We start from the raw sequence: 461,373 nt of genomic DNA, 5'->3' as shown, positions 1-461,373 counted from the left end.
CAGCTGCCCCGCTCGATCAACATGAACCTGGTCCGCACGCCGGGCCGGATGTGGACCGCGGCCCGCGCCGCGGGCAAGGTGATCGACGAGGTGCAGGCCGACGTGGTGATCGGCTTCGGCGGGTACGTCTCCGTGCCGGCCTACCTCGCCGCCTGGCGCCGCGAGCTGCCCATGGTGATCCACGAGGTGAACGTGCCGCCGGGCGTCGCGAACCGGCTCGGCATGAAGTTCACCAAGAACGTCGCGGTCGGCTTCCCGCACCAGCCGGCGCAGGCCGAGTCGCTGCGCGACGCCACGGTGGTCGGTGTGCCGCTGCGCCGCAGCATCGCCGGGCTCGACCGGGCCGCGCTGCGCGACACCGCCCGGGCGCACTTCGGGCTCCGCCCGGACCTGCCGGTGCTCTTCGTCGCCGGCGGCTCGTCGGGCGCCCGCTCGATCAACCTCGCCGTCGCCGGCGCCGCGAAGGAGCTGGCCCGCAACGGCGTGCAGGTGCTGCACGTGATGGGCGCCCGCAACGAGCCGGTGCCGGTCCCCACCGACCTGCCGGTCCCGTACGTGACCCTGCCCTACCTGTCGGAGATGGAGCTGGGCTACGCCGCCGCGGACCTCATGCTCGCCCGGGGTGGGGCGATGACCGTGGCCGAGGTTTCCGCGATCGGCCTGCCCACCGTCTTCGTGCCGTACCCGCACAGCAACCAGGAGCAGAAGCGCAACGCGCTGCCCGTGGTGGAGGCCGGCGGTGGGCTGCTCGTCGACGACGCCGAAATGACCCCGGCGTGGCTGGAGCGTACGGTCATCCCGCTCGTCCGCGACCCGCAGCGGCTCGCCGCCATGGGTACGGCCGCGGCGGCGTACGGGCGGCGCGACGGCGACGTGGCGCTGCTGAACTTCGTCTACGAGGCGGTGGCCCGATGACCGCGCAGTTCACCCCGGCCGGCACGCTCACGGCCGAGGATCTCGGCACCATCCACCTCATCGGTGTGGGCGGCGTCGGGATGAGCGGGCTGGCCCGGCTCTTCCTGACCCGCGGCATCCCGGTGTCCGGCAGCGAGCTGCGCGAGTGGCCGTCCCTCGCCGGGCTGCGGGCGCTGGGCGGCACCATCCACATGAGCCACGAGACGGCCAACCTCGACGGCGTGGACACCGTCGTCTACTCCTCGGCCATTCCGCAGGACCACCTGGAACTGGTCGAGGCGCGGCGGCGTGGCCTGCGGGTGCTGCACCGCTCGGAGGCGCTCGCCGCCGCGATGACCGGCCGGCGGGCGGTGGCGGTGGCCGGGACGCACGGCAAGACCACGACCACCTCCATGGTGACCATGGTGCTGCAGCGGGCCGGCACCGATCCGTCGTTCGTGATCGGCGGGGAGATCTCCGAGGTCGGCTCGGGCGCCCACCACGGCACCGGCGAGTACTTCGTGGTGGAGGCCGACGAGAGCGACCGCTCCTTCCTGATCTACCGGCCGTACGTCTCGATCATCACGAACGTCGAGGCCGACCACCTCAACACCTACGGCGACTACGCGACCCTGGAGGCGGCGTTCGTCGAGTTCGCGCGCCTCACCGACCCCGAGGGGTTCATCATCACCTGCGCGGACGACCCGGGCGGGCGGCGGCTGGCCGAGACGCTGCGCGCCGAGGGCCGGCGGGTGCACAAGTACGGCGAGGCGGCCGACGCCGACCTGCGCCTCCGTGACATCGCCTCGTCGGCGCAGGGCGTGCGCTACCTCGCCGAGATCGACGGCCGGTCGCTGGGCGAGTTCCGCCTGCCGGTCCCGGGGCGGCACATGGGGCTCAACAGCGCCTCGGCCGTGCTGGCCGCGTACCTGCTGGAGCTGCCGCTGCCGGCGGCGGAGGCCGCGCTGGCCGCGTTCCCCGGCGTGCGCCGGCGCTTCGAGCGCAAGGGCGTGGCCGACGGCGTGCTGGTGTACGACGAGTACGCCTACCACCCGACGTCCATGACACTGGCCCTGCAGACGCTGCGCGAGGTGGCCGGGGACGGCCGGCTCGTCGTCGTCTTCCAGCCCTACCGGCTCTACCGGACGCGGGACCTGCAGGCGGAGATCGCCGAGGCGCTCGCGATCGCGGACGAGCTGGTGCTGCTCGAGGTCTTCGGGCCGGGCGAGCTGCGCCAGCCCGGCGAGGGTTCGGTGGCGCTCGTCGAGGCGGTGCCGCTGCCCGCCGAGCACAAGGTGTTCGTCGACTCCTGGGACGCGGCGCCCGTGGAGGTGGCCCGCCGGGCCCGCCCCGGCGACGTGGTGGTGACCATGGGCGCGCCGCCCATCTCGCTGATGGGCGACCAGCTGCTGGACGCCCTGCTGGCCCGGGCGGAGGGCGGATCACCGGCCGGCACGTCGGCGCCCGAGGGCACCGTGGCCGTCGGGGGCACGGTGTCCGGTGGCGCGGCGACCGGCGGCGAGGCCGTGGCCCCGGACGGCTCGGCGCCCGCGGCCGGATGAGCCCGGGGCCCGCCCGCGGGCGGACCAGGGGCGCGGAGGCCGCCGGCCGGCGCGGGCCGGTCGTCCGCCGGTGGCAGTTGGTGCGGGCCGGCAGCGACGCGGTGCCCCCGTCGACCCGGCGTTTCATGCGGCGGGCCCGGCAACGCCGGATGCGGGCCGCGCTGCCCTGGGCGGTCGCGGCGGGGATCCTCGCGCTCGCCGGTTTGGTGGCCTGGACGGTGCTCGGCACCGGTCTGTTCGGGGTCCGCGAGGTCCGGGTGGAGGGCGCCCGGCTGGTCACCCCGGTGCAGGTGCGCGACGCGGCCGGGGTCCCGGACGGGATCCCGCTGGCCAAGGTGGACCTGGCGGCCACGGCCCGCCGCGTCGGCGCGCTCGCGCCGGTCGAGAGCGCGACGGTCAGCCGGGACTGGCCGGGCGCGCTGGTCGTGCGGGTGGTCGAACGCAAGCCGCTGGCGGTCGTCCCGCAGGCGGAGGCGTTCGCGGTGATCGACCGTACGGGGACGGTGTTCCAGACGCTGGACGCGCGCCCGGGCGACCTGCCGCTGATCCGGGTCGCCCGCCCTGGCGCGGACGATCCCGGCACACGGGCCGCCGTGGACGTGCTGGGCGTGCTCACCCCGGAGCTGCGCGCCGCGCTCCTCGACGTGACCGTGGAGAGCCTGGCCCTGATCAAGGTCCGGTTGGGCGGCGGCCGCACGGTCGTCTGGGGGGACGCGTCCCGGGGCGCCGACAAGGCGCGGGTCGCGACGGCGCTGCTCGCCCAGCGGGCGAAGACGATCGACGTGAGCGCCCCGGACGTGGTCACGTTCCGCTGACGCCACCCGCGGAAAGGGGGCGACGGACGTGAGCCGTCCCGCTCCGGGGGGCGACACGCCGGGTGGGTCCTTGGCTCCTGGGGCGGGGACGCTTACGTTGCCCCGAAGAGGATCAGTGGTTGACATAACTGTAAGCCTCTAGTAGAGGGTGAGGGTTCATCCCTGATCCTCGTGGGGACTGCCGACGTCGACCGCTGACCTGGCCAAGCCGTGTGGGGCCGGCCCATGCCAATCTCGAGGGGGAAAGGACCTTCAGATGACACCTCCGCACAACTACCTGGCGGTCATCAAGGTCGTCGGCATCGGTGGCGGCGGCGTGAACGCCGTCAACCGCATGATCGAGGTTGGGCTCAAGGGCGTCGAGTTCATCGCGATCAACACCGATGCGCAGGCGCTGCTGATGAGCGACGCCGACGTCAAGCTCGACGTCGGCCGCGAGCTGACCCGCGGGCTCGGCGCCGGCGCCAACCCGGACGTCGGCAAGAACGCCGCCGAGGACCACCGCGACGAGATCGAGGAGGTGCTCAAGGGCGCCGACATGGTCTTCGTGACCTGCGGCGAGGGGGGCGGCACCGGCACCGGCGGCGCGCCCGTCGTGGCGAACATCGCCCGCAAGCTCGGCGCGCTCACCATCGGTGTGGTGACCCGGCCGTTCTCGTTCGAGGGCAAGCGCCGCCAGGTGCAGGCCGAGGCCGGGATCGACGAGCTGCGCAACCAGTGCGACACGCTGATCGTGATCCCGAACGACCGGCTGCTGGCACTGGGCGACCGCAACATCAGCATGATGGACGCGTTCCGCACCGCCGACCAGGTGCTCCTCTCCGGTGTGCAGGGCATCACCGACCTGATCACCACGCCGGGTCTGATCAACCTGGACTTCGCCGACGTGAAGAGCGTCATGAGCGGCGCGGGCAGCGCGCTCATGGGCATCGGTAGCGCCCGTGGTGAGAACCGCGCCGTGGAGGCGGCCGAGGCGGCCATCTCCAGCCCGCTGCTGGAGCAGAGCATGGACGGCGCCCGGGGGGTGCTGCTCTCCATCGCCGGCGGCTCCGACCTCGGTCTGTTCGAGATCAACGACGCGGCGCAGCTGGTCACCGACGCGGCCCACCCGGACGCGAACATCATCTTCGGCGCGGTCATCGACGACGCTCTCGGCGACGAGGTGCGGGTGACGGTCATCGCGGCGGGCTTCGACGGCGGCGCGCCGGCCTACAAGGCGGCCGAGCCGGCGCGGAAGACCAACCAGAACCAGCCGGCGCCGCAGAGCCCGCCGGTTGCGCCACCGCCGGCCATGCCGGCGCCGCAGCAGTCGCCGCGGCGGGTGCTCTTCGACGACGTCGACGTTCCCGACTTCCTCAAGAACGGGTCCTGAGTTCCGCCGATGACCGACAGCTCGACCACGGTACGGCCGGATCGCCGCGCCGAACTCGCGGCCGGCCTCGCGCGCGTCCGCGCCCGGATCGCCGACGCGTGCGCGGCGGCCGGGCGCGACCGCGCCGAGGTCACGATGATCGCGGTGACCAAGACGTACCCGGCCTCGGACGTGGTGGCGCTGGCCGACCTCGGGGTGACGGACGTGGGGGAGAACCGCGACCAGGAGGCGGCCGGCAAGGCCGACGAGGTGGCGGCGGCCGGTGTGACGCCGCGCTGGCACTTCATCGGCCGCCTGCAGCGCAACAAGGCCCGATCGGTGGTCCGGTACGCCGACGTCGTGCAGTCGGTGGACAGCGTCCGGCTGGCCCGGGCGCTGGACGCCGCGGCGACCGGGCGGGACGGGCCGCTTCCCGCGCTGGTCCAGGTGAGCATCGACGGCGACCCGGCCCGTGGCGGGGCACTGCCCGACTCGGCCGATCCGGACGCCGGGCTGGGGCCGGTGGCCGAGGCGGTGGCGACGGCGCCCGGCCTCCGGCTGGCCGGGCTGATGGCGGTCGCGCCGCTGGGGTGGGAGCCGGAGCGGGCCTTTGCGCGGCTGGCCGAGGTGTACGAGAGTTTCCGTTCGGTCCACCCGGGAGCGGTCGCGCTCTCGGCCGGAATGAGCGGTGACCTGGAAATCGCGATCCGATACGGCGCGACACATGTCCGCGTTGGCAGCGCGTTGCTCGGAATGCGCCCCACGCTGCGGTAGCCTGACCGCGAAAGAAGCAAATTACATCGGTGTTGTTTTCAGGGGCGGCGTCCCGTTGTCGGGGGTCGTGACACGCGACGCGAATCGCGTGTCAGTGGATTGCCGCTCCGGTCCGGTGGGCAGGGAAAGGTCCACTCGCGACAGGCGACACGGCACGGGGGCGTGTGCCGCACGGCGGATGGAAGGGCGCGGGATGGGTGCACTGCGCAAGGCGGGGGTCTGGCTCGGTCTGGTCGAAGAGGACGACGAGCGGGCCTACGAGGACGGTGGCTACGACAAGGGTGGCTACCGCGACTCGCGCTACCGGCAGAGCCGGTACGCCGAGGAGTTCGCCGACGACGACGAGGACGACGCCGAGGAGCCTCCGGCGCCGCGTCCGCGGCTGGGCGAGCGCGGCCGGCTGAGCGAGCGGACGAGCGGCCGCGCGCCGGAGACCGACCGGGCCGAGCCCGAGCGCCCGGAGCGGTCCGAGCGCTCCAGCGTCCGGTCGATCACCCGGTCCACGGGCGAGACCTCCGGTGCGCTGACCTACCACACGCGGGACAACCTGGCGCTGGCGCCGCAGGCGACCCCGCGGGAGCGGGCGGTCGTGGCCGACGAGGAGCAGCGCTACCAGATCACGACGCTGCACCCGACCACGTACCGCGAGGCGCGCACCATCGGCGAGCACTTCCGCGACGGCGTCCCCGTGATCATCAACCTCACCGAGATGGACGAGGCGGACGCCCGCCGTCTGGTGGACTTCGCCGCCGGGCTGGCCTTCGGGCTGCGCGGTACGATCGAGCGCGTGACCAATCGGGTGTTCCTGCTCTCACCGGCCAACGTCCAGGTCACCGCGGAGGACAAGGCCAAGATCGCTGAGGGCGGATTTTTCAGTCTGAGTTGACCCCCGCCCGAGCCGAGGGACGTCGCCTGTCGTGTTGTCGATCCTGCTTCAGGTCCTGTACCTGATCCTGTATGTCTTCCTGCTCCTTCTCCTGTCCCGGTTTGTCCTGAGCGCCGTCCTCCAGTACGGCCGGCGCTGGCAACCGGGACGTGGCGCATCGGCGGGACTGGAATCCGTGTGGAGCGTCACTGATCCCCCTCTCAGCGCGTTGAGGCGTGTGATCCCTCCGCTGCGGATTGGTACCGTGAGCATCGACCTGGCCTCCCTTGTGCTCCTGGTTATCCTGTTCGTGCTGATGGAGTTCGTGTTAGAGCCGTCGATCGTCAGGACCGCCTGATGACCGACGCGCTATCGCGGCCGCAACTGACCCGAGGAGTTTCGATGCCGCTGACCCCGGCCGACGTCCACAACGTCGCCTTCAAAAAGCCGCCGATCGGCAAGCGGGGGTATGACGAGGAGGAGGTCGACGCCTTCCTGGACGAGGTCGAGCGCGAGCTCGCCCGTCTCATCGAGGAGAACAACGAGCTGCGCGCCCAGGTGGAGCGCGGCGGCCGTGGCGGCGCCCCCGCCGGCCCCGGCGGTGATGCCCGCCTCGCGGCGGAGCTCAACGACGTCAAGGCCCAGCTCGACCGGATCCAGCGCGACAAGGCAGCGGCCGAGCAGGCCGCCCGCGCCATGCAGGCCGAGCTGGAGCAGGTCCGCGCCGCCGGTGGCGCCGCGGCCGCGGCGGCCGTCGGCGACGGCGAGCAGCAGGCCCTGCGGGTGCTCATGATGGCCCAGCGGACGGCCGACGACCACGTCTCGGACGCCCGCCGTGAGGCCGACCAGCTTCTGTCCGAGGCCCGGTCCAAGGCCGAGGAGGTCACCCGCGAGGCGCGGGCGAAGGCCGACGCGCTGGAGCGGGACGCCCGCCAGCGGCACCAGGAGGCCATGGGCGGCCTGGACGCCAAGCGCACCGCGCTGCAGAAGCACATCGAGGAGCTCAAGCAGTTCGAGCGGGAGTACCGCACCCGCCTCAAGGCGTACCTGGAGAGTCAGCTGCGCGACCTCGACGGTCGCGGCCAGGGCCTGGAGGCCGAGATGACCCGCTCGGAGGGCGGCCGGGTCGCGGGCGGCAACGGGCTGGCCACCGCCGGTCTCGCCAGCTCCTACGGTGGCGGTCGCTCCGGCGCTCTCGAGGCCGGTCGCTGATTCCCGGTCGGCGGCCGTCGGATCGTGACGGTCGCCGACCGAGCCTGGACCGCACGACGCGGCGGGGGTGAGCCGTGATAGTCGCAAATCTCCTGCTCATCCTCGTCGCACTGGTCCTCCTGGTGCTCGGTCTGGCCAGTGGCTCCAGCGAGATGCTGATCATTTCGATCGCGGCCAGTCTGCTGGCCGCCGTCGCGTTGGTGGTGGGTGCCCGCCAGGCGGCCGCCAACCGGGCGACGACGGGTCCGGGTCGGTCCGGTCGGTGGGAGCCGGTGACCACCCCGGCGCCCGGCACGACGCCGACGGCCGACGCGACCACGATGGCCGGGATGGCCGCGCCGGACGGCGCGTACGGCCCGCCGCTGGTCGAGCCGGAGATCCCGATCCAGCACGTTCCTCCGACGGTCGGTACCGGTGGCGGGTGGCGGCAACCGCCCGCCCCGCCGGCCGACGGCGAGCCGTCCCCGTGGGGCACCGCGGGGACGTACGACGACGAGCCGGGCGCCGAGGCGGTGACCCCGGCCGAGGCGCTGGCCGTCGCCAAACTGCCGGACGAGGTGCGGGTGGTCGACGGCCGGCCCCGCTACCACCTTGCCGACTGCGCGCATCTCGTGGGGCGGGCTCACGAGTCGCTGCCGGTGGCCGAGGCCGCCGCGCTGGGCTTCACCCCGTGCGCGCACTGCGCGCCGGCGACCGCGCTGCTCGCCGACGCCCGGCCGAGCTGAGCGGAGGTCCGGTGCCCACCGACGACACGCTGACCGTGGCGGTCCGGGTGAAGCCGGGCGCCGCCCGGTCCCGGGTCGGCGGCCGGTTCGACGGTCCCCACGGGCCCGCCCTCGTCATCGCCGTGAACGCCCCGGCCGTCGACGGGCGGGCCACCGAGGCGGCTCGCCGGGCTCTCGCCGGCGCGTTGGGCGTCCGGCCGGCCGCCGTGTCGCTGCGCACCGGGGCCGCCAGCCGGGACAAGCTCTTCCTCGTCGAGCGGCCCGCCCCCGAACTGCCCGCGGTGCTGCGCCGGCTGCGCGACGGATCCGCCGAGTGAGGAACGCCCGGGTCAGGCAACCGTGACACCGGGGCTGGACTCCGCGCTGCTCGTGGGCGCGGCCGTGTTGCTGGTGGCGGTCGGGGCCGTCCGGCTGTCCAGCCGTCTCGGCGTGCCGAGCCTCCTGTTCTACCTGGCGCTCGGCGTGGCCATCGGCGAGGCCGGACTGGGCATTCGCTTCGACGACGCCGACCTCACCCGTACGCTCGGCTTCTGCGCGCTCATCGTGATCATCGCCGAGGGCGGGCTGACCGCGCGCTGGAGCACGCTGCGCCCGGTGCTCGGGCTCTCCGCCGCGCTCTCCACCGTGGGCGTGGTGGTCAGCATCGTGGTGGTCGGCGTGGCCGTCCACTTCCTGCTGGGGCTGGACTGGCGGCTCGCGCTGCTCTACGGCGCGGTGCTCTCCTCGACCGACGCCGCCGCGGTCTTCGCCACGCTGCGCCGGCTGCGGCTGCCGCCCCGGCTGGTGGCGACCCTCGAGGCCGAGTCCGGCATGAACGACGCGCCCGTCGTGCTGCTCGTGGTGCTGCTGTCCCGGGAGGGCGTCGACCACCCGTGGTGGTACGAGGTCGGCGTCGTCGGGTACGAACTGGCCGTCGGCGCGGCGGTCGGCGTCGCCGCCGGGCTGGCCGGCCGGTGGACGCTGCGCCGCGGCGCGCTGCCCTCGGCGGGGCTGTACCCCATCGGGGTTGTGGGGTTCACCGTGCTGGCGTACGGGGCCGGCGCGGTGCTGCACGCCTCGGGCTTCCTCGCCGTCTACGTGGCCGGGGTGTTGCTCGGCAACTCCCGGCTGCCGCACCGGCAGGCGATCCTCGGCTTCGCCGACGGGCTCGCCTGGTTGGCCCAGATCGGCCTCTTCGTGCTGCTCGGGCTGCTGGTGTCGCCGGCGCGGCTGGACGCGGCGGTGCTCCCCGCGATCGTGACCGGGCTGGCCCTCGTCCTCGTGGCCCGGCCGCTGTCCGTGGCCGTGTCCGCGCTCCCGTTCCGGGTCGCACCGCGCGAGCAGGCGTTCCTGTCCTGGGCGGGGCTGCGGGGCGCCGTGCCGATCGTGCTGGCCACGATCCCGTTGTCGGAGCACGTATCCGGGGCCGAACGGCTCTTCGACGCGGTCTTCGTGCTGGTGGTGATCTTCACGCTGCTCCAGACCACGACGCTCGCGCCGGTGGCCCGTCGACTCGGGGTGACCGCGCCGGCCGAGGCGGCGGAGATCCACGTCGAGACGGCGCCGTTGGAGCGGATGCGGGCCGACCTGCTGCAACTCGAGGTGCCGCCGGGCTCGCGGTTGGCCGGGGTGCACGTCGACGAGCTGCGCCTGCCGCTGGGCGCGTCCGTGACCCTCGTGCTGCGCGACGGGGCGGGGTTCGTACCCGGGCCGGACACCCGGCTGAAGACCGGCGACAGCCTGCTCATCGTCGCCATCGGCGGGGTGCGCGACGAGGCGGAACGCCGGCTGCGCGCCGTCAGCCGGCGGGGTCGGCTGGCCCGGTGGTTTGGCGAGTACGGCGATGATCGGGACGGTTGATCTGCTAGCGTTCCTTTTGCCCCGGTTAGGTGGGGCTTGGGGCTGAATAGCGGTGCGTCGGTGCGGCACGTTGTCGGACGCCTGTACGTTCCGTATTCTTGCCAACCTCTGGAGTGCGCGGCGGTGGTCGCCGCGCGCCCCTTTTCGTACGTGGGGGGACGCCCGGGTCGGCGCCCCCTGTCCAGGCGCCGCGGATCACCGCGGTTCCGCGGCCGAGGGAGCGACGATGGCGAAGCCAGCCGACACCAGGACCGCCGGCCGCAAGGCGGCGGCGAAGCCCACCCGCAGCGCGGCGGAGACCGAGAAGATCCGGGCGGCCCTGGCGGCGCGGCGCGACGAGCTCCGCGCCGAGTACGATCAGACGCTGAGCGAGATCACCGAGCTGCAGCGCGACCGGCTGACCGACTCGGCCGGGGACGACCAGGCCGACACCGGCACGAAGACGTTCGAGCGGGAGCAGGAGATCTCCCTCGCCAACAGCATTCTGGAACGGATCACGCAGGTCGAGCGGGCACTCGAACGGCTCGACGAGGGCGGCTACGGCTGGTGCGAGCGGTGCGGCAACCCGATCCCGGTGGAGCGGATCGCCGCCTTCCCGTCGGCCACCCTCTGCGTGACCTGCAAGCAGCTGGAGGAGCGGCGCTGACGTCGCTTCCCGGCGCCGACGGAGACGGTGGCTGATCACCGTCGAGAGTGTCGATGGGGAGCAGATGAGCGCAGCACCGTCCGCCGGGTCCGGCAGCGCCGAGCCGAGGGGCCCGCGGCCCCGGCCCGCAGCCGTCGCGATCCTCGCCGGCACCGCGCTGGTCGCCCTGCTCCTCGACCTGCTCACCAAGCACCTGGCGCTGGTCAACCTGACCGACCGCGAGCCGGTGCGGCTGCTGGGCGGCCTCATCTATCTCAACCTCGTCCGCAACAGCGGGGCCGCCTGGAGCATCGGCTCCGACCACACGTGGGTGTTCCCGCTCATCACCATCGCGGTCATCGGCTGGATCGGCTGGATGGCGGTGCGGCTGCGGTCGACCCCGTGGGCGATCTCGCTGGGCCTGGTGCTCGGCGGGGCGCTCGGCAACCTCATGGACCGCATCTTCCGGGCTCCGGGGCACTTCGTCGGCCACGTGGTCGACATGATCAGCGTCTTCGGCCCGTTCGGCGAGTACTTCCCGGTCTTCAACCTGGCCGACAGCTCGCTGGTCTGCGGTGTGGTGCTCGCCGTGCTGCTGGAGCTCACCGGCCGCCAGCGCGACGGCGGGCGGGTCGGCCGTGACGGCCGACCCGCGCAGGACCCGGCCGTGACCGGCGCCGAGCAGCGGGAGCGCGCATGACCTCCGCGTTCGCCGCGGGCGGCGACCAGCGTTCGCTGCCCGTGCCCGACGGCCTCGACGGCATGCGGCTGGACCAGGCGGTGTCCCGTCTCTTCGGGCTGTCCCGCACCGCCGCCGCGGCCCTGGTCGACGCCGGTGACGCGCTGGTCGACGGCGCGGTGCGGCCCAACTCCCACAAGGTGAAGGCCGGCTCCTGGCTGGAGGTCACCCTGCCCGCGCCGGCCGCGCCGCCGACCGTGGTGCCGCAGGCGGTGCCCGGCCTGCGGGTGATCTACGCCGACGACGACATCGTGGTGGTGGACAAGCCCGTGGGCGTCGCCGCGCACCCCAGTCCGGGGTGGACGGGCCCGACGGTGATCGGCGCGCTGGCGGCGATCGGCCACCGCATCTCCACGAGCGGCGCGGCCGAGCGGCAGGGCGTGGTGCACCGCCTCGACGTGGGCACCACCGGGATCATGGTGGTGGCCAAGAGCGAGCAGGCGTACACCGCGCTGAAGCGGGCGTTCAAGTACCGCGAGGTGGAGAAGCGCTACCACGCCGTGGTGCAGGGCCACCTGGACCCGCTGCGCGGCACCATCGACGCCCCGATCGACCGGCACCCCACGCACGACTACCGCTGGGCGGTGGTCTCCGGGGGCAAGCCGAGCATCACCCACTACGACACCCTCGAGGCGTTCCCGGCGGCCAGCCTCGTCGACGTCCGGCTGGAGACCGGCCGAACCCACCAGATCCGGGTGCACTTCTCGACGCTGCGCCACCCGTGTGTGGGCGACCTCACGTACGGGGCGGACCCGACGCTGGCCGCCCGGCTCGGCCTGGAACGGCAGTGGCTGCACGCCCGCGAGTTGAGCTTCGTGCACCCCCGAACGGGGGACGAGGTCCGCTTCGTCAGCGACTACCCTGACGACCTGGAACGGGCGCTCGGGATCCTCCGCGACTGACGCGGCAACCCGCCCGGACACCGACCGACGAGGGGACCCGCCCGTGCGCGCCGGCGATCTGCTGCGCCAGCTCGACCACCGGCTGCTGCCGCCCCTGACGCGGGCGGTGGCGCGTCTCGGGCAGGCCCCGGCCCGCTCCGGCGTGCTCACCGGGGCCGCGCTGGTGTCGGCCGCGGCGGTGCTGCTCACCGCGGTCTGGGTGACCGACGACCGGCCCGTCGGGGATCCGACGGTCGGCGAGGTGACCCGGGTGGGGGTCGTCGACGGTGATTCGGTTCCGGGCTACCTGCGCGCCGCGGCCGCCGACCTCGCCGCGCTGCGGGAGGCCACGGCGGACGGCACCTACGCCCTGGTCTCGCTCGACAGCTACCTGCCGCCGCAGCGTCTGGCCCCGGTGCTCGGGGACGTGTCGGTCTCCGCCGTGTTCGGGCGGGTGCCGCTGCCCGGCCGGCAGACCGAGATCGTCCGGATCCCGGCGCTGCGCGTGCCCGACGACGTGGCCGCCGGGATGACGGCCCTGGCCGCCCGGAAGGACCGGGAGGTCGCCGACTACCGGGCCCGCGCCGCCGCGAGCGGCGACGTCGAGCTGCGCCAGGTGTACGCGAGCGGCGCCGAGGTCGCCGCCGCGGAGGCGGCGGCCTACCGGGCCGGCTGCGCCTGCGTCTACGCCGCCGTGGTGCGCGCGCAGCCGTCCGCGTTGCGGGCCGTCGCCGGCCGCCGGGCCGTCCGTGCGGTCGACCCCGCGCCGGAGGTGCAGCGGCTGGAGCGGACGGTGTTCACCCCGCCGCTGCCCGAGCAGCGCGACGTGGTCCGGCCGCCGGCCGACGCGGCGCTGCCCGCGCCGGCACCGTCGGGTGGGGCGCACCCGCCCGCCACGTCGCCGGGGACGGGCGGGACACTCCCGGCGCGACCCACCCCGACGGTGGGTGAATCGTCGGAACCCGCGCCAATCGTGACGGATTCGTCACCCCCGCCGACGCCGTCGACGGCGCCCCCGTCGCCGCCGGCGGCCGTCACCACCTCGCCGGACGCCCCGGTTGACGCCCCGACGGCGTCGGCCGCGTCCTGGACCGGCGGGCGGGTTGTGCGCGGGTCGGTGTGGTCCGAATAGTGTTTCCTTCGTAGCCTGTCAGGCGGAGATCGATCGCGCTGGGGAGGCGAGCCGTGGAGGGCAGCGAGACCGGCTGGGGCCGGGCGGCCGAACCGGCGCCGCGGTGGCGGGCGCTGCTCGACCGTGCCCGCCACGCCGGCCGGGGCGCCGAGCAGCCCGAGCCCGACCGGCGGGTCGAGGAGCCACTTCCGCCGCCGCGGCCGTTGGCTCCGCCCGAGCCGCTGCCTCCGCCGGAGCCGCTGCCGCGGCGCTCGGCGAGCAACGGTTACGCCGGCCGGGCGTCCGCCGTTCACCAGCCGGGCGAGCCGGCGTACGGCGCCGAGCCCGGTTACCGGGCCGGGGCCACGTACCGGGTCGACCCGGCCTACCGGGCCGAGCCGGCGTACCGCCCGGAGCCGGGTTACCCGAGCGGGCCGGAGCCGGGTTACCCGAGCGGGCCGGAGCCGGGATACCCCAGCGGGCCGGAGCCGGGATATCCGGTCCGACCGGAGTCGGGATATCCGGGCGAGCCCGCGTACCGGGTGCCCGAGCAGCGGCGCCCCGAGCCGCCGGAGTCGCGGTACGCGCTGCTGGAGAACGGCTACCGGCACGAGCCGCCAGCGGGCGAGTCCCGCTACGCCCTGCTGGAGACCGACTACCGGTCCGCGACGGGTTACGCCGCTCCGCCGGTCCCGGCGGTCGCTCCGCCGCCCACGCCCGCCCTGCCACCGCCCGTCCCCGCGCCGCCGGCACCGGCCGCGCCGCCCGCGGTCGCCGACCGCGGGTACCCGGCCCGGGCCGGGTGGCGTCCACCCGCGCCCGACCCGGAGGTGGAGCGCGCCAAGGCGGTGCTGCGCGGCGAGCTGGGCACCCCGCGGGTGCTCGCCTTCGCCAACCCCAAGGGTGGCGTGCACAAGACGACGGCCACGGTGCTCGCCGCGGCCACCGTCGGCAGCGTCCGCGGGCGGGGCGTCCTGGCCTGGGACGACAACGAGTTGCGCGGCACGCTCGGGCTGCGCGCGGGAAGCGCCCGGCACGCCCGGACCATCCGGCACCTGATCAGCGAGTTGGCCCAGATCGAGATCCTCGACGGCGACGCCCTGCACGAGCGTCTCGACGACTTCCTCCGGCACGCGTCCGACGGCTCGTACGACGTGCTGGCCGGCGAGGAGAGCCCCCGGTTCGCGCAGCGGCTCGACCAGTTCACCGTCCGGCGGGTGCTGGAGCTGCTGCGCCGCACCCACGAGGTGGTCTGTGTGGACACCGGCAACAACGTGGAGAGCCCCAACTGGCGCACCGTGATGCAGGCCGCCGACCAGCTCGTGGTCACCACCGTTCCCCGCGAGGACGCGGCGTTCAGCGCCGACTGGATGCTCGACCTGCTGCACGAGGTCGGCATGGGCGAGCTGGCCGAGAACGCCGTCACGCTGATCTCCTGCCCGACGCCCGGGCGGTCGGCGTTGCAGGCCGACCTGGAGCGGCACTTCGCGAGCCGCACCCGTGCCGTGGCCGTGGTGCCGTACGACCCGGCGCTGGAGACCGGGTCGTCGATCGAGTACCACCAGCTCCAGCCGGAGACGCGGGACGCCTGGCTGCGCGCCGCCGCGGTGATGCTGGAGCCCTTCGCCCGGTGAGGGGGGTGTGACCCCACCGGCACCCGCGCCCGTACGCCCGCCTGAGAGGATCATCGGGTGAGCCCGGACACCCCCGACGCCGACCGACCCGCCGCCCGTCCCGGCGAACCCGCCCGTCCCGCGCCTCCGGCGGCCGCCCCGGCCGACCCGGAGCCGGACGCCCCCACCCCGGGGACGCCTGCGGCGGGGACGCCTCCGGCGGCCGGCCCGCCCCCGGCGGTCAACGGCCCGGCGGTCACCGGCCCGGCGGTCACCGGCCCGGCGGTGCCGGGAGGCGGGCTCGCGGACCCGCGGCTCGGCCCGACCACGGCGCCGCCGGCCGCCGGAGTCGACGCCGCGGCGATGGGCGCCGCGCCGGCACCGGGCTCGCGGGGGCGGGCCTGGGCCGGAGCCGTCGGCTCCGGTGTGGCGCTCGCGGTGCTGGGCGTACCGCTCGGTCTGCTCTGGGCGGCGGTCGCGCCGGACACCCCCGTGATCAAGACCCCGGACGGGGCGGTCTACGGTCTGCCGCAGCCGGAGCAGCCGATCGCGGCGGACGGCTGGTTCAGCCTGCTCGGCCTCGGCTTCGGTGTGCTCGCCGGCCTCGCGCTCTGGTTCGTGCTGCGCCGACAGCGCGGGCCGGTGGGGCTGGCCAGCGCGGTGCTCGGCGCCTTCGCGGCGGCCGTCGTGGCGTGGCAGGTGGGGCGGCGGATCGGCCTCGGGACGTTCGACCGGCTGCTGGCCACCGCCCCGGACGGGCAGGCGTTCACCAAGCCGGCCGACCTGCGCGCCGGGGGGATCGACTGGTTCCTCGGCGCGCTGCCCGTGCCGCACGGCGACCTGCTGCTCCCCGCGTTCGGCGCCGCCGTCGCGTACACGCTGCTGGCCGGCTGGTCCCGGTGGCCGTCGCTGCGCCCGGAGCCGGCGCCCGACGCCGGTCTCAGTTGGGCGTCGGTGGCGACGCCAGCTCCGACAGCGGCACCGGAACCGCCCGCACCTGGCGCAGGAGAGCCGCCTCGCGGTTGAGCAACCGCAGCTCGGCGCGGAGCCGGCCCGCCGTGTCGTCGACGGCCAGCAGCCGCTGCCGGTCGTCGACGGTGAGCGCCGCCGTCGCGGCGACCAGGTGGGACAGCACGGTCGGATCCTCCGGCAGCTGCTCGGTGATCTCGTCCGGGTCGGGGCGGATCAGCTTGAGGTACTGCCGGAACACGGCGATCACCCGGGCGGCCAGCGCCTCGGCGGTCTCGTCCGGGCCGCCGGGCTCGGGCAGCCACTCCACCTCGGCCGTCAGGTAGGGGGCGGACCGGCGGTCCACGTCGGCGATCCGGAACCGGCGCCGGCCCACCGTGACGATGTCGAAGCCCCCGTCGGCCAACTCGGTGACCTGCCGCAGCTCGGCCGTGCAGCCCACCTCGTGCAGGGTGACGTCCCCGCCGCCCGGGAGCGGACGGCCTCCGGGGTCGGTCGGGGTGACCTCCCAGCCCGCCTGGATGGCCACCACGCCGAACTCGCGTGGGGCACCCTCGGGCAGCCCGACGAGGTGCCGGACCAGGGCGCGGTAGCGCTCCTCGAATATGTGCAGCGGCAGCACCAGGCCGGGAAAGAGCACCGTTCCGAGCGGGAACACCGGCAACCGCGCAGTCACGCCGTCGAGCCTAGCCCGATCCCGTACCGGTGGCGTGGCCCGGCTCACCGTCCCGCCGTGCGGGCGCTGCCGGCCGGCGCACCGGCCGGCCGCCTAGACTCGCAAGGGTGTTGAACCGGATCGACCTGCGTGGTGTCGCCCGCGACCCGCGCCGCCTGCTGCCCCGTGCCCAGCTCGACGTGTCCGTGGCCGTCGAGCGCATCCGGCCCGTCGTGGAGGCGGTACGGGAGCATGGCTACCCGGCGATCCGGGAGGCGAGCGAGCGGTTCGACGGTGTCAGCCCCGAGGTGCTGCGGGTCCCGGCCGAGGCGATCGCCGCCGCCGAGGGCACGCTCGACCCGGAGGTCCGCGCCGCCCTGCTGGAGTCGATCGCCCGGGCCCGGAAGGTGCACGGCGACCAGCGCCGGCGCGACCACACCACGCAGGTGGTGCCCGGTGGCACGGTGACCGAGCGCTGGGTTCCGGTCGACCGCGTGGGGCTCTACGTGCCCGGCGGCCTCGCCATGTATCCGTCGACCGTGGTCATGAACGTGGTGCCGGCCCAGGCGGCCGGGGTCCGGTCGCTCGTGGTGGTCAGCCCGCCGCAGAAGGACAACCACGGCCTGCCCGACCCGCGGGTGCTCGCCGCGTGCGCCCTGCTCGGCGTCGACGAGGTCTACGCCGTCGGCGGCGCCCAGGCGGTCGCCATGCTCGCGTACGGCGCGGCCGTGGACGCCGCGGGCGAGGCGCACTGCGATCCCGTCGACATGATCACCGGCCCGGGCAACATCTGGGTCACGGCCGCCAAGCGGCTGCTGCGGGGCGTCGTCGGCATCGACGCCGAGGCCGGCCCCACCGAGATCGCCATCCTGGCCGACGACACCGCCGACCCGGCGCACGTGGCCGCCGACCTCATCAGCCAGGCCGAGCACGACCCGCTCGCCGCGAGCGTCCTCGTCACCCCGTCCGTGGAGCTGGCCGAGGCCGTCGAGCGGGAGCTGGCCCGGCAGGTGCCGGCCACCAAGCACGCCGAGCGGGTCACCACGGCCCTGACCGGCGAGCAGAGCGGCGTGGTGCTGGTCGACGACCTCGACGCCGGGCTGCGGGTGGTCGACGCGTACGCGGCCGAGCACCTGGAGATCCAGACGCGGGACGCCCGGGAGTGGGCGCTGCGCGTCCGCAACGCCGGGGCCGTCTTCGTGGGCGCCTGGTCGCCCGTGTCGCTCGGCGACTACTGCGCCGGCTCCAACCACGTGCTGCCCACGGGCGGCTGCGCCCGGCACTCCTCGGGGCTGTCGGTGCAGTCGTTCCTGCGCGGCATCCACCTGGTCGAATACTCGCAGGACGCGCTGCGCGACGTGGCACCGCACGTGGTCACCCTGGCGTCGGTCGAGGACCTGCCCGCGCACGGCCAGGCCGTGCGGGCACGGTTCCCCGGGAGCACGTCGTGACGAGCCTCGACGACCTGCCGCTCCGCGACGACCTGCGGGGGCGGACGCCGTACGGCGCGCCGCAGCTCGACGTGCCGGTGCGGCTCAACACCAACGAGAACTCCTACCCGGTGCCGGAGCCGGTGGTCGACGCCATCGGCAAGGCCCTCAGCGCCGAGCTGCGCGACCTCAACCGCTACCCGGACCGGGACGCCGTGGCGCTGCGCGCCGACCTCGCGGGCTACCTCGGCCACGGGCTGACCGTCGAGCAGGTCTGGGCGGCCAACGGCTCCAACGAGATCCAGCAGCAGCTGCTCCAGGCGTTCGCGGGGCCGGGGCGCAGCGCGCTCGGTTTCGTGCCGGCGTACTCCATGCACCCGCTGCTGGCCCTCGGCACCGGCACCCGGTGGGTGCCCGGCCGGCGCGGCGCCGACTTCGGGCTGACCGCCGAGGAGGCGGTGGCCCAGGTCCGTGAGCAGGCCCCGGACGTTGTTTTCCTCTGCTCGCCGAACAACCCGACGGGCACGGCCCTGGATCCGGCGGTCGTCGCGGCCGTGCTCGACGCGGCGCCCGGCATGGTGGTGGTCGACGAGGCGTACGCGGAGTTCGCCCGGCCGGGCACGGTGAGCGCCCTCGCGGTGCTGCCGGGCCACCCCCGGCTCGTGGTGACGCGCACGATGAGCAAGGCGTTCGGGTTCGCCGGCGGGCGGCTGGGCTACCTCGCCGCCGACCCGGCGGTCGTGCAGGCCGTGCAACTGGTCCGGCTGCCGTACCACCTGTCGGCGCTCACCCAGGCGGCCGCCCGCGCGGCGCTCGCCCACCGCGACGCCCTGCTCGGCACGGTCGCCGCGATCAAGGAGCAGCGCGACCGGATCGTCGCCGAGCTGCGTGGCCGCGGCCTGCGGGTCGCCGACAGCGACGCCAACTTCGTACTGTTCGAGGTCGGCGGCGACCAGGCCGCCGCCTGGCGCACGCTGCTGGAGCACGGCGTGCTGGTCCGGGACGTCGGCCTGCCCGGGTGGCTGCGGGTCACGGCCGGCACCCCCGCCGAGACCGATGCCTTCCTCACCGCCATGGAGAAGCTGTAGTGGGCGTGCCAGCCCCGCGAATCGAGAGGCGAGCGATGAGCCGCACCGCACGGGTCGAGCGGATCACCAAGGAGACCAAGGTCCTCGTCGAGATCGAGCTCGACGGCACCGGCAAGGCCGACATCGAGACGGGCGTCGGCTTCTACGACCACATGCTGCACCAGATCGCCCGGCACGGCGGCTTCGACCTGACCGTCCACACGGTCGGTGACCTGGAGATCGACGCGCACCACACGATGGAGGACACGGCCCTCGCGCTGGGCGCGGCGCTCGACCAGGCGCTGGGCGACAAGGCCGGCATCCGGCGGTACGGCTCGGCCACCGTGCCCATGGACGAGGTGCTCGTACGCGCCGCGGTCGACCTGTCCGGCCGGCCGTACGTGCTGCACGACGAGCCGCCGCTGGCGCCGTACATCGGGCCGGTCTACCCGACCAGCATGACCCGGCACGTGTGGGAGTCCTTCGGCCAGGCGGCGCGGATCACCCTGCACGTGGACGTGCTGCGCGCGGCCCGCCCCGGCGGCCACCCGGACGCCCACCACGTGGTGGAGGCGCAGTTCAAGGCGGTCGCCCGTGCGCTGCGGGAGGCCACGGCCATCGACCCGCGGGCGGCCGGCGCGGTGCCGAGCACGAAGGGCGCTCTCTAATGGGTGGCGCCCTGCCGATCCTGTTGTTCGTGCTGGCCGGCGTGCTGGTCGGCGGCGTCTGGTCGCTGCACCGGCAGGGCGCGCCCAAGGTCGCCGTGCTTGTCGTCGCCGTGCTGGCGGTACTGGCCACCGTCGGCGGGGTGCTCTGGGTGCTGCCGGGGGAGGGCCAGTGAGCGGCCCGGACGTGGTGGTGCTCGACTACGGGTCGGGCAACCTGCGGTCGGCCGAGCGTGCCCTGGCCGCCGCCGGAGCGTCGGTGCGGGTGACCGACGACCTGTCGGTCGCGGCCGGCGCCACGGGTCTCGTGGTGCCCGGCGTGGGCGCGTTCGCGGCCTGCATGGCGGGGATCGAGGCGCTGGGCGCCGGCCCGGTGATCGCCGACCGGGTGGCCGCCGGCCGCCCGGTGCTCGGCATCTGCGTGGGCATGCAGGTGCTCTTCGAGCACGGCGACGAGCACGGCGTGGTGACCAAGGGGCTCGGGCTGCTGCCCGGCGGCGTCACGAAGCTCCCGGCGCCCCGCCTTCCGCACATGGGCTGGAACACGGTCCGGGCGCCCGGGTCGTCGGTGCTCTTCACCGGCCTTCCCGCCGACAGCCGGTTCTACTTCGTCCACTCGTACGGGGTGACCGACCCGGGAGCGCTCGCCGCGACGGGCGCCACGGTGACCACCGCCCACCACGGCACGGACTTCGTGGCGGCGGTCGAGCGGGGGCCGCTGTCGGCGGCGCAGTTCCACCCGGAGAAGTCGTCCGCCACCGGCGCCGCCCTGCTGCGCAACTGGCTGGCCACCCTGTGACCGCCGGTGGCTGAGATGGCCGCCGCCGGGGCCGGGCGGGGTGCGGCATGAGCAAGGAACGGGCCCGCCGGCGGGCCGAGCGTGAGGCCGAGCTGGCCCGGGAACGTGCCGTCCGCCGGCGCCGGGTGGCCCGCCGGGAGCGGCGGCGCGTCCTGGTCCGCCGGCTCACACCCCGCCTCCGCCGGCGTGGTGCCGGCCGGCTGGTCCGGCACAGCCGCGCCGAACGGGCCGGGATCGTGCTGCTCACCGTGGCGGCGCTCGTGTTGATCTGGTCGTTGGTGGACGACCTGGCGCTGCGGATCGCGCTGGTCGTGCTGCTGTTGCTCGTACTGCCGGCGATCGTGGTGATCGCACTGGACCGTCGTACCTGACCGAGGAGAAGACGTTGAGCCTCACCCTGTTACCCGCCGTGGATGTCGCCGACGGCCAGGCCGTCCGGCTCGTACAGGGCGCCGCCGGCAGCGAGACGAGTTACGGCGACCCGCTGGAGGCGGCACTTGCCTGGCAGCGTGACGGCGCCGAGTGGATCCACCTCGTGGATCTCGACGCCGCGTTCGGTCGCGGCACCAACGCGCACCTGCTGGCCGAGGTGGTGCGGCAGCTCGACGTGAAGGTCGAGCTGTCCGGCGGCATCCGCGACGACGAGTCGCTGCTCGCCGCCCTGGGCACCGGCGCGGCCCGGGTGAACATCGGCACCGCCGCCCTCGAGGATCCGGTGTGGTGTGACCGGGTGGTGGGCGAGCACGGCGACCGGGTGGCCATCGGGCTGGACGTGCGCGGTCGTACCCTCTCGGCGCGCGGCTGGACCCGCGACGGCGGCGACCTGTTCGAGGTGCTGGAGCGGCTCGACAAGGCGGGCGCGGCGCGGTACGTGGTCACCGACATCACCAAGGACGGCACGATGCGCGGGCCGAACCTGGACCTCCTGCGCGCGGTCTGCGCCCGCACCGACGCGCCGGTGATCGCCTCCGGCGGCGTCTCCACGCTGGACGACCTGCGCGCCCTGGCGACGCTCGAGCCGATCGGCGTGGAGGGCGTCATCGCCGGCAAGGCGCTCTACGCGGGCGCGTTCACGGTGGCCGAGGCGCTGGAGACGCTCGCGTCGGCCTGAGACGGTCGGCCGGCGCTGCTCCGCCCGACGCTCGCGCACCGGATAAGTTGTGCGCAACTAAATTGCGAGCTACGTTTTTCGGGTGACCGATGACCTGGTGCTGCGGAGGCAGGTGTGCTTCGCGCTCTACGCGGCGTCGCGCGCCATGACCGACGTCTACCGGCCCATCCTCGACGCCGTGGGGCTGACCTACCCGCAGTACCTCGTGCTGCTGGTCCTCTGGGAGCGCGACGGCGACGCCCCGGCCGTCTCCGAGCTCGGCGCGGAGCTGCGGCTGGACTCCGGCACGCTCTCTCCGCTGCTCAAGCGGCTGGAGGCGGTGGGGCTCGTGGTCCGGCGCCGCTCCGCCCGCGACGAGCGCCGGGTCGAGGTGGAGCTGACCGACGCCGGCCGTGCCCTGCGCGAGCGGATGGAGGACGTGCCGCTGCGCCTGGCCCGGGCCACCGGGCTCACCGCCGCCGAGCTGGTCGCCCTGCGCGACACGCTCACCCGGGTCACCGAGACCATCCACCGACAGAAGGAGCAGTGACCCCTCATGCAGGTGCTCTACACCGCGTCCGCGCGGGCCACCGGCGACGGCCGTGACGGCCACGTGCGCACCAGCGACGCGACGCTCGACCTCGACCTCGCGGTGCCGCGGGAGATGGGTGGCGCCGGCGGTGCCGCGAACCCCGAGCAGCTCTTCGCCGCCGGCTACGCGGCCTGCTTTCACTCCGCCCTGCGGATGATCGCCCGCCGGGCCAAGGCCGACGTGACCGACTCGGTCGTCGAGGCCGAGGTGGGCATCGGCCCGAACGGGTCCGGCGGCTTCGGCCTGACCGTCGGTCTCGTCGTCGACCTGCCCGCCGTGGAGCGCGCCGCCGCCGAGCGGTTGGTGGAGCAGGCGCACCAGGTGTGCCCGTACTCGAACGCCACGCGCGGCAACATCGAGGTCACGCTCACCGTGCGGGCCGCCGCGTGATCGGGGCGGGGAACCGGGAGATCCACCTGGCGTCGCGCCCGCACGGCTGGCCCACCGCCGAGAACTTCCGGCTGGTTGAGACCGACGTGCCGGAGCCGGGACCCGGGCAGCTCCTGGTCCGCAACCGGTACATGTCCGTCGACCCGTACATGCGGGGACGGATGAACGACGTGAAGTCGTACGTGCCGCCGTTCGCGCTCGACGCCCCGCTCGACGGGGGCGCCGTCGGCGAGGTGGTGGCCGGCGAGGCGGAGGGCTTCGCCCCCGGCGACACCGTGCTGCACGGGCTGGGCTGGCGGGAGTACGCGCTGGTCGACGCCGCCTCGGCGCGCAAGGTCGACCCGGACCTGGCGCCGGTGACCGCGTACCTGGGCGTGCTCGGCATGGTCGGGCTGACCGCGTACGCCGGGTTGCTGGAGGTTGCCGGGATGCGGCCTGGGGAGACGGTCTTCGTCTCCGCGGCGGCCGGAGCGGTGGGCAGCCTCGTCGGGCAGATCGCCAAGCTCCGGGGCGCCACCCGGGTCGTCGGCAGCGCCGGCTCCCCGGCCAAGGTCGCGCGGCTCGAGGCGCTCGGCTTCGACGCCGCGTTCGACTACCACGACGGCCCGGTCCGCGACTCGCTGAAGGCGGCCGCCCCGGAGGGGATCGACGTCTACTTCGACAACGTGGGCGGCGACCACCTCGAAGCGGCGATCTCGGCGCTGCGGCCGCACGGGCGGGTCGCGATCTGCGGCATGATCGCGCAGTACAACGACGCGGAGCCGCCGGCCGCGCCGCGCAACCTGTCGCTGGTGATCGGCAAGCGGCTCACGCTTCGCGGCTTCCTCGTGGGCGACCACGCCGGGCTCCGGGACGAGTTCGTCCGGGAGATGGCCGGCTGGCTGCGCGAGGGGCGGGTCTCCTACGACGAGACGGTGGTCGACGGCATCGCGAACGCCCCCGCGGCGTTCCTCGGCCTGCTCCGCGGCGAGAACCTGGGCAAGATGCTGGTCCGCCTCTGACGAGGCGCGTCGATCATGCAGTTGTGGTGGTGGATGAAAGCCGTGAACCGCGCCGAAACCGGCACCACAACTCCATGATCGGCGAGACCCGGGGGTGTCGGCGGGGGAGGGGATAGGCTCGGCGGCATGACGGTGGCGGTACGGGTGATCCCCTGCCTCGACGTGGACGCCGGACGGGTGGTCAAGGGCGTCAACTTCGTCGACCTGCGGGACGCCGGCGATCCGGTCGAGCTGGCCGCGGCGTACGACCGGGCCGGCGCCGACGAGCTCACGTTCCTCGACGTCACCGCGTCCAGCAGCGACCGCGGCACGATGCTCGACGTGGTCCGGCGTACCGCCGAGTCGGTCTTCATCCCGTTGACCGTCGGCGGTGGGGTGCGCAGCGTCGCCGACGTGGACACGCTGCTGCGGGCGGGCGCCGACAAGGTGGGGGTGAACACGGCGGCGATCGCCCGGCCGGAGCTGATCGCCGAGATCGCCGACCGGTTCGGCCGGCAGGTGCTGGTGCTCTCGCTCGACGTGCGCCGGGCGCCGGCCGGGGCCACGCCGAGCGGCTTCGAGGTGACCACCCACGGCGGCCGCCGGGGCACCGGGCTCGACGCCGTCGAGTGGGCCCGCCGCGGCGCCGAGCTAGGCGCCGGGGAACTCCTGCTCAACTCGATGGACGCCGACGGCACCAAGGCCGGCTTCGACCTGGAGCTGATCCAGGCGGTGCGCCGGGTGGTGGACGTGCCGGTGGTGGCGAGCGGTGGCGCGGGCGCGGTGGCGCACTTCCCGCCGGCGGTCGACGCCGGCGCGGACGCGGTGCTCGCGGCGAGCGTGTTCCACTTCGGCGAGCTGACCGTGGGCGACGTCAAGGACGCGTTGCGCCGCGGCGGGCATCCCGTCCGCTGACCGCGTCGGCCGCGCCCCTCAGTCCCGGCCGGGGTGCCCCTCCGGCGAGCGGCGCGGGGTCGGGATGGAACGGACCAGGTACTCCTGCACGGCGGCCGCGTGGTCGGCCTCGTCGAGCGACCAGTCGGCCCCGCCGGGCGCGGGCCGGCGGCTCAGCACGCCCTGGACGGTGTCGACGGTGGTGGCCAGCCCCGCGCTGGGCCGGCTGCGCCAGAGACGCTCACCCTCGGGGGTGATGCGGAACCAGCCGTCGCTCACGCTGACCAGCCCGGCGCCCAGCAGGCGGCGGACGGCTGCCTCGACCTCGTCCCGCTGCGGGATCGTGCGGTTGAGGTGGTCGGCCGTGGAGAGGACGTCGGTGAGACGGACGCCCTCCGGTCGCCGGCTGGACGCGGCCCGTCGGTGCCGCCCGGCGCCGCTCGCGATGACGAGGGACACGAAGATCCAGGCGTCGCTCCAGCGCCATCCGTTCTCCGCCATGAAGTGATGATGCCGGGGCGGATCGCGGAAGGGAACACCCGGCCCACCCGGCTCCCGCGTCGCCACCCTCCGCCGGCCGCGCTCCGACGCCGGGTGACCGGTCAGCCGGCCGGCTGCGGCGCCACCCGCCCGGCGGCGGGCGACTCCGGCCCGGCCACCGCGAACAGGGGAATGAACACCTGGGCGAGCGGGCCGATGGCGAGCGCGTACGCCACGGTGCCGACGCCGACGGTGCCCCCGAGCAGCCAGCCGAGCGCCAGCACGGTGACCTCGATCACGGTGCGCACCAACCGGATCGAGCGGTGCGGCCGGCGGGCCACGTACCCGGTCATGAGGCCGTCGCGGGGGCCGGGGCCGAGCCGGGCGCCGAGGTAGAGCCCGGTCGCGGCCCCGTTGGCCACGATCCCCGCGGCCAGCAGCCCGATGCGGACCCAGAGTGGGCCACCGGCGGGCAGCAGCGCCAGCGTGGCGTCCACGACGAGGCCGATGACCACCACGTTGCTGACGGTGCCGAGGCCGGGCCGCTGCCGCAGCGGGATCCAGAGCAGCAGGACGAGCGCGCCCACGGCGATGGTCACCGTGCCGAAGGAGAGCCCGGTGAGCTTCGACAGGCCCTGGTGGAACACGTCCCACGGGTCGAGGCCCAGCCCGGACCGGATCATGAGGGCCATGCTGACGCCGTAGAGGGCCAGGCCCGTGTAGAGCTGGGTCAGCCGCCGAACCGGCCGGTGCCGAAGATTGCCAATCGCTGCCATGCATGCCACCCTAGGTGCCAATTGGCCGAGTAATAGAGCCAATCTCGGGGGAGTGGCCATGACCAGTCAGGTGCGGGGAGTCCAGTTGGCCCGCCTGCTCGGCCAGTGGCATGCCCTGCCCGGCCGGCGGCGCAGCCCCGACTACGCGGCACTCGCCGCGGCCGTTCGCGGGCTGCTGGCCGACGGCCGGCTGCCGCTGGGCGTACGACTGCCGGCCGAGCGGGAGCTGGCCGAGGCGCTGCGGATCAGCCGGACCACGGTGACGGCCGCGTACCGGCAACTGCGGGACACCGGCCACCTGGCCAGCCGCCGGGGCGCCGGCAGCTGGACGATGCTGCCCGGCAACCACCGCGTGGCGAGCTCCGGGCTCTGGACCCCGCAGGACGACGTCGACGTGATCGACCTCGGGGTCGCCGCGCTGGCCGCGCCGCCGCAACTGGTGCCCGCGGCCCGGGCCGCCGCCGAGGACCTGCCCCGTTACCTGGGCGGCGCGGGCTACCACCCGACCGGCATCGTCGAGCTGCGGGAGGCGGTCGCCGGCGCGTACACCGCGCGGGGTCTGCCCACCTCGGCCGACCAGATCATGGTGACCAGTGGCACCCAGCACGCGCTCGACCTGGTGCTGCGCCTCGCGCTGGCGCCGGGCGGCAGCGTGCTCGTCGAGGCGCCGACCTACCCGAACGCGCTCGCCGCGCTCGCGGCCCGCCGGGCCCGGATCACCACCCACGGGCTCGCCACCGACGGCACCGGCTGGGACGCGGACCTGCTGCTCGGCAGCCTCCGCCAGGGCCGGCCGAAGCTCGCGTACCTGATCCCCGAGTTCCAGAACCCCACCGGCCACCTCATGCCCGCCGACCTGCGCGAGCGGGTGGTGGCGGCGGCCCACGCGGCCGGCACCGACCTCGTCGTCGACGAGTCCTTCGTGGACCTGCCGCTGGACGGCACGCCACTGCCGCCGCCGATGGCGACCTTCGACCGGCACTCCCGGGTGGTGTCGATCGGCGGGATGAGCAAGCCGTACTGGGGTGGGCTGCGCATCGGCTGGGTACGCGCCTCCGCCCCGCAGGTGCAGCGCCTGGCCGCCGCGCGGGTCGGCGTGGACATGGCCAGCCCGGTGCTGGACCAGTTGGTGGCGGTGCACCTGTTGGCCGAGGCGCCGACCATCGTGGCGGCCCGCCGCGCGCAGCTCGCGGCGCAACGGGACGCCCTGCTGGGCGCGCTCGCCGAGCGGCTGCCGGACTGGCGGGTGACCGTGCCGAGGGGCGGGGTGACGCTGTGGGCGGAACTCGACGGCCCGATCTCCAGCGCGCTGGCCCGGGCCGCCGAGGAGGTCGGCGTACGACTGGCGCCCGGCCCCCGGTTCGGCCTGGACGGCACGCTCGAACGGTTCCTGCGGTTGCCGTTCACGCTGCCGTCGGCCGACCTCGTCGAGGCGGTGGGCCGGATCGCCGCGGTCCGCTACGACCTGGACCGGGCGGCCCGTCCGCAGTGGCGGGAACCCGCGGTCATCACCTGAGCCCGCGGCGCCCTCCGCGCGCGGTCGCCGGCGACGGGACGCTCACAGCTCGGCGAGGCTGCCCTCGTACATGCGGTCGATCTCGGCGGCGAAGTTGCGCTCCACGCCGCGCCGCTTGATCTTGAGCGACGGGGTGATCTCGCCGTCCTCGATGGTGAGGTCGCGCGGCAGGATCGTGACCTTCTTGATCGTCTCCCAGCGGTTGAGCTTGCCATTGAGCTCGGCCACGTACCCCTCGACCATGGCCTGCGCCTGCGGGGAGGCCACGATCGTCGCGTAGTCGCGCCCCTCCAGCTCGGTGCCGGCGGCCCAGCCACGGATGGCGTCCGGGTCGAGCGTGACGAGCATCGTGCAGTAGTTGCGCGCCTGGCCGATCACGATGGCCTGCGACGTGTACGGGCAGATCGCCTTGAACATGCCCTCGATGTGCGAGGGCGCGACGTACTTGCCGCCGGACGTCTTGACCAGGTCCTTCTTCCGGTCGGTGATGCGCAGGTAGCCCTGGTCGTCCAGGCTGCCGATGTCGCCCGTGCGGAAGAAGCCGTCCTCGGTGAACGCGGCCGCGGTCTCCTCGGGAAGGTTGTGGTAGCCGCGCATCACGGGCCGCCCCCGGACGAGGATCTCCCCGTCGGTGTCGATCCGGCACTCCAGGTCGCCCATGGCCGTGCCGACGGTGCCGATCCGCAACCCGTTCGGCGGGTTCACGAAGTTGCCCGCGCTGGTCTCGGTGAGCCCGTAGCCTTCGGAGATCGGCAGGTTGGCGGCCGCGAAGAAGGTGGCGATCTCCGGGCTGAGCGGCGCCGCGCCGGAGACCAGCACCCGGATCCGGCCGCCGAGGCGGGCCTGGAGCTTGCTGAACACCAGCTTCTCGGCGACCCGGTAGCGCAACCTCAGCCCGGTGGGGACCGGGCGGCCCGCCTGTTCGAGGGCGACCTTCTCCTTGCCGACCGCCACGGCCCAGGCGAAGATCTTCGCCTTCGCCCCGCCGCCGGCCTGGGCGCTGGTCACCGCCTTGTTGTAGACCTTCTCGAAGACGCGGGGCGCGCCGCACATGAGCGTCGGCCGGATGACGCCCAGCAGGTCGACAAGCTTGTCCACCCGGCCGTCCACGTACGTGGGCAGGCCGACGTGGGTCGCGCCGCAGAGCAGGGTCTTGCCGAACGAGTGCGACAGCGGCAGCCACAGGTACTGGAGGTCGCCCTCGCGCAGCAGGCCCAGCTCGGCCTGCGCGACGCCCTCCCAGCACCAGCCGCCGTGCAGCAGCTCGACGCCCTTCGGGCGCCCCGTGGTGCCGGAGGTGTAGATGAGCGTGGCCAGGTGGTCGGGACCGATCCCGGCGACGAGCATGTCGACGAGGTCCGGCTCGGCGGCGAGGGCGCGCTCGCCCCGCTCCTCCAGGTCGGCGAGGGTGAGCTGCGGGACGGCGGCGGCCGGGTCGGGGGCGCCGTCGAAGAGCACGACGTGGGTGAGCGCCGGCAGGTCGGCGCCCGCGATCTTGGCGGCCTGGGCCGGGTTCTCGGCGAACAGCACCCGGGCGCCCGAGTCGGCGATGATGTAGGTCGCGTCCTCCGGCTCGGTGGTCGGGTAGACGGTCGTGGTCGCACCGCCGGCGCACATGACGCCGAAATCCGCGAGCACCCACTCCAGCCGGGTGTTCGCGAGGATCGCCACCGGGTGCTCCAGACCGACGCCGAGGCCGTGCAGGCCGGCCGCGATCGCCCTGGCCCGGCGCCCGACCTGGGCCCAGGTCAGCCAGACCGGGCCGGAGTCGTCGGCCGCGGGGTGGGCGAACGCCTGGCGGTCGGGGGTCGCCGCCACGCGCTTGAGGAACATGTCCGGGATGGAGCGGTACGGTACATCGAGAGCCATCGCTGTGCCGCCTTCGGGGGTGTGGCGTGACGATCGTCACGTCATGGTGGTTACCGAAGAGTATCGCCACCGTCCCTCGTACTTTCGGCCGATCTCGGATAGCGAAGGGTATTGCACCGCCATGCGCCGCCAAGCGGGTCCGGTCAGTAGCCACGCGTAGTCGCACCCCGTCCGCTTGCTGATCTTCTCGACCACGTCCAGGAGATTCCGCGGCGCCACGTTGTCGCGCTCCCACGTGCGCCAGCTCTCGACGGCGACCCACACTCCGTCGCTGCCTCCTTGACGTTGCCCCAGCCCATGCGCTGACGCGCCAGCGCTAGGCGTGCGCCAAACGTGCTGTCGTCTGCCGTCCAGCCCGTGGCCTGAACGGGACCCCCCTCCTACGGCTGTCATCTCCAGCAACCAGCCAAGCCAACAGCTGCCGGCTCTGCCTCATCGGAAGAGGCGCCTGCGGACTGACGCGCGCTGGCTGCACAGGGGGCGTCACTGCGGACTTGCAGCGCGCAACGGCCCTGCCTCCGTTGCCTGGTTTGCAGCCCAGCCATACGCTGCGATAGACCGCCTTGGCTGCGACCGCCCGCCCTGGAGCCTCCCCATGTCCGCCACCGATACGTCCTCGACACCGCCGCCGCCGGACAGTCCGTTCTCGGCGACCGGCAAGATCCGTCCCCGGGCGTGGCAGGTCACGATGGACGATGCAATGGCCGCTGCATCGTCTGCGGGTTCCGCATGACGCCGCGCAGCGGCCGGTCGCGCGTCTACGTCCGCGAGACTGGCGGACCGCGGCCACGATCTCGCCCATGCCGAGCGGCGTGGTGGTCAAGCCCGCCTGGACCACCGGCCAGATGGTGCTGGTGGCGGCGATCCTCGCGCTGCTGTTCTTCGGGCTCTGCCTGCCGGTCTAGCGCCTGCGGAACATGCGGAGCAACAGACCGAGCAGGGTCATCAGGAGGTCGATGTGCCCCGACCAAGTAGGGGAGTGCGCAAGGCGCTGGCCACGGTTTTCGTCGTGGTGTTCCTGGGTCTGCTTACAGCCGGAGGCGTCGCGCTCATCTGGATTCCGGTTCAGGAGATCATCAATTTCGAGCCACAGAGGAACCTCACCCGGGGCTCGCCTTTCAACCCCCCGCTGTCAGCCGACGAGCAGCGAAACGACCTCATCATCAACTCGCTGTTCCCCATCGGCGGGGGGATTGGGGCGTTCGTGCTCGCGATCTACTGCGTGAAGCACTTCATCAGCTACCTGCGGGAGTGAGCGGCACGCCGGCCGACTGCGGTGGACACGACGGAGGGCCGGCACCGAACGCCCTGCCCTCATCCTTGTGCACGTTGAGCGTCGATCAGCAGACCTCTTCGCCGATGCACTCCGTCAGGCTGGGGTCCTCGCTGCTGCCAGCGTCATCGATCGCGTTGACGATCGAGCCGCCGACGAAGAACAGCGCCCGCGCGGCGAGATACGAGGCGCGGACGGCGGGTACCCGCCGTGGTGGTGTCGGGTTTGCGACGGCTAGCCCCGATGATCGTTTGACAGGCCCGTACCGCCCGGCGGTACGGCTGCTCAGGCGTACCGGGCGGCGACCATGGACCAGTCGTAGGTGGCCCGGATCCAGTTGCGCCGGGCGTCGATCACCGTCCGGGCCGCAGGCTCGCCGGTGGCCAGCACCTGGGGCTCCACGGCCAGGTACGCCAGGAGCGTGTGGTTGAACCGGTCCGCGGCGGCCCGCAGCGCGGCGTCCTCGTCCTGGCCGGCCTCCCGGCGGATCGCCGTGACGAGGTTGTGCCCGTCCGGTGCAGTCCGTTCCTTGCCGTAGGAGAAGACGTCGTTGCACCAGCAGACGAGGTCGGCCGCGAGGGTGTCGAGGGCGACCAGCGCCGGGTCGCTGCGTACGGGATCTCCCGGCAGCCCGCCGAGCGCGAGATCGGTCAGGGCGAAGCTGGGGTGGACCCCGCCGGTGTGCCGGCGCATCTGGACGTACTCGGCCACGCTCGGGACCCGCCCGTGTTCCCGGTTCGTCGCCTCCCACAGCAGCGCGAGCAGGTAGTCCCGCAGCCGGCTCACGAAACGCAGCAGCAGGGCCGACTGGCCGCGGGCGCGTACCCGGCGGCAGAGGTCGTGCAGCGCCGCCCCGAGCGGGCCGCCGCCGGGGGGCGCCGGAGTGAAGTCGCCGTGCCGTTCGAGCACGTCGAGCAGGGCCGCCACGACCGGCGCCAACCGGGTGGGCGCGGCGCCGAGGCCGTCCTCGTCGCAGGCGTCGTCCATCACGAACAGCCAGGAGATCAGGTCGGCGAGCAGGCGCAGGCCCTCGGGCGGCCCCTCCGGGCACGCCCGGCCGGCCAGCCCGGCGACGTCGGCTCGGCGCAGGCGGTGCAGCCGGTGACCGGAACCGATCAGGCCGAAACTCTGTGCCCAGGCAGTGCTCTCCCCGGCCACCAGATCGGTGCTGTCGTGGCGTCGTGCGAGGAAGGGGGGTTCCCGCAGCGCCGAGACCGCGAAGGTCCGCATGGTGCCCCCAGTTGCGCCGTGCCGGTGCGGGACAGTCGGGGGAAGCCTACGGGAGGAGAGATCGGTGCGGGTCGCTGGGCGCAAGATGCAGGACGACCAACGAGTGACCGTTTATGTGCGGTGAGTGATAACGCCAGGTGCTGACGCGGCGCCGCTCGCGGATCGACAGCCGTCAGATTCCCAGACTCGCGTCGCGCAGTCGCTGCGCCGACGCCGGCGGACCGTCCAGTTGGACGCGGGCCACGCGCTGCCGACCGGAGAGGAACAGCGCCAGTTCGCCCGGCGCGCCGACCAGCCGCAGCGGCGCGCCCCCGCGCCCGACCGAGAGCTGGCCGTAGCCGGGCGCCTGCACGTACAGGTCGGCGGGGAAGCGGCGCAGCGCCAGCCGGGCCAGCGGGGCGGCCCGCCGCCAGAGGGCGGAGTGCAGACCCGCGGGCAGATCACGCGGCAGCCACCCGGGCCGGGCCCGGCGGACGTCCTCGTGGTGGATGAAGAACTCCATGGCGTTGGCCAGCTCGTCGGTGAGGGGGTTGCTCACCGGGCTCCACACGGGTGGCCGGCGCACCTGGGCTACCAGGTCCGGGAACGGACGGGCGGCCACGCTCCGGCGCACCCGCTCGGCGTACGCGCGCAGCGGCCGCAGCACGATGCCGCCGGCCGCGTCCGGGCGGCGCTCCCGGACGACGAGGTGGGCGGCGAGGTCGCGGGTCGACCAGCCCTCCGCCACGGTCGGCGCGTCCGGTCCGACGGTCAGCAGCAGATCGGCCAGCGCCTCGCGCTCGGCTCGGGCGTACCGGGGCATGGCCCCGATGGTAGGCCGGCAGGGCCGCCCGCGCGCCCCGGTGCGGTAACGCGGCGAGGCGTCCGGGTACGCCCACGTGACCGTCGACATATCGGGGCGGTCGGCGCAGCGGCCCCCCGACCGGTAAGGATGGAGGAGATAATTGAGGCTTACGGCGGGGGAGAGCGTGGCGAGCGGAACGAATCGGGACGTGCTCGGTCGGGGGTTGGCCGTCCTCGGGCGGGCGATCCGGGAGCAGCCACGCATCTTCGCGGTCGCGGTGGCCGGCAGCGTGCTCTTCGGGCTCATGGTGATCGCCAGCGCGTACGTGGTGGGCACGGTGGTCGGCGACGTGGTCGTCCCGGCCATCGCCCGCGGATCGGTGGCGGCGGGCACGCTCGCGCTGGCCGCGGCGGCGCTGTTCGGCATCAGCGTGCTCCGGGTGGTGGGCATCTTCGGCCGCCGGCTCGGCGCCGGCTACATGCAGTACCGGCTCCAGGCCGCCTACCGCCGACGGGTCACGCGGCGCTACCTGGAGCTGCCGCTGTCCTGGCACCACCGCAACGCCACCGGCACCCTGCTGTCCAACGCCAACTCCGACGTCGAGGCCGCCTGGTACCCGATCGCGCCGCTGCCGTTCGCGGTGGGCACCCTCGTGATGCTGGTCGGCGCGGTCGTCTCGCTCTTCGCAACCGACTGGGCGCTGGCCCTCGTCGGGCTGGCGGTCTTCCCGGCGCTGTTCGCCCTGAACGTCGTCTACTCGCGCCGGATGGCGCCGCGGCAGGCACGCGCCCAGCGGCTGCGGGCCGAGGTCAGCGGGATCGCCCACGAGAGCTTCGACGGCGCGCTGGTGGTCAAGACCATGGGCCGCGAGGCGCAGGAGGCCGCCCGTTTCGCGGGCCGGGCCGGTGAGCTGCGGGACGCGCTGATCTCGGTGGGCCGCCTGCGGGGCGTCTTCGACCCCATGCTGGAGACCCTGCCCAGCCTGGGCACCCTCGCCGTGCTCGTGGTCGGCACGTTCCGGCTGCGGCAGGGCGCGATCAGCGTCGCCGAGCTGGTGAGCGTGGCGTTCCTGTTCACCGTGCTGGCCTTCCCGGTGCGCGCGATCGGCTGGGTGCTGGCCGAGCTGCCGCGCAGCGTCGCCGGCTGGGACCGGGTCCGCCGGGTGCTCGACGCCACGGGCGACATGCCGTACGGCGACCGGCAGCTCGACGCGCCCACTCCCGCCACGCTCGCGTTCACCGACGTCGGCTTCGCCTACGAGCCCGCCGAGGCGCACCTGCCCGGCACCGAGGTGCTCGGCGAGGTGACCTTCACCGTGCCGGCCGGGAAGACCGTGGCGCTGGTCGGGCCCACGGGCGCCGGCAAGTCGACCATCGCGTCGCTCGCCGTGCGGCTTGTCGACCCCCGCTCGGGCGCCGTCACCCTGGACGGGGTGGACGTCCGCCAGCTCACCGCCGAGTCGTTGGCCCGCACCGCGGCGCTGGTGGCCCAGGTACCGTTCGTCTTCGACGACACGGTCCGCGCCAACATCACCCTCGACCGGCCGGGGATCGGCGACGAGGACGTCTGGGCCGCGCTGCGCCTCGCCGAGGCGGACGGCTTCGTGGCGGCGCTGCCCGAGGGGCTGGACACGATGGTCGGGGAGCGGGGCACGTCGCTCTCCGGCGGGCAGCGGCAACGGTTGACCCTGGCCCGGGCCCTCGCGGGCCGGCCGCGGCTGCTGGTGCTCGACGACGCGACCAGCGCCGTCGACCCGCGCGTGGAGGCGGCCATCCTGGCCGGGCTGCGCGCGGCCGACCGGCCCGGCGCGCCGGGCGCGTCGATCCTCGTGGTGGCCTACCGGCGGGCCACCATCGCGCTGGCCGACGAGGTGATCTACCTGGAGCAGGGCCGGGTGGTGGCCCGGGGCACCCACAGCGAACTGCTGGCCACCGTGCCCGGGTACGCCGACCTGGTGACGGCGTACGAGCAGGCCGAGGTGGAGCGCTCCGCCGAGGAGCAGCAGCCGTACGACCCCGATGCCGATCCGCTGCACTCGGGCCTGGAGATCGAGGTGGACCGGTGAGTGACGAGCGGCGGGACGAGCAGCGGCCGGAGGACACCGAGAGCACCTGGCGCACGCTGCGGCGGGGTCTGCGGCTCTCCCCGGAGCTGCGTACCGGCCTGATCGGCACGCTCGGCCTGGCCCTCGTCTACATGGTGGGTCGGGTGGCCGTGCCGGTCGCCGTGCAGCAGGGCATCGACAACGGCATCACCGGCGGGCTCGACCTGGACGTGGTCTGGACGGTGGTGGCTGTGGCCGCGGCCATTCTCGCGGTGACGACGCTCTGCGGCTACCTCATGATGCGCCGGCTGTTCACGGTGAGTGAGACCGCGCTCGCGAACGTCCGGGTCCGGGCGTTCCGGCACGTGCACGACCTGTCGATGCTGCACCAGCAGTCCGAGCGGCGCGGCTCGCTGGTGTCGCGGGTGACGAGCGACGTCGACCAGATCACCCAGTTCCTCCAGTGGGGCGGGGTGATCCTGCTGGTCAACCTCGGCCAGCTGGTGGTCACGACGATCGTCATGCTCGCGTACTCCTGGCAGCTGACCCTCATGGTCTTCGCCGCGTTCCTGCCCGCGGTGTTCGTGATCCGGCTGCTCCAGCGTCGCCTCGGCGCCGCGTACGGGACGGTCCGCCAGCGCACGGGCGCGCTGCTCGGCGCGATCGGGGAGAGCGTCGTCGGCGCGCCGGTGATCCGCGCGTACGGCATCTCCGGGCGCACGGCGCGGCGGCTCGACGAGGCGATCGACGGGCAGCGCCGGGCCCAGCAGCGGGCCATCCGGATCAGCATCCTGGGCAGCTCGGTGGGCGAGCTGGCCGCCGGGCTGGCCCTGGCCGGCGTGGTGGCGCTCGGCGTCACCCTCGGCGTCGACGGCACCCTGTCCATCGGCCAGCTCACGGCGTTCCTCTTCCTGGTCACCCTCTTCATCCAGCCGGTGCAGATCGCCACCGAGGTGCTCAACGAGGCGCAGAACGCGATCGCCGGCTGGCGCCGGGTGCTGGACGTGCTCGACGTGGCGCCGGACGTGGCCGATCCCGGCGAGCAGGGGCGGGACCTGCCGCCCGGCCCGCTGGACATCCACTTCGCCGGGGTGGGCTTCGCCTACCCGGGCGGCCCGCCGGTGCTGCACGACATCGAGGTGGAGATCCCGGCGAAGAGCCGCGTGGCGGTGGTCGGCGAGACGGGCAGTGGCAAGACGACCTTCGCGAAGCTGCTCACCCGTCTCATGGACCCGACGGCCGGCGCGGTGCTGCTCTCCGGCGTGCCGCTGGACCAGGTGCGGTTCCCCTCGCTGCGCTCCCGGGTGGTCATGGTGCCGCAGGACGGCTTCCTGTTCGACGCCACGGTGGGGGAGAATGTCCGGTTCGCCCGCCCGGAGCTGACCGACGCGCAGCTCACCGCGGCCTTCACCGAGCTGGGGCTTGCCGACTGGCTGGACGGGCTGCCGGCGGGGCTGGACACCCCGGTGGGGGAGCGCGGCGAGGCGCTGAGCGTGGGGGAGCGCCAGCTGGTGGCGTTGGCCCGGGCGTACGTGGCCGACCCCGACCTGCTGGTGCTCGACGAGGCGACCAGCGCCGTGGACCCGGCCACCGAGGTGCGCCTACAGCGCACCCTGGACGCGGTCACCCGGGGCCGCACCACCCTGGCCATCGCGCACCGGCTCTCCACGGCGCAGGCCGCCGACGAGGTGATCGTGGTGGACCGTGGCCGGATCGTGCAGCGGGGGCCGCACGACGAGCTGGTCCGCGACCCCGAGTCGACGTACGGGCTGCTCTACGCCTCCTGGCTGGAGCAGACCCGCTGAGCGCGGGCCCGGGGCGGGGTCAGCGGGAGTAGTACTCGACGACGAGCTGCTCGTCGCAGAGCACCGGCACCTCGGCGCGGGCCGGTTCGCGCAGCAGCGTGGCCCGCAGGCCGGTCAGGTCCACCGACAGGTACGGCTGGGTGGGCCCGTCGCCGCGCTGGGCGCCGGCGGCGGCGAGCTGGAACGGCAGGCGCTCCCGGCTGCGCTCGCGCACCCCCACGACCTGGCCGGGGCGCAGCCGGTACGACGGCCGGTCGACCTTGCGTCCGTCGACGGTGATGTGGCCGTGCGACACGAGCTGCCGTGCCTGGTAGATGCTGCGGGCCAGGCCGGCGCGGTGCACGACGGCGTCGAGGCGCCGTTCCAGGAGCGTGACGAGGCGCTCGCCGGTCTTGCCGGTGCCCCGGGCGGCCTCGTCGAAGGTGCGGCGCAGCTGGGTCTCGCTGACGTTGTACTGGTGGCGCAGGCGCTGCTTCTCCAGCAGCCGCACCTGGTAGTCCGACGTCTTGCGGCGCTGCCGACCGTGCACGCCGGGCGGGAAGGGGCGGCGCTCGACGTACTTCACGCACTTCGCCGTGAGCGCGACGCCGAGCGCGCGGGAGAGCCGGGCCTTGGGCCGGGGGTGGTTCACGGTGGACCTCTCCGATCAGGTGCTCTAGGGTGCTACTTAGGCAAGCCTAACCTACTGAGGAGGTCGGCCATGCGGCCCAGCCCCGCGGAGATCGTCCGCACCCTCGTCGCGGGCCGGCTCCCCGGTCTGGCCCACGTGGCGCACCGACCCGGCCCCCACCACGTACGGCACGTCACCGACCCCGACGGGCGGATCCTGCTGCTCGTGCCCGTGGTCAGCGACCTCGCCGGGGCGCTGCGTCCGGCGGCCGACGAGGAGGACGTGGCGGTCGTGCTCGACGTCCTCGACCTGCCGCCCGCGGCGGGCGCGCCGACGATGGGCCGGGCGTGGGTGTCCGGTTGGGCGGCGGAACTGGGCGGCGACGACGCCCGCCGGGCGGCGCTCGACTTCGCGGCCGTCGAGCCGACCGGCGACCTGCTCGACCTGGGCACCCGGTTCCGGCTGTTCCGCTTCGAGGTGGCCGAGGCGCGCTGGGAACGCGCCGGCGGCGTGCGCCGGATCGACCCCGCGGCGTACGCGGAGGCCGAGCCGGACCCGCTGCACCCGATCGAGGGGGAGCTGCTGGCCGACCTCGCCGACCACCACGGCCCCGAGGTGACGCGCTACCTGCGCCGCCAGCTCGGCCTGACCGGCGACGGCGAGCCGCCCCGGGTGGTCCGGATCGACCGGTACGGCTTCGTGGTCGCGCTCGGCCGGCCGGGCGCGCGGCGCCGGACCCGGCTGTCCTTCCCGGCGCCGGTCGCCGACCACGCCGAGCTGGTCCGGCTGCTGCACCCGATGATCTGCCCGCACGCCGGCACCCGCTGACCGGGAGGCGCCGGGGCGTGTCAGCCGGCCGCGTCCGGCACCAGCGGGAGCGGCGCCGTGAGGTATCGCTGGATGGTGGGGCCCACTGTGGCGACCAGCGTCTCCGGCGCGGCCGAGGCGACCGGCTCCAGCCGGATCACGTACCGCATCATGGCCAGCCCGATCAGCTGGGTCGCCACCAGCGACCCGCGCAGCGGCAGCTCGGCCGGGTCGACGTCGAGGTGGTCGAGCACCCGGCGTAGCACCTGGGTGACGACGAACTCGCGCAGCAGCCGGGCCGTCCACTCGTTGCTGACCGCCGAGCGCAGCAGGGCCACCCCGGCCGTCCCGGCGGGGGAGTCCCAGACGCCGAGGAACATCCGGACCAGCCGTTCGCCGAGGCCGTCGCGGTCGCCGGCGACGATCTGCGGGATGAGTGCCCGCGGATCGACCGGGGCCTCCATGGCGGCCAGGAAGAGCTGGTCCTTGCTGCCGAAGTAGTGGTGCACGAGGGCCGGGTCGACCCCGGCCGTGGCGGCGATGGCCCGGATGGAGGCGGCGTCGAAGCCGCGCTCCCCGAACGCCGCGCGCGCCGCGTCGAGGATCGCCTCCCGCGTGCCGGGGTTGCCGGGTCGCCGGCCGGTCCGTCGCGCCATCGCCGCCCTTCGCTCGTGTCCCACGGCCCGCCCCGCGGCCGGGGCGCCGTCAGCCGCTGCGCCGTCGCAGCGTGGCCGCGGCGAGCACCAGCGCGAGGACCGTCGCGCCGGCCACCACCGCCACGTCCCGCCACATCGTGCCGGTCGGCTCGGCGTGCGCGCCGACCTCCTGCAGCGCCTCGACGGCGTACGACAGCGGCAGCACGTCGCTGATCGCCTGGAGCCAGCCGGCCATCTCGCCGCGGGGCACGAAGAGCCCGCACAGCAGCAGCTGGGGGGCCACCACGACCGGCATGAACTGTACGGCCTGGAACTCGGTGCGGGCGAAGGCGCTGCAGAACAGCCCGAGCGCGACGGCGAGCACCGCGTTCAGCGCCGCGATCAGGATGACGAGCCCGCTGGCGCCGGCGGTCTCCAGACCGAAGGCCCCGTACGCGACGGCCGACGCCACGGCGGCCTGGACCGCACCGGCCAGCCCGAAGGCGATCCCGTAGCCGAACAGCAGGTCGGCCTTGGCCAGCGGCGTGGTGAGCAGGCGCTCCAGGGTGCCGGTTGTCCGCTCGCGCAGCATGGCGATGCTGGTCACCAGGAACATGACGATGAACGGGAAGAAGCCGAGCATCACCAGCGCGATCCGGTCGAACGCCGACGGGCCGACCGGCGGGGCGGGCTGGTCGGCGTACATGTAGTAGACGAGCGTGAGCAGCGCCGCGGGCACCACCACGAGCAGGGCCACGGTGCGGCGGTCGTGGCGCAGTTGGCGCAGGATGCGGCCGGTGGTGACGGCCAGGATTCCCAGGTTCACGACGCCTCCCGTCCGGCGCCGCCCGTGGGGCCCGCCGTGCCGCCCGCGCCGGCGGCCACCGCGGCGCCGGTCTCGCTCGCTCTGATCAGTCGCAGGAACGCCTCGTCGAGGTCGGTCACCCCCGCGGCCGCCCGGATGGCGGACGGGGTGTCGTCGGCCACCAGCCGGCCCTCGCGGATGAGCAGCAGCCGGTCGCAGCGGGCGGCCTCGTCCATCACGTGGCTGGACACGAGCAGCGTGGTGCCGGCCGCCGCCAGCTCGTGGAACCGGGCCCAGAGGTCGGCCCGCAGGACCGGGTCCTGCCCGACCGTCGGCTCGTCGAGGACGACCAGCTCCGGCTCGCCCACCAGCGCGCACGCGAGCGAGGCGCGGCTGCGCTGGCCGCCGGAGAGGGTGGCCACGAGCTGGCCCGCCGCCTCGCCCAGCCCGACGTCGGCGACCGCCCGGTCGGCGTCGGCCCGGCTGCGCCCGTGCAGCGCCGCGAAGTACCGCGCGTTCTCCCGCACGGTGAGGTCGGCGTAGACGCTCGGCGCCTGGGTCAGGTAGCCGACCCGGCGGCGCAGCTCGGCCGAACCGGCGGGCCGGCCCAGCACCGTGACGGAGCCACCGGTGACCACCTGCACCCCGACCACGGCCCGCATGAGCGTCGTCTTGCCGCTGCCGCTCGGGCCCAGCAGCCCGGCGACCACGCCACGCGGCACCGCGCAGCTGATGCCGTGCAGCACGCGCCGCCGCCCCCGGTCCACCACCAGGTCGCGGAGCGCGATCGCGTCGTCCATCGCACCTCCCCAGAAACTCATCAACCGTTGAACTCAACGGTAGGTGAGTTAACCGCCCCCGCGCAACGGTTGACTTCGAGCGCACTCCAACTGGAAGCCTGGACGTCGTGGACATCAGGACGCGGGAGACGACGCTCACCGTCGGCGAGGCGGCCGAGCGGGTCGGCCTCACCACCTACACGCTGCGCTGGTACGAGCAGGAGGGCCTGGTGGCGCCCGTCGGGCGCGACTCGGCCGGGCGGCGGCGCTACACCGCCGGCGACGTCGACTGGCTCTTCCTGCTCACCCGGCTGCGGCGCACCGGGATGCCGGTGCGCGACATGCGCCGCTACGCCGAGCTGGCCCGGCAGGGTGACCGCACCCTCGGCGCCCGCCGGGCGCTCTTCGAGGCGCACCGCGCCCGCGTCCTCGCACGGATGGCCGAACTCGAGGAGGACCTCAAGGTGCTGGACTACAAGATCGACGCGTACCGCCGGGCGGAGGAGGGCCGATGATCCGCCGTCGGCTCGGCGCGGGTGGGCCGGAGGTCTCCGCGATCGGCCTCGGCTGCATGGGCATGAGCTTCGCCTACGGCGGCGGGGACGACGCGGAGTCGACCCGGACCCTGCACCGCGCCCTGGACCTGGGCGTCAACCACCTCGACACCGCCGACGTCTACGGCGCGGGCGCCAACGAGCGTCTGCTCGGTCCGGTGGTCCGGGCCCGCCGCGACGAGGTCTTCCTGGCAACGAAGTTCGGCAACCGCAACCGGGGTGGAGGCTTCGGGGGCACCGGCACACCCGGGGCGTACGTGGACAGCAGCGCCGCCTGGGCCCGGCAGGCGTGCGACGCGTCGCTCGCGCGGCTGGGCGTCGACACCATCGACCTGTACTACCTGCACCGGCGCGACCCGGCGACCCCCATCGAGGAGACCGTCGGCGCCATGGCCGAGCTGGTGGCCGCCGGCAAGGTGCGGCTCGTCGGGCTCTCCGAGGTCAGCCCCGCCACGCTGCGCGCCGCCCACGCCGTGCACCCGGTCGCCGCCGTGCAGATGGAGTACTCCCTGTTCAGCCGGGAGGTCGAGCGGGAGATGCTGGCCACCTGCCGTGAGCTGGGGGTGGCGCTGGTCGCGTACTCGCCGGTCGGGCGGGGGCTGCTCACCGGCGCGATCACCAGCCGGGGTCAGCTCGCCGTCGACGACTGGCGGGCCGGGGCGCCCCGCTTCGCCGAGGGCAACCTGGAGGCCAACCTGAAGCTGGTCGACGAGGTGCGCGCCGTCGCGGGGGAGGTCGGGGCCACCCCGGCGCAGGTCGCGCTGGCCTGGCTGCTCGCCCAGGGTGAGGACGTGCTGCCGATCCCCGGCACCAAGCGGGTGCGCTGGCTGGAGGAGAACTCGGCCGCCGCCGACGTGCGCCTCGACCCGGCGCACCTGGACCGGCTGAGCGCGGCGCTGCCGGCCGGCGCCGCTGTCGGCGAAAGGTACCCGGAGGCAGCAATGCGATTCCTGGGGCAGTAGTGGCCGACCCGGACAGTCGGTCAGCCATCGGACATTGCACCTCGATGGGGCGTACGGCACGATGGCGCCGTGGGTCACGCTCCGTCACCGGACGCCGGGTTTCTCGACGACTGGGCCGCCCGGCTGCGTGCGGTCGCCGAGCGGCCGGTCGTCGGCATCATGCTGCGCGGCAGCCACGCCCGCCGGGCCGCCACCGGGCACAGCGACGTGGACCTCGACGTGCTGGTCGGCGGTGCGCCGTACGCGGCCCGGCGGGCGTACCTGGCCGGCTCCCGCGGCCGGCTCACCCACGTGTCGGTGGCCGCCCGGGACGTCCGCTCCTGGGTGGCCCACCTCGGCCAGCCCGCCGACTGGGCGTTCGGCCTGCCCGTGCTCGCGCCGGCCCGGCTGCTGTGGGCCGACGCGCACTGGCGGCCCCGGATCGACCTGCCGGTGCTCTCCCAGCCGGCCGGCGAGCCGGAACTCGAGGAGCTGATCGCCACGCTCGGTAAGGCCGCCGGGGCTCGCGCCGCCGGAGACCACCTCGGCGTCCGGCTCGCCGCCGCCGACCTGGCTCGGCTCTGCCCGTCCGTGCTGCGGCTGGCCAACCCCTCGGTGCGCGTGGCCTCCCGCCGGGCCGCCTTCGCGGCCGCGCTGAACCTCCCCGTCGCCCCGGTCGGCTACCGGGCCGACATGCTGCTCTGCCTCGGCCTGCGCCCCGGTGCGCCGGGACAGCTCTGGGCCGCGGCGGTCCGGCTCGTCACCGGGTCGCTGCCGCTGATCCGCCCGTACGCCGCCCAGATCGCCGAGACCGCCGGCCCGGACCTCGCGGACGCCCTGCACGACGGCCGTCTCGACCGCTACGTCGCCCAGCTCGTGGGGCCGCCCGACGTTGCGGGTCCGGCACGGCGGGAGCCGTCGCCGGTGCCCGCGCCGCGTGCGGGAGAATGGGTCACTGTGCCCGTACCTGACGCGCCGGTGACCGGCGCACCCACCGACCCGCCGGGCTCCGGCCCGGCCCGCCCGTCCCGGCTCGACCCGGCCATCGCGGCCCGACTGCGGCGCACCGCCGACGGCCTGGTGGCGGCCGTGGTACGCCAGCACGACTCGGGCGAGGTGCTGATGGTCGCCTGGATGGACGACGAGGCGTTGCACCGCACCCTCACCACCGGCCGGGCCACCTACTGGTCGCGCAGCCGCCGGGAGTACTGGGTCAAGGGCGCCACCTCCGGCCACCACCAGTACGTCCGCTCCGTGGCCCTGGACTGCGACGGCGACGCGCTGCTCGTGAGCGTGGACCAGGTCGGTGCCGCCTGCCACACGGGGCACCGCACCTGCTTCTTCGACGAGCTGCCCGTCAGCGGCCCGGAGACGCCATGACCGACGGCACGGTGAGCCCCGACCAGGCCACCTTCACCGAGCTCGCGGGGCGCTGGCGGGTCGTGCCGGTGACCCGGCGGCTGCTCGCCGACGCGGAGACCCCGGTGGGCGTCTACCGCAAACTGGCCGGCGGGCCGGGCACGTTCCTGCTGGAGTCCGCCGAGCAGGGCGCCGGCTCGGCCGGCATGGCCTGGTCCCGCTACTCCTTCGTCGGCGTACGCAGCAGCACCACGTTGGTCGAGCGCGACGGCGCCGCCGCCTGGCTCGGCCAGCCCCCGGCCGGCCTGCCCACCGGGGGTGACCCCGTCGCCGTGCTGCGGGAGACCGTCACGGCCCTCGCCGGCCCCGCCTGGGACCCGGCCAGCGGGATGCCCCCGCTGACCGGCGGCATGGTGGGCTACCTCGGCTACGACCTCGTCCGCCGCTTCGAGCGGCTCCCCGAGCTGACCGAGGACGATCTCGGCGTGCCCGAACTGGGCATGATGCTCGCCACCGACCTCGTGGTGCTCGACCACTACGACGGCTCGGCCATCCTCGTGGCCAACGCCGTCCTGCCGCCCGTCGACGAGCCGGACCGGGACGCCCAGGTGACCGCGGCGTACCACCACGCGGTGGGCCGGCTGGACGCCATGACCACCGCCTTGTCCCGCCCGATCCCGCCGATGATCTCCACGGTGGACCGGCCCCCGGCCGGCGAGGTGGCGAGCCGCACGCCGGAGGGCGGCTACCCGAAGGCCGTGGAGGCCGCCAAGGAGGCGATCCGGGCCGGCGAGTGCTTCCAGATCGTGCTCTCCCAGCGCTTCGAACGGCCCACCCACGCCGACCCGCTGGACGTCTACCGGGTGCTGCGCACCACCAACCCGAGCCCGTACATGTACCTGCTGCGGTTCGACGGGTTCGACATCGTGGGCTCCTCGCCGGAGGCGCACCTGAAGGTGACCACCGAGGCCGGCGGGCGGCGGCGGGCGCTGCTGCACCCCATCGCCGGCACCCGCCCCCGCGGCGGCACCCCGGCCGCCGACGCCCGCCTCGCCGCCGAGCTGCTCGCCGACCCGAAGGAGCGGGCCGAGCACGTCATGCTGGTCGACCTGGGCCGCAACGACCTGGGCCGGGTGTGCGAGCCGGGCACGGTCGAGGTGCCCGAGTTCGCGACCATCGAGCGGTACAGCCACGTCATGCACATCGTCTCGACCGTCGTCGGCACCCTGCGGCCGGACCGGACGGCCTTCGACGCGCTGGCCGCGACGTTCCCGGCGGGCACCCTCTCCGGCGCCCCGAAGGTGCGCGCCATGGAGATCATCGAGGAGTTGGAGCCGGTCCGGCGCGGCGTCTACGGCGGCACGGTCGGCTACTTCGGCTTCGGCGGCGACCTGGACATGGCCATCGCCATCCGCACCGCCCTCATGCGGGACGGGCGGGCCTACGTGCAGGCCGGCGCCGGGGTGGTGGCCGACTCCGACCCGGCCGCCGAGGACCAGGAGACCCGGAACAAGGCCGCCGCCGTGCTCGCGGCGATCGCGGCGGCCGAGACCCTCCGGGCGGCGCGGTGAGTGCGAGGAGCGCAGCGCAGCGGAGCCCCGCAGTCGCGAACGAAGAGGTGGCCCGATGACGGCGTCGGAGGAGGGCGCGCGGTCCGCCGCGGGCCGGCGGGAGCTGACGTACGCCGTGCTGCTCTGCCTGGCCGGCGCGGGCCTGGCGCTGTGGGCGGCGACCCGCACCTGGTCGGTCGAGCTGACCGTACGTCCGTCGCCGCTGCCGCCCGAGCGCGCGACCCGGACCGGCGCCGGCCTGCTGCCGTGGCTGCCCGCGCTGGCGGTGGTCGGCCTGGCGGGCGGCGGCGCGGTGCTCGCCACCCGGGGCCGGCTGCGGCAGCTTCTCGGCGCCCTGCTCGCGGTCCTCGGGCTGGCGGTGGCGGCCGGCGGCGGCTACGGCCTGGTCGCCGGGTTCGAGGGCGAGGTGAGCCGGCAGTGGCCGGCGCTGTGTCTGCTCGGCGGCCTGCTCGCGGCCGGCGGTGGGCTGCTGACCGCGCTGCGCGGCCGGGCCTGGCCGGCGATGGGGGCCCGCTACGAGCGCCCGACCCGGAACGCGGCGGCGCCGGCGGCCGGACCCGCGGCCGGCCCGGTGACCGGGCGGCGGACGACGGAGGCGTGGGACGCGCTGGACCGGGGCGAGGACCCGACGGTCAACTGACCGGCTGCTTCTCCCGCTCCCGACGGGCGGCGGCGCGCGCGGCGGCCAGTTCCGCCACGAGGCGGTCCAGTTCGGCGCGCCGGTCGGCGCGGGCCCGGTCGGCGCAGACCGCCTCCCAGGCGTTGCCGCGGGCCGTACGCATCCGTCCTTCGCCGATCACGGCGCGCTCCACGGTGTGCACCACACCCACGGCGAGGGACGCCACGGTACGGGAGATGGTGGTGAGGCCGAGGCTCTGGTGCGGGCCGGCAGTGCTCATGGTCACCCCGAGAGAGGTCGGTCGGTGGGGGTCGGGCGGGCGCATCATCGAGTCTGCCCGACCCCTATGCTCGCGGGCTCACGTTTCGCCGTGGTGTCCGTCGCACCAACGGCCGGTCGATGTCCGCCACCAGGGCGGGGGCGGCCTCCTTGAGCTTGGTCACAGCATCGATCGGCGTCGTTGAGCGCGCCGATGCCCCGGTGAGGTGGCATGATCGATGGGTCGGTGTCGATGCGCCCGGGGCCGAGCCGAGTGGCGCCCGTCGATGGCGGAGGTGGCGCTAAGTGACATCGCCTTCACGGCAGGTCGGCCATTATGCCGCAGGCCCTTCCGTGAGCAGCGCCATACCCCCACCACCTGGCGCCAGGTGGCGCCCCCTAGCATCGGCCCATGACACCCGGAGAGGGGAGTCCGTTGGTGACTGCTGAGCATGCGCACGCGGAGGGGGACGAGGCCGGTCCGGCAGCGTCCGCAGGCGTGCTCGACGAGATCCTGGCCGGCGTGCGCGAGGACGTGGCCCGCCGCCAGGAGCAGGTTCCGCTGGAGCGGATCAAGGAACTGGCCGCCGCCGCCCCGCCGCCGCTGGACGCGTACGCCGCCCTGCGCCGGCCCGGCGTCGCGGTGATCGCCGAGGTGAAGCGCGCCTCGCCGTCGAAGGGCCGGCTCGCGGAGATCGCCGACCCGGCCGACCTGGCCGGCGACTACGCGGCCGGAGGCGCCCGGGCGATCAGCGTGCTGACCGAGGGGCGCTGGTTCGGCGGCTCGCTGGACGACCTGGCCGCGGTCCGCGCCGCCGTGCGGATCCCGGTGCTGCGCAAGGACTTCGTGGTCTCCAGCTACCAGGTGCACGAGGCGCGGGCGCACGGCGCCGACCTGGTGCTTCTGATCGTCGCCGCCCTCGAACAGAACGCGCTGGTCGGCCTGCTGGAGCGCATCGAGTCGCTCGGCATGACGGCGCTCGTCGAGGTGCACGACGAGGAGGAGGCCGACCGGGCGCTGGAGGCCGGTGCCCAGGTCATCGGGGTCAACGCCCGCAACCTGCGTACCCTTGAGGTCGACCGTTCGGTGTTCGAGCGGATCGCGCCCGGCCTGCCCAGCAGCGTCGTGAAGATTGCCGAGTCCGGCGTGCGCGGCCCGCACGACCTCATCCGGTACGCCTCCGCCGGTGCCGACGCGGTCCTGGTCGGCGAGGGCCTGGTCACCCAGAAGAGCCCCCGGGAGGCGGTGGCCGAGCTGGTCAACGCCGGCAACCACCCGGCCACGCCCCGCCCGGTGCGCTGATCGCCGCACCGCCCGCCGCATCGAGAGGACCTGCCCCATGAGCGCCGACGCGCCGGCCTCCGCCACCGGCTCCCACCCCGACGCCGCCGGTCACTTCGGCCGGTTCGGCGGCCGGTTCGTCCCCGAGGCCCTGGTGGCCGCGCTCGACGAGCTGAGCGAGGCGCACCGCGCGGCGATGGCCGACGAGTCGTTCCGGGCCGAGTTCGACGCCCTGCTGCGCGACTACGCGGGCACCCCGTCGCTGCTGTACGAGGCCCGTCGCTTCTCGGCGAAGCTGGGCGCGCGGGTGCTGCTCAAGCGCGAGGACCTGAACCACACGGGCGCGCACAAGGTGCGCAACGTCCTCGGTCAGGCGCTGCTCACCCGGCGGATGGGCAAGCGGCGGGTGATCGCGGAGACCGGCGCCGGCCAGCACGGCGTGGCCACCGCCACCGCGGCCGCGCTCTTCGACCTCGACTGCGTGGTCTACATGGGCGAGGTGGACACCGAGCGGCAGGCCCTGAACGTGGCCCGGATGCGCATGCTCGGCGCCACCGTCGTCCCGGTAACCACCGGCTCCCGCACCCTCAAGGACGCCATGAACGAGGCGATGCGGGACTGGGTCGCCAACGTCGACGACACCCACTACCTGATCGGCACGGTCGCCGGGCCGCACCCGTTCCCGGCCCTCGTCCGCGACTTCGTGCGCGGCATCGGCGACGAGGCACGCCAGCAGTGCCTCGACCTGACCGGTGGACTGCCCGACGCGGTGACCGCCTGCGTGGGCGGCGGGTCGAACGCGCTCGGCATCTTCCACGCGTTCGTGGGTGACCCGGACGTGCGGCTGTACGGCTTCGAGGCCGGCGGCGAGGGCGTGGCGACGGGCCGGCACGCGGCGAGCATCACGGGCGGCTCGCCGGGCGTGCTGCACGGCACCCGCACGTACGTGCTCCAGGACGCCGACGGCCAGACGGTCGAGTCGCACTCGATCTCGGCGGGCCTCGACTACCCCGGGGTCGGGCCGGAGCACGCGTGGCTGCACGACGCCGGTCGCGCCACGTACCTGCCGGTCGACGACGCCGAGGCGATGGCCGCGTTCCAGCTGCTCTGCCGCACCGAGGGGATCATCCCGGCCATCGAGAGCTCCCACGCGCTCGCCGGCACCGTGGCGATCGCCCCGAAGCTCGCGGCCGAGCTGGGCCGGGAGCCCACCATCGTGGTCAACCTCTCCGGCCGGGGCGACAAGGACGTGCACACCGCCGGCAACTACTTCGGCATCCTCGACAAGGAGCAGTGAGACCGTGAGCCGCATCGGGGTCGCCTTCGACAAGGCGCGCGCGGAGGGGCGGGCGCTCCTGGTCGGCTGCATGCCGGCCGGCTTTCCGACCGTCGAGGGCAGCATCGCGGCCATGACCGCCATGGTGGAGGCCGGCGTCGACGTCATCGAGGTGGAGATTCCCTACTCCGACCCGGTGATGGACGGCCCGGTCATCCAGAAGGCCAGCGACATCGCGCTCGCGGGCGGCGTACGCACCGCCGACACGCTGCGCATCATCGAGGCGGTCGCGGCCACCGGCGCGCCGGTCGTCACGATGACCTACTGGAACCCCGTCGAACGGTACGGCGTCGACGCGTTCGCGCGCGACCTCGACGCCGCCGGCGGCACCGGCCTCATCACCCCGGACCTGATCCCCGAGGAAGCCGACCCGTGGCTGGCGGCTTCCGACGCGTACGGGCTGGACCGCACCTTCCTGGTGGCGCCCTCGTCCACCGACGCCCGCCTCGCGATGACCGTCGAGCACTGCCGGGGCTTCGTCTACGCGACCGCCATCATGGGCGTCACCGGCGCCCGGGCGCAGACCTCCGCGGCGGCGCCCGTGCTGGTGTCCCGCGTCCGCGAGGTCACCGACCTGCCGGTGGGTGTCGGGCTCGGCGTCGGCACGGGAGCGCAGGCCGGCACGGTCGGTGGGTACGCCGACGGCGTGATCGTGGGCAGCGCGCTCATCCGCTGCCTGCTCGACGCACCGGACTTCGACGCCGGGCTCGTCGCGCTGCGGACGCTGAGCGCCGACCTGGCCGAGGGCGTCCGCAACCCGTCCCGCTGACGGCCGCGGGCGGCCGGCCCCGTACGCAGCCGGCCCGTACGTGGGCGGGGCGCGGCGCGTGAGTCCTCCGGTGATCGGGCCGAACGGCGCCGGCATGACCTGCGTGCTCGATCCTCGGTGTCGGGTCCTCGGTCCTCGGTCCTCGGTCCTCGGTCCTCGTGCGGGCTGCGCTGCTCGGTGCCGGTGCCGGTGCCGGTGCCGGTGCCGGTGCCGGTGCTCGGCGTCTACGCTCGCTGCTCCGTGCTCGGTGCTGGTGTTGGCGCTCGCGCCCGGCGCTCGCTCGGTGCTCGTGTTGGCGCTCGCGCCCGGCGCTCGCTCGGTGCTCGTGTTGGCGCTCGCGCCCGGCGCTCGCTCGGTGCTCGTGTTGGCGCTCGCGCCCGGCGCTCGCTCGGTGCTCGTGTTGGCGCTCGCGCCCGGCGCTCGCTCGGTGCTCGTGTTGGCGCTCGCGCCCGGCGGTCGCTCGGTGCTCGTGCTCTGTGCTCGCTCGGTGCTCGTGCTGGCGGGCGCCTGCGCGCCGCGCCCTGATCGACTCGACATCCCGGAAGTCGCGGCATCCTCGACAGCCGGATACGCCGATTTCCAGGAACTCGAGTCGATCACCCCGGCGACACGGCTTGATCCACACCAAATCCCCGATGTGGCGGGGTCACAGGCGCGGGAACCCCGCCACATCGCCGATCCGGAGTCGATCTCGCTGATCGCCCCTCCGCCGAGCCGGGGCGGCGCGGCTCGACGACCGTCGCCACACGGCAATTGCCACCCGCAGTCGAGGCCCGGGCGGGTAGCGACACGGCAATTGCCACCTCGCAAGTCGCGCCGACCAGTCGCCGCCCGGGCGGTCGCCGCACCGCAGTCGCTACACACCGCAGTCGTCCCACCGGACGGACCAAACCCACGCCACCTCCTTTGCTCTGCACCCCTATCCGCACCAGTAACGGTGCGTCACAGCGCCACGCGGCCTCGCCCATGCACTCTCCGCGATCCCGCTGGTCAGCGCGGTGGTGCATCCGTGGGTGCAGAGCAAAGCGCCGGAGGTGGGGTGGGCCGACCCTCAGTGGCGGTGACCGTCGGTAGCGTTACGGAGGGTGAGGTCGACCTTGGGCCGTCGGTGCCGACCGCCGGGCACATCCGCCGTGACGGTCGGCCCTGCCCGGCCTGAGTCAGACGTCGCCGGTCGGTCGGCGTGGCGGGGCGGTCGCGGGTGGGGTCGGAAGCGGACCCGGGCGCTGTTCCGGCGCGCGGCTGATCGCCGCACCGGGGCCGCCCGCCGCGCCCGCCGCCCCGGCCGCCGCCCCGGCCCCGCCCGCCGCGCCCGCCGCCCCGGCCCCGCCCGCCGCGCCGGTCCCGGCCGCCGCGCCGGTCCCGGCCGCCGCGCCCGCCTCGCCCGCCCTGGCCCCGCCGGCGTCGGGGCCTCCGTCTTCGGGGCTGCCCCTGTGGCCGGTGCTCGACTCGGGTGACGTCGCGCAGGTGCGGAGCACACCGGAGCGGCCGGCAACCGCGTCGGCGAGCGCGGCCCGGGTGGTCGGGGTGAGCGCCTCGGGCAGGCTCGCCGGGTCGTGCCAGGAGAGTTGGCAGCCGCCCACCGGGTCGGCGACCGGGGCCGCCCCGTGCGCCCGGGCGCGGAAGACGTGGACGAGGACGCCCGGAAGGGGCCCCGCGCGGCCGGGCGTCGGTGCCGCGCCGGCCGCTGGCTCGCCCAGGTGGTAGAGACCGACCAGGTCGACCGCCTCGACGTCCCAGCCGGTCTCGCCGCGGACGACCCGCACGACGGCGGACACGGGGCTCTCGGCCGGGCGCGGCCGGCCGCCGGGCAGCGCGTGCCGTCGCTCGCCGCGGCCCTGCTGGCAGAGCAGCACCCGGCCGGCGTCGTCGACGACGACCGCGGCCACCGCCCAGGTGAGCCCGCTCATGGACAAAGAGCCTACGGGGTACGAGTGGGAACCCACGGCGACCGCGCCCGAGCCGTGGACCGGGGTGCCACTAAGGGGGTCGACAGCGGTACCGTGTGCATCCGTGACTCTCGCCTCGCTGCCCCCGCAGGTGGCCCTGCCGAGCCCGACCACCGCGGTCTGGCAGCTGGGGCCGCTCCCGGTCCGGGCCTACGCGCTGTGCATCATCGTCGGGATCCTGGTCGCCTGCCTGGTGACCGAGTACCGGTTGCGCCAGCGCGGCGTCGCCCCGGGCGCGGTGCTGGACATCGCCGTCTGGGCGGTGCCGACCGGCATCATCGGCGCCCGGATCTACCACGTGGTCACCTCACCCGAGAAGTACTTCGGCACCGGTGGGGACCCCATGAAGGCATTCGCCATCTGGGAGGGCGGCCTCGGCATCTGGGGTGCCGTGGCCGGTGGCGCGCTCGGCGCCTGGATCGCGGCACGGCAGTTGGGCATCCCGTTCGGGGTGGTGGCCGACGCGTTGGCCCCGGGCCTGCCACTGGCCCAGGCGATCGGCCGCTTCGGCAACTGGTTCAACAACGAGCTCTTCGGTGGCCGTACGACCCTTCCCTGGGGGTTGGAGATCCACCGGATGGACCCGGACAATCCGGGTCACGCGCTGCGCGACGACACGGGCCGGCCGATCCTCGAGCCGGGTCTCTACCACCCGACGTTCGCCTACGAGGCGCTGTGGAACATCGGCGTCGCGGCGCTGGTCTTCGCGCTCGACCGCAAGTTCCGGTTCGGCCGGGGCCGGGCGTTCGCGCTCTACGTGATGGGTTACACCGCCGGCCGGTTCTGGATCGAGCTGATGCGCACCGACGAGGCGAACACGATCCTCGGCGTCCGGCTCAACGTCTGGACCGCCGCGCTGGTCTTCCTCGGCGCGCTGATCTACTTCCTGCGGGTCCGGGGCCCCCGCGAGTACCTGATCCCGGTCGGCGCCGCCCCCACGCCGGCGGCGGCACCGGCCGAGTCGGACGTCTCCCAGGTCGACCTCTCCGCCCGCGAGGCCGGCGCGCGTCGCGGCGCGCCGGACGGTTACCGGGTGGTCGACGAGGACCAGTTCCGGGCGTACCAGGAAACCGGCGCGGTCCCCGCCGACGCGCCGACCGATGCCGACACCGACGACACGCCGCCCACGGGCGGGGCCGACGCCGGCCCGGCCCGGGCGGCATCCGGCGACGAGCCGGCGCGTGACGACGACCGGGCCGGCGCCGCCGGCTCCGGCACGGTCGACCGCGAGAGCTGACGGAGGAGCTGCACCCATGCGAAGCGCGGTGGTGGTCGGCGCGGGAATCGGCGGCCTCGCGGTCGCCGGCGCGCTGGCCCGGTCCGGCTGGCAGGTCACCCTGCTGGAACGGGCCGACCGGGTCCGCCCCGAGCCGACCGCGGTGGTGCTCTGGCCCAACGGCGTCCGCGCGCTGCGGGCGCTGGGGCTCGGCGCGGGGCTGGAGGCGATCGCCACGCCGCTGCCCGACGGCGGAGTACGCCACCCCGACGGGCGCTGGCTCGTGCAGCCCCGGCCGTTGCCGGCCGACCGCACGCCCGTCGTGGTGCACCGGGAGGACCTGCACGACGCGCTGATCGCCGGGCTCGGCGACCGGGTGGAGCTGCGTACCGGCGTGACCGTGCGGACGGTGCGCGCCGAGCCGGGGGAACGCCCGGCCGTGGGGGACGGCCGGCAAACCGTCGAGGCCGACCTCGTCGTCGCCGCGGACGGCACCGACAGCGAGATCCGCCGGCGGCTCGCCCCCGAGGCCACCGTCGTCAGCTCGGGCTCCGCGGCGTGGCGGGCCGTGATCCCCTGGTACCGGGCGCCGCGGCTGCCCGCCGACCAGCCGCTCGGGGGCGAGGTGCTCGGCGCCGGCTACCGTTTCGTCTCCGCCTCGCTCGGCGACCGCGGCTCGTCCGGCGGTTCCAGCCGGGGCGGCATCTACTGGGTGGCCACCGCGGCCGGCGCGCCCCGCCCCGAGCCGCCGGAGACCCAGCTCGCGCTGCTGCGCCGCTGGTACGCCGGCTGGCCCGCCCCCATCGGCGACCTGCTCGACGCCACCGACCCGGCCGACCTCGTCCAGCAGGAGGTGCGCGAGCTGCGGCCGCTGCCCCGCGCGTACGGCTTCCCGGTCGGCCCGGGTGGCGTCGTACTGCTCGGCGACGCGGCGCACGCCATGCCGCCGCACCTCGGGCAGGGCGCCTGCCTCGCCTTCGAGGACGCGGCGACCCTCGCCGCGCTGCTGCGCGAGTCGCGGTTGCCGGACGCCGTGCAGGCGTACGACCGGGTACGCCGCCCCCGCGCCGCGGCCGTGGTGCGGCAGAGCCGGCGCATGTCGGCGGTGCTGCAGACGCGGGGCCGGCTCGCGCTGCGCGCCCGCGACGCGGCGCTGGGCACGCTCACCCCGCGCCTGCTCAACACCGCCGCGGCCTCCGCGGCCCAGTGGCGCCCGCCGACCTGACCCGCGCCGCAGCGCCCGGTCAGGCGATGACGGCGGCGGGCTCGGCGATGCAGGCGGTGCCGACGCGGCGGAACCCCACCCGCAGGTAGACCCGCGCGATCTCCTCGCTGCCGGCGGAGAGGAAGACGAGGTCGGTGCCGGCGGCGCGCAGCTCGCGGGCGAGCGCCGCGGTGACCGCCGCGCCCAGACCGCGCCGGCGGGCGGCGGGCAGCGTCCCCACCCCGGCGATCTCGGCGACGTCGTCGACACGCATCGCCATGCCGCTGGCCAGCGCGCCCTCCAGCGGCGTGCCGGCCAGCACGGAGAGCCGCCGGCCGTCGGCGACGCGGGCGCGCTCCTCCTCGAGCGCGGCGCTCTCCACCTCGAGCAGGGCGGCGTCCCGCTCGGCCGGGCCGGCGTCGCCCCGCGCGGTGCCGGCGGCGCTGAACGCCACGGCGGCGACGGCCCGGCGGGCGGCCACGGCGGCGGCGAAGTCCGGAGCGTCCGGGTCGAGAACCCACACCGGTACGTCGCTGAGCTGCGCCGGGTCGGGCAGGTCCTCCCGGTCGAGCACCATGAGTGGCGCCTCCAGCACGGACAGCCCCGCCGAGCGGGCCACCGGAAGGAACTCCGGCGTCGTCTCGTGCACCCACTCGAAGGCCTCGGGCAGGCCCAGTTCCCGTTGCCGTTCCCGGGTCGCGGTGACGTCGGCCAGCGAGGGTGGTGCGGTCGCGTCCAGCCGGGGCCGCGCGTAGAACGGGAATCCCGGACCCTCGCGGACGAAGAGTACGAGCCCGCCGTGCTCCTCCACCCGCGCGGCGTCGCGGGGCACCGCGTCGTAGAAGCGTTCGAGCCGAGCGAAGAGGTCCTTGTGCGCGGGATCCACCGCGCGAGACTACACGTCTCAGACTCTGGAAGGTGTGATCAATCCGGACTGGTCTTGCGCGCCGCGCCCTAACGTAGACTCAATAAACCCACGCGGGCCGACGTCGTCCCCACCATGTTCCAACCTGAGTGACGACAGGAGGCCCGGTGGCCTTTCCGTACCCGCATCAGCCGCAGCCGGCCCCCACGTCCGGCCCGGGAGCGCCCGCGGCCGGGCTCTACGACCCCGCGTTCGAGCACGACGCGTGCGGTGTGGCCTTCGTGGCCGACCTGCACGGCCGGCGCTCCCATGCGGTCGTCGTGAACGGTCTCGACGCGCTCCGCCGGCTGGACCACCGGGGCGCCCGTGGCGCGGAGCCGAACACGGGTGACGGCGCCGGCATCATGATCCAGGTGCCGGACGCGTTCCTGCGCGCCGTGGTGGACTTCCCGCTGCCGCCCGCCGGCGAGTACGCCACCGGCCTGGTGTTCCTCCCCGACGACGACGCGGGCGAGGCGCGCGCCCGGCGGGTGGTCGAGAAGTACGCCCTGGTCGAGGGCGCCGAGGTGCTCGGCTGGCGGGACGTGCCGGTGGACCCGACCGGGCTCGGCGAGACCGCCCTCGCGGCGATGCCCCGCATCCGGCAGCTGTTCCTGGCCGCCCGCCGGCTGACCGACTCGCCGGCCGGTCCCGCGGGCTCGCCGCTGTCCGGCATCGACCTGGACCGGGTGGCGTTCTGCCTGCGCAAGCAGGCCGAACGGGAGAGCGCCGAGCGGGGCGTGCCCGCGTACTTCCCGTCGCTGTCGGCGCGCACGATGGTCTGGAAGGGCATGCTCACGCCGGACCAGTTGCCGGCGTACTACCCGGAGCTCACCGACGAGCGGGTGGTCAGCGCCATCGCGCTGGTGCACTCCCGGTTCTCCACCAACACGTTCCCGTCCTGGCCGCTGGCGCACCCGTACCGGTTCATCGCGCACAACGGCGAGATCAACACGATCCGCGGCAACCGCAACTGGATGCAGGCGCGCGAGGCGTTGCTCCGCAGCCCGGACCTGCCCGGCGCCATCCGGCGGATCTTCCCGGTCTGCACGCCGGGCGCGTCCGACTCGGCGAACTTCGACGAGGTCCTCGAACTGCTGCACCTGGCCGGCCGGAGCCTGCCGCACGCCGTGCTCATGATGATCCCGGAGGCGTGGGAGAACGATCCGGGTATGCGCTCCGACAAGCGTGACTTCTACCGCTTCCATGCGAGCCTCATGGAGCCCTGGGACGGCCCCGCCTCGGTCGCGTTCACCGACGGGGAGATCGTGGGCGCGGTGCTGGACCGCAACGGCCTGCGGCCGGGGCGCTGGTGGCGTACGGACGACGGGCTCGTGGTGCTCGGCAGCGAGGCGGGCGTCCTCGACCTCGACCCGGCGCGGGTGGTCGCCAAGGGGCGGCTCCAGCCCGGACGGATGTTCCTGGTCGACACCGTGGGCGGCCGGATCGTGCACGACGACGAGATCAAGGCCGAGCTGGCGGCCGCCCGCCCGTACGGGGAGTGGCTGCACGCCGGGCTCATCGAGCTGACCGATCTGCCGGCCCGCGAGCACATCGTCTACACCCACGACTCGGTCCGCCGCCGGCAGCAGACCTTCGGCTACACCGAGGAGGAGCTGAAGATCCTGCTGGGGCCGATGGCGCGTGCCGGCGTCGAGCCGATCGGCTCGATGGGCACCGACACGCCTATCGCGCCCCTGTCCACCCGGCCGCGGCTGCTCTACGACTACTTCCACCAGCTCTTCGCGCAGGTCACCAACCCGCCGTTGGACGCGATCCGCGAGGAGTTGGTCACGAGCCTCACCTCGACCATCGGCCCCGAGGGGAACCTGCTCGACCCCGGCCCGGCGAGCTGCCGGCAGATCGTGCTGCCGTACCCGGTGATCGACAACGACGAGCTCGCCAAGATCCTTTCGATCGACGAGGACGGGGACCTGCCCGGCTTCAAGGCGGTCCGGGTCTCCGGTCTCTACCGGGTCCGCGAGGGCGCCGCCGGGATCAAGGCCCGGCTCACCGAGATCTGCCGGCACGTCTCGGAGGCCATCGAGGACGGCGTACGCATCCTCGTCCTCTCCGACCGCGACTCCAACGCCGACCTCGCCCCGATCCCGTCGCTGCTGCTCACCGCCGCGGTGCACCAGCATCTCGTGCGGGAGCAGACCCGGACGCAGGCGGCGCTCATCGTGGAGTCCGGCGACTGCCGGGAGGTGCACCACGCGGCCGTGCTCATCGGCTACGGGGCGGCCGCGGTCAACCCGTACCTGGCCTTCGAGTCCGTCGAGGACATGATCGCCACGGGCGCGCTGGCCGGGGTCGAACCCGCGACCGCCGTCCGGAACTACGTGAAGGCGCTCGGCAAGGGCGTCCTGAAGATCATGTCGAAGATGGGCATCTCGACGGTGTCGTCGTACTGCGGGGCGCAGGTCTTCGAGGCGGTCGGGCTGGACGCCCGCCTCGTCGAGCGCTACTTCCGGGGCACCCCCAGCAAGATCGGGGGGGTCGGCCTGGCCGGCATCCACGCCGAGGTGGCCGCCCGGCACGCGCTCGCCTGGCCGCCCGCCGGCACCCCGGGATCGACCCGGCTCGACGTCGGCGGCGAGTACCAGTGGCGTCGCGAGGGCGAGCTGCACCTGTTCAACCCCGAGACGGTCTTCCTGCTCCAGCACGCCACCCGCAGCCGCCAGTACGAGATCTTCAAGCGGTACACGGCGAAGGTCGACGAGCTGGCCGGGCGCGCCGGCTCGTTGCGCGGCCTGTTCACCCTGCGTACGGGCGTGCGCCCGCCGGTGCCGCTCGACGAGGTCGAGCCGGCCACCGCGATCGTCCGTCGCTTCGCCACCGGCGCCATGTCGTACGGCTCGATCTCGGCCGAGGCGCACGAGACGCTCGCGATCGCCATGAACCGGCTCGGCGGCAAGTCCAACACGGGCGAGGGCGGCGAGGACGTCGAGCGGCTGCACGACCCGGCACGCCGGTCGGCCGTGAAGCAGATCGCGAGTGGACGGTTCGGCGTCACCACCGAGTACCTGGTCAACGCCGACGACCTCCAGATCAAGATGGCCCAGGGCGCGAAACCCGGAGAGGGCGGGCAACTGCCGGGCAACAAGGTCTGGCCGTGGATCGCCCGGACCCGGCACGCCACCCCCGGCGTCGGCCTCATCTCCCCGCCGCCGCACCACGACATCTACTCCATCGAGGACCTCGCCCAGCTGGTGCACGACCTCAAGTGCGTGAACCCGGCCGCGCGCGTCCACGTCAAGCTGGTCAGCGAGGTCGGCGTCGGCACCGTGGCGGCGGGGGTGGCCAAGCTCAAGGCGGACGTCATCCTGATCTCCGGCCATGACGGCGGCACGGGCGCGTCCCCACTCAACTCGCTCAAGCACGCCGGCACACCGTGGGAGCTGGGGCTCGCCGAGGCGCAGCAGACGCTGCTGCTCAACAAGCTCCGCGACCGGGTCACCGTCCAGGTCGACGGCCAGCTCAAGACCGGCCGGGACGTGCTGGTCGCGGCGCTGCTCGGCGCCGAGGAGTTCGGCTTCGCCACCGCACCGCTGATCGTCGCCGGATGCGTGATGATGCGCGTCTGCCACCTCGACACCTGCCCCGTGGGCATCGCCACCCAGAACCCGGTGCTGCGCGAGCGGTTCACCGGCACTCCCGAGTTCGTGGAGAACTTCTTCCTCTTCCTGGCCGAGGAGGTGCGCGGCTACCTGGCCGAGCTGGGCTTCCGCTCGATCGAGGAGGCGATCGGGCACGCGGAGCTGCTCGACGTGGCCCCCGCGGTCGCGCACTGGAAGGCGTACGGGCTGGATCTCACGCCCGTGCTGCACCTGCCCGAGCTGCCCGCGGACGCGGCCCGGCGCGGCGTCCGGGCCCAGGACCACGGGTTGGACCTGGCCCTCGACAACGAGCTGATCGCGCTCGCCGAGCCGGCGCTGCGCGGCGGCGCCCCGGTCCGGGTCGACCTCGCCATCCGCAACGACCACCGCAGCGTCGGCGCGATGCTCGGCGGTGAGGTGGTCCGCCGCCACGGCGGCGCCGGGCTGCCCGACGACACCGTGGAGATCGGGCTGCACGGTACGGCCGGGCAGTCCTTCGGGGCGTTCCTGCCGCGCGGGGTGACGCTGCGGCTGCACGGCGACGCGAACGACTACGTCGGCAAGGGCCTCTCCGGCGGCCGGGTCATCGTGCGCCCCGACGCCAGCGCCCCCTTCGTGGACCCGGACGCCGCGCCGGGACAGCGGGCCGAGGACCAGATCGTCGCCGGCAACACCATCCTGTACGGCGCCACGGGCGGCGAGCTGTTCCTGCGCGGCCGGGTGGGTGAGCGGTTCGCGGTGCGCAACTCCGGGGCGGTGGCGGTCGTCGAGGGCGTCGGCGACCACGGGTGCGAGTACATGACGGGCGGCACCGTCGTCGTGCTCGGCCCCACCGGGCGCAACTTCGCGGCCGGCATGTCCGGCGGCACCGCCTTCGTCCACCGGCTCGACCGGGCCCGGGTCAACACCGAGCTGGTCGACCTCGCGCCGCTGGGGGAGGAGGAGCAGGCCGTGCTGCACGAGCTGGTGCAGCGGCACTTCGCCGAAACCGACTCGGCGGTCGCCGCGGAACTGCTGAAGCGCTGGCCGGAGGCCGTGGAGGAGTTCACCGCCGTGGTGCCCCGGGACTACCGCCGGGTGCGGGAGATCATGCGGGCCGCCGAAGCCGCCGGCCGCGACGTCGACGACGCGGTCATGAGCGCGCTGGCGGCGCCGACCGCTCCCGCCGCGCCGGCGGCGCCTTCCGATCCGCCCGCGCCGCCCGCCCCGCGGGCGGTCACCCAGGAGGTGGCCCGTGCCTGACCCGAACGGTTTCCTGCGCTACCCGCGCCGGCTGCCGGCCCGCCGGCCGGTGCCGGTGCGGATCTCCGACTGGCGCGAGGTGTACCCGCCCGCCGGCGAGGAACTGATCCGCGAGCAGGCCACCCGGTGCATGGACTGCGGCATCCCGTTCTGCCACGACGGGTGCCCGCTCGGCAACCGCATCCCCGACTGGAACGACCTCGTCCGCACCGGCAACTGGGACGCCGCCGTGGCGTCGCTGCACGCCACCAACAACTTCCCCGAGTTCACGGGGAGGCTCTGTCCGGCGCCGTGCGAGGCGGCCTGCGTCCTCGGCATCGGCGGCGGGGACCCGGTCACCATCAAGCAGGTCGAGGTGGAGATCGCCGACGCGGCGGTGGCCCGGGGCGGGCTGCGGCCCGTGCCGGCGCCCGTGCCGTCCGGCCGCTCCGTGGCCGTCGTCGGCTCCGGGCCCGCCGGCCTCGCCGCCGCCCAGCAGCTCGCCCGCGCGGGGCACGCCGTCACCGTGTACGAGCGGGACGACGCTCTCGGCGGCCTGCTGCGCTACGGCATCCCCGACTTCAAGCTGGAGAAGCACCACATCGACCGGCGGGTGGCCCAGCTCGCCGCCGAGGGCGTCGAGTTCCGCACCGGTGTGGACGTCGGCGTCGACGTCACCGCCGAGCAGCTGCGCGCGCGGCACGACGCGGTGCTGCTGGCGTGCGGGGCGCTGGCCGGCCGCGACGTCCCGGAGACCCCGGGGCGGCGGCTGCGGGGCGTACACCAGGCGATGGAGCACCTGGTGGCGGCCAACCGAGTGGTGGCGGCGGCGGGCGAGGGCCGACCGGCGCTGGCCGTACGCCCCGACGGCACCCCGATCGACGCGGCCGGCAGACACGTGGTGATCATCGGCGGCGGCGACACCGCGGCGGACTGCCTCGGCGTCGCGCACCGGCAGGGTGCGGCCGGCGTACACCAGCTCGACCTGTACCCGCGACCGCCGCACGACCGCGACGAGGCCCGTGACCCGTGGCCGACCTGGCCGTGGATCCTGCGCAGCTACCCGGCCCACGAGGAGGGCGGCGAGCGGGTCTTCGCGGTCGCCGTGCAGGAGTTCGTCGACGACGGCACCGGCCAGGTGCGGGCGGTGCGGGTAGCCGAGGTGACCGTGGAGAAGCGGGACGGCCGGCGGATCGTCACGGCGCTGCCCGGCAGCGAGCGGGAGCTGCCCGCCGACCTCGTGCTCCTGGCCATCGGCTTCGACGGCACCGAGGAGCAGGCCCTGCTGGGGCAGTTCGGCGCGCGGCGCAACGCCCGCGGCGCGGTCGACGCCCGGCCGGACTGGCAGGCCGCCGACGGCGTCTTCGTGGCCGGCGACATGCACCGTGGAGCGTCGCTCATCGTGTGGGCGATCGCCGAGGGGCGGGCGGCGGCCGCCGCCGTCCACGCGTACCTCGGTGGCGCGGGGACGCTGCCCGCACCGGTCGACCCGGCGACGCAGCCCCTCGCCGCCTTCGCCCGCCCCTGATCGACGCCGTATCGCCGACGTGGCGGTGTCCCGGTGGTCCGGACACCGCCACGTCGGCGAACTGGTGTGCAGGGCCGGCCCGGCGACCGGCGGTGGTGCCCGCCGCGGTCGCGCGACGGGCACCGTCCGGGGTCAGTGCGCGAGGAGCCGGTGCGCCTCGCGGATCTTGGCCCACGACTTCGGCTCCACCGGCGGGGCCGCCTTGCGGGCCGCCGAGCCCGACACGTCCGGACGACCGGCCGTGAACAGCCACGTGGTGAAGAAGTCGTCCAGGTCCAGACCGGAGATCTGCTCGGCGAGGGCCTGGAACTCCGCGATGGTCCCGTTGCCGTGGCGGTGCGCGGCGGTCCACGCGGGCAGGATCGCGAAGAACGCGTCGTCGCCCACGGCGAGCCGGAGCTGGTGCAGCGTCATGGCGCCCCGGTCGTAGACGGCGTCGTCGAAGACCCGGGTCGGGCCGGGGTCACCCGGCCGCACCTGCCAGAACGGGGAGTCCTCCGGGTAGCTCGCGTAGGTGAAGTCGAACAGCTCCTGCGCGGTGCCCTCGCCCTGCTCCTCCGACCACAGCCACTCGGCGTACGAGGCGAAGCCCTCGTTGAGCCAGATGTCCTGCCAGCGGGCCACCGAGACCGAGTCACCGAACCACTGGTGCGCGTTCTCGTGCACCACGACGGAGGTGTTGGACCCGCGACGCCAGAAGCCCGGGCCGTACACCGGCCGGGTCTGCGTCTCGAGCGCGAACGTGATGCCGTCGACCGGCCCCGCCACGCCGCCCTGCGCCTCGAACGGGTACGGGCCGAAGACCGTGCTCTCCCACTCGACGATCTCGGCGGTGCGCTCGATGCTGGCCCGGGCCGCCGGCGCCAGCTCGCCGAGGCTCGTGCTGTACGCGTTCACGACCGGCTGGCCGTTGGGCGCCGTGTCGGTGACGATGTCGTACTGGCCGATCGCCATGAAGGCGAGGTACGTGGCGGTGGGGGACGTCGTCCGCCAGCTCCACCGCGTGCGGTTGCCCGCCTCGGCCAGCGGGGGCCGGGGCTGCACCCCGTTGCTGATCACCTCGACGCCGGTCGGCACCGACACGGAGACGTCGAAGGTGGCCTTGTCCAGCGGGTGGTCGTTGCTGGGGAACCACCACCACGCCGACTCGGGCTCGTTCACCGCGAGCGCGCCGTCGTCGGTGCGCGTCCAGCCCGTGTAGCCGTCGACCAGGGTCTCCGACGGCACGCCGGCGTACCGGACGACGATGGTGAGCTGCTGCCCGCGGGTGATCGTGCGGGAGGGCGTGACGACCAGCTCGTGGGCGCCCTCGGTGCTGGTGGTCGCCGCCCAGCCGTTGACCCGGACCGACTCCACCTCGAGCAGGAAGTCCAGGTTGAACCGGGACAGGTCCTGCGTGGCCCGGGCCAGGATGGTGGTCGTGCCGGTGAGCCGGTCGGTGTCGGGGTCGTAGCGCAGCCGGACGTCGTAGTGCTCGACGTCGTAGCCGCCGTTGCCGTAGTCGGGGAAGTAGGTGTCGCCCAGTCCCGGGGCGCCGGGTTGCGGTACGGCGGCGGTGACGGTGGGTCGGCCCCAGCCCGGTAGGGCCGCGTGGGCGGGGGTGCCGGCGGCCACGGTGCCGGCGCCGGTGAGGGTGACGGCCGCGATGGCCGCCCGGAGAACTCGTCGCACGAGGTGGACTCCCTCCATCGGGGTGTTCGCCCGCCCAACCTAATCGACGGCGATGAGGATGTCCGCCCCGACGCGCGGCCCACCTGTTCAGTTGATCTGAATGTTTCGATAGCATTACTGCCTGGTAACAACCGTTCCACCCCTGGCCACGCGCGCGGTCACGGATCCCACCACCCCTGCCCTGTGGAGGTCCGTCATGCCCCACCGCCCGCTGCGCCGCGCCCTCGCCGCGCTGGCCGCCCTGCTCACCGCCACGCTCGGCGCCGTGTTCGCCGTTCCCGGCACGGCTCAGGCCGCGCCCGTGCACTACGTCGCCCTCGGCGACTCGTACTCCTCGGGGGTCGGCGCCGGCCCGTACGACTGGTCCACCTGCCTGCGCAGCCAGAAGTCGTACGCCCCGCTCTGGGCCGCGGCCCACGGCGTGGCCAGCTTCGCGTTCCCCGCGTGCGGGGGAGCGGTCACCGCCGACGTCATCAACGACCAGGTGGGCGCGCTCAGCACCGGCACCACCCTGGTCACCGTCACCATCGGCGGCAACGACGCGGGCTTCGCCGACGTCATCACGAGCTGCCGGTTCGGCAGCACCTCGACCTGCACGAACGCCGTCAACGAGTCGCGCGCGTTCGCGACGGCCACCCTGCCCGGCCGGCTCGACGCGACCTACGCGGCCATCCGCACGCGGGCGCCGAACGCGCGGCTCGTCGTGCTCGGCTACCCGCGGCTGTTCGAGCTGAACTCGTGCGGGTGGCTCGCCATGAGCGTCTACAAGCGGACGATCCTCAACGAGGCCGCCGACGTGCTCGCCACGGTCATCGCCGGGCGGGCCGCCGCCGCGGGGGCCACGTTCGTCGACACCCGACCCTCCTTCGCGGGGCACGGCGTCTGCGCCGGTGACCCGTGGATCCACGACGTCAGCGGCGTCATCGAGGCGTACCACCCGGACGCCGACGGCTACCGGTACGGCTACCTGCCGGCGCTGAACGCGGTCACCGGCTGACCGTGCCCCGCGCCACCCCGGCGGCGGCCGGTGGTCCACCACGGACCGCCGGCCGCCGCGACGCGGGCGGGGCGCTCAGCGCCGGACGCGGACCGTGTCGTCGACCTGCGCGTAATCGCACGCCTCCGCGCCGCAGAGCTCGACGTTGCCGGTGACCAGGGCCTCGCCCGTGCGGAAGACGGGGCCGCCGGGCTGCGCGAGCACCCGCCCGGTCACCGCCTGGGCCTCGCCCGTGCAGCTGAGGGGCGCCCAGCCCGACCCGTACGCCACCAGGCCGCCCGACCGTTGACGGATGCTCAGTTCGATGGAGCCGGTCATGCCGGCCGGACAGGTCACGTCGAGGGTGACGTCCACGGCGACACCCCGGGCGACCAGGGTCGCGGACGTGACGTCGACGGCCTCCGCCGCGCTCGCCGGCGTCGGTGCCAGAGCCACGGACAGGGACAGCGGCAGCAGCGCGATGGTGGTCAGGATGCGGCGCACGATGGTCCTCCTCGTCGGAGCGGGCGCGTTACCTGCGGCCGACCATAGCGGTCACCGGCAGCGCCAGCCATCGATCGATCGCAGGACCGGGCATGGACCGTCGTCGTGCGTGGACGTCCGGTCCGGCCGCGGCGGGGCGGGGCCACGCGGACGCGCGGATGCCCGGGGCGCGGACGGCCCCGGGCATCCGACGGCTCAGCGGGTCGCCGGGATGGTGGCGAACTCGCCGGCCAGCTCCGACTCGACGGGCGAGACGGGCGAGGGAGGGGACGGCCGCCGGCCGGCCGCCGCCCGACGGGCCGACGGGACGACCAGCGCCGCCACCGCCGCGGCGAGGGAGAGCGCGGTGAGCAGCAGGAAGCCCTTCGTGAAGCCGGCCTCCCGGGGCAGCCCGCTCGCGAGCGGGTGGGCGGTGATCACCCCGCTCACCACGGCGGCGCCGATCGCGCCGCCGATGGTGCGGATGTTGGCGTTCATGCCCGTGGCCACGCCGGTCTGGCCGGGCGGCACGTTGCCCACGATCAGGTTGGCCATCGACGCGAAGGCCAGTCCGATGCCGAGGCCCACCAGGCCGCCGGCGACGCCGATCTCCCAGCGGGTGTCGTGCGCGACGGTCAGCATCGCGGAGGCGACCACGTTGAACGCGGCGCCGGTGGCGAGCTGCGCCTTGGCGCTGAACCGCGCCTCGAGCCGCCCGGCGAGGATGCCGGCGACGAACATGGCGACCAGCATCGGCAGCATGAGCAGCCCGGCCTGGGTGACGCTCGCCCCGAAGCCGTAGCCGGCGCTGGTCGGGGTCTGCACGAACTGCGGCAGGAAGGCGTAGACGGAGAACATCGACGCGCCGTAGAGCAGGGCGACCAGGTTGGTCGTCCAGACCCCGGGCAGGCGCATCATCCGCATGTCGATCAGCGGGTTGGCCGAGCGCACCTCGGCCACCAGCCAGCCGGCGAGCAGCACGACGGCGAGCGCCAGCAGGCCGAGCACCCGGCCGGAGGTCCAGCCCCAGGCCGCGCCCTTGCTGATGGGCAGCAGCAGCGCGACGAGCCAGCCGGACAGCAGCAGCGTGGCCGCCCAGTTGATCCGGCCCGGCGTACGCACCGGGGACTCGGGGACGAACAGCTTCGCCGCGAGGGCGGTCAGGCCGACGACGACCATCGGGATCCAGAACAGCCAGCGGTAGCCGAGGGCGGCGACGATCGGGCCGGCCAGCACGACGCCCAGGCCGCCGCCGGCCGCGACGATCGCGGAGATCGCGCCGACGGCCGAGGTGACCCGGCTCGGCGGGAACTCGTCCCGGATGATCCCGAACGACAGCGGGAAGACGGCGCCGCCGATGCCCTGGATGACGCGGGCGACGATGAGCACGCCGATGCTCGGCGCGATGGCGGCCAGCAGGCAGCCCAGCGCCAGCGCGGCGAGGGACACGACGAGCATGCGCCCCTTGCCGACCATGTCGCCGACCCGGCCGAGGATCGGCGTGAAGATCGACGCGGAGAGCAGGTAGGCGGTCAGCACCCAGGTCACGGTGTTCTGGGAGGTGTGCAGGTCGTGCTGGATGGTGGGCAGCACCGGGGTGATCAGCGACTGGAGCATCGCGAAGAAGCCGGCGCCCGCCGCGAGGACGAGGAAGGTCAGCCGACGCGAGCCGCGTCGGATGGTCTCGGTCACGAAGGGAACTCCCATGTCGGGTACGGACGGTGGTCTGATGGGCGGGTCGCCCACTCGGGCGGTGCGCGGTCACGTCCGGTGGGACCCGCTCGAAGTCCGGAGTACGCTATCCGGAGGCACGGCTCCGGTCAGTTCCGGAGGGGTGCCTCCACAAACCTAGTGGAGGGGTGCCTCCGGTTGCAACCGAGGGAGGGTGACGTCCGTCATGTCCAGCGTCGACCAGCTGGGGGAATACCTCGCGCGGCGTCCGAAGCGGGCCGACGCCCGCCGGAACTACGACGCGCTGGTCGCGGCGGCCCGGGAGGCCTTCGCCGAGTGCGGCGCGGGCGCGTCGCTCGAGGAGATCGCCCGCCGGGCCGGGGTCGGGATCGGCACCCTCTACCGCAACTTCCCGAGCCGGCGTGACCTCTTCGAGGCGGTCTACGTGGAGGAGGTCCGGGCGCTCAGCGCCTCCGCCGCCGACCTCGCCGACCTGCCCCCGTGGGACGCGCTGGTCGCGTGGCTGAACCGGTTCGTGGCGTACGTGGCCACGAAGCGGGCGCTCGCCGAGGAGCTGGTGCACGAATCGGAGGTGTTCCGCAACTGCCGCAACGAGATCTACGCGGCGGGGGAGCCGCTGCTGCAGCGGGCGCAGGCCGCCGGGGTGGCGCGGCCGGACGCCATCTTCGACGACGTGCTGCGGCTCATCAGCGGCCTCACGGTCTACCAGTTCCCCGAGCCCGGGCAGCGCGACCGGGTGCTCACCTTCGCCCTCGACGGGCTGCGCTACCCGGCCAGCCACGGCTGACACCGGCGCCGCCGACCGGCGCGGGAAACGCGCCGGCGGCCGGCGGTGCGCACACCGCCGGCCGCCGGGTCGACCCGGTGAACCTCAGGCCTGGGCGTTGCTCGGCCGGCCCCACGGACCGGTGATCGCGAACACGTAGCCGGGGCTCTGGATGTTGGCGAACAGGATCTTCCCGTCCGCGCTGAACTGCGGGCCGGTGAACTCGCTGTTGTTGAGCTCGTTGCGCGCCATCGGGTACGCCTTGCCCTGCTCGGTCACGCCGACCAGGTGGGACACGCCCTCACCGTCCTCGGCCATGATCAGGCCGCCGTACGGCGAGATGGTGATGTTGTCCGGCCCGTCGAAGTTGTTGGCGTCCTCGTCGGGGTTCTGGTTCACACCGAAGATGGTCTTCAGGGTGACCGTCTCCGTCTTCGGGTCGTAGAACCAGACCTGGCCGTCGTGCTCGTTGACGCTGCCGTCCTCGGCGCGGGCGAAGCTGGCCACGAAGTACGCCCCGCCGTCGCTCCACCAGGCGCCCTCGAGCTTGTGGCTGCGGGTCACCTGGTCGTCGGTGAACTGCTTGCGCACCGAGACGGTCTTCGCGTCCCGGTCCGGCACGTCCACCCAGGTCACCTTGTACCGGGTGCCCGGCGTCGTGGCCTCGGCCAGGTCGGCGACGTGGCGGCTGCCGTGGAAGCAGCTCATCGCCTGGAGGCTGCCCGCGGTGTCGCCGTCCGGCCGCTGGGCGAGCGCGCGGAGGGTGCCCTTGCCGCCCCGGAAGCCGGCCGGCGGGGTCCACCGGTAGTAGAGGCCGTTCGGGCCGCCCGCGTCCTCGGTCAGGTAGATCGCGTGGGTGTACGGGTCGACCGCGACCGCCTCGTGCGAGTAGCGCCCGAGGAACTTCAGCGGGATCGGGTTCTGGTTGGCCGACGGGTCGTGCGGGTCCACCTCGAAGACGTAGCCGTGGTCCTTGAGGAAGGGGCCACCGGCGCGCTGCTCGGTCTCCTCGCAGGTCAGCCAGGTGCCCCACGGCGTCACGCCGCCGGCGCAGTTGTTGTGGGTGCCGGCCACGCTGACGTACTCACGCAGCCGCTTGCCCTGGGCGTCCACCTCGATGGTGGTGGTGCCGCCGCCCGCGCCCGGGTCGTAGGTGAGGCCGGGCAGCGCCGGCACCCGGAACGGCTCGCTGCCGTCGATCTCGTGGTTGTTCACGAGGACCGAGCCGTTGCGGCCGAGGAAGCAGCCGGTGCCGTCGGCGTCGCTCGGGGTGGGCTGGCCGGACTCCAGTGTGGTCGCTCCGGCCTGGGCCACGATGGTGTACGAGAAGCCGGGCGGCAGGGCCAGCAGGCCGGCCGGGTCGGGCACCAGCTCGCCGTAGCCGACCGCCGGACGGGCCGAGGCCTGCGCCGCCGCCGGGCCGGCGATCGCCTCCAGGCTGCCGGCCACCGCGATGCCGAGACCGCCGGCCACGCCGGTGCGCAGCACGTTGCGGCGGGAGATGGGGGAGGAGGTCACGATGTTGCCTTTCTGTTTCGCCGGTAATCGGGTACCGCGGAACAAGGCAAGTGACGCGGGAAGAACGCTGGTTGCCGTCGTGCGGGTCGGCGGGTGAACAGTCGGCCAACCCTTGGCTGAACCCGCTGGTCAGACCGCCGACCCGGTCGGGGGCGTCAGGTGGCCTTCGCGAGAGCCTCGAACTCGGCGTCGGTGAGCCGCACCTCGGCGGCCGCGACGTTCTCCTCCAGGTGCGCCACCGAGGACGTACCCGGGATGGGGAGCATCACCGGCGACCGGCGCAACAGCCAGGCGAGCGCGAGCTGCGCGGGCGTCGCGTCGTGCTCCGACGCGATCGCGTCCAGCGGCCCGCCGGGGCGGGCCAGGTTGCCGGTCGCGATCGGGAACCACGGGATGAACGCGAGGTCGTTGCGCTCGCAGTGGTCCAGCACGTCCTCGAAGTGGCGGTCGGCCAGGTTGTAGAGGTTCTGCACCGACACGATCGGTGTGATGCTCCCTGCCGCCTCGATCTGCTCCACGGTCACCTCGGACAGGCCGATGTGCCGGATCTTCCCCTCCTGCTTGAGCAGCGCCAGCTCGCCGAGCTGGTCGGCCAGCGGCACGGTCGGGTCGATCCGGTGCAGCTGGTACAGGGGGATGCAGTCCAGGCCGAGGTGGCGCAGGCTCAGTTCACACTGCTGGCGCAGGTACTCCGGACGCGCCAGCGGCCGCCAGTCGCCCGGGCCGGCGCGGGTGAAGCCGGCCTTGGTCGCGATGACCAGGTCGTCGGGGTACGGGTGCAGCGCCTCGCGGATCAGCAGTTCGGAGACGAACGGCCCGTACGAGTCGGCGGTGTCGATGAACGTCACACCCAGCTCGACCGCGCGGCGCAGCACGCGCACCGCCTCGGCCGGATCCTTCGGGTCGCCCCAGACGCCCGGCCCGGTGAGCTGCATCGCCCCGTAGCCGAGGCGGTCGACCTGCAGGTCACCGCCGATCCGATAGGTGCCGGAAGCCTTCGCGGGCTGCGTGCCGGCGTTGGTTGCCATGCGCTGATCCCCCTGTCGCGTAGCGCGTCGTCAGCGGCCAATCTAGCCACCGTCGGGCCGGAACCGCGCGGGACGGCCGAAACGGGGCGGACGTACCGGATTCGCCGAGCGTCCGGTACGGCGGCGCGGCCCGTGCGACGCTGGGCCCGTGCCGGCGGCGCCGACCCGCGCGGGGCGGCCACCCCCGGTGCCCTGGCGGGAAGGGGCAGCCCATGGCGGGAGTGCCGCAGGTCGACTTCGCGCTCGACACGTACGAGTGCATCGTGCTGTATCCCGGCGCGGCCGGCCGGGCCCTGCCGGCCGAGACGATCCAGCGGCTGCAGGCCGAGCACACCGAGCACATGCAGGCGCTGCAGCAGCGCGGGATCATCCTGGTCGCCGGATCGGTGGACGGCCCGGCGCGCAACCCCGAGCCGCCCATCGGCTTCGGGCTGGCCCGCACCGGCTCGGTCGACGACGTGCGCAGCGTGATGGAGGCCGACCCGGCGGTGCAGGCCGGGCTCTACCGGGTGGACGTGATGACCTTCCTCTGCCCGGCCGGCTCGCTCGAGTTCCCCCTCGCCAAGACCGAGAGCTGAGCCATCGGCGGCTGTCGTCATGGCGACGGCGCCCGCTCGGGGGCCGGTGCTAGCGTCGCGCCCGGGGGCGGCCGGTCGGCGCGGTCGGGCTCTGGGCGCCGCCGGGGAGACCCTGGTGGCCGGGCCCGACGGGAGGCGTACGATTCCCGGCGCGCGGTCGCCGTTGCCCGCCAGCCACCACGTTCCCGGTGCGGTCCCGTTCGCCGATCCACGCGGACGCCGCGCGCCGATGGAGAATGTTCCGCAGCCCGCAAGGGGTCGGCCAGCAGCCCGACCCGGAGGAGAGACTAGCCTGATGGGCGTGACACGCCGCGCGAAGATCGTCTGCACTCTCGGTCCCGCCACCTCGTCCCCGGAGCGCATCCGGGGGCTCGTCGAGGCCGGGATGAACGTGGCGAGACTGAACTTCAGTCACGGCAGCCACGCCGACCACGAGGCGGTCTACCGGCTCGTCCGGGAAGCGGCCGAGGCGGCCGGCCAGCCCGTGGCGGTCCTCGCCGACCTCCAGGGCCCCAAGATCCGTTTGGGGAAGTTCGAGGACGGCCCGTACGAGTGGCGCACCGGCGACTCGGTGGTGATCACCAGTGACGACGTCGTCGGCACCAAGGAGCGGGTCTCCTGCACCTACAAGAAGCTGCCGCAGGAGGTGAAGCCCGGCGACCGGCTGCTCATCGACGACGGCCGTGTCGCCGTCGAGGTCACCGACGTGCAGGGCAACGACATCCGCTGCCTGGTCACCGAGGGCGGCCCGGTCTCCAACAACAAGGGCGTGTCCCTGCCCAACGTCGCGGTCAGCGTCCCCGCACTGTCGGACAAGGACGCCGAGGACCTGCGCTTCGCCCTGGGCCTCGGCGTCGACATGATCGCCCTGTCGTTCGTCCGCTCGGCCGACGACATCAAGCTCGTGCGCGCCATCATGGCCGAGGCCGGGGTGCAGCGGCCCGTGCTGGCCAAGGTCGAGAAGCCGGAGGCGGTGGACCACCTCGAGGCCATCGTGCTGGCCTTCGACGGCGTCATGGTGGCCCGCGGCGACCTCGGCGTGGAGCTGCCGCTCGACCAGGTGCCGCTCGTGCAGAAGCGGGCCGTGCAGCTGTGCCGGGAGAACGCCAAGCCGGTCATCGTGGCCACCCAGATGCTCGACTCCATGATCGAGAATTCCCGCCCGACCCGCGCCGAGGCGTCGGACGTCGCCAACGCGGTGCTCGACGGCGCGGACGCGGTGATGCTCTCCGGCGAGACGAGCGTCGGCAAGTACCCGGTGCTGACCGTCAGCACCATGGCCAAGATCGTGACGACCACCGAGTCCGGCTCGATCGCGGTGCCCCGGCTCCAGCACGACCCGCGTACGCACGGCGGCGCGCTCACCGTCGCCGCCTCCTCCATCGCCCGGGCCATCGGCGCCAAGGCGATGGTGGCGTTCTCCCAGACCGGCGACACCGTGCGGCGGCTCAGCCGGCTGCACTGCGACCTGCCGCTGCTGGCGTTCACGCCGGTCCCCGAGGTGCGCAACCAGCTCGCCCTCTCCTGGGGCGTGGAGACGTTCCTCATGCCGTTCGTGGAGCACACCGACGACATGTTCCGCCAGGTCGACCAGGCGCTGCTCGGCCTCAACCGGGCCAACCCGGGCGACTACGTGGTGATCGTGGCGGGCAGCCCGCCCGGCACCCCGGGCTCGACCAACACGCTGCGCGTACATCAGCTCGGCTCGCTGGTCGACGCGGCGTCGGCGCGGGCCCTGCAGTGAGCCAACCGAAGGTCGCGGTCGGCCAGGCCGCCGTCGACCAGCTGCTCGAGGTCCTCGACCTCGAGCAGACCGGGGCCATGGTCTTCCGGGGCATGAGCCCGCCGGTCGGGCCGCAGCGGGTGTACGGCGGTCAGGTCGCCGGCCAGGCCCTCGTGGCCGCGGGCCGCACGGTGGACGCCGAGCGGTTCGTGCACTCGCTGCACGGCTACTTCGTCCGTCCGGGCGATCCGGCGGAGCCGATCACGTACGAGGTGGAGAACGTCCGCGACGGCCGTTCCTTCTCCGTACGCCGGTCGGTTGCCCTCCAGCACGACAAGCCGATCTTCTTCATGTCGGCCTCGTTCCAGCGTGCCGAGGAGGGGCTGGACCACCAGGCGCCCGCCCCACCGGACGTGCCCGGTCCGGACGAGGTGCCGACCATGACCGACCGGCTCGCCCGCTACCCGGAGCGGCTCGGCATCTGGGCCCAGATCCCCCGCCCGATCGACGTCCGCTACGTCGGCGAGCCCGGCTGGGTACGCCCCGGCGACCGCCCCGCGAACCCGCACCAGCGGGTGTGGATGCGCATCGACGGCAAGTTGCCGGACGACCCGCTGTTGCACGCCTGCGCGCTGACGTACGCCTCCGACCTGACCCTGCTCGACTCGGTGCTCTCGGTGCACGGCGAGGTGTGGGGGCCGGGCGGCGTCGTGGGGGCGAGCCTCGACCACGCAGTGTGGTTTCACCGGTCGTTCCGCGCCGACGAGTGGTTCCTCTACGACTGCTGGAGCCCGTCCGCGTCCGGTGCGCGCGGTCTGGCCACCGGCCGGATGTTCACCACCGACGGCCGGCAGATCGCCAGCGTCGTGCAGGAGGGTCTGCTGCGCCGCGTCGGTGCCTGACCGGCCGAGGGGCGGCGGTCCGGGCGGCCGGACGGCGGCGAGGGGCGGCGGTCCGGGCGGCCGGACCTGGGGCTAACCTTGCCGGCATGCGCCTCTCCGCCCGGGTCGACTACGCCCTCCGCGCGACCGCCGAACTGGCGGCCACGGCCAGCGGGCCCGGCCGGGGTCGACCCGTCACCGCCGAGCAGGTCGCCCGGGCGCAGGAGATCCCGCCGAAGTTCCTGGAGAGCATCCTGCTCCAACTGCGCCGCGGCGGCATCGTGCACGCCCAGCGCGGCCCCGAGGGCGGCTACTGGCTGGCCCGCCCGGCCGACGAGATCTCGCTGGCCGAGGTCATCCGCGTGATCGACGGACCGCTCGCGCACATCCGGGGCCAGCGGCCCGAGCAGCTCGGCTACCACGGCGCCGCGCGGGCCCTCCAGGAGGTGTGGATCGCGCTGCGCGCCAGCGAGCGGGAGATCCTCGAGCTGGTGACCGTCGCCGACGTGGCGAGCGGCGCTCTTCCCACCCGGGTCACCGAGCTCGCGGCCGACCCCCGCGCCTGGACCTGAGCGTCCGATATCCGACCGCGCCGGCCGTCCCATCCATCGATCCGGCTCTTGACCGCGGCCTCCGCGTACCGCATTGTCGACCAAGTCGATAGGAGTTGCCGAAAAGTCGGGGGGCGCTCGTGCGGAAGCTGCTGGTTCTCGCCCTGGTCGGCCTCGCCGCGCAACTGGTCGACGGGTCGCTCGGCATGGCGTACGGCCTGACCTCGTCCACCCTGCTGCTGGTCGCCGGAGTGGCCCCGGCCGCCGCGTCCGCCTCCGTGCACCTCGCCGAGATCGGCACCACGCTCGCCGCCGGAGTCGCCCACTGGCGGTTCGGCAACGTCGACTGGCGGGTCGTGGCGCGCATCGCCGTGCCGGGCGGGCTCGGCGCCTTCGCCGGCGCGACCTTCCTCAGCTCCCTGTCCACCGAGTCGGCCGCGCCGTGGATGGCCGGCATCCTGCTGGCGCTCGGCGCGTACCTGCTGGTCCGCTTCGCCCGACCGTTGCCCGCCACCCGCACCCCCGGCCGGCTGCGCGGGCGGTTCCTCGGCCCGCTCGGGCTGGTCGCCGGCTTCGTCGACGCCACCGGCGGCGGCGGTTGGGGCCCGGTCGCCACCCCGGCGCTGCTGGTCTCCGGCCGGCTCGAGCCCCGCAAGGTGATCGGCTCGGTCGACACGGCCGAGTTCGTGGTGGCCGCCGCCGCGAGCGTGGGTTTCCTCCTCGGCCTCGGCGCCGAGGGTTTCCTGCTGCCCACCGTCGCCGCGCTCCTCGCGGGCGGCCTCATCGCCGCGCCGGTGGCCGCCTGGCTGGTGCGGATCGTCCCCGCCCAACTGCTCGGCGCGGCGGTCGGCGGCGTCATCGTGCTCACCAACACCCGGACGCTGCTGCGCGCCGCCGGCGTGGACGGAGCTGCCTCGGCCCTGACCTACGGGCTGCTCGCCGCCGGCTGGGTCATCGCCCTCGTCCTCGCGGTGCGGGCGCTGCGGCACACCGCCCGAGCCCGCGCCAGCGCCGCCCTCGCCACCGGCGGATCGCGCCCGGTGGCGGTCGGCGCCGACGTCTGACGCCGCGCCCCTTCAGCCGATCACCTCGCCCCTCCGGCTGCGCAGCGCGGCGGCCCGGCTCGTCTCCCGGCCCGGCCGTCACACCGGGTGACATCACCCAGCGTCACGTCTCACCGGACCCGGCCCACCGCCCTTCCGACGCTTTGCTCTGCACCCACCGATGCACCAGCGCGCTGAGCTGCGGCGACGGGCGATCGCCCGCGAACCGGCGCCGAGCCGGCCGTCACCCACCGTGGCTGGTGCCGATAGGGGTGAAGAGCAAAGGACCCGACGGTGGGTGCCGGCCCCGGCCGGCACCGTGACGTCGCGTGACGAGCGCTGGTCGACGCGGCGGCGCGGCTCAGCCGGCGAGCAGCGCGTCGGCCGCCGTCCGCAGCAGCTCCCACGCCTCGTCGACGTGGGCCTCCGTGGAGTACGGCGAACCCACCGCCAGCCGCAGCGTGTGCCGGCCGTCCACCCGGGTGTGCGTCAGGTGCACCCGGCCGGTGCCGTTCACCCGGCCCAGCAACTCGGCGTTGACCTCGTCCCCGGCACGCAACCGGAAACAGACCAGCGAGAACGGGTGCGGCGCGACCACCTCGAACCGCTCGTCGGCGCGGACCCGGTCCGCGAAGCGCGCGGCCAGCGCCACCCCGCGGCGCACGTGCGCCCGCAACCCCTCGACGCCGTACCACCGCAGCACGAACCACAGCTTCAGCGCGCGGAACCGCCGGCCCAACGGCACCTGCCAGTCCCGGTAGTCGATCACCGCACCGGACTCGGTGGCCGCGTTGCGCAGGAACTCCGGCATCACCGTGAGCGCCTCGATCAGCTCGCCCCGGTCCGCCACCCAGAACGCGTCGCAGTCGAACCCCGTGAGGAGCCACTTGTGCGGGTCGAAACAGTACGAGTCCGCGTACCCGAGGCCCGCGTGCGACCACCGCAGCTCCGGGCAGACCGCCGCCGCCCCCGCGTACGCGGCGTCCACGTGCAACCAGACCCCGTGCTCGGCGCAGACCGCCCCGATCTCCGGCAGCGGGTCCACCGCCGTGGTGGAGGTGGTCCCGATGGTGGCCACCACGATCGCCGGCACGTCGCCGGCCGCCCGGTCCGCCTCGATCGCCGCCCGCAACGCCTCCGGCCGCATCGCCTGCGTCCGCGGATCCACCTCGACCAGCCGTACGCCGTCGGCGCCCAACCCCGCGATCCGGGCCGCCTTCTCGATCGACGAGTGCCCGTGCGTCGACGTGTACGCCCGGTACCGCCGGTCGACGCCCACGTCACGCCACCGGCCGCCACTCGCCCGGTGCAGCGCCGTCAACGTGGCCACCAGGGTGGCCGAGGACGCCGAGTCCTGGATGACGCCGCCGCCCCGGGTGCGCGACCGGAACCGCTCCGGCAGGTCGAGCAGGCCAGCCAGCCAGTCCATCATCACCGTCTCCAGCTCGGTGCACGCCGGGCCGGTCGCCCACAGCATCCCCTGCACACCGAGGCCGGAACTCACCAGGTCACCCAGCACGCTCGGGCCGGACGTGTTCGCCGGGAAGTAGCCGAAGAAGCCGGGATGCTGCCAGTGCGTCAAACCGGGTACGACCAGCGCGTCCAGGTCGGCGAGGACCGCCTCCACCGGCTCGCCGTGCGCCGTGGGACCGGCCGGCAGGGCCGCGGCCACCGCGCCGGGCGGGTCGGACGAGACCACCGGGCGCTGCCCCAGCGTCGACCAGTAGTCGGCGATCCAGTCCACCACGGCGTGCCCGGCACGCCGGAACTCCTCGGGGTCCATGTGCTCCGCCACCCCAGGAGTCGATCAATAACGCGGTCGGCCCGCAAGAGGCGGACCATCCGCGGCAGGCACCGGGCCGCGGCCGCGGAATCCGCACAGCCCCGGCCCGGTGCGCCACACCGCGGCATCCCCGACCCGTCCCGACCGGGGATGCCGTACCACCACCGGCACCAAACCTAGGCGGCGTCCGGGTCGCGGGGGTGACGCCAGCGTGAAGATCGTGTTTCAGGCGTCCCGGCGCAGGCCACCCGCCACCTGCTCCGCGATCAGCTCGTACGACCGCACCCGGTCCGCCACGTCGTACACCAGCGTCGTGAGCATCAGCTCGTCGGCCCCGGTGCGCTCCAGCAGCTCGGACAACTGCCGACGTACCGTCTCCGGCGAGCCCAGAGCCTGCCCCTCCCGGCGCTGCGCCACGAACTCCCGCTCCACCTCCGTGTACGGATAGGCCGCCGCCTCCTCCGGCGTCGCGAGCGGCCCCGGCCGCCCCGCGCGCAACCTCAGGAAGGACAACCCACCCGGCCCGGCCAGGAACTCCGCACGCTCGTCGGTGTCCGCGCAGATCGCGTTCACCGCCACCATCGCGTACGGCTTCTCCAACCACTGCGACGGCCGGAAGCTCTGCCGGTAGAGCGTCAGCGCGGGCAGGGTGTTCTGCGCGCTGAAATGGTGCGCGAACGAGAACGGCAGCCCGAGCAGACCCGCCAACTGCGCGCTGAAACCGCTCGACCCGAGAAGCCAGATCGCCGGCTGCTGCCCACGACCCGGAGTCGCCGTGATCGGACCCGGCTGCTCGCCGCTGAAGTAGTTCATGAGGTCGGCCAGCTCGCGCGGGAACCCCTCGGCCGACAGGCCCTCCATGGTCCGCCGCAGCGCCAGCGCGGTCACCTGGTCCGTGCCGGGCGCCCGCCCGATCCCCAGGTCGATCCGGCCCGGATGCAGCGCGTCGAGGGTGCCGAACTGCTCGGCCACCACCAGCGGCGCGTGGTTGGGCAACATCACCCCGCCCGAACCGACCCGGATGGTCGAGGTCGCCGCCGCGAGATGCGCGATGAGCACCGGCGGCGCGGAGCTCGCGATCCCCGGCATGTTGTGGTGCTCGGCCACCCAGAACCGGTGGTAACCCAGCTCCTCGGTGCGCCGGGCCAGCTCGGTGGTATGCCGCAGGGCCTCGCCCACGGTGGCGCCGGTGGCCACCGGCGCAAGGTCAAGAACGGAGAGCGGTACGTCGATCACACGCCTCGCCAACCCGTTCCGTGCCGGATTTGTTCCCCGATGCGACTCAGCCCACCCCACGCGCCTGCTCGAAGATCAAGCTCGTCTGCGTGTGCTGCACCGCCGGATCCACCGCCAGATGGTCCAGCACGAAGTCCCGCAGCGCGTCGGCCGACGCCGCCCGCACGTGCAGCACGTAGTCGTCCGCGCCCGCCACGTGGAACACCGACACCACCCCGGGGAACCGCACCGACCGCGCCCGGAACGCGTCCACGACCGGCCGCTCATGCGCGCTCAGGCGCACCGACACCAGCGCCTGCAACGGCAGACCCAGAGCCGCCGGGTCGATCTCGGCATGGAAACCGCGGATCGCCCCGCTCTCCCGCAGCGCACGGGTCCGCGCCAGGCACGTGGACGGCGCCACCCCCACCCGCTCGGCCAGGGCGTTGTTCGGCAGCCGGCCGTCGCTCGCCAACTCGGAGAGGATCGCACGGTCCACGTCATCGAGAAACGGCCGCACATCGTTCGGCGCAGGGGTCATGCAGGCATCCTCCACCGAACCTGATCGCAACTCAAACCTCTTTCACAGAATCATCTTCGGAGCCATTGCGCCGCAACGACCTGATGTTCGACGCTTCGGCCATGACGACCGTGGACACCCGGGCCGTACACGCCGGACGCGACGACCTCACCGCCCTCGGCGTCCACGCGCCACCCATCGACCTGTCCACCACCAACCCACTCCCGTCGGTGTCCGCCGGCGGCGACGCCTACGAGCACCTCGCTACCGGCGGGACGCCGACACCCGGCGACAGCGCCGTCTACCAGCGCCTCTGGAACCCCACCGTGGCCCGCTTCGAGACCGCCCTCGCCGACCTCGAAGGCACCCCCGCCGCCGTCGCCTTCGCCAGCGGCATGGCGGCACTCACCGCCGCCCTCCTCGCCGCCACCCGCGACGGCCACCGCCACGTCGTCGCCGTCCGCCCCCTCTACGGCGGCACCGACCACGTCCTCGCCACCGGGCTGCTCGGCACCACCGTCACCTGGGCCCGCCCCGACGAGGTCGCCGCCGCCGTCCGCCCCGACACCGCGCTCGTCGTCCTCGAGACCCCCGCCAACCCCACCCTCGATCTCGTCGACATCGCCGCCGTCGCCCACGCCGCCGCCGGTGTGCCGCTGCTCGTCGACAACACCGTCGCCACCCCGGTGCTCCAGCAGCCCGCCCAGCACGGCGCCACCCTCGTCCTGCACAGCGCCACCAAGAGCATCGGCGGGCACGGTGACGTCCTCGCCGGCGCCGTCGCCTGCGACGACGACTGGGCCGCCCGACTCCGCCAGGTACGCGCCGTCACCGGCGGCATCCTCCACCCGCTCGGCGCCTACCTCCTGCACCGCGGCCTGCAAACCCTGCCCGTCCGCGTCCGCGCCCAGCAGGCCGCCGCCGAGAAACTCGCCACCTGGCTCGCCCACCACCCCGCCGTCGAACGCGTCCACCACCCGTCCGTGCACGACCCCGACGGCCTCGTCGGCCGCCAGATGAGCGGCACCGGCAGCCTGCTCGGCGTCGAGGTACGCGGCGGCGCGCCCGCCGCCGCCACCGTGGCCGGCGCCTGCCGCCTCATCACCCACGCCGTTTCGCTCGGTGGCGTGGACACGCTCATCCAGCACCCCGCCTCCCTCACCCACCGCCCCGTCGAGGACGACGCGAAACCGGCCGGCGGACTGCTGCGGATCTCCGTGGGGCTCGAAGACCCCGACGACCTGCGCGCCGACCTGGCGCAGGCGCTCGCCCGCATCGCCTGACCGGGCCGGCTGCGGCCGCTCGGTCGCACCGGTGCCGGCTTTCCGGGGGCTCGATCGACGGCCAGTGCCGGCTGCGGCGCCGGGCGGCCTCAGGACTTCGGGCCGACGTGCCGGTCGAGGGCGGCCACGGCGCCCCGGCGGGCCACCGACAACGAGTTCCGCCGGTTCATCCGCCACGCGATGCCCAGCAGGTCGAGCGCCCACTGGCACAGGCCCATGATGTCGGCCGACTCGTTGACGAACATGTAGCGCGGATAGACGTACTCCTTACCGCGCACCGTCACCCGGTTGGCGACCCGACAGCCGTCGGAATGGAACAGGCCGCGAAGGAAGTCTCCCGGGTGGTCGACCAGGATCTCGCGTTGCCAGTCGGCGAGGACGATCGGCCGCTCGTGCTTCTTGCCGGGCCCGTGCTGCGGCAGGAGACAGGGCCAGTGCTTGCCGTAGCTCTGCACGTTGACCCAGCCCGGATGCTGCACGTGTTGCACCCGTGCGGCGAGCACGGCTCGCATGGCAGCCGCGCAGGCGTCGATCAATCCTGGCCAGCTCTTGCTGCAACTGATCCGCAGCACCGGCACGCGTGCGGACGTGATCAGGTAACCGTCGCCCAGGTACAGGCCGAGCAGGTAGGCATAGGCCGCTTGGTCTGTCGGATTGTCGTCAGGGCGGCACCGGAAGCAGCGGAGCGCCGTTCCCTGGGCTACCGGTTCTGGTCGGTCGCGGCACCAGTGCCAGACGGTGCGGTACGGCAGCCGGACGTTGCGGGCGACGTCCGCGACGGTTGCTCCGGACAGGTAGAGACGTCGCGCGTGAGCGCGGATTTCGGGTGGGTGCACCAGACCAGAATGGAACAGACGTACGACAATCTGGTGTCCCCGGTGGGACTCGAACCCACACTGTCGGAGGTTTGAGCTCCGTTTCTCTGCCGATTGGAATACGGGGACGTCCTCGCGGAACGCTCTGGCGGCGTCTCACAGGGTACCCACTACGCTAAGGGCGGCGACACCCGGCTGGGCGGGTGTCGGGTTCTGACTGGTGGGGGTAGGGCTCGTGGCCGAGACGCAGACGGATGCCGAGCGCAGGCGGGTACTGATCGCCGAGGACGAGGCGCTCATCCGGCTGGACCTCGCCGAGATGCTTGTCGAAGAGGGCTACGAGGTGGTGGGGGAGGCCGGCGACGGGGAGACCGCCGTCCGGCTCGCCGAGGAGCTGAAGCCCGACCTCGTCATCCTCGACATCAAGATGCCGATCATGGACGGGCTGGCCGCCGCCGAGCGGATCGCCGGCGCCCGGATCGCGCCGGTGATCATCCTGACCGCGTTCAGCCAGCGGGACCTGGTCGAGCGGGCGCGTGCGGCCGGCGCCATGGCGTACCTCGTGAAGCCGTTCCAGAAGAGCGACCTGGTCCCGGCCGTGGAGATCGCGCTGTCCCGCTACTCGGAGATCGCCGCCCTCGAGGCGGAGGTGGCCGGTCTGACCGACCGCCTGGAGGTCCGCAAGACGGTGGAGCGCGCCAAGGGCGCGCTCATGACGACGTACGGCATGACCGAGCCGCAGGCGTTCAAGTGGATCCAGCGGACGGCGATGGACCACCGGATGACGATGCGGGAGGTCGCCGAGCGGATCCTCGTGGAGACCGCCGGCGGTGAGCTGCCCCGTCCGGCGTCCTGATCGGGCGTTCGGGGGGCGCGCGCGGCGTTCCCCGGTCGTTAGCATCCATGCGTGTCTGTCCGGCGCGTGATCGCGGTGCTCGGTCTGCTGGTGGTGCTGGTGGCCGGCTGCGAGCGTGCTGGCTGCCAGGACTGCGACGATCCCCAGCCGGTGGCTCCGGCCTGGCAGCAGGTGACCCTGCCGACGCCGCCGGGCCCGGCGGGCCGGCTGTTGCTGCGGGACGCGGTGGCCTGCGCGGGCCGGTGGTACGTGGTGGGTGGTGTCGCCGCGGCCACGGGTGAGACCCGGCCGGCGGCGTGGACCAGCACGGACGGCGCCGCCTGGCGGAGCGTGCCGATCCGGGCCGACTCGTTCTACGGGCGGCAGAACGTGCTGTACGCGGTGGGTTGCCGCGACGGGGTGGCGGCGGCGATCGGCGCGAAGACGGGCGGGGCGCACGGCTATCCGCGGGTGAGCACGTGGCAGCAGCGGCCGGACGGCGGGCTCGTCGAGGTGCAGGCGCCGTTCGAGACGTACGGGGGGCCGACGGCGGTGAACGTGTCCCGGTTGTCGGGTGGCCCGGGCGGTTGGCTGATCGTGGGGAACCGGTCGAGCGGGGCGGCGTCCTGGGTGTCCCGGGACGCGGGTGAGTTCACGCTGGTCGAGGGCGCGCCCGGGTTGGCGAGTGACGCGTCGGGGGTGACCTGGGCGTTCGACGCGGTGGCCGTGCCGGAGGGGTGGCTGGCGGTCGGCGGGTGGTTGCCGGCGGGGCGGATCGACCGGGATCCGGCGGTGTGGACGTCGGCGGACGGGCGTTCGTGGCGGCGGACGGTGCTGCCGGGCGGCCGGGACTACGAGGAGTTGCAGCGGGTCGCGGTGTCCGACGGTGTGCCGGTGGCGGTCGGGCTGCGGGGTGGCACGTTCGGTGCGTGGCGGCGGGAGTCGGGCGGCTGGGTGGCGGCGGGCGCGTTCGGCCGGCGGGCGGGGGCCGGGGTGCCGGCGGTGACGGGGCTGGTCGCGGATGGCGGCCGGCTGGTGGCGGCGGTGGCCGACGGGGAGCGGCACTCGGTGTGGGTGTCGGCGGACCGGGGCGGGTCGTGGCGTGAGGTGACGCTGCCGGTGGCGGCGCCGGCCGGTGCGGACCGGGACGTGGCGCTGGTGACGGTGGGTGACCGGTGGTGGTTGGCGGTGGACGACGGCGGTCGGTCGGGGTTCTGGTCGGCGCCGTCGCCGGCGGGCCTGTGAGGCGCCGGGAAAGGGCGCCTGGGGCAACGGTGTCGCCGCTCGGGCAGGGCGTCACGACCGTTGGACGGCTTGACTTGTTACGGGTATCGGGTCTGCGACGCACGTCTTCGTAACGGTTTCGCAGACCCCGCTTTCAGGCCTTCCGAGAGAGTGTTCGGTGTCGGTACGCTCCGCCATCACGAGCCGTAACGCAGGGGGCGTCCCTGCGGGGTGGGTGGATACGCGGGTCTGCTGCTGTCGCCGTCGCTTCGGGTCAGTCGCTCCCGCACCTGGAGGAGGTCAGGAAGCCGTGAGGCGAAGCTATGTACGGGCGCTGGGTACCGTGGCGCTCGCCGCGACCCTGGTTGTCGCGGCTGGTTGCCAGGATTCCGGTGGTGGCGAGGGTGGCACCGCGTCCGGTGACTGTGGCGGCAAGATTGCGATCTTCGGCGCGTTCACGGGTGACAACGCCGGTCTGGTGATCCCGTCGCTGAACGGCGCGAAGCTCGCCGTGAAGCAGTTCAACGAGAAGAACCCGGACTGCAAGGTCACCATGCAGGAGTTCGACACCCAGGGTGACCCCGCGGTGGCGACCCCGTTCGCGAACCAGATCGCCGGTGACCAGTCGTTCCTGGGCGTCATCGGTGGTCACTTCTCGGGTGAGTCGGACGCGACGATGCCGATCTACCAGGCCGCCGGCCTGGCGATGGTGGCGCCGTCGGCGACCCGGACGGACCTGACCCAGAAGGGCAACACGTCCTTCTTCCGGGTGGTCGGCAACGACGGCACGCAGGCGGCCGCGGTGGCGGGTTACCTGAAGGCGCAGAACGCGCAGAAGGTCTTCGCGATCGACGACGGCAGCGCGTACGGCTCGGGCATCACCGACGAGCTGGGCAAGACCCTCGGCCCGCTGCTGGTGGCGAAGGACAAGATCCAGGAGCGTCAGTCGCAGTTCGACGCCACGATCTCGAAGATCAAGTCGGCGCAGGCGGACTACGTCTTCTACGGCGGTTACACCCGTGAGGCCGCTCCGCTGGTGAAGCAGATGCGCGCCGCGGGCGTCCAGGCCAAGTTCGTGGGCCCGGACGGTCTCTACGACCCGGCGTTCCCGCAGGGCGCCTCGGGTGGCGCCGAGGGCGCGATCATCACCTGCCCGTGCCTCCCGGCCGACAAGGCCGGTGGCACCTTCTCCGCCGACTACCAGAAGGAGTACGGCATCGCGCCGGGCTCCTACGGCGCGGAGGGCTTCGACGCCGCGCAGATCTACCTCGACGCGTTCAAGGACGGCAAGAAGAGCCGGGCGGACATCCTGGCGTACGTGAAGTCGTACGACAAGCAGGGCGTCTCGAAGTACATCAAGTTCGACTCGAAGGGTGACGTCGACCCGACCAAGGTCGTGATCTGGGCCTACCAGATCAAGGGCACCGCGATCGAGCCGCTGCAGGAGCTCAAGCTCACCTGACGCCTACGCGATGGAGTGCGGCCGGGGTGTTCCACCCCGGCCGCACTCGATGCAAGGAGACCCCCGGTGCATTTCGATGAATTGATTGGCCACCTCGGCCAGCACACGGTCGACGGGCTTTCCAAGGGCGCCATCTACGCCCTCATCGCCCTCGGCTACACCCTCGTCTACGGCGTCCTGCGCCTGATCAACTTTGCGCACTCCGAGGTCTTCATGGTCGGCACGTTCGCGGTGCTGATCCTCTGGAACCAGCTGGGTGTGGAGAACAACCCGCCGATCGGCCAGGCGATCCTGTTCCTGGTGCTCGGTCTCATCGTCGCGGCGGTCGCCTCCGGTGGCACGGCACTGGCGATCGAGCGGATCGCCTACCGGCCGCTACGGAAGAAGAACGCGCCGCCGCTCATCTTCCTGATCACCGCGATCGGTCTGTCGCTGGTGCTGGTGGAGATCTTCGGCCAGGTGCTGCCGGAGCTGCTGGGCGGTGCGTTGCCCGCGGCGTTCGGGCGGGCCCGGCAGATCGTCGGTATGCCGACGATCATTCAGCAGGACACGCTGTTCACCGTCGGGAACACGTCGATCACCAACATCCAGCTGATCGTGCTCGTGTCGGCCGTGGTGATGATGGCGATGCTCGACTGGTTCATCAACCGCACCCGGTACGGCCGGGGCGTGCGGGCGGTGGCGCAGAACCCGGAGACGGCCGCGCTGATGGGCGTCAACCAGGAGCGCGTGATCATGCTGATCTTCGTGCTCGGCGGGATCATGGCCGGCGCGGCCGCGCTGCTGTGGAGCATGCGGTTCGGTTTCACCCAGAACAGCATCGGTTTCGTGCTGGGCCTCAAGGCGTTCACCGCCGCGGTGCTCGGCGGCATCGGCAACCTGCGCGGCGCGCTGCTCGGTGGCCTCTTCCTCGGCATCGTCGAGGTGTACGGTGCGACGCTCTTCGCGTCGAACTGGGAGGACGTCATCGCCTTCGTGGTGCTGATCGTGGTGCTGATGTTCCGGCCGACCGGTCTGTTGGGCGAGTCGCTCGGGAGGGCCCGCGCATGATCGACAAGATCCGCTCCGCGGACAGCAGCCGGGTGAGGGCGCTGAACGCCGTGGGGGACCGCTGGCGGGCGCTGCCGAAGTGGCAGCGGGCCATCGGGATCCTCGCGGTCGTGGCGATCCTCTACTACCTGCCGCTGCTCGGCATCCCGGGCCTCACCTGGCTGCGCACCGACTCGATCGCCGGCGGCAACAACTGGGCCGGTGTGCTCTTCGTCTGCGCGATCTACGTGCTGGTGGCGATCGGCCTGAACGTGGTGGTCGGCCTCGCCGGCCTGCTCGACCTCGGCTACATCGGCTTCTTCGCGATCGGCGCGTACAGCGTGGCGCTGTTCGGGTCGGTCAACTCGCCGGTGGTGAAGTGGATCCAGCAGGAGTTCGACCTGCCCCCGACGTGGGCGGTCACCTGGGCGATCTGCCTGTTCATCGCCATCGTGCTCACCATGGTCTCCGGCGTGCTGTTGGGTTGGCCGACGCTGCGGCTGCGCGGTGACTACCTGGCCATCGTGACGCTGGGCTTCGGCGAGATCATCCGGATCGTGGCCCGCAACGCGCAGGGTGTCACCAACGGCCCGCAGGGCATCTCGGCCATCCCCGGCCCGGAGGGCCCGCCGTCGGTGGACAACAAGGTGTTCGGCCTCATCGACGCGAAGCCCTGGTACTGGCTGGCCATCACGTTCGTACTGATCATGGTGTTCCTGGTCCGCCGGCTGGAGCACAGCCGGGTCGGCCGGGCGTGGCTCGCGGTGCGCGAGGACGAGGACGCGGCCGCGGTCATGGGCGTGTACCCGTTCAAGTTCAAGCTGTGGGCGTTCGCCATCGGCGCGGCGCTCGGCGGCCTGTCGGGCTTCCTGTTCGGTAGCCGGAACGCGTTCATCGACCCCACCCAGTTCAACGCGAACCTCTCCATCCTCTTCGTCGCGATGGTCGTGGTCGGCGGCTCCGGCAACATGATCGGCGTCTCGCTCGGCGCGGTGCTGCTGGCGTACCTGCCGGAGCGGTTCCGCGACTTCGCCGACTACCGGTGGCTGGTCTTCGGTCTGGCCATGGTGCTGGTCATGATCCTGCGTCCGCAGGGTCTGATCCCCAGCCGGCGGCGCGCCCGGGAGTTCAAGGACCGCGCGGCGGAAGCAGAGGAGGCGCCCGCTCATGCCTGACGAGACCACCAGCACGGTGGCGCCGAAGATCCCGGCCCAGCCGGGTCCGCGGCCGCTGCTGCTCGAGATCGACGACGTGACGCTTCGCTTCGGCGGTGTGGTCGCGCTCGACGGGATCAACTTCCAGATCCACGAGGGCGAGATCCTCGGGCTGATCGGGCCGAACGGCGCCGGCAAGACGACGTGCTTCAACGTCATGACCGGCGTGTACCGGCCGACGTCCGGGGCGGTCCGGTTCCGCGGCGAGCGGGTCACCGGCCGTAAGCCGCACCAGATCAGCCGCATGGGCATCTCCCGGACGTTCCAGAACATCCGCCTGTTCCCGGAGATGACGGCGCTGGAGAACGTCATGGTGGGGACGGACTCCCGGCACAAGACGAGCGTGCCGGGCGCGCTGTTCCGGCTCTACCGGGTGCGGCCGAAGCCGGAGGAGTTGCCGCAGGTCACCGCCGAGTCGGGCGTCGCCCGTACGTGGCAGCAGGTGCGCCGGTCGTTCGCGAAGACGTTCGGCCTGTCCCGGCACATCCTCGAGGAGCGGGCCGCCGAGGCCAAGGCGCTGGAGCTGCTGCGCTTCGTGGGGATCGCCGACCGGGCCAATGACGAGGCCCGCAACCTGCCGTACGGCTACCAGCGTCGGCTGGAGATCGCCCGCGCGCTGGCCACGGAGCCGAAGCTGATCTGCCTGGACGAGCCGGCCGCCGGCTTCAACCCGGCGGAGAAGGAGGAGCTTCTCACCCTGATCCGGAAGATCCGTGACAAGGGCCTGACCGTGCTGCTCATCGAGCACGACATGCGCCTGGTCATGGGGGTCACCGACCGGATCGTGGTGCTGGAGTTCGGCCGGAAGATCGCCGAGGGCGCGCCCGCCGAGGTGAGTCGGGACCCGAAGGTGATCGCCGCGTACCTGGGGGAGTCCGCTGATGACGCTGCTTGAGCTCGAGAACGTGACCGTCGCCTACGGCCGGATCGAGGCGCTGCACGGCATCAGCCTCCGGGTGGACGAGGGTGAGGTGGTGGCGCTGATCGGTGCGAACGGCGCCGGCAAGACCACCACCATGCGGGCCATCTCCGGCACCCGGTCGCTGTCGGCCGGGAAGATCGTGTTCAACGGCGAGGACATCAGCAAGCTGCGGGCCGACCTGCGGGTGGTCCGGGGGCTGTGCCAGTCGCCCGAGGGCCGGCAGATCTTCCCCGGCATGACGGTGATGGAGAACCTGGACATGGGGGCGTACACCCGGCGGGACTCGGCCGGCATCGCCGCCGACCTGGACCGGGTGTTGACCCTGTTCCCGCGGCTCGCCGAGCGGCGCAAGCAGGCCGGCGGCACCCTGTCCGGCGGTGAGCAGCAGATGCTGGCCGTGGGCCGGGCGCTCATGAGCCGGCCGAAGCTGCTGCTGCTGGACGAGCCGTCGATGGGTCTCGCGCCCATGGTGATCCGGCAGATCTTCGACATCATCACGGAGATCAACCAGCAGGGCACGACGATCCTGCTCGTGGAGCAGAACGCGCAGCAGGCGCTGTCCCGGGCGCACCGGGGGTACGTGCTGGAGACCGGCCGGATCGTGAAGGAGGGGTCCGGCGAGGACCTGCTGCACGACCCGGCGGTCAAGGAGGCGTACCTCGGCGTCGCCTGACGTCGCACCGCGGACGGCCGTCTCCCGGGGGTTCCCGGAGGCGGCCGTCCGTCGTTTCGCGCGGGTGGTGGCGGAGGGCGGGGATGTCGGTGGTACGGGCTAGAGTCGCCTCGTGACAGCTACGACGCCGCGCCTGCTCCTCGTCGACGGACACTCCCTGGCATACCGGGCGTTCTTCGCCCTGCCGGTGGAAAACTTCGCGACGACGACCGGGCAGCCCACCAACGCGGTCTACGGCTTCACCTCGATGCTGATCAACGTGCTGCGCGACGAGCAGCCCACGCACATCGTCGTCGCCTTCGACGTCTCCCGCCGCTCGTTCCGCACCGAGAAGTACGCGGAGTACAAGGCCGGCCGCAGCGAGACGCCGACCGACTTCAAGGGCCAGGTGAGCCTCGTGAAGGAGGTGCTCGCGGCCCTGCGCATCCCGGTGGTGGAGAAGGAGGGCTACGAGGCCGACGACGTGATCGCCACGCTCGCCTGCCAGGCCCGCGACCAGGGCATGCCGGTGCTCATCACCACCGGTGACCGCGACGCCTTCCAGCTGGTCGACGACCACATCACGGTGCTCTACCCGCGCAAGGGCGTCTCCGACCTGGCCCGGATGGACCCGGCCGCCGTCGAGGCGAAGTACGGCGTCCCCCCGCAGCGCTACCGCGACCTGGCCGCCCTGGTGGGCGAGACCAGCGACAACCTGCCGGGCGTCCCGGGCGTCGGTCCGAAGACCGCGGCGAAGTGGATCACCACGTACGGCGGGGTCGACGGCGTCGTGGCCCGGGCGGACGAGATCAAGGGCAAGGCCGGCGACAGCCTGCGCGAGCGGCTCGCCGACGTGATCCGCAACTACGAGATCAACTGCCTGGTCTCCGACCTGGAGCTGCCGCTGCGCCCCGAGGACGCCCGGTGGCCGGGGTGGGACCGGGAGGCGGTGCACCAGGTCTTCGACACCCTCGAGTTCCGCATCCTGCGCGACCGGCTCTACCAGTACCTGGAGGCGGTGGAGCCGGAGGCGGAGTCCGGGTTCGACCTGGCCGGCCAGGTGCTCACCGAGCCCGGCGCGCTGACCGGGTGGCTCGGCGCCCACGCCCCGGCCGGCACCCCGGTCGGCGTGGCGGTCAAGCTCGACACGGGCCCGAACCGCCGGCACACCGCCTCGGTGTTGGGCATGGCGTTGGCCACCGCGGGCGGTGCCGCCGTCTGGTTCGACCCGGGCCGGCTCGACGCCGCCGACGAGGCCGCACTGGCCGGCTGGCTCGCCGACGGTGAGCGTCCGAAGGTGCTGCACGACAGCAAGCCGGCCGTGCTCGCGTTCGCGGCGCACGGCTGGTCCCTGGAGGGCATCGCCCGCGACACCCAGATCGCCGCCTACCTGGCCCGCCCCGACCAGCGCTCCTACGACCTCACCGACCTCGCCCTGCGTTACCTGCACCGCGAGCTGCGGGTCGACGCCCCGGAGACCGGCCAGCTCACGCTCGAGGGGTTGGGCAACGACGGTGAGGCCGAACAGAACCTGATGCTCCAGGCCCGGGCCACCCTCGACCTCGCCGACGCCATCGACGCCGAGCTGTCCCGCGACGGCGAGCAGTCCGCACGGCTGATGGCCGGGGTGGAGCTGCCGCTCATGCGGGTGCTCGCCGAAATGGAACGCACCGGCATCGCCGCCGACACGCACTACCTGTCGGAGCTGGAGGCCCACTTCGCGGCCGAGGTGAAGGCCGCCGCGCAGGGGGCGTACGAGGCGGTCGGGCGCGAGTTCAACCTCGGCTCGCCCAAGCAGTTGCAGGAGATCCTCTTCGGCGAGCTGGGCCTGCCCAAGACCAAGAAGATCAAGACCGGCTACACCACCGACGCCGACGCGTTGCAGTGGCTCTACGCCCAGAACCCGCACCCGGTGCTCGCGCACCTGCTGCGCCACCGGGACGTGGCCAAGCTGAAGTCCACGGTGGACGGCCTGCTCAAGTCGGTCTCCGACGACGGCCGGATCCACACCACGTTCAACCAGACCGTGGCGGCCACGGGCCGGCTCTCCTCGACCGAGCCCAACCTGCAGAACATCCCGATCCGCACGGAGGAGGGGCGGCGTATCCGCCGCGCGTTCGTGGTGGGCGAGGGCTACGAGTGCCTGCTCACCGCCGACTACAGCCAGATCGAGATGCGGATCATGGCGCACCTCTCCTCGGACGACGCCCTCATCGAGGCGTTCAACTCCGGCGCCGACTTCCACGCGGCCACCGCCTCGTCGGTGTTCGACGTGCCGCTCGGCGAGGTCACGCCGGACCAGCGTCGCAAGATCAAGGCGATGAACTACGGCCTCGCGTACGGGCTCAGCGCGTTCGGCCTGTCGCAGCAGCTCGGGATCAGCACCGAAGAGGCGCGCGGTCTCATGGAGGACTACTTCGCCGGCTTCGGCGGCGTCCGTGACTACCTGCGTGAGGTGGTGGCCCGTGCCCGGCACGACGGATACACGTCCACCATCCTTGGCCGGCGCCGCTACCTGCCCGACCTCGTGAGCGACAACCGGCAGCGGCGGGAGATTGCCGAGCGGATGGCGCTCAACGCCCCGATCCAGGGCTCCGCGGCCGACATCATCAAGGTCGCCATGTTGCACGTCGAGACGGCGCTGCGGGAGGCCGGGTTGCGCTCCCGGATGCTGCTGCAGGTGCACGACGAGCTGGTGTTCGAGGTCGCGCCGGGCGAGCGGGAGGCGCTGGAGGCGCTGGTCCGCCGTGAGATGGGTGGCGCGTACCCGCTGTCGGTGCCGCTCGAGGTGTCCGTCGGCGAGGGGCGGGACTGGAACAGCGCCGACCACTGACGCGCCCACGCCGGCGGCCTCCGAGGACCGCCGGCACGGCGAGGTGGTGTCAGTCCGTCGGGTCGGCGCCCGCTGCGGTCCCGCCGGCGGCGGCGTCGTTCCGCAGAGCGGCGGCGTCCCGCGAAGCAGTGGCATCCCGCACAGCGGTGGCGTCGTTCCGCACAGCGGCGGCGTCCCGCAGAGCGGCGGCCAGACGGTCCCGCACCGCCACCTGGGCGGCGATCCGGGCGTCGAGCACGGCGAGCCGCTCCCGGCCGACCCGCAGCCCGGCCGGTGACGGCGCGGCGGTCGCCACATCCCCGTCCAGGCACGGCAGGAACACCCGGACGTCGTCCAGGGTCAGCCCGGCGGCGAGCAGGTGCCGGATGTTGCGCACCCGGGCCACGGCGCGTTCGTCGTACGCCCGGTAGCCGTTCGCGGCCCGGCGGGAGTCGATCAGCCCCTGCTCCTCGTAGTGGCGCAGCGCCCGAGGCGTGCAGCCGGTGACCCGGGCCAGCTCTCCGATCCGCACCGGGCACCGTCCTCTCACGCGACCACCGCACCACCGTCCACCGGCAGCACCACGCCGGTGACGAAGGCCGCCTCGGAATCGCAGAGCCGCAGGACCGCCCACGCTACGTCCTCGGGACGACCGATCCGGCCCAGGGGCGTGTGGTCGAGCTGCCAGCGGCGCACCGCGTCGCGTTGCTCCGGCGACAGCCCCTGATGCGCGCCGATCGGGGTGTCGACGGCGCCGGGCGCCACGGCGACAACCCGGACGTCGCGCGGGGCCAGCTCCACCGCCCAGCTGCGGGTGAGCGAGTCGAGGGCGGCCTTGCCCGCCGCGTACACCGAGCTGCCCGGCCACGCGCGCTGGCCCACGGACGTGGTCACGTTCACGATGACGCCCCGGCTGGCCGTGAGCGCCGCCACCGCGGCGGAGGCGAGCCGGACCGGCGCGAGCAGGTTGGTCTCGAGCTGTCGTCGTGCCGCCGCCTCGTCGAGCGCGTGCAGGGGCCCGCCGCCCGCGACGCCGGCGTTGTTGACCAGCACGTCCAGCCGTCCGTGCCGGTCGAGGGCCGCGGCCACGACGCGGTCCGGCGCGCCGTCGGCCGTGACGTCGGCGGGGAGCGGGGTGATCAGCGGGTGGCCGTGCGCCGTCTCGGCCAGCGGAGCGGGCCGGCGGCCCACGGCGAGGACGTGCGCGCCCACGGCACTGAAGGCCCGGGCCGTGGCCCGGCCGATCCCGGTGCCGGCCCCCGTCACGACGACGGTCCGGCGTTGCGTGTCGTTCATGCCCGCGATGGTCCGACCCTGCCGTCAGCGGCAGGGTCAACCCCGCCGGGATCCTCGGGGTGCGAGCGCGGATGCCCCGCCGGCGGTCAGGCCGTCCGGCGGCTCGTACGGCGCTCCGCGGGTTGCCGTCCCGCTCCCCGGCGGGATTTCGGCGGAGCGCCCCGGCGTTCGAGAGCCCGCCGCGACGGGCCACCGGGCGGCGGCAGCGGCGCCTTGAGCGGGTCGTGCCCCCAGTTCATGAGGGAGAAGCGCCACTTCGTCTCGCGGACGTCGCCGGAGGGGCGCTGGGCCATGTGCCGGCGCACGTAGCCGACGACCTTGCGCATGTGCCGGTAGTCGGCCTCGGAGAGGTCGCTGCGCTTGCGGCGCAGCAGGTCGATGATCTTCCGGCCGGACTCGTGCCCCACCGACTCGCCGGCCTTGGGGCCCTTCTTCCGCCAGCCCACGTGCTTGGACTCGTCCGTCTCCAGCCACTTCGACAGCTCGCCCGGTTTCATGTTCACCGCCTCGGTGAACTCCCGGTAGGTGTCGCGGCCGTCGTCACCGCTGCTCATGGCGCAGCACCTCCGGTCGGTGCGCGACGTCCCGGCCCGAGTCGTCGTTGCGGATCCGGTACTGCGGCTCGTCCTCGGACGCGTTCACGGCGTGCCCGCGTACGTGCGTCCGGTCGGTCAGCTTCTCCTTGACCACGCCGTACGCCCGGCCGCTGTGACTGGCCCAGGAGACGTGGTCACCCGCGTGGAACTCCCTCTTCTCGGCCATGCCGCCCGGGTACCCGTGGCCGGCCCGGGAAAACGGAGGCCGTCAGGGGGACAGTTCGACCTGGAACGACGCTCAGGCGGGCTTCTCGGCGACGAAGATGGCGGTGCCGGGGAAGAGCCGCCCGCGCAGCGGGCTCCACTGCCCCCAGATCCCCTCGTGCCCCTGCGGCCACTCCGGCTCCACGAGGTCGACGAGGCGGAACCCGGCGCCCACCAGCTCCCGGATCCGGTCGCCCAGAGTGCGGTGCTGCTCGACGTAGGTGGCGGCGCCGGCGTCGTCCTGCTCGACGTACGGCCGGCGGTCGAAGTACGAGTGCACCGCCCGCAGGCCGCCCTCGCCCGGGTCGTCGAGGAAGATCCACCGCATCGGGTGCGTGACCGAAAAGACCCAGCGGGCGCCGGGGCGCAGCACCCGGAACACCTCGCGCATCAGGGCCGCCGAGTCGGCGACGAACGGGATCGCCCCGAAGGCGGTGCAGGCGGTGTCGAACGCCGCGTCGGCGAACGGCAGGGCGAGCGCGTCGGCCTGCACGAGCGGCACGCGTACGCCGGTGCGCTCGGCGGCCTCCGCGGCGTGGCGCAACATGCCGGCGGAGAGGTCCATGGCCACCGGGCGGGCGCCCTGCGTGGCGAGCCACCGGGCGGCGGCCGCGGCGCCGCAGCCGACCTCCAGGATCCGGCGGCCGGCCAGCGCGCCGAGGAGGTGGACGTTCGCCTCGCGGACCCCCTCGGGGCACCAGACGAAGTCGACGTCGCCGAGGAAGTCACCGTGTTCGGCCTGGTACTCGTCGGCGTCGGCGTCCCACCACCGGCGGCTGGCCGTCCGGGCCTCGGCGTCGGCGACCCGGCGGCGGGTCACGCGGTTGTCGTCGTCCACCCGCTCACGCTAGGGCCTCGGCGGTCGCCGGGCCGCGCGGGGCCCGGACGCGTCGGGCCGGAGGTGCGGATGTGTCAGGTGTGACCGATGAGACACCCGTGACAGTTTCGGGGTGATTTCTCGGCTTTCGCAGGTCACGAGGCGATGAGCAGCGGGGAGGGCTTGCACGCTGTGGTAATGCGCAAGGTAGGCTTGACGATGCGCTCGCGGATCGTGTGCCTCGGCAGGGAGCAGGTGCGCGGTCGACGAAGCCACTGACGGCGCCACATCATTCCATCTGGCAATCGTTCGGTGTGCCAAGCGACGGGTCCGCTGGCGCGACCGGGTCACCGCGACACCACGCCTGCTGTGACATCCCATCCGACCGGAGCAACCGCCCACATGACGAGCAGCATCGAGGCTCCCTCGAGCGCCACCAAGGTCACCGTCGACGACCTCGGCTCTGAGGAGGCTTTCCTCGCCGCGATCGACGAGACCATCAAGTACTTCAACGACGGCGACATTGTCGAAGGCACCGTCGTCAAGGTCGATCGGGACGAGGTCCTGCTCGACATCGGCTACAAGACCGAGGGCGTCATCCCCTCTCGGGAGCTGTCGATCAAGCACGACGTGGACCCGGCCGAGGTCGTGTCGGTCGGTGACCACATCGAGGCCCTCGTCCTCCAGAAGGAGGACAAGGAGGGTCGGCTGATCCTCTCCAAGAAGCGGGCGCAGTACGAGCGGGCCTGGGGCACGATCGAGAAGATCAAGGACGAGGACGGCGTCGTCCGCGGTTCCGTCATCGAGGTGGTCAAGGGCGGCCTCATCCTCGACATCGGGCTGCGCGGCTTCCTGCCGGCGTCCCTGGTCGAGATGCGGCGTGTGCGTGACCTGCAGCCGTACGTCGGGCGCGAGCTCGAGGCCAAGATCATCGAGCTGGACAAGAACCGCAACAACGTGGTCCTGTCCCGCCGGGCCTGGCTGGAGCAGACCCAGTCCGAGGTGCGCACCGAGTTCCTCAACAAGCTCCAGAAGGGGCAGGTCCGCAAGGGCGTCGTGTCCTCGATCGTCAACTTCGGCGCGTTCGTCGACCTCGGCGGCGTCGACGGTCTGGTGCACGTCTCCGAGCTGTCCTGGAAGCACATCGACCACCCGTCCGAGGTCGTCGAGGTGGGCCAGGAGGTCGAGGTCGAGGTCCTGGACGTCGACCTGGACCGCGAGCGGGTCTCGCTGTCGCTGAAGGCGACGCAGGAGGACCCGTGGCGCCAGTTCGCCCGCACCCACGCGATCCAGCAGATCGTGCCCGGCAAGGTCACCAAGCTGGTGCCGTTCGGTGCGTTCGTCCGGGTCGACGACGGCATCGAGGGCCTGGTCCACATCTCCGAGCTGGCCGAGCGCCACGTGGAGATCCCGGAGCAGGTCGTCCAGGTCGGTTCCGAGGTCATGGTCAAGGTCATCGACATCGACCTCGAGCGGCGCCGAATCTCGCTGTCGCTCAAGCAGGCCAACGAGGGCTTCGTCGAGGGCGAGGAGCACTTCGACCCGACCCTCTACGGCATGGCCGCGACCTACGACGCCGAGGGCAACTACATCTACCCGGAGGGCTTCGACCCGGAGACGGGCGAGTGGCTCGAGGGGTACGAGAAGCAGCGCGAGACCTGGGAGCAGCAGTACGCCGAGGCGCGCCAGCGCTGGGAGGCGCACCAGAAGCAGGTGCAGACCTCCCGGGCCGCCGAGGCCGAGGCCGCTGCCAACCCGGCTCCGCCCGTCACCGGTGGTGCCACCACCACCAGCGCGGCCCCGAGCCGGCAGGCCGAGGAGCCCGCGGGCACCCTCGCCACCGACGAGGCGCTCGCCGCTCTGCGGGAGAAGCTCGCCGGCGGCAAGTGACCCGCTGACGACGACGGGCCCCGCCCTCCGCGATCTCCGGATCGCCGAGGGCGGGGCCTTCGCCGTTGTGGCGTGATCCACACCAGCCGTGATCGACACCAGGTCGGCGATCTGGCGGTGTCGACCACCCCGGGACACCGCCACTCCGGCGAACTGGAGTCGATCAACCCGTCGCCCGGCCGGTCAACCACGGCGTGGCCGGGCAACCACGGGTGGCCGGGGGTCCGTTTGGCGCGGCGGGCGGCGTCCGGTTGACTGGTGCCGTGCTGATGGTGGGTTTGACCGGGGGGATCGGTTCCGGCAAGAGCGCCGTGGCGGCGCGGCTCGCGGAGCGGGGCGCGGTCCTCATCGACGCCGACCGGGTCGCCCGGGAGGTGGTCGAGCCCGGCACCCCCGGGCTCGCCGAGATCGTCGACGCCTTCTCCCCGCGGGTGCTGGCCGCCGACGGGAGCCTCGACCGGGCCGCCCTCGGTGCGATCGTCTTCTCCGACGAGACGGCCCGGCGGCGGTTGGAGGCGATCACGCATCCCCGGGTACGGGCCCGGACCGCCGAGCTGGCCGCCGCGGCGGCGCCCGACGCGGTCGTGGTCAACGACGTGCCGCTCCTGGTCGAGGCGGGGCTCGCGGCCGCGTACCACCTGGTGGTCGTCGTGGAGACGGCCGTGGCCGTGCGGTTCGAGCGACTGGCCCGCGACCGGGGCATGCCCCGGTCGGAGGCCGAGCGTCGGATCGCCGCCCAGGCCGACGACGCCCGCCGGCGCGCGGCGGCCGACGTGATGCTGACCAACGACGGCAGCCTCGCCGAGCTGCACGCGGCGGTCGACGCGCTCTGGTCCGACCGCCTGCTGCCCTACGAGCGCAACGTCCGCGAGCGGCGGGTGGTCCCGTCGCAGCGGGTCGAGCTGGTCGAGTCGGATCCGACCTGGCCGCAGCAGTACGCCCGACTGGCCGCCCGGATCCGGCACGCGCTCGCACCGGCCGATCCGCGGATCGACCACATCGGCTCGACGGCGGTCCCCGGCCTGGCCGCGAAGGACGTCATCGACATCCAGCTCACCGTGCCCACCCTGGCCGAGGCGGACGGGCCGCTGGCCGAGCGGCTCGCGGACGCGGGTTTTCCGCGGATGCCGGGGGAGTGGTCGGACGACCCGCGCCCGGCGGGCGGTGAGCAGTGGGCCAAGCGGCTGCACGGCAGCGCCGACCCCGGGCGACCGGTCAACCTGCACGTCCGCGCGGCCGACTCGCCGGGCTGGCGGTACGCGTTGCTGATGCGCGACCACCTCCGTGCCGACCCGGGCCAGCGGTCCGCCTACCTGCTGCTGAAGCGGGAGCTGGCGGCCTCCGCCCCGGACAGCGTCAGCTACACCACGGCGAAGGACCCGTGGTTCGACGAGGAGCGCCTGCGGGCCGAGGAGTGGGCCGCGCAGACCGGCTGGCGTCCCTGACGACGGCCGCCCGCCCGCCCGCCGCCGTGCCGCGCCGGGTCGGGCCGTGACCGCTGGGGGGTCTCAGCGGGCGGACCCGGCGGGGGCCCTGGGCCGTGCGGGTGGCGGAAGCGCGGGAACCGCGCCGGGGTCGAGGTCGAGCTGGGCCCAGGCGCCCGGCCGGGTGGCCAGCTCCACGCGCCGGAGCAGGCCGTCGCGGTCGATCCAGTACCGCAGCGGGCCCCGGGCGGAGCGCAGCTCCACGACGTCCACCGTCCGCTCGGCGAGGGCGTCCTCGCGCACCCGCACGGCGCTGCCGCGCGGAGCGGTCCGCCCGGCGGTGAGCGCCGCGTCGACCAGCGTGTCGAGCGGGTCGGTCGCGTTCCGGTCGGATCGCCACGTCGCGTCGGCCGGCGGCGGTAGCGGCGGCCGGTCGGGCCGCTCCGGGTCGCCGGAGCCCGGCTGGTCGGCGCGGGCGGTCCCGGTCGGGTCACGCCGCAGGAGGGTCCGGCGGTCCGGTACGCCGAGGTCGGCCACGGCCAGGTAGGCGGTGCGGGAGGCCCAGTTCAGCCACCCCGACCCGCGCAGGTTCGTGTCCCGCCCGACGGGCGCGGTGAGGGTGACCGTGGCGCCGCCGCGGGCCCGTAGCCGCTGGGGCAGGCGTTCCAGCCGGCCCTGCTCGGCGGCGGTGAGCGCCCGGGGCAGCCCGGGACGGCCGCCGAGGGCGTCGACGGGGCGCAGGGTGGGCCGGTCGGCGCGGTTCAGCGCGACCGTGACCGGGCCCGCGCCGGGGAGTCGGGCCGTCAGGCGGTGCAGCCGGGCGTCCTGGTCGATCCAGTAGCGGGGCTGGCCGTCCGGGCCGCCGGTCGGCGCCGCGCCGGTCTGCCCGGGCAGTGGTGCCTGGAGGACGTCGACCGGCCCGGCCGGGCCGGTCTCGCGCGCCACCCACCGCGCCCCGGCGGCGGGCGGCACCGCCGGGTCCGGTTTGTCGGCCGCGAGGTCGAAGAGCAGGCGCAGGACGGGGGCCAGGGCGCTCCCGGCGGGCAGGTCGTGCAGGCGCCAGCGGTCCGGGGGCGGCACGAGCGGCGGCGGCGCGGCCGTCGGCACGGCCGCCGGGTCGGGACGGATCACGAGCAGCGTGGGGGTGGCCTGGAGGAGGCCGCGCTCCTCGCCCGCGCCGGGCCCGCCGACGTCCAGGTACACCAGCGGGCGCGACCAGTCGACCCAGCCCACCAGTTCCGTGCGGGAGGAGCCGCTGCCCGTGGTCACGTGCACCCCGGTGCGCAGGTCGCGGTAGTTGGTCACCCGCACCGCGGCCAGCCGTTCGGTCTCGGCCGGGGTCAGGGCGCGGGGTGGGTCGGACCGCTCGGGCGCCCAACTGAGCAGCGTGAGCACCAGCCCCACGGCGGAGAGGACGGCGACCGCGCCGAGCACCGCGAGCAGCCGACGCTGGCGGCGGGCCACGACCTTCGGCAGGAGCCCCGTGTCCTCGGGGCCGCCGACGACGCCGGACGGCACCGGCACGGTCGGCGGCCGGCCCGGGCCGGTGTCGGCGCTCGCGGGCGCGGGATCGGGTCGGGTTGCCGGTGCGGGCGAGGTGTCCACGCGTGGTGAAACGCCCGGGACGCGGGTCAGTGACGTGTGGGGCGCTCGCGGCGGCCGGTCAGCGCCTCGAGCGCGACCACCTCGGTGCGCACGCCGGACGCGCCGGGTGCTGCGACCATCGTGCCGGGGGCGGCCGGCCGGATGTGAATCGGCGGCCACCGGGCCCGGTCGGCCGCCGCGAGCGGCCTACACGGAGAGCCTAGCGGCGTGGCATGTGCCACACAATGGGAATATCGAAGCCGATCACGCGCTGTCGAAGCCGGCCGACGCTGTCGGACCTCCGGCGTACCGTTGAGGTCATGGCGCTCGACATTCCTCGGCTCGACGGCCGTTTCCAGGTCGTCAGTGAGTTCCAGCCCGCCGGCGACCAGCCGGCGGCCATCGACGACCTGGAGCGGCGCGTGCGACGCGGCGACCGCAGCACGGTCCTGCTCGGCGCCACCGGCACCGGCAAGAGCGCCACCACGGCCTGGCTCGTCGAGCGGCTGCAGCGGCCCACGCTGGTGCTGGCGCCCAACAAGACGCTCTGCGCGCAGCTGGCCAAGGAGTTCAGCGAGCTGCTGCCGCACAACGCCGTCGAATACTTCGTCTCCTACTACGACTACTACCAGCCCGAGGCCTACATCCCGCAGACCGACACCTACATCGAGAAGGACTCCTCGATCAACGAGGAGGTGGAGCGGCTGCGGCACTCGGCGACCATGTCGCTGCTGACCCGCCGTGACGTGGTCGTGGTGGCCACCGTGTCGGCGATCTACGGCCTGGGCACCCCGGAGGAGTACCTCGACCGGGCGGTCCGGGTCGCCGTGGGGCAGGAGCTCGACCGCGACCAGCTGCTGCGCCGCCTGGTCGACATCCAGTACACCCGCAACGACATGGCCTTCAACCGGGGCACCTTCCGCGTCCGCGGCGACACGCTGGAGATCATCCCGGCGTACGAGGAGCTCGCCGTGCGGATCGAGCTGTTCGGCGACGAGGTGGAGAAGCTCTACTACCTGAACCCGCTGACCGGCGACGTGGTCCGTGAGGTGGACCACCTGCTGATCTTCCCGGCGACCCACTACGCGGCGGGGCCGGAGCGGATGGAGCGGGCGATCCGCGACATCGAGACCGAGCTGGGCGAGCGGCTCGAGGAGCTGGAGCGGCAGGGCAAGCTGCTGGAGGCCCAGCGGCTGCGCATGCGCACCACCTACGACATCGAGATGATGCGGCAGGTCGGCTTCTGCTCCGGCATCGAGAACTACTCGATGCACATCGACGGCCGGCTGCCCGGCAGCCCGCCGCACTGCCTCCTCGACTACTTCCCCGACGACTTCCTCACGGTCGTCGACGAGTCGCACGTGACCATCCCGCAGATCGGCGGCATGTACGAGGGCGACGCCTCCCGCAAGCGGATGCTCATCGACCACGGCTTCCGGCTGCCCAGCGCCGCCGACAACCGGCCGCTGCGCTTCGACGAGTTCCTGGAGCGGGTCGGCCAGATGGTCTTCCTCTCCGCCACCCCGGGCTCGTGGGAGCTGGAGCAGTCCCAGGGCGAGTTCGTCGAGCAGGTGATCCGCCCGACCGGCCTGGTCGACCCGGAGGTCATCGTGAAGCCCACCAAGGGCCAGATCGACGACCTCATGCACGAGATCAAGCTGCGCACCGAGCGGGACGAGCGGGTGCTGGTCACCACGCTCACGAAGAAGATGGCCGAGGACCTCTCGGACTACCTGCTCGAGAACGGCATCCGGGTGCGCTACCTGCACTCCGAGGTCGACACGCTGCGCCGGGTGGAGCTGCTGCGCGAGCTGCGCAAGGGCGACTACGACGTGCTCGTCGGCATCAACCTGCTCCGTGAGGGCCTCGACCTGCCCGAGGTGTCGCTCGTGGCGATCCTCGACGCCGACAAGGAGGGCTTCCTGCGCAGCGGCCGGTCGCTCATCCAGACCATCGGCCGGGCGGCCCGTAACGTGTCGGGCCAGGTGCACATGTACGCCGACAAGATCACCCCGTCGATGGCGGACGCGATCGAGGAGACCAACCGTCGGCGGGCCAAGCAGATCGCCCACAACGAGGCGCACGGCATCAGCCCCGAACCGCTGCGGAAGAAGATCCACGACATCCTCGACGACATCTACCGCGAGGCGGAGGACACCGAGCAGAACACGCGGGTCGGCGGCGCGGTGCGCCAGCTCTCCCGGGGGAAGGCGCCGGTCAAGGAGACCCGCAGCCGCGGGCGGGCCGCCACCGCCACCCCGTCTCGGGAGGGGATGGCACGGGCCGACCTGGCCCAGCTCATCCAGGAGCTCAACGACCAGATGCTCGCCGCCGCACGCGAGTTGCAGTTCGAGCTGGCCGCCCGGATCCGCGACGAGATCACGGATCTCAAGAAGGAACTGCGTGGCATGGACGCCGCCGGCGTGAAGTAGGGCCGACGGTGACGGCGGGCGGACCGGTCACGGAGGTGGTCCTCGGGCTGCCCGAGCCCCGGCTGCGCCCGTACGTCGCCCGCTACGTGGGCTACCGGGAGCGGGCCGACGCGCCCCTGGCGCGCCGGGAGGTGGCCGGCGCCTTCGTGGTGCTCATCCTCGGCTGGGGCGCTCCGTCGGACGTGGTCGACCCGCGGAACGCCGGCCGGAGCGCGTACCGGGTGGACTCGTTCGTGGCCGGCACCTCCGACCGCTGGTGCCGCACCCGCACGATCGGGGTGGGTGAGGGGGTCGAGCTGCTGCTGGCCCCGTTGGCCGCCCGCCGGCTCCTCGCCCTCCCGCTGGAGGAGCTGACCAACCGGGCCGTGGACGTGGCGTCGCTGCCCGGCGGTTGGCTCGACCGGCTCCGCCTCCGGCTCGCCGCCGCGCCGGGCTGGGCGGAACGCTTCGCGCTGCTCGACGCGGCGGTCGCCGCCCGGTTGGCGGGCTCGCCCCCCGTCGATCCCCGGATCGCCTGGGCGTGGCGGCGGTTGACCGCGAGCAGCGGGCGCGTCGGCATCGGGTCGCTCGCCGACGACCTGGGCTGGAGCCGCCGACACCTGGCCGCCCGGTTCCGGCACGAGGTGGGGCTGTCGCCGAAGACGACGGCACGGCTGCTGCGCTTCCAGCACGCCTACACCGCGCTGGGCGGTCCCGCATTGGCCGCCGGGGCGCCGGGCGGGGACGCCGCCGGGGCGCCGGGTGGGGAGGCTGCCGGGGCGCCGGGTGCGGAGGCCGCCGGGGCGCCGGGTGCGGACGCCGCCGGGGCGCCGGGTGGGGACGCCGCCGGGGCGCCGTACGGCGGGTCGACGCCGGTGGCTGGCGCGCAGGACCGCCCGCCGGTCGCGGCGGCCGGCGGTCCGGCCGCGCCGGCCGGCGGCTGGGTCGAGGTCGCGGCGCGCTGCGGCTACTACGACCAGTCGCACCTGATCCGGGACTTCCGCGAGTTCGCGGGCGACACTCCCGCCGCGCTGCTGGCCGCCCGTACGGCAGCCGCGAGCGGCTGAGGTCACATTCGTCCAATACCCGCCGGTGTCCCCCGCGGCAGACTCCGGGCATGCGAACCGTGTATCCCGTCTTCCGCTACCCGGACCCGCGCGCCGCCGTCGACTGGCTCTGCGGGGCGTTCGGCTTCCAGGTGCACGCACTTCACCAGGGGCCCGACGGCGACCTGGCGCACGCCGAACTCGTCCTGGACACCGGCCTGATCATGATCGGTGGCCGCGCCGGTCCGCGTCCCCGGCCCGCCGGGGACGACTGGGTGGTGTACGTGGCGGTCGACGACGTCGACGCCCACTGCGCCCGGGCCCGTGCGGCCGGCGCCGACATCACCCGCGAGCCGTTCGACACCGACTACGGCTCCCGCGACTACGCGGCCCGCGACCTGGCCGGCAACGTGTGGAGCTTCGGCACCTACCGACCCTGACCGCCCACCCGACGCCTACGACCCCGACGGATCGCGACCCTGCGCCTCCTCGACGGGGAAGAGGATCGGGCTGAGCAGGTACTGGGCGCGGCCCGGCGCCGCCGTGTTGGCGAGGCGGGGCAGGAGGACCTGCCGCAGCTCCCCGATCAGGCTCACGAGCTCGTCGCGGCTGAGCCAGACCGCGTGTTGCCGGTAGCCGACGAGGTCGCCGGCGGGGTCCGCGTGCTCCCGGTCGAGGTAGGCGTTGAACTCGGCGAGCAGCGCGGCCATCGCGGCCGCGAAGGCGCGCCGGTGGTCGTCGGCCGACATCGACTCCATCGTTCCTAGAGCGATGGACGCCCGGTCCTGGCGTAGCCGGTAGGCGCGTTCGACGGCGCCGCGGACCCGCCGCTCCTCGGCCACCTCGAGCACGCCGCCCGTGTGCAGCAGGTCGATGTGGCGGTAGACGGTGGCCTTCGAGACGTCGGGCATCCGGTCGCACAGCTGGCCGGTGGTCAGCATCCGCCCGCCGCGCAGGGCGTGCACGACGCGCAGCCGGACGGGGTGCGCCAGCAGTTCCAAGCTGTCCATCGCCACGATCTTACATGTGATACCTTTCGCGAAACTGAGAAAGGTGGCGGTCATGGCGGAGGACGCCGATCCGGCGGCGATCGCGACGGCGGTCGTCCGGCTCGCGCGCGACGGGCGCTTCGACGAGCTGGAGGCACGGTTCGCGGCGCGCCTGCGCGCCGTGGTGTCCGCCGAGACGGTACGGCTGGGCTGGACGACCGAGACGAGCCGCATCGGCGCCGTCCGCGCGGTCGGCGAACCGGTGCCCGAGCGCCCGGCGAACGGCCTGGTCCGGGTGAGCGTGCCGGTCCACGGCGAGCGCGGTGGACTCACGGTCGTCCTGTCCGTCGACCGGGCCGGGCTGATGCACGGGCTCCGGCTCGCGCCCGCCGGGGCGGGGACGTGGACGCCGCCCGCGTACGCCCGGCCGAAGCGGTTCACCGAGCGGGACGTCGTCGTCGGTGACGGCGACCTGGCCGTGCCGGGCACACTGACCCTTCCCCGCACGCGGGGGCGGGGAAGGGGCAGTGTGCCCGGCGTGGTGTTGCTCGCCGGTGGCGGGCCGTTCGACCGGGACGCGACGAGCGGCGCCAACAAGCCCCTCAAGGACCTGGCGTGGGGGCTGGCCAGCCGGGGCGTCGCCGTGCTCCGGTTCGACAAGGTGACCCATGCCCACCCGCACGTGGTCGAGGCAGCCGACTTCACGATGGCCGACGAGTACGTGGGGCACGCGGTCGCGGCCGTCCGGCTGCTCCAGCGGGAGCCGTCGGTCGATCCCGCCCGGGTGTTCGTGCTCGGTCACAGCATGGGTGGGAAGGCGGCGCCCCGCGTCGCCGTCGCCGAGCCGTCCGTGGCGGGTCTGGTGATCCTCGCGGGGGAGACGCAGCCTCTGCACCACTCCGCCGTACGCGTCGCCCGGCACCTCGCGGCGCTGGCACCGGGGGACGCGGGCGACGCGGCCGTCGCGGCGATCACCCGGCAGGCCGCCCTGGTCGACAGCCCCGATCTGTCGCCGTCCACACCCGCCTCGCGGCTTCCGCTCGGGCTGCCCGCCTCGTACTGGCTGGACCTGCGCGACTACGACCCGGTGACGACGGCGGCGGCGCTCGGCCGGCCCATGCTCATCCTTCAGGGCGGGCGTGACTACCAGGTCACCGTGCGGGAGGACCTGAGCCGGTGGCGGGCCGGCCTGGCCCACCGACCGGACGTCACGATCCGCGTCCACGACGCCGACAACCACCTGTTCTTCCCCGGCGCCGGCCCGTCGACTCCCGCCGAGTACGACCCGCCGCAGCACGTCGACCCGGTGGTCGTGGCGGACGTCGCGACGTGGCTGGACCGGGGACGACGGGTTGCCGGTCTCCGCTCCCTGCTCCGCCGTCGGCGCTGATCGCGACACCATTCGGTTGCGTTGCGCGAGCGAGGTATTGCAGTGTGTGACGGTCCTGCGTAATCTCCCTCGATGGGGAGGCCGGGAATGCCGTTGCCAACGAGTCCTGTCATTCGCCGTGTGCGGCTCGGCGCCGAGCTGCGCCAGCTGCGCCGGCGCGAGGCGTTGACCCTGGAGCAGGTCTGTGACCGGCTGGGGTGGGCCTCCACGTCGAAACTGTCCCGCATCGAGCTGGGTCAGAGCCGTCCCGACCTGGCCGACGTGCTCGACCTGCTGGACGTCTACCAGGTGCCCGCGCCGCTGCGCGACCAGCTCATCGTCATCGCGCGGGACGCGGCCACCAGCCGGGGCTGGTGGAAGACGCTCGGCGAGATGAGCGAGCGGCAGCGCACCTACGCCGAGCTGGAAGCCGGCGCCGCGCGCATCGTCGAGTACCAGCCGGCCGTCGTGCCCGGGCTGCTGCAGACCCCGGCGTACGCCCGGCTGCGCATCGCCGCGGGCGCCGCGCTCGACCCGGAGGTCGACGTGGACGCGGAGGTGCGCGCCCGGGCCGTGCGGCAGGCCGTGCTGCGGCGTGCCGACCCGCCCCGGTACACCGCCCTGCTGGCCGGGGCGGTCTGCGAGCCGGGCGGCGCCCCGGCGGAGGTGTGGCGGGAGCAGGTGCGGCACCTCGTGGCGTTGACCGGGCTGCCCAACGTGACGATCCGGCTGCTGCCCCGGGCCGCGGCACCGACGGGCCCGCACCCGCTCACGCCGTACTCCTGCTACGCGTTCCCCGACCCGGCCGACCCGCGGACGGTGATGCTCGAGGCGGTGACCACCGACGTGCGGCTGGCCACCGCCGTGGACGTCGACCGGTACGAACGTCTCACCGAGGCCCTGCTCGGCGTGGCGCTGTCGGCGGAGGAGACCGTGACGGCCCTCGCTCGCAGCATCGACGGCTGACCGGGCGGCCGCCGCGACGCGCGGGTCACCGGGCCCGGCGCCCCCGAGTCCGTCGGGACCGGTGGCCCCGCGCGTGCGCCCGCACGATAGGACAGAGGTACGACAGGGCCGGCGCGGCTTGTCAGGCCGGGACGTCGACGAAGTGCTCGACCAGCGGCGGGTTGGCGAAATGCGGGCCGATGAGCGCACGCCACCTGTCGAACCGCTCGCTGCCGCGGAAGTTCTCGTTGTGCGCCTCGACGGAGTCCCACTCGACCAGCAGCACGAAACGCGACGGGGACTCGATCCCCCGGGTCATCCGCACCGAGCGGCAGCCGGGCGTGCCGGCCAGCACCGGATGCCCCTCGGCGTACGCGGCGGCGAACGCGTCCTCGTGACCGGGCAGGACATCGATGAGCGCAACCTCAAGCACCATGCGGGAAGCCTCCCACGCCGCCCGCACCGCCCGTCGCGCGGCCCAGTCATGATCGTGCTCGATCGTGGAGGTAGTGGTTTCCTGGTGCCATCGAGGCCACTACTTCATGGATCGAGCACGATCTTCGATGCGCGCTGGCGCCGAGGCGTGCAAGATCCGAGCACTTTCCCGGAAAGTGCTGCCACCCCGGGCTACGAGGCAGCACTTTCCGGGAAGCTGCGAGGATCTCGCGCTTGGGCGGGCACGGGGGCGTCGGGCACGGGTCGGGCGCGCCGGGTCGGGCGCGGTGCGTCGGGCGCGGTGCGTCGGGCGCGCAGGCTGACCCTCGCGCCGCACCACTAACAGCCCATCCTCCTAGGATGCCGTAGGTGGTGTGCGGCGGGTCGCAGGCGCTGCGAGCCGGGCCATAGGCGGCGGCGTGAGCCGCGCGGGGGTGTGAGCCGGGCTGTAGGCAGCGTGAGCCGCGCGGTAGCCGGTGCGAGCCGCGTCGGCCGCGGCAGCACGTGGCCGTGGCCACCCCTGCCCGATGTGCGATCACGCGGCTCCGTGCGCCACAATGGTGATCGAGGAGGGGAGTATTCCCCCGTGACGGAGTCGTCAGCACGGTCGACCACCCGAGGGGTGGCGCGACCCGGCCCCGTCGGTCGCCGCGCCACGCGGTGACGGAAGAGACCTCCGACAGTCACCACAGCGAGCATCACGGCACGCCGCGCCCCGCCGGGGCGTACGGTGTGCCGGACGCCGCGTGTCTGCCGGAGGAATGAACGTTGGACGTGTCCGGGCTGGTGTGGGCGATCACGCTCATCGCACTCATCGCGGTGCTGCTGGTCGACCTGCTCATCATCGGTCGCCGCCCGCACGAGCCGAGCGTGCGCGAGTCGAGCACCTGGGTCGGTTTCTACGTGGGCTTGGCCCTGCTCTTCGGCGCGGGCCTGTGGCTCTTCTCCGGGGCGAGCGCGGCCGGCCAGTTCTACACGGGCTGGCTCACCGAGTACAGCCTCTCGGTGGACAACCTGTTCGTCTTCGTGATCATCATGTCCCGGTTCGGCGTGCCCCGGCCGTACCAGCAGAAGGTCCTGCTCATCGGGATAGTGCTGGCGTTGGTCATGCGGGGCGGGTTCATCGCCGCCGGCGCCGCCCTGATCTCCCAGTTCTCCTGGGTGTTCTACATCTTCGGCGCGTTCCTCATCTACACGGCCATCAACCTGGCCCGGCAGGGCGAGCCCGACGAGGACGAGTTCTCCGAGAACGTGCTGATCCGGTGGAGCCGCAAGGCGCTGCCGGTGTCCCGGACGTACGACGGGGCCCGGTTGATGACCCACGAGGGCGGCCGGCGGCTGTTCACCCCGCTGCTCATCGTGATGATCGCGATCGGCACCACCGACCTGATCTTCGCGCTGGACTCGATCCCGGCCATCTTCGGGATCACCCAGCAGGCGTACCTGGTCTTCACGGCGAACGTCTTCGCCCTCATGGGGCTGCGGCAGCTCTACTTCCTGCTCGGTGGCCTGCTGGACCGGCTGATCTACCTGAGCTACGGCCTGGCCGTCGTGCTCGGTTTCATCGGCGTCAAGCTGGTCCTCGAGGCGCTCGCCGACAACAACCTGCCGTTCGTCAACGGCGGGGAGCACGTGGCGTGGGCGCCGCACATCCCGATCTGGCTGTCGCTGCTGGTGATCCTGGGCACGCTGCTGGTGGCCACGGCCGCGAGCCTCGCGAAGTCGGCCCGGGACCGGCGCCGGGCGCTGGCCGACGCGCGCGGCTGAGCGTACGGGCGAACGAGGGGCGCCACCCGGCCTCGGGTGGCGCCCCTCGGCGCGTACGCGGTGGTCAGACCCGGTGGACGCCGACCAGGGTGGCGGTGCGCTCGGCCGGGAGCGGTTCCTCGAGCACCCGGCGCTGCCGGTAGCAGGCGTGCAGCATCCGCCGGTCGTCGCCGTTGCGGGCTTCCGCCGTGACGATGCCGATGTGGTGGATCTTGCGACCGGGGCGGGCGAAGAAGTAGAGGTCGCCGGGGCGTTCGGCCCCGAGCGGCAGGGGCGTCGTGGCGGCCGCCTGGTCGGCCGCGTCGCGAGGCAGCTGCACCCCGAACCGCCGCCAGGCCAGGTGGACCAGACCCGAGCAGTCGATCCCGTACGCGGACACCCCGCCCCACACGTAGACCACGTGCCGCAGCCGCTGCGCCACGGCGAGCACGTCGGCGGCCGAGGGCGGCGCCACCGGCACGCGCGCGAGGTGCGCGTCGGGCAGCCAGAGTGGCTCGGCGTGCCCCGGGGCGTGGACCGGCCGCCAGCCGTCGCGGGCCGGGCCGGCCGCCGCGAGGCGGGTGCCGAGCACGATCCCGGGCAGCACCACCGGGCCGTCGGGGCCGGCGCGCAGCTCGCTGACCGTGGCGTCCACGACGAGGGGCGTGCCGTCGGTGGCCGGGCCCGGTTCGGCCGCGACGAGCTGGTCGACGGGCAGCCAGCCGGGGTAGCCGCGTGGGTCGAGGTCTCCGGCCGGCTGCTCGACGGCGACCACGTGCGCCCAGCCGTCCGGTCGCAGCTCGGTGACGAGGACCCGCTCACCGAGCAGCAGCTGGCTCAGGACGCAGTCGCCGACCTGTTGGTCACTGTCCATCCCGGAGATCCAGGCGGGGATGTCGGTGCGCGCGGCGAGGGCGGGGCGGTCGACGGGTCGTACCGCCTCGGGTGAGGTCCACAGGGTCGCGACCGCGGCCCGGACGACGGCCTCACGGCCCGGTTGCAGCTCCACGTTTCCCCCCAGGTCATGCCGTCCGCTCCCGCGACCTTATGAAAGAAACCCACAACCCTCAACAGCCGGGTGCACGTTTACTTCACGACACGGCGGTGATACCGAGCCCGGGAGCGTCCGGCAGCACGACGGTGGCGCCCTCGTAGCGGAGCCCGCCGCGCACCGGCGACGCGGCCAGCCACCAGGCGGCGTCCAGGTCCGACACGGCGCTGGTGCCGTACGCGGCGACCAGGCTGGCGGCGGCCCCGATGCCGACCTCGCTCTCCATCATCGAGCCGACGACGGTGCCGAGGCCGTGGGCGGCGGCCAGGTCGAGCAGCGTACGGGCGGGATGCAGGCCGCCGCACTTCGCCAGCTTGACGTTGACCAGGTCGGCCGCCCGGCGGCGGATCACCTCGACGAGGTCGCGGGCACCGAAGACCGCCTCGTCGGCGAGGATCGGCACGTCCACCCGGTCGCTGACCCAGGCGAGCCCGTCGAGGTCCCACCGGGCGACGGGCTGCTCGACCAGCTCCACGTCCAGGCCGGCGTCCTCGACGCCGCGGATCACCCGAACCGCCTCCCGGGGCGTCCAGCCCTGGTTCGCGTCGAGCCGGATCCGCACGCCGGGGCCGACCGCCTCGCGTACGGCCCGGACCCGGTCCAGGTCGCCGGCGGCGTCCGTGCCGACCTTCAGCTTGAGCACGTCGAAGCCCTCGGCGCGGCGCTTGCCGGCGGCCTCGGACAGCTCCGCCGCCTCCCCGGCGGCGAGCGTGACGTCGGTCGGGACGCTGAGCGCCGTCCCGCCGAGCAGGCGTACGAGGGGGACGCCGAGCCGCCGCGCCGCGAGGTCGTGCAGCGCCACGTCGACTGCCGACTTCGCGGCCTCGTTGCCGACGACCGCGCGCTGCACCTCGGCGCAGCGGGTCACCAGCTCGTCCGGGTCGCGGCCGGTGAGCAGCGGACCGAGCAGCTGCCGGACGCACGCCTCCGAGCCGTCGATCGACGCCCCGGTGACCTGCCACACCTGCGGCGCCTCGCCGAACCCGGACCGGCCGTCGCCGTCGACTACCTCGACGACCAGGGTGTCCACGGTGGTCGTGCGGCGCAGCGCGGTGACGAACGGCGTGTGCAGAGGGGCGGTGAGCCGGTGGGTGCGTACCTCGGCGATCGTCATGTGCGGCACCCTATACGCAGACCGCGGGCGCGGGGACGGTCGGCTTTGGCTGATCGACTCGGGGTAGCGCGGTGCCGGTGCGGGACGCGGGAGGCGGGCGTGGGCGAGCGCGGCGGGCGGGACTGGGAGCTGGTGGGGGCGCCGAACGCCCGGGACCTGGGCGGCCTGGTCGGCGCGGACGGCCGGCGGGTGCGGGCGGGGCGGTTGATCCGTACGCCGGCGCTCGGGCGGTTGACCGACGAGGACCTGCCGGTGCTCGGCAAGCTCGCCCCGGCCTGCGTGGTGGACCTGCGCGACCACTCGGAGATCACCGTGGCGCCGCCGGACCGGCTGGTCGGCGATCCGCGGCTCGTGCACCTGCCGGTGCACGACGCCGAGCACCCGGTGTTCACGTACGTCTCGGCGGTGCTGCTCGGCCACGACCTCACGGCGTACGCGGAGCTGGCCCGGCAGGGCACGCCGGCCGCCATGGCGGCGATCTACCGGTGGTTCGTGACGGGGGAGTCGGCGCGCGCCGGGTTCGCCGAGGCGGTGCGGCTCGCGGCCCGGGCCGAGAACCTGCCGCTGGTCTACCACTGCTCGGCCGGCAAGGACCGCACCGGCTGGCTCACGGTGATCCTGCTGACCGCGCTGGGTGTGGACGAGGCGGCGATCCGGGCCGACTACCTGCGCAACAACACGCTCACCGAGAGCCTGCGGGCGGTGCTCGTCGAGGCGATGCGCCGGCGCCAGCCGGAGCTGGACGTCGAGGCGGTGCTGCCGGTGCTGGAGGTGCGCCCCGAGTATCTCGACGCGGGCTACGACGAGGTGCGTCGGGCGCACGGGTCGTTCGGGGCGTACCTGCGCGACGGTCTGGGGCTGACCGACGACGACGTCGCGGCCCTGCGGGAGCAGCTGCTGGAGTGAGAGGGCCGGCCGGTTCGCCCTAGAGGTCGTGGCGGGCGGCCCAGACCCGGGCGGAGATGTCGGCGATCAGGCGGCAGGCGTCGTCGTCGGCCCCGTCGCCGTCCGACCCGCCGTCGGCGAGGTCGGTGGTGGTGCAGACGACCACGGTGTACGGGGGAGCGTCGTCGGGGAAGACGACGCCGGCGCCGTGGCGGACGCCGCGTACCCAGCCGTTCTTGTGGGCGATGCGGGTGCCCGGCGGCAGGCCGGCCGCGAGGTCCTCGCGGTGCTCCTGGGCGGCGAGGACGTCCAGCATGGCGGCGCAGCCGGCCGGGGAGGCGATCGGGCCGGGGCGGGTGGCCCCGGTGGCGAGGGCGCCGAGCAGGGCGGCCAGGTCGGCGGCCGTCACGAGGTTCGTGATGCCGGCCTCGCGGGCCGCGAAGTCCTCGATGCCGCGGCCCGTGACGCTGTGCCGGGCGCCCGCGAGGTCCCACACGCGGGCCACCGCCGGCAGGCCGACGTGGCCGATCAGCAGGTTGGTGGCGAGGTTGCTGGAGCGGACGATCATCCGGTGCGCGAGCCAGCGCAGCGGCGCGTCGCCGCCCACCCGCGCCCACACCTCGTCGTCGTTGTCGTAGTGCTGCGCGCACGTGAACCGGGGGGCGCCGGGCTGCGCCGAGTCGAACGCGTTGACCACCGACACGGGGGCGTCGAGGTCGAGCGCGCCCGCCTCCGCGGCACGGTGCAGGGCGGCGAGCACGCCCACCTTCATGGTGCTGGCCGCGTAGTGGGTGGCGTCCGCTTGCCGGGTCCAGGTGGGCTCGGCGTCCAGCCGTCCCACGTACGCGGAGACGGTGCCGGGCACCGTGTCGAGGTGCGCGTCGAGGTCGTCCCAGGGCATGCGGGTGACCGTAGCCGATCATGCCGCCCGGCGGGGCCGCGCCCCGGCGGCTCGCGCCCGCGCCATCCCGGTCGATCATGAAGTTGTTGCCTCGACACGCCGGGATCGCGGGCAATAACTTCATGATCAACGAGCCGGGGGCGGGCGGGCGGGCGGGACGGGGTGGAGACGGCGGAGCCCGGCCCGCCGGGTACGACGGGCCGGGCTCGGGGGCCGGGGCTGGGTGGGTCAGCCGGCGTGCTTGCGGCGGGCGGCCATCCGGCCGCGCTGGGTCTGGTCCAGCACCACCTTGCGGATGCGCACCGCGGCCGGGGTCACCTCGACGCACTCGTCCTCGCGGCAGAACTCGAGGGCCTGCTCCAGCGACAGCTTGCGCGGCGGGATGAGCTTCTCGGTCTCGTCCGCGGTCGACGACCGCATGTTGGTGAGCTTCTTCTCCTTGGTGATGTTGACGTCCATGTCGTCGGAGCGGGAGTTCTCGCCGACGATCATGCCCTCGTACACCTCGGTGCCCGGCTCGACGAAGAGCTGCCCGCGCTCCTGCAGGTTGGTCATGGCGAACGCCGTGACCGAGCCGGACCGGTCGGCGACCAGCGAGCCGTTGTTGCGGGTACGCAGCTCGCCGAACCACGGCTCGTAGGACTCGAAGACGTGGTGCAGGATGCCGGTGCCCCGGGTCTCGGTGAGGAACTCGGTGCGGAAGCCGATGAGGCCGCGCGCCGGGACCAGCCACTCCATCCGGATCCAGCCGGTGCCGTGGTTGACCAGCTGCTCCATCCGGCCCTTGCGGGTCGCGAGGAGCTGCGTGATGGCGCCCAGGTACTCCTCCGGGGCGTCGATGGTGAGCCGCTCGACGGGCTCGCAGGTCTTCCCGTCGATCTCGCGGGTGACGACCTGCGGCTTGCCGACGGTCAGCTCGTACGACTCCCGGCGCATCTGCTCGACGAGGATGGCCAGCGCCAGCTCGCCGCGGCCCTGCACCTCCCAGGCGTCCGGCCGCTCGGTGGGCAGGACCCGCAGCGACACGTTGCCGACGAGCTCCTTGTCGAGGCGGTCCTTGACCATGCGGGCGGTGACCTTGGCGCCCTTCACCCGGCCGACCAGCGGCGAGGTGTTGGTGCCGATGGTCATCGAGATGGCCGGCTCGTCGACCGTGATCAGCGCCAGCGGAACCGGGTTCTCCGCGTCGGCGAGGGTCTCACCGATCATGATCTCGGGGATGCCGGCGACGGCGATGATGTCGCCGGGGCCCGCGGAGTCGGCCGGCTTGCGCTCCAGGCCCTCGGTCATCAGCAGCTCGGAGATGCGTACCCGCTGGGTGCTGCCGTCGGTGCGGCACCAGGCCACGGTCTGGCCCTTGCTGATCGTGCCCTGCCGCACCCGGCACAGCGCGAGCCGGCCGAGGAACGGGGAGGCGTCGAGGTTCGTGACGTGCGCCTGCAGCGGCGCGCCCTCCTCGTAGGCGGGCGGCGGGATGGTGTCGAGCAGGGTGCGGAAGAGCGGCTCGAGGTTGTGGCTGTCGTCCGGGACGGCGCCGTCGGCGGGCTGGGTGAGCGAGGCGATGCCGTCGCGGGCGCAGGCGTAGACGATCGGGAAGTCGATCTGCTCCTCGTCGGCGTCGAGGTCGAGGAACAGCTCGTACGTGTCGTCCACGACCTCCTTGATCCGGGCGTCCGGGCGGTCCACCTTGTTGATCACCAGGATGATCGGCAGGCGGGCCTGGAGCGCCTTGCGCAGCACGAAGCGGGTCTGCGGCAGCGGGCCCTCGCTGGCGTCCACCAGCAGGACCACCCCGTCGACCATGGTGAGGCCGCGCTCGACCTCGCCGCCGAAGTCGGCGTGGCCGGGGGTGTCGATGATGTTGATGGTCACCGGGTCCGAGCCGTCGGCCGGCATGTAGTGCACGCCGGTGTTCTTGGCCAGGATCGTGATGCCCTTTTCCCGCTCCAGGTCCATGGAGTCCATCACCCGGTCGGTCACCTCGGCCCGGGCGCCGAACGCGCCGGCCTGCCGCAACATGGCGTCGACCAGGGTCGTCTTGCCGTGGTCGACGTGGGCGATGATGGCGACGTTGCGGAGGTCGGTGCGAAGCTGCATACCCTCCATACTCTCCTGTCTGCGGTTGCCGGTTCCGCCTCGGGGTCATCCCCCGAATGGCCCGGATCTCTCGTGGAACTCCTGTCCCAGCCGCTCCGGCGGCTGGCATGCTGACCCCGTGTTCATGGGGGCCGAGTGCACGACCTGCTGACCGTCCTGCAGGGGCTGCCGTCCCTGCTGATCTACCTGGTCGCCGCGCTGATCGTCGCGGGTGAGACCGCCGTGATCTTCGGTCTGCTGGTGCCGGGCGAGGCGACCCTGCTGCTGGTCGGCTTCCTAGCGTACGCGGGGACGCTGCGGCTCGGCCCGGCCCTGGTCGTGATGATCCTCGCCGCGGTGACCGGTGACACACTCGCGTTCCGGTCGGGCCGGCGGTACGGGCCCCGGCTGCGGGCCAGCGGGCTGGGAAACCGGGTCGGGCCGGAACGCTGGCACCGGGCGGACCGGCTGCTCAACCGGCTCGGCGGCCGCGGTGTCCTCGCGGCCCGCTGGATCGCGTTCGCCCGCACGCTGGTGCCACGGCTGGCCGGCGCCGCCGGGATGCCGTACCGGCGGTTCGCGCCGTGGAACCTCGCGGGGGTGGCCACCTGGGTCTCCGGGTCGGTGCTGCTCGGCTACCTGGCCGGCGAGTCGTACGAGACGGTCTCGCGCCTGCTGGGCCGGGCGACCGGGGCCGTGCTGGTGCTGCTGGTGGCTCTGGTGGCCGTGGTGCTCGTGGGCCGGTGGCTGGGTCGCAACCCGGACCCGGTCCGGGCGCTTATGTCGCGGGCCACCGCCCTGCCTCCGGTGCGCTGGCTGTCCGGCCGGTACGGCGTGCTGTTCTTCCTGCTCGCCATGCGCATCGGGTCCGGGTGGACGATGCTGCTGAACCTCGTGGCCGGTCTCGGGCTGCTCTTCGTCGCCGGCTTCGCCTTCGCCGAGTTGCTGGAACTGGTGGTGCGGCACAGCGGGCTGGCCCTCGTGGACGGCGCCATCGCCGACTGGTTCGCCGCCCGGCGTACCCCGGACGTGGTCGACGCCGCGACGGCGACGGTGTCGGCGCTGCGCAGCCCCGTCCTGATCACGCTGGTCGCCGTGGTCGCCGCCGTGCTGGCGTGGCGCAGCCGGCCGTGGCGGGCCGATCTGCTGGGCCTCGTGGGCACGGTGGGGGCGTTCGTCCCGCTCGTGGTGCTGGCCGTCGCCGCCGACCTGGCCGGCTCGGCCGGGAGCGGCCCGGACGGCATCCTCTTCCCCACCCAGAACGCGGTCGTGACGGCCAGCTTCTGCACGCTCGCCTGGCTGCTGTCCCGGGGCGCCCGCTGGCCGCGGGCGGTGGCCGCCTGGACCGCGGCGGCGGCCGGCGTTGTCTGCCTCGCCGGGGCCCGCCTCTACCTGGGCCTCAGCACGGCCAGCGGCACGGTTGCGGCGGTGCTGCTCGGGGTGCTCTGGACGGTGGTGTTCATGGTGGCCTGGGCCACACGGGACCGGGCGGTCGGCGGGCCGGGGCGGCGCCCCGAGCCGGCGCCGGAGCGGTCCGAGGGGCAACGACGGCCCGTGGAGCCCTGTTAGGGTGCGGCGACGCCGACGGGAGGGAACGGGGATGCGCCGAGGGACAGGGCGGACGCGTGCCGTGGTGCTCGCCGGGCTGCTGGTGCTCGCCATGGGCGGCTGCGCCGGGCAGAACGCGCGGCCGCAGGAGGTGACCGAGCCGGTCGCCGCCCCCGTGGAGGTGTCGGGCGAGGCCAGCGCCGAGCCGGTGGAGGCCCCCGAGCCGTCCGTCCCCGCGTCCGAGGGGATGGGCCTCGCCCCGTCCCCGTCGCGCAGCACGTCGCCGTCGGCGAAGCCGCGCCCCAAGCCGAGCCGCACGGCCGGCCCGCGTGCGGTGCCGAAGCCGCCCACCGAGACCCGGGTGCCGCCCCCGCCGCCGAAGCCCGCGCCGAGCGGTTGCAAGCCGAGCTACCGCGGCACCCAGGCCACCCGGGCCCAGGTCAAGGACGCTCTGACGGCCGCCGCCGACCGCCAGTACTGGCCGGTGTCGGCCCCGGACATCCGGATCCCGCTGAACCTCATGAAGGCGACCGCCTGGCAGGAGAGCGGGTGGCAGTCGCACATCGTGGCCTGCGACGGCGGGATCGGGCTCATGCAGGTCATGCCGGGGACGGCGGACTGGATGAACCAGCGGTTCGAGCAGAGCTACGACATCGACGACTACCGGGACAACGCCTACCTGGGCGGCACCTACCTGGCCTGGCTCACCAAGTACATCGGCGACATGTACTTCGACTCGGACTACACGTTGGACGCCGAGCTGTGCACGAGCGAGCTGAACTCGTGCCTGCTCAACGCGGTGATCTCGGCGTACAACTTCGGACACGGCGCGGTCGCGCAGGAGGGGGAGCCGCTGGCCATCCCCAACCCGCAGTACGTGCGCAACGTCCGTGCGCTGATGACCGAGTGCGTCTGCCTCGACTACTGACACCGGGCAGGGTGCCCGGAGCGGGACCGGTGTGCCGGCTCAGCCGGGCGCGCCGGCCCGGTCGGCGGCGGCGACCGCCAGTGCGGCGTCGGCCGGCGTGGGGTCGGTGCGCCGGGAGAGCGCCCCGGGCCACCAGAAGCACCGACCCAACAGCAGCACGATCGCCGGCACCAGGAGGGTGCGCACCAGCAGCGTGTCGAGCAGCACCCCCAGGCCGACGATGACACCGATCTCGGTGAGCGTGACCAGGGGCAGCACACCGAGCACGGCGAACACCGCGGCCAGCAGGATCCCGGCGCTGGTGATCACGCCGCCGGTGACCGCGAGCGCGGTGCGGATGCCCCGGCGGGTGCCCTCGCCGGCGGCCTCCTCACGGGCCCGGGTGGCCAGGAAGATGTTGTAGTCCACGCCCAGCGCCACCAGGAACAGGAAGGACAGCAGCGGCACGCTGGTGTCCAGGGCCGCGTAGCCCAGCACGTGGGTGAAGAGGAAGGTTCCCGCGCCGAGCGCCGCGAAGAAGGTGCCCACCACGGTCGCGACCAGCACGAGCGGCGCGACGACCGCGCGCAGCAGGACCAGCAGCACGAGCAGCACCACGCCGAGGATCAGCGGGACGACCACCCTGAGGTCGCGTACGGCGGCGTCGCGGGTGTCGAGGTTGGCCGCCACGGTGCCGCCGACCTTCGCCCCGGCGCCGGGCACCGCGTGCACCCGCTCGCGCAGTTCGCGGACGGTGTCGTAGCTGGCCCCGCTGTCGGGCTCCGCGTCGAGGACCACGTCCACGCCGACGAGCCCCGCGGTGCGGCCGGCGGGCCGGGCGTCGGCCACCCCCGGTGTGCCGGTGATCGCGGTGAGCAGCGCCGGCTCGGCGTCGGCCCGCGCCACGACCACGACGGGGTCGGCGCTGCCGGCGGGGAAGTGGCGGCTGAGCGTACGCAGGCCGTCGATGGACTCGGCCTGCACCCGGAACTGTTCGGTCTTGCTGAGGCCGAGCCGGGCGTCGGTGAGCCCAGCCGCGAGGACGGCCAGCACGACGAGCGCGCCGGCGAGCACGGCGCGGGGCCGGCGGGCCACCAGGGCGCCGACTCGCGCCCAGCCGCCGGTGCGGGTCGGGTCGGGCTGGCCCGGTCGGGGCACGAAGGGCCAGAACAGGCCGCGGCCGCAGACCGCCAGGGCGGCCGGCAGGACGAGCAGGCCGTAGAGCGCGGCGGTGCCGATGCCGACCGCGCCGGCGACGCCGATGGCCCGGTCGTTGCGCAGGACCGCGGCGGTCAGCGTGAGCAGGCTCAGCACGACGGTGGTGGCGCTCGCGGCGACGGCGGGGCCCGCCGAGGTCAACGCCCGGCACAGCGCGTCGCGCCGGTCCTCCCGGCGGCGCAGCTCCTCCCGGTACCGGGCGATCAGCAGCAGGGCGTAGTTGGTGCCGGCGCCGAACACCAGCACGTCGACGATGCCGGTGGTGGAGGGGTCGATGGGCAGGTCGACGGCCCGGCTCACCACGGCGATCAGCGCGTTGGCGACCACGTCCGCGGTGCCCACGACGGCCAGCGGCACCAGCCAGAGCCAGGGGCTGCGGTAGCTGACGATGAGCAGCACCGCGACGACCGCGACGGTGACGAGGAGCAGGGTGACGTTCGCGCCGTCGAACGCGGAGGCGACGTCGGCGCGGAACCCCGCACCGCCGCTGACCTGCGCGGTGAGCCCGGCCGGCAGCCCGTCACGGGTGATCGCCCGGAGCCGGTCGACGGTGTCGGCGGTCGCCTCGGGGCCGGCGTCGGCGGGCAGCGGCACGGCGAGCAGCGCGGCGCGGCGGTCGGGGGAGAGGATCGGCGAGGAGATCTCGCCCGTGGCGATCGGTCGGAACCGGGCGGCGTCGGCGGCGAGGGCCGCCTCGTCCCGGGCGTCGAGTGGAGCGCCGTCGCGGGAGTAGACCACCAGGGCCGGGTTGAGCTGACCGCCGGGCAGCTCACGGGCGAGGGCCGCGGCTTGGACGGACTCGCTGCTGTCGGGCAACGCCCCCGTCGGGTCGTTGCTGGTGCGGGCCTTCCCGCCGAGGGCGACCAGCGCCCCGGAGACGGCCACGGCCACCAGCAGGACCACCCAGGCGCTCCACCGGCCGGCGACCACTCCGGCCAGCCGTCGGGCGGTCGCACGCAGGAACCCCATCGAAACCCCCGACGGTCGAGTATCTTGATAGCCGAGATTATTCCCGGTTGAACTATGCTGCAAACCGGGTGACGCGACGGGGGTGAGGCGGCAGGTGACGGCGCAGGGCATGTACCGGCGGCGGGACACGCCGCGCGAGCGGCTCGTCGCGGAGATCACCGGCGACCTGCGGCGCTACTCGGTGGACGCGCAGCACATCGGCCACGCGTTCGCGAGCCGGCACGGCCTCAACGCCACCGACCTGCAGGCGCTCCTCGCCGTCATGGACGCCGAGGTGGCCGGCGATCCGATCACCCCCGGCCGCCTCGGCGAGCACCTCAACCTCTCGTCCGGGTCGGTGACCGCCCTCGTCGACCGGCTCGAGCGCGCCGGTCACATCCGCCGCGACCGCGACACCGCGGACCGGCGCAAGGTCCTCCTGCGCTACGCCGACCCCGGCGCCGCCCTGGCCACGGCGTTCTTCCAGCCGCTCGGCCGGCGTACGGACGCGGTGATGGCGGAGTTCGGCGACGACGAGCTGCGCGTGGTGCACCGCTTCCTGCGGGCCATGGTCGACTCGATGCGCGAGCACCGCGACGAGGTGCGGGCGGCCGGCACCGGGCCGTCCCGGCGGCCGGCCGGCTGAACGCCGTGCTGCACCGGCTCGCCGCCCGGGTCGCCGCCGCGGTGCTGCGGCTGCCTCCGGCACGGACCCGCCGGGTGGCGGTCCGACGCGGCCTCGCCGTGCGGGTCCGCGACGGCGTGCCGCTGCGCACCGACCACTACGCCCCCGACCTGCGCGGGGCGCCGACCGTCCTGATCCGCACACCGTACGGGCGGGGCGGGCCGATGCGGCTGCTCGGCCGGCTCCTGGCCGAGCGCGGCTACCACGTGGTCATCCAGTCCTGTCGGGGCACGGACGGCTCCGGTGGGGCGTTCGCCCCGCTGGTGCACGAACGCGACGACGGCCTGGACACCCTCGACTGGCTGCGCCGCCAGGCCTGGTACTCCGGCGGCTTCGGCACCTTCGGCGCCAGCTACCAGGGCTTCGTCCAGTGGGCGCTGGCCGCCGGCGCGGGCGACGAGCTGCGCGCCATGGTCGCGGTCGTGACCGCGTCGGCCACCCGCGACTCGACGTACGCGGGGGAGTCCTTCGCCCTCGACACGGTGCTCACCTGGGTGGAGCTGCTCCAGGCGCAGACGGTGCCCTGGCTGGCCCGCCAGTGGGAACTCAAGCGGGGCCAGCCCCGGCTCGCCGCCGCGCTGGCCCACCTTCCGCTGGCCGAGGCGGACCGGATCGCCACCGGCGTCACCGTCCCGTTCTTCCAGGAGTGGCTGCGCCACCACACACCGCAGGCCGACTACTGGCGGACCCGCGTCTTCGCCGAGGCGGTGGCGCGGGCGCGGGCGCCCGTGGCCATGGTCAGTGGCTGGCACGACATCTTCCTTCCGGCCCAGCTCGACGACTACGCCGTCCTGCGTGCCGCGGGCCGGCGCCCGCGTCTCGTGGTCGGGCCGTGGACGCACGGCAGCCCCGGGCTCGTGGTGGCGGCGTTGCGGGAGGGGCTGGACTGGCTGAACCGGCACCTCGCGGGGCGCACCGCGGAATCCGCGGTCGCGCCGGGGCGCGACGTCGCGCCGGCACCGGAGGCCGCCCCGGTGCGGGTACACGTCGGCGGGGCGGGCAGTGGCTGGCGGGACCTGCCAGACTGGCCGCCGCCCGCGACCGCCGCCGTCTGGCACCTGCATCCGGACGGCGTGCTCGCCGAGCGGCCGTCCGTGCCGTCGGTCCCCGACTCGTTCCGGTACGACCCCGCGCACCCCACCCCGTCGCTCGGCGGCCCGCTGCTCGTGGCGCAACGCGCGGGACCGGTGGACAACCGCCGGGTCGAGGCCCGCCCGGACGTGCTGACCTGGTCCGGTGATCCGCTTCCCGCGCCGCTGGAGGTGGTGGGGCCGGTCCGCGCCGAGGTGTACGTGCGCAGCGAGCTGTCCTACCTGGACGTCTTCGTCCGGCTGTGCGACGTGGACCGCCGCGGACGGTCCTGGAACGTCTGCGACGGCCTGGTCCGGGTCACCCCCGACCGGTTCCCGCCCGGCCCGGACGGGACGGTCCGGGTGCCGGTGCCGCTCTGGCCCACCGCGTACCGGTTCGCGGCCGGGCACCGGCTGCGGGTGCAGGTCACCGGCGGCGCCCACCCCCGGTACGCGCGCAACCCGGGAACCGGTGAGCCGCTCGGCACGGCCGTCACGCTCCGTGCCGGTCGTCGGGAGATCCTGCACGATCCCGAGCACCCTTCCGGGCTGGTCCTGCCGATCGTCCACGATGGTCGACCGGACCGTCGAATGTGAATGTGAAGGGCTTTGACCTGGGCGTTTGTCCGAAGAGCGGGCTATGGTTGGTGCAATGCCCGGCGCTGTGCACCAGTTGGCCGGGCTCGCATGCTGGGCTCGCCCCGCGTACGCGGCGTGACGCCGCGCCCGGCCCCCGTCCATCCAGGAAAGGGGGACCACATGACCCGGGCTCCGGCGAACCTTCTGGCCGTACGCAGCCTGCTGCTCACGTACCTCAACGTCGACAAGGACAGAGCCCGCGACGCGGACCTGGAGCCCGCCGAGGTGGGCATCGTCGGTGACCCGGCCCACCGGGGCGGCTACCACTGCGGCTCGGACCGGGTGGTGAGCAACGACTACTCGGTGGTCGAGTCACCACGGGACCGTGCCGGTCTGACGCTGGACGCGGCCGCCCTCGACGTCGGCCAGTTCCGCGTCACCGTCAAGGGCAAGGCCCACGACCTGCGCAGCTTCTCCACGTGGTGTGTCGGCCAGTGCGGCGCGAACGCCGCGGACACCCGGGACATCCGGGAGATCATCTACAGCCCCGACGGCCGCACCGTGCGCCGGTGGGACCGGCTCGGCAAGCGGTCCAGCGGCGACGACTCGCACCTCTGGCACACCCACTTCAGCTTCTTCCGGGACGCCATCAAGGCGGGCCGGGACCAGAGACCCCTGTTCCGCCGCTACCTGACCACCATCGGTCTGTTGGAGGACGACGACATGACCAGCGAAGAGCACAACTGGCTCGCCACCATCCACAAGAACCTGACCGTGCTCGACGGGCGCAACCCCATCGGCCAGATCTACACCCGGATGTCGGCGGGCGAGGACCACACCGGGGCGCCCACGGGCGGCTACCCCACGTTGAAGAGCATCACCACCCAGTTGACCGCCCTGCAGACGGCGCTGTCGACGCTGGCCGGCAAGGACTTCACCGACGAGCCGGCGATCATCCAGGGCGTGCTGGCGGGGTTGACGCCCGAAAAGATCGCCGCGGCGATACCGCCGACGATCGCCAAGCAGGTCGCCGACGAGCTCGCGCGCCGGATGGCCGCCTGATTCGTGGGCGGGCCGCCCCGGCCCGGGGGCGGCCCGCCCACCCCAACCGGCAACTCCTATTTCGCAATAAGTCTTGCGCAACACCTATTGCCAATGCCATCGTGGTGCCATGGAGAACCTCGACGTACGCCATGTCACCGACTCGCGGGTGCTGGCCGCCATGTCCCACCCGCTGCGCCGCCGGCTGATGGACGTGTTCAAGGTGCACGGCCCGTCCACCGTCGGCCTGCTCGCCGAGCGCACCGGCCAGGCGCCCGCCAACGTCAGCCATCACCTGAAGATGCTCGCCGCCGCCGAGCTGGTCGCCGAGGCGCCGGAGCTGGCGCGTGACCGGCGCGAGCGGTGGTGGCGGCTGGTCAGTCGGGGAGTGCGCTGGTCCAACACCGACTTCGACGCCGACCCGGCCGACCGTGCGGTGGCCGACGCGGCCACCTCGCTCACCCTCGACCGGCACGTCGCGCTCGCCCGCGCCTGGCACGCGGCCGACGAGGCGGCGCAGGCGGCCTGGGGCGACGGCCCGTTCTCCACCGACCGCTGGCTGCACCTCACACCGGAGGAGCTGGGGGAGCTGGGGCGCGAGGTGATCGACCTGCTGGCCCGCTGGGCCGACCGGAAGGTCCCCGACGACGGGCGGCGCCGCGAGCCGGTCTTCCTGTTCGCCTACGGCGTCCCGGCGAAGCCGTGACCGCGCTCGCCCCGGCCGGATCGCCGCCCCGGCGTCGCGGCGGGCTGCTGTGGCACCGCGACTTCCGGCTGCTCTGGGCCGGCCAGGCGGTCAGCAGCATCGGCAGCAACGTCACCGCCGTGGCGCTGCCCCTGGTGGCGGTCGCCGTGCTCGACGCGGGCACCGTGCAGGTGGCGGTGCTCACCGCCGCCGCGTGGCTGCCCTGGCTGCTGGTCGGCCTGCCGGCCGGCGCGTGGGTGGACCGGCTGCCCCGACGACCCGTCATGATCACCTGCGACGTGGTGTCGGCGCTGCTCTTCCTCAGCGTGCCGGCCGCCGCGCTGGTGGGGGTGCTCACCGTCTGGCAGCTGCTGCTCGTCGCGCTCGGCGCCGGGCTAGCCCGGGTCTTCTTCGAGACGGCCGACCAGGTCTACCTGCCCGTGCTGCTGCCTCCGGCCGAGGTGCCGGAGGGCAACGCCAAGCTACAGGTCACCCACACCGCGAGTTACGTGGTGGGGCCGGGCCTCGCCGGCCTGATCGCCCAGGCCGTCGGCGCGGTCGCCGCGCTGCTGCTCGACGCCGTGAGCTTCCTGGTCTCGGCCGCCTGCCTGGCCCGGATCCGCACGGTGGAACCCCGGCCGGCGCGCGCCGACCGGTCGCGGTCGCTGCGCCGGGAGATCGCCGACGGCCTGCGGTTCGTCGCCCGCGACCCGTACCTGCGGGTGATGACGGTCTTCGGCGCGGCCAGCAACATCGGCCTCGTCGGCTACCAGGCGGTGCTCGTCGTGTTCCTGGTCCGGGAGGTCGGGCTCGCCCCGGGCCCGGTCGGCCTGCTGGTCGCCGTCATGAGCGTCGGGGGCGTGGCGGGGGCCATGCTGGCCACCGTGGCCGGCCGGCGCCTCGGCACCGCGCGGGCCACGCTGATGGCGGCGGCGCTCGCCGGCCCGCCCGCGCTGCTGATCCCGCTCGCCGGGCCCGGCGCCGCCCTGCTCTGGCCGGCCCTCGGCGGGATCCTCATCGGCCTCGGAGTGGCCGTCAACAACGTGCTCAAGGGCAGCTTCCGGCAGACGTACACGCCGCACCACCTGCTGGGCCGGGTCACGGTCAGCATGCAGCTGCTCAACTTCGGCACCATCCCACCGGCGGCACTGCTGGCCGGCGCGCTGGGCGCCGCGTTCGGCGCGCGCGTCGCGGTGCTGGTGATGACCGCCTGGCTGGCGGTGACGCCGCTGATCCTGCTGGTGGGCCCGCTGCGGCGCCACCGGGACCTGCCCCGCGCACCCCGGGAGCCCGCCGACGTGGCCCGGCCACCGGCGGCGGACGAGCCGGCGAGGTGAGACACCGCGACGGCGGCCGGGCTCCCGGCCGCCGTCACCGGCGCGATCACATGGGACGGACGTTGTCCGCCTGCGGGCCCTTCTGGCCCTGCGTCACCTCGAACTCGACCTTCTGCCCCTCGCTGAGCTCACGGTAGCCACTGGACTGAATGGCCGAGTAGTGGACGAACACGTCCGGGCCTCCGCCGTCCTGCTCGATGAAGCCGAAGCCCTTTTCCGAGTTGAACCACTTAACCGTGCCGGTTGCCATGCGTCTCTCCCTGTTCCAAAGCGGGCCACCACCGGCCGCCGCCGATGATCGCCCTGTACCTCCCCGACACTAACGGGCCAAACCCCTATCCGCCGGGCGAAGTGCCGTAGGCGAGTGGGTGAACTCTTCCGGCGACCCCACAAAATCGGCACCACGGCCCTCCGGCTGGGGCATGCTTGCGCCGATGAGAGATGCCACGGCGGTCGCGTTGTCCGAGCTGGAACGCGAGATCGCCGTGGGCCACGGCCCCGACGGCCTGCGGCTGGCGCCCGCGCCCTTCGTGCCCGAGGTGCGGCTGCACCTGGCCGAGGACCCGATCCTGTGGTGGGCCCGGATGGAGGCCAACGCCGGCCACCGGCTGCCGCCCCCGTACTGGGCGTCGGTCTGGGCCGGCGGCCAGGCCCTGGCACGCCACCTGCTCGACCACCCCGAGCTGGCCGCCGGACGCCGGGTGCTGGACCTGGCCGCCGGGTCCGGCCTGGTGGCCATCGCCGCCGCGCTCGCCGGCGCCGCCCAGGTGACCGCCAACGACATCGACCCGTACGCCGTCGCCGCCGTGACGGTCAACGCGAGGGTCAACCGCGTACGCGTCACGGCCACCGGCGGCGACCTGCTCGACTCCGCCGTGGTCGGCGCGGACCTGCTGGTCGCCGGCGACGTGCTCTACGACCGCGCGCTGGCCGACCGCATGCTGCCCTTCCTGGCCCGGGCGGCGGCCGGCGGCGCCGACGTGCTCGTCGGCGACCCGGACCGGGGCCACCTGCCGCCGGACCGGCTGGCCACGGTCGCCAGCTACCCGGTGCCGACCACCGAACCGGCGGTCGACTCTCCGGTGCGCCGGGTGCAGGTGCTGCGCCCCGCCTGAAACCGCCGGCTCAGGGTCCACCCCGAGACGATGATCAGGGGCACAGTGGGGGATGCGGCCGGATGTGGCGGGTCGCGCAGGGCCATAGCGTACGGGTCATGGCGGATTGGCTGGCCCAGGTCGGAGAGTTGCCCACCACGTTGCTGATGGGGGTGCTCGGGGTGGTGATGCTCTTCGACGCCGTACCGCTGCTGGGGGTGCTGGTCCCCGGCGACGTGGCCATCCTCGCCGCGGTGGGGGTGGGCCGGCCCGCGACCGGGCTGGCCACCTTCACCTCCGTGGTCGCCGGCTGCCTGGCCGGCTGGTCGCTGAGCTTCCTGGCCGGCCGGCGCTACGGCGACCGGCTGCGCCACAGCCGCCTCGGCGGCTGGATCGGTGAGGCCCGGTGGGCGGCCGCCGAGGGCATCCTGCGCCGTGGCGGCGGACGGATGGTGCTCGTGGCCCCGTTCCTGCCCGTGTTCAACGCGCTGCTGCCGCTCGCCGCCGGCGGACTGCGGATGTCGTACCGGCGGTTCCTCGGCTGCGCGGCCCTCGGCGCCGCCGGCTGGGCCGGGCTCTACCTGGTCCTCGGCACCGCGTCCCGGTCGCTCGCCGGGCTGCTTCCCGGCGAGTCGAGCCCCATGCTGGTCACCATGGCGGTCGGGCTGGTGCTCGCCGGCGCGGTGCTCGTCGCGACCCGGCGCCGGCTGCGCGCGGTGACCGGTGTGGACGCCGCCTGATACGGCCGCAAGGCCACGCGACGGCGGCCCGATGAGGGAGCCGCCTCGCCCGAGCGGCCACATTCGCCGTCAGCTACCCGACACGGGGTAGTTCCGCACCGCCATCCCCACCACGATCGACGAGCCGAACACCACGTGGGGAGCTGAACCATGACCGACCCGTACCAGACGCAGCAGCCGCAGCCCGACGACCAGGGCAGCCCGGCGTATCCGCCGCAGCAGTACCAGCCGGTTTCCGGCTACGGCCCCGAGCCGGCCGTACCGCCGATCACGCCGCCCGCCGGGCGCAGCCGCAAGCCGCTGGTCGTCGGCGTCGGCGCTGCTGTCGCCGTGCTCCTGCTCGGCGTCGCCGGCTACGTCGTGTGGGACGGCTACATCAAGGAGGACTCCGGCGTCGCGGCCTGCAAGGCCATGCGGGACGGAACGTCGGTTGTCGGCGATGACAAACGAGGCAGTGACGACAAGTTGACCGAGGCCGAGTACCGGGAGGTGCGGGAGCTGTTCGAGGACTCCCGCCACGACAAGATCCGTGAGCACGGCACCGCCCTCATGGACGTCGTGTGGCAGGTGTCGCAGCTGCCCGAGGGGCAGGAGATGGGCGCCCTCGCGTTCATGGGTCCGCTGACGACGCACATGTCAGGACTGCAGACGGCGTGCGCCGACCAGGACGTCATCGTCGACCTGAACCAGAACTAGGCCCGCGCGGTCCGTGGCCGCCCACCCGACACGGTGGGCGGCCACGGCCGTGCTGATCCAGGGGCCGTACGAAACCCCGGCGGCTACCAGCCGCGGGCCCGCCACTGCGGCAGCGCCGGCCGCTCCGCGCCGAGCGTGCTGTCCTTGCCGTGACCCGGATAGAACCAGGTGTCGTCGGGCAACCGGTCGAACAGCTTCCGCTCCACGTCGCCGAGCAGCAGCGCGAACCGCTCCGGGTCCTTGTCGGTGTTGCCCACCCCCCCGGGGAAGAGGCTGTCGCCCGTGAACAGGTGCGGCGTGCCGGCCGGGTCCCGGTAGAGCAGGGCGATCGAGCCGGGCGTGTGCCCGCGCAGGTGGATCACCTCGAGCGCGCAGTCACCGACCGGGATCGTGTCGCCGTCGGCGACCGTCTCCGCGTCGATCGGCAGGCCGGCCGCGTCGTCGGCGTGCACCAGCGCCCGGGCGCCGGTCTTCGCCACCACCTCCTCCAGGGCCACCCAGTGGTCCATGTGCTGGTGGGTGGTCACCACGGCGGTCAGGCCATCGCCGCCGACCAGCTCCAGCAGGCGGGGCGCCTCGTTGGCCGCGTCGATCAGCACCTGCTCGCCCGTGCTCCGGCAGGTCAACAGGTACGCGTTGTTGTCCATCGGGCCCACCGACAGCTTGCTGATGGTGAGCCGGTCCAGCTCGCGTACCGCCGGCGCACCGCCGGGGCTCGCGTCACCGCTGTAGGTCATCTGGTCTCTACATCCATTCCGGTGGATTCGGCAGGGGGCCGTCGGGAGTGACGGTCAGCGGGTCGACGCCGCCGCGGCCGATGAGCCAGGCGGCGAGGTCGGGAGCGGGGCCGGCGACGACGGGCGCGCCCTCGCGTACCCCGATCACCAGCTCGTGCCGGCTGCCGTCGAAGCGGAGCACCATCGACGGCACCCCGGGTCGGGCGACGAGGTCGGTGGCGACCTCGTGCAGCAGCCGGTGGGCGAACGACTCCGGCCAGTCGGCCGGGCGGTGCCCGGCGGCCAGGTCCAGGTGGTGCACCTCCACCTCGCGCAGCCGGCACCAGATCAGCTCGGCGGCCACCCGGGGCCCGCCGGGCGTCGTGACGGTGGCGCTCCACGCCTCGGCGGGGGTCGCGGCCACGGCCTCGGCGAACCGGTCGGCGGAGCGGCGCAGGTCGTCCAGGTGGGCGGCGGCGGGCCGGGCGGCGCCGGCCTCGATGTCCGCGGCCCGGCGGGCCGGTGAGTCGTACATCGGCCGGGGCTCGCCGGAGCGGGCGGCGGTGAGCAGGTTCACGAAACCGTCGGCGTTGCGCGCGAGATGGGCCAGGACGTGGCCCCGCGTCCAGCCCGGCAACAGCGACGCGGCGGCCAGGTCGGCCTCGTCGAAGGCCGCCGCGGTGCGCAACAGCCGCGTCGTCGCGGCGTCCACCTCGCCGGTCAACAGCAGCGGATCCCGGGTCACGTTCCGACCCTAGCGGTCCGGCGGCCCCCCGTCGTCGCGGAAATCGCTTCCGGCGCGTCGCCGCGCGCCCTACCGTCGGCGGCAACGCGGCACCGGGACGTCGGGAGGAGGTGGGGCTCATGCCGGTCGTGGCACGCGTGTTCCGCCAAACCCTCCGACACCGATGAGGAAGCGCCATGAGAATCGACCTGACCGCCCTCGGCTGGGACGCCGACTGGGCGGCCCACGTACGCCGGGGCACCGACCACCGACCGGGCCGGGTGGCCCGGGTCGACCGGGGTGTCTGCACGGTGCTCTGCGCGGACGGCCCGGTCCGCGCCAGCCTGGGCGGCACGGTGCTCGCCGCCGCCGCCCGTGACCTGACCAACCTGCCCTGCGCGGGCGACTGGGTGCTGGTGGGCGCCTGGCCGGACGGCCGGCGCACCGTCGAGGCGGTGCTGCCCCGCCGCACCGCCCTGGTGCGCCGGACCGCCGGCAAGGACGCCAGCGGGCAGGTGCTCGCCGCCAACCTGGACGCCGCCGCGGTGGTCGAACCGGTCCACCCGGAACCGGACACCGGCCGCATCGAGCGGCTGCTCTCCCTCGCCCACGAGTCGGGGGCGCGCCCGCTGGTCGTCCTCACCAAGGCCGACCTGGCGGCCGACGCCGGCGCGGTGGCCCGCCAGCTCGCGGCCGTCGCCCCGGGCGTGCCGGTGCTGCCCGTCAGCGCCGAGCACGGCGCCGGCCTCGACCCGCTGCGCGCGCACGTCGCGCACGGGCGCACCCTCGGCCTGCTCGGGCCCTCCGGTGCGGGCAAGTCGAGCCTCGTGAACGCGCTGGCCGGTGCCGTGGTGATGCCCACGCAGGCCATCCGGCGGGTGGACGGCAAGGGCCGGCACACGACCACGTGGCGCTCCCTCGTGCCCGTGGCCGGCGGTGGCGCCGTCGTCGACACCCCCGGGGTCCGGGCGGTCGGCCTGCTGGACGGCTCGGCGGGCCTGGACCGGGCGTTCGCCGACATCGCCGACCTCGCCACCGGCTGCCGGTACGCCGACTGCGCGCACGACGGCGAGCCCGCCTGCGCGGTGCGGGAGGCGCTGGAGAGCGGCGAGCTGACCGCGCGGCGGTGGGAGAGCTGGCGCCGGTTGCAGCGCGAGGTCGCCTTCGAGACCCGGCGGCGGGAGGCCCGGCTGGCGTCCGAGCGACGCGGCGGCTGGCGGGGGGCCCGCCGGCGTGCGAACCGGCCCGCCCGGCCGCCGTCGCCGGGCGGGTTCTGACACCCGGCCGACCGGTCTGAGCTGGGGGAATGTGCGGGCGCGGAGAATTGTCGTACCTCAGGGCTAGAGTTGCCGAGGCGTCATTCCTGCGCCCGCACAACCGCTCACCCTTGCCGTCGAGCGGACAGAACCGCCTCATCTTCTTCCACCGGGAGTACACGGACCGTGGCCGACCGACTGATCATCCGTGGCGCGCGCGAGCACAATCTGCGTGACGTCAGTCTCGACCTGCCCCGGGACGCCCTCATCGTGTTCACCGGGCTCTCCGGGTCGGGCAAGTCGAGCCTGGCCTTCGACACGATCTTCGCGGAGGGGCAGCGGCGCTACGTGGAGTCACTCTCCTCGTACGCCCGGCAGTTCCTCGGCCAGATGGACAAGCCCGACGTCGACTTCATCGAGGGCCTGAGCCCGGCGGTCTCGATCGACCAGAAGTCGACCTCGCGCAACCCGCGTTCCACCGTCGGCACGATCACCGAGGTCTACGACTACCTCCGGCTGCTGTTCGCGCGCGTCGGCGAGCCGCACTGCCCGGTCTGCGGCGAGCGGATCTCCCGGCAGAGCCCGCAGCAGATCGTCGACCGCGTGTTGGCCATGCCCGAGGGCACCCGGTTCATGGTGCTCGCCCCGGTGGTCCGCGGTCGCAAGGGCGAGTACGTCGACCTCTTCTCCGAGCTCCAGGCGAAGGGCTACGCCCGGGCCCGGGTCGACGGCGTGGTGCACCCGCTCACCGAGCCGCCGAAGCTCAAGAAGCAGGAGAAGCACACCATCGAGGTGGTCATCGACCGGCTCAGCGTCAAGCCCAGCGCCAAGCAGCGGCTGACCGACTCGGTCGAGGCCGCGCTCGGGCTCTCCGGCGGCCTGGTACTGCTGGACTTCGTCGACCTGCCCGAGGACGACCCCGACCGGGAGCGGCGCTACTCCGAGCACCTCGCCTGCCCCAACGACCACCCGCTCGCCATCGAGGACCTGGAGCCCCGCGTCTTCTCCTTCAACGCCCCGTACGGCGCGTGCCCCGAGTGCACGGGCCTGGGCACCAAGAAGGAGGTCGACCCCGAGCTGGTCGTCCCCGACCCGGAGCGCACGCTGCGCGAGGGCGCGATCCAGCCCTGGTCGAGCGGGCACACGCTGGAGTACTTCCTCCGGCTGCTCGAGGCGCTCGGCGACGCCCAGCACTTCGACCTGGACACCCCGTGGCGGGCACTGCCGTCGCGGGCGCAGAAGACGATCCTGCACGGCTCCGACGACCAGGTGCACGTGCGCTACCGCAACAAGTACGGCCGTGAGCGCTCCTACTACACCGGCTTCGAGGGCGTGGTGCAGTGGATCGAGCGCCGGCACACCGACACGGAGTCGGAGTGGTCGCGGGAGAAGTACGAGGGCTACATGCGCGACGTGCCCTGCGCGTCCTGCGGCGGCACCCGCCTGAAGCCCGAGGTGCTCGCGGTCACGATCGCCGGCAAGAGCATCGCCGAGGTCTGCAACCTGTCGGTGGGGGAGTGCGCCGAGCTGCTCGCCGGCATCGAGCTGACCGACCGGCAGAAGATGATCGCCGAGCGGGTGCTCAAGGAGATCAACGCCCGGCTGCGGTTCCTGCTCGACGTCGGGCTGGACTACCTGTCGCTGGACCGGCCGGCGGGCACCCTCTCCGGTGGCGAGGCCCAGCGCATCCGGCTCGCGACGCAGATCGGCTCGGGGCTCGTCGGCGTGCTCTACGTGCTCGACGAGCCCTCGATCGGGCTGCACCAGCGCGACAACCACCGGCTGATCGAGACCCTCGTCCGGCTGCGCGGGCTCGGTAACACCCTGATCGTCGTCGAGCACGACGAGGACACGATCCGCACCGCCGACTGGATCGTCGACATCGGCCCGGGCGCCGGTGAGCACGGCGGCCAGATCGTGCACAGCGGTTCGGTGCCCGCGCTGCTGGAGAACCCGGAGTCGGTGACCGGGGCGTACCTGTCGGGTCGCAAGTCGATCCCGACGCCCCAGACGCGCCGCCCGCAGACTCCCGGCCGGGAGCTCGTCGTGCACGGCGCGCGCGAGCACAACCTGCGCAACCTCACGGTGAGCTTCCCGCTCGGGCAGCTCATCGCCGTCACCGGCGTCAGCGGCTCCGGCAAGTCGACGCTGGTGAACGACATCCTCCACGCCGTGCTGGCCAACCAGATCAACGGCGCCCGGCTGGTGCCCGGCCGGCACACCCGGGTCACCGGGCTCGAGCACGTCGACAAGGTGGTCGGCGTCGACCAGTCGCCCATCGGGCGTACGCCGCGGTCGAACCCGGCCACCTACACCGGCGTCTGGGACCACATCCGCAAGCTCTTCGCCGAGACCACCGAGGCGAAGGTGCGCGGCTACGGGCCCGGCCGGTTCTCGTTCAACGTCAAGGGCGGCCGCTGCGAGGCGTGCTCCGGCGACGGCACCATCAAGATCGAGATGAACTTCCTCCCCGACGTGTACGTCCCGTGCGAGGTCTGCAAGGGCGCCCGCTACAACCGGGAGACCCTCGAGGTCCACTACAAGGGCAAGACCGTCGCCGAGGTGCTCGACATGCCGATCGAGGAGGCGGCCGACTTCTTCTCCGCCATCCCGGCCATCCACCGGCACCTCAAGACCCTCGTCGACGTGGGCCTGGGCTACGTCCGCCTCGGCCAGCCCGCGCCGACGCTCTCCGGCGGCGAGGCGCAGCGGGTCAAGCTCGCCTCCGAGTTGCAGAAGCGGTCCACCGGCCGGACGGTCTACGTGCTCGACGAGCCGACGACCGGCCTGCACTTCGAGGACATCCGCAAGCTGCTCATGGTGCTCGAGGGCCTGGTCGACAAGGGCAACACGGTGATCACCATCGAGCACAACCTCGACGTGATCAAGACGGCGGACTGGCTCATCGACATGGGCCCGGAGGGCGGCCACCGGGGCGGCACGGTGCTCGCCACCGGCACCCCGGAGGAGGTCGCCGAGGTGCCCGAGAGCCACACCGGGCAGTTCCTGCGCCAGGTGCTCCGGCTCGACGGCGAGGCCAAGGGCGCCGCGGCGGCGACGTCCCGGGCGGCCAAGGCCAACGGCGCCAAGCCCCGCGCCACCCGGAAGGTCCCCGCCGGCGCACGCTGAGCCGCACCGCACCGGACGGGTGCGGCGGACATCGCGAACGCGGGTTGCGTCGGCGACGGCGCGCCCCGTTTCCGTGGGCGCCCATGTCCGCGATGCGAGCGCGGTGTTCAGCCGACGCGGGCCGATGTCGGCGACGGGAGCCGGTGCGGCGTGCGAGTGTGGCCTGCCGACCCGAAGTCGGCGACGCGAGCGCGACGGCCCGACGAGGATCCCCGCGAGCGTGATGCCTCAGAGGCATATTTATGCCTCTGAGGCATCACGCGTTCCGGCCACGGTGCCCCGGGCGCGCTGCGGACCATCGGCGCGAGCCACACCGGCCTCGGTAACGCCGCCACCGGTCCCGCCTCGGCGGCGCCAACACCGTCCCGCCTCGGCGGCGCCGCCACCGGTCCCGCCTCGGCCCGACGCGGCGTGCCGTCCGCCGTGGGGTTCCGGCATGATCCGGATGAACCGTCGGGCAGAGTGGGGCGTGTTGGAGAGTGTGGCCAGAGGTCAGGACGGGCCGCGGCGGCCGAGAGGGAAGGGCGAGGCATGAGTGACGATCAGGAGCTGACCGGTCCGGGCACGCAGACGCGGCGGGCGCTGCTCGCGGGCGCCGGCGCGGTCGGAGCGGCCGTCGTCCTGACCGCCTGCGGCGGCGACGGGTCGGGCAACGGGGCCACCGGCCAGCCCACCAGCGGCGGGCCCCCGGTGCCCAGCAGCGGTGACGCCGGCGGCGGCGACCGGCAGAACGCCCAGTCGCTGGCGACCACCACCGACATCCCGCTCGGCGGCGGCAAGGTCCTCGCGGCCGAGGGCGTCGTGATCACCCAGCCGACCGCCGGGCAGTTCAAGGGCTTCGACCCGATCTGCACGCACCAGGGCTGCCCGGTGTCGAACGTCGACGGCGGCACGATCAACTGCACCTGCCACGGCAGCAAGTTCTCGATCGAGGACGGCTCGGTGAAGGCCGGCCCGGCCACGAGGCCGCTCGGTCGCAAGGACGTGAAGGTCGTCGGGGACCAGATCTCCTTCGCCTGACGAGGGCCCGCCCCCGGCGCTCCGCGGCGGCGCCGGGGGAGCGTCGGTGGTGCGGACTAGGCTTGCAGCCGTGGCTGACCCCTCGACCTACCGTCCCGCGCCCGGCACCATTCCGGAGTCGCCGGGGGTCTACCGCTTCCGCGACGGCACCGGCCGGGTGATCTACGTCGGCAAGGCGAAGAACCTCCGCAGCCGGCTCAACTCCTACTTCGGCGACATCTGGAACCTGCACGAGCGCACCCGCCAGATGGTGACCACGGCCGAGTCGGTCGACTGGATCACGGTGGGCACCGAGGTCGAGGCGCTCCAGCAGGAGTTCACCTGGATCAAGCAGTACGACCCCCGGTTCAACGTCCGCTACCGCGACGACAAGTCGTACCCGTACCTGGCCGTCACGCTCGACGAGGAGTACCCGCGGCTCCAGGTGATGCGCGGCGCGAAGCGCAAGGGGGTGCGTTACTTCGGGCCGTACTCGCACGCCTGGGCGATCCGCGAGACGCTGGACCTGCTGCTCCGGGTCTTCCCGGCCCGCACCTGCTCGGCCGGCGTGTTCAAGCGCGCCGGCCAGGTCGGCCGCCCCTGCCTGCTCGGCTACATCGGCAAGTGCTCGGCGCCCTGCGTCGGCAGCGTCTCCGCCGAGGAGCATCGGGAGATCGTCGACGGGTTCTGCGACTTCATGGCCGGCCGCACCGACACGATGGTGCGCAAGCTCGAACGGGAGATGACCGAGGCCAGCCAGCAGCTCGAGTTCGAGCGGGCGGCCCGGTTGCGCGACGACGTGGCGGCCCTGCGCCGCGCCATGGAGAAGCAGACCGTGGTGCTCGGTGACGGCACCGACGCCGACGTGGTCGCGTTCGCCGACGACCCGCTCGAGGCGGCCGTGCAGGTCTTCCACGTCCGTGACGGGCGGGTGCGGGGCCAGCGCGGCTGGGTGGTGGAGAAGACCGAGGAGCTGAGCGTCGGCGACCTCGTGCACCACTTCTGCACGCAGGTCTACGGCGGCGAGCACGGCGAGGCCGACGTGCCCCGCGAGCTGCTCGTTCCCGAGCTGCCGGCCGACGCCGACGCGCTGGCCGACTGGCTCTCCGGCCACCGGGGCAGCCGGGTGACCCTGCGGGTGCCGCAGCGGGGTGACAAGCGGGCCCTCATGGAGACGGTGGAGCGCAACGCCAAGGACGCGCTGGCTCGGCACAAGCTGCGCCGCGCGGGTGACCTCACCACCCGCGGCAAGGCGCTCGACGAGATCAGCGAGGCGCTCGGCATGCGGACGTCGCCGCTGCGCATCGAATGCTTCGACATCTCGCAGATCCAGGGCACCGACGTGGTGGCCAGCATGGTCGTCTTCGAGGACGGGCTGCCGCGCAAGAGCGAGTACCGCCGCTTCATCATCCGGGGCGCCACCGACGACCTCTCCGCGATGTCCGAGGTGCTGCGTCGCCGGTTCGCCCGCTACCTCGACTCCCGCTCGGAGACCGGCGAGGCGGGCGTCGAGTCGGCCGACGACCCGGAGGCCCCGGCCGGGCAGGCCCCGGCCGGCCCGGCCGGCTCCGGTGAGCCGCAGGTGGGCACACTCGTCGACCCGACCACCGGCCGGCCGCGCAAGTTCGCCTACCCGCCGCAGCTCGTGGTGGTCGACGGCGGCCCGCCGCAGGTCGCGGCGGCCGCGCAGGCGCTCGCCGAGCTGGGCATCGACGACGTGGCGCTGTGCGGGCTGGCCAAGCGGCTGGAGGAGGTGTGGCTGCCCGACGACGAGTTCCCGGTCATCCTGCCGCGCAGCTCCGAGGGTCTCTACCTGCTGCAACGCGTACGCGACGAGGCGCACCGGTTCGCCATCACCTTCCACCGGCAGCGCCGTTCGAAGCGGATGACCCAGTCGGCTCTGGACACCGTGCCCGGCCTCGGCGAGGTGCGGCGCAAGGCGCTGCTGCGGCACTTCGGCTCGCTCAAGCGGCTCTCGGCGGCCACCGTCGAGGAGATCACCGAGGTGCCGGGGGTCGGCCGGCGGACGGCCGAGGCGATCCTCGCGGCCCTGGACGGCGAGCGGAAGGCGCCGTCGACCGACTGAAACGATCAGCCCTCGGCCAGCACGCCGAGGATCTGCTCGCCGTACTTCGCGAGCTTGTTCTCGCCGACCCCGCCGACCCGGGACAGCTCGGCCAGCGAGGTGGGCGCGTCGGTGGCGATCTGCCGCAGCGTCGCGTCGTGGAAGATCACGTACGCCGGGACGCCCTGCTCCTTCGCGGCCGCCGCACGCCAGGCGCGGAGCCGCTCGAAGACCGGCGCGGCGGCCGGCGGCAGCTCGGCCACGGCGGCGCCCGCCGACCGGGACCGGCCCGCGCGGCCGGACGCGGGCCGCTCCGGTTCGCGCCGCATCATCACGGTCCGCCGGCGGCCCAGCACCTCGGCGCTGGCGTCGGTGAGCACCAGGGTCCCGTAGTCGCCCTCGACGGCGAGCAGCCCCTCGGCGAGCAGTTGCCGGACCACGCCGCGCCACTCGGCCTCCCGCAGCTCCTCGCCGATGCCGAAGACGGTGAGCGAGTCGTGGCCGAACTGGGTCACCTTGTCGGTGCGCCGCCCGAGCAGGATGTCGATGCAGTGCCCGGCGCCGAAGCGTTGGTTGCGCTCCCGGTCCAGCCGGAACACGGTGGACAGCAGTTTCTGCGCGGCGATCGTGCCGTCCCAGGACTCCGGCGGCTGGAGGCAGGTGTCGCAGTTGCCACAGGGGCCGGTGGCCGTCTCGCCGAAGTACTCGAGCAGCTGGGCGCGGCGGCAGCGAACCGTCTCGCAGAGCGCGAGCATCGCGTCCAGGTGGCGGGCCAGCCCCCGGCGGTGCGCCGCGTCGCCCTCGGACGTCTCGATGAGCTTCCGCTGCTGGACGACGTCCTGCAGCCCGTACGCGAGCCAGGCCGTGGACGGCAGGCCGTCACGGCCGGCGCGGCCGGTCTCCTGGTAGTAGCCCTCCACCGACTTCGGCAGGTCGAGGTGGGCGACGAAGCGGACGTCGGGCTTGTCGATGCCCATTCCGAACGCGATCGTGGCGACCATCACGAGCCCGTCCTCGCGCAGGAAGCGCTGCTGGTGCGCGGTGCGCGTGGCCGCGTCGAGGCCCGCGTGGTACGGCAGCGCGGCGACGCCGTTGGCGGTGAGGAACTCGGTGGTCTTCTCGACCGAGGCGCGGGAGAGGCAGTAGACGATGCCGGCGTCGCCCGGGTGCTCGTCGCGCAGCAGGCTCAGCAGCTGCTTGCGGGGCTCCCGCTTGGGCACGATCCGGTACTGGATGTTGGGCCGGTCGAAGCTCGCCACGAAGTGCCGCGCGCCGGTGAGGTCGAGCCGGGTGGCGATCTCGGTGCGGGTCGCGCTGGTCGCCGTGGCGGTCAGGGCGATCCGCGGCACGTCCGGCCACCGCTCGTGCAGCATGGACAGGCCGAGGTAGTCGGGCCGGAAGTCGTGACCCCACTGGGAGACGCAGTGCGCCTCGTCGATCGCGAAGAGCGCGATCTTGCCGCGGTCGAGCAGCTGGACGGTGCCGCGCGCGCCGAGCGCCTCGGGCGCCAGGTAGAGCAGGTCCAGCTCGCCGGCGAGGAAGGCGGCCTCGACCCGGCGGCGGGCGTCGGAGTCGAGCGTCGAGTTGAGGAACCCGGCCCGGACGCCGACCGCGGTCAGCGCGTCGACCTGGTCCTGCATGAGCGCGATCAGGGGCGAGACGACGACGGCCACGCCGGGGCGGACCAGCGCCGGGATCTGGTAGCAGAGGGACTTGCCCCCGCCGGTCGGCATCAGGACGAGCGCGTCGCCGCCGGCCACCACGTGGTCGATGACGTCCTGCTGGAAGCCGCGGAAGGCGTCGTAGCCGAAGACCCGGCGCAGCACCTCGATGGCCTCGGAGGTGCGCAGGTCGGTGGGGGAGGCCATCCGCGAAGTGTACGAGCCGGCACCGACGCCGCCCCCGCCACGCGCCGCACCGGGACCCGGGGAGCGCGGGGCGGGTGGTGCCTGTGGGGCGTGCCGGTCGACGGGGCATACGCGGGATAGAGTCGCTGTTTGACCGTTCGGGGCCGGAAACCGGCCCGCAGGTCACGGTGGGGGGTAGTGGGTGAGCGAGGCGCGCACGGCCGAAGGGCGGCACGACACGCCGTCGTCGAGTTCGTCGACCGGATGGTCGGCGGTCTCGGCGGAGACCGCGACCGGGCAGCCGGCGGAGTCGGAGACCACCCTCGTGGTGGTCACCGGGCTCTCCGGCGGCGGGCGCAGCACGGTGGCCCGGGCGCTGGAGAACGTCGGCTACTACGTGGTCGACAACCTGCCGCAGGCGCTCATGCTCGACATGGCCGAGCTGGCGTTCAAGGCCGGTGGCGCGGCCCGCCGGACGGCCATGGTGCTCGACGTACGCTCCCGCGCGTTCTCCACCGACCTCGCCGGGGCGATCCGCGAGCTCAAGGAGCGGGGCTTCTCCCCCCGGGTCGTCTTCGTGGACGCCGACGACGAGGTGCTGATCCGCCGGTTCGAGAGCGTCCGGCGCTCCCACCCGTTGCAGGGCGACGGCCGGCTCGCCGACGGCATCGCGATCGAGCGCGGCCTGTTGGAGGAGGCCCGCGACCAGGCCGACGTGATCATCGACACGAGCCACCTGAACGTGAACCAGCTCCGCCGGCGCATCGAGGAGCTGTTCGGCGGTGAGGACGCCCGCCGGCTGCGGGTCACCGTCCTCTCGTTCGGCTTCAAGTACGGCCTGCCGTCGGACGCCGACTTCGTGCTGGACGCCCGGTTCCTGCCCAACCCGTACTGGGTGCCGGAACTGCGCGAGCACACGGGCCGGGAGGAGGCGGTGAGCGCGTACGTGCTCGGCCAGGAGGGGGCGGACGCGTTCGTGGCCGCGTACGCGGACCTGGTCAACAACACCACGGCGGGCTTCGAGCGGGAGGGCAAGCGCTACCTGACCGTGGCCGTCGGCTGCACGGGCGGCAAGCACCGCAGCGTCGCCATCGCGGAGGAGCTGGCCGGGCGGCTGCGCCAGTCCGGGCTCGCCGCGAACGCCCAGCACCGCGACCTGGGGCGCGAATGACGACGCGGGTGGTGGCGTTCGGCGGCGGCCACGGCCTGTCCGCGTCGCTGCGGGCGCTGCGCCGGTGCGCCCCCGAGCTGGACCTGGACATCACGGCCGTCGTGACCGTCGGCGACGACGGCGGCTCCAGCGGTCGCCTGCGCGCGGAGCGCGGCGGGCTGCCCCCGGGCGACCTGCGGCAGGCCCTCGTCGCGCTCGCGGGCGACCACCCGGCCACGCGGCGCAGCGCCGGGCTGTTCCAGCACCGCTTCGCCGAGGTGCCCGCGGCGGACGGGCCCGACGCGCCCGCCCCGACCGGCGACGGGCTGGCCGGTCACGCCGTCGGCAACCTGGTGCTCTGCGGCCTCATGGAACTGCTCGGCGACCCGGTGGCGGCGCTGGAGCACGCGGGCGCGATGCTCGGCGCGGTGGGCCGGGTGCTGCCGATGTCCTGCGAGCCGGTGGGCATCGAGGCGCGGGTCCGCGGCGCCGACCCGGACCGCCCCGACGAGGTACGCACGATCTCCGGCCAGCACCAGGTGGCGATCACGACCGGCCGGGTGGAGTCGCTGCGGCTGACGCCCGCGGCGCCGGAGGCGTGCCCGGAGGCCGTCGAGGCGATCGGCGTCGCCGACTGGCTGATCTTCGGGCCGGGCAGCTGGTACACGAGCGTCCTGCCGCACCTGCTCGTGCCCCGGCTCGCAAACGCCATCGTGTCCAGCCCGGCCCGCCGGCTCGTCACGCTCAACCTGGCCGCCGAGAAGGAGACCCTCCGTCTCTCCGTGGCCGACCACCTGGCCGCGCTGCGCTGGTACCTGCCGGAGCTGAAGGTCGATCACGTCCTGGCCGACGCCAAGGCGGTGGGTGACCCCGAACCGGTCGAACGTGCGGCAGAATCGCTGGGTGCCCGGCTGGTCCTCGCCCCCGTCGCCGTCCCCGACGGCGCTCCTCGCCATGATCCAGCCGCCCTGGGTGCCGCGCTGGTGCCTGTCCTGGGCGCCGATCGTTAGACACGTACGTAATCTCCGGCGACACGCCGGAACCGGTCCGTGAGGGGACGCACAATGGCGATGACGGCTGCGGTCAAGGACGAGCTGAGTCGGGTCGACGTGCCCAAGCCCTGCTGCCGGCGGGCGGAGATGGCGGCGCTGCTGCGCTTCGCCGGCGGGTTGCACATCGTCTCCGGCCGCGTGGTGGTCGAGGCGGAACTGGACACCGGGGCGGTGGCCCGCCGGCTGCGGCGGGAGATCGCCGAGGTCTACGGCTACCCCAGCGAGATCCACGTGCTCGCCTCCGGCGGGCTGCGCAAGGGCAGCCACTTCATCGTGCGGGTGGTCAAGGACGGCGAGGCCCTGGCCCGCCAGACCGGCCTGCTCGACGTGCGCGGTCGTCCGGTGCGCGGCCTGCCCCCGCACGTGGTGGCCGCGAACGTCTGCTGCGCCGTCTCCGCCTGGCGGGGCGCGTTCATGGCGCACGGCTCGCTGACCGAGCCGGGCCGCTCCAGCGCGCTGGAGATCACCTGCCCCGGCCCGGAGTCCGCGCTGGCCCTGGTGGGCGCCGCCCGCCGGATCGGCATCACCGCCAAGAACCGTGAGGTGCGCGGCGTGGACCGGGTGGTGGTCAAGGACGGCGACGCGATCGCCGCGCTGCTCACCCGCATCGGTGCGCACTCCAGCGTGCTGGCCTGGGAGGAGCGCCGGGTCCGCCGGGAGGTGCGGGCGACCGCGAACCGGCTGGCCAACTTCGACGACGCCAACCTGCGCCGCTCCGCGCGGGCCGCGGTGGCCGCCGCGGCGCGGGTGACCCGGGCGTTGGAGATCCTCGCCGAGGACGCCCCGAACCACCTCACCTCGGCCGGCCGGCTGCGGCTGGAACACCGTCAGGCCTCGCTCGAGGAGCTGGGCGCGCTCGCCGACCCGCCGCTCACGAAGGACGCCATCGCCGGGCGGATCCGCCGGCTCCTCGCGCTGGCCGACAAGCGCGCCCGTGACCTGGGCATCCCGGATACGGAAGCGGCCGTCACGCCCGACATGCTCGTGGTCTGATAGGACGGTGGCGGTCAGCGCGGGCGAGCGAGCCGGCGGGCCGGCGCACGCCCCGCCCCGTGCGGGTCGGGCGGCCGGCCGGGAACGCGGACCGGTCGCCACCCGGCGCAGCGCCCTGCCACGCGCTCGGATAGGGTCGCAGCGTACGGCAAGGGGGCCGGCACCGGTGCTCCTCGCCGCGCGCACCGCCTCGGGCGGTCAGGTCTTCTCGGACCGCGGCGGGGTGGCCGGAGATGAACTGTCAACGGCCGGCTCCAACGGTCGGCGCACATCACTCCGCCGGCGTCACGGTCTCCGGCCGGCGGACCAGAACGCGAGGAGATGGGACCTGTGACCATCCGGGTTGGCATCAACGGCTTCGGTCGGATCGGCCGCAACTTCTTCCGGGCAGTGCTGGCGTCCGGCGCTGACATCGAGGTCGTGGCGGTGAACGACCTGACCGACAACGCGACGCTCGCCCACCTTGTCAAGTACGACAGCATCCTTGGTCGCCTCCCGCAGGAGGTCAAGGCCACCGCCGACGAGATCACCGTGGGCGGCAAGACCATCAAGGCGTACGCCGAGAAGGACCCGGCGCAGCTGCCGTGGGGCGACGTCGGCGCCGACGTCATCATCGAGTCGACCGGTTTCTTCACCGACGCCACGAAGGCGAAGGCGCACGTCGACGGTGGGGCCAAGAAGGTCATCATCTCGGCGCCCGCGAAGAACGAGGACGTCACGGTGGTCATGGGCGTCAACCACGACCAGTACGACCCCGCCAAGCACACGATCATCTCGAACGCCTCCTGCACCACCAACTGCCTCGCCCCGATGGCGAAGGTGCTGCACGACACGTTCGGCATCCAGCAGGGTCTGATGACCACCATCCACGCGTACACGCAGGACCAGAACCTGCAGGACGCGCCGCACAAGGACCTGCGCCGCGCCCGGGCCGCCGCGCTCAACATCGTGCCGACCTCGACGGGCGCCGCGAAGGCCATCGGCCTCGTCCTGCCCGACCTGAAGGGCAAGCTGGACGGGTACGCGCTGCGCGTGCCGATCCCGACCGGCTCCGTCACGGACCTGACCGTCACGGTGGGCCGGGAGACGAGCGTCGACGAGGTCAACGCCGCGCTCAAGGCCGCCTCGGAGGGCGCGCTGCAGGGCATCCTCAGCTACAACGAGGACCCGATCGTCTCGACGGACATCGTCACCGACCCGGCGTCCTGCATCTTCGACGCGCCGCTCACCAAGGTGATCGGCAACCAGGTGAAGGTCGTCGGCTGGTACGACAACGAGTGGGGCTACTCGAACCGCCTGGTGGACCTCGTCAAGCTGGTGGGTTCGTCCCTGTGAGTGCGAGGAGTGAGCCTGCGAGCCCCGCAGTCACGAACGGAGGGCTGGCTCGGTGAGCATCCGCAACCTCGACGACCTGCTCGCCGAGGGGGTGTCGGGTCGGCGCGTGCTGGTGCGCGCCGACCTGAACGTCCCACTCGACAAGCAGAGCGGCGCGATCACGGACGACGGCCGCATCCGCGCCGTCCTGCCGACCCTGAGCGCGCTGGTCCAGGCCGGCGCGAAGGTGGTCGTCTGCTCGCACCTGGGCCGGCCGAAGGGCTCCCCGGACCCGCAGTTCAGCCTCCAGCCGGTCGCCGACCGGTTGGGTGAGCTGCTCGGCGCGCCGGTGCGCTTCGCCACCGACACGGTCGGCGACTCGGCCCGCTCCACCGTGGACGGGCTCGCCGACGGCGAGGTGGCGCTGCTGGAGAACCTGCGCTTCAACGCGGGCGAGACCAGCAAGGACGAGGCCGAGCGGGGCGCGTTCGCCGACCAGCTGGCCGCGTTCGGTGAGGCGTACGTCGACGACGCGTTCGGCGCCGTGCACCGCAAGCACGCCAGCGTCTACGACGTGCCGGCGCGCCTGCCGCACGTCGCCGGCCGGCTCGTGCTGCGCGAGGTGGAGGTCCTCTCCACGCTCACCGGCGACCCCGAGCGGCCGTACGTGGTGGTGCTCGGCGGTTCCAAGGTCTCCGACAAGCTCGCGGTGATCGAGGCCCTGCTGCCGAAGGTCGACCGGCTGCTCATCGGCGGCGGCATGTGCTTCACCTTCCTCAAGGCGCAGGGCCACGAGGTGGGCAGCTCGCTGCTGGAGGAGGAGATGGTGGAGACCTGCCGCAACCTCCTCGAGCGGTCCGAGGGCAAGATCATGCTTCCGGTCGACGTGGTGGCGGCCGACGCCTTCGCCCCGGACGCGGCGCACGACACGGTGCGCGCCGACGGCATCCCCACGAAGCGGGTGGGGTTGGACATCGGTCCGGAGACGGTGGCCGGGTTCGCGGCCGCCCTCAAGGGGGCGCGGACGATCTTCTGGAACGGCCCCATGGGCGTGTTCGAGATGGCCCCGTTCGCCCACGGCACCCGGGGTGTGGCCGAGGCGATCGCCGGCTCCGGCGCGTTCACCGTCGTCGGTGGCGGCGACTCGGCCGCGGCGGTCCGTGCCCTGGGGCTGGACGAGTCCGCTTTCGGGCACATCTCGACGGGCGGCGGCGCGTCGCTGGAGTACCTGGAGGGCAAGACCCTCCCCGGCATCGCGGCCCTGGAGAAGTGATGGCGAAGACCACGCGCCGGCCGCTGATGGCCGGCAACTGGAAGATGAACCTCAACCACCTCGAGGCCAACCTGCTGGTGCAGAAGCTGGCGGCGAGCCTCACCGAGAAGCAGCTCACCGACGTCGAGACGGTGGTGCTGCCGCCCTTCACCGACCTGCGCTCCGTGCAGACCGTGGTCGAGGGCGACAAGCTGCTCATCGGGTACGGCGCGCAGGACCTGTCCCCGCACGCCTCGGGTGCCTACACGGGCGACATCTCGGGGCCCATGCTGGCGAAGCTGGGCTGCACGTACGTGGTGGTCGGGCACTCGGAGCGGCGGGCCTTCCACCACGAGGACGACGCGGTCGTCAACGCCAAGGTGAAGGCGGCGCTGGCCCACGGGCTGACCCCGATCCTCTGCGTGGGGGAGGGGCTGGACGTGCGCGAGGAGGGCCGGCACGTGGCGCACTGCGCCGACCAGCTCGTCGCCGCCCTGAGCGGGTTCACCACCGAGCAGGCCACCAAAATCGTCGTGGCGTACGAGCCGGTCTGGGCGATCGGCACGGGCAAGACCGCCACGCCGGAGGACGCCCAGGAGGTGTGCGGGGCGGTGCGCGAGCGGCTGGCCGAGATCTACGACCAGGACACGGCGGACCAGGTCCGGATCCTCTACGGCGGCTCGGTCAAGGCGTCGAACGTCGCCGCGATCATGGCCCAGCCGGACGTGGACGGCGCGCTGGTGGGCGGCGCGAGCCTGGACGCCGAGGAATTCGCGCAGATCTGCCGGTTCCCGGAGCACATCGCGCGCTGAACGCTCGCTATCCTTGACTCCGCCCGTCCGCCGGTCGGTGCCGCCGTGCCCGACCTGTCCGGGCGAGGATCGCTACGAGAGGACTGACCCCAGCCATGCTGCCGATCTGGTTCGCATACACGTTGATCGTGTTGCTGATCATCACGAGCATCCTGCTCACCATGCTGATCCTGCTCCACCGAGGTAAGGGCGGTGGGCTCTCCAGCATGTTCGGCGGTGGAGTGAGCTCCAGCCTGGCCGGCTCCTCGGTGGCGGAGAAGAACCTCGACCGCTACACCGTCCTCGTGGGCATCGTCTGGTTCGCCTGCATCGTGGGGATCGGCCTCTGGCTCCGCCTCCAGCTCAGCAGCGGCGCCTGAGCGGGCCGGTTCGAGTCGTACAATCTGCGCGCGGTCCGTCACCCGACGGGCCGCGCGCAGGTCTTTTTCCGCACCGCGTCGCCCGCCGCTTCCCCTCTCGCGGCGGTTCCCCTCCGACGACAGGAGCGAGCAGCCGTGCCACATGGCAACGTGATCCGCGGTTCGCGGGTCGGGTCCGCCCCCGAGCGCCCGCCCGAGCGCTACGAACCGGCGCCCCGTCAGGCGGTCACCTACTGGTGCCGCAACGGCCACCGCGTGGAGATCCTCATCGCCGCGGAGGCCGCCGCGCCCGCCCTCTGGGACTGCCCGCGCTGCGGCCATCCTGCGGGACGGGACGCGCAGAACCCGCCGGGCCGGACCCGCTCCGAGCCCTACAAGAGCCACCTGGCCTACGTGAAGGAGCGGCGCACCGACGAGGAGGGCGAGGCCATCCTCGCCGAGGCCCTCGCCGCGCTGCGCCGCCGGCGCGGCCGCTGAACGCCCCGGCACCACGGCGCGCCGGGCACCAGGCCCGGCGCGCCGTGTGGGGTGCCCGGAGTGCGGAGCTGCCGGCCGGGCGGGACGGTCAGCGCAGGCTGCGCAGCCGGGCCGGCACGTCGGCGGCCGCCGCCCGGTCGAGCAGCCAGAGGGTACGGCTCACGCCGCGCACCCCGGCCGCCGGCACCTGCACGGGGCCGGCCCCGGCCAGGGCCATGCCCACGGCCCGCGCCTTGTCGGCGCCGCTCGCCACGAGCCAGACCTCCTCGGCCGTGTTGATGGCCGGGATGGTGAGCGTGGTGCGCACCGGCGGCGGCTTGGGGCTGCCCCGCACCGCGCTGACCGGCCGGCTCTCGTAGTGCACGGGATGTTCGGGGAAGACGGAGGCGATGTGCCCGTCCTCGCCGACGCCGAGCATCAGCACGTCGAAGTGCGGCAGCTCGGCGGTGCCCGGCCGGGCGGCGACGGCCAGCTCGGCCGCGTACCGGGCCGCCGCCTCCTCCGGGTCGGCGCCGGCCGGGTCGTCGGCGGCCGGCATGGCGTGCACCCGGGCCGGGTCGAGCGGCACCACGTCCAGCAGCGCCGCCCGCGCCTGGGTCTCGTTGCGTTCCGGATCGCCGGCCGGCAGGAACCGTTCGTCACCCCACCAGACGTCGACCCGGGACCAGTCGACGGCGTCCCGCGCGGGAAGCGCCGCCACGGCCCGGTAGACGGCCGCGGCGATCCGGCCCCCGGTCAGCACCACCGACGCCTGGCCCCGTTCGGCCTGCGCGTCGAGCAGCTTCACCACCAAGCGTGCCGCCACCGCCTGCGCCAGCAGTTCGGCGTCGGCGTGGACGGCGACACTCGCCTCACTCATCTTGTGCCTTTTTTCGTCGCGGTCCGCTCGGCGGGCCGGTTGTCGTTGCCGGAGCGGGCCGCTCAGGCCCGGTCGCTGGTGCCGGCGTGCGCCGTGACGCCCGCCTCGGCCCGGTGGGCGGTCGCCGGATCCTTCCAGACGTGCACCCGCGTGCCCGGTCGGTGTTCGAGGCCCGTCACACCGGCGATGGCGCCCAGCGCCTCCGCGTAGACCTGGTCGGCGTCGAGCCGGCGCAGCTCCTCGGCCAGCTCGTCGCCGAGCGGCCGGCGCACCAGCGGAAGCTGGCGGTCCTCCTGCCCGGTACGCCGGAACGTGGCCACGCTGTCCTCCCGGGTCAGCGTGAGCTGGTCGCCGTTGGCGCAGTGCAACTGCACCTCGCGCATCCGGGGGAACTGCTCGGTGTGCTCCCAGCGCGGGCTGATGCCCAGCCGGCTGCGCAGCCAGCCGCACATGAGCGCCGCCGTCGGGTCGTGCGCCGGCGCCATGATGCTGGCCTCGGTGACTTTGGCCTCGGTGGTGTCGAACGCCCCGGCGACGAGGGTGCGCCACGGGGTGATCCGGGTCCAGGCGAGGTCGGTGTCACCGGGGGCGTAGTCGTGGGCCCGCTGGCGCAGCGCCGCGATCGGGTCCATGGCCTGGGCCGTGTCGGTGATGCGCCGGTCGGCGACCACGCCGAGGAAGTCGGTGGCGATCTCCTCGGGCGGCTCCCCGTGCCACCAGGTCACGACCGGCACGTCGGGCACCAGCAGCGGCATGACCACCGACTCGGCGTGCAGCGCCAGCCGGCCGTACATCCGCATGACGACGGCCTCGCACGGGCCGAGCCGGCCGCCCACCACGATCTCCGCGTCGAGCCGGTTGCGCTCCCGCTCGATGTCGGTGCGGACCACCACGAGCAGGCGGCAGGGGTGGGCGGCGGCGGCGATGGTCGCCGCCGCCTCCGCCTCGCGTACCCGCTTCTCGTCCACCACGACGATCAGGGTGAGGGCCATGCCGCTGGCAACGCCGCCCGCGCTGCGCCGCTCGGCGGCGAGCGCTTTGACCACCTCGTTGCCGGTGGTGTCCCACAGGCCGATCATGCTCTTCTCCAAGCCCGGCCCTCGCGGGCCAGCATCTCGTCGGCGGCCCGGGGACCCCACTCGCCGGCCCGGTACGACTCCGGCGTGGTGCCCGCCCAGGCCTGCTCCAGCGGATCGATGACCTGCCAGCTCTGCTCGACCTCGGCCGCGTCCGGGAAGAGCGTCCGGTCGCCGATCAGCACGTCCAGCACGAGCCGCTCGTACGCCTCCGGGCTGGACTCGGTGAACGCCTCGCCGTACTGGAAGTCCATGGCGATGTCCCGGACCTCCATGGCGGTGCCGGGGACCTTGGAGCCGAACTTGAGCACGACTCCCTCGTCGGGCTGGACCCGGATCACCAGCTGGTTGTTGCCGAGCGACTCGACGTCGGTCGTGTTGAACGGCAGGTGCGGCGCCTTCTTGAACATGATGGCCACCTCGGTGACCCGCCGCGGCAGCCGCTTGCCGGCCCGGATGTAGAACGGCACCTCGGCCCAGCGCCGGTTCTGGATGCCCAGCCGGACCGCCACGTACGTCTCCGTCGTGGAGTCCTCGGGGACGCCGTCCTCCTCCAGGTAGCCCACGGCCCGCTCGCCGCCGACCCAGCCGGGGAGGTACTGGCCCCGCACGGTGCCCTCGGTGACGTCCTTCGGCAGGGTGATGGCCTTCAGGACCTTCAGCTTCTCGGTGCGGATCTCGTCCGGGTCGAAGCTCGTGGGCTCCTCCATGGCGACGAGCGCGAGCAACTGGAGGAGGTGGTTCTGGAGCACGTCCCGGGCCGCGCCGGCCGAGTCGTAGAAGCCGGCGCGGGTGCCGATGCCGACGTCCTCGGCCATGGTGATCTGCACCGAGTCGACGTACTTGGAGTTCCACAGCGGCTCGAACAGGTTGTTGGCGAACCGCAGGGCCAGGATGTTCTGGACGGTCTCCTTGCCCAGGTAGTGGTCGATCCGGAAGACGTCCTTGCGGGTGAAGACGTCGTCGACCAGGTCGTTGAGCGCCTTCGCCGAGGGCAGGTCGTGCCCGAACGGCTTCTCGACCACCACCCGGCGCCAGCCCCCGGACTTGGCGTTGTCGGCCATCCCGGTGCGGGCGAGCTGCTTGAGCACCACGGGGAAGGCCGCCGGGGGGATGGAGAAGTAGAAGGCGGCGTTGCCGGGGATGCCGTGCGTGTCGCGCAGCTCGTCGAGCGTGGCCGCCAACTGGTCGAACGCGGCGTCGTCGTCGAACGACCCACCCACGAACTTGATGTTGCCGGCCAGCCGCGCCCACACCTCGTCCCGCCACGGCGTGCGGGCGTGCTTGCGGGCGGCCTCGCAGGCGAGGGTCTCGAAGTCGCCGTCACCCCAGTCGCGGCGGGCGAAGCCGAGCACCACGAAGCCCGGAGGCAGCAGCCCCCGGTTGGCCAGGTCGTAGACCGCGGGCAGCAGCTTCTTCCGCGCCAGGTCGCCGGTGACCCCGAAGATCACCAGCGCGCACGGCTCGGGAATCCGCGGCAGCCGCCGGTCCTGCGGGTCGCGCAGCGGGTTCACACCGCTTCTTCGCTCCGCCTGTTCCACGTCTTCCATCCTCACGCCCGCAGCTCACCGGCCGCATCGAGCAGCTGGGTCACGCCCGCGGACCGGTCGGTCAGGTGCAGCCGCACCACCGGGCGGTTCCGCTCGGCGAGCGCCTGCCGGTCGCCGGCGGCCTGCGCCGCCTGCAGTTCTCCGAAGGAGTACGGCTTGCCCGGCACCGGCAGGTCCTCGGCCACCGCGCCGGTCAGCTGGAGGTACGCGCCGACCTGCGGGCCGCCCTTGTGGTACTGGCCGGTGGAGTGCAGGAACCGGGGCCCCCAGCCGAAGGTGACCGGCCGGCCCGTCGCCTCGGCCAGCAGCGGCCGCAGCCGCGCCGCGTCGGCGTCGGCGAACCGGTCGAGGTACGCCATCACGGCGAGGTACCCGTCGTCGCCCAGCGCGTCGGACAGCCAGCGCAGCACGCCGGCCAGGTCGCCGGGGGCGCCCGCCGGGGCGTACACCTCGATCGCGCCCTCGGTGAACGACGGCTGCTCCGCCGGCAGGCCCGAGGCGAGGATCTTGTTGGTGTTCTCCTTCGACTCGGTGACGTTCGGCTGGTTGAACGGGTCGATGCCGAGCACCACGCCCGCCACCGCGGTGGCGTACTCCCAGGCCAGGAACTGCGCGCCGAGCGGCCCGTTGACGGCCACGTCCGGGTCGCCGCCGCCGCCGGGGACGTCGCCCGCGGAGAGCGACCCGCCGTAGCTCACGGTCAGCACGTCGGGGCCCTTGGCCCCGGGGCTCTGCGGCGACTCCACGACCACCGGCAGGATGCCGACGCCGGCCTTGCCGGTCGACTCGGCGATCAGCTGCTCGGCCCAGTCGCCGAGCCCGTCGATGCCGGTGCCGTCGGAGACCAGGGCCACCTTGTCGCGGCCGTCGGTGGCGGCGGCGCCGAGCGCGGCGCCCAGCGCCAGGGCCGGGTTGTCCCGGTCGGCGCCGAGCGACGCGGCCAGCTCCTCGGCCTGGTCCAGCAGCTCGACCACCTCGACGCCGGCCAGCGCCGACGGGACCAGCCCGAACGCGGTGAGCGCCGAGTAGCGGCCGCCCACGTTGGGGTCGGCGAGCACGGTGAACGCGCCCATCCCGGCGGCCGTCTCCTCCAGCGGCGAACCCGGGTCGGTGACGATCACGAAGTGCCGGCCGGCCTCCGCCTCCGTCATCCCGGCGTCCAGGAACGCCTGCCAGTACGCCCGGCGGTGGCTGTCGGTCTCGACCGTGGAGCCGGACTTGCTGGCCACCACGACCACGGTGCGTTCCAGCCGGTCGCCCAGCGCGGCGCGCACCTGGCCGGGGTCGGTGGTGTCGAGGACGGTGAGCGGCCGGCCCAGGGTCCGGGTGATCACCTCGGGGGCCAGCGACGAGCCGCCCATGCCGGCGAGCACGACGTGGTCGAGGTCGCCCAGCTCCGCCTTCAGCTCGGCGAGCTGGGGGAGCAGCTCACGGCTGCGCCGGTGGGTGTCCACCCAGCCGAGGCGGATCTTCGCCTCGGCCTCGGCGTCCGGCCCCCACAGGCTCGGGTCCTTCGCGGCCAGCTTGGCGGGGACGCCGGCGGAGACCACGGCCTGCCGGGTCGAGGCCGGCGCCGACTTGTCGACCGTGTCCGCCCCGTAGACGGTCAGTCCGGCAGCCGACTCGGCCGGCGTGGAGAGCAGGTCGCTCATGCCGCCCCCTCGCTGCGCTCGGCGGCGGCACGAGGCTCCCACGCGCTGATCCGGATGGTTCGCTCGCTCACGCGTTCCCTCCCGCCTGCTGCGCGGCCTGGGCGTTGCCCTGTGCGGCCCTGCCGGGGGCGCCCGCGCCCTGCGCGGCCGACTCCAGCGACTTGCGTACGCCGTCGAGCAGCTCCAGCCAGCTGGCCTCGAACTTCTCGACGCCCTCGCGCTCCAGGACGGTGATCACGTCGGTCATGTCGACGCCCGCCGCCTCCAGGTCGGTGAAGACCTTTCGGGCGGCGTCGTACGAGCCGGTGATGGTGTCGGCCTGCGTCTCGCCGTGGTCGGCGTAGGCGTGGATGACCGACTCCGGCATGGTGTTCACCGTGCCGGGCGCGATCAGCTCCTCGACGTAGATGACGTCCCGGTAGTCCGGGTTCTTCGTCGAGGTGGAGGCCCACAGCGGCCGCTGCGGGCGCGCGCCGGCGTCGGCGAGCGCCTTCCACCTGTCGGAGGAGAACACCTTGCCGTACCGCTCGTACGCGAGCTGGGCGTTGGCGACGGCGGCCTTGCCGCGCAGCGCCTTGGCCTCGGCCGAGCCGATCTTCTCGAGCCGCTTGTCGACCTCGGTGTCGACCCGGGAGACGAAGAACGACGCCACCGACCCGATCTTGGACAGGTCGTGCCCGTTCGCCTTCGCCTGCTCGAGACCGGCCAGGAACGCCTCCATGACCTGCGAGTACCGGTCCAGCCCGAAGATCAGCGTGACGTTGACGCTGATGCCCTCGGCGAGCGTCGCCGTGATCGCCGGCAGACCGGCCTCGGTGGCCGGAATCTTGATGTAGAGGTTCGGCCGGTCGATGAGCCACCAGAGGGCCTTGGCCTCGGCCACGGTCCGCTCGCTCTCGTGCGCCAGCCGCGGGTCCACCTCTATGGAGACGCGGCCGTCGACGCCGCCGCTCTTGTCGTACGAGGGGCGCATCACGTCGCAGGCCCACCGCACGTCGTACGTGGTGAGCATGCGCACGGCCTCCTCGACCTCCACCCCCCGGATGGCGAGGTCGCGCAGCTGCCAGTTGTACTCGTCGGCGTCACTCAGCGCCTTCGCGAAGATGGTCGGGTTCGTGGTCACCCCGGCCACGTGCTGCTCCCGACGCAGTTGGTCGAGCCCACCGGAGCTCAGCCGCGTACGGGAGAGATCGTCAAGCCAGATCGCCACTCCCGTGGCGCTGAGCTCGCCCAGTCTGTCCGTCATGCCGTCCACGCTCCCCTCAGTTACCGGTCGTGTAACCGGTGATGTCGCCCACTCGGGTCAACGCCGCGTGCGCCGCGGCCACGATCCGGTCCGGGGTGAACCCGAACTGCTCGAACAGCACCGAATGTGGCGCGCTCGCGCCGTAGTGCTCGATGCTGACGCTCTCGCCGCAGTCGCCGACGATGGCGCGCCAGGACATCGCGATGCCCGCCTCCACGCTCACCCGTGCCTTTACCCCGCGCGGCAGCACCGACTCCCGATAGGCCTCGTCCTGCTCGGCGAACCACTCCTGGCACGGCATGGACACGACCCGGGTGGGAGTGCCCTCCGCCTCGAGACGCTCCCGGGCGGTGAGGCAGAGCTGCACCTCGGAGCCGGTGCCCACGAGGATCACCTGCGGCTTGCCGTTGGACGCCTCGGCCAGCACGTACCCGCCGCGGGCCACGCCCTCGGCGCCGGCCAGGGTGCCCCGGTCCAGCGTCGGGAGGGCCTGGCGGCTCAGCGCCAGCGCCGTCGGCCGGTCGGTGTGCTCCAGGGCCGTCCGCCACGCCCACACGGTCTCGTTGGCGTCGGCCGGCCGCACCACGTCCAGGCCGGGAATGGCCCGCAGCGCGCTCAGGTGCTCCACCGGCTGGTGGGTCGGGCCGTCCTCGCCCAGACCGATCGAGTCGTGCGTCCAGACGTAGACCACCGGAAGCTTCATGAGCGCCGCGAGCCGCACCGAGGGCCGCATGTAGTCGCTGAACACCAGGAACGTGCCGCCGTACGGGCGGGTGCCGCCGTGCAGGGTGATGCCGTTGAGGATGGCGCCCATGGCGTGCTCACGGATGCCGAAGTGCAGCGTGCGACCGTACTCGTGGCCGGGGAAGTCCTTGGTGGCGTGGGTGGCCGGGATGAACGACGGCTCGCCCTTCATCGTGGTGTTGTTGCTCTCCGCCAGGTCGGCCGAGCCGCCCCACAGCTCCGGCAGCACCGGCGCGAGCGCCTCCAGCACCTTCCCGGAGGCCGCGCGGGTGGCCACGCCCTTGGCGTCGGCCGGGAACTCCGGCAGCGCCTCGGTCCAGCCGTCGGGCAGGATCCGGCCGGCCATCCGGTCGTAGAGCGCCTTGCGCTCCGGGTTGGCCTGCGCCCAGCCGTCGAACACGCGCGTCCACTCCCGCTGGGCCTCCTCGCCGCGCCGCAGCACCTGGCGGGCGTGCGCGAGCACCTCGTCGTCGACGGCGAAGCTCTGCGCCGGGTCGAAGCCGAGGATCTGCTTGGTGGCGGCCACCTCGTCGGCGCCGAGCGCCGAGCCGTGGATCTTGCCGGTGTTCTGCTTGTTGGGCGCCGGCCAGCCGATGATGGTGCGTAGCGCGATGAAGGAGGGACGGCCGGTCTCGGCCTTCGCCGCCTGCAACGCCTCGTACAGCGCCTCGACGTCCTCGTGGTAGTCGCCCTGGTCGGCGTCGCCGCGGCGCCAGTCGACGGTCTGCACGTGCCAGCCGTAGGCCTCGTAGCGGGCCGCCACGTCCTCGCTCTTGGCGATGCGGGTGTCGTCCTCGATCGAGATCTCGTTGTCGTCGTAGATGACGGTGAGGTTGCCCAGCTGCTGGTGGCCGGCGATGGCGCTGGCCTCGTGGCTGATGCCCTCCTCGATGTCGCCGTCCGAGACGATGCACCAGATGTTGTGGTCGAAGGCGGACGCGCCGGCCTCGGCCTCCGGGTCGAACAGGCCGCGCTCGCGGCGGGCGGCCATCGCCATGCCGACCGCGTTGCCCAGGCCCTGGCCCAGCGGGCCGGTGGTCGTCTCGACGCCGGGGGTGTGCCCGTGCTCCGGGTGGCCCGGGGTGAGCGAGCCCCACTGCCGCAGCGACTTCAGGTCCTCGAGGTCGAGGGGGTAGCCGGAGAGGAAGAGCTGGATGTAGAGGGTCAGGCTCGAGTGGCCGGCGGAGAGCACGAACCGGTCCCGGCCGGCCCAGTTCGGGTCGGCGGGGTTGTGCCGCATCACCCGGTTGAAGAGCAGGTACGCCGCGGGCGCGAGGCTCATCGCGGTGCCCGGGTGGCCGTTGCCGGATTTCTCCACGGCGTCCATGGCCAGCACGCGGACGGTGTCGACGGCCCGGCGGTCGAGGTCGGACCAGTTGAGTGCGGGGTCGGGTTGGTTGGCAGCCACGTTGGTTGTGCTCCTCGGCAGATGGGCGGAACCCTCACTGGTGACCCTATCGAGCCGTCCTAAACGTCCGCCCGGGGATCACTGCATGCTCCTTCGTACTCTCGGAGGTGTTGTCACGGTAGGTCGCAACATGTGACGGCCCGCACCGTTGCCGGGTCGGCCGGGCAGCCAAAACGACAACGCGTAGTGTGTGGGTCGGTGTGAGGCCCGTAGTGGTCCCGCCGATCCGAAACTCCCCGCGCCGATGCCGGAAGGTGGCAATCCGTGAGCATGATCACCGAGCGCCCCGTCAGCAACTCCGCCGGGCAGCAGCCCGCGCGGGCGGCGGAGGCCTCGGTCGCGCAGCGCCGGGACGTCCGGGCGGTCCTCCGGGCGTACGTGGCGCTGACCAAGCCGCGGATCGTGGAGCTGCTGCTGGTGACGACCGTGCCGGCGATGATGCTCGCCGCCGACGGGATGCCGTCGCTCTGGCTGGTCGCCGTGGTGCTGGTCGGTGGCTCGCTCGCGGCCGGCGCGGCCAGCGTGCTCAACTGCTACATCGACCGCGACATCGACCAGCTCATGCGGCGGACGAAGCGCCGGCCGCTGCCCGCGCACACCGTGTCGCCGCGCAGCGCCCTGATCTTCGGGCTTGTCCTCGCGGTGGTCTCGGTGGCCCTCATGGCCGTGTTCACCAACCTGCTGGCCGCCGCGCTCACCCTGGCCGCGATCGCGTACTACGACCTCGTCTACACGCTCTGGCTCAAGCGGACCACGCCGACGAACACGTTCTGGGGCGGGGCCTGCGGCGCCGCTCCGGTGCTGATCGGCTGGGCCGCGGTGACCGGTTCGCTCGCGCCGGCGGCGTGGGCCCTCTTCGGGGTCGTCTTCTTCTGGCAGATGCCGCACTTCTACCCGCTCGCCATGAAGTACAAGGACGACTACGCCCGCGCCGGCATCCCGATGCTGCCCGTGGTGGCGTCCTCCCGGCGGGTCAACGCCGAGATCCTGATCTTCACGTGGCTGACCGTGCTCACGTCGCTGGCCGTCTGGCCGCTCGGCATGAGCGTGGTCTACGGCATCCCCACGCTGGTGGTGGGCGGCATGCTCGTGGTCGAGGCGCACCGGCTCGCCCGCCGGGTGGCGCGCGGCCAGGCCGTCAAGCCGATGCGGCTGTTCCACTGGTCGACCACGTACCTCACGATCGTCTTCGTGGCGGTCGCGCTCGACGCGCTGCTCTGACGCCGCGAGCCCCGCTGGCGCGGCTCCCGCGCTGCCTCGACCTCGTGCTGACGCTGACGCTGTCCTCGCGCTGGCGGTGATCGACTCCGTTTCGGCGATGTGGCGGGGTCCGGGCGCGTCGGATACCGCCACATCGGCGGAATGGTGTGGCAAGCCACGTGAGTCGCATGCCGGACTGTTTGCCGCTCGGGTATCGCCCAGAAAGTCTGGATATAACCGGGCGAATTGCCTGTGCACTTCCTTAAACGCGCAGGTAACAGGCATCACAAAAGCTTCACGGTTGTCGCCCACACGGGTGGAAGTCTGCTTAGGCTTCGCGTCATGGCAGATGGTTCCGATACGACGCTGACGGCCGAACACAGCGACCAGGCCCCCTCCGGCCTCGTTGCCGGGCTCCGGTCGTTCGCCGCCGGACACGGCGGCGCGAAGGCGGTCATCGAGTACGTCGGCAAGCGCGGCGCGCGCATCGTCCTCGTGGGGGAGGACGGCGCATGGGGCGACCAGTTCGCAGACGACACGGTCGTCGCGCGGCAGGCCTGCGCCACGGCGGGAGTCGCCGTCGAGAACGCCTGGGAGCGGGAGCTCATGGACCAGATGCGGCCCAGCAACGACCTCTGGCGGTCGATGGCCCGACGCACGATGGCCCGTTGAGATAAATTGACCAACCAACAGCAGCCGACCCGGGGGGAACCCCGGGTCGCTCTCGTCACCTGCACCGAACTCGCCGACCTCGACCCGGACGACCGGCTCGTGCTCGCCCCGCTGGCGGCGCGCGGTGTCACGGCCGAGCCCGTGGTCTGGGACGACCCGGCCGCCGACTGGGCGGCGTACGACCTGGCGGTCCTCCGTTCCCCGTGGGACTACATGCTGCGCCGCGACGAGTTCGTGGCCTGGGCGGCGCGCGTACCGCTCCTGGCGAACCCGGCCGACGTGGTGCGCTGGAACACCGACAAGCGCTACCTGGACGAGTTGTCCGCCGCCGGCGTCCCGACCGTGCCCACGTCCTGGGTGGTGCCCGGCGAGCCGTGGCAGCCGCCCGCGGACAGCGGCGAGTACGTGATCAAGCCGGCGGTCAGCGCGGGCAGCAAGGACACCGGCCGCTACGACCTGGGCGACCCGGAGCACCGGGAGCTGGCCGCCGGGCATGTGCGGCGGCTGTCGGACGCCGGTCGGCTCACCATGATCCAGCCGTACCTGGAGGCGGTCGACGCCGCCGGGGAGACCGCCCTGCTGTTCCTGGCCGGCCCGGGCGGGCTGGCGTTCAGTCACGCCATCCGTAAGGGCCCCCTGTTGACCGGGCCGGACTTCGGCGTCGACGGGCTGTACCGGCCCGAGGAGATCACCCCCCGTACCGCCACTGAGGAGCAGTTGGCGGTGGCCGCGCAGACGCTGGCCGCCGTGCCGGGCGGCCCGGAGCGTCTCCTGTACGCCCGGGTCGACCTGATCCCCGGCCCGGACAACCGGCCGGTCCTGGTCGAGGTGGAGCTCACCGAGCCGTCGCTCTTCCTCGGTCACGCCGAGGGCGCGCCGGACCGCCTCGCCGAGGCGATCGTCACCTACCTGACCCGGCACCCCTGACCCCCGCACGGGGGCTCCCGCCTGCGTGATCAAGAGGTTCGCGTCAGGATCCGGCGGTCGGTCGACGCAAACCTCTTGATCACACCGGAGAGACGCGGGGGAGCGCCGCGGGGCGGCCCGGGCGGCGGCCGTGACGGGGTCAGGCGGTCGCGGGGACGGCTTCGCGGGCCGGGGCGGCGGTCGGGGTCGCGACGGCGGGGCGGCGTTCGCGCGTCGACCACTGCACGTGCAGGGCCGCCAGCAGCACCAGGCACGAGCCGAGCATGTGCGCGCCGACCAGCACGCCGGGCAGGTGGGTGAAGTACTGCACGAAGCCCACGACGCCCTGGCCCAGCTCGACGGCGACCAGCAGCAGGGCGGCCCGCGCGGGCCCGGTCGCGCCGACCGCGCGGAACGCGAAGACCAGCGCCACGGAGAGGCCGAGCAGCAGGAAGACGCCGTCGGCGTGCACCTGCGAGATCGACTCGGGGTCCAGCCCGTTGCGCGCCGCGCCCTGGTCGCCGGCGTGCGGGCCGCTGCCGGTCACCCAGGTGCCGATCACCAGCACCGCGACGGTGACCGCCGTGGTGAGCCCGGTGAGGGCGCGCAGCGGCGCAGGCACCACGGTCACCGCGGGGGCGTCCGGGTCCGCGACGCGCCGCCACAGGGCGTACGCGGCGGCGATGACGGCCATCGAGGCCAGGAAGTGCAGGCCCACGACCCACGGGTTGAGGTTGGTCAGCACGGTGATCCCGCCGACCACCGCCTGGGCGGGGATGCCGAAGAAGACCGCCACGGAGAGCGCGAGGAGCCCCCGCCGGCGTGGCCGGTGGGCGAGCACCGCGAGCACGGTGGCGAACGCGATGATGCCCACCGCGAAGGTGAGCATGCGGTTGCCGAACTCGATGACCCCGTGCACGCCCATCTCGCTGGTGGCGACGTACGACGCGTCGGTGCACCGGGGCCAGGTCGGGCAGCCGAGGCCGGAGGCGGTCAGCCGGACGGCCCCGCCGGTCACGACGATCCCGACGTTCGCGATGATCGAGGCGAGCGCGAGCCGGCGCAACAGGGCGGCGGAGACCGGGAACCGGACGGATCGCATCACGAGGGGAATCCTACGCACCGTAGTGGTGCCCCTAACGGGTGACTCCTGTCCCCGGTGTCGGGGATCACCGGCCCCCGCGTTTGCGGCGCTTCGGCCATTTACGTAACGTTGGCGTTGTGAAAAAGGCGGCGGGCGTTCCCGGGCTCCGACCGGCGACCGTTCCGGTCGCCGGCCCGCTCGCGTCCGCCGGCCAGTCCGCGTCCGCCGGGGCCGACCTCTCCACCCGTGACCGGGTGACCCAGCTGCTGCTGGAGCACGGGGCGACCACCGCGGCGCAGCTCGGTTCGGCGCTCGGCCTGAGCCCGGCCGCGATCCGCCGGCACCTCGACGCGATGCTCGCCGAGGGTGACGTCATCGCCCGTGAGCAGGTGGTCCGCGGCCACCGGGGCCGGGGTCGTCCGGCCAAGGTGTTCGTGCTGACCGACGCGGCCCGGCTCCGCTGCGGCACCCACCACTACGACAACATGGCCACCGCCGCGCTGCGCTGGATCGCCCGCAGCGGCGGTTCGGAGGCGGTGGAGGCGTTCGCCGCCGAGCAGGTCTCCGCGCTGGAGGCCCGTTGCCGGGCCGCCATGGAGGACGCCGGCGAGGACCCGCTCGCCCGGGCGGAGGCGCTCGCCGGAGCGCTGACCGCCGAGGGCTACGCTGCCAACGCGTCCACGATCGCCTCCGGTGGCCAGCTCTGCCAGCACCACTGCCCGGTGGCACACGTGGCCGCCGAGTTTCCCCAGCTGTGCGAGGCCGAGACCGAGGTGATCTCCCGCCTGGTCGGCACCCACGTGCAGCGCCTGGCCACCATCGCGCACGGCGACGGGGTGTGCACCACGCACATCCCGGCCCAGCCGGGGCGTGCGCAGTCCGGAAGAACCGTCACCACTGTGAGGACAGATAGATGACCGAGCAGATCGTCCAGCCCCTGACCCAGGAGGAGCAGCTCGCCGCCCTGGGCCGCTACGAGTACGGCTGGGCCGACCCGGACGTCGCCGGGGCCTCCGCCCAGCGCGGCCTCAACGAGGCGGTGGTGCGGGACATCTCGGCGAAGAAGAACGAGCCGGCCTGGATGCTCGACCTGCGCCTGAAGGGCCTGCGGCTGTTCGACCGCAAGCCGATGCCGGCGTGGGGCGCGGACCTCACCGGGATCGACTTCGACAACATCAAGTACTTCGTCCGGTCCACCGAGAAGCAGGCCGCCAGCTGGGAGGACCTGCCCGAGGACATCAAGAACACCTACGACAAGCTGGGCATCCCCGAGGCGGAGAAGCAGCGGCTGATCGCCGGTGTCGCGGCGCAGTACGAGTCCGAGGTCGTCTACCACAAGATCCGTGAGGACCTCGAGGAGCAGGGCGTCATCTTCCTCGACACGGACACCGCGCTGCGTGAGCACGAGGACCTGTTCAAGGAGTACTTCGGCACGGTCATCCCGGTGGGCGACAACAAGTTCGCCGCGCTGAACACCTCCGTCTGGTCCGGTGGCTCGTTCATCTACGTGCCGAAGGGCGTGCACGTGGAGATCCCGCTGCAGGCCTACTTCCGGATCAACACGGAGAACATGGGCCAGTTCGAGCGGACGCTGATCATCGTCGACGAGGGCGCGTACGTGCACTACGTCGAGGGGTGCACGGCGCCCATCTACTCCTCGGACTCGCTGCACAGCGCGGTCGTCGAGATCATCGTCAAGAAGAACGCCCGCTGCCGCTACACGACCATCCAGAACTGGTCGAACAACGTCTACAACCTGGTGACCAAGCGCGCCGTCTGCCAGGAGGGCGCGACCATGGAGTGGATCGACGGCAACATCGGGTCGAAGGTGACCATGAAGTACCCGGCGGTCTACATGCTCGGCGAGCACGCCAAGGGCGAGGTGCTCTCGGTGGCGATGGCCGGCGAGGGCCAGCACCAGGACGCCGGCGCGAAGATGGTGCACGGGGCGCCGCACACCAGCAGCACGATCGTCTCGAAGTCGATCGCCCGGGGCGGCGGCCGCACCTCGTACCGCGGCCTCGTGCAGGTGCTGGAGGGCTCGACCAACAGCCGGAGCACGGTCAAGTGCGACGCGTTGCTGGTCGACACCATCTCCCGCTCGGACACCTACCCGTACGTCGACATCCGCGAGGACGACGTGTCGATGGGTCACGAGGCGACCGTCTCCAAGGTCAGCGAGGACCAGCTCTTCTACCTGATGAGCCGGGGTCTGTCCGAGGACGAGGCGATGGCGATGATCGTGCGCGGCTTCATCGAGCCGATCGCCAAGGAACTCCCCATGGAGTACGCGCTGGAGCTCAACCGCCTGATCGAGCTCCAGATGGAGGGCGCGGTCGGCTGACCCGACCGCCACCCGGGCGGGCCGGTAGCCCGGCCCGCCCGACTCGCACCTGACCCGCCGTCGAAGACCAAGGAAGAGATGACTACCCAGGCTTCCGCGCCGCCGACCACCAAGTCGCAGGCGCTCCGCTCGTACGACGTCGCCGACTTCCCGGCCCTGACGGGCCTGGAGGAGGAGTGGCGTTTCACCCCGCTCAAGCGCCTGCGCGGGCTGGTCGGCGGTGCTCAGGCCGCCACCGCCACGGTCCGCCACGAGCACGGTGACCTGCCCGAGGGCGTCACGGTCGGCCGGATCGGCACGGACGACCCGCGGGTGGGCAGCGTGCTCACCCCGTTCGACCGGCTCAGCGCGCTGGCGTACGGCGGGGCCGAGCAGGCGCTCCTGGTCGAGGTCGCGCGTGAGGCCGTGGTCGCCGAGCCGGTGACGGTGCGGGTGGTGGGCGGCGGCGCCGACGGGCTGGCCTTCGGCCACACGTTCGTCGAGGTGGGCCGGTTCGCCGAGGTGACCCTCGTGCTCGAGCACGTCGGCTCGGCGACGCTGGCCGACAACGTCGAGGTGGCGGTGGCCGACGGCGCGAAGCTGACCCTGGTGACCGTGGCCGACTGGGCCGACGACGCGGTGCAGGCGCAGCACCTGCGGGTGAAGCTGGGCCGCGACGCCAAGGTGGTGCACGTCCAGGTGAGCCTCGGCGGCGACCTGGTCCGGCAGTTCACGAGCGTGGACTACACCGACCGGGGCGGCGAGGCCGAGCTGTACGGCGTGTACTTCGCCGACTCCGGGCAGCACCTGGAGCACCGGCAGCTCGTCGACCACGCGGTGCCGGACTGCCGCAGCTACGTGGGATACCGGGGCGCCCTGCAGGGGGAGAGCGCGCACACCGTCTGGGTGGGCGACGTGCTGATCCGCGCCGAGGCGACCGGCACCGACACGTACGAGATCAACCGGAACCTGCTGCTCACCGACGGTGCCCGGGCGGACTCCGTACCCAATCTGGAGATCGAGACCGGCGAGATCGCCGGCGCCGGGCACGCGAGCGCGACCGGCCGCTTCGACGACGAGCAGCTGTTCTACCTGATGGCCCGGGGCATCCCGGAGTCCGAGGCCCGCCGCCTCGTGGTGCGCGGCTTCTTCGGCGAGCTGATCAACAAGATCCCGGTCGAGGAGCTGCGCGAGCGGCTCGGCGCGGCCATCGAGGACCGGCTCGCCAAGGCGGGCGCTTGATGATCCGGATCTGCTCGGCCGAGGACGTGCCGAAGGGCACCGCCGTCAGCGCGGACGTCGACGGCACCCAGATCGCGCTGGTCCACGGGGAGGACGGCAACTTCTACGCCGTGTACGACGAGTGCTCGCACGCTTCGGTCGCCCTCTCCGAGGGGGAGGTCGAGGGCTGCACGCTGGAGTGCTGGCTGCACGGCTCCCGTTTCGACCTGCGCACCGGCGAGCCCACCGGGCTGCCCGCCACCGAACCCGTACCCGTCTATGCCGTCGAGGTCCGCGACGGCGACATCTACCTTCCCGTGGGCGCCGACGGCCGCCCGACGCCGAGCAATGGAGTGACCCGATAATGAGCACCCTGGAGATCCGCGACCTGAAGGTGTCGGTCAAGCTGCCCGAGGGTGAGCTCAAGCCGATCCTGGCCGGTGTCGACCTGACCGTCCGCTCCGGTGAGACCCACGCCATCATGGGCCCGAACGGCTCCGGCAAGTCCACCCTGGCCTACTCGATCGCCGGTCACCCGAAGTACGAGATCACCGGCGGCACGGTGACCCTCGACGGCGAGGACGTGCTGGCCATGTCCGTCGACGAGCGGGCCCGCGCCGGCCTCTTCCTCGCGATGCAGTACCCGGTCGAGGTGCCCGGCGTGTCGGTGGCCAACTTCCTGCGTACCGCCAAGACCGCCATCGACGGGGAGGCGCCGAAGCTGCGCACCTGGGGTGGCGAGTTGCGGGGCGCCATGGAGCGGCTGCAGATGGACCCGGCGTTCGCCCAGCGCAACGTCAACGAGGGCTTCTCCGGCGGCGAGAAGAAGCGGCACGAGATCGTGCAGCTGGAGCTGCTCAAGCCGAAGATGGCCATCCTCGACGAGACCGACTCCGGCCTCGACGTCGACGCGCTGCGCGTGGTCAGCGAGGGCGTCAACCGGGTCCGCGACACCGGCGACACCGGGCTGCTGCTGATCACCCACTACACGCGGATCCTGCGCTACATCAAGCCGGACTTCGTGCACGTCTTCGTGGCCGGCCGGATCGTCGAGCAGGGCGGCCCGGAGCTGGCCGAGAAGCTCGAGGACGAGGGCTACGAGCGGTACGTGGCCGGAGCCGGCTCGGCGCGGGCCTGACACAGAAGGACGCGGAGATGACCACCATCGCGATCCCGCCGGGAATGCCCCAGTACGACGACGTGCCCCGGTACGACGTCGAGCGGGTGCGGGCCGACTTCCCGATCCTCGACCGGGAGGTCAACGGTCACCCGCTGGTCTATCTCGACAGCGCCAACACCTCGCACAAGCCGCGCCAGGTGCTCGACGTGCTCGCCGAGCACTACGCGCGGCACAACGCGAACGTGTCCCGCTCGGTGCACACGCTGGGCACCGAGGCCACCGAGGCGTACGAGGGCGCCCGGGCGAAGATCGCCGCGTTCATCAACGCGCCGAGCCCGGACGAGGTGGTGTTCACGAAGAACTCCACCGAGGCGATCAACATCGTGGCGTACGCGTTCTCAAACGCCTCGCTGCGCCCGGACGCCGACCCCCGGTTCCGCCTCGGCCCCGGTGACGAGGTGGTGATCTCCGAGATGGAGCACCACTCGAACATCGTCCCGTGGCAGCTGCTGTGCGAGCGCGCGGGCGCGACGCTGCGCTGGTTCCCGGTCACCGACTCCGGGCGGCTCGACGAGTCCGGCCTCGACGACCTGGTCACCGAGCGGACGAAGATCGTCTCGCTGGTGCACATGTCGAACATCCTCGGCACGGTGAACGCCACCGCGCGGATCACCGAGCGGGTCCGCGAGGTGGGCGCGCTGCTGCTGCTCGACTGCTCGCAGTCGGTGCCGCACCTGCCGATGGACGTGGTCGACTACGACGCGGACTTCATCGTCTTCACCGGGCACAAGATGTGCGGGCCGACCGGCATCGGTGTGCTCTGGGGTCGGGCCGACCTGCTGGCCGCCATGCCGCCGGTGTTCGGCGGCGGGTCGATGATCGAGACGGTGCAGATGGCCGGCTCCACGTACGCGGCGCCGCCGGCCCGGTTCGAGGCGGGTACCCCGCCGATCGCCGAGGCGGTGGCGCTCGGCGCCGCCGTGGACTACCTGTCCGGCATCGGGATGAAGGCCATCCAGTGGCACGAGAAGGAGCTGACGGCGTACGCGCTGGAAGCCCTCGCCACGGTGCCCGACCTGAGGATCTTCGGGCCGACCGTGCCAGTGGGCCGGGGCGGCACCATCTCGTTCGCCCTCGGCGACGTGCACCCCCACGACGTGGGCCAGGTGCTCGACTTGCTGGGTGTGCAGGTGCGGGTGGGTCACCACTGCGCCCGCCCGGTCTGCACCAGGTTCGGCGTGCCGGCGACGACGCGGGCCTCGTTCTACCTCTACACCACCACCGGGGAGATCGACGCTCTGGTGGCGGGTCTGGAGCAGGTGCGGAAGGTGTTCGGCTGATGCAGCTCGAGTCTCTCTACCAGGAGATCATCCTGGACCACTACAAGCACCCGCACGGGCGCGGGCTGCGCGACGCCGACCCGGCGGCGCGCACCGCCGAGGCGCATCACGTGAACCCGACCTGCGGGGACGAGGTCACGGTGCGGGTGGCGACGGACGGCGCCGTGCTCACGGACGTCTCGTACGACGGCATGGGCTGCTCGATCAGCCAGGCGTCGGCGAGCGTGCTGCACGAACTGCTGACCGGCCGGGGTGCCGGGGAAGCGTTCCAGGTGCACGAGGCGTTCGTCGAGTTGATGTCCGGGCGTGGTCAGGTCACGCCGGACGAGGAGGTGCTCGGTGACGGGGTCGCGTTCGCGGGTGTGGCCCGCTACCCCGCCCGGGTGAAGTGCGCGCTGCTGCCGTGGATGGCGTTCAAGGACGCCGCGGCACGCGCCGGGGTGGGCGTGAGCCCGGAGGTGAAGGCATGAGCGACGAGACGACCACTGCCGCGACGCCGGCGACGGGCGGCGGCAAGGCCGCCCTCGCCGACATCGAAGAGGCGATGAAGGACGTCGTCGACCCGGAGCTGGGCATCAACGTGGTCGACCTCGGCCTGGTGTACGGCGTGCACGTCGACGACGAGAACGTGGTCACCCTGGACATGACGCTCACGTCGGCGGCCTGCCCGCTGACCGACGTCATCGAGGACCAGGCGCGGCAGGCGCTGACCACCGGCCCCGGCGGCGGCCTGGTCAACGACGTCCGGATCAACTGGGTGTGGCTCCCGCCGTGGGGCCCGGACAAGATCACCGACGAGGGCCGCGACCAGCTTCGCTCCCTCGGCTTCAACGTCTGACTGATCCTCTTCTCGGGCGCGGCACCCCGGCGGGTGCCGCGCCCGACGTGTTCCCGGCGAGCGTCCGACGCGGCGTCGCTTGGCGAGGCGACACCGGTCGGTGCGGCCCTGACGACTCAGAGGCATAAATATGCCTCTGAGTCATCACGTCCGTCGCGGATCCAGCGCGCCGGGTCGGAGCCCAGGGGCACCCCGACTGCGGCGTCGCCCTCCACCGGGCCGCCCCGCACGTCCACCGCGGTGCGGCGGGCGCCGGCGAAATCGGGTCGCGGCCACGGACCCGGTTGGGCCAGGATGACGGCGTGTTCGAGGCGTACCGGATGAAGACTGCCCCTGTCGGCGCGGCCACCGCCGCGCATCGACAGCGGCGGGCTCCCGGTCGTGCCTCGACCCGCCGCCGACCGTCGTGACCGGGGCGTTCCTCGCCGGCCTTGTCGCCGGCTACGGCGTCGCCATCCCCGTCGGCGCGATCGCCGTGCTCATCCTGGGTCTGAGCGCCCGCACCTCGTTCCGGGTGGGTGCGGCCGCCGCGCTCGGCGTGGCCACCGCCGACGGCCTCTACGCGGCGGTCGCCGCGCTCGGGGGCGCCGCCCTGGCCGCGGTGATCGCGCCGGTCGCCGGGCCGCTGCGCACGGTGGCGGCCGCGGTCCTGCTCGCGCTCGCCGCGCACACCGCGTGGCGGGCGCTGCGCCCCCGGTCGCCGAGCGCGAGCCGGGGCGGGCGCGGCCTGGAGAGCCCGGCGCGAGCGTTCGGCGGTGTGCTGGCGTTGACCCTGCTGAACCCGGCGACCGTGGTCTACTTCGCGGCACTGGTGCTGGGCCGGGGCGACGCCGCCGACCCGGACCCGGGGGCCGCGGCGCTGTTCGTGCTCGGGGCGTTCGTGGCCTCGGCCAGTTGGCAGTTGCTGATCGCCGGCGGCGGCACCCTGGTGGGCCGGGCGCTCGCGGGCGCCCGGGGTCGGCTGGTCACGGCCCTGGCCTCCAGCGTGATCATCGCGGCGCTCGCCCTCGCCACGTTGCTGGGCTGACCGGCGGCGACCGTCCAGAGCCGACGCCGCACCGTAGCCTCGCCTGTCCGGCTGATGCCGGGAGCCCGCGGTCCGCCTAGGGTGACGATCATCAATGGAAATCCGCCGTCGACCCCGCCGACCCGGGAGCGCGGACGTCCATCCACTCCTCACCGACAGGGGGACGACTTGAGGATCACCCTGAAACGCCGACCGCGACAGGGGTCACCCGACCGCCGCCCGGTTTCCCGACCCATCGCCGCCCTGCTCGTCGCCGGGCTCGCGGCGGCGACCCTGCCGATCCTGGCGGCGCCCGCGCCGGCGAGCGCGGCACCGTCCCCGACGGGCCCCTGGCAGAAGGTGGACGGGAAGCCCGCCCCCACCAAGGCCGGCCGCAAGGCCACGGTGGACGCCCAGCGGCTCACCACGTACAAACTGGACCGCGGCGGCCTGAAGAGCACCCTCGACCGGGCGCCGGGCGAGCGTGACCGGGCGGCGCGGGCGCAGCGCCAGGTGGTGTCCCTGCCCGCGCCCGACGGCACCTTCCAGCGCTTCGACCTGGTGGAGTCGCCGGTCATGGAGGCGGGCCTCGCGGCGGCCCACCCGGAGATCACGACGTACGCGGGCACGGGCCTCGACGACCCGACCGCCACGATCCGGGCGGACCTCACCCCGCTCGGCTTCCACGCCTCGGTCCGCTCGGCAGCCGGCGCCTGGTACATCGACCCCTACTACCACCTCGACCAGAGCCTGTACGCGAGCTACTTCGCCCGTGACCTGGCGAACCCCCACGGTGCCCTCATCGAGCGCGAGGACGTCGCGGCGGCGGCGAAGGCGCTGGAGGACGAGGTCGGGGTGGCGCCGAGCGAGGCGCCGGTGGGCCCGCAGGTCCTGCTGCGCACCTACCGGGTCGCGCTGGTCACCGACCCGTCCTACGCCACCTTCTTCGGCGCCGAGAACGTCACCGCCGCCAAGGTCACCCTCATGAACCGGGTGACCCAGATCTACGAGGACGAGACGGCCATCCGGCTCGTGCTCGTCAACGACACCGACAGGACGAACCTGAACACCCCGGCGCTGGCCACCGAGCCGAACGGCCCGTGCGGAGCGGCCGCCTGCTTCACGCCGGCGCAGCTCAGCTCCTGCGGCAGCGGCACGCTGAGCCGGAACCGGATCGTCCTCGGCCAGCTCGTGGGGGCCAGCAACTACGACGTGGGCCACATCGGGCTCGGCGTCAACGGCGGCGGTGTCGCGAGCCTCGGCGTCGTGGGCGGCAACGGCAAGGCACAGGGCTGCACCGGCCTGCCGACACCCGTCGGTGACTTCTACGCGGTCGACTACGTGGCGCACGAGATGGGTCACCAGTTCGCGGGCAACCACACCTTCAACGGCACGCAGTACAACTGCTCGGGCGGCAACCGGAGCGCGGCCAACTCGTACGAGCCGGGCAGCGGGTCGTCGATCATGGCGTACGCCGGCATCTGCCAGCAGGACAACCTCCAGCCGCACAGCGACCCGTACTGGTCGCACCGCAGCTACACCGAGATCACCACCTACGTCACGTCGACCCGGCCCGCCATCAACGAGGTGCAGACCGTCTCGCTGCGCGACTTCGACACCGACGGCGACTCGTTCACGATTTCCTACGCGGGCGCCGAGTCGGCCCCCGTCGTCCGGGGCGCCACCTACAGCGCGGCGGGCATCAAGGCTGCCATCGAGTCGATCGCGGGCTGGCCGGCCGGCGCGACGGTCACCGTGGCCCCCTTCGGCGGCAGCGGCACGCTGACCGACACCGGATTCCAGGTGACCTTCGGCGGCACCCTGGCCGCCACCAACGTCGGTCAGCTCGCACTCGCCACCGTCTCCGGCACCAGCGGATTCGTGGGCGAGACGGCAAAGGGTGGCGCCATCGACAACGGCGGGTTCCAGGTGCAGGAGACCGGCAACCACGCGCCCGTCGTCACCGTGCCGGACACGCTGACCATCCCGGTCCGTACGCCCTTCGCGTTGACCGGCGGCGCCACCGACGCCGACGGCGACACGGTGACCTACCTGTGGGAGCAGAACGACCGGGGCGGCGCCGCGGGCACCGCGCTCGTGGACAACGTGAAGCGGAACGGTCCGCTGTTCCGCCTGTTCGGCGAGGCCGCGTACGTGTCGCCCGAGGACACCCTGAAGTACCACTCGCCGGGGCTGAACGCCGTGACCACCGACCCGACCCGGGTGTTCCCGGACCGGGCGCAGGTCGCGGCGGGCAACACGAACGCGAAGACCGGAGCCTGCCCGCCCGCTCCGGCGCCGCCACCCACCGGCGGCGCCTCGAACGTCCCGCCGGAGCTGGTCGACTGTTACTCGGAGTTCCTGCCCACCGGCGACTGGGTCGGCATCGCCAACGACCGGACCCTGCACTTCAAGCTCACGGCGCGGGACGGGCGCCTCGGCGGCGGCGGCGTGGGCAGCGCCGACGTCGCGGTCGGGCTGGCGCCGGACGCCGGCCCGTTCCTGGTCACCTCGCAGGGCTCCACCGGCGTGCTCGACGGCGGTTCCACGCAGACCGTGACCTGGGACGTCGCGGGCACCGACGCGGCGCCCGTGAACGCCCGCCAGGTACGGATCTCGCTCTCCGCCGACGGCGGCGCGACCTTCCCGTACGTGCTGGCCGACGCGGTGCCAAACACCGGCAGCGCGGCGGTGACCCTGCCCAACGTGGCCACGAAGCAGGCGCGGATCCGGGTCGAGGCGGTCGGCAACGTCTTCTTCGACCTCAACGACGCCGACGTCACGATCCGGGCCGTTCCCCAGGTCTCCCACGACGCCCCGGCGGGTGGCGCGGTCGTGCAGTACAGCGACGCGCTCGCCCCGGCGGTCACGGTCACGGCCACCGACGGCGACACCGCCGGCGGCGCGTTGACGGCGTCGGCCACGGGCCTGCCGGCCGGCCTGTCCCTGGCCGTGTCGTCGACGTCCGGCGCCGACACCCTGCCCGGCACGCGCACCTGGGCCGTCGCCGGGACCGCCACGGCGGCCCCGGGCGACTACCCGGTCACCGTGACGGTCTCCGACGGCACCGGCCTGGCCGGCAGCACGTCGTTCACGATCCGTGTCACCGCCGAGGACGCCGCGGCGACCTGGGCCGGTGACACCCTGGTCACCACGGCACTCGGCCGCACGAGCGGGCGGGCGCTGCTGCGGGCCGTGCTGCGGGACGGTTCGGTGCTGCCCGGCGCCACCGACAGCACGCCGGGTGACCTCCGGGGTGCCACGGTCACCTTCGCCGAGCGCGGCGTGCCGCTGTGCACGGGTGCGGTGGAGCTGACCGGCACGGCGACCACCACCGCGTCCGCGTCGTGCGAGGCCACCCTCGGGAAGGGCACGCACACCGTCACCGTCACGGTGGGTGGCCGCTACACGGGAGCCACCAGCGCGCAGGTGCGGGTGGCCACCATCGACGGGGCGATCCTCACCGGTGACGGCGCGCTGACCGCCGGCCGCTCGGCCGGCCGCTACCCGGCCACCGCCGGATCGCCCGTGACGGTCGACCTGCTCGCCATCCCGGCGTGGCTCGGCGGAAGCCCCGTCGGGTCGGCGACCGTCGGCTTCCGGTCGGACGGCCGCTCCTACCAGATCCGCTCCCGGGCGGTCGACGGTCTCGGCCTGAGCCGGGCCGGCGACGTGGCCCAGGTGCGCTACCGGGCCGACCTGTACGACGGCACGGGCAGGCTGGTCGCCGGTGCGGTGACGCTGGCGGTGACGGTGACCGACCGGGGAAGCCCCGGCCGCCACGACACCGTCGGGATCACCCTCTGGCGGGGCGGTGAACTGCTCTTCTCGTCGGACTGGACGGGGGCCGGCACCGCCGAGCGGCGGCTGGAGCGCGGCAACCTCACCGTGCACTGACCCTCGTGGGCGCGGGAGGACACTCAACGGTGTCCTCCCGCGTTCCGGCTTCCGCCGGTGCCGTACGGTCGTCGCATGAACAGCCGACCCGCGGCCGGGGGCGGCCGGTGGGTCGAGGTGGACCCGGCCCGCGTCGCCAGGTGGGTGGCGGGCTTCTCCGAGCGGCACGGCCCGCCGACCGTCACCACCGAGGCGTACGGCCTGCTGCTCGCCGCCCCCGACGGCGCGACCGCCGAACTGCACGCGCCGCCGGCCGCGCCGCCCGCTCAGGACCTGCCCGGTTTCGTGGCGGCCGCGACCGCGCCCCGGCGGATCGGGTTGTTGCTCGCCCGCAAGGGCGCCGTGGCGGTCGGCATCGCCGACGGCACCGAACTCGTCGTGTCGAAGGTGGACACCCGCTACGTGCAGGGGCGGACGGCTGCCGGCGGCTGGTCCCAGCAGCGCTTCGCCCGGCGGCGCGACAACCAGACGAAGGCGGCGCTGGGTGACGCCGCCGAGCTGGCCGTACGGCTGCTGATGCCGCAGGTGGCGACGCTGGCCGCGCTGGTCTGCGGGGGCGACCGGCGGGCGGTCGACACGGTGCTGGCCGACCGGCGGCTCGCACCGCTGGCCGCGCTGCGCGCCGAGCGGCTGCTCGACGTTCCGGAGCCGCGGCACGCGGTGCTGACCGCCGCAGTCGGGGCGGCCCGTGCCGTACACGTGCTGGTCCGCGATCCCGACCGCGACGCGCCAGCCTGACCGGCGCGCGTTCCGGGCGTGGCCGGCCCGGCCTGGCGGACGCACGTCGCCGCCCCCGGCACAGGGTCGGGCCCCCGGCCGTGGCCGGGGGCCCGGTGGGGGAGGGCGGTCAGCCGTTGCCGAAGGTGTCGCAGGACTTCGGGTCACCGGACGAGTAGCCGCGCATGAACCATTCCTTGCGCTGCGCCGACGAGCCGTGGGTGAACTCCTCCGGGTTCACGGGCCGGTTCGCCCGCTCGGAGATGGCGTCGTCGCCGATCTTCTCGGCGGTGTCGATGGCCTGCTGGATGTCCTGCTCGGTGATGCTCGTGAAGATCTTCTGCCCGCGTTCGTCGGCGGTGCCCGTGGCGTTCTTGGCCCAGGCGCCCGCGTAGCAGTCGGCCTGCAACTCCAACTTCACCGAGAGCGCGTTGGCGCTGCCCGGGTCCCGCTCCTGCTGGCGCCGCATCTGCGCCTCGGTGCCGAGCAGGTCCTGCACGTGGTGGCCGTACTCGTGGGCCAGCACGTACGGCTGGGCGAACTCGCCCTGGGCGCCCAGTTCCTGGGCGAGCACGCGGTAGAAGGTGAGGTCGATGTAGACGAGGTCGTCGGCCGGGCAGTAGAACGGCCCGACGCCCGAGTCGGCCTGGCCGCAGCCGGTGTTGACGGCCTGGCTGAAGAACACGGTCTTCGAGGGCTGGTACTGGTCGCCGAACTCCTGGGGCAGCTCGGTGCGCCAGTACGCCTGGATGGAGTTGACGTAGAGCGTGTTGCGGCAGTCGAGCTGCTGCAACGCGTCGTCGGCCGAGCACTTCTGCTCCAGCGACGTGTTGTCGCCGGTCGATTCGCCGCCGTCCATCGCCGCGTTGAGGCCGAAGCCGCCGCCGACGAGGGCGACCAGGACGGCGATGATCACACCGACGAGCCCGCCCCGGCCGCCGCCGATGGGGATGGGTATGCCGCCGATGCCGCCCCCGCCGGACCCACGTCGGTCGTCCACCTGACTGGTGTCGATCTGCGCGTTCTCGTTCAGCTCCATGATTTCGTCCCCGATCAGCGATAAGTCCGTAGGGGTGGTTGCGGTACCGGACCGGGCCCGGACGTCTGGTTCGGTACCCGGTGATCTTGATCGGTAATCCGCATGGGGGTCCGTCCGCCGGCCGGTACACTTGTTGCCGTGCTGCGCTGCGAAGGCTGAACCGCCCCGCGCCGACGGGCCCGTCGCCCGCCGGCGCTTTCGCGTGCCCTGAGTCAGCCTTTCAGACCCCGAGAGCGAGCCCCACGAGATGATCACTGCCACCGGCCTGGAGTTGCGCGCCGGCGCCCGGATCCTGCTGTCCGACACCACGCTGCGCGTGCAGCCCGGTGACCGCATCGGTCTGGTCGGGCGCAACGGCGCCGGCAAGACCACCACACTGAAGGTCCTCGCGGGCGAGGGCCAGCCGTACGCCGGGCAGATCGAGCGCCGGAGCAACATCGGCTACCTCCCGCAGGATCCCCGCACCGGCGACCTGGAGGTCACCGGCCGTGACCGGGTGCTCTCCGCCCGCGGGCTCGACGTGCTCATGGCCCAGATGAAGGAGATCGAGGCCAAGCTCGCCGAGGACGCCGACGAGCGCCTGGTCCGCCGCTACGGCGCGCTGGAGGACCAGTTCGCCTCCCTCGGCGGGTACGCGGCCGAGGCGGAGGCGGCCCGCATCTGCGCCAACCTGGGGCTGCCCGACCGGGCGCTCGCCCAGACCATCGGCACCCTCTCCGGCGGCCAGCGCCGCCGGATCGAACTGGCCCGGATCCTGTTCCGCGACGCCGGCGAGAACGGCGGCGGCATCCTGCTGCTCGACGAGCCCACCAACCACCTCGACGCGGACTCGATCACCTGGCTGCGGGGCTTCCTCGCCAACCACAAGGGCGGGCTCATCGTGATCAGTCACGACGCCTCGCTGCTGGAGGCGGTGGTCAACAAGGTCTGGTTCCTGGACGCCACCCGCTCGGTGGTCGACGTCTACAACCTGGGCTGGAAGGCGTACCTGGAGGCGCGGGAGACCGACGAGCGCCGCCGGCGCCGGGAGCGGGCCAACGCCGAGAAGAAGGCTGGCGCGTTGATGGCGCAGGCCGACAAGATGCGGGCCAAGGCCACCAAGACCGTGGCCGCGCAGAACATGGCCCGCCGGGCGGAGCGGCTGCTCTCCGGGCTCGACGAGGTACGGGTCGCCGACAAGGTCGCCAAGGTCCGCTTCCCGACCCCGGCGGCCTGCGGCAAGACGCCGCTCACCGCGACCGGCCTCTCCAAGTCGTACGGCTCGCTGGAGATCTTCACCGACGTCAACGTGGCGGTCGACCGGGGCTCCCGGGTGGCCATCCTCGGGCTCAACGGCGCGGGCAAGACCACCCTGCTGCGCATGCTCGGCGGCCTGCTCGAGCCGGACACCGGCCAGGTCAACCCGGGGCACGGCCTGCGGCTGGGCTACTACGCGCAGGAGCACGAGACGCTCGAGGTGGACCGGACCATCCTGGAGCACATGCGCAGCGCCGCCCCCGACCAGACGGACACCGACCTGCGCAAGATCCTCGGCGCGTTCCTCTTCTCCGGCGAGGACGTGGACAAGCCCGCCGGGGTGCTCTCCGGCGGCGAGAAGACGCGGCTCGCGCTGGCCACGCTGGTGTGCTCGGGCGCGAACGTGCTGCTGCTCGACGAGCCCACCAACAACCTCGACCCGGTCAGCCGGGAGCAGGTGCTGGACGCGATCGCCCGCTATCCCGGCGCCATCGTGCTGGTGACCCACGACCCGGGCGCCGTCACGGCGCTCAAGCCCGACCGGGCCATCCTCCTGCCCGACGGCGACGAGGACGCCTGGAGCGACGACCTCCTGGAACTGGTCGAACTGGCCTGACCCGCCGCGCTCGGGTCGTCCACCCACCGAACGTTGGGGCGGTCAGGTGGCCAGGTCCAGCAGGTGGGGCAGGACGCCGCTGGTGGCCAGGATGACCGCGCCGATGGCCACGAAGATCGCCGGGACGAGCCAGTGCCCGGCCCGTTCCACCAGCCGGACCACCCGCGGGTGCCCGCCGAGCCAGGCGCCGGCGGCACACCAGAGCGCGATGAGCACCACGAACACCAACAGGAACACGGCGCTGTCGGCGGGGCCCAGGGCGCGGAACACCGGGACGTACACGGCCACGTTGTCGGCGCCGTTGGCGATGGTCACACCGGCCACCCCGAGCGCGCCGGTCACCACGGCCGGCGCCTCGTCGTCGTCGCGTCGCAGCAGGGCGCGGACGCCGAGCGCGATCGGCAACAGGCCGAGCAGCCCGGTCCACGGCTCCGGCACCACGAGCAGCCCGGCCGCGACCACCGCGCTCGCCACCGCGAGGACGCCGATGCCCAGGTACTGCCCGGCCACGATCTGCCAGCGCCGGGGGCGACCGGTGGTGCGGGCGGCCACGAAGAACAGCGTCAGGATGACGATGTCGTCGATGTCGGTGGCCGCGAACACCACGGCGGCCCCGCCGGCCGTGCCGAGAAGATCGATCACGCCGGGCACACTACGGCCCGAGCCGCGTCCTCACACGGCGGCCGGTACGTGTTCCACGCCTTGCATTCATTGGCGACGACCCATTCGTCGGCGTCACCCTATCGGGAAGCTGACATTGCATAGCGTGTCGGTTGGCGAATAGTTGATATCTGGCGCATGATCGTTCGAGGCGGTCTAATAGGTGGGACCGTATCCGAACCGCACAGTCTGGGACGTGAGGACACAGCATGGCAGCCACCGGCACAGCCACCAGCACTGAGAAGGGTCGCCGGATCGTCGGAGCCGAGCGTCAGACGCTCGCCAAGGACCTGGTCAAGCGGTACACCGGGGGAGAGAGCATCCGCGCGCTCGCGGCCTCGACCGGCCGTTCGTACGGGTTCATCCACCGGGTGCTCACCGAGTCCGGGGTGCAGCTGCGCCAGCGCGGCGGTGCCCGTCGCCGCAAGAAGGCGTGATCGGCCCCGCTTTCTCGTCCATCAGCGCCGCTCCTGGGGCCGCCCGGTGACCGTCGAGGCGACCGGGGTCCGGCTGGAATGCGACGGGCCGGTCGCGACGGTGACGTTGTGCCGGCCCGACGTGCTCAACGCCCAGACCCCGACCATGTGGCGCGCGCTGAGCGACTTCTCCCGGGAACTTCCCGGAGACGTGCGCGTGGTGGTCGTCCGTGGGGAGGGGCGTGCGTTCTCCGCCGGCCTCGACCTGTCCGTGGCCGGCGCCTCCGGGCCGGGGTCCTTCGCCGAGCTGGCCACCCTCTCCGAGCAGGAGTGCGCGGCGCGCATCGCCGAGTTCCAGGAGGCTTTCACCTGGCTGCACCGGCCCGACGTCATCTCCGTGGCGGCCGTGCAGGGGCACGCCATCGGGGCCGGCTTCCAGCTTGCGCTCGCGTGTGACCTGCGGGTGCTCGCCGAGGACGCCAAGCTGTCCATGGCCGAGGTGACCCTCGGGCTGGTGCCGGACCTCGCCGGGACGAAACGGCTGGTCGACCTCGTCGGCTACGCGCGGGCGCTGGAGATCTGCGCCACCGGCCGCCGGATGGACGCCGCCGAGGCGGACCGGATCGGGCTCGCCACGCTCGTCGTGCCGCCGACCGAGCTGGACGACGCGGTCCGTGACCTGACGGCGGGGCTGCTGGCCAACAACCGGGACGCCGTCGTGGAGATCAAGGCGCTGCTCGCCGGCGTCGCCGGTCGCTCGCACGCGGAGCAGCAGCGGGCCGAGCGGGAGGCGCAGACCCGCCGGTTGCGCGACCTCGCGGGGCGCGGCGAGTAACAGTAAGGGGTGTTCGGGAAGATCCGGGTTACGCGGAAGGTTGTCACAGGGGTCGGGAGAATTGACCTGACGATGTGGTCGACCCGACGATCCCGGAGGTGAGCGTGACCAACCCGATGGGCGGCATGGCGGGCTGGAGCATGCTCCGGTCGATGCGCCACGAGGACGAGGTGTCCGGCCACCGGCTCAAGCGTGGCGTGGCCCGGCGCATCGTCGACTTCGCCCGGCCCTACCGACGCGACATCGTCGTCTTCCTGGTCACCGTCGTGCTGGCCGCGATCATCGGGGTGGCGACCCCGGTGCTGGCCGGTGACGTGATCAACGCGATCAACCGGGGTGGCGCCGAGGCCGGTTCGCTGGTGGTGCGGCTCGCGCTGGTCATCGCCGGTCTCGCGATCGTCGACGCCCTGCTCTCCCTCGCCCAGCGCTGGTACTCGGCGCGGATCGGTGAGGGGATCATCCTCGACCTGCGCACCAAGGTCTACGACCACGTGCAGCGCATGCCGGTGCAGTTCTTCACCCGTACGCAGACCGGCGCCCTCGTGAGCCGGCTCAACAACGACGTGCTCGGCGCCCAGCGGGCCTTCACCTCGACGCTCTCCGGCGTGGTCAGCAACGTCATCCAGCTGGTGCTCACGGCCGGCGTCATGTTCACGCTGTCCTGGCAGATCACCGCGCTGTCCCTGGTGCTGCTGCCGATCTTCATCATCCCGGCCCGCCGGGTCGGCCGGCGGCTGGCCGAGATCACCCGCGAGGCGTACAACCTCGACGCGAAGATGAACGCCACGATGACCGAGCGCTTCGGCGTGGCGGGCGCGCTGCTGGTCAAGCTGTTCGGCCAGCCGGAGGCCGAGTCCCGCCGGTTCGCCGGCCGGGCCGAGCGGGTCCGCGACATCGGCATCCAGTCCGCCATGTACTCCCGGACCTTCTTCGTGGCGATGCTGCTGGTCGCCTCGCTGGCCCAGGCGCTCACGTACGGCCTCGGCGGCTGGCTCGCGGTGCGCGGCAACGTCAGCGCCGGCACCGTCGTGACGCTCGCGCTGCTGCTCACCCGCCTGTACGGGCCGCTGACCGCCCTGTCCAACGTCCGCGTCGACGTGATGAGCGCGCTGGTCTCCTTCGACCGCGTCTTCGAGGTGCTCGACCTGCGCCCCGCCATCCAGGAAAAGCCGGCCGCGGTGCCCGTGCCCCGGGGCAACGGCCGGGTGGAGTTCCGCGACGTGCGGTTCCGCTACCCGAGCGCCGCGGAGATCTCGCTCGCCTCCCTGGAGGAGGTCGCCACCCTCGACCGTACGGTCAGCGAGCCGGTGCTGCGCGGCGTCACGTTCAGCGTCGAGCCGGGCCAGATGGTGGCGCTCGTCGGCCCCTCGGGCGCCGGCAAGTCGACGCTGTCCATGCTGATCCCGCGGGTCTACGATGTCAGCGACGGCCAGGTGCTGGTCGGCGGCGTCGACGTGCGGGACGCGACGCTCGCCTCGCTGCGCGACGAGATCGGCGTCGTCACCCAGGACTCGCACCTGTTCCACGAGACGATCCGGGAGAACCTGCGCTACGCGAAGCCGGACGCCACCGACGACGAGCTGTGGGCGGCGCTGGCCGGCGCGCAGGTCGCCGATCTGGTGCGGTCCCTGCCCGACGGGCTGGACACGACGGTCGGCGAGCGCGGCTACCGCTTCTCCGGCGGCGAGAAGCAGCGGATCGCCATCGCCCGGCTGCTGCTCAAGGCCCCGTCGATCGTCATCCTCGACGAGGCTACGGCCCACCTCGACTCGGAGAGCGAGGCCGCCGTGCAGCGCGCGTTGTCGGTGGCGCTGGCGGGGCGTACGGCGCTGGTCATCGCGCACCGGCTCTCCACGGTCCGCGACGCCGACCAGATTCTGGTGCTCGACGGCGGGCGCATCGTCGAGCGGGGGCGGCACGAGGAACTGGTCGCGGTCGGCGGGCTCTACGCCGAGCTCTACCGGACCCAGTTCGCCGTGGCCGACTCGCCCACCCCGTACGTGGACGCGACGGGCCCGGAACCGGTCGTCATGCCGCTGGGCACCTACGTGGCCGAAGAGGCGCTGCCGCCCGCCGCCGCGAACTGACCGCCGGCCGGGGCGTGCCCTACCGCGCGCGCTCTGAGCACGCCGCGCGCAGCGTGCTCAGAGCGCGGTCGACGTCGCGCCCAGCGTGCTCAGAGCGCGGTCGACGCCGCGCGCAGTTCGGCGAAGGCGGCGCCCAGGCTCTCGGGAGTGAAGTGCGCGTTCAGCCCGCTCGGGTTGGGCAGCACCCACAGCCGCGCGCCGGCCAGCCGTTCCGGCTGTGCCCCGAAGGTGGCCTTGGGCCGGCCGAAGCCGATCCGGTACGCGGTCACCCCGACGATCGCCACCCAGCGCGGCCGGTACCGCCCCACCTTCAGCCGCAGGGCCTCGGCGCCGTCGACCAGTTCGGCGGCGGTCAGCTCGTCGGCGCGGGCGCTGGCCCGGGCCACCATGTTGGTGATGCCGATCCCGTACCCGGGCAGCTCGTCCTGCTCGCTGGGGTGCAGGAGCCGCGGGGTGAACCCGCCCCGGTACAGGGCCGGCCAGAAGCGGTTGCCCGGCCGCGCGAAGTGCCATCCCGTGGCGGCCGACCACAGACCCGGGTTGATGCCGACGAAGAGCACGTCAAGCGCCGGGGCGATGACGTCGGGAAGGAGACGGTCGGCCGCGGCGGCGAGGTCCTCCCGGGTCGGTCGCGGATACCGGCCCGCGGGACCGGTCACCGGGCCGCGGCGGTCGCCGGGCCCCGGCGCGGCGCCGGGACGGCCGTCGCCGGGCGCCGGGGACCCGGGGCGGGATCGGCCGGGCCGGCGCCCGCCGGGCGGGTCGGGGTTCACAGGGCGCGCAGCGCGCCGCCGTCGACGGGGACGGTGACGCCGGTCAGGTAGCTGGCGGCGGGGGACAGGACGAACGCGGCCACCCGGCCGAACTCGGCGGGATCGCCGATGCGGCGCAACGGGATGCCCGCCTCGATCTCGGCGAGTGCGAGATCCGGGTCACCGGCGGCGGCGAGGAGCTCCCGGTTGCGGTCGGTGAGGATCCGGCCGGGAAGCAGGCCGACGACGCGTACGCCCCGCGGGCCGTACTCGTCGGCCACGTCCTTGGCGACGCCGACCAGGCCGGGCCGCAGCCCGTTGGAGATGCCCAGGCCGGTGATGGGGCTGCGGGCCGACGTGGACAGCACCAGCCCGATGGCGCCACCCTGGCCGAGATGGTGAGCGACGGTGCGTACCGCCCGCACGGTGCCGAGGAAGACCGTCTCGAAGGACTCGCGCCACTGGTCGTCGGTGACCGCCGCGGCGGTGCCCCGCGGGGGGCCGCCCATTGAGATGAGAGCGCCGTCGAGCCGGCCGAAGTGCTCCCGGGCCGTGTCGACGAGGCGCTCGGGTGTCGCCGGGTCGGACAGGTCGGCGGTCAGACCGACCGCCCGATCCGGGCCGCCGAGACGCTTCACGGCGGCCGCGACCGCGTCCCCGTCCCGGGCCGAGAGCACCACCCGCGCCCCGTCGGCGACCAGGCACTCGGCGGTCGCGTAGCCGAGCCCCCGGGAGGCGCCGGTCAGTACGTACACCCGATCGGTGAGTCCGAGATCCATGCGGCCGATCCTGCCGTACGGGCTCAGCGCCGGCCACCCGCGGGCCCGCCGCCGCGGCGGGCGGCACGGAGCAGGCGGACCCGGCCGGCGAGCTGCGCGGCGACGGCGCCACCGGCGCGGCCGACCGCCGGGAGCCGGCGCGGGCGGGGCGGGCCCTGGCCGTCGTAGCGGGCGCCGGCCTCCCGGACGGCCAGCTCCTCGGCTCCCAGCGGAGGCAGCGTGCCCCGATCACGCAACGCGCGGGCGAGGTCCCAGCCGTCCCGCAGCGACCCCTCGGTGGGCCGGCCGGCCGCCCAGCCGGCGAACGTCGCTGGCCAGTCGGCGCCGAGACCGGCGGCGAGCAGCGGCCAGTGCCGGGCCACCTCCCCGGCCCGTTTCCGCAGCAGCGCGGCGCGGGCCGCGGCCAGTGGCGCGGGCGGGAAACCGGGCGGGACCGGACCACCGGCGACCAGGGCCGCGACCAGCTCCGCCTGCCGGACGGCCAGGTCGTCGACGCCGTGCGGCGCCGTCCGCGGCCCCGTCCGCTCCGGCGTGGACGGCGGGTCCGTCCCGTTCCGCGCGGACGGCGGGTCCGTCCCCTCCCGCGCGGACGGCGGCCCGGTCCGCTCCGGCGCCCGCCGACCCGCCCCCTCGGGCGCGGACCGGTCCTCGGGACCGCGCCCGCCGCTCACGTGACCACCGGGTGGCCCGACGCTGCCGCGAGGGCGTCGAGTTCGGCGCGCAGGGCCGCGGCCGGCGGGTAGGCGCCGTCACGTTCGAGCAGCAGCGCGGGCGGACGCCGCCGGGCACAGAGCTCGGCGACCAGCTCCAGGACCTCGGGCGGAACCGGGTCGGTGTGCGTGTCGTGGTAGAAGCCGCCGTGGTCGGACCCGCCGGCCACGTGCACGTACGCGATCCGGTCCAGCGGCAGACGGTCGATGAGGTCGAGCGGGTCGGTGTGGCGGTTGCGCGCGTTGGCGTACACGTTGGCGACGTCGAGCAGCAGCAACGCGTCGGTGCGCTCCAGGATCTCGGTGAGGAAGGCCGCCTCGTCGAGTTCGTCGTCCGGCCAGTCGAAGAGCGCGGCGATCGGCTCGAGCGCGATCGGCACGGGCAGCCGCGCCTGCGTCCGGGCCACGTTGGCGCAGACCGCGTCGACGGCGGCCCGGGTGCGCGGCAGCGGCAGCAGGTGGCCGGCCTCCAGCCCGCCGGCCCGGACGAAGGCGATGTGCTCGCTGACCAGCGGGGCGGCGACCAGGTCGGCGACGGCGGCCAGGTGGTCGACCCGGGCCGGCTCGACCGGGTCGGCGCCGCCGAGCGAGAGGCGCACACCGTGCGGTACGACGGTGACCGCACGCTCGCGCAGCTCGGCAAGCCCGGTCGGCAGCGGGCCGGCCGGCGTCAGCGACTCCGCGACCACCTCGACGAAGCGCAGGCCGGGCAACTCGGCGACGAACCCGGCGATCTCCGGGCGCCAGCCGATGCCGACACCGGTGGGCCCGGTCATCCGCCGCACCCGCCCCCGCCGCAGCCGCCACCCCCGCCGCAGCTGCCACCGCCGCAGGAGCTACCGCCCCCGCACGAGCCGCCGCCACTCGAACCGGACGCCCAGCCGCTGCCGGTGCCGATGTCGGCCTGCTCGGCGAAGCCGGGGTCGAGCGCCCACAGTGACGCGGCGCCGAACAGCGCCACCCCCATGGACGCTCCCGCCGAGCCGTACGTCGAGTACGCCGGCGCGGACGACGGCTCGAGGTGGGGGTGCCGGCGGCGCAGGGTGCGCAGCGTGCGCCGACCGGCCCGGGTCATCCGCGGCACCCGGCCCAGGAACAGGAGGGCCACGAAGAGCGCGACGAGGCTCAGCATCAGGTAGCCGGTGGGCCGGCTGTTGGAGAGCCCCACGAACGCGCGTATCCCACCGACGATGAGCAGGGTGATCAGTGCGCCCGCGCCACGTTTCGCGGCCGTCCGCTGCGCGGCGGACAGGAGCAGGCCGCGTTGCTCGAGGCCCTCGCGGAGCTCGTCCAGCGCACGGGAGACCCACTGGTCCTGGCGCAGCTCGCGGACCCGCGCGTGGCGCCCGGCCGCGTGGTGGACCGCCTGGTCGAGCGGCGAGGCGCCGGCCGGGGGCGGCCCGGTGACCAGCAGCCGGCGGTCCGCCGCCACGCCGATCGCGCCGCTGCTGCGCAGGCCGCCGAGCGCGGCCTGCACGGCGAGCGGTTCGCCGCCGTTGAGGTACGCGGCCTGCTGCGGGCTGAGAGTTGGGGCGTCGCCTCCCTCGCGGCCGTTGCCGCCGATGCCGCCCATGCCGCCGATGCCGCCGTCGCGGCCGGCGAACAGCCGGATCCGGTGCACCACGGAGACCACCACCACGAGGGCGGCCGCCGCGAGGTAGAACCGGAGGAAGGTCGGACCGGAAATGCCCCAGGTGTCGTCCGGGGCGGCGAGGACGCTCATGGGCTGCTCCTGTCACCGGAGGGTCGGCGGCCCCATTGTGGAGCAACGCCGCCATCACCGCGCTCCCGCTTCGCGCGGGTGGACGCCCCGGGGCAGCGGTGTGGCGACCGTCGGGCGGGCGGCTCCGGTGTGGCGACCGCCGGGTGGCGACGGGCGTCCAGCCCACCGTTCCACGTCCCGCCCGGCGGCGGGCGATCAGCGAGATCGACTCCGGATCGCCGATGTGGCGCGGTTCCGGCGCGTGCGACCCCGCCACATCGGCGATGTGGTGTGGATCAAGCCGCCGGTCGATCACCGCCGCCCGCACGCCGCCCGGGCGCGCACACGTCGGGCGGCCGGTCAGCGTCGGCGGCCGGTCAGCGTCGGCGGCCGGTCAGCGTCGGCGGCCGGTCAGCGGCGGCGGACGGCCTCCTCGACGAGGTCGAGCACCGGGCCGAGGTCGCCGGCCGGGCGCCCCATCGCCAGGTGCAGCACAAGGCCGTCGTAGGCGAGTTCGAGGAACTGGGCCAGCACGTCGATCGGGACGTCCTCGCGCAGCACGCCGGCGTCCCGCTGCCGGGCCAGCCGCTCGCGGGTGGCCTCGGCGATCGCGGCGGACCGCTCGGCCCACCGCCGGGCGAACGCCGGGTCCGTACGCAGCCGCCGCGACACCTCCAGTTGGGTGCCCAGCCAGCCCGTGGTGTCGGGGGACATCGCCCCGGCCAGCAGGTCCCGCATCACCTGCACGAGACCGTTGCGGGCCACCGTCTCGACCATCGCCACGGCGTCGTCCTCGGCGACGGCGAGGAAGAGCGAGTCCTTGTCCCGGAAGTGGTGGAAGATGGCTCCCCGGGAGAGGCCGGTGGCCTCCTCGAGCCGGCGCACCGTGGCGCCCTCGTAGCCGTGCCGGGCGAAACACGCCCGCGAGGCGGCGAGGATCTCCTGGCGCCGCGCGTCGAGCTGGTCCTGGCTTACTCTGGGCACGCGACGATCGTCCCAGGTGGCCGCGCGTCCTGCAAACCGTACGTACGGCTTGGGAGCGCCGGGGATAGTGCCCGGTTTCCGCCTCGGTCTACCATCGCCCGCGTGACGCCACCCCCTGTCGCCCTGCCGCCCGCCCCGCTGACCGTCGCCACCGTCCAGGCCCAGCCCGTCCCGGGCGACGTGGCCCGCAACGCGGATGCCGCCGCCCGCCTGGTCGAGCGGGCCGCCGGGCGGGACGCCCGGATCGCGGTCCTGCCGGAGCTGTTCCTTCCCGCGTACCATCCGCCGACCCTCGCGGCCGACCCGGCCGGCACTGACGTGGTGGCCGCCGAGGACCGCACGGTCGAGGACTCCCGCCTGGAGCCGCTGCGCGCCGCGGCCGTGGCCGGCGGCGTGACCGTGGTGGTCGGCGCCGCGGTGCGCCACGCCGACGGCCGGCGGACCATCTCGTCGCTCGTCGTCGACCGGGGCGGGAGCGTCCGGGTGGGCTACGACAAGCAGCAGCTCTGGGGCGGCGAGCGGGACCTGTTCGATCCCGGCGACCGGGGCGCGACCCTGCTCGTCGACGGCTGGCGGCTCGGGCTCGGCATCTGCTACGACGGCTGCTTCCCGGAGCACGGCCGGGCCGCCGCTGCCGACGGCGCGCACGGCTACCTCTGCCCGAGCGGCTACCTGGCCGGCTCCGAGCATCGCCGGGACCTCTACTACCCGGCCCGGGCGCTGGACAACACGATGTTCGTGGTGTTCGCCAACGCGGTGGGCGGCGCGGAACCGTGGCGGTTCAACGGTGGCGCCGCCGTCTACGACCCGGAGGGACGCCCGCTGGCCCGCGGCGCGGACGCCGGAGAGGACGTGCTCGTCGCGACGCTCGACCCGGCTCAACTGGCGGCCACCCGGGCGGCGCACACCATGCTCACCGACCGGTTGTCCGACCTCGGTCCGGCGCGGCTCTCGCTGCTCGGCTGAGGAGTTCACGTAACGGACCTGTCGAGAGGTGCGCTCATTCCCGTAGGGTGCCCGAGTGCCATTGCTCCTCCTGGACCTGGACAACACCCTGCTCGACCGGGCCGGGGCGTTCCGCGTCTGGGGGCAGCGCTTCCTGGACTCCATCGGCGCGCCCTCGGCCGACATCGAGTGGCTGCTCTCGATCGACGCCGACGGGCTGACCGACCGCTGGGACGTCGCCGACGCCATCCGCGACCGGTACGCGCTGCGCATCCCCTCGATCGACCTGGTCGAGGAGCTGCACGACGGGGTGGTCGCCCACAGCCGGCTCGACCCGTTGATCGCCTGCGCGCTGCGGATCGCCGACTCGGCCGGATGGGTGCCGGTGGTGGTCACCAACGGGTCGGTACGCCAGGAGGAGGCCAAGATCCGCGGTACGGGGCTGGACCGCTACGTCGCCGACTGGGTCATCTCGGAGGAGGCGGGCGTCAGCAAGCCCAACCCCCGGATCTTCGCGCTCGCCGCCCAGCGGGTCCGGATGCCGTTGCGGGGGGCCTGGGTGGTCGGTGACGGCCCGGAGGCGGACATCGGCGGCGCAACGGCGGTCGGCCTGCCCAGCGTGTGGCTGCACCGGGGGCGCACCTGGGCCGACGGCCGGTTCGCGCCGACCCGCACGGCCGACGGCGCGATCGCCGCGGTGGCCGCCGTGCTGGCGCGCTGAGCGGCGCGCGTCGTTCCGCCTAATTCGGTTGACCCGGGCTGGAACGCCGGTGAGCATGGTCGGCGCACCGTGCACCGGGCGTGCGCCCGGTCGAGGAGAGGAGGTCGGTCATGGCCGTCTTTGCAGGTCGTCTCCACCTGCCTCCATCAGCCTCGACCAAGGGACCAACACCGCAGTGCGCGAACACGATCTTCCGGCGCAGGGGCGCCGGACCCGCGGCAAGCGCCGCTTCGACGACGACGAACCACACTTCCTGAAGCGCGGCCGGCATTCCGAGCCGGTCGCCACCGACCCGGACGCCGACCCCGACCCGGAGACCGGCGAGCGCTGGTCGTCCTGGGACGACGCCGTGCACGGGCCGCAGCCGCACCCCGCCTGGCTGGTCACCGAGCTGGCCGCCAAGGACACCGACCTCGGTGTGCTCAAGACGGGCAAGGAGGCCGACGTCCACCTGGTCCGCCGGGCGGTGCCCGGCACCGACCGCGCGTGCCTGCTGGCCGCCAAGCGGTACCGGGACGCCGAACACCGGCTGTTCCACCGGGACGCCGGCTACCTGGAGGGGCGGCGCGTCCGCCGCTCTCGCGAGAACCGCGCCATGGCCGGCCGGACGGCGTTCGGTCGGCAGCTGATCGCCGGCCAGTGGGCGGCGGCCGAGTTCGCGGCGCTGGCCCGGCTCTGGGAGGTCGGCGCCGAGCACGGCAGCATCGCCGTGCCCTACCCGGTGCAGCTGCGCGGAACCGAGCTCATGCTGGAGTTCCTCGGCGACCCGGACGGGGCGCAGGCCGCGCCCCGGCTCGCCCAGCTCCGGCCCGACCCGGCCGCGCTGCGCGACCTCTGGACCCAGCTGGTCGACGCGCTCGTGGTGCTGGCCCGCGCGGGGTACGCACACGGCGACCTGTCGCCGTACAACCTGCTGGTGCACCGGGACCGGCTCGTCCTGATCGACCTGCCGCAGGTGGTCGACGTGGTGGGCAACCCGCAGGGCCCCGAGTTCCTGGCCCGGGACGTCCGCGTGGTCAGCACGTGGTTCGCGGCACGGGGCCTGCCGGCGGCCGAGGTCGACCCGGCGGCGCTGACCGAGGAGCTGCTGCGCGAGGCGGGCCTCCGCTGAGCCGGGTGGGCCGGGTCGCCCGCGGGTCGCCCGGCCCACCCGTCGGCTCACTGCAGGTAGCGCTCGACCTCCGGCTTGGGGCGTACGCCCTGGGCGTCCGGGTCGCCGTGCGTCGCCCGGGCGGCCCGCCGGCGGCGCAGCAGGTCCCAGCACTGGTCGAGGGACTCCTCCAGCTCACGCAGGCGGTCCCGGGCGGCGTCGTCGGTGCCGGACTCGTTGGCCTGCGCGTCCGCGCGCAACCGGTGCTCCTCGTCGACCAACTCGGAGATCCGGTTCAGGATGGTCTTGTCGTCCATGACCAAGAGCCTGGCACAGGGTCCCGGCAGCCGCGCGGATTCCCCCACCCGCGCCGGTGCCGGCGGCGCTACGGTAGGTTGGCCGCGCCATGATCATCCTGGCCGGAGGCGTCACGCTCGGGCGCCGCCGGGGTGTCCGGGCGGGGCGGGTGTGTGCGGGATCTCTCCCCATCGTGATTTCCGTCCGGCGCCCTTACCAGGGACGCGACTCGCGACCGTGAAATTTTCTCTGTGCGCGACTAGAGAAGTTTGACGAAGCAATGGCATGCTCGGCTGAGTGCTGACTCGGAAGAGTCGTTCCACGACGGACAGTTGCCAAAGGGGGTTCGGCGGAGGTGCAATCGCCACACATCGGGCAGCCCGGCAGTCGACGAGCGGTCACCGTCCCACTGCACCAGATCGTGCCGGGCCTCCTCCGCGACCCGGCCCGCGCGCTGATCGAGGTGGGCAACCGCACCGGCGGCGAGCTCATCCGCCTCAACCTCGGCTCGTTCCGCCCGTACCTCGTGACCCACCCCCGGCACGTGCAGCACGTGCTGCGCGAACGGGCGGCCAACTACGAGCGGGCCGGCGACGGGTTGTTCTGGCGCCCGGTGAAGCGCCTCTTCGGCGAGGGCATCCTCGGTGAGGGGCAGATCTGGTCGGCCAGCCGGAGGACCCTCCAGCCGATGTTCACCGCGAAGCGGATCGAGGCGCTGGTCGACGGCATGGCCGAGGCGATCCGCCAGGCCGTCGACGACCTCGACGAGCCGTCCCGCGACGGTCGCACCGTCGACATCGGAGTCGAGCAGTCCCGCATCGTGTGCCGGGCCATCATGAAGGTCCTCTTCGGCGACAAGATCTCCGTGACGGACGCCATGCGCGTGGTCGACGCGCAGGACGTGATCGCCACCGCCGTGATCCCGCGGATCGTCGTACCGTTCGCGCCGCTGTCGCTGCCGATGCCGGGCGACCGGCCGTTCCGGCGCGCGAAGCGCATCGTCGACGACGTTCTGCTGCCGATCGTGCGCGCGTCCAAGGCCACCGCGGAGGAGGGCGACGACGTCATCTCCACCCTCTGGCGGGCGCGTACGGAGGATGGCCGGCAGCTCAGCGAGCAGCAGGTGCGCAACGACACGGTGGCCATGTTCGCGGCCACCACCGAGACCACCATCAACGTGCTGACCTGGCTCTGGCCGCACCTCGACGAGCGGCCCGACGTCGCCGAGCGGCTGTACGAGGAGATCGCGCGGGTGGTGGGCGACGGGCCGGTCCGCCGGGAGCACCTCACCCAGCTGCCGTACACCCGGATGGTGCTCGACGAACTGCTGCGGCTCTACCCGATCGGGTGGATCATCCCGCGCCGCGCGGTCGCGGACGACGTCATCGACGGCGTCACCATCGAGGCCGGCGCCACGATGGTGGCCAGCCCGCTCATCACACAACGGATGAGCGCGTTCTGGGAACGGCCCGACGAGTTCGACCCGGACCGGTTCACGCCCGAGCGGATCCGCGGCCGGCACCGCTACGCCCACTTCCCGTTCGGCGGCGGGCCGCACCAGTGCCTCGGCATGTACCTGTTCTACCTGGAGGCGCAGCTCATCCTGGCCACGATGCTGAGCCGCTACCGCTTCCGGCTGCGCCGCTCCGGCGTACCCGGGCTGCGGCTGGCCGCCGCGCTGCGCCCGCGAACCCGGGTGGAGCTGACGCTGACCAGCGCCGCGGACGCGGCCTGAGGAGTGGACGTGCGACAGACCGACGACGAGATGACCCTCGCCGCCGAACAGGGCAGGATCTGCGCGCTCGCCGCGAAGGGCCAGCGTGACCTGCAACGGCTGGCGGCCACCCACCCGGAACTCTTCTCCGCCCGGCCGTTCGACCCGGCCCTGTACACCAGCATCTCGATGGCCATGGCCTTCAGCTCTCCGTGGTGCACCACCGAGGAGCTGCGCTTCGCCAACCGGGCGGTGCTGTGGGGCTTCGCCCTGGACTGGCAGGTGGACTACCTCGCGAAGTCGCGCGAGGACGTCGACCGGGTCACGGCGGACACGCTCGCCGTGGTCGACGGGGCCGAGCCGGCGGCGAACGACCCGCTGGGGCGGTACCTGGCGGAGCTGCGTGACGAACTGGCCGGGGCGCCCGGCTACGCCGAGGCACGCGGCGTGTGGCGGGACGAGGTCCGGCGCACGCTCGCCGCGATGGCGCGGGAGTGGGACTGGCGGGAGGCCGTCGCCGCCGGTGAGCCGCCCAGCTACGAGGAGTACCTCGACAACGCCGACAACCTCGCCTGCACGGTGGTCAACGTCGCGCACTGGATCCGTACCGGTGACGCCGGGACCCACGGCCGGCTGCCCGAGCTGATCGCGGCGAGCGACGAGGTGCAGCGGGTCCTGCGGCTGGTCAACGACCTCGCCACCCACGACCGCGATCGCGAGTGGGGCGACCTGAACGCCATCACGCTGGTGGGCGATCGCGCCGAGGTGGCGCGGCGGGCCGCGGCCCTCACCGACCGCTGCCGGGAGACGCTCGCGGACCTGGCCCACCGGTGCCCGCGCGAGGCGCGCTACCTGACCCGCCAGCTCGGCTACACGAGCGGCTTCTACGGTTCGACGGACTTCTGGGGCAGCCGATGAATGGGAGCCCGTGGACGGTGACCGGGGCGCCGGGCGCCCCGACGAGCGCGGCGCTCGCGGAGCGGGCGACGGCGGCCGACACCGCCGGCGATCTGCTCGCCGCGATGCTCGCGGAACCCGCAGGGCGTTCCTCCCCGTCGGTGTACGAGACCGGTCGGGTGGTCAGCCTCGCGCCGTGGTTGACCGGGCACGACGAGCGGATCGCGTGGCTGGTGGCCCGGCAGCGCCCGGACGGGGCCTGGGGCGGCCCGGAAGGGTACGCCCTCGTGCCCACGCTCAGCGCCACCGAGGCGCTGCTGGCCGCCCTCCTGCGCCGCGACGGCGGTCCGGTCGGCCGGGAACGGCTCGTGCGCGCCGTCCACGACGGACTCGTGGCGCTCCACGACCGGCTCACCGGCCCGACCGCCCCGCCGCCGCCCGACCTTCCCGCGACCGACCTGATCGTCCCCGCGATGACCGAGCTGCTCGCCGGGCGCCTCGACGCGCTGCGGGACCAGCCCGTCGACGCGCTCGCGCGCTGGCGCGGCGCCCGCCCGCTGCCGCTGCCGGACGGAATGGACGGTGATCGGCTGGACCGGGTGCGGATGCTGCTCGCGGCGGGCCGTCCGCTGCCGGAGAAGCTCGCGCACGCCCTCGAGGTGGTCGGCCCGTCCGCCCGACGGGCCGTCGGGGTCGGCCCGGTCGACCCGGGCACGGTCGGCGCCTCGCCCGCCGCGACCGCCGCCTGGCTCGGCGCCCGTCCCGAGCGGGACGAGCCCGGCCGGCGCTACCTCGAGGACCTGGTCCGGCAGTACGGGGGCCCGGTGCCCTGCGCCAGCCCCATCGCCGTGTTCGAACGCTCCTGGGTGCTCGGCACGCTGTCCCGGGCCGGCGTGCCGATGCGGGTGCCGGCCGCCCTGACGGACGGATTGCGCGCCGCTCTCGGCCCCGCGGGCACCCCCACGGGCCCCGGCCTGCCGCCGGACGCCGACACGACCTCGGCCACGCTCTACGCGCTCGCCCGGCTGGGGCACCCGGTGGATCCGACCGCGTTGCGGCCGTACGACACGGGGGAGCACTTCTGCACCTGGCCGGGGGAGGACGGCGCGTCGATCACCACGAACGCCCACGTGCTCGACGCCCTCGGGCACCTCCTGCCCGACGGCGGGCCGGCCGCGTCCTGGCTGGCGTCCGCGGTGCGCCGGGTCACCGGCTGGCTCCTCGACCAGCAGGAGCCGGACGGCCGGTGGTCGGACCGGTGGCACGCCTCGCCGTACTACGCCACGTGCTGCGCCACCCTGGCCCTGGCCGAGTACGGCCACGGCGACGGGGCGCGGCGAGCGGTCGAGCGGGCGGCGCGGTGGGTCCTCGCCACCCAGCGCCCGGACGGGTCCTGGGGGCGGTGGGCCGGCAGCGCCGAGGAGACCGCGTACGCCGTGCAGATCCTCACGGCCGCGGGCCGCCGGGCGGGGTCCGCCTCCGCCGCCGCGGCGGTCGGCCGGGGCGCGGCCTGGCTGTCCGGAGCGGACGATGTGGACGGTGATCCAGATCTCTGGCACGACAAGGATCTGTATCGACCGACCCTGATCGTGCAGGCCACGGTGCATGCGGCCCGTCGGCTCGCGGAGGGCGGCGCCACGTCCGGGTGAGCGACGGGCGACCCTAGCCCGCAAAGCCATGATCAGGACCGCTTGAGTGAACAACCCGACACTGCTAGCGTGCGCCGGAGTCGATTTGTGCGCCGATACCCATGCTCGGGCACATGACCAGATATCCGGCCAGGACGGTGTGATGGGTTCCCGCAGTACGAATCTCCGTACCAAAGTCATTGCCCTGCTCGTGTCGCTGGTCGCGCTCTGGGCCTTCGCGGCATGGGTCACCGTCCGGGACGGGTTCAACCTGCTCGGCGTCCAGACGCTGAACACGCGGGTCTTCGAGCCGAGCGACCCGCTGCTCGTCCAGCTGCAGAAGGAGCGCCGGCTGTCGCTGGCCTACCTGGGCGGGCCGGACGCCGCTCAGCTCGAGGAGTTGACGGCCGAGCGGCGTCGCACGGACCAGTACGCGTCCGAGTTCCGGGAGTCGGTGCGGGACTGGCGCACCGAGGTGCCGGCGAGCGAGCAGCTCGAGCACCGCATCGACGACCTGCTCGGGGCTCTGGACCGGCTCGACGAGACCCGGTCCGGTGTGGACGGCCGCAGCATCGACCGCACCACCACGATGGCCGCCTACGTGGGCGTCGTCGACTCGATCTTCCGCGTGTTCGACGCGCTCGGTGGTCTCGACGACCCTCAGATCGCGCAGGAGACCTCGGCCCTGATCAGCCTGAACCGCGCCCGTGAGCTGGTGTCCCAGGAGGACGCCCTGCTCACCGGCGCACTGGCGGCGGGCCGGATGACGGTGGCCGAGCAGGCCCAGTTCGCCCAGCTCGTCGGGGCGCAGCGGTTCCTCGCCGAGCAGACGGCGATCGACATGGCCAGCAGCGACCGAGACCGCCTCGAGCGGACGATCGCGGGGGAGCCGTTCCAGCGGTTCCGCGCGCTCGAGGACGAGGTCGTCCGGGCCCGCAACGTCCCGGGCCGGCCGCCCGTGCAGACGGCCGAGTGGAACGACGCCGCGGCCCCCGCCATGCAGGGCCTGCGCGACGTCATCATCGCCGGCGGCGTCGACGTCGTGTCCCGGGCCATGCCGGTCGGCATCATGGTCGTCGTGCGGCTGGTGCTCGCCGCCGGTCTCGGTCTGCTCGCCGTCATCGCCTCGATCATCGTCTCGATCACCACGGCCCGGGCCCTGCTCCGCCAGCTCGAACGGCTGCGCGAGGCCGCCTTCCGGCTCGCCAACGAGCGCCTGCCCAGCGTCGTGGAGCGGCTCGGCCACGGCGAGGAGGTCGACGTGGCCAAGGAGGCGCCGCCGCTGGAGTTCGGCGACGACGAGATCGGCCAGGTCGGCAAGGCCTTCAACGGGGTGCAGGAGACGGCCATCCGCACGGCCGTCGAGCAGGCGGAGCTTCGCCGCAACGTCCGCGAGGTGTTCCTCAGCCTGGCCCGGCGCACCCAGGCGCTGGTGCACCGCCAGCTCACCCTGCTCGACGCCATGGAACGGCGCGAGCAGGACGCCGAGGAGCTGGAGGACCTGTTCCGGGTCGACCACCTGGCCACCCGGATGCGGCGTAACGCGGAGAACCTGATCGTCCTCTCCGGCTCGACGCCCGGCCGCGCCTGGCGCCGCAACGTGCCCATGGTGGACGTGATCCGGGGCGCGGTCGCCGAGGTCGAGGACTACACCCGCGTCAACGTGCTGCCGATCGGGCGGGTGTCGCTCGCCGGCCGCGCGGTCGGTGACATCATCCACCTGCTCGCGGAACTCATCGAGAACGGCCTGTCGTTCTCGCCGCCCAACACCACCGTCGAGGTGCGCGGGCAGATGGTGGCCAACGGGTTCGCCATCGAGATCGAGGACCGCGGGCTCGGGATGACCCCGGAGGACCTCGCCGCGGCCAACCACCGGATCGTGGACCAGTCCGAGCTGAACCTCGCGAACGCCTCCCGGCTGGGCCTCTACGTGGTGAGCCGGCTCACCGAGCGCCACGGCGTCAAGGTGCAGCTCAAGGAGTCGGCGTACGGCGGCACGACGGCGGTCGTGCTGATCCCGATCGACCTGGTCACCGACGCCGACGACCCGGAGACCTCCGGCGGGATCCCCGCCACGCCCCGCGCCGCGGGGGCTCCCGCCGTGGCGCCCGCGGGCCCGCCCGCGCAGGTCGCACCGGCCGTTCCCGCGCCCCAGCAGCCGCCGGCACTGCCCGCGGCACCCGTGGCGCTGGTCGAGCCACCCGCCCCCACCCGACCGGAGCCGCCGGTGGCGCAGGCCGACGGGCCCGGCGACGAGGCCGAGACGCTGCCCACCCGCACCCGGAGCGGGCCTCCCGCGGAAGCGCTGCCGACCCGCACCCGCCGGGCGGCGGAGCAGCAGGCGGCGCTGGACGGGCCGACCGTCCCGACCGGACTGCCGATGACCGTCCGCCGCTCCGGCGCCGACGGTCCGGCCGCGACCGGACCGGACGGCGGGCCCGGCGCCGAGGCCGGCCCGCTTCCGGCGCGCATCCCGTCGGCGCGCACCGACTCGGGCCTGCCGGTCCGGGTCCGGCAGGCGAACATCGTCCCCGAACTGCGTGACGATCCCGCCGGCGGCGCCGCTGATGAGGACGAGGACACGGTACGGCCGCCCGAGCAGGTGCGCCGGATGATGAGCTCGTACCAGACCGGCACCCGCCGGGGCCGGACGGACGCCGCCCGCCTGCTCGGCGGTGCTGGCGACGCTCCTGCGCCGGGCGCGGGCCCGGACGCCGACGAGCAGCAAGCGACCTGACCGTACGCCCGCGACGCGGGAACCCGCTCGCGACGGAACGGTCAGCCCAGACGAAACGCGGCGACATCCGCCGGTGGAGAAGAGGACGACGAGTGGCCCAGAAGACGGCATCGGGTGCCGACCTGACGTGGTTGCTGGATGATCTGGTCGGCCGGGTGAAGCAGGCCGAGCATGCGGTCGCGCTCTCGACGGACGGCCTGTTGATGGCCTCCTCGCAGGGACTCAGCCGGGACGACGGCGAGCACCTGGCCGCGATGGCGGCCGGGATCCAGAGCCTGGCCCGCGGCGCGGGCAAGCGGTTCGGTGGCGGGCAGGTGCAGCAGACCATCATCGAGATGCAGTCCTCGTTCCTCTTCGTCACAGCCGCCGGCCGCAACGCCTGCCTCGCGGTCCTCGCGAGTGAGGACGCCGACGTCGGGCTGATCGCCTACGAGATGGCGATGCTCGTGACCCGGGTCGGCAAGCACGTGGCCTCGCCGACCCGTACGGCCGATCAGTCGACCGGCGAGAAGTAGCCGCGATGACGGTGCAGGGGGAGTCCGCGGAGCACCAGTGGGTGGACGACCATGCCGGGCCGGTGGTGCGTCCGTACGCGGTCACTCGTGGCCGCGCCCGCCCGGTCACCGGCACATTCGACCTGATCTCGCTGGTCACGGCGACCCGCGCCGACGTCGGCGCGGAAATCGGCCTGGGGCCGGAGCACGTGGCGATCGTGGGGCTCTGCCAGCGCATGCAGTCCGTCGCCGAGATCGCCGCCCACCTGGACCTGCCGGTGGGCACCATCCGCGTCCTGCTGGGTGACCTGGTGGCCCGCAACCTGGTCCAGGTCCGCGAGCCGCGCACCTCGGCCGGTCTTCCCGACAACAGTGTTTTCGAGGCGGTAATCAATGGACTACGGGCCCTCTGAGCGGCCGGCGGGAGCGACCCCACTGCCCACCGCGATCAAGATCTTGGTCGCGGGCGGGTTCGGTGTGGGCAAGACCACCATGGTCGGTGCGGTCAGCGAGACGCGCCCGTTGCGCACCGAGGAGGTGCTGACCGAGTCCGGGGTCGGCATCGACGACCTGTCCGGGGTGGAGAGCAAGAGCACCACCACGGTCGCCATGGACTTCGGCCGGATCACCATCAGCGACGACCTGGTGCTCTACCTGTTCGGCACCCCCGGGCAGGACCGGTTCTGGTTCGTCTGGGACGAGCTGGCACTGGGCGCCATCGGCGCGGTGGTGCTCGCGGACACCCGGCGCCTGGCCGACTGCTTCCCCTCCATCGACTACTTCGAGGGGCGCGGCACGCCGTTCGTGGTGGCGGTGAACTGCTTCGAGGGCGCCAAGCAGTACCGGCTCGACGAGGTGCAGGCGGCGCTCAACCTGGACCCGGGGGTCCCGGTGCTGCTGTGCGACGCCCGCCAGCGGGAGTCGAGCAAGGAGGTGCTCATCACCCTGCTCGAGCACGCCATGAAGACCCGCGACGCCCGCGTCATGGACTGAGCGCGCCCGCGTCCCCGCCGCTCGCGAGCGAAGGGCCCCTCCCCGCCGAAGCGGGAAGGGGCCCTTCGACCGTGGTGCGTCAGCTCGTGATCATCCGGCGCAGCACGTACTGCAGGATGCCGCCGTGCCGGTAGTAGTCCGCCTCACCGGGGGTGTCGATCCGGACCACCGCGTCGAACTCGACGCCGGTGTCCGTGGTGACCTTGACCGTACGCGGCGTGTCGCCGTCGTTCAGGGCGGTCACCCCGGTGATCGTGAACGTCTCGGTGCCGCTGAGCCCCAGCGAGTCGGCGGTCTCGCCGGCCGGGAACTGCAGCGGGAGCACGCCCATGCCGATCAGGTTCGAGCGGTGGATCCGCTCGTACGACTCGGCGATGACCGCCTTGACACCGAGCAGCATGGTGCCCTTGGCGGCCCAGTCACGCGACGAGCCGGAGCCGTACTCCTTGCCGGCCAGCACGACCAGCGGGACGCCCGCCTCCTGGTAGGCCACCGAGGCGTCGTAGATCGAGCTCTGCTCGCCCGTCAGGTGGTTGACCGTGAAGCCGCCCTCAACCCCGGGAACCAGCTGGTTGCGCAGCCGGATGTTGGCGAACGTGCCCCGGATCATCACCTCGTGGTTGCCCCGCCGCGAGCCGTACGAGTTGAACTCGTGCCGCGGCACACCGTGCTCGGCCAGGTACCTGCCGGCGGGGGAGTCCGCCTTGATGGAACCGGCCGGGGAGATGTGGTCGGTGGTCACCGAGTCACCCAGCTTCGCGAGCACTCGCGCGCCGGAGATGTCCGAGACGGCGCTCGGCTCCCGCTCCATGCCCTCGAAGTACGGGGGCTTGCGCACGTACGTCGAGTCGGCGTCCCACGCGAAGGTGTCGCCCGTCGGGGTGGGCAGCGACTGCCAGCGCTCGTCGCCGGCGAAGACGTCGGCGTACGCGGCGCTGAAGCCGGTGGCGCCGATCGCCGAGGCGATGACGTCCTGGATCTCGGCGCTGCTCGGCCAGATCTCGCGGAGGAAGACAGGGTTGCCCTCGCTGTCCTCGCCGATCGGCTCGTTGGCGAGGTCGATGTCCATGGTGCCGGCGAGCGCGTACGCGACCACCAGCGGCGGGGACGCCAGGTAGTTCATCTTGACGTCCGGGTTGATCCGGCCCTCGAAGTTCCGGTTGCCGGACAGCACCGACACGACCGCGAGGTCGGCCTCGTTCACGCCGGCGGAGATCTCCTCGGGCAGCGGGCCGGAGTTGCCGATGCAGGTGGTGCAGCCGTAGCCGACCAGGTGGAAGCCGAGCTTCTCCAGGTACGGCGTGAGGCCGGCGCGCTCGTAGTAGTCCATGACGACCTTGGACCCGGGAGCCAGGGTGGTCTTCACCCACGGCTTGCGGGACAGGCCCCGCTCGACCGCGTTGCGGGCGAGCAGCGCCGCGCCGATCATGACCTGCGGGTTCGAGGTGTTCGTGCAGGAGGTGATGGCGGCGATGACGACGGCGCCGTGGTCCAGCTCGAACTCGGTGCCGTCCGCGCCGGTGACCCGGATCGGGTTGGTGGCCCGCCCGCCGGCACCGACCGCCGCGGTCTCCAGGTCGCGCGGGGCGTCGGCCGGGTCGTTGACCCCGTTGGCCGGCGAGTCGCTGGCCGGGAACGACTCGGCGCTCGCCTCGTCGGCGTGGCCCTCGACGCCGTACGGCTTCTCCAGCTGCGGCACACCCGGCTTGCGGTCCCGGTCGGCGCCGGTCTCGTCGGCGGCCACGTAGTCCTTCAGCGCCGAGCGGAACAGCGTCTTGGCGCTGCCCAGCGGCACCCGGTCCTGCGGACGCTTCGGGCCGGCCAGCGACGGCTCGATGGTGCCGAGGTCCAGCTCCAGACGCTCGGAGTAGTCCGGCTCCGCGTCCGGGTCGTGCCAGAGGCCCTGCTCCTTGGCGTACGCCTCGACGAGGGCGACCTGCTGCTCGTCGCGGCCCGTCAGCTGGAGGTAGCGGATCGTCTCGCCGTCGATGGGGAAGATCGCCACGGTCGAGCCGTACTCGGGGGACATGTTGCCGATGGTGGCGCGGTTGGCCAGCGGCACGGCGCTCACGCCCGGGCCGTAGAACTCGACGAACTTGCCGACCACACCGTGCTTGCGCAGCATCTCGGTGATGGTGAGCACCAGGTCGGTGGCCGTGGTGCCGGCCGGCATCTCGCCGGAGAGCTTGAAGCCGACGACGCGCGGGATCAGCATGCTCACCGGCTGGCCGAGCATGGCGGCCTCGGCCTCGATGCCGCCGACGCCCCAGCCCACCACGCCGAGACCGTTGACCATGGTGGTGTGCGAGTCGGTGCCGACCACCGTGTCCGGGTACGCCTGGCCGCCGCGCTCCATGATCGTGCGGGCGAGGTACTCGATGTTGACCTGGTGCACGATGCCGGTGCCGGGCGGCACGACCTTGAACTCGTTGAACGCGGTCTGGCCCCAGCGCAGGAACTGGTAGCGCTCCCTGTTGCGCTGGTACTCCAGCTCGACGTTGCGCGCGAACGCGTCCTCGCGGCCGAACAGGTCGGCGATGACGGAGTGGTCGATGACCAGCTCGGCCGGGGCGAGCGGGTTGACCTTGGTGGCGTCGCCGCCCAGGTCGCGGACGGCCTCCCGCATGGTGGCCAGGTCGACCACGCACGGCACGCCGGTGAAGTCCTGCATGAGCACCCGCGCCGGGGTGAACTGGATCTCCACGCTCGGGTCGGCCGTGGGGTCCCACGCGCCGAGCTGGCGGATGTGGTCGGCCGTGATGTTCGCTCCGTCCTCGGTCCGCAGCAGGTTCTCCAGCAGGATCTTCAAGCTGTACGGCAGGCGGTCGTGGCCGTCCACCTTGTCGATCCTGAAAATCTCGTAGCTCGCGTCTCCGACGCGTAGCTGGGTCTTCGCACCGAAGGTGTCGAGGCTCGCCACGTCGTACTCCTTCATCACCAGCGACCGTGAGTAGTCCTGAGCAGTCTGTCGCACCGGGCCGGGTGCCACCGAGGTTAGGCAACACTTACCCGCACCCTTGCGCAACAAAACCGTACGTCCGTCTTGCTATAAACGCAACCTCGTGCCATCGTGCGGAACGAGGAGGTACGTCATGATCCATCACGTCCAGCTCGCCTGCCCCCGCGGTGCCGAGGACGCGTCCCGGGCGTTCTACGCGGGCCTGCTCGGCATGACCGAGAAACCCAAACCGCCCGCCCTCGCCGCCCGCGGCGGATGCTGGTTCACCGGGTACGGCGCGGAACTGCACCTCGGTGTCGAGGACGACTTCCGGCCCGCGCGCAAGGCCCACCCCGCCCTCGTACGACCCGACCTCGACGCCCTCGCGGCCCGGCTCACCGCCGCCGGCGTGCCGGTCACCTGGGGTGACGACGAACTGCCCGGCATGCGCCGCTTCCACACCCAGGACGTGCACGGCAACCGGCTCGAGTTCCTGGCCCCGGCCGGCTGAGCGCGCTGGGCGACCGTCCGCCTCGGCGCACACCCCTACCCGCGGCGCCGCGGGTAGGGTTCGAGGCCGGAACGGGGAGGGGCAGGGCGTGCTGGACGTACAACACTGGCTGGTGGCGCTGCCGCCGCTCGCGGTCTACCTCATCGTCGCCGGGGTGATCGGTGTCGAGAGCATGGGCGTACCGCTGCCCGGCGAGATCACGCTCGTGAGCGCGTCCCTGCTCGCCGCGACCGGGGCCGTCGAGCCCGAGTGGGTGGCGGCCGCCGCCGCGCTCGGCGCCATCGTCGGCGACTCGATCGGCTACGCGGCGGGCCGGCGTGGCGGCCGGCCGCTGCTCGCCCGGCTGGGCCGGCGCTTCCCTCGACACCTCGGCCCCGCACAACTCGCCCGCGCCGAACTGAGCTTCGCCCGGCACGGCGTCTGGGCCGTCTTCTTCGGCCGGTTCGTGGCACTGCTGCGCATCCTCGCCGGCCCGCTGGCCGGCGCGCTCCGGGTGCCGTACCGCCGGTTCCTGATCGCCAACGCGGCCGGTGGCCTGCTCTGGGCCTTCACCACCACGTACCTTCTCTTCCACCTGGGACGGGTGGCCGAGCACTGGCTCAAGGACCTCTCCTGGGCCGGGCTCGTCGTGGCCGTGCTCGCCGGGCTCGGCACCACCTGGTGGCTGCGGCGGCGTGCCCACCGCAGCGACGGCGAACCGGAACGCGACGAGACGGTCTCCGCCGGGACCCGCTGAGCGCCAGCCGCCAGCCGCCCGTCGCCGGAGCGGCCGGTCGCTCTTGTGGCGACGACGAAAGGGCCGGCCCCCGTGGTGGGGGCCGGCCCTTTTGGTTGGACGGTTGGGTCAGTTGGTGGAGTAGCCGCGGGTGGCGATCCAGTCGGCGAGGTGGTCGACGCTGACCCAGTAGGAGGCGGTGTTGGGGTCGGCGGAGTCGGCGATTTTGACCTGGTGGCCGTTGTCGCGGTAGCCGACGACGCTGATGTAGTGGCCGCCTTCGTAGGAGTGGGTGTTGCCGTCGGTGTCGGTGGTGGTGCCGGCGATGTTGGCCACGACGGCGCGGCCGTCGTCGACGGTGCGGACGACATCGGTTGTGAGCTGGTCGGTCTGCTTGTCGTCGGCGGTGGGCTTGGAGATTTCGACGCTGTGGTAGGCGTTCTTACCGGTTTCCTTGTTGAGCACGGGGGTGATGTCGTTGATGGAGTTGGTGCCGGCTTCGGTGGTGCCCATTTCCTTGGCCATGGCGTCGACGTTGATGTCCTTGCCCTGGACGGAGAGGGCGTTGCGGGTGGCGGCGGGGCCGCAGTAGAAGAAGTTCGGCTGGGCCTCGTAGCGGACGTTGAGCTCACGCTGGCCGTGGCCGCGCTGGGTCTGGGTCTGGGCGGCGGGCTTGGCGTCGGCGTGGGCGGCGATCGCCGGGGCGGCGATGCCGATGCCGGTGGCGGCGAGGCCGGCGGTGGTGAGTGCGGTCTTGCGGATCAGATCGGTACGCATGAGGTGTGTGCCTTTCTGGTTCGGGGGTGTGGTGTGCCTGCGCGACGGCTGGGGGGTGTCGCGCGGTGGAAAGATCGAGGGGGCTGCCGGGCGGGGGTGGCCTGCTCGGCGGCCGGGGGGGTGTAACGGTGGGGGCCGGCGGGGGCATTCCGCCCCGCGGGCCGGCGGGGCATTCCGCCCCGGGGGCGGGTGCGGGCATTCCGCCGGGCGGGCCGGGCGTTCCGGCGGGGTTCCGAGGGCGGGTTCCGTGGGCCCGTGATCCGGGGGTTCAACGGGCGGGGCCGGTCGGATGTTCCGCCGGGGCTCCGCGGTCGGGGGTCCAACCGGCGGGGCCGGTCGGATGTTCCGTCGGGGCTCCGCGGTCGGGGGTTCCACGCGCCGGCTGGGCTCGGCTTTGCGCCGGGCTTGCGGCGCCGGGGTTGTCAACCACCTGCGGCGGCCGGGTGTTCCGGCAGCCGGGGCCGGTTGCTCGCGGCCTCGGGGGTGGGGGTCGCGCGGCGCAACCATGTTCAACGACCCGGGGTCGGCGATGATTCCGGCGGTGGGGTGACCCCGGCCACGGGACGACCGACCGTAAACCGGACATCCAACGCGGCCCGGGAACGAGGTCAACCGGACATGCGCGCTTGACGTGCGTGATCGACTCCGTTTCGCCGATGTGGCGGTGTCCGGGAGCACCGGATACCGCCATATCGCCGGAATGCAGTCGATCACGGCCGAACGGGGCGACGGCGACAACACCCGCCGGCCGTCGCCGCGCGCCGGGGCACACGCGTCGATCACGGCCGCCGGACACCGCGGCCTCGGGGGACACGCGTCGATCACGCCGCCAGACGCCGCGCCTCACCGAGCACGAGCCGATCACGCCGCTGGGGCACCGACCGCGCCGGAACCCGGTCGATCTTTTCGTCTCACCGGGGGCCTGCCACGATGGCCGGCATGGAGATGTGGAACAACCCGGCCTGCTCGAAGTGCGCCACCGCGCGGGCCACCCTCGACGAGGCCCGGGTGCCGTACCGCCTGCGGGCCTACCTCGAGCAGCCGCCCACCGCTGCGGAGCTGACGGAGGTGCTGCGCCGGCTGGGCGCCCGGCCGTGGGAGGTGTGCCGGACGCAGGAGCCGGCGGCGCGTGAGCTGGGGCTCGCCGACTGGCCGCGAGACGACGCGAACGAGACGCGCTGGATCGACGCGATGGTCGCGCACCCCGAGTTGATCCAGCGGCCGATCCTGCTCCTGGACGACGGCACGGCACTGCTCGCCCGAACGCCCGAGGCGCTGAACGAGGCCGTCGACCGAACGCCGGGCCACGAGGACTGACGGCGGCGGCACGAGGACTGACGGCGGCGGCACGAGGACTGACGGCGGCGGCACGAGGACTCACGGCGGTCCCGCACGGGGACTCACGGCGGCGCGGCCCGTCCCCCGAGTTTCCCGCCACGGCGAGCGGGAATGCGCCCCGCGGCTCGGGAGGACCGATCGCGGAGGGGGCGTCGGGTGTCGCAGCACGGCCTGCCCAGCGTCGCGCAGCGGCCCACGCCCGTCGCGGGCGCGCCGCTCTACTGCGACGCCCGGGACCACGGGTTGCAGGGTGACGGGGTGACCAACGACCAGCCCGCGCTGTCCGCTCTCGTGGACCGGCTCGGCGAAGGGTACGCGGCGGACGGGCGGCCGCGGGTCATCCACTGCCCGCCGGGCATCTACTCCATTCGGGACGCCGGCACCATCTGGCGCAGCGGGGTGTCGCTGGTGGGGGCGGGCCCGGCGGCCACCCGCTTCGTGCTGAGCAACGAGGGAAACCGGTCCGATCCGACGCCGCTGGCGTTCTGGACGACGGTGCAGCACGGCGCGGACCGGGACCGGCACATCGCCGACTGCACCTTCGCCGACTTCGAGATCGACGGGTCCGGCGTGGCGATGGCCGAGTACAGCTACCTGGCGAAGGGGCTGGGGCTCCAGTACGTCGTCCGGGGCGTGTTCCGCAACCTCTACATCCACCACACCGGGGCGACGGGCCTGGGCTGCGACTTCCTTCAGGACAGCCTGATCGATGGGTGCGTGGTGGTCGGCTGCGGCCGGCTCGACACCGGCGAGGAGATCGGCGGCGCGGGCATCGGCGTCGGCATCGGCGGCTGGGGCGACGTGGAGCGGCTCACCATCGCCAACTGCACCACGCTCGGCAACGGCACCAACGGAATCTTCCTGGAGCTGCAGAAGGACGACTGGGCGCCGCCGCGGGGCATCCGCATCATCGGCTGCCACAGCCAGGCCAACCGCTTCGGCATCTCGGACTGGGGCGCCGACGGTCTCATCGTGTCGGCCTGCACCCTCACCGGCAACCTGGAGGCCGGCTTCGACGTCTCCGCCAACGGCACCGCCGGGGTCGCCGGCCGCGGCGGCCTGCTGACCGACTGCGTCATCGACCGCAATGTCGGCGACGGGATCAGCATGGGCAACACGCCGGGGCCGTACACCGTCCGCGGCAACCGGATCAGCGGCAACGGGGCGTACGGCTACCACGAGCACGACCTCGGCCGGGGCTACCGGGGCCCGGCGCTGGACGTGGTGGTCGACAGCAACGAGATCTGGGACAACGGGCTCGACGGGATCCGCATCGACCGGCCGATGGCCGACGCCGCGGTCGTCAACAACCGCGTCCGCAACAACGGCCGGCGGCGCGCCCCGGCCGCGACGGGCGGCGGCGAGTCGGTGCGGTACGGCCCGCGGTCCATGTCGGACCGGTCGGCGCACTGGCCCGCCGACGGCCACCGCGGCAAGGTGCTGCGGGTCGGGTCCCACACGGCGGTGGTGGCCGGCAACACGGACACCGAACTGGCGCTCGCCGAGATCCGGCCGGACACCTACACCGCCTGGAACGAGGACACCCCGGCGCCGGGCATGGCGTACGCGCTCCCGGAGCCGCCGCCGGTCCGGGCCGGCATCACGGTCAACGCGCCGTTCGACTCGGCCACGGTTCGGGGGAACCGGGTCTGGGACCACCGTGACGAGCCGAGCCAGACGTACGGGCTCTGGATCACGGGGCGGGGGAGCTGCGTGGCCTGCCGGGTGCAGGACAACGACCTGGCGGGCAACGGTGCGGGGCCGCTCCGGTTGGACACCCCGCCGATCGGCGGGCGCTGGGACGGCAACCAGTACGACGACGGCTGACGCCGGCGTTTCCTCAGCCGCCGTCGTGGCGCGGCTCGGTGGCCTCCGCGTGCCGGGCGCGCAGCCGCTCCCGGATCTCCTCCGGGGCGTACGCCCGGCGTCGCCGCTCGGCCCGGGCGATCACGACACCGGTCGCCGCGACACCGGCGAGGCCGGCGAGCCCGAGCACCTTCCACCACCGCATCCGTAGCCGCATCGGCCTAGGGTAGACGCCTATGAGCATCAGCCTGGACGAGGCGGTGGAGCTGACCCGCACCGGCGACCTGTGGGTGTTCCGTGGCCGCAGCGTGCCGGACCGGGCCATCCAGCTCACCACGAACAGCCCGGTGAACCATGTCGGGATGGCGGTGGTGCTGGACGACATGCCGCCGCTGATGTGGCACGCGGAGCTGGGCCGGTCGCTGCCGGACATGTGGTCGGGCGGCCACCAGCGCGGGGTGCAGCTGCACGATCTGGCCGACGCGGTCCGCGTCTGGGCCAACCGTTACGGCCAGCGGGCCTGGCTGCGCCAGCTGGACCCGCCGGCGGACGGTGAGATGGAGAACGCGGTGCTGCGCACCGTCGCGAGGCTGGACGGGACGCCGTTCCCGTCGACGGCCCAGTTGGCCTGGCGGTGGGTGCGCGGCCGGGTGCCGCAGCTGCCCCGGCCCGGTCGCGGCGCGCGGCCGTCGGCGGCCGGCGCGGACCGGACACTGGAGACCGCGTACTGCGCCGAGGTGGTGGCGGTGACGTACGAGGCGATGGGCCTGCTGCCCGCCGGGCGGCGTCCGAACTGGTACGACCCGGGCCGCTTCTGGAGCGGCGACGACCTCGGCCTGTCGGCCGGCGCCCGCCTCGGCGCCGAGATCGAGGTGCGCGTTCCCGCGCGCTGAGGTTTGGCCGCCGTGGCCAGCGGCAATAGGTTGCGCCGTGAGAGCCTCCACCGACCTCGGCACGCTGGCCGACTTCTTCGACCGGTACGGCGTGGCGTTGACCGCCGGCGACGTGCCCGCCCTCGCCGGCTGCTACGCGTTGCCGGGGCTGGTGGTCACCGACACCTACAGCTTCTCGTTCAACTCGTTGGCCGCCGTGGCGCTCTCCTTCGTGGGTGCCGCGCCCGACTACCAGGAGCGCGAGCTGGTCGCGGCGCACGCGCTCATCGAGGACGTGCAGCCGGTCTCCGCGCTGCTCACCGAGGTCGCCGTGGAGTGGGAGTTCCTGGACAGCCAGGGCGCGCGGGTCCCGGGCGAGCGCTACCGCTACCTGCTGCGCAGCGGCGACGGCGGCCCCGTCATCTGCACCGTCGTACGCACCGGCTGACCGGAGCGCCGCCGTCCGCCAGCCGTTCGCGGCGCCGGGTGCCGTCCGGTCGGTCGGTTCGGCGACGCCGCCGTTCCCGCGGTGGCCCGCGCTGACTACTCTGGCGGGTCGGCCCGAACGAGAGGGGACTCATGCCTGTGCGGCCTGCCGGAGAACCGGCCCCGGGGAGCGCGCCCAGGATGCTGGCGTCGGTGCCGTGGATCGTCGTCCTGCTCGGCGTGCTGACGCTGGCGACCCTTCTGCTCGTCGCCTCGCTGTCCTTCCGCGTGCGGGAGCCGGAGCCGGTCGCCGCGTCGGTGCCGCCGCTCGCGTTGCCGATCCCGCCGGCGCAGCCCTCCGCGTCCGCCTCCACGTCCGCCTCGGCCTCGCCGACTCCGGCGAGGAGCCGCGCGACGGCAGCGACGCGCCCGTCGCGGGGAACGGCGAGGCCCACGACCGGCGCTCCGCGCCCGCCCCGCCCCTCGTCCGCGCCGGCCGCCGAGCAGCCGGCGCCGCTCGTCGGCGGCACGTTGACCGCCACCTACCGGGTGCGGGACGCCGACCGGTACGACGTCGAGGCGGAGCTGGACGTCCACAATGGCACCGGTGGCGCCGAGGAGTGGACGGTGCGGCTCACGTTCAGCGGTCGGGTCCGGGACGTGGAGGTCTTCGCCGGCACCGGTGTCCGGATGTATTACCGCGGCGACGGCCAGTACGTGCTGCGGGGCACGAGCCGCCTCGGGACGGGCCGGAGCGTCGAGCTGGGGCTGCGGTACGACCGCAGCGACAGGGACGACCGGCTGGTCGGCTGCACGGTGAACGGGAACGACTGCGCGGTCGGTTGACCGTTACGCTCCCCACGGCTGCGGAGGGAGACACATGGGCGGCACGAGTGACGACCCGGGACGGTCCCCGGGGAGGGCGATCGCGTCCTCGCCGTGGATCGTGGTCTTCGCCGGGGTGGTTGTCATGGTGGTCCTGCTGGTGGTCGCGCTGAGCACGTACCGCGGCCGTAGCCCGGGGCCGGGGAGCGCGCGTCCGGCGAACGCCGGCGCGCCGCTGCCGACGCCGCGCTGGCCGTCGGCGGCCACGACGGCGGACGCGACCGCGGGGACGACGGCCCCGTCGAGCGCGGGCGCGCCCTCGTCCTCGACACCGTCGCCGAGCCCGTCGGTCCGCTCGTCGTCGCCGTCCGCCCCGAGCCCGTCCCGGACGGCGTCACCGGCGGGAGCGTCGGCCGAGGCGCCGGAGGGGGCGCCGAGTCCGCGGATCTCCGCCCCGCCGCCGGCACCGCCCGCGGTGACCGGCCGCTACGGCGTCGACCGGGAGTTCACGGGCGGCTTCATCGGTGCGGTGAAGGTCAGCAACACCTCTCGGACCGGCCAGGACTGGGAGGTCCGGTTGGCGTTCTCCGGCGGCCGGCTGTCCACCGCCTGGGTGGCGAACGCCCAGCAGGGGACGCTGCGGCAGAGCGACGGCGGCTACACCTACCGGAGCGGCGAGCGCCTGGCGTCGGGGACGTCGGTGGTGCTGCAGTTCCACGTGGAGGGTGACAGCACGACGCCGACGGTGTGCACCGTCAACGGCGGCGGCTGCTCCGGTCTCTGACGGTCCGCGCCGCCGCCGGTCTCACGGCGCCGCCGGCCCACGGCGACGGCCACGCCGGTCCCGCGCCGCCGCCGGTCCGGCGTGGCCGTCGCCGTGAAACGGCGTGCCGGTCGATTCGTTGTGCAAGCTCACTGCCGTGTTGCGACGTTGTTTGCAAGGTATTGCAGAACCTTTCGGCAAGGGCTAGCGTGCGGGCGAATCAACGACCAGAGGAAGGCCGTCGATGAAACCCCCGCCGCTGCCGCACAAGGCCCTGCTCGCTCTCGCCGCGCTGCTCGCCCTCCCTCTGGTCGGTGCTCCGGTCGCCGTTCGCCCGGTCGCCGCGGCGTCCACATCCGACGCGGCGGTCCCGTCCGCCCCGACGGACGCGGCGGCTCCGTCCGCCCCGGCGGCCGCCGGCGCGGCGCAGTGGCGCACCGAGCCCTCCGCCGAGGCGCTGCTCGCCGCCGGCGACGACGCGGCCCGGGCCGAGCAGTTCTACTTCGTGCTGCCGGACCGGTTCGCCAACGGCGACCCGCGCAACGACCGCGGCGAGCTCCCCGGCGACCGGCTCCGCACCGGGTACGACCCGGTGGACAAGGGCTTCTACCACGGCGGCGACCTCAAGGGCGTTCTGGAGCGGCTCGACTACATCGAGGGGCTCGGCACCACCGCCATCTGGCTCGCGCCGGTGTTCAGGAACCGGCCCGTGCAGGGCAGCGGGGCCGACGTGTCGGCCGGCTACCACGGCTACTGGATCACCGACTTCACGCAGGTCGACCCGCACTTCGGCAGCAACGACGACCTCAAGCGGCTGGTCCGGCTGGCGCACCAGCGGGGCATCAAGGTCTACCTCGACGTCATCGTCAACCACACCGCCGACGTCATCCGGTACGCCGAGGACCGGTACACCTACGTGGACAAGGCGACCTCGCCGTACCGGGACGCGCAGGGGCGCGCCTTCGAGGACCGGAACTACGCCGACGGCACCCGGGACTTCCCCGACGTGAACGAGAAGTCCTTCCCGTACACCCCGACGTTCCCGACCCCGGCCGACGCGACGGCCAAGGTGCCCGCGTGGCTGAACGACCCGACGATGTACCACAACCGCGGCGACTCCACGTTCACGGGCGAGAACAGCGAGTACGGCGACTTCTACGGCCTCGACGACCTGTGGACCGAGCGCCCCGAGGTGGTCCGCGGCATGACGAAGATCTACGCCGACTGGGTCACCGCGACCGGGGTGGACGGGTTCCGCCTGGACACCGTGAAGCACACCAACCTCGACTTCTGGCCGCAGTTCAGCCAGGGCGTCGAGCGGGCCGCCGAACGCGCCGGCAAGAAGGACTTCTCCATGTTCGGCGAGGTCTACAGCGCCGACCCGGAGGTCACCTCGACGTACGTGCGCCGCGGCGGGCTGCCGGCCACCCTCGACTTCCCGTTCCAGGAGGCCGCGCGCGGCTACACGGCCGGCGCCGGCTCCGCGAAGACGCTCGCCGACGTGTACGCGCGCGACGACCTGTACGCCGCCCGCGACACCGACGCCAACCGGCTCACCACGTTCCTCGGCAACCACGACATGGGCCGGATCGGCTCGTTCATCGCCGGCGGCGGCACCGACCCGGGCACCCACCTGCGCCGCGACCAGCTCGCCCACCAGCTCATGTTCCTCACCCGCGGGCAGCCGGTGGTCTACTCCGGCGACGAGCAGGGCTTCACGGGACCGGGCGGGGACAAGGACGCCCGGCAGGACATGTTCGCCTCGGCGGTGCCCGACTACCTGGACGACGACCTGCTGGGCACCGACCGCACCCACGCCGCCGACCAGTACGACCCGAACCACCCGCTGTACCGCACGATCGCCGAGTTGGGCGCGCTGCGCAAGGCGCACCCGGCCCTGCGCGACGGCGTCCAGGTCACCCGGTACGCGGCCGACGGCCCCGGCGTCCTCGCCGTCTCCCGGATCCTCCCGAGCGAGCGGACCGAGTACGTGGTGGCGGTGAACAACGCCGACACCCCGCAGACTGTCACCGTGGACACGTGGTCGGCGGGCGCGACCTTCACCGGCATCTACGGCACGTCGGGTGCGGTCACCGCCGGCGCCGACGGGCGGGTGACGGTGACCGTGCCGCCGCTGTCGGCCGTGGTGCACCGGGCCGGCACCCCCGTCGCGCGCCCCGACCGTGCTCCCTCGATCACGATCACCGCGCCGTCGCCGCGGGAGCCGGTGGCCACCCGGGCGGCGGTGACCGCCCAGGTTACCGGTGACCCCCTGGCCACCGTCACGGTGGCGGCCCGGGTCGCGGGCGGGCCGTGGACGCTGCTGGGCAGCGCGCACCGGGCCCCGTACACCGTGCACCACGACCTGACCGGGCTGGCCGGCGGGACGAGGATCGAGTACAAGGCGGTGGTCCGCGACGGTCGCGGACGCACCGCCACCGCGCGGTCCACGGCCACCGTGGGCACCCCCGCCGCGGAGACGTCGCGGGACTGGGCGGTCGTGCACTACCAGCGCCCCGCCGGTGACTACGGCGACTGGCGGCTCTACGCCTGGGGCGACATCGACCCGGCGTACGTCACACAGTGGCCCGCGGGCCAGCCCTTCGCGGGTGAGGACTCGTACGGGCGGTTCGCCTGGGTCAAGCTGAAGCCGGGCGCGAGGTCCGTCGGTTTCCTCGTGGTCGACGCGGCGGGCCACAAGGACGTGGACAAGGACCGGACCATCGACGTGACGCGGACCGGGGAGGTCTGGGTCAAGCAGGGCGATCCCGCGACCTATCCGACCCGTCAGGCGGCCACCGGCGAGCCCGACCCACCCGTCGACGAGGGCACCGCGGTGATCCACTACCGGCGGGCGGACGGCAACTACGACGGCTGGGGGCTGCACGTCTGGGACGGCGCCGCCGACCCGACGGACTGGGCGGACCCGCTGGAGCCGACCGGCGTCGACGCGTTCGGCGCCGTGTTCCGGGTGCCGCTCGCGGCCGGCGCGACCGGGCTCAGCTACATCGTCCACTCGGGCGACGAGAAGGATCTCCCGGACGACCAGCGGCTCGACTTCGCGGCCGCCGGGCGGGAGGTGTGGCTGCTCGCGGCCACGCCGGGCCGGCTGCTGCCGCCCACCGCGGGCGCCGGCGGCGGGGACCTCGACGTCACGAAGCAGCGGGCGCACTGGATCGACCGGTCCACCGTGGCCTGGCAGACCGGGCCCACCGACGGCCGGCGGTATGCCCTGGTGGCCGCGCCGACGGGCGGTGTGACAGTCGTCGACGGCGAGCTGACCGGGACGTACACCACGTTGCCGCTGACCGCGCAGCGCAACGGGCTCACGGAGGCGCAGCGGTCGGCCTTCCCCCACCTGTGGGCGTACCGGGCGTTCACCCTGGCCCGGGACGACCTGGCCCGGGTGCCGGCCGCGCTGCGCGGGCAGGTGCTGGTCACGGAGCGCGACGCCGACGGGACGTTGCTGGCCATCACCGGCGTGCAGATCCCGGGCGTGCTCGACGACGTGTACGCCCGCGCCACCGACGCCCGGCTCGGGCCGACCTTCGCCGGCCGGACGCCGACACTCGCGGTCTGGGCGCCCACCGCCCGGACGGTGTCGGTGCAGCTGTTCGACTCGCCGACCGCCCCGCCACGGACGGTGGCGATGCGCCGGGACGACCGTACGGGTGTCTGGTCGGTGCGGGGCGAGCGGTCGTGGACCGGGAAGTACTACCGCTACCAGGTGCAGGCGTGGCAGCCGGCCGTGCAACGGATGACGACCGCCTCGGTGACCGACCCCTACTCGGTGGCCCTCGCGCCGGACTCCACCCACAGCCAGATCGTCGACCTCACCGACCCGGCGCTCGCCCCGCCCGGCTGGTCGGCGCTGCGCAAGCCGGCGGCGGTGCCGTCGAGCCGGGCGCAGATCTCGGAGCTGTCGGTGCGGGACTTCTCGATCGCCGACACGACGGTGCCGGACGGGCGGCGCGGCACGTTCCTCGCCTTCACCGACCCGGCCACGGCGGGAATGCGGCACCTGCGGGCGCTCGGGGACGCCGGGGTCACCCACCTGCACCTGCTGCCCGCGTTCGACTTCGCGACCATCCCCGAGCGTCGGGAGGACCAGCGGCAGCCCGACTGCGACCTGGCGGCGCTCCCGCCGGACTCGGACCGGCAGCAGGCGTGCGTCGCGGCGGTGGCCGCCACGGACGGCTACAACTGGGGGTACGACCCGCTGCACTACACGGTGCCGGAGGGCGGGTACGCGGTCGACCCCGTCGGCGGGGCGCGTACCACGGAGTTCCGCCGCATGGTGGCCGGTATCAACGGCGCCGGCCTGCGGGTGGTCATGGACGTGGTCTACAACCACACGTCGGCGGCCGGCGCCGACCCGAAGTCGGTGCTCGACCAGATCGTGCCCGGCTACTACCACCGGCTGCTGGACGACGGAACGGTGGCGAACTCCACCTGCTGCGCCAACACGGCCCCCGAGCACGCCATGATGGGCAAGCTGGTGGTCGACTCCGTGGTCACCTGGGCGAAGGCGTACAAGGTGGACGGCTTCCGGTTCGACCTCATGGGCCACCACCCGAAGGTCAACATCCTGGCGGTGCGCAGGGCGCTGGACGGGCTGACCCGGGCCCGCGACGGTGTGGACGGCCGCTCGATCCTGCTCTACGGCGAGGGCTGGAACTTCGGCGAGGTGGCGAACGACGCCCGGTTCGTCCAGGCCACCCAGGTGAACATGGCCGGTACGGGCGTGGGCACCTTCAACGACCGGCTCCGGGACGCGGTGCGCGGCGGCGGCCCGTTCGACGCCAACCCGCGCGTGCAGGGCTTCGCGTCCGGGCTCTACACCGACCCGAACGGGGACCCGGTGAACGGCACGGCCGACGAACAGCGGGCCCGGCTGCTGCACCAGCAGGACCTGGTCAAGGTGGGGCTGACCGGCAACCTGCGCGGCTACCGGTTCACCGACTCGGCGGGGAGGGAGGTCACCGGCGCGCAGGTGGACTACAACGGCTCGCCGGCCGGCTACACGGCGGCGCCGGGGGAGGCGGTCACGTACGTCGACGCGCACGACAACGAGATCCTGTACGACGCGCTCGCGTACAAGCTGCCGCAGGACACCCCGGCGGCGGACCGTGCCCGGATGCAGGTGCTCGCGCTGGGCACGGTCGTGCTGGGCCAGGGCACCGGCTTCGTGACCGCCGGCACGGAACGGCTCCGCTCGAAGTCGCTGGACCGCAACTCGTACGACTCGGGGGACTGGTTCAACCAGATCCGCTGGGACTGCGCCCAGGGCAACGGCTTCGGCGCCGGCCTGCCGCCCGCCGCCGACAACCAGGACAAGTGGCCGTACGCCCGGCCGCTGCTGGCCGACCCGGCGCTGGTGCCCGACTGCGCGGCGATCGACACCACCGACGCCCGCTACGCCGAGCTGCTGCGGATCCGGGCCTCGTCGCCGGTCTTCGGGCTGGCAACCGCCGAGCAGGTGCAACAGCGGGTCGCCTTCCCGCTCTCCGGCCCGGGCGAGACACCCGGCGTGCTCACCATGACGCTGGACGGTCGGGGCATCGACCCGCGCTGGTCGTCGGTGACGGTGGTCTTCAACGCCACTCCGGACACGGCGACGCAGCGGCTTCCCGGGCTGCGCGGCGCCGACGTGGCCCTGCACCCGGTGCTGCGCACCTCGGCGGACCCGGCGCTGCGCACCGCGGCGTTCGACCGGGGCACCGGCACCTTCACCGTGCCGCCCCGCAGCGTGGCGGTCTTCGTGCGCCAGCGCTGAGGCACGACGCGGACCGGCCCCCTCCCGCCGCAGCGGGAGGGGGCCGGTCCCTGTCTCGACCGGTCGGTGTCAGCCGAAGCAGTTCTGCGGGATGTCCGGGCTGCCGAGGCAGTTGGTCGGACGGTTGGCGGTGATGGCCGACTTGTCGTCCACCCGGAAGCCGTTGTTCGTCCAGACACCACCCGGAGCGTTGGTGGAGCTGTTGTACGCCACCTTCGACTTGTCCAGACGCACATCGCCGAAGAAGTTGAAGATGCCGCCGGCGGTGCCGAAGGGACCGACCGCGCGGTTGCCGACGACCTCGCTCTTGCGCAGCGTCACGACGCTGTCCTCGACGAACAGGCCGCCGCCGATGAAGGCGGAGACGTTGTCCTTGATGCTGCTGTCCTCGATGGTGGCCACGCTGTCGAAGGCGATGGCGAGGCCGCCGCCCGCGAGCAGCGTGCTGTTCTTCTCGACCTTGACGTCGAAGAGGTTCAGCGAGGACTCCGCCGCGGCGATGCCGCCGCCGGCGACGAGCGCCGTGTTCTCGGTGATCTTCGACTGCTTCACCGTGGTGTTGCCCTCGATGTCGAGGATGCCGCCGCCGAAGCCGATCGTCTTGTTCGAGCTGATGTCGGTCTTCTCGACCCAGACGGTGCCGCCGTCGATGTCGTCGGTGAAGATCTCCGCGGCGCCGTTGGCGATGCCGGCGCCGCCGATGCCCGCCTCGTTGTTCTTGATGTTGGCCTCGAAGACCCTCAGCACGCCGGCGTTGAAGACACCGCCGCCGAAGAAGAAGGCGGTGTTCTCGGTCACCGTGCTCTGCCGGATGCTGGTGGTGCCGAAGTTGGCCACGCCACCACCGTTGCCGCCGGACTGGTTCTGCACGATCTCGCTGCGCTCGATGTCGGCGGTGCCGCCCGGCTGGACCAGGATGCCGGCGCCGTCGAAGAAGCCCGGCTCCTCGACCAGTGTGCCGACACCTGCCTTCGGGGTGGCCTTGGGTACGGCCTTGAGCGCCGACCGCTGCGGGGTGGCCACGACCTTGCCGGCCTTCTGCGCGGCTGCCGACAGGTCACCCGCGCTCGAGTACGCCGACCAGACGGCCGCCGGCTCAAGCGTGTTCAGGTAGTCGGTGGTCTGGCCGCCCTTGATGGTCAGGCCCTTGATGGTGAGGTGCCCGCCGGGGCCGACGTTGAGGATGCGGAAGTCGTCGGCGGTGGCGTCCCGGACGATCTTGGTGTCGTCGCCCTTGAGGGTGACGTCCTCGGTGATCACCGGCAGGCCGTTGCCGAACTCGTCGGTGCGGGTCAGGTTGTAGGTGCAGTGCTTGGCGAGCTGGAGCGTCGCGCCGTGGTTGTCGTTGGCGAAGACGAGCGCCTGGATCAGCTTGTCCGTGTTGCAGGGCACCTCCTTCGCCCTGTCGTCGTGCTTACGGTCCTCGTCCTTGCGGTCCTCGTCCTTGCCCTTGTCGTCCCGGTCGCGACCCTCGTTACCCCGGTCATCGTCGCTGCTGACCTGGGCGGTGGCCCACCGCAGGCCGTCCGCGCCGGCCGCGCCGGCGCCTGTCGCGACGCCGACCGCGGCAAGGCTGACCACACCGGTGAGCCCGGCCACGCCACTGGCGAGCCAGATCCTGCGGCGGCTCTTCGCCCCCGCAGCCGGCTCCGCGGCTTCGTTGTTGGTTAGGTGATTGGACATCGGAGCTCTCTGCCCTCTCCTCGTACCAGACAGGGTCGCGCCGCCTCAGAGGTGCGTCCCCTGCTACAAATCGGTTGTAGCTCCCGAACCACAACGTATGAGAATGTTCTTCGTCTCGTGGCCATATCCGAAAGAACCCCGCATTAGGTGCGGGTGCGTGCGGAGTGGGCACAGGGCCGCCCGGCGGGGCGCGGACACGACGAGCAGGGCCGGGCCGCCCCAGAGGCGGCGCAAACGGAAGAGCCCCTCCGTGCCGTGGACGACGGCACGGAGGGGCCTTCCTCTATGTGGACCAGCCCTTCGCGGTCAGGCGAAGCAGCCGGGAACGTTGAAGCAGTTGGTCGGGCGGTTGCCCTTGACGGCCGACTTGTCGTCCAGCCGCACCTCGCTGCTCGGCGAGTTGAAGATGCCGCCCCCCAGTCGCAGGGTGGCGACGTTGCCCACCACCTTGGTCTCGGTCAGCGTTACGGTGCTGCCGAAGATGGTGAAGATGCCGCCGCCGATGCCCAGCGGCCCGATGGCCCGGTTGTCGACGACCTCGCTCTTGCGCAGCGTCACGGTGCTGTCCTCGACGAAGAGGCCGGCGCCGAAGAACCCGGCGACGTTGTCCCTGATGCTGCTGTCCTCGATGGTCGCCACGCTGTCGAACGCGATGGCGAGGCCGCCACCGACACCCACTGTGCTGTTTTTGGCGACGGTGGTGTGCTTGAGCGTGAGCTGGCTGTCCGCCGTCGCGATGCCGCCTCCGGCGAGCACGGCCGTGTTGTCGGTGACCTTCGCGTCGTCCAGCTTGGTGTCACCCTCGACATCGAGGATGCCGCCGCCGAAGCCGATGGTCTTGTTGCCGGTGACCTCGGTCTTGTAGAGCCAGACCGACCCGCCGTCGACGTCGTCGGCGAAGATGCCCGGCGCGCCGTTGGCGACGCCGCCGCCGCCGATGCCGGCCTCGTTGTCCCTGACCTTCGACTCGTCCACCTGGAGGACGCCGGCGTTGAAGATGCCACCCCCGTAGAGGAACGCGGTGTTCTCCGCGACGGTGCTCTTGCTGATCCGGGTCTGCCCGAAGTTGGCCAACCCGCCGCCCTTGCCGCCCGACTGGTTGCGGACGATTTCGCTGTACTCGATGTCGGCCCGGCCGCCCGGCTGCACCAGGATGCCGGCGCCGTCGTTGACCTCGGGCTCCTCGACCAGGGTGCCGGCGTCGCTGGGGCCCGCCGGCTTCGTGGCGGGGGCGGTCCCGGCCTTCGCCCGGGCCTTCACCGTGTCGGCCTCCAGGCTGGCCAGGTTGCCCGCCTTGGCGGCGGCCGTCGCCTGGACCGAGTTGGAGTAGCGGGACCACACGGTCGCCGGGTCGACGGAGACCCGCCGTTCGGTGGTCTGGCCGCCCTTGATGGTCAGGCCCTTGATGGTGAGGTGCCCGCCGGGGCCGACGTTGAGGATGCGGAAGTCGTCGGCGGTGGCGTCCCGGACGATCTTGGTGTCGTCGCCCTTGAGGGTGACGTCCTCGGTGATCACCGGCAGGCCGTTGCCGAACTCGTCGGTGCGGGTCAGGTTGTAGGTGCAGTGCTTGGCGAGCTGGAGCGTCGCGCCGTGGTTGTCGTTGGCGAAGACGAGCGCCTGGATCAGCTTGTCCGTGTTGCAGGGCACCTCCTTCGCCCTGTCGTCGTGCTTACGGTCCTCGTCCTTGCGGTCTTCGTCCTTGCGGTCCTCGTCCTTGCCCTTGTCGTCCTTGCCCTTGTCACGGTCCTGGCCGGCGCGGTCCCCCTGGCCGCTCCAGTCGCCCCCGGCCCAGTCGTCCTCGCCCTTGGCGTCCTCGCCCCTGGCGTTCTCGTCGTCGCCCGCCTCGGCCTTGCCGGCGTCGCTGACGTTCTGCTTCGGGGCCGACGACTGGGCGTCGGAGAGCCGGTCCGGTGCGCCGGACTTGTCGTCCCGCGCGGCCAGGCCGCCCAGCGCGGCCAGAGCGACCACGCCGGTCAGGCCGGCGACGCCGGCGGCCACCCAGAGTTTGCGCCGTCCTGACCTCGGTGGCGGCGCCGGAGCGGCCCCACCGTCGGGATTCGTTACGTCACTGGACATCAGAGCCTTCCGCCCTTTCCTGCTACCAGACGGGGTCGCACCAGCCGAAGACGGCGCGACCAGCTACAAATCGGTTGCAGCCTCTGATGGCCACCGTATGAGAAGGATCCTCGCGACGAGGACTTATCCGAGAAAACCCCGCATTCATCTCGGACCGGGCATTCGCGGTGGCAACCCGGCGAGTCGCGGCAGGAGGCGTACGAGCAGCACAAACGCGGCGGGCCCCGCGGCCGGCGGACGTCGGTGACGTCGTAGCCGGCGGCGGGGCCCGCCGTTCGTCGGTGCTCCGGATCAGCCCGGCAGGCGCGGCCCGGCCTCCCGCTGCGCGGCCAGCCACGTCTCCACCTCGTCGGCGGTGCGCGGCAGCCCCGCCGAGAGGTTCACCGCGCCGGTGGCGGTGACCAGGATGTCGTCCTCGATCCGGATGCCGATGCCGCGCAGCTCCTCGGGGACGAGCTCGTCCTCCGGCTGGAAGTAGAGCCCCGGCTCGACGGTGAGCACGTAGCCCTCGCCCAGGGCGCCCTCGCGGTACGCCTCCTTGCGGGCGTTCGCGCAGTCGTGCACGTCGATGCCGAGCATGTGCCCGAAGCCGTGCAGCGTCCAACGCCGGTAGACGGTCGACTTCTCGTCCATCGCCTCGTCCACGCTCACCGGCAGCAGACCCAGGTCGGCCAGGCCCTCGGCGAGCACCCGCATGCACGTCAGGTGCACGTCGCGGAACTTCACCCCCGGCCTGATGAACTCGATGCCCGCCTGCTGCGACGCGTAGACGATGTCGTACACCTGCCGCTGCAGGGCGGTGAACCGGCCGTTCACGGGCAGCACCCTGGTGACGTCGGCGGTGTAGAGGTTGCGGTTCTCCACGCCCATGTCCATGAGCAGCAGGTCGCCCGGCCGGGTGGCGCCGTGGTTGTGCACCCAGTGCAGGATCGTGGCGTGCTCGCCCGCGCCCACGATCGAGCTGTAGCCCACGTCGTTGCCGTCGTGCCGGGCGCGCAGCCCGAAGACGCCTTCCAACAGCCGCTCGGAGACGGCCCGGTCGGCGGGGAGCACCCGGGCCACGTCCTCGAAGCCGCGGACGGTCGCGTCGATCGCGTCCTGGAGCTGGGCGATCTCCCACTCGTCCTTGACGAGCTTGAGCTCGGAGATCGCGATCGCCAGCTCCCGGTCCCGGGCCGGCTGGCCCTCGGCGCGCGCGCCGTCGTACGGGCGCACGGCCGCGTCCACGTGCGGGTCGAAGCCGCGCAGCACCCGCGTACGCCCCGGCGCCAGGTCGGCGAGCGCCGCGTCCAGTTCCGTGAGGTCGGCGGTCGGCATGCCCAGCTCGGTCGACTTCTCGGCGAGCGTGTGCCGCCGGCCCACCCAGAGCTCCCCGTGGCGGCTGCGGAAGAACTCGTCGGTCTGCCGGGACGAGCGGGGACGCATGTACAGGGTGGCGTCGTGGCCGGACCCGTTCGGCCGCAGCACGAGCACGCTGTCCGGGTCCAGGTCGCCCGTCAGGTAGGCGAAGTCGCTGCCGGGCCGGAACGCGTAGGCCGTGTCGTTGGCGCGGACCTTCTCGTTGCCCGTGGGGATCACCAGCGTCTCGCCCGGGAAGGCGGCCGAGAGGGCGGCCCGGCGCTTGGCGTAGTGGGGGACCTCGGGGCGCGGGCCCACCGGCAGCTCGCTGTCGCGCCAGCCCTGCCGCATGAAGGACAGGAACGCCTCCGGAAAGTCCGGATCATGCGATTCGGTGCCGTCCGTCGCCTTGCCGTCGGTGCGCTCCTCGGTCATGCGCCGTCCCCTTTCGCGTCGTTGCTGGTGCGACGGTACCTCGCGTCGGGAAGGCGGTGGCACCGGCCGGCGGCCGGTCCGGATCGCCGGACGGCCGCGACGGCCGTTCGCCGCCCGTGGAAAGATGACCACCATGTGCGGACTCCTGGCCTTCTTCAGCGCGCGCGGTGACGCCGCCGCGCACCGCGACCACATCGCCGGCGCGTTGGAATGCCTGCACCACCGTGGCCCGGACGAGACCGGGGTCGAGGTCGTGGGCGACGCGTCCGGCCGGTACGCGGACGGCGTGTTCGCCCACAAGCGCCTGGCGATCATCGACGTGGCCTCCAGCCACGAGCCGCTGCCCTACGCCGAGGGCCGGTACCTGCTCACGTTCAACGGCGAGATCTACAACTACATCGAGCTGCGCGACGAGCTGGTCCGCGACTACGGCGCCCGGTTCGCCACGGCCGGCGACGGCGAGGTGATCGTCGCCGGCTACCACTACTGGGGCGAGCAGGTGGTCACCCGGCTGCGGGGCATGTTCGCCTTCGTCATCTGGGACCGGCAGGAGCGGCGCGCGTTCGGCGCCCGCGACTACTTCGGCATCAAGCCGCTGCACTACCTGGAGACCGCCGATGGCCTCTACCTCGCCTCCGAGAAGAAGGCGCTGCTGCCCTTCGCGCACTCCAACTACCAGGGCGACGCGGGCATCGACACGGCCAACCTCAGCCACTACCTGACCCTGCAGTACGTGCCCGAGCCCGGCACCCTGCACAAGGGGATCAGCCGGATCGGCTCCGGCGAGTACCTCACCTGGTCACCCGGCGGCCGGATCGACGTGCGCCGCTGGTACCGGCCGGTGTTCCGGCCCGGCCCGGTCGACGACGAGCAGAAGCTCTACCACGAGATCCGGGAGACGCTGCGCGAGAGCGTCCGGATGCACATGCGGTCGGACGTGCCGGTCGGCTCGTTCCTCTCCAGCGGCATCGACTCCACCGCCGTGGTGGCCCTCGCGCGGGAGTTCAACCCGAACATCCTCACCTTCACGGTCGGGTACGACGTGCCCGGCTACTCGGAGATCGACGTCGCGCAGGAGTCGGCCCGCCACCTCGACGTCACCACGATCCCGACCAAGATCGGGCCGCAGGACATGATGGAGGCGCTGCCGAAGATCGTCTGGCACCTCGACGACCCGGTGGCCGACCCGGCGCTGGTGCCGCTCTACTTCGTGGCGAAGAAGGCCGCCGAGCACGTCACCGTGGTGCTCTCCGGCGAGGGCGCGGACGAGTTCTTCGGCGGGTACACCATCTACCGGGAGCCGCTGTCGCTGAGTTCGGTCAACGGTCTGCCCGGCGGTGTGCAGAAGGGTCTGCGGGCGGTCTCGAAGGCCATCCCGCAGGGTGTGAAGGGCAAGAGCTTCCTCGAGCGGGGCACCACCCCGATCGAGCAGCGCTACTACGGCAACGCCCGGATGTTCACCGAGGAGGAGAAGCAGCACCTGCTGCGCCGGTACGACCCCTCGGTGCGCTACACCGACGTGACCGCGCCGATCTACGCCGAGGCCACCGAGCTGGACGACGTCACCAAGATGCAGTACGTCGACCTCTACACCTGGCTGCGCGGCGACATCCTGGTCAAGGCCGACCGCATCTCGATGGCCCACTCGCTCGAGGTGCGGGTGCCGTTCCTCGACCGCGAGGTCTTCGACGTCGCCGCGAAGATCCCGGTGGACCTGAAGCTCCCGCCGCGCTCCGACGCCACGAAGTACGCCATGCGGCAGGCGCTGCAGGGCGTCGTGCCGCCGGCCATCGTCAACCGGAAGAAGCTGGGCTTCCCCACCCCGACCCGGGTGTGGCTGCGCGGCGAGATGTACGAGTGGGCCCGGCACGTGCTCACCACCTCCGGCGCGGGCGACCTGCTCGACCTGTCGTACGCGCTGCGGCTGCTCGAGGAGCACAAGCGCGAGGAGGCGGACCACTCGCGCAAGGTGTGGACGGTGCTGATCTTCTGCATCTGGCACGCCATCTTCGTGGCCAAGACCCTCGACCCGGGCATCCAGCGCAACCAGTCCGCCCTGCTCACCAAGCCCGTCGTCGGCTCCATGGTCCGCTGACCCACCCCGTGCCCGGCCGGCCCGCCCGGCCGGGCCGGTCGCGGGGGTCCGGCCGGCCGGTGCCGCGCAGGCCCGGGCCTCAGAGCAGCTTCTCCAGTGTGATCGGCAGTTCGTACTGGCGGCGGCCCGTCGCGTGGTAGACGGCGTTGGCGATGGCCGCGGCCGCGCCCACCACGCCGATCTCGCCGACGCCCTTGATCCCGATCGGGTTCACCGCGTCGTCGCGCAGTTCGACGGTGTCCACCACGACGTCCGGGGCGTCGGCGTTGACCGGCACCAGGTAGTCGGCGAGGCTGGAGTTGGCCCAGCGTCCCAGCCGCGGGTCCATCCGGGTGGCCTCCAGCAGCGCCTGGCCCAGTCCCCAGAGCATCCCGCCCATGAGCTGGCTGTGCGCGGTCTTCTTGTTGAGCACCCGCCCCGGCGAGAACACGCCGACCATGCGGCGCACCCGGACCACCCCGAGGTCGGCGTCCACCGCCACCTCGGCCATCTGCGCGCCGAACGTGTGGACGCCGTACTCGGCGTCCTGCGGGGGCGGGTTCCAGGTGCCGATCACCTCGACGTCCGGCGTCATGGTCCGGTGCAGGAGGTCGGCGTACGTCTCGCCGACGTCGGGCCGGTCGCAGAGCACCATCTTGCCGTCGCGGACCTCGACCCGAGCGGGGTCGGCGCCGCGGAGCGGCGAGTGGGAATCGGCCACCGCGCGCTGGATCAGCTGGTCGCGCAGCTCGCACGCCGCCAGGTGCACGGCGGAACCGACCGCGCTGGTGCCGGCGGACCCCACCGCGGCCGTGATGTTCGGTAGGTCGCTGCTGCCGCCCACGAACCGCACCCGCTCCACGGGAAGGCCCAGCGCGTCGGCGGCGACCTGGGTCATGGCCGTGAAGACGCCGGTGCCGAACTCGGAGACACCGGCCTCGACGACCGCCGTGCCGTCGTTGTAGAGCCGGGCCCGGGCCCGCTGCGGGTTCACCGGCTGGGTCACCGGGTAGAGGGCGCTCGCCATGCCGGTGCCGATGAGCCACTGCCCCTCCTGCCGGGACCGGGGCCGCGGGTCGCGGTCGTGCCAGCCGAACAGCTCGGCGGCCCGCGCGTAGCACTCCTTGAGCCCGCTGCTGGACCAGGGCTTGCCGCTCTCCGGGTCGGTGTCCGAGTAGTTGCGCACCCGCAACTCGACCGGGTCGATCCCGATCCGCTCGGCCAGCTCGTCCATCGCGCACTCCAGCGCGAACATGCCGCTCGCCTCGCCGGGGGCGCGCATGAAGGTCGGCGTGATGGTGTTGCCCCGGACGAGGTGGTAGATGCCCTCGTAGTTCGGGTTGAGGTAGGCCACCGACGCGCTCTGCAACGACGGCTCGGCCCAGTCGTCGAACGGTGACGTGAGAGAGAGCTTGTGGTGCCGCAGCGCCGTGATCCGGCCGTCGGCGCGGGCGCCGATGGTGATCCGCTGTTCCTGCTCCTCACGGTGCCCGCAGGAGGTGAACATCTGCTCCCGGGTGAGCACCAGCCGGACCGGCCGGCCGACGTGCCGGGCGGCGAGCGCGGCGAGCGCCGGGTGGTGCCAGACCATCGCCTTGGAGCCGAAGCTGCCCCCCACGGCGTGGGCGACCACGCGGATGGAGATCGGCGGCAGGCCGAGCAGCTCGGCGAGGGTGAACTGGACGGAGTTCGGCCCCTGCGTCGAGTCGTAGACGGTCAGCCGGTCGACGTCGTCCCACACGGCGGTGCTCGCGGACATCTCGATGGGGTTGTGGTGGTTGGGCGCGAAGCGGAAGGTGGCGTCGACGCGCACCTCCGCCTCGTCGAGCGCCTTCCCCACGTCGCCACGGGCCCCCTTCCCGGGCAGCAGGCCGCCGAAGATCCGCTCCGGCACGTACGCGTGGTCGCGACCCTGGTCGACCAGGGTGATCGCGGGTTTCGTGTCGTATTCGACGCGGATCAGGGTGCCGGCGTGGTCGGCGCGCTCGATGGTGTCGGCGATGACGATCGCGATCGGCTGACCGCCGTAGTGGACGTTCTCGTCCTGCATCGGGAAGAAGGTCTGTCCGGGCGCGGCGAGGCCGGCCAGCGACGGCAGCAGCCGCGGGACGGTGGCGACCCGGCCCAGGTTGCGGTGGGTGAGCACGGCGAGCACGCCCTCGGCCCGCTCGGCGTCGCTGGTGTCGATCGAGGTGATCCGGCCGTTGGCGATCTTCGAGTTCACGACCACCGCGTGGGCCAGGTTCGGTACCGGGACCTCCGCCGAGTAGCGGGACTCGCCGCGTACCTTGAAGCGGCCGTCCACCCGGTTCAGGGTCGCGCCGATCGCCGGGCTCATCTCGTCCCCTCCTGCTGCGCCATCTCCGCGAGGGCGCGAACGATGGTCCGCTTGCCAAGTTCGATCTTGAAGGCGTTCATGCCGTGCGGGACCGCCCCCGCCATCTCCGCCTCGGCGGCGCGGGTGAACGACTCGACGGTCGCGGGCGCGCCGTCGAGTTCCCGCTCGGCGGCCCGGGCCCGCCACGGCTTCGTGGCCAGCCCGCCGAGGGCCAACCGGACCTCGGCGATCCGTCCGTCCCTCACCGACAGGGCCACCGCGATCGCGGCGAGCGCGAACTCGTACGACTCGCGGTCGCGGATCTTGATGTACCGGGAGGTTGCTGCCACCGGTAGCGGCGGTAGGTCGATGCCCGTCACCAGCTCGCCGTGGTCCAGCGGGTGCTCCCGCTCCGGGGTCTGGCCGGGAAGCAGGTAGAAGTCGTCGATGGGGATGGTCCGCTGTCCCGCCGGGCCCTCGGTCTGCACCACCGCGTCCAGCGCCTGCAGCGCCACTCCCAGGTCCGACGGGTGGGTGGCGATGCAGCAGTCGCTCGTGCCGAGCACCGCGTGCCCCCGGTTGACCCCCTCCATGGCGCTGCACCCGGTGCCGGGGGCGCGCTTGTTGCATCCGGCGTCGGTGTCGCGGAAGTAGGTGCACCGCACGCGCTGCATGAGGTTGCCGGCCACCGTGGCCATGTGCCGCAGCTGCGGGGAGGCGCCGAGCACCAGCGCCTCGGACACCATGGGATAGCGCTGCCGCACCCTCGGGTCCTCGGCCACGTCGCTCATCCGGGCCAGCCCGCCGATGCGCAGCCCGCCGCCGGGCAGCTCCTCCACCCGGTTCAACGGCAGGTCGTTGATGTCGACGAGGCGGCGGGGCTGCTCGACGTAGATGCGCAGCAGGTCGATCTGGGTCGTGCCGCCGGCCAGGAACGCGCTGTCCGGGTCGGCGGCGACGGTGCCGATGGCGGTCCCCACGTCGGAGACCCGGGAGTAGCTGATGGGAATCACCGTCGCTGCCCTCCCTGCTCGTCCCGCACCCGACGGATCGCCGCCCGGATGTGCGGGTACGCGGCGCAGCGGCAGAGGTTGCCGCTCATGTACTCCTTGATCTCCGCGTCGTCGCCGGCGTGCCCCTCGTCGAGCAGCGCCACGGCGGACATGAGCTGGCCGGGCGTGCAGTAGCCGCACTGGAAGGCGTCGCAGTCCAGGAAGGCCTGCTGCATCGGGTGCAGCGTGTCGCCCTCCGAGAGCGCCTCGACAGTGGTCACCTCCCGGTTCTCGCAGGTGATGGCGAGGGTCAGGCAGGACAGCACCCGCCGACCGTCGACCCAGACCGTGCACGCCCCGCAGGCACCCTGGTTGCAGCCCTTCTTCGTCCCGGTCAGCTCGAGCCGGTCCCGGAGCGCGTCGAGCAGGCTCACCCGCGGCTCGATGAGCATCGTCCGGTCCCGCCCGTTCACCCGCAGGCGGACCTCGACCTCGCCCGGCCCCCGCACCACGGCGCTGTCCGGAGACGGCGCCGTCCTCGTGGCCTGGTACGACTTCGCCAACTCGCACCCCCTTGTATTCGGCCCGACCATATATTCCGGATAGAGCCGGTTTGCGACTGTTGACCGGACTTAACCCGTCCGGCGCGAGCCGTCCGGCCGGAACGGAGGGGAGGCGGCGTGCGGGACGTCCTCGACGAGGTGCACCGGCGCTGCCGGGCCGGGGAGGCGGTGGCGGTGGCCACCGTCGTGGCCACCTGGCGGTCCGCGCCACAGCCACCCGGCGCCGCGATGCTCGTCGCGGCGGACGGCACGGTCACCGGCAGCGTCTCCGGCGGCTGCGTGGAGGCCGACCTCTACGAACGGGCGCGCGCCGTCCTCGCCACCGGCACGCCAGAGCTGACCCGCTACGGCGTGAGCGACGACGACGCGTACGCCGTGGGCCTGACCTGCGGCGGAATCCTGGAGGTGTTCGTCGAGCGGGTGGACCTCGCCGGCTTCCCCCACCTCGACGAGGTCGTCTCGGCACGCCGGGCCGGTGCACCGGCGGCCGTCGTCACCTGCGTCGCGGCCGACGCGGCCGATCCGCCCGGCACGGTGGCCCCCGCCGACCCGGCGCGGCGGCTCGGCCGGCGGCTCGTGCTGACCGGCGACCGGGTGGCCGGCTCACTCGGCAGCGAACGGTTGGACGCGGCGGCCGCCGCGGACGCGCTCGGGCTGCTCGCGGCCGGTCGCAGCGGGCTGCTCCGGTACGGCTACGACGGGCAGCGCCGCGGCAGCGGCGTGAGTCTCTTCGTGGCGGCGTACGCCACGGCGCCTCGGATGATCGTGTTCGGTGCCATCGACTTCGCGGCCGCGGTGGCCCGTATCGGCGCGTTCCTCGGCTACCGGGTGACCGTCTGCGACGCCCGGCCGGTCTTCGCGACGCCCCGGCGCTTCCCCGACGCGGACGAGGTGGTGGTCGACTGGCCACACCGGTACCTGCGGGCGGAGCTGGACGCCGGCCGGGTCGACGGCCGCACGGCGGTCTGCGTGCTGACGCACGACCCGCGCTTCGACGTGCCGGTGCTGGAGCTGGCGCTGCGCCACCGGCTGGCGTACGTGGGGGCCATGGGGTCCCGGCGCACCCACGACGAGCGGCGCAAGCGCCTGCGCGAGGCGGGGGTGAGCGCCGCGCAGCTCGCCCGGCTCGCCTCACCGATCGGGCTGGACCTGGGCGGGCGCACCCCCGAGGAGACGGCGGTGAGCGTGGCCGCCCAGATCGTGGCGGGCCGGTGGGGCGGCTCCGGCCGCCCGCTGGCCGACCTGCCCGGCCCGATCCACCACACGGGGTAGGGCTGGCCGGCCACGGCCGGTGGCGTCGGTCAGCTCGGCCGCGAGGTGCCAGTCGCCCGGGTATTCCTGGTTGAAGCGGAGCAGGGCCGCGCGGCCCCGGATCCGCTCCCGGTCTGCGGCAGGTGGTAGACCACGTCGTCGGCGAGCAGCGCCGCGAACCGCTCCCAGTCCCGTGCCTCGCACGCGTCCCAGTACGCCAATACCGTGTCTTCGACGGCCGTCATGCCGCGTACTGTGCCAGCCTGGTGCGACACGATTCCCCGGGCGCGATGGGCGCGCGCCCGCCGGACGGCGCGGTGGCCCGTGGCGCGACGAGGAAGGGACCGGGATGGGATACGCGGTGGTGCTCGGCGAGGCACTGGTGGACCTGCTGGAGACCGAGTACGACGGCACGCCGGTCTACCGGCAGGCGATCGGCGGCGGGCCGCTCAACGTCGCCGTGGGTGTGGCCCGGCTCGGTGGCGCGTCGCAGTTCGTCGGCTCCCTCGGGGACGACGTGCTGGCCGGCCGGATCCGCGAGTTCCTGGGCAGTGTCGGCGTCGGCCTCGACGGGGCGGTCACCGTGCCGGCGGCGACCGCGCTCGCGGTGGTCACCCACTCCGGAGCCGAGCCGGACTTCCGCTTCTACGGCGAGCCGCCCTCGTACGGCCTGCTCGGCGCGGACGACCTCGACGTCGACCTGGTCGCGGGCGCCGACGTGCTCTACTGCGGGTCGGTCGTGCTGCTCCGGCCGACGGTGCTGGCCGCGGCCCGGCGGGCGTGGGCGCTGGCCGACGGCCTGCGGGTCTTCGACCCGAACGTCCGGCCGCGGCTGCTCGACGGCCCGGCCGCGCTCGCGGGCCTGCGCGAGGTGGTGGCCGAGTTCGCGGCCGGCGCCCACGTCGTGAAGTTGAGTGCCGCCGACGCCGGGCTGCTCTATCCCGGTGAGCCGGTCGAGGGGGTGGCCGCCTACCTGCGCGAGTTGGGCGCCGCCACGGTGGTGGTGACCCTCGGCGCGGACGGCGCGGTGCTGGCCGCCGCCGACGCCGACCCGGTCCTCGTTCCCGCGCCCCGGATCGATCCCGTGGACACCACCGGCGCGGGTGACTCGGTGATGGCCGCGCTCATCGCCGACCTGCTCGTCGCGGGGGAGCCGGACGAGCCGGCCGAATGGGTCGAGCGGGTGGCCTTCGCGCTGCGCGTGGCGGGGCTGGTCTGCGAGTCTCCCGGTGGGGCCACCGCCATGCCGACCCGCGCCGAGGTGCTCGCCCGCTTCGCGGGGTGAGCGGTGGCCGGCCGCCGGTCAGGGGGCGTCGGCGGAGCGCGTGAGGACCACCACGGCGGTGAGGGAGAGCGCGACCGCTCCGGCCACCACGGCGGCCATCGGTACGGCGCTGCCCTCGCCGCCGAGGCCGACGAGCGGGGCTGCGAGCGCGCCGACCACCGACTGGACGGTGCCCATGAGCGCCGCGGCCGTGCCGGCGTGGCGCGGGTGCCGGTCGAGCCCGAGCGCCGTGCTGTTCGGCGTCACCATGCCCAGCGAGCCGACGAAGACGAAGAGGCTCCCGGCCACCACCCAGGGGCCGCCGGCGACGGCGCCGGCGAGCAGCCCGGCGGCGGCCACGACGCTGACGACCAGGGCGCGGGTGAGCAGGGTCCGTGGGCCGAACCGGTCGAGCAGGCGCGCGTTGGCCTGCCCGGTGGCCACCAGGGCCAGCGCGTTGAGCCCGAAGATCAGGCTGAACGTGCCGCCGGAGACTCCGAAGACGTCCTGGAAGACGAACGAGGACCCGGAGATGTAGGCGAACAGGCCGGCGAAGGCGAGGCCCTGCGTGAGGGCGTACCCGAGGTAGATGCGGTCGACGGCCAGCGAGCGCATGGTCCGCGCGGTGGCGAGCAGCCCGCCGTCGCTGCGGCGCTCCGCCGGCAGCGTCTCGGGCAGCCGCCAGGCCACCGCGGCGGCGAGCAGCAGGCCGATCACCGCGAGCGTCACGAAGACGGCGCGCCACGAGCCGAACCGCAGCACCAGGCTGCCGACGCCGGGCGCGGCCACGGGGGCGACGCCGAAGACGAGCGTGAGCCGGGAGAAGTACTTCGCGGCGGCCCGACCGGAGTGCAGGTCGCGGACGACGGCCCGCGCCACCACGACGCCCATTCCGCCGGCGAACCCCTGGGCGAAGCGCGCCCCGGCCAGCGCGGGGGCGTTCGGCGCGATCGCGCAGACCAGTGAGAGCAGGGCGTACGCGGCGACGCCGGCCAGCACCGGCCGCCGCCGGCCCCACCGGTCGCTCAGCGGGCCGGTGACGAGCTGGCCGAGGGCCATCCCGATGAGGCAGGTGGTGAGCGACAGCTGGATCTGCGCCTGGTCGGCCCCGAGGTCCCGGGTCATCTCGGGAAAGGCCGGCAGGTACATGTCCAGCGACAGCGGCCCGAACGCGGTCAGCAGGCCGAGCAGCGGCAGCAGTCCCCGGCCGGTGCGCGCGCGGTCGGCGGCCGGGGGTCGCCCGGCCGCTGCCCGGGCCAGGGTCGGTTGGGCGGTCGGTGCCACGGAAGAGGTCTCCTCACGACGACGAACTCGGGTACTTTAGCTCTGTGTCCAGAGGTATTGCACGGCGACGTGGGTGAGGTCATGCCGGACGGCGAGGGGACGGCGCGGCTCGGTGCGGTGGTCAGTGACCTGCACCGGCTGATGCGCCGCTCGGTCAACCAGCGGGCCAACCGCTCGGCGCTGCCCGACGCGCAGGTCGAGCTGCTGCTCGTGATCCGCGCCCAGCCGGGGGTGAGCGTCAAGGAGGCGGCCGGGCGGCTGCGGACCGCGCCGAACACCGTGAGCACGCTCGTGCGGGATCTCGCGGCCGTCGGGCTGCTGGAGCGCGAGCGTGACCCGGCGGACGGGCGGGTGGTGCGGCTCCGGCTCACGGAGGCGGCGCGGGACCGGATGGCCGACTACGACCGGCGCCGCACCGAGCTGCTCACCGAGGCGCTGTCCCGCCTGGATCCCGACGCGCGCGCCGCGGTGGCCGCGGCCGTCCCGCACCTGGACCGGCTCGCCGCGCTGCTGCGGGCGCCGTCCCCCTGACCGGCGGCGACGCGCCGCACCGGCCGGCGGCCGGCCGCGGCACTCAGGCGGTGCTCGCCAGTTCGGCGTAGCCCCGCTGGACGGCGACGAGGGCGGCCCGCGGGCCGAACGGCGCGCCCGCGGCCACCCGCTCCGGCGGCAGGCGGTCGCGGTGCCCGTCGCGGATGCGGCCCGCCAACTCGGCGAGCTGGCGCTGCTGCGCCCGCACGAAAGCCACGCCGACCGGCGTGCCGTGCCCGGGAACCACCACCGTGGCGGGCGTGGTCAGCCGGAGCAGGTCGGCGACCGCGTCCGGCCACCGCAGGGGGTACGCGTCCTCGAAGGCGGGCGGCCCGCTCTGCTCGACGAGGTCGCCGGCCACGAGCACGTCCGCGTCCGGCACGTGCACCATCAGGTCGCCGTCGGTGTGCGCCGGGCCGGGGTGACGCAGCAGCACCCGCCGGCCGCCCACGTCGAGCACGCTCTCGGCGCGTACGCGGTGCGTCGGCGCCAGCAGCGCGGTGCCCGCCACCGCGGCCGCGAGCTGCGGCCATCCCGCGCTCACCTCGGCGTACGCCTCCCGCCGCAGCCGGTCCGGGTGACGGCGGAGCGCGTCGGCGGCGCGCTCGTGCGCGTAGACCGGCCGGGGCGGGTCGGCGGCGAGCACCGCGTTGCCGAAGCAGTGGTCGAAGTGGTGGTGCGTGTTCACCACCGTCCACGGCGCCGTGGTGACCTCCCGGACGGCGGCGGCCAGCTCGGCGGCCTGCAAGGCGGTGGAGAGCGTGTCGACGACCAACGCGGCGCCGTCACCCACGACCAGCGTGACGTTCACGTCGAGCAGCGGCTCGTTGAGCACGTGCACCCCGTCGGCGACCGCCACGAAACCGGCGGTCATGCGCTGCGCGTGGCGCGATCCACGAAGCGCTGGCGGTCGACGAGCAGCCGCTCCACCCGCCCGTCGGCCACGATCTCCCCGCCGTCGGTGACGCTCACCTCGAACAGCAGCCGCCGCCCGTCCACCGTGGCGAGCCGGGCCTGCGCGCGGACCGTCCGTCCCACCGGAGTGGCGGCGCGGTGGTCCAGCTCGACCCGCACCCCGACCGTCGTCATGCCGGCCGGCAGGCTCGTGGCGGTCGCCGCCACCGTGGCGGCCTCGGCGAGCGCGAGGACGCGGGGCGTGCCCAGCACGGGGACGTCTCCCGAGCCGACCGCCTGCGCGGTGTCGGCGTCGGTGACGGTCAGCTCCACCCGGGCGGCCAGCCCCGGCGGAAACGTGGGCTGCGTCTGCTCCTGCATGGCGAAAGCCTAGATGCCCGGCAGCCCGGCGGACCACGCCCGCGCGTCCGGCCCGGTCACTCCGACGCCTCGGGCCGGGCCAGGCGCACCTCCTCCAGGTCGATTCGGTACTGCACCTGCCGCAGCACGCTGTCGTCGATGTGGCGCTCGTCGCGCAGGCGGACCACGGCGGCACGCTTGTACGCGAGCACGGCCCGGCGCAGCGCGTTGTACTGCTCGTCGTACCGCAGCACGACCTCGTCGTCGGTCTCGCCCCGGCTGGCGCGCAACACCCGCAGGCGCTTCCGGTACTCCCGGCTCAGCCGCTCCACGACGTCGGGGTCGGTGCCGAGGTCGGCGGCGAGGCGCGGCAGCGCGTCGAGCGCCTCCTCGGTGGCGACCGTCTCGGCCAGGTGCAGCTCGCGCTCGGCCGCGGTGTCGCGGGGCAGCCGGGCCCACCGCACCACGGCCGGCAGCAGCAGCCCCTGCGTCACGAGCGTCACCACGATCACCCCGGCCGTGACGAACACGATCGTGTCCCGGTCGGGGAACGGCGCCCCCGACCGCAGCGTCTGCGGCACCGCGAGCGCCGCGGCGAGCGACACCGCGCCCCGGAACCCGGCGATCCCGCTCACCACCCGCGCGCGGGCGCCGACCCGGCGCAGGCGCTGCTGCGGGCGCCGGTCCACCAGGCGGATCACGTACGGCGTCGTGAAGTGCCAGGCGAACCGTACGCCGATCACGGTCGCCGACACGGCGCCCACCGCGAGCAGCCCCCGGGTGACGTCGACGCTGGTCAGGCCGCGTACTGCCGACTGCACCTCCAATCCGATGAGCACGAACAGCGCGCCGTTGAGCACGAACGTGGACAGCGTCCAGAACGCCGTTCCCTGCTGGCGGGTGTCCGCGCGCACCTCCCGGGGTCCGGCCTGGCTCAGCCACAGCCCGGTCACCACGACGGCGAGAACGCCGGAGGCGTGGATCCGCTCGGCCACCAGGAACGCGGTGAACGGAAACAGCAGGGAGACCAGGTTGTCCTGAAGGGGATCGTGGGTCCGCCGGCGGACCTGGAGCAGCAGCCACCCGATCGCCAACCCGACGAGCGCGCCGCCGCCGTACGCGAGCACGACGAGCCACGAGACGTGCGGCGTCGTGAGACGCTCCTCGCCCACCGTGATGCCGACGGCGAGGCCGTAGATGACGAGGGCCGTGCCGTCGTTGACCAGGCTCTCCGCGCGGAGGACCGTGACCGTGCGCCGTGGCAGCGCCCGGGCGAGCACGCCCACCGCCGTCGCGTCGGTCGGCGCCACCGCCGCGCCGAGCACCCACGCGGGCCCCCACGGCAGGCCAAGCGCGTGCGCCACCGCCGCCACCGCCGCCGCCGTCGCGACCACGAGCAGCGTGCTGAGCAGGACGATGACCCGGAGGTTGCTGCGGATCTCGCGGAGCGAGGTGGTCAGGCTCTCCCAGAACAGCAGCGCGGGCAGGAAGAGCAGCAGGACGATCTGGGGCGGCAGGTGCGCCTCCCGTAGCGCGGGCGCGAACCCCAGCAGCACGCCGCTGCCGAGCAGGAGCACCGGCGGGGGGACCCGGAGGCGACGCGCGAGGACGCTCGACACGAGCAGGGCCAGACCGACGAGCACGACGAGTTCGAGACCGAGCAGATCTGCCTCCTCCGAACACCGCGCCCGTCGGCTGAGCCTAACGTCGGGCGGACGGTCTGATCGGGTCATCGCCGCCACGGGTGTCCCCGGCCGCGCCCGCCGCAGGCCCGGGCCGGTGTGGCGGTTCAGCGGGGCCCGCCCCGCTGGTGGTCGGCGTCGGTCGATGGCCAGGCCGCCGCTAACCTTGACCGCGATGGCCGTCGCGACTGACCCCCAGCCCCCCGCCCGGACCGACCCGCCCACGTCGCCCGACGGCGGGCGTCGCCGTCTGGTCGCCATGACGATCTGGGGGGTCGCCTTCGTGGCCGGCTGGCTCGCCATCGGGCTGCCGACCGACCCGGCGTACGCGTTCGTCTGGATCTGGGCGGCCACCATCGCCTGGAACTCGACCCGGCCCTGGCGCAGCCACCTGCGCTTCGCCCGGGACTGGATCCCCGTGGTGCTGCTCTTCGCGGTCTACAACCTCTCCCGCGGGTTCGCCGACAACGGTGCCGTCCCGCACGCGTACGAGCTGGTCGCCGCCGACCGGTTCATGTTCGGCTGGGCGACCGGCGGGCAGGTGCCCACGGTCTGGTTGCAGCAGCACCTCTACCGGCCGCAGGTGCAGTGGTGGGACGTGCTGGTGAGCTGGATCTACTTCTCCCACTTCGTGGTGGCGCTGGCCGCGGCCGCCGTGCTTTGGCTGCGCAACCGGGCGCGCTGGGGGGCGTACATGCGGCGGTGGGGCTTCCTCTGCGCCGCCGGCCTGGCCACCTACTTTCTCTACCCGGCCGCCCCGCCCTGGTGGGCCGCGCAGAACGGGCTGATCGAGGAGGTCGCCCGCATCTCCACCCGGGGGTGGAAGGAGTTCGGGATGCACGGCGCCGGCAACCTGCTCAACGCCGGCCAGGTCGCCTCGAACCCGGTCGCCGCCATGCCCTCGCTGCACACCGCCTGGGCGCTGTTCGTGGTGCTGTTCTTCCTGACCGCCACCCGGCGGCGCTGGTGGCCGCTGCTGCTCGCCTACCCGCTGGCCATGACGTTCACCCTCGTGTACTCCGGCGAGCACTACGTGATCGACGTGCTCGTCGGCTGGGCGTACGTGGGGCTGACCTACCTCGTGGTGGGCCTCGCCGAGCGCTGGTGGGCCGCCCGCCGCGCGCGCCGCACCCCGACCGACGAGCCGTCCCCGCCCCCGCCCCCCGCCGACACGGCGCCAGCCGCCGACACGCCAGCCGTCCCCGCCACCCGCTAACCGCCCCCACCGCCCCTCCGGGCGATCATGCAGTAGTGGTGGTGGACGAAAGGTGTGTAACCGCCCCGATCGGCCACCACAAGTGCATGATCGACGGCGGCGGGGGGGGGGGGGGGGGGGGGGGGGGGGGGGGGGGGGGGGGGGGGGCGGGCGGAACGGGTGGCGGTCAGGTGGTGCGGCGGGCGGCGTGCGTGCGCGCCGTCACCTCGGCGGCCAGGGCCCACGCCTCCGCCAGATCACGATCCTGGGCCGCCGCGCCCGCGCCGCCCGCCGTGTCCACGTGCACGGTGGCCAGCCCGAGCCGCCGCTGCACCGGCCCCTGCACCACCCGCACGCTCTGGATCCGGGCGTACGGCACCACGGTGAGCTGCCGGGTGAGCAGCCCGGACCGGACGGCCACGACCCGCTCGTGCAGCCCGGCGCCGAGCGCGCCCCGCCCCAGCGGGTGCAGCCACCGGGCCCGCACCGGAGGCGGGGTGAGCGGCAGACCGGTGAGGCCCACCGCGGGGAGCACCTCGGCCACGATCATCTCGGCGGTGGGCAGGTCGCCGACCGGCAGCAGCCGGTCCGGGCGGTTGCGCTCGTCGCCCTCGCCGACCGAGTAGCCGGCCACCTCGAGCCGGAGCCGGAGCCAGCCCTTCATCCGCCACAGCAGCGGCCAGGTGGCCCGCACGGTCTGCACCCGGTGCAGCGGGACGGTCTGCGCCCGGGTCTCCAGCAGGCCGTTGCGTACGCGCAGCGTGCCGCCGTCGCGGGCGAGGCGGAAGTTCCAGTCGTCGAGCACCCGGCGCACCGGCTGGAGCACCACGCCCGCCATCGCGGTGAGGGTGCTCGCCACCGCGATGAACGACCACGAGCCCTCGGACAGGAACTGCGCCACCACGAAGGCCACACCGAACGGCAGCAGGAACGCCTGCGGGGTGAGCAGCTGGCTGACCAGCAGGTCCTTGTTGCGTACGGTGTGCAGGTGCCGGCCGGGCGGCGCGGTCGACGGCGTGGCCGCCGGACCGGCCGGGACCGCCTGCGGGCCACCGGCCGCCGGAGCGGCGGGGGCGCCGACCGGCTGACCGGCCCGACCGGCCAGGGCCAGCAGCCGCTCCCGCAGCGCGGCCGCCTCGGCGACGGTGAGGTACGCGAGCGGCGCCTCCGTCTTGCCACCGCCGACCACCTCGAGCCGCAGCTCGGCCAGGCCGGTGAGCTGGGCGAGCAGGGGCCGGACCACCTCGACGGCCTGCAACCGTTCCAGCGGGATGGCGCGGGTCCGTCGCCAGAGCAGGCCTTCGTGCACCCGCAGTTCCCGGCCCACCACGTGGTAGCCGGTGTTGTACCAGCTGATGATCGAGAGCACGGTGGTGCCGAGGGCCAGGACGGCCACCATCGCGGCGAACCAGCCGAAGCCCACCCGGGACAGGGTCGACCAGGAGAGACCGGCGATCACCACGACCAGCGACTTGGCGCCCTGGAGCACGGGGCTCAGCGGATGCAGCCGCCGCCGGGGCTCCTCCGGCCCGCCGCCGGGCTGCGGCGGGTAGGGCTCGGGGCCGCCGGGCTGCGGTGGGTACGGTCCAGGGCCGCCGGGCTGCGGCGGGTAGGGCACGCCGCCGTGCGGCGGGTAGGGCCCGGGAGGCCACGGCGGCGCGCCGGGCGGCGGGTACGGCCCGGGAGACCACGGCGCCGCGCCGTGCGGCGGAGACGGCGGATACGGCGGCGGGGACGGCGGATACGGCGGCGGGACGGCCGGGTGCGGCGGCGGGCCGGGATGGGAGGTCGCGTCGGAGGGGGGCGGCGGCCCGGGAGGCGGGGGCGGAGCGGGCGGGCGGGTGCCCGACTCGGCGGGGCCCTCGGTCATGGGGCCGGCTCCGCGGACGCCGGGAAGCCGCCGGTGCGCACGGTCACAGCCCTTCCGCCCGGTCCTCGCCGAGGGCGGTGAGCCGGTCGCGCAGCCGCGACGCCTCGGCCGGGCGCAGCCCCGGCACCCGCGCGTCGCTGGCCGCCGCGGCGGTGTGCAACTGAACGGTGGCGAGGTCGAAGGCGCGCTCCAGCGGCCCGGCGCTGACGTCGACGAACTGCATCCGGGCGTACGGGACGATGGAGAGCCGCCGGACCAGCAGGCCGTGCCGCACGAGCAGATCGTCCTCGCGTTCGGCGTACCCCCAGGCGCGGACCGCGCGGACGACCGACACGGCCCGCAGGGCGCCGAGCAGCAGGACGACGCCGAGGACCAGGGCGAACACCCAGTGCCCGCTGAACGCCCAGCCGAGCGCCACCGCGACGACGACCACCGCGAGCAGGACACCCATGCGGATCAGCTGCACCCAGATCAGGTCGCGGGAGATCGGCTGCCACCGGACGGTCGCCGGCCACGGCTCCAGCGGCCCGACGGTCGGCGGCCCGCCGAGGTCGGCTCCGCTCACCAGGAAGGTCCGTTCTGCGCGCTCACGCTTCGAGCGTAGGGGATGACAGCGGCGCCACCTCACGGAGAAAGCCTCGGGCTTCGAGAAAGTCTCCGAGCGTCTCCCGGTGCGCCGGGCAGGCCAGCCAGGTCTTGCGCCGGTCGGGATCGTGCAGCCGCGGATTGTTCCACCGAAGGGACCAGGAGGCGGGGGCGCGGCACCCCTTGGCCGAGCAGGTCAGCGGCTCGTCGGCGGGGGCTGGGGTGCTCATCCCGGCCAGTCTATTGCGGCGGGACGGGGAGGTTGAGCGCCGGGCGGCCACGGGGGGAGCCGCCCGGCGACGGGTGAATCGTACACGCGCCGGGCCCGCTCCTGTCCACCCCGAGTGCGGCGATTCGGTCAGCGGCGACGGCGTGGCGAAAATCGGCTTCTCCCCACCTCGGTACTCAGCCGGGCATGCGAGTCTTGATACGCACCACGCCGCGACAACCGATCATGCTGTGGAGGACCGGTGGCCCAGCCGACCACGCCCGACGCCCCGACGCCGAACGGGGCCGCACCGCAGTCGCCCGCGCCGGTGACCACCCCCGCCGAGGACGCGACCCTGTTGGAACGGGCGCTGTTCGAGATCAAGCGGGTGATCGTCGGGCAGGACCGGATGGTGGAGCGGATGGTCGTCGCGCTCCTCGCCCGGGGCCACTGCCTGCTCGAGGGCGTGCCCGGCGTGGCCAAGACCCTCGCCGTCGAAACCCTGGCCAAGGTCGTCGGTGGCTCCTTCGCCCGGGTGCAGTTCACGCCGGACCTGGTGCCGGCCGACATCATGGGCACCCGCATCTACCGGCAGTCCAGCGAGAAGTTCGACGTCGAGCTGGGCCCGGTCTTCGTCAACTTCCTCCTCGCCGACGAGATCAACCGGGCGCCCGCCAAGGTGCAGTCGGCGCTGCTGGAGGTGATGAGCGAGCGGCAGGTGTCCATCGGCGGTGAGACCCACCGGGTGCCGGACCCGTTCCTCGTGATGGCCACCCAGAACCCGATCGAGCAGGAGGGCGTCTACCCGCTCCCGGAGGCGCAGCGGGACCGCTTCCTCATGAAGATCGTCGTGGGTTACCCCACCGACGCCGAGGAACGCGAGATCGTCTACCGGATGGGCGTGGCCGCCCCCGAGCCGTCCGCGGTCTTCACGAGCGCCGACCTGCTCGCCCTGCAACGCAAGGCGGACCAGGTGTTCGTGCACAACGCGCTGGTCGACTACGCGGTCCGGCTCGTGCTCGCGACCCGCTCACCGGCCGAGCACGGGATGCCGGACGTCGCGCAGCTCATCCAGTACGGCGCGAGCCCGCGGGCCTCGCTCGGCCTGGTGCGCGCCACCCGGGCGCTCGCGCTGCTGCGCGGCCGGGACTACGCGCTGCCGCAGGACGTGCAGGACATCGCCCCGGACATCCTGCGCCACCGGCTGGTGCTCAGTTACGACGCGCTGGCCGACGACGTGCCGGCCGACCACATCGTGCACCGCGTGATGTCGACCATCCCACTGCCCTCGGTGGCGCCCCGCCAGCAGGCGACACCGCCGCCGCTCGCCCCGCCGCCGAACGCCGCGTGGCCCGGGCCGCGCCCGTGACCTCAGCCACCCCTCGCCCCGCTCCGGCGGACCGGTCGGAGGCCGTCCTGTCGCGCCTGCAGCTGCTGGTCACCCGCAAGCTGGACGGCCTGCTCCAGGGCGACTACGCGGGGCTGCTGCCGGGGCCCGGTAGCGAGGCGGGGGAGTCCCGCGAGTACCGGCCCGGCGACGACGTACGCCGGATGGACTGGCCGGTGACCGCGCGCACCACGAGCCCGCACGTGCGGCGGACGATCGCCGACCGGGAACTGGAGACGTGGCTGGCCGTGGACCTCTCGGCGAGCCTGGACTTCGGCACCGGGCGGTGGCTCAAGCGGGAGGTGGTGGTGGCCGCCGCCGCGGCGATCACCCACCTGACGGTGCGCGGCGGCAACCGCGTGGGCGCGGTCATCGGCACCGGTGGGCCCGCGGCCCCGCCGAGCGGGCGTCGCCGCGGTGTTCCGCCACCCGCCTGGCCCGGGGTGCTGACGCGGCTGCCGGCGCGCAACGGCCGCCGGGAGGCGCAGGCCCTGCTCCGCGCGATCGCCGGCACGGACGTCCGGCCCGGCCGCAGCGACCTGGGCGCCCTCGTCGACATGCTGAACCGGCCGCCGCGGCGGCGCGGCGTCGCTGTGGTCATCTCCGACTTCCTCGCGCCGCCCGCCCAGTGGGCCCGACCGCTGCGCAAGCTGCGGGTACGGCACGACGTGGTGGCTGTCGAAGTGGTCGACCCGCGCGAGCTGGAGCTGCCCGACGTGGGCGTGCTGCCGGTGGTCGACCCGGAAACCGGTGAGTTGCACGAGGTGCAGACCGCCGACCCGAAGCTGCGCCGCCGCTACGCCGAGGCCGCCGCCGCCCAGCGTGCGGAGATCTCCGCCGCGCTGCGTGGCGCCGGCGCCGCTCACCTGCGACTGCGTACCGACCGAGACTGGCTGCTGGACATGGTGCGCTTCGTGGCCGCGCAGCGGCACGCCCGCACCCGGGGGACGACACGATGATCCGTTTTCTGCAACCGTGGTGGCTGCTGGCCGTGCTGCCGGTGCTCGCCCTCGCCGCCTTCTACGTCTGGCGGCAGTTGCACCGCCGGGCGTACGCGGTGCGGTTCACCAACGTGGACCTGCTGCGCACCCTCGTGCCCAAGGGGCTGGGCTGGCGTCGGCACGCGCCGGCGACCGCGTTCCTGCTCTGCCTGCTGGTGCTCGCCACGGCGTTGGCGCGCCCGGCCGTGGACACCAAGGAGCCGCTGGAGCGGGCCACCATCATGCTCGCCATCGACGTGTCCCTGTCGATGCAGGCCGACGACGTGGCGCCCAACCGGCTGGAGGCCGCCCAGGAGGCGGCCAAGCAGTTCGTGGGCGAGTTGCCGGAGACGTACAACCTGGGGTTGGTGTCCTTCGCCAAGTCGGCGAACGTGCTTGTCCCACCCACGAAGGACCGGGACGCCGTGACCGGCGCGATCGACGGGCTCGTGCTGGCCGAGGCGACCGCGACCGGCGAGGCGGTCTTCACCTGCCTGGAGGCGATCCGGTCGGTGCCCGCCGACGGGGCCGCCGGGATCCCCCCGGCCCGGATCGTGCTGCTCTCGGACGGCTACCGGACGTCCGGCCGGTCGGTGGAGGAGGCGGCCGCGGCCGCGCAGGCGGCCAACGTGCCGGTCTCCACGATCGCGTTCGGCACCGACGTGGGCCAGGTCGACATCGGCGGGCAGCTGCAACGGGTGCCGGTGGACCGGTTGGCCCTCGCGGAGCTGGCCGAGACCACGGAGGGGTACTTCTACGAGGCGGCCTCGGTGAACGAGCTGAAGCAGGTCTACCAGGACATGGGCAGCTCGATCGGGTTCCGGACGGAACCGCGGGAGGTGACGCAGTGGTACGCCGGGGTGGCGCTGCTGCTCGCGCTCTGCGCGGGCGCGCTCAGCCTGCTCTGGACGTCCCGGATGCTGTGAGAACGGCCGGCCGCCCTCGCGGCCGGCGGGGGCGGGTGCGCCCCGGCCGGCCGCGAGGGCGGCGGGTCGGTGAACCGGCGCCGGTCAGCGGCCGGCGAGGACGAACAGGAAGGCCACCCAGACGGCGGCGAGGGTGAACCCCAGCGGGGCGACGTAGCGGCTCATGGACGGCTCCGAGTGGCGACTGGACGACCCGGGGGAAGGGCGGGCCGTGGGGTGGATCAGGACGCACACACGAAGTCGTGACCGGGCGGCTCCCGGACCGCCCGGGAAGCGGGCGGCACACGCCGCGACCCCGACCGGCGGTCGGGGGCGGGGACGCGGAGGAGCGGAGCTGGGTCAGCTCACCTGCTGCAGCCGTGGCTCAGCGGGGCTGACGATCGGCCCGGCCACGACTGGGAGGATCGCTATCTCGCACAGCGATCACCTCCTATAGTCGGCGGGGCTCGAACGACGAACATCGTACACCGGGGCGCGGCGGGCCGCGTGATCGGCCGGGTCCCGGGAACCCCGGCGGACGAGCAGCGCCAGCACCAGCGCGAGAAGCGGCAGCCAGCAGGCGCGGGCCAGCAGCCAGCCGGGGCCGTCCGGCGCGGTGTGCAGGCCGGGGAACGGCTCGCCGGCGCGGGCGGCGAGCACCGTGATCCCGACCAGCACCGGTTGGTGCCAGAGGTAGATCCGCATCGCCTGCCGGTTGACGGCCGTCACCGCCCGCGCGGCGAGTGGGCGGTCGGCGAGGCGCAGCAGCGCGGGGCGGGCGACCAGGCCCAGCCCGACCTGGGTGGCGGCCAGGGCCACCGCGAACAGCGACGGCGGATGCAGGTTGGAGATCCCGGCACCGGGCACGCCGACGGCGCTGGCCGGGTAGCCGACCGCCAGGAGGGCGGCGAGGGCCACGGCGCCGCCGACCGCGAGCATGGCCGCCGGCCGGCGCCCGGCCAGCCGGCCGTCGGCGTGCGCCAGGCCGAGCAGGTAGGGCACCGCCCAGGCGGCGAGCAGGCTGACCGGCAGCAGAGCGCCGGCCGGCGGGAGCAGCCGGGCTACGAGGTCCGCGGCGGCCACCGTGGCCACGGCCGGCGCCACGCACCGCCACGGCCCGAAGCGGCGTACGGCCGTGCGCAGCGGGCCGGTCGACGCCACGAGGGCGGCGATCGGCAGCAGGAACCACAGTGGACTCACCGCGAGGGTCAGCGCCACGGCCAGCGTGCCGTCCGGCGTGCCGGCCACGGTGGCGGCCAGCAGCACGGCGGCGCCGGTGCCGAGCAGCGCCACGGTGGGCAGCACCAGCCGGCGCAGGCGGCGGGCGAGCCAGCTCGCCGTGCCGCCGGGGTGCCGGGCGGCGGAGCGGGCGGAGGCGTACCCGGCCGTGAAGAAGAACAGGCCCAGGGTCTGCAGCACCCAGGTCACCGGCGCCAGGTCGGGCATCGCGGCGAGCGGGCTGGCCTGGCGCAGCGACCCGTCCGGGACGAGCACCAGCCCGGTCACCAGCCAGTGCCCGAGCACCACCCCGCCCACCGCGTACGCGCGCAGCGCGTCGACCGCGCGGTCCCGCCTCACGGCGCCACCGCCGGGACCCTGCCGCTGAGCGCGACCGCCGCCACCGCGGTCAGCGTCGCGCTGCCGGGGACGAGGTAAGCGTCGTGCCCGTGGGCACCGGTCACCGGCAGGGCGCGGGCGCCGAAGGCCGGGTCGGCGGGGCGTCGGCCGTGTCCGAGACCGGGCAGCCGGACCGGCGGCACCCGCCGGATCCAGTCGTCCGGCGCCTCGGCGGCCCACACCCGCCGCGTCGGGCCGAGCCCGGCGGCGCGGTCCACACCCGCTCCGACGCCGCCCAGGGTCACCACGTCGGTGACCTGCGCCGGCGCGCCGACCACCGCCATACCCGCCACGAGCGCGCCGTAGCTGTGCCCGACCAGCGTGACGGTGGCCGAGGGCCGGTGCGCGGCCAGCCCACGCAGCAGCCCGCGCAGCGCTGTGGCGCCCCGGCGGGCGTCCGCGGTGCCGGCCGCGGCGAGGACGCCGTCGGGCGTGTCGTAGCCGAGCCAGGCCAGGACGGCCACCCGGGCCTGCGGGTCGACGGCCCGCGCCGCCCGGTACAGCTCCTCGGCCTGCGCCGCGGGCGCCCGCCGGGTCACCCCGCCCAGCCCCCGGTCGAAGTCGCGCAGCGTGCTTCCCACGCCGGGCACCAGCACGACGATCCGCTCCGCCGTGGCGAGGTCGCCCCGGACCTCGACGGCCCGGCCGTCGCCGTGAGTGTCGAACAGCAGGAACCGGCGCCCCTGCGCGGCCCATTCGGCGTACGGGGGACCGGCCGCGCGCATCGCCGCCGCCGTGACCGGGTACGCCTCGACGAACCCGGCCGCGCCGACGGGCTCCGGAGGGCCGGGCAGGACCAGACCGGCGCCGAGCAGGGCGGCCAGCGCCGTCCGGGCGGGACCGTGCCAGTGCATCGGGTTCTCCCTTCCGCAGTTCGGAATGGGAGAGTGCGGCCCGAAGCGGTGCGGCGGCGTCACCCCGGGGAGCCGTCCGGGGCGCGGTACCTGGGTGCTACTCGCCGGCGGCGACCAGACCCGTCTCGTACGCCAGCACCACCGCCTGCGCCCGGTCCCGCAGGTGCAGCTTCGCGAGGATCCGGCCGACGTGCGTCTTCACGGTCTGCTCGGCGACCACCAGGTCGGCCGCGATCTCCTGGTTGGAGCGGCCCCGGGCGATCAGCCGCAGCACCTCGGTCTCCCGCGCGGTGAGCGCGGCCAGCTCGGTGGGGCGGGGCCGGTGTCGCTCGGGGCGGGCCGCGAACTCGGCGATGAGCCGGCGGGTCACGGCGGGGGCGAGCAGCGCGTCCCCGGCCGCCACCACCCGTACGGCCTGCACCAGGTCGGCGGCGGGGGCGTCCTTGAGCAGGAAGCCGCTCGCCCCGGCGCGCAGCGCCTCGTAGACGTAGTCGTCCAGGTCGAAGGTGGTGAGGATGAGCACCCGGGGTCGTTGTGCGGGCCGGTCGCCGAGCAGCTTCCGGGTGGCGGCGAGCCCGTCCAGGACGGGCATCCGGACGTCCATGAGCACCACGTCCGGGTCGAGCCGGCGGGCCGCCGCGACCGCCTGGGCGCCGTCCGCGGCGTCGCCGACCACGAGCAGGTCCGGCTGGGCGGCGAGCAGCGCGCCGAAGCCCTGCCGCACCATCGCCTGGTCGTCGGCGATCAGCACCCGGATCATGGGGTTCCGTCCTCTCCGTCACAGGGCAGCCGCGCGTCCACCGCGTAGCCGCCGTCGTCGGTGGTTCCGGCGGTGAAGGTGCCGCCGAGGGCGACGGCACGTTCCCGCATGCCGGTCAGCCCGTGCCCGTGGCCGCCCCCGCGGCCCTCCGGCCCCGGGGCTCCGGCGCCGTCGTTTACCACGCGTACGGCCAGCTCGCCGGTGGCGGCGCGCACCGTGACGCGCACCGCGGCGCCGGCCGCGTGCCGGGCCGCGTTGGCCAGCCCCTCCTGGGCGATCCGGTACGCGGCGAGCCCCACCGGCGCCGGCGGGTCGGTGGGGACGTCCGTGTCGAGGGTCACCGTCATGCCGGCGCGCCGGGCGGACGCCACCAGCGCCGGCAGGTCCGCGAGGCCGGGTTGCGGCGCGGTCCGTGCCTGCTCCGACTCGCTGCGCAGCACGCCGAGCAGCCGTCGCATGTCGGTGAGGGCGGCGCGGGCGGCGCCGGCGATGGCCGAGAACTCGTCGCGGGCCGGGTCGGGCACCTCGCCGAGCCGGTACGGCGCGGTCTCCGCCCGCACGGCGATCATCGACATGTGGTGGGCCACCACGTCATGCATCTCCCGGGCGATGCGGGCCCGCTCCTCCAGGACGGCCCGGCGCTCCTGCTCCCGCTCGCTGAGCTCCGTCTGCGCCGCGAGCGCCCGGCGCGAAAGCCGGTTGCGCCGCACCAGGTCGCCGAGGACCGCCAGCACGCCGAGCAGCAGCAGAACACCCGCGCGGGCGGACGGGTCGACCATCACGAGCACCGGCACCGCCGTGATCGCCACGACCCAGACCAGCACCGGACGGTCCACCCGGGCCGCCGTCACGGCGAACACCACGATCGCGCCGAACACCAGGGCCGGGTTCCAGGGCCAGTCGGCGTCCCGCGGTGCGTTGAAGGTGCAGACCAGCAGGGCGAGGACGGTCAGCCGCCAGGCCAGCAGCGGCCGCCGCGGCAGGGCCGGCAGCGGGGCCACGGTCATCGCGGCGAACAGCACCGCCACGGGAGCCGGCAACCGCCGGTCGGTCTCCTCGGCCAGCGTGGCCGCGAACAGGCCGACGACCGCGAGCAGGCCGGCCGGGGTCGCGTACGGGCGCAGCCGCGGCCAGCGGGCGAGCGGCGACCGGCCGGGCGGGTCGTCGGGCCCGGCGACCGCTCGGCGCAGGCCGCGCCACAGCACCATGATCGGGTGGTCCACCGTCGGCAGCCTACGGCGCACCGGCCGGCCGGTCGTCCCACCAGGGACCGATCCCGGTGTCGTACCCCGGTGCGACACCGCACTCCGGTTAGCGCTTACCTGCGGGTAGCGCCTAGGCTCCGACCCGTCCGCGCTGACGACGTCGCAAGGGGGAACCGTGGCCCGAACCGTGCTGGTCACCGGAGGCAACCGGGGGATCGGCCTGGCCATCGCGCAGGCCTTCGCCAAGCAGGGTGACCGGGTGGCGGTGACCTACCGCAGCGGCGAGGCCCCCGCGGGGTTCTTCGGCGTGCGGTGCGACGTGACCGACGCCGAGTCGGTGGACGCGGGCTTCAGCGCGATCGAGGCGGAGCTGGGGCCGGTCGAGGTGCTGGTCGCCAACGCCGGCATGACCGACGACACGCTGCTGATGCGGATGTCCGAGGAGCAGTTCAGCCGCGTGCTCGACACCAACCTGACCGGCGCCTTCCGCTGCGCCAAGCGCGCCTCGACCAAGATGCTGCGCGCCCGGTGGGGCCGCATGATCTTCATCTCGTCGGTGGTCGGCCTGTCCGGCGGCGCCGGCCAGGTCAACTACGCGGCCAGCAAGGCGGGGCTGGTCGGCGTGGCGCGCTCGATCACCCGGGAGCTGGGCACCCGCAACATCACGGCCAACGTCGTCGCGCCCGGCTTCATCGACACCGACATGACCGCCGTACTGACCGAGGAGCGCCGGGCGGAGATCCTCAAGTCGATCCCGGCCGGCCGGATGGCCCACCCGGACGAGGTCGCGGCGGCCGTCACCTGGCTCGCCGGGGACACCGCGGCCTACATCTCCGGCGCCGTCATCCCGGTCGACGGCGGCCTGGGCATGGGCCACTGACCGATTCCCCACACAGGACGGAGGAACCCCGGCATGTCCGGACTGCTGGCCGGTAAGCGGCTGCTGGTCACCGGCGTCATCACCGACGCCTCGATCGCCTTCTCGGTGGCGAAGCTCGCCCAGGAGAACGGGGCGCAGGTCGTGCTGACCGGCTTCGGGCGGCTCTCCCTGGTGGAGCGGATCGCCAAGCGGCTGCCCGAGCCCGCCCCCGTGATCGAGCTCGACGTCACGAACCAGGAGCACCTCGACGGGCTCGCCGACAAGGTACGCGAGCACGTCGACGGCCTGGACGGCGTCGTCCACTCCATCGGGTTCGCCCCGCAGAGCTGCCTCGGCGGCGGCTTCCTCGACGCCTCGTGGGAGGACGTCGCCACCGCGCTGCACGTCTCGACGTACTCGTACAAGTCGCTCGCCATGGCGGCGCTGCCGCTCATGTCCGAGGGCGGCGCCGTGGTCGGCCTCACGTTCGACGCCACCAAGGCGTGGCCGGTCTACGACTGGATGGGCGTGGCCAAGGCCGGGCTGGAGTCCGCCTCCCGCTACCTGGCCCTGCACCTGGGCAAGCGGGGCATCCGCAGCAACCTCGTCTCGGCGGGCCCGCTGCGCACCATGGCCGCGAAGTCGATCCCCGGCTTCGAGCAGTTCGAGGACGCCTGGACCGAGCGGGCCCCGCTGGGCTGGAGCCTCACCGACCAGGAGCCGGCCGCCCGGGCCTGCCTGGCCCTGCTCTCCGACTGGTTCCCGGCCACCACCGGCGAGATCGTGCACGTCGACGGCGGCTACCACGCCCTCGGCGCCTGACCGGCGCCCGGTGCGCCCCACCGCCGGCGGCGGCGGGGCGCCCGTGGGTGGCGTGGGGCGGGGGCCCCGCCGGGTGTCCGGCGGCGCGGGGAAGAATGGGACCATGGCGTACGACGCGTTGGTGCTGGTGAGCTTCGGTGGCCCGGAGCGGCCCGAGGACGTGGTGCCGTTCCTCCAGAACGTCACCCGGGGCCGGGGCGTGCCACCGGAGCGGCTGGCCGAGGTCGCCGAGCACTACCAGCACTTCGGCGGCGTCTCCCCGATCAACCAGCAGAACCGGGACCTGCTCGCCGCGATCCGCGCCGACTTCGACGCGAACGGCCTCGATCTGCCGATCTACTGGGGCAACCGCAACTGGCACCCCATGCTCGCCGACACCGTCGGCCAGATGCGCGACGACGGGGTCACGCGGGCGCTCGCGTTCGTCACGAGCGCGTACGGCGGCTACTCCTCCTGCCGGCAGTACCAGGAGGACATCGCGGCGGCCCGGGCCGCCGTGGGCGCGGACGCGCCGGTGATCGAGAAGCTGCGCCAGTTCTGGGACCACCCGGGCTTCGTCGAGCCGCACGCCGACGCCGTGGCGGCGGCCCTCGCCCAGCTCGACCCCGCGAAGCGGGACTCCACCCGGCTCGTCTTCACCGCACACTCGGTGCCGGTCTCGATGGCCGCGAGCGCCGGCCCGCACGGCGGCCGGTACGAGGCCCAGCTGCACGAGACCGCCCGGCTGGTGGCCGCGGCCGCCGCCCCCGACCTCCCGTACGACCTGGTCTGGCAGAGCCGCTCCGGCCCGCCGCAGGTGCCGTGGCTGGAGCCGGACGTCAACGACCATCTGGCGGCGCTCGCCAAGGCGGGGGCCACCACCAGCGTGGTGGTCAGCCCCATCGGGTTCGTCTCCGACCACCTGGAGGTGGTCTGGGACCTGGACACCGAGGCGCGGCAGACGGCCGCCCAGCTGGGCCTGGACTTCGTCCGCGCCGCCACCCCCGGCGTCGACCCGCGTTTCGTGGCGATGGTCCGGGAACTGGTCACCGAGCGGACCGACCCGGACGGCGCGCGGCTGCGCCGCCGTCTCGGCGAGCTGCCGATGTGGGACACCTGCCCGGCGGTGTGCTGCGTGCCGCCCCGCCGCCCGTGACACCGATCCGCGCCCGACGACACCCGCAGGGGAGCACCGATGCTCGACCGTAAGCCCGTGGAGAGCTGGCTCACCGACATGGACGGCGTGCTGGTCCACGAGGGCCAGCCCGTGCCCGGCGCGCCGGAGTTCGTGAAGCGCCTGCGCGCCTCCGGCAAGCCGTTCCTGGTGCTCACCAACAACTCGATCTACACGCCTCGGGACCTGCAGGCCCGGCTCAGCCGCATGGGGCTGGACGTGCCGGAGGAGGCGATCTGGTCGTCGGCGCTGGCCACCGCCCAGTTCCTCGCGGACCAGCGGCCGGGCGGCACCGCGTACGTCATCGGGGAGGCCGGGCTCACCACCGCCCTGCACGCGGTCGGCTACGTGCTGACCGACTTCGCGCCGGACTACGTGGTGCTGGGGGAGACCCGCACCTACAGCTTCGAGGCGATCACCAAGGCGATCCGGCTGATCAACGACGGGGCGCGGTTCATCTGCACGAATCCCGACGTCACCGGGCCGTCGGTCGAGGGCGCGCTGCCCGCCGCCGGCTCGGTGGCCGCCATGGTCTCGAAGGCGACCGGCATCGAGCCGTACTTCGTGGGCAAGCCCAACCCGATGATGATGCGGTCCGCCCTCAACACGATCAACGCGCACTCGGAGAGCACCGCGATGATCGGCGACCGGATGGACACGGACATCCTCTGTGGCCTGGAGGCCGGGCTGGAGACCATCCTCGTGCTGACGGGCATCAGCACCCGGGCCGAGGCGGAGCGCTACCCGTACCGGCCGTCGCGAATCGTCGAGTCGGTGGCCGACCTCATCGACGAGCTCTGACCCGGCGGGTCAGCCGCGGCGGCGCGGCCGGTTCTGGAACACCGTCCGGTAGATCCAGCCGTGGAAGAGCACCTCGACGGCGACCAGGACGCTGATGACGGCGACCTCCACGGCTCCTCCTCAGGGTCGAAGCGGCGCGTTGCAGGCGGCGACCAGGGCCTGCCGGCAGGCGGTGGTCAGCGGGCGCAGGGCGGCGTCGCGCTGCTGCGCCTCGTAGTTGTTGATGGCACCGCCCGGCGCGGCGTGCCCGGCCAGGGCGAGCACCCGGTCCAGCACGGCGGCCCGCGCGAAGAGCCGGCGGGCACGCGGGTCGAAGCCCGGCGGCAGGTCCGTGGCGCCGTCCGGCCGGCGCAGGGCCTCCAGCGCGCCGGCCAGCTCCGGCCGCCACTGGGCCACGTCGAGGCGGGTCAGCGCGGCGGTCGTCTCGGCGAGCGCGACGGCCAGTTCCGCCTCCGCCTCGGCGGCCCCCGGCAGGGTGAGCGACGCGGCGGGGGCGTCGGCGGGCAGCGGGTAGACCCGCCACAGCACCGTCTCGAAGATGTCCCCGGAGCCCGAGGTGTGCGTGCGTACCTGCGGGATCAGCCCCAGGCCACCGGCCACGACCGCCTCGCCGGTGAGCAGCGCCGCACCCGCGAAGTCGCCCGGCCCGGGCAGCCCGCGGGGGTCCCCCGGCGCGGGCAGCACCAGGCGGATCTCGTCGGGCGAGAGCTTGGCCAGGGTGGGCAGGGCTTCGCCGAGCGGCACGTCGGTCCAGGTGCCGGGAGCGTCGGCGACCAGGTGCTCCTCGTCGCCGGCGATCGCGTCGGCGACCTCGTCAAAGGGCACCAGCCCGGCACGCCACGCGCGTACCCAGGCAACGAACCGGCTCGACCGGCGGGGCGCCAGCGTCGCCGCGCCCGCTGCGGGGGTGGACATGCCGAAAGGGTACGTGGTCACCACCGGCTGTGTCTCGGCTGCCGGCCCGGCGGCGTCGCCTGCCCCGGACTGCGCGCTTCGCCCCCTCCGTGCCCGCCCGCCACCTCCCTTCCGGCTGGGCCACCGGCGCCCGGCGCGTGCCGAAGCGGTGGCGTGGCGGGCGGCGGCGTGGCGGCGTGTCGCGGACGGGAGGGGCGGTTAGCGTGATCGACATGGCGCGGCGGTACGAGAGCGACGTGTTGGCGGGGAACTGGCGACGGCGCAGGGTCGTACCCGAGGTCGACGCCGAGCCCGACCTCGTGGTCGAGGACGCCGACTCCGGCTTTTGCGGCGCCGTGGTCGGTTTCGAGTCCGGGGCGGTGGTCCTCGAGGACCGGCACGGCAAGCGGCGCAACTTCCCGCTGCTGCCCGCCGCGTTCCTGCTGGACGGCCAGCCGGTCACCCTGCGCCGCCCGGCGCGCAACCCCGCGCCGGCGCCGCGCCGCCGGACGGCCTCCGGTTCGATCGCCCTGGACGGGGTACGCGCGCAGGTGGCGAAGGCGAGCCGGATCTGGGTGGAGGGCGTGCACGACGCCGCCCTCGTTGAGCGGATCTGGGGCGACGACCTGCGCATCGAGGGCGTGGTGGTCGAGCCGCTCGACGGCGTCGACGCCCTCGACGCCGAGGTGCGCGCGTTCGCGCCCGGGCCGGGCCGGCGGCTCGGTGTGCTCGTCGACCACCTGGTGCCGGGCTCGAAGGAGAGCCGGATCGTCGCGAAGGTGACCTCACCGCACGTGCTGGTGACCGGTCACCCGTACGTCGACGTGTGGCAGGCGGTCCGGCCGGCGGCGATCGGCATCGCCGCGTGGCCGGTGGTGCCACCGGGGCGGCCCTGGAAGGAGGGCGTCTGCGCGGCCCTGGGCGTGGCCGAGCCGGCCGACATGTGGCGGCACATCCTGTCCCGGGTGAACACCTTCGCCGACGTCGAGACCCCGCTCATCAACGCGATGGAACGCCTCATCGACTTCGTGACGGACCCCACCTGACCCTTTCCCCGCGATCTTGCACTTTCGGCCCCTGGCCTGTGCCGGTTCGCACCTTTCGCCCGGGCACAAACTGCAAGATCGCGAGGGGATCGGGGGTCAGGGTTCCGAGTCCGGCGTGCGGGTGAACAGGAACGTGGCGACGTCCAGTGCCGTGATCGCGCCCGTCGCGTCGCGGAGCACCGACAGGATCTCGCCGTTCTCCGGCCCGGAGCGTCCGCGCCAGCGGTCCGGCCCCTCGGGGACGAACCGGCTCCGCCGCTCGCCGCGCAGGAGAGCCACCAGCTCGCCCGCGGCGCCGTCCCAGGTGACGTCGAGGGGTACGCCCATCCACCACCAGCGGCCGGTCAGCTCGGCGACCTCGGCGGGCGGGGTCGCGGCGGTGGGGAGCCAGGGCCGGGGAAGGGCCGGTTCGGCGTCGAGCACCGCGGTGAGGATCCGTCGCCCGAGGCCACCGATCCCGAAGCCGTACGCGTTGGCGTAGCCGACAACGGCCGTACGGCTCGGGCGGTGCACGGCGAGGGCGGCCACGTACCCGGGCATCGACCCGCCGTGCCCGACGGACACCCGGTCCCCGTCGCGGTACAGCTCCAGCCCGAGGCCGTGCCCGCCGGTCCACGAGTCGAGGTCGCTCATCACGACGGGCGCGCACATCTCGGTCAGGGTGTCCGGCGCGAGCACCTCGGGCGTCGGGTCGGCCAGGAACGCCGCCCAGCGCGCCAGGTCGGCGACCGTGGACCACAGTTGGCCGGCCGGCGCCATCGCACCGGTGTCGGTACGCGGCTCCTCGCGCAGCGTCCCGTGCCACGGATGCACCACGTAGCCGCGGGCGAACGGCTCGGTGGCCGCGTACGTGGTGCGGTCCATGCCGAGCGGGTCGAGGATCCGCTCCCGGAGCAGCCTGGCCCACGGCGTTCCCGTGAGCCGTTCCAGCACTCCGCCGAGTAGCCCGTACGCGAGGTTGGAGTAGTGGTAGGCCCGGTGCGGCGGGTATGCGATCTTGGTGGCGCTCACCCCGGCGAGCAGCGTCGCCAGGTCCACGCCCTCGGCGCGTTCCCACCACTCGCCTCCCGGCTCGCGTTGCAGGCCGCCGGCGTGTCCGAGCATCTGGCGCAGGGTGAGGTCGCCCACCCCGGTGCCGGGCAGGTGCTCCTCGAGGCGGTCGTCCAGGGCCAGCCGGCCGGCGTCGCGCTCCTGCATCACCAGCGTGGCGGTCATGGTCTTGCTGATGGAGCCGATCCGGTACTGCAGGTCGGCGTCGGGCCGGGGATGCTCACCGGCGGCGGCCAGGTGCGCCAGCGCGCCGTCGCGGACCACGCCCATCACCACCGATGGGCTGCGTCCCGTGGCCTGGGCCTGGGAGACCAGGACGTCGACCTGACGGGCGGTGTCGGGCAGCAGGTGCACGGGCTCTCCTCGGTCGGGCCGGTCGGCGCGCCGCCCGGGCCGTGCCGGGCGCGGTGCCGCCGAGCTTACTGATCTTCGCGGGGCAGCCGCGCGTGCATTTGCGTGTCACGATCGTGGTGTGGACGCCGTGCTGTGGATCGTGTTGGGTGTGGTGCTGGCGGTCGCCGAGATCTTCACGACGACGCTCTTTCTGATCATGTTCGCGGCCGGTGCGTTCGCGGCGGCCGGTGCGGCGGCGCTCGGTGCGCCGACGGCCGTGCAGGCGCTGGTGTTCGCGGCGGTCTCGGCGCTCACCGTGGCCCTGGTGCGGCCGGTGATCCAGCGGCACCGGCGTTCCGCGCTGGAGAGCGGTGAGCAGCCCTTCGGGGTGGAGGCGCTCGAGGGCGCCAGCGCGCTGGTTTTGGAGCGGGTGGACGCCGAGCACGGCCTCGTGAAGATCGACGGTGAGCTGTGGACCGCCCGGCCGTACGACGCGACGCAGTCGTTCGAGCCGGGTCTGCGGGTGCGGGTGATAAAGGTCCGGGGCGCCACGGCCCTGGTGTGGCAGGACGACGTTTCTTCCGCCGGTGAGCTGCCGGAAGCGAGAGGGTGAACGGGATGACAGCAATAACGGTGCTGGTGATCGCCGTGGCGTTGATCGCTGTGGTGACGCTGGCCAAGGCGGTGCGGATCGTGCCGCAGCAGCGCCAGGACGTGGTCGAGCGGCTGGGGAAGTACAAGCGCACGCTCAACCCGGGGCTCAACCTCCTGGTGCCGTTCATCGACGCGGTACGCACCAAGGTCGACATGCGGGAGCAGGTGGTCAGCTTTCCGCCGCAGCCTGTGATCACCTCGGACAACCTCGTCGTCTCGATCGACACGGTGCTCTACTTCAAGGTCGTCGACTCGGTCCGGGCCACGTACGAGATCTCGAACTTTCTCCAGGCCATCGAGCAGTTGACCGTGACCACGCTGCGGAACGTCATCGGCTCGCTCGACCTGGAGCGGGCGCTCACCAGCCGCGAGGAGATCAACCGGCACCTCTCGGGCGTGCTGGACGAGACGACGGGCCGGTGGGGCATCAAGGTCACCCGGGTCGAGATCAAGGCGATCGAGCCGCCGCCGAGCATCCGCGACTCGATGGAGAAGCAGATGCGCGCCGAGCGGGACCGCCGCGCCGCGATCCTGAACGCCGAGGGCCTCAAGCAGTCGCAGATCCTCACCGCCGAGGGTGAGAAGCAGGCCGCCGTGCTCCGCGCCGACGGTGACCGGCAGGCGCGGATCCTGCAGGCCGAGGGGCAGGCGAAGGCGATCCGTACCGTCTTCGACGCGATCCACCAGGCCAACCCGAGCCAGAAGGTGCTCGCGTATCAGTACCTGCAGGCCCTGCCGCAGATCGCCAACGGCAGCGCCAACAAGGTGTGGATCGTGCCGGCCGAGCTCACGAAGGCCCTCGAGGGCATGGGTGGCGCGCTCGGTGGGCTGGCCGGCATGGTGGGCGACGCGCCGTCGCCCGAGGCCTCCCAGGGCGCCGGTGAGGTCGAGCGGGAGGCGGCCGAGGCCGCGCACGCCGCGGCGACCGCCGCCCAGGAGATCCACGACGAGGTACGCGTCGCCGAGGCGCAGGCCACGGGTGGCAGCGCCCGCGCGGGGCTGCCCGCGCCGGAGCCGGTGTCGCCGGCGAGCCTGGTGAACGACCCGGCCGACCAGCGCGAACGGGGCTGACCCGGGCCGGTCGGGTCGGCGGGGCCGGTGCCGCGGGCGCCGGCGGGTAACCGCCGATCCGGCCGAGCGGGCGGCGGCCGGCGGCGCAGGGGCGCGTCACGCGGAAATGCGAAAAAGACTCATGGGGCGCTCCGGTGCCTGAAACCATCGGTCCGAGGACGGGTGGTGACCAGGCATCGGGGCGCCCCGGCGCGTCCCGCACCGCTCGTGCAGGAGCGAGGTGACGCATGAAGGATCCGGCGAAGCGGATTTGGTCCTCGGCCCCGGTTCCCGGCGCGCACGACCCGACCGGTCCGCTCGGCACACGGCGTACCGGCGGGGGGTTCGGGGTGTTGCCGTTCGTCGGTGAGCCCACGGCGCCCGGCCCGGCCACCAACGCCAGCTGGGCCTGGTCGGTACGCCGGTTCGCCCGCGCGGCGGTCTGGCTGCTCCCCGCGTACGCCGTTCTCTACGGCGTGGTCGCGATGGCGAGCGACGGTGGGGTGGGCAACGACCCGTACCCGGCCGACGGGCGGCCGGTCTACCTGGTGGGCTGGGTGGCCGCCGTATGGCTCGGGCTGCTCGCCCTGCTGGCCCTCACCGGGCTGCTGGCCGCGACCCGCAGTCGCCGGGTCGCCGCCACCGGGCTGCTCGTGAGCATCGCCGGCACCGTGCTCATGCTGCCGTTCGCGGGCCTCGCGGAGCAGGCGCCCGTCTTCGGCACCAACGCCCGGACGCTGGTGCTCGTGGGGGCCACCTGCTACAGCGTCGGCTGGCTGCTCACCGGCTGGTCGGTGGCGCGGTCCGGAGCGTTCAGCATGGGCGACGGGGTGATGCTGATGATCGCCGCTCCGCTGCTCGGGCTCGGTGGCGCTCTCGTCGGGTCGCTGCAGACCTTCGGCGCGATCTTCGCACTGATCGCCGGCATCGGGATCGGCTACCGCTCGGGCCGGCTCGTACCGCAGGACATCGTCCGCGACGCCGCCTCGGCGAGCGTGACCACGGCCGGCCCACCCCCGGCCACCCCCGGCGGCCCCTCACCCGCCTGAGGTCCCCTGCCCGCCCACGCCTCCCCGCTGTCCCTTCCCGACCCCGTCCCTTCACGGCCCGGTGATCAAGAGCTTTCGGTCAGGATCCGGCCCTTCGCTGACGCAAACCTCTTGATCACCGGGCTCGGGGCGGGGTTGGGGCGCTCGGGCCGGAGGGTTGGTGGGAGGTTGCTGGGGTGGGGCGGTGAAGTTGCTGACAAACCAGTGCGCAGGCTGGTCGGTTGGTGGCATTCGTGGCAATCCTGGGGACCATGGCCCCTCTGCGTTCGCCGCTGTCGCGGCTGGTCACCGTGCTGCTCGCCGGCCTGCTCGCCGGTCTCGCCCTGGCGGCGGCCGCCCTGCCCGGCAACCTGCTGCTCGGGTTCGCCACCCGGTCGGCGCTCGGGGCGTACGCCGCGCTGCCGGACGCGCTGCGCACGCCGGCCACGCCGCAGCGTTCCTACCTCTACGCCAACGACGGCAAGACGCTGATCACCACGTTCTACGACGTGAACCGCACCGACGTCCCGCTGTCCGAGATCGCCCCGGTCATGCGCCAGGCGATCGTGGCGGCCGAGGACCGGCGGTTCTACTCGCACGGCGGCGCGGACCTGCGGGGGCTGGCGCGGGCGCTCGTCGCGAACGTCAAGGGCGGCGGCACCGAGCAGGGCGGCTCGACGCTCACCATGCAGTACGTCCGCAACGTCCTCAAGACCGACCCGACCCGCACCGCGGAGGAGCGGCAGGCGGCCACCGACCAGACCGTGGGCCGCAAGCTCCAGGAGATCCGGTACGCCTCGCAGCTGGAGAAGACGCTCAGCAAGGACGAGATCCTCAACCGGTACCTGAACATCGCCTACTTCGGCTCCGGGGCGTACGGCGTGGCGGCCGCCAGCCAGCGGTACTTCGGCAAGGAGCCGGCGCAGCTGACCCTCGCCGAGTCGGCCCTGCTCGCCGGGCTCGTGCAGTCGCCGGAGGCGTACAGCCCGATCGACGGCGACAAGGACGCGGCGCTCGCCCGCCGGGCGTACGTGCTCGACTCGATGGTCGACACCGGGGCGATCACCGCGCCGCAGGCCGCGCAGGCCAAGGCGGAGAAGCTGGCGCTGCACCCGACCGCGCAGCCCAACGGCTGCACGGCCGTCGCCCAGGGCCACGACGACTGGGGCTTCTTCTGCGACTACCTGCGCCGCTGGTGGCTCACGCAGCCGGCGTTCGGGTCGACCGTCGAGGAGCGGGAGCAGGCGCTGCGCCGCGGCGGCTACACCGTGGTCACCTCGCTGGACCCGCAGATCCAGGCCACCGCGCAGAAGCAGGCCACCGCGGTGTACGGGTACGACAACAAGCGCGCCCTACCGGTCGCCGCGGTCGAGCCCGGCACCGGCCGGGTGCTCGCCATGGCGGTGAACCGGCACTACAGCCTCGACCCGAACCCGAACGGGCAGGAAAACCATCCGAACACCGTCAACCCGCTGATCTCCGGCGGTGGCGGCGTCGACGGCTACCAGGCCGGATCGACGTTCAAGCTCTTCACGATGCTCGCCGCGCTGGAGTCGGGCCGGACGCTGTCCACCGGCTTCGACGCGCCCGCCAAGCTGCCCACCCGCTACCCGGCCGAGGGGGAGGGCACCTGCGACGGCCACTGGTGCCCGGCCAACGACAACCCCGACTGGATGGACGGCTACCGGATGATGTGGGACGGCTTCGGCCGTTCCGTGAACACGTACTTCGTCTGGCTGGCGGAGCAGGTCGGCCAGGACAAGGTGGTCGAGATGGCGCAGCGGCTCGGCATCACCTTCCGGGCCGACGCGGACGCGACGTTCGCGAAGAACGACGCGGCGAACTGGGGGTCCTTCACCCTGGGCGTCGCCGCCACCACGCCCCTCGACCTCGCCAACGCGTACGCCACGGTCGCGGCCGAGGGCATGTACTGCTCGCCGCTGCCGGTGACCTCGGTGACCGCGCCGAACGGCGAGCGCGTGCCGGTCGGCGACCCGTCCTGCAAGCGGGTGCTCGACGTCGACGTGGCGCGGGCCGCCACCGACGCGGCGCGCTGCCCGGTCGGGCAGCAGTCCGCGTACGGACAGTGCAACGGCGGCACGGCTACCTCGGTGAACGAGATCCTCGACGGTCGACCGGTGGCCGGCAAGACGGGCAGCTCGGAGGAGAACGCCACCGAGACCTTCGTCGGGTTCACCCCGCAGGTCGCGGTCGCCGGTATCGCGGCCAACCCGGACGACCCGACCGACTCGGTGGGTTCGGCCGTGCAGGCCAAGGTGATCGACGCGGTGGCCCGGGTGATCGTCACGGCGGTCAAGGGCGAGCCGGAGAAGGGCTTCACGGCCCCGAGCCGCGAGCTGGCCGGTGAGCCGCGCCGACCGGTGGAGCGGCCCCCGGCGCAGGAGCAGCGACGGCCGTCCGACGAACGTCGGCCCTCCGACGACCGATCGCTGCTCGACCGCTGGCTTAACCGCCGCGGCTGACGCCGGAACTCCCACGCCCCGGCCGGCGCCCACCACGGGTGCCGGCCCGCGCGTGCCCGCCGCCCCTTCGGCGCGACCGGCAGCGGGAGCGGAACGGGCGCGCGGACCCTGTCGAGCTGCCCCAGATCTGAGTACGCCGGTTTTGCCGGCTCGGGCGAGCGCGAGCGGCCGCCGGCGTGCCCCAGATCTGAGTACGCGGGTCTCGCCGGCTCGGGCGAGCGCGGGCGGCTGCCGGCGTGCCCCAGATCTGAGTACGCGGGTCTCGCCGGCTCGGGCGAGCGCCGGCAGCCGCCGGCGTGCCCCACATCTGGGGCAGCTCGACAGCGTGCGAACGGGTGATCGGGCAGGGCTCGCGCGGCACATCGTCGCGCGATGCTGCCGCACCACCGGCGACAGCTGAGCCGGGGCGGGGCGTGGGCCGCCCGTGGGGGCGTCCGGCAGAATCGTCCGGTGCCCGTCCACCAGATCACCGACCCCGACGACGAGCGGATCGCCGACTACCGCGCGCTGACCGACGTCGAGCTGCGTACCCGCTGGGAGCCCCCGCACGGGCTGTTCATCGCCGAGGGGGAGCTGGTCCTGCGCCGGGCGCTGCGGGCCGGCTACCCGGCGCGGTCGTTCCTGGTCGACGCCAAGCGGGTCGACCAGCTCGCCGACCTGGACACCGGTGACGCGCCGGTCTACGCCGCGAGCCAGGAGGTGCTGCAACGGGCCACCGGTTTCCACGTACACCGCGGGGTGCTGGCGTCGTTCCGCCGCCGGCCGCTGCCCACGGCGGCCGAGGTGCTCGCCACCGCGCGCCGGGTCGTGATCCTCGAGGACGTCAACAACCACACCAACCTCGGCGCGATCTTCCGCGCGGTCGCCGCGCTCGGGGTGGACGCGGTGCTGCTCTCCCCGTCCTGCGCCGACCCGCTGTACCGGCGCAGCGTCCGGGTCAGCATGGGCGAGGTCTTCGCCGTGCCGTACGCCCGGCTGGAGCCCTGGCCGGACGGCCTGGCCGAGGTCCGCGCGGCCGGCTTCACCGTGCTCGCCATGACCCCGGCGCCGGACGCGGTGGCGATCCAACGGCTTGACGCGGCCCAGCGTGCCCGGGCGGCGTTGCTGCTCGGGGCGGAGGGCGCCGGCCTGACCCGCGCCGCCATGGACGCCTCCGACGTACGGGTGGTCATCCCGATGCGCCGCGGTGTGGACTCGCTCAACGTGGCCGCCGCCACCGCCGTGGCCTGCTGGGAGCTGGGCCGCGACGACCCGCTCTGAGCCCCAGACCGACCGTGCGGCAGATAGGGTCCCCGGGGTGAAACTGCTCGCGAAGCGCCGCCGTGTGGTGTGGGCGGCGCACCTGGTCGGGGTATTCGGGGCGGCGATCCTCCTCTGGGCGTTCAGCGTCCCGGGATTCTCGGTGATTCTCGCCGGCGTCGGCCTGACTGTCCTCGCCATGTCGGCGCTGATCTGGACCGTCGGCGCGCAGCTGTCGCACTCCGCCGGTCGGACGTTTCCGTGGTGGCTGCCCGTTGCCCCGGTCCTCGCGGTAGTCACCGTCGTGTTGCTGGTGACGCGGGCCCCGCTGCATCTGCGGTGGGAGCTGAGCCGGGGGCCGTTCCAGGCCGTCGTCGACGACCTGCCCCCGCCGGAGGGCACGACGGGAGGACGGAGTTACGTGACGGTGCCCGAGAGGATCGGCACGTACCGCATCACGTCGGCGCGCCACGTCCCCGGCGGGGTGATCTTCTTCGAGGCGAACGGGGCGTTCTTCGACGACGCCGGGTTCGCCTACCTTCCGGACGGCCCGACCGGCGGGATGGCGGACGGCTCGTTCGAGACGCCCCGCTTTGCTGCCCTCGGCGACGGCTGGTACCGGTTCACGGCGAGCTGGTGACTGCCGCGCGCCGGTTACCTTGACCGGTGTCACGCACGGTAGCGTTGCGGCCGTGTTCCCTACGGTGCGTGAGGTCCTCGCCCTGGACCCGGTCCGGCACGGGGCGCCGCGACTGGTAGCCGGGGACGCCGGGCTGGACCGGCCGGTCCGCTGGGTGCACGTGGCCGAGGTGCCGGACATCGCGTCCCTACTCGGCGGTGGCGAGCTGGTGCTCACCACCGGCATCGGGTTGCCCGCCGACGACGCCGGGCTGCGCGCGTTCATCGGTGACCTTGCCGACGTGGGGGTCTCCGGCCTCGTCGTCGAGTTGGGCCGCCGGTACCTGACCGGGGTGCCGCGGGTGATGGCGGCGGCCGCCGAACGGCGGGGGCTGCCCCTCGTCGAGCTGCGCCGGGCCACCCCGTTCGTCCGGATCACCGAGGCGGTGCACGCGCTGATCGTGGACGCCCAGCTCACCGAGCTGCGGGCCACCGAGGAGATCCACCAGCGGTTCACCGAGCTGTCGGTGGAGGGCGCCGGGCCGGGCGAGGTCGTCCGGCAGGCGGCGGAACTCTCCGGCTGCCCCGTGGTGCTGGAGAACCTGTCCCGGCAGGTGCTCGCGTACGACCCGGCGGGGGAGAGCGCCGAGCTGCTGCTGGACGGCTGGGAGCAGCACTCGCGGCGGGTCCGGCCGGCGGGGCGCACCGCGTACGACGCGGACAGCGGCTGGCTCGTGACGGCCGTCGGCGCCCGCGGCCAGGACTGGGGGCGGCTGCTGCTGCGCTGGCCGGCCGAGGGTGACCTGGCCACCGCCCGGCCCCTCCTGCCGGCCGCCGTGCCGGACGGCCGGCGGCCGCTGGGCGCGGAGCCGGCGCGGGCGCTTCAGAGCCCCCCGACCCGGCTCACCATCCTGGTGGAGCGGGCCGCCTCGACCCTCGCGCTGGGCCGGTTGATCCGCCGCGACGCCGAGGGGCTGGAGCGGCAGATCCACCGCACCCTGCTCACCGCGCTGCTCGACCACTCCCTGCCCGTGGACGAGGTGGCGCTGCGGGCCAAGGCGCTCGGCGTGACGCTGGACCGACGGCACCTGGTCGGCGTGATGGTGCGCTTCCGCGTCGACGACCCGGGCGAGGGCGTCCCGGCCGGCGACCGCGGCGAGCCCGGCCCGTCGACCGGTCCGGCGCGGTTGCGGGACCTCGCGGAGGCGGTCGGGCAGGCGCTGCGCGAGACGCGGCTCACCGCGCTGACCAGCGCGGTGGACGACCACGTGGTCGGCGTGCTGCTGGCCCTGCCGGACGCGGGCGCCGAGGAGCGGGCGCTCGGCACGTTCGCCACGGTGCTGCGCCGGACGTGCCTCGACGCCCCGGCGACGCCCCGACACGACGCCGTTCCCCGGCAGGCCGCCCGACCGATGGGCGCGGGCCGCCCCGGCGGGGTGATCGTCGCCGCCGGCTCGGGCGTGAGTGGCCTGCGTGAGGCGCGCCGCTCGCTCGTCGAGGCCCGGCAGATCGCCGACGCGGCCCGGAGGGACCGCCGCGACCTGCCCATCTTCCGGTTGCCGCACGTCGGGCTCGCGGGGCTGCTGCACCTCCTGCGCGACGAGCCCCGGGTGCAGACCTTCGTCGAGCGGGAACTGGGCGCGCTGCTCGCGTACGACGCGCAGCACCCCCGGGAGCAGCTGCTCGGCACGCTGCGCGCGTACCTCGAACAGGGCCGGAACAAGTCGGCGGCGGCTGCTGCGGCGCACCTGTCCCGGCCGGCCTTCTACGAGCGGCTGGCGCGCATCGGCCGGATCCTCGACGCCGACCTGGACTCCGTCGACGCCTGCCTCTCCCTGCACGTGGCCCTGCTGGCCCTGGACGCCATCCGCACCCCCTGACGCCCCCTGCCCTGCCCATTCCGGGCCGGGCGGTCAGGTCAGGGTTGTCAGGACCTTGGCGTACGCGGGCGGCACGTGGTTGGGGCCGCCGCCGGGGGTGAAGACGTCCGAGGTGGCGACGGTCGACCAGGCTGTGTCGGGTACGGCGTCGACGAGGGCGCGGACGACCGGCGCGTCGCGCCACTGCTCCTGCTCGGCGAGCAGGCCGAGCGCCACGACCGACTCCTCCACCTCGCCCACGCACTCGAACGGCTTGTGCCCGTCCACGCCGAGCAGCTCCCGGTAGCCGGGGATCTGTGCCTCGTCGGCGAGCAGGTCACCGCCGAAGATGTGCGTGATGCGGTCCCGGGACATGAACGGCGCCAGGGCGAGGAAGACGAACCGGCACTTCGGGCAGTCGCGGCACCAGCGTTCACTGGCGTCGTGCAGCTTGAACGCCGCGTTGCAACTGGTCACCACGTCGTCGTAGCGGTCGATGCCGGCGAAGAGCCGCGCGATGTGCAGCTCGGACAGCGGCCGCAGCAGGGAGAAGTACGGCTCGGCGAGCCCTGCGTGCTCGGTGAGGGCCGCGCGCAGCAGCCCCTCGGCCTCGACGCCCTTGGACCACTGGTGGTTGATCTCGTGACCGTTCCAGATCAGGTTCGGGTCGGACGCGGAACGCTCGTTCGACATGACCACCGGCCCCAACCCGTGCAGCACCGAGGTGGCCACGGCGATCAGCGAGTTGATGGCGGTGACCGGGATGTGGCCGTTACGGGCGCCCGCGGCGTTCAGCTCGAACAGCACCGGGTCGATCCGCCGGCGGGCGGCCAGCGGCGTGAGCCCGGACGCCTCGTTCACCGACACGATCACGTGGTTGGGGTTCACCGAGAACGGCACCGGGTCGAAGCCGGCCCGGCGCAGCGCCTCCAGGGTGACGATCGAGTCCTTGCCGCCCCCGACCGCCGAAAGCGGGCGGCCGTCGGCGTTGTCCAGCGGCGCCAGCGGCTTGACCGACCCGCTCGGGATCTCCGGGGTGAGCTGCAGCACGTGCGGCAGCTGGTTGCGGTACGCGTACTCGCCGAGGCCCTTCGTGTAGATCGCGGTGACCAGCTCGGCGGCGGCCGGCCCGAGCGGCGCCGGCAGCACCAGCCGGCCGGGCGCCGCGGCCTTGTAGTAGCTGACCCCGGCGACCACGTGCAGCAGCTCGAGGACCCGGCCGAGCGCGGCGACCGCCTCCTCGGAGGGCGGCGCGTCCGGCAGCGGGAACGTCACCACCTCGGTGAACCGCTGCTCGCCGGCGGGACCGGTCAGAATGTAGTCGAACAGCGCCTCACCGGTGGAGAGGTCGATCGAGTAGGACGGGAAACCGAAGGCGTCCATCCGCCGCAGTTGCTCGTAGCGCACACGCCATACTAGGCCCTGGTTCGTCCGGCCGTGTCCGGCTGTGCCGGACCGGGTGCCGCGTCCGTGGCCGCCGACCGCCGTCCCCACCCCGGAGGAGATCACCTGTGCGCCTGTCTGACCTGCGCGGACGTACCGTCGCCGTCTGGGGCACCGGCCGGGAGGGCCGGGCCGCGGTGACCGCCATCGCCGCGCACGGCCCGGCCGGGCTGGTCGCCGTCGACGACAGCGCGAACTTCCTCTCGCTGCCCTGGGACGGGCCGCTCGCGGAGGCGGCCCCCCTGGTCACCGGCGAGGAGGGCTTCGCCCGGCTCGCGGCCGCCGACGTGGTGGTCCGCTCGCCCGGGGTGCCGCAGACCCACCCGTGGCTCGTCGAGCTGCGTCGCCGGGGCGCCACCGTCACCCAGGGCACCGCGCTGTGGATGGCCGACCACGCCGACCGTACGGTGGGGGTCACCGGCAGCAAGGGCAAGAGCACCACGTCGAGCCTCATCAGTCACCTGCTGAACGCGGTGGACCGGCCGAACGTCTTCGGCGGCAACATCGGGGTGCCGCTGCTGGACCTGCCCGAGGCCGAGCTGTACGTGCTGGAGCTCTCCAGCTACCAGTGCAGCGACCTGACCGACTCGCCGCGGGTCGCCGTGGTCACCGCCCTGTTCCCCGAGCACCTGGACGCGCACGGCGGTGAGGCCGAGTACTACCGGGACAAGCTCAACCTGCTCGCGTACGGGCCGCGCACCGTCGTGGTCAACGGCCACGACCCCCGGCTCGCCCTGGAACTGGGCGACCGTGCGGCCGTCCGCGCCGGGCTGCCGGACACCGCGCACGTGGCGACCGGCCCGGACGGCGCGCCCTGGTTCCACCTCGGCGACCAGCCGCTCTTCCCGCGCGCCGTGCTGCCGCTCGTCGGCCGGCACAACGAGGGCAACCTGTGCGTGGCGCTGGCCGTGCTCGACGCCCTCGGCGTGGACGTGGTGGCCCGGAAGGACACGCTCGCCCTCGCGGTGGCCGGGTTCCAGGGCCTGGCCCACCGGCTCACCGAGATTACCGACCCGTCCGGGCTGACCTTCGTCGACGACACCCTCGCCACCAGCCCGTACGCCGCCATGCACGCCATCGACGCGTACGAGGGACGGCCACTCACCGTCATCGTGGGTGGCACCGACCGGGGGCTCGACTACACCCCGCTGCGGGACCACGTCGCCGAGCGGGAGATCACCGTCATCGGCATCCCGGACAGCGGGTCCCGGATCGTCGAGGCGCTCGTCGGGCTGCCGAAGGTGCACGCCGAGGTCGTCGACGACCTCGTGGACGCCGTCCGGCGGGCCCGGGAGCTGACCCCGGCCGGCGGGGTGGTGCTCCTCTCACCGGCCGCCCCGAGCTACGGCCGGTTCCGCAACTTCGAGCACCGCTCCGAGGCGTTCGCGCAGGCCGTACGCGACACCGCGGGCTGAGCGCCGGTGCCGGCCGGGCGCCGGCGCCGGTTCCGCCGAGCCGCCCGAGCGGCTCAGAGGGCGGCGTGCAGGGCGCGCATCGCGCGGATCGCGGAGCGGATCTCCTGGAGGTAGCGGCCCGGGGTGAGGGTGGGCTCGGGCAGCCGGGCCAGGTCGGGCAGCGCCGGGTCGACGCCGACCGTGTCGATCCCGCAGCGGTACGGGAGGGCGAGCGTCCGTAGCGCGTCGCAGTGCTGGAACGGCACGTAGATCGGGGCGGTGACGAGCAGGACCTCGTCGCGTGCGGCGAGCCGTGCGTGCCCGGCCCAGAACCGCTGGGTGTCGGCGGTGTGGGCCCGACGTCGTTCCGGTTCGCTGGACGGCGCGGCGAGCACCCGCACGGGCGGGGCGCCGGCCGGGCGGTACGTGCGCGAGGACCAGGAGTGGTGGGGATGCCCGGCGTCCAGGCCGTCCCGCTCCGCGGGCCCGGTCACCCCGAACGCGAGCCGGACGGCCGCGTCGAGCGCGTCCACCTCGGTCTCGCCGCCGGCCACGCCGGCCTCGGCCAGCGTCCGCCGCTCGACGTCGGACAGCGGGCGGTGGCTGCCCAGCACCGCCACCTCGCCGGTCACCCGGACGCCCCGGCTCAGCAGGTGCGCCGCGTACGACACCCGCCGCAGGCAGGCGTGCGCCAGCCCGCCGAGGACCAGCAGGTGGGCGTACCGGGGGAGGGCCGGCGGGACGGCGTGGACCAGGCCCAGCGCCGCCGCCGCGTCCCGCACCAGCCCCGCCGTGGCGGCGTCGAGGGCCGGTTCGCGGGCCTCGGGCCGTTCCCGGCCGGCCCGGAAGTCCCAGTGCCGCGCCGAGAAGTCGTCGAGCCCGGCCAGCACCGCGGCGAGGTCGCCGGTGGGCCACCGGCCGCCGAACCGGTCGACGAGCCCGCGCAGCGGGGCGGACGCGATCCACGCGGCGATGCCGTCGACGATCGCGCCGGCGTCGGCGGCGAACGCCCCGCGAGCGAGTGGCAGCGGCGTCACCTCGGTGACCGTCGTGACCGGGGTCGCGGTCCCGGGCGAGGACGGGGTGGGACGCTCGGGCACGGTCGGATCGTACCGGCCGGCGGACGGCGGGCCGGGCGGTACGGCGTGCTGCTGGCCGTTGGGTCGCGGCCTGGTAGCCGCCCGCACCACGGGCTGGGCCACCCTTCGCGCTGGTCGCGGCGGCGCTGCGCCTGCTCGCGTACTGCGCGGAAAACGTCGGTCCAACGCGGGTCTGGTCACCGGAAGCGCGTCCAGAGTGCACATCGGCGACGGAAACCGTTGACGTTGTGTCAGGCCGGGCGGATGCTCGCGCTACACGCTGGCTCTTGTCCCCGCCTCGACGGTGGTGAAAGCGTGCGGTAACCGCGAACCGAAGGGTGCGACGATGACCACCGATCTGTTGGCCCGGCACCGGGCCGTGCTCCCGTCCTGGATGCCGCTGTACTACGAGGACCCGATCGAGCTGGTCTCCGGCTCCGGCCGGCGGGTCACCGACGCCGAGGGCCGCACGTACCTGGACTTCTTCGGCGGCGTCCTCACCACGATGCTGGGCTACGACATCCCCGAGGTGCGCGAGGCGGTCGAGCGGCAGGTGCGGACCGGGATCGTGCACAGCTCCACGCTCTACCTGATCCGGCAGCAGGTCGAGCTGGCCGAGAAGATCGCGCGGCTCTCCGGCATCCCGGACGCCCGCGTCTTCTTCACCAACTCCGGCACCGAGGCGAACGAGGCCGCGTTGCTCGTCGCCACCAACCACCGCCGCTCGCACCAGATCCTCGCCGTGCGCAACAGCTACCACGGCCGGTCGTACGCGGCGATGGGCGTCACCGGCAACCGTGGCTGGTCGGCCAGCCCGCTGAACCCGCTCCAGGTGGCCTGGCTGCACTCCGGCGAGCGGCTCCGCGGCCTGCTCGCCCGGCTCGGCCCCGACGAGCAGGTCGACGCCGCGGTCGAGGACCTGCGCGAGGTGCTGGCCACCCAGACGGCGGGCGACGTGGCGGCGCTGATCGCCGAGCCGATCCAGGGCGTCGGCGGTTTCGTGCACCCGCCGGACGGCCTCTTCGCCGCGTGGAAGAAGGTGCTCGACGAGACCGGCATCCTGTTCATCGCCGACGAGGTGCAGACCGGCTGGGGGCGCACCGGCGAGCACTTCTGGGGCTACCAGGCGCACGGCGTGACCCCGGACCTGCTCACGTTCGCGAAGGGCATCGGCAACGGCTTCGCGCTCGCCGGCGTGGTGGGCCGGGCCGAGGTGCTGGAGTCCGTGCCGGCCATCAGCTTCTCCACCTTCGGCGGCAACCCGGTCTCCACCGCCGCCGGCAACGCCGTGCTCGACTACCTGCTCGACCACGACCTCCAGGCCAACGCGGCCCGCACCGGCGCGATCCTCGCCGACGGCCTGCGCGCCGCCGTGGGCGGCCTCGACTGCGTCGCGGAGGTACGCGGCAAGGGGCTCATGCTGGCCGTCGAGTTCGTCCATCCGGGCAGCAGCGAGCCCGACCCGGCGTGCACGGCGCGGGTGTTCGAGGCGTGCCGGGCCGGTGGACTGCTCGTCGGCAAGGGCGGCCTCCACGGCAACGTGCTGCGGATGGGCCCACCGCTCACGCTCACCGAGGAGGAGGCCCGCGAGGGCCTCGCCATCCTGGTCGACGCGATCCGCGGCGCGGCCGAGGTGCCGGCATGAGCGCGGTCATCGGGCACTTCGTGGACGGCAAGCGGTTCGTCGGGACCTCCGAGCGGCGGGGCGACGTGTTCGACCCGGCCACCGGGCGGCGTACCGGTGCGGTCTCGCTGGCCTCGGCCGCGGACGTCGCGGTGGCGGTGGAGGCCGCGTCGCGCGCGGCCCGGGCCTGGCGCGACGCGTCGCTCGCCAGGCGGACGTCCGTGCTCTTCGCGTTCCGGGAGTTGGTGCGCGCGCGGCGGGACCGGCTGGCCGAGGTCATCACGGCCGAGCACGGCAAGGTCCTCGCCGACGCCGCCGGCGAGGTGCAGCGCGGCCTCGAGGTGATCGAGTACGCCTGCGGCATCCCGTCGGCGCTGCGCGGCGCGTTCAGCGAGAACGTCTCCACCGAGGTGGACTCGTACACCCTGCGTCAGCCGCTCGGCGTGGTCGCCGTGATCTCGCCGTTCAACTTCCCGGTGATGGTGCCGCTGTGGTTCGTGCCGGTCGCCGTGGCCTGCGGCAACGCGGTGGTGCTCAAGCCCAGCGAGAAGGACCCGAGCGCGGCCCTGCTGCTCGCCGAGTGGTTCGTCGAGGCCGGGCTGCCCGACGGCGTGCTGAACGTGGTCAACGGCGACAAGGAGGCGGTGGACGCGCTGCTCGACCACCCGGAGGTGCGGGCCGTCTCCTTCGTGGGCTCGACCCCGATCGCTCGGTACGTCTACCAGCGCGGCACGGCGGCGGGCAAGCGGGTGCAGGCGCTGGGCGGGGCGAAGAATCACATGGTGGTGTTGCCGGACGCCGACCTGGACCTCGCGGCCGACGCCGCCGTGAACGCCGGCTTCGGCTCGGCGGGGGAGCGGTGCATGGCGATCTCCGCCCTCGTCGCCGTCGAGCCGGTCGGTGACACGCTGGTCGGGAAGATCGCCGAGCGGATGGCGGGGCTGCGCACCGGGGACGGTCGGCGGGGATGCGACATGGGTCCGCTGGTCACCGCCGCGCACGCGGAGCGGGTCCGCTCCTACGTGGAGGCCGGGGTGGCGGCCGGTGCCGTGGCGGTGGTGGACGGCCGCGACGTCGAGCCGGACGGCGACGCGGGCGGGTTCTGGCTCGGGCCGACCCTGTTCGACCGCGTGACCCCCGAGATGTCGGTCTACACCGACGAGATCTTCGGTCCGGTGCTCAGCGTGCTGCGCGTCGGCTCGTACGAGGACGCGCTGGACCTCGTCAACGCCAACCCGTACGGCAACGGCACGGCGATCTTCACCAACGACGGCGGGGCGGCCCGGCGTTACCAGCACGAGGTCGAGGTCGGCATGGTGGGGATCAACGTACCGATTCCGGTGCCCATGGCGTACCACTCGTTCGGCGGCTGGAAGTCCTCGCTCTTCGGTGACCTCCACGCCCACGGCGAGGACGGGGTGCGCTTCTTCACCCGGAGCAAGGTCGTCACGAGCCGGTGGCTGGACCCTCGGCACGGCGGGGTGAACCTCGGCTTCCCCGTCCAGAGCTGAGACGGGGCGGCGCGCCGGGCCCCGGTCGGAAGAATGTCGACCGGGGCCCGGCGCGTCCGCTTTGCCGGTGGACGAACGACGGTGGATAACGGTTCGGTGCCCAGGTCTTGAAGTCCGGGCCCGGCTGCCGTAGAAATTCTTCAGCAACACTCTGTGAACTGAAGACAATCAACAGTCCCCCCTGCGCCTCGTACGGCGACCGTCACCCCCACCATCGGCGGTCGCCCGGCCCGACCCGAGGAGAGAGCATGAACAGGCGTGACATCCTGCGGCGCAGCGCCGCCGCCGGCCTGCTGGCCACTCCCGCCGCCGGTCTGCTCGCCGGCTGCGCCACCGGCGGTGGCGACGACGACAAAGGCGAGACCTACAAGGGCACGAAGAGTGAGCAGAACCCGTTGGGGGTCAAGGAGGACGCCCCGCTCGAGGTCGTGATCTTCAACGGTGGCTTCGGCGAGGACTACGCGAAGTCGCACGAGGCCATGTACAAGGAGAAGTACCCGAAGGCCGAGATCAAGCACTCGGCCACGCAGGAGATCAACAAGACGCTCCAGCCGCGCTTCGTCGACGGCACCCCGCCGGACGTGGTGAACAACTCCGGCGGCGGGCAGATCGACTTCAACGGCCTGGTGTCGCAGAAGGCCATCGCCGACCTGGCCGAGCTGCTCGACGCGCCGAGCCTCGACATCCCCGGCAAGACCGTCCGCGACACGCTGCTGCCCGGCGCCGTGGAGGTCGGGTCGTACGACGGCCAGTTCCTCGTGCTGAACTACACCTACACGGCCTACGGCATCTGGCACTCCACCAAGCTCTTCGCCGACCGCGGCTGGCAGTACGCCAAGACCTGGGACGACCACATCGCGCTCTGCCGGCAGATCAAGGCCGCCGGCATGGCGCCGTGGACGTACGCCGGCAAACACCCCCGCTACATGAGCTGGCCGGTGATCGCCACCGCCATCAAGCTCGGCGGACCATCCGTGGCCACCGCCATCGACAACCTGGAGCCCAACGCCTGGAAGTCCGACGCCATGAAGACCGCCGCGGACGCGTGGTACCAGATCGTCAAGGACAAGTTCATCCTGGACGGGTCGCCGGGCCTGGACCACATCCAGTCGCAGACCGCCTGGTGCCAGGGCAAGGCCGCCTTCATCTCCTGCGGCTCCTGGCTGGAGAACGAGCAGAAGAAGGTCACGCCCGCGGGCTTCAACATGACGATCCAGCCGACGCCGAGCCTCGGCAGCGGCGACAAGCTGCCGTTCGAGGCGTTGCGGGGCACCGCAGGCGAGCCGTTCATGGTGCCGACCAAGGCCAAGAACGTCGCCGGGGGCCTGGAGTACTTCCGCGTCATGCTGTCCAAGAAGGGCGCGCAGGACTTCACGCGGAAGGTCTCCAGCCTGACCGTGGTGGCCGGGTCCACCGAAGGCGTCGAGCTGCCGTTCGGCCTGACCACGGTGGTCAAGGCGCTGGACGCCTCGGGCAGCAACGGCTTCAACTGGGTCTACAACAACTTCTACCGCAAGCTGGAGCGCGAACTCGTCGACGCGGCGTGCGGCGAGTTCTTCAGCGGCCGCACCAGCCCCGCAGAGTTCCTGGACCAGTGCCAGAAGGGCGCCGACTCGATCGCCCAGGACACCTCGATCAAGAAGTACAAGCGGGCCGCGTGACGTCCGGGCCGGTGGGGACGGGCCGAACCCGGCCCCCCACCGGCCCACCGCTGGGGGAGTAGGTCCTTCTCGTGAAACATGGCAAGTACCCGCTGATCGTCACGTTCCTCGTGCCGCCGGTGCTGCTGTACGTCATCTTCGTGGTGTCGCCGTACCTGCAGGCGTTCCAGATCTCGACGACCGACTGGCTCGGCTTCTCGGCCGAGGCCGACCCGGTCGGCCTGGCCAATTTCGAGGCGCTGCTGCACGACGGGCGGGTGTGGAACGCGATCGAGAACAACGCCATCATGCTCGCCGTGGTGCCGGTGGTGACGATCGGTCTCGGGCTCTTCTTCGCCACCATGCTCAGCATGGGCGGGCGTAAGGGCCGCGCCGGAGTGACCGGGGTGCGTGGCAGCTCGGTGTACCGGCTGGTCTACTTCTTCCCCCAGGTGTTGTCGGTGGTCATCATCGCCCTCCTCTGGAAGGAGGTCTACCACCCCAACAACGGCCTGCTGAACGGCGCGTTGCGCACCTTCGGGCTGCCGACGCCGACCTGGCTCGGAGACCCGCGCACCGCCTTCTGGTGCGTGCTCGCCGTGATGGTCTGGAGCAACGTCGGGTTCTACGTGGTGCTCTTCGGCGCCGCCATGTCGGCCATCCCACGCGACATCTACGAGGCGGTCATGCTCGACGGAGCCTCGCGCCTGGTGACCCTGCGCCGGATCACCATCCCGCTGCTCTGGGACACCGTCCAGGTCGCCTGGATCTACCTGGCTATCGCCGCTCTGGACGGGTTCATCCTGGTGCAGCAGATGACGGACGGCGGGCCCAGCTTCTCCTCCGACGTGATCGGCCTGCGAATGTACAACACCGCCTTCGCCAGCGAATCCAAGTTCGGGTACGCGTCGGCCATCGGCGTCGTGATGTTCTTCCTGACCCTGACCGTGGCGGTGCTGGCCCTGCGGGCCGCCCGGCGTGATCGGATCGAGTACTCGTGACCACACTGGACCGACCCACCACGGCCGGAACGGAGCGAAGCGGGCCCGCCGCCGGCCCCACCCGCCCCCTGCGCCGCGAGCGGGGCTTCGCCAACGTCTTCTCGCACGGGTTCCTGCTGTTCTGGGCCGCGCTGACCGCGCTGCCGCTGCTGTGGATGTTCCTCAGCTCGTTCAAGAGCGACAGGGAGATCCTCACCGACCCGTGGGGGTTGCCGGGCGCCCTGCGCTTCGAGAACTGGGCACGGGCCTGGACCGAGGCGCACATCGGCCAGTACTTCCTCAACAGCGCGATCGTGGTGGCCGGATCGCTCACGCTGACCATGCTCTTCGGCGCGGCCGCGGCGTACGTCTTCGCCCGGTACGAGTTCCGTGGCCGGCAGGTGATCTACTACCTCGTCGTCGGTGGGATGATGTTCCCGGTCTTCCTCGCGCTGGTGCCGCTCTTCTTCGTGGTGCGGAACGCGGGTCTGTTGAACACGTGGCTCGGTCTGATCCTGGTGTACGCCGCCTACTCGCTGCCCTTCACCGTGTTCTTCCTGACCGCCTTCTTCCGGACACTGCCCACGTCGATCGCGGAGGCGGCGCTCATCGACGGGTGCGGTCACTTCCGGCTCTTCTTCCGGGTGATGCTGCCGATGGCACGACCGGGAATGATCAGCGTCGCGATCTTCAACTTCCTGAGCCACTGGAACCAGTTCATCCTGCCCCAGGTGCTCATGCAGGGCGAGAACTCCAAGCCGGTGCTGGCGCAGGGCCTCGCCGCGTTGGCGGTCAGTCAGGGGTACCAGGGCGACTTCAGCGGTCTGTTCGCCGGGCTGACCATCGCCACCCTGCCGGTGCTCGTCGTGTACGTGCTCTTCCAGCGCCAGGTGCAGTCCGGACTGACGGCGGGCCAGCTCAAGTGAGGGCGGTTGACCGGTAGGGAATCTCCTACCTATTGTGGTGGCCATGACCGTCACCCACGTGCAGCTCGTGTCCGTACCCGTCGGCGACCAGGACCGGGCCCGCGACTTCTACGTCGACGTCCTCGGCTTCGACCTCGTCTTCGACAACCCGATGGGGCCCGGCGGCCGCTGGGTCCAGGTGGCGCCGAAGGGCGCCGCCACCGGGCTGACACTCGTCACCTGGTTCCCGACCATGCCGCCCGGCTCGCTCAAGGGCCTCGTCCTGGAGACCGACGACCTCGACGGCGACGTGGCGCGGCTGCGCGAGCGCGGCGTCGTCCTCGCCGACGATGGCATCCAGGACGCGCCCTGGGGGCGGTACGTGACGTTCGACGACCCCGACGGCAACGGCATCGTCCTCCAGTCCACCCGTGTCTGAGCCGGACGTCTTCGGGGCGCTGGCCAACCCCACCCGGCGGGCCGTGCTGCGACTGCTGCTCGAGCGGGGGGAGCAGCCCGTGCAGCAGCTCGCCGACCACTTCGCGATGCGCCGGCCCAGCCTGTCGGAACACCTGCGGGTGCTCAAGGACGCCGGCCTGGTCGTCGAGCGCCCGTCCGGGCGGCAGCGGCTCTACTCGCTGCGACCCGAGCCGCTGCGGGAGGTCGCCGACTGGCTCGACCCGTACGAGCGGTTCTGGCGCGGCCGCCTCACCGCCCTGCGCGACGTGCTGGACGAGGCGCCCGATGAGTGACGGGGGCACCGTGTCGGTCGACCAGTTCCTGCCTCATCCGCCGGCGAAGGTTTGGCGGGCGTTGACCGATCCTGATCTGATCGCGCGCTGGCTCATGCCGACCGACTTCGTGCCGGTCGTGGGGCACCGGTTCACGTTCCGCACCACCCCCAGGCCGGACCGCGGGTTCGACGGGACGGTGCACTGCGAGGTGCTCGACCTCGACCCGCCGCACCGGTTGCGCTGGTCGTGGCGGGGCGGGGGCCTCGACACGGTGGTCGCCTGGACCCTCGTGGCCGAGGGGCGGGGCACCCGGCTGCTGCTCGAACACAGCGGCTTCGACCCCGACGACCCGCTGCAACGGCGGACGCGGGACCTGCTGGGCGGCGGCTGGCGCTCCCACGTCCTACGCCGCCTCACCGAAACCCTGAGAGAAACCCCCTGACCCACCCGGCCTCCCCGGCGTGGCCGCCCCGAAGCGTGCCTGTCCCGGGCGTGCCTGCCCCGGGGGTGCCTGCGCTGGGGCGCCTGCGCCGGGCGTGCCTGCCCCGGTGATCAAGAGCCTTGCGTCAGATCCGGGCCCGATCCTGACGCAAACCTCTTGATCAACGGGCTGGGGGTCCGGGGGCTGGGCGGGGCGGGGTGGGGCCGGAGTGATCGTGCTCGATCGTGGAAGTAGTGGTCACGGCCCGGGGTGGAGGGCACTACATCCGGGATCGAGCGCAATCTTGCCGACGGCGCGCGGCCGACAGGGCGCGGCCGACGGCGGGCGCGCGGCCGGGATGGGGGCGCTGCGCCGGTCAGGCGCTGGTGGGCACGAGGAGGGTGTGCAGGGCCTCCGGGTCGTCCACCTCGGACAGCTCGCGGGCGGCGAGCCAGGCCGCAGCGGCGGCGCCGTCCCCCGCCGAGCGCAGCGGCGCGTCCGGCCAGCGCCGGGCCGCCTCGGCCCGTACCGCGGCGGCGAGCGGGGTGTCGCCGGTGAGCAGCCCGCCGCCGAGCACGAGCGGGGTGGCGGTCCCGGCCGGCCGGATCCGGCTCACGCTCTCGGTGAGGTGACCGGCGGCCTCGGCGACGAGGGCGGTGCCCACGGGCTCGCCGGCCGCGGCGGCGGCGACCACCCGTGGGGCGAGCCGGGCCAGCTCCACCGGCGGTCGCCGGGTGACGGCCTGGACCACGGTGTCGACCGTGTTCCGGGGGCGCGGCGCCACGTCGGCCGACCCGAGCAGGTCGGTGAGCACCTGCCGGCCGAGGGCTCCCGGTGTCCGGCCGCGGTCCAAATCGGCGAGCAGCCGGCGGACGGCCTCGCGGCCCAGCCAGAAGCCGGAGCCGGCATCGCCGAGCAACCAGCCGTGCCCGTCGGCGACCCGGTCGAGGCGCAGGTCGCGCACCTCGGCGGCGATCGCGCCGGTGCCGGCGATGAGCACGGTGCCGGCCGGGGCGGAGGTGCCGGAGGCGTACGCCACGAGGGCGTCGCCGTGCACGGCGTACGGGCAGCGCAGGCCCGCGTCGTGCCAGGCTCGGTCGAAGGCGTCCCGGCCGGCGGGGTCGGCGAGCAGGCGCCCGGCGCCGGCCAGCCCGATGGCGCCGGCCGCGACCCGGGCGGGGTCGACGTCGGCGAGCGCGCCACGCAGGGCGGCCAGGATCTCGACGGCGGCGCGTTCCGCGCCGTGGCTCGTGGGGTTGCCGCCTCCGGCCCGCCCCGCGCCCACCCGCTCTCCGGCGAGCGTGAGGGCGGTCGCCCTGGTGGACGTACCTCCGACGTCGAGTCCCACCACGACGGTGCCGGACATCCGCGACCCCCTTGATCAGGTGACGTTCATGCTGGTGGTCCCGGCGGTCCGGGGCAAGGCCGCCGGCCGGGCCGGGGCTTGTGCGCCAGGTAACAGTTTGAAAACTTCGTTCACGCCGGTTGACACGAAGGGGGGTTCAGTAAGAACTTTTACCACTAACAGTTAACAGTCTTTTCGAAAGGCGTCCGATGGTTGATCACGAGGTGGACACCTCCGCGGGGACCGCGGTGGTCGACGCCGACGGATTCGACCGACGGGGCATGCTCGGCGCCGCCTCGGACGGTGTGCTCGCCCGGGTCCGCAGCGGGCTCGGCGAGCTGACCGGGGCGCTGCGCCGGGTCGCCGAGCACGTGCTGAGCGACCCGGAGAGCGCCGCCCGCTCGACCATCGTCGAACTCGCCGAGCGTAGCGGCACCTCGCCCGCCACGGTGACCCGTTTCTGCCGTGCGATGGGCTTCGAGGGTTACGCCGACCTCCGGCTCGGGATCGCCGCGGAGACCGGCCGGGCCCGGTCCGCCGGCTGGACCGTCGACATCGGACGCGAGATCCAACCGGGCGACCCGCTCGCGCGGGTGCTCGACCAGATCATGGCGGCGGACACCCGGGCCATGCACGACACGGCCGCCCTGCTCGACCTCGCCGAGGTCGAACGGGCCGCCGTGGCCATCGCGGGCGCATCCCGGGTGAACATCTTCGGCGCGAGCGGCAGCGCCCTCGTGGGCGAGGAGATGCAGTTCAGCCTGCACCGCATCGGTGTCGCCGCGTGGGCCTGGAACGACGTGCACGAGGGGCTGGCGAGCGCCGCCCTGCTGCGCCCCGGCGACGTGGCGCTCGGCATCTCGCACACCGGGCAGACCCGGGAGACCATCGAGATGCTGGCCGAGGCGGGCAGCCGCGGCGCCACCACCGTGGCGCTCACCGGGTTTCCCCGCTCCCCGCTCGCCGAGCTGGCCGACATCGTCCTGGTGACCGCCAGTCAGGCCACCACCTTCCGGCCGGACGCCCTGAGCGCCCGCCACCCCCAGCTCGTCGTGCTCGACCTGCTCTACATCGCCGTCGCGCAGCGGACCCACGACCGGGCGCATGCGGCGTTCCGGCGCACCGCCCAGGCCGTCGACGGGCACAAGGCCGCGAAGGGGGTCGTCTCGTGATCAGCGCCCGGACGTACGCGGACGCGCTCCGCCCGGTGCTGGACCGGCTCGTCGACACCCAGGCCGACGGGCTCACCCGTGCCGCCGACCTCATCGCCACGAGCCTGCGCGCCGGCGGGGTGCTCCAGGCGTTCGGCGCCGGCCACTCCGAGGCGTTCGCCGCGGAGCTGGTGGCCCGGGCCGGCGGGCTGGTGCCCACCAACCGGCTGTCGGTCCACGACCTGGTGCTGCACGGCGACGCGCCGCGGGACGTGCTCGCCGACCCGAAGCTGGAGCGAGACCCCTCCATCGCCCACCAGATCTACGCGCTCGCGGCCCCGCAGCCGCAGGACGTGTTCGTGGTGGCGTCGCAGTCCGGCATCAACGGCTCCGTGGTCGAGCTGGCGACGCTGGTCACGGGGCGCGGTCATCCGCTCATCGCGGTCACCTCCGTCGAGCACACCGCGCGGGTCGCCCCCCGGCACCCGTCCGGGCGGCGGCTCGCCGATCTCGCCGACGTCGTGCTGGACAACGGCGCGCCGTACGGTGACGCACTGCTGCCGCTCGAGGGCGGCGGCGCGGTCTGTGCGGTCTCCTCGGTCACCACGGCGCTCCTGGCGCAGCTGCTGACCGCGGAGGTCGTACGACGGTTCCACCAGGCCGGGGAGGTACCCCCTATCTACCTTTCCGCCAACGTCCCCGGTGGGGACGAGCACAACCTCGCCCTCGAGTCGCGGTACGCCGGGCGCCTCCGGCGGACCGCCTGACCCGAATTCCGAAGGAGAGACGACGATGTCGATTACCCCCGAGCACCCGGCAGCGCTCGACCGCCGTGCGGTGCTGCGTCGTGCCGCCGCCGTCGGCCTGGCCCTCCCCGCCGCCGGCCTTCTCGGCGCCTGCGCCACGAGCGGCGGCGAGGAGAAGAACGAGCAGGTCTCCGGCGGCACCAAGAGCGCGACCAACCCGCTCGGCATCAAAGAGGACGCCCCCATCGAGGTGATCATCTTCAATGGCGGCTACGGCGAGAAGTACGCCACCGACGTGCACGAGCCGCTGTACAAGAAGGCGTTCCCCAAGTCCGAGATCAAGCACCAGGCGACCCAGGCGGTCTCCACGGTGCTCCAGCCGCGGTTCGCCGGCGGCAACCCGCCCGAGTTCGTCAACAACTCCGGCGAGAAGTTCCTCGACTTCGGTGCGCTCGTCAACGACGGCCAGCTGCAGGACCTGACCGAGCTCTGGGACGCGCCGTCGGTGCACGACCCGAGCAAGAAGGTCCGGGACACCGTCATTCCGGGCATCGTCGAGCAGGGCATGTTCGACACCGCCGACGGGCAGCGCAAGCCGTATGTGCTCTACTACGTCTCGACCGTCTACGGCATCTGGTACTCGGGCAAGCTGTTCAAGGACAACGGCTGGACCGCGCCCACCAACTGGGAGCAGTTCACCGCGCTCTGCGAGCAGATCAAGGCCAAGGGCATCACCCCGTACGGGTACGCCGGCGCGAACGCGGCCTACTACCAGTGGAACGTGATCCTCACCCAGGCCGCGAAGGTCGGCGGCCCGGACGTGCTGAAGAACATCGACAACCTGGAGGACGGCGCCTGGAAGCAGGAGGCGGTCCTGCAGGCCGCCGAGGCGTGGGCCGAGATCGGCGCGAAGTACTCGGACAAGAGCTTCGAGGGGCTCAAGCACACCGACGTGCAGCTGCGCCAGAACCAGGGCAAGCTCGCCTTCTACCCGTCCGGTGACTGGCTGGAGAACGAGCAGAAGAAGGACACGCCTCCGGGCTTCACCTACCAGCTCATGCCGGTGCCCAGCCTCACCGCGTCGGACAAGTTGCCGGCCAACGCTATCCGGGCGGCCGGTGGCGAGGGATACTTCGTCTCGGCCAAGAGCAAGAACCCGCGCGGCGGGATGGAGTACATGCGCCAGATGCTCTCGAAGGAGGGCGCGCGGGGCTTCACCGAGACCGTCGGCGCCGCCACGGTGGTGCCGGCCGGCAGCGAGGGGTACGAGTTCCCGCCCGGCGTGGCCAGCTCGCAGGCCGCGCTCAAGGCCGCCGGCGCGAACGTGTTCAACATGATGTTCGACAACTGGTACAAGGAGCTCGACACGGAGGCGCGGACCGCCACCAACGAGCTGATGTTCGGGCGGATCAAGGCGGACGCGTTCGCGGAGCGCATCCAGAAGCGCGCCGACGCGATCAAGAAGGACAGCTCTGTCACCAAGTTCAAGCGCTGATCGGAGCGTAGGGGTCATGCGGCACCGCAAGTATCCGTTCGTGATCGGGTTCCTGATCGTCCCGGTCACGCTGTACGTGGTCTTCGTCATCGCGCCGTACGCGCAGGCGTTCCAGATCTCGATGACCAACTGGCGGGGGCTCTCCGCTCCCCAGTGGGTGGGCTTCGACAACTACCGGAGGCTGCTGGACGACGGCAGCTTCTGGAAGGCGGTCCAGCACCACGGCGTACTGCTGCTTGCCCTGCCGCTGATCACCATCGCCATCGCGCTGTTCTTCGCCTTCCTGCTCAACGTGGGCGGCAAGAGCAGCGGCGGGCAACGCCAGGGGGTCTGGGGGGCGAAGTTCTACCGGGTGGTGTTCTTCTTCCCCCAGGTCCTGGCGGTCGCCATCATCGCGGTGCTGTTCCAGATGGTCTACCGGCCCAACGAGTCCGGCCTGATCAACGGCGTGCTGATGAAGCTCGGGATGGACCCGGTGCTGTTCCTCATCAAGCCGAACCTGGCCCTCTGGTCGATCCTCGCGGTGCTGGTCTGGCAGGCGGTCGGTTTCTACGTGGTGCTCTTCTCCGCCGGCATGGCCTCCATCCCCGGCGAGATCTACGAGGCCGCCGAGATGGACGGCGCGACCCGGGTGACGCTGTTCTTCCGGGTCACCCTGCCGCTGCTTTGGGACACCCTTCAGGTGGCCTGGGTCTACCTCGGCATCGCCGCGTTCGACGCGTTCGCCATCGTGGCGGTGCTCTCGGTGGACGGCGGCGGCCCGGACGGCGCCACCACGGTCCTGGCCATGGAGATCTACCGCAACGCCTTCGTCTACTCGAAGTACGGCTACGCCTCCGCGATGGGCGTGGCGCTGTTCTTCCTGACCATCACGTTCGCGGCGCTGACGCTGCGGCTCAGCAAGCGGGAAAGCGTGGAGTACTGATGAACCCGCAGTCGACGCTGCCGACCGCACCCGCGGCGCGGCCCCAGACCGGGGCTCCGAGCGCCGGGCGGCGCGGGAAGGGTCAACGTTCCGAGGTACGACTGCTCGCCGGCCTCGGTCACGTGGCGCTCGCCGTCTGGGCGGTGATCGTGATCGTGCCGATCCTCTGGACGTTCCTGGCCTCGTTCAAGAACACCACCGAGATCTTCAGCAGCCCGTGGACCCTGCCGGGAGAGCTGCGCTGGGAGAACTACGCCCGGGCCTGGACCAAGGCGAACGTCGGCCGGTACTTCCTGAACAGCGTGGTCGTGGTCGGGTTCAGCACCTTCGGCACCATGCTGTTCGGCTCCATGGCGGCGTACGTGCTGGCCCGCTACAAGTTCTGGGGCAACCGGGCGATCTACTACCTGTTCGTCTCGGGGCTGGCCTTCCCGGTCTTCCTGGCCCTCGTGCCGCTGTTCTTCGTGGTGAAGAACCTCGGCCTGCTGGACACCCACACCGGTCTGGTGCTGGTCTACATCGCCTACTCGTTGCCGTTCACGATCTTCTTCCTGGCCGCGTTCTTCAAGACGCTGCCGTCGTCGGTGGCCGAGGCGGGGATGATCGACGGTTGCTCGCACACCCGGCTGTTCTTCCAGGTGATGCTGCCGATGGCGAAGCCGGGCCTCATCAGCGTGGCGATTTTCAACGTCATCGGCCAGTGGGCGCAGTACCAGCTACCGCTCGTGCTGCTCTCGAACGCGAAGGACAAGTGGGTGCTCACCCAGGGCATCGCCGACATCTCCGTGAACGCCGGCTACGAAGCCGACTGGTCGGGCCTCTTCGCCGCGCTCACCATCGCGATCCTGCCGATGATCATCGTCTACGCCGTCTTCCAACGGCAGATCCAGGCCGGCCTCACCTCCGGCGCCGTCAAGTAACGAACCGCCGAGGCGCCGGACGGCGGCGCCGCAGCGGGCACGTCCGGCAGCGGGTGGCCATCCACGGGGGATGGCCACCCGCTGCCGGTCTGCGATCCGCCCGGGCCGGGCCGCCGGGATGTCGCAGGGGCGAGGCAGAATCGCATCCGTGCTGGTGGCGGTGGTGGCGACGGAGGGCAGCGGCGGCGTGCTGCGGTCGCTCGACGCCGCCGGGCGCCCCACCGGCCCGCCGGAGCCGGTGGCCGACCTGGCCGCCGCGGTGGCCGCCCGCGAGCGCGCCGCCCACCCGCGCTGGGTCTGGGCGTCCGGGGCGGCGATCTATCCCGGTCTGCTGCGTGCCGGCGTCCGGGTCGAGCGGTGCCACGACGTCGAGCTGACCGAGGCGCTGCTGCTCGGCCACGCCGGCCGCTGGGGCGAGCCGCGCTCCCTCGCCGCCGCCTGGGCCCGGCTGACCGGCGCGCCGGTGCCCGCCGACCCGCCACCCCGCCAGGCCGAGCCGCCCGGCCTCGGCCAGGCGGCGCTCTTCGACACCCCGTCCGGGCCGCCGGGCCCGGGCATCGACGCCCTGGTCCAGGTGTACGCCGACCAGCTCGCCCGCATCGCCGCCACCGCGCATCCCGGCCGCTTCCGGCTGCTGGTCGCCGCCGAGTCGGCGGGCGCGCTGATCGCCGTCGAGATGGGCGCCGCCGGGCTGCCCTGGCGCGCCGACGTGCATGACGCGATCCTCGCCGAGCTGCTCGGCGATCCGTCCCCCGTCGGTGGGCCGCCGCGCCGGCTCGCCGAGCTGGCCGCCCGGATCGCCGAGGTGTTCGGCGTACGCCAGCTGCACACCGACTCCCCGGCCGAGTTGCTGCGCGCGTTCGCCCGGGCCGGCGTGGAGCTGCCCAACACGCGGGCCTGGGTGCTGCGCGGCGTGGACCACCCGGCCGTCCCGCTCGTCCTCGAATACAAGGAGCTCTACCGGATCTGGACGGCGCACGGCTGGGCCTGGCGCGAGCAGTGGGTCCGCGACGGCCGCTTCCGGGCCGAGTACGTCCCCGGCGGGGTGGTCTCCGGCCGGTGGGCGACCCGCGGCGGCGGGGCGCTGCAGATCCCCAAGGTGATCCGCCGGGCCGTGGTGGCCGACCCGGGCTGGCGGTTCGTGGTGGCCGACGCCGGCCAGTTGGAGCCCCGGGTGCTCGCCGCGGTCTCCGGCGACGCCCGGCTCGCCGCGGCGGGCGGTGCCGGCGACCTCTACGCGGCGCTGGCGCAGGACGCGTTCGGCGGTGACCGGGCCCGGGCCAAGGTGGCCCTGCTCGGGGCCATGTACGGGCAGACGGGCGGGGCCGCGGTGCCCGCCCTCGCGGTGCTCCGGCACAGCTATCCCACCGCCTTCGGCTACGTCGAGGCGGCGGCCCGCACGGGCGAGGCCGGTGGGCTGGTCCGCTCGTGGCTGGGGCGCACCTGCCCGCCCGGCTCGGCGGGGTTCGCCGACCCGGGCGACGGCGCGCCCGACTCCACCGACGCGGGCGATCCGCAGAGTTCCCGCGCCCGCGCGGCCCGCTCCCGGGGCCGGTTCACGCGCAACTTCGTCATCCAGGCGACCGCCGCCGAGTGGGCCTCCACGCTGCTGGCCACGCTGCGCGGCGAGCTGGCCGGCACCGACGCCGAGTTGGTCTTCTTCCAGCACGACGAGGTGATGGTGCACGCTCCCGCCGCGCAGGCGGACGCCGTGGCCGCAGCCGTCACGCGGTCGGGCGAGCGGGCGTCGGCGCTGCTGTTCGGCGACACCCCGGTCCGCTTCCCGCTGGATCTGTCGGTCGTCGACTGCTATGCCGACGCCGCTTGAGTTCCGGCGGGTGACCGGCCGGCCTCTCGCCGCGGCCGTCCGCCGTGCGGGGTGACCGAGGCCATAGCGCCGGCGACGAACTGGGGCCCGCACCGCACTGCATCCTGGTGAACGTGAACACGACGGACACAGCGTTGACCAGCGCCGAGGCCGAGGCGGCCGAGGCGGACTTCATGCACGCTTACGAGGCGGGAGCGCCGCGGGCCGTCCGCGAGCGGCTCGGGATCGCCGCGGCCCGGATCGGCGGGGGCGTGGTCCTGTCGATGCGGGAGGACCCGGTCAACTACTGGAGCAAGGCGCTCGGGTTCGGCTTCACCGAGCCGGTGACCGGCGAGCTGGTGGACCGGATCGTGGCGTTCTACCGCACGGAGGGCACCCGGGAGGCGGTGATCCAGATCGCGCCGTCGGTCCTGCCGCCGGAGTGGGACGACATCCGCGCCGCGCACGGGATCGAGCCGGCGGGGCAGTGGGTCAAGCTGGCGGCGCCGATCGCGCAGGTCCGCCTCGGGGACGGCGCCACGCGGCTGCGGGTCGGCCCGGTGGGCGCGAGTGACGCCGCGGAGTGGGCGGAGGTGGTCCTGCGCGGCTTCGGCATGCCGACCGACGGGCTCGCCGGGATGGTGGCGGCGAGCGTCGACCATCCGCATTTCCACCCGTACGGCGTCTGGGACGGGCCGGACCTGGTCGCCGGCGGCAACCTCTTCGTACGCGGCGCGGTCGGCGCGCTCAACGCCGGTGCCACGCTGCCGAGCCACCGCAGGCTCGGGGCGCAGTCGGCCCTCATCGCGGCGCGGGCCGAGGCGGCGCGGGCCGCCGGGTGCCGGTGGTTGGTCGCCGAGACGGGTCGGCCGGCGGAGGGCACCACGAACCAGTCCCTGGTCAACCTGGAGCGTGCCGGTCTGCGGGTCCGGTACGTGCGACAGAACTGGCGCTGGCGAGCCGACGCGGAACCGGTGGCGTGACCCGCCACCCGGTGGGCATATCACCCAATGCATAACGGTTGCGCTATTTTCCCTTTTCGCCCCGCCACCACCACTCGACCGTGCTCGTTGCAGTCTCCGTAGGACGGGACGGGCCGGTAACGGCCCGTCCCATTTCGGAGGGGGCCGCAGCTGAACCGGATCGCAGGAATGATCATCGCCGCGGGTGGGGGACGCCGGATCGGAGGTCCCGAGGCGCTGCTGCACCAGGGGGAACGGCCCCTGGTGAACCGGATGATCGACAGGATGACCGAGGCGGGCTGCGAGCGGATCGTGGTGGTGCTCGGCGCCGCCGCGGACCAGGTGCGCGAGGCGGCCGACCTGACCGGCGCCACGGTGGTGGTCAACAAGGCGTGGGGGACCGGCGTCGGCTCGTCCATCCGCGCCGGCCTGGCCGCGCTCGACGACGAGGGGATCGAGGCCGTGGTGGTCGTCCCCGTCGACATGCCGGGGCTCACCGTCGCCGCGGTGCGGCGCGTCGCCGCGCTGCCGTACCCGGACGCGCTGGTCTGCGCCACGTACGACGGCCTGCGCGGCTACCCGATGCTCTTCGGCCGCCGGCACTGGGCCGGCATCGCCACCCTGGCCAACGCCGACGTCGGCGCGCGGCCGTACCTGCTCGCGCACAAGGACCAGATCGTCGACATCGCCTGCGACACGGTGGCCGATGGCAGCCGGGTCGACAGCCCCGAGCTGATGGCCCTCTACGGGCTGACCGTCCCGCCCCAGCGCGTCGGCGTCTGAGCCCGGAATGGGTCCCGGCGGCGGCCGACCCGCCCGCCCGGCGGCACAGCCGCCGGGCATCGCGGGGTCCGTGGCCGCCGGCCTCAGCTCTGCTTGTCGAGGAAGGCGAGCGTGACCGCGGCGAACAGCGGCGACTCGCCGATGTCGTAGTGCGTGAGCCCGGGCAGAATCGCCAGCGCGTGGCCACCCTTCGGCCGGTTCTCGCCCGCCCAGCCGCCGTCGCGCAGGCCACCGTCGAGCAGCTTGAAGACCTCGACGTAGTGGCTCGGCGGCGCCATGTCGGCGTCGGCGGCGACGACCAGGGTCGGCACCCGCAGGCCGCGGACCTCCTCGGTGAAGTCGAAGTCCTTCGCCATCACCGCACCGAGCTTGTCCAGCAGCCGAGGGAAGTCCTCGGGGCGCGGTGCCACCCGCTGGTACAGCTCGTACATCGGGGTGCCCTTCATGAACTCGGCGGCCGCCGCGTTGACCTGGCCCTGCTGCGCGCGCATCTCCGCGTAGATGGCGTCGCTGCGGATGTGCGCCGACGCCGCCACCACGCGGCGTACCGCGTGCGGGTGCCGGATCGCCACCTGGAGGGCGACCCCGCCGCCGAGGGAGTACCCGACGACGTCCGGCTGCCGCAGCCCGAGGTGCGCGATGAGCGCGGCGATGTCGTCGGCCATCAGCGCGACGTCGATGGGGCGGTCGATGTCGGCGGTGCGGCCGTGCCCCTGCAGGTCGACCAGGACGACCTGGTGGTGCTCGGTCAGGGTGGGGAGGATCGGCGCGAACATCTCACCCGAGCAGAGACCTCCGTGCAGCAGGACCAGCGGCTGCCCCGTGCCGTGCGTCTCGTAGTACAGGTTGATGCCATTGACCTCGGCGTACGTGCCGGTGCCGGTGCCGATGCTGGTCTCGGTGACGGTCATGATGCGCTCCTCGTGCGTCTCGTCGAACTGACACCGGTACTGACCGGGCCGTCCTCGGGAACTCATCGGTGGCGGCGGGAAATTTTTCGAAGCGCCTGTCGCCGTCGCCGGCACGGGCCTCGCCCGACTACGGTGGTCGGCGTGAGTGATGTGGCGACGAGCACAACCGTCGAGTCGCAGCTCGAGGCGTACCGGTCGGAGCTGACCGGCTACTGCTACCGAATGCTGGGCTCGGTCTTCGAGGCCGAGGACGCCGTGCAGGAGACCCTGGTGCGGGCCTGGCGTGGCTTCGACCGGTTCGAAGGGCGCTCGGCGTTGCGGTCCTGGCTGTACCGGATCGCGACGAACGTCTGCCTCACCATGCTGTCCAGCGCTCACCGGCGGGTCCTGCCGATGGACCTCGGCCCGCCCGGGTCCGGTCGCGCCACCGAGCCGGGCGAGCCGCGTCCCGACGAGATCTGGGTGGGTCCCGCCCCCGACAGCCGGGTGCTGCCCGAGCGCAGCGACCCGGCAGACGTGGTCGCCGCGCGCGAGTCCGTCCGGCTGGCGTTCGTCGCGGCGCTGCAGCACCTGCCGCCGCGGCAGCGGGCCGTCCTGATCCTGCGCGAGGTGCTGGCCTGGTCGGCCCAGGAGGTCGCCGACCTGCTCGACACCTCGGTGCCGAGCGTCAACAGTGCCCTCCAGCGGGCCCGGGCCACGCTCGCGTCGGTCGACACGGCCGCCGACGCGCACAAGCCGATGGACGACGAGCAGAAGGCGCTGCTCGCGCGCTACGTGAAGGCCTTCGAGGCGTACGACCTGGACGCCCTCACGACGCTGCTGCACGAGGACGTCACGCTGTCGATGCCGCCGCTGCCGCTGTGGCTGCGCGGCCACGAGGACATCGTGGCGTGGATGTCCGGGACGGGCTCCGGCTGCCGTGGCTCCCGGCTCGTGCCGGTGCTGGCCAACGGCATGCCGGCGTTCGGGCAGTACCGGCCGAGCCTCACCGGCGCGGGGCACGACCCGTGGGCGCTGATCGTGCTGGAGCTCTCAGCCGGCCGGATCACCGCGGTCACCAACTTCCTCGACACCGAGCGCCTGTTCCCGCTGTTCGGGCTGCCGGCCCGGCTCGAATAGGACGTCGGTCAGCCCGAGCAGGCCGACGAGCCGCAGCAGACCCGGGCCGGCATCGCGGACGAGCAGCCGCCAGCCGTGCCGCCGTGCGGTCAGGCCGAGCCGGGCCAGCGCCTCGACCGTCACCACGTCGGGCCGGGTGACGCCGGCGACGTCGCAGGTGACGACGCCGGGGCCGCGGCCGCGCAGCAGGTCGGCGAGGTCGGCGCACAGTGCCGGAACGTCGGCGCGGGTCACCGCCGGGCCGACGGGGAAGAAGATCTCGGTAGGCGCCACGCGGATAGGACCGCCCGGCGCCGGGAAACTCATCGCGTCGGGACCGATGAGTTCCGGGACGCCCCGCGGGTCGAACGGGTATGACGATCCGACAGACCCTGCGTACCGACGGTCCGGTCCTCCTGCCCGGAGACACCGGCTACGACGAGCACCGCAAGGCCCTCAACCCGGCGCTCGATCCCCGTCCCGCCGTCGTGGTCCGCGCCGAGAGCACGGCCGACGTGCAGCGGGCGGTGCTGGGCGCCCGCCGCCACGCCCTGCCGTTCGCCGTCCAGGCCACCGGGCACGGCACCCACGTGGCACACGACGGCGCGCTGCTGCTGCGCACCGGGGCCATGGCGTCGGTCCTGGTCGACCCGGACCGCCGGGTCGCCCGCGTCGGGCCCGGCGCCCGGTGGGGCGACGTACTCACGGCGGCCGCACCGTTCGGGCTCGCGCCGCTGTCGGGATCCGCACCGGACGTCGGCGTCGTCGGCTACACCCTCGGCGGCGGCCTGGGTTGGCTGGCCCGCGCGTACGGGCTCGCCGCCGACAGCGTGCTGCGGGCCCAGGTCGTCACCGCCGACGGCGAACTCACGACGGCCAGCGCCGACCGGAATCCCGACCTGTTCTGGGCGCTGCGGGGCGGCGGAGGATCGTTCGGCGTCGTCACGGCACTGGATTTCCGTCTCTACCCGGTCACCCGCGTGTACGCCGGCGCGGTCACCTTCGGGCGCGAACGCGCCGCCGAGACCATCGCCTTCTACCGCCGATGGATCGAGCGGGTACCGGACTCGCTCAGCACCGCGCTGCTGCTCACCCGCGACGGCTCGCTCGTGGTGAAGGCCATGTACGTCGGTGACGCCGACCGCAGCCGGGCGCTGCTCGCGCCGCTGTGGACGGTCGCGGGGCCCGTCGTCGCCGACGGCATGCGGGTCGTCGACTACGCGGGAGCCGCGATGGGCGGCACCTTCGCCCGTACGTTCGACCAGGTCCGCACGCTCGACGACGAGCTCGTCACGGCACTGGTGGCCGAGCCGGACGCCGCCGTGGAGATCCGCCACTGGGGCGGTCGCATCGCCCGCGACGACGGCGCCGCCGCCCACCGTGACGCGCCCCTGTCGGTCGTCCTCGACACGGTGGCGTCACCGACCACCGCGGCGGCCCTGTCCCGCTGCGGCCTCGGCAGCAGCTTCCTCAACTTCCTGCACGACCCGTCCCGGACCGCGTCGGCGTTCACGAACGAGAACTGGGCGGCGTTGCGCCAGATCAAGGCCGCCTACGACCCGGCGAACATCTTCGGCGCCGGCCTCGCCGTCCCGCCGGCCGCGACCTCGGTCTCCGCCTGAGGTGCCACCGCCCCCACCGGCGCCGCCAACTGCGGTAGCGTCCACGCTCCGACGCGGAGGGCGCGTCGAGCACGGGGGTGCTTCGTGGGATCGGTCGTTCGGCACGCCGCGGGCGCGGCGGTCGCCTGGCTCGTGTTCACGTTCGAGGGGCTGGTGGGCTACCTCGGCCTGCTGGCGTACGCGTTGGTCACGAACAGCAACCCCGGCGGCCCGCTCGCCGGGCCGGTCTTCGTGCTGGTGGCCGCCCTCGTGGGCCTGGTCGTGGTGCCATTGCTGGTGGTGCCCGCCGCCGTGGTCGGGGAGCTGGCGGGGCGGCGTCGGGGCCGGTTCCTCGGGGCCCTGATCGGCGGCGGCGGTGCCATGCTCATCGCCGCCCTCTGCGCGTTCGTGGTCGCCCTGGCCACCGACGTGTCGGCGAGTGCGGCCCTCCTCGCCGGCCTGGTGGCCGCGCTCGCCGTGGCCGGGCCGGTGGCCGCGCACGCGGCGACGGCCGTGGCGGCCCGGGTCCTGGCCCGGTCGGTTCGCCGGCGGCGGCCGGCTACGGCGCCGGGGGAACCGTTCGTCGGCCTGCCCTCCTAGTCGACGCGGCGCCCGTTCCGTGGCGGGCCGGCATGGTGCGTCATTGGCGTGATGCCTCAGAGTCATAAATATGCCTCTGAGGCATCACGCGCGACGAGAGATGGTGCCCGGCGGGCCTGGGCGCCTCAGTCCGCCGGCTGGTCCAGGCGGCCGGTCGCCGCGAGCCGCTTGTACCAGTGCGCGCTCTGCTTCCACGTCCGCACCTGCGTGTCGTAGTCGACGCGGATGATCCCGAAGCGCCGGTCGTAGCCGTAGCCCCACTCGAAGTTGTCGAGCAGCGACCAGACGAAGTAGCCGCGTACGTCGGCGCCCTGCGCTCGGGCCTCGGCCACCGCGGCGATGTGCCGGCGCAGGTAGTCGATGCGCCGGTCGTCCTGGATCGTGCCGTCGGCGGCCACCACGTCGTCGAACGCCGCGCCGTTCTCGGTGATCATCAGCGGCTGGGCGGGGTACTCGCGGTGCAGGCGCAGCAGCAGCTCGGTGAACGCCGCCGGGTCGATGTTCCAGCCCATGGCGGTGTACGGGCCGGGCTGGGGGAGGAAGTCGACGTCGTCGGCGGCGACCCAGGGCGTGGCCGTGGACTGTCCGTGCCCGTCCGCGTCCGACCGGGGCGACACGCCGTCCCACGCCCGTACGAGCGTGCTGGAGTAGTAGTTGACGCCGAGCACGTCGAGCGGCACCGCGATCAGCTTCTCGTCGCCGTCCCGCACGAACGACCAGTCGGTGACGGCGGCGGTGTCGGCCAGCAGGTCGGCCGGGTACGCCCCGTCCAGCATCGGGCCGAGGAACGCGCGGTTGGCCAGCGCGTCGATCCGCCGCACCGCGTCCCGGTCGGCCGCGGAGTCGGACGCCGGGCGGATGACGTGCAGGTTCAGCGTCACCGACAGCTCGGCCGCCGGCGCCAGCTCCCGCACCACGCGCCCGGCCAGGCCGTGCGCGAGGTTCAGGTGGTGCACGGCGGCCAGCGCCGCGGCCGGCTCGGTGCGCCCCGGCGCGTGTACGCCGGAGGCGTAGCCCAGGTAGGCCGAGCACCACGGCTCGTTGAACGTCGTCCAGGTGTGCACCCGGTCGCCGAGCGCCTCGACGATGCCGGCCGCGTACTCCTCGAAGCGCAGCGCGGTGTCCCGCACCGCCCAGCCGCCGGCGTCCTCCAGCTCCTGCGGCAGGTCCCAGTGGTACATGGTGGCCACCGGGCGCACCCCGCGCTCCAGCAGCCCGTCCACCAGACGCGAGTAGAAGTCGACGCCGGCGCGGTTGAACGCGCCGGAGCCGCCGGGCCGCACCCGTGGCCAGGAGATGGAGAACCGGTACGCGCCGAGGCCCAGGTCGGCGATGTGCCCCAGGTCCTCCTGCCAGCGGTGGTAGTGGTCGGCGGCCACGTCGCCGGTGTCGCCGTTCAGCGTCCGGCCCGGCGTGTGACTGTAGGTGTCCCAGATGGACGGTCCCCGGCCGTCCTCGGTGGCCGCGCCCTCGATCTGGTACGCGGCCGTGGCCGAGCCCCAGACGAAGCTCTCCGGAAAGATGTGTTCGGTCACTGCCGTACTCCCTGGACCTCGCAGTGGTATGCCGCCGACGCGCCCGCCACCAGCTCGGCGCGGGCCGTCCCGTCCTCGAAGCGCACCTCGAAGTCGGCGCCGGGCCCGCCTCCGGGAGAGGGCACCCGCACCCGGGCCCGCTGGCCCGGTGCCGGCGCGAACAGCCGCAACCGTACGCCGTCGGCCCACTCGTAGTCCGGCCGGTCGGTGCGCGAGCCGAACGGGATCACGGCCCCGGGCCGGGCCAGCAGGGGCAGGCTGTCGAACTCGTGCTTCTCGGTGACCCAGGCGGGGCCGGTGAGCTGCTCGCCGGTCACCAGGTGGGTCCAGGTGCCGGCCGGCACGTAGAAGGTGACCTCGCCGTCGGCGCTCATGACCGGCGCCACCAGCACGTCGGGGCCGAGCATGTACTGCCGGTCCAGGTACGCCGCGGCCGGGTCGTCGGGGAACTCGAGCACCATGGGCCGCATCATCGGTACGCCGTCGCGGTGCGCCTCCTCGGCGACGCTCGCGAGGTACGGCATGAGGCCCAGCTTGAGCCGGGTGAAGTGCCGCAGCACGTCGACGGCCTCGTCGTCGAACGCCCACGGCACACGGTAGGAGCCGGAGCCGTGCAGGCGGGAGTGGGAGGAGAGCAGCCCGAAGGCGATCCACCGCTTGAACACCGCCGGGTCGGGGGTGCCCTCGAAGCCGCCGATGTCGTGGCTCCAGTAGCCGAAGCCGGACGCCGCGAGGGACAGTCCGCCGCGCAGCGACTCGGCCATCGCGGGAAACGTCGACTCGCAGTCGCCGCCCCAGTGCACCGGGAACTGCTGGCCGCCGGCGGTCGCCGACCTGGCGAAGACGACGGCCTCGCCCTCGCCGCGCTCGCTCTCCAGGAGGCGGAAGACCGCCTGGTTGTAGAGGTACGAGTAGTAGTTGTGCATGCGCTGCGGGTCGGAGCCGTCGTGCCAGACCACGTCGGTGGGGATGCGCTCGCCGAAGTCGGTCTTGAAGCAGTCGACGCCCATGTCGAGCAGCGCCTTGAGCTTCTCCGTGTACCAGGCGACCGCGTCCGGGTTGGTGAAGTCGACAAGCGCCATGCCGGCCTGCCACTTGTCCCACTGCCAGATCGACCCGTCCGGGCGGCGGACCAGGTAGCCCGCGCGCCGTCCCTCCTCGAACAGGTACGACCGCTGGGCGATGTACGGGTTGATCCAGACGCACACCTTGAGGCCGCGCTCGTGCAGGCGGCGCAGCATCCCCTCCGGGTCGGGGAAGGTCTCCGGGTCCCAGACGAAGTCGACCCAGTGGAACTGCCGCATCCAGAAGCAGTCGAAGTGGAACACCGACAGCGGCAGGTCGCGCTCGGCCATGCCGTCGATGAACTCGGTGACGGTCTTCTCGTCGTACGACGTGGTGAACGACGTCGACAGCCACAGCCCGTACGACCAGGCCGGCACGCGGGCGGGGCGGCCGGTGAGCGCCGTGTAGCGGCGCAGCACGTCCTTGGGGGTGGGCCCGTCGACGAGGTAGTAGGTGAGCGACTGTCCCTCGACGCTGAACTGGGTCTGCGACACCACCTCGGAGCCGATCTCGAACGAGACGTGCTCCGGATGGTCGACGAAGACGCCGTAGCCGCGGTTGCTCAGGTAGAACGGCACGTTCTTGTACGCCTGCTCGCTGGCGGTGCCGCCGTCGGCGTTCCAGATGTCGACGGTCTGGCCGTTCTTGACGAACGCGCCGAAACGCTCGCCCAGGCCGTAGACCGTCTCGCCGACGTCGAGCCCGAGCCGCTCGTGCACGTACGCCCGCCCGTCGGCGTCGGTGACGACACCGATGCTGCGCGCGGTGGACGAGGTGAGCAGGCGATCGCCGTGCAGGAACTCGACCCGCCAGCCGTCGACGAGGGCGACCCGGGCGGTCAGCTCGCCGGTGGTGAGCGAGGCGCTGAGCCCCGTGACGTCGACGGTGACCGGGTGGTCCTCGCGGGTGGCCAGCGCGTACCGCGGCTGCCGGGGCGGGTCGCCGAGGTGGTGGGCGATGGTCACGCCGACGACGCCCGGGGCGGCGGAGAAGAACCGGACGGTGACGAGGGGACGGTTGAGGGTGTCGCCGCGGCCCGTGACGCGGCCGGTGGGAGCGAAGACGGTGAAGCCGCGCTCGTCGGGCTCGACCGACTCCACCGTGCCGGGGCGCAGCACCGTGACCCCGGGTCGCAGTTGCCAGTACCCGTCGGTGAACTTCACTTCTCGGCTCCTGCCGTGATGCCGCGCGCGAGGGTGCGCTGGAAGATGAGGAAGAAGAGGATGGCCGGAACGAGGCTGATCAGCGCGCCCGCGTTGGTCGTCGGCGCGTCCATGAGCCGGTCGCCCTGCAACGACGCCAGCGCGACCGGGATGGTCTGCGTGGAGTTGTCGATGAGCATGACCAGTGGGATGAGGAACTCGTTCCACGTCCAGATGAAGAAGAAGATGAGCAGCACGGCGAGGGTCGGGCGCAGGTTGGGGAAGACCACCCGCCACAGGACCGTCCACCTGCCCGCGCCGTCCAGCGCCGCCGCCTCGAGCAGCGAGCGGGGGAAGGTGCCGAGCACCGAGGCGAGCAGGTAGGTGCCGAACGCGCTCTGGATGACGGTGAAGATGATGATCACCGAGAGCCGGGTGTTGTAGAGGCCGATCTCCTTGGCCACGTAGTAGAGCGGGTAGATCAGCGACTCCTGCGGCAGCATGTTGGCCAGCAGGAACAACCCCACGATCCAGACCCGGCCGCGGACCCGGCCGATGCCGAGGGCGTACGCGTTGAGCAGTGACACGAGGACACCGAGCACCGCCACCGAGCCGGCGATGAGCGCGGAGTTCCAGAGCTTCAGCGGGAAGTCGACCTCGGTCCAGTACGTCCGCAGACCCTTGGTGTAGAACTCCGTGGGCCAGCTCAGCGGCCCGCCGCTCGAGTAGTCCCCGGGTGATTTGAACGCGTTGAGCAGCATGAACGCGAACGGCACCAGCATGACGAGCGCGCCCAGGACGACGAGGGCGAGCACGACCCAGCGGCTCGCGCCGCGGTGGTGCCGGTCGCGGGCCGGCCTCGGCCGGCGTGGTGTCGCGGCGCCGGCGGCCGGCGTGACGGTGACGGCCATGTCAGACCCCCCGGTCCTGGCGCTCGCTGCGGTACTGCGCCCAGATGAACACCACGGCCACCACGACGATGATCAGGGTGAGCACGGTGGAGATCGCGGAGCCGTAGCCGACCTGGAGCTTCTTGAAGAAGGTGTAGTAGGCGAAGTACGACGGCACGTTCGTCGCGTTCTCCGGGCCGCCGCGGGTCAGGGCGAACACCGGGCCGAACACCTTCAACGCGGCGATCGTGCAGGTGAGGGCCACCACGAAGGTCTCCGGCCGGATCTGGGCGAGGGTGATGGCGCGGAACCGGTGGAACCAGCCGGCCCCGTCGACCTCGGCCGCCTCGTACAGTTCCGGGTCGACGCGTTGCAGGGCGGCCATGAAGACGACCACCGGGTAGCCGATCTGCACCCAGATCATCACGCCCATGACGCTGGGCAGGGCGGTGTGCGGGTCGCCCAGCCAGTCGTGGCGCAGCGCGCCGAGGCCCACCGCGTCGAGCAGACCGTTGAACGCGCCGTCGGGGCGCAGGATCCAGCCCCAGACGATGCCGGCCACCACGACCGGCAGCACCTGCGGCAGGTAGAAGGCGGCGCGCAGCGCCGCGGCGGTGCGCGGCCGGAACTTCCGCCCGATGACGTCGAACAGGACGGCGGCGAGGACGAGCCCGGCGAGGGTCGGCACCACCACCATGGCGACGATCATCGCGAGCGTGTTCTTGAACGAGGTCCAGAACACCTCGTCCTCGAGCAGGTGACGGTAGTTGTCCAGACCGATGAAGGTGGGATCGCCGATGCCGGACCACTTGGTCAGCGAGAAGTAGACGGTGCCGACCAGGGGTGCGCCGATGACGAGCACGAAGAGCAGCGCGCCCGGCAGCAGGTAGATCCAGTAGCCGGCGCGGCCGCCGCGGCGCCGGCGGCGGTTCGGCGCCGGGTCGGCGGGTGTGGCGGGCCGCTGCGGGCGGGCCGCGGTCTCGGGGAGTGCCATGGGAGATCCTTCCCGGCGGGGTGGGCACGCCGGCCGTGGCCGGGCGCGCCCACCGGTCGCCGTGTCACTTGCCGGTGATCTCCTTGACGCCGTCCGCGTACGGCTTGGCGATCGCGTCGAGCACCTGGTCGGGCGACTTGGACCCGTTGATCAGGCCCTGGAACCCGGAGACGAGCACGTCGTAGTAGCCGGGCACCGGCCAGTCCGGGTAGAAGGCCAGGCCGTCCTGCTGGCTGACGGTGTTGAAGTTCTCGATCAGCTTGCGGTCCTTCGGGTCGCTGATCTTCGCGGGGTCACCGGCCACCGGGACGCCGCCGTTGTTGCCGATCAGGTCCTGGATCTCGGGCCGCAGCGTGATGTCGATGAAGTCGTACGCGAGGCTCTTGGCCTTGCTGTTGGCGGGGACCACCCAGAGGTTGCCCGACGAGCCGGCCTGGAGCTTGTTGCCGGGGAACAGGAACGAGTCCCAGTTGAACTTGATCTCGCTCTTGAAGCGGCCGTACCACCAGCTGCCGGAGACGATCATGGGTGCCTTGCCGGAGATGAAGGTGGTGCCCATGTCCTCGGCCTTCAGGCTCGCCGAGTCCTTGGCGACGTAGCCCTTCCGCACCCACTCGGCGAACGTGTCCGCCCCGTACTTCAGCGGGTCGGCGTGGAAGTCCACCGGGTTCTTGTACAGCTGGTAGTTGTCGACGAAGCTCCGGTCGGCCTTGGAGAGCGCCAGCTGGTAGAACAGCTGCCCGGCCGGGTACTCGGCGCCCGCCTCGGCCAGCGGCGTGACGCCCTTGGCCACGAAGGTGTCCATGGCGGCGGTCATCTCGGCCAGCGTCGTCGGCACCTTGACGCCGTACTTGTCGAAGAGGTCCTTGTTGTAATAGACCATCACGTACTCGCCGTAGTTCGGCACGCCGTACCAGTTGCCGGACCCCATGACGCCCTTGTCGTCGTACCGGGCGGTGGTCTGGAGGCTGGGGCTGAGCTTGCCGGCCCAGCCGCGCTTGTCGGCCTCGGCCGTGAGGTCGGTGAGCAGCCCCTGGGAGGAGAGCAGGCCGGCCGTCGCGTTGCCCTTGTTGTACTCCATGACGTCCGGGCCCTCGGACGAGTTGATGATCATGCCTGCGTTCTGCTGGATCTGTTCGAACGCCTTGCGCTCGAACTGCACCTCGACGCCCGGGTGCTCGTCCTTGAAGATCTGGATCGCCCGGTCCCAGGCGACCCCCATGGCGCTGTTCGCGCTTTCGTAGTGCCACAGCTTGAGGGTCTTGGCATCGCTGCCGTCGCCGCCGTCGTCACCGCCGCCGCACGCGGCGACGGACGTCGCCGCGGTGGCGGCCACCGCCACCGCGACGACCAGCTTGCGGAATCGCCCCATTGCTATCCTCCTGGTGAGTATCGAGCTGGTACTTACCGGGCCCGTCGTCGCGTGGCAGCGCGGCGGCGGGCCGTCGTGCCTCACCCGGCCGGTGGGCCGGAGCCGGTCGGGTCGATGTGGTGGCCGCCGTTCGCCGGGCCGGTCGATCCCCGGACCTCCAACGTGCACGGCAGCAGGTGCTGGTGGTGGTCGTCGTCGCCGGCGCCCTCCAGCCGGCGCAGCAGCGCCTCGACGGCCATCCGGCCGAGCGCCGAACCGGGCGACGTCATCGCGGTGAGCGCCGGGGTGGCCAGTTCGGCCACCTGCGGCGAGGTCACCATCGAGACCACCGAGACGTCGTCGGGGACGGCGCGGCCCCGGGCGGCCAGTTCGCCGAGGATGCCGAAGATCGCGTTTTCGTTCATGGCGAGCACGGCCGTCAGGTCGGGGGCCTGCGCGAGCGCCGCCGTGAGGGCCGCCCGCCCGCCGGCCGCGCTGTCCTCGGCCGGGATCATCACGGGCTCCAGGCCGTGGCCGGCCATCGCCGCCACGAAGGCGTCGCGGGTACGCAGCGCCGGGCCGTAGCCGGCCGCGATGGTGGCCGCCGAGTGGTTCACGTACACGATCCGCCGGTGGCCGCGGCCCACGAGGTGTGCGACGGCGTCCTTGACGGTCTGCTCGAAGTCGATGTCCACGTACGACAGCCCGGTGGTGTCGCCGGTGCGGCCGATGAGCACGAGGGGCACGCCGGCCTCCTGGAGGACGTCGACCCGACCGTCGTCCACCTGCACCTCCATGAGTACGGCGCCGTCGAGCATCCGCTGGCTCGCGAGCCGGCGCAGGTCGTCGAGGTCGCCGACGCCGACGGGGGAGAGCACGAGGTGGTAGCCGGCGGCGCTGGCCGCGGCCGCCGCCCCGGTCACGAACGCCGTCTCGGTGGCGCCGAGCCCCCGCTCGTCCATGGGCATGAGCAGGCCGAGGATGCGGCTGCGCCGGCTGGCCAGGCCGCGGGCCATCGCGTTCGGCTGGTAGTCGAGCTCAGCCATCGCGGCGAGCACCTTGTCGCGGGTGGCCTGGGAGATCGGGCGGGTGCCGGTGAGCACGTACGAGACGGTGCTGACCGAGACCCGGGCGAGGCGGGCGACGTCGTGCATGGTGGCCACCGCGCCACCTCCTCTGACCAGCAGTGGGATCGCTCCCGGGAGGGTTGTCGAAGCGTTTCGACGAACCGTTTCGACGAACCGTAGGTCACGCGTGACGAGCACGTCAATAGGCGATGTCGCGCAGATGTCCGCGTCTGCGGAACCCGGCCGGGTCAGGCCGGCAGGTCGAACAGGGCCGCCGCGTTGTCCCAGCACACGGCCCGCAACCAGTCGTCGCCGAGGTCGAGCCGGGCCAGGCCGGTGAGCTGCTCCGCGTACGGGTACGGAAGGTTCGGGAAGTCGCTGCCGAGCAGCACCTTGCCGGCCAGCCCCAACTCGCGCAGGCGGGGCAGCTCGTCGGCCGGAAACGGCACGAAACGGTCGAAGAACGACGTGAACGCCATCGTGGTGTCCAGCCGGACCCGCTCGTACGAGGCGGCGAGGTCGAGGAAGGCGCGGTAGTCGGGCGCCCCGAGATGGGCCACGATCGCGGGCAGGGTCGGGTGGCGGGCGAGCAGCGCGGCGAACGGCTCCGGCCCGGTGTTGGCGGTGCCCACGGGGGCGTGCCCGGCGTGCACCACCACCGGCACGGCCGCGTCGGCGAGCAGACCCCACACCTCGTCCAGCGCCGGGTCGGTCGGCGCGAACCCGCCGACCTGCACGTGCACCTTGAACACCCGGGCGCCGGCGTCCAGCGCCGCGCCGACGTAGCCGGCGACGCCCGGCTCCGGGAAGAACGTGGCCGAGGGCAGGCAGCCCGGCGTGGCGCGGGCGAAGTCGAGCGTCCACCGGTTCAGCTCGGCGGCCATCCCCGGCCGGTGGGCGTACGCCAGCGCGCTGAACGCCCGCACCCCGAGCCGCCGCAGGTGCGCGACCCGCTCGGCGTCGCTCCACCGGTACCGGATCGGCCACTCGGTGCCCACCAGCGGCCCGGCCGCGTCGAAGTACGCCCAGACCCGGCGCAGCAGGCGCGGCGGTAGGAAGTGCACGTGCACGTCGGCCAGGCCGGGCAGGCCGAGGCCGCGCCAGAACGCCGGCACCCCGGCGTCGGCGTCGGCGTCGGCCCCGGCCTCGTCGGTCATACCTCGATGTCGAAGCGGTTGAGCACCGGCCGTGCCACCAGACCGGCGGCCGCGAGCACGGCCACGACGGTCAGCGCGGCCCGCAGCACGATCACCTCGGCCTTGCTGCCGGTGCGCAACGCGATGCTGTTGGGCAGGCCGACCATCGTCCACATCCGACGCTTGATCGGGATCGGCCAGAGGATGGGCACGCCCGCCCGAGTGATCATGTCGCCGAGGATGTGCACGAAACAGCCCACGCCCACGGCCGTGCCGATCAGGGGATAGCCCCGGCCGTCGGGCAGGTTGGCCCAGGTGAACCAGGCGGCCGCTGCCGACACCAGCGTGACGATCACCCAGCCGGCCCGCTCCGCCCACTCGTCGAAGAGGCCGCGCAGGGCAAGCCCGATCATGAAGAACAGGATGCCGATGACCGCCCACTTGCCGTACGCCGCGCACAGCGCGGTGGTGCCCCAACCGACCAGGAAGGTGAAGGGCAGGGTGTGGGTGAGCGTGCGGTGGCCGTTGTTGCGCTTCGGGTCCCGGCTGAGCTTCGTGGCGTAGTAGACGCCGAGGGACACCTTCTCCATCACCTCGGCGAAGAACAGGCTCACCACGCCGAAGGTGCGGGCCACGGTGGCGCCGCCCTGGTTGCGGGTCACCTTGCCGGACAGGTCGAGGTCGGGAAAGAGCGCGCCGCCGGCGCAGACCGCGGTGCCGACGGCGAGCGCCAGCGGTGACTGGTGATAGTCGGCGAACTGGTCCAGCGCCCAGGATCCCGCCAACCACACCGCCGCGCCGGAGAGCGCGTGCGAGGGTCCCATCATGTTCGGCTCACCTTTCGAGGGATCTTGCGCGCACGAGCGAGATCACTTTAGCCAGAGCCCGGGCCGACGGGGCAAGCGCCCGGACGGTCCACTTCGGAACGCGTCAGGGCGTGGGGGTGAAGCTCTGCCGGATCATCGCGAAGTATGTCGCGTTGACCTGCCAGTCGAACTCCTTTGTCAACCATGAGACGGTGAACGCGCGGTCGGCCGAGGTGTTCGTGAGCAACCGGGCGGTGTGCACCCGCTGGCCCGCGGCGTCGAGCCACGCGCACTCCCAGACCGCCCCGCCGCGGAACATGTCCATCCGAGAGATGTCCACCCGGTGGTAGCCGGGCAACGCGCCGTCACTGGTGAGCCGCCGTTCCTCGGCCTGCCACCAGGCCACCGGGTCGGCGCGCCGGACGCCCGACTCGACACTGAGCACCCGGGTGCCGCCCGGCTCGCGGAAGCAGGTGACCGCGTCCTCCGTCCAACGCAGCCAGCCCACCGGCGCGGCGATCCGGAAGGCTCCCGGGGCGGTGTACCAGGTCCAGCCGGCGACCAGGCGGAAGCGGGCCCCCCGGGGCGGGCGCACCGACGGCACCGGGGTGGCGACCGGCGGCGGGGTGGCCGCGCAGGCGAAGGTGACCGGCCGGGTGGGGGTCGCTCCGCCGCCGAACCCCGACGGGGATCGGCTCGGTTCGCCGCGGGCGGCCAGCGCGGCGGCGACGCCCACGCTGGCCAGGAGCACGATGGCGGTGGCCGTGCCGGTGAGGGCCGTGATGCGGCGCCGGCCCGATCTCGCTCGCGCGACTCCGGCGCCGGCCGGCGCACGGGATGCCGGCGGGCGCCCGTCCTCCGTCCGGGCGGCGCGCGGGTCGTCGTGGTCGACCGTCGCCGGTCGGAGACCGCCCCGGCCCGATGCGGGCGCGGTCGTCGGCCGGGAGCCGTCCCACCCGTGTGGAGCTTCGCCCACCGGAGCGGGCGCCGCCGAGGCCGGGCCGTCCGCCCCGGCCGACGGGGTCGGCTCGTCCACTCCGGCCGTCGGGGTCGGGTCGTCCACTCCGGCCGTCGGGGTCGGGTCGTCCACTCCGGCCGCCGCGGCGCGCAGCAGTGGCTCGGCCTCGGCGGCGGTGAGCCGTCTCCATGGATCACGCTGCAACAGGCCGGTCAGCACCGGACGCAGTGGCCCGGCGCGACGCATCGGGGCCGGGGGCTCGGTCGCCAAGGCGGTCAGCGTGGCCATCGCGTTGGCCCGGGCGTAGGGAGGCCGGCCCTCCACGGCGGCGTAGAGCGTGGCGCCGAGCGACCAGAGGTCGGTACGCGGGTCGGACACCCCGTCGCGCGCGCGTTCGGGCGCCACGAAGTGCGGCGATCCGAGGATCATGCCGGGCCCGGTCATCCCGCCGTCGCCGCCGGTGAAGGTGGCCAGGCCGAAGTCGGTCAGCACCACCCGTCCGTCGGCGGCCACCAGCACGTTGTGTGGCTTGACGTCGCGGTGCAGCACTCCGGCGGTGTGCGCGGCACGCAGCGCGGCCAGCACGGCGAGCCCGATCCGGGCCGTCCGACCCGGACTCAGCGGGCCGTCGGTGGCGAGGATCTGCTGCACCGAGCGGGACTCCACGTACTCCATCACGATCCAGGGGCTGTCCCGGTCGTGGACCACGTCGTAGAGCCGGACGACGTTGGGATGGTTGAGCCGGGCGGCGGTGCGCGCCTCGCGCAGGGAGCGCAACCGCACCTCGTCGCGCTCGGCCTCGCCCAGCCAGGCCGGAGGCACGATCTCCTTGACGGCGACGTCCCGGTGCAGCATCTCGTCGCGCGCCAGCCACACCCGGCCCATCCCGCCGGTGCCGACCAGGTCGACCAGCCGGTACCGGCCCGCGATCAGCAACTGCCGCACGGTCGCGTTCCCCCTCGGTGACCCCCGGTAACACGATAGCCACCGGGCGCGGGTTTCTCACCACCCCGAACGGTCAGCGTGGCGGGCGTGGCAAGTGGCCGTACGACCCCCGGTCGTACGCGTCGCTCAGCAGGCCGTGTGTGCGGCGAGCAGGTTGCCCTCGGGGATGGTGATGCGGGGCCGGGGGCCGGCGTGGCGAGCGGCGGACCGGCCGGCCTGCACCGGCTCGTGTTCCCGGCGGGCGGCCGCGTAGGTGGCCGCCGTGCGGTCCGCGATGGCGGCCCAGCCGTACCGCCGGCCGACCATGGCGCGGGCCTTGCGGGCCACCCGCCGGGCGAACACCTCGTCGCCGAGGAGCTGGTCGACGGCGCCGGCGAGGGCGTCGGGGTCGCTGTGCGGGAAGGTCACCCCGGTCACGCCCGGCTCGACGATCTCGGCGAGCCCGCCGGTGGCCGCCACGGCGAGGGGCGCGCCGGCGGCCGCCGCCTCCAGCGCGACCATGCCGAAGGGCTCGTAGAGGCTGGGGACCACGGTCGCGTCGGTGGCGCCCAGCATCGCGGGCAGCCTGGTGGTGTCGAGGAAGCCGGTGAACCGGACGGTCGACCCGAGCGCGAGCCGGTGGCTCTCCTCCTCCAGCTCCTCCCGGTAGGGCCCGTCGCCGGCGATCACGACGCGCAGGCCGGGGTGGCGCCGCCGGAGGTACGGCACCGCGTGCACCAGGTGCTGCACGCCCTTCTCGTAGACGAGCCGACCGGCGTACCCGACGAGCGGGCCGTCGCCGGCGAACCGCGCCCGGGCCGAGGCGACCGCCCGCGGCCGGGCCCGCCACGCGCGCTCGTCGACGCCGTTGGGCACCACGTCGACCTGCCCGGCCCGCAGCTGGAACAGCCCGGCGACCTGATCTCGCATGTAGCCCGAGCAGACGATCACCCGGGTCGAGGAGTTGCTGAGCCAGTGTTCGACGCCGTGGATGGTGCGGTTCATCTCCTCGGGCAGCCAGCCCTGGTGCCGGCCGGCCTCGGTGGCGTGGATGGTCGTGACCAGCGGGATGTCCAGGTGCTCGCGGAGCGTGATCGCGGTGTGGGCGACGAGCCAGTCGTGGGCGTGGATGACGTCGTACTCGCCGGCTTCGGTGGCGCGTAGGGCGGCGCGGGTGAGGGTGTGGTTGAAGGCCATGGTCCAGGCCAGGAGGCTGTTGGTGGCCAGGGGGAAGGTGACGGGGTCCTCGGCGGCGCGGATGATGCGGACGCCGTCGGCGTACTCCTCGAGGGGTGCGCCGTCGGCGTGGCGGGTGACGACGGTGACCTGGTGGCCGGCGGCGGCGAGGGCGACGGACAGGGCGTGCACGTGCCGGCCGAGGCCGCCCACGAGCACGGGCGGGTACTCCCACGACAGCATGAGCACCCGCTGGTGCCGGGCGGGGTGGATGTCGATCACGTCGGCGTCAGCGGACATGCGGCCCCCTTCGCATCTCTCCGGGCACGCGCCGACCGGCACCGCCGTCGGTGCCCCCGCCGCGTGTGGGATCGGCACCCATCCTGCCCGTGCCGGGCTAACCAGCGGAGACGCACTCGTTGCGGTGGTGTAAAGCGCTATCGACCCGACCGTCGCGCGCGAAGCAGCTCGGCCACCGACCACGCCTGGAACGGGCACCCGGTGGCCCCGTGCGGCGGCAGGCCGTCGGCCGTCTCGCTCACCGATCCTAGCCCGAATTCGGTCAAATGCGCGTCAATACCAACGAAAAGGTCGTCGACGGGTATCTTGGCGCGACGGCAGGCGTCCACGTACGGGCCGAACAGCCACGGCCAGACCGTGCCCTGGTGGTAGCCGCCGTCGCGCTCGGCCGGGCCGCCGCGGTGCCGCCCCACGAACTCCGGCGCCTCTGGCGCGAGGCTGCGCGGGCCGAGCGGGGTGAGCAACGCGCCCGCGAGCCGGCGCAGCGTCGGCTCGTCCGGCTCCAGCGGGGCGTACGGCAGGGACCAGGCCAGCAACTGGTTGGGCCGCAGCGAGTCGTCGTCGTGCTGCGCCGCCCCGCCCAGCGGATACGCGGGCGCCGGCGCGTCCACCACGTCGTGCAGCCAGCCCGTCGGGGCGGGGTAGCGCTCCCGGAACGAGGCGGTGGCACGGGCCTGCAGCCGCCGCAGGTCGGCCGGGTCCCCGCCGGTCGCCTCGGTCAGCTCGGCGAGACCCGCCAGCCCGTTGATCCAGAGGGCGTTCACCTCCACCGGCTTGCCGGTGCGCGGCGTGACCGGCACCCCGTAGACCCGGGCGTCCATCCAGGTCAGCGCCGTGTCGGCGGCGCCCTGGGTGAGCAGCCCGTCGGCCGGGTCCACGCCGATGCCGTACCGGGTGCCGGCCCGGTGCGCCTCGACCACGCCGTGCAGCGCCGGCAGCAGCTCCGCCGCCAGATCCGTGTCGCCCGTGAGAGCGACGTGCCGGTCCACGGCGTGCAGGAACCACAGCGTGGCGTCGACGGTGTTGTGCTCCACCCGGCCGGTGTCCGCCGTGTTCGCGAGCATCCCCTCCGACAGCGTGGCCGCGTACGACCGCAGCAGCTCCCGGCCGAGATCCGCCCGGTTGGTGCAGAGGAACAGGCCCTCGTACGAGATCATCGTGTCGCGGGACCAGGTGCCGAACCACGGGTAACCCGCGACGACGTCCGCCGGTGACTCCTCGGTGCGCACCACGAACGCGTCGGCGGCCAGGGCCAGCGCGGCCTCCACGTCGTCGGCGGGCTTCGCCTGCGCCACCACCTGCCGGTTGCGCCGGCGGGCCGCCTCGACCACCTCGGTGGCCGGCATCGGCTCGGACGCCAGGTCGTGCTTCCAGGCCAGCACCGACACCGTGTCGCCCGGGCGCTCCAGGGCGCCGGAGAACCGGCCCGCGTACCAGAGGTCCTCCTGCGCGTTCAGACCGCGGGCCGCCTCCTCCCGGTGGTGCACCCCGAGCCACCACTGGCCCTCCGGCACCCAGCCGGGGCCGGCGAGCCGGAACGCGCCCTCCACGACCGCCCCGCCGGCCACCGCGTCGACGCGGGGCGCCGGGCCGTCGGCCCGGCGCTCGCCGTGCGCGTCCCGCCAGGTGCAGGCGGCGGCGAGGTCGAGCCGCACCGGGCCGCCCGCGACCAGCCGGTGCACCACGGCCACGCACGAACGGCCGGGCAGCATCGCCAGTTCCCGCTCGATCACCACGTCGCCGATGCGCCACCGCCACCGGGGCACGCCGTCGACCAGAGCGAACTGCTCGAGCAGCTCGAATCCGCGCGGATCCACGGCGCCGGAGGCCCACTCGTGCGCGCCGAGACGCACCCGCGCCCCGGACGGAAGCAGCACCGCCGGGTCGAGGCTCACGAGCCCCAGGCGACGGACCGCCGGCCGATCACCCGCCACCATGAGCAGCCCGTGGTAGCGGCGGGTGCGCAGGCCGCTGACCGTGCCCATGGCGTACCCGCCGAGGCCGTCGGTCACCAGCCACTCCCGGGTCGCGCCGCTGGTCAGCTCGGTGCAGATCTGCGGGCCGAAGCGAATGTCGAACAACTTTCCTCCACCGGGAATGGCGTGCGGAACGCCACGACGAGAATGGCCCGTGTGGTCAAGTACCCGGGCGGCGTCGAAGATGTGCAGGTGATCACTGACCGATCGTCCTCCGGGACGCCAGCGCCGGACGCCGAGCGGACCCGGCTCGCCCAGGCCGACGCCGGGGAGCAGGACTGGCGCGCATGGGGCCCCTATCTGGCCGAACGGGCATGGGGGACGGTACGGGAGGACTACAGCGAGCACGGTACGGCCTGGGACTACTTCCCGCACGACCACGCGCGGTCCCGAGCCTACCGATGGAACGAGGACGGCATGGCCGGCGTCTGCGACGACCGGCAGACGTTCTGTTTCGCGCTCGCGCTCTGGAACGGCCGCGACCCGATCCTCAAGGAGCGGATGTTCGGCCTCGGCGGCGACGGCGGCAACCACGGCGAGGACGTCAAGGAGTACTGGTGGTACGAGGACTCCACGCCCACGCACTCGTGGATGCGCTGGCGCTACCACTACCCGCAGGCCGCCTTCCCGTACGACGAGCTCGTCGCCGTGAACGCGCTGCGCGGCCGCGACGACACCGAGTACGAGCTGGTCGACACCGGCATCTTCGACGACGACCGCTACTGGGCGGTGACCGTCGACTACGCGAAGGCGTCCCCCACCGACCTGTGCGTCGTGGTCACGGTGGCCAACCGGGGCGACCGGGCGGCGACCCTGCACGTGCTGCCCACCCTCTGGTTCCGCAACACGTGGGCGTGGGGCCTGCCCGGCGCGGACCGGGTGCCCCGGCTGCGGGGTGACGGCTCGCGGCTGGTCGGCGAGCACCGGGTTCTCGGCCAGTTGCTGCTGGAGGGGGAGGGCGACCCCACGCCGCTGCTCTGCGACAACGACACCAACGCCGAGCGCCTCTGGGGGTTGCCGGGCCGTTCGCGCTACCCGAAGGACGGCATCAACGACCACGTGGTCAACGGCGCGCCCACGGTCAACCCGGCGGGGGAGGGCACGAAGGGCGCGCTGCACTACGTGCTCGACGTGCCGGCCGGCGGGCAGCGACAGATCCGGCTGCGGCTGACCCGCACCGCCCCGCCCCCGGCGGGGAGCCCCCCGCCGCCCGCGGACCTCGGCGCCGGCTTCGACGCGGTGGTCTGGGCCCGCCGGGCCGAGGCCAACCGGTTCTTCGCCGGCGTCATCCCGCCCTCGGCGACACCCGACGAGGCGCTGGTGGCCCGGCAGGCGATCGCCGGGCTGATGTGGGGCAAGCAGTTCTACCACTTCGACGTCAAACGGTGGCTCGAGGGTGATCCGGGCTCGACACCCCCGCCGGCCGGTCGCCGCCACGGGCGCAACAGCCACTGGTGGCACATGACCAGCTTCGACGTGATCTCCATGCCGGATCCCTGGGAGTACCCCTGGTACGCGGCCTGGGACCTGGCCTTCCACTGCGTCAGCATCGCCCGCGTCGACCCGGGTTTCGCCAAGGCCCAACTGCTGCTCCTGCTCCGCGAGTGGTACCTGCACCCCAACGGGCAGATCCCGGCGTACGAGTGGGCGTTCGGGGACGTCAACCCGCCGGTGCACGCCTGGGCGGCGCTGAAGGTGTTCGAGATCGACGGTCGCCGGGACCACGAGTTCCTGGCCCGGGTGATGCACAAGCTCATGCTCAACTTCACCTGGTGGGTCAACCGGAAGGACGTCGGCGGCAACAACGTCTTCGAGGGCGGCTTCCTCGGACTGGACAACGTGGGGCCGTTCGACCGCTCGGCGGCGCTGCCGGTGGCCGGGGTGCTCGAGCAGTCCGACGGCACCGCCTGGATGGCGATGTACGCGCTCAACCTGCTCGACATCGCCGTCGTGCTGGCCGAGCACGACCGCACCTGGGCGGACACGGCTACCAAGTTCTTTGAGCACTTCGCCTACATCGCGGCCGCGGCGTACGAGCAGGGGCTCTGGGACGACGAGGACGCGTTCTTCTACGACGTGCTACGGCTCGCCGACGGCACGAAGGTGCCGCTGAAGGTCCGGTCGGTGGTGGGGCTGCTGCCGCTGGCGGCGGTGACCCGGCTGACCGCCCGCACCCTGCGCCACCTGCCCGAGCTGGGCGCGCGGCTGCGCTGGCTGCTCGCCAACCGGCCGGAGTACGCCCAGGTCGTCGGTGCCCGCCGGCTGGGCCCGGACGGCCGGCAGCAGCGGCTGCTGTCCATGGTGGGCCCGGAGCAGATGGTCCGGTTGCTGGCGCGGATGCTGGACCCCGACGAGTTCCTCTCCGAGTACGGCCTCCGTACGCTCTCCCGGGCCCACCTCGACAAACCGTTCGCCGTCACGCTCGGCGGCCAGGAGTTCTGCGTGGGCTACGAGCCGGCCGAGTCCACGAGCGGGCTCTTCGGCGGCAACTCCAACTGGCGCGGTCCGATCTGGATGCCGACGAACTTCCTGCTCATCAGCGCGCTGCGCGACTACGCCGCCTTCTTCGGCGACGACCTCCGGATCGAGTACCCCACCCGGTCCGGGGTGCAGCGGACGCTCACCGAGATCGCCGACGACCTCTCTGCGCGGCTCGTGTCGCTGTTCACCCGCGACGGTTGGGGGCGGCGACCGATCTACGGCGCCGCGCAGCTCTTCCAGACCCACCCGGACTGGCGGGACCTGCTCTGCTTTCCCGAGTACTTCCACGGCGACAACGGCGCCGGGCTCGGCGCCTGGCACCAGACCGGCTGGACGGCGCTGGTGGCGGACCTGATCCTCACCCTGCGTCGCTGACGGCACGATCCGCGGAGCGGGCGGGCATCCAGATCGATCGTTGTCCGGCTATCGTTCGATGCCGTGGGGTCCTGACCGTCAGACGGGGATGAGGTGAGGGACCGTGCTGTCGTCCGCGACGGTGCGTCGGCGGAGCCTGTTGACCGCGGCCGCCGGTGCACTGCTCTGTCCGGCCGCAGCGGGTTGCGGCGGCGACCCTGCCATGCGCGGTCCGCTGCGGATCGCCGCCGGCGGGCGCGGCGGGGTCTACTTCCAGCTCGGCACGGGGTTGGTCCGCGCGCTGCGGCGGGCCCATCCCGAGCTGCGCGCGGAGGTGCTGGTCACCGCTGCCTCGGCCAGCAACGTGGAGCTGGTCGGCACCGGCGGGGCTGAGGTGGGCTTCACCCAGGCCGACGTGCTGGTCCCGCCCCGGCGGCCGGACGTGTCGGCGCTGGCCCGCCTCCACGACGACTACCTGCACCTGGTGGTGCGCCGCGAGGCGCCCGTGCAGTCGGTGACCGACCTTCGGGGGCAGCGTGTGTCGCTGGGCGCCGCCGGGTCCGGCACGGAGGTGCTCGCCGAGCGGGTGCTGACGGCCGCCCGGTTGCCCGTGAGCGAGGTGGTGAACGTCCGGCTGGGTGTCGACGAGTCGGCCGCGGCGCTCGCCCGGGGCTCGGTGGCGGCCTTCTTCTTCTCCGGTGGACTGCCGGTGACCGCCATCGCGGCGCTCGCCGCCGTGACGCCGGTGCGGCTCGTCGACCTGGGGCGCTACGTGCCCGACCTGCGGGGCCGCTTCGGGGAGGTCTACGCCGAGCTGTCCATCCCGACCTCCACCTACGGCGGCCGGCCGACCGCCACCGTGGCGCTGCCCAACTATCTCGTGGTGTCCCCGGCGATGCCCGACGAAACGGCCTACGCGCTGACCGAGGTGCTGCTGGAGCAGCGGGACGTGCTGGCCAGCGAGCATCCGGCCGCCGAGCAGATCAATCGGCGTGAGGCGATCGCGACGGATCCCCTACCGCTGCATCCAGGAGCCGTTCGGTACTTCCAGGAGAGCAAACCGTAGCCGCCGGCTCGGCCGGTGCGCCTGCCGCGAGGTGCAGGGCGGCGTCCAGGCCGCCGGTGTCGGCGTGGTCGAGTTCCAGCCGTCCGCCCGCCGCGGCGGTGAGCGCCGCGACGATGGACAGCCCCAGGCCGTGGCCCGCCACGTTCTGCGACCCGGGGGCCCGCCAGAACCGCTCGGTGGCCCGGGCGAGCCGGTCGGGTGGAAGGCCGGGCCCGTCGTCGAGGACGTGCACCGTCGGCCGTTCGCCGGCGACGACCCGGACCGTGACGGTGTGCGCGCCGAACTTGAGCGCGTTGTCGATAAGCGCGTCGAGGCACTGGTCGAGGCCCGTGGTGACGGTGAGCACCGGCAGCGGGCCGGCCGGCGCGTCGAGACGCAGCCGGGCGCCGCGACCGGTCGCCACGGGCGCCCACGCCCGTACCCGGGCCGCGGCGACGCCGACCGCGTCCACGGTGACGGTGGGGTCATTCCCGCGCTCGGCGCGGGCCAGGGCGAGCAGCCCCTCGAGCATCTGGCGCAGCCGGTCGATCTCCTCCACGGCGAGCCGGTGCTCGGCCCGGCCCTCCTCGGTCAGCGGTTCCACGCCCAGCGACTCCATCCGCAGCAGCAACGCGGTCAGCGGGTTGCGGAGCTGGTGACTGGCCTGGGCCACGAACGCCCGTTGCCGGGCGAGCACCTCGGTGACCCGGTCGGCCATGTCGTTGAACACCACGACGAGCCGGCGCAGCTCGGGTGGGCCCGCGTCGGCCGGCGCCCCGGCCGTGTACCTGCCGGCGGCGAGTTCCTGGGCGACGCGGTCCAGCTCGCGGACCGGACGCAGGGTCCAGCGGGCGAGCAGGGTCGCGGCGAGCAGGCACACCGCCATGGGGACCGTGCCGGCGGCGGTCAGCAGGAGCCATCCGCGGACCGTCTCCGCGCGTTGCCGGTCGGTCGGGGACATGGTCACCACCGCGCCGATCGCCTGGCCGCCGCTGGACACCGGCACGGCGATCACGAGCCATCGGGGCCCCCAGGGCCAGATCCGGGTGTCGGAGCCCTCCTGCGCGCCGGCCAGGGCCCGGCGCAGCACCGGCCCGATGTCCACCCCGGTGGCCGCTCGGGCCGTCCGCCGCGCGTCCGCGTCGGCGTCCGCGCCGCTGCCGGAGTGCGCCACCGTACGACCGTCGGCGTCGGCGACGAGGGCGTGGATCCCGTACAGGTCCTCGTACCGCACGAGTGCCGCGCGCAGCGCCGCGCTCTCGCCGCTGCGCAGCGCCGGTTCGGCGACGGCGGCCAGGGCGATCGCATCGGCCAGCCGGTCCGCGGTGACCCGGTGGCTGTCGTGCCCGACGTCGGTGATCGCCAGCGGCACGGCAAGGGCGAGCAGCACCGCCGCCAGGAGCGACGCGTAGCCCAGGACCAGCCGTCGGCGCACCGTGCCCGCCCCTAGCGCGCGTGCAGGCGGTAGCCGACGCGACGAACGGTGCGGACCAGGTCGGGGTTGCCGAGTTTGGCGCGCAGCGCCGCGATGTGCACCTCCAGCGTGCGGCCACCTCCGAAGGTGGTCTGCCAGACGGCGAGCAGCAGCTCCTCGCGGGTGACCGCCACGCCGGGCCGGCTTGCCAGCGTCAGCAGCACCTCGAACTCGGTGCGGGTGAGGCTGATCTCGCGGCCGTCGAGGGTGACGTGCCGGGCGGTGACGTCGAGCCGCAGCGGACCGACCTCGAGCACGTCGCTGGTCGGGCGGGCGGCGTGGACGACGCGGCGCAGCACGGCCTCGATGCGGGCCTGCAGCTCGGCCATCGAGAACGGTTTGACCACGTAGTCGTCGGCGCCGGTGCGGAGGCCGGCGACGCGGTCGTGCTCCTCGCCCCGCGCGGTCACCGCGATGATCGGCAGGTGGCGGGAGCGCTCACGCAGCCGCCGGCACACCTCGAGGCCGTCCCGGTCCGGTAGCCCCAGGTCGAGCAGGACCAGGTCGGCGGCCGGGGCGGCCAGCGCCTCCTCGGCGGTGGTCGCGCAGTTCACGGCGTAGCCCGTCCGGCGTAGCGCACCGGCGAGCGCGGCGGACACCCGGACGTCGTCCTCCACCAGCAGCACCCGCACGGCTCCGACAGTAGCGGCACGGCCGGCCTTCGGGCGAGCACCGTCATCGATGCGTGGGCGAACCTCGTCGGCCATCGCGGGCTCACCGGGGTTGCGGGACGCCGGCCCGCACCAGGTCGAGGGGGTCGGCCGCGATGCCGAAGCGCTGCCGCAGCACGCGGGCGGCGGCGTGCAGGCCGGACATGCCGTGCACGGCCTGCCCGGGCGGGGTCGAGGCCGAACAGAGGTACACGCCCGGCAACGGCGTGCGGTACGGGTCCCAGCGGGGCACCGGACGCGCGACGAGCTGCCACAACGTGGTGGCGCCGCCGGAGATGTCGCCGCCGACGTAGTTGGGGTTTCGCGTCTCCTCGCCGGCCGCGGTCACGACGTGCCGGGCGAGGACCAGGTCCCGGAAGCCGGGCGCGAATCGCTCCACCTGGGCGACGACGGCGTCGCTGACGTCCCTGGCGGAGCCGTTCGGCACGTGCGCGTACGTCCAGAGCACGTGCCGCCCCGCCGGGGCTCGGCCGGGGTCGACGACGCCCGGCTGCACGGCCAGCACGTACGGCCGGTCCGCGTGCCGCCCGGCGGCGACCGCCCGCTCCGCCCGCACCGCCTCGGCCCGACTCCCCACCAGGTGCAGGGTGCCCGCGCGGTCGCAGCCCTCGGCGGCCCACGGAACCGGCCCGGACAGCGCGAAGTCCACCTTGCACGCGGCTCCGCCGTGCCGGTAGCGGCGGAGCTGGCGGGCGTAGCCGCGAGGAAGGTCGGCGCCGGCCAGCCGCAGCAGGCCGCGGGGTGCCACGTCGAGGAGCACCGCCCGGGCCGCCGGCAGCGCCGCGAGGCTGTCGACCCGGTGGTCGGTGACCACCCGCGCTCCCCGCCGGGAGAGCTCGGCGAGCAGCGCCGCCGCGATGGCCCGGCTGCCGCCCCGGGGCAACGGCCAACCCACCGCGTGCGCCAGGGTGCCGAGCAGCAGCCCGGCGCCGGCCGGCGCCAGCGCCCGCGGCGGGGCGATGGTGTGGGCGCCCACCCCGGTCAGCAGGGCGGGCGCCACATCGCCACGGAATCGGGCGCCCCACAGTGGGGAGCCCTGCTCGACGACGCGCGCCGCCAGCCGCAGCGCGCTGCCGAGGTCACGCGGCGGGCTGCGGTAGTCGGACATCGCGAGGTCGACGAGGGGCCGCCAGCGCGCCGCGAGCGGCCCGAACAGCGCGCGCCAGGCGGGGCCGTCCCGACCCAGGCCCGCGGCCGTCCGTTCCAGGTCGCGCCAGGCCAGGCCGGCGCGACCGCCGTCGAGCGGGTGCGCGTACGCGACGTCGGGCTGCATCAGCTCCACGCCGTGCGCGGGCAGGTCGAAGGCGCGGAAGAAGGGTGATGCCACGGCCATCGGGTGCACGGCCGAGCAGACGTCGTGCCAGAACCCGGGAAGGGTCAGCTGCTCCGTCCGTAGCCCGCCCCCGGCCGTGCCGGCGCCCTCGTAGACCACGACGTCCAACCCGGCGCCGGCCAGGACCAGCGCTGCGGCCAGGCCGTTGGGGCCCGAGCCGACGACGACGACGTCGACCTCGGCTCGGGCGCCCCGGCGGGGGTGTGCCGCCGTCGTTGCCACGTCGATCCTCCTGTCGCTCGGCCGTCACGCGGTGCGGTGCCAGAACCGGCGCAGCGCCTCCCCGGGCGAGTCCATCCGGATCGCCGCCGCGAACAGCCGGGCACCGACCAGGCTGAGCGCCAGTGCGCTGGCGAGGATCACCGCCGTGCTGACGAGGATGTCCGCCGTCGAGATCTCCCTGGTGATCACGCCGAGCGGAACGAGGACGGCCGAGAAGGGCGGCACCTTGTTGACCACGTCGACCCAGGCGGCGCCGGGGTTCTGCACGGCGACGATGCCGACCAGGAAGGTCATCATGTTGATGAGCTGCATCGGCACGGTGATGGTCGGGGCGTCGTCGGGCTTGCGCATCAGCGCGCCGACCGCGCCGTGGATGACGGCCATGAACAGGAAGCCGAGGACGTACCAGAGCAGCACCACCCAGCCGATCTCCAGCACGATGCCCATCGTGGTCCGGTCGCCGCTGAGCGCGAGCAGGAGCAGGGCCGCGCCCGCCATCACGCCGGTCTGCACGAGCCCGGCGACGCCCGCGCCGATCACCTTGCCCCAGAGCAGCGCCAGTGTCTTGACCTTCGGTAGGAGCAGGTCGATGACGCGGTTTGCCTTCTCCTCCATGAGCGCCTGCGTGACGGCGGACGACATGCCGACGATCTGCCCGAAGAGCAGCACGACGACGAGATATCCGATCAACAGCCGGGCCGTGTCCTCCGAGTCGTCGGAGACGGCCGTGAGTCGCGGCGCCGCGGCCACGGGCTCCGCGCCCGCCAGCCGGTTCAACTGCAGCCGGGTGACGATGCTCTCCAGGTCGGCCAGCTGGGAGGACTTCCATGCGGCGCCCGTCGTGCCGGCGTCGCCGAGCGAGACGACGTACGGCGTCCGTTCGTCCGGCACCTGCCCGGGCTGGCCGGGCACCAACTCGTGGCCGGGCAGCTGGGCGGACGCGGCCTGGAGCTGTGCCGGGCTCAACCCGACCACGGCGATCCGGTCACGTTCGGCGTCGCCGCCGAACAGCTTCGGCACGAAGATCAACCCGGCGATGATCAGGACGCTGAACGCCAGGCCCATGAGGGCGGCGCGGGAGAAGGTCCGTAGCCGGATCTCGCGTCCGGCGATGATGCGCAGGGAGCGTCCGAACGGGACGCGGCCGTCACTCGGGGGCGTCGGCACGCCACACCTCCGCGAAGATGTCACTCAGGGATTGACGGGCACGGCTGAACTCGGTGACCTCGCCGAGGCGCAGGCACTCGCGCAGCACCCGCGACGGGTCGTCCGTGTCGACCGGGACGGCCCAGGTGTCGCCGTGCAGCACGCGGGCGTGGGGCAGCGCGGCCCGCACCCGTTCGGCCGGCACGGGCGCCTCGAAGGTGACCCGGACGACCGTGTCGCCCCGGTCGAGCAGCTGCGTCACCGTGCCCTCGGCGACCACCCGGCCCGCGTGCAGGATGACCGCCCGTTCGCAGATGCTTTCGACGATGTCGAGCTGGTGGCTGGAGAAGAACACCCCCACGCCGTCCGCCGCGAGTTCGCGGAGGATCTCCGACATGGCCGCCACGGCCGCCCGGTCGAGGCCGGAGAACGGCTCGTCGAGGATCACCAGTCGGGGACCGTTGAGCAGCGCCGCGATCAACTGCACCCGTTGCTGGTTGCCGAGGCTCAGCGTGTTCAGCTTGGCCGAGGCGTACCGCGCCGCGCCGAGCCGCTCGAGCCACCCGGCGACCTGCTCGCGGGCCCGCGCCTTGCCGGCGCCGTACAGCCGGGCCAGGTACTCGAGCTGGCGGGCCACCCGCATCTCCGGGTAGAGACCGCGCTCCTCCGGCATGTAGCCGATCGCCGAGCGGAACTCCGAGGTGACGGGTCGGCCGGCGACGCGTACCTCACCGGCGTCCTGCTGGAGAAGCCCGGTGATGATGCGGATCGCGGTCGTCTTGCCCGAGCCGTTGTTGCCGACGAAGCCGGTGATGGTGCCGGCGGGGACGGTGAAGCTGACGGCGTCGAGGGCCACGGTGTCGCCGTACCGCTTGGTCACCGCGCGCACCTCGACGTCGCCGGCGCCCGCCGCGGGCGGCCGGTCGACCACGCGCGGCGCCGTCTCCACGCTCACCGCTTCGCCTCCCGGCCGCCGATCGACGCGAAGACCGCGCCGAGGAGGAAGGCGATCGCGATCGCCAGGGCCCAGGTGCCGCCGTCGAGGTCGCCGTCGCGCAGGACCGCCAGCAGGATCGGCAGGGTCAGGGCGAACACGGCCAGGAAACGCAGGCCACGCCGGCGCTTCATCATGGTGTCGACTCCGTTCTCTCGTGCTGCGTTCCGGGGTTCTCCGCGACGTACCAGATGAACGGCTGACCCGGACCGTGCGTGACGTGCACCGAGGCGAAGCCCGCGTTCCGCATCAGCCCGGCGATCTCCGCCGAGTCGAGGAGCAGGACCCGCTCGGCGAAGCGGACCGGCTCGTCGCCCGCGTACACCGTGGTGGTCGCCGTCATGATGTCGCTGTCGGCGTCCACGGCGAGCCGGGTCCGCATCTTCTCGCCGCCGGGCAGGGCGGCGCTCATCACGCCGCCGGTCACCCGGATCACCTCCAGGTACAGCTCGCGCGCGTAGTACTCCATGCAGAAGATCGCACCGGGGTGCAGCACGTCCCGGACGTGGCCCAGCGCGGCGCGGAGCTCGTCGCGGGTCAGACAGCAGGCCATCGAGCCGAGGGTGCTGTACGCGGCGCCGAACCGCCCGCCGAGCCGGTCCGACAGCGGGTCGCGGAAGTCGGCCTCGACGAGCGTGACGTTGTCCGGAACCCCCTTGTCCCGGAAGGTGCGCAGCATGTCGGGGGAGTTGTCCACGCCGGTGACCGACCGCGCGGCGCCCGCCACCGGAACGGCGATCCGTCCCGTTCCCACGCCCAGCTCCAGCACGTCGCGGCCCCGCAGGTACGGGAGGAGCTGCTGCACGGTCGTCGTGGTGGGCGTCGGATCGGCGAACATCCGGTCGTAGACCCGGGAGACCCCGGCGCCGTACTGCACGCCCGTCATGGCGTCACCGGTTCGTAGTCCATGATCAGGTCGTACTTGGGCTCCTCGCTGTGGTCGTAGCCCGCGTACCGCACGAGCATGAGTTGCATCAGAGGGTGGTCCGGCTCCGGCTCGATCCGGTTGCGCACGAAGTCGACGATCAGGCGGTAGGCGGCTTCGCGGGCGCGTCCGGTGATCGGGTTCTTGCTGTTCACGTTGGACGTCAGCGTGGCGGCCACGTCGAAGATGCTCTTCTCGATGCGGCGGCCGGGAAACCAGATCGCGTGGATCGCCCGGCGCGGCGCCACCTCGTACACCGAACGCCACTCGGTGTGCCGGCTCTTGTCGGCGCTGGCCAACCGGTAGAGGAAGTGCTGGTCCTCCACCGCGGGCTCCGGGGCGAAGAAGCGCCAGTTCGGAATGAAGATTCCGGTCTTGTCGTACTTGCGGAGTTTGTCGTAGCTGCGGTCCGGGTGCTGGGAGATGACACTCGCCACGAACCACGACGACAGGGCGCCCAGCAGGAGCGCCTCCCTGGCCTTGAGCATGGTCACACCGCCTCCCGTGCCGTGCCGGAGGCCGGGCCGGTGGTCCATTCGTCGGCCGTCGCGCCGATCTGCTTGGCGACGTCCGCGCAGTGCTCCGGGTCGTGCAGCAGCGACAGGTGACTGGAACCCTCGACGACGGTGATCGCGCCGCCGGTGCCCGCGCCGGTGTACTCCTCGTACAGCTGGAACTGCTCGGGCAGGTGTTCGTGTGTCTCGCCGGCGGCGATCACCGAGATCGGCACGGGCACCGTCTCGATGGGGCGGCCGCCGTCGAGCATGAACGGGTACACGTACGACCACTCCCGGCGGCTGGTGTGCCAGGTCGACGCCGACGACAGCTCCCAGCGCAGTTGCTGCCGGTACGGGCTGTGCTGCGCGAAGGCGAGGATCCCCCGCTTGTCGAGCAGCGCGCCACCGCCGAGCAGCATGGTGGCCGCCGCCAGCATGAGGGTGGCGTCGAGTTGGGTGGCGCCGGCGCGCTGGGACCGGCTGAGCTGGAGTTGCCGCGGGTGCATGGGGTCGAGCAGGATCAGGCCCGCCACGCGCTCGGGCACCCGCCGGGCGGCCTGGTGCACCAGGTACCCGCCGAAGGAGTGCCCCACGAGGACGGTCGGCCCGTCGGTCAGGGCGGTCAGCACCTCGACCAGGTCGGTGACGCTCTCCGCGATGCAGTAGCGCTCGTTGTTGCGACGCAGCGAGTTGCGGTAGCCGGCCCGGTCGTAGACGACCACGGTGGCGGTGGGATCGAGATGGTCCAGCAGTTGCCGCCACGCCATCGCCGTGGTGATGTGCCCGGCCTCCAGCAGCAGGGTGGGACCGCCCGGCAGCCCCGGGCGCCGGTAGCAGGCGAGGATGTTGCCGGTCGGGCTGATTACCTGCTGTCGCTCCAGCTCGGGCGGGTCGGCCTTGGCCCGCAGGCTGCAATAGATCTGGTGGCCGACGCCGGCGACGCCGAGGGCGCCCGTCAGCAGCCCGGCCACCTTACCGAGACTCGTCATGACGTCCCCGTTCCTTTCGCCAGTGCCCGGACGGAGGGGTAGGTCGACACGAACGCCCAGGCGAAGCGGGACAGCCCCATCACCCGGGCGTTCGCCAGGTGGAACGCGCCCATGGCGAGCAGCCCGAGGTCGATGTGGCGACCCTTCCGGAGCAGGAGCAGCGGGAACCCGCACTCCAGGGCCAGGACCCCGTGGCAGAGCAGGCGCGAGGCGGCGGGCCACTTCGACAGCAGCGTGAAGAACTGCTCGTCGCCGTAGGTCTGGGTTCGCATGATCTTGACGAGCGCGTCACCGCTGCGCCACCGGTGCCCGGGCAGCTTGGCGAGGCCGGAGGCGCCGTAGGCCAGCACCGCCTGCGCGCCGATGAAGTCGCTGGCGATCTTGCGACTGCGGTCGGTGCCGCCGGCCCTGCCGAGCGCCGCGGCGGTCTGCACCAGGAACGACACCTGGTCGGAGCCGTCCGTGCCGAAGAAGTGTCGTGGGTAGACGACCAGTTGCGACGCCGAGAGGTAGGCGTTACAGGCCATCCGGACGCGGTTCCCGCCGAACGGCGAGATGAGGACGGCGGCGGCGGCCGCCCGGGACGCGTGGATGGTCTGGGTCACCGGCTCGCGGGCGACGAGGTCCATCAGCTTCCGGACCCGCCGCGACTTGAGGGGGAACTGGTCGCGGGTGTACTCCCAGTTGTTGAGCCCGCCCGGCCGGCGGTCGACGGAGCGGGCCATGTATTCGAGGCTGCTCAGAAGGTGGGTGACGGCGCTCAGCCTCTCGGCACTGCTGAGAGGCTGAGCGCCGACCCGCTCGGCAGCCCGTCGGAGACGGTCGTGCAGCTTCACGTCGGGGACCCGGACCTTCGGCTAGCTGTTGGCGGTCTTGGCGATGGCGGCGCCGGCTGCCGCACCGGCCACGGCCCACGCCGCGACCTGAGCGCCGGCCTTGAACGCCGCGATGAACGCCGCGGGCGTCGCCATGACCGGAACGACGGCCTGGGCGCCGGCCACGGCCTGGTCGGCGTTCACCTTGCGCAGCAGGATGTCGGTGCAGCTCATCCGTTCGTCACCTCGTAGGCGACGTAGGCCGCCCCGGTCACCATCCCGGCGCCGGCGACGAAGCCGAGCGCCTTGGCCGCGCCGGCGGCGATGGCCCCGGCGGTCGGGGTGGCGATGGTGAACGTCGCCATGACGGGCGCGGCGGCGCCCTCGGCCGGCGTCAGCGGCACGTAGCCGGCGAGCGCCGGGTTGCTGTTGACCTTGTCGAGAAGCATGCGGTTCCTCTCGTCGATGGAGCTGTTACTGGTGCGGGGAAATTGCTGACGACGAGCGGGCTGCGCCCGGACGTCGTCGACGGGGAGTCGTGGGATCAATCGGTGCCTCGACTGACTGCAATGGCGGAAGATCGGGTCCCTGACGCCATCCCGCCCTCCCCGTCATTACGCCGACCAACGTCGATTGATGGCTTGTCGGACATCGATCGGCGCCGTCGTGCCATTCGGTTATAGCAGCGGTCGGTGGGAATCCGGCACCCGAGATTTTGCACCTGCTATGTCCGCTTTGGACGCCCCATCGTCACTCTCCGCCACCGCAGCGAGGGAGTTCCGGATACGGAAAGTCGCCAACAGGCGCGGTATCGGCGCTCCTGTTATCGAAGCGTTATCCGTCACGTGGAGGCCCGGATCTGGGAAGCTCAAGAAAACCTCAAGAATCGGCCGTGCCGCCGGATGGTCCTGTCGGCCCTCCTAGGCTGAGGATTCAACCCGACCTCGGAATGGGCGGGCGAGCATTTCTCGAGACGAGCCGGAATGGGTTCCCGAATGCATTCTCGTGACGTCTCGTCCGGCGGTCGGTGACCGTTGTTCGGCGCCCCCGGAAGCATCTGTCAGCGAAACCCGGCGATGGCCGTCAGGCGGTTGTGCAGTTCGGCCGCCGCGCGATGGACCGGTCGGCCGGTGTTGGTCAGTGCGACGACACCGGTGCCCGCCTCCGGGTCGAACGCCAGGTACGCCGCGTACCCGCCCGTGGCACCGCTGTGCCAGAACTGCCGCCGGCCGTCGGTGGCCGGGGCGGGCCCGTGACTCAGCCACCCCAGGTGCGCCGCGCGGGACCGGTCGATCCGGTGCTCCACCCGCTGGCAGAGGGCGACCGCCTCGGCCAGCTCGCCACCGCCGGACAGGTGGGCGCGGAGCAGCACCACCAGATCGGCGGCGGTCGAGCAGAGCCCGCCCGCGCCGACCAGATCGGCCAGGTCCCACCGGGGCGTGGGTCGCCGCCGGGCGGTGTGGCCCTCGGCGAGCCGGCGGGTGTCGACCGTCACCCCGGTGTCGGCGAGCGCGAGGGGACGGCACACGGCATCCGCCACGAGGGCCGCGTAGGTGGTGCCCGCGCGGCGGGCCAGCGCCAGCCCGAGCAGACCCATCCCGAGATTCGAGTACCGGACCCGGCGGCCCGGCCGGGCCCGCAGCCGGGTCCGGGCGAGACCGGCCAGCAGAGCGTCCACGGTGCACCCCCGGTACGGGTCCGGGTCGCCCGGGTGCGTCAGGGCGCGGCGCAGCAGGCCGGCCGGTAGCCGGGGCAGCCCGGCGGTGTGGGTGGCCAGGTGGCGCAGGGTGATCTCCGCACCGTCTCGGGACGGCACGCGGGAGCCCGGCGGCAGCAGGTCACGCAGCGGTTCGTCGAGGTCCACCGTGCTGGCCAGCGACAGGCGCGCGAGCGTGAGGGCCGTGAACGCCTTGGTGACCGATCCGATCTCGAACAGCGTGCGCGCGTCGGGCACGGGCGCAGCCGGGCCGCCGGTGCTTCCCGCGGCGTGGACGACGGTCGCGTCCCCGGCGACCGCGGCGACGACGGCTCCCACCCGCCGCCTCGTCAGCCGTTGCGCGGTGCGGCGTACGAGAACGTCGAGGTCGGTCATCGGTCCATTCTCGTTTCCTCAAGAAGCCGCAAAGAACCGGTCGACCCGCGCAACCGCATGTCGACCGGTGCCGATACTGGCCCGGACCGGAGACACGGCCGGCCGGACTTTCCTGGCGACACCGGACGGCGCATTCCCGCTACGCGTCCGATCGGGCGCGTCGCCGTGCCGACTCCCCTTCGGCCGGACCTGACGACAGGAGGATCCATGCGCGTGTTCCGTGCCGGCCTCGCCACCGCGATCGTGACGCTCGCCCTGCTCGCGACGGCCGCCCCGGCCGGGGCGGCCCCGACCGCGACCGCCGCCGCTCCCACCGTGGTCCCCTGGTCGGCGTCCCACGGCGACGCCACCGCGAGCGGTGGTCGCTGGCTGGAGGTCCCGAGCGGGCGCATCTTCCCCACCGTGGTGGTCGAGGGTGAGCTGGCGACCGTCGGCACCGGGTGCCACTCGGTCTGGGTGCAGTGGTGGCGTGACTTCTACCCGTACCCGTGGACCCGGATCGCCGGCCGCTGCGGTGCGGGGACCACGCCGGTGACCACCCGCTACCACAACTACCTGCCCACCGTGACCGGCCAGCTCAAGGTCTGTCGAGGCGAGACGGACCAGCAGGACTGCGGCGCGCCGACGTCGTTGACGAGCTGGCCGGTGACTCGACGCTAGAACCGGGCCCCACCCGAACCACGTGGCGGTGTACGCCTTCGCCGACCTGGCCGCCGACCTCGCCGAGGCCGGTGCGGGGGTGACCGGTGGCCCCGAACAGATCTGGCCGTCGTGGCGAGCGCGTACCTCGACTTCGCATCGACCGGAAACCCGTTGGGCGCGTCGCACACGGTGCCCTAAGGTCCGAGCGGGCAGGACGTCGATCATGAGGGGGCGGCAGGGTGGGGGACCAGGCGGCGCGCCGGCAGGCGCAGGTGCTGATCTTCGACGCGGACGACACGTTGTGGGAGAACAACGTCGTCTTCGAGCGGGTGATCGACGACTTCCTGGCCTGGTTGGACCATCCGACCCTCGACCGGGGCGAGATCCGGGCCATCCTCGACGACATCGAGCGGGCCAACGCGGTGGCGCACGGCTACGGCAGCAAGGTGTTTCTGCGCAGCCTGGGGGAGTGCCTGGAGCGGCTGCGCGAACGTCCGGCCACCGACGCCGAGCGGCGGGAAATCGACCGCCTGGCCGTGGCGCTGGTCGAGCACCGCATCGAGCTCATGCCCGGGGTGGCCGCGGCGCTCGACGAGCTGGCCGGACGGCACGAACTGTTCCTGCTCACCAAGGGCGAGCGGGACGAGCAGCAGCGCAAGCTCGACGCGTCCGGGCTGCTGCACCACTTCCGGGCCACGCACATCGTGCGGGAGAAGGACGTGGAGACCTACCGCTGGCTCGCCCGCGAGCACGGCTTCGAGCCGGCCGGCGCCTGGATGATCGGCAACTCCCCGCGGTCGGACATCCTCCCCGCCAGGGCGGCCGGCATGAACGCCGTCTTCATCCCCAACGAGAACACCTGGGTGCTGGAGGACGAGGAGTTGGATCCGACCGACCACGGCGTCCTGCGCCTGGCCGCCTTCCCCGACCTGCTCCGGCACTTCTGACGTGGTGTCCACCCGGGAGGCCCAGCGGCCCGCGCCCTCCGCCGTCCCGCGACGTCCGGTCGTCGAGCGGGAGATCGAGTGCCGCTGACCTTCCCGTCCCACCTGGCCGCGGTCCTGCCGCTGAAGCTGTGGCGGCCGCGATGGTTCGACGGTGTCGCGCTGGCCACCGGCGCCGTGGCGCCGGACGTGGCGTACCTGACGACCGGCACCCGCCTCCAGATCACCGGTACGCACACCGCGGCCGGTCTGCTCTGGTGGTGCCTGCCGGTGGCGCTCGCCTACGCCTGGGTGGTGCGCCGGTGCGCCGGCGCCGTCGTCCCGTACCTGCCGGGCCTGCGCGACCTCCGCTGGCCGCGCTCCGTCCAGTCGGCCCGGCCGCACCGTTGGTGGATCACCGTGGGGTCGGCGCTGCTGGGCGCCGCCAGTCATGTGGCGTGGGACCGGGTTACCCACACCGACGGCTGGCTCCGGGCCCTGGGTGTCGACTGGTACGCGCGCACCGGCCTGCACTGGTGGACGGTCTCCGACCTGGCCAGCACGCTCGTCGGAGGAGTGCTGGCGGTCGACCTGATGCGGCGCCTCGCCCGCCGTCACCGGCTCGCGGAGGACCCCACGCCGCCCGCCCGGCCGGCGGTGTTCCGGTGGGTGGCCGGGGTGACCGTCGTGGCAGGAACGGCATTGCTGCCGTTCCTGCCGGAGGCCCGTCTCCCGGGCCCCACGGGAGTACGGTTGCTGCACCTGGTGGCGTTGGCGCTGCTGTTCGGCGCGTTCGTCGCGCTCCGCTCGGAACGCGGACGCAGAGCGGCTTTCGACTCGAAACAGCGCTGACGGCGGTGGTCCCGTTACGCCGACATGCCGGTTTTCGATGTTGACATCAATCACCCTTCCTGAGCGCGGACGATCCTTGTCCGACCTGCCGAAACGCGCCTAACCTGAGCCGGCGCCGACGGCTCTTCGGGGTGAGCCGGAAGCGCGCCGCAGTCCGGTAGTTGGGCACGTGGAGCTGAGTGCAGGCGGGCCGGCTCGTCGTGTCGGATTCGACGTGAGCGCCGTGCCACGCCCACGTTGCCGACAGGGCGATGTCCGCTACCACGCCGGACGGTTGGGTCAGGACCGGGGAGTTGCGGACCCGGTCCTGACCCGTTTTACGTTCCCTGCCTCTTGCCCGGAAGCCCGGACCTGGATCAGTCGTGTGCCGACGCCGTCCGTGGCCCGCGCGGCCACGTGGCTCGACGGAGCGAGCTCCACCGCGCACCGGCCGGTGCCGACGTCGATCATCAAGGTAGCCCTAAGATAGCCGCCCGTGTATTTTCTCCTACTTTCTACCCGTCGTATCGGCCCCTGACCGCTGGGTGACGGGTGAAGAGGAAGGTGCGGGGACTGTTGATCGCGGCCCTGGCCGTGGCCGTGGTGGCCAGCCTGGGCGGGCAACAGGTCCTGTCCGATCGGGAACCGGACGGCGTCACAAGCGCCCAGAAGGACGGAAAGAGTCTGCTCGACCGACTGGGCGACTAGCTCAGGTCGGCTATCTAGGGGTTGATGTGAAGAGACGTAAGATCGAAGAGGGAATGGTGTTCGCCGTTCCCCTTCGGTCCAGCGCCAACGCTCTCGTCGTCGTGACCAGGCACGGGCGGAGTGCTGTCACCGTGGGCTATTTCTTCGGTCCGCCACTCGATGTGTTGCCCGAAGCCGCTCCGGATTTGCGCCCTGAGGATGCCCTTTTCGTCGCGAGGTTCGGCGATATACCGTTGGTCAACGAAGAGTGGCCGCTGCTTGGCAGTCTTCCCGGCTGGAGTCGGTCGGAGTGGCCGTCCACGGCGTTCTACAGGGGAGGCATCCGGTCGCGCGGTTATGTGGTCGTCTATGACGACAGGGATCCCAACAAGGTCATTGGGGAGAGGCTCTCGGAGCCTGGCGAAGAGAATCTTCCCTCGGATGACCTCCATGGCTACGTTATCGTTCGAAACAGGCTGTCCAACCTCCTCCTTTGAGGAGGCGGCGGACAATTCGGTCCGATAGGTCCCGTAGGGTGTGGTGCGCGAGTGAGCATCCCACGCCCTACGGACCATGAGTCCATAGTCATTGGTTGAAATTGCCGCTCAATCTAGGACTGGCCGGAGAGCTCGTTCGGCCCGCGCGGACGGTACGGTTTCGAGTGAGCAGTACGCCGCCATGGTGGACGGTTACCGCTGCGGGCTGACTCGGGGAATCGATGTGAGGTACGTGATCGGGGATGAACGGTGCGGTCGACATATACCAGCGTGCGGACGGCCGCATCTACGTCGCCAGTAGTTCCCGTTCCCGGGAGGGCCCGATGGTGGTGAACGGCTGGTGCGAAGCGGTCGGCAACGACGTGACCGACGACCGGCTCGGCGCACTTGTCCAGGATGGCCTGCGGATCGGCGAGGGACCGGGACGGAACGTCTCGCTGGGCGACACGAAGGAGCTCCTGCGCCCGCTTCTGAAGCTGGCGAAGGTCAAATCCTTTGCGGCACTCGCGCGAGGCGCCCGTGCCGTGGGGTTCGATCGTGACGCTGGGGGGTCGTACGTGGTGGTGCCGACCGAGAACGCCGGTGAGCGCTCTGGGTTCAGGTTCGTCACGAGGGATCAGATCACCATCTCGCCGGACTCGCCGGCGGGCGACATCGGTAGGGCGGTGCGTGAGGGGTTGAGCCGGTCCGTGATCTCGGCGCCTAACCGCTCCAGAAAGTGAGGATGTGCTGCGGTGGAGTGGCGGCATCCGGCCGTCGCTCCACTGTCCTTTCTCTGTCGCCGAGGTCCCGTTGAGTTGTGAGCCATCTGTGGCTCGTCATGCGAGTCGGTCCGGCGGCCCTGACTCCTCCTGACCAGGCGGGGACCGGCTCGGTCGAGGTGACGCAAATGCCTGGTCGCGCTCTACCGATGTGGCGACGTGCCCGCCGCGCTGACCGCGTACCGGCGTGCGCATGCCACCCTGGACGAGCAGCTCGGCATCGACCCGGGCGAGGAGCTGACCCGGCTGCACCGGGCCATGCTGGACCGGTCGCCCGAGCTGGCGCACGTCTCGGTCAGCGCGCCGGTCCCGGTCGCCGCGCCGCCGGCGCCACCCCGCGACAGCGGCAGCCCCGTGCCCCGCGAGCTGCCGGCCGACCTGGTCACCTTCGTCGGTCGTACGCCGGAGGTCGCCGACAGCCTGGCTGTCGGTGTCGCCGTGCGCTCCGGCGACGAGGCGGCGGGACGGCTGCTGGAGCTGCTCGGCAAGGCACCGGACGCACCTGCGGTGCCAGAGCGGAACGCCGCTCGGCTCGGCGTCTCCACGCAGCGGGCCCGGCACGCCTTGGGAGGAGTTGGTCGACGCGCACCTGGTCCACCGGGACGAGCGAGGCCGCTACTGGTTGCCCGCGCTGGTGCGCGACTACGCCGTCGAGTTGGCGGGGTTGCCCCGGCGCCCGTCGACGGGCTGGCGGGTCGATCCGGTCGCCGCCTGAGCACCGTCCCGGGAACGTGCCGCGGCGGGAAGCCGTCGACGGAAACGCTCAGGCGTCCCCGCCGCGGACGATGGCCACCGCCACCCGGCAGAACTCGTCCATGTCGGGCTCGAAGCCCGCCGCGATGTCGGGGTGCAGCCCGCTGCGTGTCTCGTCGAGCAGCCGCTGGCAAACCTGCTCGACGGGCTCGCCCCCGTAGTCGGCGCGGACCCGTTCGGTGGCCGCCTGGAGCGCCGAGGTCAGCTGATCCTCCAGCGGGCCGCGCAGCTTCTGCTGCACGGGATCGAGCCCGCGCGGGTCGAGCGTGACATGTGGCTCCGACATCGGCGCTCCCTTCGTCGGCGTCCGCGGTACCCCACCGCGGTCGTCGGTCAAACCACGTTCGGTACGGTGGCCACCCGCACCTGGTACGAGAAGTCCTCGGCCGGCTCCTCGACGTACGACAGGCGGCGGATCTGCCGGTCGTCGTCGTAGAGCGCGACGTCCACGAGGACGCCGAGGTGGGCCAGGCCGATGCTGGCCACCCGCTTCTTGTCCTGGAGCACCGCGCACACCCCGCCGAGCAGGGTGCTCGCGTCGGAGGTGCGGTGCCCCGGCGGGCAGCGCAGCACGAGGTCCACCTCGATCGGCCCGGTGAGCGGAGTCCAGCCGGTGCGCTGGGCCGCCGCGCAGGCCGCGTCGAGCAGGGCGCGGACCCTCGTCGCCTGCCGGTGCCCGGCGGCGAAGATGGACAGCGCCTCGGTCTTGACCGGTGGCAGGCCGCTCACCTCGAACGTCAGGGCGAGAGCGCGGGTGTCCTGCACGACGGCACCTCCTCGTTGCGGACGATCCTGCCCAACCGGCGGATCGGCGGAGGGAGTTCCCGCGAGAACCAACCGATCGGGCAAGGTGGGGTCGGCCGGAGGCGTAGCGACGTCGGCGGCGTACGCGCTGGCAGCGGAGCTAGGAAAACGCTAGTGCACCGGGCCCGCGCGGGGTAGCCGCGCCGCTCACGTGGTGGGACGTGGCGCGAAGGCGCAGAACTCGTTGCCCTCCGGGTCGGCCAGGACCCACCAGCTGACGTCGGCGTCCGGCTCGCGCAGCAGCGTCGCGCCGGCCGCGACCAGCGCGGTCGGCTCCGGGTCGGTCAGGTCGACGTCCCAGTGCAGCCGGTTCTTGACCGTCTTGCGCTCCGGCACGGGCGCGAACACCCAGTAGTCCCAGGGGAAGCCGGCCGCGCCGACCACCGACGCGTGCCCCTCGTCGGCCGTCTCCACCCGGCCGCCGACGATCCCGGCCCACCAGGTGGCCTGGGCGACCGGGTCGGCGCTGTCGACGACGAGTTCGAACGGCCCGGGGCGGGTGCCGGAGCGGGGCGCGAACGCGCAGAACTCGTTACCGTCCGGATCGATTAGCACCCACCAGCCGATCTCGGCGTCCGGCTCGCGGACCAGCCGCGCGCCGGCCGCCAGCAGGGCCGCCGGCTCGGACTCGCCCAGGCGCAGGTCGAGGTGGACGCGGGTCTTGACCGTGCGGGGCTCGGGCACCGTGTTGACCCAGATCGACTCGGCGTCGGAGCCGGCGGAGCGGGGGTCGATCCGGGCGTCGCCGTCGCCGGTGTCGACCAGCTCCCCGTCGAGGATGGTGGCCCAGAAGCCGCCCAGGCGCTGGGCGTCGGCCGCGTCGAGACAGAGATCCTTGAAGCGCGCGATCATCCGGCCATTCTGCCGGTCGGGTACGACGTGTCAGCCCGTCGCCGCCCCGACCGGCCGCGAGTCGCCGCGTGGCGTCGCGACGCACGGGCACGGCGGCCTGGTCAGGGCCAGGTAGGAGCGGGCCGCGACCAGCAGGCCGGCCCCCCACAGGGTGTACGCGGCAAGGGTCACCACCAGGAACGCGTCCGGCGCCACGAGGCCGGTCACCACGGCCGCCGTACCGCCGACGCCGAAGTACGCGCTCAGGCCGGCCCCGACGAACAGCGCCGGCCCGAGCACCAGCCAGCGTGGTACCGGCCGGCCGGCGAGCGGCGCCACCCAGCCCGGCCAGACCCGTCCCCACCGGTACACCAGCGCGAGCGGCAGGAGCGTTCCGGCGAGCACCATCAGCACGACGAAGGTGAGCAGGTACGCCTCGGACGTGCCCGGCGAGGCGTGCCAGCGGACGTCCTCCGGCACGGCTGCCGCGAGACGGACCAGACAGCCGGCGACGGCGAGGTGACCGGCGAGCCGGGCCCAGCGGGGCGTGGGGTCCTCGCGGCGCGCGGGCGGGCGCCCGGGGACGCGACCGCAGCGCGGGCAGGCGTCGCGGGCGGCGCGCTGGGCGAGAACGGCCACGGCCACCGCCAGCGAGCCGGCCACGACCCCGGCCCCCTGTGCGAGCAGGACCGCCCGATCGGCCTCGGTCACCGGCTGGCCGAACAGCGCGCCGACGACCCTCAGGAGGCTCAGCGGGAACAGGAAGGCGTACAGCAGGAGCGCTGTTCCGCTGGTCCAGGCCGTCACCGCGCGGACGCGGGCCACCGTCCGGCGCCGCGCGGCCCGCCCCGTGTCGGGCCGCGCGGCGTCCGGCCACGCGGCCACGATCGCCGCGAGGGCGGCCGGGACCACGGGCGTCCAGTCCTCGGGCAGGAAGGACTCGCCGACATCGCCGAAGGGGGGTGCGCCGACGATCGCCCAGCCGGCGTGGACGACGGCGTACGCCGTGCACCAGCTCACCGCCAGCGGCCGCAGCCACCGTGCCCGTCCCGGTTGCGTCATGGTCGTAGCCTCGCCGGCCGCGGCGCCGCGCGACTCCCCGCCGCGGGGGACCCGGCCGCTCCGGCCTCCCCGGAGCGGGGGAGTGAGCGGGTCGGCGACACGCCGCGACCGCTTTGGGCGATTCTGGGCCGGATGGGCCGTCCCGCTCGCCGCCAGGTTTCGCGAGTTGCGAGGTCGGGCAGTGTTGGGGCCACGAAACGTCCGGGGACCGTCACTCGCCGACCCCGGCTCCCGGTCGTCTCGCCGTGCGCCGGGGCACGGTGACCTCCTCGGCTCGTGGCCGATCAGAGGGGAGGGGTGATGAACGACCCTGACGAGGCCGGACGTCGACGCCGACCACGGGTGCGCGTGGTGGCGGCGGCCGCCGCGGTGGCGCTGGCGGCGCCGCTCGCGGGCTGCGGTTCGGGTGGGGAGGGCGGCACACCCGAGATCAACCTGTACTACCCGCCGGAGCAGAACCTCCAGAAGGTCGTCGACACCTGCAACGCGCAGGCCGGCGGCCGCTACAAGATCGTCTACCGGGTGCTGCCCCGGCAGGCCGACGACCAGCGGGTGCAGATGGTGCGCCGGCTCGCCGCCGAGGACCCGGGGATGGACGTGCTTGGCCTCGACGTCACCTGGACGCAGGAGTTCGCGAGCGCCAATTGGATCCGCGAGTGGACGGGGCAGGACCGGGCCGAGGTGGAGCAGGGCACGCTCGCCGGGCCGCTGGAGACGGCCCGCTATGAGGGCAAGTTGTACGCGGCGCCGAAGAACACGAACGTTCAGTTGCTCTGGTACCGCAAGGACCTCGTGCCGCAGCCGCCGAAGACCTGGGACCAGATGATCTCTATGGCGCAGGATCTGAAGGGGCAGGGCAAGCCGCACCAGATCCTCACCATGGGCGCCCAGTACGAGGGTCTCGTCGTCCTCTACAACACCCTCGCGGAGAGCGCCGGCGGGCGGATCCTCAGCGAGGACGGCAGCAAGGCCGTCATGGACGAGGGTGCCATGCGGGCGCTGGAGCAGTTGCAGCGCTTCGCCACCTCCGGCGTGACGTCGCCGTCGTTCAGCAACGCCACCGAGGACCCGGTCCGGCTCGAGTTCCAGTCCGGCAACGGCGCCTTCCAGGTCAACTGGCCGTTCGTCTACCCCGCCATGCAGGAGGCGAACCCGGACCTGGCCCAGCAGGTCGCCTGGGCCCGCGTGCCGGGCATCGACGAGGGCACCCCGAGCCGGGTCACCATCGGCGGCGTCGACCTGGCCGTCAGCAGGTACTCGAAGCACCCCGACCTGTCCTTCGAGGTCGCCAAGTGCCTGCGCAACGCGGAGAACCAGAAGTTCTCCGCGATCAACGACGGCGTGCCGCCGACGATCGAGAAGGTCTACGACGACCCGGAGATGGTCGAGGCGTACCCCATGAAGGACACGATCGTCGAGGAGCTGCGGGATCCGGCGGTGCGTCCGCTGACCCCGGCCTACCAGAGCATCTCCACCGTCATGTCCGCCGTGCTCTCGCCGCCGTCGGCCATCCGGCCGCAGCAGACCGCGGACGAACTGCGCAAGGCCATCGCCGACGCGCTCGAGTCGAAGGGGGTGCTGCCGTGAGCGTGAACGCGACGCCGGCGGGCGCCGAGGCCACCGCCGACGGGACCGCCGCCCGCACCACGGGCCGGCACGCGGCCGTGCCGACCCAGCGCGCGCGGCGGGGTCGGGCGCCGCTCAGTGAGAACAAGAAGGCCGAGCGCCGGCTGGGCTGGCTGCTGTGCGCGCCTGCCGCGCTCGTCATGCTCGCGGTGACCGCGTACCCGATCCTCTACTCGGTCTGGCTGTCCCTGCAACGCTTCGACCTGCGGTTTCCCGACCAGCGCGAGTTCGTGGGGCTGGACAACTACGCCACCGTGTTGACCAACGAGTTCTGGTGGACCGCGTTCGGCGTGACCGCCCTGATCACCGTGGTGACCGTGGCGATCGAGCTCGTGCTCGGCATGGGACTGGCCCTCGTCATGCACCGGACGCTCGTCGGTCGGGGCATCGTGCGGACCGCGGCGCTGATCCCGTACGGCATCGTGACGGTGGTCGCCGCCTTCTCTTGGCGGTACGCCTGGACGCCGGGCACCGGCTACCTGGCCAACCTGTTCGGCGAGGGCGCGCCGCTCACCGAGCGGGCCAGCTCGCTGGCCATCATCATGCTGGCCGAGATCTGGAAGACCACCCCGTTCATGGCGCTGCTGCTGATGGCCGGGCTGGCGCTCGTGCCGGAGGACCTGCTCAAGGCCGCCTCGACGGACGGGGCGACGGCCTGGCAGCGGTTCACGAAGGTGATGCTGCCGGTGATGAAGCCGGCGATCCTCGTCGCGCTGCTGTTCCGCACGCTGGACGCCTTCCGGGTGTTCGACAACATCTTCATCCTCACGGCGGGCGGCAACGAGACCTCGTCGGTGTCGATGCTCACCTACAACAACCTGATCCGCGGCCTCAACCTCGGCATCGGGTCGACGATGTCGGTGCTGATCTTCCTCGCCGTGGCGATCATCGCGTTCGTCTTCGTGAAGCTCTTCGGCACCGCCGCCCCCGGCAGCTCCGACGACGAGAGGCGCTGAGATGGCTACCGAAACCACCACTCGGGCGAAGCTGCGGTGGGGTCTGCTGGACGTCGTCGTGGTCGTCTTCGCGCTGATCCCGGTGCTCTGGATCGCGTCGCTGTCGTTCAAGACGCCGGCCACGCTGACCGACGGGAAGTTCATCCCCCGCGAGTGGACGCTGGAGAACTACCGGACGATCTTCGACACCGACCAGTTCGTCCGGGCCCTCGTGAACTCGATCGGCATCGCGCTGATCGCCACCCTGGTCGCCGTGGTGCTCGGCGCCATGGCGGCGTACGCGATCTCCCGGCTGGACTTTCCGGGCAAGCGGCTGCTTGTCGGGGTCTCCCTGCTGATCGCGATGTTCCCGCAGGTGTCGCTCGTGTCGCCGCTGTTCGAGATCGAGCGGCAGCTCGGCCTGTTCGACACCTGGCCGGGTCTGATCCTGCCGTACATCACGTTCGCCCTGCCGCTTGCGATCTACACGCTGTCGGCGTTCTTCAAGCAGATCCCGTGGGACCTGGAGAAGGCGGCGAAGATGGATGGCGCGACCCAGGGCCAGGCGTTCCGGCGGGTGATCGCGCCGCTGGCCGCCCCGGGGCTGTTCACGACGGCGATCCTCGTGTTCATCTTCTGCTGGAACGACTTCCTGTTCGCCATCTCGCTGACCTCCACCGAGCGGTCCCGCACGGTGCCGGCGGCACTGTCGTTCTTCACGGGCGCGTCGCAGTTCGAGGACCCCACCGGGGCGATCTGCGCCGCCGCCGTGGTGATCACCGTTCCGATCATCCTGTTCGTGCTCTTCTTCCAGCGCCGCATCGTGTCCGGCCTGACCTCCGGTGCAGTAAAGGGATAGGTGGTAGTCGTGCGTAGCCAAGGGTTCAGGTGGTAACAGTGGCTGACATCGTGCTCGACAAGGTGAGCAAGCGGTTCCCGGACGGGACCGTCGCGGTGCGGGACGTCGACCTGGAGATCGCCGACGGCGAGTTCGTGATCCTGGTGGGCCCGTCCGGCTGCGGCAAGTCCACCACCCTCAACATGATCGCCGGGTTGGAGGACATCAGCTCGGGCGAGCTGCGCATCGGCGGCCAGCGGGTCAACGACAAGGCGCCCCGGGACCGGGACATCGCCATGGTCTTCCAGTCGTACGCGCTCTACCCGAACATGACGGTGCGGGAGAACATGGCGTTCCCGCTGCGGCTGCAGAAGCTGGACCGGGAAACGATCAACAGCAAGGTCGAGGACGCCGCGAAGGTCCTCGAGCTGACCGCCCTGCTCGACCGCAAGCCCGCCAACCTCTCCGGTGGGCAGCGGCAGCGGGTGGCCATGGGCCGGGCGATCGTCCGGCAGCCGAAGGCGTTCCTCATGGACGAGCCCCTGTCCAACCTGGACGCGAAGCTGCGGGTGCAGATGCGCACGGTGGTGTCCCGGCTGCAGAAGCAGCTCGGCACCACGACCGTGTACGTCACGCACGACCAGACCGAGGCGATGACCCTCGGCGACCGCGTGGTGATCATGCGCGGTGGCGAGGTGCAGCAGGTCGGCCCGCCGCAGGAGCTGTACGACCACCCGCGCAACCTGTTCGTGGCCGGCTTCATCGGCTCCCCGTCGATGAACTTCCTGCACGCCGCGGCGCAGGACGGCCATCTGCGTACCGCGCTCGGCGACGTGCCGATCGGCGACCGGGTGCGGCGGCAGCTCGAGGGCGCGGACGCCCCGCGCGAGCTGATCCTCGGCGTCCGGCCCGAGCACTTCGAGGACGCCGCGCTGGTCGACGAAGCGACCCGCCGCCGGGGGATGGAGTTCGAGGCGCCCGTGGAGATCGTCGAGTCGATGGGCTCGGACAAGTACGTCTACTTCACGGTCGAGGGGGAGCGGGCCAGCGCCGCCGAGCTGGAGGAGCTGGCCGCCGACGCGGGCGCGGCTGACTTCACCGGCGCCGGGGCCAACCTGGTCACGCGGCTGTCGGCGGAGTCGCCGGTGGTCGAGGGGGAGACCCGCCGGGTCTGGTTCAACCTCGAGAAGATTCACCTCTTCGACCCGTCCAACGGCCGCAACCTCACGCTGCACGAGGGTCGCGCGGCGGGCGCGCTGGCCGACTGACGGCGTTCCGGGGACCGGGCCGGCGGGTGTGGACCCGCCGGCCCGGCGCGTCGCGCAGGGCGGGTCCTGCGGAGCACGGCTCGAACCAGCCGGCAGATCACGGGCCCTGGCGGCCGGGGCCCGGTGCGGTCGAGGCCGCCGGCTTCACACGGTGCGGGCCGCCTTGACGGTGGCGACGAGCCCGTCGAGTTGGCCGCGGATCCGGGCGGCCGTGAGGTGGTCGAGGTAGTCACGGGAGCTGACGATCTGGCCCCCGCGCACGCGCAGCACGAAGATGCCGGGCAGCGCGAACGGTTCTCCGGTGTCGACGACGGTGCCTTGATACTCGAACTCGGCGACGATGACCTCGGGATCGGTCGTCTGGTGGACGGTGATGTTGGTGGCGCGTCGGTCCAGTCGCGGACCGGCGAAGGTTGGCCGAAAGTGCTCGCGAAGGTCGTCGCGGGTGCGCAGCGCGGGAGCACGAAGCGGGTGGAACGGATGCACGACGTCGGTTTGTTCCGCGTAGAGGTCGGGGAGGTCCTCCCAACGCCCCTCCGCGACACCGTTCACGAGTGCGAGGAAGACCTCGCGCGGGCTGGGGGGTCCGGCCATGACATTCTCCTGTCGTCGGCGACTGCCGTAGGTCAGTAGGATCCGAAGTGATGACTCCGACTATACGGAGTCACGACTTCGTTTATCACCCGGCGAAGGAGCGAATGAGTACTTCCGACACACCGCGGATCGGGAGCGGGCGGGTGCGACGCATCGACGCGCAGGCCAACCGTGGCCGCATCCTCGACGTCGCCGAAGAGGTCTTCGGCGCGGGCGGGGAGTCCGCCTCGACCGAGGAGGTGGCCCGACTTGCGGGAGTCGGCATCGCCACGGTCTTCCGCCACTTCCCCACCAAGGGGGCACTGGTGCAGGCCGTACTCGTGCGGCGGTTCGATCGCCTGCGTGAGCAGGCCGAAGCACTGCTCGACAGCGCGGATCCCGGCACTGCCTTCCATGACTTCTTCCGGCACCTCGTTGCCGACGCGGCGACGAAGATCGCCATCGGCGAGGCTCTGCTCGACGCTGGAGGCGACCGCGACGGCGAAGCCGCCCACGCGTCCATGGGCCTGCGCCGAGCCGTTGGCGCGCTGCTCCAGCGGGCCCAGCGGGCCGGCGCCGTCCGAGACGATGTCGAACTGCCCGAGGTTTACGCCCTGCTGGTTGCCACATCCCGGGTCGCCGCGAACCGGGACCTCGACGACGAGGTGAAAGCCCGCGCGCTCACCATCGTCTTCGACGGGCTCGCACCTCATCACAAGATTTCCGCCGGCGATGTCGAGAACCGCGGGCCGGCTCCGTCTCCGCGGTGAACGCGACCAGAATGGGTCGCACCCGCACGGAGGAGAACCACCATGGCGAAGTACCTGCTCCTGAAGCACTACCGCGGAGCTCCGGCCGCCGTCAATGACGTGCCCATGGAGCAGTGGACGCCGGAGGAGATCTCGGCGCACGTGCAGTACATGCGTGACTTCGCGGCCCGGCTCGAGGGGACCGGCGAGTTCGTCGACGGTCAGGCGCTCGCCCCCGAGGGGACGTTCGTCCGGTACGACGGCGAGGGGCGCCCGCCGGTCACCGACGGCCCCTTCGCCGAGACGAAGGACCTCATCGCCGGCTGGATGGTGATCGACGTCGACAGCTACGAGCGCGCCGTCGAGCTGGCCGGGGAGCTGTCGGCCGCCCCCGGTGCGGGCGGGAAGCCGATCCACGAGTGGCTCGAGCTGCGGCCGTTCCTCGCCGAGCCGCCGACCATCACGGAGTGACCTGGCGCATGGATGAGGCACTGCTCCGGAGCCTCACGCCGGGCGTGCTCGGGATCCTCGTCCGCCGCGGAGCCGACTTCGCGGCGGCCGAGGACGCCGTGCAGGACGCGCTGGTCGAGGCTGTCCGCGTCTGGCCCACCGATCCGCCGCGGGACCCGAAGGGCTGGCTGATCAGCGTGGCCTGGCGCCGGTTCCTCGACGCGACGCGGTCGGACGCCGCCCGACGGCGGCGTGAGGACCTCGTCAACGAGGAGCCCGCGCCCGGGCCCACCATCGCGGCGGACGACACGCTCCGGCTCTACTTCCTGTGCGCCCACCCGTCGCTGACCCCGTCGTCCGCGGTCGCGCTCACGCTCCGCGCCGTCGGCGGGCTGACCACCCGCCAGATCGCCCAGGCCTACCTGGTGCCCGAGGCGACCATGGCGCAGCGCATCAGCCGGGCCAAGCGCACCGTCTCCGGCGTACGGTTCGACCAGCCCGGCGACGTCGCCACCGTCCTGCGCGTCCTCTACCTGGTGTTCAACGAGGGCTACTCCGGCGACGTCGACCTCGCCGCCGAGGCCATCCGGCTCACCCGGCAGCTCGCGGCGGCGATCGACCACCCGGAGGTGGCGGGACTGCTCGCCCTCATGCTGCTGCACCACGCCCGGCGCGCGACCCGGACGGCGCCCGACGGCAGCCTGGTGCCCCTCGCCGCGCAGGACCGCGGACGCTGGGACACCGCGTCGATCGCCGAGGGCGTCGCGATCCTCCAGGCGGCCCTCGCGCGCGACCGGCTGGGCGAGTTCCAGGCCCAGGCCGCCATCGCCGCTCTCCACGCCGACGCGCCGACGGCGGAGGAGACCGACTGGGTGCAGATCGTCGAGTGGTACGACGAACTCACGCGCCTGACCGACAATCCGGTCGTCCGGCTCAACCGCGCGGTGGCCGTCGGTGAGGCCGACGGACCGCGCGCCGGGCTCGCGGCGCTCGCCGGGCTGGACGACTCGCTGCCGCGTCACGCGGCGGTGGCCGCGTACCTGCACGAGCGCGACGGTGACCTGGTGACGGCGGCACGCCTCTACGCCGAGGCGGCCCGGAAGGCGCCCAACCTGGCGGAGCGCGACCACCTGACGCGTCAGGCCGCACGGCTCAACGCCCGCCGGGGCTAGCGCTGTGGCGTTGCCGTGGTGGGTGCCGAGGTCGGCCAGTCGACCCGGAGCGGCAGCCCCAGGAACTCGGCGTAGCGGGCGAGGGCGCGTTCCGTGCGCGGCCGGTCCACCGGCGCGAGCGGCCTCACGGTGACGGTCACCCGGGTCTTGCTCACGGCTCGTTTCCAGGTGCCCACCACCCGGCCGGCGCGCACCACGGTGGGCTGGAAGATGCCGTTGTTGCCCGGGATGATCGCGTCCCGGTGGGCGGCGTCGAGCATGAGCGACCGGTCCTTGTAGCCCAGCAGGTACTCGTCGAAGCCGGGCAGCACGAGCAGGTCGTCGACCTCGCTCGCAGGGGCGTCCAGCAGCGCGGCGTCGACCCGCATCTCCTCGCCGTCGACGTCGACGGTGGCGAGCGCGTCGCCGGCCGCCGCGAAGCCGCGGCGGGCGTCGGTGAGGGTGAGCCCCGTCCAGCCGGCGAACTCGCGGGCGGTCACCGGGCCGTGGGAGCGGACGTACCGGCGGACGAGCGTCGCCAGCGCCTCGTCGCGGTCGAGCCGGCGCTGCTCGGGCGCCCACTCGTCGAGCAGCGCGAAGGTCTGCTCGGTGCCGACGGTCGGGGCCACACAGGTGATCCCCCGCACGCTCGCATACCACAGCAGGTGGTAGCCCCGTTGGCCGTCGGTGCCGATGCCGGCCGCGTTCAACGTGGCCAGGCACTGTGCGCGGGTGAGCCGCCCGCCGCCGGCCAACGCGCTGCCGAGCACCTCGACCGCGCGGTCGACGTCGGCCGGGTCGAGACCCAGCGCGACCCGTCGGGTCGCGGCGCTCGCCAGTGCGCGTACGCCGGTGAGCTCGAGCATCCAGCGCGCGTCGCGGGCCGGGACGAGGTGCACGGTGCCCCGCATGGGCCAGGTGCGCAGCGCCTCGCGCCGTTCCAGCGCGGCCTCGACGTCGACCTTGGTGAGGGCGGGCAGCCGGGCGCCTAGCGACCAGAGCGCGCTGGCCAGATCCTGGGCCTGCATCGCGCCGAACCACTCGACCACCTCGGCCACGGTGCCGGGCCGGGTGGTGGGGTGCGGGCGCAGCAGCAGGCTCGTCATGCGCAGGCCACGCGCCTCGCTCGCGGTCAACGACACGGGCATGGCTCCTCCTCACGGCGTCGCCGTGAGCCTAGGCCGCCCCTCCGACAGGCAGGCATAACGGCTGCAGGAGCGGGGATGCGGCGGCAGGTGCGCGCGTCGCGCGTGCGGAAGGGAGAGAGTCATGACTGCGTCCAGCGAGCCGATGCGGGGCGGCGCGCCGGCCCGGTCCCGGGCCGAGGGCACTCCGGCCAAGACCAGTGCCGCCGCGACCTTTTCCCTGGTGTTCGGGGTCTCTGCCCTGGTCTGCACCCTCACGGCCATTCTGGCGTGGGCCGGGATCATCCTGGGGATCATCGGGATCATCGTCGGGATCTTCGGACTCCGGATGGCCAAGCGCCCGGGTGTGACCGGTCGAGGAGTGACGATCGGAGGCCTGACACTCAGCATCATCGCGCTGATACTCGGGCTGGTCTTCATCGCGGGGGTCGCCACGTTCCTCAACAACCAGGGCGCGGCGGACCGGCTGCAGGAGCAGGTGGACGACCTGCGAAACCGGGTCAGTTGATCCGGGACGGGAATCAGGGCGCGGGATCCGCGGACGGCGACGTCGTACCGCGGCCCGCCGACCCTGATTGCGTCACACCGCCGCTGGGGTCTCACAGCCGGCGGTACATCACCAACAGGTCGACGTAGCCGTGCGCGGGGTGATGGAAGCCGTCCGGGACGCGGCCCACCACCTCGAAGCCGAGCGAGCGCCACAGCGCCACGGCCCGGGTGTTGGTCGACACCACGGCATTGAACTGCATGGCCCGGTAGCCGTCGGCCCGGGCCAGGTCGAGCACGTGTTCACCGAGCGCCCGGCCCACGCCGCGCCCGCCGGCCGCCGGCGCCACCATGAAGCTCGCGTTGGCGACGTGCGCGCCGGGCCCGAGCTGGTTGGGCGTCAGCTTCGCCGAGCCGAGCACCGTGCCGTCCGGCTCGGCGGCCACCACCGTGCGCCCCGGCGGGGGCACCAGCCACAGCCGCCGCGCGGTGTCCTCGTCGACGTCACGCGGCCAGGTGTACGTCTCCCCGGCGGCGACGATCTCGCGGAGGAAGGGCCAGATGTCCGGCCAGTCCGCGGCGGTGGCGGGTCGGATCCGCATGCCCCCAGCATTCCCGTCCGTGCCGCGTGGCCTGTCGGCGGGTCGCCCGCACGGTGCGTTTGTGGTCACATGCGCCGGGTAGTCGCCGGAGCCGACACGAACGGGGAAGGGGACTCTGCGATGGCTGACCGGACCAAGGTGGCGGTGATCTACTACAGCGCCACGGGCACCACGTACCAGATGGCGCAGGCCGCCTGCGAGGCCGCCGGGGACGCGGGCGGCGACGTGCGTCTGCGCAAGGTACGCGAACTCGCCCCGGCCGAGGCGATCCGCTCCAACTCCGGTTGGCAGGCGCACCACCTGGAGACGCAGGACGTCCCCGAGGCGCAGCTCGACGACCTGTCCTGGGCCGACGTCGTCATCTTCGGGACACCGACCCGGTACGGCGTGATGGCCGCCCAGCTCAAGCAGTTCATCGACACCACGGGGCCGCTGTGGTCCCAGGGCGCCCTCGTCAACAAGGTCTACTCGGCGTTCTGCACCACCGGGACGAGCCACGGCGGCCAGGAGGCGACCCTGCTGTCGCTGTTCAACGTCTTCTACCACTGGGGCGGGATCGTCGTGACCCCCGGTTACACGGACACCAGCCAGTTCATCGCCGGTAACCCGTACGGCGCCTCGCACACGAGCAACAACGGCGAGATCGCCCCGGACGACATCGCGCTGACCGCCACCGCGCTGACCGCCCGTCGCGCGCTCGAGATCGGCACCGCGGTGAAGAAGGGCCTGGCCGGCTGAGCGGGCCGGCCGGTGGCCGCTTCGGCCACCGGCCGCCCCGACCAGCGGCGGCGGTGACTACGCCCCCGGGCTCCCGGGACGCCCGGCGCGCGCCACGCGGACGGGCTCCGGCGCCAGCAGCGGTGGCAGCAGGTCGGCCAGGACCGCCAGGCCGTCCCGGCTGAGCACCGACTCCGGGTGGAACTGCACACCGGCGAAGGACGGGCCACGCAGCGCGTGCACCGCCCCGTCGGCCCGCTCACGGGCCACCTCCACCCGGCCGTACGCGGTGTCCACCTCGTCGGCGTCGCAGCGGGCGGTGAACGTCGCGTAGAAGCCCAGCCGGCGTCGTACGCCGAACAGGTCGACCTCCCGCTGCAACCCCTGGTAGGGCGCGTCGCGGCGGTGCACGGCCAGTCCGAGCAGACCGGCCAGCAACTGGTGCCCGAGACACACGGCGAGGGCCGGCCGGCCGGCGGCCAGCAGCCCGGCGATCAGCCCGCGCAGCGCCGCCATCTTCGGGTCGGTGCGGCTGCCCGGGTCGCCCGGCCCCGGGCCGACGACCACCAGGTCGTACCCGTCGGTCGGGCCGGGCGCGTGCCACGGCCGCACCGTCACGGCCAGACCCAGCGCTCGGAGCTGGTGGGCCAGCATGCCGGTGAAGGTGTCCTCGCCGTCGACGATCAGCACGGACCGTCCGGCCAACCCGGGTCGCCCGGGCGCCTCCGGTGCCCGCTGGTCCAGCCAGAACCGCGCCAGCGGCGCGTTGCGGGCGGCGAGCGCGGCGCGTACCGCCGGATCGTCGGCCAACCGCGGCGCCGGCTCCCGGCCGGCGCCGGGCGCCTGCGGGCCGAGCCCCAGCGCGGCCAGCACCCCGGCGGCCTTGGCGTGCGTCTCCGCCACCTCCCCGGCGGCCGTCGAGTGCCGCACGAGGGTGGCGCCGACCGGCACCCGCAGGGCCCCGGCGGGGGAGATCTCGGCGGTGCGGATGAGGATCGGCGCGTCGAGGGTCTGCCGGCCCGCGTCGTCGTGGCCGAGCAGGGCGAGCACCCCCGCGTAGTAGCGCCGGCCCGTGCGCTCGTGGCGGGCGATCACCCGGCAGGCGTTCTCCATGGGGCTGCCCGTGACGGTCGGCGCGAACATCGTCTCGCGGAGGACCTCCCGGACGTCCCGGGAACCGCGACCGGCCAGCAGGTACTCGGTGTGGGCGAGGTGCGACATCTCCTTCAGGTACGGCCCGACCACCTGGCCGCCGTGCTCGGCCACGGTGGCCATCATCTTCAGCTCCTCGTCGAGCACCATGTAGAGCTCCTCGACCTCCTTCGGGTCGGCGAGGAAGCGCAGCAGCGCGTCCCGCTCCGCCGACGCGCCCGGGTGGCGGAAGGTGCCGCTGATCGGGTTCATCATGACCAGACCGTCGTCCACGCTGACGTGCCGTTCCGGGCTGGCGCCGACCAGCACCCGGGCGCCGGTGTGCACCATGAAGGTCCAGTACGCGCCACGTTCGCGCAGCAGGAGGTTGCGCAGGGCGGCGAGCGCCGCCGCCACGGGCGGGCCCTGCACGGTGGCCGTCAGCGCCCGGTGGACGACGAAGTTGGCGCCCTCGCCGCGGCCGATCTCCTCGGCGAGCACCCGGTCCACCGTCCGCGCGTAGTCCTCGTCGGAGACGTCGAACGCGGCGCCGGCGGTGCGTACCGGGTCCGTGGGCAGCGCGGCGACCGCGTCGGCGAGGCCGATCCGCTGGTGGCCGGTCACGAGCAGACACTCCAGCGGCACGCCGTCGTCGACGCAGGCGAAGCCGCGCTCGGTGATCTGCCGGTAGGGCACCACGGCGAGCGTCCGCGGCCCGACGCCGGGCGGCAGCGGCACGTCGGCGAGCCGGTCGACCGTGCGGACCGGGCCGGTGAACAGCTCCAGCTCGTCGGCGTCGGCGCGGCGGACCAGCGCGAACGGGCCGGGGTCGGCGCCGGTCGACACGGCGGCGAGCAGGTCGTGCAGGTGGGTCATCGGGTTCTCCTGGGGCCGGGTGCCGCCGGTGGGGCGGCCCGGGGCCGGAAGAACCGGCGACCGCCTCGACGAGGCGGCCGCGTGGAAGAGCTACGCGCGGGGAGTGGCCGCCGGGTCGGCGGGCCACCAGCAGTTCAGGTGCGCGAGCATGAGCCCACCCTACGGGGCGGGCCGCCCGGGCGGAAGCCGTACCGTCGTACCGGCCGGCGCAGGAACGCTCGCCGCGCACGCGCAACGGGTAACTTGACCCGCGATGAACATTCTCGCGATGGACCTGGGCACCTCGTCGGTGCGCGGGCTGGTGCTGGACCGGGACACCCGACCCGTGCCCGGCGCCCTGGCGCGCCGCAAGGTGAGCCTGGCCATCGGCGACGACGGCACCGGCACCCTGGACGGGCCCGCGTACCTCGCGTGCCTGGTCGAGTGCCTCGACGAGCTGGCCGCCGCCGGGCACCTGCGTGACGTCGAGCTGGTCGCCATGTCCGGCCAGTGGCACTCGGTGCTCCCGCTCGCGGATTCCGGTGAGCCGCTCGGCCCCGCCATCACCTGGCTGGACACCCGGCCGACGCCACCGGCGTCGGTCACCGGCCCGGCCGACCCGGACGACTACCACCAGCGGACCGGCACGTGGTGGCACCGCGGCTACTGGTCGGTCCGGCTGCCCTGGCTGCGCGAGCGCGCCGGCACCCGGGTGGCCCGGTTCGCCGGCCTGGTCGAGTACGTGCTGGGGGAGCTGCTCGACGAGGCGCCGATGTCCATCTCGCAGGCGTCCGGCACCGGGCTGCTCGACCTGCGGACGCTCACCTGGGACGAGGAGGCGCTCGCGCTCGCCGGGGCGCGCGTCGACGAGCTGCCGGCCCTCGCCCCGTTGCAGTGGCACGGGCGGCTGCGAACGGTGCACGCGAAGCGCTGGCCCGCGCTGGCCGGCGTCCCCTGGTCGGCGCCTGTGGGCGACGGCGGCGCGTCGAACGTCGGCTCCGGCTGCGTCGAACCGACCCGGGCCGCGGTGACCGTCGGCACCTCGGCCGCCGTGCGGCTCATGCAGCGGGTGCCGGCCGGGCAGGAGCTGCCCCGCCTGCCCGAGCGGCTCTGGCGCTACCGCGTCGACCACGACCACGTGGTCACCGGCGCCGCGTACTCCTCGGGCGGGAACCTGTTCGCCTGGGCCAACCGGGAGCTGCGGCTGCCGATCGGCGCCGAGCTGGACGCCGCGCTCGCGCTGGTGCCCGCCGGCGGCGGGCGACCCGCGGATCCCCGCTTCGGCGGTGACCGCCCGCCCGGCCTCGCCCCGGCCGGCTCCGGCCGCCTCGGTGGGCTGAGCTTCGGCACCACCGCCGTCGACATCCTGGCCGGGCTCATGCAGGGCCTGTGCGAGATGGTCGCGGAGGATCTCGGCGTGCTGGAGTCCACCGTCGACCGGCAGGTGTCCGTGGTGCTGGGTGGCGGGGCGGTGGCCGCCTCGGTGTGGTGGCGGCAGGCGTTCGCCACGGCGCTCGCGCCGCGGGCGGTGTCCCACCAGCGCAACCCGGAGATCGGCGCGACGGGCGCGGCGCTGGTCGCGCTCGGCCGGCTCGAGTCGGCCGTCGAGTCGGCCGACATCGGCCGGACGGATGAACCGATCTCACCGACCACGGCAGGTGGGCCGCACCCGCAGTATCCTTCCTGAACGCCCGCGGCGCTCGGGCCGTTGACACGGCTCACCGGCCTGGTTGGATGGACTCCGCTCCCCGGCCACGGTGGACGCGACAGGGGTGACAGGAGGCAGCGTGGGTGCGGACGCGGCGCGCGGCGCGGTGTCCAGCCATCGTCGACGCCGCTACGACGTCCGGGTCGTGCCGCACCGGCGGCGTTCACCGCTGCGGCTGCGCGACTGGCGCATGCGGTCCAAGCTGGCCACCGTGCTGGTCGTCCCGTCGGTCGCCTTCCTGGTCCTGGCCGGGGTGCAGACGCGCGTCCTGGTCGGCCAGACCACGGTCCTGAGCGGGTTCGCCGAGCAGGTCGGCATCGGCCGGGAGATCACGGCCGCGGTGCACCGCATCCAGCAGGAGCGCGACCGCTCGGCGGGCGAGCTGGCCGCGCTGCGCCGGTCCGCCGACGCGGAGGAGCGTGACGCCGCCATCCGGGCCCTGGAGCCGTTGCAGGACGCCACCGACCGGGCCGTCGCCGACCTGCGCCGGGCCGCCCGCCCCCTCGCCGACGCGGACGTGTCCTGGCGGGTGGCGTACGCCGAGGTGCTGGAGGCGTACGACCGGATCATCTACATCCGGCCCACCGTGCCGCCGGCCGTGCTCGACAGCGGCACGATCCTCGGCAACTACCACCGGGCGGTCGACGCGCTGCTCAACCTGCTGGCCGAGCCGACCCCGGGTCAGGGCCGCCCGGCGCTCAGCGACGCCGTCCTGCGTTACGTGCAGCTGGCCCGGGTCAAGGAGCTGTCCTCGCGGGTCCGTGCCCAGCTCTACGCCGCCGCCCGCGCGGGCGGGTACGGCCCGGAGGACCAGGTCGTCCTCGCCGACCTGCGCGCCCAGCAGCTCGCCGCGCTCGGCGCGTTCCGGGCGGCCGCCACCGGCGACGAGATCGGCCGGTACGACCGGATGTCGGCGGACCCCGCGTTCGCCGCGGCCGCGCGGCTCGAGGAGCAGACCCTTCCCGTGGCCGGCAGGACGCCCGCGGTGCTGCCCGCCTCGCAGTGGTGGGAGGCCAGCGAGGAGCGGCAGGAGCTGCTGCGGCAGGCCGAGGCGGGCGTGCTGGCCGACGGGGTCCGGCAGGCCGACGACGCGGCGGCCGGCCAGCTGCGCACCACCCTGCTGGTCGCGGGCGGGATCGTCGCGGTGCTGCTGGCCGCGGTGCTCATCTCCGTCCTCGTCGGACGGTCGATCGCCCGGTCGATCCGGCTGCTGCGGGGCCAGGCGCTGCGGATCGCCCAGGTGGACCTGCCCGACGCCCTGGACCGGCTGCGCACCGTGACCGGCGGGGTGCCCCCCATCGAGGTGGCGCCGGCGGTGGTCCGCTCACTCGACGAGATCGGCGAGCTGGCGGAGGCGTTCGTGGCCGTGCACCGCAGCGCCGTCACCGTGGCCGTGGAGCAGGCGGTCACGAGGCGCACCGTCAACGCCATGTTCGTGAACCTGGCCCGGCGCAGCCAGGTGCTGGTCGAACGGCAACTGGAGTTGCTCGACGAGCTGGAGCGGCAGGAGAACGACCCGGACCAGCTGGAGAACCTGTTCAAGCTGGACCATCTGGCCGCCCGTATGCGCCGCAACGACGAGAGCCTGCTGGTGCTGGCGGGCACCGAGTCCACCCGGCGGTGGCAGCGGCCGGTGGGGCTGGGCACGGTGCTGCTCGCCGCAGCCGCCGAGATCGAGCAGTACCGGCGGGTCCGGCACGAGTCGGTGGCCGACCTGCACGTCGTGGGGCACGCCGTGGGCGAGTTGGTGCACCTGCTCGCCGAGCTGCTGGAGAACGCCACGTCCTTCTCGCGGCCCGACACGACGGTGTCGGTGACCGCCCGCGCCGACGGGACGGGCGCGGTGGTCGAGATCGCGGACCGGGGGCTCGGGATGAGCCCCGCGGCGCTGGAGGAGGCGAACCGCGGTCTCGCCGCGCCGCCGGCCGCCGACGTGGCCACCGTCGAACGGATGGGCCTGTTCGTGGTGAGTCACCTCGCGGCGCGGCTCGGAGTCCGGGTGCGGCTGGACGGCGGCTCCGACGGGCTGGTCGCGGTGCTCCGGTTGCCGGAGACGTTGCTGGCGCCGGCCCCCGCGCAGCCGCTCGACCCGCCGGTGTCCGCGCGGATGCTCACCGCCGGGATCGCCGAGGGTGGAACGGGCCGCCCCGACCAGCCCGTCGCGGGCCGCCGGCCGGGCGTCGTGCCCCGCCAGGCGCGGCCGGTGCCGGTACGCGCCGAGGACGTGCTGGCTCCCGTGGCCGGCCCGGCGGCCGCCGGCGGATGGTGGTCCCGGGAGGGGCCGGCCACCCCGGCAGCCCGACCGGAACCGGCCGTCCCGCCCGCCGTTCCGGTGACCGCCGGCACCAACGAGCGCGGTCTTCCGGTGCGGGTGCCGATGGCGCAACTCGCGGCGGTGACCCGGTCGGCGCGGCCGGCGCCCGCGCCGGACGCGTACGACCCGGACCCGGAGGCGGTCGGCGGCATGCTCTCCCGCCTCTACAGAGGGGTGCGGCGGGCCGAGGCGGAGGAGACCACCGAGCTACCCGTGCCGCCGGCCGGCTGGCACAGCGAAGGAGGACGACGACAGTGACGACGTTGAGTCAGGAGGCGCGGGACCTGAGCTGGCTGGTCAGCGGGTTCGCCGAGCGGGTGCCGGGTGTGGCGCACGCGGCGGTGGTCTCCTCGGACGGGCTGCTGGTGGCGGTCTCCGACCACCTGCCCCGGGACCACGCGGACAAGCTGGCGGCGGTCACCTCCGGCCTGATGAGCATCACGTCCGGGGCCGCGCAGATGTTCGACGGGGACGTGGTCAAGCAGACGGTGGTCGAGATGGGACGCGGCTACTTCCTGGTGATGCAGGTGCGTGACGGGTCGATCCTCGCCACCCTGGCGGCGGCGGACGCCGACATCGGCGTGGTCGGCTACGAGATGGCGCGGTTGGCCAAGCAGGCGGGGGAGATGCTCACCCCGGCGCTGCGGGCGGAGTTGCAGCAGGCGCTGCCGCGCTGAGCGGGTCCGGCCGCAGTGGCGCCGAGGGGCCGCCGCTGCGGCCGGGACGGGCGCCGACGCCCCGGCCGGTCGCTCAGAGCGCGTTGTCGGCGATCACGCCGCGGTACCAGTGGGCGCTGCGCTTGGGGATGCGCCGCTGGGTCGGGTAGTCCACGTAGACGAGGCCCCACCGCTGGTCGTACCCCTCGGCCCACTCGAAGTTGTCGAGCAGCGACCACACGTGGTAGCTCTCCAGCGGCACGCCGGCCGCGATGGCCCGGTGCGCGGCCGTGAGGTGCTCGCGCAGGAACGCGATCCGCCCGAGGTCGTCCACGGTGCCGTCGGGCCGCAGCGTGTCCCGGGTGGGCAGGCCGTTCTCGGTGACGGTGATCGGGACGGGCCCGTAGTCGCGGGTGACCCGGGTCAGGATGTCGTACATGCCCTCGGGGTGGATCTGCTGCCACCGCGCCTCCGAGGTCGGCCGGCGGCGCACGGTGCCGCCGTCGGCGGTCACGTAGATCGGCGTGTAGTACTGCACGGCGAGCAGGTCCACGGGGGAGGAGATGATCGCGAGGTCCCCCTCGACGACGCCGCGTGCGAGGCGGCTGCCCGGCCCGAGGTCGGCCAGCACGTCCTCGGGGTAGTGGCCGGTGAACACGGGGTCCAGGTAGAGCCGGTTCTCGTATCCGTCGTGGAGACGGGTGGCCGCCGCCGCGTCCGGGGAGTCGTCGGCCGGGTAGCAGGGGTGCAGGTTGAACGCCGGGCCGATCCGCCCGTCGACGCCCGTGGACCGCAGGGCCCGTACCGCGAGCCCGTGGGCGAGGTGCAGGTGGTGCGCGACCAGGTACGCGGCGTCCGGGTCCTGCCGGCCGGGCGCGTGGTGACCGGAGAGGTAGCCGTTCTGCACCACCGTCTTCGGCTCGTTGATGGTGAGCCAGACCGGGACCCGGTCACCGAGGGCGCGGAAGACGATCTCGGCGTAGTCGGCGAAGCGGTGTGCGGTGTCGCGGGCCTCCCACCCGCCGGCGTCCTGCAGCGCCTGTGGCAGGTCCCAGTGGAACAGCGTGGCCATGGGGGCGATGCCCCGCTCGTGCAGGCCGTCCACGAGGCGCCGGTAGAAGTCGAGGCCGCGCTGGTTGGGCGCGCCCGTGCCGTCGGGCTGGATCCGCGGCCAGGCGATGGAGAACCGGTAGCTGTGCAGCCCGAGGTCGCGCATGAGGTCGAGGTCCTCGCGGTAGCGGTGGTAGTGGTCCGCCGCCACGTCACCGGTGTCGCCGTTGCGGGTGCGGCCCGGGGTCCGGCTGAAGGTGTCCCAGATCGACTCGCCCCGGCCGTCCTCCTTGACCGCGCCCTCGATCTGGTACGCCGAGGTGGCCGCGCCCCAGCCGAAGTGGGGCGGGAAGCGCAGCGGCGTCGGCTGCGGGGCGGGCATCGACATCGGTTCTCCTCGTGGGTGCGGACTGCCGGCCCGAGGCTCGGGAGCGCTCCCATCATACGGCAGGAGACCGGCGCCGTTCGCCGCCGCGGCACGTCCCGTCCCGTCGCCGGGCCTCCGCCGCGACGCGCCGGAGCGGCCGCCCGTCCGGTCGCCGGAGCGGCCGTCCCGACCGGCCGGCGGACCGTCCGACGATTGCTGGTCAGGCCCTGCTGCCCGGCCATCGGGCCGGTGCGGCGGATCGGCCGGTCGGGCTGGCCACCCGTATCGGCGGACACCGCGAAAACGACTGCGAAAGTGGCCTCCGCGGGATCACGCGACGGACGCCGACGGAGTAACGTACGTCACCGGAGAGGCCGCTCCCCCCGTGGCGGCCTCTCCTTTTGCGTCCGCCGCACGCCCGCCGACCCGGTCGGACACCCCGACTCCATGATCGTGCTCGATCGTGGAAGTAGTGGCCTCCGCGACGGCAGAAATCCTTCCGGGATCGAGCACGATCATGAGGGTGGGGCGGCCCGGCACCGGAGGACGCCCGGACCCGGGCGACGCCCACACCGGACCGAGCCCAGCCGGACCTCGGTGCCGGTGGTTCCGCGCGGGCCCTGTCCCGGCGTCGGTCGACCCGATGCTGGCCCGTTCAGCGCCGATCGGCCGCCACGGTGTGCGCGTCGTCCTCCGTCGCGACCACCGGATGCCGCAACCCGGGATGCCCGGCCGGCAGCGAGCGCCGCACCACCATCCAGCTCACCGCCAGCGCGGCCGCCACCAGCGGCCAGGTCAGCGCGACCCGGGCCACGACCAGCGCGACCACCTGGCCGCTGAGATACAGCGGCACGAAGACCGCCACCCGCAGCACGTACGTCGCCGTCCACACCCAACTGGCCCGCCCGTACGCCCTCAGCAGCGCGGGATCCCGCCGCCACCGGGTCCGCTGCCCGAGCGCCGCCCCGACCACGACCCCGAGCAGCGGCCAACGCAGCACGATGCTCACCGCCCAGGCCAGCGCGCTCGCCGCGTTGGACAGCAGTTGGAGCAGGAAGAAATCGGCGGCACGGCCGGTCCGCAGCGCGATCAGCGCGGCCACGCACACCGCCAGCAGGCCGATCAGCACCGAGCGCGGCCGGTCACCCCGACGCAACCGCCACAGGGCCACCGCCACGCCGGCGACCACCGCGGCGCCGACCCCCGCCCAGAGCGACTCGCCGCCGAGCAGCCAACCGGCGGCGAACGCCAGCGGCGGAACGGTCGCGTCGACCGCGCCCCGCCGACCGCCCAGCAGATCGGCGAGCGACTCGGGCCGGCCCGCGTCCGGGTCCCGCTGCGCTGTGCCGGTCACCGTCACCTCCTCACGTCGATCCCAACCTAACCGGACGCGCGCAGCGGGCCACCCGCGCGGCCGCCCGACCCGGTCGCTAACGTGGGCGCGTGCGCGAGACGGCGAGGGCATGGACGGCGTTCTGGCTCGTCCTGTTGGCACTGCTTCAGGTGGCCGCGTTCGTCCTGGTCTGGCGGGTGGCGGTGCACACCGGGACCGGCCAGTGGGTCGACACCGTCGCCCTCACAGGCAACCGGATCGGGCAGGACCGCATCGACGGCCCGGTCGACCGGATCCTCAACGCCATGTCGGTGGTCTCCCTGCTCGCCGCCACGGCGACGATCGGGTTCATCGCGCTGATGCGCGGCCGGATCGCGCTGGCGATCACCGCAACGCTGCTCATCGCGGGCGCCAACGTGAGCACCCAACTGCTCAAGCACGGCCTGTCCCGCCCCGACCTGGGCATCGACCTCGAACGTATCTACGCCGGCAACAGCCTGCCGAGCGGGCACACCGCCGTGGCCGCCTCGGTGGCGGTGGCGCTGGTGCTCGTCCTACCGGCCAAGGTGCGGGCGTTCGGCGCGTTCGTCGGCGCGGCCTACGCCGCGGCCGCCGGGGTGGCGACCCTCTCCGCCGGCTGGCACCGGCCCAGCGACGCGGTGGCCGCGTTCCTCGTGGTGGGCGCCTGGGCGGCGGTGGCCGGGCTCGTGCTGCTGGTCACCCAGCGGGAGCGGGCCCGGTTCTCCTCCGCCGACGCGCACCGGGTCGCGGCGTCGGTGCTCGGCGCCGGCGGCGTGCTCGCCCTGACGATCTCCGTTCTCGCCCTCGCCTGGCTCGTGGACCTGCGCACCGTCGACCCGCAGGAGCTGACCCGGCGGGCGCTCTTCGTCGGCTACGCGGGCAGCGCCGCCGGCATCGCAGGGACGATGGGCGTGGTGATGGCGCTGGTCCTCGCCGTCGTGCACCGGCTCGTGCCCCGCCACCAGGGCTGAGCGCACCGACCGGCGGTTCAGCGGGAGTACAGCCCGATTATCGTGCCGCTCGCGAACTCGTGCCCGCTGACCGCCTGGTGCACATCGGTGGCCTGCGGCGCGCGCGGCAGCTCGAGCGGGCGGTTCACGGCGTACAGGCGGAAGAAGTAGCGGTGCGGGTCGTCGCCGCGCGCCGGCTGGGGGCCGCCCCAACCCACCTCGCCGAAGCCGTTGGGCCACTCCCGGGCACCCTCGGGCACCGTGCCCTCCGCCACCCCGCCCGGAGTGGGCCGGATGCCGGTGACCAGCCAGTGCAGGAACGGCGTCCGGCCGGCGTCCGGGTCCTCCACGAGCAGGAGCAGTTCGGCGGCCGAGTCGGGCACCGTGGTCCACTCCAGCGGCGGCGAGATGTTGCCGCCCTCGCGGGAGAAGCGAGCCGGCAGCATGTCGTGGTCGTTGAACGCGGTGCTTCGCATCATGATCCCGGCCATCGGTGGCGCCTCCCTCACTCGAGCCCGCACGCGCGTACCCGCCGGGCCGCCACCGAAACGGCACGACGCTGCGGGGGACGCCGGGCCGGCTCGTGAGAGGGTACGGGCGGCAGCCGGACGGGGAAGGTAAGCGTGCAGACGGTACGGGCGGCGTTCCGCGACGAGTGCGCACGGTTGGGCGAGGTGCTGCGCGACCTGTCCGAGGCGGACCTGGACCGGCCGACCGACTGCCACCCGTGGTCAGTACGCGAGCTGCTCGCCCACGTCCGCACCGGCGCCGGGCGGCTCGTCGACATGCTCGCCGCGCCCGCTCCGGCGCGCGCCGAGGTCGACGCCGCCGGCTACTTCGGCGCGCCGAAGTTCACCCCGCAGGTCGACGCCGCCCGCGTCGACAGCGGCCGCCGGGAGGCCCGCGCACTCGACGGCCCGGCGCTCGTGGCGGACTTCGACCGGGCCTGGCGGGCCGCCGACGCTGCGGTCGCCGCCGCGCCCGCCGGCCGGGTCGTGCGCACCCGGCACGGCGACGCGATGGCCCTGTCCGAGTTTCTGCGTACGCGGGTCGTGGAGGTCGGCGTGCACGGCCTCGACCTGGCCGCGGCGCTGGACCGGGAGCCGTGGCTCACCCCCACCGCGGCGGACGTGATCGCCGAGCTGCTCACCGGCGGACGCCCGCTCCCGGCCGGCCTGGCCTGGGACCGGCTCACCCTCATCCGCAAGACCACCGGCCGGGCCGACCTGACCGAGGAGGAACGCGCGGCGGTCGAGGCCGCCGACTTCCGCTGGCTCTCCTTCGGCGCCTGATACGGCAGCCGCCGCCGCACCAACCCGTTCGGTCGCGTCACACTGTCGACGCGGCGTACGCGGGCGGCAGCGGTGGGGCCTGCGGAGAGGCCCGAAACGCCTGGATCGCGAGCGCGGCGAACCGTCGGGAGGCGCTGACCCGCGCCGCCGGTGAGCTCGCGCGGATACCGCTGTTGGCCATGAGCACGAGGAGTACGTCGTCGAGGACGAAATCGGGGCGCAGGCGACCGGCCTCCTTGGCGCGGCGTGCCAGTTCGCCGATCGACGTCAGCGCGTAGTCGCGGCGCGCCTCGAAATCGATCGCGTGCGGAAAGGCCGACACGAACGCCGCGGTGAAGCCTTGGTCGCGTGCGTGCAGCTCACACATCTTCTCGATCACGAGGCAGAAGCCGTGCCACGGATCCGGATCGGCGAGCCCTTCGTCGACGATGACGTGACACGCGTGCATCTGCTCCGTGAATGCCTCGGTGACCAGCATTTCCTTTGTCGGAAAGCGGCGGTACAGGGTGGCGGGTGCGACCCCGGCGCGCCGGGCGATCTCCCGCATCGGCACATCCAGACCGTCGGCGGCGAACACCACGCGCGCCGCGTCGAGAATGCGCTCGCGGTTGTGCTGGGCGTCGGAGCGCAGGGTGTGAGGCAAGCGGTCGGTCACCGCTCTCACTTTAGCTAAACGGACGGGGGCGTCCGTTAGCGTCCGCCGCATGAGAGCTGTGCAATTCTCCACGTACGGTCCCGCCAGCGTGCTCGAGGTCGCCGAGGTTCCCGCACCGCAGGCCGGACCGGGACAGATCCGGGTGGCGGTCCGGGCCTCCGGTGTCAATCCCGCCGACACGTACGTCCGCGCCGGCCGATTCCAGGACTGGGTCCCGCTCCGCCTGCCGCACGTGCCCGGAGTCGACGCGGCCGGCGTGGTGGACCAGATCGGGGACGGAGTGACCGGGGTCCGAATCGGCGACGACGTTCTGGGGATCGTCGACTACGCCGAGATGGGCGGAGCGAACGCCGAGTACGCCGTCCTGGCTGCGTGGACGCCGAAGCCGGCCGCGCTGACCTGGGAGCAGGCCGGCGGCGCGGCCGGGAACATCGAGACGGCCACCCGGGTGCTCGACCTGCTGGGCGTCAGGGACGGCGTCACGCTGTTGATCGAAGGCGCGGCCGGCGGGGTCGGCACGACCGCGATCCAACTCGCGGTAGCCCGCGGCGCCACCGTCATCGGCACGGCCAGCGCCCGCAACCACGACTTCGTCGCCTCGCTCGGAGCGGTCCCGACCACCTACGGGCCCGGGCTGGCCGAGCGGGTCGGCACTCTGGTTCCCGGCCCGGTGGATGTCGTGCTCGACTGTGCCGGCTCCGGTTCCCTGCCCGACCTGATCGGTCTCGTCGCGACTCCGGACCGGGTGGTGAGCATCGCCGACATCAACGCACCGGCGCACGGTGTGCACCTGTCCCGCGGCTCTGGTCCCGGTGCCGACGCGCCGGCGCTCGACGGGCTGGCGGTCGCCGGCGAACTCGCCGAGCAGGGCCGCTTCACCGTGCCGGTCGCCGCCGTGTTCGCCCTCGACGAGGCCGCCGCCGCCCACGAGTTGAGCGAGTCCCGACACGCGCGAGGCAAGATCGTGCTGACGGCGTAGCCGGCGCGGAGCAGGGCCGGCCCGCGCCGCCGCGCTGGGCCCGCCGTCGGGGTTCGGCCTACGCGTGAGGGGCGGAGCGCGGGGACGGCACGTGGGGGACGGCGCGGCGCAGGTGCGCCAGCACCACCGGGTCGATCCGGCCCGGCACGAGACGCTCCTCCAGGTTCTCCATCCCGGCCCAGGAAGCCAGCGCCTCCTCCGGGCCGGCCTCGCCCACCGGGTGGCCGAGCGCGCCGAGCAGCGTGCCCACCTCGGCGGCCACGGCGCCCGTGAGGTCGAGCAGCGTCGCCGGATCGGGCTTGCTGAACAGCAGGGTGTGCACGGCGAGCAACCTGTCCAGCTCGGTGACCGGGTCCGCGTGGTCGTCGACGCGCAGGTCCACCACGACGTCGCTGCCACCGCCGTACCCGCCGCCGCGCTGCACGACGAGCAGGCCGGCGCTCTGCCGCCCGCGCCGGTCGCCACCGGCCGCGTCTCCGGCGCGCAGCGCCGCGAGCAGCCGCTCGGGGAACGGCAGCGCCGAGCCGGCCAGCCAGGCGTCGCGCATCGCGTCGACCACCTGCGGGCCGGCGAGGATGTTGCCCTGCGCCGCCCAGCCGTCCCCGGCCTGCCCGCCGGCCCAGTCGTGACACTTCCCGCCGGTGAAGGTCGCCCCCGGGCCGGTGGCCGCCACCACGCCGAGCTGGCGGTGGTCACGTTCGCCGTCCGCGGCGACCAGACCCGCGACCACGTCCGCGGCGGCCACCCCGGTGCGCAGCATGGTGAGCCCCTGCGGCCGGTACGCCAGGTTGGCGCTGGCCTGCGTGGCCAGCGCGCCGACGTCGGCCTCGGCGGCCGGCACCAGCGCGGCGGCGGCGAGGAACTTGCTGGCCACGGCCACGCCGTGCAGGCGGCCGTCATCGGAGCGGGCGACGATCGAGAAGGTCACCTGCAGAGACTAACGTGCGGCGGCGCCGGCGCATCGTCGTACCTCGATGCCTAGAACGGGGGTGCGGCCGCCTCCGGCGGACGGCCCCGCGCCCGACGGGCGTCGGCCAGGGCGACGGCGGCCAGCACCACCACCGCGGCGCCGGAGGCCATCACCGCCGGGATGCGCGCCAGCAACGGGGTGAGCGCCAGCAGCACCAGGATGGCGATCCACCGCGACGGCGAGACCCGCGCGAAGACCTCGTACTCGAGGCGTGCGCGGCCGGCCAGGAACAGGATCGGCCCACCGATCACCACCGCCAGCCAGGCCGCCGGGGGAGGATCGAAGGGGTGGTCGATGACAAGCTCGTAGCCGATCGCCACGCCGGCGAGGCCGACCACCATCACGAGGTGGGTGTCCGCGGCGGACCGGCCAATGGTCGCCGGGTGCCGGGCCCGCGTCACCGCCTCGCCGAGGATCTGGCCGGCCCGCTGGATGTAGATCCGCCAGAGCGCGATCGAGGTGGCCAGCGCCAGGGCGAACGCGGCCGCGTGGGTGACCTCGTACGGCCCCCTGCTGTACGCGAACCCGGCCACCAGGATCGTCTCGCCGAGCGCGACGAGGAAGAACTGCTGGTAGCGGTCGGCCAGGTGCTCCCCGGCGATGTCCCACTTCGAGATGGTGGATCGGCCGAGTCCCGGCACCGGCCAGCCGAAGCGGGCGACGAGGTACTCGACGACCAGCGCGGCCGTCCAGAGCGCCACCCGCGGGTTGGTGGGCAGCAGCGCGCCGACGATCCACAGCACGCCGGTGGAGGCGAAGACGATGGTCATGCGCAGCTTGAGCCGCCGGTACTCGTGGGGACCGAGCGCCACGAGCAGGGTCAGCGGCCGGGACACCTGCGCGACCACGTACGCCACCGCGAACATCAGCCCCGTCGTGGTGAACGCCTCGGGGATCGCCACGCCCATCACCATGCTGGCCAGCAGCGCGGTGATCACGATGCCCTGGACCCAGCCGTGGCGCGGGTCGTACCGGCTCGTGGTCCAGGCCGTGCCCTGCCACACCGACCACAGCGCGAGGAGCAGCAGCAGCGTCTTCCCGCCGCCGGCGATCGCGCTCCAGCCGTGCGCGTGCCCGTCGTTCGCGGCGAGGTCCCCGAACGCGCGGGCCGAGATCCGGGTCAGCGCGAAGACGTAGACCAGGTCGAAGAAGAGTTCCAGGAAGGTCGCTCGCCCCGGGTCCTGGGCGGTCGGCGTCAGGCGGATCTTGCCACCGGTGGCCACGGTCATCGCCCTCCGGTGTCTGCCCAGCTCACCCGGCATTCGTAACACCGTGGGCGGTGCCGCCGGCCGGCAACCGCCAGAACCGGGCGCGGGACCCCTCGTCAGGAGGTCGAGTCGTGTCGGGTGTCGGGGAGGGTGGGTGCGTCGGTGGGGTAGAGGCCGGCGACGAAGCCGTACACCTGGTCGCCGGCGCGCGGTATCTGCGCGAATCGGCGGGCGAGTTCCTGGACCTCGGCCCAGAAGGCGCGCACGTCCTCGATCGGGATGCGGGCGTGCACGAGCGTGCAGCGCAGTTCGTCCGCGGCGTGGGCGGCGGCGGACTCGGCAGCCGCCTCCGTGAGTCCGTTGATCGCGGACGCGACCTGCCTGTCCTCGGGGCGGTTGAGGACGCCGACGTAGAACGTGCGCGCGGCGCGCCCGTAGTACCGCTCCTCGATGGCCCGGACGCGGTGGGTGCGTACCACGCGCAGGAGGCCGACCTCGACGAGCAGGTTCACGTGGTAGGCGACGCTGCTCTTGGGGCGGTTCACCGCCTTGGCCATCTCCGTGACCGTGGCGGCCCGTTCGAGGAGCAGCTCCAGGAGGGTGGCGCGCAGCGGGTCGGCCAGGGCGCGCAGCTGCTCGGGCGCGCTGACCACGAGCATCTCGTCGAGGTCGTAATCCGGGATCCGCTCATTGACCGACATTTCTCGACCGTTCTAAAATCTTGGATCGTATGATCCTCGCCGTCCGTTGCCAGGAGTGTAGAGATGGCCGAAGTCGTCCTGTTCCACCACGTGCAGGGACTCACCGACGGCGTCCGCGCGTTCGCCGAGACCCTGAGAGCCGGTGGGCACAGCGTGCACACGCCGGACCTGTTCGACGGGGAGCGACCGCCGACCGTCGAGGACGGGGCGGCGTTGACCCGGCGCATCGGCGCCGAGGTGCTCGACGCCCGCGCCGACCAGGCCGTGGCCGACCTGCCCGAGGGCCTCGTGTTCGCTGGCTTCTCCTTCGGTGCCGGCACGGCTCAGCGACTCGCGCAGACCAGGGTCGGCACGCGTGGCGCCCTGCTCTACGAAGCCTGCCTCCCGATCACCGGTGAGTGGGCGGTCGGGCCGTGGCCACCGGGGGTCCCGGTGCAGGTCCACGGCATGGACGCGGACCCGTTCTTCGCCTTGGAGGGCGACCTGGACGCCGCCCGCGAACTGGTCGCCACCGTCGGGGCCGACCTGGCCGAGCTGTTCGTCTACAAGGGAGACCAGCATCTGTTCACCGACAGCTCGCTGCCGTCGTACGACGCGGACGCGGCGGCCCTGGTGGCGCAGCGCTCCCTGCGCCTCCTCGACCGCCTGGGCTGAGACGCCGGTCCGCGATCCCGTGGACGGGGATCTTGCTCTCGTCGAACGTTACCGGGCAGTATCAGTCGATGACGACGCGATGGGGCATGACGGTGCCGTTGGGCGGGATCCCGCTCGCCGACCACGCCGCGGTCTACGCGGCCCTGGAGCAAGCCGGGTTCACCGACGTCTGGTCCTCCGAGGTCGCCGGCGCCGACGCGTTCACCCCGTTGGCGCTCGCCGCCACCTGGCAGCCCCGGATGCGGCTCGGCACCGCCGTCGTACCCGTCTTCACCCGCGGGCCGGGCCTGCTCGCGATGAGCGCCGCCACGCTGGCCGACGTCGCACCGGGCCGGTTCGCCCTCGGCATCGGCGCGTCCTCGCCGGTGGTGGTGGGCGACTGGAACGCGGTGCCGTTCGCCGAGCCGTACCGGCGGACCCGCGACATGCTGCGGTTCCTGCGCGCCGCGCTGGCCGGGGAGACGGTCGACCAGAGCTTCGACACCTTCGCGGTACGCCGTTTCACCCTGGAGCGCCCACCCGCGGTGCCGCCACCGATCCTGCTCGCCGCGCTGCGCCCCGGCATGCTGCGCCTGGCCGGCGCCGAGGCCGACGGCGTCATCCTCAACTGGCTGGCCGCCGGCGATGTGCCCCGCGCCGTGGCCGAGCTGGGGTCGCGCCGGCCCGGCTTCGACGTCGTCGCCCGGATCTTCGTCTGCCCCACCGAGGACGCCACGCACGCCCGCAAGCTGGGCCGCCGGCTTATCACCAGCTACCTCACGGTCCCGGCGTACGCCGCGTTCCACCGCTGGCTCGGCCGTGAGGACGTGCTGGGGCCGATGTGGAAGGCGTGGGCGGACGGCGACCGGCGCGGCGCGCTCGCGGCCGTGCCCGACGAGCTGGTCGACGCGCTGGTCCTGCACGGCTCACCCGAGCAGGTCAGCGCCCAGGTGCGCGCCTACGCCGACGCCGGCGTCGACGTGCCGGTGCTCGCGCTGCTGCCCACCCCCGAGCTGGCCGGCGGCGGCGCGGAGGCGCTGGCCGGCCTCATCGCCCGACTCGGCCCGGCCGCCGGAGAGGGGCGCTGACGTGAACCTCACCGACCGGATCGTGGTCATCACCGGCGGGGCGGGCGGCATCGGCGCGGCGCTGGCCCGCCGGTTCACCGCCGAGGGCGCCGCCGCCGTCGTCGTGGCCGACCTGGACGCCGAGAAGGCCCGTGCGGTCGCCGACGGCATCGGCCCCGTCGCCCACCCGGTGGCCGTCGACGTCACCGACGAGGAGCAGGTCCGTTCCCTGGTCGCCGACACCGAGCGGCGGTTCGGCCGGATCGACCTGTTCTGCGCCAACGCGGGCGTGGCCACCGGCGGCGGGATCGAGGTCGACGACGCGGCCTGGGAGCGGTCGTGGCGCGTCAACGTGCTGGCGCACGTCTACTCCGCCCGGGCGGTGCTGCCGGGGATGCTCACCCGCGGCGGCGGCCACCTGCTGCACACCTGCTCGGCGGCGGGCGTCCTCACGGCGGTCGGGGACGCCCCGTACACCGCCACGAAGCACGCGGCCGTGGGCTTCGCCGAGTGGCTGTCGGTGACCTACCGGGACCGGGGCATCCGGGTCAGCGCCCTCTGCCCGCAGGGGGTGGACACGCCGATGCTCGCCGACGGGCTGGCCGAGGGCCACCTGGGCGCACGGGTGATCGCCGCCTCCGGTGCCGTGCTCACCCCCGACCAGGTGGCCGACGCCGCCGTGGCCGGCCTCGCCGAGGAACGCTTCCTCATCCTGCCGCACCCGGAGGTCGCCGGGTACGCCCGCCGCCGCGCGGAGGACCCCGACGGCTGGCAGGCCGGCCTGCGCAAACTCGTCCGCCGCCTGTCCGCCTGACCCCCGCCCCCGCCGCGCTGATCATGAGGTTGACGGTGTCGGGTGGCCGCCGTATCGGCGCGGGCGCCAGTCGCGCATCGGCGCTGGTGGGGGAGGCCTGCCCGTCGGGACACTCGGCCAGGTCGTCGCCCACCAGCGCCTTAGATGTCACTCGCCCCTCACGATGGCGGGTAGGCCTCGAACTCGTAGATGCGGGTCGTGGAATCGGTGGTCTGTGTCGGGGTGGTGACGGTGAGGCGGGCGTAGCGGCCGTACGCGTCCACGTAGTGGGTGCTCACATTCGCCGCGTTCGCGGTCACGGTGACGACCGTCCACCACGCGATGCCGTCAGCGCTCATCTCGATGGTGAAGGCGCGGGTGTTGAGCGATGCCGGTTCCCCACCGGCGCCGGCATGGCGCAGCACGAACTTCCTGATGTTCACGAGCGAGCCAGGGGTTCCGAGGTCGACGCGCAGCCACGAGCCGATCCCTGTGGAGCACCACCTGTCGGACAGGCCGCCGGTCCAGCTCCCGTTGACCGCCTTCGCCGGGCCTTCGGTCGACGTGCACTGAGTGTTCGCGATCGCGGGCCTGTTGCGCGCGAGGTTGACCTCGGGCGGCAGCGACCCGACCTGGCCGTAGACCTCCAGCTCGTAGATGCGGGCCGAGGGGTCGGTGGTCTGGGTCGGGGTGGTGATGTTGAGGCGGACGTAGCGGCCGGTTGCCGTCACGTCGTGGGTGGTGACGTTTGCCGTGTTCGCGGTCACGGTGACCGCCGTCGTCCACGTGGTGCCGTCGGCGCTCACCTGAATGGTGAAGGCGCGGGTGTTGAACGACGTGGCCTCGCCACCGGCGCCAGCGTGGCGGACCAGGAACCGCCGGATGGCCGCGGTGGACCCGATGTCGACGCGCAGCCACTTGCTGGTGCCCGTGGAGCACCACCTGTCCGACAGGCCGCCCGTCCAACTGCCGTTGACCGCCTTTCCCGGGCCCTGGGTCGACGCGCACTGGCTGTCCGCGGTCGCGGCCTTGTTCAGCGCGAGATTGACTCCGCCGTAGACCTCCAGCTCGTAGATGCGGGCCGAGGGGTCGGTGGTCTGTGTCGGGGTGGTGATGTTGAGGCGGACGTAGCGGCCGGTTGCCGTCACGTCGTGGGTGGTGACGTTTGCCGTGTTCGCGGTCACGGTGACCGCCGTCGTCCACGTGGTGCCGTCGGTGCTCACCTGGATGCTGAACGCCCGGGTGTTCAGCGACGTGGCCTCGCCACCGGCGCCAGCATGACGCACCACGAACTGCCTGATGTTCGTACTGGATCCGATGTCGACGCGCAGCCACTTGCTGGCGCCCGTGGAGCACCACCTGTCCGACAGGCCGCCGGCCCAACTGCCGTTGACCGCCATCTCCGGGCCCTGCGTCGACGCGCACCGGCTGTCCGCGGTCGCGGGCTTGTTCCACGCGAGGTCGATGTCGGGCGTGAGCGGGATTGCCGCACAGGTCGCGGTCACGCTGAACTCGCCGATCGGGTCGCCCGTGACCTCGGCGCTGCCCTCGACGATCAGCAACCCTGCCGGCACCCGGACGCGCGCCTGATGCGTGCCGGGCATGAGATCCCCGTCGGGCCCGGGAACGGAGACGGACGGGAGGACCTCACCTTCCGGAGTCATGAAGACCAGCGTCAGCGCCGTGAACTCGCCCTGCTCGGGCATCACCTGGAAGCTCCAGACATCGAGGCCGACGAACGGACCGTTTCCGGCATCCTGACAGTTCGGTGGGAAGCCCACCGCGCCACGCCCCGACTGCTCGGAGAAGAGATAAACCTGAGGGCTGGTCTGTGGCCAGGCCGGGGTGGCGACCGACAGACTGGTCACGCCGACCAGTAGCGCCACGACTAGACGGAACACATTACGCACATACATGGGAATCACGATCGCCTTCATCGATCGAAACGGATGTCGTACCAGATGTCGTTGATGCGGACGGACTCTCGCGTCGTCCACCACGCGGCTGCCGTTGGTCTCGGGTCCGTGGTCTTGAGTCTGCTTCGACATCTGATACGGGATGGTGGCCCGGCGTCCAGATATCGGTGACTCGGCGCGCGCATGTGGTAGCGATTGCCGGTGGCGTGGTTGCCGTTCAATCGCTATCCTTTCCGGACCCGAAGTCCGGACGCAGGCCAGCGTGGTCCTGCTGTCGGCGCAGGTCAAGAGGTATTCCCGGCGAAATCAGCGGAGCGGCAGCCGCACTCAGCATCTGCTACAACGCCGTTTCCGGTCACGCGACGGGCAGTGCCGGGAACCCCTTGTCGCGCAAGGTGGTGGCCGTATTTCCCCTCGTCAACTCGGGTGCGCCAGCAATTTCGGCAGGTTGCTTTCGCGCGCAATGCGGATTAGCGAACCTGTTGCGACTGGAGAGTCAAGCGACAGATGGTCATATAGCCTGACTTGGCGAGCGGATCGCCGTCCGGGCAGACGAAGGATGCAGAGTCAGCGACGCCAGCGGAGCGGGCCCGGATGAATGGGCCAGAGCAGGCGACGCCAGCGGGGGCGGGTGGCGCGCAGGGCGGCCACGTACTCCTGCGCGGCACCGGCCGCCCGGTCGGCCTGCTCCGGGCTCGCGGTGCCCGGCGCGAAGCCCACCTGGTTCAGCAGGTCGGCCAGCTCGTCGACGCCGGCGGCCTGCCGTGGCGGGTCGTCGCCCACGCCGGGCGGTGTCGCGGCGTCGCGGGCGCGCCGGGCCACCTCCGTGGCGGCCAGGTCGGGCCCGACCGGTCGGCCGGCCAGCCGCAGGGCGTCCGTCACCTCCCGCCAGGCGCCTGCGATGCGCTGGCCGGGGTCGCCCCGCTCGAGCCGCCCGCGGGTCAGGGACCGGCGCATCGCCAGCAGCGTGAGCAGCACCGCCCCCACCAGCAGCAGCAGACCGCCCGTCCCGCCGCCCACCAGCACCGGCGTCGGCACGCCTCCGCTGTCCGCCGGGCCGGCCGCGGCGGCCGTCGGCTCCGGTGACGCGGTCGGCTCCACGGTCGGCTCCGGGGCCTCCGACGGTGGGGGAGTCTCCGGGGCGGGACGGAAGTCCTCCTCGACGGGCCGGGGCTCCTCGTTCGGCCGGGGCAGCGGGTGGAACGGCACCCAGCCCAGACCGTCGAAGAGCACCTCCGGCCAGGCGTACGCGTCGCCGGCCCGCACCGGACCGTCCCCTGTGGACTCGAAGCCGACCACCACCCGGGTCGGGAGGCCGGTGAGCCGGCCGAGCACCGCGAACGCCGCCGCGAACTGCTCCGACGTGCCGCGCTGCCCCCCGCCGTTGCGGGGACCGAACAGGAAGAAGTTCAGGTTCGGGTACGCGTGACCGCTCGGCGCGTCCGCCACGAGGCGGTAGTGCTCGGCGAGGAACTGCTCGATCGCCATGGCCCGGGCGTACGGGGCGCCGTTCTCCTCGGCGAGTTGGCCGGCGAGCCGGGTCAGTGGCTCGGGCACACCGTCGGCCACCCGCAGCACCCGCGCCACGGCCTCCCCGGCCGGCACGTTCGCCGTGGCGAGCAGGTTCGAGTCCGGGCGCTCCCGGTCGGAGGTGACGGTGTAGTGGAGCCCGGGGGTGAGGCCCTCGGGGCGGATCAGCGTCCCGGTCGCCGGGTCGTACGCCACCCGCGCGCCGGTGACCTCGCGTGGGGTGGGCACGGCGGGCAGCAGCCGCCCGGTCAGCTCGGCGACGGTGATGTCCTGCCGTACCGTCTCGACGGTGCTGCCCGCGGCCGGGGTGGCGGCCGGCAGGATCCGTCCCGCGTTGCGGTAGGTGGCGCCGACCCGCCAGGTGACCCCGTCGTAGTCGCTGAGCACCGCCAGCCGGATGCGGAGCGGCTCGGCGGACGTGCCCTCCGTCGGCGCGTCGGCGTCGTCCGCCGGCTCGTCGCCCTCGGGGGACGGCGCGGCCCCCGCGGCCGGGCCGCCGGCCGGTTGGTCGACGCGTACGTCCAGCAGCTTCTGTTCGGGGTGCAACGCCCACCCGGAAATGCGGATCAGTGGGTTCTCGTCGAGCGTCTCCACCTGCGGCGGCTCCACGTACCGGCGCGGGTCCACGGGCCGGCCGTCGACCTGCCCGGCCACCATGGGCCCCAGCACGGCCACGAGGCCCACGACCACGACCAGCCCGAACGCCGCGCCGGCGGCGAGCCGGACCCGGACGGCCGCCCGCACCCCGGGCGTCAGACCGGCGGCCGGGTCGGCGGCGTCCGGCACGGCCCGTGCGGAGACCGCCAACCCCAGCGCCGCGACGGCCACGAGCACCACTGTCGGCCAGAGCGCCGGGGCGGCGTTCGGACCGACCACGTAGAGGGCGCCCGCGTACAGCAGCACGGGAGGCAGGTAACCGGCGAGCACCCGGCCGGCGCGCAGCGCCACCTCGGCGCCGGTCAGCCCGGCCAGCCACGCGGCCACCAGCGGCACGAGCACCGTGTCCGGTGTGGGCTCGACCGGGATCATCGCGGTGAGCAGGCGGGGGATGCCGTTGCGCGCGGCGTCCGCCGTCACCTCAGCCAGGCCTCCCGGCAGGTCGGCGTGAGCGGCGGCCAGCCGCAGCGACCAGAGCGTCCAGCCGGCCATGGCCAGCACCGACACCGGCGCGACCAGCCACGACGGCAGCCGCCGGGCGGCCACGCTGACCAGCACCGAGCCGACAGCCGCGCCGAGCACGAGCCGGGGCAGCAGCGGCCCGGCGTACACCCGGCCGAGCACCACGCCGGCCAGCGCCGTCATCGCGACCAGCGCCAGCGGCACGGGCAGCGACCGCAGCAGCGGCCCGACCCGCCGCCACCCGGCGCCGGAACCGCGCCGCGGCGCGCCACCCGTCGCGTCGATCGGGCCGGTGCCGGCCCCGGTCCCGCCGCCGCCCGGACCGGCCGCGTCGGCGCCGGACCCCGCCGGCGGCCGTCCGTCGCGCATCGTCACCATCGCCGGACCCCGTCCCACTCGGCCGCGAACTCCGCGCCGTCCGCCGCGTCGACGACCACCAGCCCGGCCGCGCCGGGCGGCGTCGGCTCCGCCGCGCCGAAGACCCCGACCACCACCGAGGGGTACGCGCCGCGCAGCGCGCCCACCTGCCCCAGGTCGCCCCGGCCACCCGGCCCGGTGAGGAAGACCAGCGTGTCCCCGAGGCGGTCGCGCCGCAGCAGGGACGTCGTGGCGCGCAACGCGTCGGCGTCGTCGACGAGGTCGGCCGCGGCGAGCCGGTCCAGCGGGCCGCCCGGGGCGGCGCCGGCGTCCGGCGCGACGTCGGCCGCGCGGTCGCCACCCCGGCGCAGCCGGGAACGCCACCCCGCCAGGGCACCCCTCGCGGCGGCCTTGCCGTCCTCGGCGGTCCCGCGTTCCGGCGTCGCCGGCTCCGGTACGACCAGCAGCAGGACCACCGGCAGGTCGGCCCGGAACGCGGCGGTGACGACCGACGCCGCTGCCTCGCACCCGGCCTCGAACGATGCGGCCACCCCGCCCCGACGTTCGGGATGCGCGGCGGCGCGGTTGTCGAGCAGCACCACGATCCGGGGCAGACTGGTGTCGACGTTCTCCCGCACCATCAGCTCGCCGACCCGGGCGCTGGTACGCCAGTGCACCCGACGCAGCTCGTCGCCGACCACGTACTCCCGCAGCGAGTCGAACGTGATCGACCCGTGCGGGACCGCGTCGACCCGGCCGTCGAGGCTGCGGCCAGCGCCGGTCGGCACCGCGGTGAGCGCGTGGATACGCGGGTGCACCCAGACCGGCACCGTCCCGCCGTACGGCCGCGAGAGCGCCACGAGACCCAGCGGATCCCGGCGGGTCACCCGCAGCGGCCCGACCCGCACGACACCCCGACGGCGGGTCGGCACGTCGTACTGGACGGTCGTGTCCCGGCCCGGACGCAGCCGCAGCAGCGGGACGGGCACCGCCTCGTGGCCGCAGCGGTCCTCGGCGAGCAGGCTCGCGGCCCGCAGCCGGCCCGTGTTGCGGACGGTCAGGGTCATGCTGGCCGCCTCGCCGCGCGCCACCCGGTCCGGCTCGGCGTGGCGCGTCACCTCGAGACGCGGCCGCCAGGCCGCCACCACGGCGGCGTAGCCGACAGCGGTGCCGGCGGCCGCGCCGAGCAGGGTCAACTCGGGGTACGCGAAGCGGAAGCCGGCGCCCAGCAGCACGACGGCGGCGACGAGCAGCCCGACCCCGCGGGCGGTGATCCCCATGCCGGCGCGGCCGGTCACCCCTGCACCGGGGCCGGCTGACCCGAGGGGAGCGGCACCGGCACCGAGGCGACGGCCTGGCGCAGCACCTCGGCGGCGGTCACGCCGCGCACCTGCGCGTCGGGGGTGAGCAGCAGCCGGTGCGCGAAGACCGGTTCCGCGAGCGCCTTCAGGTCCTCCGGCATGATCCAGCCGCGACCGTCGATGAGCGCGTACGCGCACGCGGCGCGGGTCAGCGCGATGACACCCCGAGGGCTCACACCGACCCGCACCTGCGGATGGGTGCGGGTGGCGGCCGCGAGCCGCACCGCGTACGCGTAGAGCGGCTCGGCGATGTGCACCCGCCGGGCCATCCGGACCATCTCGCCGATGGTGGCGGTGTCGGTGATCGCCGTCAGCGCCTCGGGGGAGCGGACGGTGGCCCCGCGCAGCACCTCCACCTCGACCGCCTCGTCGGGGTAACCCACGGACAGCTTCACGAGGAACCGGTCGAGCTGGGCCTCGGGCAGCCGGTAGGTGCCGTCCATCTCCACCGGGTTCTGGGTGGCCACCACGAGGAACGGCTGCGGCACCGGGTGGCGGACGCCGTCCACGGTGACCGTGCGCTCCTCCATCACCTCCAGCAGCGCCGACTGGGTCTTCGGGGAGGCCCGGTTGATCTCGTCTGCGATGACGATGTTGGCGAAGACCGGGCCGGGATGGAACTCGAAGCCCCGCGTGGCCTGGTTGAAGATCGTGACGCCGGAGACGTCGGAGGGCAGCAGGTCCGGTGTGAACTGGATTCGCCGCCACTGCCCCTTCACGGTGGCGGCGATGGCCCGCGCCAGGGTGGTCTTGCCGACCCCTGGCACGTCCTCCAGCAGCACGTGCCCCTGGGCGAACAGCGCGGTGAGCGCTAGCCGGACCACCTCCGGCTTGCCCAGCACGACCGAGTTGACGTTCTCGGCCAGCCGGGCGGCGAGGGCGGCGAAGCCCTGCACCTCCGGCTGGGTGAGCGGCTCGTGGGTGTTCACGTGCGTGGTGCTCCTTGCCTGGGGTGGATCAGCAGGTGGGCAGAACGTTGATGTTGTCGCCGCCCTCCAGGTTCAACCAGGCCCAGGGGATGTAGTTCTTGCCCTCGTACTCGACCTGAACCCACCAGGTGCTCTGCTTCTGGTTGTTGTAGATCCACGCGTCGACGTTTTCGCCCTGCTTCTTGCAGTACGCCTTCAGCCTCTTGCCCGGCTCCGCCCAGCCGACCTGCTTGGCGTTGTCCTGCCGCGCCACCGAGAAGATCTCGTTGCCGTTGCGGCCGTCCCGGTCGCTGTTGCAGTACGTGCGCTGGTCCCCGTCGGGACCGTTCTTGCAGGTAGCGATCCCGTACATCGGGCTGGTGTCCTGCGCGCGGGTGGCGGTGTTCTTACCCGCGGCGTTGGTCGCGGTCACCGTGAACGTGTATTTCGTGCCGGGCGTGAGGCCGGTCATCGTGATGCTGGAGCAATTGCCGGCCTTCGCGGGCTTGCCCGTCGTGCTCAGCGTGCAGGTCGCCTTTCCACCGCCGGCGTCCACCGTGAACGTCACCGTGGCGCCGGTGGTCGTCGCCGACGAGCCGGTCACCGTGACGCGCGGCGCGGCGACCGTGCGGGCGGTGGCGATGGCCTCCGCGCCCGGCCCGGCCTCGTTGACCGCCTTGACCTTGACGGTCACGTTCTGGCCGTTGCCCAGCCCGTTAACCGTGGTCTGCGTGTCGGTCACCTCGCTGGTGCGCCCACCCACGTCGACCAGGTACTTCGTCACCGGGCGGCCGTTCGGCTCGGCCGGCGCCCACTGCACCGAGACCGTGCCCGGCTGGTCGGCCACCGTGCTCGCCCGCAGCTCGGCCGGCCGCCCCGGCGCCGCGTACGGCACCACCGTGTTGCTGACCGGCGAGGCGGCCGACGCGGCGCCCTTGTCGTTGACCGACACCACCGTGAACGCGTACTGCGTGCCGTACTCCAGCTCGCCTGCCGGCACCACCAGCTCCGTCTTGGTCGACTCGCCCACCGGGGCGTTCGCGCCCGCCGAGGAGGCGGTCACCGCGTACCGGGCGATCGTGTTGCCCTGCCCGTTGGCCGCCGGCCAGCGCACCAGGACGGTGCCGTCGGGCCGCTCCTGCGCGGTGACGCTCGCCGGCGGGTCGGGGACCGCCGCGGTCGGTGTGACCGGGTTGCTGGTGCGCGACGGTCCCGCGCCCTTGGCGTTGACCGCGTGCACCGAGAACCGGTACGTCTCGCCGTTGGTCAGGCCCTTGATCTCCACGGACCGCTGGTTGGCGCCCACCTCGTGCTGCTGGCCGGCGCCCTCCACCACGTACTTGGTGATGGCCGCGCCGTTGGTGGGGGCCGCGCGCCAGCTCACCCGGGCCAGCGCGTTGCCGGCGGCGGCGGTGACGCTGCGCGGCGCGCCCGGCTTGCCGACCTTCGGCTTCTTCGGCGGGGGCGGCGGCGGGGCGACCGGCGGCGGGTCGCCGCCGAGCACGTCGTTGGCGTACTTGTCGACCTCGCGGACCTGGTGCTTGTCGTCCACCACCCGCGCGGTCGCCGAGCCGGGGGCGTTGATGAAGAGGTGGTTCTCCCGCACCTCCAGCTCCAACGGCCCGGTCACCTTGCCCTTGATCGTGTCGACCAGGGTGCCGTCGGCGGCGAACGAGTAGATGGTGCCGGTCGCCTCGTCGGCGCAGTAGAACCGGTCGGCCCAGGCGACCGCCGGGGTGAGCCGGTCGCCGTCGCCCGGCACCGTGAACGTGCCCGTCTCGCCGCCGCCCTCGGCCACGACGTGCACCTTCCGCTCGCCGGGCACCGTGACCGGCACCTTTGGCCCGCTGGTGCGCGTCGGCAGCGCGCCCGGTGCCGTCATCGACAGCTTCGTCGGCCGGACCGTGCCGCGCTGCACCGTGACCAACGCGCCGGCGGTGCGGTCGAGCACCGCGACGCCGTCGTCCAGGCTGGACACCACCAGCTCGTGGGCGGGCTCCGCCACGTCGTACGTCTCGATCTGCTTCGGGCTGAGGCCGCCGCCCGCGGCGGGCGACGACGGCGTGGCCGGCAGCACGGCCGCGGTGATCGCCGAGACCGTGCCCTGGCTCGGCACCGCGATCCAGAGTCGACCCTCGCCGTCGAACGAGCCACCGGTGATGCCCGGTGGGTAGCGGATCGGCTCGCCGACCGGCGACAGCGAGCGCGGGTCGAGCTGGCGGACCACGCCCTGCACGGCGTCCACCACGAACGCCGCGTCCTCGTGCAGCGCCACGTTGACGCCCAGCCCGGGCGTCGTGCGGGTGGTCGCCGTGATCTGCAGCGTGGCCAGATCCAGCGAGCTGACCTGCCCCGTGTGCAGATCCCGCAGGATCAGCATCCGGTCGGTCTGGGTGACCTGCATCGGGTGCTGACGGGCCTGCGGCACCTCGGTGCGGGTGTCGACGCGGGCCGTGACCCCGTTGACCCGGGCCAGCTCGCTGCGCGCCGCGCTCCACAACCAGGAACTCGCGTCGTAGTTGGCGACCGCGTTGTCGGCGGCACCGAGCCCGAGGACCGTCAGCCCCATCGCGGCGAGAAGCGCGGCCACCGTCGCGATGGTGACCAGACCACCCCGCAGCCGGGAGCGGCGTGGGGAGGTGCCCTGCTCGGTGCTCACGGCTTCGTCGCTGGTGGCCACAACCGGCTGCCTTCCGTGTCGTCGTGCCAGGTGGCGTCCCCTGCCGGCGACCCCTCCCCTGAGCCGCGTGCCATCATATGGGCCCGGTCACGGCCGGGGGAACCCGGACCGTCCCCCTGTGGACACCCAGCGTGCGCCCAGGTCAACTCGACGGAGTGCGTCCCTCGCGTTCCGTGCAGACCTGCCCCGACGTGGCGAACGTGTCCGTCGACCAGACGGCGAGCACGGTGAAGCAGTAGTCCAACCGGGAGTTCAACCCGTTGACCGTGTAGCTCTCCGTTCCCGGGTCCACCGTGGCCATCACGCCCAACGCCTGCCCGGCCCGGCCGCCCGCAACCATGAACGGCACGGCCCCCCGGGACGGGTCCGTCCAGGTCAACGTGATCGTGGTGGACTCGTCGCGCAGCCGCAGGTCACCCGGCGGCGGTCCGCTGGCCGTCGGCGCCGCCGCACGCGGCGACGGCGCGCCCGCCGGCGGCGTGCCGTCGCGCCCCAGCACGAGCACGCCGACACCGGCCACCGCGGCGACCGCCACCACGGCCGCCGTCACCGCCACGGCCACCGCCGCCCGGTTGCGGCCGCCCGGCGCCGGCTCGTCGAGCAGGGGGTACGCCGTCGGAGCCGGCTCCGGACGGTACGGCTCGACGCCGTACGCGCCCGGGTCGGTGCCCGCCGGGGGCGGGTAGGCGGTCGCGGGGTAGGTGCCCGAAGCCGCGGAGGTCCCCGGCATCGCGGCGGGCGCGCCGGACATCGCCGGGTGCGGGCCCGTCATCGCCGACGGCGTGCCCGCCGCAGCGGCGTAGGCGGCGGCCGGGGCGGGATACGCGTCCGAGGCCGCCGCCGGGTACGCGGCGGGATACGCGCTGGGTGCCGCGGCCGGCGCGGCCGGGTAGTCGTCCCGCGGGGCCGCAGATGCGGCCGGGTCCGCGACCGGACCGGCCGGCGGCGGGGCCGCGGCAGCGGCCGGTGCCCGCGCCGGCGCGACCTCGTTCCAGGGCCTCGGCTCGGGCTCGGGCAGCGGGGCCGGTGACACCGGTGCCGGCAGCAGGGTCGGCAAGCTGGGGTCGAACGAGTCGTCCGGCACGCCCGGGTCGATGGCCTCGGTCGACGTCTCGGCGACGGCCTCGCCTTCGCCGGTCAGGGGGAGCGGCTGGGGCGGAGCGGTGGCGCTCCAGGGCGGCGCCGTCAGGCCCCACGGCGGTGCCGGAGGCCCGCTCACGGGCTGACCGAAGCCGGGCGGGGCGCTCACCGGCGGGCCGCTGACCGGGTACGGATAGCCGGGCGGCCCGCTCACCGGCGGGCCGCTGACCGGCGACGAGAAGCCCGGCGGAGCGCTCACCGGCGACGAGTGGCCGGGCGGCGCGCTGACCGGTGACGGGTACCCGGGCGGGGCGCTGACGGGTGACGGGTACCCGGGCGGCGCGCTGACCGGCTGCGCCGGACCCGGAGGCGCGCTGACGGGCGCAGCCGTGTGTGGCGGGTTCTGGCCCGGGCCGCCGACCGGCGGCCACTGATCCGGTGGTGCCGCACCCGGCGCCAGATGCGCCGGCGGGGCGCTGACCGGTGGGTCCGCGGGTGACCGGGCACCCTGCTGCGCGGGCGGCACCGAGGCCGCGACGCCCGGCCCCGCCGGCGCATCCGGACCGGGGCCCTGGCCGGCCCTGACCCGCTCGATCTCCTCGGCCAACAGCGGCTCGATCTGCCGGACCTGGATCGTTGGCTTGTCCCAGCCCGGCGCGGACGGCTCACCTCCGACCGGGCCGCTCCCGGCCGTCTCCAGTCCCGATGCGGGTGCGGGTGCGGGTGCGGACGGTGCTGGCGGTGCACCGGGCTCCGGCCGCGGCCCGGGCAGACCGGGCGCCGCGGGTTGCCCGGCCGGTGCCGGCGGGACGGTGTGCGCGTGGTCCGGAATCGGGGGCACCGGCGGAGCGGCGGCAGGTGCCGGCGGAACGACCGGAGGCGCCGGCAGTACCGGGGGAGCGACCGGAGGGACGGGGGGCGCCGGTGGTGTGAGCGGAGCGACGGGAGGGGCCGGGGGCACCGGGGGAGCGACCGGAGGTGTCGGGAGCGCCGGCGGTGTGAGCGGAGCGACGGGAGGGGCCGGGGGTAGCGGCGGAGGAGCCGGGGCCACCGGCGGTGCGGGCGGAGCCGCGGGAGGAGCCGGCGTCGCCGGCGGGACCGGGGCGGCGTCGGGGCGCGCCAGCGGGACCCGGGCGGCGCCGGGGCGCGTCGACGTCGCCTGCGGGGCCGCGGCAGGCTCGGCTTCCACCGGTGTCGCGGGCGCGGTCGGGGTCGGGGGCTGCGGCGCCCACGCGGACGGCGGCGGGGGCACGGGCGCTTCCGCGCCGACCGGTGCCGTCGGCGTGGCGAGGCCGGGGCCGTTGGGCCACTGCGACGGCCCGGGCGGCGCTTGCGGAGGCAGGGACCGGGCGGCCTCGGCCGGGGGCGGTGCGGCCGGTCCGGTCCGCGGCGGTGCGGGCGGGGCAGCCTGCGGCGGCACGGGCCAAGCGGCGTCCGCATGCGGAGCCCACGCCGAGTGAGACGGCCCGGGTGAGGGCGGCACCGCCGACTGCGGCGCGGGCGGGATGGGGGGCGACGCCACCATGCCAGCGGGCGGCGGTGGGGGTCCGGCTCGGAGAGGCGGCGGCGGCGTGTAGGCGCCCGGCTGAGGCGGTGCGGAGACCGGAGCGTACGCGGCGGCCGACGGTGGCGCCCAGGGTGACGAGGGTGACGAGGGCGGCGCCTGCGCCCCGGCAGGTCCCGGCTGCGCAGGCGGTGACGCGGGGAGCCCGCCGGGCGACGGCAGGCCGGGAGCGGAGTGCGTGACCGGGGGAGGAGGCAGGGCACCCGGCTGACCGGCCGGTGGCTGGACCTCCGGCGACGGCGGGGACGGTCGCCGGACCGGTGAGAGCGCGGCGAACGCCATGGTCGGCCCCGACAGGGCCGCCATCGCGCTGTCCTGGCCGAGAGCGGCCGGGTGCCCCGGGGCGGACGCGGTGGCGGCGGTCGGGTGGCCCAGGTAACGGCGTGCGGCGCGTACCGCCGGGTGGTCCTCCCCGAGCACGGCGGGGCCAGCGGTGGCGACCCGGCCGTAGTTGCGGCGCGCCTCGTGCCGGTTGCCCAACTCCTCGGCGACCCCGGCGAGCTCGTAGCTGAGCGCCAGCATCAGCGGGTCGGCGTCGCTCCAGCGGCGCTCGCCGGCAGCGTACGCCTCCTCCAGCACCCGGCGGGCCGCTTGCGGGTCGTCGGCCTCCCGGTGGAGCCGGGCCAGCAGGTGCGCGGTGTTGAGCACGTCCGGATGGTCCGGCCCGTACGGCGGGCGGGCGGCTCCGACGGCCTCGGTCAGCAACTCACGGGCGGCGGTCAGGTCGCCCGCGGCGCGCAGGGCGAGGGCCCGGTGCTGTACGGCGGCCAGGGGAGAGGGATGGGACACGTGGCCATGCTGCCGGTAGACCGGCTCCGGACGCTACCCGGCGCTCGTGGCGGCGCCGGGAGCAGGACGGATGCGGCACGAGGCGGCGAGGGGGAAGGCGATGTGCATGATCCACCAGGGCCGTGTACAGTAACTCCCCGTGCGGCCCGCGGGGCCGGTTCCCGGTATCGAGATCACCGGGGCTGGCGCGGTAGGCTGGACGAGCAGGTCCGGGTGGCGGAATGGCAGACGCGCTAGCTTGAGGTGCTAGTGCCCGTATAGGGCGTGGGGGTTCAAGTCCCCCCTCGGACACAAATCAAGACCCCACGGTGTGCGCTGAGATCCATTTCGGCGCGCGCCGTTTGCGTTTCCGGCTGATAGATGAGCCGGAGCCCGAATTGCCGGTAGACCTCGGCCTTGTCGACGGGGTCGGCGTCGCGGAGCACGGTGACGATGTCCCCGAGGGCTTGGACCACGCTGGTGATCTCTGCTTGGCTCATTCGGCGTGTTGCGGCGGAGTCGGCCGTGTGGAGATCGTCTTGTGCGCGTGTCCGTTCGGCTTGTGATTGGGCGATCCAGTTGCTGACGACTGAGGGGTCGGCTCCGGCGTCGAGCGCTGCCCGGTAGCGCTCAAGTTTCGCGTCGCACTCTGCGATGGTCGTCTGAGCGGCGGCAACGGCGGGGGAGGGCTGGTTGGCCAACTGGGCGCCCGCCATCGCGGTGATCGTCGTTTCGAAGTGGTCCGGAGCGAACGCGGTGGCGAGCCAGGTGTCGAGTGGGTCGGTGAGGGGGTCCTCGCGCAGGTAGACGTTGCGGGGGTGGTCGACCTCGTTGGCGAGGGCCTATTCCTGGGGGAAGCGGCAGCAGTAGTAGGGGGCGCCGTGGTTGTACTGGCCCTGCATGCGGCGTTGGCAGGCAGCGCAGTAGATCAGGCCACGGAAGATGTACGGGCGGGTTCGCCGGCGAGGCCAAGACCGACGCCCGTGACGCGGTGGTCATCGCCAACCCGCCCGGATGCGGCATGATTTCCTGCCGGTCGAGACACCGGCGGAGCTGATCGCCAAACTCGCGCTGCTGGTCGCGCACCGTGCCGACCTGGTCGAATACTGGGTCCGCACCGTGAATCGGCTGCGCCGGCTGATGCTCGGACTCTCCCCGGTGTTGGAACGGGCGCTGACCTTCACCAACGTCGCGACGCTGATTCTGATCAGCGCTCATCAAACGCCCGAGCAGATCCGTGCTGCCGGACGTGAGCAGCTCATCGCACATTTGCGCCGGCACCGGGCTGTGATCGCCGTCAAGGTCGCCGATCAGGCGTTGGCCGCCGCGGCTGAGCACGACCTCAGCCTGCCTGGACAGGACACCGCTGCTGCACTCGCCGGTGAGCTGGCCACCCACCTGCTGCAACTGCACCAGCGCATGAAGAACACCGACAAGGCCATAGAGCAGGCGTTCGCTGCCCACCCGCAGGCCGACATCATCCGCAGCCTGCCCGGCATGGGGGCGCTGGCGGCAGCGGAGTTCATCGTCGCAGTCGGGGACCTCTCGACCTTCGCCAGCCCTGATCACCTCGCCGCCTACGCCGGTCTGGCGCCGGTGGCCCGTGACTCCGGCAAACGGGTCACCAACCTACGCCGGCCGCGGCGCTACAACCGACGGCTGCGCCACGTGTTCTACATGTCCTCGCTCAGCATCCTCCGAACCAACGGCCCGAACCGGGACTACTACCAGCGCAAACGCGCCGAAGGACGCAAGCACCAACAGGCGCTGATAGCCCTCGCCCGCCGCCGCGTCGACGTGCTGCGTGCCCTGCTACGCGACAACCGCTGCTTCCAACTCCAACCACCGCCAGCGCCGTCAGCACCCCGCCCACCGCACCGCCCGCTTGACAACCGCCATTGAGACTCGTCCGGAAGGGCGCTCCACCTTGTCACCCTGGCCCTGGCCCGTTCCACGGTGTGTGGGTCGGCGGCAGACAGTGAGGATGGTGGGGTGGGTCGCCGGGTTGGTCTGACTCACCGGCAGACCGACGGTTGCTGTCCTCATCCCGATTCGTCGGCCAGCTCGGTGGCCTCGGCGGCTGCATGTCACCGGTCAGGCGTCGTGACTTGATAGGAGCCTGTGCGAGAGGCGCCCGCCACTGTGTTGTCCGCATCGCTTGACCGGTGACGTGTCCAGGTGTTCTCGACTCGACCGAGAAGGGCGGACCTCACCAGCATGGCAGCCAAGAAGCGATCGGTCATCGGTGGTGTCGACACCCACCGCGACACGCACCACGCCGCCGTCATCGACAGCACCGGCGGGCTCCTGGGCGACGCCGAGTTCCCGGCGACCACCGCCGGCTACACCGATCTGCTGGCCTGGATGCGCTCCTTCGGGCGGGTCGCGGCCGTGGGCGTGGAGGGAACCGGCAGCTACGGGGCCGGGCTGGCCCGCTATCTGACCAGCAAGAAGATGGCCGTCGTGGAGGTGGACCGGCCTGACCGCCGCGCTCGTCGCGCACAGGGCAAGTCCGACCCGATCGACGCTGTCGCCGCCGCCCGGGCTACCCTCGCCGGCACCGCGATGGGCACCCCGAAGACCCGCACCGGGCCGGTCGAGGCGATTCGCGCCCTCAGGGTCGCCCGCCGAGGAGCGGTCAAGGCCCGCACCGCGGCCCTAAATCAGATGCGCGGCCTGGTCGCCGCCGCCCCCGAGCCTTTGCGAGCCCGCCTGACCAGGGTCAGCGCCACCGTGCTGGTCAACCGGTCCGCCGCACTGACCTACGACCCGGCCAGACTTCACGAGCCGGAGCACGCCACCGCCGCAGCCCTGGTCGGGCTCGCCCGCAGGGCCACCGCCCTCACCGAGGAGATCACCACCCTCGACCGGCAGGTGACACCCCTCGTCCAGAAAGCGGCGCCCCGCACCACGGCCCTGTTCGGTGTCGGCCCCGAAGTCGCGGCCCAGCTGCTCACCACCGCCGGCGACAACCCAGACCGACTGCACTCCGAAGCTGGAGCCGCCCTGACGCCCTGGAAGCGCCCTGATCTTGCCGCAAGTCGATCAGCTATCGGCTTTACGCCGCCTACAGGCGGGTCTGCCTCCCGTAGTCGAGGGGTCGCGGTCGGTGGTTGAGCTATGGGAGGGTACAAGCCGTGGGTCAAGCAGCACAGACCGGGCCGCAGGCGCTCAAGCGCCGCCGCCGTCACGCTCCGCAAGTATGCGTCAACCCATTGCCACATAAGGAAAACGCCACCGACACTCTAGGACCGCCCGTGCCGTACGACTATGAAAGCCTCCTCGATGAACATTTCCAGCAGTTCTGCCAGAGTCTGTTAATTGAGGAGTTTCCGGACCTTCAGTGTCTGCCCGTTGGCATGCCAGATGGTGGGCGTGATGCCGTGGCAGGCGACGGCGGTGGCGGCAAGATAATCTTTCAAGTCAAGTTTGCGAGGAATCCGTCCAAGCTTCAGGAACCGGTGGCCTGGATCGCAGACGCGATCGGTCGTGAGCGGTCGAAGGTGCTTGAGCTAGTAAAGCGAGGAGCGACAAAGTACATCATTATCTGCAACCTTCCCATGACGTCTCATCTTGACGTCGGGCGATACGACAAGGTGCAGAAGTATCTGGACGAGGCGCTACCTATTCCGGCTCAATGCTGGTGGAGGGAGGACCTTGACCGTCGGCTCGATCCTCGGTTTTACCTGAAGTTGCGATTTCCAAGCCTGTTGCACGGACCCGATTTGCTCGCACTATTCTGGCAAGCTATTAACGGCGGGGAAGCGCCGCAACGCCGAGACAGGGCACTACGGGCATATCTTGCCCGACAGTTCGAACGTGAGAAGGATATCCGCTTCAAGCAAGCCGAACTCGCTGCCGCTCCGCTATTCGATCTGTTCGTTGATATACCGATCTCCTTCGACGTGCCGGACCGTCTTCGGTTATCGCCCGAAGAGAATTCACCAGCAGTTCGGGCGTACTCCGTCAAGACGGAATCAATGGTCACGGAGGCGGGTCGAGAATATCTTGGCGCCTCGTTTGATCCAGAAAAGGTTGTGGTTATCGACAATCAAGATGGGTCGAAGCTACTTCACATTGTGGAGGCGGATGCGCATGACGACCAGTTTATCGAAGTAAGGGTAGGCGCGGCCGACCTGATCTTCGACCCGGCGATGTCGCACCTCCTTGGACCCGTCGTGATCGAAGGCGCGCCCGGTCAAGGCAAGTCCACACTCACTCAATATCTGGCCCAGGTCCAGCGTGCCAAGATACTTGGCCACCCCATCTTGGCGAACCTGCCAACCAGGCATCGGATAGCGCCCGTTGCGGTGCCGATCCGTCTCGAGCTAAGGCACTTTTCGCGCTGGCTTAGTGGTCTTAATCCTTGGGACGCCGCCGAAGAGCGCCACGGCAAGGAACCGAATCTCGAATCAGCCATCAGCTATCACATATCACGGTTCGGTGGTATACCATTCGATCCCTCTGATCTGTCTGCTGTTCTTTCCGCAACACCTACCATCCTTCTTCTAGATGGCTTGGACGAGGTTGCCGATCTAGACGACCGTTCGCGGGTGATAGAAGAGATAGAAGATGCAACAGCCCGCTTCTCGACCTATGCGAAGGCGTTACAGGTAATTGTCACGACGCGGCCGACGGCGCTCGCTGGCTCGCCCATCGTCTCTAAGGACAGATTTACCTATCTCAGCCTTGCCTCAATACCGAGGCCGTTGGCCTTCTCCTATGCAGAGAAGTGGATCGCGATACGCCGACTCAACCAAGATGACGCGACCGAGCTGAAGGATATTCTGGCCGAGAAGTTGGCGGCTCCCCATATGGCCCTGCTAGCCCAGAACACCATGCAGCTCTCGATCTTGCTGAATCTTATCTTTGCCAGGGGGGCGGCCCTTCCTGATCAACGCACAGAGCTTTACGACACATACATAGACATCTTCTTCGCTCGCGAGTCCGAAAAAAGCCAGACTATAAAAAAGCACCGTAAGCTGGTTTTGGCGATTCATTACTTCCTGGGCTTTTATCTCCACTGTCAAGCTCAGGCGAATGGCCGCCATGGTGCCATCCCCCTTGAGCATCTAAAGGAGGTTCTGACTGAATTTCTTGAGAAGGAAGGTCGCTCTACCGAGTTAGTCGATATCCTGTTCAAGGAGTCCCTGGAGAGAGTCGCCGCGCTAGTATCGCGAGTGGAAGGAACTTACGAATTCGAGGTCCAACCCCTGCGCGAATACTTCGCCGCCAAGTACTTATATGTGACCCGCCCATACTCTCCCGCTGGTAGGCCCCGTCGCGGGACGCTCCCTGATCGCTTCGACGCGATTGCCGAAAGTCCCTACTGGTCGAACGTAACACGGTTCTTCGCCGGGTGTTTCGATAGTGGTGAGCTGATGGGCCTTGCGGAGAGAATTTCTTGGCTGGCGCGAGAAGGCCACCTCCGTCGGCACCCCTACCCCCGGATGCTTGCATTAGCGTTGTTGCAAGATTCGGTCTTCACGCAATCGGTGCGTGCAACCAAAGACGTCGTAGAATCAATCATGGGAGATGACGGATGGCGTCTCGTATTGCCATCTTTCGCCCGGTATAGAAGCTTCTTCGACTTGAAGTCGCTGGGACTTGCTCCCGATGCCGGGGCTGACCACATGACCAAATCGGCCTGGGGCCGGCTAGCACCTGAGCAAATCCAGACGGAGCGTTCTGTTAGGCTCGCTAGGATCATTCGCGAGAACTCGGAGGAGTTGGACCGCAAGAATTGGTGGAAGGCAGAGATTCCGGCCAAAGTTGAAGCTAACTGTCTCAAGGAATGGTTGCTGATCGGTCGGGATCTCCGCATTCTTCATTGTCTAGACAAAGCTGAGACGGCTGAGCTTATCGGACTCGACCCGTCACCCTCAACTCTCTCAAGTCTGTTGGACGGCGGTAGCGCGCTTGACACTCATCGCTTCGATGTAAGAAACTCCTTGCGCGCTTGCCTCGACTACCCCACTCTATTCACTCCGCTATCTCCCATTCGTACCCCTTTGCAAGAGTTTTCGGCCTTGGCTCATGGTGGCACATGGTCGAGGTTGCTAAACCAAAAACTGTTCGGCGAGATCCGCGCCTATCCGATGCAAGTGCTACGCGAGACTCCCGGTGCTGAGCACGATGAGCTGCGCTGGATCGAGCGGCTGAACATGCAACTGCGGCTGGCGTCAACCGAGGAACTGGCAGATAGCCTTTCGCCGTGGAATGACGTCATCTCTCTCATAGAAACGTCCTTTGGTTCGAACCGCACGACACTCGAGCTGGCAGTGATGGCAGCGGGTGGTACTAGCTACAGAAGTGCCGGCAGGAGCCGGGACGAGCTGCTCGATCCGGCTCACCCGCTTACTGCAAGATTGTGCGGCGCGCGAGTCCGCGCAAAGCATAGCGATTGGTGGGAGGCGCAACTTAAAGGCTCACGGTCCCCCGTCGACAGATTTCTGGTAACGCTTGCCAACTACGCGTGGGCTGACCCGCAGGTTATTGCGTCGCAGGTCCATGTCATCGACGCGATTGTTCGCAGCCTCGATCTTCAAGTAGCGGAAGCCTTGACACACGCTGCAAAACGCTCGGCACGTTACTCCAGGAGAGCGCGGAAACTCTTACGCGTGCCAGACGCCGACCTGGCCGGGCTTGCGCCGGCAACTCTCGCGTTCCTGTCTCATCGGCTTCCCTTTTCTCCGGTGGTAGTCGAAGTTGCAACAAATTTGCCTCCGGAGGGGCGTCGCCCCTTCATCGCGACCGCGCTGGTCGAGATGCTTTTGTCAGGCCTCAGTGGTAAGCCGAATCGGTCCGTTGGGGATCCGGAGATTGTTTCTGCAGTGGCGGCGATGCATGACCTCGGTGGCAGAGCAGATCTGCACACGATTCTGACTTCTCTGCGTGAGGTAAGCGCGGTCACCAAGCCGGCAGCGCATGCGATTCTTGCGAACTTGCATTCGATGCCTGACAGGCTAATCGGACTCGCGGTTGATTTCACAAGTAGGCGACCGTTGCCGCGGCCCAATGTTCAAACGTTAGCGAGGCGGGACGGGTGGTTTGATGTGTGATCGGGCCGATACCCACGACTCTCGGGTCGCCCAGCGGCAGCACAAGAGACCGAGCTGCCTTCATGCCATCCCGATGCTCCTATGGAGGTCAAGGGGCGAGGGCGGCGAAGTCGGCGCGTAGGGCGGTGTAGACGTCGCGGACGATGTAGCGCTTCAGGCAGCGCAGGATTTCCTGCTTGCTGAGGCCTTCGGTGATGCGTCGTTGCAGGTAGGCGCGTGTGCGTGGGTCGTAGCGCATGCGGCAGAGTGCGATGGTGTGCAGGGCGTGGTTGGCGCCGCGGTCGCCTCCGCGGTGCAGGCGGTGGCGGCGCACCCGTCCAGAGCTTGCGGGGATGGGTGCTGCGCCGCAAAGGTGGGCCAGCGCCGGCGTCGGACGCCACCCGACGATGACCAAGGTCAACCAACGGTGCCAGATAAACAACCAGCTCAGAGCCTCGATCAAGGCTCTGAGCTGATGGGCGACGGACGAGTCGACTGTACGCCGGATTCTGTCGCACAGGCCTGGCTACGTTCCCGTCATGTTCCGGTAGAGCCTCACAGAGCACCGGATCAGACTGGACCCGGCCGGACACAACGAGAACGGCCCCGGGGCGCGTTTCCGCAGCTCACGGGGCTGTTCTCGCACCTGGTGGCGGGTAGAGGATTCGAACCTCTGCAGCTTTCGCGACGGATTTACAGGCCGCGCGCTGCTGACCGGTCACGGCACGAGGTTCCCAGCAGTGCTCAAGACAACGCCGAGGGCCAGGAAGGCCACGGTGGCCAGTGCGCTCCGAGCCGCCGAGCGACTGATGGCCTCTGTGATCAGAGTCCGCACGAACAGCACATCACCCCAAGTCATGTCCGGTTCAACGCCCCGCGCTCGGCGGTACTCGTCGGCCTTTTCAGCGTCGCCCCTGTGGCGCTCCCACGACTCTCGGATGATGGCGACGCGTCTTGCCGCTCTCCTGTAGGCCAGGACGGCAGAGCCCGTCGCGATACCGAGGGCGAGGAGCTCTAGGCCGCCGCCGACCAGCGACAGCCACTGCCCGCATGTCATGGGGCCCATCTTGCGGCACCTGATCAAGCCCACAGGCCGGGGGATCGCGTGCAGCGAACGTGCAACTTGTGGCGGTGATCACCGGCCAAGAGCGGTCAACCACGGGCAAGGGCGACCGCGACGGCAGAGACACCAAAGCAAGATCCCCACCGGCGTTTCCGCTGGTGGGGATTGGCGGGGTCGAACCGCCGACCTTCCGATTTTCAGGCACCCGCATTTCCACAGGTCAGAGAGCCCTAAGAGGCCGCCGTGCTACCGACGTGCAACTAGTTACGCGGTCTGATGTGTCAGGGCCAGCGTGCGACATGTCGTGCGGCTGGCTGCCGGCGCGCTCGGCAGCCACGTTAGGCGACTAGGGCGTGTCCTGCCGATCTTGTAGTGGTTGATCGTTGACGATGTGCCGGTGGTGCGTCGTGGCGAGTTGACCGATGAGGCGTGGGCGGTGATCGCGCCGCTGCTGCCGGAGCCGGGTGGTGCCCGGGGGCGGTGGCGGGATCACCGTCAAGTCATCAACGGGATCCTGTGGAAGCTGCGTACGGGTGCGCCGTGGCGTGACCTGCCGGAACGCTTCGGGCCGTGGAAGACCTGCCACGAGCGGCTGCGACGGTGGACTGCCGACGGCACGTGGGATCGGATCCTCGCCGCGGCGCAGGTGCATGACGACGGCACACCGGTGCAGTGGACGATCAGCATCGACTCGTCGATCGTGCGGGCGCACCAGCATGCCGCTGGCGCCCGCAAAAAGGGGGCTCCCCGACAAGTCCGGCGACGCCTGGTGCGCAAGATGGCGAGGCCATCGGCCGATCCCGCGGCGGGCTGAGCACGAAGATTCATCTCGCCGTCGACGGACGGGGTCGGCCGTTGTCGATCCTGCTCACTCCAGGTCAGGCCGGCGACAACCCTCAACTCCTGGCGCTGCTGGACGCGATCCGCGTCAACGAGCCGGGACCCGGCCGGCCCCGCAAGCGTCCCGACGTGCTGATCGCGGACAAGGGATACGCCCACGACTCCACCCGCCGAGCCCTGCGCCAACGCGGCATCCGGCACGTCATCCCCGAACGGTCCGACCAGGTCGCCCGCCGTGCCGTCAAGGGCAGCACCGGAGGGCGACCACCAGCCTTCGACAAGGCGACCTACCGCAAGCGCAACGTCGTGGAACGCTGCTTCAACCGACTCAAGCAATGGCGCGACCTGGCCACCCGCTACGCCAAACGCGCATCCCTATACCGGTCCAGCCTGGTCCTCATCGCCACTGTCATCTGGCTTCCATGATCGGCAGGACAGGCCCTAGCAGCCGCAGGGGCAGGTCGGGTCGGTGCACTCCGGGTCGCAGTCGCAGGACAGCTCGAAGGTCAGCATGTTGAATCACCTCCTTCCTGCTGAGGTAGCCAGGTCCCCGGCGCAGGCGGTGGGCAATCGTCACCCGGGAGGGTGGCGATCATGGCAACCATCTCGGCGCGCAGGGCAGCCAAGCGGGCCATCTCGGCGTCGAGGTCGGCCAGTCGCCGGCGCAGTAGCGGCTCGGCGGGCTCGCACGGGCAGGTCCCCGTGTCGCGCACGGCGAGCAGGTCACGTATGTCGCTCAGCTTGAGCCCGAGTCGCTGTGCGCCCTGGATGAACTTGAGCCGGTCGACTGCCGAACCGTCATAGGCCCGGTAGCCAGACGAGGTGCGGGCAGGTGCCGGCAACAGGCCGGCGCGCTCGTAGTACCGAACGGTGTCCGAGGAGACGCCCACGGCAGCGGCGAGTTCCGCTACCCGCAGCCCTGCTCTCCGGAGGCCTATCTCGCTCATGCCATCGACGCTAAACCTTGGAGCATGGTCCAACGTCAAGCCGGCCGGTAAAGCTATCTGGTGAGTGATGACCAGCACGTCAGCCCCGCGTTGTGATGTGTCGAGGCAGCCGGGCGATATCACCGTGCGCGGCCAGTTCCGAGAGGGCTTTGGCGATCTCGCGGTCGCGGCCGTCGACGGCGTGCAGGTACCGGCGAGCTGCGGCCATTGACGAGTGCCCGAGTCGCTTCATGAGGTCGGCCAGGGTCGCGCCGGTCTGGGCGGCGAGGGTCTGACCGGTGTGCCGCAGGTCGTGGAAGGTCAGGTCATCGAGCCCGACTTGCTTCCGCGCCCGGACAAACGCTTGATACAAGGTGTTGCCCCGCAGCGGAGTTCCGTCGCGGCTGACGAACAGCCGATCTTTGCCCGCGTACTTGTCAAGGCGCTCCGCGCGGCGCGGGCCGGGGCGCGGCAAACGGCTCCCCCGGAGCCGCCGCCCCGGCCGCCTACGGCGCCGGGGCGGAAAATCAGCCGGCCCGGAACCCACGCCCCGCCCCGCGCGTCCGCCTCGATAGGCAGAGAGATCCTTCGGTTGCCAAACTCCACTAACGACCGGCTTGCTTGCATCTACTGCGCTCGGAGCAACTGGAGTTCGACGAGCTGGCCTGCTCGACCTATGGGTTCGAGGCAAAGCCAGTGTTGAAGCCCAGGACGCTTGTTCCGACGGTCCTGTTAGGGGTTGTGCCGGGCGTCTTGCCACCTTGTGCCGCCCAGAATCGGGATGCTGTCTAGTTGATCTTGTCGGAGGTTTTTCGCAATGATGCCTGCCGGTCGATCTCGGTCCGTCGTGCAGGTGAGCACCTCGGTTGGGGGTGATCGCGAGATCGATGTTGAAGTCGTGGCTAGCGCGGGATAGTTCCTCATCGAGGAGTTGGATCTAGTGGATGGTGGCGTCCTTGGTGACGAGTCCTCTCTCGGTGAGGCGATCTCCAGGTCGGGATAGCCGGCGCCCTTGCCGATGCGTACGCCGTCTCACCGGCTGACGGCGACGCTCGCTTCGGCGTGCGACTCGCGGGACCGCCATGTAGAGCAGTTTGCCCTCTTCGAGAGCGCGTACTCGTACGGGCAGTTGGGCCCGGTCGGAGTTGAACTTGAGGAATACTTCTCCGGGGAGCTATGGCGGCGCACCAAGCAAGCCATCGAACGCCACCTCGACGCCCTCTGCCGCGAGCCTGGCATCCCCCTCGTCCGGATCGTCACCGCCTCCGGCAAGGTCCGCTGGGTGCCACCCGTGCGGGTACCTCACGGCAAGATCGCCGAGATGCAACGCGGGGCGGCAATGCACTTTCACGTCCTGCTACGCCTCGACGGCGTCGACCCCGACGACCCGAACGCCCTCGTGTTGCCACCGCCCGGCATTACTGTCGGCGACCTGGAGGAAGCGATCGAGGTCGCGGCCCGCCAGATCACCGTCACCCCACCTTCGCACCCCGACCGACCACAGGGTTGGCTGGTCGCCTAGGGCGAGCGAGTCGACGTCCGGCGCATCAACATCGGAGCCAGATCGGTACTGAAAGGTTCCTTGTGCAGCAAGGTACTATGTCGTGCGTGGAACACCAGGCCGAACTTGCCACTGCCATGCGTCGCGGCACACTGGAGTTCTGCGTCTTGGCGCTGCTCAGCAACGGCGAGCGCTACGGCGTGGAATTGGTGCGCGAACTCGGTGCCGAGACCGCGCTGACGACCAGCGAGGGCACGCTCTATCCCCTGCTGTCCCGGCTGCGCCGGGGCGGCTGGGTCGCTACGTCTTGGCGGGAGTCCCCAGCCGGACCACCGCGCCGCTATTACTCGCTCACCCCCCACGGCGCAGCTGCGCTCGGTCACTTCCGGTCCGAATGGGCGGCCTTCCGCGACGCTGTCGACCGCGTCGTCGGGACGGCCCGACGATCCTAATTGGAGCACCGATGACCCCGATCGACTCCCTCATCGATAGCTACCTCAACGCAATCGCCCGGGCCGGTGCGGGGTTGCCCCCGCAGCGTCGAGAGGATCTGCTGACCGACCTGCGCGAGCACATTACGGCGGCCCGGGCGGAGCTGCATCCGGAGACCGAGGCCGGCGTCCGGACGGTACTCGACCGACTCGGTGAACCCGAGAGCATTATCGCCGAAGCCAGACAGGACGAGCCGCCACTCTCTGCAGCACTGCCCGCGGCGATCGCCCATGTTCCGCCAAATCGATCTCGTACTCGGTTATGGGTCGCGGTCGTGGCGGTACTGGCTGTCGCCCTAGCTGCGTGCGTCGCGGGGGCTTTCGCGTTCGGTGCCCAAAGGTCGGCGCCCGCCGAAAAGATCGCGAGCGTCATATCGGCGTCGAGGTCAGCAAAGTGTCTTCCCTTCGTCCGAGGGCGCGGGGCTCGTTCGGACCTGGCAGCCCAACGATCAGTCAGTCGGGGAGCGATCGTCGCTGTGTGATCGCGGCCGCTGGATATATGGCGCACGTTGTCGGCGTTGCCTGGGCGGTAGGTCAGATGACGCGGTCGCGTGAGCCCTGTGAGCTGTCGACATTGGAGGCGTTGAGCGGCCATGGGTGGCTGTCGGGTGGGAGGTTGCGGTGCATCGGGTGGATCGTGGGGCCGTCGGGCAGGGTGACGGTGGGTCGGGGGGTGTAGCCGTAGCGGCCGTAGAGGGTGGTGGCGTCGCTGACGGGCGTGGCGTAGGAGGGGAGGCCGATGCGGTCGACGCGGCTGCGGTGGTGCTCGAGCAGTGCGGTGCCCCGACCGGTGCCCTGCGCCTTGGGTGTGACGGCGAGGAACGCTAGGTGGTAGTGCGGCTCGGTCGGCTGCTGCGCCGACAGTAGGTGGTCGAGAAGGACGAAATGGCCGGCGTGTTCGCCTGCGGCGTCGGGAAGTCGGATGCCGTAGTTCGCGGGTAGGGGGATGGGCCGGTAGCGGTGAAAGCCGACAGCGGCGGCGGTGTGGTCGTCGGTGAGGTAGATGTCGCCGAAGAACATGGCGTGCTCGATCCAGATGGCCAGGACGTCGGTGAGGATGCGGCGCCGTGGTGTCGGTTCGGGTACGAGCCAGGCGGCGACGGAGTGGGTGTGCATTGCGTCGGCGATGAGCGCGGCGACGGGCTCTTTGTCGGTCCAGTGGGCGGCGCGGATACGCGGAACAGTGTCCATGTCTGGTGGGTCTCCTGTAGCGGGGTTAGCGGTAGGTGGCGGTGGCGAGGTCGCCGAGCGCGGCGTCGACGGCGGCGGTGATGTCCCGCACCGGCGGGTAGTGCTGCCCGGCGACGGCCCGCAGGTGGGCGGTGAGTGCGGTGGTGTCGTCGTGGAGGTAGAGGTGCGGGGTGAGGCCGAGCACCGCGACGAGCCCGGCGAGGGCGGCGGTGTGGTTGTCGGGCTCTTCGCGGCCGGTGGCGAGGTAGCGCACGCGGGCGCGTGCGATGACCGGCCATTTCGTGTCGGCGGGGAGGTAGGTCTCGGCGCGGACGAGTCCGCCGAGGCGCCGGCGGCTGGTGTGCCGCAGGATCCCGGCGGCGACCAGCCCCGCCCGGGTGCGTTCGTACAGGTCGGTGGAGAAGCCGCGCAGCCACGCCCGCCCGGTGAGGGCCGTGCGGGTGGTGCGGATCACCGTGAGGGCGCTGTCGGTGATGAGGTCGCCGACCGGATGGTCGTGGTGCAGGCGGAGCCGCTGCTCGCCTACCGGTCCATCGTGCGGGGCGATAGTGATCCGGCCGGTGAGGAACAGGTCGATGAGGACAGCGCCGGCCAGGCCGACGGCCAGGGCCTGCTGGTGCAGGTGCGGTTGGCCGGTGTCGTCGTCGTGGCCGAGGAGGAACAGTTCGTCGCGCAGCGGCAGCCGGGGTATCGAGGTCACGTCTGCCTCCTACCGGTGGTCGGCGGCGAGCTGCCGCAGCCGGTCGTGGACGCCCCGGTACGGAGTGGTGGGGGAGGGGAGGAACTGCCTGTCGACCGCGGCGACGACCGTGTAGTTGGGGTCACACACATTGCCGATCGGCGCCCGAGCGGCTTGGGAGACGAGCTGGTAGGCGTCCAGCTCGTCGAGGCCGGTGAGGGCGGCGGTCCAGGCGACCAGGTCGCGGTGGGCGATGCGGTAGGCGTCCTCGAGGGGACGCGCAGCGCCGATCGACATAATCTGGTGGTCGGTTTCGATCCGCGGCCACACCGTGGGCACACCCTTGATGACCTCGACGGCGAGGGTCGTGGTGGTGGCGATCTCCACGCCGACACCGCACGCTTCGCCCTCGCCTTGGCGGGCGTGCGCGTCACCGAGGGCGAGCATCGCCCCGTGCATGTTCACGCCGAGATAGAGGGTGGCGCCGGCGCGCAGGTGCGGGGTGTCGAGGTTGCCGCCGTGGGTGTCGGGGACGATCGTGGAGCGGGCCTCGAACCCGCCCGGCGCGACCCCGACGGTGCCGATCATCGGCTCCAGCGGCAGGTCCACGCTGTGGTCGCTGGCGGTGGCCCGGTAGCGGACGATCCCGGCGGTCGTGTCGACCTCGTACACCCACAGCCGATCCTCGAGCGGTGGCTGCAGGGTGGTGTGCGCGGTGGAGGTGAGGGCACCGAAGTGCGGGAACGTGGCCGAGACACCCCAGTTCCGGCGGGGCTCGATTGAGATGAGATGCACGGCGAGCGTGTCACCGGGTTCGGCGTCCTCGACGAAGAACGGCCCCGAGACGGGGTTGAGGTAGGGCATGCGGCACACCTGCGACGGCAGGTCCGCCGGCCCTCGAACGAGGCCGCCGAAGCAGTCCTCCGTGACCACCTGCAGCACATCGCCGGAGCGCACGTGCGCCACTGGCATGAACCCGCCGAAGGTGTAGGCGAACTCATCCCGCGCCGGCCGATACACGATTCTCTCCATGCCGGTCACACCCGCTCCAGGTCACGCCGCCGCTGCGGCTGAGCGGGCGTGAACCCCGACAGGGTGGGACGGCGGCCGGCGGCGTACAGGCCGGCGAGGACCAGGACACCGAGCCCGAGCCAGGCCAGGCCGACGCGTTGCGCGGCGATGTTGGCGTTGACCACGACGTAGGCGAGGATTGCGAACCCGACCGCGGGCATCACCAAGTGCGCCCACCAGTTCCGGCTACGGCCGCGGATCAGGTGATGCACCACCACCGTGACGTGCAGGACGAGGAACGCGACCATCGCCCCGAAGTTGATCAGCGACGACAACACGGTGATCCCATCCGCCCGGGTCGCCATGTACAGACCGAGCGCGAGGGACACTGCCCCGGTCAGCAGGGTCGCGTTGACCGGCACACTCCGGCGCACCGACACCCTCGCCAAGAAACGGGGGAGCTGCCGGTCCCGGGCCATCGCGTACAGCAGCCGGCTGGTGGCGACCTGGGCGACCATCGAGTTCGGCAACCCCCACGCGATCGCCGTCGCCACCGCACACACCGTCGCCAACCAGCCCCCGCTCGCGACCTGCGCGGCGTCATAGAAGGCGGTGCCGTTCGGGTCCCCGTCAGCCAGGAGGGCGTCGGGGCTGGGGACGAGCATCGCAGCCAGCCACGTCTGCCCGATGAACAAAACGCCCGCCAAGACCAGCACGGCGGCCATGGCCCGGCCGATTTGCCGGGAGCCGCCCTTGGCCTCCTCGGCGAGCATGCTGATGCCGTCGAAACCCAGGAACGACAGCACTGCGATCGACACTGCCCCCGCCACCACCGACAAGGTGAACGTGTCCGGGTTGTAGAACGCCTCCCAACTGAACCGGCCCCTGCCTGACGCGAGCGCCCAGCTGGCGACGGCGAGGAAGACCGCCAGGACGAGCAGCTCCCCGAGCAGCATCACCCGGGTGACCATCGCGGTCATGCGGATGCCGACCGAGTTCACCAGCGTGTTGACCACGACGAACCCGAGCAGCCACACCCACACCGGCACCGCCGGCACCGTCGCGTGCATCGCCACCGACGCCACCAGATACAACAACCCCGGCACCAGCACGTAGTCGAGCAGGATCACCCACCCGGCCAGGAACCCGGCCGACGGGCTGATCCCCCGACCCGCGTAGTTGTAGACGCTGCCGCTCATCGGGAACGCGCGCACCATTTGCGCATACGAGAACGCCGTGAACACCAACGCCACCACACCGATCACGTACGCCAGAGCCACCATGCCACCCGAGCCCGCGTACGCGCTGCCGAAGATCGCCATCGGCGCGATCGGCACCATGTACACCAGCCCATAGGCCACCAGGTCCCGAAATCTCAGCTGCCGGCTCAGCTCCTGCTGGTAGCCATAGCGCGACAGTTCGTGGTCGTACATAAATACACCTCTCGGGAAGTTGATACTCGGCACTCAAAGAAGCCACAACACAGGCGGCGCTTGGTCCCCGCGACGCCGGCCGGCACCACAGCACTCAATGCGATCGACCCTGATGTCGGTAAGTAGACCGGCGTGATAGTGACAACAGGCCGACACGGAGCGCTCGCTGCGGCACGTGTAAGGCCTTGGATGGTATGGCCAAGATCGAGAAGGGCCGCCGATTTTGCACAGATGGCGGGTGCTTGTGCCGGTCATACACAGCCCGGCACGCGGCCCCTCCAGGCCATCGTGATGTGAATGTCGGTCAAATGTCGGGATCCGCCGACAGCTTCTACCGACAACCACGACGAGGGCGTACCGTGATCGTGTCCAATGTGCCGTTACGGCGGATGGCAGCCGGGGCCTAGGCCATGGGAGCGTCTACAGAACGGGAGTTGGCAGCGATGGCCGAAAACGACGAGATCGAGACTGCACGCCGTGCGCTCGGCCGTCGGCTCGCCCAACTGCGCATGGCCGCTGGTCACACCCAGCACAGCCTCGCCCGGCTCATCCAGTATGGGCGCAGCTCCGTGGCAAATACCGAAACCGGCCACCAGTACCCCGATCGCGCGTTCTGGTCGCGCTGCGACGCAGTGCTGCACACCGGGGGCCTGCTCGTCGGCGAATACGACCGTGTCGCCGAGCTGCGCTGGCGGCGTCGCTCGTCATTGAACCAAAAACCGAACGGGACCCATCTACCAGCCGTTGTCTTCCAGGCCACAGCTCCCGTTCCCGACTCGGATGGCGGCTCTGCTCTCTGGGAATGCGAGGAAGTTATCGCCGCGCGCCGACTGGTACTGAAATCCTCAACGGATGACGACGCGCGCCTGGCATACCTGGAGTACGAGGTGTGTCAGGCCATCACGGACAACGAACGTCTAACTCCGGCCGTCCTCATGGCTCGAATGCGGCCGCTACGGGCCTATGTCGACCAACTCATGGCAGGTCGACAGCACCCACCGCAACGGGGCCGCCTGTATGTTGCTGCCGCGCACCTGTCCGGACTCCTCGGCGCGCTTGCGCTGGACCTTGGCGCGTTCGCCGTCGCACACGCTTACGCCGCCGAAGCCTTCGACCTTGCTGATGCCGCGCAACGGCCATACGTGCAGGCCTGGGCGCGGGCGACGCAGAGCCTCGTTGCCTTCTACGCCGGCGAGTACCACGATGCATTGGCCTTCGCCCAGGATGGCCTGCGTCGCGCGGGCAACAGCCCGCATCGTCTTCGCCTCACGATCAACGGACAAGCAAGAGCCCTCGCCCGGCTCGGCGACCGGTACGGCGTCGACAGCGCCGTCGACCGAGCATTCACGCTCGTTGCCGAACAGCCGTCCGACGCGCAGGTCAGCGAGAGCCTCACCTTCGGCCCGTATTGCCATGCCCGAACAGCGGCCAACGCAGCAACCGCCTACCTGGCCATCGGTCACAAGACGGAAGTAACTGACTACCTCGCCGTTGCCATCGCTGCCTTTGACAGGGCAGGGCTGGCCGGTCCGCAAGCACTGAGCCGCCTCGACCTGGCCACCGCGCACCTGCACGCTGGCGAACCCGAACAGGCCGCCGCCCTTGCCATGGAGGCACTTGCCCTCACCGCGGACCAGCGGTACGAGTCAGTACATCAGCGCGCCCGACGGTTCCTCGCCACCGCCCAGCCGTTCGCCCACCAGCCGCGGCTACGGCAGCTCGCCGAACTGCTCGCCGAACGTGCACAGATCGGCACCACGGGACGATCGGTTCTACCATCCCCGTCATGACTAGCCGGGAACTTGCCAGTTTGCAGCAGCGCTGGGCCGCCTACCAGGAGCTACCCGAACTCACCGAACACTGGTACTGGCGCCCTGGCTGGCGAGCCGGCCGCCAGTTCTATACCTGGCACCTCACCTTCGAACACCAGCCCGAACTTCACAATCTCACCACACAACTACAAAGCCAGCTAGCGATGCCTGGACTAGACATGGTTCCGCTCGACGGCCTGCACCTCACAATGCAGGGACTCGGCTTCACCGACGAGGTCAGCGACGACGACATTAAGGCGATCGTCGCCGAAGCCCGGCGACGGTGCGCAGGTATGCCACCGCTCGAACTGTCCCTCGGACCCGTCGATCCGGACGCCGAGGGAATCGGCCTGCTCGTCCGACCCTGGGACCGCGTCGAAGGCCTTCGCGCCATGATCCGCAGCGCCATCGCGACAGTGTGGGCCTCGGTGCCGGAGCCCGCTGACAATTTCCGCCCACACGTCACCCTCGCCTACAGCGGTGCACCAGTGCCCACGGAGCCGATACGTGCCCAACTGGCGAAACTTCGTCACCTGCCAGTGGCGCAGGTGAGGATCAGCGAGGTGCCGCTGATCGCGCTACGCCGCGAAGGTCGCACCTATCGATGGGCGACGGTGGCGACCGTGCGGCTGGGCGAACGAGCCGAACCCGTCAACGTCGAGGTACTCCGATGAGATAGCTGCGCGTGTGGCGACGAGGCCGCAATGTCGGCCCCGCCTAAACCGACCGGCCCGCCGGTGGGATCCGCAATACGCGCGTGTGCGAAGGGTAGGTGGGTCAGCCTGGCTCCGCTGCGTGAATATCGGGGGCGGAACCCGAATCGCGAGGTTCTGCCCCTCGCACGCGGGGGTATTCGCCGTCGCGGCCCGCCCCATCGACGATTACCCGCCGACTACAAGACCGGCCCGCACAGGCAGAAGAACCTGTGGGGTTTGGCCCACGAAGCGCATGATTGTGTGCGGCGGCGATGGCGGCAGCACCCACGTGTGGAGGGAGGGACTCTTCCTGGGCTGTGGTGGTCGGATGACCGTGCGTGGCCCGGCTGCGATGCCCCTCATACCAGGAGGGCAGGATGAGCAAACACGTCTCCTACGACCGGTACGTGATGGCAGTGGCCCTGACCCTGGCGCGCAGACATCGGCCGGTGTGCCACGCCGGAGCAGGCCGCGCTGGTGTGGGTGCTGCAACTAAGCGCCGGTGAGGAGCTGGGGCTCTCACGTGTGTTGGCGAAGCCGCGGCATGACGAGCTGCTCGGGCAGTGGCGCGAGTACCGGGCCGTGATCGAGAGCACGGAGAAGGCACTCTCGAAGATCACGACTACCGGGCTGAGCGTCGTTGAGCACCAGGGCGACGACCGCGCCACGGTCACCGAGCAAGTCCAAGCGGTGTGGTGGGACGGGCCCACGATGCTCGCCGGCACGACTAACCCGTTGCGGTTCGAGGTTCGCAGAGACCGAGGCGGGTGGCGGATCTGGTCTGTCGACCTGCCGCCGTGGTGCGGCGGGCACGTGCGAGCCGATCTTTGCCCGGCTAGGGCCGAGGCCGCTGTGCGTACCCGTTGAGGGTGTTCGCACGAAGTGCTTGCCAGAACGATCGACAACCAGGTAACGGCAGCCGCTGACGGGCCGCCAGGAGGAAACCAAGTCACATGAGACAGCTTGCAGACGACAGGGACATCGACAGGGCCCTGACGTGGATCGTCTCCGTCCTGCGTCGTCACCGCGTGCCGTTCCAGATCGTGGGTGGCCTTGCGGCATACGCCTATGGCGGCCGCCGTCCCATCGTGGACCTGGACTTCTACGCCCCGCTGGCCGACGCAGACAGCTTCCTCGCCGAGATCGCCGAGCACACCGTCTGGGGGCCGGAGGACTACCAGGACGATTCCTGGAAGCTACGGTTCATGAAGATCGACTACGGGCCCGTACGCATCGAGATCGGCGACACATCCAGCGAGCCAGAGCTCTTCGACCGAATCGCTCACCGGTGGGTGCGGCAGCACATCGACTTCACTCGTTCAACGTCGCGCACCGCTTTCGGCATGGTCCTGCCCGTCATGCCCCTGGAAGAACTCCTGAGCTACAAGGCCGCACTCAGCCGCCCCGTCGACCTCCTCGATATCGAAGAACTCACCGCCGCCAACCCAACCCAGCCCACCACTGCTTAGATCACGAAGTGCCTGAAGTAGGGGGCGGAGGTCTTGCGCCCCTTACAGGTATCAGGCCGGCGGGTGGGTAGCGGCGCCGTTCATCTCGCGCCACTGGCCGCCGTCAGCGCGCGTGAGGCGTTGCACCATCTGTCGGGCGTCGTCTTCGGTGTCGAACTCCCACCGGAGCACCTTGCCCGTCTCTGAGTCGCCAGCCCTGGCAATGACGTGCCAGCGAACCTCACGGGCAAGCCACACGTCACGTCGAGTCAGGCGTCCCCAGACACCGTTCCACCAGCGCGATACCAACTCCTTTCCCACCCCCTGATCGTACAGACGTTCTAATCGCCTGTCGGGTGGTGGTAGGAAAAGGAACCGTGCGAGTCGGCCAGACGGGCAACCGCGGGCCGGTGAGCGACAGTCACCCAGACGGCTGGCGGGGCCCTCGTTTGACGGTCACCACGGCACGCGCACGAGGTGACGGCTCAGAGCTTCGCTGGCGGCTGCCGGATCGCAACGGCCGGGCGGGGTGTGTGTCGCGCCGGCCAAGGTCGGCCCGGAACGGCTACCGGTGATTGTCTAGTCCCACCACACGCTTGACAGATCCATCCCAGCACATGCTTCACACATCGCCTAGCAGCTCTGGAGGACGCGCTCTACGTCCGCGCCCGCTTGGACGACCACAGCGTCGGCGCGAAGCTCCTCGGGAAGGTGGTGTCGCTGCCCTTCGTGCGCGAGCAACGTGGGGCAGCCAGGTGGAAGCACAACGGCATCCGCGAGCCCGATGAACTTGACGAGCATGTCGAGAACGGCACCGGCGGAGAACCGGCTGATCATGAGACTGTCGAGCGTGTCGCCGGCAAGGGCGGCGTAGACGTTCGCTGTGCCGCCGTCGTCGGCGCTGATGTGCCAGTAGCTGTGCTGAGGTTCCCGTCGGTCGACGCGGGGCTCAAAGACGGCCAGGAAGGCGCCACCCTCCATTGGGGCGGCATCGCCCTGCACAAACCGCTGGACGAACACTTCGTAGCTCACCCGAGCAAGTTAGCGCCTCGGCCAGAACGATCATGTCAAGCATCTGGTGGGACGCACGTGTAAAGCATCAGCCGGGGCACGACACGGCCGCCTGCCGGCGAGTGGTTCAAAGTTTCTGTACGTCTTCAAGGCGGCCCGCAACGGGCCGCACGCGCCGCCGCCAGGGCGCGCGCCGGCCGCTGGCCGCTGTCGCTCTGCGGCCGTCACGCCTGATGCCCGGCGGCTGGTGCGGAGAGCGGGAAGCCCGGAGGGCCGCCGCAGAACGATAGACCGTTGACCGGTGGTGTGGTGGGCCGGCAGCCGGCCGGGCCGCGCGGTCACGAGCCCGCGCGGCGTAGGGGAGCGGACGCCGGCCGCGTCGGCGAGCTGGCGGTGGTCGCGGGGTTGCAGTTACTGCGCCTCCGGCGGGGGCGCTCCGGCTCCAGGATGGCCGGGGCGCCGTTGGCGGGTCGCGGTCCGTGGGTGGTTGCGGTCGGCCATCCCGCCTGCCATCGACCCGGACAAGCCGAGCAGACCACCGCCCGACCCGCCAGCCTCCGTTCGGGCGTCAAGGTCCGCTTGACCTGGCGGGCCGGGCGGCAGCCTGCTCCCCAGGAGGGCGGGTCGACGGCATACGGGATGGCGGGAAGTGAGTCCAGGCCGGAGAGGCTTTCCGAGGAGCGACCCCAACTCTTGGTGGGATCGTCCGGTCGGCTTCAGCCGACTAGAGTCCACGCCACGGCTTCGGGGCAGCAGGGATCAACGAGGAGACAGCGGTGACGAGCTTCAGCGACCTGATTGCGGCTTTCGGTGCTAGCGCTGCAGCGAAACTGTCAGGTCCAGGACAACGAGAGGCGCTTTTGATCGGACCGGTAGCCACGTTCATTGAAAATGTGGGGACTGCCGCCGGTTTGAACGTCACCGCCCATAACGAGGTCACGGAACTTGACGGGACCGTCCGTCCGGACTTCGGAGTAAGAGTAAACGGCCTCCTGACCGGCTACATTGAGCTCAAGGCACCAGGTACCTCACTTGATCCGAGCAGCTACGGCTCCACCACTCACAACTATAGGCAGTGGCAGCGTCTCAAAGAGTTGCCCAACCTGCTCCATACCAACGGAATCGAATGGCGTCTCTGGAGGTACGGAGAACTGGTTGATCAGCCAGTCCACCTACACGCCAAAGACTTGAGCAAGCCCGGTCGCCGGCTAACTGCGCCTCCTCGCTTCGAGCTGCTCGTCAACTCGTTCTTGCAATGGCAGCCTGCGCCCATTATGAGCGTTGCTCGGCTGGTGACGATCCTGGCTCCTCTCGCACGAATGCTTCGTGAGGAAGTTCAACTAGCCCTCAAGGCCGAGCGACGCGCAACCAAGGCCGGCGCGCCGCTTGAGGAACAGCCTTTCCTTGGCATTGCCCGGGACTGGCGTGCCATGCTTTTCCCAAACGCCACAGACGCGGAATTCGCCGATGGGTATGCTCAGACAGTGACATTCGCACTGCTGTTGGCAGTTTCAGACGGCATCGACGTCGCCAAGCAGAGTCTCTATGACGTCTCTCAGCGCCTTGAAGCTCGGCACTCGCTTATGGCTCGTGCACTAAACCTCCTGACTGAGCATGTTCGCAATAGCCCGACGTGGCTCGGCGTAGAGATGATCACTCGCGTCCTTGCCGCAGTGGACTGGCCTCGCGTTGCGGCCGGGGGTAGCGATGTTTACCTCCATTTGTATGAGCATTTCCTATCTGAGTACGACCCGGTCAAGCGAAAGAAATCCGGCTCCTACTACACTCCGGTTGAAATCGTTGATGCGATGGTGGGCCTATCCGACCAGGCTCTACGTAAGCATTTAGGACAGCCGCAAGGTCTGCGCAGCGCCAATGTCGCAATCGTAGATCCGGCGATGGGAACAGGAACTTATCCTCTGTCGGTCCTGCGTCATGTAGCTACCGAGGCATCAGCTCAGTACGGACCAGGTGCTGCGCCAGAGGCAGTGGCAAACGCGGTAGAGCGGCTATATGGCATGGAGTTACAATCCGGGGCATTTTCGGTCGCGGAACTGCGGGTTACATCCGCAATCTCGGATTCGGGCGCAGAGTTCCCTGCAAAGGGCCTCAATCTCTACGTAGCTGACACGTTGGAGGACCCAGCCAGCGCGAGTAGTGCCCAGCTCAGTTACACGCTCCAGTTAGTCGCCAAACAGCGACAGCTGGCCAACAAGATGAAGCGGGAACGCAATATCCATGTCTGCATCGGCAATCCTCCGTATAAGGACCACGCCGGCGGCATGGGCGGCTGGATCGAAAGCGGGATCGATCCGAGAACCGGTGAGGCACCGCTCGATGCGTTTCGCCTGCAGGGCAACGGGCTTCATGAGCGTCACCTGAGCAACCTCTACGTATATTTCTGGCGTTGGGCTTTCTGGAAGACGTTCGAATCGACAGACTATCCGGACGTGAAAGACGGCGACAAAGGCCTTGTGTGCTTCATTACAGCGACCGGCTATCTAGCGGGGCCCGGCTTCAAAGGCCTACGCAGGTACATCAGGGAAAAATGCTCCCACGGCTGGATCATCAACCTGACCCCCGAAGGTAAGCAGCCGCCGGCGAAGAGCGCTGTCTTCAACATCGAGACGCCTGTCGCGATCGGCCTCTTTCTTCGCTCTGGTGACAGTAATCCCGTCACGCCAGCAGGTATCAAGTATGTCGCCCTTACCGGGACGAGAGAGGAGAAGTTCGCCCAGCTCGCCTCTCTGACTCTCGAAGATAGCCGGTGGCAGACGGTGCGATCTGGATGGACGGACCCGTTCACACCTAGCGCAGATTCCGAATGGGACACCTACCCGGCGATGGACCAGCTTTACCCGTGGAAAGCCGCTGGCATCATGGCCGGACACGCTTGGGTCTACGGCCCGACGCGCGACATCGTTGAAGAGCGGCTTAGGTATTTGGTGCAGGAAGGAGACCCGATCAAGAAGTCCCGGATGTTCGGCGAGGGGCGCGACTCTAGTCTCAGTAAGACCAAAAAGCCACTCGCCGGAAGCGATACCGAACGGGACACGGGGAAACCGTTTGGGGGCCTCGTGGTGCTTCCCAACCCCAAAGTAGTCCGCGTCGGTTACCGGGCCTTTGACCGTCAGTGGATAGCGGCAGATAGTCGCCTGCTTATTCAGCCATCTCCAGATTTGTGGTGGGGCCGCCTACCTCCCGGCCAGGTCTTCACTGTCGAACTGCATTCGGAGCATCCTAAGGCCGGACCTGGGCTTGCGTTCTCTGCATTGATCCCGGACGCTCACTTCTTCCGAGGCAGCGGCGGTGGACGTGCACTCCCGATGTTTCACCCAGATGGAACTCCCAATCTTTCCCCCGGGCTCCTCGCAGCACTGGAGGATAACCTGGGTGCTGGAGTCGCCTCGGAAGACTTGACTTACTACATCGCCGGTGTCGTTTCGCATGGGGGTTTCGTTGCTCGCTTTGATAAAGAGCTGCAGACGCCCGGGGTCCGGGTCCCGATCACTAAAATAAGAGCGCTTTGGGACCGAGCTGTAGCGCTGGGCCGACTGGTTGTCTGGCTACATACCTTCGGCACTCGCGGCGCGCATCCCTCGGGCGCCGACGACGTGCGTTCCGTCGTAGCCGACGGCCTCGTCCACCCCAGCTACATCACCCCCGTTCGCCAGATGCCCGAGCGAATTAACTATGATCCGAATACTCAGATCCTGGGCGTGGGTACCGGGAAATGGGGACCTGTTATCCCGGAGGTTCGCGCCTACACCGTCGGCGGGAGCAATATCATCGATTCCTGGGTGGGATACCGGCTCGCCAAGCCCAAAGGCAGGCGCAATTCGCCCCTTGACGATGTGAACGTGGCTTCCTGGCCGGGCGAGTGGTCGATTGAGTTCTCTGAACTTCTCTCCGCGCTTACTCAACTTGTTGCGCTTGAACCGGAGCAGGAACAACTGTTGTCCACGATACTTTCTGGACCGGTATTTTCGATCGCCGAACTGAGTAGCGCAGGCGCTGTGTTTCCTTCCGGCGCTGCTGATCGTAAGCCGCGGAAGCCTACGTCTGCAGGTGAAGTCCTCTTTTAGCGAGGACCAAAACGACGAATTCCCTGGCCAGCGCAGAAGATGCTATCCGCGTCGGCCGGGGATTCGTTAGGTCCTTTAGCGATTGCCGTGCTCGACGCAGCTATCTCATCGCAGCAGGTCGTGAGTTACGGCAAAGTTGCGTCTAGGTGCATTGCCTGCCCTACAGAGACCGCTACCACTATCACATCGCCTTCTTGGGTCCGCCTTCTTGCATACTCCCGCACTGCAGAAAATAGATCACTTGCCTTGTGTCCCATTTGCGCCCCGCCAAGGATCATAATCTGCATGCGCAGGCTGGACATCTCGGCCAATAACTCGGCAACATCGAGGGGAAGCTCGACGTCAGTGGCCCCGCCCTCAAGCTGGATCTCGTCTTCGTCCGGCTCGTCCCGACCCACCAGCTGAACTAGGGCTTTTTCTCGGTTCCGCTCCGACGAAATCTTGGTCCTTGCGAGGTCCGCGAGCCCGAGGAACTCGGCGTACAACAACCGCTTCTCTTCGAGGAGTGCAAGCCTCAGAGTTGCATCGCTCTGAGCCTTGGCCACCTCGGTCTGCGCCCGTCGACCTACCGTTGCCGCCCATACCGTGCCCGCCACGCCCGTGACCGCGACGACGGCAGTCGTAACGGGGTTTAGCCACTCCCACGCCATCCAGCCATCATGCACGCGCGGTGCAACTTAAGATCAGCCGCTCACCGGACCACTACAGCAAGAGGCGACCATGCGTGGACGAGCGTCGGGAAGCGGGCAATTAGGGCAGTAGGTTTCAATAAGCGGCCAACCGCGTAGGGCCCTATGCGGAGTCTGATCCTCGTCTTAGCTTGGAGGCAACCACGTCAGCCCTTGTCGAGGACTGGGGGCTGCGCATCCGGATCGACAGCCATATCGTATTGAGATGGAGCCCTCCGCTGCAGATCCGTCCCTTACCGAACTGATCCTCCCGTTGGTCGGAGTCCTCGTCGGCGGTGTCATCACCGGCGGCGTGACTGTCTGGACCTTCAGGCAGCAGCGCGCCGATGCTCGTGCTGCTGAGCAACGGGCTCGCGCCTCGGCCTTGGAGGATGAACGCCGGTCCCGCGCGGTAGCGGCGTCGGGCAAGGCGAGTGAGGGGCTGACAAACCTATTGCTGTTGGGGCGTGACCCGGACGAACGACGAGAAGCGAGGACGCAGAGGCAAATTGCCCGCCCAGTAGGCTCCGACAAGCTAGTTGCCGAGCCCGGATCACAAGACGATGCCGCGATTGAGGCATGGCGGCAGCAACGACAAGCGTTTGTGCTCGCTGTCGAAACCGCAGCTCTTGATATTGTCAATGGCGAGGTCCGACAGCGGTTGGACGAATCCGTCAAAATGCTCCGGTTCTACCGAGGGCCGGAGAAGGACATTCGTCAAAGCGAGTACCGGACGCGGTACATAGCAGTGAGTGAAGGGCTGGCTTGTCTCGGCGCGTTCCGACGGGGCGACCCCTTGCCTGACCGATCGGAGAGCTTTGTTGAGACCATGCAATTTGTGAACCTCTACCTTGAGGAACTAGAAGCAAACTCGCAGTGATCGGAAGTGGCTGCCCCGGGCGTCTTCCCAGCAGGGACCGGGGACATCCCCGGCACCTGCTTATGGGCGCGAGATGCCACCAGTTAGCAGCAGCCGACAGCTTGAGACCGCATCCGCGGCGGGGGTTTGAGCTCGTAAGCAAGGCTTCGGGCAGCGAGGCAGCAGGAAGGCAGCGCGAGCCTCGATGCGGGCCGGTCCCGAACGCTAAGCGATGACGGCCGGCACCTGCTCGTTGGCGAGGACCACCACCCGTCGCCAACAGGCAACAGATTGAGTACGTATCCCCCCGACGGGGTCATCATCACCCACCAGCGGACAGGATGCCGGGCAACAGCGGCGGCATGACATCAGCCCTGACATCAACGGCAGCGGCCCAGGACGGACGAGTGCGGACGGGTGCCGCCTCGCCACCCGGACCCCGTGGACGTCTGCGGACACGGCGAGCTTCGCCGAAAGCGCCTTGTGAACGAGTGCTCACTCGTCCGTGTCGAGTCGGTGAGCGTGTAGGGCGAGCCAGGTCCTGCTAGACCGGGTCTGGCTCGTGTGATGCACCTTGAAGCCGGCCGTGACGAGCAGGGCGGTTAGATCCGGCAGGCGGTGGAAGGTGAACCAGCGTCTGCGGTTCGAGCCGTAGTTGGATGCGGTCTCCCAGCCTTCGCCGTCGCCTTCCGTCACGTTCAGGTAAAGCTGGCCGCCGGGACGAATCGTGCGAGCGAACTCGCCGAGGACTGCGGGTACCGCTTTACGGGGAATGTGCAACAAGGCTGCCTGGCACCAGACAGCGTCAACTGCTCCAGACCGTAGAGGAAGCTGCCGCATGTCGGCTTGGGCGACGCCCGGCATGCCACCGGTCCGCAGTTGCCCGAGAGACAGGTCGAAGCCGATCACTCGCAAGCCACGCTCTCGCAGGAGCTTGACCTCGCGGCCGGGACCGCAACCAACATCGGCCACCATGCCCCCTGATGGAAGGCGTGCGGTCAGCAGCGCAATGTCTTCCAGGAGCCTGGGGTCAATGGTCGAGTTGACCCGAGCGTACGTCGTCGAGATGGCGTCGTACGTCCGCTGGGTTTCGGTGATGGGCTCAGACATGCGGGTGAGACTATCGGCGTGCCGACTGCTTGCCCTCAGGCAGCAGAGAGGCAGCAGGGAGGCAGCAAGAGCGACGCGAACCTGAAACCTGAGACACCGTCAGACCGCGTCCCCCCTGCACCCAACCACGTCCCGCAATCGCGAACCACAGCCGTTGATAAGCCATATCCGGCTCCCCCCGACGGGGGTCATGAACGACGGGTCGAAAGCGCCCGAGCCGACGAGATGCCCTTGCGGCGTGTCACCACTGCTCATCGAGGGCTGCGATCTGCTTGCGGAAAGTTCGGGCATCCTTCGGTGGCAGGACCGCAACGGCGACGTCCAGGATCCAGCGCAGCTCGGGCGGATTCGGACAGCACTCCATCACCCCACACCCGGCGGTCGAATCCCACAAGCGATGCCAGGGGTGGCGCACGAACCATGACCAGGTCCGCAGTGCATCACACACGGCTTGGTTCCAGAGGCGGGTGCGTTCGAGGTAGGCGATGGCTTTCAGACCCCGAACCGAGAGCCCGGGGACGACAGAGGTTGACCCATCAAGCGGTCGCCGGAAGATCGAGTCGGCACGCAGTTGTGCGGGGGCGCCTACGCGGCATTGCCCTTTCGTGGAGTCGACATGCCGATCATCGTTGCACACCCGCGTTCGGCTCACCTGCGCGACGACATGCGTGCGTGGGGACCGGACCATGACGGGTCGGCCTGGGTCGCTGGCGGAGCGGCGGTCGACAGCAACGCTGACAGCAACGCCGCCGGACGGCGGCACGCTGACAGGTGCCAACACGGACGAAGCTCCGAGCGTGCAGCCGGTGCCGGACGGGTGCGGACGCGACGCACAGAGCTTGTAAGCGAGATGTCATCCATCGAGACTGACCTCCGGGGTGACGGTCACGTCCGGCGACATTGGAAGCTATCCGATGGTCTCCATGATGTCGTAGTCCGGATCTTCGGGCGTTTCGACCGTCACGAGCCACTCCCAGTGTGCCGGCCCATCGGAAGCCGTCGGACGGCCGCAGCGGCATGTCCAGTGCTCTACACCTTCGTCGACAGCAGCAGGAGGCCAGAACCTGAGGCGCAGCTTCTCCACCGAGGCTGTCTCGCGCACCGGACGAATTGTCTGTACAAACACCCGCACCTCTTGCCCGGCGGGGTGCACCATTCCGTTCATCGAGAGTGGGCTACGTGATCCTCCCTCCAGGGATTCGCCCAAGATGCGGTAGCTGCGTGACGGTGTAAACACGAAGGAGAGGTTGTGATCGCCGGTTCGGGGGTTGGTCGACATCTCAAAGCGCGGGTTGTGCGGTTGCGGCGGCCGGTAAGCCTCGTGGTCCCGGTCGAGTTCCAGCTGGGCTACCTTTCTGGCTTCGGCAGCGCTGCTCTCTGCTGCTCTGGCGCTGCGCACGCCGAGCCACCACGACGCTGCTAATGCGACGGCACTGATAACGACGGCGATGATCGAAAGTGTTGTGGTCACGGCGAGGGAGCCTACTTCCGGGGACCATCACCTCGGCCGTCATGACGTGAGGCCGACTCACACCGGCAACCCATAGGGTCCAGCACTACGACCACGACCAGGCCCATGAGCTGGGGCGTGCTTGCCAGCCCGGATTAGGCGGAGTCAGCAGCGAGTCAGCAAACAAGCTGCTGTGCGACCGTGACGGACGGAATGAGCGACAGAGCGGGCCGTGCTAGAGCGCACAAGACGAAGCCTGCTGGCACTGGCTGACAATCGCGACCAGGCTCCCCCGGCGGGGGTCGGACGCCGAGCGGCGCAAGCGAGCCTGAGCAGGCAGGCAATTGGCCGAGGCCGTGCACGCTGGCGGACCGTTGAACACCTTGCAGGCGAGGGGCTGAGCCAGCCTCTCGGGCTTCTATCGGGTGGCACCGCGGCGAAGACAGCCTGGCCGGTCGCCGTGAGCGCATCGGACTGGGACGTATGAGATTGCGTTGCTGGAAGGGTGAGGCGCCGCGCCCCTTAGATTGCACGCGCCCGCCAGACGTGGCCCGGCCGAGCAGCTTGCCGAACCAGAACCCTCTACTACAGGAAGACCATCGCGAGGAAGCGGCTGTCAGCGAGCGGCAGTCCGTTTCACCTCAGCGCTACGAGGCCGCAGGCGGCCGAGATATGGTGCCGCTTGGCCAGGTCCGCCAACACGGCTTCCTCACTGACCTCAACACTGTCCTCGGTCACGTCGTTGAACTCGGCATTCAGCACATAAGCCTGCTCCGTCGGCACCCTGCACTCGTTCGGCTGCACTAGCTTCTCCCGAACCTGCACAGAGTTGAGCTCGTAACCCCGCCATGACCTACCGTCGCCCGTCGCGGCATCCGACCAACGTCCGTCCGGCGCCCACTCGAACACGGCAAAGCTGGGCACAACTTCTCGCCGGTCGTAAGTGATCACGACCGACAGCGCTTGCCATCCCTGCCCTCGATGGCTCTCCACGATCTGCGACGCCACATCCGTAACCCGCCGCCTGGTCACCGGAAAAACGTGAAGCTCCGCGCGGATAGCCAGACGGCGAGCGCCGGACCCGCCGCTCACATCCCGTCGCTCGAAGACCTCGTAGGCGGGCAAGAGTGGCTCAGATGCGGCGCCACGTGTCGCTTCCGCGGATGGCGTACCAACCGTCTCGCGTAGCCGGGTGGGCGAAGGAGCGGTAACAACAGGTTCCGCGACCTGAGCGCCGGCCGATGTCCCTGAAGCGGTAGTAGGACTGACCTGAGAGCCTTCCGGCGGTGCGGCGTCACCGAGGATTAGACCGATGGCGGTCAGAATGGTTCCGCCGACGCAGCACATGACCAGCACGCCTACAGCCGCCAGTATCAGAACAGTCCCAGGCTTCAACCTCGGGCCTGTCTGAGCAGAGGCGGCAGGGGGCACAGGCGGTACCGGCGGCCGCCATCCGGGCGCGCCCCCATGGCCTACAGTCGGCTGGCGTTCGGCGGGCCCGGGCGGGCTGGGCGACTGCGACATGGCGCCTCCGACGATGTTGTGGCGTCTTCTGATTGTCGTCACCAACCTGGCCGTGCACGTTCCACCAACCGGGGAACAGGCACCAAGCGCATGGCCCGGTCGTCAGTCGGGTCGAACTCAGCGGCTCCAGGCGGTGGCTACTCGCGGTGCTAGAGACGCTGGATTTGCGTGGCGGCGGAGAGGGTTGTCCTGCTGTGGCTCAGCTGGCTCGGACTGTAGAACTGACACGTCCGGGAGCCGACGATGGAATCGACGTACCCAGCGCACGACATTGGCTCAAGGCAAGTGGTACGACACCGCCAGCGGCGAGTGACAGTGGCATGCTCCTGTTCGCGTCACGCCTGGCAGCGCTGTCGCCACTATCGTCCACTGGTCAGCTGGCTGGGCGGATTGCGGGATAGTCCGGCCACCGTCCTGCTGAAGCCGCCTGCTCGATCTGTTGAACGACCGCGGTCCTGACGCCCTGTGTAGACGGCTTGCAGTACCGCCCCGCCGACGCCTGAAGCACCGGGTCGGCGAGTTGTCGAGGCGGCCGCTGCCCGGCCGATCAGCGAGACGCCCAGGTCAAGGCCGGCGAATTACCGACGCCGGTCGATCCCTACGCTCGCGGCCCCGAACCCAATTCCTCCTGGCGGAGCGGTGTCCAGGCGTTGCGAGGCGCAGCGGTGATTCCGATGCCCGGACCGATCTGGCTGTCGATTTTGTTGACCCTGGTTACGTCGCTGCGATGACGTCGGCTGAGGTGATGGTTGCGTACGGTCGAGACCGTGGACCGGCTAGCAATGTGGTGGGCGACGGCTTCCCGTGGCGGTGTGCGGGCGGTCTTGGCCGTCGACGGCGCGCTCGCGGTGACGCTGGGTGCGCTGGCGGAGCTCGGGGCGGCCGATGCGGCCAATGATCGGGGGCTGCGGCTCGGAGTCGCTGGTTTCGCGCTGGTGGGGGTGGCGGCTGGTGGGTTGGTGCTGCATCGCGTCTGGCCCGTGGCGGCGCTCGGGGTGTCACTGGCGGCGACGTTGGCCTACCTGGCACTGGGTAATCCGTACAGCTCGATTCTCCAGCTGGCCTCGGTGGCGGCGTATTCGGTCGGTGCCTGGTGCGCGAATCCGGTGTCGCTCGTCGCGTTGGCCGCTGCTGTCGGCGTCTACATTCCGGTCGCCTGGTGGGGCGGCGGAACGCCGTGGCCGGCGTTCGGGGTGGGGCCGCTGGCCGTCGTGTGGTTGGTCGTGCCGTGGCTGGTAGGAACGACCGTGCGAGGCTACCGCGGGGTGGCGGCGCGGGCGACGGACGCCGAACGGCGTGAGCACGTGTACCGCGAGCGGCTGCGGATCGCGCAGGAGGTACACGACGTGGTGGGCCACAGCCTTGCAGTGATCAACATGCAGGCTGGGGTGGGCCTTCATGTGTGGCAGCGGCGGCCAGAGCGTGCCGCCGAGGCGTTGCGGGCGGTGCGGCAGACCAGTAGCCACGCGTTGGAGGAGCTGCGGGCCACGTTGGCGCCGCTGGAGGCACCGGAGCCGGAGGGTCGGCCCGGCACAGAGCCGGATCGGCGGCCGGTGGCGCACCTCGCCCGAATTCCCGAGCTGGTCGAGGCGGTGAACCAGGTCGGGGTCGAGGTGACACTCACCGTGCGGGGCCCGCGGCGGATGCTGCCGGCGGCCGTGGAGCTGGCCGCGTATCGGATCGTGCAGGAGGCGTTGACCAACGTGGTGCGGCATGCCGCGGCCGACCGGGCCACCGTCCGAGTGGCGTACGGGCAAGACGGGGTCTCGGTGACGATCAGCGACAACGGACGCGGACCCGCCCCCGGGAGTACGCCCGGGCGAGGGCTGATCGGGATGCGGGAGCGGGTGGCAGGGGTGGGTGGCACCTTCTCCGTGGGGGCCAGAGCTGACGGGGGGTTCGAGGTGCACGCGGTTCTGCCGGTGGCGGGGGCGGGAGATGGCACATGGATCACCAGGTGATCCGCTTGGTCGTGGTTGACGAGGAGCCCCTGGTCCGGATGGGGTTGCGGATGCTGGTCGAGGACGAGCCCGACATCGCACTGGTGGGCACCGCAGCCGATGGCGGCCTCGGGTTGGCCGTGGTGCGGGAACAGCGGCCCGACGTGGTGCTCATGGACATACGGATGCCGGTGCTGGACGGCATCGAGCTGCTGCGCCGAGTCGTCGCCGACCCCGAGCTGGCCGGCACCCAGGTGGTGATGCTGACCAGCTTCGACCTCGACGAGTACGTCTTCGACGCGCTGCGCGCGGGCGCCTCGGGCTTCCTGCTCAAGAGCGCGGAACCGGTGGAGATGCTCCAGGCGGTGCGGGTCGTCCGAGCCGGGCAGGCGCTGCTGTCACCGGCGGTCACCCGGCGTGTCATCGCGCGGTTTGCCGGACCAGCCTTCAGCAGGGGCGGTCCGAAGCCGCGGCTGTCGGTGCTGACGGAGCGGGAACGCGAGGTCGTGGGGTGGGTGGCGGCCGGGCTGTCGAACGACCAGATCGCCGAGCGCCTGGTGCTCAGCCCGGCCACCGTCCGTACCCATCTGAGTCGTGCGATGTCGAAACTTCACGCACGGGACCGGGCGCAGCTGGTGGTGTTCGCCTATCAAGGTGGGCTTGCGGTGCCCGACTGAGCCGGCCCGGCCACCAGATCCGGCGGCCGACCCAGACCGCCATCGCAGGCACCAGGAGGACGCGGACGACGAGCGCGTCGACCACCACGCCCAGCGCCACCAGCAGCCCGAGCTGAATGTTCAGCACAACCGGTGTGATGGTCAGGACCAGGAAGGTCGCCGCCAGCACCACCCCGGCGCTGGTGATCACGCCGCCGGTCGTGGTCAGAGCGCGCAGCACCCCGCGGCGATGTCCGTGGGATTCCACCTCCTCACGCGCCCTGGCCATGAGAAAGATCGTGTAGTCGATCCCGAGGGCCACCAGGAACAGGAACCCGAGGGTGAGTACGGTCTGGTCGGTGCGCGGGAACCCAAGCGCCCGGAACAGCAGCCCGGCGCCCCCCAGTGCCGCACCCGCCGAAAGCACAGTGCAAGCGAGTAGCAGCAACGGGGCGAGCACTGCCCGCAGCAGCAGCCCCAGCACCAACGCGACGACTACGAGGATGAACGGCACGATGACGGTCAGGTCCCGGTTCATTGCCCGGTTCTGATCCAGCAATGTGGCCGCCTGGCCGCCGACCAGGGCGTCACCGTCCCGAACGCTCACCCGGGCCCGGAGCCGCTCGATCGTCTCCTGGGCCACCGTGCCGGCCTGTGGGGCATCCAGAACCACCGGAATCCGAACCCACTCGCCGGAACTCGACCCTTCGGTCGGCCGTACCGCGGCCACTCCGGGCGTGTCCCGTGCCGTTACCGCCACCTGGTCTGCCACACCGGGTGACGTGTAGACCATGGCGGGGACGGCGGTGCCGGCGGGGAAGTGCGCGGCGAGCAGCTCCTGTCCACGTACGGAGTCCGGCTTGCGTGTGAAGCTGTCGGCCCCGGCGAGCGTGCCGACCTGCAGCACCGAGATTCCGGCGCTCGCGGTGACCAGCACCAGCGTGGTCAGCACCCAGACCCGGCGTGGCCGGCGTGCCACCAGAGTCGCGATCGCGTCCCACCTCCGATGGCGGGGCTCCTCGATAACGCCGTTGGCCGGCCGGGGCACCCGCGGCCAGAACACCCACCGGCCCGTGGCCACCAACACCGCCGGCAGCAGCGTGGTCATCGCCAACAGAGCGGCGATCACCGCCGCCACCGTCACCGGCCCGAGCCCACGAGTGGAGGTCATCTCTGCGGCCAACAACGCCAGCGCCGCAAGGACCATCGTCGCGGCGGAAGCCAGCACCGCCGGGCAGACCTTCCGCAGCGCAGCCGCCATCGCGGCGTGCCGGTCCGGATGACGCCGCAGCTCGTCACGGTAGCGGGAGACAAGCAGCAGCGCGTAGTCGGTGCCCAGCCCGAACACCAGCACCACCACGAGGGCAGACCCCGAACCGGACACCAACGCCCCAGCCCGCCCGGCCAGGTAGGTGCCGCCCTGCGCGACGACCATTCCGGCAGCCACGCACAGCAGCGGCACGGCCAACAACAGCGGGCTGCGGTACGTGACCAACAGAACGATCGCCACCACGCCGACAGCGGCCACGGTCAACCCGCTGTCCACCGCACCGTTCGCCCTCACCGCGTCCGTCCGCGAGGCGGCCGGCCCGGTCACTTCCGCGTCGAGTGCTGCCGGCAGCCCCTCATCAACCACTGCCCGCGCCCGGTCCACCACATCGTCGACCTCGCCGCTGTCGAGCCGGGGGCCGGCGACGGGGACAGTCAGCGTCACCGCCTCCCGGCCGGCGGACTCCACCGGCCCGGACACCGGGCCGTCGCCGAGACCCGTCAGGCCGGCGCGGTCCCGGTCCACCACAGCGCGGTCCCGTTCGGTGAGCCCGCCGCGGCGGACGTAGACCACGACCAGTGCGACGGTGTCGCCGCTACCGAACTCCCGCTGCGCCACCTCTACCGCCCGGGTCGACTCAGCCCCTGACGGCATCCAACTCGTCTCGTCATTGTCCTGAACGCTGCCCACCATGCCGGCGAGCCAGCCGAAAAACCCGAGAGCGACCAGCCAACCGGCCAGCACCAGCCACTTCCCCCGCCGCCCTGCCGGCAACCCCACCAACCTGTGCCAGAGACACACCGCCGCTCCCCACCCACACCACCACCAGCCGATTCACGGGCTACGGTGGCCCAGGCACCCGGTCGCGCGCATCATCGTCGGACCCTCTCCGCGCATCACGTCACACGACGTACCCCGGGTACGCCGGGTGTGCAGGCCGCCAGCACATGTCGCGCCTCTTAACCATGGCCGCATCGTTCACCGGCAAACCTTTGTTCGACACCGGGCTGCCGGTGCCGGCGCCCCACCGGCACCGGCGAGGACCGTGGGGACTGTGGAATCTAACGGTTTTTCCGGCCTGACCCGCCGGGCGTGGTGCCCGGCGAGGAAGGTGGCGTGATGATCGCGACATTGAACGGGGTGACTGGACGGAAAAAGAGGCCCGAGCCTCGGCAGAGGAGCAGGCCGCTGCCGAGTTGATCGGGCTGGCCAAGGAACAGGGGTTGTCGCTGACTGGCCCGGACGGGCTGCTCAAGCAGCTGACCAAGACGGTGCTCGAGACCGCGCTGAACGAGGAGATGACCGAGCACCTGGGCTATGAGAAGCACGACCCGGCTGGCGTGGGGTCGGGCAACATCCGCAACGGCACCCGGTCCAAGACGGTGCTGACCGAGGCGATTGGTCATGTCGAGATCGATGTGCCACGCGATCGGGCCGGGACGTACGAACCGCAGATCGTCCGCAAGCGGCAGCGCAGGTTGTCCGGGGTCGACGAGGTCGTGTTGTCGACGGACACCGAAGCTGGCGGGTGTTGCGTCGCCCGCCCAGTCCGTCGACCGGACCTGATCCCGCACCTTCAGCCCCCACTACCTGATCGCCCACGGCCGCGCCGACGCGGGCGGCACGTCTGGACACTCGCCACTGCGCACGGCCATCGCGGACTGCCAAGCAGATGACATGAAGCTGCTCGGGCTAACGCTAGTAGTCGACCGCCCGCAACGAATCGGCACCACGTCCCACCGTAATGCCCACCCGTTGTTCGGGCGATAGCAGCGACCTGCGCCCCCTCACTCACCCAACCGGCAGGGAGGCGTGGGTGCGGGCGTCTTCGGACTCGCGACCTCAGTCCGGCATCGTGATGACCGCGGTCACCCCCGCCCGGTGATCATCGCAGCTGGCCTACAGCCGCCGTCGGTGGCAGCGGCAGTGCCACCAAGGCTCCTTGCGATACACATCCGAATCACATTTCGGTCCGCTGTGTCGGGGTGGATCGAGTCCGATGGCGGGTGGGTACTGTGTCTGCTGCTTGCGCGATCCACGCCACAGCGGGCGGGAGGCGGCGATGCGGTCGAGGCAGGGACGGAGCCGACATGAACAGCGAACGGGGATCCGGCGCGAGGGCGAGCCGCAAGCCAGGCGGTACGCCGTCGCCCCGCGGCGACCAGCACCGCGATGGCCGCCCACCGGTCAGAACCCTTCCCGAATTCGTCGACGCGCCCGCGGCGAGACGCCCCGCGTCCAAGCCGATCAGCCGGTGGTTGCTCAAACACCGCGTGCAGCCAGCAGGCCCGGAGGCTGGCGAGTCGCACGCCACGCTCCACAGCTGGTGGAAGGTGATGTGCCTGACCGGCGTGGACTACTTCTCCACCCTGTCCTATCTGCCCGGCATCGCGGCCCTCGCGGCCGGAGCGTTGTCACCCCTGGCCACCCTGCTGATCGTGGCGCTGACCCTGTTCGGGGTGCTGCCGATGTACCGGCGGGTGGCGCGGGAGAGCCCGAACGGGCAGGGTTCGGTGGCGATGCTGGAGCGGCTGTTGCCGTTCTGGAAGGGCAAGCTGTTCGTCCTGGTGCTGCTCGGGTTCGTGGCCACCTCGTGGATCATCACGATCACCCTGTCGTCGGCGGATGCCACGGTGCACCTGCTGGAGAATCCGCTGTTGCCCGACGGCTTCCCGCACGGCACCGCCGCCGCGGTGGTGGTGACGGTGCTGCTGCTGCTGGTCTTGGGCGGGGTGTTCCTGCTCGGCTTCAATGAAGCCGTCGGCGTCGCGATTCCCCTGGTCGCGGTATTCCTGGCGCTCAACGCCGCTATCGTCGCCGTGGGCCTGGTCGACATCGCCCGCGATCCGGCGCTTATTAGCGGCTGGACCGATGCCCTCACCAGCGGCCGCGGTGGCATCGGCGACATCGTCGGCCCAGCGGTCGTGGCCTTCCCGCTGCTGGTGCTGGGCCTGTCCGGCTTTGAGACCGGGGTCAGCATGATGCCGTTGGTGAAGGGCGAGGGCGAGGGCGTGGACGACGCGCAGCGCTTGGCGGCGAGGATCCGCAACACGAAAAAACTGCTCACCGCCGCCGCTGTGATCATGTCCGGCTACCTGGTCACCACCACGTTCGTCACCACCGTGCTCATCCCCGCTGCGGAGTTCCAGTCCGGCGGAGAGGCCAACGGCCGCGCGCTGGCATATCTGGCCCACGAGCGACTCGGTGGAGCCTTCGGCACGGTCTACGACGTCAGCAGCGTGCTGATCCTGTGGTTCGCCGGCGCGTCGGCGATGGCCGGTCTGATCAACATCGTGCCCCGCTACCTGCCCTCCTACGGCATGGCTCCCGAGTGGGGGCGCGCCGTGCGCCCCGTGGTCATCGTCTACACCCTGATCAGCATCACCATCACCATCGCCTTCGCCGCGGACGTCGACGCCCAGGCCGGCGCTTACGCCACCGGCATCCTGGCGATGATGGTGTCCGGGGCCGTCGCGGTCACCATCTCCGCGCTGCGCCGCCGGCAACGCGCCGCCACCGCCGGGTTCGCCGTGCTGACGGCCATGTTGGTATACGCGCTTGTCGAGAATGTCATCGAGAAGCCCGACGGGATCGCGATCTCCGGGCTGTTCATCGCTGGGATCATCACTGTCTCTCTGATCTCCCGCGTTTCTCGCACCACGGAGCTGCGCGCCGAACGCGTCGAGTTCGACGAGCCCGCCCGCCGGTTCGTCGGCGAGTCCCTCGTCCACGACGGCCGGCTGCACCTGATCGCCAACCGGCGCCAGAGCGGCGACGCCAAAGAGTATCGCCTCAAGGAACGGACCCAGCGCGGCATCAACCCCGTCCCCGGCGCCGCCGACGTGCTCTTCCTCGAAATCGACGTGGTCGACCCCTCGGAGTTCAGCGGTGTCCTGCACGTCACCGGCGTCGACGTCGGCGGGCACCGCATCCTGCGTGCCACCGCCCCCGCCGCGCCCAACGCCATCGCCGCGATCCTGCTCGCCCTGCGCGATGCCATGGGCGTCCGACCACATGCTCACTTCGAGTGGTCCGAGGGTAACCCGGTGGCGCACCTGCTGCGGTACCTCCTCCTCGGCCGCGGCGATACCCCACCTGTCGTCCGGGAGATCATCCGCAAGGTCGAACCCGACCCTGCTCGCCGACCAGGCATCCACGTCGGTGGCTGAGCTGCCACCACGCCGGCCAGGCCCGGGGAATCGACATCCTGGCATCGACGCGATGACCTGTTGATTGGGTGTCATTCGTAGGCGCTTGTCGAGGCGGAGTCTAGACGGGGACTTCGGCGCTGAGGACGATGGTGAGTTCCTCCGGCAGGTGAAGGAACTCGGCGTGGCTGGCGGCGTTGTGAGCAAGGGCGATGAACAGTCGTTTACGCCAGGTGGCCATTCCCGGGCTCCGGGTGCAGCGCAGCGTGATCCGCGAGACGAAGTAGGAGACCTGTTCGCAGTCGATTCCTTCTGCAAGGGGGTAGGTGGTGGCGCGGCGTAGGACCTCGGGGAAGTCGGTGGGGTCCTGGAAGCCGAAGACGGCGGTGATGTGGATGATGCCGTCGTCTGGGTCGCCGAGATCGTCGATGGTCAGCCGATGATCCCACGGGATGTGGGGGACGTTCGCGGTGCTACCGGTGATGATGACGATCTTCTCGTGGCGTACGTGGTTGTGCGCGACGTTCGCCCGCAGCGCCAGGGGAGTGGTCTCGTTGCTCGGGTGGGGGAACACCGCGGTGCCCGGCACCCGCGGGATGTTGGCGGCGTGCAGGGTGTCGATGAATTCACGGAGCGGGCCTTCGCGTTCGATCCGCCGGGCGGTGACCAGTTTGGCTCCGCGCCGCCAGGTCAGCAGGAGCGTGAACAGGACGATCGCGATGAGCAGAGTCAGCCAGCCACCGTGGGTGACCTTGGCCAGGTTCGCGGTGAAGAAGGTCAGCTCGAGGCTGCCGAAGACGAACGCGAACAACGCCACCCGCCAGGTGCTCCAGTGCCACTGAACCCGCGCGACGACGAGGAACAGGGTCGTGGTGATCAGGAACGTACCGGTGACCGCCACCCCGTACGCGGCGGCGAGGTTCGTGGATGAGCCGAACGCGAACACCACCAGCAGGACCGCCGCGAACAGGGCCCAGTTCACCCCGGGCGCGTAGATCTGCCCGTACTGATGGGGCGAGGTCTGCCGGATGCGCAGGCGCGGCAGGAAGCCCAGCCGCATGGCCTCCCGAGACACCGAGAACGCCCCGGAGATCACCGACTGGGACGCGATCACGGTGGCCACGGTGGCCAGGACGACCATCGGCAGCTGCGCCCAGACCGGTAGCAGCAGGAAGAACGGATTGTCCCGACTCTCCGGTGCGCGGAGGACCAACGAACCCTGGCCGAGGTAGTTCAGCGTCAATGCGGGAAACACGATCGCGAACCAGGCCCGGCGGATCGGGGCGCGACCGAAGTGACCCATGTCGGCGTAGAGCGCTTCGGCGCCGGTGATCGCCAGCACCACGGCGCCCATCGCGATGAACGCGATGACGGGGTGGTCCACGACGAACAGGACCGCATAACTGGGAGACAGCCCGGCCAGCACGCTCGGATGACGTATCACCTCAGCCGCGCCGGCGACGCCCAGACTGGCGAACCAGAGCAGCATGATCGGCCCGAAGACCGCCCCGACCCGTCCGGTGCCCCACCGCTGGATGGCGAACAGCAGGGTGAGGATCACCGCCGACGCCGGCAGCACCACCACCGCCAGCCCCGGCGAGGTGACCTCCAGCCCTTCCACCGCCGACAACACCGAGATCGCCGGGGTGATCACACTGTCGCCGTAAAACAGAGCAGCACCCAAGGCGCCCAGCGCCAACACAGTGGCGGCGCGCCTTTCGCTGCCCTTGACCAGCATTCTCCCGGCAAGCGCGGCCAAGGCCATCACCCCGCCCTCGCCCTCGTTGTCGGCCCGCAGGATGAAGATGACGTACTTGACCGACACGACCAGGATGATCGACCAGAACACCAGCGAGATCACCCCGAACACGTCCGGCGCGGTCGGCACCAAACCACGATCCAGGGTGAACACCGTCTTCAACGCGTACAGCGGGCTCGTCCCAATATCGCCATACACCACACCCAACGCGCCCAGAGCCAGCCCGAGCCCCGCCGTCCGATGACCCGCAGACGCTGTCCGGGACGCCGACTCGCCACTCTTCGCCGGCCTCTGGTTCAGGCTGGGCTGTTCGTCGTCCGCTAGCTCCGCCACCCCAAAGGCATACCAACCAACACGCCACCGCCTTGGTCGTATGTCGGAATCGGTGGCGACGGGGCGCCGACCTGCCGCATCAGCAGGGACGGCACCGCCGTCAAGGTCTCCGCTACGGCGCCAGCGGCGCGACAGCAAGAGGTTCCCGTACCCGGACGGGCGACTCCGGCCGGAGCCAGCGGCAGCCGGCGTTGCGCGGTTGCGCTCGGATGACTGATCGACGGCAGGGCGAACGCCGCGGCGTGTACGGGCAACGTGGTCAGGGCGACGCGACGGTGTAGGCGTCCGACCGCGACACGCGGAGTGGCGGCCGGACGGCCGCGGGTTCAGCTGCTAACCGGTGCGGCGAGAGCGGCGCGGCGCGGGCGGGCGACCGTGCTTTAGGGCTATGACAATGGCCGGCCACCAGGCGCGGAGCAGCAGCCCGCCGATGAGCCCGACAGCAGCGCCAGCTATGCCACACCGCGCGGGCCGCCGATCTGGCATCGGCTAGGCGCGCCGCCGCGTTTGCTGACCGCCTGCGCCGCCTGGCTGAGCAGGGACAGGCGGGAGATCTGTAAGAACTGACCGGCGGGTTCAGACGACGACGCGGCGCACACCGGCCAAGCGCCTTCCTCAGGCGAGCAGGCGCTGGTCTTCACAACGTCCCGCCGTGCGGTGCCTGAACGATTAGCCCCTGCCCGGCGTGCATGCCGACGTGGCTCGGAGGATGAAAGCCAAGTTCCTCAATTCCACACCGGACCTCAGCCGCCCAGGCGTGTCGTCGGTGGCGACCCTGCTACGGCCCAACCCCACGGCCTTGATTGCCCGGCCCTTCAGCGACGACCCAATCAGCAGCGACACCACCAACGGCACGAGGCGTGGCGACCGCGTCAGCTGCGGGCACGAGAGGCCTTGCAGCACGGCCTGACGTGGTGCCGGTAATCGGCCCGCGGCCGAAGGCAAAATTGTAGCCGTAGCAGCTTCAAGTCACTGCAGTGCTCGCCGCGTCCGGAGTGTCAACAGAGCCTAGGACCCCGCCAAATGAGACTCGGGTCTCACGTTCAATGCCCTGACACGGGCTTTCAGCACGTTGACCTCTTCGGCGGACCCGAAGTTATGGGTGCTGGCCGGTGCGGCGCGCCTCAGTCCACTGGCGTGAACTATCCGCCCAGATCTCTTGCAAACGCGCGAAGTACTCGTCCAGGTCGTCCGACCGCAGCTCGTCCGGGCCCGCTTTTGCCAGGTGGTACCTCAAATCGTCTTCGAGTCGGTGCAGGCGACCCTTCATTTCCTCCATAAGGACCCAACGGGACCGCCAGTTGAAGAAGGACTCGACGGCCCCTGCGAGCGTGGTCAACGCCACCATAGAAAAGGCAACGCTCGCCCAGACATTTAGGTCCTGCAGACCGAGAATCACGGCTGACGAGGCGGAGAGAGCGAGAGTTGTCAGCCTAATCAGCGAGGCGTTGCGACTGAACGTCCGCGTTCGGCTGCGCGTGTACTCAATACCGTCCCGAATTTGCGTGACGAGCCGAGATGCAAGCTCGGTAGGCTGGAGATTGACATCGAACTGCGCGGCCAACGCTGTCTCCGATCTCCGACTTGGACGGGATCGGAGCGGACTGTAGCAGGCCTTGCCTACACGAGGCGGCTTGGTCAAGTGATCACGGCACCCGGAGTGGTCCAGAACTTCTGCCGCGGCTGCAAGCCGCCGTCCCCGGCCAGCGCCTAGATCAGCCGTTGGGCGTCGCCGAGCCATAACGACAAGCTTCGCCGTCACACGTCCTGGCCGACCTGCCCCGCATAGTGGAAGGTTGGCGGGTCGCTGTCGTCGTCGTGGCGGACGTAGCGGAAGTGGCGGGTGGAGGCTGGGCCGTCGCTGGCCCCGACGTACACCCCGGTTTGAGGCAACACGACTTCTTCGGGCAGCAGCCCGGACTCGTCGACCTCGATCGGGGTAAGGCGGCCGTCGACGGGACCACCGAGAAACCATGCCTCCACCGCAGGCATCGCTGTCCTTCCCTCCGCCACAGGCCGCCGAGCGTTGAGCGGCCGGCGTCAAGACGGCGTAGCCGTTCCGCAGACCCAACCTTTACGTGATGCGCGCGCTCCGGTCGGTGCCCTACCGTAGCCGCCACCGACGACCATGGGGAACTCGGCCATGCGCCTTGCCTTGGTCGTGACCGTTTGATCGGACGTCGTCAACCTGTCACGGGATGGCTGGACGCAGGTCACACCCATCGGAGATTGTGAAATTCTTACCCGATGGGCAGGAGGCCCCCCATGCGTCTGACGCGACTCATCAATCACCGAATGCTGTGGCGTCACCGCGCAGCGGTCGCCGCGATCGGAATGCTCGCCGGTGTGGGCGTTGTCGGTGCCGCGGCCATGCCTGCGTCGGCCACGCCGCCCGGTATCCCGTCCAAGGCGACCGCCCAGTCGCAGCTGAACGGGCTGCGGGTCGCCACGCAAGGGTCGCTCACCGGGTACTCGCGGGACCTGTTCCCGCACTGGATCACCATCAGTGGCAGCTGCAACACCCGTGAGCAGGTCCTCAAGCGTGACGGCACTTCCGTGGTCGTCGACGGCTCCTGCGCTGCAACGTCGGGCCGCTGGTACAGCCCGTATGACGGGGCGACCTGGACGGCCGCCTCCGACGTCGACATCGACCACGTGGTGCCGCTGGCCGAGGCATGGCGCTCCGGCGCCAACTCGTGGACCACCAGCCGCCGGCAGAGTTTCGCTAACGACCTCACCCGTCCGCAGCTGATCGCCGTGACCGACAACGTCAATCAGGCCAAGGGCGACCAGGACCCCTCGACGTGGCAGCCGTCGCTGTCGTCCTACCGGTGCACCTACAGCAAGATGTGGATCACCGTGAAATACACCTGGAGCCTGACCCTGCAGTCATCGGAGAAGACCGCCCTGCAGAGCATGCTCAACACCTGCAGTTCCTGACCACCCGGTCCGTCTCCGCCGCGCTGCCCGCCTCGGCAGGACGGCGCGGCAAGGAGACCCTTGCATGATGGTGCTGCTGTGCCGGCCGCCGACGTGAGACGGGCGGCCGGCATTCCAGGCAGAGAGCAGGGTCTCGCCGGAAACGGTTGATAGGTGTCTCGCTCACGCCAGCAGGCGTCATTCGCACCGGTCCTCGGAGCCGCGCACGTACGGCTCGCAACAGTCGGGCCTGTGTTGGTGCACCCGCAGATCCCGGCCGCGCGACCGCCCGACGTCCGGGGTGCGCTCGTAGAGACACGCTCGCCAGACGACGGTCTCACCGCCGCCCTCGACGACCTGCCCGTCGCCCGGGCCACCGCGCAGCAACACCTCCATCCGACTGGCGTATCACGCGCGAAGCTGCCGAGGAGGGGAAGGCGCCGAACTGGCCTGACGAGGTGAGGGAACCGCACACCTCGCCGGCCATAACCAGCCCAGACCGCCTCGTTCTGTAGCGGCGGGCTGACGTGACCGTGACAGTCATGTTTGACTATGTCTATGCGAGCGGGGGAGGCGCGGCTGGCGATCGACTGCGGCACCACGAACACCGTCGCCGTCCTCGCCTGGCCGGACGGCAGTTCGTCGGCCCTGTCGTTCGACGGGCTGCCGCACCTGCCCAGCGCCGTCCACGTGGCCGACGACGGTGAGATGTGGACGGGCCGGCAGGCGTGGCAGGCCGCCACTGACCAGCCGAACCGCTTCATCCCGAGCCCTCGCCAGCCAACCGATGACCACCTTACGGTCGACGGAATCCCTACCGATCGGGCTGACCTCGTCGCGGCGACCCTACGGCGGGTGGCTGGAGAGGCCGAGCGTGTGGCCGGCGGCCCGGTGCGGGATGTGCGGTTGGTGGTGCCAGCCGGCTGGGGGCCACGACGGCGGACCTGGATACGGCAGGTCGCGCACCGGGCGGGGCTGCCGCAGCCGCGCCTGGTGGAGGCCCCGGTCGCCGTCGCCGAGCACCTCCTGGCCACCGGTATGCAGGTGCCGGTAGGGGCGTTCCTCGCCGTGTGCGACGTCGGCGCGGGCGCCGAGGTCACCGTTCTGCGCCGCGGGCCCGCCGGCTTCGAGGTTCTTTCCACGCTGTCCGATCCGGACGCCGGCGGTACTGCCATCGACCACGCGCTCGTCACCGCCCTCACCAGCGACAACACCTTCGCGGGCGCGGACGACGGGGCGGCGCGGTGGACGGTGACCGCCAGCGCCCAAGCCGCCAAGGAGGCGCTGGCCCATCACCCGGCCGTCACCGTGCCGCTTCCCGACCGGCCACCCACCATCATGAACGGCGCCATGCTCGAGGAAGCCGCCCTCCCGGCCCTGCAACGCGCGGCACAGTTGACCAGCGACGCGATCACTGCCGCCGAAATCAGCACCAGCGACCTCGCCGGCATCTACTGTGTCGGCGGCACCGCCCACCTGCCGCAGCTCGAAAAGATCATCGCGGAGCACACCGGCGTCGCCCCGACCGTGCTCACTGAGCCGACGCTCGCCGCCGTCAGGGGCGCCGCGGACGCCGGCGCCGCCAACCTCACCGCCGGGAACGTGGAGGTGCCGGTGCCGCCGGTGCGCCGGGCCGTGGCCATCGCGGTACCCGGCTTCGCGTCCCTGGCCCTGATCTGGCAGTGCTTCATGACCGCCGAGTACCACGGCGGCAGCCGCGACCTGCAAACCGTGCACTACTCGGTGGGCTTGAACTGGGGCGAGATCACCATGGCCGCCGTGTTCGCCTTACTGGCATGCCTCGGCGCGGGAACCATCCTCGGCTCCCTCATCGCCGCCCACAGCCCCACACCCGGCACCAGAACCGAAGGCGGAAGAGTCAGCATCGGCATCCTCGCCGCCGTCTCCCTCGGCACCGCGATCGCCGGCCTCTACGCAGTCGTCGCCAGCCAATACTTCGGCCTCCCCGTGGGCGGGTTCCTGAAGTGGGCGCTGTGGCCGATCGCCCCGATCGTGTTGATGGCCGTGGCCATGGCGGTGGTCGCCGCCCGGCAATGGCGTGCCCCGCACGGCGGCTGGTCCGCGCTCCTGGCGGTACCGACCGGCTCGGTCGTCACCGCCGCCGTCGGCATGGCATTGATCCAGTACTCCCTGACCGCCGACCGGTGGCCCGAAATGGTGCTGTGGATCGACACCGCCGGCCGCGTCGGTGGACTGCTCCTCGGCATCGGGGTGGTCATGGCGCTGGTGTCGCCGCTGATGTTCCGCCTCATCCTCGCCGCGCCCCTGGCCGTGATCACCGCCGCGATCGTCAGCCAGCAGGCCGCCGGCATCCTCGGCGTCATCTACGCCTTGGCGGTCGCGGTCTGGTGGGCGGCCCGACTGTGGACCCGCATCCTCCGTCCCACCACTGCCGCGCCTGCCGCGCCGCGAGCAGGGCTGCCCGCCGCATCCCCACCCGGCGGAGGTGGGTGAGATGCGGTGGCCGCGACAACTGATGTCGCTGCTGCTCGTCCTCAGCCTCCTCGTCGGCCCACCCCTGGTGCTGCTGTCCCTGACCGGCCCACCCATTCACGGATGGCCGACCGCGAAGCAGGCGCGCGCGTGGATCGAACAGCCACTGACCGAACAAACCCTCACCGCCGCACTGACCATCGCCGCCTGGCTGATATGGCTCGCGCTCACCTACACCGTCACCCTCCGGACCCTCACCCGCATCCGCACCACCGCACGCTGGCTGCGGCACCTGCCCCTGCCCACACCCCTGCAGGCCACCGCGACCGGGATGGCCGGCGCCGCGGTGCTCGGCGTCAGCGCCAACGCCGCGACCACACCGCCGCCGCAAGCGCCGCACCCAGTGGCGGCGGGAGCCGCCGACGATCCCAGCAGCACCACGACATATGACGACGGCAGCGCCCTGACCGACGACGGATCCTCGTACCCGGCGGATGGCTGCCGCGTGAGGTCGCCGAGCAGGTCGCCGCCGCCGCAACCCTGGTCTGGCTGCGCCGCCGCCGCGCCTACCAGCCCCGCCCACCCGGCCCGCCGGGCCGCGAGGACCCGGACCTGGCGCCGCTGCCCACGACCGCCGCCGCCGTGCAAGCTGCCCTCGCCGACGCCCCCACCCCCGCGGCCGCGCCGACACCCGCGACCGGCGTACCCGCCGTCGTCGGCTCCCTTCCGCCTACCGGCGTTGGACTCACCGGGCCGGGCGCGCTGGCCGCAGGACGCGGCCTTCTGGTCACCGGGCTGCTCGCCGGGCAACGCCACCCGGCGGTGTCACTCGTCATCACCGGGACGGCCCTGACCAAACTGCTCGGCCCTCACGCCCTGATGCTTGGGCAGCGACTGCCGCAGCTGAGGATCGTGGACAACCTCGACGAAGCAGCGCAGCTCGTCGAATCCGCACGCGGGTCGGCTCAGGTGCACGACGAATCCGACCAACGCCAGGGTACGGGCATCGTCACCAGCCAACCGACGGTCGCTCTTCTGGTCGAGGAAGACTGCGACGGACGCGATCTGGCCCTGTTTACGGAGGCGATGACCGCAGGGACCGGAAAGGTTGTCGTACTCGGTCGCTGGTCGCCCGGGCCGATATGGCATGCCGACCCGGCAGGCCACCTGTACGACCCGCGCCGCCCCGACTGGTCCGGGCCGCGCTGGTGCATCCTCGACGAGGTCGCGGCCACCGACCTGCTCACCGTGATCGCCCAACCCGACCCGGCACCACCTGACGACGCTTCACCGACCTTCCCCTCCCACCGTCCCGCGACGCCTGAGCGTCGGCTGCCACGGCAGGCCACCCGCAATGCCCGCCACATCCGACCCGGCACGCCCGGCCGGCGACTGGAGCTGCGTGTGCTCGGCGAGCCGACACTGCTCGTCGACGGTCAACCCCTGACCATCCGACGTACCGCCGCCGTCGAGGTCCTCGTCCTCCTCGCCGCCCACCCCGACGGCGCCGACACCCGGCAGCTCATCGACGCCATCTGGCCGGGACCGCCGCGGCACTCCCTCACCGGCCGGCTCTACACCACCCTCAGCGAACTACGCGCCACCATCCGAACCGCATCCGGGCTGAACGTCATCGACCACACCGACGAGCGCTACCGCCTCAACCCGAACCACCTCGACGTCGACCTGTGGCGCCTACTCGACGCGGTCCAGAACGCGGCCACCGCCGTCACCCACACCACGATCGCTTGGAAAGCCGTCATCGACGCCTACCCCGACGAACTCGCCGCCGGACGCGCCTGGCCTTGGCTCAACCCGATCCGGGAAACCGTGCGCCGGCACGTCATCGACGCCCACGTGGCCCTCGCCGACGCCGCCCCCGACATCCAACGCACCCTCATGCTGCTGCAGGCCGCCATCCGTATCGACCCCTACAACTCGGACCTGAACACTCGCGCCGTGAACGCCCTCGCCGCTGCCGGCGAGCATGCCGCGGCGAACAAGCTTCGCGACGGCTACGCCCGCCGCCTCAACGAGGCGGGCCTGCATATGGAAGACGGCCGCGGCCCGACAGCCACGAACATGAGCGGCGCTACGGCCTCTCGAAGGTGACGCCGATCGTCGGGGCGCCCTTCACAGGCGCCGTTCCACCAAGGTTGCTGCGGCGCCCGTCCGAGACTCTCCGCACGGATGCCGACGTCACCGTGGCCAACCCGCTCCTGCGCCGAACGGCAGCTTTCCAAGCTGACAGTGCCGGTTCGATTCCCGTCACCCGCTCCACGCGAAAGGCCCTGATCAGGACGCGAGTCCCGTCCGCCGAACGCAAACCTCGTATTGAGGCACTGTTCGCTTCCCGGGAGGTCGAGGCCGCGCTCGATTTGCTGCACCTCACGGACATGGCGTGGCACGACCTGTTTCATTGACCTGCGACGGTGGCCCGGCCGGATCCGGACCGCCGAGTACGCGCCTAAACCATTGTCAATGGTCGCTGAGATTGCATGACTTTTGCGGCAAGTCAATGGCGGCGTTCCCAGATCACCTCGACCCCAGTATCCCCCGGCGCCTCAGGTTCCCGGTGCACGCGCTCCACCTCCGTGAACCCCGCCTTCGCCGCGACCGCGCCCGACGCCGGATTGGCCGCGTCGTGCCTGATGGCCACCCTGTCGACGCCGGGCAGGGTCAGCGCCACGCTCGTCAGTGCCCTTACCGCGCCAGTCGCATACCCGCGCCTGGTCTGCCCGCTGTGGATCCAGTAGCCGATCTCCAGGGTTCCCGCACCCATCCGGGTCATGAGCCCGCAGGAGCCGGACAGGTCGCCGGCCGCCTCCCCGGACGGGGCCAAGGTCGTTCGTCCGGTAGGGCGCTCCACCTTGTCCCCCGTCCGGGGAGGCTGGACGGTCTACGACTGCCCGACGAGGAGATCCGCCTACACCGCGCGGTGCCTCCCGTCAAACAGCTTGCATCCCAGCGCAGTCGACGGAAACCATGGCCCACATGCCGATCATGGTTCGCTCCCTGGTACCCGACGACTGGCCCGGACTATGGCCGATGTTGAAGGACATGGGCGTGAACGGTGATCACCCCGATGCCCAACGCGAGCGGTACCTCAACCTGGTCGCGGACCCCCGATGGGTCATCCTGGGCGCCGACGCAAACGGCGAACTGGCGGGATATGCGGCCGTCCAGGATTACGGTCCGCACCTTCGATCAGGCAACGATCACCGGGTTGCCAGACTGCACGATCTCTACGTCCGCCCCGACCTTCGCTTCGGTGGGGTGGGGCGCGCCCTGATGACGGCGGTATCGCAGTGGGCAAGGCAGCGCGTGCGGTATCTGGAATGGCAGGCTCACCGCGAACGCGCCGTGCCCTTCTACGAACGCCTCGGGTACAAGGGCGACCCATGTCCTCAGCCCGACTACCCCACGTTCGAGATTGACTTCCGATCGACGTCCGGCTCGGCCGATTGAGCGCGCTCTTCCAACTGACGCACCGTGCCGTCCGTCCCGCAGTCCGCATCTAGTCCGCAAGAGGCCGACCGGCAGCTGGGGAGTGATGGGAGATGTCGCGAGGTGTTCCCGCTGCTAGACGCCCATCTGCCCGGGTCGGCTGGGCCGGCATTTTGATCTCGTAATGCGTAGGTCACCGTGCCATCCACGTGCCAGTAGCCGGTACCCCGGACGGTCACCAGAACTGGCGCTCCGGCCCAGCTCCGGAAGGCCGGTTAGTTGTAAAGCCAGAGGGCGGTACAGCCGAAGCACAGCGCCAGCAGAACCGCTGAAGCGAGCAGCAGCACGAGTAGCGTCAGCGGTTCACTGCGCGCCGTCGGCGCAGACTTCGGCGGCGGGCTGCCGGCGGCGGGCTCGGAGTCGGGCACGTCTGATCATGTCAGACCTAACCGGATGGCTCCACAGCCATCCGTACAGCCAAGCCTTTCCGCCGACACCGACGCTGCCCGACAGCGGCGGACGAACTGATCAGGTGTGCGGTGGCCCGACCAGTCATCCGCGATCTTCTTCTAATCCCAAGGCCGGCGGCGCGCCTGATAGAACAAGCGGAGTGGAGATCGCCGAGTTGCGCCGATCGCTGGACGACGTGTTCGACCAGGCCGTGGTGTACCACGTACACCAACTACATGCGCGACTACGAGGTCATCGTCTACGTGACCGCCGACCCGAGGACCGGCATCCAGCCAGCACACCTCCGATACCTTTTCAAGCACTGCGTGAGGCCGAGGTGAGGACCGCCCTGGGCCCTGACACCTGGCGCAAGTCGTTGGATGAGCGGCTGACGGACCCGGAGATCGGGCCGGATCTCGACGGCTACGTGTGGGCAGTGAGATGGCAATCGCTTTACCCGCCAGCGCAGCTGGTTGCCGATTCCCGGCACGCCCAAGGATGGGCCGAGCAAGTTGGGATCGACTCCACGAGGCCCGCATCGCGAGGAACGGACACAACCTCAACCTCATCTTCAGGGAGCTAGAGGTGACAGAGCTACCCATCGGCTACGCGCCCTACCTAATTGCCGACGACAAGTAGGGCGCCCGCGTGTGAGTGGCGGCCGAGGGGAGCAACCCAGCGTGCCATTAGCCTGCCTTTGGGCGAGGACAGTCGGGGCCAACCGAGGCCACGAGAGACCGCCGTGACCGGGCCACCACGCCAGTACCAGGCAGAGATCGACAATTCCACAGCTGACGTCTCCGCCCGCTCATGCGCCTCGCGTCCTCCGATGACCGATCACTGGACCGCGTGGGGGACAGGCAACAGGTGGTCTGCGCTCTCGTGCGGCCACCGGTCATCGCGCTGAGCAGCGAGAGTGAGGTCGTGTAAGGCCGTGTGAGGTCTTGTCAGAACACACCGCACCCCGCCGCCGCCTCCGCCGTCATAGCTTCACGGCACTGCCCGCCTCGTAGCCACGGCGAAGCCCAGCGCCGGGGCCAAAAATGAACGGAGGCCAGGTGAGCTCTCGAACCGTCCGCGCCTTCGCCGTCGCTACGAGCCTCCTGTCCACCGCCGCCGTGCCCGTCATAGTCGCCAGGGGCACGCGGGCGCCGGCGCTTCCCGCACTGGATGCCGTTCGGCGGTGGATTTCCCAACCCTGGAGCACTGGTTTCGTCACGGCCCTCGCCGCCGTCGCGGCACTGGCCTTGTGGCTGCTGCTGGCCACCGCCCTGTTCACCCACGTCTACCGCGCACTGGCACGTCGGATGCTTTGGCGTACCCCGGTTCGCCTACCCGGCCCGATCCAGAGCCTGACGGCGGCGCTGCTCGGCGCGACCGCCGTCACCACCGTCGCGGGCGCTACCGCTCACGCCGACCAGGCCACCACGAGCGGCAGTGATCTGCCGCCCGCTGAACCGTCCACCGCAACGCTCATCCCAAGGGTCAGCGACGACGCCAATCCTCCATCGGCTGAGCCGGCGCCTACCTACACCGTGCGCCGCGGCGACACCCTCTGCCGCATCGCCGCGCGCACACTCGGCGACGCCGACCGATGGCCGGAAATCTACGCCCTCAACCGCGGCAGCCACTTCCCGCAGGTCGGTGGCACCCTACGCGACCCGAACCTCATCTACCCCGGCTGGACCCTCGACCTGCCCACCGACGCGACCCCACCCGACCGCCAACCGGCCGATCCACCCCAGCGGCACCAGGGACCCCGGACTGATCCAGGCCCCCGCCCGTCCACTCCCTCCACGGCCCCCGAACCCACAGGCGGTGCCACAGCGACGGCGGCGGCATCGGCAAGCCCCACGATCGCGTCCCCGGCGCCTCCCGACGCCGGGCCATCCGCGACCCGCCCGGGCAGTGCCGCCGCTGCACCGCCTACCGCCAGCGCACCGTCCATGTCACACGCGCCAACCTCCTCACCGTCAGCCGGCGACCCCGCGCCGACACGCCGTCCAACCGGGCAGCCGAACCAGCCCTACGGCATCCTGCTGCCCAGCGGCAGCTGGCTCGACCTGGGACTCGCCGCGGCGATCACCGCCGCCGTCGCGCTGGTCTGGGCCCACCGGCGCCGCCGCTACACCCGGCGCCCGCCATCGCCGAACCTGCGTCTCGACGACCCGGACCTTGCGCCGATGCCGTCCGTGGTCAACCAGATCCGCCGCTGGCTACGCCGTGCCGGACAGGCCGGACCCGACACCGCCAAACCCGGCGACGCCGGACCCGACCTGCTCGACTACCCGCACGCCCGCGACGTGCCCGACCTGGGCCACCGCGACGCCGGCGTTACCGACGCGAATCTGTCCGGCGGCGGCACGGCACACGAACCCTTCACGGGCTACGTCGAGGGTGCGGATGACGACCTCGATGGCGGCGACGAACAGTCACCAGCCAGGCGCCGCCACCAGGAGCCCGACCTCGCCGCACCAACCGGGCCCCGCCCGGTCGTGCCGTCGCTGACGCACCCGCTGGCCGTGGCATGGCCACCGGCGGGCCTCGGACTGACCGGCCCCGGCGCAGACGCCGCCGCCCGCGGATTCCTCGCCGCGGCACTCGCCGCCGGCGGCCCCCACGCATCAGACGAGCGCACCTGGGTGATCATGCCGTCGACGATCGCGGTGACCCTGCTCGGCGCAGACGCCACTGCGCTGCCCGACACCCCCCGGCTGACAGTGACCGCCAGTCTGGACGAAGCCCTTGACCTCCTGGATACGCAGACACTGCGCCGCAGCCGCCTCGTCTACGCCCACGAAGTCGACACCGTGGCCAACCTCCGCGCCGCCGACTCCAAGACCGGCCCGCTGCCACCGATCCTGCTGCTCGCCGACGCCTCCGCCCGCCGTCAGCGCACCCGCATCGCCGCGCTGCTCGCCCAAGGCCAGCGCCTCGACATCCACGGCGTGCTGCTCGGCGCCTGGCCCGACGGCGACACCATCACCGTCAGCGACGACGGCACGACGACACCCGGCGACAGTGACGCCGCCCGGCACGGCAGGCACCCGGCCGACATCGAGCGACTGGCCATCCTCACTCCGGCCGAAACCCGCGATCTGCTCGGTACCCTCGCCGAATCGCACACAGGTCAGCCACAGACGCCTCCCTTCGTTGAATCCGCCGGAACAGCCGAGTACCACGCGCGACCAGACGCGTCAGCCGCACGGGTCGCTAGCCCGTCGACAACCGAGGCTGCCGGCGGGCCGGCCAACCCGCAGCCGGGACCTGCCGGCGTATCACCCGAGTTGATCGTCGCCGAGGACTGCGACCGCAACGCGCCGCTGGACAGTGAGCCAGCGGAAGCCGACGCGTCAACCCCGCTAAACGCGGACGGCCAGCACCACCAGCTCAGCGAACCGAAGCCCACCGCTACCGGTACGGGTACAGAGGAAACGTCCGAGGCGGACGGCCACGAGCACGCAGGCAGGGTGCAGGTAAACGTTCTCGGCCCACCGGAGATCGCCGGCGCCGGCCCGCGGCCCACGCTACGCAAGAAATCCCTCGAGGTGCTGGTGTACCTGGCAGTGCACGACGGCGAAGCCCGCGCCGAGGCCATCCTCGACGACCTGCTGCCCGACGCCCCCGCCAGCAAAGCACCCGGGCGGCTGTACACGTACGTGTCTGACTTGCGCGCCGTCATGCGCCGCATCGGCGGCCCAGGTACCTACCTCACCCACCCCAACCAGCGGTACGCGCTCAACCACGACCGGGTGGACGTCGACCTGTGGCGCATGCGCGCCGCCATCCGCGACGCCGACCACGCCACCACCCCACAAGCGCGTGTCGCCGCGCTGCGGCGCGCCGTCGACGCCTACCGCGGCCACCTCGCCGACGACGCCACCTACGAGTGGATCGAACCGTACCGGGAAGCAGTACGCCAACAGGCCCTCGACGCCCATCTGGCCCTCGTCGACGCTCTCGCTGACGACCCCGCCGAACAGCTCACCGTCCTGGACCCGGCAATACGCCACAACCCATACGCGGAAGAGCTGTACCAGCAAGCCATGCGCGCCCGGGCCGCGCTCGGACACCTCGACGCCATCCGGGGCCTGCGCCGGGCGCTGACCCGCGCCCTCGCCGAGATCGACGCCGAACCCAGCGACGCCACCATCGCATTGGCCGAGGAACTCATCGCCGAGGTGCAGCGGCCGAACAGCCCCCATCCGCGGCCGGTGCCGCGGCCCAGCGACGGAGCTGCATCATGACCGGCACACCGCCCGCCTCCACCGGCACCGGCACCGGTCAGGCCTCGGTCAGTCGAGCCGAACCCGTACAGCTGCGGCGGCTGCGGTGGGCGGTGCGTGCCGTACTCACGCTCGGCGTGGCTGCCTCCATCGCGGCGAACGTCCTGCACGCCCGGCCACACCCGGTCAGCCAGATCATCGCCGCCTGGCCGCCACTGGCCCTGCTCCTTACCGTCGAGCTGATCTCCCGGGTGCCCTCCCACCGCCGGACACTGGCCGCGCTGCGGATGCTGGCCACTGCCGCGATCGCCAGCATCGCCGCATGGGTGAGTTACTGGCATATGGCTGGCGTTGCCGCTCGCTACGGCGAAACCGACGCCGCCGCCTCGTACCTGCTACCCCTGTCTGTTGACGGTCTCGTCGTGGTCGCCAGCATCAGCCTCGTCGAAATCGCCGGACGTATCCGTGACTTCGGCCCGTCACCCGGCGCCCTCACGCGAACCAGCCACGACCAGCCGCCCCTGACCGGCCCAGTTCCGACCGCGGGATGGCGGCCCGCCGGACCCCCGGCCACGCCGACAGTTCCGCTCACCGCATCTACGCGAGTCGGGCAGGTGCAGCAAACAGCTGGTACGAAGGGCCAGGCCAGCGTGCGGCCGAACACCGACGCCGGCAGTCGGGGCCATGGAACCACGGCAGTTGCTGGCGGCAAGGCACCTCGCTCACCAGCCGCACAGGGCGAGGGGCACGTGGCGGGGCGGACACGCAAGGCCGAGGACGATGCGGACAACGAAGGCAGCCCCGACGGCGCCCTGGACGACGGCATCGAGGTGCCCGCCAAGACGCCGGCAGCCGTCGCCTACTGGTACGGGCGTGACCCGTCGCTGCATCCGGCGCAGATCGCCGCCCGGATAGGCCGCTCCGAACGCACCGTGCGCCGGTACTGGCCCCCGCCGCGCGCCCACAACGCACACGAGGCAAACCGCGTCACCGATGAGCTCCACGCCTCGTAACTGCGCCCGTCACTAATCACGGCTCCAAGCACCGGACATCGCGCACGAAAAGAGGACGCGTCTTCTCACTCAGCGAGCCTAATCCTCCGCTCGACGACGAGGCGTTCATTGCTCGAGTGTCGCCGCAGGCCACGTTCGTCGTACCACTGCGCCGCACACGACGGGGTCGAAGCGGCGCTGCGACCGGAGACCGGACGGAGGTCGCAGTAGCCACTCGCTGCGGTGCCCAGCGAGTGGCTACTGGCGGGGGGCGATGGCCACAGGGCGAGCCGAGGTTGCAGCCCACCTTCCAGGGACAACAGCCCGCGGTGGTTAGGCCAGGGCTCGTTGGAGCCGGACCTGGTCGTGACCGTAGTGTCCGAGTTTGACACCGGCACCAGACAAGCGCAGCGGAGCGCGGGGTACGCGGGGATGCGGTGTGGTCTATCGGGCGAGGATGGAGACGGCCTCGCCGAGCAGCAGCGGCGCCCCGTCGGGCCCCTTGCTGTAGGAGTTGATCCAGATGCGATACGGCCGGCCGTTGGCGTCGGTCAGGCGCCGCCAGTGCCCACGCACGACGCACCGCACCCGGTAGTGCCATTTCGCCTCATGCCTGTGGGCTCGCTGACGGGTTTCGTTCGGCGCAGCATGACTACGCGGGTGTCGTGGCGCAGGCTGGCCCGCAGGGCCCGGTGGCGGACGGGCCGATCGAGGGGCGGGTTGGCGACGGTGGCGATGGGTTGCTCCTGGATGCGCCAGAAGGCGTAGAGAACCGCGGCGACTGCTCGCATCCGTAGCGCGGATTCGTCAATGCAGAACCGGTCGTCGGGCGCAGATTCCCAGTCGTGGTCCAGGTGCTCGTGCGGCTCGCCCGGGGTGAGTATGGGGATTCCGATGGGGATCCGGGCGAAGGAGTGCAGCACGTATGGGCCGAGCTGGGCGGCGAGTTCCGGTGCTTTGGCCAGTTGCCGGCGGCGGCGGGCGGCGGCGGGGTCGAGTGGATCGTCGCGGTCGGCCCAGCCAGTGATCCACCAGCCGGTGCGCCCGCTGTGACGGTTGTGGAACTTGGCCCAGGCGATCGCGCCTATGGAGGTGATCTGGCCGTGGATACCGCGCTCGTAGATGGGTTCGGGCAGGAACAGCACGCCGGCGTCGCTGGGGGCGACGTCGTTGCCGACGGCGTCGCCGGTGAGGTCGAGGGCCTGCGCGGCGGCGGCGATGACCGCCGTCATGGCGGGGGCGAGGATGAAGGGCTCGCCGTCCTGCCACGGCTGGTGGGCGACGCGGCTGAACGCGTCCAGCGCGCCGGCCTGCGCGGCGGGATCGTGATTGAGGTGGGTTTCGAGGAACGCCTTCAGGTACTGCTGGGCGAACCGGCCCCGGGAGTACTCGGGCATGCGCAGGCGCAGGTCGACCGCTGCACGGGCATACCGGCGAGAGTGTTCTCGGCGCGGAAACTCAACGCTTCCTCCTGATAGCGGTGGAGTTTGGGGGACCGACAGGCGGCGGTTGTCGGGGATTTGGCTGGCCTGGCTTCAGGCGGCTTGCGGCGCCGGCATGCCGTGCTGCCGTGTTGCTGGCGGCTGGGTGGGTCGGAACCAGCGGGTGAATTGCTTGGCCGGCGCGACGACGGCGGCTCGGCCGTAGGCGCGCTGGGTGGGTTGGGTGGCGGCTGCGCGGGCGCGGTGCGCGTCGCGTGCCGGCGGGCACGGGTATGCCTCGCGGGCGCAACGCAGATTGGAGCAGCGGCTGGGCGCGGCTGGGTCGGGTCGGTGAGCGGCGGCGACATCGGCGGCGAGGAGCCACAGCAGGACGTCGGTGACGGCACCTGGTATCGGACGGCGGTGGGGCTTCATGTGCTGCCTCCGCAGTGGACGGTGTGGGTTGGGTGGCCGCCACCCCGGCCAGCGGGTGGGGATGCCGCTGTCGGGTTCGCCGGGGTGGCGGCCGTGAGCAGTGACGCTCGACTTCGCGCCCCGATCAAGTCGTCGCACTACCCGGCCGGGCTGGCGATGTGAGCGTCAGTCGTCGCGATGGATGAGGAAGCAGTCGGGTACGGCGGGGTCGTCGTGGCGGTAGTCCTTGAGCCGGCTGTCGTAGTGGGCGGGCTGCCCGCACTGCCGGCAGCGCAGGGGCGCAGACTGCTCAAGGTCCTCGCCATTTGAGCCTGTTGTGCTGATGTGGTCGTGCGCGGCGAAGGTGCACGCCCCGTGGGTACAGAACGGGCGCCCTGGGGTACGCAGCCGGGCGACGACCAGGCCTTGCACCGCCGTGATGAGGGCCATGCTGTCCTCGGTGCCGTCGTAGGGCACTCCGGCGGCGATGAGGTAGTCGTTGGCGTCGAGGTATCGGTGCAGATCGACGAACGACCCGATCCCCGCGGGCACGATGCCTTCGCTGATGTCGTCATCGATGGCGGCGAGGATCTGGTCGGCGAAGCTTCGCACCTGCTCGGCCCGGTTCTCGCCGGATGGTTGCTGGGCGTGGTGGGCGAGCCAGATGCGGGTCAGCGCCCGCAGGTGGCTGATGTCGGTGGCGCGTTGGGCGGTGAGGGTGTCGAGGCGGGGTCCGTGGGCCTGTAGCACGCCGGTGGGGTTGAGCGTGGGCGCCGGTTCGTCGGGCCCTGCGGCGAGGACGCGGTGGATGTCGGCCAGGTGCGCGGTGATCGTCTCGGCGCACCGGGTGAGTTCGGCTTCGGTGGCGTTAAGGGTGTGGCACGTGTGAGTGAGCGCGGTGGCGAGCATTCCGAGGGGGCCGCCTTGTTGGTGGGCGGCGGTCAGGGAGTCGTCGGTGATGTCGTGGCCGGTGTACTTGCGCACGAGATGCAGCGTCACGGGATTGTCCTCTCGTGGGTGCCTGCCGCTGGGGTTTCGGAGTGCGGTGGGGGCGGCGCGGGTGTCAGAGCCGCGTCTGACGGTTCGGTGGCGTCGGGGTCGAGTTCGCCGGGGTCCGCGTCCTCGTGTTCGCTGCCGTCCCACTCGAAGCGGACCTCGAGGTCCGCATTGGTGACGGCGTCCTCGATGGCGGCTTCGGCGGTGTCGAAGGCGTCCTCGGGGCTGGTGGCGGTGACCTCGATGAGGACGGGCAGGGTGAGGCGGACCTGCCAGCGGCGCGGCAGCCCGGGCAGGTCGATGGTGTCCAGGATCCGGTTGGCCAGATCGATGTCGATGCCGTGTTGCCGGACAGCGTCGCGTATGGCGTTCCACATCCGGCGCCGGAGCTCCACCACCGTCTCGGTGGGTGCGACGGTCTGCGGCTGCGGGGTGGGCTGGCGGTCGCGAAGGTAGGCGTGGATTTGGGCGGTGGTGTGGGTAAGCCATCCGCAGGGAGCGGGCTTGTCGGGGTGGTAGGCGTTCCAGGCGGCCTGAAGGACGGACTCCAGGCATGAGGGCGGCGGCGGGGTCGCCGTCGGCTCGGTCATCGGGCTCTCCTCGCTCAAAGGGATGTGGGAGGCGGCCCCTCGCCGCCGGAGACCGGACGGCGAGGGGCTCAAGCCGTGGTCAGGGCGTCGAGTCGGGAGCGTCGTCGGTGTGACCGACGGGTGCAGCGCTGCCGGATGGCGCGACGGTCACGAGTTCGCCGGTTCGGCTGAGGGCCTGGCAGGTGCGCCGCAGGGCCGCGGTGGCCTTGTCGTGCTGGGTGAGTGCGGCGGTGAGAGCGTCGGCGACCTCGAGATGCTCGCGCAGTGAATGCGTGGTGTTGTGGCGGTCGCCGTGGACGTCGCAGAGCAGGTCCGCCGCGTAGGTCAGGACGCTCATCTGCGCGCCGGTGGCGGCGATGGTGGCGGCGGCCGACAGCAGCGCGCAGATCTGCTCGGGCTGCTTCACGCAAGCTTCGGGGAACTGCTCCGGGTTGAGGTCGTAGCCCTGGCTGTTGAGTAGGTAGCGCAGGAGATCGAGGTTCTGGTCAGGCATCGGTGTCTCCGAGTAGCCGGTGGCGGAGTTGGTTGAGGTCGGGCCAGCCGTCGAGCACGGACGGCGGCAGCCCGGCCCGCAGGACCTGGTCGATGAGGTGGGCGAGGCTGTAGGTGGGGTTGGCCGCGAGGGCGCGGTCGAGGGCGACGGAGGCGAGGGCGCCGTCGCCGCGGCGCCAGGCGGCGAAGGCGAGCAGGGCGGCCGGTGGCGCGGCGAGGGTCGGGTCGGCGCGGCGGGTGATGTCGGCCCACATCGCGACGTGCCAGGGTTGCGAGTTGGTGGCCTGCCAGGCGGCGTCACGGATCTCGGTGACGGGGAGCAGGACGGTGAGCCAGGCGAGTTCGTCGTCGGTGAGGGTCCGCGCGTTGGCGTAGCGGGAGAGCGTGGTCCGCAGCATGTCCTCGCCCGCTCGGATGAGCGCGTTGCGGCTGGCGTCGCGGACGAGCGCGTGGCGGTGGGCTTTGGCGCGGGCGGTGGCGCGGGTGATCGCGGTGCGGGCGGGTCCGCTGGTGGGGGCGATGCTGGCGACGAGCGCGTCCCGGTCGGGTAGGGCGTGGCAGCCGGCGACGATGGCGTGCATGGTGATGTCGCTGCGGTGGGGTTCGAAGGGTGTCCCGTCGGTGGGGCAGCAGGCCGGGTTCTGGCAGAGGTAGGAGAAGTAGCGGCCGTCGGTGACCCGTAGTGCGTCGAACAGGTCGATTCCGGTGGCGGTCAGCCGGGGGTTGAGGGCGTCCATGACCGGGGTGATGGTGGCGGCGGGTCCGTAGCCGATGACGATGGCCCGGTCGGCGGCCGCTTGGCGGAGGGTGCGGATCTGTGAGGGGGTCAGCTCGTCGACCCATGCGGTGACGTCGTCGGGGTGGGGGAGGTCGGTGCGGGTGGCGACGGCGACGCGGGGGCCGGTGAGGCCGATGAGGACGAGGCTGTTGGTGGGGTGGAAGCCGAGCAGGTACGGCACGGCGGTGAGTAGGTCGGCGGGTGAGGTGATCGGCACCCGGTCGTGTGAGTGGTTCACGGTGTTCTCCGGATCAGGGGTCGGACCCCGGGCACGGCCGCTCGGCCGTGCCCGGGGATGCGCGGGAATGCGCGAGTGGCCGGGCAAGCGGCCAGTAACGGTGCGGCAAGGGGTCCGATGCGGTGCAGGGCGCCGCGCGGGACAACGGGTCCCGGCGGGGGCCCCCAGGTCGGGCAGGTGGGGGACGGCTGGTCAGGCCTGTTCGAGGGCGGTGACGGCGGCGTCGGCGATCTGCGCGACGGCCTGGACCGGGTCTGCCACGGCGATGGTGGTGGTGTCGGTGAAGGTGTGCCCGGCCAAGTCGGCGGGGCGCAGCCACAGCACCGCGCATCCGGTTCGGTGCAGGGTGGTGATGAGGCGTTGGGCGGGTTCGATGTCGGGTAGGTCGCCGTCGGAGACGACGGCGAGCATCCGCAGCCGACCGGGCTGACGTAGCTGCAGTATTTGGTCGGCGAGTTTCACGGCGTCGGTGAAGGCGCTGCTGCCGCCGGCGGCTGTCAGTTCGAGCACCTGGTGGGGGCGTTGCCGTGGCGGTACGAGCAGCGTCGCCCGGTTGCCGAAGGCGATGGTGGTGGTGACCGCGGCGGTGGTGTGTGCGGCGTGGGCGAGGATCCACCCGGCCGAGGACATCGGTCCGGCGTAGGGGCGCATGGAGTAGGAGGCGTCGACGATGACGCCGAGGTGCAGGGTGGGTTTCGGTGGTGGCAGCTGAATGCGCCGCTGCCAGGGTGTCGCGGTGGGCGTGCTGCCGGCGGCCGCCTGTGCCTGCGCGGTGATGGCGTGGCGGGTGCGCAGCCGGCCGGGTGGGATCTGGCTGGGTCGGGTGTCGGGTTCGGTGTGGCGGGTGCGGGCGCGGCGCAGCCGGGCGGCCAGGTGCCGGGCCGCGGCGCGTTCGGCGTGGGTTGGGTCGCGGCGGGTCCACGTCGTCGGCGCCGAATGGCGCAGCGTTGTCTGCTGGTCTCGGTACTGGGCGGGGGTGAGGCCGGCGGTGTGGGCGAGGTAGTCGGCGAGGGCCTGGGCGAGCAGCCCGGCGAACACACCCGGGTCCGGCATCGGGGTGTGGGGCTGGCGGTGCGGGTCGATGCCGAGAATGGCGCACCACCGCCACGCCAGGTCGATCATGCCGGCCGCGTCGGCGTCATCAAGGGTGTGGGCCTGCCGCCACACGTCGCGTAGTTGCAGCAGTCGTTTGCGGCCGAGGACGGTGGTGACGGCGGCGCGGACACCTTTGATGTCTTTGGCGGTGAGGATCCGGGCGTCGACCCGCGCCAGTAGCAGCGCGGCGAGGTACGCCGCGTGCCACGGGTCGTCGACGGGCGCGTCGTCGCCGGTGACGAGGGTGGTGACGGTGTGGCGCAGCCACCGGCGGTCGCCGCGGCGGCGTGCGCGCTGCCGGTGCTCGATGCGGGATTCCTCGAGGAGTTCGGCGACGGCGGCGACGACGGGTGGGGTGTCGGCTGGGGTGCGCCAGCGGCTGTGGGCGGCGTGGGCGGCTTCGTGCACGAGCAGCCCGTACGCGGTCGGGACGAGGCGTTTGTGTCCGGGCTGGCGAGGGTTGGCGATGTCGGGGGCGCCGATGTGGGTGGCGTCGACTTCGATGCGGCCGGTGTCGGGGTAGAAGCAGGCGGGGGCGCCGCCGCCGGCGCCGGGGGAGACGGTGACGGTCAGATCCGTTCGCCCAGTCAAGGCGGGGACGTGTCGGGTCCAGGCGTCGCTCCACGTCTGCCAGTGCGGGTCGACGCTGGCCGCCGGCCCGTGCTGCAGGTGATCATGGGGGTGGGGCATGGGGGTTCTCCTTTCAGGGGTTAGCGCTGCTTGCCGAGGGTCAGCGCGGTGATGTCGGTGCCGAACTGCTGCCGCAGGGCGGCGAGCACCTGCTCGCGGTCGTCTTCGGGGGCGCGGCCGGCGAGGTTGGCCACCGCGGCGGGCAGGCCGAGGGTCTTGCGGACGCGGGTGAAGCCGAGCAGCTCCCGCAGCTGCGGCGCCCACCTGACCCGTCCGGCGGCGAGGTCGGCGTTCAGGCCGATGGCCGCTTGGATAGCGGGGGTGGGGACGCCTAGGTGGCGGGCGAGGTCCCAGTCGGTGGTGACCTCGATGTGCACGTCGAACCGGGAGGCGAGCGCCTCGGTGAGGATGGCGCCGTGCACGCCCGGGTTGTGGCCGGCGATGACGTAGAACCCGTCGACGGCTTCGACGCGTTCGTTGCGGTAGCCGGGGATGGTGATGACCCGCCGGCCGTCCATCGCGGGGTAGAGCACGGCGAGGACCTTCGGGGGGATGAGGGTGGCGTCGTCGACCAGCAACGCCCGCCCCTCCCGCATCGCGACCACGAGGGGCCCGTAGACGAACTCGAACCCGCCGTCGGGCAGGGGGGTGAAGTTGCCGAGGAAGTCCTCCACGACCGTGTCGCCGGTTCCGGCGACGGTGAGCAGGTCGGGGAACGCGGCCTCGACGAGGGCGGTCTTGCCGGTGCCGGGTGGCCCGTAGAGCAGCACGGGTATTCGCTTGTCCCGCAGCCGGCGCAGCACGTCCACGTCGGTGGCGCCGGCGAGTTTGCGGGGGAAGTACAGGTCGCCGTTGGGGCGGGTGACTGGGTGACGGCGACCAGCGGTGCGGCTGGTGCTGCCGGCCGGGCGGGGGGCGGGTGGGGGCATCGCCCCGGCCGCGTCGATCCCGGCCTTCGTGATCTGGAAGCGGTGCGGGCCGGTGTGGTGGGTGGCGTAGCCGGCGGCCGCCATCTTCTTCAACGCTTCGAACACCGCCCCGGTGGAGCGGGCAGCGATGGCGGTGGTGATCTCGCCGACCTTGAGGACCTGGTCCGGGTGGGCGGCGAGGTGAGCGGCGACCTGCCGGTAGAGGTGGCCGCGCCGCCGCCCGGCACTGGAGCTATCGGGGGCCGGGTCAGTGGGCGGGGTGGCAGGGTCCATGCGTGGGCCTCCTGTCCTTGGGTATGGGCCCGCGCGCCCGTCCGGGTGCGCGGGCAGACGTGGTTGTGGTGTCCGCGCGGAGTCGGGCAGTTGGCGGGCCGCGCCCTGGGTGCAGGGGTGGCCAGCAACGCCAGTGAGGTGCACACGACGGGGCCGCCGGGCAGGGCTGCAGGTTCGTGGGGTCGCCGCCCTGGGTGGTGGGCGACGACAAGGAAGCCATGAGGCCGGGGATTGATCAAGTCAATCCCCGGCGCCTGGGGGCCTATGTGCGGCGGAGGGTGACCTCGCCGCGGGGCCGGCGGGAGATGTGCACTGTCAGCCCGAAGGCGCTGCCGTCGGACAACTCCAGCCACACCCCCCGGTCCAGAGTCAGGACTCCGGCCTCCCGGTAGGTGCTGGCCGCGGCGATGGCCACCGGCTGACCTTCGTAGGTGAGCTGCGGCAGGTCGACCTCGTCGCACAGCTCGTCCAACTCGGCGCTGGTCAGCAGACGCAGGACCAGGGCCTGCAGGATCTCCTCGTGGGCGTACTCGCCGAACTCCTCGGTCAGCTCCTCGGCCATCAGAGGCTCCCGTCAGTCGTGTCGGTGCTCGGTGGTGGGTCGGGGATGCGGCCGGCGATGCGGTCGCAGTCGTAGGGGTGCACCGGCAGCCAGGTCCAGGCGCGGCCCATCACCACGTACCGGCCGTCCGCGTCGGGTGTGATCCGCTCGATGGCGGCCGGGTCGTCGTGCACGCGGGTCTCGTCGACGACGATGACGTCACCGTCGAACCGCATGCGAGCCATCGCCTCGTCGACCAGCCGCTCCAGCCCTTCACCGGTGACACCCGGCGCGACGAGCCGCGAGCGATACCGGTCGCGGGCGTCGTTCTGGTCGGCGACGATCGCCTCGGCCACCTGCCGGGTGCAGGTGAACACCGCCCACCCGTTCCACGTATCGACCAGGACGCCGACGAACCCGACCGGGATCCGCATGTCCCCGTCCGTGTTTGGCGTCCACGCCCAGTCCCCGGCGAACACCCCCGGCCCGCCCAGACGCACCCGCTCCGGATACACGTGGCTCACGTCGCGGTCGTCGCCGTCGGGGTGTAGGACCATCCGGCACTGCCGGGCCGCCTCGGCTTCGACCGCCTCGTCGAAACCGTCGCACCACGCCCACCGCGCCCGGTCGCGTTGCTGCCCGGTCAGCTGCTCCCAATCGGGGGCGTCGGGCGGGGCGTGCTCGGCGTAGCGACGCCGACCGTCGGCCAGGGTGTCCCGGTCGGCGAACGGAAGGCCGTCGAGCATCGCCGGGTCGCCGTTGTCGATCCCGGCCAGGACCTCTCGCGCCCGCTCGCGGACGCCACCGTGGGCTCGGCCGCCGACGGCATCCTGCGCCCACCACTCGGCTGCGGATCGTCCCGCCGCCGCCCCGGCCGCGCGCAGCGCGTCGAGAACCTGCCCCCAGCCGGCGTCGCCGCTGCTGATGATGGGGCGGACGCGGTCACCGGCGTGCAGGAGCATCGACAGGCGGGAGCCGCTGTCCCAGTCCACGTCCAGGACCTGCTGGTCCGGGTGGTAGCGGCGCACGGTGCCCTCGTCACCGGGACGTAGCCGAGTGTGCGGGTCACGGGTGTACTCGAGCGCCACGCGCTCGCCAGGCTCGAAGGTCACCGCCGCCGCCCTTCACCCTCGCCGGTGGAACTGGTGTTGAGGGTGGTGTGGCAGCGGGCGGCGACCCCGTCGCGGACGGCATCGGTGAACCCGTCGCGTGCCGCGTCGATCACCACCGCCCGCTCGTGATCGGACAGGTGCGACCAGGCGGGCGCGCCGGCCGGGGCGTGGGCCTGGTAGCGGGTTTCGTCGTAGCCGGTGACGTCGAAGCGGGGTAGCGCCGCCAGGGTGACCTCGTCGCTGCTGTCGATCCCGTCGAGGACCAGCCGGGCGATGTATATCTGCTCGGACGGGGTGCGTCCGGTAAGCGCATGCTGCTGCCACCAGCCGACGGCGAGGAGGCCTTCCCGCTCGCCGGCAGCCCGGACCATCAGCAGCAGCTGCGGGTCCAGCGGCGACACCGGCCGCGGCGGCGTGGTGTCTGGGGTGCCTGTGGAGGGCTGGGGGTTGGGGTAGGGGGAGGCGGCGGTGGCGGGGTCGAGCCAGTCGGCGGCCAGCAGCACACCTTCTCGCCGGTAGCGGGAGGGCACCGTCCGGTCGTTGGTGACCCGCCGCAGCCACCCGGCCAACTCACCTCGGATCTTCCGGGAAGCGGTGACGTAGCGGGCGCGGGCCTCGCGGGCCCGCCGGTTCGCCTCCCGCAGGTTGCGCCGGTCCACCTGGGTGTGCAGGTCGACGAGCCGGTCATGCTCGGCCGTGGGCATCCAGCCGGAGCGAGAGTCGGTCAGCAGCCGGCGCAGCGCCTCGGCGTAGTACTCGTCCCCGTACCGAGGAATCTGCTCGCGGTGGATCAGCGTGTTCTGGATCTCCTGCAGCCGCCGGCCCAACGCCACCCAATCGGTGGCGTCGTCGGGCCGGACCCCCGGCTGCCGCCGGATGCTGCTGGTGCTGTTTTCGTTCACGGTGCTTCCTTCCAACTTGATGGGGGTGGTGGCCTGCCAGGCGCCAGGCGTCCGCGACGGTGTCGGCAATCGGTGCCGCCGACTAAGTGGTTCAGGCGACGACGCGGCGCACAGCGGCCAGGTCCGGCAGCCACGCGGACAGGCGGCTGATCTTGACGACGTCGCCGCTGTGCGGGGCCTGCACGATCAGCCCGCTGCCGAGGTAGAGGCCGACATGACCAGGCCTGGCCGTGGTGCCGCGGCTGCCGGGAATGAACAGCAGGTCCCCCGCCCGCAGCGCCCCGAGGTCGGTGACCGGCTGTCCGGCGTGGACCTGGTCGGCGGTGGTGCGGGGCAGGGTGATGCCGGCGGCCCGGTAGGCCTGCTGCATCAGGGAAGAGCAGTCGCACTGGCGGGCGGGGATACCGGAGTGGGGTGCGGTGCAGTCCCCGCCGAAGGTGTAGGGGCTGCCCCGCTGCGCCAAGGCCCAGCCGATCGCCGTCACCACCGGCAACGGCGTGCTCGGCGGAAGTGTGAACCCGTCGGGTAGCGGGACCTGCTCGCCGCCGAGCTGCCCGTCACCTGAGTCGAGCAGGCACAGCGGGTTGCTCATCGCCTGCTCCAGATCAGCGGCGACCGGGCCCGCGGAGGTGCCGCCGGTCAGGACCCGGATGAGGGCGATCGCGTCGTCCTCCCACTTCGCGTACGCGCCCGGGTAGGCGGAGCGCTGCACCGCCTGCGCGGCGTCGGTCACCGCCATGCCCTGCCACCCGTCGACGGCCAGTAGCCCCTGATAGAACCTGGTCGCCGCATAGCCGGTATCCCGTAGCTGGGCGGGAGTGCCCCAGCCTTGTGACGGGCGTTGCTGGAAAAGCCCCACCGAGTCGCGGTCCCCGCCGGGCAGGTTCCGCAGGGTGGACTCCTGCATCGCGGTGGCCAGCGCGATGACCCAACCTCGCGGCGGCACCTTCAGCTGCGCGCCGACGGTGACGATCACGGCGGCGTTGGCCGCCTGTTCGCCGCTCCACCCGCCGGTTCCAGCCACGGGCGGGGACACGGTGAGGGACGGCAGCAGCAGCGGCTGCCCGTCCGGGCCGACCGCGAAGCAGGCCGCCGATGCGCTGCCGCCGCCGGTGAACAGCGCGCCGATCCCGCCCGCGCACAGCGCGAGCACGGCCACCACTCCGGCGGCTATGCCTCCCAGCGCGCGGACGCTCACCGCGGCGCTCCCCGCCCACACACCAGCACCTGCGGCACCGTCGATGCGGCGTGACCACCGTCTGCTTGACCTGTGAACGCGTCGCGGGACGAGGTGGCGCAGGCGGGCAGCGGATAGCAGGCCGTTCGTTGCCCGTCGTCGGTGTGCACGGCGACCGTCGCGGTGACCGGGTCGATCAGGTAGATCCACTGCGCGTCGAGGTGCCCGGCCTGGCACAGCGGGAACATGGTGACCGGCTCCGCCGCACCGTTGCCGGGCAGGGCCATGCCGACGCCGGGCACCGGGCGCTGACCGGCGGAGCGACAGCCGGTGGTGACGGTGACGGCCGGGTCGAGGTATGCCCAGTCGCAGGCGAGGATCGCGTCGGTCAGGGCCCGGGCGTCGTAGCGGGCGTGGTGGGCCCAGATGTGGGCCAGGGTGGGCACGACGACCTGGGGATGGGCGTCGAAGAGCACGAACCGGGCGTGCACCAGGTGCGGATTGGTCGGGTTGGTGGTGCCGACGAAGCAGTGCGTGTTCACGAGACAGGGCTCCTTCATCGCGCGGTGGGTTGGTGAGGGTGGCTGCATGTGCCACGCCGGCGGCCGGATCCTGCGGTGGAGGTCCATGGCCGCGCGGTGGGCAGCAACCGGGGTTGGCGCGTCCTCGCTGGGCGCCGCTGCCCCCTTGGCCGGCTGGTGGCCGTCACGGCTGCCCCTGGGGCGGCCACGGGGCGGGTTTGGGATGCCACCCGAAGATCGGGTCGCTGGTTTCGACGGATCCGCAGCGGGTGCACCGGGCGTAGGTGTCGGTGCCGTAGCCGGCCATGGACGGCACCTCGTCGTGAAGCACCTGGTCGACGGCCCCGCACACGAGGCAGCGGATTGCACCGTCGGGCCCGCACACGGCGAAGACCGGCTCGTCGGGGTCGTTGCGGGAGTCACGGCCGGTCATGCCGCGCCCCCGCCCACGCGCAGGGTGTGGCAGGTGGTGGCCGCCAGGAGCGCGGACAGCCCCGGGTAGGTGGCCGGGACGCCGGTGTCGGAGGTGTCGTGGACGTGCAGCAGCGGTTGCCCCTCGCCGCGCAGCCGGGTGAGCTCGTAGCGGCGGCCGTCGGTGTCGACCGCGTCGATGCGCCGGGCCGGCCGGGGCTGCCCTACGCCGGTGAGGATGTCGTCGTAGCAGGCGGCCCACGCCAACACCCGCGTGTCCGGCTCGGCCGCCCGAAGCACGCCGACGATGGTGTCGAGGGCAGCCTCGTAGGGCGTGGCGGCGCTCGGGCGGTGCAGGTCGGCGGCGAGGCGGCGCAGCAGGGCGGGCAGCCCGGCCGGGTCGGTGAGCAGGTCGCCGCGCCGCAGCGGGAGCTCGACGCTGCGCATCTCCCGCAGCGGCACGGTTCCGTCGGATGTCAGGGGCCGGTCGTGGATGAGCAGCAGCGTCGGCGGAGTGCCCCAGCCGAGAGTGTCGGCTTCGGCGTCGGCGGCCAGGAGGCAGCCGGCAAGGGTGTGGACAGCGGCGAAGGACAGCACAGGGTTCTCCCTTGTCAGCAGGGGCCGGGAAGGGAAGGACCCCGCAGCCATCGGGCTGCGGGGTCCGTCAGGCATTCGAGCTGGGTTCAGTGGCGGTCGCGGCTGCGCCGGCCCGGCGCGGCGAGAGGGTGATGGCCGTGCACACCGGTGCGGGAGCGTTTGGCCTCGTACATCGCCACGTCGGCCTCGGCGAGGAGCTGTCGGGGGCTGGCGTGCGGGTCGTGGGTGTGGGTGTAGCCGACGGACGCGGTGACGGTGACGGCCCCGCTGTCGAGGTCGATGCGCGCGGCGCGGATGGTGCGGCAGGCGGCGCGGGCTGCGGCCGCAGTCTCGTCGCGGTCACCGCGCACGAGCACGGCGAACTCGTCGCCGGACAACCGGGCGGCGACCTCGACGGGCGCGTCGAGGTTGGTCAGGAGGCGGCCGACGTGGGCGAGCAGCAGGTTGCCGGTGTCGTGGCCGAAGGTGTCGTTGACGGTTTTGAACCCGTCGAGGTCGAGCAACACCAGCCCACACGGCACGTTCGCGGCAAGGGCGGCGCGTAGGCGGGTGAGCAGCAGCCGCCGGTTGGGCAGGCCGGTGATCTCGTCGTGCGTGGCCTGGTAGCGGGCGGTGTAAAGGGCTTGCTGCTGGCGCCACAGGAGGGCCCCGGCGAGGGCGAGACCGGCGAGGATCCCGCCGACGGCGATAGCGATCGTGTGCAAGGTGGGAGACACTCGAAGACGCTCCTTGTCTTGGAAGGAGCACCGGGGGCGGGCGTGAAGCGGGCAAACTGAACGCCCGCCCCTGGGCTACGTGATGGTCGGCTACTGGTGGCCGGTGGTGGGGGCGAGCTGGTAGGTGGCGGGCTTTTCGAGGGTCTGCACCGCGCTGCCGTCGGCGACCAGCTTGATCACCGCGTTGGCGACCGCTCCGGCGCTGGCCTTCCGCGCGCCGCTGCCGGCGTTGGCGGCGTCGATGAGCCTGCACAGCTCACCGGTCTTGTACTGCCGTTCGGGGTGGGCCTCGAGGATGCCCAGGATCGCCCCGCGCAGTGACCCCTTCCTACGACGCGCCGTGTCATGACTGGCCTCGGACCGGGTGTTCTCGCTCGGTGAGGCGGGCTGCTCGTTGCCGGGTGTCGGCTCCACCGCGGTTTCCCGCCCATCGCCGTCGTCGCCCGGCCCGTTAGGGGGGCCAGCCGGTGTCTCGGGGCCGGTGGTGTTCGGGTGCGGGTCCGCTGGCTGATGGTTGCCGGGTTCGACGGGCGGATCGTCGGGCGCGGCGGGGAACTGGTCGCTTTGCTCGGGCGCGGCGACGGCCTGGCCGTTCTGGTCGGGCTCGTCGGCAGTCTCTGGCCGGCCCGCTGCGGTGCCCGGGTCCGGTGCGGCCGGGGCGTGCCGCTGGTCGGGATCGGCGGTGGCGGCGCGGCCGGTGTCGGTCAGCCGCCACAGGGTGCGGCCGTCGTCGGTGCGCAACCGCTCGGCCTGCCCGGTCTGCTCCCAGGCCCGCAGCTTCGCCGTGGTGGTGGAGTAGCCGAGTTCGGCGTGCTCGGCCACCGCCGAGGCGGTCGTCTCACCGAGCGCGGCGAGCGCGGCGAGGACCTTGAACATGCTGTGCGCCGGCACAGCCTCCGGCATGTCGGTCATGGGCATACGTCCTTCCACTGGGGTGAGGGCAGCACTGATCCACGCGTGAAGCGCGGTAGTGATCAAGTGCGGTGACCGGATCTCGGGACACGTCGTCCCGGTGGTCAGATCCGGGGGTAGAGGAACGCCGGGCGGCCGCACGGCCGGTGTTCGGCGGCGGGGGTGTCGGCGGCGTTTCGTCGATGCCGTGCACGGATTCCGAGGCAAGTGCCCAGGCGCGGCGGTGGCCACGACGGTGCGCAACCTTGCTGCGGGACGAGGGCCTCGTGACGGTGAGGCTCTGCCGGGGTGAGTGTCGCGGGCGGGATCCGCAGGATGTGCCCGATGGCATGGCGGGTCGTTCAGCTCGCAGCGCCGCACCGTCTCGTCGACCGGCGCCGAGCCTGAGGAGTGGGGAGCTGGGTCACGCGGGGTTCGGCCGCTGCCAGGGCCACGTGTAGGCGCCGAGGGCGTATCGGCCGCCGGCGTCAGGGTAGAAGCGGTCGGACTCCCGGTAGGTGACGTGTTCGCCGTCGTCGTGCTCGTCGAACACGACCAGAACGTCGCCGGTCAGCCGCAGGTGCGGGTACTCCCCGGGCATCGGGTCGCTGCGGCGGTTGGGGTTGGCGTGGACTGTGTCGAGGTCGGCGATCATCTGCTCGACGGTGGCGCGGTCGAACCGGGGCAGTTCGTGGCCGCTATCGCTGATGTAGCCGTCGGCGACCAGCGCCGGGTAGGCGGCGCCGGCGACCGCGGTCGATGTGACCGTGGCGGGTATCCAGCGGCCGTCGGCGGGGATGAGCTGGTCGCGGTGCTCGACGACCCGCACCCGATCGGAACCGATGAGGTGCCCGTCGGCCGGATCGATGTCGACCGTCACCCAGTGCCGGCCGCTGTGCCGGGCATCGCGCAGCATGCCGATCACCGGGCCCAGGGCGCATCCGGCCTGCAGAGGCAGGAAGCCCTGGAAGTAGTCGGATCTGCCGGCAACACCGTGCCGATCGGCAGAAAGGTGCCGCCAGGTTCGCGCGTCGGCGGTGTGAACATCCCCGAACTCGCTGTACCAGCCATGGAGGCCGTTGGACACCAGCACATCGCCGGTGCTGGTGCCCGTCCAGATCAAACCCGCGCCCAACGGCGTGAGCCCGCGCGCTTGCGCGCCGGTGATGCGGTGGACCGGGCAGGCCAGGGCATGCTCGGCGAGGGGCAGGACGTCGTCGAGCCGGAACCACAGTCGATGGGACATGGGAAAACCTCCCAAGGGTTCGATGAGCGGGAAGAGGGAAAGAGCGGCCGTCCGGCTGGCCGGGCTTTAGTGGCGCCCCAGCCCTGGGCGCCGGGCACCGCCACCACGACGCGATCCTCGCCCGTGACCGGCGGCCAGGAGACACCGGGAGGAGCCTTAGGAACGGGCGCCGCGAGACGGGCGCAGGGAGCCGTCCTGAGCACAGGCCGTCGCGCGGCGATGGGAAAGCCTGCATGGCACGCGGTCCCTACCGCTGCGGGTGTGGGGAAGCCAATGAGCTGCTACCGATCCCCTGGGATGGGTAGCTGTGCCGGCGCGGCTCGTTCGTGTCAGAGGGCAACGGCGAGCAACCGTTGGTGGGGCTGCATGGTGTCGAGATGGCGTGTGGCCTGCTCGAGGTAGGTCACTCGGTGGCAAAGGGCGTCGCTCGCCGGGGCCAGCTTGTACCCGTCGCAGGTGAGTAGCGCGTCGGCGCACACGGCGGTGGCAGCGCTGTAGTGCTGGTAGGCGACCCCGCCGGCCTGGAACATTTCCAGGTCCTGCAGCGGCAGCCGGTGGGTGCCGTAGCTGACGGCGTTGTGCATCCGCATCGCGTTGACGCGCGGCTGCTGGTGGAAGTCGGCCTCTGCCCGCTCCCGCGGATATCTGGCGGGGGAGGCCAGGTGGCGGGCCAGGTAGGTCGGCCACGGGGTGGCCGGCCGGGTGCCGTGCACGACCCGCCGCCACACCTCGTATCGGATGCCCGCGCTGACACCGGCGGCATGGCGCATGCCCACGAGGTCGAGCAGGCGGATGGGTCCGCCGGCGCAGTAGGCCGGTCGACCCTTGCGCAGTCCAAACAACTGGCCGCGCTGCCACCACCACATGGCGGGGCTCGCCCAGAACCGCGGCGACATGTTGCCGGACACGGCGAAGTGCCGGTCGAGTTGGGCGGCGGCGACCGCCTGGGAGGGCAGCCCGTCGGGCAGGCAGACGACCATCGTGCGGATCGTCGCGCATGGCGTCTGCACGTCGCTGGCCGGCGCGCTGGGCGCAGGGGTGCTCGCTGCCGCGACGGTCGTGTTGTCTGGGCGGGGTGTGACGGCCGGTACCCGGCTGCCGTAGCGAGTCAGCGGTGTGGTGTCCGCAGGGGTAGGAACCATAAAGATTGCCTCCTTCAGTGTGGCGGAACTTGGGCGTGCGGATGTGACCGGCCCACGAGATGCATGAGACGGATCAGGGGTAAGCGGGGTGAGCAGCGGTGTGTGCTGGGTTCGGTGCGACCTGGGTCGGAGGTCGCCGCGCGGCGCGAATGCCGACCGGGCCTGGTGGCGGGTGGGCGAAGCGCGCCGGCTGGTGCGGCGGTGGTTCCTGAGGTGGGACCGGACCGGGTAGAGCGACATCAAAAAGGTGGTGACGACGAAGGTAGCGGGCCGATCTGTCAGCCAGCCCCGGTCACATGATCGTCAGAAATGCCGGTGACCTGCGCCGTGAGACGTAGAGCCACGTCGGTCCAGTCTGAGGCTGCCAGGCTGTGAGATCTGGACACCTCACACCGAGGTGGTGTTCCTGATTCCCGATCTGTGGTGTCAGCCGTGGTTCTCGGGGTCGAGGTCGAAAGGGCGGTCGTTGGTGAAGCGGTGCGGGTTGCTGGCCGGGTTGTCCGGACCGTGATCGGATGGCAGCTCGTGCAGCCGGCGCCGCGGCCCGCGATCAGAGGCGAGGGTCCAAGCGGGACCGGCGGGATGCTCGGCGTGAATGCCGGTGGCCACGGGCATGGTGGTGGGCACGCCGGCGAGCGCGGAGAGCAGGTTGGTCTCGCGGCGGCGGCTGGGCACGCGCAGCAGTACCGGGTAGCGGGGACCGTAGATCGCGAGCTGTTCGTAGGCGCGGAGCTTACGCAGGACGGTACCGAGCGGCTCGGTGCCGTTGTCGTGCTCGAGGAAGAAGCCAACCTCCCGGCTGCCTGCTATCCAAACGCCGTGCCCGTCAGGACGGACGCCCGAGCGGGCGAACACCGCGGTGGCGTGCTGCTCGGACCACCAGCGCGCCAGCCTGGCGCTGGGGTCGCGGCGGGCGTAGGCGATCAGGTCGATGAACAGCTGGTTGGTTCCCAGCAAATGCCGCAGGTTGCGGCTGCCGACGATGCGTTCGGTGCGCTCGACGCTGGAGCGGGGTGCCCGCACGTCCGGCCGCTTGGGGTCGTTGAACGTGCTGGGATGGACAACCATCCCGAGGGGCCCGAGGGTGTAGAGGTTCTGGCCGCTGCCGGTGGTGACGTCGACGAACCGGGTGACCGCCTCCAATTGGTGCAGAACTGCGAGTCGGAGCAGGGCCGAGCGGCGAGACGGAAACAGGGCCTGCGCGATCTGATCGGTGGACAGGATGTAGTGCTCGGCCAACCACGACAGCAGTTCATGGTCACGGCCGGTCAAACGGCGCAGCCGGTCGAGCCGGTCCAGCCGAAGTGAAGAGGGGCGGCGGGCAGATGGGCGTGAGGACTGACGAGCGGTGGACACGAGCGAGCTCCCTTGGGCGGAGTAGGTGGAACCCCCTGAGTGAGCAGGGGTGTCTGAGTTCGGAGCGATGGCGACCGACATCGGTCAGCGCCGGTGTGCAGGGCGGACCGGCCCGGTGGGTGGATTCGCCGTACGTGCAGGTGATTGGTGGTGAAGGGCTGGTGAAGCCCATAGGGAGGGGGCGACGCTGGACCAGCGGCAATGGAAACGTTGCCGACTGACAGATCAAACTGTCCGACCCAATCCGGCACGACCGGACGCGTTCAGACTCGGAACAAGGTCGAGACCTTTGTGATCTGTGCTCGTTGTCTCCGGCCTACGCCGGTAGACAGACGCGGCTCATCGACATGCCCAAAAACGTGGTCAGGCGTGCACGTCACCGAAAGCGAGCCCGCGACGATCCCCGATATGAGAGGGGCGGCCAGATACGGATGCCTCACCTGGGCAACGTGATCCCCGGCGGATCTTGCGCTCGGCCAGCAGCAGGTCTGCCTCCCGCAAGGCCAGAAGGCTGTATCGCTTGACGGCTGGACGTCGGCGAGCTGCAGCGGATCATCGAGCAGCGAGGCCGAGACACTCGGAGGAGGCCGGTTGCCCGGCAACCAGCTGAGCAGGGATCGGTAAGGCACCCGGCAGCGGCGGCCCTGGTCGTGAGCGAAGGCGTCCGGGGGTGCGGTATGAGGAGCTGACGCGCAGGTATGCGCACCGCTCAGGGTCAGGCGCTAGGCAGTTTCTGCGGCGTCCGATGGTCTGGTCGGCCAAATCTGGACGAGCCATTCCTCTGCACCCCGGTGGTCGACAGACCTCGCAGGCAGGGCGGCGGCCTGCTCGCGGCCGCGGCAGTAGGCCCTGACCTCGTAAGTCCCTGGGTGAGGCAGGTGGATTTCGTCGCCGGCGAACGCTGCCATGACCGACATGAACTGGACGGTGCCATCCTGGCTGTCGAAGTCGGACTCTTGGATTCGGTCCCAGGTTCCCGGATCTGCAGGGGGTTCGCTGGCCCACAGCTCCAGCCGCACCCTGGGGTAGAAGTTGTTGCCCGCGGAGCGGAAGAGGACTCCGCTGGCGCCGCCGATGACGAGGTCGTCGCCGGACCGGTCGAACTCCGCCAACGGTGCGCCGACGTTGATGGTGTCTGACAGTTGAAACATTCGGAACTCGACGTATGGGGCAACCTCGTAGCGCCTGATGGGGCCGGGCTCGGGCATGCCTCTCCTAGGAGGTGGTGGCGGCCGGTTGGCACCAGCCGCCACCACCGGTGTCAGTTAGCTGTGAACGGTCAGGTTCCCGCCCGCCAGCGGTTGTGGGTCGAACAGGTCCAGGTCGTAGTCACCCTCGGAGCGATTGTCGTACACCGTCTCGAATCCGGGGATCCGGCCGCTGGACAGGGGCCAAACCACTAGTCGAACGCTGTCTTGCGCATCGTCGCCGTATGCGACGAAGCCGTAGCCTTCCTCGCCGTTGACGGTGCCGCTGCCCTTGACCGCGACTCTGCCCGTGGGGGTAACCACCAGCCATTCGAGGGCGGTGGAGTCGAGGCTGAAATTGGTACCGGCGAGTTGTGCAGCGACCTTGCCGCCGCCGGGTATCGGGCCTGTCTCACCGGGCTGATACTTCACGTTGAACTGGACGTGCAGTCGGCTGCTCTGTTGCGGATCAGCCGTCAGTGCGCCCGCAGGCGAGTCGAGATACCCGCCCTGGGTCGCGAACCCGCCTTCGGGGTCGTACACGACGATCATCGTCTGAGCCTGTCCAACCCCGCCGTCGTCGTCTGTCACAGTCGTCTTGATGGTGTACATGCCGGCGTGGGCGTAGACGTGTGAGCGAGCGCAGGAGCCGTTCTGGGCGGCGAATTCCTCGGTCTGCCCACCGTCGTCCCAGGTGATGCGGCACGTGTGGGTGTCGTTGCTTCCAGGATCGGTGAAGAGACCGTTGAGGGGTACCGCGGTGCCGACGCGGTACGCGGACCACGGCTCCACACCGGTGCCCGTCATCCGCGGTGCGACGTTGCGAACGTGGACGGTTGCGCTGTCACTGACGGCCGCGTTGACGCCGTCGTTGGCGGTGAGGGTGACCGTGTACGTGCCGTCGTCGGTGCAGGTGATTTTCGTGGCTGCGCTCTGGCTGTTGCTGAATGAGCAGGTGGCGCCGGCATCCACGTCAGGGCCAGCGGTGTAGCTCCAGCTCTGAGCGGGAGTCGTTTCCAGGTCGCTTGCCGATCCGGTCAACAGGATCGCCGACCCCTCGTCTCCCGTGACGTCAGGACCTGCGCTGACCGACGGAGCCTGGTTCGGCACGGAACCACCACCGCCACCGCCACCGCCGCCGCTGAAGTCCGTGTTCACCAACACCACGAAGAACTTGTCCTGGTGGAGCACTCGCTGCGAATTCGTGTACCAGTAGCCCAGATGGCCGCCGCCAGTGCCATTGTGAAGAGCGTTGATGGGCTTCGCCGAGAAGTTCAGCGCCGGATCAGCCACGGAGGCACCCTGATACGTGGCGCGGAACGGGTACTCGTCGCACTCCCTAGCCTCACCGTTAGGACCTACCTGGTAGGGCTGCGGGAAGTCCGCCTCGCAGGTGGCGACGGCGGTGCTGTGGTTGTTGTCGTAGATCGCTCGGTCGTAGGCAGGGTAGAGGCGGGTGAGCGCCTTTGGTTGTGCCGCATCGGGGTTGCCTGGCACGTCCTTGGCGCCGAACGCCGGCTTCGTGACGCCGGGCTGCCGGAACGCCTCGTAGACGTGCCACGCCTCCTCGTAGACGTCTGATCCTTCTGCGAGGTCGAGGCTCCGGAAGTACAGCTCGGTCTTGTGGAACATGCAGCCCCGCTTGCCGATGAGGTAGGACGCCGAGTCGCATCGGTATGAGTTGCCGGCCGTCTCACCCTCCTCGTCCATGAACTTGATCCGGCTGCGGAAGTCGAAAACGGCGATCCCGTCGTCGCCGTAACCACGACTCGGATCCTGCAGCCAACGCTGCTGAGTCTCGCCGAACGCCATCCAGGCGGCGACCGGACGGGTGTCGGTGTGGCCCTGGGGATCCTCGACGCAGGGGCCGGGGGAGTAGTTGGTGCTGCACAGCATCTCGACGGTCAGCGGGAAGGCGCCAATGTCACCCTTGACCTTGTCCCACTGATCGAGCCTTGTCACCCAGTTGATCTGGTTGAGGGCAGGATCAACCCAGTCATTCTGCCTGGTGGGAGGCATCCCACCGTCCCAGCCTTCGCCGCGGGTCAACATCCGGAACTCGGCGTACCCGACCTGGTTCTCCCACAGGCAGACGCCGAACACCTTGTACGCGCACACGACGTGCTCGATCGAGTAACGCGTCGACTCGCAGTACTTGTAGTGATTAAGGACGATGCCGCCAGTCTGTTCGGCGTAGAGTTCCTCGTTGCAGTAGTCGGTGGCTGCGAGCCGGGCGCCCGTACCCTGCTGCCCTTCCTCCCGAGCTAGCTGGAGACGCCGCTTCCGCTGCTGCTCCTGCTGGGCTTCGTCGTCAGCGTTGCTGGCTCGGGCGGACGGCGAGCTGGCAGCTCCCAGTTTCTTGATCCGAAACTCGCCGGCGCCGGTGCTGGCGGTTGTTGGTTCGGACGCAGCCGCGTGCGCCGGTACCGCGCTCGCTGACATCACCAACGCAAGAGCTGTCACGATCAAGCCCGCGCGTCTCACCGCCCTGACACGCCTCGTCGATTTCCGTCGAGGTACTCGCATGGGACCTCCCCCGTGTGGAGTGATAGCTAGCTGTCGGCGATGGCCTGCAAGCGCAGGCGCGCCTGGTCGTCGGCCACCGACGATCTTGCGATGGAGTGTGTCAGGGATTCACGATCTTCGCTGCCCTGACGGCTACTTGCGCTTAAAGACGACATTCCTGAAGTGCGCCGGCTCGACAGGACCGACGCCCAGCCGGCGAGAGTCGGATCGACGCCGCGAGGCCGCAAGTGGTTGCCCGACCTTCGGACGTGATCCGAACCCCGGCGGCCAAACCGACGTAAAGGGCCTCCCGCGATCGATGAGCTCAGTCCCTGTCTGCACTTGAGGTGGCGCCAACTGAAACCGTGGCCACCGATGTACCCGCCCGGTATGCCCGTCAGGTGCGTTTGGTGGTGCGACCGGTCAGCCGCCGTTGTGAGCACCGCCTGCGCCACGCCTACGGCGGCGATCGTCAGGCCGAGATGAGAACCGGTCGACAAGTGCGTCGACGGCGCTGGTGTTCTGTGACCGCACAGTGCAGGCGGCGGCCCGTCGGATCGCGGTCGCCTCTCCGACGATGGGTTTGGGCGGGCGGGTGCGCAGGGTGAACGCCGGTGTCTGTCGCCCCTGCACGACGAGGCGAGCGGCGGCGGTGTAGGCGTCCAAATGGGTGAGGTCGTGCTCGTCAAGTTCGGGCAGAGTATGCCGGGCGAGGACGCGGGCGTCCTCCGGTGCGCAGGAGAAGTAAATCTTGTTGCGGGCGTTGGCGCTGACGGCTGCGAGAAGGTCTTTCGGGAACTGGGCCAGGTCCTGATGAGCGAGGACCATGGACAACCGATACTTGCGGGCCTCGGCGAGCATCGTGTCCAGGCTGTTTGCCAGAGTCAGGAAGTTCTGCGCCTCGTCGATGATCAGCGTGGCGTCCCGGCGCCGGTCCGGTGGCAGGCTCGCTCGTGCCGTGGCCGCTTGCCAAACCTGGGCGAGGATCAGGGAGCCGAGCAGCTTGCTGGTGTCCTCACCCAATTGCCCCTTCGGAATCCTGACCAGCAGGGCGCCGCCGTCGAGCACCTCACCCATCTCGAAGCTGGGCTGGGGGTAGCGCATGCTGCGTTTAACAAAGTCCCGCAGCAGGAACGCCCGCAGCCGAGCAAGAACAGGGCCGATGACCTGGGACCGCAGGGCCGGATTGAGTTCGTCGTACCACTGCCAGAACCCGGACAGGCCGGCCGGGTCGTCGAGACCGACGGTCATCGCCGACCGGAACTGGGCGCTGTTGAGCAGGGGCGGGATGTGCTGCAGGGTGACGTTGGCGTGCCGCAACAACGTCAGACAGGCCACCCGCATGACGTCATCCATCCGGGGCCCCCACGCTTTGGCGAAGATGTTCCCGAAGATCGACACGATGTTGTCCACCACCAGGTCCGGGTCGGCACCAGCGAGGGGATTGACGTTCGGCGGGTTCGGCTGGTCCGGGTCGAAGATGACCAGGCGGTCGCCGACAGAGGCGGGGAGCCGGTCGAGGATGTCGAGGACGAGGTCGCCGTGCGGGTCGATCACCACCGTGCCACGGCCGGCTTTGATGTCGTCGACGGCGAGGTTCACCAGCAACGTGGTCTTCCCGGAGCCCGTCGATCCGACCATGTGCGTGTGGTATCGGGCGTCCGGCACCGACAGCCCAACAGTGTGCCCCCCGACTTCGGCCGTGCCGAGAACTTTGACGCCGCGCCCGCCGGTCGCGACAGCAACTGGCGCGGGCATGGGCTTGGCCCGGGCGCGGTCCAGGCCGGGTACGGCCAGGTCACGCGGTAGCGCCGCCACGGCGGCGAGCTCCGGGCCGCTCACCAGGAACCCGGCGCCGAGCCGCCGTGCGGCGAGCACGACCACCGGACGGCTCAGACGCGGCTGATGGGTGAGGCGGTTGCGGCCGGTGTATACGGCGAAGGAGGAAGCGACCGTATCGGCAATGCCCCGCAACCTCGGATACGGGTCACCGTCTCCGCGGCGGGAGGCCGCGGCGATGCCGTAGCGGATGCCGACGACCCAGAGCGGGTGACTGGTCTTATCGAGGATCGCCCGCACATCCCGCTCCACGCCGGGGTCCCTGCGAACGGCCGTTTCGCTACGGCGGCCGGTGGGGGCGGGCAGGAACGCCTCGAGTAGCCACCGCAGCGGCGCGGCGGGGTTGACCGTCGGGACCACGGTCGTGCCGCGGCGTAACCGCCCGGCGGCCTGCCGGGCTCGCGCCGCCCGCCGTGTGCTGGCGCAGCGGACGAGGATCTGCACGCAGGCATGCTCGTTGGGCTTGAGCTGGGAGCCGGCGGACATCAGCGCCCGCAGCGGGTCACTGTCGTGATCAGTGCGTAAAGGCAGCCATTCGGCGGCGGCCGGAAGCAGCTGCCCGCCCACCGCGGCCGGCACGTCGAGGGGAATCGGCGGGGACTGGTCGTGCGTGGTGCAGGCCGCGCCCGGCCAGGCGGCCCGGACGGCGGATTCGACCGCACCGCGCGGAACCGTTCCGGGCACCCACACCGAGACGAGCAAGTGTCGGCCGGTCCAGGTGTACTGCCACACCACGTGCGGGCTGCCGTAGATCAGCCTGCGCCGCCGCGACGGAGTAAGCGTGCCGTGCAGGTTCGCCCAGAAGGCCGCAGCGGCGTGCGGGCCCACCTCGGGCGGCGGAGCGACAGTGATTAGCCGCGCGCCAGCCACGTGTCGGCCGTGCTGCCACCCGGCGAGGAGGTTACGCCCGGCCACGTACGCGACAAGCATCGCGGCCGCGACCGCGAGCAGCCACGGCCGTGCGGCCGCCCACGCGGCGGCGTCCAGCACCCACCGTGCGGGTGGGCTGGATGGGACCACGACGCCGGTGCCGGGCTCGGGCGGGCCGGGCGCCGGCGTGAGCGACACCAACAAAATCAGCAGGTTCATAGGATGTCTCCCGCTTCGTCGTCGAGGTCGACCAGCTCGGACGGCGTGGTGGTGGCGAGCCGGTGCTCGGCGGGCGAAGAGATCGACTCGAATGCGGTCCGGTGGGTGCCGCAGACGAGCAGGCCCTGTCCCACGCGAGCGGACAACAGCATCCGTCGTTCCCCGCCGGTGAGGCCGAAGGCGTCGGCGACGGCGTCGATGGCCTGCGGGGCCTGCTTCAGCAGGATCTGGGTCGCCGCGTTGGCAGCGACGGCCTGGCCGAGGTCGGTGCCGAGGATGTCGGCGACGTCCTGGGTGATCACGGCCAGGCCGGCGTGACGCTTGCGGGCGGCCTTGGCCATCCGGGCGAGGAACCGGGCGCCCTCACCGTCGCGCATCAGCAGCCACGCCTCATCCACGACAACGAGCCGTCGCGCCGCCGGGCGGCTGGGGGCGTCGACCTGCCGCCAGATCGCGTCCAACGCCAGGAGGGTGCCGACGCCGCGAAGCTCGTCGGGCAGGTGCCGCAGCGACCAGACGACGAGGTGCCCGTCGGGGCGGCTGGTGGACGGGCCGTCGAACAGCTGCGAGAACGAGCCGTGCACCCATGGGGCGAGGCGGGCGGCGAGCTGCCCGGCGGCCGGGTCGGGGTCGGTGTGCAGGCAGTCGGCCAGGTCGCGCAGGAGCGGGGCGGGCCGGTGATGGGTCGCCGGGTCGGCGGTGATGCCCGCCTGCCGGTAGACGGCCAGGATCGCCCGGTCCAGGGCGGCCCGCTCCGCCGGTGGCGGCTGCTGGCCCAGCAGCACCGCGGTGAAGGTGTGCAGGAAGAGGCCGCGGCGGGTGAGCACGTCGGGCCGGGTGTCCCCGGCGGGCAGGTCGAGGGGGTTGATCTTCACGCCGGCCACGCCGAGGCGTACCACGGCGCCGCCGACCGCGTCGGCCAGGCGGAGGTATTCGTCTTCCGGGTCAACGACGGCGACCTGCACCCGCTGGTACAGGTTGCGCAGGATCTCCAGCTTCACGAAGTACGACTTGCCGGCCCCGGAGCGGGCCAGGACCACGGAGTTGTGGTTCTCCTGCGCCCACCGGTCCCACCACACGATGCCCTGCGAGTCCGGGTTGACCCCGTAGAGCACCCCGCCGTCGGCGGGAGGGTCGCCGGGCAGCGGCGCCGGCAGATCCGCGCTGGCGAGGGGGAACGCCGCGGCGAGGGCTGCGGTGTCCATGGTGCGGCGCATCTGCAGGCTGTCAGTGGCCAGGGGCAGGGTGGTGGTCCACCCTGCCAGGTGCCGCCAGGTGGCCGGCTGCACCTCAATCAGCGTCGACGCGGCCGCCGCTTTCACCTGCGCGCACGCCTCCAGCAAGGCGTCTTCGGTGCGGGCGTGCACGGTCAGGTAGAGACCGACACGGAACAGCTTCGCCGCGCCGCGGGCGAGCCGGTCCGCGAGGCCCGCCGCGTCGTCGGCCGCGGCCTCCACCATCGGGTCGGCGAGCTTGCCGCGTTCGATGTCGGCGCGGCGGGACGATTCGAACCGGGCGCGCTGGTTACGCAGCCGGGCCGCGGCGATTGGCGCCGGTATCGGGTCGATGTGCAGGGCGAGGTCGAGCCGGCCCGGCCACGACAGGAGCGGTTCGAGCCAGGCGGGACCGACCTCGGCCGGGTAGCCGGTCACCACCAGCGTGGCGGCGTAGCCGTCGCCGACCCGCAGGAAGCGGGGAGTGACCTCCACCGCGGCAGGCGCGACGGTGGCCGCCAACTGTTGGGGCTGTCCACCGTGATCGGCGCGGCGGGCGAGAGGACGTAGCTTCACGTGTGTCGGTTCCTTCCGGGGCGGTGACGCTGGTGGGGTGCCGGTGAGGTGATGACGGTGTCCGGTGCGGCGAGCCCGCCGGGCCGTGCCGGCCGGTAGGGATCGGCGGCGGCCGCGATCGCGGCGGTGACGGCTGACCCGTCGAGAGCACGGGTGGTGACGCCGAGGCCTGACAGGGCGCGGACTGCGTCGTCGGCCCGCCGCCGGGTCGCGTGTTCACCGCGCTCGCCGCTACTGCTGCGGGTGACGATGAGGACCTGCCGGCGCAGCGGGTCCCGGTGTTGGGCGAGGTCGTCGAGGAAACGGGCGTGATCGGCTGCCGCGTTCGCCAGCGCCGAGTGCGGTAGATCGTCCGCCGCCCGGGACAGTGCCTGGGCGGCGGAGTGCAGGTCCACCGGTCGCGCCGACACCACGATCTGCGTCGGTGTGGACAGGCTGTTGAGCCAGCGGCCGAACGTGTCGATCAGTGCGGTTTGCTCGTCAGCGGTACGCAGCGCGAGGTTGACACTCGACGCGGCGACCATCGCCGCCCGCCCACCGCCGAGGCGGATCTCTCCGCCATCCTCGATGGCATCGGCGGGCAGCCTCAACGGGGCCGGCAACATCATCGTCGTCGGCGTCTGCACCCAATCCGGGAGCCGGGAGCCCGTGTCGGTCGTCGACAGCGCGTGCGGGGCCCGCGAGTGGCGGACTGCAGCGACCAGCCAGACATCCAGCGGCAGGCCGTCGCGGCGGCCCACCGCCACCCCGAAGACGAGACCCCCGACCAGCACCGCCGCACCGACGAGCATCGGCACCGGCACGAACGGGTGCAGGACGCGCCACGCGCCGTAGCCGCCGAGAGCGGCGGCGGCGAGGATCGCCAGTTGCCGAAACGTCAGCCCGTAGAGCACCTTGTCGGGGGCGTCGACGTCGGCGGGGACACGAGCCCGGTAGGGCTTCGGGTCGGAGTCCTGTATGGGATTCATCGCTTGATTCGCACCCTTCAGCTGGCGGTCAGCGGAGACCGGTATCGAGTCGTCACGGTCTGCTGGGCGTGTGGCACCGCGATTCGATCTCACGGCGTCGTCGTGGTAGCGGGTCACCGGCCCGGCACGCGCAGCGCGCGGCCGAGGCCGGGAAGGGAGCGGCTGACCTGCTGCACGACGATCACCCGCGCCGCAGCGCCGAACATGTTCCCTCCGCCGCTGCTGCCAGCGGCCACGTAGCGACGCATGAGGGCCGGGACCCGCAGCGTGGTCCAGAGCATGACCATGACGACGAACAGGTTGATCACCCCGCCGGGTTCGACCGGCAAGCCCAGCGTCGGCAGCAGCTGCTGCGGGTCGGTGAGCATCCACTGCCCGGCGTACAGGGTGAAGCCCTGCACGACGGGCACCGCGAGGACGCCGGTGTACGCCCGCCACCACAGGCGGGCGAGCGAGTCGGTCTGCGGCAGCGCGTGGCATGCCAAGGCGAGCGGCGCGGCGGCGGTCAGGATGAGCACGACCGCGAAGCGGACGATCACGCTGAACGCGGTGCCCGCGAGCAGTACCGCGATGATCGTCACGCAGATCACGAACAGCAGCGCCGCGATCTCGTCCTGCCCCGCACTGATATGGGTCTCGACTGCCTCCAGCGCATCGTCGCCGCCTGCGTCACCGGCGGTGAGTGCGCCGGTGACGGCGTTGGCCAGGTCGATGAGCAAGCCGCACCACAGCTGCGAGAAGTGGGCGGCGACGAACCCGACGATCAGGCGGGGGAGAAGGTCCTTGACCGTGTAGCGGGAGGTTTCGTTGCCGCCGGCGCTCATGGTGAGCACCCCGGCGGCCAGGAACGCCAGGACGAAGACGGTGTCCACGACGAGCACGGAACGCCCGGTCAGAGCCTGCACCTGCGGCAAGCTCGTGACGTTCGGGGTGATCAGTAGAACGTCGCTGATCACCCCGAACAGCGCGTCCAGGGTCGCGAGGATCGCCGTGGACAGCCAGTCCAAGAGCTGATCGAACACGAAGCCTGCCACGGCCGTCAGCCTCCGACGATGCCGCGCACGACCTGCAACAACACCGGGGAGAGCACGGCGAGGCCGTAGCCGACCAAGGCGTTCTTCAACGCTCCCTTGGCCCGCTCGACCTGCGCCGGGTCACCGCCCGCGGTGGCCCAGTAGACGCCGGCCAGAACGAGGAACAGGGTGGCCAGGGCGGCGAGGATGCCCATCAGCCAGGACTGAAGGTTGCCGATGACGACGGGCAGGGAATTCGCCGCCAGAACCACCCCGCCGGGGTCGGCGTGCGCGGTGGCCGGCGCCGACAGCAACAGGACCGCGACGGCGGGCACCGTGCCGACGCGGCGGATGGCCTTGGACCGGGTGAGGGCACGAAGACGTGCTGGGATGCGGAACATGGATGTGGTCACCTCCGGCCCCTGACAGCCGTGCATCAGCTGTCAGGGGCGATCGCGGGCGGTCAGAGAGGGGTACCGCCGCAGGGGGCGCGGGCGCGGACAGCGCCACGAACGCGGACCGTCCCCGGGAGGAGCACGTCCTCCCTTGTCGGGTAGCGGTGGTTCGATGAGGTGTCAGCGCATCAACCTGCGCGGCACCCGAGGCGTCCGGCACGCGAAGCGGCCCGACATCAGCCCGGCCCCCTCACGGCGGGTGAAAGCCCGACCCGGGTCCGGCGATGCTGGTGCCGTCCCAGGGAACTTTCGCACCCTCAAACCGTCCGCTGTCAGCTCTGACGAACGCCCCCGGGTCTGACACCGCTCTGACACGGCGCCAACAGGACCACCGCGGGTCTAACAGCAGCAGCTCAGTCCCCACTCGCTCTGCGGCGCCAAGGTCATATCCTCGACTCAGAGGGGGCGGACGGGCGTGAAGCGTTTTGACGGTGCTGCTTGCGGGGTCGTCCGCGGCCAACTGGTCAAGGCGAAAGTCCTGCGCCACGAGCCGTGGGGGATCCTGGCGACCGTCCTCGAACAGCCCGATGTCGGCGCGTCCGTGGACGCCGGGCTGATCGACAGCCCATCAGGATCGCCGAGGGCGCTTCCCGAGGAATATCCGCCGGTCGGCGCCGAGATCGACGCCGTCATCACGGAGATCGACCGGTACTACCCGCCGGTCTGGATCCGCCTGTCAATCCGCGCCAGCCACCTCGAGGCGCTCCCCTGGCCCTGCGCCTTCTGCGGCGAACCGACGGTCATCAGCGCAGCCGGCGACGGCGTCACGATGGATGTGAAAAGCGCGGACGGACCTGGAAGCACGTCTGTTGTCAGTCACCGACGCTGCCTCATCAACCTTCTGCACCACAGCGCCGTCGGCGAGCCAGCGCGCGTGGCGAGGGTCGGCGAATCCTGACACCAGGACTTGCCCTCACTCAGCAGTGAAGGCGCATACGTTGAACTCCGCCAGGTCCAACAGCGCAAACCGCGCCACCAGTTCCCGGAATCCCACTCCCGGTGCGACCTCAACTCATTGGTCAAGACGGCAGCCGCGCCGACCCGAGTCGGCAACAGCGATCACACACGGTCGACGGGAACGGGTGCGGGCCCGACCGCAACGGTCGGACCCGCAATGATCGGGTACTCAGGCGGCCAACCCAGCCGTCGCGACCGGTGTTTGCGCGGCCCCGGCGAGGACCGCGGCGCGGGTCCTTTTCCGGTGCGTGGCGCTCGCGGCCAGTTCCGCGGCGGCCTGGGGGGACGGAACGCCGGTGAGCACACCGGTGACCAGGGCGCGGGCGAGGCGCTCGTCGATGCGTCGGGCCCGCATGCGCAGGGCGTCGACGGTGATGCCCATGGCGGCGGCGATCGGCTCGATCGCCCGCCGGCCCAGCCGCAGGTCAATGTAGGGCTGCTCGTCGCAGACGTCCAGCAACCCGAGCGCGACCGCCCGCCGCACCAGCAGGTCAGGATGACCGTAGGGGACAGTGGGAGTACGCGGCCCTGCCACACGCTCCACATCGTCGACGGGCACGGCCTCACCGACACGCCGGCGCAGCGCGAACCCGGCTCGCCACCCCGCCATGCACAGCGACGCGTACGGCGCCGGCTTCGACAGGTCCACCCGGTCGCGCAGCGCTGCGAGAAACCCGGTGAGGATCTCCGCGTCGATGTCATGGGCGTCGCCGGACCAGCCGACACGCAGCTGACCGGCGCAACGGCGTAGCGCCGGCAAGGCCATGCCTGCTGCCGCGACCACCCACGCCGGCCCCTGCAGACGCGCCCGCAGCACCAACTCCCTCCACACGGTGTCACGCACGGTGTAGGCGCGCGGGTGCGCCAACAGCCAGCGGCGCAGCGCCGGCAATGTCATGACACCGCCCGGCAGGCCGTTGTCACTTCCCACCATGTCAAGGTCGAATGTCATCGGATTGGGGTCGTGTGTCAGTGCCGTGAAGGCGGCCTCAACGGCGTCCAGTGGCGAGTCGGGCCAAACCATGTCGGACAAAGCCATCTCAACAACTCCCCGGTTAACGAACAACGGCACGCCGACGCGTGTCGCCCGACGATGACGCCACAACGGCCTCACAGGCACCTGACACTGAGCTCACGCACCGACACCACATGCGCCACCGCGGCGACGCCGTATCCGACACGACGCCACAACACCGGCCCGGCCCTCGACTTGGCCGATCTGACAGAGTCACCCTCACCTGCGGACTCCGCTGCGCCATCGCCTCGAACGCCGACGTACGCCGATCCCGCGACGAGGTACGGGGCTACCGGCACGACACCTGACAGCAGGGCAGGTGCTTTGACAGACACCACGGCAGGCCTGACAGCCGGGCCGCTGACAGATCCGACGAGCCTGACAACGACCAACGCCAGTACGCCGGTGTCGCCCAAAACGGGTGCGCGTGACACGACGCGGGTTGGCAGCGGCGTCGGATGACACTGACGCCCGCACGTCCGTCGGTCTGTCACCACCGGCCCGGGCAGAGCCACTGATGACGAACGATGGCCGCAGCGGTGCGGCCATCTGTCCGCAGAACGCGCACGCCGCGACCGAACGTGCCTCAAGCCATCGTCGTCAGATCGCGGCGCCTCGCTGTCAGAGGTATGTCAGACGTCGGGGGCGTTCGCCAGACCTGACAAAGCCCGGTTTGAGGGCGTCAGCGCATCACCGCGTGGCGCGGAGCCAACATTCAGATGAGCGAGCACCCGCCGCAGCACCACCACGACCCTGTCCACCCGGTCGAGCCTCAGCCGGTCGACCCGACCCTGATCGACGAGGTCGCCGGTGACCCGCCGGTCCCGGTCACCGTGTGGCGCACCGCCCACCACCCGGCCGACACCGGCCGCAGCATCGGCACCCGACTGGCCTACCGCCTCGTCGCCGCCTACACCCGCCCCGGCGAGGTCGTCGTCGACCTCACCACCGACCACGCCCTGACCGCCGTCAGCGCGGCCGGCGGCCGCAGGCACCACCCGGCCTGGTTCACCGACGCGTCAAGCCTGATCATCGGACCGTCCACCCCACCGGCACCCCCCAACACCGCCACCCAGAGCGACGGCGGTGACGTGCCGGACATGACCGCCTGGTTCGGTGATGACCTCACCGACCCCCAACTGCCCACCGAAGCACCCACCACCGTCCCCGACCCCAAGGCCCTCGCCGCAGCGACGAGCCTGGTCGTGGCCTGCTGGCCACTAAATCACGCCGACACCGTCAACCGGGTCCGGCTAGCGTGGCTGCTGACCGCATGCGTGCGGCTGCTGCGCCCCGGCGGCTGCCTCGTCCTCATCGTCACCGCGCCGGCCGCCACGACGGCCGGGCCGGAGGACTTCACACCGGTGGCCACCGCCGCCGCCTCGGTCGGTTTGGGCTACCTGCAGCACATCGTCGCGGTCGCCGCCGACACCGACGGCGACACCTTCGTCTACCACCTCACCGACGAGGAACTGCTCACCCTCACCCACCAGACCCGCCAGCAGCAGTGGGCGGTGGCGCACCTGCGCGTCCACGCCGACCTCCTCGTCTTCTCCCCGGCGGCGGCAACGCGCGACGGGCGCCGAAACGGGGGTGAGCGCCGTGGCTGACCCCACTCCCACCTCTGACCACCGGAACGAGCAGGCCGAAGACACCTCCGGTGGCCGGCACCGCACCTACGAGGGCCGGCACCGCGACACCGACGGACGCCACCACACCGCCGTGCCGGAGGGTCTGTCCGTGTGGGCGACCGCCCAGCAGACCGGGCCGGTGCAGCGGCGCGGCCGGTACGTGCCCGAGTCCGTCAAGCACCCCGCCAGGATGCTCCCGGCAATCGCCGCCCACGCGGTACACGCCTACACCCAGCCCGGCGATCTCGTGCTCGACCCGATGTGCGGCATCGGCACCACCCTCGTCGAGGCGATCCACGCCGGCCGCGACGCCATCGGCGTCGAGTACGAGCCGCGCTGGGCCAACACCGCCGACGCGAACATCACCCACGCCCACACCCAGGGCGCCACCGGGCGGGCATCCGTGGTCCGCGGCGACGCCACCCGACTGGCCTCCCTGCTACCCGCGGCACTGACCGGACAGGTCGCCCTCGTCGTCACCTCACCCCCGTACGGGCCCACCGTGCACGGCCTCGTCCGCCCCAGCCCAGATGGGGTGGCGAAGTTCGACAACGCCTACAACGACGGCACCGACCGCGGGAACCTCGCCTACCGCGACCTCACCGGACTCGCCGACGGGTTCGAACAGATCCTGCGCGGCTGCGCGGGTCTGCTGCGCCCGGGCGGCACCGTCGTGGTCACCGCCCGGCCATGGCGGAAGAACGGGCAGCTGATCGACCTGCCATCCGCAGTGATCGCCGCCGGACTGCGTGCCGGCCTCGCCCCGACGGAACGGTGCGTCGCGCTGCTCGCAGCGGTCCGCGACGGGCACCTCATCGCCCGGCCCTCGTTCTTCCAACTCCAGCAAGTCCGCAAGGCCCGCACCGCCGGCACCCCGCTGCACCTGATCACGCACGAGGACGTGCTGATCTTCCGCCAACCTCGCACCAACCCGGACGCACCGAGACCGGACGACACCACCGACGACAGCGGGGGTGTGTGATTGACCAATCGCACCCACCGCGAATCGGATCCTTGTGCACCGGCTACGGCGGCCTCGACCTGGCCGTCGAACTGGTGCTCGGCGGCCGACTCACCTGGTACGCCGAGGTCGACCGCCACGCCCGCACCGTCCTGGCCCATCACTGGCCCGGCGTGCCCAACCTCGGCGACATCCGCGCGCGCCAGCATCAGCGGCGAACACTCCAGCCTCTGGACCAGCGTCGCCGACGCCATTCGCATACTTCGACCCGCTCGTCTTCGTGGAGAACGTCGCCGCACTGCGTCGACGCGGCCTCGACGTCGTCCACGTCGACCTGGCCGCGATCGGGTATGACACGCGCTGGCTGTGCCTACGCGCATCCGACATCGGCGCCGCCCACCGTCGGGACCGGCTGTCCCTGCTGGCCACACCCACGCAACACGCCCCCGCGAGCTCGGACGCTGCCCACCCCGTGCGCCCGTAACGGCAAAGCCCCAGGCCACCAGCATGGGCTATCCGACCTCGTCGAACCCGGCGGCACGGCCTACGGACTGCTACCCACTCCCACGACGGTCGCCTACCGGTCGAGCCGATCTCCGTTCCCGGAAGCAGCCCGTCGGCCGAGCCTGCCCGGCATCGCCGACCGGCTGCTGCCCACCCCATGGGCCAGTGACACCGGCACCGCGGTGCGCTGGCGCAACGCCAGCGCCCGCCACCCCGACGTCCTGGCCGCCCAACGCCGCGAAGGCGCCCGTATCCGCAGCGAACGCCAACACCGATGGGGTCAGGCCGCCCAACGGACGGCAGCCTGACCAACATCGCGAGCGTTTTTGGTCACGGCCCTAGCGGTGGGGTGCTGGCTGGTGGCCGGCGGTGGTGGGTGGCCTGTTCGTAGTCGTAGGCCATCGCGAGAAGGGCGGGTTCGGTGAACGGGAGGCCGAGTAGTTCGGCGCCGATCGGCAGGCCATCAGGGGTGAAACCGGCCGGCACGGTCAGCGCTGGGAAGCCGGTGTTGGCGGCGAGGGGACAAGTGCTGCCCGGCTGGGCCTGCGGAAGCGTGGTCGCCTGCTGCGAGACGGTGGGATACAGCAGCGCGTCGAGGTCGAGACTTCCGAGCAGATCCCGCAGGGCGTGCTGGAGTTTGGTCCGGTTTGCCAACTGCTGGGCGTACGCGTCGGTGGGCTGGGAACGGTTGAGTCGCTTGCGTAGCGTTTCCAGTACGGTCGGGGTTACCTTGCCGGAGGTGACGATGTCGGCCAGGGTGACCACGTCATGTGGTCCCTCCAGCTCGGCGAGGCCTTGCGGGAAACGGATTCCGGGCTGGGCGAGGTAGCGGTTGAGGTCCCGTTCGAATTCGTCGTTGACGACGTCCGAGGTGGTGACGAGTTCCAGGATCCGCTGCTGGTGCCCTACTTCGACGACCGTCGCGCCTTGCGCGGTGAGGTCGACCGCAGCCTGGCGGATCAGGTCGGTTGCGGGTTGTTCGGCCGGGGACACGCCGAGAGTGTCCGTTAGCAGCCCGATCCGCTTGCCACGCAGCGCGGTGGTGCTCAACCCGCTGGTGTAGCTGCGCGGTGTCTGCCCGATCGCGGCGGTGGTCACCGGGTCCGCGGGATCATAGCCGACGGTGGCGTCCATGACCAGGGCCACGTCCCGCACGGTGCGGCCAATTGGCCCGCCGACGTCCTGGGTCGCCGACATCGGCTGGATGCCGTCCCGGCTGGACAGGCCGAGGCTGGGCCGCAGCCCGACCAAACTGTTGTGCGCGGCCGGGATCCGGATCGAGCCGCAGGTGTCCGAGCCGATCCCGACCGGAGCGAAGCTGGCCGCGACTCCGGCGCCGGTCCCGCCGGAGGAGCCGCCGGGGTTGCGGGTCTGGTCGTACGGGTTGCGGGTCTGCCCGCCGAGCGAGCTGAGTGTGGTGATGCCGGAGGCGTATTCGTGCAGGTTGGTCTTGGCGATGATGATCGCTCCGGCGGCGCGGAGCTTGGCGACCTGGGTGGCGTCGTCCGGCGGTCGGAGTCCAGCCAGCGCGACGGAGCCGTTGGTGGTAGGCAGATCGCGGGTGTCGTAGTTGTCTTTGACCAGGATCGGGATGCCGTGCAGCGGGCCGCGTACCCGGCCTTTCCGGCGCTCGGCGTCAAGTGCGGCGGCCTCGTTCAGGGCCTTCGGGTTGACCGCGATCACGGCGTTGACGCCGGGCTGGTCGGCGTAGGCGTTCTCGTAGGCGTTGATTCGGCGCAGGTACTCCCGAACGAGCTGCACCGAACTGACTCGTCGGGACTGAAGCAGTTGCCGGAGGTCGTCAACCCCCATGACGACCACGTCAGCGGCCAGGCTCGACCGGTCTGGTGGACGCGCAGCCGCCGACCGCCCACCCGGCACAATCACCGCACCTCCGACCACGCCGAGTACTACCAGAAGCGACACAACACGCCGTAGACGGGGAACATCAGACTGACTCGCGATGCGAAGGGCCATGAAATGAAGTCTGATCACGACCGCAGACATGAGACATCCAGTTAGCCATACAAGATCCCTTAAGCGCGACCCCCTACGGGATACCGGGTTTCGCTACGCGGACGCGTCCCGGTGGGTCATCCAACCCGGCCAACGTTTGTGGTCACAGCACTAGACACCTACGAGGTGGAGCGGGCGCCGGTCGGCCGGACGGTGCTGCGCTTCACCGACCGGGCATTCACAATCGCCACCTACACCAACCCGCTGCTCCGCTTCGCCCGTACCCGGATCGCACCCGCGGTGATCCCCGTGGTGATGGCGCCACGGTTCGTGCGCACCACCGCCTTCCGGAGGATGGCCGAGTTGGACATCGGCTACCGGCACAGCCCGCTGTCGGCGCAGGGCCACGAGGCCCCCCCGCAGAGGGCCACGGGCGGGGGACCGGCTCCCCGACAGCCCACTGTCTACCAATGGGCAGACCCTTCACCAACTCACGGCCGCTCCCGGTTGGCATCTGCTCCTGTGCGGGCCGGCCGAAGTGTGGCCTTCCGCCTCCACCACCGCGCTGGACCGCTACCCGCTCACCGTGCACCGAATCGGCGCGGCCGATGTCGGAGCGCCCGCAGCGCCAGCGCTGCGCAGGCTCGCCGTTGCCGGCGGCACCGCTGCGGTATACCTGGTTCGCCCTGACGGACACATCGGCTACCGGTCCCGGTCAGCACACCTGAGCGGGTTGCTGACCTACCTTGACCGTTGGCTCGGCACGCAACTCCGGCCACCGCGATCGTCCTCGACCGGGAATTGACGCCTGCGGTTGCCAGCGCCGAACCAGCCTGTCACCCCTGCGCGCCAGCGCGGTCCCCGACAGTGTGACTCAGCGGGTCCGTTTCGTCGCCCGCTTGCGCGGCGGCGTCAACAGGTCGGCAATCGCCGTGATCGCGTCCGGCACCAGCCGGTAGTACGCCCACACGCCGCGCTTCTCGCGTTCCAGCAGGCCGGCCTCGGTGAGGATCCGAAGGTGATGACTCACGGTCGGCTGAGAGAGACTGAGGGGCCCGGTGAGGTCAGTGACGCAGGCCTCGCCTCCCGGCGCGGACTGGATCAGGCTGAGCAGACGCAGTCGGGCCGGATCGGCGAATGCCTTCAACACTCCCGCGAGCCGCTCGGCATCGGCGCGCTTGATCGGCTCGCCGGCAAGCGGCGAGATAACAGGCATTGTTTTCGCAGGTAACACGCCTTCCATCGTTACACGCCATCGGTCGGCCAATGGAACCGGATCAGTAACAGACGAAGATCACAACCGGCTGCGCGGGGAGTCGGAGGCCGCGACAGCGCGGCTACGAGCGGGTGACTGTCCATACGTCCGTCCGCGAACGCCAGTCCGGCGCGGTAAGAACGCAGCACACAAGGGCGCAGAGTCGGTTGCCAGAGCGGCAGCGGCGAGAGCTGGATCAGATTCATGAATGAGGTGCCTGTGATGTCTACCTCAACGCTGATGTGGCTCCGTCGCGGAACTAGGCCGGAGGTCAGATTTTGTCGCCGCTGCTCTTGGCAGCGGGGGCGAGGCGGTCGATCGGTTCGGCAAGTTCGTAGTAGGCAGCTTCGAATGCCTCGTCGGTGTCGACTCGGATGCGAGACCGGACTCGTGCGGCTGAACCTGGCCGAGTGCGGTCGCGGAGGCGCGACAAAGACGGCGCCGGTGCCGGCGGAGGCGACTCCTACCCCGACCACCATGGCCAGTGTTCCGGCCCAGAGGGCGGGGGTCGCCATGCCGACTGCCGCGAGGAGAAGTCCCAGAACAGCGCAGGCTGGGGCGCCTGCACGGCCGATGATGCGACCGGTGGCGTTCGTAGTAGAAGGTGCCGAGGAAGAAGACACTGACCATCAGAGCGGTCGTGACGAGGATGAGCAGCGTTCCGACGGCCACCGGTCGAAGTAGGAGGAGGCGCACATCCATGAGGGGCTGGCGGCCAGGCGCTGGCGGACGACGAACGCTGCATAGAGCACCACTGCCGCGACCAGCAGAAGGCCCTGGTCGGCGTGGCCCAGCCTCGATCTCCCACTTGGAGCAGGGCGTAGATCAGGGACCCGGTGACGGCCGTCACCAGCACCGCGCCCGGCACATCAAGCCGATCACCCCCAAGCGGGCGAGGCTGCGGCGGAAGCTGCTTGCGGAAAGAGTGAGTAGGAGAACGAGCCGCATGGGCACGTTTATAAAGGCAACAGCGTTAACCGTTTGCAAGTCGAGGGGCCTGAGGGGATTTGGGCGGGCACCATCACCGGCAAGGGCCACCACCCGTCACCGGCGGAACGCCTGGCAGGGCGTAATCAATGTTGTTTTGTCGCTTTCCCGAGCCACCTGAGCTTGATCCAGTTCCGCAAACGCGCCCTGGGCCACCGCGGTCCCTGGGTGTTCAGGGACTGGTCGATGAGCGGTGGTCCCAGGTTAGGAGGGGGCGGGGGCTGCGCCGGGTGAGGGGGTCGTCGCCGGTGAGTTCGAAGCCCGCAGCTCGGGCGACGGCAATGCTCGCGGCGTTGTGCGGGTCGATGCGCAGGATCACGCGACGCTTGCCGAGCTGGTAGGCGTAGGTGGTCATCAGTTGGACGGCGCGGCTGGTGAGTCCTTTCCGGCGGTGGGCTGAGCCGACGGCGTAGGCCAGCTCGGCGTCGCGGCCGTGTGGAGTGCGGCCGGTGGGGTTGGTGGGGAAGAGGAGGATTTCGCCGAGGGGGGTGTGTCCGTTGGTGGTGATGGCGAGTTGGATGCTGTGGCCTCCGGCGCGGCGAGTGCGGGCTTGGTCGAGGTAGTTCCGCGCCGCCGTCAGGTCGAACGGCGAGGCCAGTGGCGTCCATTGGGCGACGTCGGGGTCGTCGAAGAGTTCGACCATGACGGGCAGGTCGTCGTCGGTCCATTCCCGCAGGTGAAGGCCGAGTCCGGATATGCGGATCGTCACGGTTGTCCTTCCGTTGCTGCTGGGCTTGCTGTCTGGTGCCAGGCGGCTCGGCGGAGCAGACGGAGTCCGTTGAGGCCGACGATGATGGTGGAGCCTTCGTGGCCGGCGACGCCGAGTGGCAGGGGCAGGGTGCCGATGAGGTCCCACGCGACGAGTACGGCGATGAACGTGGCGGCGATGGCGAGGTTGGCGACGACGAGCCGGCGGGCGCGGCGGGCCAGTTGGACGACGGCGGGCAGGGTGGCGAGTTCGTCGCGGGTGATGACGGCGTCGGCGGTGTCGAGGGCGAGGTCGGAGCCGGCGCGTCCCATGGCGACGCCGACGTGGGCGGCGGCTAGGGCGGGGGCGTCGTTGACGCCGTCGCCGACCAGGACCACCCGGTTGCCGCGGCTTTCCAACTCGCGTACCGCCGCGACCTTGTCCTGAGGGAGCAGGCCGGCGCGGACGTCGGTGATGCCGACCTCGGCGGCGAGGCGTCGGGCGGCGGGTTCGTTGTCACCAGTCAGCAGGACCGGGTTCCCTCCGGTTAGAGCGGTGAGCTGGGTGACGGTGGCGGCGGCGTCGGGGCGGAGCGTGTCGGCCAGGCCCAGCACGCCGACGGGTTCGCCGTCGACCTGGACCACGACGGCTGTTCGGCGGGTCTGCTCCAGCTCGTCGACGAGGGCGCGCAGCGAGCTGTGATGGCCGGTGTCGAGTGCGGTGGGGCGGCCGACGTCGACCTGGTGGCCGTCGACGCGGGCGGTGACGCCGCGTCCGGGAGTCGAGGTGAAGGCTTCCGGCGTGGGTAGCGGGAGCTGCGCCGTGCGGGCGGCGATGACCATGGCGCGGGCCAGGGGGTGCTCGGAGGAGCTTTCGGCGGCGGCGGCCAGCGCGAGCACCTCATCTTCGGTGCGCTTGGTGTGGGGTAGGAGCCGGATGTCGGTCAGGTGGGGGGTGCCTTGGGTGAGGGTGCCGGTCTTGTCGAAGGTGACCCGGGTGGCGGTGGCGAGGTGTTCCATCACGACGGCGGACTTGACGAGCACGCCGTGGCGGCCGGCGTTGGCGATCGCGGACAGCAGCGGCGGCATGGTCGCCAGGACCACCGCGCACGGTGAGGCGACGATCATGAAGGTCATCGCCCGCAGTAGCGTCGGTTGCAGCTCGGCACCCAGGGCCAGTGGGATCACGAACAGGGCGATCGTGGCGGCGACCATGCCGACGGAGTAGCGCTGTTCGACCTTCTCGATGAACAACTGCACGCGGGCCTTGGTGGCGCTGGCCTCGGCGACCATGGCGACGATTCGGGCGATGACGGTGTCGCTGGCTGGGCGGGTCACGCGGACGCGGAGCGCGCCGGTGCCGTTGAGGGTGCCGGCAAACACCTCGTCGCCGGGGTACTTGTCGACGGGTGATGCCTCGCCGGTGATGGTTGCCTGGTCGACCTCGCTCGCGCCGTGGGTGACCTCGCCGTCGGCGCCGATCCGCTCGCCGGGGCGGACCAGGATGACGTCTCCCACGTACAGGTCGGCGGCTTCGACGGTGTCCTCGCCGGTCGCGGTGAGGCGGGTGGCCGTGTCGGGTGCGAGGTCGAGCAGGCCGGCGACGGAGTCCTCGGTGCGTTTGGTGGCGATAGCTTCCAACGCGCCGGAGGTGGCGAAGATGACGATGAGCAGCGCCCCGTCGAGGACTTGGCCGATGGACGCCGCGCCGATCGCCGCCAGGACCATCAGCAGGTCAACGTCGAGTTTGCGCTCGCGCAGCGCCTGCAACCCGGCCCAGCCCGGCTCCCACCCGCCAGCGACGTAGCAGGCCAGGAAGAGCGCCCACCACACCCAATCCGGGGCGGGGGACAGGTGAGCCAGCAGACCCAGCACGAACAGGCCAGTTGCCGCACCGGCCCAGCGGACCTCGGGCAGCGACCAGAGGGCGGTCCGCCGCTGACCCGCTCGGCGCGGGGGGAGCGGCGGTGCGGGTTGGGCGGTAAACGGGTTCTCGACGCTCGTCGTCACGGGGGCATCTTATATGCGCAGTCATGCAGATACGCAAGCAATGGGATGGCCGGTATGCTCCCAACATGCACACGTCGCTGCCCGACTTCGACATGCCCAACGAGGAGCAGGTGCATCTCGCGGCCGAGACGTTCCGGCTCCTGGCCGACCCCACCCGGATCAAGGTCCTGTGGGCGCTGTTGCAGGGCGAATCCTCCGTCGCCTGCCTCGCTGAGCTGGCCGGAGCCGCCCCCACAGCGGTCAGTCAGCACCTGGCCAAGCTCCGCCTCGCCGGACTGGTCAAGGGGCGTCGCGAGGGAACCTTCGTGTACTACTCCGCCGCCGACGACCACGTCCGAAGACTGCTCCGGCAGGCCCTATTCCACGCCGACCACATCGACCGCAACCTCACCGAAGCGCCGACCGCATAGCCACTGGCCAAGATGAGGGATTGGTTGCGGACGTCAGCGGGTAGCCGCGGCGAGGAACATGGGGACGGCGACCATCAGGCGGCCGTTTTGGGCACGTCGGGCCTGCTCGCTAACCCATGCCTCAGCCTGCTCGGCGCTAACGGCGCCGATCTGATGGGCCGCTTCGGCGTGTCCGGCGAGCAGCGGCTGCATCGTGGCGTCGGTGAATATCGCGGTGTGGACCTCGAGCTCGACGTGGTGAAAGCCGGCGTCTAGCAGCAGGTTGCGGTAGGCGCGGGCGATGCGGGGGTGGGCGATGGTGTCGGCGCGGGCGTGCACCCATGCGGCGCGTGAGGTCCGGCCGGTCGGAGTCGATGATCATCATGTCCCAGTCCTGACCGAGCAGCACGATGCGGCCACCGGGGGTCAGTACCCGGCGGGCCTCGGCCAGGGCGGCGGATGGATCGGGCAGCACGTGGTACACCTTGTCGGCCCGGTATCCGTGGACCTCCCCCTCGTCAAAGGGCAGCTCGGCGGCGTCGGCGGCGCGTAGGTCCAGGTCAGGAAACCGGCTGCGGGCGGCGGCCAGCATCGCCGGGTCGAGGTCCACACCGATGGCGCGGGTGTCGTGCTGGGCGAGTTCGGCGACGGCGCGACCGCCACCGCAGCCGACGTCGACCACCGTCGTGCCGGGCTTCAGCCGGAGCAGCTGGTAGCTGCGCGCGTAGCGCGACGGCGCCGGGCGTTCTCAGCGGCGTCGAGAATCCGGACGAGCCGTTCGGCGTCGGTGTAGTCAGTATGTGTGTCGGCCATGCGGCCTACTGTGCAACTTCAGGCGGACCTGAAGTCAAAGCTGATCAAGTCAAGGGGAGCATGAGCCTGAAGTTGGTGAGGCCGATGGAGTACTCAATCGGGGAACTGGCGGCGCGCTTTCGGCCTGGCCACGCACGTCCTGCGGCATTGGGAGGATGTGGGACTGCTGTCACCGGCGCGGCGGGTGGCCGGCCGTCGCGTGTACGGCAGCGCACATGTGACCCGGCTAGCCGAGATTCTGCTGGCTAAGGAGGCTGGGTTCAGGTGGAGCAGCTGCGGGAGCTGTTTGACGCTCCGGATCGAAAGCGACGGCGGAATCTGCTTCGCAGCCAGTTGGCGCAGGTGCAGGAGCGCATAGCTCGGCTCACGGTGTCGCAGACGTTGCTGGAGCACGCGTTGCGATGCCGACACCCGGATTACCAGTCGTGTCCACAGTTCCAGGCGATGGTGCTCGCTCGGCTCGACGGGATTGAAACGGCCGAGGCTCTGGATCACCTGTGACCCCAGCCAGAGACTGCAATGCGGCTGGGCGAGGGCGTTGTACTGCTGGTGTCGCAGGCGCAGGCGAGTGGCAGGCGTGGCGGCGATTGCGCGGCCTGAGACCGAGGACGGCTCACCACTTGCGCTTGCGCTACCGACAGAGTTGCCCGTGGAGTGTGTCGTAGACCCACTGTTCCCAGCGATCTTGGATCCAGCCCCGGTCGCGGACGAACAGCAGGTACAGCTGCGGACTTAGCAGCCCGAAGAGCAGGTCGGCAGCGTGCTCGACAGGCAGGTCTGCCTTGGCGCCGGGCTTGGCCACGAGGCTGCGCGCCGCGACGGTGTGGACTTCGAGGCGCGGATCGCTGTCCTGCGGCCACATGCTGGCCAGGCTGAGGTCCTGGGCGGCAGCGGCGCGTAAGACGTCCATGATCGGCGCGACCCGCTGGAGCATCTCGCAGGTGCCTCGCACGTGTGCCCGCAAGTGCGCCTCGGCGGTGTCGGTCGCGAGGGCGTCGAGGAACCAGGCCCGCTGCATCGTGGGAATCGGCTCGTCGTCACCGGCGATGGTGACGTCAACCAGCTCCTTGAGCAGCGAAGGCTTGTTGCCGAAGGCGAAGTAGATGGTTTGCACCGCGACGCCGGCCCGCTCGGCGATGCCCTGCAACGTCGTAGCCCCATAGCCCTGATCGACAAACAGTTCGTACGCGGCCTGCAGGATCCGTCGCCGAGTCTGCCGCGACTTCTCGCCTTTCTTGCCACTGCTCTTGACCAGTTGCATACCTGTACTCTATCACTAGAGTCAGACTCTATAGACCGGTTCTAGAGAAGAGGTACGGAGATGGCTCTCATCCGGACGACGCGGTTCACGGCCGATCCTGCGGACGCCGACACCGTGCTGGAGCGGCGCAGCAACCTGCTCGCGGCGGTCAGGGCGGCGTTCGCCGGTCCGACCGAGACCCGACTGATCCGCGTCGACGAGCGGACCTGGGTGGACATGTGGCGGTGGGACTCGCCCGAGATCCTGCAAGCCGCTCTCGCCGGCGCGCCGAGCCTGCCGGAGGCCGCCGCGGCGTTCGCTGTCGCACGTGATGTCAGCGCCGAACAGGGCGAGCTGATCGACGAGGACGGCTGGACCCGATGATGAACTCCAGCCACCTGGCCGTCGAAGCTACGGGCCTGGTGAAGACGTTCGGCACGACCCGAGCCGTGGACGGCATTGACCTGAGCATCCCCGTGGGTTCGGTGTACGGGTTCCTCGGCCCCAACGGCGCCGGCAAGACGACCACCATCCGCATGCTGGCCACGCTGCTGCGCCCCGACGCCGGCAGCGCCCGGGTGTTCGGCCACGACGTGGTCAGGCACGCCGCTGCGGTACGTGACCGGATCGGCCTGACCGGGCAGTACGCCTCGCTCGACGACGGGCTCACCGCACGAGAGAACCTCGTCCTCCTCGGTCGGCTGCATGGCCACTCCCGCGCCGGTACGGCAGCGCGGGCCGAGGAGCTGTTGAACGCCTTCTCCCTGACGGAGGCAGCCGACCGTTTGGTCAAGACGTACTCCGGCGGCATGCGGCGCCGGCTGGACATCGCGGCCGGACTCATCGTCACTCCCGATCTGCTGTTCCTGGACGAGCCCACCACCGGGCTGGACCCGCGCAGCCGCAACGACGTGTGGAACCTGGTCGGGGACCTCGTCGCAGAGGGCGGCACTGTCCTGTTGACCACTCAGTACCTCGACGAGGCGGACCAACTCGCTGACCGCATCGCCGTCATCGACCACGGCACCGTCATCGCCCAAGGCACCAGCGGCCAGCTCAAGGCACTGGTCGGAGGTGGGTCCCTGCACGTCCGTCTGGCCGAGCCCGACGACCGGGCCGCGGCCGAAGAGTTGCTGACCCAGGCGTTGCACGGGCCTGTGGCGCGCGTCCCCGATCCAGCCGCCCTGACCGCACAGGTGCCGGATAGCGGGCCGGCCGCCGCCGAGGCAGCGGCACACGCGTTAGCCGAGCTATCGCGGGCCCAGATCGAGGTCACCGAGTTCACCCTCGGACAGCCCAGCCTCGACGAGGTGTTCCTCGCCCTGACTAGCCGTCCGGCCGCCGCTGACGCCACGCGAAGGGAAAAGACTAAATGACCACGCTCGACACCATCACCGGCACCGGCGCCCGACGCCCCGGGGCGTTGCTCGCCAACCGCCCGCGACCGTCCCGGCCCAGCACCCTGACCGCCAGCCTGGCGTTCGCGGCACGGGCCCTGCTAAAGATCAGGCGTACTCCCGTTCAGATCTTCGACATCGCCGTCCACCCAGTTGTGTTCACCCTGATGTTCACGTACCTGTTCGGCGGCGCGGTCGGCGGATCGACCGGCAAATACGTCGGCTACCTGGTCCCGGGGATCCTCACGATGACCCTGCTGGTGACCACCGGCACCAGCGGCGCCGCGCTCAGTATCGACCTCGCTAGCGGCGCGTTCGACCGGTACCGCACTCTGTCAATCCGACCCGCCGCCCCACTCATCGGGGCAATGCTCAGCGACACCGTAAGGTACGTGCTCGCCTCGGCGGTGGTCGTGGGGCTCGGCCTTGCGCTGGGGTTCCGCCCGCACGGCAACGTCCTCGGTGTGGCGGCCGCAGTGTTGCTTGTGGTCGCCTTCAGCGTCAGCCTGTCCTGGGTGTGGACGACACTGGCGCTGCTCATGAAGTCGCCCG

General features: G+C 72.4%; 415 protein-coding genes, 2 tRNA genes and 9 pseudogenes (2 of these 426 running past the window's edge). 237 read left to right on the top strand and 189 right to left on the bottom strand.

From position 1 onward, the window contains the following. The 17 genes from murG to ACSNOA_RS23920 all read left to right on the top strand — a co-directional run. Positions 1-915, top strand: the 3' portion of a protein-coding gene (gene murG / locus ACSNOA_RS24000) for an undecaprenyldiphospho-muramoylpentapeptide beta-N-acetylglucosaminyltransferase (protein ID WP_436661605.1). The gene continues 192 nt to the left of window position 1, outside the view; 915 of the gene's 1,107 nt are visible here — the last part of the coding sequence; its start codon lies beyond the left edge, outside the window; the stop codon is at positions 913-915. Continuing rightward, entirely contained in the window at positions 912-2,456 is a 1,545-nt protein-coding gene (gene murC / locus ACSNOA_RS23995) for a UDP-N-acetylmuramate--L-alanine ligase (protein WP_436661603.1), read from the top strand. The genes murG and murC overlap by 4 nt, the downstream gene beginning before the upstream one ends. Continuing rightward, positions 2,453-3,271 (top strand): cell division protein FtsQ/DivIB, encoded by an 819-nt coding sequence (locus ACSNOA_RS23990; protein WP_436661601.1) that lies wholly within the window; start codon positions 2,453-2,455, stop codon positions 3,269-3,271. The genes murC and ACSNOA_RS23990 overlap by 4 nt, the downstream gene beginning before the upstream one ends. A gap of 256 nt (positions 3,272-3,527) precedes the next feature. After that, complete coding sequence (ftsZ, locus tag ACSNOA_RS23985; RefSeq protein ID WP_436661599.1) at positions 3,528-4,643, top strand: cell division protein FtsZ; 1,116 nt, start codon at positions 3,528-3,530, stop codon at positions 4,641-4,643. 9 nt (positions 4,644-4,652) lie between these two features. After that, positions 4,653-5,396 (top strand): YggS family pyridoxal phosphate-dependent enzyme, encoded by a 744-nt coding sequence (locus tag ACSNOA_RS23980; RefSeq protein WP_436661597.1) that lies wholly within the window; start codon positions 4,653-4,655, stop codon positions 5,394-5,396. A 193-nt stretch (positions 5,397-5,589) separates the two neighbouring features. Next, on the top strand, positions 5,590-6,282 hold the full coding sequence (locus ACSNOA_RS23975) for a cell division protein SepF (RefSeq protein WP_436661596.1): 693 nt from the start codon (positions 5,590-5,592) through the stop codon (positions 6,280-6,282). Between the two features lie 31 nt (positions 6,283-6,313). Further along, entirely contained in the window at positions 6,314-6,619 is a 306-nt protein-coding gene (locus ACSNOA_RS23970; protein ID WP_436661595.1) for a YggT family protein, read from the top strand. Positions 6,620-6,663: 44 nt separating this feature from the next. Next, on the top strand, positions 6,664-7,473 hold the full coding sequence (locus ACSNOA_RS23965; RefSeq protein ID WP_436661594.1) for a DivIVA domain-containing protein: 810 nt from the start codon (positions 6,664-6,666) through the stop codon (positions 7,471-7,473). A gap of 74 nt (positions 7,474-7,547) precedes the next feature. After that, positions 7,548-8,198 (top strand): hypothetical protein, encoded by a 651-nt coding sequence (locus ACSNOA_RS23960; protein WP_436661593.1) that lies wholly within the window; start codon positions 7,548-7,550, stop codon positions 8,196-8,198. Between the two features lie 11 nt (positions 8,199-8,209). Continuing rightward, positions 8,210-8,515: a DUF167 domain-containing protein gene (locus ACSNOA_RS23955; protein WP_436661591.1), complete on the top strand. Its 306-nt coding sequence runs from the start codon at positions 8,210-8,212 to the stop codon at positions 8,513-8,515. Between the two features lie 22 nt (positions 8,516-8,537). After that, on the top strand, positions 8,538-10,037 hold the full coding sequence (locus tag ACSNOA_RS23950; RefSeq protein ID WP_436661589.1) for a potassium/proton antiporter: 1,500 nt from the start codon (positions 8,538-8,540) through the stop codon (positions 10,035-10,037). A gap of 226 nt (positions 10,038-10,263) precedes the next feature. Beyond that, positions 10,264-10,683 (top strand): TraR/DksA family transcriptional regulator, encoded by a 420-nt coding sequence (locus ACSNOA_RS23945; RefSeq protein WP_436661588.1) that lies wholly within the window; start codon positions 10,264-10,266, stop codon positions 10,681-10,683. Positions 10,684-10,747: 64 nt separating this feature from the next. Continuing rightward, positions 10,748-11,362: a signal peptidase II gene (gene lspA, locus ACSNOA_RS23940; protein ID WP_436661586.1), complete on the top strand. Its 615-nt coding sequence runs from the start codon at positions 10,748-10,750 to the stop codon at positions 11,360-11,362. Beyond that, positions 11,359-12,303 (top strand): RluA family pseudouridine synthase, encoded by a 945-nt coding sequence (locus ACSNOA_RS23935; RefSeq protein WP_436661584.1) that lies wholly within the window; start codon positions 11,359-11,361, stop codon positions 12,301-12,303. Before lspA ends, ACSNOA_RS23935 begins: the two co-directional genes overlap by 4 nt. Positions 12,304-12,346: 43 nt before the next feature. After that, positions 12,347-13,414: a hypothetical protein gene (locus ACSNOA_RS23930; RefSeq protein ID WP_436661582.1), complete on the top strand. Its 1,068-nt coding sequence runs from the start codon at positions 12,347-12,349 to the stop codon at positions 13,412-13,414. A 32-nt stretch (positions 13,415-13,446) separates the two neighbouring features. Continuing rightward, positions 13,447-15,027 (top strand): ATPase, encoded by a 1,581-nt coding sequence (locus ACSNOA_RS23925; RefSeq protein ID WP_436662428.1) that lies wholly within the window; start codon positions 13,447-13,449, stop codon positions 15,025-15,027. Positions 15,028-15,084: 57 nt separating this feature from the next. Further along, a complete protein-coding gene (locus ACSNOA_RS23920; protein ID WP_436661580.1) occupies positions 15,085-16,032 on the top strand; it encodes a DUF2567 domain-containing protein in 948 nt (315 codons plus the stop codon). Here ACSNOA_RS23920 and ACSNOA_RS23915 read toward each other — a convergent pair. Further along, positions 15,947-16,651, bottom strand: coding sequence for an LON peptidase substrate-binding domain-containing protein (locus ACSNOA_RS23915; RefSeq protein ID WP_436661579.1), 705 nt, complete (start codon positions 16,649-16,651; stop codon positions 15,947-15,949). The two genes, ACSNOA_RS23920 and ACSNOA_RS23915, sit on opposite strands and share 86 nt — an antisense overlap. A gap of 107 nt (positions 16,652-16,758) precedes the next feature. Here ACSNOA_RS23915 and hisD point away from each other — a divergent pair, with 107 nt between their 5' ends. The 11 genes from hisD to hisF all read left to right on the top strand — a co-directional run bounded on the left by hisD (position 16,759) and on the right by hisF (position 24,558). After that, entirely contained in the window at positions 16,759-18,081 is a 1,323-nt protein-coding gene (gene hisD, locus ACSNOA_RS23910) for a histidinol dehydrogenase (protein ID WP_436661578.1), read from the top strand. Beyond that, entirely contained in the window at positions 18,078-19,148 is a 1,071-nt protein-coding gene (locus tag ACSNOA_RS23905; RefSeq protein WP_436661576.1) for a histidinol-phosphate transaminase, read from the top strand. The genes hisD and ACSNOA_RS23905 overlap by 4 nt, the downstream gene beginning before the upstream one ends. Positions 19,149-19,183: 35 nt before the next feature. Further along, positions 19,184-19,795 carry an imidazoleglycerol-phosphate dehydratase HisB gene (hisB, locus tag ACSNOA_RS23900; protein ID WP_436661574.1) on the top strand — a complete coding sequence of 204 codons (612 nt, stop codon included), beginning with the start codon at positions 19,184-19,186 and terminating at the stop codon, positions 19,793-19,795. Next, on the top strand, positions 19,795-19,968 hold the full coding sequence (locus tag ACSNOA_RS23895; RefSeq protein WP_436661572.1) for a hypothetical protein: 174 nt from the start codon (positions 19,795-19,797) through the stop codon (positions 19,966-19,968). The genes hisB and ACSNOA_RS23895 overlap by 1 nt, the downstream gene beginning before the upstream one ends. Continuing rightward, positions 19,965-20,591 carry an imidazole glycerol phosphate synthase subunit HisH gene (gene hisH, locus ACSNOA_RS23890; RefSeq protein WP_436661570.1) on the top strand — a complete coding sequence of 209 codons (627 nt, stop codon included), beginning with the start codon at positions 19,965-19,967 and terminating at the stop codon, positions 20,589-20,591. The genes ACSNOA_RS23895 and hisH overlap by 4 nt, the downstream gene beginning before the upstream one ends. Before the next feature lie 47 nt (positions 20,592-20,638). Continuing rightward, positions 20,639-20,962 (top strand): hypothetical protein, encoded by a 324-nt coding sequence (locus tag ACSNOA_RS23885; RefSeq protein WP_436661569.1) that lies wholly within the window; start codon positions 20,639-20,641, stop codon positions 20,960-20,962. A 14-nt stretch (positions 20,963-20,976) separates the two neighbouring features. After that, complete coding sequence (gene priA, locus ACSNOA_RS23880; RefSeq protein ID WP_436661567.1) at positions 20,977-21,702, top strand: bifunctional 1-(5-phosphoribosyl)-5-((5-phosphoribosylamino)methylideneamino)imidazole-4-carboxamide isomerase/phosphoribosylanthranilate isomerase PriA; 726 nt, start codon at positions 20,977-20,979, stop codon at positions 21,700-21,702. A gap of 82 nt (positions 21,703-21,784) precedes the next feature. Beyond that, entirely contained in the window at positions 21,785-22,231 is a 447-nt protein-coding gene (locus ACSNOA_RS23875) for a MarR family winged helix-turn-helix transcriptional regulator (RefSeq protein ID WP_436661565.1), read from the top strand. A gap of 6 nt (positions 22,232-22,237) precedes the next feature. Next, on the top strand, positions 22,238-22,663 hold the full coding sequence (locus ACSNOA_RS23870) for an organic hydroperoxide resistance protein (protein ID WP_436661563.1): 426 nt from the start codon (positions 22,238-22,240) through the stop codon (positions 22,661-22,663). Continuing rightward, positions 22,660-23,664 (top strand): NADP-dependent oxidoreductase, encoded by a 1,005-nt coding sequence (locus ACSNOA_RS23865; RefSeq protein WP_436661562.1) that lies wholly within the window; start codon positions 22,660-22,662, stop codon positions 23,662-23,664. Before ACSNOA_RS23870 ends, ACSNOA_RS23865 begins: the two co-directional genes overlap by 4 nt. Positions 23,665-23,790: 126 nt before the next feature. Beyond that, positions 23,791-24,558: an imidazole glycerol phosphate synthase subunit HisF gene (gene hisF, locus ACSNOA_RS23860; protein ID WP_436661560.1), complete on the top strand. Its 768-nt coding sequence runs from the start codon at positions 23,791-23,793 to the stop codon at positions 24,556-24,558. Between the two features lie 18 nt (positions 24,559-24,576). Here the strand turns inward: hisF and ACSNOA_RS23855 are convergent, their stop codons facing one another. Beyond that, positions 24,577-25,038: a hypothetical protein gene (locus ACSNOA_RS23855; RefSeq protein ID WP_436661557.1), complete on the bottom strand. Its 462-nt coding sequence runs from the start codon at positions 25,036-25,038 to the stop codon at positions 24,577-24,579. A 101-nt stretch (positions 25,039-25,139) separates the two neighbouring features. Further along, positions 25,140-25,793, bottom strand: coding sequence for a YczE/YyaS/YitT family protein (locus ACSNOA_RS23850; protein WP_436661555.1), 654 nt, complete (start codon positions 25,791-25,793; stop codon positions 25,140-25,142). 58 nt (positions 25,794-25,851) lie between these two features. Here ACSNOA_RS23850 and ACSNOA_RS23845 point away from each other — a divergent pair, with 58 nt between their 5' ends. Continuing rightward, on the top strand, positions 25,852-27,309 hold the full coding sequence (locus tag ACSNOA_RS23845) for a PLP-dependent aminotransferase family protein (RefSeq protein ID WP_436661553.1): 1,458 nt from the start codon (positions 25,852-25,854) through the stop codon (positions 27,307-27,309). A 42-nt stretch (positions 27,310-27,351) separates the two neighbouring features. Here ACSNOA_RS23845 and ACSNOA_RS23840 read toward each other — a convergent pair whose 3' ends face one another. Continuing rightward, a complete protein-coding gene (locus tag ACSNOA_RS23840) occupies positions 27,352-29,178 on the bottom strand; it encodes an AMP-dependent synthetase/ligase (protein WP_436661552.1) in 1,827 nt (608 codons plus the stop codon). 979 nt (positions 29,179-30,157) lie between these two features. Here ACSNOA_RS23840 and ACSNOA_RS23835 point away from each other — a divergent pair. Next, on the top strand, positions 30,158-30,433 hold the full coding sequence (locus ACSNOA_RS23835) for a hypothetical protein (protein WP_436661550.1): 276 nt from the start codon (positions 30,158-30,160) through the stop codon (positions 30,431-30,433). A gap of 303 nt (positions 30,434-30,736) precedes the next feature. Here the strand turns inward: ACSNOA_RS23835 and ACSNOA_RS23830 are convergent, their stop codons facing one another. Both ACSNOA_RS23830 and ACSNOA_RS23825 read right to left on the bottom strand, forming a co-directional pair. After that, a complete protein-coding gene (locus tag ACSNOA_RS23830; RefSeq protein WP_436661548.1) occupies positions 30,737-31,681 on the bottom strand; it encodes a terpene synthase family protein in 945 nt (314 codons plus the stop codon). A 172-nt stretch (positions 31,682-31,853) separates the two neighbouring features. Continuing rightward, positions 31,854-32,483 carry a TIGR03085 family metal-binding protein gene (locus tag ACSNOA_RS23825; RefSeq protein WP_436661546.1) on the bottom strand — a complete coding sequence of 210 codons (630 nt, stop codon included), beginning with the start codon at positions 32,481-32,483 and terminating at the stop codon, positions 31,854-31,856. 166 nt (positions 32,484-32,649) lie between these two features. On the opposite strand from ACSNOA_RS23825, the gene ACSNOA_RS23820 reads away from it, so the two are divergent. Continuing rightward, positions 32,650-34,530, top strand: a complete 1,881-nt coding sequence (locus ACSNOA_RS23820) for an ABC transporter ATP-binding protein (protein ID WP_436662427.1) — start codon at positions 32,650-32,652, stop codon at positions 34,528-34,530. Continuing rightward, positions 34,527-36,314 (top strand): ABC transporter ATP-binding protein, encoded by a 1,788-nt coding sequence (locus ACSNOA_RS23815; protein WP_436661544.1) that lies wholly within the window; start codon positions 34,527-34,529, stop codon positions 36,312-36,314. Before ACSNOA_RS23820 ends, ACSNOA_RS23815 begins: the two co-directional genes overlap by 4 nt. A 19-nt stretch (positions 36,315-36,333) precedes the next feature. On the opposite strand, the gene rpsD is transcribed toward ACSNOA_RS23815, so the two are convergent. Beyond that, positions 36,334-36,945 (bottom strand): 30S ribosomal protein S4, encoded by a 612-nt coding sequence (gene rpsD / locus ACSNOA_RS23810; RefSeq protein ID WP_436661543.1) that lies wholly within the window; start codon positions 36,943-36,945, stop codon positions 36,334-36,336. A gap of 69 nt (positions 36,946-37,014) precedes the next feature. Between rpsD and ACSNOA_RS23805 the strand changes: the two genes are divergently transcribed. After that, positions 37,015-37,752, top strand: a complete 738-nt coding sequence (locus tag ACSNOA_RS23805; protein WP_436661541.1) for a DUF2470 domain-containing protein — start codon at positions 37,015-37,017, stop codon at positions 37,750-37,752. A 20-nt stretch (positions 37,753-37,772) separates the two neighbouring features. Here the strand turns inward: ACSNOA_RS23805 and ACSNOA_RS23800 are convergent, their stop codons facing one another. From ACSNOA_RS23800 to ACSNOA_RS23790, 3 genes are read right to left on the bottom strand one after another with little or no spacing between them, the layout of a single operon-like run. Then, positions 37,773-38,387: a TetR family transcriptional regulator gene (locus tag ACSNOA_RS23800; protein WP_436661539.1), complete on the bottom strand. Its 615-nt coding sequence runs from the start codon at positions 38,385-38,387 to the stop codon at positions 37,773-37,775. 49 nt (positions 38,388-38,436) lie between these two features. Next, on the bottom strand, positions 38,437-39,192 hold the full coding sequence (locus tag ACSNOA_RS23795) for an ABC transporter permease (RefSeq protein ID WP_436661538.1): 756 nt from the start codon (positions 39,190-39,192) through the stop codon (positions 38,437-38,439). After that, positions 39,189-39,971, bottom strand: a complete 783-nt coding sequence (locus ACSNOA_RS23790; RefSeq protein ID WP_436661537.1) for an ABC transporter ATP-binding protein — start codon at positions 39,969-39,971, stop codon at positions 39,189-39,191. The genes ACSNOA_RS23795 and ACSNOA_RS23790 overlap by 4 nt, the downstream gene beginning before the upstream one ends. Before the next feature lie 107 nt (positions 39,972-40,078). Between ACSNOA_RS23790 and ACSNOA_RS23785 the strand changes: the two genes are divergently transcribed. From ACSNOA_RS23785 to ACSNOA_RS23760, 6 genes and pseudogenes are all read left to right on the top strand, one after another. Beyond that, positions 40,079-40,465: a MerR family transcriptional regulator gene (locus ACSNOA_RS23785; RefSeq protein ID WP_436661535.1), complete on the top strand. Its 387-nt coding sequence runs from the start codon at positions 40,079-40,081 to the stop codon at positions 40,463-40,465. Continuing rightward, on the top strand, positions 40,462-41,466 hold the full coding sequence (locus ACSNOA_RS23780) for an aldo/keto reductase (RefSeq protein ID WP_436661534.1): 1,005 nt from the start codon (positions 40,462-40,464) through the stop codon (positions 41,464-41,466). The genes ACSNOA_RS23785 and ACSNOA_RS23780 overlap by 4 nt, the downstream gene beginning before the upstream one ends. Positions 41,467-41,625: 159 nt before the next feature. Next, positions 41,626-42,222: pseudogene (locus ACSNOA_RS23775) on the top strand (phosphoribosyl-AMP cyclohydrolase); the annotation flags it as partial. A 180-nt stretch (positions 42,223-42,402) separates the two neighbouring features. After that, entirely contained in the window at positions 42,403-42,825 is a 423-nt protein-coding gene (hisI, locus tag ACSNOA_RS23770) for a phosphoribosyl-AMP cyclohydrolase (RefSeq protein ID WP_436662426.1), read from the top strand. After that, positions 42,822-44,375 (top strand): anthranilate synthase component I, encoded by a 1,554-nt coding sequence (locus tag ACSNOA_RS23765; RefSeq protein ID WP_436661532.1) that lies wholly within the window; start codon positions 42,822-42,824, stop codon positions 44,373-44,375. Before hisI ends, ACSNOA_RS23765 begins: the two co-directional genes overlap by 4 nt. A 55-nt stretch (positions 44,376-44,430) precedes the next feature. Beyond that, a complete protein-coding gene (locus ACSNOA_RS23760) occupies positions 44,431-45,015 on the top strand; it encodes a Trp biosynthesis-associated membrane protein (protein ID WP_436661530.1) in 585 nt (194 codons plus the stop codon). Here ACSNOA_RS23760 and ACSNOA_RS23755 read toward each other — a convergent pair. Then, positions 45,008-45,274, bottom strand: a complete 267-nt coding sequence (locus ACSNOA_RS23755) for a hypothetical protein (RefSeq protein ID WP_436661528.1) — start codon at positions 45,272-45,274, stop codon at positions 45,008-45,010. The genes ACSNOA_RS23760 and ACSNOA_RS23755 overlap by 8 nt on opposite strands. 477 nt (positions 45,275-45,751) lie before the next feature. Here ACSNOA_RS23755 and trpC point away from each other — a divergent pair, with 477 nt between their 5' ends. The 3 genes from trpC to trpA are packed head-to-tail and all read left to right on the top strand — an operon-like array spanning position 45,752 to position 48,639. Further along, a complete protein-coding gene (trpC, locus tag ACSNOA_RS23750) occupies positions 45,752-46,555 on the top strand; it encodes an indole-3-glycerol phosphate synthase TrpC (protein ID WP_436662425.1) in 804 nt (267 codons plus the stop codon). Positions 46,556-46,592: 37 nt separating this feature from the next. After that, entirely contained in the window at positions 46,593-47,831 is a 1,239-nt protein-coding gene (trpB, locus tag ACSNOA_RS23745; protein ID WP_436661526.1) for a tryptophan synthase subunit beta, read from the top strand. A 4-nt stretch (positions 47,832-47,835) separates the two neighbouring features. Further along, complete coding sequence (gene trpA / locus ACSNOA_RS23740) at positions 47,836-48,639, top strand: tryptophan synthase subunit alpha (protein ID WP_436661524.1); 804 nt, start codon at positions 47,836-47,838, stop codon at positions 48,637-48,639. Positions 48,640-49,799: 1,160 nt separating this feature from the next. Here the strand turns inward: trpA and ACSNOA_RS23735 are convergent. Continuing rightward, complete coding sequence (locus tag ACSNOA_RS23735) at positions 49,800-50,549, bottom strand: NUDIX hydrolase (protein ID WP_436661522.1); 750 nt, start codon at positions 50,547-50,549, stop codon at positions 49,800-49,802. Positions 50,550-50,652: 103 nt separating this feature from the next. On the opposite strand from ACSNOA_RS23735, the gene lgt reads away from it, so the two are divergent. Both lgt and ACSNOA_RS23725 read left to right on the top strand, forming a co-directional pair. After that, positions 50,653-51,825, top strand: a complete 1,173-nt coding sequence (lgt, locus tag ACSNOA_RS23730) for a prolipoprotein diacylglyceryl transferase (protein WP_436661520.1) — start codon at positions 50,653-50,655, stop codon at positions 51,823-51,825. Between the two features lie 16 nt (positions 51,826-51,841). After that, on the top strand, positions 51,842-53,029 hold the full coding sequence (locus ACSNOA_RS23725) for an FAD-dependent oxidoreductase (RefSeq protein ID WP_436661518.1): 1,188 nt from the start codon (positions 51,842-51,844) through the stop codon (positions 53,027-53,029). Between the two features lie 19 nt (positions 53,030-53,048). On the opposite strand, the gene ACSNOA_RS23720 is transcribed toward ACSNOA_RS23725, so the two are convergent. Beyond that, a complete protein-coding gene (locus ACSNOA_RS23720; RefSeq protein ID WP_436661516.1) occupies positions 53,049-53,894 on the bottom strand; it encodes a GNAT family N-acetyltransferase in 846 nt (281 codons plus the stop codon). Positions 53,895-54,040: 146 nt separating this feature from the next. On the opposite strand from ACSNOA_RS23720, the gene gltB reads away from it, so the two are divergent. Both gltB and ACSNOA_RS23710 read left to right on the top strand, forming a co-directional pair. Further along, positions 54,041-58,753 (top strand): glutamate synthase large subunit, encoded by a 4,713-nt coding sequence (gene gltB, locus ACSNOA_RS23715; RefSeq protein WP_436661514.1) that lies wholly within the window; start codon positions 54,041-54,043, stop codon positions 58,751-58,753. Then, positions 58,746-60,260 carry a glutamate synthase subunit beta gene (locus tag ACSNOA_RS23710; RefSeq protein ID WP_436661513.1) on the top strand — a complete coding sequence of 505 codons (1,515 nt, stop codon included), beginning with the start codon at positions 58,746-58,748 and terminating at the stop codon, positions 60,258-60,260. Before gltB ends, ACSNOA_RS23710 begins: the two co-directional genes overlap by 8 nt. Positions 60,261-60,392: 132 nt before the next feature. Here ACSNOA_RS23710 and ACSNOA_RS23705 read toward each other — a convergent pair whose 3' ends face one another. Continuing rightward, positions 60,393-61,931: a M1 family metallopeptidase gene (locus ACSNOA_RS23705; RefSeq protein ID WP_436661511.1), complete on the bottom strand. Its 1,539-nt coding sequence runs from the start codon at positions 61,929-61,931 to the stop codon at positions 60,393-60,395. A gap of 196 nt (positions 61,932-62,127) precedes the next feature. Between ACSNOA_RS23705 and ACSNOA_RS23700 the strand changes: the two genes are divergently transcribed. Further along, complete coding sequence (locus tag ACSNOA_RS23700) at positions 62,128-62,928, top strand: SGNH/GDSL hydrolase family protein (RefSeq protein WP_436661509.1); 801 nt, start codon at positions 62,128-62,130, stop codon at positions 62,926-62,928. A gap of 75 nt (positions 62,929-63,003) precedes the next feature. Here ACSNOA_RS23700 and ACSNOA_RS23695 read toward each other — a convergent pair whose 3' ends face one another. Together ACSNOA_RS23695 and ACSNOA_RS23690 are read right to left on the bottom strand one after the other, a co-directional pair. Then, positions 63,004-63,411, bottom strand: coding sequence for a hypothetical protein (locus tag ACSNOA_RS23695; RefSeq protein ID WP_436661508.1), 408 nt, complete (start codon positions 63,409-63,411; stop codon positions 63,004-63,006). A gap of 195 nt (positions 63,412-63,606) precedes the next feature. Then, positions 63,607-65,082 carry an MFS transporter gene (locus ACSNOA_RS23690; protein WP_436661506.1) on the bottom strand — a complete coding sequence of 492 codons (1,476 nt, stop codon included), beginning with the start codon at positions 65,080-65,082 and terminating at the stop codon, positions 63,607-63,609. Positions 65,083-65,287: 205 nt separating this feature from the next. Between ACSNOA_RS23690 and ACSNOA_RS23685 the strand changes: the two genes are divergently transcribed. Next, entirely contained in the window at positions 65,288-65,869 is a 582-nt protein-coding gene (locus ACSNOA_RS23685) for a TetR/AcrR family transcriptional regulator (RefSeq protein ID WP_436661505.1), read from the top strand. Between the two features lie 84 nt (positions 65,870-65,953). Here the strand turns inward: ACSNOA_RS23685 and ACSNOA_RS23680 are convergent, their stop codons facing one another. Beyond that, the gene (locus ACSNOA_RS23680) at positions 65,954-67,366 is read right to left on the bottom strand and encodes an alkaline phosphatase PhoX (protein WP_436661504.1); all 1,413 of its coding nucleotides are present in this window, start codon (positions 67,364-67,366) and stop codon (positions 65,954-65,956) included. A gap of 155 nt (positions 67,367-67,521) precedes the next feature. Next, complete coding sequence (locus tag ACSNOA_RS23675; RefSeq protein WP_436661502.1) at positions 67,522-68,394, bottom strand: aldo/keto reductase; 873 nt, start codon at positions 68,392-68,394, stop codon at positions 67,522-67,524. 212 nt (positions 68,395-68,606) lie between these two features. On the opposite strand from ACSNOA_RS23675, the gene ACSNOA_RS23670 reads away from it, so the two are divergent. The 5 genes from ACSNOA_RS23670 to ACSNOA_RS23650 all read left to right on the top strand — a co-directional run bounded on the left by ACSNOA_RS23670 (position 68,607) and on the right by ACSNOA_RS23650 (position 73,191). After that, entirely contained in the window at positions 68,607-68,972 is a 366-nt protein-coding gene (locus ACSNOA_RS23670) for a YciI family protein (protein WP_436661500.1), read from the top strand. Between the two features lie 295 nt (positions 68,973-69,267). Further along, the gene (pyk, locus tag ACSNOA_RS23665; RefSeq protein ID WP_436661499.1) at positions 69,268-70,716 is read left to right on the top strand and encodes a pyruvate kinase; all 1,449 of its coding nucleotides are present in this window, start codon (positions 69,268-69,270) and stop codon (positions 70,714-70,716) included. Further along, positions 70,713-71,597, top strand: coding sequence for an acyl-CoA thioesterase (locus ACSNOA_RS23660; protein ID WP_436661497.1), 885 nt, complete (start codon positions 70,713-70,715; stop codon positions 71,595-71,597). The genes pyk and ACSNOA_RS23660 overlap by 4 nt, the downstream gene beginning before the upstream one ends. Before the next feature lie 86 nt (positions 71,598-71,683). Further along, the gene (locus ACSNOA_RS23655; protein WP_436661496.1) at positions 71,684-72,148 is read left to right on the top strand and encodes an RrF2 family transcriptional regulator; all 465 of its coding nucleotides are present in this window, start codon (positions 71,684-71,686) and stop codon (positions 72,146-72,148) included. Positions 72,149-72,267: 119 nt separating this feature from the next. After that, a complete protein-coding gene (locus ACSNOA_RS23650) occupies positions 72,268-73,191 on the top strand; it encodes a sulfite exporter TauE/SafE family protein (protein ID WP_436661494.1) in 924 nt (307 codons plus the stop codon). A 340-nt stretch (positions 73,192-73,531) separates the two neighbouring features. Here the strand turns inward: ACSNOA_RS23650 and ACSNOA_RS23645 are convergent, their stop codons facing one another. The 3 genes from ACSNOA_RS23645 to ACSNOA_RS23635 all read right to left on the bottom strand — a co-directional run bounded on the left by ACSNOA_RS23645 (position 73,532) and on the right by ACSNOA_RS23635 (position 76,709). Next, the gene (locus ACSNOA_RS23645) at positions 73,532-74,965 is read right to left on the bottom strand and encodes a pyridoxal-dependent decarboxylase (RefSeq protein ID WP_436661493.1); all 1,434 of its coding nucleotides are present in this window, start codon (positions 74,963-74,965) and stop codon (positions 73,532-73,534) included. A gap of 213 nt (positions 74,966-75,178) precedes the next feature. Continuing rightward, positions 75,179-76,189: an LLM class flavin-dependent oxidoreductase gene (locus tag ACSNOA_RS23640; RefSeq protein ID WP_436661491.1), complete on the bottom strand. Its 1,011-nt coding sequence runs from the start codon at positions 76,187-76,189 to the stop codon at positions 75,179-75,181. Positions 76,190-76,235: 46 nt separating this feature from the next. Beyond that, on the bottom strand, positions 76,236-76,709 hold the full coding sequence (locus tag ACSNOA_RS23635) for an Lrp/AsnC family transcriptional regulator (protein WP_436661490.1): 474 nt from the start codon (positions 76,707-76,709) through the stop codon (positions 76,236-76,238). A gap of 83 nt (positions 76,710-76,792) precedes the next feature. On the opposite strand from ACSNOA_RS23635, the gene ACSNOA_RS23630 reads away from it, so the two are divergent. Continuing rightward, positions 76,793-77,971 carry a trans-sulfuration enzyme family protein gene (locus ACSNOA_RS23630; protein ID WP_436662424.1) on the top strand — a complete coding sequence of 393 codons (1,179 nt, stop codon included), beginning with the start codon at positions 76,793-76,795 and terminating at the stop codon, positions 77,969-77,971. An 89-nt stretch (positions 77,972-78,060) separates the two neighbouring features. Here the strand turns inward: ACSNOA_RS23630 and ACSNOA_RS23625 are convergent, their stop codons facing one another. Both ACSNOA_RS23625 and ACSNOA_RS23620 read right to left on the bottom strand, forming a co-directional pair. Beyond that, positions 78,061-78,807 (bottom strand): transcriptional regulator, encoded by a 747-nt coding sequence (locus ACSNOA_RS23625; RefSeq protein WP_436661488.1) that lies wholly within the window; start codon positions 78,805-78,807, stop codon positions 78,061-78,063. 31 nt (positions 78,808-78,838) lie between these two features. Beyond that, positions 78,839-78,915, bottom strand: a tRNA-Leu gene (locus ACSNOA_RS23620). A 106-nt stretch (positions 78,916-79,021) separates the two neighbouring features. On the opposite strand from ACSNOA_RS23620, the gene ACSNOA_RS23615 reads away from it, so the two are divergent. From ACSNOA_RS23615 to polA, 8 genes are all read left to right on the top strand, one after another. Continuing rightward, the gene (locus ACSNOA_RS23615) at positions 79,022-79,642 is read left to right on the top strand and encodes an ANTAR domain-containing response regulator (protein ID WP_436661487.1); all 621 of its coding nucleotides are present in this window, start codon (positions 79,022-79,024) and stop codon (positions 79,640-79,642) included. Between the two features lie 51 nt (positions 79,643-79,693). Then, positions 79,694-80,866 carry a hypothetical protein gene (locus tag ACSNOA_RS23610; protein WP_436661485.1) on the top strand — a complete coding sequence of 391 codons (1,173 nt, stop codon included), beginning with the start codon at positions 79,694-79,696 and terminating at the stop codon, positions 80,864-80,866. A gap of 289 nt (positions 80,867-81,155) precedes the next feature. Beyond that, complete coding sequence (locus ACSNOA_RS23605) at positions 81,156-82,307, top strand: branched-chain amino acid ABC transporter substrate-binding protein (protein WP_436661484.1); 1,152 nt, start codon at positions 81,156-81,158, stop codon at positions 82,305-82,307. A 66-nt stretch (positions 82,308-82,373) separates the two neighbouring features. Next, complete coding sequence (locus ACSNOA_RS23600; RefSeq protein WP_436661482.1) at positions 82,374-83,357, top strand: branched-chain amino acid ABC transporter permease; 984 nt, start codon at positions 82,374-82,376, stop codon at positions 83,355-83,357. Beyond that, on the top strand, positions 83,354-84,511 hold the full coding sequence (locus ACSNOA_RS23595) for a branched-chain amino acid ABC transporter permease (RefSeq protein ID WP_436661480.1): 1,158 nt from the start codon (positions 83,354-83,356) through the stop codon (positions 84,509-84,511). Before ACSNOA_RS23600 ends, ACSNOA_RS23595 begins: the two co-directional genes overlap by 4 nt. After that, entirely contained in the window at positions 84,504-85,445 is a 942-nt protein-coding gene (locus ACSNOA_RS23590; protein WP_436661479.1) for an ABC transporter ATP-binding protein, read from the top strand. Before ACSNOA_RS23595 ends, ACSNOA_RS23590 begins: the two co-directional genes overlap by 8 nt. Further along, positions 85,432-86,145 (top strand): ABC transporter ATP-binding protein, encoded by a 714-nt coding sequence (locus ACSNOA_RS23585; RefSeq protein ID WP_436661477.1) that lies wholly within the window; start codon positions 85,432-85,434, stop codon positions 86,143-86,145. Before ACSNOA_RS23590 ends, ACSNOA_RS23585 begins: the two co-directional genes overlap by 14 nt. A gap of 112 nt (positions 86,146-86,257) precedes the next feature. Next, positions 86,258-88,957 (top strand): DNA polymerase I, encoded by a 2,700-nt coding sequence (gene polA / locus ACSNOA_RS23580; RefSeq protein ID WP_436661476.1) that lies wholly within the window; start codon positions 86,258-86,260, stop codon positions 88,955-88,957. 49 nt (positions 88,958-89,006) lie between these two features. On the opposite strand, the gene ACSNOA_RS23575 is transcribed toward polA, so the two are convergent. The 5 genes from ACSNOA_RS23575 to ACSNOA_RS23555 all read right to left on the bottom strand — a co-directional run bounded on the left by ACSNOA_RS23575 (position 89,007) and on the right by ACSNOA_RS23555 (position 91,870). After that, entirely contained in the window at positions 89,007-89,468 is a 462-nt protein-coding gene (locus ACSNOA_RS23575; protein ID WP_436661475.1) for a MerR family transcriptional regulator, read from the bottom strand. A 14-nt stretch (positions 89,469-89,482) separates the two neighbouring features. Beyond that, positions 89,483-90,232 carry an SDR family NAD(P)-dependent oxidoreductase gene (locus tag ACSNOA_RS23570; RefSeq protein WP_436661474.1) on the bottom strand — a complete coding sequence of 250 codons (750 nt, stop codon included), beginning with the start codon at positions 90,230-90,232 and terminating at the stop codon, positions 89,483-89,485. A gap of 86 nt (positions 90,233-90,318) precedes the next feature. Further along, positions 90,319-90,786, bottom strand: a complete 468-nt coding sequence (locus ACSNOA_RS23565) for a DUF3140 domain-containing protein (RefSeq protein WP_436661472.1) — start codon at positions 90,784-90,786, stop codon at positions 90,319-90,321. Then, the gene (locus ACSNOA_RS23560; protein WP_436661470.1) at positions 90,773-90,994 is read right to left on the bottom strand and encodes a DUF2945 domain-containing protein; all 222 of its coding nucleotides are present in this window, start codon (positions 90,992-90,994) and stop codon (positions 90,773-90,775) included. Before ACSNOA_RS23560 ends, ACSNOA_RS23565 begins: the two co-directional genes overlap by 14 nt. 72 nt (positions 90,995-91,066) lie before the next feature. Continuing rightward, positions 91,067-91,870 carry a class I SAM-dependent methyltransferase gene (locus ACSNOA_RS23555; protein WP_436661469.1) on the bottom strand — a complete coding sequence of 268 codons (804 nt, stop codon included), beginning with the start codon at positions 91,868-91,870 and terminating at the stop codon, positions 91,067-91,069. Between the two features lie 381 nt (positions 91,871-92,251). Here ACSNOA_RS23555 and rpsA point away from each other — a divergent pair, with 381 nt between their 5' ends. Both rpsA and coaE read left to right on the top strand, forming a co-directional pair. Continuing rightward, a complete protein-coding gene (gene rpsA / locus ACSNOA_RS23550) occupies positions 92,252-93,739 on the top strand; it encodes a 30S ribosomal protein S1 (RefSeq protein WP_120779795.1) in 1,488 nt (495 codons plus the stop codon). A gap of 263 nt (positions 93,740-94,002) precedes the next feature. Further along, positions 94,003-95,184: a dephospho-CoA kinase gene (coaE, locus tag ACSNOA_RS23545; RefSeq protein ID WP_436661466.1), complete on the top strand. Its 1,182-nt coding sequence runs from the start codon at positions 94,003-94,005 to the stop codon at positions 95,182-95,184. A gap of 63 nt (positions 95,185-95,247) precedes the next feature. On the opposite strand, the gene ACSNOA_RS23540 is transcribed toward coaE, so the two are convergent. Beyond that, positions 95,248-96,768, bottom strand: coding sequence for a hypothetical protein (locus ACSNOA_RS23540; protein WP_436661465.1), 1,521 nt, complete (start codon positions 96,766-96,768; stop codon positions 95,248-95,250). Between the two features lie 299 nt (positions 96,769-97,067). On the opposite strand from ACSNOA_RS23540, the gene uvrB reads away from it, so the two are divergent. The 3 genes from uvrB to ACSNOA_RS23525 are packed head-to-tail and all read left to right on the top strand — an operon-like array spanning position 97,068 to position 100,644. After that, on the top strand, positions 97,068-99,179 hold the full coding sequence (gene uvrB, locus ACSNOA_RS23535; protein ID WP_436661464.1) for an excinuclease ABC subunit UvrB: 2,112 nt from the start codon (positions 97,068-97,070) through the stop codon (positions 99,177-99,179). 8 nt (positions 99,180-99,187) lie between these two features. After that, positions 99,188-100,225: a helix-turn-helix domain-containing protein gene (locus tag ACSNOA_RS23530; protein ID WP_436661462.1), complete on the top strand. Its 1,038-nt coding sequence runs from the start codon at positions 99,188-99,190 to the stop codon at positions 100,223-100,225. Between the two features lie 50 nt (positions 100,226-100,275). After that, positions 100,276-100,644, top strand: coding sequence for a VOC family protein (locus ACSNOA_RS23525; protein WP_436661460.1), 369 nt, complete (start codon positions 100,276-100,278; stop codon positions 100,642-100,644). 15 nt (positions 100,645-100,659) lie between these two features. Here the strand turns inward: ACSNOA_RS23525 and ACSNOA_RS23520 are convergent, their stop codons facing one another. Beyond that, the gene (locus tag ACSNOA_RS23520; protein ID WP_436661459.1) at positions 100,660-101,214 is read right to left on the bottom strand and encodes a helix-turn-helix domain-containing protein; all 555 of its coding nucleotides are present in this window, start codon (positions 101,212-101,214) and stop codon (positions 100,660-100,662) included. A gap of 52 nt (positions 101,215-101,266) precedes the next feature. On the opposite strand from ACSNOA_RS23520, the gene ACSNOA_RS23515 reads away from it, so the two are divergent. Both ACSNOA_RS23515 and ACSNOA_RS23510 read left to right on the top strand, forming a co-directional pair. After that, positions 101,267-102,583, top strand: coding sequence for an alpha/beta hydrolase family protein (locus ACSNOA_RS23515; protein WP_436661457.1), 1,317 nt, complete (start codon positions 101,267-101,269; stop codon positions 102,581-102,583). An 87-nt stretch (positions 102,584-102,670) separates the two neighbouring features. Further along, on the top strand, positions 102,671-103,528 hold the full coding sequence (locus ACSNOA_RS23510) for a helix-turn-helix domain-containing protein (RefSeq protein ID WP_436661455.1): 858 nt from the start codon (positions 102,671-102,673) through the stop codon (positions 103,526-103,528). A gap of 121 nt (positions 103,529-103,649) precedes the next feature. Here ACSNOA_RS23510 and ACSNOA_RS23505 read toward each other — a convergent pair whose 3' ends face one another. Continuing rightward, positions 103,650-103,943 (bottom strand): antibiotic biosynthesis monooxygenase family protein, encoded by a 294-nt coding sequence (locus ACSNOA_RS23505; RefSeq protein WP_436661454.1) that lies wholly within the window; start codon positions 103,941-103,943, stop codon positions 103,650-103,652. A gap of 767 nt (positions 103,944-104,710) precedes the next feature. Between ACSNOA_RS23505 and ACSNOA_RS23500 the strand changes: the two genes are divergently transcribed. Beyond that, on the top strand, positions 104,711-105,709 hold the full coding sequence (locus ACSNOA_RS23500; protein WP_436661453.1) for a TerC family protein: 999 nt from the start codon (positions 104,711-104,713) through the stop codon (positions 105,707-105,709). Between the two features lie 64 nt (positions 105,710-105,773). On the opposite strand, the gene ACSNOA_RS23495 is transcribed toward ACSNOA_RS23500, so the two are convergent. Beyond that, positions 105,774-106,697, bottom strand: a complete 924-nt coding sequence (locus ACSNOA_RS23495) for an NlpC/P60 family protein (RefSeq protein ID WP_436661451.1) — start codon at positions 106,695-106,697, stop codon at positions 105,774-105,776. 82 nt (positions 106,698-106,779) lie between these two features. After that, on the bottom strand, positions 106,780-107,853 hold the full coding sequence (locus tag ACSNOA_RS23490) for a mandelate racemase/muconate lactonizing enzyme family protein (protein WP_436661449.1): 1,074 nt from the start codon (positions 107,851-107,853) through the stop codon (positions 106,780-106,782). Between the two features lie 99 nt (positions 107,854-107,952). On the opposite strand from ACSNOA_RS23490, the gene ACSNOA_RS23485 reads away from it, so the two are divergent. Next, the gene (locus tag ACSNOA_RS23485; protein ID WP_436661447.1) at positions 107,953-108,759 is read left to right on the top strand and encodes a tyrosine-protein phosphatase; all 807 of its coding nucleotides are present in this window, start codon (positions 107,953-107,955) and stop codon (positions 108,757-108,759) included. A gap of 19 nt (positions 108,760-108,778) precedes the next feature. Here ACSNOA_RS23485 and ACSNOA_RS23480 read toward each other — a convergent pair whose 3' ends face one another. After that, a complete protein-coding gene (locus ACSNOA_RS23480) occupies positions 108,779-109,639 on the bottom strand; it encodes a serine hydrolase (protein WP_436661445.1) in 861 nt (286 codons plus the stop codon). A gap of 228 nt (positions 109,640-109,867) precedes the next feature. Next, a complete protein-coding gene (gene typA / locus ACSNOA_RS23475; protein WP_436661443.1) occupies positions 109,868-111,736 on the bottom strand; it encodes a translational GTPase TypA in 1,869 nt (622 codons plus the stop codon). A gap of 135 nt (positions 111,737-111,871) precedes the next feature. Between typA and ACSNOA_RS23470 the strand changes: the two genes are divergently transcribed. Both ACSNOA_RS23470 and ACSNOA_RS23465 read left to right on the top strand, forming a co-directional pair. Further along, positions 111,872-113,284 (top strand): DedA family protein, encoded by a 1,413-nt coding sequence (locus tag ACSNOA_RS23470; protein ID WP_436661440.1) that lies wholly within the window; start codon positions 111,872-111,874, stop codon positions 113,282-113,284. A gap of 31 nt (positions 113,285-113,315) precedes the next feature. Further along, a complete protein-coding gene (locus ACSNOA_RS23465) occupies positions 113,316-114,191 on the top strand; it encodes a transglycosylase SLT domain-containing protein (RefSeq protein WP_436661438.1) in 876 nt (291 codons plus the stop codon). A gap of 39 nt (positions 114,192-114,230) precedes the next feature. Here ACSNOA_RS23465 and ACSNOA_RS23460 read toward each other — a convergent pair whose 3' ends face one another. After that, a complete protein-coding gene (locus ACSNOA_RS23460; RefSeq protein ID WP_436661436.1) occupies positions 114,231-116,357 on the bottom strand; it encodes an MMPL family transporter in 2,127 nt (708 codons plus the stop codon). A gap of 109 nt (positions 116,358-116,466) precedes the next feature. Between ACSNOA_RS23460 and ACSNOA_RS23455 the strand changes: the two genes are divergently transcribed. The 5 genes from ACSNOA_RS23455 (at position 116,467) to ACSNOA_RS23435 (ending at position 121,733) form a co-directional block, all read left to right on the top strand. Beyond that, positions 116,467-116,982: a MarR family winged helix-turn-helix transcriptional regulator gene (locus tag ACSNOA_RS23455; RefSeq protein ID WP_436662423.1), complete on the top strand. Its 516-nt coding sequence runs from the start codon at positions 116,467-116,469 to the stop codon at positions 116,980-116,982. A gap of 5 nt (positions 116,983-116,987) precedes the next feature. After that, positions 116,988-118,688, top strand: coding sequence for a CocE/NonD family hydrolase (locus tag ACSNOA_RS23450; protein WP_436661434.1), 1,701 nt, complete (start codon positions 116,988-116,990; stop codon positions 118,686-118,688). A 162-nt stretch (positions 118,689-118,850) separates the two neighbouring features. Continuing rightward, complete coding sequence (locus ACSNOA_RS23445) at positions 118,851-119,732, top strand: hypothetical protein (protein ID WP_436661432.1); 882 nt, start codon at positions 118,851-118,853, stop codon at positions 119,730-119,732. A 109-nt stretch (positions 119,733-119,841) separates the two neighbouring features. Continuing rightward, the gene (locus ACSNOA_RS23440; RefSeq protein ID WP_436661431.1) at positions 119,842-120,417 is read left to right on the top strand and encodes an ArsR/SmtB family transcription factor; all 576 of its coding nucleotides are present in this window, start codon (positions 119,842-119,844) and stop codon (positions 120,415-120,417) included. Then, positions 120,414-121,733, top strand: a complete 1,320-nt coding sequence (locus ACSNOA_RS23435; protein WP_436661429.1) for an MFS transporter — start codon at positions 120,414-120,416, stop codon at positions 121,731-121,733. The genes ACSNOA_RS23440 and ACSNOA_RS23435 overlap by 4 nt, the downstream gene beginning before the upstream one ends. A gap of 46 nt (positions 121,734-121,779) precedes the next feature. Here the strand turns inward: ACSNOA_RS23435 and ACSNOA_RS23430 are convergent, their stop codons facing one another. Continuing rightward, entirely contained in the window at positions 121,780-121,983 is a 204-nt protein-coding gene (locus ACSNOA_RS23430) for a cold-shock protein (protein ID WP_076467683.1), read from the bottom strand. 184 nt (positions 121,984-122,167) lie between these two features. Between ACSNOA_RS23430 and ACSNOA_RS23425 the strand changes: the two genes are divergently transcribed. From ACSNOA_RS23425 to ACSNOA_RS23415, 3 genes are all read left to right on the top strand, one after another. Continuing rightward, positions 122,168-122,848, top strand: a complete 681-nt coding sequence (locus ACSNOA_RS23425) for a class I SAM-dependent methyltransferase (RefSeq protein WP_436661427.1) — start codon at positions 122,168-122,170, stop codon at positions 122,846-122,848. A 98-nt stretch (positions 122,849-122,946) separates the two neighbouring features. Next, complete coding sequence (locus tag ACSNOA_RS23420; protein WP_436661425.1) at positions 122,947-123,567, top strand: DedA family protein; 621 nt, start codon at positions 122,947-122,949, stop codon at positions 123,565-123,567. A gap of 150 nt (positions 123,568-123,717) precedes the next feature. Continuing rightward, positions 123,718-124,263, top strand: coding sequence for a hypothetical protein (locus ACSNOA_RS23415; RefSeq protein WP_436661424.1), 546 nt, complete (start codon positions 123,718-123,720; stop codon positions 124,261-124,263). An 83-nt stretch (positions 124,264-124,346) separates the two neighbouring features. On the opposite strand, the gene ACSNOA_RS23410 is transcribed toward ACSNOA_RS23415, so the two are convergent. Beyond that, on the bottom strand, positions 124,347-125,000 hold the full coding sequence (locus ACSNOA_RS23410) for an MBL fold metallo-hydrolase (protein ID WP_436661422.1): 654 nt from the start codon (positions 124,998-125,000) through the stop codon (positions 124,347-124,349). 7 nt (positions 125,001-125,007) lie between these two features. Next, positions 125,008-125,724, bottom strand: coding sequence for a maleylpyruvate isomerase family mycothiol-dependent enzyme (locus ACSNOA_RS23405; protein ID WP_436661421.1), 717 nt, complete (start codon positions 125,722-125,724; stop codon positions 125,008-125,010). A gap of 176 nt (positions 125,725-125,900) precedes the next feature. On the opposite strand from ACSNOA_RS23405, the gene rsgA reads away from it, so the two are divergent. The 4 genes from rsgA (at position 125,901) to uvrC (ending at position 133,173) form a co-directional block, all read left to right on the top strand. Next, the gene (rsgA, locus tag ACSNOA_RS23400; protein WP_436661419.1) at positions 125,901-126,980 is read left to right on the top strand and encodes a ribosome small subunit-dependent GTPase A; all 1,080 of its coding nucleotides are present in this window, start codon (positions 125,901-125,903) and stop codon (positions 126,978-126,980) included. 165 nt (positions 126,981-127,145) lie between these two features. Then, entirely contained in the window at positions 127,146-130,088 is a 2,943-nt protein-coding gene (uvrA, locus tag ACSNOA_RS23395; protein WP_436661417.1) for an excinuclease ABC subunit UvrA, read from the top strand. 531 nt (positions 130,089-130,619) lie between these two features. Beyond that, positions 130,620-131,108, top strand: coding sequence for a Rieske (2Fe-2S) protein (locus tag ACSNOA_RS23390; protein WP_436661415.1), 489 nt, complete (start codon positions 130,620-130,622; stop codon positions 131,106-131,108). A gap of 70 nt (positions 131,109-131,178) precedes the next feature. Continuing rightward, positions 131,179-133,173, top strand: coding sequence for an excinuclease ABC subunit UvrC (gene uvrC, locus ACSNOA_RS23385; protein WP_436661413.1), 1,995 nt, complete (start codon positions 131,179-131,181; stop codon positions 133,171-133,173). Positions 133,174-133,178: 5 nt separating this feature from the next. Here uvrC and recQ read toward each other — a convergent pair whose 3' ends face one another. Beyond that, a complete protein-coding gene (recQ, locus tag ACSNOA_RS23380) occupies positions 133,179-135,020 on the bottom strand; it encodes a DNA helicase RecQ (RefSeq protein WP_436661411.1) in 1,842 nt (613 codons plus the stop codon). Between the two features lie 304 nt (positions 135,021-135,324). Here recQ and rapZ point away from each other — a divergent pair, with 304 nt between their 5' ends. The 8 genes from rapZ (at position 135,325) to ACSNOA_RS23340 (ending at position 142,408) form a co-directional block, all read left to right on the top strand. Further along, entirely contained in the window at positions 135,325-136,170 is an 846-nt protein-coding gene (rapZ, locus tag ACSNOA_RS23375; protein ID WP_436662422.1) for an RNase adapter RapZ, read from the top strand. Then, the gene (locus ACSNOA_RS23370) at positions 136,167-137,159 is read left to right on the top strand and encodes a gluconeogenesis factor YvcK family protein (RefSeq protein ID WP_436661409.1); all 993 of its coding nucleotides are present in this window, start codon (positions 136,167-136,169) and stop codon (positions 137,157-137,159) included. The genes rapZ and ACSNOA_RS23370 overlap by 4 nt, the downstream gene beginning before the upstream one ends. 54 nt (positions 137,160-137,213) lie before the next feature. After that, the gene (whiA, locus tag ACSNOA_RS23365; RefSeq protein ID WP_088999356.1) at positions 137,214-138,194 is read left to right on the top strand and encodes a DNA-binding protein WhiA; all 981 of its coding nucleotides are present in this window, start codon (positions 137,214-137,216) and stop codon (positions 138,192-138,194) included. A 330-nt stretch (positions 138,195-138,524) separates the two neighbouring features. After that, positions 138,525-139,529 (top strand): type I glyceraldehyde-3-phosphate dehydrogenase, encoded by a 1,005-nt coding sequence (gene gap / locus ACSNOA_RS23360; protein WP_436661407.1) that lies wholly within the window; start codon positions 138,525-138,527, stop codon positions 139,527-139,529. Positions 139,530-139,581: 52 nt separating this feature from the next. After that, positions 139,582-140,781, top strand: a complete 1,200-nt coding sequence (locus ACSNOA_RS23355) for a phosphoglycerate kinase (RefSeq protein WP_436661405.1) — start codon at positions 139,582-139,584, stop codon at positions 140,779-140,781. Then, positions 140,781-141,572, top strand: coding sequence for a triose-phosphate isomerase (gene tpiA / locus ACSNOA_RS23350; protein ID WP_436661403.1), 792 nt, complete (start codon positions 140,781-140,783; stop codon positions 141,570-141,572). Before ACSNOA_RS23355 ends, tpiA begins: the two co-directional genes overlap by 1 nt. Before the next feature lie 98 nt (positions 141,573-141,670). After that, entirely contained in the window at positions 141,671-141,931 is a 261-nt protein-coding gene (gene secG, locus ACSNOA_RS23345; protein ID WP_436662421.1) for a preprotein translocase subunit SecG, read from the top strand. A 135-nt stretch (positions 141,932-142,066) separates the two neighbouring features. Further along, positions 142,067-142,408, top strand: coding sequence for an RNA polymerase-binding protein RbpA (locus tag ACSNOA_RS23340; RefSeq protein WP_436661401.1), 342 nt, complete (start codon positions 142,067-142,069; stop codon positions 142,406-142,408). 88 nt (positions 142,409-142,496) lie between these two features. Here the strand turns inward: ACSNOA_RS23340 and pgl are convergent, their stop codons facing one another. From pgl to tkt, 6 genes are all read right to left on the bottom strand, one after another. Beyond that, positions 142,497-143,267 carry a 6-phosphogluconolactonase gene (gene pgl, locus ACSNOA_RS23335; protein WP_436661400.1) on the bottom strand — a complete coding sequence of 257 codons (771 nt, stop codon included), beginning with the start codon at positions 143,265-143,267 and terminating at the stop codon, positions 142,497-142,499. A 62-nt stretch (positions 143,268-143,329) separates the two neighbouring features. Next, positions 143,330-144,346: a glucose-6-phosphate dehydrogenase assembly protein OpcA gene (locus ACSNOA_RS23330; RefSeq protein WP_436661398.1), complete on the bottom strand. Its 1,017-nt coding sequence runs from the start codon at positions 144,344-144,346 to the stop codon at positions 143,330-143,332. Continuing rightward, positions 144,343-145,893: a glucose-6-phosphate dehydrogenase gene (gene zwf, locus ACSNOA_RS23325; RefSeq protein WP_436662420.1), complete on the bottom strand. Its 1,551-nt coding sequence runs from the start codon at positions 145,891-145,893 to the stop codon at positions 144,343-144,345. Before zwf ends, ACSNOA_RS23330 begins: the two co-directional genes overlap by 4 nt. A gap of 2 nt (positions 145,894-145,895) precedes the next feature. Further along, positions 145,896-147,545, bottom strand: coding sequence for a glucose-6-phosphate isomerase (locus ACSNOA_RS23320; protein ID WP_436661397.1), 1,650 nt, complete (start codon positions 147,543-147,545; stop codon positions 145,896-145,898). 67 nt (positions 147,546-147,612) lie between these two features. Beyond that, entirely contained in the window at positions 147,613-148,791 is a 1,179-nt protein-coding gene (gene tal, locus ACSNOA_RS23315; protein ID WP_436661395.1) for a transaldolase, read from the bottom strand. Between the two features lie 16 nt (positions 148,792-148,807). Then, on the bottom strand, positions 148,808-150,943 hold the full coding sequence (gene tkt, locus ACSNOA_RS23310) for a transketolase (protein WP_436661394.1): 2,136 nt from the start codon (positions 150,941-150,943) through the stop codon (positions 148,808-148,810). A 264-nt stretch (positions 150,944-151,207) separates the two neighbouring features. Here tkt and ACSNOA_RS23305 point away from each other — a divergent pair, with 264 nt between their 5' ends. From ACSNOA_RS23305 to ACSNOA_RS23295, 3 genes are all read left to right on the top strand, one after another. After that, positions 151,208-152,164: a heme o synthase gene (locus ACSNOA_RS23305; RefSeq protein ID WP_436661392.1), complete on the top strand. Its 957-nt coding sequence runs from the start codon at positions 151,208-151,210 to the stop codon at positions 152,162-152,164. Between the two features lie 321 nt (positions 152,165-152,485). Beyond that, positions 152,486-152,815 carry a hypothetical protein gene (locus tag ACSNOA_RS23300; RefSeq protein WP_436661391.1) on the top strand — a complete coding sequence of 110 codons (330 nt, stop codon included), beginning with the start codon at positions 152,486-152,488 and terminating at the stop codon, positions 152,813-152,815. Between the two features lie 6 nt (positions 152,816-152,821). Further along, positions 152,822-153,742, top strand: a complete 921-nt coding sequence (locus ACSNOA_RS23295) for an ATP-grasp domain-containing protein (protein WP_436661389.1) — start codon at positions 152,822-152,824, stop codon at positions 153,740-153,742. A gap of 139 nt (positions 153,743-153,881) precedes the next feature. Here ACSNOA_RS23295 and ACSNOA_RS23290 read toward each other — a convergent pair whose 3' ends face one another. Next, entirely contained in the window at positions 153,882-154,844 is a 963-nt protein-coding gene (locus ACSNOA_RS23290; RefSeq protein ID WP_436661387.1) for a COX15/CtaA family protein, read from the bottom strand. 98 nt (positions 154,845-154,942) lie between these two features. Here ACSNOA_RS23290 and ACSNOA_RS23285 point away from each other — a divergent pair, with 98 nt between their 5' ends. From ACSNOA_RS23285 to ACSNOA_RS23235, 11 genes are all read left to right on the top strand, one after another. Continuing rightward, positions 154,943-155,722: a helix-turn-helix transcriptional regulator gene (locus ACSNOA_RS23285; protein ID WP_436661385.1), complete on the top strand. Its 780-nt coding sequence runs from the start codon at positions 154,943-154,945 to the stop codon at positions 155,720-155,722. Next, entirely contained in the window at positions 155,719-157,149 is a 1,431-nt protein-coding gene (gene sufB / locus ACSNOA_RS23280) for a Fe-S cluster assembly protein SufB (protein ID WP_436661383.1), read from the top strand. The genes ACSNOA_RS23285 and sufB overlap by 4 nt, the downstream gene beginning before the upstream one ends. A 78-nt stretch (positions 157,150-157,227) precedes the next feature. Continuing rightward, complete coding sequence (sufD, locus tag ACSNOA_RS23275; RefSeq protein ID WP_436661381.1) at positions 157,228-158,370, top strand: Fe-S cluster assembly protein SufD; 1,143 nt, start codon at positions 157,228-157,230, stop codon at positions 158,368-158,370. Further along, positions 158,370-158,714: a non-heme iron oxygenase ferredoxin subunit gene (locus ACSNOA_RS23270; RefSeq protein WP_436661380.1), complete on the top strand. Its 345-nt coding sequence runs from the start codon at positions 158,370-158,372 to the stop codon at positions 158,712-158,714. The genes sufD and ACSNOA_RS23270 overlap by 1 nt, the downstream gene beginning before the upstream one ends. Then, complete coding sequence (gene sufC / locus ACSNOA_RS23265) at positions 158,714-159,487, top strand: Fe-S cluster assembly ATPase SufC (RefSeq protein ID WP_436661378.1); 774 nt, start codon at positions 158,714-158,716, stop codon at positions 159,485-159,487. Before ACSNOA_RS23270 ends, sufC begins: the two co-directional genes overlap by 1 nt. A 17-nt stretch (positions 159,488-159,504) precedes the next feature. Beyond that, the gene (locus ACSNOA_RS23260) at positions 159,505-160,809 is read left to right on the top strand and encodes a cysteine desulfurase (protein ID WP_436661376.1); all 1,305 of its coding nucleotides are present in this window, start codon (positions 159,505-159,507) and stop codon (positions 160,807-160,809) included. Beyond that, positions 160,809-161,279, top strand: coding sequence for a Fe-S cluster assembly sulfur transfer protein SufU (gene sufU / locus ACSNOA_RS23255; protein WP_436661375.1), 471 nt, complete (start codon positions 160,809-160,811; stop codon positions 161,277-161,279). Before ACSNOA_RS23260 ends, sufU begins: the two co-directional genes overlap by 1 nt. Further along, positions 161,276-161,647 carry a metal-sulfur cluster assembly factor gene (locus ACSNOA_RS23250; protein ID WP_436661373.1) on the top strand — a complete coding sequence of 124 codons (372 nt, stop codon included), beginning with the start codon at positions 161,276-161,278 and terminating at the stop codon, positions 161,645-161,647. Before sufU ends, ACSNOA_RS23250 begins: the two co-directional genes overlap by 4 nt. A gap of 406 nt (positions 161,648-162,053) precedes the next feature. Beyond that, positions 162,054-162,674: a LysE family transporter gene (locus tag ACSNOA_RS23245; protein ID WP_436661371.1), complete on the top strand. Its 621-nt coding sequence runs from the start codon at positions 162,054-162,056 to the stop codon at positions 162,672-162,674. Between the two features lie 168 nt (positions 162,675-162,842). Beyond that, complete coding sequence (locus ACSNOA_RS23240; RefSeq protein WP_436661370.1) at positions 162,843-166,550, top strand: M12 family metallo-peptidase; 3,708 nt, start codon at positions 162,843-162,845, stop codon at positions 166,548-166,550. A 75-nt stretch (positions 166,551-166,625) separates the two neighbouring features. Next, positions 166,626-167,288 (top strand): acVLRF1 family peptidyl-tRNA hydrolase, encoded by a 663-nt coding sequence (locus ACSNOA_RS23235; protein WP_436661369.1) that lies wholly within the window; start codon positions 166,626-166,628, stop codon positions 167,286-167,288. Between the two features lie 109 nt (positions 167,289-167,397). On the opposite strand, the gene ypfJ is transcribed toward ACSNOA_RS23235, so the two are convergent. Continuing rightward, a complete protein-coding gene (ypfJ, locus tag ACSNOA_RS23230; protein WP_436661367.1) occupies positions 167,398-168,306 on the bottom strand; it encodes a KPN_02809 family neutral zinc metallopeptidase in 909 nt (302 codons plus the stop codon). A gap of 247 nt (positions 168,307-168,553) precedes the next feature. On the opposite strand from ypfJ, the gene ACSNOA_RS23225 reads away from it, so the two are divergent. Continuing rightward, positions 168,554-170,158 (top strand): ABC-F family ATP-binding cassette domain-containing protein, encoded by a 1,605-nt coding sequence (locus ACSNOA_RS23225; RefSeq protein WP_436661365.1) that lies wholly within the window; start codon positions 168,554-168,556, stop codon positions 170,156-170,158. 42 nt (positions 170,159-170,200) lie between these two features. On the opposite strand, the gene ACSNOA_RS23220 is transcribed toward ACSNOA_RS23225, so the two are convergent. Further along, complete coding sequence (locus ACSNOA_RS23220; RefSeq protein ID WP_436661363.1) at positions 170,201-170,800, bottom strand: cadmium resistance transporter; 600 nt, start codon at positions 170,798-170,800, stop codon at positions 170,201-170,203. Between the two features lie 227 nt (positions 170,801-171,027). Here ACSNOA_RS23220 and ACSNOA_RS23215 point away from each other — a divergent pair, with 227 nt between their 5' ends. From ACSNOA_RS23215 to ACSNOA_RS23205, 3 genes are all read left to right on the top strand, one after another. After that, a complete protein-coding gene (locus ACSNOA_RS23215) occupies positions 171,028-171,255 on the top strand; it encodes a helix-turn-helix domain-containing protein (protein ID WP_007072022.1) in 228 nt (75 codons plus the stop codon). Positions 171,256-171,301: 46 nt separating this feature from the next. Further along, positions 171,302-172,069: an enoyl-CoA hydratase/isomerase family protein gene (locus ACSNOA_RS23210; RefSeq protein WP_436661360.1), complete on the top strand. Its 768-nt coding sequence runs from the start codon at positions 171,302-171,304 to the stop codon at positions 172,067-172,069. A gap of 116 nt (positions 172,070-172,185) precedes the next feature. After that, entirely contained in the window at positions 172,186-174,156 is a 1,971-nt protein-coding gene (locus ACSNOA_RS23205) for an ABC transporter ATP-binding protein (RefSeq protein WP_436662419.1), read from the top strand. Between the two features lie 89 nt (positions 174,157-174,245). On the opposite strand, the gene mug is transcribed toward ACSNOA_RS23205, so the two are convergent. From mug to ACSNOA_RS23175, 6 genes are all read right to left on the bottom strand, one after another. Continuing rightward, positions 174,246-174,815 carry a G/U mismatch-specific DNA glycosylase gene (gene mug, locus ACSNOA_RS23200; RefSeq protein ID WP_436661359.1) on the bottom strand — a complete coding sequence of 190 codons (570 nt, stop codon included), beginning with the start codon at positions 174,813-174,815 and terminating at the stop codon, positions 174,246-174,248. Positions 174,816-174,925: 110 nt separating this feature from the next. Then, positions 174,926-175,687, bottom strand: a complete 762-nt coding sequence (locus tag ACSNOA_RS23195) for an SDR family oxidoreductase (protein ID WP_436661357.1) — start codon at positions 175,685-175,687, stop codon at positions 174,926-174,928. 23 nt (positions 175,688-175,710) lie between these two features. Beyond that, positions 175,711-176,172 carry a hypothetical protein gene (locus tag ACSNOA_RS23190; protein ID WP_436662418.1) on the bottom strand — a complete coding sequence of 154 codons (462 nt, stop codon included), beginning with the start codon at positions 176,170-176,172 and terminating at the stop codon, positions 175,711-175,713. Positions 176,173-176,354: 182 nt separating this feature from the next. Beyond that, positions 176,355-177,173, bottom strand: coding sequence for a DUF692 domain-containing protein (locus tag ACSNOA_RS23185; RefSeq protein WP_436661356.1), 819 nt, complete (start codon positions 177,171-177,173; stop codon positions 176,355-176,357). Continuing rightward, positions 177,170-178,120, bottom strand: coding sequence for a TIGR04222 domain-containing membrane protein (locus tag ACSNOA_RS23180; protein WP_436661354.1), 951 nt, complete (start codon positions 178,118-178,120; stop codon positions 177,170-177,172). Before ACSNOA_RS23180 ends, ACSNOA_RS23185 begins: the two co-directional genes overlap by 4 nt. A gap of 390 nt (positions 178,121-178,510) precedes the next feature. Then, complete coding sequence (locus tag ACSNOA_RS23175; RefSeq protein WP_436661352.1) at positions 178,511-179,083, bottom strand: TetR/AcrR family transcriptional regulator; 573 nt, start codon at positions 179,081-179,083, stop codon at positions 178,511-178,513. A gap of 102 nt (positions 179,084-179,185) precedes the next feature. On the opposite strand from ACSNOA_RS23175, the gene ACSNOA_RS23170 reads away from it, so the two are divergent. The 3 genes from ACSNOA_RS23170 to ACSNOA_RS23160 all read left to right on the top strand — a co-directional run bounded on the left by ACSNOA_RS23170 (position 179,186) and on the right by ACSNOA_RS23160 (position 181,860). Then, the gene (locus ACSNOA_RS23170) at positions 179,186-180,049 is read left to right on the top strand and encodes a carbon-nitrogen hydrolase family protein (protein WP_436661350.1); all 864 of its coding nucleotides are present in this window, start codon (positions 179,186-179,188) and stop codon (positions 180,047-180,049) included. Positions 180,050-180,104: 55 nt separating this feature from the next. After that, the gene (locus tag ACSNOA_RS23165) at positions 180,105-180,749 is read left to right on the top strand and encodes an HAD family hydrolase (protein ID WP_436661348.1); all 645 of its coding nucleotides are present in this window, start codon (positions 180,105-180,107) and stop codon (positions 180,747-180,749) included. Between the two features lie 175 nt (positions 180,750-180,924). Continuing rightward, positions 180,925-181,860 (top strand): serine protein kinase RIO, encoded by a 936-nt coding sequence (locus ACSNOA_RS23160; RefSeq protein ID WP_436661347.1) that lies wholly within the window; start codon positions 180,925-180,927, stop codon positions 181,858-181,860. A gap of 47 nt (positions 181,861-181,907) precedes the next feature. Here the strand turns inward: ACSNOA_RS23160 and ACSNOA_RS23155 are convergent, their stop codons facing one another. After that, complete coding sequence (locus tag ACSNOA_RS23155) at positions 181,908-182,156, bottom strand: DUF2630 family protein (RefSeq protein WP_436661345.1); 249 nt, start codon at positions 182,154-182,156, stop codon at positions 181,908-181,910. 335 nt (positions 182,157-182,491) lie between these two features. Between ACSNOA_RS23155 and ACSNOA_RS23150 the strand changes: the two genes are divergently transcribed. The 7 genes from ACSNOA_RS23150 to ACSNOA_RS23120 all read left to right on the top strand — a co-directional run bounded on the left by ACSNOA_RS23150 (position 182,492) and on the right by ACSNOA_RS23120 (position 190,599). Continuing rightward, positions 182,492-183,871 (top strand): cytochrome P450, encoded by a 1,380-nt coding sequence (locus ACSNOA_RS23150; protein WP_436661344.1) that lies wholly within the window; start codon positions 182,492-182,494, stop codon positions 183,869-183,871. 30 nt (positions 183,872-183,901) lie between these two features. Further along, complete coding sequence (locus ACSNOA_RS23145) at positions 183,902-184,768, top strand: terpene synthase family protein (RefSeq protein WP_436662417.1); 867 nt, start codon at positions 183,902-183,904, stop codon at positions 184,766-184,768. A 17-nt stretch (positions 184,769-184,785) separates the two neighbouring features. Further along, complete coding sequence (locus ACSNOA_RS23140; RefSeq protein WP_436661343.1) at positions 184,786-186,396, top strand: prenyltransferase; 1,611 nt, start codon at positions 184,786-184,788, stop codon at positions 186,394-186,396. 142 nt (positions 186,397-186,538) lie between these two features. Further along, a complete protein-coding gene (locus tag ACSNOA_RS23135) occupies positions 186,539-189,112 on the top strand; it encodes a nitrate- and nitrite sensing domain-containing protein (RefSeq protein WP_436661341.1) in 2,574 nt (857 codons plus the stop codon). Between the two features lie 92 nt (positions 189,113-189,204). Beyond that, entirely contained in the window at positions 189,205-189,627 is a 423-nt protein-coding gene (locus tag ACSNOA_RS23130) for a roadblock/LC7 domain-containing protein (protein ID WP_436661340.1), read from the top strand. Between the two features lie 5 nt (positions 189,628-189,632). After that, a complete protein-coding gene (locus ACSNOA_RS23125; protein ID WP_436661339.1) occupies positions 189,633-190,019 on the top strand; it encodes a DUF742 domain-containing protein in 387 nt (128 codons plus the stop codon). Beyond that, the gene (locus ACSNOA_RS23120; RefSeq protein ID WP_436661338.1) at positions 190,000-190,599 is read left to right on the top strand and encodes a GTP-binding protein; all 600 of its coding nucleotides are present in this window, start codon (positions 190,000-190,002) and stop codon (positions 190,597-190,599) included. The genes ACSNOA_RS23125 and ACSNOA_RS23120 overlap by 20 nt, the downstream gene beginning before the upstream one ends. Positions 190,600-190,678: 79 nt before the next feature. Here the strand turns inward: ACSNOA_RS23120 and ACSNOA_RS23115 are convergent, their stop codons facing one another. Continuing rightward, the gene (locus ACSNOA_RS23115) at positions 190,679-193,534 is read right to left on the bottom strand and encodes an aconitate hydratase (protein WP_436661337.1); all 2,856 of its coding nucleotides are present in this window, start codon (positions 193,532-193,534) and stop codon (positions 190,679-190,681) included. 157 nt (positions 193,535-193,691) lie between these two features. Between ACSNOA_RS23115 and ACSNOA_RS23110 the strand changes: the two genes are divergently transcribed. Together ACSNOA_RS23110 and ACSNOA_RS23105 are read left to right on the top strand one after the other, a co-directional pair. Further along, positions 193,692-194,048: a VOC family protein gene (locus ACSNOA_RS23110; protein WP_436661336.1), complete on the top strand. Its 357-nt coding sequence runs from the start codon at positions 193,692-193,694 to the stop codon at positions 194,046-194,048. A gap of 88 nt (positions 194,049-194,136) precedes the next feature. Next, positions 194,137-194,784 carry a DedA family protein gene (locus ACSNOA_RS23105; RefSeq protein ID WP_436661335.1) on the top strand — a complete coding sequence of 216 codons (648 nt, stop codon included), beginning with the start codon at positions 194,137-194,139 and terminating at the stop codon, positions 194,782-194,784. Between the two features lie 108 nt (positions 194,785-194,892). Here ACSNOA_RS23105 and ACSNOA_RS23100 read toward each other — a convergent pair whose 3' ends face one another. Beyond that, entirely contained in the window at positions 194,893-195,540 is a 648-nt protein-coding gene (locus ACSNOA_RS23100; protein WP_436658522.1) for a C39 family peptidase, read from the bottom strand. 939 nt (positions 195,541-196,479) lie between these two features. Here ACSNOA_RS23100 and ACSNOA_RS23095 point away from each other — a divergent pair. Both ACSNOA_RS23095 and ACSNOA_RS23090 read left to right on the top strand, forming a co-directional pair. Then, a complete protein-coding gene (locus ACSNOA_RS23095; protein ID WP_436661333.1) occupies positions 196,480-196,857 on the top strand; it encodes an ArsC/Spx/MgsR family protein in 378 nt (125 codons plus the stop codon). 177 nt (positions 196,858-197,034) lie between these two features. Further along, the gene (locus ACSNOA_RS23090; protein ID WP_436661331.1) at positions 197,035-198,705 is read left to right on the top strand and encodes a right-handed parallel beta-helix repeat-containing protein; all 1,671 of its coding nucleotides are present in this window, start codon (positions 197,035-197,037) and stop codon (positions 198,703-198,705) included. Positions 198,706-198,718: 13 nt separating this feature from the next. Here the strand turns inward: ACSNOA_RS23090 and ACSNOA_RS23085 are convergent, their stop codons facing one another. Further along, the gene (locus tag ACSNOA_RS23085) at positions 198,719-198,901 is read right to left on the bottom strand and encodes a hypothetical protein (protein WP_436662464.1); all 183 of its coding nucleotides are present in this window, start codon (positions 198,899-198,901) and stop codon (positions 198,719-198,721) included. A 19-nt stretch (positions 198,902-198,920) separates the two neighbouring features. Between ACSNOA_RS23085 and ACSNOA_RS23080 the strand changes: the two genes are divergently transcribed. From ACSNOA_RS23080 to pulA, 5 genes are all read left to right on the top strand, one after another. Then, the gene (locus ACSNOA_RS23080; protein ID WP_436661329.1) at positions 198,921-199,577 is read left to right on the top strand and encodes a hypothetical protein; all 657 of its coding nucleotides are present in this window, start codon (positions 198,921-198,923) and stop codon (positions 199,575-199,577) included. A gap of 37 nt (positions 199,578-199,614) precedes the next feature. Next, on the top strand, positions 199,615-200,004 hold the full coding sequence (locus tag ACSNOA_RS23075; protein ID WP_436661328.1) for a hypothetical protein: 390 nt from the start codon (positions 199,615-199,617) through the stop codon (positions 200,002-200,004). A gap of 179 nt (positions 200,005-200,183) precedes the next feature. Continuing rightward, positions 200,184-200,828, top strand: coding sequence for a hypothetical protein (locus ACSNOA_RS23070; protein WP_436661327.1), 645 nt, complete (start codon positions 200,184-200,186; stop codon positions 200,826-200,828). Between the two features lie 34 nt (positions 200,829-200,862). Beyond that, positions 200,863-201,591, top strand: a complete 729-nt coding sequence (locus tag ACSNOA_RS23065) for a cellulose binding domain-containing protein (protein WP_436661326.1) — start codon at positions 200,863-200,865, stop codon at positions 201,589-201,591. Positions 201,592-201,814: 223 nt separating this feature from the next. Beyond that, a complete protein-coding gene (gene pulA / locus ACSNOA_RS23060; RefSeq protein WP_436661325.1) occupies positions 201,815-207,346 on the top strand; it encodes a pullulanase-type alpha-1,6-glucosidase in 5,532 nt (1,843 codons plus the stop codon). A gap of 69 nt (positions 207,347-207,415) precedes the next feature. Here the strand turns inward: pulA and ACSNOA_RS23055 are convergent, their stop codons facing one another. The 3 genes from ACSNOA_RS23055 to ACSNOA_RS23045 form a co-directional block, all read right to left on the bottom strand. Continuing rightward, positions 207,416-209,029, bottom strand: a complete 1,614-nt coding sequence (locus tag ACSNOA_RS23055) for a right-handed parallel beta-helix repeat-containing protein (protein WP_436661323.1) — start codon at positions 209,027-209,029, stop codon at positions 207,416-207,418. Positions 209,030-209,335: 306 nt separating this feature from the next. After that, positions 209,336-211,105 (bottom strand): right-handed parallel beta-helix repeat-containing protein, encoded by a 1,770-nt coding sequence (locus tag ACSNOA_RS23050; RefSeq protein WP_436661321.1) that lies wholly within the window; start codon positions 211,103-211,105, stop codon positions 209,336-209,338. Positions 211,106-211,396: 291 nt separating this feature from the next. Continuing rightward, positions 211,397-212,878 (bottom strand): aminopeptidase P family protein, encoded by a 1,482-nt coding sequence (locus ACSNOA_RS23045; RefSeq protein ID WP_436661319.1) that lies wholly within the window; start codon positions 212,876-212,878, stop codon positions 211,397-211,399. 133 nt (positions 212,879-213,011) lie between these two features. On the opposite strand from ACSNOA_RS23045, the gene asnB reads away from it, so the two are divergent. Next, positions 213,012-214,973, top strand: coding sequence for an asparagine synthase (glutamine-hydrolyzing) (gene asnB / locus ACSNOA_RS23040; RefSeq protein ID WP_436661318.1), 1,962 nt, complete (start codon positions 213,012-213,014; stop codon positions 214,971-214,973). A 79-nt stretch (positions 214,974-215,052) separates the two neighbouring features. On the opposite strand, the gene ACSNOA_RS23035 is transcribed toward asnB, so the two are convergent. From ACSNOA_RS23035 to ACSNOA_RS23025, 3 genes are read right to left on the bottom strand one after another with little or no spacing between them, the layout of a single operon-like run. Further along, on the bottom strand, positions 215,053-217,290 hold the full coding sequence (locus ACSNOA_RS23035; RefSeq protein ID WP_436661316.1) for a xanthine dehydrogenase family protein molybdopterin-binding subunit: 2,238 nt from the start codon (positions 217,288-217,290) through the stop codon (positions 215,053-215,055). Then, positions 217,287-218,282, bottom strand: coding sequence for an FAD binding domain-containing protein (locus tag ACSNOA_RS23030; RefSeq protein ID WP_436661314.1), 996 nt, complete (start codon positions 218,280-218,282; stop codon positions 217,287-217,289). The genes ACSNOA_RS23035 and ACSNOA_RS23030 overlap by 4 nt, the downstream gene beginning before the upstream one ends. Continuing rightward, complete coding sequence (locus ACSNOA_RS23025) at positions 218,279-218,713, bottom strand: (2Fe-2S)-binding protein (RefSeq protein WP_436662416.1); 435 nt, start codon at positions 218,711-218,713, stop codon at positions 218,279-218,281. The genes ACSNOA_RS23030 and ACSNOA_RS23025 overlap by 4 nt, the downstream gene beginning before the upstream one ends. Positions 218,714-218,941: 228 nt before the next feature. Between ACSNOA_RS23025 and ACSNOA_RS23020 the strand changes: the two genes are divergently transcribed. Next, a complete protein-coding gene (locus ACSNOA_RS23020; protein WP_436661312.1) occupies positions 218,942-220,096 on the top strand; it encodes an XdhC family protein in 1,155 nt (384 codons plus the stop codon). A gap of 29 nt (positions 220,097-220,125) precedes the next feature. Here the strand turns inward: ACSNOA_RS23020 and ACSNOA_RS23015 are convergent, their stop codons facing one another. Further along, on the bottom strand, positions 220,126-220,320 hold the full coding sequence (locus ACSNOA_RS23015) for a nuclear transport factor 2 family protein (RefSeq protein WP_436661311.1): 195 nt from the start codon (positions 220,318-220,320) through the stop codon (positions 220,126-220,128). Between the two features lie 104 nt (positions 220,321-220,424). Between ACSNOA_RS23015 and ACSNOA_RS23010 the strand changes: the two genes are divergently transcribed. Continuing rightward, the gene (locus tag ACSNOA_RS23010) at positions 220,425-221,360 is read left to right on the top strand and encodes a carbohydrate kinase family protein (RefSeq protein WP_436661309.1); all 936 of its coding nucleotides are present in this window, start codon (positions 220,425-220,427) and stop codon (positions 221,358-221,360) included. An 18-nt stretch (positions 221,361-221,378) separates the two neighbouring features. On the opposite strand, the gene ACSNOA_RS23005 is transcribed toward ACSNOA_RS23010, so the two are convergent. Next, positions 221,379-222,623, bottom strand: coding sequence for a multidrug effflux MFS transporter (locus ACSNOA_RS23005; protein ID WP_436661307.1), 1,245 nt, complete (start codon positions 222,621-222,623; stop codon positions 221,379-221,381). An 81-nt stretch (positions 222,624-222,704) separates the two neighbouring features. On the opposite strand from ACSNOA_RS23005, the gene ACSNOA_RS23000 reads away from it, so the two are divergent. Beyond that, a complete protein-coding gene (locus ACSNOA_RS23000; protein ID WP_436661306.1) occupies positions 222,705-223,154 on the top strand; it encodes a MarR family winged helix-turn-helix transcriptional regulator in 450 nt (149 codons plus the stop codon). Positions 223,155-223,197: 43 nt separating this feature from the next. Here the strand turns inward: ACSNOA_RS23000 and ACSNOA_RS22995 are convergent, their stop codons facing one another. Genes ACSNOA_RS22995 through ACSNOA_RS22985 form a run of 3 tightly spaced genes read right to left on the bottom strand, consistent with a single transcriptional unit; the run spans position 223,198 to position 226,141 of the window. Further along, positions 223,198-224,028: an MBL fold metallo-hydrolase gene (locus ACSNOA_RS22995; protein ID WP_436661304.1), complete on the bottom strand. Its 831-nt coding sequence runs from the start codon at positions 224,026-224,028 to the stop codon at positions 223,198-223,200. Further along, a complete protein-coding gene (locus ACSNOA_RS22990; RefSeq protein ID WP_436661302.1) occupies positions 224,025-224,429 on the bottom strand; it encodes a thioesterase family protein in 405 nt (134 codons plus the stop codon). Before ACSNOA_RS22990 ends, ACSNOA_RS22995 begins: the two co-directional genes overlap by 4 nt. Positions 224,430-224,485: 56 nt before the next feature. After that, entirely contained in the window at positions 224,486-226,141 is a 1,656-nt protein-coding gene (locus ACSNOA_RS22985; protein WP_436661301.1) for a Na+/H+ antiporter, read from the bottom strand. A gap of 124 nt (positions 226,142-226,265) precedes the next feature. On the opposite strand from ACSNOA_RS22985, the gene ACSNOA_RS22980 reads away from it, so the two are divergent. Continuing rightward, entirely contained in the window at positions 226,266-227,306 is a 1,041-nt protein-coding gene (locus ACSNOA_RS22980) for a phosphatase PAP2 family protein (RefSeq protein WP_436661299.1), read from the top strand. 166 nt (positions 227,307-227,472) lie between these two features. Here ACSNOA_RS22980 and ACSNOA_RS22975 read toward each other — a convergent pair whose 3' ends face one another. The 3 genes from ACSNOA_RS22975 to ACSNOA_RS22965 are packed head-to-tail and all read right to left on the bottom strand — an operon-like array spanning position 227,473 to position 229,970. Next, positions 227,473-229,155, bottom strand: a complete 1,683-nt coding sequence (locus ACSNOA_RS22975; RefSeq protein ID WP_436661297.1) for a PH domain-containing protein — start codon at positions 229,153-229,155, stop codon at positions 227,473-227,475. A 43-nt stretch (positions 229,156-229,198) separates the two neighbouring features. Next, a complete protein-coding gene (locus ACSNOA_RS22970; RefSeq protein ID WP_436661296.1) occupies positions 229,199-229,720 on the bottom strand; it encodes a PH domain-containing protein in 522 nt (173 codons plus the stop codon). Positions 229,721-229,742: 22 nt separating this feature from the next. After that, a complete protein-coding gene (locus tag ACSNOA_RS22965) occupies positions 229,743-229,970 on the bottom strand; it encodes a hypothetical protein (protein WP_436661294.1) in 228 nt (75 codons plus the stop codon). 240 nt (positions 229,971-230,210) lie between these two features. On the opposite strand from ACSNOA_RS22965, the gene ACSNOA_RS22960 reads away from it, so the two are divergent. The 3 genes from ACSNOA_RS22960 to ACSNOA_RS22950 are packed head-to-tail and all read left to right on the top strand — an operon-like array spanning position 230,211 to position 233,241. Then, entirely contained in the window at positions 230,211-231,317 is a 1,107-nt protein-coding gene (locus ACSNOA_RS22960; RefSeq protein ID WP_436661292.1) for an AAA family ATPase, read from the top strand. After that, on the top strand, positions 231,296-232,294 hold the full coding sequence (locus ACSNOA_RS22955) for a DUF58 domain-containing protein (RefSeq protein ID WP_436661290.1): 999 nt from the start codon (positions 231,296-231,298) through the stop codon (positions 232,292-232,294). Before ACSNOA_RS22960 ends, ACSNOA_RS22955 begins: the two co-directional genes overlap by 22 nt. Then, positions 232,291-233,241 carry a VWA domain-containing protein gene (locus ACSNOA_RS22950; protein ID WP_436661288.1) on the top strand — a complete coding sequence of 317 codons (951 nt, stop codon included), beginning with the start codon at positions 232,291-232,293 and terminating at the stop codon, positions 233,239-233,241. The genes ACSNOA_RS22955 and ACSNOA_RS22950 overlap by 4 nt, the downstream gene beginning before the upstream one ends. A gap of 84 nt (positions 233,242-233,325) precedes the next feature. Here ACSNOA_RS22950 and ACSNOA_RS22945 read toward each other — a convergent pair whose 3' ends face one another. From ACSNOA_RS22945 to ACSNOA_RS22925, 5 genes are all read right to left on the bottom strand, one after another. Beyond that, complete coding sequence (locus tag ACSNOA_RS22945; RefSeq protein ID WP_436661287.1) at positions 233,326-233,475, bottom strand: hypothetical protein; 150 nt, start codon at positions 233,473-233,475, stop codon at positions 233,326-233,328. Between the two features lie 189 nt (positions 233,476-233,664). Continuing rightward, positions 233,665-234,798 carry an acyltransferase family protein gene (locus ACSNOA_RS22940; protein ID WP_436661285.1) on the bottom strand — a complete coding sequence of 378 codons (1,134 nt, stop codon included), beginning with the start codon at positions 234,796-234,798 and terminating at the stop codon, positions 233,665-233,667. Then, positions 234,795-235,691, bottom strand: coding sequence for an alpha/beta hydrolase (locus ACSNOA_RS22935; protein ID WP_436661283.1), 897 nt, complete (start codon positions 235,689-235,691; stop codon positions 234,795-234,797). Before ACSNOA_RS22935 ends, ACSNOA_RS22940 begins: the two co-directional genes overlap by 4 nt. A gap of 97 nt (positions 235,692-235,788) precedes the next feature. Further along, positions 235,789-236,451, bottom strand: coding sequence for a response regulator (locus ACSNOA_RS22930; RefSeq protein ID WP_436661282.1), 663 nt, complete (start codon positions 236,449-236,451; stop codon positions 235,789-235,791). Further along, positions 236,448-237,674 carry a sensor histidine kinase gene (locus tag ACSNOA_RS22925; protein WP_436661280.1) on the bottom strand — a complete coding sequence of 409 codons (1,227 nt, stop codon included), beginning with the start codon at positions 237,672-237,674 and terminating at the stop codon, positions 236,448-236,450. Before ACSNOA_RS22925 ends, ACSNOA_RS22930 begins: the two co-directional genes overlap by 4 nt. A gap of 157 nt (positions 237,675-237,831) precedes the next feature. On the opposite strand from ACSNOA_RS22925, the gene fabG reads away from it, so the two are divergent. From fabG to ACSNOA_RS22905, 4 genes are all read left to right on the top strand, one after another. Then, positions 237,832-238,536 (top strand): 3-oxoacyl-ACP reductase FabG, encoded by a 705-nt coding sequence (gene fabG / locus ACSNOA_RS22920; RefSeq protein WP_436661278.1) that lies wholly within the window; start codon positions 237,832-237,834, stop codon positions 238,534-238,536. Between the two features lie 33 nt (positions 238,537-238,569). Beyond that, on the top strand, positions 238,570-239,337 hold the full coding sequence (fabI, locus tag ACSNOA_RS22915) for an enoyl-ACP reductase FabI (protein ID WP_436661277.1): 768 nt from the start codon (positions 238,570-238,572) through the stop codon (positions 239,335-239,337). Positions 239,338-239,440: 103 nt separating this feature from the next. Next, positions 239,441-240,472, top strand: coding sequence for a ferrochelatase (locus tag ACSNOA_RS22910; protein ID WP_436661275.1), 1,032 nt, complete (start codon positions 239,441-239,443; stop codon positions 240,470-240,472). A 39-nt stretch (positions 240,473-240,511) separates the two neighbouring features. After that, on the top strand, positions 240,512-241,291 hold the full coding sequence (locus tag ACSNOA_RS22905; protein ID WP_436661273.1) for an HAD-IIA family hydrolase: 780 nt from the start codon (positions 240,512-240,514) through the stop codon (positions 241,289-241,291). Between the two features lie 120 nt (positions 241,292-241,411). Here the strand turns inward: ACSNOA_RS22905 and ACSNOA_RS22900 are convergent, their stop codons facing one another. Beyond that, entirely contained in the window at positions 241,412-242,206 is a 795-nt protein-coding gene (locus ACSNOA_RS22900) for a hypothetical protein (protein ID WP_436661272.1), read from the bottom strand. 212 nt (positions 242,207-242,418) lie between these two features. Here ACSNOA_RS22900 and ACSNOA_RS22895 point away from each other — a divergent pair, with 212 nt between their 5' ends. Continuing rightward, entirely contained in the window at positions 242,419-243,231 is an 813-nt protein-coding gene (locus ACSNOA_RS22895; protein WP_436661271.1) for a DUF3097 domain-containing protein, read from the top strand. Positions 243,232-243,327: 96 nt separating this feature from the next. Here the strand turns inward: ACSNOA_RS22895 and ACSNOA_RS22890 are convergent, their stop codons facing one another. Continuing rightward, positions 243,328-244,635: a serine hydrolase domain-containing protein gene (locus ACSNOA_RS22890; RefSeq protein ID WP_436661269.1), complete on the bottom strand. Its 1,308-nt coding sequence runs from the start codon at positions 244,633-244,635 to the stop codon at positions 243,328-243,330. Positions 244,636-244,753: 118 nt separating this feature from the next. Between ACSNOA_RS22890 and ACSNOA_RS22885 the strand changes: the two genes are divergently transcribed. From ACSNOA_RS22885 to ACSNOA_RS22855, 7 genes are all read left to right on the top strand, one after another. Further along, positions 244,754-245,227 (top strand): NfeD family protein, encoded by a 474-nt coding sequence (locus tag ACSNOA_RS22885; protein ID WP_436661267.1) that lies wholly within the window; start codon positions 244,754-244,756, stop codon positions 245,225-245,227. A gap of 5 nt (positions 245,228-245,232) precedes the next feature. After that, positions 245,233-246,339: an SPFH domain-containing protein gene (locus ACSNOA_RS22880; RefSeq protein ID WP_436661266.1), complete on the top strand. Its 1,107-nt coding sequence runs from the start codon at positions 245,233-245,235 to the stop codon at positions 246,337-246,339. Between the two features lie 227 nt (positions 246,340-246,566). Then, entirely contained in the window at positions 246,567-247,367 is an 801-nt protein-coding gene (locus tag ACSNOA_RS22875; RefSeq protein WP_436661264.1) for a hypothetical protein, read from the top strand. Between the two features lie 251 nt (positions 247,368-247,618). Next, positions 247,619-249,829, top strand: a complete 2,211-nt coding sequence (locus tag ACSNOA_RS22870; protein WP_436661263.1) for a transglycosylase domain-containing protein — start codon at positions 247,619-247,621, stop codon at positions 249,827-249,829. A gap of 372 nt (positions 249,830-250,201) precedes the next feature. Beyond that, positions 250,202-251,089, top strand: coding sequence for a TrmH family RNA methyltransferase (locus tag ACSNOA_RS22865; RefSeq protein ID WP_436661261.1), 888 nt, complete (start codon positions 250,202-250,204; stop codon positions 251,087-251,089). A gap of 37 nt (positions 251,090-251,126) precedes the next feature. Beyond that, positions 251,127-251,708 carry a hypothetical protein gene (locus ACSNOA_RS22860; RefSeq protein ID WP_436661259.1) on the top strand — a complete coding sequence of 194 codons (582 nt, stop codon included), beginning with the start codon at positions 251,127-251,129 and terminating at the stop codon, positions 251,706-251,708. Positions 251,709-251,760: 52 nt separating this feature from the next. After that, complete coding sequence (locus ACSNOA_RS22855) at positions 251,761-253,566, top strand: PucR family transcriptional regulator (RefSeq protein WP_436661258.1); 1,806 nt, start codon at positions 251,761-251,763, stop codon at positions 253,564-253,566. Between the two features lie 33 nt (positions 253,567-253,599). Here the strand turns inward: ACSNOA_RS22855 and ACSNOA_RS22850 are convergent, their stop codons facing one another. After that, positions 253,600-254,952 (bottom strand): hypothetical protein, encoded by a 1,353-nt coding sequence (locus tag ACSNOA_RS22850; protein ID WP_436661257.1) that lies wholly within the window; start codon positions 254,950-254,952, stop codon positions 253,600-253,602. Positions 254,953-255,056: 104 nt separating this feature from the next. On the opposite strand from ACSNOA_RS22850, the gene murD reads away from it, so the two are divergent. Beyond that, on the top strand, positions 255,057-256,403 hold the full coding sequence (gene murD, locus ACSNOA_RS22845) for a UDP-N-acetylmuramoyl-L-alanine--D-glutamate ligase (RefSeq protein WP_436661256.1): 1,347 nt from the start codon (positions 255,057-255,059) through the stop codon (positions 256,401-256,403). Positions 256,404-256,456: 53 nt separating this feature from the next. Here murD and ACSNOA_RS22840 read toward each other — a convergent pair whose 3' ends face one another. Next, positions 256,457-257,482 carry a hypothetical protein gene (locus ACSNOA_RS22840; protein ID WP_436661254.1) on the bottom strand — a complete coding sequence of 342 codons (1,026 nt, stop codon included), beginning with the start codon at positions 257,480-257,482 and terminating at the stop codon, positions 256,457-256,459. A gap of 325 nt (positions 257,483-257,807) precedes the next feature. Between ACSNOA_RS22840 and ACSNOA_RS22835 the strand changes: the two genes are divergently transcribed. From ACSNOA_RS22835 to ACSNOA_RS22800, 8 genes are all read left to right on the top strand, one after another. Further along, positions 257,808-259,106 carry an aspartate aminotransferase family protein gene (locus ACSNOA_RS22835; protein WP_436661252.1) on the top strand — a complete coding sequence of 433 codons (1,299 nt, stop codon included), beginning with the start codon at positions 257,808-257,810 and terminating at the stop codon, positions 259,104-259,106. After that, positions 259,103-260,596, top strand: coding sequence for a CoA-acylating methylmalonate-semialdehyde dehydrogenase (locus tag ACSNOA_RS22830; protein ID WP_436661250.1), 1,494 nt, complete (start codon positions 259,103-259,105; stop codon positions 260,594-260,596). Before ACSNOA_RS22835 ends, ACSNOA_RS22830 begins: the two co-directional genes overlap by 4 nt. 248 nt (positions 260,597-260,844) lie before the next feature. Next, positions 260,845-262,257, top strand: a complete 1,413-nt coding sequence (ngcE, locus tag ACSNOA_RS22825) for an N-acetylglucosamine/diacetylchitobiose ABC transporter substrate-binding protein (RefSeq protein WP_436661248.1) — start codon at positions 260,845-260,847, stop codon at positions 262,255-262,257. Between the two features lie 71 nt (positions 262,258-262,328). Continuing rightward, positions 262,329-263,237: a carbohydrate ABC transporter permease gene (locus tag ACSNOA_RS22820; RefSeq protein WP_436661247.1), complete on the top strand. Its 909-nt coding sequence runs from the start codon at positions 262,329-262,331 to the stop codon at positions 263,235-263,237. Next, positions 263,234-264,142: a carbohydrate ABC transporter permease gene (locus ACSNOA_RS22815; protein WP_436661246.1), complete on the top strand. Its 909-nt coding sequence runs from the start codon at positions 263,234-263,236 to the stop codon at positions 264,140-264,142. The genes ACSNOA_RS22820 and ACSNOA_RS22815 overlap by 4 nt, the downstream gene beginning before the upstream one ends. A 43-nt stretch (positions 264,143-264,185) precedes the next feature. Continuing rightward, on the top strand, positions 264,186-264,560 hold the full coding sequence (locus ACSNOA_RS22810; protein ID WP_436661245.1) for a VOC family protein: 375 nt from the start codon (positions 264,186-264,188) through the stop codon (positions 264,558-264,560). Next, positions 264,553-264,873: an ArsR/SmtB family transcription factor gene (locus ACSNOA_RS22805; protein WP_436661244.1), complete on the top strand. Its 321-nt coding sequence runs from the start codon at positions 264,553-264,555 to the stop codon at positions 264,871-264,873. Before ACSNOA_RS22810 ends, ACSNOA_RS22805 begins: the two co-directional genes overlap by 8 nt. Further along, entirely contained in the window at positions 264,866-265,297 is a 432-nt protein-coding gene (locus tag ACSNOA_RS22800) for an SRPBCC family protein (RefSeq protein WP_436661242.1), read from the top strand. Before ACSNOA_RS22805 ends, ACSNOA_RS22800 begins: the two co-directional genes overlap by 8 nt. Before the next feature lie 355 nt (positions 265,298-265,652). On the opposite strand, the gene ACSNOA_RS22795 is transcribed toward ACSNOA_RS22800, so the two are convergent. Beyond that, the gene (locus tag ACSNOA_RS22795; protein WP_436661241.1) at positions 265,653-266,642 is read right to left on the bottom strand and encodes an N-acetylglucosamine kinase; all 990 of its coding nucleotides are present in this window, start codon (positions 266,640-266,642) and stop codon (positions 265,653-265,655) included. A gap of 188 nt (positions 266,643-266,830) precedes the next feature. Here ACSNOA_RS22795 and ACSNOA_RS22790 point away from each other — a divergent pair, with 188 nt between their 5' ends. From ACSNOA_RS22790 to ACSNOA_RS22755, 8 genes are all read left to right on the top strand, one after another. Then, positions 266,831-267,793, top strand: a complete 963-nt coding sequence (locus ACSNOA_RS22790) for a MurR/RpiR family transcriptional regulator (RefSeq protein ID WP_436661240.1) — start codon at positions 266,831-266,833, stop codon at positions 267,791-267,793. Further along, a complete protein-coding gene (locus ACSNOA_RS22785) occupies positions 267,790-268,539 on the top strand; it encodes a sugar isomerase domain-containing protein (RefSeq protein WP_436661239.1) in 750 nt (249 codons plus the stop codon). The genes ACSNOA_RS22790 and ACSNOA_RS22785 overlap by 4 nt, the downstream gene beginning before the upstream one ends. A 25-nt stretch (positions 268,540-268,564) precedes the next feature. Further along, positions 268,565-270,013, top strand: coding sequence for an N-acetylglucosamine/diacetylchitobiose ABC transporter substrate-binding protein (gene ngcE, locus ACSNOA_RS22780; protein ID WP_436661238.1), 1,449 nt, complete (start codon positions 268,565-268,567; stop codon positions 270,011-270,013). Between the two features lie 16 nt (positions 270,014-270,029). Further along, positions 270,030-270,938 carry a carbohydrate ABC transporter permease gene (locus tag ACSNOA_RS22775; RefSeq protein ID WP_436661236.1) on the top strand — a complete coding sequence of 303 codons (909 nt, stop codon included), beginning with the start codon at positions 270,030-270,032 and terminating at the stop codon, positions 270,936-270,938. Beyond that, complete coding sequence (locus ACSNOA_RS22770) at positions 270,938-271,858, top strand: carbohydrate ABC transporter permease (RefSeq protein ID WP_436661234.1); 921 nt, start codon at positions 270,938-270,940, stop codon at positions 271,856-271,858. Before ACSNOA_RS22775 ends, ACSNOA_RS22770 begins: the two co-directional genes overlap by 1 nt. Positions 271,859-271,976: 118 nt before the next feature. Next, entirely contained in the window at positions 271,977-273,686 is a 1,710-nt protein-coding gene (locus tag ACSNOA_RS22765; protein WP_436661233.1) for a bifunctional 3'-5' exonuclease/DNA polymerase, read from the top strand. Positions 273,687-273,799: 113 nt separating this feature from the next. Continuing rightward, entirely contained in the window at positions 273,800-274,648 is an 849-nt protein-coding gene (locus ACSNOA_RS22760; RefSeq protein ID WP_436661231.1) for a hypothetical protein, read from the top strand. A 168-nt stretch (positions 274,649-274,816) separates the two neighbouring features. Then, positions 274,817-275,410, top strand: coding sequence for a nucleotidyltransferase family protein (locus tag ACSNOA_RS22755; RefSeq protein ID WP_436661229.1), 594 nt, complete (start codon positions 274,817-274,819; stop codon positions 275,408-275,410). A gap of 83 nt (positions 275,411-275,493) precedes the next feature. Here the strand turns inward: ACSNOA_RS22755 and ACSNOA_RS22750 are convergent, their stop codons facing one another. Next, positions 275,494-276,321, bottom strand: coding sequence for an alpha/beta fold hydrolase (locus ACSNOA_RS22750; protein ID WP_436661227.1), 828 nt, complete (start codon positions 276,319-276,321; stop codon positions 275,494-275,496). Positions 276,322-276,462: 141 nt separating this feature from the next. On the opposite strand from ACSNOA_RS22750, the gene ACSNOA_RS22745 reads away from it, so the two are divergent. Beyond that, entirely contained in the window at positions 276,463-277,440 is a 978-nt protein-coding gene (locus tag ACSNOA_RS22745) for a sigma-70 family RNA polymerase sigma factor (RefSeq protein ID WP_436661225.1), read from the top strand. Here the strand turns inward: ACSNOA_RS22745 and ACSNOA_RS22740 are convergent. Further along, positions 277,354-277,713 carry an STAS domain-containing protein gene (locus tag ACSNOA_RS22740; RefSeq protein ID WP_436661224.1) on the bottom strand — a complete coding sequence of 120 codons (360 nt, stop codon included), beginning with the start codon at positions 277,711-277,713 and terminating at the stop codon, positions 277,354-277,356. The genes ACSNOA_RS22745 and ACSNOA_RS22740 overlap by 87 nt on opposite strands. Before the next feature lie 80 nt (positions 277,714-277,793). Here ACSNOA_RS22740 and ACSNOA_RS22735 point away from each other — a divergent pair, with 80 nt between their 5' ends. Then, complete coding sequence (locus tag ACSNOA_RS22735; RefSeq protein ID WP_436661222.1) at positions 277,794-279,041, top strand: FAD-binding oxidoreductase; 1,248 nt, start codon at positions 277,794-277,796, stop codon at positions 279,039-279,041. Between the two features lie 84 nt (positions 279,042-279,125). Beyond that, positions 279,126-279,620: a hypothetical protein gene (locus tag ACSNOA_RS22730; protein ID WP_436661221.1), complete on the top strand. Its 495-nt coding sequence runs from the start codon at positions 279,126-279,128 to the stop codon at positions 279,618-279,620. Positions 279,621-279,745: 125 nt separating this feature from the next. On the opposite strand, the gene ACSNOA_RS22725 is transcribed toward ACSNOA_RS22730, so the two are convergent. From ACSNOA_RS22725 to ACSNOA_RS22675, 11 genes are all read right to left on the bottom strand, one after another. Further along, the gene (locus ACSNOA_RS22725) at positions 279,746-281,155 is read right to left on the bottom strand and encodes a GH1 family beta-glucosidase (RefSeq protein ID WP_436661219.1); all 1,410 of its coding nucleotides are present in this window, start codon (positions 281,153-281,155) and stop codon (positions 279,746-279,748) included. Continuing rightward, a complete protein-coding gene (gene yicI / locus ACSNOA_RS22720) occupies positions 281,152-283,383 on the bottom strand; it encodes an alpha-xylosidase (protein ID WP_436661218.1) in 2,232 nt (743 codons plus the stop codon). Before yicI ends, ACSNOA_RS22725 begins: the two co-directional genes overlap by 4 nt. After that, the gene (locus tag ACSNOA_RS22715; protein WP_436661216.1) at positions 283,380-284,273 is read right to left on the bottom strand and encodes a carbohydrate ABC transporter permease; all 894 of its coding nucleotides are present in this window, start codon (positions 284,271-284,273) and stop codon (positions 283,380-283,382) included. The genes yicI and ACSNOA_RS22715 overlap by 4 nt, the downstream gene beginning before the upstream one ends. Position 284,274: 1 nt before the next feature. Further along, the gene (locus tag ACSNOA_RS22710) at positions 284,275-285,246 is read right to left on the bottom strand and encodes a carbohydrate ABC transporter permease (RefSeq protein WP_436661214.1); all 972 of its coding nucleotides are present in this window, start codon (positions 285,244-285,246) and stop codon (positions 284,275-284,277) included. Between the two features lie 64 nt (positions 285,247-285,310). After that, a complete protein-coding gene (locus tag ACSNOA_RS22705) occupies positions 285,311-286,618 on the bottom strand; it encodes an ABC transporter substrate-binding protein (RefSeq protein ID WP_436661213.1) in 1,308 nt (435 codons plus the stop codon). Between the two features lie 80 nt (positions 286,619-286,698). Then, a complete protein-coding gene (locus tag ACSNOA_RS22700) occupies positions 286,699-287,751 on the bottom strand; it encodes a LacI family DNA-binding transcriptional regulator (RefSeq protein ID WP_436662415.1) in 1,053 nt (350 codons plus the stop codon). A gap of 161 nt (positions 287,752-287,912) precedes the next feature. Then, positions 287,913-288,821: an amidohydrolase family protein gene (locus tag ACSNOA_RS22695; RefSeq protein ID WP_436661211.1), complete on the bottom strand. Its 909-nt coding sequence runs from the start codon at positions 288,819-288,821 to the stop codon at positions 287,913-287,915. Next, positions 288,818-289,627 (bottom strand): metal-dependent hydrolase, encoded by an 810-nt coding sequence (locus ACSNOA_RS22690; RefSeq protein ID WP_436661210.1) that lies wholly within the window; start codon positions 289,625-289,627, stop codon positions 288,818-288,820. Before ACSNOA_RS22690 ends, ACSNOA_RS22695 begins: the two co-directional genes overlap by 4 nt. 103 nt (positions 289,628-289,730) lie before the next feature. Then, positions 289,731-291,509: a protein kinase domain-containing protein gene (locus tag ACSNOA_RS22685; RefSeq protein WP_436661208.1), complete on the bottom strand. Its 1,779-nt coding sequence runs from the start codon at positions 291,507-291,509 to the stop codon at positions 289,731-289,733. A gap of 126 nt (positions 291,510-291,635) precedes the next feature. Then, complete coding sequence (locus ACSNOA_RS22680; RefSeq protein WP_436661206.1) at positions 291,636-292,964, bottom strand: glycosyltransferase family 4 protein; 1,329 nt, start codon at positions 292,962-292,964, stop codon at positions 291,636-291,638. Positions 292,965-293,101: 137 nt separating this feature from the next. Continuing rightward, positions 293,102-295,045 carry an amylo-alpha-1,6-glucosidase gene (locus tag ACSNOA_RS22675; RefSeq protein WP_436661204.1) on the bottom strand — a complete coding sequence of 648 codons (1,944 nt, stop codon included), beginning with the start codon at positions 295,043-295,045 and terminating at the stop codon, positions 293,102-293,104. A 42-nt stretch (positions 295,046-295,087) separates the two neighbouring features. Here ACSNOA_RS22675 and ACSNOA_RS22670 point away from each other — a divergent pair, with 42 nt between their 5' ends. Beyond that, positions 295,088-297,796 carry an MGH1-like glycoside hydrolase domain-containing protein gene (locus ACSNOA_RS22670; protein WP_436661202.1) on the top strand — a complete coding sequence of 903 codons (2,709 nt, stop codon included), beginning with the start codon at positions 295,088-295,090 and terminating at the stop codon, positions 297,794-297,796. Positions 297,797-297,899: 103 nt separating this feature from the next. Then, positions 297,900-298,841: a TAXI family TRAP transporter solute-binding subunit gene (locus ACSNOA_RS22665; protein ID WP_436661200.1), complete on the top strand. Its 942-nt coding sequence runs from the start codon at positions 297,900-297,902 to the stop codon at positions 298,839-298,841. On the opposite strand, the gene ACSNOA_RS22660 is transcribed toward ACSNOA_RS22665, so the two are convergent. From ACSNOA_RS22660 to ACSNOA_RS22600, 13 genes are all read right to left on the bottom strand, one after another. Continuing rightward, positions 298,759-300,255 carry a sensor histidine kinase gene (locus ACSNOA_RS22660; RefSeq protein ID WP_436661199.1) on the bottom strand — a complete coding sequence of 499 codons (1,497 nt, stop codon included), beginning with the start codon at positions 300,253-300,255 and terminating at the stop codon, positions 298,759-298,761. The two genes, ACSNOA_RS22665 and ACSNOA_RS22660, sit on opposite strands and share 83 nt — an antisense overlap. Before the next feature lie 11 nt (positions 300,256-300,266). After that, positions 300,267-300,926 carry a response regulator transcription factor gene (locus ACSNOA_RS22655; protein ID WP_436661197.1) on the bottom strand — a complete coding sequence of 220 codons (660 nt, stop codon included), beginning with the start codon at positions 300,924-300,926 and terminating at the stop codon, positions 300,267-300,269. 82 nt (positions 300,927-301,008) lie between these two features. After that, complete coding sequence (locus tag ACSNOA_RS22650) at positions 301,009-302,520, bottom strand: phytoene desaturase family protein (protein ID WP_436661195.1); 1,512 nt, start codon at positions 302,518-302,520, stop codon at positions 301,009-301,011. Positions 302,521-302,544: 24 nt separating this feature from the next. After that, positions 302,545-303,687 carry an ABC transporter permease gene (locus ACSNOA_RS22645; RefSeq protein ID WP_436661194.1) on the bottom strand — a complete coding sequence of 381 codons (1,143 nt, stop codon included), beginning with the start codon at positions 303,685-303,687 and terminating at the stop codon, positions 302,545-302,547. After that, positions 303,668-304,621, bottom strand: coding sequence for an ABC transporter ATP-binding protein (locus ACSNOA_RS22640; RefSeq protein WP_436661192.1), 954 nt, complete (start codon positions 304,619-304,621; stop codon positions 303,668-303,670). The genes ACSNOA_RS22645 and ACSNOA_RS22640 overlap by 20 nt, the downstream gene beginning before the upstream one ends. Continuing rightward, a complete protein-coding gene (locus tag ACSNOA_RS22635) occupies positions 304,618-304,797 on the bottom strand; it encodes a hypothetical protein (protein ID WP_436661190.1) in 180 nt (59 codons plus the stop codon). The genes ACSNOA_RS22640 and ACSNOA_RS22635 overlap by 4 nt, the downstream gene beginning before the upstream one ends. Then, positions 304,794-305,546 carry a methyltransferase domain-containing protein gene (locus ACSNOA_RS22630; RefSeq protein WP_436661188.1) on the bottom strand — a complete coding sequence of 251 codons (753 nt, stop codon included), beginning with the start codon at positions 305,544-305,546 and terminating at the stop codon, positions 304,794-304,796. The genes ACSNOA_RS22635 and ACSNOA_RS22630 overlap by 4 nt, the downstream gene beginning before the upstream one ends. Next, on the bottom strand, positions 305,543-306,079 hold the full coding sequence (locus ACSNOA_RS22625; RefSeq protein ID WP_358186124.1) for a hypothetical protein: 537 nt from the start codon (positions 306,077-306,079) through the stop codon (positions 305,543-305,545). The genes ACSNOA_RS22630 and ACSNOA_RS22625 overlap by 4 nt, the downstream gene beginning before the upstream one ends. Then, positions 306,076-307,071 carry an alpha/beta fold hydrolase gene (locus ACSNOA_RS22620; protein WP_436661186.1) on the bottom strand — a complete coding sequence of 332 codons (996 nt, stop codon included), beginning with the start codon at positions 307,069-307,071 and terminating at the stop codon, positions 306,076-306,078. The genes ACSNOA_RS22625 and ACSNOA_RS22620 overlap by 4 nt, the downstream gene beginning before the upstream one ends. Next, positions 307,068-307,796, bottom strand: coding sequence for a hypothetical protein (locus ACSNOA_RS22615; protein ID WP_436661184.1), 729 nt, complete (start codon positions 307,794-307,796; stop codon positions 307,068-307,070). The genes ACSNOA_RS22620 and ACSNOA_RS22615 overlap by 4 nt, the downstream gene beginning before the upstream one ends. Before the next feature lie 132 nt (positions 307,797-307,928). After that, complete coding sequence (locus ACSNOA_RS22610) at positions 307,929-308,120, bottom strand: hypothetical protein (RefSeq protein WP_436661182.1); 192 nt, start codon at positions 308,118-308,120, stop codon at positions 307,929-307,931. Then, positions 308,117-308,335: a hypothetical protein gene (locus ACSNOA_RS22605; protein WP_436661180.1), complete on the bottom strand. Its 219-nt coding sequence runs from the start codon at positions 308,333-308,335 to the stop codon at positions 308,117-308,119. Before ACSNOA_RS22605 ends, ACSNOA_RS22610 begins: the two co-directional genes overlap by 4 nt. A 611-nt stretch (positions 308,336-308,946) precedes the next feature. Further along, positions 308,947-309,978 (bottom strand): serine hydrolase domain-containing protein, encoded by a 1,032-nt coding sequence (locus ACSNOA_RS22600; protein ID WP_436661178.1) that lies wholly within the window; start codon positions 309,976-309,978, stop codon positions 308,947-308,949. A gap of 207 nt (positions 309,979-310,185) precedes the next feature. On the opposite strand from ACSNOA_RS22600, the gene ACSNOA_RS22595 reads away from it, so the two are divergent. The 8 genes and pseudogenes from ACSNOA_RS22595 (at position 310,186) to ACSNOA_RS22560 (ending at position 315,034) form a co-directional block, all read left to right on the top strand. Then, positions 310,186-310,638 (top strand): hypothetical protein, encoded by a 453-nt coding sequence (locus tag ACSNOA_RS22595; RefSeq protein WP_436661176.1) that lies wholly within the window; start codon positions 310,186-310,188, stop codon positions 310,636-310,638. A 254-nt stretch (positions 310,639-310,892) separates the two neighbouring features. Further along, positions 310,893-311,567, top strand: a complete 675-nt coding sequence (locus ACSNOA_RS22590) for an HAD family hydrolase (protein ID WP_436662414.1) — start codon at positions 310,893-310,895, stop codon at positions 311,565-311,567. Positions 311,568-311,645: 78 nt separating this feature from the next. Continuing rightward, positions 311,646-312,395, top strand: a complete 750-nt coding sequence (locus ACSNOA_RS22585; RefSeq protein WP_436661174.1) for a DUF4184 family protein — start codon at positions 311,646-311,648, stop codon at positions 312,393-312,395. Positions 312,396-312,938: 543 nt separating this feature from the next. Then, positions 312,939-313,082 carry a hypothetical protein gene (locus ACSNOA_RS22580; protein WP_436661173.1) on the top strand — a complete coding sequence of 48 codons (144 nt, stop codon included), beginning with the start codon at positions 312,939-312,941 and terminating at the stop codon, positions 313,080-313,082. Positions 313,083-313,108: 26 nt separating this feature from the next. Then, complete coding sequence (locus ACSNOA_RS22575) at positions 313,109-313,558, top strand: Imm26 family immunity protein (protein WP_436661171.1); 450 nt, start codon at positions 313,109-313,111, stop codon at positions 313,556-313,558. 242 nt (positions 313,559-313,800) lie between these two features. Beyond that, on the top strand, positions 313,801-314,280 hold the full coding sequence (locus tag ACSNOA_RS22570; protein WP_436661169.1) for a hypothetical protein: 480 nt from the start codon (positions 313,801-313,803) through the stop codon (positions 314,278-314,280). 171 nt (positions 314,281-314,451) lie between these two features. Next, positions 314,452-314,571: pseudogene (locus ACSNOA_RS22565) on the top strand (BTAD domain-containing putative transcriptional regulator); the annotation flags it as partial. A gap of 322 nt (positions 314,572-314,893) precedes the next feature. Continuing rightward, positions 314,894-315,034, top strand: a complete 141-nt coding sequence (locus ACSNOA_RS22560) for a hypothetical protein (protein ID WP_436661167.1) — start codon at positions 314,894-314,896, stop codon at positions 315,032-315,034. Positions 315,035-315,082: 48 nt separating this feature from the next. Here the strand turns inward: ACSNOA_RS22560 and ACSNOA_RS22555 are convergent, their stop codons facing one another. From ACSNOA_RS22555 to ACSNOA_RS22540, 4 genes are all read right to left on the bottom strand, one after another. Further along, positions 315,083-315,358 (bottom strand): hypothetical protein, encoded by a 276-nt coding sequence (locus ACSNOA_RS22555; RefSeq protein ID WP_436661165.1) that lies wholly within the window; start codon positions 315,356-315,358, stop codon positions 315,083-315,085. Between the two features lie 47 nt (positions 315,359-315,405). After that, positions 315,406-315,837, bottom strand: a complete 432-nt coding sequence (locus ACSNOA_RS22550) for a hypothetical protein (protein ID WP_436661163.1) — start codon at positions 315,835-315,837, stop codon at positions 315,406-315,408. Positions 315,838-316,023: 186 nt separating this feature from the next. After that, positions 316,024-316,728, bottom strand: a complete 705-nt coding sequence (locus ACSNOA_RS22545; RefSeq protein ID WP_436661161.1) for a VOC family protein — start codon at positions 316,726-316,728, stop codon at positions 316,024-316,026. Between the two features lie 30 nt (positions 316,729-316,758). Further along, entirely contained in the window at positions 316,759-317,769 is a 1,011-nt protein-coding gene (locus ACSNOA_RS22540; RefSeq protein ID WP_436661159.1) for a hypothetical protein, read from the bottom strand. Between the two features lie 300 nt (positions 317,770-318,069). Here ACSNOA_RS22540 and ACSNOA_RS22535 point away from each other — a divergent pair, with 300 nt between their 5' ends. The 4 genes from ACSNOA_RS22535 to ACSNOA_RS22520 are packed head-to-tail and all read left to right on the top strand — an operon-like array spanning position 318,070 to position 322,436. Beyond that, positions 318,070-319,356: an ABC transporter substrate-binding protein gene (locus tag ACSNOA_RS22535; protein ID WP_436661158.1), complete on the top strand. Its 1,287-nt coding sequence runs from the start codon at positions 318,070-318,072 to the stop codon at positions 319,354-319,356. After that, positions 319,353-320,351 carry a carbohydrate ABC transporter permease gene (locus ACSNOA_RS22530; RefSeq protein WP_436661157.1) on the top strand — a complete coding sequence of 333 codons (999 nt, stop codon included), beginning with the start codon at positions 319,353-319,355 and terminating at the stop codon, positions 320,349-320,351. Before ACSNOA_RS22535 ends, ACSNOA_RS22530 begins: the two co-directional genes overlap by 4 nt. A gap of 1 nt (position 320,352) precedes the next feature. After that, positions 320,353-321,189 (top strand): carbohydrate ABC transporter permease, encoded by an 837-nt coding sequence (locus ACSNOA_RS22525; RefSeq protein ID WP_436661155.1) that lies wholly within the window; start codon positions 320,353-320,355, stop codon positions 321,187-321,189. A 38-nt stretch (positions 321,190-321,227) separates the two neighbouring features. Then, positions 321,228-322,436 (top strand): ABC transporter ATP-binding protein, encoded by a 1,209-nt coding sequence (locus ACSNOA_RS22520; RefSeq protein ID WP_436661153.1) that lies wholly within the window; start codon positions 321,228-321,230, stop codon positions 322,434-322,436. Between the two features lie 144 nt (positions 322,437-322,580). Here ACSNOA_RS22520 and ACSNOA_RS22515 read toward each other — a convergent pair whose 3' ends face one another. Next, the gene (locus ACSNOA_RS22515; RefSeq protein ID WP_436661151.1) at positions 322,581-323,030 is read right to left on the bottom strand and encodes a nuclear transport factor 2 family protein; all 450 of its coding nucleotides are present in this window, start codon (positions 323,028-323,030) and stop codon (positions 322,581-322,583) included. Between the two features lie 143 nt (positions 323,031-323,173). On the opposite strand from ACSNOA_RS22515, the gene ACSNOA_RS22510 reads away from it, so the two are divergent. The 3 genes from ACSNOA_RS22510 to ACSNOA_RS22500 are packed head-to-tail and all read left to right on the top strand — an operon-like array spanning position 323,174 to position 325,380. Further along, a complete protein-coding gene (locus ACSNOA_RS22510) occupies positions 323,174-323,779 on the top strand; it encodes a TetR/AcrR family transcriptional regulator (protein WP_436661149.1) in 606 nt (201 codons plus the stop codon). A gap of 42 nt (positions 323,780-323,821) precedes the next feature. Beyond that, positions 323,822-324,229 carry a YciI family protein gene (locus tag ACSNOA_RS22505; RefSeq protein ID WP_436661147.1) on the top strand — a complete coding sequence of 136 codons (408 nt, stop codon included), beginning with the start codon at positions 323,822-323,824 and terminating at the stop codon, positions 324,227-324,229. Between the two features lie 8 nt (positions 324,230-324,237). Next, the gene (locus tag ACSNOA_RS22500; RefSeq protein WP_436661146.1) at positions 324,238-325,380 is read left to right on the top strand and encodes an RNA polymerase sigma factor; all 1,143 of its coding nucleotides are present in this window, start codon (positions 324,238-324,240) and stop codon (positions 325,378-325,380) included. Here the strand turns inward: ACSNOA_RS22500 and ACSNOA_RS22495 are convergent. Further along, the gene (locus ACSNOA_RS22495; RefSeq protein WP_436661145.1) at positions 325,377-326,507 is read right to left on the bottom strand and encodes a winged helix DNA-binding domain-containing protein; all 1,131 of its coding nucleotides are present in this window, start codon (positions 326,505-326,507) and stop codon (positions 325,377-325,379) included. The genes ACSNOA_RS22500 and ACSNOA_RS22495 overlap by 4 nt on opposite strands. Before the next feature lie 121 nt (positions 326,508-326,628). Between ACSNOA_RS22495 and ACSNOA_RS22490 the strand changes: the two genes are divergently transcribed. Continuing rightward, positions 326,629-327,012, top strand: a complete 384-nt coding sequence (locus ACSNOA_RS22490; protein WP_436661144.1) for a hypothetical protein — start codon at positions 326,629-326,631, stop codon at positions 327,010-327,012. Between the two features lie 91 nt (positions 327,013-327,103). Here the strand turns inward: ACSNOA_RS22490 and ACSNOA_RS22485 are convergent, their stop codons facing one another. Continuing rightward, on the bottom strand, positions 327,104-327,592 hold the full coding sequence (locus ACSNOA_RS22485) for an N-acetyltransferase family protein (protein ID WP_436661142.1): 489 nt from the start codon (positions 327,590-327,592) through the stop codon (positions 327,104-327,106). Positions 327,593-327,712: 120 nt separating this feature from the next. Between ACSNOA_RS22485 and wrbA the strand changes: the two genes are divergently transcribed. Further along, entirely contained in the window at positions 327,713-328,330 is a 618-nt protein-coding gene (wrbA, locus tag ACSNOA_RS22480) for an NAD(P)H:quinone oxidoreductase (protein WP_436661141.1), read from the top strand. Between the two features lie 57 nt (positions 328,331-328,387). Here wrbA and ACSNOA_RS22475 read toward each other — a convergent pair whose 3' ends face one another. Further along, the gene (locus ACSNOA_RS22475; protein WP_436661139.1) at positions 328,388-330,316 is read right to left on the bottom strand and encodes an anthranilate synthase family protein; all 1,929 of its coding nucleotides are present in this window, start codon (positions 330,314-330,316) and stop codon (positions 328,388-328,390) included. Between the two features lie 253 nt (positions 330,317-330,569). On the opposite strand from ACSNOA_RS22475, the gene ACSNOA_RS22470 reads away from it, so the two are divergent. The 3 genes from ACSNOA_RS22470 (at position 330,570) to ACSNOA_RS22460 (ending at position 334,994) form a co-directional block, all read left to right on the top strand. Continuing rightward, entirely contained in the window at positions 330,570-331,982 is a 1,413-nt protein-coding gene (locus ACSNOA_RS22470) for an FGGY family carbohydrate kinase (RefSeq protein ID WP_436661137.1), read from the top strand. 100 nt (positions 331,983-332,082) lie between these two features. Further along, positions 332,083-334,575, top strand: a complete 2,493-nt coding sequence (locus ACSNOA_RS22465; protein WP_436661135.1) for a nitrate- and nitrite sensing domain-containing protein — start codon at positions 332,083-332,085, stop codon at positions 334,573-334,575. Then, positions 334,572-334,994: a roadblock/LC7 domain-containing protein gene (locus ACSNOA_RS22460; protein WP_436661133.1), complete on the top strand. Its 423-nt coding sequence runs from the start codon at positions 334,572-334,574 to the stop codon at positions 334,992-334,994. The genes ACSNOA_RS22465 and ACSNOA_RS22460 overlap by 4 nt, the downstream gene beginning before the upstream one ends. Before the next feature lie 73 nt (positions 334,995-335,067). On the opposite strand, the gene ACSNOA_RS22455 is transcribed toward ACSNOA_RS22460, so the two are convergent. Beyond that, positions 335,068-336,411, bottom strand: a complete 1,344-nt coding sequence (locus ACSNOA_RS22455) for a GH1 family beta-glucosidase (RefSeq protein ID WP_436661131.1) — start codon at positions 336,409-336,411, stop codon at positions 335,068-335,070. 634 nt (positions 336,412-337,045) lie between these two features. Continuing rightward, positions 337,046-337,744: a DUF3159 domain-containing protein gene (locus ACSNOA_RS22450; RefSeq protein WP_436661130.1), complete on the bottom strand. Its 699-nt coding sequence runs from the start codon at positions 337,742-337,744 to the stop codon at positions 337,046-337,048. Positions 337,745-337,833: 89 nt separating this feature from the next. On the opposite strand from ACSNOA_RS22450, the gene ACSNOA_RS22445 reads away from it, so the two are divergent. Then, entirely contained in the window at positions 337,834-338,715 is an 882-nt protein-coding gene (locus tag ACSNOA_RS22445; RefSeq protein WP_436661128.1) for a phosphatase PAP2 family protein, read from the top strand. A 17-nt stretch (positions 338,716-338,732) separates the two neighbouring features. Here ACSNOA_RS22445 and ACSNOA_RS22440 read toward each other — a convergent pair whose 3' ends face one another. Continuing rightward, positions 338,733-339,185, bottom strand: a complete 453-nt coding sequence (locus tag ACSNOA_RS22440) for a YbhB/YbcL family Raf kinase inhibitor-like protein (RefSeq protein WP_436661126.1) — start codon at positions 339,183-339,185, stop codon at positions 338,733-338,735. Between the two features lie 132 nt (positions 339,186-339,317). Here ACSNOA_RS22440 and ACSNOA_RS22435 point away from each other — a divergent pair, with 132 nt between their 5' ends. Beyond that, complete coding sequence (locus tag ACSNOA_RS22435) at positions 339,318-339,986, top strand: maleylpyruvate isomerase N-terminal domain-containing protein (RefSeq protein ID WP_436661124.1); 669 nt, start codon at positions 339,318-339,320, stop codon at positions 339,984-339,986. A gap of 37 nt (positions 339,987-340,023) precedes the next feature. Here the strand turns inward: ACSNOA_RS22435 and ACSNOA_RS22430 are convergent, their stop codons facing one another. After that, complete coding sequence (locus ACSNOA_RS22430; protein ID WP_436661123.1) at positions 340,024-340,641, bottom strand: TetR/AcrR family transcriptional regulator; 618 nt, start codon at positions 340,639-340,641, stop codon at positions 340,024-340,026. A 49-nt stretch (positions 340,642-340,690) separates the two neighbouring features. Here ACSNOA_RS22430 and ACSNOA_RS22425 point away from each other — a divergent pair, with 49 nt between their 5' ends. Beyond that, on the top strand, positions 340,691-341,620 hold the full coding sequence (locus tag ACSNOA_RS22425) for an NADP-dependent oxidoreductase (RefSeq protein WP_436661121.1): 930 nt from the start codon (positions 340,691-340,693) through the stop codon (positions 341,618-341,620). Between the two features lie 58 nt (positions 341,621-341,678). Here ACSNOA_RS22425 and ACSNOA_RS22420 read toward each other — a convergent pair whose 3' ends face one another. The 3 genes from ACSNOA_RS22420 to ACSNOA_RS22410 form a co-directional block, all read right to left on the bottom strand. Next, a complete protein-coding gene (locus ACSNOA_RS22420; RefSeq protein WP_436661119.1) occupies positions 341,679-342,548 on the bottom strand; it encodes a DUF1028 domain-containing protein in 870 nt (289 codons plus the stop codon). Between the two features lie 50 nt (positions 342,549-342,598). Continuing rightward, entirely contained in the window at positions 342,599-343,852 is a 1,254-nt protein-coding gene (locus ACSNOA_RS22415) for a low temperature requirement protein A (RefSeq protein ID WP_436661117.1), read from the bottom strand. Positions 343,853-343,914: 62 nt separating this feature from the next. Continuing rightward, positions 343,915-344,499, bottom strand: a complete 585-nt coding sequence (locus ACSNOA_RS22410; RefSeq protein WP_436661115.1) for a helix-turn-helix domain-containing protein — start codon at positions 344,497-344,499, stop codon at positions 343,915-343,917. A gap of 63 nt (positions 344,500-344,562) precedes the next feature. Between ACSNOA_RS22410 and ACSNOA_RS22405 the strand changes: the two genes are divergently transcribed. The 3 genes from ACSNOA_RS22405 to ACSNOA_RS22395 all read left to right on the top strand — a co-directional run bounded on the left by ACSNOA_RS22405 (position 344,563) and on the right by ACSNOA_RS22395 (position 347,013). After that, on the top strand, positions 344,563-345,153 hold the full coding sequence (locus ACSNOA_RS22405) for a dienelactone hydrolase family protein (protein WP_436661113.1): 591 nt from the start codon (positions 344,563-344,565) through the stop codon (positions 345,151-345,153). An 86-nt stretch (positions 345,154-345,239) separates the two neighbouring features. After that, positions 345,240-346,220, top strand: coding sequence for an LLM class F420-dependent oxidoreductase (locus tag ACSNOA_RS22400; protein ID WP_436662413.1), 981 nt, complete (start codon positions 345,240-345,242; stop codon positions 346,218-346,220). A gap of 1 nt (position 346,221) precedes the next feature. Continuing rightward, positions 346,222-347,013 (top strand): SDR family oxidoreductase, encoded by a 792-nt coding sequence (locus ACSNOA_RS22395; RefSeq protein ID WP_436661111.1) that lies wholly within the window; start codon positions 346,222-346,224, stop codon positions 347,011-347,013. A gap of 158 nt (positions 347,014-347,171) precedes the next feature. Here ACSNOA_RS22395 and ACSNOA_RS22390 read toward each other — a convergent pair whose 3' ends face one another. The 7 genes and pseudogenes from ACSNOA_RS22390 to ACSNOA_RS22360 form a co-directional block, all read right to left on the bottom strand. Then, on the bottom strand, positions 347,172-349,040 hold the full coding sequence (locus ACSNOA_RS22390; protein ID WP_436661109.1) for a discoidin domain-containing protein: 1,869 nt from the start codon (positions 349,038-349,040) through the stop codon (positions 347,172-347,174). A 435-nt stretch (positions 349,041-349,475) separates the two neighbouring features. Next, positions 349,476-351,926 (bottom strand): transglutaminaseTgpA domain-containing protein, encoded by a 2,451-nt coding sequence (locus ACSNOA_RS22385; RefSeq protein WP_436661107.1) that lies wholly within the window; start codon positions 351,924-351,926, stop codon positions 349,476-349,478. Between the two features lie 2 nt (positions 351,927-351,928). Further along, the gene (locus ACSNOA_RS22380) at positions 351,929-353,194 is read right to left on the bottom strand and encodes a DUF58 domain-containing protein (protein WP_436662412.1); all 1,266 of its coding nucleotides are present in this window, start codon (positions 353,192-353,194) and stop codon (positions 351,929-351,931) included. A gap of 14 nt (positions 353,195-353,208) precedes the next feature. Further along, entirely contained in the window at positions 353,209-354,204 is a 996-nt protein-coding gene (locus ACSNOA_RS22375; RefSeq protein ID WP_436661105.1) for an AAA family ATPase, read from the bottom strand. 28 nt (positions 354,205-354,232) lie between these two features. Then, entirely contained in the window at positions 354,233-356,863 is a 2,631-nt protein-coding gene (locus ACSNOA_RS22370; RefSeq protein ID WP_436661103.1) for a fibronectin type III domain-containing protein, read from the bottom strand. A 142-nt stretch (positions 356,864-357,005) separates the two neighbouring features. Then, positions 357,006-358,202: a hypothetical protein gene (locus ACSNOA_RS22365; RefSeq protein WP_436662411.1), complete on the bottom strand. Its 1,197-nt coding sequence runs from the start codon at positions 358,200-358,202 to the stop codon at positions 357,006-357,008. 1,920 nt (positions 358,203-360,122) lie between these two features. Then, positions 360,123-360,296: pseudogene (locus ACSNOA_RS22360) on the bottom strand (tetratricopeptide repeat protein); the annotation flags it as partial. A gap of 207 nt (positions 360,297-360,503) precedes the next feature. On the opposite strand from ACSNOA_RS22360, the gene ACSNOA_RS22355 reads away from it, so the two are divergent. After that, a tRNA-Leu gene (locus tag ACSNOA_RS22355) sits at positions 360,504-360,587 on the top strand. Here the strand turns inward: ACSNOA_RS22355 and ACSNOA_RS22350 are convergent. Further along, positions 360,569-360,991 carry a hypothetical protein gene (locus ACSNOA_RS22350; RefSeq protein WP_436661101.1) on the bottom strand — a complete coding sequence of 141 codons (423 nt, stop codon included), beginning with the start codon at positions 360,989-360,991 and terminating at the stop codon, positions 360,569-360,571. The genes ACSNOA_RS22355 and ACSNOA_RS22350 overlap by 19 nt on opposite strands. A gap of 126 nt (positions 360,992-361,117) precedes the next feature. After that, complete coding sequence (locus ACSNOA_RS22345) at positions 361,118-361,207, bottom strand: hypothetical protein (protein WP_436662410.1); 90 nt, start codon at positions 361,205-361,207, stop codon at positions 361,118-361,120. Positions 361,208-361,289: 82 nt separating this feature from the next. Between ACSNOA_RS22345 and ACSNOA_RS22340 the strand changes: the two genes are divergently transcribed. From ACSNOA_RS22340 to ACSNOA_RS22330, 3 genes are all read left to right on the top strand, one after another. Next, positions 361,290-362,177 carry an IS110 family transposase gene (locus tag ACSNOA_RS22340; protein WP_436661099.1) on the top strand — a complete coding sequence of 296 codons (888 nt, stop codon included), beginning with the start codon at positions 361,290-361,292 and terminating at the stop codon, positions 362,175-362,177. A 315-nt stretch (positions 362,178-362,492) separates the two neighbouring features. Next, complete coding sequence (locus tag ACSNOA_RS22335; RefSeq protein WP_436661097.1) at positions 362,493-363,392, top strand: IS110 family transposase; 900 nt, start codon at positions 362,493-362,495, stop codon at positions 363,390-363,392. Positions 363,393-363,532: 140 nt separating this feature from the next. Next, positions 363,533-367,336, top strand: a complete 3,804-nt coding sequence (locus ACSNOA_RS22330) for an NACHT domain-containing protein (RefSeq protein WP_436661095.1) — start codon at positions 363,533-363,535, stop codon at positions 367,334-367,336. Between the two features lie 88 nt (positions 367,337-367,424). On the opposite strand, the pseudogene ACSNOA_RS22325 reads toward ACSNOA_RS22330, so the two are convergent. Together ACSNOA_RS22325 and ACSNOA_RS22320 are read right to left on the bottom strand one after the other, a co-directional pair. Further along, positions 367,425-367,694, bottom strand: a pseudogene (locus ACSNOA_RS22325) (transposase); the annotation flags it as partial. 339 nt (positions 367,695-368,033) lie between these two features. Continuing rightward, positions 368,034-368,372 carry a hypothetical protein gene (locus ACSNOA_RS22320; protein ID WP_436661093.1) on the bottom strand — a complete coding sequence of 113 codons (339 nt, stop codon included), beginning with the start codon at positions 368,370-368,372 and terminating at the stop codon, positions 368,034-368,036. Between the two features lie 406 nt (positions 368,373-368,778). On the opposite strand from ACSNOA_RS22320, the gene ACSNOA_RS22315 reads away from it, so the two are divergent. Next, a protein-coding gene (locus tag ACSNOA_RS22315; RefSeq protein WP_436662391.1) for an IS5 family transposase occupies positions 368,779-369,644 on the top strand; the annotation gives its coding sequence in 2 pieces (ribosomal slippage) (positions 368,779-369,112 and positions 369,112-369,644; 867 coding nt in all). Between the two features lie 80 nt (positions 369,645-369,724). Here ACSNOA_RS22315 and ACSNOA_RS22310 read toward each other — a convergent pair. Together ACSNOA_RS22310 and ACSNOA_RS22305 are read right to left on the bottom strand one after the other, a co-directional pair. Further along, the gene (locus ACSNOA_RS22310; protein WP_436661091.1) at positions 369,725-370,165 is read right to left on the bottom strand and encodes a heavy metal-responsive transcriptional regulator; all 441 of its coding nucleotides are present in this window, start codon (positions 370,163-370,165) and stop codon (positions 369,725-369,727) included. A 79-nt stretch (positions 370,166-370,244) separates the two neighbouring features. After that, positions 370,245-370,619, bottom strand: coding sequence for a tyrosine-type recombinase/integrase (locus tag ACSNOA_RS22305; RefSeq protein ID WP_436661089.1), 375 nt, complete (start codon positions 370,617-370,619; stop codon positions 370,245-370,247). A gap of 687 nt (positions 370,620-371,306) precedes the next feature. On the opposite strand from ACSNOA_RS22305, the pseudogene ACSNOA_RS22300 reads away from it, so the two are divergent. The 3 genes and pseudogenes from ACSNOA_RS22300 to ACSNOA_RS22290 all read left to right on the top strand — a co-directional run. After that, positions 371,307-371,663, top strand: a pseudogene (locus tag ACSNOA_RS22300) (replication initiator); the annotation flags it as partial. 89 nt (positions 371,664-371,752) lie between these two features. Beyond that, the gene (locus ACSNOA_RS22295; protein ID WP_436661087.1) at positions 371,753-372,097 is read left to right on the top strand and encodes a PadR family transcriptional regulator; all 345 of its coding nucleotides are present in this window, start codon (positions 371,753-371,755) and stop codon (positions 372,095-372,097) included. Next, positions 372,040-372,618, top strand: coding sequence for an HAAS signaling domain-containing protein (locus ACSNOA_RS22290; protein WP_436661085.1), 579 nt, complete (start codon positions 372,040-372,042; stop codon positions 372,616-372,618). The genes ACSNOA_RS22295 and ACSNOA_RS22290 overlap by 58 nt, the downstream gene beginning before the upstream one ends. 52 nt (positions 372,619-372,670) lie before the next feature. Here the strand turns inward: ACSNOA_RS22290 and ACSNOA_RS22285 are convergent, their stop codons facing one another. Genes ACSNOA_RS22285 through ACSNOA_RS22270 form a run of 4 tightly spaced genes read right to left on the bottom strand, consistent with a single transcriptional unit; the run spans position 372,671 to position 376,450 of the window. After that, on the bottom strand, positions 372,671-373,327 hold the full coding sequence (locus ACSNOA_RS22285) for a GNAT family N-acetyltransferase (RefSeq protein ID WP_436661083.1): 657 nt from the start codon (positions 373,325-373,327) through the stop codon (positions 372,671-372,673). A gap of 25 nt (positions 373,328-373,352) precedes the next feature. Continuing rightward, complete coding sequence (locus ACSNOA_RS22280) at positions 373,353-374,027, bottom strand: GOLPH3/VPS74 family protein (protein ID WP_436661081.1); 675 nt, start codon at positions 374,025-374,027, stop codon at positions 373,353-373,355. Between the two features lie 9 nt (positions 374,028-374,036). Next, complete coding sequence (locus ACSNOA_RS22275) at positions 374,037-375,047, bottom strand: acetamidase/formamidase family protein (RefSeq protein ID WP_436661079.1); 1,011 nt, start codon at positions 375,045-375,047, stop codon at positions 374,037-374,039. After that, positions 375,044-376,450 (bottom strand): APC family permease, encoded by a 1,407-nt coding sequence (locus ACSNOA_RS22270; protein ID WP_436661077.1) that lies wholly within the window; start codon positions 376,448-376,450, stop codon positions 375,044-375,046. Before ACSNOA_RS22270 ends, ACSNOA_RS22275 begins: the two co-directional genes overlap by 4 nt. 443 nt (positions 376,451-376,893) lie before the next feature. Between ACSNOA_RS22270 and ACSNOA_RS22265 the strand changes: the two genes are divergently transcribed. From ACSNOA_RS22265 to ACSNOA_RS22250, 4 genes are all read left to right on the top strand, one after another. Then, a complete protein-coding gene (locus ACSNOA_RS22265) occupies positions 376,894-378,240 on the top strand; it encodes a helix-turn-helix domain-containing protein (RefSeq protein ID WP_436661075.1) in 1,347 nt (448 codons plus the stop codon). Next, positions 378,237-378,935: a 2'-5' RNA ligase family protein gene (locus tag ACSNOA_RS22260; protein ID WP_436661073.1), complete on the top strand. Its 699-nt coding sequence runs from the start codon at positions 378,237-378,239 to the stop codon at positions 378,933-378,935. Before ACSNOA_RS22265 ends, ACSNOA_RS22260 begins: the two co-directional genes overlap by 4 nt. Before the next feature lie 498 nt (positions 378,936-379,433). Further along, complete coding sequence (locus ACSNOA_RS22255) at positions 379,434-379,823, top strand: hypothetical protein (RefSeq protein ID WP_436661071.1); 390 nt, start codon at positions 379,434-379,436, stop codon at positions 379,821-379,823. 86 nt (positions 379,824-379,909) lie between these two features. Then, entirely contained in the window at positions 379,910-380,425 is a 516-nt protein-coding gene (locus ACSNOA_RS22250) for a hypothetical protein (RefSeq protein WP_436661069.1), read from the top strand. 51 nt (positions 380,426-380,476) lie between these two features. Here the strand turns inward: ACSNOA_RS22250 and ACSNOA_RS22245 are convergent, their stop codons facing one another. Both ACSNOA_RS22245 and ACSNOA_RS22240 read right to left on the bottom strand, forming a co-directional pair. Then, positions 380,477-380,725 (bottom strand): hypothetical protein, encoded by a 249-nt coding sequence (locus tag ACSNOA_RS22245; RefSeq protein WP_436661067.1) that lies wholly within the window; start codon positions 380,723-380,725, stop codon positions 380,477-380,479. 312 nt (positions 380,726-381,037) lie between these two features. Then, a complete protein-coding gene (locus tag ACSNOA_RS22240) occupies positions 381,038-381,436 on the bottom strand; it encodes a hypothetical protein (protein ID WP_436661065.1) in 399 nt (132 codons plus the stop codon). A 755-nt stretch (positions 381,437-382,191) separates the two neighbouring features. On the opposite strand from ACSNOA_RS22240, the gene ACSNOA_RS22235 reads away from it, so the two are divergent. Beyond that, positions 382,192-385,500: a type ISP restriction/modification enzyme gene (locus ACSNOA_RS22235; RefSeq protein ID WP_436661063.1), complete on the top strand. Its 3,309-nt coding sequence runs from the start codon at positions 382,192-382,194 to the stop codon at positions 385,498-385,500. A gap of 125 nt (positions 385,501-385,625) precedes the next feature. Here ACSNOA_RS22235 and ACSNOA_RS22230 read toward each other — a convergent pair whose 3' ends face one another. Then, positions 385,626-386,150, bottom strand: coding sequence for a hypothetical protein (locus ACSNOA_RS22230; RefSeq protein WP_436661062.1), 525 nt, complete (start codon positions 386,148-386,150; stop codon positions 385,626-385,628). Positions 386,151-386,394: 244 nt separating this feature from the next. Between ACSNOA_RS22230 and ACSNOA_RS22225 the strand changes: the two genes are divergently transcribed. After that, complete coding sequence (locus tag ACSNOA_RS22225; protein ID WP_436661060.1) at positions 386,395-387,048, top strand: hypothetical protein; 654 nt, start codon at positions 386,395-386,397, stop codon at positions 387,046-387,048. A 474-nt stretch (positions 387,049-387,522) separates the two neighbouring features. Here the strand turns inward: ACSNOA_RS22225 and ACSNOA_RS22220 are convergent, their stop codons facing one another. From ACSNOA_RS22220 to ACSNOA_RS22205, 4 genes are all read right to left on the bottom strand, one after another. Next, positions 387,523-388,137 carry a class I SAM-dependent methyltransferase gene (locus ACSNOA_RS22220; protein WP_436661058.1) on the bottom strand — a complete coding sequence of 205 codons (615 nt, stop codon included), beginning with the start codon at positions 388,135-388,137 and terminating at the stop codon, positions 387,523-387,525. 241 nt (positions 388,138-388,378) lie between these two features. Then, the gene (locus ACSNOA_RS22215; RefSeq protein ID WP_436661056.1) at positions 388,379-388,918 is read right to left on the bottom strand and encodes a hypothetical protein; all 540 of its coding nucleotides are present in this window, start codon (positions 388,916-388,918) and stop codon (positions 388,379-388,381) included. A 126-nt stretch (positions 388,919-389,044) separates the two neighbouring features. Then, on the bottom strand, positions 389,045-389,608 hold the full coding sequence (locus tag ACSNOA_RS22210; protein ID WP_436661055.1) for a hypothetical protein: 564 nt from the start codon (positions 389,606-389,608) through the stop codon (positions 389,045-389,047). A gap of 615 nt (positions 389,609-390,223) precedes the next feature. Then, the gene (locus ACSNOA_RS22205; protein ID WP_436661054.1) at positions 390,224-390,595 is read right to left on the bottom strand and encodes a hypothetical protein; all 372 of its coding nucleotides are present in this window, start codon (positions 390,593-390,595) and stop codon (positions 390,224-390,226) included. 1,265 nt (positions 390,596-391,860) lie between these two features. Here ACSNOA_RS22205 and ACSNOA_RS22200 point away from each other — a divergent pair. Next, complete coding sequence (locus ACSNOA_RS22200; protein ID WP_436661052.1) at positions 391,861-393,072, top strand: sensor histidine kinase; 1,212 nt, start codon at positions 391,861-391,863, stop codon at positions 393,070-393,072. Further along, the gene (locus ACSNOA_RS22195; RefSeq protein WP_436662409.1) at positions 393,069-393,728 is read left to right on the top strand and encodes a response regulator; all 660 of its coding nucleotides are present in this window, start codon (positions 393,069-393,071) and stop codon (positions 393,726-393,728) included. Before ACSNOA_RS22200 ends, ACSNOA_RS22195 begins: the two co-directional genes overlap by 4 nt. Here ACSNOA_RS22195 and ACSNOA_RS22190 read toward each other — a convergent pair. Further along, positions 393,613-395,721, bottom strand: a complete 2,109-nt coding sequence (locus ACSNOA_RS22190) for an MMPL family transporter (protein WP_436661050.1) — start codon at positions 395,719-395,721, stop codon at positions 393,613-393,615. The genes ACSNOA_RS22195 and ACSNOA_RS22190 overlap by 116 nt on opposite strands. Positions 395,722-396,096: 375 nt before the next feature. Between ACSNOA_RS22190 and ACSNOA_RS22185 the strand changes: the two are divergent. Next, positions 396,097-396,485, top strand: a pseudogene (locus ACSNOA_RS22185) (transposase); the annotation flags it as partial. Positions 396,486-397,067: 582 nt separating this feature from the next. Continuing rightward, a complete protein-coding gene (locus ACSNOA_RS22180) occupies positions 397,068-399,146 on the top strand; it encodes an amino acid transporter (protein ID WP_436661049.1) in 2,079 nt (692 codons plus the stop codon). A gap of 100 nt (positions 399,147-399,246) precedes the next feature. Here ACSNOA_RS22180 and ACSNOA_RS22175 read toward each other — a convergent pair whose 3' ends face one another. The 3 genes from ACSNOA_RS22175 to ACSNOA_RS22165 form a co-directional block, all read right to left on the bottom strand. Further along, positions 399,247-401,100 carry a potassium transporter Kup gene (locus ACSNOA_RS22175; protein WP_436662408.1) on the bottom strand — a complete coding sequence of 618 codons (1,854 nt, stop codon included), beginning with the start codon at positions 401,098-401,100 and terminating at the stop codon, positions 399,247-399,249. 1,213 nt (positions 401,101-402,313) lie between these two features. Continuing rightward, complete coding sequence (locus ACSNOA_RS22170) at positions 402,314-402,781, bottom strand: DUF4231 domain-containing protein (RefSeq protein WP_436661047.1); 468 nt, start codon at positions 402,779-402,781, stop codon at positions 402,314-402,316. A gap of 194 nt (positions 402,782-402,975) precedes the next feature. Beyond that, a complete protein-coding gene (locus tag ACSNOA_RS22165; protein ID WP_436661046.1) occupies positions 402,976-403,209 on the bottom strand; it encodes a hypothetical protein in 234 nt (77 codons plus the stop codon). Positions 403,210-403,482: 273 nt separating this feature from the next. On the opposite strand from ACSNOA_RS22165, the gene ACSNOA_RS22160 reads away from it, so the two are divergent. Next, on the top strand, positions 403,483-404,157 hold the full coding sequence (locus tag ACSNOA_RS22160) for a GmrSD restriction endonuclease domain-containing protein (RefSeq protein ID WP_436661044.1): 675 nt from the start codon (positions 403,483-403,485) through the stop codon (positions 404,155-404,157). A 177-nt stretch (positions 404,158-404,334) separates the two neighbouring features. Here the strand turns inward: ACSNOA_RS22160 and ACSNOA_RS22155 are convergent, their stop codons facing one another. Then, the gene (locus ACSNOA_RS22155; RefSeq protein ID WP_436661042.1) at positions 404,335-404,532 is read right to left on the bottom strand and encodes a hypothetical protein; all 198 of its coding nucleotides are present in this window, start codon (positions 404,530-404,532) and stop codon (positions 404,335-404,337) included. A 162-nt stretch (positions 404,533-404,694) separates the two neighbouring features. Here ACSNOA_RS22155 and ACSNOA_RS22150 point away from each other — a divergent pair, with 162 nt between their 5' ends. The 4 genes from ACSNOA_RS22150 to ACSNOA_RS22135 are packed head-to-tail and all read left to right on the top strand — an operon-like array spanning position 404,695 to position 409,013. Continuing rightward, complete coding sequence (locus ACSNOA_RS22150) at positions 404,695-406,611, top strand: Hsp70 family protein (protein ID WP_436661041.1); 1,917 nt, start codon at positions 404,695-404,697, stop codon at positions 406,609-406,611. A gap of 1 nt (position 406,612) precedes the next feature. Then, positions 406,613-407,443 carry a hypothetical protein gene (locus ACSNOA_RS22145; protein WP_436661039.1) on the top strand — a complete coding sequence of 277 codons (831 nt, stop codon included), beginning with the start codon at positions 406,613-406,615 and terminating at the stop codon, positions 407,441-407,443. Beyond that, the gene (locus ACSNOA_RS22140) at positions 407,413-408,702 is read left to right on the top strand and encodes an AfsR/SARP family transcriptional regulator (RefSeq protein WP_436661037.1); all 1,290 of its coding nucleotides are present in this window, start codon (positions 407,413-407,415) and stop codon (positions 408,700-408,702) included. Before ACSNOA_RS22145 ends, ACSNOA_RS22140 begins: the two co-directional genes overlap by 31 nt. Next, positions 408,699-409,013: a hypothetical protein gene (locus tag ACSNOA_RS22135; protein WP_436661035.1), complete on the top strand. Its 315-nt coding sequence runs from the start codon at positions 408,699-408,701 to the stop codon at positions 409,011-409,013. The genes ACSNOA_RS22140 and ACSNOA_RS22135 overlap by 4 nt, the downstream gene beginning before the upstream one ends. 92 nt (positions 409,014-409,105) lie before the next feature. Here ACSNOA_RS22135 and ACSNOA_RS22130 read toward each other — a convergent pair whose 3' ends face one another. Further along, the gene (locus tag ACSNOA_RS22130; protein ID WP_436661034.1) at positions 409,106-409,432 is read right to left on the bottom strand and encodes a GNAT family N-acetyltransferase; all 327 of its coding nucleotides are present in this window, start codon (positions 409,430-409,432) and stop codon (positions 409,106-409,108) included. Between the two features lie 152 nt (positions 409,433-409,584). On the opposite strand from ACSNOA_RS22130, the gene ACSNOA_RS22125 reads away from it, so the two are divergent. The 4 genes from ACSNOA_RS22125 (at position 409,585) to ACSNOA_RS22110 (ending at position 415,726) form a co-directional block, all read left to right on the top strand. Next, positions 409,585-410,058 carry an N-acetyltransferase family protein gene (locus tag ACSNOA_RS22125; protein ID WP_436661033.1) on the top strand — a complete coding sequence of 158 codons (474 nt, stop codon included), beginning with the start codon at positions 409,585-409,587 and terminating at the stop codon, positions 410,056-410,058. A gap of 665 nt (positions 410,059-410,723) precedes the next feature. Beyond that, positions 410,724-410,828, top strand: coding sequence for a YxiG-like protein (locus tag ACSNOA_RS22120; RefSeq protein WP_436661032.1), 105 nt, complete (start codon positions 410,724-410,726; stop codon positions 410,826-410,828). A 717-nt stretch (positions 410,829-411,545) separates the two neighbouring features. After that, positions 411,546-414,734, top strand: coding sequence for a BTAD domain-containing putative transcriptional regulator (locus tag ACSNOA_RS22115; protein ID WP_436661031.1), 3,189 nt, complete (start codon positions 411,546-411,548; stop codon positions 414,732-414,734). Beyond that, positions 414,731-415,726 (top strand): DUF2637 domain-containing protein, encoded by a 996-nt coding sequence (locus tag ACSNOA_RS22110; protein ID WP_436661030.1) that lies wholly within the window; start codon positions 414,731-414,733, stop codon positions 415,724-415,726. The genes ACSNOA_RS22115 and ACSNOA_RS22110 overlap by 4 nt, the downstream gene beginning before the upstream one ends. A 423-nt stretch (positions 415,727-416,149) precedes the next feature. Here ACSNOA_RS22110 and ACSNOA_RS22105 read toward each other — a convergent pair whose 3' ends face one another. The 27 genes from ACSNOA_RS22105 to ACSNOA_RS21975 form a co-directional block, all read right to left on the bottom strand. Next, positions 416,150-416,281, bottom strand: coding sequence for a hypothetical protein (locus ACSNOA_RS22105; protein ID WP_436661029.1), 132 nt, complete (start codon positions 416,279-416,281; stop codon positions 416,150-416,152). Continuing rightward, positions 416,257-417,102: a hypothetical protein gene (locus tag ACSNOA_RS22100; RefSeq protein ID WP_436661028.1), complete on the bottom strand. Its 846-nt coding sequence runs from the start codon at positions 417,100-417,102 to the stop codon at positions 416,257-416,259. Before ACSNOA_RS22100 ends, ACSNOA_RS22105 begins: the two co-directional genes overlap by 25 nt. 624 nt (positions 417,103-417,726) lie before the next feature. Further along, positions 417,727-418,539 carry a hypothetical protein gene (locus ACSNOA_RS22095; protein WP_436661027.1) on the bottom strand — a complete coding sequence of 271 codons (813 nt, stop codon included), beginning with the start codon at positions 418,537-418,539 and terminating at the stop codon, positions 417,727-417,729. Continuing rightward, entirely contained in the window at positions 418,536-419,126 is a 591-nt protein-coding gene (locus ACSNOA_RS22090) for a hypothetical protein (protein WP_436661026.1), read from the bottom strand. The genes ACSNOA_RS22095 and ACSNOA_RS22090 overlap by 4 nt, the downstream gene beginning before the upstream one ends. A 79-nt stretch (positions 419,127-419,205) precedes the next feature. After that, a complete protein-coding gene (locus tag ACSNOA_RS22085; RefSeq protein ID WP_436661025.1) occupies positions 419,206-419,619 on the bottom strand; it encodes a hypothetical protein in 414 nt (137 codons plus the stop codon). Next, positions 419,612-420,634 (bottom strand): DUF4192 domain-containing protein, encoded by a 1,023-nt coding sequence (locus tag ACSNOA_RS22080; protein WP_436661023.1) that lies wholly within the window; start codon positions 420,632-420,634, stop codon positions 419,612-419,614. Before ACSNOA_RS22080 ends, ACSNOA_RS22085 begins: the two co-directional genes overlap by 8 nt. Positions 420,635-420,826: 192 nt before the next feature. Further along, the gene (locus tag ACSNOA_RS22075) at positions 420,827-422,419 is read right to left on the bottom strand and encodes a VWA domain-containing protein (RefSeq protein ID WP_436661021.1); all 1,593 of its coding nucleotides are present in this window, start codon (positions 422,417-422,419) and stop codon (positions 420,827-420,829) included. 20 nt (positions 422,420-422,439) lie between these two features. Next, positions 422,440-423,561 carry an AAA family ATPase gene (locus ACSNOA_RS22070; RefSeq protein WP_436661019.1) on the bottom strand — a complete coding sequence of 374 codons (1,122 nt, stop codon included), beginning with the start codon at positions 423,559-423,561 and terminating at the stop codon, positions 422,440-422,442. Between the two features lie 262 nt (positions 423,562-423,823). Then, the gene (locus ACSNOA_RS22065; RefSeq protein ID WP_436661018.1) at positions 423,824-424,123 is read right to left on the bottom strand and encodes a hypothetical protein; all 300 of its coding nucleotides are present in this window, start codon (positions 424,121-424,123) and stop codon (positions 423,824-423,826) included. Continuing rightward, the gene (locus tag ACSNOA_RS22060; RefSeq protein WP_436661016.1) at positions 424,123-425,214 is read right to left on the bottom strand and encodes a DUF4314 domain-containing protein; all 1,092 of its coding nucleotides are present in this window, start codon (positions 425,212-425,214) and stop codon (positions 424,123-424,125) included. Before ACSNOA_RS22060 ends, ACSNOA_RS22065 begins: the two co-directional genes overlap by 1 nt. Further along, a complete protein-coding gene (locus ACSNOA_RS22055) occupies positions 425,211-426,116 on the bottom strand; it encodes a hypothetical protein (protein ID WP_436661014.1) in 906 nt (301 codons plus the stop codon). The genes ACSNOA_RS22060 and ACSNOA_RS22055 overlap by 4 nt, the downstream gene beginning before the upstream one ends. 91 nt (positions 426,117-426,207) lie before the next feature. After that, positions 426,208-427,314, bottom strand: coding sequence for a C40 family peptidase (locus ACSNOA_RS22050; RefSeq protein ID WP_436661012.1), 1,107 nt, complete (start codon positions 427,312-427,314; stop codon positions 426,208-426,210). Further along, positions 427,311-427,835, bottom strand: a complete 525-nt coding sequence (locus tag ACSNOA_RS22045; protein ID WP_436661010.1) for a hypothetical protein — start codon at positions 427,833-427,835, stop codon at positions 427,311-427,313. The genes ACSNOA_RS22050 and ACSNOA_RS22045 overlap by 4 nt, the downstream gene beginning before the upstream one ends. A 163-nt stretch (positions 427,836-427,998) precedes the next feature. After that, positions 427,999-428,247, bottom strand: coding sequence for a hypothetical protein (locus ACSNOA_RS22040; RefSeq protein WP_436661008.1), 249 nt, complete (start codon positions 428,245-428,247; stop codon positions 427,999-428,001). Further along, positions 428,244-428,822: a hypothetical protein gene (locus ACSNOA_RS22035; RefSeq protein WP_436661006.1), complete on the bottom strand. Its 579-nt coding sequence runs from the start codon at positions 428,820-428,822 to the stop codon at positions 428,244-428,246. The genes ACSNOA_RS22040 and ACSNOA_RS22035 overlap by 4 nt, the downstream gene beginning before the upstream one ends. 86 nt (positions 428,823-428,908) lie before the next feature. After that, a complete protein-coding gene (locus tag ACSNOA_RS22030; RefSeq protein ID WP_436661004.1) occupies positions 428,909-429,538 on the bottom strand; it encodes a GGDEF domain-containing protein in 630 nt (209 codons plus the stop codon). Positions 429,539-429,628: 90 nt separating this feature from the next. Beyond that, a complete protein-coding gene (locus ACSNOA_RS22025) occupies positions 429,629-430,450 on the bottom strand; it encodes a MarR family transcriptional regulator (protein ID WP_436661003.1) in 822 nt (273 codons plus the stop codon). A 403-nt stretch (positions 430,451-430,853) separates the two neighbouring features. Next, the gene (locus ACSNOA_RS22020; RefSeq protein ID WP_436661001.1) at positions 430,854-431,675 is read right to left on the bottom strand and encodes a hypothetical protein; all 822 of its coding nucleotides are present in this window, start codon (positions 431,673-431,675) and stop codon (positions 430,854-430,856) included. Positions 431,676-432,004: 329 nt separating this feature from the next. Next, positions 432,005-432,817, bottom strand: coding sequence for a hypothetical protein (locus ACSNOA_RS22015; protein ID WP_436660999.1), 813 nt, complete (start codon positions 432,815-432,817; stop codon positions 432,005-432,007). Between the two features lie 426 nt (positions 432,818-433,243). Continuing rightward, a complete protein-coding gene (locus ACSNOA_RS22010) occupies positions 433,244-434,173 on the bottom strand; it encodes a replication-relaxation family protein (RefSeq protein WP_436660997.1) in 930 nt (309 codons plus the stop codon). 722 nt (positions 434,174-434,895) lie between these two features. Further along, positions 434,896-435,381, bottom strand: coding sequence for a hypothetical protein (locus ACSNOA_RS22005; RefSeq protein WP_436660996.1), 486 nt, complete (start codon positions 435,379-435,381; stop codon positions 434,896-434,898). 57 nt (positions 435,382-435,438) lie between these two features. Then, positions 435,439-437,823, bottom strand: coding sequence for a PKD domain-containing protein (locus ACSNOA_RS22000; protein ID WP_436662407.1), 2,385 nt, complete (start codon positions 437,821-437,823; stop codon positions 435,439-435,441). A 465-nt stretch (positions 437,824-438,288) separates the two neighbouring features. Then, positions 438,289-440,793, bottom strand: a complete 2,505-nt coding sequence (locus ACSNOA_RS21995) for a type IV secretory system conjugative DNA transfer family protein (protein ID WP_436660995.1) — start codon at positions 440,791-440,793, stop codon at positions 438,289-438,291. Next, on the bottom strand, positions 440,790-442,583 hold the full coding sequence (locus ACSNOA_RS21990; RefSeq protein ID WP_436660993.1) for a VirB4 family type IV secretion system protein: 1,794 nt from the start codon (positions 442,581-442,583) through the stop codon (positions 440,790-440,792). Before ACSNOA_RS21990 ends, ACSNOA_RS21995 begins: the two co-directional genes overlap by 4 nt. Further along, positions 442,580-443,551 carry a PrgI family protein gene (locus tag ACSNOA_RS21985; protein WP_436662406.1) on the bottom strand — a complete coding sequence of 324 codons (972 nt, stop codon included), beginning with the start codon at positions 443,549-443,551 and terminating at the stop codon, positions 442,580-442,582. The genes ACSNOA_RS21990 and ACSNOA_RS21985 overlap by 4 nt, the downstream gene beginning before the upstream one ends. Positions 443,552-443,664: 113 nt before the next feature. Next, complete coding sequence (locus ACSNOA_RS21980) at positions 443,665-444,594, bottom strand: hypothetical protein (protein WP_436662405.1); 930 nt, start codon at positions 444,592-444,594, stop codon at positions 443,665-443,667. Then, positions 444,591-444,965, bottom strand: a complete 375-nt coding sequence (locus ACSNOA_RS21975) for a pilin (protein WP_436660992.1) — start codon at positions 444,963-444,965, stop codon at positions 444,591-444,593. Before ACSNOA_RS21975 ends, ACSNOA_RS21980 begins: the two co-directional genes overlap by 4 nt. Positions 444,966-445,434: 469 nt before the next feature. Here ACSNOA_RS21975 and ACSNOA_RS21970 point away from each other — a divergent pair, with 469 nt between their 5' ends. Beyond that, the gene (locus ACSNOA_RS21970) at positions 445,435-445,917 is read left to right on the top strand and encodes a hypothetical protein (protein WP_436660990.1); all 483 of its coding nucleotides are present in this window, start codon (positions 445,435-445,437) and stop codon (positions 445,915-445,917) included. Positions 445,918-446,145: 228 nt separating this feature from the next. Here the strand turns inward: ACSNOA_RS21970 and ACSNOA_RS21965 are convergent, their stop codons facing one another. After that, on the bottom strand, positions 446,146-447,015 hold the full coding sequence (locus ACSNOA_RS21965; protein WP_436660988.1) for a hypothetical protein: 870 nt from the start codon (positions 447,013-447,015) through the stop codon (positions 446,146-446,148). Positions 447,016-447,710: 695 nt separating this feature from the next. Between ACSNOA_RS21965 and ACSNOA_RS21960 the strand changes: the two genes are divergently transcribed. The 4 genes and pseudogenes from ACSNOA_RS21960 to ACSNOA_RS21945 all read left to right on the top strand — a co-directional run. Next, positions 447,711-448,601, top strand: coding sequence for a hypothetical protein (locus ACSNOA_RS21960; protein ID WP_436660986.1), 891 nt, complete (start codon positions 447,711-447,713; stop codon positions 448,599-448,601). After that, complete coding sequence (locus ACSNOA_RS21955; RefSeq protein ID WP_436660985.1) at positions 448,594-449,604, top strand: TRM11 family SAM-dependent methyltransferase; 1,011 nt, start codon at positions 448,594-448,596, stop codon at positions 449,602-449,604. The genes ACSNOA_RS21960 and ACSNOA_RS21955 overlap by 8 nt, the downstream gene beginning before the upstream one ends. A 34-nt stretch (positions 449,605-449,638) precedes the next feature. Then, the gene (locus ACSNOA_RS21950; RefSeq protein ID WP_436660984.1) at positions 449,639-450,067 is read left to right on the top strand and encodes a DNA cytosine methyltransferase; all 429 of its coding nucleotides are present in this window, start codon (positions 449,639-449,641) and stop codon (positions 450,065-450,067) included. Positions 450,068-450,269: 202 nt separating this feature from the next. Continuing rightward, positions 450,270-450,395, top strand: a pseudogene (locus ACSNOA_RS21945) (integrase); the annotation flags it as partial. A 22-nt stretch (positions 450,396-450,417) separates the two neighbouring features. On the opposite strand, the gene ACSNOA_RS21940 reads toward ACSNOA_RS21945, so the two are convergent. Beyond that, positions 450,418-452,064: an amidase gene (locus ACSNOA_RS21940; protein ID WP_436660983.1), complete on the bottom strand. Its 1,647-nt coding sequence runs from the start codon at positions 452,062-452,064 to the stop codon at positions 450,418-450,420. 418 nt (positions 452,065-452,482) lie between these two features. Here ACSNOA_RS21940 and ACSNOA_RS21935 point away from each other — a divergent pair. Then, positions 452,483-452,848: pseudogene (locus ACSNOA_RS21935) on the top strand (hypothetical protein); the annotation flags it as partial. A gap of 69 nt (positions 452,849-452,917) precedes the next feature. Here the strand turns inward: ACSNOA_RS21935 and ACSNOA_RS21930 are convergent. The 3 genes from ACSNOA_RS21930 to ACSNOA_RS21920 all read right to left on the bottom strand — a co-directional run bounded on the left by ACSNOA_RS21930 (position 452,918) and on the right by ACSNOA_RS21920 (position 456,982). Beyond that, entirely contained in the window at positions 452,918-453,259 is a 342-nt protein-coding gene (locus ACSNOA_RS21930) for an ArsR/SmtB family transcription factor (RefSeq protein WP_436662404.1), read from the bottom strand. Between the two features lie 1,198 nt (positions 453,260-454,457). Further along, a complete protein-coding gene (locus ACSNOA_RS21925; protein ID WP_436660981.1) occupies positions 454,458-454,994 on the bottom strand; it encodes a GNAT family N-acetyltransferase in 537 nt (178 codons plus the stop codon). Beyond that, a complete protein-coding gene (locus tag ACSNOA_RS21920; RefSeq protein WP_436660980.1) occupies positions 454,991-456,982 on the bottom strand; it encodes a heavy metal translocating P-type ATPase in 1,992 nt (663 codons plus the stop codon). The genes ACSNOA_RS21925 and ACSNOA_RS21920 overlap by 4 nt, the downstream gene beginning before the upstream one ends. Positions 456,983-457,047: 65 nt before the next feature. Here ACSNOA_RS21920 and ACSNOA_RS21915 point away from each other — a divergent pair, with 65 nt between their 5' ends. After that, complete coding sequence (locus ACSNOA_RS21915) at positions 457,048-457,392, top strand: ArsR/SmtB family transcription factor (protein WP_436660978.1); 345 nt, start codon at positions 457,048-457,050, stop codon at positions 457,390-457,392. Positions 457,393-457,425: 33 nt separating this feature from the next. On the opposite strand, the gene ACSNOA_RS21910 is transcribed toward ACSNOA_RS21915, so the two are convergent. Both ACSNOA_RS21910 and ACSNOA_RS21905 read right to left on the bottom strand, forming a co-directional pair. Continuing rightward, positions 457,426-457,710 (bottom strand): hypothetical protein, encoded by a 285-nt coding sequence (locus tag ACSNOA_RS21910; RefSeq protein WP_436662463.1) that lies wholly within the window; start codon positions 457,708-457,710, stop codon positions 457,426-457,428. Between the two features lie 85 nt (positions 457,711-457,795). After that, a pseudogene (locus tag ACSNOA_RS21905) lies at positions 457,796-458,053 on the bottom strand (class I SAM-dependent methyltransferase); the annotation flags it as partial. A 255-nt stretch (positions 458,054-458,308) separates the two neighbouring features. Between ACSNOA_RS21905 and ACSNOA_RS21900 the strand changes: the two are divergent. Together ACSNOA_RS21900 and ACSNOA_RS21895 are read left to right on the top strand one after the other, a co-directional pair. Beyond that, positions 458,309-458,542, top strand: coding sequence for a MerR family transcriptional regulator (locus ACSNOA_RS21900; RefSeq protein WP_436662403.1), 234 nt, complete (start codon positions 458,309-458,311; stop codon positions 458,540-458,542). Next, entirely contained in the window at positions 458,449-458,685 is a 237-nt protein-coding gene (locus ACSNOA_RS21895) for a hypothetical protein (protein WP_436660977.1), read from the top strand. Before ACSNOA_RS21900 ends, ACSNOA_RS21895 begins: the two co-directional genes overlap by 94 nt. 130 nt (positions 458,686-458,815) lie before the next feature. Here the strand turns inward: ACSNOA_RS21895 and ACSNOA_RS21890 are convergent, their stop codons facing one another. Continuing rightward, positions 458,816-459,445, bottom strand: coding sequence for a TetR/AcrR family transcriptional regulator (locus tag ACSNOA_RS21890; protein WP_436660975.1), 630 nt, complete (start codon positions 459,443-459,445; stop codon positions 458,816-458,818). 60 nt (positions 459,446-459,505) lie between these two features. On the opposite strand from ACSNOA_RS21890, the gene ACSNOA_RS21885 reads away from it, so the two are divergent. The 3 genes in view from ACSNOA_RS21885 to ACSNOA_RS21875 are tightly spaced (each overlapping or abutting the next) and all read left to right on the top strand, a layout consistent with a single transcriptional unit that may run on beyond the window. Next, positions 459,506-459,808, top strand: coding sequence for a hypothetical protein (locus ACSNOA_RS21885; protein WP_436660974.1), 303 nt, complete (start codon positions 459,506-459,508; stop codon positions 459,806-459,808). Further along, positions 459,808-460,800: an ATP-binding cassette domain-containing protein gene (locus ACSNOA_RS21880; protein ID WP_436662402.1), complete on the top strand. Its 993-nt coding sequence runs from the start codon at positions 459,808-459,810 to the stop codon at positions 460,798-460,800. The genes ACSNOA_RS21885 and ACSNOA_RS21880 overlap by 1 nt, the downstream gene beginning before the upstream one ends. Beyond that, a protein-coding gene (locus ACSNOA_RS21875; protein WP_436660972.1) for an ABC transporter permease crosses the window boundary here: on the top strand, positions 460,797-461,373 show its 5' portion. The gene runs 191 nt beyond the window's last position; only the first 577 of its 768 coding nucleotides appear in the window; its start codon is at positions 460,797-460,799; the stop codon falls past the right edge of the window. The genes ACSNOA_RS21880 and ACSNOA_RS21875 overlap by 4 nt, the downstream gene beginning before the upstream one ends.

The organism is Micromonospora sp. URMC 103, assembly GCF_051386435.1.
Taxonomy (GTDB): Bacteria; Actinomycetota; Actinomycetes; order Mycobacteriales; family Micromonosporaceae; genus Micromonospora.
The sequence above is the reverse complement of the archived record's forward strand: the minus strand, read 5'-3'. Positions and strand labels throughout refer to the sequence as shown.

Coding starts and splice junctions, on each gene's coding strand:
- ACSNOA_RS22090 (WP_436661026.1), bottom strand. CDS start 419,126: ATGACCGAGCCGACGGCGACCCCGCCGCCGCCCTCATGCCTGGAGTCC.
- ACSNOA_RS21975 (WP_436660992.1), bottom strand. CDS start 444,965: ATGTTCCGCATCCCAGCACGTCTTCGTGCCCTCACCCGGTCCAAGGCC.
- ACSNOA_RS22790 (WP_436661240.1), top strand. CDS start 266,831: ATGGTTGATCACGAGGTGGACACCTCCGCGGGGACCGCGGTGGTCGAC.
- ACSNOA_RS22265 (WP_436661075.1), top strand. CDS start 376,894: ATGGCCGAAAACGACGAGATCGAGACTGCACGCCGTGCGCTCGGCCGT.
- ACSNOA_RS23270 (WP_436661380.1), top strand. CDS start 158,370: ATGATCCGGATCTGCTCGGCCGAGGACGTGCCGAAGGGCACCGCCGTC.
- ACSNOA_RS23080 (WP_436661329.1), top strand. CDS start 198,921: ATGAGCATCAGCCTGGACGAGGCGGTGGAGCTGACCCGCACCGGCGAC.
- ACSNOA_RS21915 (WP_436660978.1), top strand. CDS start 457,048: ATGCACACGTCGCTGCCCGACTTCGACATGCCCAACGAGGAGCAGGTG.
- asnB (WP_436661318.1), top strand. CDS start 213,012: ATGTGCGGACTCCTGGCCTTCTTCAGCGCGCGCGGTGACGCCGCCGCG.
- tpiA (WP_436661403.1), top strand. CDS start 140,781: ATGGCGAAGACCACGCGCCGGCCGCTGATGGCCGGCAACTGGAAGATG.
- ACSNOA_RS22390 (WP_436661109.1), bottom strand. CDS start 349,040: ATGTCGAAGCAGACTCAAGACCACGGACCCGAGACCAACGGCAGCCGC.
- ACSNOA_RS22005 (WP_436660996.1), bottom strand. CDS start 435,381: ATGCCCGAGCCCGGCCCCATCAGGCGCTACGAGGTTGCCCCATACGTC.
- ACSNOA_RS21930 (WP_436662404.1), bottom strand. CDS start 453,259: ATGCCTGTTATCTCGCCGCTTGCCGGCGAGCCGATCAAGCGCGCCGAT.
- ACSNOA_RS22705 (WP_436661213.1), bottom strand. CDS start 286,618: ATGGGGCGATTCCGCAAGCTGGTCGTCGCGGTGGCGGTGGCCGCCACC.
- pgl (WP_436661400.1), bottom strand. CDS start 143,267: ATGAGTGAGGCGAGTGTCGCCGTCCACGCCGACGCCGAACTGCTGGCG.
- ACSNOA_RS23825 (WP_436661546.1), bottom strand. CDS start 32,483: ATGCCCCGGTACGCCCGAGCCGAGCGCGAGGCGCTGGCCGATCTGCTG.
- ACSNOA_RS23505 (WP_436661454.1), bottom strand. CDS start 103,943: ATGGTGCTTGAGGTTGCGCTCATCGATGTCCTGCCCGGTCACGAGGAC.
- ACSNOA_RS23490 (WP_436661449.1), bottom strand. CDS start 107,853: ATGACGATCGCCGAGGTACGCACCCACCGGCTCACCGCCCCTCTGCAC.
- ACSNOA_RS22525 (WP_436661155.1), top strand. CDS start 320,353: ATGGCTACCGAAACCACCACTCGGGCGAAGCTGCGGTGGGGTCTGCTG.
- ACSNOA_RS22150 (WP_436661041.1), top strand. CDS start 404,695: ATGCGAGCGGGGGAGGCGCGGCTGGCGATCGACTGCGGCACCACGAAC.
- ACSNOA_RS23420 (WP_436661425.1), top strand. CDS start 122,947: ATGGCGGATTGGCTGGCCCAGGTCGGAGAGTTGCCCACCACGTTGCTG.
- ACSNOA_RS23235 (WP_436661369.1), top strand. CDS start 166,626: ATGAACAGCCGACCCGCGGCCGGGGGCGGCCGGTGGGTCGAGGTGGAC.
- ACSNOA_RS22610 (WP_436661182.1), bottom strand. CDS start 308,120: ATGAGCTGCACCGACATCCTGCTGCGCAAGGTGAACGCCGACCAGGCC.
- ACSNOA_RS23685 (WP_436661505.1), top strand. CDS start 65,288: ATGTCCAGCGTCGACCAGCTGGGGGAATACCTCGCGCGGCGTCCGAAG.
- ACSNOA_RS22635 (WP_436661190.1), bottom strand. CDS start 304,797: ATGATGAAGCGCCGGCGTGGCCTGCGTTTCCTGGCCGTGTTCGCCCTG.
- ACSNOA_RS22830 (WP_436661250.1), top strand. CDS start 259,103: ATGAGCGCGGTCATCGGGCACTTCGTGGACGGCAAGCGGTTCGTCGGG.
- ACSNOA_RS23870 (WP_436661563.1), top strand. CDS start 22,238: ATGCAGGTGCTCTACACCGCGTCCGCGCGGGCCACCGGCGACGGCCGT.
- ACSNOA_RS23025 (WP_436662416.1), bottom strand. CDS start 218,713: ATGCTCATCGAGCCGCGGGTGAGCCTGCTCGACGCGCTCCGGGACCGG.
- ACSNOA_RS23630 (WP_436662424.1), top strand. CDS start 76,793: ATGTTCGACGCTTCGGCCATGACGACCGTGGACACCCGGGCCGTACAC.
- ACSNOA_RS22900 (WP_436661272.1), bottom strand. CDS start 242,206: ATGTCCACCCCCGCAGCGGGCGCGGCGACGCTGGCGCCCCGCCGGTCG.
- ACSNOA_RS22165 (WP_436661046.1), bottom strand. CDS start 403,209: ATGCCTGCGGTGGAGGCATGGTTTCTCGGTGGTCCCGTCGACGGCCGC.
- ACSNOA_RS23180 (WP_436661354.1), bottom strand. CDS start 178,120: ATGAGCGTCCTCGCCGCCCCGGACGACACCTGGGGCATTTCCGGTCCG.
- ACSNOA_RS22270 (WP_436661077.1), bottom strand. CDS start 376,450: ATGTACGACCACGAACTGTCGCGCTATGGCTACCAGCAGGAGCTGAGC.
- ACSNOA_RS23445 (WP_436661432.1), top strand. CDS start 118,851: ATGACCCGGGCTCCGGCGAACCTTCTGGCCGTACGCAGCCTGCTGCTC.
- ACSNOA_RS22380 (WP_436662412.1), bottom strand. CDS start 353,194: ATGGGGATCACCGCCCGCGGGGTCGGGCTGCTCGTCGCCGCCGTCGTG.
- ACSNOA_RS23045 (WP_436661319.1), bottom strand. CDS start 212,878: ATGACCGAGGAGCGCACCGACGGCAAGGCGACGGACGGCACCGAATCG.
- ACSNOA_RS22630 (WP_436661188.1), bottom strand. CDS start 305,546: ATGACGGGCGTGCAGTACGGCGCCGGGGTCTCCCGGGTCTACGACCGG.
- ACSNOA_RS23895 (WP_436661572.1), top strand. CDS start 19,795: ATGGGTGGCGCCCTGCCGATCCTGTTGTTCGTGCTGGCCGGCGTGCTG.
- tal (WP_436661395.1), bottom strand. CDS start 148,791: ATGACGGACAGACTGGGCGAGCTCAGCGCCACGGGAGTGGCGATCTGG.
- ACSNOA_RS23885 (WP_436661569.1), top strand. CDS start 20,639: ATGAGCAAGGAACGGGCCCGCCGGCGGGCCGAGCGTGAGGCCGAGCTG.
- ACSNOA_RS22895 (WP_436661271.1), top strand. CDS start 242,419: ATGGCGCGGCGGTACGAGAGCGACGTGTTGGCGGGGAACTGGCGACGG.
- ACSNOA_RS22125 (WP_436661033.1), top strand. CDS start 409,585: ATGCCGATCATGGTTCGCTCCCTGGTACCCGACGACTGGCCCGGACTA.
- ACSNOA_RS22905 (WP_436661273.1), top strand. CDS start 240,512: ATGCTCGACCGTAAGCCCGTGGAGAGCTGGCTCACCGACATGGACGGC.
- ACSNOA_RS22570 (WP_436661169.1), top strand. CDS start 313,801: ATGAACGGTGCGGTCGACATATACCAGCGTGCGGACGGCCGCATCTAC.
- ACSNOA_RS22120 (WP_436661032.1), top strand. CDS start 410,724: ATGCGCGACTACGAGGTCATCGTCTACGTGACCGCCGACCCGAGGACC.
- ACSNOA_RS22100 (WP_436661028.1), bottom strand. CDS start 417,102: ATGCCCGAGTACTCCCGGGGCCGGTTCGCCCAGCAGTACCTGAAGGCG.
- ACSNOA_RS23595 (WP_436661480.1), top strand. CDS start 83,354: ATGATCGACAAGATCCGCTCCGCGGACAGCAGCCGGGTGAGGGCGCTG.
- ACSNOA_RS22880 (WP_436661266.1), top strand. CDS start 245,233: ATGACAGCAATAACGGTGCTGGTGATCGCCGTGGCGTTGATCGCTGTG.
- ACSNOA_RS22220 (WP_436661058.1), bottom strand. CDS start 388,137: ATGTCTGAGCCCATCACCGAAACCCAGCGGACGTACGACGCCATCTCG.
- ACSNOA_RS23655 (WP_436661496.1), top strand. CDS start 71,684: ATGCGCCTCTCCGCCCGGGTCGACTACGCCCTCCGCGCGACCGCCGAA.
- ACSNOA_RS23755 (WP_436661528.1), bottom strand. CDS start 45,274: ATGAGCACTGCCGGCCCGCACCAGAGCCTCGGCCTCACCACCATCTCC.
- ACSNOA_RS22620 (WP_436661186.1), bottom strand. CDS start 307,071: ATGACGAGTCTCGGTAAGGTGGCCGGGCTGCTGACGGGCGCCCTCGGC.
- ACSNOA_RS22470 (WP_436661137.1), top strand. CDS start 330,570: ATGAACATTCTCGCGATGGACCTGGGCACCTCGTCGGTGCGCGGGCTG.
- ACSNOA_RS23065 (WP_436661326.1), top strand. CDS start 200,863: ATGGGCGGCACGAGTGACGACCCGGGACGGTCCCCGGGGAGGGCGATC.
- hisB (WP_436661574.1), top strand. CDS start 19,184: ATGAGCCGCACCGCACGGGTCGAGCGGATCACCAAGGAGACCAAGGTC.
- ACSNOA_RS22335 (WP_436661097.1), top strand. CDS start 362,493: ATGGCAGCCAAGAAGCGATCGGTCATCGGTGGTGTCGACACCCACCGC.
- sufC (WP_436661378.1), top strand. CDS start 158,714: ATGAGCACCCTGGAGATCCGCGACCTGAAGGTGTCGGTCAAGCTGCCC.
- ACSNOA_RS23635 (WP_436661490.1), bottom strand. CDS start 76,709: ATGACCCCTGCGCCGAACGATGTGCGGCCGTTTCTCGATGACGTGGAC.
- wrbA (WP_436661141.1), top strand. CDS start 327,713: ATGGCTGACCGGACCAAGGTGGCGGTGATCTACTACAGCGCCACGGGC.
- ACSNOA_RS22490 (WP_436661144.1), top strand. CDS start 326,629: ATGACTGCGTCCAGCGAGCCGATGCGGGGCGGCGCGCCGGCCCGGTCC.
- ACSNOA_RS22810 (WP_436661245.1), top strand. CDS start 264,186: ATGACCGTCACCCACGTGCAGCTCGTGTCCGTACCCGTCGGCGACCAG.
- ACSNOA_RS23125 (WP_436661339.1), top strand. CDS start 189,633: ATGACGGTGCAGGGGGAGTCCGCGGAGCACCAGTGGGTGGACGACCAT.
- ACSNOA_RS23410 (WP_436661422.1), bottom strand. CDS start 125,000: ATGACCTACAGCGGTGACGCGAGCCCCGGCGGTGCGCCGGCGGTACGC.
- ACSNOA_RS23195 (WP_436661357.1), bottom strand. CDS start 175,687: ATGGATCTCGGACTCACCGATCGGGTGTACGTACTGACCGGCGCCTCC.
- ACSNOA_RS22155 (WP_436661042.1), bottom strand. CDS start 404,532: ATGGAGGTGTTGCTGCGCGGTGGCCCGGGCGACGGGCAGGTCGTCGAG.
- ACSNOA_RS22995 (WP_436661304.1), bottom strand. CDS start 224,028: ATGACCGCCGGTTTCGTGGCGGTCGCCGACGGGGTGCACGTGCTCAAC.
- ACSNOA_RS22985 (WP_436661301.1), bottom strand. CDS start 226,141: ATGACCCGATCAGACCGTCCGCCCGACGTTAGGCTCAGCCGACGGGCG.
- ACSNOA_RS23565 (WP_436661472.1), bottom strand. CDS start 90,786: ATGAGCAGCGGTGACGACGGCCGCGACACCTACCGGGAGTTCACCGAG.
- ACSNOA_RS23135 (WP_436661341.1), top strand. CDS start 186,539: ATGGGTTCCCGCAGTACGAATCTCCGTACCAAAGTCATTGCCCTGCTC.
- ngcE (WP_436661248.1), top strand. CDS start 260,845: ATGAACAGGCGTGACATCCTGCGGCGCAGCGCCGCCGCCGGCCTGCTG.
- ACSNOA_RS23675 (WP_436661502.1), bottom strand. CDS start 68,394: ATGGCAACCAACGCCGGCACGCAGCCCGCGAAGGCTTCCGGCACCTAT.
- ACSNOA_RS23330 (WP_436661398.1), bottom strand. CDS start 144,346: ATGATCGGCCTGTGGGACACCACCGGCAACGAGGTGGTCAAAGCGCTC.
- zwf (WP_436662420.1), bottom strand. CDS start 145,893: ATGGAAGACGTGGAACAGGCGGAGCGAAGAAGCGGTGTGAACCCGCTG.
- ACSNOA_RS23095 (WP_436661333.1), top strand. CDS start 196,480: ATGGAGATGTGGAACAACCCGGCCTGCTCGAAGTGCGCCACCGCGCGG.
- hisF (WP_436661560.1), top strand. CDS start 23,791: ATGACGGTGGCGGTACGGGTGATCCCCTGCCTCGACGTGGACGCCGGA.
- ACSNOA_RS23990 (WP_436661601.1), top strand. CDS start 2,453: ATGAGCCCGGGGCCCGCCCGCGGGCGGACCAGGGGCGCGGAGGCCGCC.
- ACSNOA_RS23035 (WP_436661316.1), bottom strand. CDS start 217,290: ATGAGCCCGGCGATCGGCGCGACCCTGAACCGGGTGGACGGCCGCTTC.
- ACSNOA_RS23570 (WP_436661474.1), bottom strand. CDS start 90,232: ATGAACGACACGCAACGCCGGACCGTCGTCGTGACGGGGGCCGGCACC.
- ACSNOA_RS23085 (WP_436662464.1), bottom strand. CDS start 198,901: ATGCGGCTACGGATGCGGTGGTGGAAGGTGCTCGGGCTCGCCGGCCTC.
- ACSNOA_RS22025 (WP_436661003.1), bottom strand. CDS start 430,450: ATGACCGACATGCCGGAGGCTGTGCCGGCGCACAGCATGTTCAAGGTC.
- ACSNOA_RS22600 (WP_436661178.1), bottom strand. CDS start 309,978: ATGACCGACCTCGACGTTCTCGTACGCCGCACCGCGCAACGGCTGACG.
- ACSNOA_RS22765 (WP_436661233.1), top strand. CDS start 271,977: ATGTCGCAGGGGCGAGGCAGAATCGCATCCGTGCTGGTGGCGGTGGTG.
- ACSNOA_RS22475 (WP_436661139.1), bottom strand. CDS start 330,316: ATGACCCACCTGCACGACCTGCTCGCCGCCGTGTCGACCGGCGCCGAC.
- ACSNOA_RS22250 (WP_436661069.1), top strand. CDS start 379,910: ATGAGACAGCTTGCAGACGACAGGGACATCGACAGGGCCCTGACGTGG.
- ACSNOA_RS22980 (WP_436661299.1), top strand. CDS start 226,266: ATGGCCGTCGCGACTGACCCCCAGCCCCCCGCCCGGACCGACCCGCCC.
- ACSNOA_RS21965 (WP_436660988.1), bottom strand. CDS start 447,015: ATGGCTTTGTCCGACATGGTTTGGCCCGACTCGCCACTGGACGCCGTT.
- ACSNOA_RS23980 (WP_436661597.1), top strand. CDS start 4,653: ATGACCGACAGCTCGACCACGGTACGGCCGGATCGCCGCGCCGAACTC.
- ACSNOA_RS23260 (WP_436661376.1), top strand. CDS start 159,505: ATGACCACCATCGCGATCCCGCCGGGAATGCCCCAGTACGACGACGTG.
- ACSNOA_RS22110 (WP_436661030.1), top strand. CDS start 414,731: ATGACCGGCACACCGCCCGCCTCCACCGGCACCGGCACCGGTCAGGCC.
- ACSNOA_RS23830 (WP_436661548.1), bottom strand. CDS start 31,681: ATGCGGACCTTCGCGGTCTCGGCGCTGCGGGAACCCCCCTTCCTCGCA.
- ACSNOA_RS23790 (WP_436661537.1), bottom strand. CDS start 39,971: ATGGACGACGCGATCGCGCTCCGCGACCTGGTGGTGGACCGGGGGCGG.
- ACSNOA_RS21890 (WP_436660975.1), bottom strand. CDS start 459,445: ATGCAACTGGTCAAGAGCAGTGGCAAGAAAGGCGAGAAGTCGCGGCAG.
- ACSNOA_RS22405 (WP_436661113.1), top strand. CDS start 344,563: ATGGCCGAAGTCGTCCTGTTCCACCACGTGCAGGGACTCACCGACGGC.
- ACSNOA_RS23780 (WP_436661534.1), top strand. CDS start 40,462: ATGATCCGCCGTCGGCTCGGCGCGGGTGGGCCGGAGGTCTCCGCGATC.
- ACSNOA_RS23145 (WP_436662417.1), top strand. CDS start 183,902: ATGACCCTCGCCGCCGAACAGGGCAGGATCTGCGCGCTCGCCGCGAAG.
- sufD (WP_436661381.1), top strand. CDS start 157,228: ATGACTACCCAGGCTTCCGCGCCGCCGACCACCAAGTCGCAGGCGCTC.
- ACSNOA_RS22965 (WP_436661294.1), bottom strand. CDS start 229,970: ATGAGCACCCCAGCCCCCGCCGACGAGCCGCTGACCTGCTCGGCCAAG.
- ACSNOA_RS22930 (WP_436661282.1), bottom strand. CDS start 236,451: ATGATCCGGGTGCTGATCGCCGACGACCAGGCGATGGTGCGGCAGGGC.
- ACSNOA_RS23055 (WP_436661323.1), bottom strand. CDS start 209,029: ATGTCCAATCACCTAACCAACAACGAAGCCGCGGAGCCGGCTGCGGGG.
- ACSNOA_RS22040 (WP_436661008.1), bottom strand. CDS start 428,247: ATGACCGGCCGTGACTCCCGCAACGACCCCGACGAGCCGGTCTTCGCC.
- ACSNOA_RS23850 (WP_436661555.1), bottom strand. CDS start 25,793: ATGGCAGCGATTGGCAATCTTCGGCACCGGCCGGTTCGGCGGCTGACC.
- ACSNOA_RS22180 (WP_436661049.1), top strand. CDS start 397,068: ATGAACAGCGAACGGGGATCCGGCGCGAGGGCGAGCCGCAAGCCAGGC.
- murC (WP_436661603.1), top strand. CDS start 912: ATGACCGCGCAGTTCACCCCGGCCGGCACGCTCACGGCCGAGGATCTC.
- ACSNOA_RS22340 (WP_436661099.1), top strand. CDS start 361,290: ATGCGGCATGATTTCCTGCCGGTCGAGACACCGGCGGAGCTGATCGCC.
- ACSNOA_RS23975 (WP_436661596.1), top strand. CDS start 5,590: ATGGGTGCACTGCGCAAGGCGGGGGTCTGGCTCGGTCTGGTCGAAGAG.
- ACSNOA_RS22795 (WP_436661241.1), bottom strand. CDS start 266,642: ATGTCCGGCACCGTCGTGGTGGGACTCGACGTCGGAGGTACGTCCACC.
- sufU (WP_436661375.1), top strand. CDS start 160,809: ATGCAGCTCGAGTCTCTCTACCAGGAGATCATCCTGGACCACTACAAG.
- ACSNOA_RS23455 (WP_436662423.1), top strand. CDS start 116,467: ATGTACCGGCGGCGGGACACGCCGCGCGAGCGGCTCGTCGCGGAGATC.
- ACSNOA_RS22415 (WP_436661117.1), bottom strand. CDS start 343,852: ATGCCGGGTGAGCTGGGCAGACACCGGAGGGCGATGACCGTGGCCACC.
- lspA (WP_436661586.1), top strand. CDS start 10,748: ATGAGCGCAGCACCGTCCGCCGGGTCCGGCAGCGCCGAGCCGAGGGGC.
- ACSNOA_RS23370 (WP_436661409.1), top strand. CDS start 136,167: ATGACGACGCGGGTGGTGGCGTTCGGCGGCGGCCACGGCCTGTCCGCG.
- ACSNOA_RS23155 (WP_436661345.1), bottom strand. CDS start 182,156: ATGGACGACAAGACCATCCTGAACCGGATCTCCGAGTTGGTCGACGAG.
- typA (WP_436661443.1), bottom strand. CDS start 111,736: ATGCAGCTTCGCACCGACCTCCGCAACGTCGCCATCATCGCCCACGTC.
- ACSNOA_RS22160 (WP_436661044.1), top strand. CDS start 403,483: ATGCGTCTGACGCGACTCATCAATCACCGAATGCTGTGGCGTCACCGC.
- ftsZ (WP_436661599.1), top strand. CDS start 3,528: ATGACACCTCCGCACAACTACCTGGCGGTCATCAAGGTCGTCGGCATC.
- ACSNOA_RS22735 (WP_436661222.1), top strand. CDS start 277,794: ATGACGATCCGACAGACCCTGCGTACCGACGGTCCGGTCCTCCTGCCC.
- ACSNOA_RS23590 (WP_436661479.1), top strand. CDS start 84,504: ATGCCTGACGAGACCACCAGCACGGTGGCGCCGAAGATCCCGGCCCAG.
- trpB (WP_436661526.1), top strand. CDS start 46,593: ATGAGCGCCGACGCGCCGGCCTCCGCCACCGGCTCCCACCCCGACGCC.
- ACSNOA_RS22910 (WP_436661275.1), top strand. CDS start 239,441: ATGGCGTACGACGCGTTGGTGCTGGTGAGCTTCGGTGGCCCGGAGCGG.
- ACSNOA_RS23120 (WP_436661338.1), top strand. CDS start 190,000: ATGGACTACGGGCCCTCTGAGCGGCCGGCGGGAGCGACCCCACTGCCC.
- ACSNOA_RS21985 (WP_436662406.1), bottom strand. CDS start 443,551: ATGAATCCCATACAGGACTCCGACCCGAAGCCCTACCGGGCTCGTGTC.
- ACSNOA_RS23050 (WP_436661321.1), bottom strand. CDS start 211,105: ATGTCCAGTGACGTAACGAATCCCGACGGTGGGGCCGCTCCGGCGCCG.
- ACSNOA_RS22285 (WP_436661083.1), bottom strand. CDS start 373,327: ATGGACACTGTTCCGCGTATCCGCGCCGCCCACTGGACCGACAAAGAG.
- ACSNOA_RS22495 (WP_436661145.1), bottom strand. CDS start 326,507: ATGCCCGTGTCGTTGACCGCGAGCGAGGCGCGTGGCCTGCGCATGACG.
- ACSNOA_RS23725 (WP_436661518.1), top strand. CDS start 51,842: ATGCGAAGCGCGGTGGTGGTCGGCGCGGGAATCGGCGGCCTCGCGGTC.
- ACSNOA_RS21885 (WP_436660974.1), top strand. CDS start 459,506: ATGGCTCTCATCCGGACGACGCGGTTCACGGCCGATCCTGCGGACGCC.
- ACSNOA_RS23855 (WP_436661557.1), bottom strand. CDS start 25,038: ATGGCGGAGAACGGATGGCGCTGGAGCGACGCCTGGATCTTCGTGTCC.
- ACSNOA_RS22975 (WP_436661297.1), bottom strand. CDS start 229,155: ATGACCGAGGGCCCCGCCGAGTCGGGCACCCGCCCGCCCGCTCCGCCC.
- ACSNOA_RS22505 (WP_436661147.1), top strand. CDS start 323,822: ATGGCGAAGTACCTGCTCCTGAAGCACTACCGCGGAGCTCCGGCCGCC.
- ACSNOA_RS23520 (WP_436661459.1), bottom strand. CDS start 101,214: ATGGACAGCTTGGAACTGCTGGCGCACCCCGTCCGGCTGCGCGTCGTG.
- ACSNOA_RS23845 (WP_436661553.1), top strand. CDS start 25,852: ATGACCAGTCAGGTGCGGGGAGTCCAGTTGGCCCGCCTGCTCGGCCAG.
- ACSNOA_RS22400 (WP_436662413.1), top strand. CDS start 345,240: ATGACGGTGCCGTTGGGCGGGATCCCGCTCGCCGACCACGCCGCGGTC.
- ACSNOA_RS22065 (WP_436661018.1), bottom strand. CDS start 424,123: ATGGCCGAGGAGCTGACCGAGGAGTTCGGCGAGTACGCCCACGAGGAG.
- ACSNOA_RS23015 (WP_436661311.1), bottom strand. CDS start 220,320: ATGACGGCCGTCGAAGACACGGTATTGGCGTACTGGGACGCGTGCGAG.
- ACSNOA_RS22950 (WP_436661288.1), top strand. CDS start 232,291: ATGATCCGTTTTCTGCAACCGTGGTGGCTGCTGGCCGTGCTGCCGGTG.
- ACSNOA_RS22700 (WP_436662415.1), bottom strand. CDS start 287,751: ATGCACGACGTCGCCCGCCTCGCCCGGGTCTCGGTCAGCACCGTCTCG.
- ACSNOA_RS22020 (WP_436661001.1), bottom strand. CDS start 431,675: ATGTCCCATCGACTGTGGTTCCGGCTCGACGACGTCCTGCCCCTCGCC.
- rpsA (WP_120779795.1), top strand. CDS start 92,252: ATGACGAGCAGCATCGAGGCTCCCTCGAGCGCCACCAAGGTCACCGTC.
- ACSNOA_RS23250 (WP_436661373.1), top strand. CDS start 161,276: ATGAGCGACGAGACGACCACTGCCGCGACGCCGGCGACGGGCGGCGGC.
- ACSNOA_RS23070 (WP_436661327.1), top strand. CDS start 200,184: ATGCTGGCGTCGGTGCCGTGGATCGTCGTCCTGCTCGGCGTGCTGACG.
- ACSNOA_RS22310 (WP_436661091.1), bottom strand. CDS start 370,165: ATGAGCGAGATAGGCCTCCGGAGAGCAGGGCTGCGGGTAGCGGAACTC.
- ACSNOA_RS22290 (WP_436661085.1), top strand. CDS start 372,040: ATGGGCGGCCTTCCGCGACGCTGTCGACCGCGTCGTCGGGACGGCCCG.
- ACSNOA_RS22535 (WP_436661158.1), top strand. CDS start 318,070: ATGAACGACCCTGACGAGGCCGGACGTCGACGCCGACCACGGGTGCGC.
- ACSNOA_RS22990 (WP_436661302.1), bottom strand. CDS start 224,429: ATGCAGGAGCAGACGCAGCCCACGTTTCCGCCGGGGCTGGCCGCCCGG.
- pyk (WP_436661499.1), top strand. CDS start 69,268: ATGGGCGTGACACGCCGCGCGAAGATCGTCTGCACTCTCGGTCCCGCC.
- ACSNOA_RS22540 (WP_436661159.1), bottom strand. CDS start 317,769: ATGACGCAACCGGGACGGGCACGGTGGCTGCGGCCGCTGGCGGTGAGC.
- ACSNOA_RS22715 (WP_436661216.1), bottom strand. CDS start 284,273: ATGGCCGTCACCGTCACGCCGGCCGCCGGCGCCGCGACACCACGCCGG.
- ACSNOA_RS22695 (WP_436661211.1), bottom strand. CDS start 288,821: ATGACCGACGAGGCCGGGGCCGACGCCGACGCCGACGCCGGGGTGCCG.
- ACSNOA_RS22145 (WP_436661039.1), top strand. CDS start 406,613: ATGCGGTGGCCGCGACAACTGATGTCGCTGCTGCTCGTCCTCAGCCTC.
- ACSNOA_RS23115 (WP_436661337.1), bottom strand. CDS start 193,534: ATGAAGGAGTACGACGTGGCGAGCCTCGACACCTTCGGTGCGAAGACC.
- ACSNOA_RS23425 (WP_436661427.1), top strand. CDS start 122,168: ATGAGAGATGCCACGGCGGTCGCGTTGTCCGAGCTGGAACGCGAGATC.
- ACSNOA_RS22750 (WP_436661227.1), bottom strand. CDS start 276,321: ATGACCGTCACCGAGACCAGCATCGGCACCGGCACCGGCACGTACGCC.
- fabI (WP_436661277.1), top strand. CDS start 238,570: ATGTCCGGACTGCTGGCCGGTAAGCGGCTGCTGGTCACCGGCGTCATC.
- ACSNOA_RS23760 (WP_436661530.1), top strand. CDS start 44,431: ATGACGGCGTCGGAGGAGGGCGCGCGGTCCGCCGCGGGCCGGCGGGAG.
- ACSNOA_RS23465 (WP_436661438.1), top strand. CDS start 113,316: ATGCGCCGAGGGACAGGGCGGACGCGTGCCGTGGTGCTCGCCGGGCTG.
- ACSNOA_RS23840 (WP_436661552.1), bottom strand. CDS start 29,178: ATGGCTCTCGATGTACCGTACCGCTCCATCCCGGACATGTTCCTCAAG.
- ACSNOA_RS23215 (WP_007072022.1), top strand. CDS start 171,028: ATGGCAGCCACCGGCACAGCCACCAGCACTGAGAAGGGTCGCCGGATC.
- ACSNOA_RS22710 (WP_436661214.1), bottom strand. CDS start 285,246: ATGGCACTCCCCGAGACCGCGGCCCGCCCGCAGCGGCCCGCCACACCC.
- ACSNOA_RS22350 (WP_436661101.1), bottom strand. CDS start 360,991: ATGGCGGGCGCCCAGTTGGCCAACCAGCCCTCCCCCGCCGTTGCCGCC.
- ACSNOA_RS23765 (WP_436661532.1), top strand. CDS start 42,822: ATGACCGACGGCACGGTGAGCCCCGACCAGGCCACCTTCACCGAGCTC.
- ACSNOA_RS22260 (WP_436661073.1), top strand. CDS start 378,237: ATGACTAGCCGGGAACTTGCCAGTTTGCAGCAGCGCTGGGCCGCCTAC.
- ACSNOA_RS22385 (WP_436661107.1), bottom strand. CDS start 351,926: ATGCGCGACGGACGGCCGCCGGCGGGGTCCGGCGCCGACGCGGCCGGT.
- ACSNOA_RS23670 (WP_436661500.1), top strand. CDS start 68,607: ATGGCGGGAGTGCCGCAGGTCGACTTCGCGCTCGACACGTACGAGTGC.
- ACSNOA_RS22225 (WP_436661060.1), top strand. CDS start 386,395: ATGGAGCCCTCCGCTGCAGATCCGTCCCTTACCGAACTGATCCTCCCG.
- ngcE (WP_436661238.1), top strand. CDS start 268,565: ATGTCGATTACCCCCGAGCACCCGGCAGCGCTCGACCGCCGTGCGGTG.
- ACSNOA_RS22555 (WP_436661165.1), bottom strand. CDS start 315,358: ATGTCGGAGCCACATGTCACGCTCGACCCGCGCGGGCTCGATCCCGTG.
- ACSNOA_RS22455 (WP_436661131.1), bottom strand. CDS start 336,411: ATGTCGATGCCCGCCCCGCAGCCGACGCCGCTGCGCTTCCCGCCCCAC.
- ACSNOA_RS22410 (WP_436661115.1), bottom strand. CDS start 344,499: ATGTCGGTCAATGAGCGGATCCCGGATTACGACCTCGACGAGATGCTC.
- ACSNOA_RS22595 (WP_436661176.1), top strand. CDS start 310,186: ATGCGCGTGTTCCGTGCCGGCCTCGCCACCGCGATCGTGACGCTCGCC.
- ACSNOA_RS21960 (WP_436660986.1), top strand. CDS start 447,711: ATGAGCGAGCACCCGCCGCAGCACCACCACGACCCTGTCCACCCGGTC.
- ACSNOA_RS23525 (WP_436661460.1), top strand. CDS start 100,276: ATGCGAACCGTGTATCCCGTCTTCCGCTACCCGGACCCGCGCGCCGCC.
- ACSNOA_RS23800 (WP_436661539.1), bottom strand. CDS start 38,387: ATGGCGCGACGGACCGGCCGGCGACCCGGCAACCCCGGCACGCGGGAG.
- ACSNOA_RS22875 (WP_436661264.1), top strand. CDS start 246,567: ATGAAGGATCCGGCGAAGCGGATTTGGTCCTCGGCCCCGGTTCCCGGC.
- ACSNOA_RS22075 (WP_436661021.1), bottom strand. CDS start 422,419: ATGCCCCACCCCCATGATCACCTGCAGCACGGGCCGGCGGCCAGCGTC.
- ACSNOA_RS23320 (WP_436661397.1), bottom strand. CDS start 147,545: ATGAGCGACCTGCTCTCCACGCCGGCCGAGTCGGCTGCCGGACTGACC.
- ACSNOA_RS22775 (WP_436661236.1), top strand. CDS start 270,030: ATGCGGCACCGCAAGTATCCGTTCGTGATCGGGTTCCTGATCGTCCCG.
- ACSNOA_RS23585 (WP_436661477.1), top strand. CDS start 85,432: ATGACGCTGCTTGAGCTCGAGAACGTGACCGTCGCCTACGGCCGGATC.
- ACSNOA_RS22085 (WP_436661025.1), bottom strand. CDS start 419,619: ATGCCTGACCAGAACCTCGATCTCCTGCGCTACCTACTCAACAGCCAG.
- ACSNOA_RS22865 (WP_436661261.1), top strand. CDS start 250,202: ATGCTGCCGCACCACCGGCGACAGCTGAGCCGGGGCGGGGCGTGGGCC.
- ACSNOA_RS23000 (WP_436661306.1), top strand. CDS start 222,705: ATGCCGGACGGCGAGGGGACGGCGCGGCTCGGTGCGGTGGTCAGTGAC.
- ACSNOA_RS22440 (WP_436661126.1), bottom strand. CDS start 339,185: ATGGCCGGGATCATGATGCGAAGCACCGCGTTCAACGACCACGACATG.
- ACSNOA_RS23965 (WP_436661594.1), top strand. CDS start 6,664: ATGCCGCTGACCCCGGCCGACGTCCACAACGTCGCCTTCAAAAAGCCG.
- ACSNOA_RS22485 (WP_436661142.1), bottom strand. CDS start 327,592: ATGCGGATCCGACCCGCCACCGCCGCGGACTGGCCGGACATCTGGCCC.
- ACSNOA_RS23185 (WP_436661356.1), bottom strand. CDS start 177,173: ATGACCGGGCCCACCGGTGTCGGCATCGGCTGGCGCCCGGAGATCGCC.
- ACSNOA_RS22070 (WP_436661019.1), bottom strand. CDS start 423,561: ATGGACCCTGCCACCCCGCCCACTGACCCGGCCCCCGATAGCTCCAGT.
- ACSNOA_RS23560 (WP_436661470.1), bottom strand. CDS start 90,994: ATGGCCGAGAAGAGGGAGTTCCACGCGGGTGACCACGTCTCCTGGGCC.
- ACSNOA_RS23480 (WP_436661445.1), bottom strand. CDS start 109,639: ATGCCCTGGGACGACCTCGACGCGCACCTCGACACGGTGCCCGGCACC.
- ACSNOA_RS22755 (WP_436661229.1), top strand. CDS start 274,817: ATGATCATCGCCGCGGGTGGGGGACGCCGGATCGGAGGTCCCGAGGCG.
- ACSNOA_RS23010 (WP_436661309.1), top strand. CDS start 220,425: ATGGGATACGCGGTGGTGCTCGGCGAGGCACTGGTGGACCTGCTGGAG.
- ACSNOA_RS23390 (WP_436661415.1), top strand. CDS start 130,620: ATGAGTGACGATCAGGAGCTGACCGGTCCGGGCACGCAGACGCGGCGG.
- ACSNOA_RS22670 (WP_436661202.1), top strand. CDS start 295,088: ATGGCCCGTGTGGTCAAGTACCCGGGCGGCGTCGAAGATGTGCAGGTG.
- ACSNOA_RS21940 (WP_436660983.1), bottom strand. CDS start 452,064: ATGGCCCTTCGCATCGCGAGTCAGTCTGATGTTCCCCGTCTACGGCGT.
- ACSNOA_RS22605 (WP_436661180.1), bottom strand. CDS start 308,335: ATGCTTCTCGACAAGGTCAACAGCAACCCGGCGCTCGCCGGCTACGTG.
- uvrB (WP_436661464.1), top strand. CDS start 97,068: ATGGCGCTCGACATTCCTCGGCTCGACGGCCGTTTCCAGGTCGTCAGT.
- ACSNOA_RS21995 (WP_436660995.1), bottom strand. CDS start 440,793: ATGAACCTGCTGATTTTGTTGGTGTCGCTCACGCCGGCGCCCGGCCCG.
- ypfJ (WP_436661367.1), bottom strand. CDS start 168,306: ATGGAGCTGAACGAGAACGCGCAGATCGACACCAGTCAGGTGGACGAC.
- ACSNOA_RS23225 (WP_436661365.1), top strand. CDS start 168,554: ATGATCACTGCCACCGGCCTGGAGTTGCGCGCCGGCGCCCGGATCCTG.
- ACSNOA_RS22425 (WP_436661121.1), top strand. CDS start 340,691: ATGAGAGCTGTGCAATTCTCCACGTACGGTCCCGCCAGCGTGCTCGAG.
- whiA (WP_088999356.1), top strand. CDS start 137,214: ATGGCGATGACGGCTGCGGTCAAGGACGAGCTGAGTCGGGTCGACGTG.
- ACSNOA_RS22690 (WP_436661210.1), bottom strand. CDS start 289,627: ATGATGGGACCCTCGCACGCGCTCTCCGGCGCGGCGGTGTGGTTGGCG.
- ACSNOA_RS23430 (WP_076467683.1), bottom strand. CDS start 121,983: ATGGCAACCGGCACGGTTAAGTGGTTCAACTCGGAAAAGGGCTTCGGC.
- ACSNOA_RS23805 (WP_436661541.1), top strand. CDS start 37,015: ATGCGGCCCAGCCCCGCGGAGATCGTCCGCACCCTCGTCGCGGGCCGG.
- ACSNOA_RS22515 (WP_436661151.1), bottom strand. CDS start 323,030: ATGGCCGGACCCCCCAGCCCGCGCGAGGTCTTCCTCGCACTCGTGAAC.
- ACSNOA_RS22935 (WP_436661283.1), bottom strand. CDS start 235,691: ATGCACTGGCACGGTCCCGCCCGGACGGCGCTGGCCGCCCTGCTCGGC.
- ACSNOA_RS22680 (WP_436661206.1), bottom strand. CDS start 292,964: ATGTCCGCTGACGCCGACGTGATCGACATCCACCCCGCCCGGCACCAG.
- ACSNOA_RS23510 (WP_436661455.1), top strand. CDS start 102,671: ATGCCGTTGCCAACGAGTCCTGTCATTCGCCGTGTGCGGCTCGGCGCC.
- ACSNOA_RS23415 (WP_436661424.1), top strand. CDS start 123,718: ATGACCGACCCGTACCAGACGCAGCAGCCGCAGCCCGACGACCAGGGC.
- ACSNOA_RS22870 (WP_436661263.1), top strand. CDS start 247,619: ATGGCCCCTCTGCGTTCGCCGCTGTCGCGGCTGGTCACCGTGCTGCTC.
- ACSNOA_RS23460 (WP_436661436.1), bottom strand. CDS start 116,357: ATGGGGTTCCTGCGTGCGACCGCCCGACGGCTGGCCGGAGTGGTCGCC.
- ACSNOA_RS22500 (WP_436661146.1), top strand. CDS start 324,238: ATGGATGAGGCACTGCTCCGGAGCCTCACGCCGGGCGTGCTCGGGATC.
- ACSNOA_RS23205 (WP_436662419.1), top strand. CDS start 172,186: ATGGGCGGCATGGCGGGCTGGAGCATGCTCCGGTCGATGCGCCACGAG.
- ACSNOA_RS23515 (WP_436661457.1), top strand. CDS start 101,267: ATGGCGGAGGACGCCGATCCGGCGGCGATCGCGACGGCGGTCGTCCGG.
- ACSNOA_RS21880 (WP_436662402.1), top strand. CDS start 459,808: ATGAACTCCAGCCACCTGGCCGTCGAAGCTACGGGCCTGGTGAAGACG.
- sufB (WP_436661383.1), top strand. CDS start 155,719: ATGACCGAGCAGATCGTCCAGCCCCTGACCCAGGAGGAGCAGCTCGCC.
- ACSNOA_RS22230 (WP_436661062.1), bottom strand. CDS start 386,150: ATGGCGTGGGAGTGGCTAAACCCCGTTACGACTGCCGTCGTCGCGGTC.
- ACSNOA_RS23700 (WP_436661509.1), top strand. CDS start 62,128: ATGCCCCACCGCCCGCTGCGCCGCGCCCTCGCCGCGCTGGCCGCCCTG.
- rsgA (WP_436661419.1), top strand. CDS start 125,901: ATGAGAATCGACCTGACCGCCCTCGGCTGGGACGCCGACTGGGCGGCC.
- ACSNOA_RS22545 (WP_436661161.1), bottom strand. CDS start 316,728: ATGATCGCGCGCTTCAAGGATCTCTGTCTCGACGCGGCCGACGCCCAG.
- ACSNOA_RS22835 (WP_436661252.1), top strand. CDS start 257,808: ATGACCACCGATCTGTTGGCCCGGCACCGGGCCGTGCTCCCGTCCTGG.
- ACSNOA_RS23935 (WP_436661584.1), top strand. CDS start 11,359: ATGACCTCCGCGTTCGCCGCGGGCGGCGACCAGCGTTCGCTGCCCGTG.
- ACSNOA_RS23100 (WP_436658522.1), bottom strand. CDS start 195,540: ATGCGTACCGATCTGATCCGCAAGACCGCACTCACCACCGCCGGCCTC.
- ACSNOA_RS22770 (WP_436661234.1), top strand. CDS start 270,938: ATGAACCCGCAGTCGACGCTGCCGACCGCACCCGCGGCGCGGCCCCAG.
- ACSNOA_RS23110 (WP_436661336.1), top strand. CDS start 193,692: ATGATCCATCACGTCCAGCTCGCCTGCCCCCGCGGTGCCGAGGACGCG.
- ACSNOA_RS23440 (WP_436661431.1), top strand. CDS start 119,842: ATGGAGAACCTCGACGTACGCCATGTCACCGACTCGCGGGTGCTGGCC.
- ACSNOA_RS23945 (WP_436661588.1), top strand. CDS start 10,264: ATGGCGAAGCCAGCCGACACCAGGACCGCCGGCCGCAAGGCGGCGGCG.
- recQ (WP_436661411.1), bottom strand. CDS start 135,020: ATGGCCTCCCCCACCGACCTGCGCACCTCCGAGGCCATCGAGGTGCTG.
- pulA (WP_436661325.1), top strand. CDS start 201,815: ATGAAACCCCCGCCGCTGCCGCACAAGGCCCTGCTCGCTCTCGCCGCG.
- ACSNOA_RS23300 (WP_436661391.1), top strand. CDS start 152,486: ATGGCAGATGGTTCCGATACGACGCTGACGGCCGAACACAGCGACCAG.
- ACSNOA_RS22320 (WP_436661093.1), bottom strand. CDS start 368,372: ATGACATGCGGGCAGTGGCTGTCGCTGGTCGGCGGCGGCCTAGAGCTC.
- ACSNOA_RS22615 (WP_436661184.1), bottom strand. CDS start 307,796: ATGGCCCGCTCCGTCGACCGCCGGCCGGGCGGGCTCAACAACTGGGAG.
- ACSNOA_RS22800 (WP_436661242.1), top strand. CDS start 264,866: ATGAGTGACGGGGGCACCGTGTCGGTCGACCAGTTCCTGCCTCATCCG.
- ACSNOA_RS23735 (WP_436661522.1), bottom strand. CDS start 50,549: ATGAGCGGGCTCACCTGGGCGGTGGCCGCGGTCGTCGTCGACGACGCC.
- ACSNOA_RS22015 (WP_436660999.1), bottom strand. CDS start 432,817: ATGGTTCCTACCCCTGCGGACACCACACCGCTGACTCGCTACGGCAGC.